The sequence below is a fragment of the Serratia sp. CY56464 genome (assembly GCF_052168435.1).
Lineage (GTDB): Bacteria > Pseudomonadota > Gammaproteobacteria > Enterobacterales > Enterobacteriaceae > Serratia > Serratia marcescens.
Genome location: NZ_JBJNMV010000001.1, coordinates 896,536 through 1,349,367 on the forward strand (window position 1 = coordinate 896,536; position 452,832 = coordinate 1,349,367).

Sequence of the window (452,832 nt, forward strand, 5' to 3'; positions counted from 1 at the left end):
CTGCTGCGCGGCCTGGTGTCCATTCCGGTTTACCCGCTGAAGGGCTATTCGTTGACCATTCCTATCACCGACGAAGCGGCGGCGCCGTTCTCTACGGTATTGGATGAGACGTATAAAATCGCCATCACACGCTTCGACCAGCGCATTCGCGTTGGCGGCATGGCGGAGATCGTCGGTTTCAATACGCAGCTGGAGCAAAAACGGCGCGAAACGCTGGAAATGGTGGTGCGCGATCTCTACCCGAACGGCGGCCGAGTGGAAGAGGCGACGTTCTGGACCGGCCTGCGGCCGATGACGCCGGACGGCACGCCAATTGTCGGCCGCACCTCGCTGAAGAACCTGTATCTCAATACCGGACATGGCACGTTGGGCTGGACGATGGCCTGTGGCTCCGGGCAGTTGTTGTCCGATCTGATGTCCGGCATTACGCCGGCGATCCCTTCCGATGACCTGGCGGTGGCGCGTTACAGCGCCGGGTTTCGCCAGCAACACGCGGTTCCGCTGAACGACGTGCATCCCGCACGTTAATCGTCGACGCTGTCATAGACTTTCCTGGCCACGTGCAGGCGCGCGTGGCCGCCGTACGTTGCCCCAAGGAGAAGCGATGCCCCGTCCCATAACCGCCACGATGCATCTCGGCGCGATTGAAAATAACTTGCAGGTGGTGCGCCGTTTCGCCCCCGGCGCCAAAGTCTGGGCGGTGGTCAAGGCTAACGCCTATGGCCACGGCATCAAACACGTTTGGCGCAGCATGGCGCAAACCGACGGCTTCGCCATGCTGGATCTGGCCGAAGCGGTGCTGCTGCGCGAGTCGGGTTGGCAAGGGCCTATCCTGTTGTTGGAAGGCTTCTTCCAGCCGCAGGATCTGGCGTTGCTCGACCGTTATCGCCTGACGACGGCGGTGCACAGCGACTGGCAGCTGGCGGCGATCGCCGACGCCACGCTGAACGCGCCGCTCAATGTCTATCTGAAAGTGAACAGTGGCATGAATCGGCTGGGGTTCGCACCCGAGCGGCTGCATGAGGTGTGGCGCAGGGCGCAGGCGGTAGCCAACATTGCCGAGCTTACGCTGATGAGCCACTTCGCCACCGCCGACGGCCCTGAAGGTGTGACCCGGCAAATGGCTACCATCGAGGCGGCGGCTACCGATATACCGCTGCCGCGCTGCCTGGCCAACTCGGCCGCCACGCTGTGGCACCCTTCGACCCACGGCAGTTGGGTCCGTCCTGGGATCGTTCTCTATGGCGCTTCGCCGAGCGGTTGCTGGAATGACGTTGCGGCGACGGGGCTGCAGCCGGCGATGACGCTGAGCAGTGAAATCATCGGCATTCAGCAGCTGAAGTCTGGCGATCGTGTGGGTTACGGTGGCCGTTACAGCGCCGCAGGCGCACAGCGTATCGGTGTGGTGGCCTGCGGTTACGCCGACGGCTATCCGCGTCATGCGCCGACCGGTACGCCGGTATGGGTTGACGGCGTGCTGACGCGCACCCTGGGAACGGTATCGATGGATATGCTGGCGGTGGATCTGACGCCCTGTCCGCAAGTCGAACTGGGCGCCGAAGTGGAGCTGTGGGGGAAACGTCTGCCGGTGGATGAGGTGGCCACGGCGGCAGGGACGTTAGGCTATGAGCTGCTGTCGGCGTTAGCGGCGCGAGTGCCGGTCGCCACCGAAGCCTGAGCCGGGGCTCAGGCGACTTTTCTGATCTGCCCTTTAATCTGCTTGCTGAGCCGCCGCGCGTGCAGCGCCAGCAGGCAGCCCGCCAGCATCACCAGCGCCAGCGACAGCTTGGGTTGCAGCGGCAACGCCATCGCCACCAGACCCAGCGCGGCGCCGCCCGCCATCTGCACGAAACCGACCAGCGCGGACGCGACGCCGGCCTCATTGGAGTAGGGTTCCAACGCGTAGCTGGTGGCCGGGCCCATCACGAATGCCAATCCGGCGCAGGCGCTGGCGACTGGCAGCATATACGCCAGCCAGTGCGCTTGCGCCGTCGCGGGCAGCAGCATGACGCCCAGCAGCAGACCCAGACAGCCCAGCCCCATCAAAATGCCGCCGGTCGCCAGACAAACCGGGCGGCCGACCTTGTGGATGATGCGGTTGGCGAAGAAGCTGACCAGCATGATCCAGAAACCGTTGGCGCCGAACACCAGCGAGAATTGCAGCGGTGTCAGGCCAGCGGTGCCCATCAGCACGTTCGGTGCCAGAGAAACGTAGGTCAGCGCCATGCCCATCGCCCCGGAGTTCACCACCGCAAAGGAGAGAAAACGCCGTTCGCTGAGGATGCGCGCGTATTGACGCACCGGCAACCCCTTGACCGGCACGGTGTCGGCAGGGCGAGTTTCCGGCAGGCGCAGCGCGATGAGCGCCAACACCAGCAGCGCGTAGCCGACCAGGAACCAGAAGGGAGCGCGCCAGCCGAAGGCTTCGGCGAGCAGGCCGCCGAGCAGCGGCGCCAGCGCCGGGATGATGTTCAGCGTGCCGTTAAGAAAGCCGAAAGCGCGGGCGGCGTCGTCGCCATTCAGGCGATCGCGCACGCCGCTGAAGGCGACGACGGCGGTGCAGCAAACCGCCACCCCTTGCAGCAGACGCGAAGCGATGAAAATCGTCGGGCTGGTGGCCAGCGCCGCCATCGCGGCGCCGATCATGTAGAGGATAATGCCGGCCAGCGCCACCGGTTTGCGGCCATAGTTGTCCACCAGCGGGCCGGCAATGACCTGGCCGAGGCCAAGCACCAGAATAAATAGCGATATGGTGGATTGGATCAGCGCTTCGCTGCTGCCCAGACCGACGGCAATAGCGGGAATAGTCGGCAGATAAAGATCGATGCCTAATGGGCCGAGCAGCACCAGGCTGAGAAGCATAAACAGAAACTTTTGCATAACAGGAAAGGCACGTCCGAGTGACAAAGAGGGCTAGAGTAGAGACTCTGGCGGCAAATGAAAAGGGGCAAAGCGGGTCAGCGCTGCGCCCCCTGGCGGTAATAGAGCGCCGAGACGGTATCGGCCACATAACGGGCCTGGTGGCGAGCATCATCCAGCGCCCGATGCGGCATACCTTCGAACGGGCGGGCCTTTTTCGGGTTAAAGCCGTGCAGTTCCGCCAACGTGATCACCGTGCGCACGTCCTGGGTATCCCAGAATTTCCACGGGCAGGGCATTTCCAGCTGCTGGAAGGCGTGTTCGAGGATCGCGCAGTCGAATTCTTTGCCGTTGCCCCAGACTTTCACCGTGTCGGTGCTGTTCATATGGATGAAGCGGCTAAGGCTGCTCAGCACGCGCTTCAGGCTCTCGGTGCCGCCGAAGGCCTGCTTGCGCGCTTCATCGGACTGTTTCGCCCACCAGGCGACCGTGTCAAGGCTGATGGTTCGGCCCGGTTGGTCTTTCTGGCTGCTGACGGCGGCTTCGAATTCGGCGCCCAGTTCCCCGGTTCGGGGATCGAAAAACACCGCCGCAACCACCAGAATGACGGCGCTGGGTTTTATATCCAGGGTTTCAATGTCTAACATCAGATGGTGCATCGGCGTTTCCGGTGGTGGGCGTGGTGGCTTAATGTTACTACAGAACGTGTGCCGATGCGGCCGGTGCGCACATGAAATCCTTTTAAAGCGCCTCGTTCAGGTTATGATGCTCGTGATACTCTTGTCAGGTTGGTCGCTATCGGTGAGAACGCTTATCTTTATTCTGTGCATGGCCGGCTACTTGCTGTTGCTGGGCTACCTTAGCATGTTCGTCACGGACAAGATCTGTGAGAAGGCGGGTAACTACACCAAAATATGCCGTGTCGTAGACATTTCCGAACCTCATATTCCCAAATAGCCCCAGTTTATCCCAGATAGTCGGTGGTAATCAGCGGCGTCAGGATGGCCGCCAGCGCGGTGAGCGCCCCCCATTGCCGCCAGCCCAGCCGCGCCAGCCAGTCATGCCGCTGCGGCGGCGTGGCCAGTTGCCCGACGGCCACGGCGCCGGTCAGCAGCAGCGTCAGAATCAGCAGCACCAGGCAACGGCTCACCAGCGTGAACTCAACATGCAGCACATTGGCGTAATACAGGCGCATCAGAATAAAATAGCTCAGCAAGATCCAGGCGAAAACGACGTTCTTCTTGAGCACCTGCTGCAGCATCAACGCGAGAAACAGGCTGTGAAACAGCGACAACAGCGGAGCCTCGATCGGGTGCCGAACGCAGACGTTGTAGACCGCCATATAAATATTGAAAACCAGCAGGATATAGATCACATAAATGTACCAGCCGTAGATGACCTTGAGCTTTTTCGGGTTCGGCGGCAGGGAGAGTGCGTCCGGTTTCATTAATGCCTCCTGATGATGCCATGTAAACGCTGTGGTTGAAGACGGCGCGGCGACATCGTAATTTAAAATCCACAGGGTATATATCACCCGAGCGCTAAATGACAATTAAACGCGGGATCGGCTTTATTTCCGCGTTGGCCTGGAACTCTTTAGCGCCCGCGGGGTCGATTGGCGTACGAATGCCTGGCGGTTTTTGCACTATGATGATAGATATAATTTATTGATATGAAAGATTATAAAAACACTTCGGGCACAAAAATCCTGCTGCTGTTCAGCCTGGCGTTTTATACGCTGTTGCCACCGTTGCTGACAGCGGCCGTGTTCAACCGTTTCAATCTTAATCCGTTCGCGATCGTCAAATTTTTTCACTTCAACCCGTTTTTGGCCGATCGGGGCATACCCGGTTATCAGACTTTCTTCTACTTGCTGATGCTGTGGTTGGGGTTGAATGCTTTGCTCTGGCTGCTGGTGTGGGGGGCGGGGCGATTGTATCAGCGCTGGCGATCGCCGCGCGGCGGATAGTTTCCCAAAGGGGAAAAGTTGCGTAGGGAAATGACTTTACATTCAATAATGAGACGTATTATCATTTGATTCGCCGGTGAGGGGAAAAGGGTTGTCTCCTTCTGTGCCCCCCGATCCGGCACGACATTGCTCACATTGCTTCCAATTTTCATGCCAGCCTTGCGCTGGCACTTTTTTATCCCACGCCAAAAACCATGACGCCGGTGGTCAGCCTCTTTTCATTAACATGACTGTTTAAAAGCCACCGCGCGACATTGGGGCGTTAGAACAGCGAAAACAGCAACACCACCGGCAGGCTCAACGGCCAGGTTAACCCGATGGTCAGTGCGCTGATGCAGCGAATTTTGACGGTGTCCCGGCTAACCAGGTAGGTGAAAACCATAGAAACTAACAGACCAATAAAATAACAGTATTGCGTTGCAACCCACAGCGGCGACATGAAACCCGATCCCAGTTGTATTTTTACGCGCGAATTCTAGGAGCTTGGCCGGGGATAATCAATGACCAAAGGCCCTTTATTCAAACCTTTATCCATAAGTATGCATAATTTATTTCTATAAAGAACGTAGGGTTATTAACGGCTTTGCGTTTATTGCCAAAAGAAATCAACAGCATAGTTACCGGTAACATTTTGCGTCAGGCAAGTCTTCCTTCTGGGGTGAACTCCGCTGAGCAGTAAAAGAGTCGGTGAAGGGGGGAAACGCGGTGGGGTTATGACTCATAAAAACTAATGATGTATTTGCGGACAGCAAGTCTAAGGTGAGGTGGCGTCGGGTTTTGACGGTACGTGAACCCTTCAGGTGCCGGTTTTAGCGCATCAGTCGCGATGCGCCGCTTGCCCGCCTGGGAGGGGGATGGTTGTCGTTACGGGGTTAATGAATGTTAAGACCGTAGACGAACAGCCACGAAAACAGCAGCGCCAGCAGACATGCCATAAAGACGATGGAGATCATTTCCTTCACAACTTCATTCCTTTTCCCGGTGGACCAAATTTACTTCTCTTTGTTTTTGCGCGAAATTTTAGATCGGTATGGGTAAAAATCCTAGTTTTAATCCTTTTTTTTCCCGGCCTTGCGGCGTAAGCCGCTTCGATAAGCCGTGGCGGCGGTGGAAAATCGGGGGCGTTAACTCGCCGTCGATATTGCTGAACGCCATGAGTCTGACTATATAAAATAGGGACCGCGTGGCGTCGAAGGCAGCCAGACCCGCCCCTTAAGGGGCCGTTCATCTGCCTGCGGCGTTTTCCTATGAGATGAAGGAGTCGGCAATGAGCACAAAACCAACTATCGTGCTGGTACACGGATTCTGGGGCGGCGCCGCGCACTGGAGTAAGGTCATCATCGAGTTGTCGCGCAGGGGATATACGGCGATTCATGCGGTGGAAATGCCGTTGACGTCGCTGGCTGAGGATGCGGAACGTACGCGCAAGATGGTCGCGCAGCAAGCGGGGCCGGTATTGTTGGTCGGGCACTCTTACGGCGGTGCCGTGATCACGGAAATGGGCAACCAGCCTAACGTGGTTGGCCTGGTCTACATCGCCGCATTTGCGCCGGATGCCGGTGAAAGTGCCGGCGGTATTACGCAAGCGCATCCTCCTGCGGCAGTCGAGAATCTGGCCCCGGACAGCGACGGTTATCTGTGGATTAAAACCGACAAGTTTCACGAAAGCTTTTGCCAGGATCTGACCGGCGACGAGGCGTTGGTGATGGCGGTGGCGCAGAAGGCTCCGCTGGCTGATACCTTTGGCAACACCATCGGCGAACCCGCCTGGAAACATAAGCCGTCATGGTATCAACTTTCCAGCGACGATCGCATGATAGCGCCGGAGAATCAGCGGCGCATGGCGCAGCGGCTGCAGGCTAAGAAAGTGATGGTGCTGAATGCCAGCCATGCCTCGCTGGTTTCCCATGCCGATGAGGTGGCGAGTTTGATTGACGAAGCGGCCGGTTTGAAATAAAGCAGGGGCAGGAAGGTTCTCCGGACTAAAAGGTGACATCCTGCGGCAGATTATCCCTTCGCTGCCTATTACGCCGGACGAAAGCGCCGGCGTAATAGGCGCTAATTAGGGATAGGCGCTGATGTCGCTATAACAGCATCATCAACACGACGGCGGCGGCAATAATGGCGTAGAGGTCTGCCTTACGCATATCGCCTTAGCGCCCGTTAACGCCGATCATTTCTATCGCCGCGCGATGCAGCCGCTGAAAATAATCATCGGGCTGCTTTTCTATCTCCTGGATAAGGCTGGCGAGCAGGTTCTGTTTGGTTATCGGCTTGTTGGCGGTCAACACCAGCAGCACGTTTTTGCCGAGCAGGCAACATATTTGCTTATGGTATTCATCAACATCGTGCTTGTTGAGGCCATAGAGGGTGTAGTCGATCATGATGTCTAACCTGCTGACAGGTAAATGCCCGCCGCAGCGGGCTGAGAAGCCATAGAAAAATAAAATGAGGCAAATTTCGCTTAGGAAGAGACTTAAGCGATGGGGTAACGATAACTGAATGGGAATATTCCTATCAAGCCGTGCGGGGGCAGAGGCGGATGTTTAGGAATAACCTCAGAAGAACAAATAATAGAGAGGACCGTTCTGGGGAATCTGACTTATTATTGTTGTTGTCATTGTTTAAAAAATAAACATGGGTTTTGCAAATATATAATGCGAAAAAGAAACAGCCGGAAAACGGCGCTTTCCGGCTGTGGTGACATTCACGCGGCGTTATTCACACGGTCTGCTTACGGAACAGTTCGCGGAATACCGGATAGATATCGTCCGGTTCGCGGATATGCTGCATGGCGAAGTTGTCGAATTTCGCCTGCAGATCCTCGTATTCGCGCCACAGCGTTTGGTGAGCGCGGCGAGTGATTTCTATGTAGCTGTAATAACGCACCATCGGCAGGATCTTTTTCGCCAACAGCTCATGACACAGCGGTGAATCGTCGGCCCAGTTGTCGCCGTCCGACGCTTGCGCGGCATAGATATTCCATTGCGCCGGGTCATAACGCTCTTCGACTACGTCATTCATTAACTTCAGCGCGCTGGAAACGATGGTGCCACCGGTTTCCTGCGAATAGAAGAACTCCTGTTCGTCCACCTCTTTCGCCTGGGTGTGATGGCGAATGTAGACCACCTCGACGTTTTTGTAGGTTCGGCTCAGGAACAAATAGAGCAGAATGTAAAAACGCTTGGCCATGTCTTTGGTCGCCTGGTCCATCGAGCCGGACACGTCCATCAGGCAGAACATCACCGCCTGGCTGGAGGGCTCCGGCCGGCGCTCATAGTTTTTGTAGCGCAGGTCGAAGGTATCGATAAACGGCACGCTTTCGATTTTCTTGCGCAGTTCGGCAATTTCCTTGCGCAGCCGCTCCTCTTCCAGCAATTGCACCGGCTCGGTATTTTCCAACTGGTTCAGCGCATCTTCCAGCTCGTGCAACGCGCGTCTTTTACCGGCGGTCATGGCGGTACGTCGCGCCAGCGAGTTCTGCAGCGAACGCACGACGCTGATGTTGGCCGGCACGCCATTGGCGGTATAGCCGGCACGATGGGTTTTGAACTCGGTCAACTGCTTGTACTGATTCTTTTTCAGATTGGGCAGGGCGAGATCCTCGAACAAAAGATCGAGGTACTCGTCTTTGGAGATTTGGAAGACGAATTCATCCTGGCCTTCACCATCCTGGCTGGCGTTGCCCTGGCCGCCGCCACCGCCTGCGCCGCCCTGAGGCCGCTCAACGCGATCGTTCTGCACGAAGTGGTCATTGCCAGGGTGAACGCGATGGCGTGTGCCGCCGCGCCCCTGATGAAACATCGGTTCGTTGATATCGTCAGTGGGGATGGAAACCGACTCCCCGCTGTCTACGTCGGTGACCGAACGCTTGTTGATGGCTTCGGCAATCGACTGTTTGATTTGCGACTTGTAACGGCGCAAGAAGCGCTGGCGGTTCACCATGCTCTTGTTTTTGCCGTTCAGCCGCCGGTCAATGAAATAGGCCATACTTCCCCCAAACGACGTTGCCAACTCTTCATGTCCCGGTCGCGACAGCGCAATGTGTTAGCCCCTCCTTGGGCTGCGCTGCAACGTCCATGACTGTGGACATGGCCCTGATAATGCCGCTTACCTGAGGCGTTATGAGGATTTTCTGACCCGCAGATACCATTCACACAACAGGCGCACCTGCTTGCGGGTATAGCCTTTCTCCATCATGCGGTCGACGAAGTCGTCGTGTTTTTTCTGCTCGTCCGTCGACGTTTTGGCGTTAAACGAAATCACCGGCAACAGCTCTTCGGTATTGGAGAACATTTTCTTCTCGATCACGGTGCGCAGCTTCTCGTAGCTGGTCCAGTTCGGATTGCGGCCGTTGTTGTTGGCGCGGGCGCGCAGCACGAAGTTCACGATTTCGTTACGGAAATCTTTCGGGTTGCTGATACCGGCCGGTTTTTCAATTTTCTCCAGTTCGGCGTTCAAAGACTCGCGGTCGAACAGCTGACCGGTGTCGGGGTCTCGATACTCCTGATCCTGGATCCAGAAGTCCGCGTAGGTCACGTAACGGTCAAAAATGTTCTGTCCGTATTCCGAGTAGGATTCCAGATAGGCGGTCTGGATCTCTTTGCCGATAAACTCGGCGTATTTCGGAATCAGATAGCCTTTCAGATGTTCGAGGTATTTCTCGGCCAAATCCTGCGGGAACTGTTCGCGCTCGATCTGTTGCTCCAGCACATAGAACAGGTGTACCGGGTTGGCCGCCACCTCGGCGTGATCGAAGTTGAATACCCGCGAGAGGATTTTAAAGGCGAAACGGGTGGAGAGGCCGTTCATGCCTTCGTCAACCCCGGCGTAGTCGCGGTACTCTTGATAGGACTTGGCTTTCGGATCGGTATCCTTGAGGCTTTCGCCGTCATACACGCGCATTTTCGAGTAAATGCTCGAGTTTTCCGGCTCTTTCAGCCGCGACAGCACGCTAAAGCGCGCCAGCGTTTCGAGGGTGCCCGGCGCGCAGGGCGCGTGAGTCAGCTCGCTGTGGTCCAGCAGCTTGTCGTAAATCTTGATCTCTTCCGACACGCGCAGGCAGTAAGGCACCTTGACGATGTACACGCGGTCGAGGAATGCTTCGTTGTTCTTGTTGTTGCGGAAGGTCACCCACTCGGATTCGTTGGAGTGCGCCAGAATAATGCCGCTGAACGGCAGGGCGGAGATGCCTTCGGTGCCGTTGTAGTTGCCTTCCTGGGTTGCGGTCAGCAGCGGATGCAGCACCTTGATCGGCGCTTTGAACATCTCGACGAATTCCATAATCCCCTGGTTGGCGCGGCACAGGGCGCCGGAATAGCCGTAGGCGTCCGGGTCGTTCTGCGCGTGGTTCTCCAATTTACGGATGTCCACTTTACCGACCAGCGCGGAGATGTCCTGGTTGTTCTCATCGCCCGGCTCGGTTTTGGCGATGGCGATCTGTTCCAGAATGGAAGGGCGCACTTTCACGACTTTAAACTTGGTGATGTCGCCGCCGAACTCATGCAGGCGCTTCGCCGCCCACGGCGACATGATGGTGCCGAGATAGCGACTTGGGATGTTGAACTCTTTTTCCAGGATCGTGGCATCTTCCTGCGGATTAAACAGGCACAGCGGATGGTCGTTGACCGGGCTGCGTTCGCCGTTGGCGCTGAGGGTGTAGATGGGCACGCGCTGCATCAACGCTTTAAGACGTTCTGCCAGCGAGGACTTGCCGCCGCCCACCGGGCCCAGCAGGTAAAGGATCTGTTTCTTCTCTTCCAGGCCCTGCGCGGCGTGTTTCAGGTAAGAGACGATCTGTTCGATGGCCTCTTCCATGCCGTAGAATTCTTCGAAGGCCGGATAGCGTGCGATCACGCGGTTGGAGAACAGGCGCGACAGGCGTGATTCTAGCGCAGTGTCGACCATCACAGGTTCACCGATAGCCATCAGCAGACGTTCGGCCGCGTTGGCATAGGCACTGCGATCTTGCCGGCAAATGGTAAGAAATTCCTGCAGTGTGAACTCTTCGTCCTTGGCAGCTTCGTAGCGCTGGCGATAGTGGTCAAATATGTTCATGATGCCCGTCCTTTCGTTATTAGCACAGGTTAAAGAGAGCGTGTGATAGTGTTCTGGCTCCCGAAAGATGAGAATACGCCTGAGTACAGCAACCCGTATGCCAACTTGGTGCGCTTATTATCGCGAGTTGCGCTGTATGCCACTGGGCCCAGGATAAATTCACCTTCTGATTTAAGCTTAGTTTGCTTGCCGGAAAATTTCCTGCCGCAGAAAAAGCTTTTTTTAAGTCATATCAATGACTCAGTTATTACCGTGGAAGCCAAATGCCTTGTCTGGCGCGGCCTGCGGGATAAAACGTCATCGTTCCGCCATGATTAATTCATAATTCCGCTATAAGTTATTCGATCTTGGTCGTTTTCCTTTGTAAAGATTAGGCACGCAACTAAATTTTCACATAAACTATCGCGGCTATTAACCCTGTAATTTATGGAAAAAGAACCAGTGAAGATTTCAAAACTCAAAACGCTAGCAATTATCGCTTCCGCAATGGTTTGTGCGCAAAGTGCTCAGGCGGGGACCTGGTCACTCGGTGCTGCCGCGCTGGTTAGTCCGGACGCGTATCGCGGTTATCAGGACCGCGTTTATCCGGTGCCCGTCATCGACTATGAAGGTGACGACTTCTACTTCCGTACTCTGACCGCCGGTTACTACCTGTGGAAAGATCAAGAAAACCAGCTGAGCATCATGGGTTACTACACGCCATGGGGCTACCGTCCGGGCGACAGCGACGACGATCGCATGAAGCGCCTCGACAAGCGTCGCGGCACGCTGATGGCCGGCCTGGCCTATTCGCACAACGCGGAATGGGGCACCCTTCGTACCACTTTCACCGGCGACACGCTGAACAACAGCAACGGGCTGGTGGGCGATGTCGCTTATCTGTACAAGTTTGATCTGGACGCGCTGACGCTGGTCCCGGGCGTGGGCGTGATGTGGAACAGCAAGAACCAGAACAAATATTACTACGGCGTCAGCGCCAATGAATCACGCCGCAGCGGCCTGGACAGCTACACTCCTGGCGATAGCTGGGCCCCGTATCTCGAATTGAGCGCCAATTATCAGATCAACAAAAGCTGGAACGCCTTCTTCGTCGGCCGCTATGTGAAGTTGTCGGATGAAGTAAAAGACAGCCCGATGGTGGATAAATCTTACACCGGTTTGTTGATGACGGGTGTGAGCTACACCTTCTAATCACGCATTGCACGGTTATCGTGCATGGCGTGCATCAAAAAGGGGCGATGGCGCCCCTTTTGCACATCAGTGGTGCGCTTCCGCGCACGGTTCCTCAGGCCTTCTTACGGCTGCGGAAGGTGACTCCCAAACGGGCGGGTTGCTCACCGGCAGCGACCAGCGGTTTGCTGACGCGCCCTGTCTCGATGCAGACCATGGTCTTGTAACCGTCGTTCGGCATATCCCCCATGCTGCAGGAGAGTTCCACGCCGGGGTTCCAGGCGATGACGTCGCTCATATGATGGTGGTGAACCTCGATGGTGCGAGCGAGCGCCGGATCGCGGATCTGGCTGAAAGCTTCCGGGCGGGTATAGACGCGGTCGGTTTGGCCGACGAAGGTCACTTCGCCCGTCTGGTGCGCCTCTGCGCCGCCTGCCACCTTGTCGATATAAGGCTCGCCCAGACCCGCCACGCTGATCCGATCGATGTCGCCGACCTGGAAGTAACTGTGCAGCGCCGCCGTGGCTTGATAATCGCCGTGCGATTCCAGCTCGATTTCGCACTCTTCACCCAGCTTGAAGCGAGCAATCAGCGTGAAGGCGTGCGGCCACAGTTTGCGGGTCTGCTCATTGTCTTTCAGCGTGAAGGTCAGGATGACGCCGTTGTCATCTTCATCGTGCGCCGTCAGACTCCAGGGCTGGTTGCGGGCAAAGCCGTGGGAGGGTTGCGCCACCGGGCCGAACCACGGCCAGCAGATCGGCACGCCGCCGCGGATGGCCTTGCCTTTGGCGAAAGGCGTATTGTTGCTGAGCCAAATCACCGGCTGCTCCCCGCTAGGTTGCCAGGCCAGCAAATGCGCGCCTTGCAGCGCGACCGCCGCGCGCACTTTCGGGTGCGACACCACAACCACGCCCAACTCATCGAGTTGCCGCTGGCTGATATAAGGAGAAATCTGTTCGGAAACGGGCAGGGTGAAAATTTTCTCGTTCATTTCATGACCTATTGTTTGCCGGAGATACAAAGAAACCTATAGCTTTCGGGTCACGGCCAGGCGGCAAGCACAGGAACCCTCAAGAGCTTACCGAAGTAAGTGGCTGGGGTGAGCGTGTGCAGCCAACAACGCGGTGACTCGAAAGATGACGGGTAAAAAAAGGGCGACAAAAATGTCGCCCTCATTATCAGCTTAACATCATGCCATTACTTGGAGATGTGAGCGATCAGATCCAGAACCTTGTTGGAATAGCCGGTTTCGTTGTCGTACCAGGAAACCAGTTTCACGAAGTTGTCGTTCAGTGCGATACCGGCTTTGGCATCGAACACGGAAGTCAGCACTTCGCCGTTGAAATCGGTGGAAACCACGTCGTCTTCAACATAGCCCAGAACGCCTTTCATAGAGCCTTCAGCGGCGTCTTTGATGGCTTTCTTGATTTCTTCGTAGGTAGCCGGTTTTTCCAGACGCACGGTCAGGTCAACAACGGACACGTTAGGCGTCGGTACGCGGAACGCCATGCCGGTCAGTTTGCCTTTCAGCTCTGGCAGAACCACGCCAACCGCTTTCGCTGCGCCGGTAGAAGAAGGGATGATGTTCTGGGATGCGCCGCGGCCGCCGCGCCAGTCTTTGTGAGACGGGCCATCAACGGTTTTCTGAGTCGCGGTGGTGGCGTGAACGGTGGTCATCAGGCCTTCAACGATACCGAAGTTGTCGTTGATGACTTTAGCCAGTGGCGCCAGGCAGTTGGTGGTGCAAGAGGCGTTGGACACGATGTCCTGGCCGGCATATTTGTCAAAGTTGGCGCCGCGAACGAACATTGGGGTCGCATCTTTGGATGGGCCAGTCAGAACCACTTTTTTAGCGCCGGCGGTGATGTGTTTACGTGCGGTTTCGTCGGTCAGGAAGATACCGGTCGCTTCAGCAACCACATCAACGCCCACTTCGTTCCACTTCAGGTTAGCCGGGTCTTTCTCTGCGGTAACACGGATGGTTTTGCCGTTAACAACCAGGTGGCCGTCTTTAACTTCTACCGTACCGTTGAAACGGCCGTGAGTAGAGTCATACTTCAGCATGTAAGCCATGTACTCTGCGTCCAACAGGTCGTTGATTGCAACGATCTCGATGTCAGAACGCTCTTGAGCAGCACGGAAAACAATGCGACCGATACGGCCAAAACCGTTGATACCTACTTTGATAGTCATATATTCCACCAGCTATTTGTTAGTGAATAAAAGGTTGGTTGTAAAATTACAAAAACCTTACCCAGCGTCAAGCGGAATCGTGTCAATACTTGCGGCAAGTCAAACCGGAGGGGTGGTTTTGCACGCTTATTGCACAGTCCATTTGCGCTCGGCCTCATCCGTTATATGGGGACAAGCCGCCAAGTATAAAGTCAGCATACGCAAGATGTGTGATCGTTATCACATATCATCGTGACGTGGCCTTTATGGGCTACAGTTTAGGCCAAAAACCCCTGCAGCGGTGTTAATTTTTTGTTATTATTAATCATTGTTTTCGTTGACATTATCCACATTCAGAGATAAGCACAAATGGCTAAAGAGACAACCCCCGGTCATCCGGTCACGGAACTGAATGAAATCCAACGTTATGTGACGCAACAGCGTGGCACCGAAGCGCCGTTCAGCGGCAAATTGCTGCACAACAAGCGCGAGGGCGTGTACCATTGCCTGTGCTGTAACCAGCCGCTGTTCTATTCCGAAACCAAATACGATTCAGGCTGCGGCTGGCCGAGCTTTTATGAGCCGGTTTCCGCCGATGCAATCCGTTATCTTGATGATAATTCACATAATATGCATCGTGTTGAAATCCGCTGCGGCCACTGCGACGCGCACCTGGGGCACGTTTTCCCCGATGGCCCGCAGCCGACTGGCGACCGCTACTGCGTCAACTCCGCCTCGCTGAGTTTCACCGATGGCGAAAATGGCGACCAAACGGCCGGTTAAGTGGTAATTCAACCAACAAAATCGATTCAGCTAATTATTCATCCGTAAGCGAGAAAGGCTCTGATGGACGTGAAAGATCTGATTGCGGCGATGACGCCCGAGATATACCAGCGCCTGGTACAGGCGGTTGAGCTGGGCAAATGGCCGGACGGCGTGGCGCTGACGCCGGAGCAGAAAGAAAATAGCCTGCAGGCGGTGATGCTGTGGCAGTCGATGAACAACGTCGATCCGCAGCACATGAGCATTGGCACCGACGGGCAGATCGTGATGAAGAGCAAGCAAGAGCTGAAACAGCAGTTCGTTGCCGAGCCGCTGGTCAAACTCAAACCGCAGTAAAGCTCCTCCCCTAAAGCGGGGCGATGTCGCCATCGCCCCGTCGATTTACCGTTTCTCGCCCTTTATGTTCAGCGATTCCGCCAACTGCTGCGCCAGCCGGTTGTTATCGTCCGCGCCGTATTCCCAGAACATCGCACCGCCCAATCCCTGGCTTTTGATGTACTCGGCCTTGATGGCCACCGAACGCGGGTTCTCGTAGGAGATAGCGAACAGCGGTTTGCCTTCGGCGGATTGCAGCGTCAGGTATGGCACTTTGGCATCGTCATCCCAGTGCTCGCGGAAACGCCGCTGCGGATCGTTGAGCAATTTGTTGACGATATCGTGGTATTTAAAATAAGTGTCTTTGCTGAGATCCAGCCCCAGTGCGTTGAACAGAGCGGTTTCTCGCGCACTGAAATAAGGCTGCGTCACCGGATGTTTGGCGGCGTCCGGCTTGTCCCAGTCGATGCCCGGCTCGGTCGCTCGTTTCGGCACCCGGCCGTAGAAACCGATACCCAGGTTCATCTGCGCCGGTTTTAATCCTGCGGCAAGATAATGTTTTACCACGGAATCGGCGCTGTAGCGGTCGGCGGCCGCCACGGTTGGCCAACGCGTTGAATCGTACAGGTTGGCATTGAAGTACTGCGTGCCGTAAGCCATATCGTAGGTCATCAGATTGATGTAGTTGAGGTAAGGGGCAATACTTTTCACATCGACCCATTCCTGCGGGCTTTTGACGTTGGCCCCGACGGCGATGGTTAACAGCTTGCCTTTACCCAGCGCCTGATGAAGCTCTCTCAGCAGCAGGGTGAAGTTGTCGCGGTCTGCCGGTTGGCTTTCCACCAAACCCCAGGCGCCGTTTACCGGGTATTCCCAGTCCAGATCGATCCCATCCAGCCGGTACTGTGCGATCGCCTGCAGCGCGGAGCGAATGAATATCGCGCGGTTTTCCGCGGTGGCGGCGGCGCCGGAGAAACCGCGTGCACCCCAGCCGCCGACCGACAACAGCACTTTCAGCTCGGGGTTCTGTTTGCGCAGCACCGGCAGCCGTTGCAAATCGGCCGTGACTTTCGGCGACAGGTAGATCTGGTGGCGGCGAGCGGGGTCTTTCAGCGCCGCATTGGTTTCGTCTTTCTCGTCGTTGTAAATCAGGCCGAACGAATAGTTGAGGTGGGTGATTTGCGTCACGTCCAGCTTGTCGATGTCGCCACCGGGGCCGGCGGTGATGTCGCCGCCGCCGTTGAAGTAGCCGACGGAGAGATAGGCCGCCTGGGCCGTGCTTGCGCCGGCCATAGCCAATTGCACCGCCGCCAGCAAAGGCAGCAGTTTTCGGGTTATTTTCATGTCAGTCTCCTTGTGGTCGGCAAGGCCGACCGTACCGCCAGGGGCGGGCACAATAAAGCCGGGCTCAGCGGGCCCCGGATGCGTATAACCGATTGACGCCAAAAGCGTCGCAGTCATAACAGCAAAAGCGCCTGCCGGTCACAAGCCGTTGGGGAAGAAGAAAGGCGGTATTGTGAGCAGCGTCGATAATTTCGCCGCCGCGCAGAGAGGGCGCCGGTGGCGCCCGAGCGGATTTAGTTGGCGAGAAACTGTGACAGGGTAACTAGCTGCGCGCCGGCGCGCGCCATGTCCTGCATCGCTCGCTCACTGTCGTCCGGTTGCAGATTCACGCCGCGGCAGCCGTCGACGATCACCTGCGTCGGGTAGCCGGCAGCCAGTGCATCCAGCACGCTGAACTTCACGCAGTAGTCGGTCGCCAGGCCCATGATCGCCAGCCGCTGGACGCCCTGCGATTGCAGCCAGCCGTGGAGTTCGGTTTGCGCACGGTGGCCGTTATCGAAGAACGCGCTGTAGCTGTCGATGTTCGTATCTTGCCCTTTGCGAAAGACGGCATTGATGTGTTGCCGCTGTAACTGGGGATGAAAATCGGCGCCGTGGCTCCCTTGCACGCAGTGCACCGGCCACCACACCTGCGGCAGGCCTTCCAGCTCACCGAGGGTGCCGACCTGCGCATCGGAGTTCACCGCAAAGCTGCGGTGATTGGCGGGATGCCAGTCCTGGCTGGCCACCACCGGCTCGCCCCGCGCCAGGCAGGCGGCGATCGCCTGATTGGCGACCGGGATGACGGCGTCACCCTCCGTGACCGCCAGCGCGCCGCCGGGGCAGAAGTCGTTTTGCAGATCGATCAACAACAGGGCCGTTTTCATCGCCGCTCCAGAGTTCAGTAGGTTAACCGTTGATGCTCAGCTCGCCGCGCAGATCTTGCTGCATCAGGGCGCGGATTTGTTCCGGCGTCAGCGGCTGGCTCAACAGATAGTGCAGCTTGGTCAGGGCGGCTTCCACCGTCATGTCGAAACCGCTGATCACCCCGGCGTGCGCCAGCGCGTTGCCGGTGGCGTAGCCTTCCATATTGACGCGCCCGGAGATGCACTGCGTCAGGTTGACCACCACGATGCCGCGTTCAGAGGCCGCACGCAACTCGTCGATCAGTTCGGCCTTTTGCGGCGCGTTGCCGACGCCGTAGGAGCGCAGGATCAGCGCCTTGACCGGCTGCAGCAGGAAATTGCGCACCACCGCGCCGGAAATGCCCGGATAGATGGTGACCACGCCGATCGGCTGCGGCGTGATGTCATGCACCTGCAACGCGCCATTGCAGGCCGGGCTGTCGATGCCTTGCTGGCGGCGAATGTGGATGCCGGCTTCCAGCAGCGGCGGCAAATTCGGGGAGGCGAAGGCGTCGAAGCCGTCGGCGTGCGCTTTGGTGGTGCGGTTGCCGCGGAACAGCTTGTTGTTGAAGAACAGGCTGACTTCGTTCACCGGATGGTTGGCCGCCAGATACAGCGCGTTGAGCAGGTTGGTTTGGCCATCGGAGCGCAGCTCCGCCAGCGGAATCTGCGAGCCGGTAACGATCACCGGTTTGGCCAGGTTTTCCAGCATGAAGGAAAGCGCAGAGGCGGTGAACGCCATGGTGTCGGTGCCATGCAGGATCACGAAGCCGTCGTAGCGATCGTAGTTCTGCTTGATGTCGTCGGCAATGTGCTGCCAGTCTTCCGGCGTCATGTCTGAAGAGTCAATCAATGGCGCGTATTCATGAATGGTGAAATCCGGCATCTCCGGCCGATGGAATTCGGGCATCAGCGCCAGCTGGCGCTGTAGGTGGCCGGAAACCGGGATGTAGCCATGATCTGAGCGCTGCATGCCGATGGTGCCGCCGGTGTAGGCGACGTAAATGGATTTCTTTTGCATGGTTATGATTTTAACAAAGATAAGATGGGCTGAATTATAGGGACATGGCGGCAGAAAAAAAGCCCGGCGGTGGCCGGGCTGCAGAATTATTTGTTAGCGGACATCTCCGCAGGTGAGACAGATCGCATAACGGTTTTGCGGATCGTTGAGGTTATTGAACAAGCCCGGTTGTTCTTTCACCGCGTTGGCGACCGAGGCCAGCGGGGCGGGCAGCATGGCCTGAATCGCGGCCGGCAGCATGGCGTGAATGGAAACGCCGAACTGGCTGAGCACCATATCGCTCAGGCTTGGGGTATCGACGAACCAGTCGAGCTGCCACTGCTGCAGCTTTGCCAGCTCGGCGGCTTTCTTCACCGCGTCGTCGAAATCGCCCAGTTGATCGACCAGGCCGTTGGCCTTGGCGTCGCTGCCGAGCCACACGTGGCCCTGCGCGATTTGGTCAACCTGCTGCGGGGTCATCTTGCGTGATTTGGCGACCAGATCGAGGAAGTTCTTATACCCGTTTTCGATGTTCAGTTGCATCATCTGCGAGAACTCCTGCGGCAGCGCCTTGGTGACCGCGATATCGGCCAGCGGCGAGGTCGCCACGCCGTCGGTGTGCACACCCAGCGTATCCAGGGTTTTCTCGTAGGTATTGATGATGCCGAAAATGCCGATCGAACCGGTCAGGGTGCTCGGGCTGGCGATGATATAGTCGGCCGGCGTCGAGACCCAGTAGCCGCCCGACGCGGCCATGCCGCCCATCGACACCACCACCGGTTTGCCGGCGGCGCGCACGGCGGCCAGCTCGGAGCGGATCACTTCGGACGCGCTGACGCTGCCGCCTGGGCTGTTGACACGGAACACCACGGCCTTGACGGCCGGATCCAGACGCGCCTGGCGCAGCTCGGCGGCGGTGGTGTCACCCCCGACGTTGCCCGGCGTCTGCGGGCCGTCCATGATGGCGCCGTTGGCGAACACCACGGCGATCTTGCCGCCCTGGTTGGCGTCCGGCTTCGGCTGATAGTCATAGATGCTGATGGCGTTGAAATCGTTCACCTGTTTGTCCCAGCCGAAGGTCTTGACCAGCTGATTTTCGATCGCGGTGCGCGACGCCAGTTCATCCACCAGCTTATTGTCCAGCGCATAGCGGGCGGTGTCGCCACCGGCCGCCTGCAGGCCGCTCAGCACGCCGGCGGCGCCCGGGAACAGCTGCTGCGGCGTCAGTTGGCGGTTGGCGGCCACGGTCTCCAGGTAGTTCTGCCACAGGCCGCCGATCCAACGGCTGTCCGCTTCGCGCGCCGCCGGGGACATATCGTCGCGGATCAGCGGTTCGACCGCCGATTTATAGGTGCCGACGCGGAAGATATTGGTGGTGACCTTGAGCATGTCCAGCAACGACTTGTAGTACAGGTTGTTGGTGGCGAAACCGTGCAGATCGACCGCGCCCTGCGGTGACAGGAAGACCTTGTTGGCGTAGCTGGCCAGGTAGTATTGCGTTTGGTTGTAGCTGTCACCGATGGCGAAGATCGGTTTGCCGCTGTCGCGGAACTCGCGCAGCGCTTTGCCGATATAGCGCAGCGACGGCTGATCGGCGCCGACGAAATCATTCAGCTGCAACACCATGCCGGTAATGTTTTTGTCGTCTTTGGCCTTGCGGATGCTGTCGACTACGTCGAACAGCGAGTTCTCCTGCAGGCGGCTGCTGGAGGCGCCCAACAGTTCACGGCCCCATTGCCGCACCCGGTTGTTTACCGAAGGCTGATCGACCACCACGCCGCTTAAATCGACCAGCAGCGCGCCGCGCGCCGGGGCCGTCGAGGTGGAGGAACTTTGGAAGGACAGATAGATGCCAACCCCAACCAGGATCAGCAGGACCAGGAACAGGTTAAGGATCAGTTCCCTGATAAAATTCAGCAGACGCCATGTCCACCGGAAAATGCCGGCAATAATTTGCCACAATGTGCGCATGTGCTCTCCAACAAGAGTCGAGAATGTTCCGCTATCCTAATGAGCGGCCGGGTAAATGTCAGCTTTAAATCGTGGCACACAGACGCTATCGCCAAGGCTGTAACTCGTCGTTTAGCTATGTTAACGTGGCCGGAATGAAAATTGTTATCAGGAGTTTACGATGGATGCTCTGGATCTTTTATTGAATCGCCGCTCGGCTTCGCGCCTGGCGGAACCGGCGCCGGCGGGGGAAGTGCGCCAAAATATCATCAACGCGGGACTGCGTGCGCCCGATCACGGCGCGCTGCAGCCATGGCGTTTCGTGATGATCGAAAATCAGGGCCTGGAGCGTTTCAGCCAGCTGCTGCAGGCGGCGGCGAAGCAGGATCAACTGGACGAAGCGGCGATTGAAAAAGCCACCAAGGCGCCGTTCCGCGCGCCGCTGATCATCACCGTCATCGCGCATTGCACTGAAGAAACCAAGGTGCCGCGCTGGGAGCAGGTGGTTTCCGCCGGTTGCGCCGTGCAGGCGATGCAGATGGCGGCGTTGGCGCAGGGTTTTAACGGCATCTGGCGCACCGGCGCCTGGACCGAGCATGCGCTGGTGCGCGAAGCCTTCGGCTGCCGCGAGCAGGATGAGATCGTCGGTTTCCTCTACCTGGGCACGCCGCAGTTGAAGGCCGCCACCAAAGTGACGCCGCCAGACAGCACGCCTTTCGTCAGCTATTTCTAAGTTTTTTCCAACGGGGCGCGGCGAAAATGCGCCAAACCCCGCAAAATTGCATGGTTTCTGAGCAGGCCGCTCGCTTATCCGCGGCGCGCTCTTATCAATCCCCTCGGCAAGCGCTACCCTATGTTATCTTGAGTGCCGTTACCGAAGGGAGTGGACTATGACATCGCCAGCGATCCGTTTAACCCAGTACAGCCATGGCGCTGGCTGCGGCTGCAAAATCTCACCGAAAGTTCTCGAAACCATCTTGCACAGCGAGCGGGAAAAATTTGTCGACCCGCGTCTGTTGGTCGGCAATGAAACCCGCGACGACGCGGCGGTGTATGACATCGGCAACGGCGTCGGCATCATCAGCACTACCGACTTCTTCATGCCGATCGTCGACGATCCGTTCGATTTCGGCCGCATCGCTGCCGCTAACGCCATCAGCGACGTCTACGCCATGGGCGGTAAACCGATCATGGCGATCGCCATTCTCGGCTGGCCAATCGCCAAACTGCCGCCTGAGGTGGCGCAGCAGGTGATCGACGGCGGGCGTTTCGCCTGCCAACAGGCAGGGATCGCGCTGGCCGGCGGCCATTCCATCGACGCGCCGGAACCTATCTTCGGCCTGGCGGTCACCGGCGTGGTCAATACCGAGCGAGTGAAAAAAAACAGCGCCGCACAGGCCGGCGCGCAACTCTATCTGACCAAGCCGCTGGGTATTGGCGTGCTGACGACAGCCGAGAAGCAAAGCAAGCTGCGCCCTGAGCATCAAGGGCTGGCGACGGACGTGATGTGCCGCCTTAACAAGCCGGGCGCCGACTTTGCCGAGGTGGCGGGCGTCACGGCGATGACCGATATCACCGGCTTTGGCTTGCTGGGTCACTTGAGCGAGGTATGCCAGGGTTCCGGTCTGCAGGCGACGGTCTGGTTCGATCGGGTGCCGAAGCTGCCGCACGTCGAGGCGTATATCGCTGAGGGCTGCGTGCCGGGCGGCACCGGGCGCAACTTCGACAGCTATGGCCATCTGGTGGGCGAGATGAGCGATTTGCAGCGCCAACTGCTGTGCGATCCGCAAACCTCCGGTGGTTTGCTGTTGGCGGTATTGCCGGAGGCGCAGGCGCAGGTGCTGGCGATTGCCGAGCAGCACGGCATCACGCTCAATCCTATCGGTGAGCTGCATGCCGCACAGGCAGGTAAACCGCTGATCGAGGTTGTGTAGTGTCCAAGATGCAAGGCAGGCCGGACAGCGCCGATTATCAACGCATTTTTCTGCAGGACGTGCCGCTGATTGACGTGCGCGCGCCGATCGAGTTTCAGCAAGGCGCCTTCGCTCAGGCGGTGAACCTGCCACTGATGGTCGACAGCGAGCGGCAGGCGGTGGGCACCTGCTATAAGCAGCATGGTCAGCAAGCGGCGATCGCGCTCGGCCACAGCTTGGTGAACGGCAAACTGCGCGAACAGCGCACCGCCGCCTGGCTGGCGGCCTGTGCGCAGCGACCCGAAGGCTATATTTACTGCTTCCGTGGCGGGTTGCGCTCGCAGCTGGTGCAGCAATGGCTGCATGAGGCCGGCGTCGAGTACCCGCGTATCACTGGCGGTTATAAGGCGCTGCGCAATTATCTGCTGGGCGTGTTGGCGCAAAGCGCGGCATTGCCGATGGCCCTGGTGGGCGGCAATACCGGCAGCGGCAAGACGTTGCTGGTCAACGAACTTGCCGACGGCGTCGATCTGGAAGGCGCGGCGCGCCATCGCGGTTCATCTTTTGGCCGAACGCTGGCGGGGCAAAGCTCACAGATCGATTTTGAGAATCGTCTGGCTGTGTTATTGCTGAAAAAACAGCATGGTGGCAGCCGCCGTTGGGTGCTGGAAGACGAAGGGCGGATCATCGGCAGCAACAATCTGCCGTTGCCGTTGTTCAACGGCATGCAGCAGGCGCCGGTGGCGGTGATCGACGATCCGTTCGATATTCGTCTGGCGCGCCTGCAGGCCGAATATATCGACGGGATGCGCGAACAGTTCGAACAGGCCTATGGCATGGAAGAGGGCTGGCGACAGTATGACGACTATCTGCACCACGGCCTGTTCGCCATACGCCGCCGCCTGGGGCTGGAACGCTTCCAGCAACTGACGCAGCGGCTGGAAGCGGCGCTGCGGGCTCAGCGACTCAGCGGCCAGGGCGAGGCGCACCGTGAGTGGTTGGCGCCCCTGTTGCAGCAGTACTACGATCCGATGTATTGCTATCAGTTGGAAAAGAAAGCCCAGCGGATTGTCTTCCGCGGGAACTATGCAGAAGTAAGAGAATTCTTGATGACGTTCAGCCAGAAAAACGGTGATTAATGCGACTGTTCATAGCCGAGAAACCGAGTTTGGCGCGCGCCATTGCCGACATCTTGCCCAAGCCGCATCGCCGCGGCGACGGGTATATCGCCTGCGGCAACAACGACGTGGTGACCTGGTGCGTCGGCCACCTGTTGGAACAGGCTCAGCCTGACGCTTATGACAGCCGCTATGCGCGCTGGTCGTTGGCGGATCTGCCGATCATCCCCGAAAAATGGCGGTTGCAGCCGCGGCCGTCGGTCAGCAAACAGCTCAACGCCATCAAAAAGTTGCTGCTTGAAGCCGATGAAGTGGTTCACGCCGGCGACCCGGATCGCGAAGGGCAACTGCTGGTGGATGAGGTGCTGGACTACCTGGATTTGACGGCGGAAAAGCGCCAGAAGGTACGCCGCTGTCTGATCAACGATCTCAACCCGCAGGCGGTGGAGCGCGCGGTTGAACGCCTGCGCGACAACCGTGATTTCATTCCGTTGTGCGTGTCTGCGCTGGCGCGTTCGCGCGCCGACTGGCTGTACGGCATCAATATGACCCGTGCCTACACGCTGCTGGGCCGCAACGCCGGTTACGACGGCGTGCTGTCGGTAGGCAGGGTGCAGACGCCGGTGCTCGGATTGGTGGTACGGCGTGATGAAGAGATCGAAAACTTTGTGCCAAAAGACTTCTTTGAGGTCAAGGCGCACATCGTCACGCCGAAAGAAGAACGCTTCGTGGCGCTGTGGCAGCCCAGTGAGTCCTGTGAGCCTTATCAGGACGAAGAGGGGCGTTTGCTGCACCGGCCGTTGGCGGAGCATGTGGTCAAGCGCATCGAAGGCCAGCCGGCGCTGGTCACGTCTTATAACGATAAACGGGAATCCGATACTGCGCCGCTGCCGTTTTCGCTCTCCACGCTGCAAATCGAAGCGGCCCGGCGTTATAACCTCAGCGCGCAACAGGTGCTGGACGTTTGCCAGCGGCTGTACGAAACCCACAAGTTGATTACCTATCCGCGTTCCGACTGTCGCTACCTGCCGGAAGAGCATTTCGCCGGCCGCCACGCGGTGCTGAACGCCATCAGCGTGCACCAGCCTGAGCTGTATCCGCAGCCGGTGATCGACAGCGATCGCCGCAACCGTTGCTGGGACGATAAAAAGGTCGATGCGCACCACGCCATCATTCCCACCGCCCGCGCCGGCAAGATTAATCTGACTCAGGATGAACGGAACGTGTATGGGCTGGTGGCGCGCCAGTATCTGATGCAGTTCTGTCCGGATGCGGTATTCCGCAAATGCGTGATCGAGCTGGATATCGCCGGCGGCAAATTTATCGCCAAGGCGCGATTCCTGGCGGAAGCCGGCTGGCGTACGCTGCTGGGCAGTAAGGAGCGCGACGAGGAAAACGAAGGTGCTCCGCTGCCGGTGGTGGCTAAAGATGATGAGTTGTTGTGCGAGCGCGGTGAAGTGGTGGAGCGCCAGACGCAGCCGCCGCGGCCGTTTACTGACGCCAGCCTGTTGTCGGCCATGACCGGCATCGCGCGGTTCGTACAAGATAAAGCGCTAAAGAAAATCCTGCGGGCGACCGATGGTTTAGGAACGGAAGCGACGCGAGCGGGGATCATCGAATTGCTGTTCAAGCGGGCGTTTCTGTACAAGAAGGGACGCTATATTCACTCCAGCGAAACCGGGCGCGCGCTGATTCACTCGCTGCCGGATCTTGCTGCGCGTCCTGATATGACGGCCAACTGGGAAGCTACGCTGACGCAAATCAGCGAGAAATCCTGCCGCTATCAGGACTTTATGCAGCCGTTGGTCGGCACGCTGCAAGAGCTGATTTATCAGGCCAAGCAGAGCCGGGCGAGCATGGCGTTTCGTGGATTGCCGCCGCCGCCCTCCAGCGGGGGCAAAAAACGCAGGAAAAGCGCCGGCAAGGCGCAGGAGAAGAGTGAATGAAGCGTGGGCTCACTGGGGTATTGGCTGCCGCTGCCCTGATGTTTTCCGGCTTGGCCGCCGCCAATCGCGGCGATGTGGACGTGGTGTTGCCGGTTTCGCCGGAGATTTGGGGCACGGCAAAAAGCGGCGTCAACCCGCCGCCGGCGCAGCCCTGCAACCGCTGTTGCGTCTACCAGAATCAGAACTATTCCGAAGGTGCGGTGCTTAAAGTGGAAGGGGAAGTGCTACAGTGCGTGCGTGAGCCTAACACCATCGGCACCAACCCCTTGATTTGGGTGCGATTGAAGAAGTGACGATGTAACCTATCGCCGCGTTCAGCGTGAATCGCCTTGCGCGGCGATATACTCCGCCAGCAGTGGAACGTCAGCGGGTGCCAGAGCGTATTCCTGCGCCTGTTGCGGCGTGACCCAGACCAGCGCCGAGTGGCAGCGCTGTTGCAGTTCACCGGAGAACTCCGCGACTTGCCAGGCGTGCAGCCGGATGAGGCGTTCGCCTTGCTGCCACTGATTGCTGCCCACATAGTTGCCGATACGGGCGCAAATCCCCAATTCTTCATCCAGCTCGCGCGCCAGCGCCTCTGGCTGGCTTTCGCCGGCTTCAACCTTGCCGCCGGGAAACTCCCACAGACCGGCCTGATCGCTGCCTGCGCCGCGCTGGGCCAGCAAAATGCGGCCATTTTGTTCCAGAATGGCGGCTACCACGTCGATAATTTTCATTGGCTTCACAGAGTAAAACCCCGGCGAGCGCCGGGGTGATGGGGTTACAGCGTAAATTCCGCCCAGACCGGCGCATGGTCGGAAGGTTTCTCCATGCTGCGGGTTTGGTAATCGATGCCGGTGGCGATGCAGCGCGAAGCCAGCGGGGTGCTGGCCAGCAGCAGATCGATACGCAGGCCGCGGTTGTCATCGAACCCTTTGGAGCGGTAGTCGAACCATGAGAACTCGTCGTTGCGCCCCGGGTTGGCGTGGCGGTAGGTATCGACCAGGCCCCAGTTCAGCAGGCGATCCATCCATTCGCGCTCTTCCGGCAGGAAGGAGCATTTACCGGTGCGCAGCCAGCGTTTGCGGTTGTCTTCGCCGATGCCGATATCGTAATCGCTGGGGCTGATATTCATGTCGCCCATGATCAGCACCGGGGATTCCGCCGATAGCTGCTGCTCCAGGTAGTTTTGCAGATCCTGATAAAAGCGTGTTTTAGCCGGGAATTTGATCGGGTGGTCGCGGCTTTCCCCTTGCGGGAAGTAGCCGTTGATCACCGTCAGCGTGCCCTGCGGCGTAGCCAGATCGGCCATGATGATGCGACGCTGCGCGTCTTCTTCATCGGTTGGGAAACCGCGGCGCACGGCCAGGGGCTCCGCTTTGGTCAGCAGCGCCACGCCGTAATGGCCTTTTTGCCCGTGATAGAACACGTGATAGCCGTGCTGGCTGACTTCTTCCAATGGGAACATGTCATCGTGAACTTTGGTTTCCTGCAGACCGATCACGTCGGGCTGGTGCTGTTCGATAATTGCCGCCAGCTGATGCGGACGCGCGCGCAGTCCATTGATATTAAAAGAGACAAACTTCATGAGCGGTGCCGTTTTCACGAGAAAAATGTGCTGTGATAGTAGCAGAGTTTGGCGGGAAATGTAACGCAGACAGCGGCGGGACCGCTGACTGCGCAGCGGGTTTATTTCGCCCAGCGGTCGTAATTTTTAGGTTGATAGTCGTCAAACTGTTGCAGCAGCGTCTGTGCCGATTCGCTGATGTGCAGGGTGCCGAGATAGTCGTGACGCATAAAGCCCTGATCGGCGACGTGCTCGAGGAACTGGCTCAGCGGGCGGTAGAATCCGTTGACGTTCAGCAGGCCGACCGGCTTGTTGTGATAGCCGATTTGCCCCCAGGTCCAGATTTCAAACAGCTCTTCCAGCGTGCCGATGCCGCCGGGCAGGGCGATAAAACTGTCCGCCAGCGCCGCCATACGGGCTTTGCGCGTATGCATGTCTGGCACCACTTCCAATTCAGTCAGGCCACGATGCGCCGTTTCCGCTTCAACCAGGCGCTCGGGGATAATGCCGACCGCTTCACCGCCTGCGGCCAACACCGCGTCCGCCACGATCCCCATCAATCCTTTTTTGCCGCCGCCGTAGATTAAACGGCGCCCCTGTGCGGCCAGCAGTTGCCCCAGTTGACGAGCCTGCTCGGCATAAGCGGGATTGACGCCTTCGCTGGCGCCACAAAAAACGCAAATATTGTTTCGCATCCACCTGTTCCTTACTGCACTAAAGAAGCCAGTGGTATAGCGAATTGTCGGCCGGAGTTCAAGTTACGGCTGGGAGAGAGGAACAAAACGGCTGGATGAAAGCGGTTAATAAGGGGAGATAACTTGATTTATTGATATGAGAACATTAGATGCAACGTGTTTTAAGTAGGGTTTGGGATTTTCTTCAAGGGATGGTGGTGGGGGAAGGATGATTCGTCGCTGTGCGACTCACCCTGCGGGCCGTGCTGAAGCGCGTTGTCTCACTGCGTGAGACTCGAACCTTGGTCGAAGCTTCTCATCCTCCCCCAATGCGGAGCATTATGAGGCGATGTGCTTGTAATTCGGTTGGGGGATTTTCTGCAAGAGATGGTGGTGGGGGAAGGATTCGAACCTTCGAAGTCTGTGACGGCAGATTTACAGTCTGCTCCCTTTGGCCGCTCGGGAACCCCACCATGGTATTCATGGATTTACAAATTGTTGTTCCGGTTTCATCCGGAAGAAACCTGGCCGGTTTCTTTACTGCCTCTTCGCTCCTGGCGGAGAAAAGATGGTGGTGGGGGAAGGATTCGAACCTTCGAAGTCAGTGACGGCAGATTTACAGTCTGCTCCCTTTGGCCGCTCGGGAACCCCACCATATACATGGCTATTTAACTGGCCTTGCTTGCGAGAGCGCTGTCTCGGTAAGCGGGGCGCATCATATCAAATGAAGCGGATGTGTAAAGTATTGAAATGCAGAAAATGAATCGTTTGCCGTTTTTTTATTCTTGGCGGTGCATCCCTGAACGAAATGCACCGATTTATTGAACGATTACAGAATAACGGTGCGGTTGCCGTAGACGAAGACGCGCTGCGCCAGCACCTGATACAGGGCGCGGCTGAGCACATTTTTCTCCACGTCGCGGCCGGCGCGCATCATATCCTCGGCGGAATAGGTGTGATCGACGTGGATCACGTCCTGCATGATGATCGGGCCTTCGTCGAGATTGTCGTTAACGTAGTGGGCGGTGGCGCCGATGATTTTTACCCCGCGCTCGTAGGCCTGGTGATAAGGCCGCGCGCCGATAAACGCCGGCAGGAACGAATGGTGAATGTTGATTACCTGATTCGGATAATGTTGCACGAAGGCCGGAGTCAGCACGCGCATATATTTGGCCAGCACCACGTAATCCGGCTGATATTGATCGATCTTGGCCGTCATTTCGCGGTCGTGCTGTTCGCGCGTCAAGCCTTCGTGGCTCACCAGATGGAAAGGAATATCGAAACGCTCCACCAGCGATTGCAGCGTGTCGTGGTTGCCGATTACGGCGGCGATCTCAACGTCGAGGCCGCCATAGGCGCTTTTCATCAACAGATCGCCCAGGCAGTGCGCCTCTTTGGTGACCAGCACCACGATGCGCCGGCGCCCGGTGCTGTGCAGTTCTCGCAGCGAACCTTCCGGCAGGGCGCTGTCCAGATCGGCCAGCAGCGTGTTGTCGTTGAAAATGCCTTCCAGCTCGGTGCGCATGAAGAAACGCCCGGTGCGGTGATCGACGAACTCATTGTTCTGGACGATATTGAGTTCGTGCTTGTAACAGATGTTGGTGATCTTGGCGATCAGCCCTTTGGCGTCCGGGCAGATGGTGCGTAACACTTTCCGTTGTACATTTTGGTGCGGCATGGGTTTGAGGATCCTGTCTGATACTGAACGGCCTGTCTGCGCAGGCGTAAACGTGAAGCGCCGGCCGGCTAGCGCCCGCAGCACTTCTTGTATTTTTTCCCTGAGCCACAGGGACACATCGCATTTCGGCCGGGCTGGGGTTTGGTGCCGTCGATATAATACCAACGTTGATCGCGACGAAGGAAGCGCGAGCGCTCATGCATCGCCTGCGGTTCGCCGCTTTCGCCATCGGTGAAACGGGCGATGAATTCGACGAAGCCTTCATCCGGCTCATGACCGGCTTTCTCTTCCACGATCGTCAGGCCCAGCCACTCGGTATTCTTAAAGCTGTCGACGATTGCATTGCGCCACGCTTCGGCGCCACAGTCGGGGTGCCAGGTGGCGATCAAATAGTCGACGTTATGATTCACGTAGGCGGTGAAGCGTGAACGCATCAGTTGGCCGGGCGTCGGCGCCGGCTGACTGCCGCTGATAAAAGGGGCGCAGCACGCGTTATACGCCAGTCCGCTGCCGCATGGGCATGATTCGGGCAAAATGACTCCTGATAAAACGAGGCTGAAAATGAATTTAGCGCATATGTTACCTAACAATATTCGTCAGTGACAATCTACCCTGAAAGCAGGGAACACCGTTTACCGAGAGGATGGCGCTATGCGGCAAATCAAGATCGGACTGGCGCTGGGAGCGGGCTCGGCTAAAGGCTGGGCGCACATCGGCGTGATTAATGCGTTAAAGAAGCTGGGGATTGAGGTCGATATCGTTGCCGGCTGCTCTGTCGGCGCGTTGGTGGGCGCCGCGTTCGCCAGCCATCGCCTGCCGGCGATGGAGCAGTGGGTGCGATCGTTCAGCTATTGGGACGTGATTCGCCTGATGGATTTTTCCTGGCAGCGCGGCGGCCTGTTGCGCGGCGAGCGGGTGTTTAACGCCGTCGGACAGCTGCTGAAGATCAATGATATCGCCGATTGTGCGTTGAAGTTCGGTGCCGTGACGACCAATCTCAGCACCGGGCGTGAGCTGTGGCTGACCGAAGGCGATATTCATCAGGCGATACGCGCTTCCTGCAGCATGCCAGGCCTGTTGGCGCCGGTATGGGCCGACGGCTATTGGCTGGTGGATGGCGCGGTGGTCAATCCGGTGCCGGTGTCGCTTTGCCGCGCCATGGGCGCCGATATCGTCATCGCGGTCGATCTGCAGCATGACGCGCACCTGATGCAGCAGGACCTGTTCTCGATACGTATCGAGGAAGAAAGCCCCAACGATGCGCCTGCGGCTACCTGGCGCGGGCGTCTGCGGGAACGCGTCGGCAGAATGCGTAAGCGCAAACCGGCGACGGCGCCGACGGCGATGGAGATTATGAGCACATCGATTCAAATGCTGGAAAATCGCCTCAAGCGCAACCGGATGGCGAGCGATCCGCCGGATGTCTTGATCCAGCCTTTTTGCCCGCAAATCTCAACGCTGGATTTCCACCGCGCCGATGAAGCGATCGAGGCGGGGTTGCTGGCGGTTGAAAAACAACTGGATCGGTTGTTGCCGTTGATAAAAAATAGATAATTCTCGGTTCTTGGTTGGCAATGCGCAGTTGGTCTGTTTCAGACGAGCATAAGTGACCTTTTTGAGCCACTATTACACTATGGAAAGGGACGAGGCTCGGCTGATGGCATTACCACTCACTCACAAGCGCATCTTGATCGTTGAGGACGAACAGGTTTTTCGTTCCGTGCTGGTCGGTTATCTGACCTCGCTGGGCGCTGAAACCGGCGAGGCGACCAACGGTTTACAGGCGCTGAGTGCCGTCGATGACTTCAAGCCGGATCTGATTCTGTGCGATCTCGCGATGCCGGAAATGGGCGGTATCGAATTTGTTGAACATCTGCGTTTGCAGGGGCTGCAGATCCCGGTGCTGGTGATCTCGGCCACCGACAAGATGGCCGACATCGCCAAGGTGCTGCGGTTGGGCGTGCAGGATGTACTGCTCAAGCCGCTGACCGATCTCAATCGCCTGCGTGAAGCGGTGCTGGCGTGTTTATACCCCAATATGTTCACCTCCCAGGCGATTGAAGAGGTTGAACTGTTTCAGGACTGGGATGCGTTGAGCAAAAATCCTTCCGAAGCCGTCAAACTGCTTAAGCAACTGCAGCCGCCGGTACAGCAGACCATTGCGCATTGCCGGATCAACTATCGGCAGTTAACCACCGGCGAAAATCCCGGCTTGGTGCTGGATATCGCCGCCTTGTCAGAAAAGGATCTGGCATTCTATTGTCTGGACGTCACGCGCGCCGGCGATAATGGTGTATTGGCGGCATTGCTGTTGCGCGCATTATTTAATGGGCTGCTGCAGGATCATCTGGCTAATCAACAGCATCGTTTGCCGCAAATGTCGGCATTGTTAAAGCAGGTTAATCAATTATTGCGGCAGGGGAAATTAGACGGTCAATTCCCTCTGTTGTTGGGATATTATCACGCCGAAAATAAAAACCTGATTCTGGTTTCCGCCGGGCTGCATGCCAACGTCAATACCGGTGACAATCAAATCCAGTTGAGCAACGGCGTGCCGCTGGGGACGCTGGGGGCTACCTACATGAATCAGATCAGCCAGCGTTGTACCGCCTGGCAATGTCAGGTATGGGGCAGCGGTGGCCGATTGCGACTGATGCTCAGCGCTGAATAGCAGGCAGCGATCGGCGCGATCTTAAGCTATTTACTTATCTGTAATTAAACCGTTTATTTATTCTCCGGATTATCCGAACGGGTAATAGTCCTAAATGTTTTCTATTTGTGTTCTGGTTAATGCTCGGCGCGCATAAGCTGGTATACTCCGAAGGTTTTTTTATATCGAGCCCAAGCTCATAAAATGAGCGCTTTAGCTTTAAGAGAGGAAATAATGCCTGCTGTAAATCGCAAAGTCAGAAAAGCCGTGATCCCGGTTGCAGGCTTGGGTACGCGGATGTTGCCGGCCACCAAAGCCATTCCGAAAGAAATGCTGCCGCTGGTTGATAAACCTCTGATCCAATACGTCGTCAATGAGTGCATTGCGGCGGGGATTAACGAGATTGTGCTGGTCACCCACTCCTCCAAGAACTCGATCGAAAACCATTTTGATACCAGTTTCGAACTCGAAGCGATGCTGGAAAAACGCGTCAAGCGCCAATTGCTGGACGAAGTGCAGTCGATCTGCCCGAAAGGCGTTACCGTGATGCAGGTTCGTCAGGGTAATGCCAAAGGCCTGGGGCACGCGATTATGTGTGCCTACCCGATGGTGGGTGATGAACCGGTCGCGGTGGTGCTTCCGGATGTGATCCTCGACGAATACAGCGCCGATCCGAAAAAAGACAATCTGCACGAAATGCTGCAGCGCTTCGAAGCCACCGGCGTCAGCCAGATCATGGTTGAACCCGTGCCGCATAAGGATGTCGGAAACTACGGCGTAGCCGACTGTAAGGGCGTTGATTTGCAACCGGGCGAAAGCGCGCCGATGGTCAGCGTGGTTGAGAAACCGTCGCCGGATAAAGCCCCTTCCAACCTGGCGATTGTCGGTCGTTACGTGTTGTCTGCCGATATTTGGCCGCTGTTGGCGAAAACGCCTCCAGGCGCCGGCGATGAAATTCAGCTGACTGACAGCATCGAAATGCTGATGCAGCAGGAAACGGTGGAAGCGTATCACCTGAAAGGCGTGAGCCATGACTGCGGTAACAAACTGGGTTACATGCAGGCCTTCGTGGAGTACGGCATGCGTCATGCCAGCCTGGGCAAAGAGTTTTCTCAGTGGCTGCAGCAGGTTGTTGCCGCTGACAAGAAGTGATTTGATCTTTCGTCTTAATTTGAAAAACTAGGATTTTCACATGAAAGTAACAGTTTTTGGTATTGGTTATGTGGGGCTGGTACAGGCCGCCGTGCTGGCTGAAGTTGGCCATGACGTTATGTGCATCGATGTTGACGAGCGAAAAGTCGAGAACCTGAAAAAAGGGAATATCCCGATTTTTGAACCGGGCCTGACGCCGCTGGTGCAGCAAAACTATGAGGCCGGGCGCCTGCATTTCACCACCGATGCCAAAGCGGGCGTGGCGCACGGGAATATCCAGTTTATCGCCGTCGGTACGCCGCCGGATGAGGACGGTTCCGCCGATCTGAAATATGTCACCGCGGTGGCGCGCACCATCGCCGAGCACATGACCGATCGCAAAGTGGTGATCGACAAATCTACCGTGCCGGTCGGCACGGCGGACAAAGTGCGTCAGGTGATGGCGGAAACGCTGGCAAAACGCGGCAGCAACGTGCCGTTCGACGTGGTGTCCAACCCTGAATTCCTGAAGGAAGGCGCTGCGGTGGCTGACTGCATGCGCCCTGAGCGCATCGTGATCGGTACCGATAATAAAGAGGTGATCGAGCCTATTCGCGAGCTGTACGAGCCGTTTAACCGCAATCACGATCGTATGATCATGATGGATATCCGCAGCGCGGAGCTGACCAAATATGCCGCCAACTGCATGCTGGCGACCAAAATCAGCTTTATGAACGAAATGTCCAACCTGGCGGAAATGTTGGGCGCGGATATCGAGAAAGTGCGTCAGGGCATCGGTTCCGACTCACGCATCGGCTATCACTTCATCTACCCGGGTTGCGGCTACGGCGGCTCTTGCTTCCCGAAAGATGTCCAGGCGCTGATCCGCACGGCGGAGCAGATCGGTTACCAACCGAAGCTGTTGCAGGCGGTAGAGCAGGTCAACTACCAACAAAAAGACAAGCTGAACAGCTTTATCAAAGACTATTTCGGCAGCGATTTGAAGGGCAAAACCTTCGCACTGTGGGGCCTGGCGTTCAAGCCGAATACCGATGACATGCGTGAAGCGTCCAGCCGTGTGCTGATGGAGCAACTGTGGGCTGCCGGCGCCACCGTCCAGGCCTACGATCCGGAAGCGATGAACGAAGTTCAGCGCATCTATGGCCAGCGCGACGACTTGAAGCTGATGGGTACCAAAGAGGCTGCGTTGCATGGCGCCGATGCTCTGGTGATCTGCACCGAATGGCAGAATTTCCGCGCACCGGACTTCGATGTGATCAAGAGTGCGTTGAAACAGCCGGTGATCTTCGATGGACGTAACCTGTACGATCCTGAGCGTTTGGCGAATCGCGGCTTTACCTACTATGCGATTGGCCGCGGTGCCTCGATTAAACCGGTTATTTAAGGAGTGGGCATGAAATTCCTGGTTACAGGCGCCGCAGGGTTTATTGGTTATCACGTTGCAGAGCGTTTGTTGACCGCCGGGCATCAGGTTATCGGCATCGATAACCTGAATGACTATTATGACGTGGGCCTGAAAATGGCCCGTCTGGACAGGCTGGCGGATAAGCCGGGATTCCGCTTCATCAAGCTGGATTTGGCCGATCGTGAGGGCATGGCGGCATTGTTCGCCGAGCATCAGTTCCAACGAGTCATTCATTTGGGTGCCCAAGCCGGCGTGCGTTATTCGCTGGTCAACCCGTTGGCTTATGCGGACGCTAACCTGATCGGTCATTTGAACGTTCTGGAAGGCTGCCGTCATAATAAGGTCGAGCATTTACTTTACGCTTCCTCCAGCTCTGTTTATGGCCTCAATCGCAAGTTGCCGTTTGCTACCGAAGATTCTGTCGACCACCCTGTGTCACTGTATGCGGCAACCAAAAAAGCCAATGAGCTGATGTCACACAGTTACGCTCATTTATACGGTCTCCCGACGACGGGGCTACGCTTCTTTACCGTATATGGTCCCTGGGGGCGTCCGGATATGGCGCTGTTCAAGTTTACCAAGGCCATATTGGCGGGGGAGAGCATCGATGTATATAACCACGGTGAAATGCACCGTGACTTTACTTACATTGATGATATCACCGAGGCGATTGTGCGGCTGCAGGCGGTTATTCCGCAGGCAGATCCGTCATGGACCGTTGAACAGGGATCGCCGGCGACCAGTTCCGCGCCGTATCATGTTTATAATATCGGCAATAACACCCCCGTTAAACTGATGGAATATATCACGGCGTTGGAGCAGGCTTTGGGGGTAACTGCCCGCAAGAATATGCTGCCTATGCAACCTGGCGACGTGATGGATACCAGCGCGGATACCGCAGAGCTTTATCGTGACATTGGTTTTAAGCCGGAAACCAGCGTTGAAGAGGGTGTGAAGCGCTTTGTTGATTGGTATAAGGCATTCTACCAGGTTCAATAATTGAACGAGGGTATATGCGACAAAGGGGCCTTAGGGCCCTTTTTTTTCGCTGGAACCCCATGCAAGGAACAAAATGCGAATTAGGATATTTACTAAAAGGAAAGGGATGAGGCAGGATCACGTCGATAAGCTTTAAAATGAAAAGGCCCCCCGCAGGGAGCCTTTCAGATACGGGCCGAATCGCTATTACAGCAGGAAATCATCCAGAGATTTACCTTGCTCTTCGATAGCTTTCTTAATCACCGCAGGAGTACGGCCTTGGCCGGTCCAGGTTTTCAATTCGCCGTTTTCGTCTTTATATTGGTATTTAGCAGGACGTGCTGCGCGTTTTGCTTTACCGGCAGCCTTGTTGGCAGCCATGGTTTGCAGCAGTTCATTCGGATCGATACCGTCAGCAATCAGCATTTCGCGGTATTGCTGCAGTTTACGGGTGCGTTCTTCGATTTCTGCTTGAGCCTGGCTGTCTTCTTCGCGACGTTCGTTCACAACAACTTCCAGTTTCTCGAGCATTTCTTCCAGCGTTTCCAGTGTGCATTCTCTTGCCTGGGCGCGCAGAGTGCGGATGTTGTTCAAAATCTTTAATGCTTCGCTCATTGTCCTAGTCTCAAATTATATTGGTGGGGGGCGTCTCGATAATAATAGAGCGCTATTTTCTTTTCTGCAATAGCCAAATTGACTTGAATACTCAAATTTACCTTTTAAAAAACCGTTAATCGGATCTGTCCGACTAATATAGGAAGGGCTGTTAACTATTACCCTTGTCGCACTTAAGTCAAAATTTCAACAGGCATGCTTTAAAAGGCGCGTGTCGCAAGGCTTTCATCGATAAGTTATCGCCGTAATTTATATCAATATTACAATGGGTTCTGTGGGCTTAATCACGTCATGGCTAGGCAGACATTGTAAACAATAGGGGTATATAGGTAAAGATTGCGTCAGGAAACGTCGGGGACAGCGAAGGTGATTAAATGCCCTGTATTGGCCCCGAGTATAATAGACTGGCGCGCCGTTGCGGTTGCGGCACCCGCCGCGGTGAAACCGTGATTATGCATTAATGGGCAAATGATCGCGGTTAACCATTAGCAAGAATTAATAGTGATGACAGGCATACATTATCCTGTAAATAGCTGTAAAAAGAACGGGCCGACAGAACGATATGTTTCGCTTGAAAGCGCATTATTACGGCGAACGCAATATTCGTTCGCTTTGGGCTGAGCCTGGGGGGCGGCTTATGGTACACTTACCGTCCTAATCGACATTTGAATATTTCTTATACCATCGGAGTTGCGGGGCCATGGCTCAACTTTATTTTTATTACTCTGCGATGAATGCCGGCAAGTCCACCGCGCTGCTACAGTCTTCATATAACTATCAAGAACGTGGTATGCGCACGCTGGTGTTCACTGCGGAGATCGATCACCGCTTTGGCGTAGGTAAGGTCAGCTCGCGCATCGGTTTATCCTCGCAAGCCCAGCTCTATAACAACGACTCGATGCTGTACGCCATGATTCAGCAAGAGCATCAACAGCAGCCGGTGCATTGTGTGCTGCTGGATGAAAGCCAGTTCCTGACCAAGGCGCAGGTTGAGCAATTGTGCGATGTGGTGGACCAACTGGACATTCCCGTATTGTGCTACGGCCTGCGTACCGATTTTCTCGGTGAGCTGTTTACCGGCAGCCAATATTTGCTGGCCTGGGCCGATAAGCTGGTGGAATTGAAAACCATCTGTCACTGTGGGCGCAAAGCCAATATGGTGTTGCGTTTGGATGAAAACGGCCAGGCGATGCACGCCGGTGAGCAGGTGGTGATTGGCGGTAACGAGAGCTATGTCTCCGTCTGCCGCAAGCATTATAAAGAGGCGATTCACTCCCTGGAATAGGGGAGAAAACGCCGCCAAAGCCCGCTGAGGCGTTTTGGCGGCGTGAGTCGAAATGCAGCGCCTCTGGCGCAATAAAAAACCCGCCGTTTGGCGGGTTTTTTTATCGGTTTACGAAACCGTTATTTCTTGGGCTTCTTTACCGCGGCTTTGGCTGCAGCCGGAGCTGCCGCTTCCTCGTCGACCGCTTCGCTGAATTCGCGGCCGTAGAAGGTATCCAGCATGATTTGCTTCAGTTCGGCAATCAGCGGATAGCGCGGGTTGGCGCCGGTGCATTGGTCGTCGAACGCGTCTTCCGACAGCTTGTCAACTTTCGCCAGGAAGTCCGCCTCCTGCACACCCGCCTCGCGGATGGAAGTCGGGATGCCCAACTCGGTTTTCAACTCGTCCAGCCAGGCCAGCAGTTTCTCAATCTTCTGCGCGGTGCGGTCGCCCGGCGCGCTCAGGCCGAGATGGTCGGCGATTTCAGCGTAGCGGCGGCGCGCCTGAGGGCGATCGTACTGGCTGAAGGCCGTCTGCTTGGTCGGGTTGTCGTTCGCATTGTAGCGAATGACGTTGGAAATCAGCATCGCGTTGGCCAGGCCGTGCGGAATGTGGAACTCCGAACCCAGCTTGTGCGCCATGGAGTGGCAAACCCCGAGGAAGGCGTTGGCGAAAGCGATACCGGCGATGGTGGCGGCGTTGTGCACGCGTTCACGGGCAACCGGGTTTTTCGCGCCTTCTTTATAGCTGGCCGGCAGATACTCTTTCAACAGTTTCAACGCCTGCAGCGCCTGGCCGTCGGAGTATTCGTTCGCCAGCACCGAGACGTAGGCTTCCAGCGCGTGGGTGACCGCATCCAGACCGCCGAAGGCGCACAGGGATTTCGGCATGTTCATCACCAGGTTGGCGTCGACAATCGCCATGTCCGGAGTCAGCGCATAGTCGGCCAGCGGGTATTTCTGCCCGGTAGTGTCGTCGGTGACGACGGCGAACGGCGTGACTTCCGAACCGGTGCCTGAGGTGGTGGTGATGGCGACCATTTTCGCTTTCACGCCCATTTTCGGGAACTTGTAGATACGCTTGCGGATGTCCATGAAGCGCAGCGCCAGATCCTCGAAGTGGGTTTCAGGATGTTCGTACAGCACCCACATGATTTTCGCGGCGTCCATCGGCGAACCGCCGCCCAGCGCGATGATGACGTCCGGTTTGAAGGAATTCATCTGCTCGGCGCCTTTGCGCACGATGCTCAGCGTCGGATCGGCTTCCACTTCAAAGAACACTTCGGTTTCGATGCCGTGAGACTTCAGAACCTTGGTGATCTGGTCGGCATAGCCGTTGTTGAACAGGAAACGGTCGGTCACGATGAAGGCGCGTTTCGCCCCGTCGGTCGCCACTTCTTCCAGCGCGATAGGCAGCGAGCCACGGCGGAAGTAGATCGATTTCGGAAGTTTATGCCACAACATGTTTTCTGCTCGCTTCGCTACAGTTTTCTTGTTGATCAGGTGTTTAGGTCCGACGTTTTCAGAGATGGAGTTACCACCCCAGGAACCGCAACCCAGCGTCAGCGAAGGCGCGAGTTTGAAGTTGTACAGGTCGCCGATACCGCCCTGAGAAGCCGGGGTGTTGATCAGAATGCGAGCCGTTTTCATTTTATCGCCGAAGTAGGCGATGCGAGCCGTTTGGTTATCCTGGTCGGTGTACAGGCAGGACGTGTGGCCGATACCGCCCATGGCGACCAGTTTTTCGGCTTTGGCGACGGCGTCTTCGAAGTCTTTGGCGCGGTACATCGCCAGGGTAGGCGACAGTTTTTCATGCGCGAAAGGTTCGGACTCGTCGACCAGCTTCACTTCACCGATCAGCACTTTGGTGTTGGCCGGCACTTTGATGCCTGCCATTTCGGCGATTTTCGGTGCGGATTGCCCGACGATGGCCGCGTTCAGGCCGCCGTTTTTCAGGATGATGTCCTGCACCGCTTTCAGTTCTTTGCCCTGCAGCAGATAGCCGCCGTGGGAAGCGAAACGTTCGCGTACCGCATCATAGATAGCGTCAACGACGATGACCGACTGTTCGGAAGCGCAGATAACGCCGCTGTCGAAGGTTTTGGACATCAGGATAGAGGCGACCACGCGTTTGATATCTGCGGTTTCGTCTACCACGACCGGCGTATTGCCGGCGCCGACGCCGATAGCCGGTTTGCCGGAGCTGTAGGCGGCTTTCACCATGCCCGGGCCACCGGTGGCGAGGATCAGGTTGATGTCAGGGTGGTGCATCAGCTGGTTGGACAGCTCGACGGTAGGCTGGTCGATCCAACCGATGATGTCTTTTGGCGCGCCGGCGGCGATAGCGGCTTGCAGCACGATATCGGCGGCTTTGTTGGTGGCATTCTTCGCACGCGGGTGCGGCGAGAAGATGATGCCGTTACGGGTTTTCAGGCTGATCAGCGCTTTGAAGATCGCGGTAGAAGTTGGGTTGGTGGTAGGAACGATACCGCAAATCAGGCCGATAGGTTCGGCGATAGTGATGGTACCGAAAGTGTCATCTTCAGACAGGATGCCACAGGTTTTTTCATCTTTATAGGCGTTGTAGATGTACTCGGAAGCGAAGTGGTTTTTGATCACTTTGTCTTCGACGATACCCATTCCGGATTCTTCCACGGCCATTTTGGCCAACGGGATACGGGCATCAGCAGCGGCGAGGGCGGCAGCGCGGAAGATTTTATCCACTTGCTCTTGAGTGAAGTTGGCATATTCGCGCTGGGCTTTTTTGACACGTGCGACAAGCTCGTTCAGTTCAGCGACATTCGTTACAGCCATAATGCTCTCCTGATAATGTTAAACTCTTTCAGTAAATAAGCCGTGCGAGCCACTAGTATAGTCATAACGGGAATAAACGGTGATTCGAATACCGGGGCTTTCCCGCGTTATTTCTTCGCATGCTGCTGATTTGCTTAAAGAGCTTTACCCTACGCCAACCGGAGGGGCAGGCAGTGAAGAGAACGGAACCGGCTGGATTGCCACCGACTTTGTTCTACTCCCTGACTACGACTAAGAGCTTACCCACTGTTGGGTAGTTGATTTGTGATCTAAATCATGAAAAGTGCAAGCTGACACCTTTCAGCTTGGCGGTGTTGAGAGTGATTATCAATAACTGTGATCGATGACTCTTTTTTCAACATAAAAAATCAAAAGGCCATACATCACTTTAACAAAGGGTATTTGTTTTGTTGCCTAACTTGCTGGCAGTCAAAAATGCTGCTTTCGCCGGATGGATTACCCGCGGCAATTCCATTACATTAGCGCGCATAGGCAGCACACCTTTTATAGCACTTAACGCGGAGCCATCTGTGGGCCAATCTCTGTTGGATCTTTCCGGCTTTATCAAGTTCTTTGTCGGTCTGTTTGCGCTGGTCAACCCGGTGGGCATCTTGCCGGTGTTTATCAGCATGACGAGCTACCAGGCGGAAGCAGGGCGCAATAAAACCAACCTGACCGCCAACCTGTCGGTCGCCATTATTCTGTGGACATCGCTGTTCCTGGGCGAAGGGATCTTGCGGATGTTCGGCATCTCCATCGATTCGTTCCGCATCGCCGGCGGTATTCTGGTGGTGACCATCGCCATGTCGATGATCAGCGGCAAGCTGGGAGAAGACAAACAGAACAAACAGGAAAAATCGGAGAGCGCGATCCGCGAGAGCATCGGCGTGGTGCCATTAGCGCTGCCGCTGATGGCGGGGCCGGGGGCGATCAGTTCCACCATCGTGTGGAGTTCCCGTTATCACAACTGGCAAAGCCTGCTCGGCTTTACGGTCGCGATCGCCTTGTTCGCCTTTTGCTGCTGGTTGTTGTTCCGCGCCGCGCCGCTGTTGGTGCGTTTGCTTGGGCAGACCGGCATCAACGTGATCACCCGTATCATGGGTCTGTTGCTGATGGCGCTCGGGATCGAGTTTATCGTTACCGGCATTAAGGCGATATTCCCCGGCCTGTTGTAATACCCTTTGTTTAGCCGCGCACCTTTCGCCTTGGCGCGGCTAAAATTAATTTTAAAGTTTAAATTATTTATTGGTTCGCATTATTATAGTGCACAGGATGAATAAAATTTATGCGGTTGCACTCTTATGTTGCATAAATCTCATGTTGCTGTGCAAAAAAAACGCTAAGCGTTATTTCAGACACTTTTCCTCCCCCATTTCCGCGCGTTTTGCCCCCACTCAACGGTAAAGCTGTTGTTAAATTAATCACATCATTCTGTGGGGCTTGTCTCACTTTCATCCAGGTGTTATTAGTGATTAACCGACCATAGGCAGGTGTTTGTTCTTTGAATGCCTGGATTGTTAACTGAATGTTTCTTTGTGCGGTAATGAGATTGCGTTGATGGTTTCAAATGAAATGATTTCGTCTTTTTTTTCTTTAAAATCATAGCGATGATTTTGTTTCTCCGCGTCCCCTAGCTTGGGGGCCGGATCGGGCTTCGTGCGATAAAAGAGAATTGCTTAACATTTTCGTAAAATTTATTGGCTATGGAATTTGGCTTCTGCTAATTTCCGAGCAACTTTCCCGTGGTCAATTAACTGAAATGCGCCATAAAAACGGGAATGATTTTTGCTGGTATCCGTTTATTTAGAATTCTTATAAACACTTCACAAACTTCGATAAGCGATGCTTGTCGGTGAAAAGGAGCCTCGATTATGCAGCAAACCCTGAAGCGCACTTCTTTGACCTTGTTGATTAGCGGCGCGCTGAGCGTCGGCGCCATAAATAGCAGTTTGGCGGCGGAAGTGCCGGCCGGCGTTCAGTTGGCGCAGCAGCAGAATATTGTGATCAACAACGGCAGCGAAGTGGCTTCATTGGATCCGCATAAGGTCGAGGGCGTACCGGAAAGCAATATCATTCTTAACCTGCTGGAAGGGCTGGTGAGCACCGACGCCAACGGGCATGTGGTGCCGGCGGCGGCGGCGAGCTGGGAAAACCAGAATTATCAGCAATGGACCTTCCACTTGCGCCCCGGCGCGGTGTGGAGCGACGGCAGTCCGGTGACCGCGCAAGACTTCGTCTACAGCTGGCAGCGTCTGGCCGATCCGAAAATCGCCTCTCCCTATGCCAGCTACCTGCAATACACCAAAGTCGACAATATCGACGACATCCTGACCGGCAAGAAGCCTCCGCAGACCCTCGGCGTCAAGGCGCTGGACGACCAGACGCTGCAGGTGACGCTGAGCGAGCCGGTGCCGTATTTCATCAGCATGCTGAGCCACACGTCGCTCAAACCGGTGAAACGCGCGGTAGTGGAGAAATTCGGCGATAAATGGACGCTGCCCGCCAACTACGTCGGCAACGGCGCTTACCGCCTGAAAGAGTGGGTGGTGAACGAGCGCATCGTACTGGAGCGCAGCCCGAGCTACTGGAACAACAAGCAGACGGTGATCAATCAGGCGACCTTCTTGCCGATCGCTTCCGAAGTCAGCGACGTCAACCGCTTCCGCAGCGGCGAGATCGACATCACCAACAGCGCGATCCCGCCGTACCTGTACGTCAAAATGAAGCGCGAAGTGCCCGAGCAACTGCACGTTAACCCTTATCTGTGCACTTTCTATTACGAACTCAATAACCAGCGGGCGCCGTTTACCGATCCGCGGGTGCGTGCGGCGGTGAAGATGACGCTGGATCGCGACATCATCGCCAACAAGATCATGGGCCAGGGGCAGATCCCGGCCTACAGTTTCACGCCGACCTTTACGGAAGGCGCCAACTTTACGCCGCCCGCGTGGGCCGGCTGGAGCCAGGAACAGCGCAACGCCGAAGCCAAGAAACTGCTGGCGGAAGCGGGTTACAGCGACGCCAAGCCGCTGAAGTTCTCGCTGCTGTACAACACCTCCGATCAAAACAAACAGCAGGCGATCGCCGCCGCGTCGATGTGGAAAAAGAACCTCGGCGCCGACGTCACGCTGCGCAATCAGGAGTGGAAGACCTCGCTGGAAAGCCGCCATCAGGGGCAATACGACGTGGCGCGCGCCACCTGGTGCGGGGATTACAACGAGCCCAGCGCGTTCCTGAACCTGGTGCTGTCCAACAGCAGCATCAATACCGTGTTTTATAAGAGCCCGGCGTTCGACGCCATCATGGCCGCCACGCTGAAGGCGCCGGATGAGGCCGCGCGCGCCGCGCTCTATCAGCAGGCAGAAGCGCAGCTGGACAAAGACTCCGCGTTGATCCCGGTGTATTACCGCGTCAGCGCGCGGTTGATTAAGCCGACGGTAGGCGGGTTCACCGGCAAAGATCCGCTGGACTATACCGACGTTAAAAATCTTTACATTATCAAGCAGTAAAAGGGGTATTCCTCTCGCTAGCTCGCGGAGGAATATAGGGAAGGCCGGCCGCCGCATTCGTTCCGCGGCGGCGGGAAACAGAGTCCGCTTACGGGCAACGCAGGTTCCACGAAGAGCCTGTGATAATAAAAACTGGAGTCGATAAGTATGACCAACATCACGAAGAAAACGCTCATTGCCGCCGGCGTCATCGCCGCGCTGGGCATCACAGCAACCACCTCCGCCTTTGCCGCCGACGTTCCTGCAGGCGTGCAACTGGCCGACAAGCAAGAAATCGTCAAAAACAACGGTTCCGAAGTGCAGTCGCTTGACCCGCATAAAATCGAGGGCGTGCCGGAAAACAACGTGACCCGCGATCTGATGGAAGGCCTGGCGAACAACAGCCCGGACGGTTCCATCGTGCCGGGCGTCGCGGAAAGCTGGGATAACAAGGATTTCAAAGTCTGGACCTTCCACCTGCGCAAAGACGCCAAATGGTCTAACGGCAAGCCGGTGACGGCGCAAGATTTCGTCTACAGCTGGCAGCGCGTAGTGGATCCGAAAACCGCGTCGCCTTACGCCAGCTACCTGCAGTACGCCCATGTGGAAAACGTTGATGACATCATCGCCGGCAAAAAAGACAAGTCGACGCTGGGCGTGAAGGCCATCGACGACCACACCTTCCAGGTGACCCTGAGCGAGCCGGTGCCTTATCTGGTTGAAATGACCCCGCACTACGCCATGAAGCCGGTTTACAAAGACGCGGTGGAGAAATTCGGCGAGAAGTGGACGCTGCCGGCCAACTACGTCAGCAACGGCGCTTACAAACTGAAAGACTGGATTGTCAACGAACGCATCGTACTGGAACGCAACCCGGAATATTGGGATAACGCCAAAACCATCATCAATAAAGTGACGTTCCTGCCTATTTCGTCGGAAGTGACCGACGTTAACCGCTACCGCACCGGTGAAATCGACATGACCTACAACAACATGCCGATCGAACTGTTCCAGAAGCTGAAGAAAGAGATCCCGAAAGAGGTGCACGTCGATCCTTATCTGTGCACCTATTACTACGAAATCAACAACCAGAAGGCGCCGTTCACCGATGCGCGCGTGCGTGAAGCGCTGAAGCTGGGCATGGATCGCGACATCATCGTCAACAAGGTGAAAAATCAGGGCGATCTGCCGGCCTACAGCTTTACGCCGCCATACACCGACGGCGCCAAGCTGACCGCGCCGGAGTGGTTCGGCTGGACGCAGGAAAAACGCAACGAAGTGGCGAAGAAACTGCTGGCCGACGCCGGCTACGGCCCGGGTAAACCGCTGACCTTCTCCCTGTTGTACAACACGTCAGACCTGCACAAGAAGCTGGCGATCGCCGCCGCCTCCATCTGGAAGAAAAATCTGGGCGTGGACGTGAAGCTGGTGAACCAGGAGTGGAAAACCTTCCTGGATACCCGCCATCAGGGCACCTATGACGTGGCGCGCGCCGGCTGGTGCGCCGACTACAACGAACCGAGTTCGTTCCTGAACATGATGCTGTCCGACAGCAGCAGTAACACCCCGCACTACAAGAGCGCCGAGTTCGACAAGCTGATGGCCAACGTGTTGACCGCGAAGAGCAAAGACGAGCGCGCCGAACTGTATCAGAAAGCGGAAGTTCAGCTGGATAAAGATTCCGCCATCGTTCCGCTGTATTACTACGTGAACGCCCGTTTGGTGAAACCTTACGTTGGTGGCTACACCGGCAAAGACCCGCTTGATAACGTGTACGACAAAAACCTGTACATCATCAAGCATTGATACGGTAAGAGCCGGCGGCGCAGGCCGCCGGCCCATGTTGAGAATAATAAGCCGTCATCAGGCTGTCGCACAGGGTTAGGGCAATGCTTAAATTTATACTTCGTCGCTTATTGGAAGCGATCCCGACACTATTTATCCTTATTACCATCTCATTCTTCATGATGCGCCTGGCGCCCGGCAGTCCATTTACCGGGGAACGCGCATTGCCGCCGGAAGTCATGGCGAATATCGAAGCCAAATATCATTTGAACGACCCGATCTGGAAACAGTACGGTCATTATCTGGCGCAGCTTGCGCAGGGAGACTTCGGCCCGTCCTTTAAATATAAGGATTATTCGGTCAACGATTTGGTGGCCAGCTCTTTCCCGGTCTCCGCCAAACTCGGTCTGGCCGCGTTTTTGCTGGCGGTGGTGCTGGGCGTGAGCGCCGGCGTGATCGCCGCGCTGAACCAGAACACCAAATGGGACTACACGGTGATGGGGTTCGCCATGACCGGGGTGGTGATACCCAGTTTCGTGGTGGCGCCGCTGTTGGTGCTGATCTTCGCCATCACGTTGAAATGGCTGCCGGGCGGCGGCTGGAACGGCGGCGCGCCTAAGTTCATCATCTTGCCGATGGTGGCGTTGTCGCTGGCCTATATCGCCAGCATCGCCCGTATCACGCGCGGCTCGATGATTGAAGTGCTGCACTCCAACTTCATCCGCACCGCGCGCGCCAAAGGCTTGCCGATGCGTCGCATCATTTTCCGCCACGCGCTGAAGCCGGCGCTGTTGCCGGTGCTGTCCTACATGGGCCCGGCGTTCGTCGGGATCATCACCGGTTCGATGGTGATCGAAACCATCTACGGTCTGCCGGGGATCGGCCAGCTGTTCGTTAACGGCGCGCTGAACCGCGACTACTCCCTGGTGTTGAGCCTGACCATTCTGGTGGGCGCTCTGACCATTCTGTTCAACGCGATCGTCGATGTGCTGTATGCGGTCATCGATCCGAAAATCCGTTATTAATCTGGAGCACGCGAATGATGTTGACTAAAAAGAACAGCGAAGCTCTGGAACACTTCAGCGAGAAGCTGGAAGTGGAAGGGCGCAGCCTGTGGCAAGACGCGCGTCGGCGTTTTATGCACAACCGCGCGGCGGTCAGCAGCCTGTTCATACTGGCGCTGATCACACTGTTTGTGGTGCTGGCGCCGATGCTGTCGCAATTCGCCTACGACGATACCGATTGGGCGATGATGTCCGCCGCACCCAGCGTTGAATCGGGGCACTATTTCGGCACCGATTCCTCCGGGCGCGATCTGCTGGTGCGCGTGGCGATCGGCGGGCGCATCTCGCTGATGGTCGGCGTGGCGGCGGCGCTGGTGGCGGTGATCGTCGGCACCCTGTACGGCGCGATGTCCGGCTATCTGGGCGGCAAGATCGACTCGGTGATGATGCGCCTGCTGGAGATCCTCAACTCCTTCCCGTTCATGTTCTTCGTGATCCTGCTGGTGACCTTCTTCGGCCAGAATATCCTGCTTATCTTCGTGGCGATCGGCATGGTGTCGTGGCTGGACATGGCGCGTATCGTGCGCGGCCAAACCCTCGGTCTGAAGCGCAAGGAGTTCATCGAAGCGGCGCTGGTGTGCGGCGTCTCCACGCGCAACATCGTGCTGCGGCATATCGTGCCGAACGTGCTCGGCGTGGTGGTGGTGTATGCCTCGTTGCTGGTGCCGAGCATGATCCTGTTCGAATCCTTCCTCAGCTTCCTGGGGCTGGGCACGCAGGAGCCGCTGAGCAGTTGGGGCGCATTGCTCAGCGACGGCGCCAACTCAATGGAAGTTTCACCGTGGTTGCTGCTGTTCCCGGCGGGTTTCCTGGTAGTCACTCTGTTCTGTTTCAACTTTATCGGCGATGGCCTGCGTGACGCCCTCGACCCGAAAGATCGTTAAGGAGTGCCACCATGAGCACCATTGAACATCCACAACTGCAAACCGCCGTCGGCGTTAAAGCGTCGCCGCTGCTGGACGTGAAAGATCTGCGCGTCACGTTCTCCACCCCGGACGGCGACGTGACGGCGGTGAACGATCTGAACTTCGATCTGCGCGCCGGTGAAACCCTGGGCATCGTCGGCGAATCCGGCTCCGGCAAATCGCAGACCGCGTTCGCCCTGATGGGGTTGCTGGCCAGCAATGGCCGCATCGGCGGTTCGGCCAAATTCAACGGCCGCGAAATCCTCAACCTGCCGGAAAACCAGCTCAACAAGCTGCGGGCCGAAGAAATCTCGATGATCTTCCAGGACCCGATGACCTCGCTCAACCCGTATATGCGCGTTGGCGAACAGCTGATGGAAGTGCTGATGCTGCATAAGAAAATGAGCAAAAGCGAAGCCTTTGAAGAGTCGGTACGCATGCTTGACGCGGTGAAAATGCCGGAAGCGCGCAAGCGCATGCGCATGTATCCGCACGAGTTTTCCGGCGGTATGCGCCAGCGCGTGATGATCGCCATGGCGCTGCTGTGCCGGCCGAAGTTGCTGATCGCCGACGAGCCGACTACTGCGCTGGACGTGACCGTTCAGGCGCAGATCATGACGCTGCTCAACGAGCTCAAGCGTGAGTTCAACACCGCCATCATCATGATCACCCACGATCTGGGCGTGGTGGCCGGCATCTGCAACAAGGTGCTGGTGATGTACGCCGGCCGCACCATGGAATACGGCAGCGCGCGCGAGGTGTTCTACCAGCCGAGCCACCCGTATTCCATCGGTCTGTTGAACGCGGTGCCGCGCCTCGACGCCGAAGGCGAAGCGTTGCTGACCATTCCCGGCAACCCGCCGAACCTGCTGCGGCTGCCGAAAGGCTGCCCGTTCCAGCCGCGCTGCCCGTACGCCATGGAACAGTGCGCGAGCGCTCCGCCATTGGAGCAATTTGGGGAAGGGCGCCTGCGCGCCTGCTTTAAACCGGTGGAGGCGTTGGTATGACAGCGGTAACCGACAAGAAAGTGCTGCTCGAAGTGGCCGATCTGAAAGTGCACTTCGACATTCATGACGACAAGCAGTGGTTCTGGCAGCCGCCGAAAACCCTGAAGGCGGTCGATGGCGTTACGCTGCGGCTGTTCGAGGGGGAAACCCTGGGCGTGGTCGGCGAATCCGGCTGCGGCAAATCCACCTTCGCGCGCGCCATCATCGGCCTGGTGAAGGCCACCAGCGGGCGCGTCGCTTGGCTGGGTAAAGATCTGCTGGGCATGAACGACGCCGACTGGCGCAAAACCCGCAGCGATATCCAGATGATCTTCCAGGATCCGCTGGCCTCGCTCAACCCGCGCATGACCATCGGCGAAATCATCGCCGAGCCGCTGCGCACCTACTACCCGAAAATGCCGCGTCAGGAAGTGAAGGACAAGGTTAAGGCGATGATGCTGAAGGTCGGCCTGCTGCCTAACCTGATCAACCGTTATCCGCACGAGTTCTCCGGCGGCCAATGCCAGCGCATCGGCATCGCGCGCGCGCTGATCCTCGAACCGAAGCTGGTGATCTGCGACGAGCCGGTTTCCGCGTTGGACGTGTCGATTCAGGCGCAGGTGGTAAACCTGTTGCAGCAGCTGCAGCGCGAAATGGGGCTGTCATTGATCTTTATCGCCCACGATTTGGCGGTGGTGAAACACATTTCCGATCGCGTGCTGGTGATGTACCTGGGCCATGCGGTGGAGCTGGGCACCTATGACGAGGTGTACCACAATCCGCAGCACCCTTACACCAAGGCGTTGATGTCGGCGGTGCCGATCCCGGATCCGGACAAGGAGAAGGAAAAGCAGATCCAGCTGTTGGAAGGGGAGCTGCCTTCGCCGATCAACCCGCCGTCCGGCTGCGTGTTCCGCACTCGCTGCCCGATCGCCGGGCCGGAGTGCGCCAAGACGCGTCCGCTGCTGGAGGGCAGTTTCCGTCATGCGGTTTCGTGCCTGAAGGTCGATCCGCTGTAATGCGCCGCTAGCCGGCAACAAAAAGCCCCGCTGAATAAGCGGGGCTTTTTTTATCCGAAATATGAGCGGCGAATCACTCTTTCCACAGAATGTGGCACAGCTTGTGGTCTTTCTCGCGGCAGATCAGCACGCGGGCGAACACGTCGTTGATCGGCTCGCCGTCGCTGTCCGCCAGACCGATCACCACTTCGGCGAAGAAGTCCGGGTTCAGGTCGTAATCCACGTGCTCGCTCCAGTCTTCGGAGGGGTCGTACAGTTCTGCGCCGCCGCGCTCTTCAAACTGCAGATTGAACAGCAGAATATCCGCCGGATCCAGATTGTCGCCGGCCAATTCGAGGAAGATGTCGTAGGCCTGTTCCAGCGTTTCGTCTTCGGTAAGGCGGTTATTCAAATCCATAAAAAAATCCTGATAACAAATGATTTGGCGCTATTAAAGCACGCTCGCCGCGGCTTTTACAGCAACGGGCTGAAAAAGTAGAACAGGCGTTCGACCAGGCGATGCCAGAACGGCCGCTTCAGCCACTCTTTGGCGTTTAACAGTTTGGAACGGGCGATATAGTCTTCCTGCACGCAGGCCAGATCGCTGCCGAAGCCGTCGTCGTCGATCACCAGGGTGATCTCGAAGTTGAGCCACAGGCTGCGCATATCCAGATTGACGGTGCCGACCAGGCTGAGCTGGCCGTCGACCAGCACGCTTTTGGTGTGCAGCAGGCCGCCTTCGAACTGATAGATTTTCACGCCGGCTTCCAGCAGCTCGGAGAAGAACGCCCGGCTGGCCCAGCGCACCATCATCGAATCGTTGTCGCGCGGCACGATGATGCTGACCTCGACGCCGCGCAGAGCGGCGGTGCAGATGGCGTGCAGCAGATCGTCGCTCGGCACGAAGTACGGCGTGGTCATGATCAGCTGCTCGCGCGCGGAATAGACCGCGGTCAACAGCGCCTGGTGGATCATCTCCTCGGGGAAGCCGGGTCCGGAGGCGATCACCTGAATGGTATGGCCGCTTTCCTGCTCGAACGGCATGATGTTGACGTCCGGCGGCGGCGGCAGAATGCGCTTGCCGGTTTCAATCTCCCAGTCGCAGGCATAGACGATGCCCATCGTAGTGGCCACCGGGCCTTCCATGCGCGCCATCAGATCGATCCATTGGCCGACGCCCGCATCCTGCTTGAAATAGCGCGGGTCGACCATGTTCATGCTGCCGGTATAGGCGATGTAGTTGTCGATCAGCACCACCTTGCGGTGCTGGCGCAGATCCATGCGGCGCAGGAATACGCGCAGCAGGTTGACCTTCAGCGCTTCGACCACTTCGATGCCTGCGTTGCGCATCATCGCCGGGTAGGGGCTGCGGAAAAATGGCAGGCTGCCGGCGGAGTCCAGCATCAGGCGGCAGTGTACGCCGCGCCGCGCGGCGGCCATCAGCGATTCGGCCACCTGATCGACCAGGCCGCCGGGCTGCCAGATATAGAACACCATTTCGATGTTGTGGCGCGCCAGCTCGATGTCGCGGATCAGCGCTTTCAACGTGTCGTCGGTAGTGGTGAGCAACTGCAGCTGGTTGCCCTTGACGCCGTCGATGCCCTGGCGGCGGTTGCACAGCTGGAACAACGGTTCGGCGACTTCGCTGTATTCGGTGGCGAAGATGCGGCGGCTTTCTTTCAATTCCTTCAGCCAGCGCGCGGTCGACGGCCACATGGCCTTGGCGCGCTCGGCCCGGCGCTTGCCCAGGTGCAGTTCGCCGAACGATAAATAGGCGACGATGCCGAACAGCGGCAGAATATAGATAACCAGCAGCCAGGCCATGGCAGAGGGAACCGCACGGCGTTTCATCAAAATGCGCATCGTCACGCCGGCGATCAGCAGCCAGTAGCCGAACACCATGAGCCAACTGATTACGGTATAAAATGTTGTCATAAAGGCGAAAAATCCCGTTCGCAAACCACCAATGATGAGTGTACGCACAGATCGGGCAAGGCGAAACCTTTTATCGGCGCTTATGTTACATAAATATGATGAAGTTAAGGCACTTGCCGAAATTGAAAGGGCGGCTTTTGCCCGCGTGGCGTTCGCTGTGCCGCCGATAACGGCGGCTTGGATCGCGGGCGGAAAGGGCTATAATGCCCGCGGTTGGCATTAGACGAACGAGTGACGGAATTATGAGACGCAGTAGAAATGAAGTGGGCCGCTGGCGCATGTTGCGGCAGAGCCAACGTCGGCGGCATCGCTGGCTGGAACGCCAGTCGTGCAGCAATCGCCATATTATCCGGGTGCGGCGGCGCCTGGACGATCAGCATCGGCGCGCGCTGCTGTTTGCGGTATCCTGCGAGTGGTAAAACGAAAACAGTCCCGTGAGGGACTGTTTTGTTATGGCGTCTGAGTTATTTGCCCAAATAGGCGTTGAGCATCCAGACCTGTTTTTCCTGCTCTTTGATGTAATCGCTCATCAACGACGCGGTGCCTTCGTCGCCAGCGTCTGCCGCCACCGTCAGCAGCTCACGCTGCTGTTGCAGCAAGATTGAATACCCTTCCAACAGGCCGCGCAGCGTACCCTTATCATCGGTCACGTTGGTGTGTTCCTTGATGTCGGCGGTTTTCAGATAATCGCTGAAAGCGTGACGCGGCTGCGAGCCCAACGTCAGAATACGTTCCGCCAGCTCATCCACCTTGGTCAGCAGATCGTTATATGTCTCTTCGAATTTCGCGTGCAGTTCAAAGAACTGCGGGCCGGTAATGTTCCAATGATAGCCGCGTACGTTCATATACAGCACCTGATAGTTTGCCAACAGCGCATTCAACGCTTCGGCGAGTTTTGCCGATTGTTTACTGTCAAGGCCGATATGGGTTTTCGCTGCTTTCTTTGCCGTTGCCATAATAATCTTCTCCTGATTATTTGTTCCGATAGTAGACAGAATCAATTTCCATAGCTGTTACAGTAACCGGATTTATCGCAGGGTTAAATACGATAACAGGCATTATTGCCATCGCTCAAACCGATGACGGTAAATCCGTCGAGCAAATTGCCGAATCAGTTTACGCAGGTTCCGCAGGCGAAAAAAGTCGCTTTTCTCGGTTACTTGCGCAGCGCCAGTTTTACCACACCTGCGCCCAGCGCCATTAACAGCGCGGCGGCGATCAGTACCGAAATAAAGGCGCGATCAAAGGCCAGACGCGCCAGCTGCGTCAACTGCTGCGCGCGATCGGCCGCCATTCCGGCCGCCAGGCGCAACGCTTCGTCGATGCTGTCATAGGCTAAATCGCTGACCGGCAGCGCCGCCGGCAGCGCCAGGCTGTGACTGTAGACCGCCGTCATCAGCCCGCCGAGCAACGTCACGCCCAGCACGCCGCCCAGCTCGTAGGAGACGTCTTCGATAGATGCCGCCATGCCGGATTTCTCCTCCGGCGCGTTCAGCATGATGGCGGTGGAAGCGGCGGTGATCACGCCGCCGAGGCCGAAGCCCACCAACGCCAGGCTCGCCAGCTGCGGCGCTATGCCGCTCTGATAGAACAGGGCGAGGCCGGCGATGCCGAAGGCGGTCAGGGCGAAACCGCCGAGAATGATGCTGCGCTCACCGTAGTGCGGCAGCAGCAAACCGGCCATTGGCCCCGCCAGCGCCGAGGCCAGCGGGATCGGCAAGATGAACAGCGCCGCCTGCAGCGGACTGAGGCCGAGCACCAGTTGCAAGCGTTGGCTGAGCACCAGCTCGACGCCGATCAGCGCCACCATCGACAGCAATGCCACGCCGATGCCGCCGGCGAACAGCCGGTTGCGGAACAGGGAGAAATCGATCATCGGGTGGGCGCTGCGCTGCTGACGACGCACGAACAGCGCTAGGAACAGGGTGCCGATCAGGGCCGCTGCGAGCAAGGCGCTGACGTCAGGCGCCGGCTTGCTCAATTCCTTCAGCGCATAGATAGCGCCGACCAGGCCTATCATGATCTGCACCGAGCCGATGATATCGGCGGGGCGCGGGTTATCGCCGCCGCAGCGCGGGATCAGTTTCCATGCCAGCGGCCAGACCAGCAACACCACCGGCACATTGATCAGGAACACCGAGCCCCACCAGAAATACTCCAACAGCAGGCCGCCGACCACCGGGCCGATGGCCGCGCCGCCGGAGGCCACCGACGCCCAGATGCCGATCGCCAGCGCGCGTTCGCGTTCGTCGGTAAAGACGTGGCGTACGATGGACAGCGTGGCGGGCATCATCATTGCCGCGCCAACGGCGAGGAATACCCGCGCGGCGATCAGCCACTCGGCGGTAGGCGAGAAAGCGGCGCACAGCGACGCGACGGCAAACACCGGCAGCCCGGCGAGAAACAGCCGTTTATGGCCGATGCGATCGCTCAGCATGCCGGCGCCAGGCAACAGACCGGCCACCACCAATGGGTAGGCGTTGACGATCCAGAGCTTTTGCGAGGCGCTGGCATCCAGCGCCTGGGTTAAACGCGGCAGGGCGGTATATAACACCGTCATATCGATGACGATCAGGAACAGGGCGCTGGCGACCATTGTCAGGATTAACCAGCGGTTCTTGGCGTACATAAGTCATAATCCAGTTAACGTGGGCGGCGCGAAGGCGCCGCCATTGTGGTAACCCTCCGGCGATGCCGGGTGGTATACTGGCGATAATATATATCCATACGTTCGTATTGAAAAGAAGGGTTTCTTAATGGGACGTCAACGCAGCATCGATCGCGACAAGGTTTTGGACACCGCCGAAGAGATCGTCGCCACCCAGGGCGCCGCCGGCCTGACCATCGACGCCGTCGCCAAAGCGATGGGGATCTCCAAGGGCGGGGTGCAGTACTGTTTCGGCAGCAAAGACGCCCTGATTGACGCCATGTTCGATCGCTGGGGCAGTGCCTACGAGACGCTGTTCGCCGCTATCGCCGGTGACGATCCTTCGCCGCAGACCGGCGTGCGCGCGCATATGCTGGCGACGCAAAGCTCGGATCAGACCGCCAGCGCCAAGGCCGCCGGGCTGATGGCGACGCTGATTCAAACGCCGGAGCATCTGGCGAGCACGCGCGAATGGTATCGCAGCCGCATCGCCGGTTTGGATTTGACGACGGAAGGAGGCAAGCGCGCGCGCCTGGCGTTTCTCGCCACCGAAGGCGCCTTTATGCTGCGTTACTTTGGTTTGATGGATATCGACCAGGCGGAATGGGAAACGATGTTCACCGATATGCAGGCGTTGATTTTAACTGAGGGTGCCTATCGCACTGATAGCTAGTAAAGCCCGCAGTGAAAGGCGTATGTTTATCGCACAAGATATTCCCTCGAAGAACTTTTTAGCCAGCCACTCCGTGCTGGCTTTTTTTTGTTCGCAGGCAAGCGCCCCAGCGGGGCCCCCTGAAGGCAGGGGGCGGGGGAAATTATTTACGGGCGTCCAACAGCGCTTGGGCGTTCTCTGCGGTAACGACGGTCCACGGAATGTAGTAATGCTTCTGCGTGCCGCCCTCCCATTTCAGATCCTTGGCGTACTGCTTCCAGATGTCCGACTGCGGTTGATAGCTTTCACCTTTCACGGCGCGCAGCGCGACGTCGATGGAACCCTGCATCTGGCCTTTGGCATCTTGCAGAATAGAGACCATTTCACCGGCCTGCACCGCATGAATCGCGTCAGAGACGCCGTCAACGCCGGCAATCGCGAAGTCCTTCACATTCAGGCCGGCGCCTTTGATCGCTTCGATAGCGCCCAGCGCCATCTCGTCGTTCTGGCCAATCACGCCGTTGATTTTACCCCGGTGTTTCTGCAGCCAGTTTTCCATCAGCGGCTGCGCTTCCGCGCGTGACCAGTTGGCCGTTTTGCGCTCAAGTACCGTGACCTGGCCGGCGCCGCACTCGGCAATCGCTTTATCATTGCCTTTGCCGCGCTGGATCTCGCCGCTGCCGCCTTTCGGGCCTTCGATAATCACCACGTTCACCTTCCGGCTCTTGCAGTCGAGTTTGTCCAGGACGGCTTTGGCTTCCAGGTATCCCCCCAACTCGTCATTAGACACCACTTCAGACGTCATCGCGTCCGTGTTCAGGCGCGCGTTGGTGACCACCACCGGGATTTTGGCTTCGTTGGCATTGGTGACGATATCGATATTGGCCTCAAAATCCATCGGGTTGACGATAATGGCATCGGCGCGCGTCTGGATAGCGGTGGCGGCCTGATCGTTTTGCACCGATGCATCATAACGCCCATCGTAGAAAGTCAGTACGGCTTCGCCGCTTTTCACCGCCGGGTGTTCCTTGCCGAACCTTTCCATCAATTGCACGAACTCGGCTTTGTTGCCGTACATCAATACCGCGATTTTTACCGGGGCGGCCTGAGCCGCCGACAGGCTACCGAGCATCATGGCAGAGGCAAACAACGCTATCTTGGTCTTATTCATGGTTTTCTCCTGGTAGAGTTGGGTCTGATGTTATTAATCGCGCTGTTGCTTACGCGATGGGTCGAGCAATACGGCAAGAACGATCAATGCGCCTTTGATAATTTGTTGGTAATACGATTGCACGCCGAGCAGATCGAGGCCGTTATTCATCACCCCGATAATCAGCACGCCGAAGAAAGTGCCGACCAGCGTACCGACACCGCCGGCCATGCTGGTGCCGCCGATCACCACCGCCGCGATGGCGTCCAGCTCATACCCTGCGCCGGCGTTGGTCTGCGCCGAACCGGTGCGCGCCGTAAGGATCAGGCCGGCGATGCCGGCCAGCGCGCCGCACAGCGTATACACCAATATTTTGATGCGGGTGACGTTAATCCCCGAGGTGCGCGCGCTTTTCGGGTTGCCGCCGACGGCGTAGATGTAACGCCCGAAGAGGGTTTTATTCAGCACCAGCCAGGCGAGGGCGAACAGCACGATGAAGATGATGACGGGCACCGGAACGCCGCCGACATAGCCATTGCCTAACCAGCGGAAATCGCTGTTCAATTGCGATACCGGATTGCCGTTGGTGGTCAACATGGTTAACCCGCGCGCCGCGGAGAGCATGCCCATGGTGACGATAAACGGTTGCAACCGGTAACGAGCCAACACGGTGCCGTTCACCAGGCCGCAGACGATGCCGATGCCCAGCGCCACGATCAGCGGCGCCATGACGGCGGTCGCGGTGTCGCCGATAGCCAATCCGCTGTTGTTGGTGGCGAAACGGGCGGCGACGATCCCGCTTAACGCCAGCACCGAGCCGACGGAGAGATCGACGCCGGCCGTAATGATGACGAAGGTCATGCCGATCGCCAGAATACCGTTGATCGAGACCTGGCGCAGGACGATCAGGGTGTTTTCATTGCTGAGAAAATAATTGCTGCTCCAGGCCCCCTGGGCGACCTGATATTCGCCAATCAGCGCCACGATCAGGCACAGCGCGAAGAAGGCGATGATAATGCCGTATTTGTGCATACGGCGTTTATTGCGGGTGAAAAATGAAATTCCTGGTGATAAGGAGTGGGCGCTGCTCATTTTTTTTCTCTCTCTGTTAAACCGCAAGTTTCATCAGTGCTGCCTGGCTCGCATCGGCCGCCGAAAGCTCGCCGGCCAACTGCCCGTCACGAAACACCAATATGCGATCGCTCATGCCGATAATTTCCGAAAGCTCGGAGGAAACCATGATGATCCCCTTGTTTTGCAAGGCGAACTCCGACATAAATCGGTAGATCTCTTTCTTGGCGCCGACGTCGATGCCGCGCGTCGGCTCGTCGAGCAACAACACCTCCGGATCCAGCAGCGCCCAGCGGCCCAGCACCACTTTTTGCTGGTTGCCGCCGCTCAGGTTGCCCACGGGCTGTTCGCCATCGTGGGTTTTAACGTTGAAGCGCTGGATCATGTCGCGGGTTCGCGCTTGCTCCCGTTTTTCGCTGACGAACCCCATTCGGCTGATGCCGGCAAAAGAGGCGATATTGATGTTTTCACTGACGGAACGGCACAGCACCAGGCCGGTTTCCTTGCGATCTTCCGTCACGTAGGCAATGCCGCTGTCGATGGCCTCTCGCGGGGAATGGCGGTTAAGCGTCTTGTCGCCCAAGCGGATCGTGCCGCTGTCGGCATGCTGAATGCCGAAGATAAGATCGAGAAACTCGCTGCGGCCCGATCCCACCAGGCCGTAGATGCCCAGGATCTCACCGTGCTTCAGTTGCAGGCTGATATCCTTTATCTTGCTGCGCCAACACAGGCCGTTGACCTCCAGCAAGACCTCTTCGCCGGGCTGGTTGAATTTGGCGAACTCGCTGTCGTACTCGCCGCCGATAATGTGTTCGATCAGCTGCTCACGGGTAATGTCAGCGATATAGCCTTCATGGATATAGGCGCCGTCGCGGAAAATGGTGTAGCTGTCCGCGATTTGGAATATCTCTGACAAACGGTGAGAGACGTAAATAATGCCTTTACCTTTCGCCGCCAGTTGCTGAAGCGTCTGAAAGATTTTTTGCGCATCCTCCTCGCCAATCGCCGAGGTGGGTTCATCCATGATGATGATGTCGGCATTGGCATGCGACAGCGCTTTGGCGATCTCGACCAGTTGCTGCTCGGCGACGCTCAGGTTGCGCATTTTTTCTCGGGCGTCGATCTTGAAATCGAGTTCCTTGAGCAGGCTGGTTGTGCGCTGGTTGAGCGTCGCGAAGTCGACGAACCCCAGGCGTCTCGGCTCACGGCCCAGCCAAATGTTTTCGGCCACCGTCAGATCCGGGATCGCGCTCAGCTCCTGCTGCACGATGGCGATGCCGGCGTTGAGGGCTTCCCGGGGATGATGAAATTCACAGCGTTGGCCATTGATAAAAATGTCGCCGCCATCGGGTTGAATAAAGCCCATCAGAATGCTGAGAAAGGTGGATTTACCCGCGCCGTTGCCGCCGCACAGGGCATGGATGGATCCACGCCGCAGGCAAAACTCCGCATTCTTGAGCGCCACGACCGGGCCAAAAGCTTTCCTGACGCCGCTGACCTCCAGCAGGTAGGCGGGCGCTTGCGTCTGGGGATCTCGCGTCACAGTTGCACCTCCGGATAGGTCTGCTGCAAGCGTTGCAGGTACCGTTGATAAAGCGTCTCGTATTGCGCCTGTCTGCCGGCATGTGGCCGTGTGCGCGTGGTTTCATCCAGCGCAACGAAACGCCGGCACAGTTCGGCCAGCAACGCGCCGGCGTTCCGCTGCGGATCGTCGGCCAACGTCGTCGCCCACATCGCCTGAATGGCGCCGCCCAGCGCGGCGGTCTCTTTGGCTTTCAGACAGACTACCGGGCACCCCATCACGTCCGCGACGATTTGTCGCCAGGCGGCGCTGCGGGCGCCGCCGCCGGTGAGGCGGATCTCGCGCGCTTCAATGCCCTGACGGCGAAACAGCTCGATGCCATAGCGCAGGCCATAGGTGGCGCTTTCGACCACCGCCAGGCAGAGATTGGCGCGGGTAAAATTGTCGCTATCGAGGTTATGCAGACTGGCGCGCGCGTGGGGCAACGGCGGAACGCGTTCGCCATTGAAGAACGGCAGCATCTCGACACCGCCTGCGCCGGGCGAGGCCTGCGCCAATAAACCGTTAAAGCCGGCAAGGTCTTCGTCCAGCAGCGTTTGTACTGCAGTGGTGGCCGAGGTGACATTCATTGTGCAAATCAATGGCAGCCACCCATTGGTGCTGGAGCAGAAGCCGGCAATCATGTCCGATTCCGCCGTGACGGGGGCGGCAGACCAGGCGAATAGCGTGCCGGAGGTGCCCAGGCTCAGGGTGAGGGTGCCGGCCTCGATGTTGCCGGAACCGATGGCCGCCATCATGTTGTCGCCGCCGCCGGTCGATACCCGCACCGTTGGGCCGAGGCCGAGTTTTTCCGCGGCGGCGGAGCGCACCGTGCCGATGCAGCATTCCGCGCTTTTGAGCGGCGGCAGGGCCTGCCACAGGCGGCCGCTGTCGTCGATGAGATCGACCGCGGATTTGCTCCAACGACGGGTGCGCACATCGAACAATCCGGTGCCGGAAGCGTCGCCATATTCCGCTACGCGCTCCCCGGTCAGCCAGAAATTCAAGTAGTCATGGGGCAACAACACGGTGTGCAGTTTTGCCCAGAGCGCCGGATGGTGTGTCTTGAACCAAAGGATTTTTGACGCGGTATAACCGGTGGCGATCCGCAGGCCGAGCGTTTCCAGCGAGCCGTTGGCCCCGCCGAGCTGCTGCAGGAGCCGTTCGTTTTCCTCTGCGGTTTCGGTATCGCACCACAGCTTGACGCTGTGCAGCACGTTGCCGTCTGCGTCCAGCGGCACAAACCCATGTTGTTGGCCAGAGACCCCCAGAGCATGAATCTCCCGTGCATCAACGCCGGCGTTAGTCACGGCTTGGCGAAAAGCGATGACCAGCGCCTCAATCCACCAGTCGGCCTCCTGTTCGCGCCGGCCATTGGCTTGGCTGATGAGACGGTGAGGGGCGTTGCCCTCACCGAGGATCACGCCCTGTGTGCTGTCGACAATCACGACTTTCGTGCCTTGCGTACCGCAGTCTATGCCAGCATAGAGCGCCATAGGATCACTCCATTTCCAGCATGATTTTGATGTCCGAGGCATGTCCCGCCGCCGCGCGCTCGAAGGCGGCCACGCTGTCGGAGAACTTGTAGGTTTGGCTTATCAACGGCTGGACGCGCAATTTGCCGCTGCTCAACAGCCGCAGCGTGCGCGGGTACATGTTGGCGTAGCGGAAAATGGTCTTGAAGGTGATTTCCTTGGCCTGCGCGGCGACGATATCCATCGGCGCGGCATCGATCGGCATGCCGACCAGCACGGCGGTCGCTCCTGGCGCCGCATGTTCGGCCAGCGTAGCGATAGCCGGTTTGGCGCCGCTGCATTCAAACACGACATCGGCGCCATTGCCGCTGGTGAGCGCGGCCACTTTCCCCGCAAGGTCGCCGGTTTTGATATTGACGGCGTGCAGCCCCTCATAACTGGCCGCCACGGCGAGTTTTTCGTCAAACAGGTCGCAAATAATGACGTCCGAGCAGCCGCCCGCCAGCGCCGCGAGAGCGGTGACCACGCCGATCGGCCCGGCGCCGATCACCAGCGCGATATCGCCGGGTTTGATCCCGGCTTTGGTGGCCGCTTGCATGCCGATGGCTAAGGGTTCCACCATGGCGCCCTCAGCGAAACTGACGTTGTCCGGCAATTTGAACGTGAAGGCGGCGGGGTGGATGACGGTTTCGCGCAGGCAGCCGTGCACCGGCGGCGTCGCCCAGAAGCGCACGGCCGGATCAAGGTTGTAAATGCCGGCGCGCGTCTGGGCCGAGTTGAGATCCGGAATACCGGGCTCCATGCAAACGCGATCGCCGATGCTGAGATGAGTGACGTTTTTACCTGTCGCGAGCACTACGCCGGAGGCCTCATGGCCGAGTACCATCGGGGCGTTAACCACGAACGGGCCAATGCGGCCATGTTGGTAATAGTGCACATCACTGCCGCAGATGCCCACGGAATGAATTTTTATCTGCACATCATCGGGCCCCAGCGTTTCGGCAAGCTGGACGTCCTCAATAGCGATTTCCCCCGCTTTGGCCAACACTAATGCTTTCATATTGCCTCCTGGTGAATCATTTTTATGGTAACGATATCATTTCAATGCGGCGATAGTGGGCTAAAGCGAGGGGTTAAACTGTGATCGATGTTGGAATTACTCGACGGGAGTTAATTTTGCTGGTGGGTTGTTATTCAATATGGGGATGAAGATCACAAAATCGGCGATGCAATGACGGTTTTAATATCAGCATGCTGATATCGATACCGTTACTTTGCAGGGGAAATGATGAGCAAACAACAACGTGCCATAGCCGCTACGCTGGAATACTTGCGCGAGGCGGACATTGTTCTGACCGAAGAAGAGCAGCAACGTATTGAAATTGCGACGTTTGGCTTGGCTGACTATCCCGTCTCAGGGCTGCAACTGCTGACCTATGTCAACTCACCTCGGTATTGTGCGAAAGAGTTGGTGCTGTTTCCTGAGCAGACTTGCCCAGAGCATTTGCATCCTCCTTTCGCCGGCACGCCCGGCAAGCAAGAGACGTTTCGCTGCCGTTGGGGCGAGGTGTTTCTGTTTGTCGACGATGAAAACCTGACGCTTAATGATGCCGGCGGTGAACCGGTATGCCGGGTGCCGGAGGGCGCGGAGCCTTGGTATACCTGCAATCGCTATATCCTCTTGCGGCCTGGCGAACAATACACCATCGCGCCCAATACCCGGCACTGGTTTCAGGCGGGGAAGCGGGGCGCGGTGGTATCCGAGTTTTCTTCCGAGAGCCGTGACGAGCTGGATATCTTTACCGATCCCCGGATTAACCGCCTGGCAGGCGTAAACCATTAGCGCGACGATGAAAGTTCTGTCATGATGTTGTTAATGGTATAAAATGATAACCTTAAGCTAAGGAGCTGCATTTGGCGGTGGGGCGAGGACGGAAAGCGACGCTGGCTAGCGTGGCCGCACAGGCAAACGTCAGTAAAATCACCGCGTCGCGGGCATTTTCACAGCCGGACAAGGTTCATCCGGAAACGCTGCGCCGCATTCGGGAGACCGCTGCCGAACTCGGTTATGTGGTCAATGCTGCGGCGCGCAATCTGCGGGCGAAAAGCAGCAGAACCATCGGCATCGTCAACCCTGATATGGCCAACCCGTTCTTTGGCGGCCTGACGCGGTTGATGACGCTTGAAGCGCAAAAAATGGGATATGACACTCTGGTGTTCGATTCCTATGAGTCACAGGAAAGCGAAGACAGAATCATCGACAAACTGATTGGCTACAACGTCGATGCGATCATTCTCTCGGTCATTTCCAACGATCATCTGTACCAGCCTTCCTATCTAAAGCGGTTGGAAACATTGAATATCCCGGTGGTATTGATCGACCGTGAGCTGGACAATCGCCACTGCAGCGGAGTGTATATCGATAACCTGGACTGCGGCCTTCAGGCGGGGCGCTGGCTTCTGGAACAGAAAGCGCAGCGGGTGGTGGTGGTGTCCGGGCCGGAGAACTCCAACGTTGCACGGGACAGGGTTACAGGGCTGCAGGCGGCGCTGCAAGGGAAAGTGGCGTCGTTTGAAGTGCTGTATGCCGATTTCTTTATGGATATCGCCTGGCAAGAGACGAGCCGTTGGCTGGCCAATAACCGCGCCCCGGACTTTTTCGTTGGCTGCAATAACCAGATCTCCCTGGGCATTATCAAAGCCTGCATCGAACATCGGCTGCCGTTGATGCAGGACGTGTCGTTGTTCAGCATCGATGAGGTTTCACATGCTGAGATCTACGGTTTTCATTTCCCGTGCGTGTCACACGACTTGCAAGAGATCGCCTGGCAAGCGTTGAATCTGGCGATCCGTCGTATTGCCGACCCCGAGATCAAGCCGGGCAAGGTGGTGGTACGGGGGAAACTCGTCGCGTAACGGCGCCACCATTCGCTTATCCGTCATTTTTCAGCGTGTTGCGCTGTTTTGGGCTCATCACGCCCGGCGGGACGGATGAGCAGCCACAAACCGCTTCCTGCCGCCGCCGCGCCTAGCAACATGGGCCAGGAAAGAGGTTCATTGAACATTAACCCTGCCCAGCAGAAGGTGACGAAGGGGCTGAGAAACAGCAGGCTCGTCACGCGCAGCGCAGAAGTGCGCCTTAGACAAAACCAGTACAGACCGTAGCCGGCCAGGGTCGCCAGTAGCGCGGTCCAAAGCACGCCGATCACAAACCCCGTCGTTACCGTTGGCAGCAGCGGGCCTTCCGCGCCGGCCATGGCGGCGAAAGCCAGCGCGGAAACCGCGCTTTGTATCCCCAGCGCGGCTGGCAAACTCATTGCTTGCGTTCGCGGCAGCCGTTCCTGCCACAGCGTTGCCAGCGCCAGCGACAGCATCCCCGCCAGCGGCAACAGGTAGCTCCACAATGGGGCGTCTCCCCATGAGATGGCGCTGCCGGTCGCCAGCGCTACCCCGCTAACTCCCAAGGCTAACCCGGACCAAACGCGGCCATCGGGCAAGCGGCGTTGTAACAGCATGCTCAGCAGCGCGGTGCCGAGCGGGAGCAAATCGGCGATGAGCGCGGCCAACCCGGCCGGCACGCCATATTCGATGCCTTTGCTGACGCCGGTCAGGTAACCGGTCATGGCGAGCAACCCAATCCCGGCGTGAACAGCTATCGTCAGCGGAGATGCGCGCCTGATGGCGCGCAGACTAAGCGGCAGCAACACGAACGCGACCACCACGCAGCGCCAGAACGCCACCAGCAACACCGGCGCGTAATCGGCGGCGAAGCGGATGCCGACGAAGCCGGAGCTCCAGGCCACGATCAGCAGGATCTCGGCCGCAGCCAGCCAGAGGGCGGCTCTGCCGCGATGTTTGCCGCAGCGGGAAGAGGGGCGAAATGGTGCCAGGGACATGATGGTCACCTCCTTTCCGCCCGATGGTAGTGAGTGGCTATAATTTAATAAATCGAATAATTTTCGCCCAGTTGTTTAATGAGGTTAAATCATGCGGCCGACATTGGATATCGATCTCTTACGCACTTTTCACGCTATTGCGCGTTTGGGGCAATTTCGCGCGGCGGCGGCATTTGTCAATCGCAGCCCCGCCGCCGTGAGCGTGCATATCCGGCGTCTGGAACAGGTGGCGGGCGGCCGCCTGCTGGAGCGTGACAATCAGTCCGTGGCGTTGACGCCGTTGGGAAACAAGCTGCTGGCCTCGACGCTCGGGCTGCTGAGCGCCCATGACGATATTCTGCGGGAACTGCAGGGCGCGCCGCTAAGTGGCCATATCAAATTGGGCTTGCCTGATGAGTACGCTTCTCATGTGATACGCCATATTTTGCCGCGGTTTACCGACAGTTTCCCCGCGGTGGAGCTGGAGGTCTCTACCGCTGCCAGTCAGGCGCTGGCGGAACAAGTTGGCCGTAATCGGCTGCATCTCGCGCTGGTGGTTCAACCTTCGGGGAAACAGTGCCAGACACCGCTCGCGGTGACTGCGCCAGTGTGGGCCGGAGGCCGTTCGCTGGCGCTGCAGGCTAACCGGCCACTGCCGCTGGCGTTGCATGCCGCCGATTGCCCTTATCGTGAGGCTATGATCGATGCATTGACCAGGGCGGGAAGGCACTGGCGGGTGGTTGTGAGCAGCCCTTCGGCCAGCGTGGTGGCGGCTGCCATCGAGGCGGGATTGGCCGTCACGCTGCTTGACCGCGCACGGGTTTCGGCGGCGATGCGGATACTCGACGAATTGCCGTCGGTCGCACCACATGAAGTGCAACTGCTCCGTTCTGCCACGGCCGCCAGCCAACCGGCGGTGGCGATGCTGGAAAGCGTCATCGGTGAGTATTTACGGGGGGGAACATGAATATCGGCCGCGTGGGGAAGACGAATCGAGCACGACGGTGACGCAGAGATGTGGCTAGCGCCGGGAACGCTGTATCGCGGGGCGTTCCCGGTATTCGGAGGGCTGGAGATCAGAACACCTGTTTGAACGGTTTCACCGTCACGTCGGCATAGACGCCGGCGGCGACGTACGGATCCTGCTGCGCCCAGGCCTGGGCTTCCGCCAGCGAGGCGAATTCGGCGATCACCGTCGAACCGGTAAAGCCGGCGGCGCCGGGATCGTTGCTGTCGATGGCCGGGTTAGGGCCGGCGACCACCAGGCGGCCGGCGTCGCGCAGCGCCTGCAGGCGCGCCAGGTGCGCCGGGCGCACCGCCAGACGGTTTTCCAGCGAGTTGGGGACGTCTTGCGCGTAGATCAGATAAAGCATGTTTCACCTTTAAAATCATGGCTATAAAACGGTGCTACCAAGGTAGCGCAAAAGGCGCGGCAGGGGAACGGCATCGGGCGAATTTCCCGGCGGATTGGCGCTTATGCCTTGAAGCCGCTACTTTTTATTCGTATAGTGCGGCGCGCTTAAACTGATATGCCATTGAGGTGAGGACATGACGGAACTGGTAAGGGAAAAACTCGATTTGCCGGCGGGCAAAAAAAAACTGCTGCTGCATTCATGCTGCGCGCCCTGTTCCGGCGAGGTGATGGAAGCGATTCAGGCCTCCGGGATCGAGTACGCCATTTTCTTCTATAACCCCAACATTCACCCGCAAAAAGAGTATCTGCTGCGTAAAGAAGAGAACATCCGTTTCGCCGAGCAGCACGGGGTGCCGATTATCGATGCCGATTACGACACCGACAACTGGTTCGCCCGCGCCAAGGGGATGGAGAATGAGCCGGAGCGCGGCATTCGTTGCACCATGTGTTTTGACATGCGTTTCGAGCGCACGGCGCTGTATGCGCATGAACATGGTTACGACACTATCTCCAGCTCGCTGGGCATCTCGCGTTGGAAGAACATGCAGCAGATCACCGACTGCGGCATCCGCGCGGCGGAAAAGTATCCCGATCTGGTGTACTGGGATTACAACTGGCGCAAGAAGGGCGGTTCGTCGCGCATGATAGAGATCAGCAAGCGCGAACGCTTCTATCAGCAGGAATACTGCGGCTGCGTCTATTCGCTGCGTGACACCAACCTGCACCGTAAGGCGCAAGGGCGGCCGCTGATCAAGCTGGGCGTGCTTTACTATGGCGATGAAGAATAACGCTGACTCACCGCAATTAACCCGCTCCGGCGGGTTTTTTACTTTTTGACGCCTGGCCAAACGTTAATGAAGCGTGTCGCCCAGGCGGTAAAAAAGCAACGGCCAGGTTAATATCCTTATGAGTTTGCTGGTTTTAGCCGCGCATACTGACGATTAAAGCGATAGTTTGCCTTTCGTTATTGAATATGATTGCTATTTGCATTTAAACTTGGCGAACCAGAGGAAACAGAATCATTATGCCGCTAAAAAAGATGTTCCTTAATCGCCGTATATCCGTGCCTTTCGTCTTATCCGTAGGCTTGCACAGCGCCCTGGTGGCGGGATTGCTTTACGCTTCGGTAAAAGAAGTGGTGGAGCTGCCGAAGCCAGAGGACGCGCCGATCAGCGTCATGATGGTCAACACCGCCGCGATGGCCGAACCGCCACCGCCGGCGCCGGCCGAGCCGGAGCCGCCGCAGGTCGAACCTGAGCCGGAGCCAGAACCGGAACCTATCGTGGAGCCGCCGCCAAAGGCGATCGTGAAGCCGGAGCCGGTCAAGCCGAAACCAAAACCTAAGCCGAAGCCGAAAGTCGAAAAACAGGTCAAACCGGAGCCGAAAAAAGTCGAGCCGCGCGAACCGTCGCCGTTCAACAACGATTCGCCGGCCAAGCCGATCGACAAAGCGCCGGTGAAACAGGCGCCTGCCGCGCCGGTGCAGGGCAACTCGCGTGAGGTCGGGCCGAGGCCGATCAGCCGCGCCAATCCGCTCTATCCACCGCGGGCTCAGGCTTTGCAGATCGAAGGCAACGTGCGGGTACAGTTCGATATCGACAGCGACGGGCGCGTCAGCAACGTGCGTATCTTGTCGGCCGAACCGCGCAATATGTTCGAGCGTGAAGTGAAGCAGGCGATGCGTAAATGGCGCTATGAAGCCAAAGAAGCGAAAGATCGCACCGTCACTATCCGCTTCAAGCTGAACGGCACCACCGAATTGAACTGAGTTCGGTCACACCAAAAAGAAAGGGTCGCCTCGGCGACCCTTTTTGCATTTGCGGCGCAGCCGCAGGCTTACTCTTCGAAGCCGACGCGGAAGTTCATTTTGCCCTCGGGCAGCGCGCGCGAATTGCCTTCCGCATCGACCGCCACATAGGTGAACACCGCTTCGGTCGCCCGGTAACGCTGGCCGATCGGGGCGGAAGAAACTTTCTTTACCCACACTTCGATATTGATAGTGATCGAGCTGCGCCCGGTGCGGATACAGTGCGCATAGCAGCAAACCACGTCGCCTACCGCCACCGGTTTCAGGAAGGTCATGCCGTCTACGCGCACCGTCACCACGCGCCCTTCGGCGATCTCTTTGGCCTGGATGGCGCCGCCGATATCCATTTGCGACATCAGCCAACCGCCGAAGATATCACCGTTGGCATTGGTATCGGCCGGCATCGCCAGCGTGCGCAGCACCAGCTCGCCGCTGGGTAAAGGTCGTTGTTGTGTCATAGCAGTCTGCTTTTAAAAGGAGGGAATAACATCATACTGCCCGCGGCAAGCGCCGCAGGCATTAACAATTTTGTAACTATTTTTTCTGTTCTTCCGGCATGTGCCGGTAAATATAGATACCGCTGAGGAGGGTGAAGACCAGCGTCAGTACCGTCAGGCCAAAGACTTTGAAATTGACCCAGACGCTTTGCGGCAGCCAGAAGGCGACATAGATGTTCGCCAGGCCGCAGGCCAGGAAGAAGATCGCCCAGGCCAGGTTAAGGTTGCTCCACACTTTGTCCGGCAGCGTCAGCTCTTTGCCCAGCATGCGCTGAACCAGCGGTTTTTTGAGCACCCATTGGCTGATCAGCAGCGCCAGCGCGAACAGCGCGTAAATCACCGTGACCTTCCATTTGATGAACAAATCGTTGTGGAACACCAGCGTCAGGGTGCCGAACACCAGCACCATCAGGAAGGTGATCAGCGTCATCTTCTCGACCTTGCGGTATTTCACCCAGGTGAACACCAGCGCCAGCGCGGTGGCGACAATTAACGCGCCGGAAGCGACGTAAATGTCGTACAGCTTGTAAAAAGCGAAAAAGACAATTAGCGGGAGGAAATCAAGAAACTGCTTCATAAATCAATCCATCATCTGTTCATCGGCCGACTATACCGGATTCGGCGAGCTCTGTGTACCGCCGGGCGTTGCCGATTATCGGCGTTTGGCCGGCGGATTTCTGCCGCGAAAGCAGGAATTTGCATAAACTTACGCAAGAAAGCGCCGGCAGATTGCCAGCGCGGGCCGCAGGCCGCATAGTAAGCGTCATAATAACCAGATAATTTACCGCGGAAAACAACATGCAGTGGAAATCTCTCCAGGCCCTGACGCCTGGTTTGACGCATTTATTGGGCTATCAACGCAGCTGGCTCAAGCCGGATATTCGCGCCGGCCTTTCCGTCGCCGCCGTCGCCCTCCCGGTGGCTATCGCCTACGCCGAACTGGCCGGGGTCAGCCCGGTAGTGGGGCTCTACTCCTGTATCTTGCCGATGATGGCCTACGCGCTGTTCGGCTCGTCGCGCCAGCTGATCGTCGGGCCCGACGCCGCCACCTGCGCGGTGATCGCCGCAGTGGTGACGCCGCTGGCAGCGGGCAATATGGAACGCCATTGGCAACTGACCATTATGATGACCGCCATGATGGGCGGCTGGTGCCTGCTGGCCAGCCGGTTCAAGCTGGGGGCGCTGGCGGATTTGCTGTCGCGGCCGATCCTCAGCGGGCTGCTGAACGGGGTGGCGATCACCATTATTGTCGATCAGATCGGCAAGGTGTTGGGGTTCACGGTGCGCCCGGCACAGCTGATCGAGCGCATCTATGCGCTGCCCGGTAACTTGCTGCACAGCGACTGGCTGACGATGGCGGTGTCGTTGCTGACGCTGGTGACGCTGCTTGGATTTAAAAAATGGCGGCCTAACTGGCCGGCGCCGCTGTTCGCTATCGTGCTGGCGGCGTTCGTGACCTGGGCGGGCGGCCTGCAGCAGCATGGCGTGGTGACGGTGGGCGGTTTCAGCGGCGTGCTGCCGATCGTCCAGTGGCCGGACTTCCAGCCCGGTTTGCTGCGCGACATGGTGATCCCGGCGCTTAACCTGGCGGTGGTGAGCTTTGTCAGCATGATGCTCACCGCCCGCAGCTTCGCCGCCAAAAACGGTTATGAGGTAAACGCTGACGCCGAGTTTCGCGCGCTGGGGCTGGTGAATATCGTCTCTGCGCTGTCGCAAGGTTTCGCCATCAGCGGCGCGGATTCGCGCACCGCGGTGAATGATGCCAACGGCGGCAAGAGCCAACTGGTGTCGATCATCGCCGCCGCGGTCATCGCCTTTGTCTTGCTGTTCCTGATGGCGCCGCTGCAGTTTATTCCGGTGGCGGGATTGGGTGTGGTGCTGATGTATGCGGCCTGGTCGCTGCTGGACATCCGTGGCATCTGGATCTTGCGCCGTCGCAACGCGCAGGCGTTCCGCCTGGCGCTGTTTACCTTCCTCAGCGTGCTGCTGGTGGGAGTGATCAGCGGCATCGGGCTGGCGGTGTTGCTGGGGCTGATGCAGTTTCTGCGCACCGTCTTCCGGCCGACGGAACAGCTGCTGGGCGTCAACGATGAAGGCATGATCCATTCCATGGGCAATAACAATGGGGTGAAGGCGGTACCTGGCGTCATGATGTATCGCTTCAATTCGCCGCTGACCTATTTCAACGTGGCGTATTTCAAACGCCGTATCCTCAATTTGGTCGACGGCACACCGTTCCAGCCACGTTGGGTGGTGGTGGATGCGGTGGCCAGTTTCACCCATGCCGATATCAGCGTGCTGGCGGCCATCGACGAACTGAAACGCGACCTGTTACAGCGTAACGTAAAGCTGGTGCTGGCGGGGCGCCGCACCGAGCTGACGCGTTGGTTCCGCATCAACCGCTTAGGGCGCGATAAAGAGTTGATTTTGGTGCCGGATCTGTATCTGGCGCTGAAGCTGATTCAGAGTAAGGAGCAGGCGGAAGCCGCCGTGGTGGGGTAAACAAAAAAAGGGGCACGCCGAAGCGCGCCCCTTGGTTTTTGCTGATGCCGGCGTTAGCCGCGCAGCAGCATATACAGCCGGAACAGGTAGATCAGCAGCAGAGCGGAGACCAGATTGCTCAACGCGGTCAGCACCACGCTGGCGACGTTCGGCGTCAGCACCGACAGATGGCTCACCAGGAACAGCACCAGCAGCTTGGCCGCCAGCCACAGCATCATCGCCGGCACCAGCACGCGCGCATTGGCGAAGGCCAATTTGCTGCTCAGCTTGAGCGAAGCGAACACGCCTTTTTTATCGACGGAGGCGATCACCGGCGCCAGCGCGAAGGCGATCGCCATCAGCACGCCCGGCACCACAAACAGCGTCAGGCCGAGCTGGATCAGCAGGGTGCAGATAAACAGCAGCAGCAGCAGGCGCGGCAAGTCGGGCGCCGAGGCGCCGAGCGCGCGCAGGGCGCTGGTGCGTTGCCCTTGCGACACCAGACGGATCAGCGTCAGCATCCCGCCGACCAGCAGCACGTTGCCGACCAGCGCAGAGAAGGTGGCGGCCGCCGACACTTTCAGCAACACCATCTGCTGTTCCGGCGTCATCTGCTGGATCACTTCCTGAATGCCCATGCCGGTAGACGAAGCAAAATCGCTGGTGGTGGCAGCGAGCGTCGCCAACTGTTCGGCATCAGGGCTGAAGGCCTGATTCAGCAGCACGGAGATAAACGCCGTCAACAAAGCCAGCATCAGGATGCTGGCCAGTTGGTTGCGTAAAAAGTTAAAACTGTCACGGTACAAAGCGTTGGCCGTGATAGGCATGCAGACTCCTTGGCGTCGGGAAAACAGAGATAAATCAGTGGGTGATTGTACCCTGTTCCACGCCGCTGTGGCACCCCGCGAATTGCACTACGCCTATTTCTTCAACGATCGTCGCGTCAGACAGCGATAGCGGCAAGGGCACCGGCAAGGGCGGCAGGCCGTAGCGTTCCCGGGCGCGATCGCAGGCTTCGTTGCGCAGGCCGTTTTCACCGGACTGATCGAACTCCCTGCACGGGCTGGGCCGATTAAGGTAGATCGAGCAGGAAACGGCTTTACCTATTTCACCGTCCAGCGCGGTACAGCGGGGGGACTTGCTGTTGGTCCCCTGCATGCAGCGCAGGAATGGGGTCAAAGGCTCTGTTAAGGAAAGGGGAACGGTGCCGCCGCCGTCTTCGGCTTCGGCCCAATAGAATGACACTCGAAAATAACCGCAGCATGCGCCGCAGCTGACACAGGGATTAAGGATTTCGCTCATCTTGATTGCCCACCGACTCCTCACGGCACCAACCAAAACCAACACGGAAAATGAAATTACCTCAGCCGCATTTTTCTCCGCAACAGAAATTTGAACATGTAGATAATTTGCAACAAAATCGTTTTTTTGATGCAGATCAATCCTTGATTTATTAGACGGTTAGGTAACCTTGTTTTTGGTGGGATTTTAAATTTTTACACATAAGATGTGATCTCGATGGGATCACAAATACCCGAAAGTAGGTATATTCCCCCTCGAGCGATTAACCACACAAATGGAATGGATAATGAAAAAGACAACTCTGATGGTATTGGCGACGATGATGGCGCCTATGTTGGCAAGTGCGCATCAGGCCGGTGATTTCCTGTTCCGCGCGGGCACCGCGACGGTGCGTCCAAATGCAGGTTCGGACAACGTACTGGGGTTGGGTTCGCTGGATGCGAAAAACAACACTCAGCTCGGTCTGACCTTCGGTTACATGGTGACGGACAACATCGGCGTTGAGTTGTTGGCCGCAACGCCATTCCGCCACAAGGTGACGCTGGGCGGCACTGATTTGGCGACCGTTCACCAACTGCCGCCTACGCTGATGGCGCAATACTATTTCGGCGACAAGCAGGACAAACTGCGTCCTTACCTGGGCGTCGGCGTTAACTACACCACCTTCTTCGACGAGAAGTTCAACGACTACGGCAAAAGCGCCGGGTTGAGCGACCTCGATCTGAAAGATTCCTGGGGCGTGGCGGCGCAGGCCGGCCTGGATTACAACCTGGATGAGCACTGGATGCTGAACATGTCGGTGTGGTGGATGAACATCGAAACCAAAACTCGCTTCAACGATGCGAACGGTGGGCACCACAGCTTCGATACGCGTCTGGATCCGTGGGTGTTCATGTTCGGGGCGGGTTACCGCTTCTGATGAAGGCCGCAATCAGGGAGGCGTTGCGCCTCCCTGTGTCGGTATTATTTAACCTGCATCACGTTTTCAACCGATTTCACGCCGGCCACGCCGCGTGTGACCTGCACTGCACGGTTGGCGTCATCGCTGGAGGTCACGAAGCCGCTCAGCTGTACGCGCCCTTTAAAGGTTTCTACGCTGATCTCGCGTGACTTGATGTTTTTATCCGCCAGCAACGCCGATTTCACTTTGGTGGTGACCACGGTGTCATCGATATAACCGCCTGTTCCCTCTGATTTTGCCGTCGGCGCGCAAGCGCTCACCGCGACCGCCACAACGGCTGCCATGCACAAGGCTGAAAGGGTTTTAAACAGCTTCATAAATTACTCTCCATGCAATGTTATGGTTGAAATTCGCTACGGTTTTTCGCCGCAGCGAGCGCATTCCCCAAATCAAACGAAGAAATGCATAGCGAACAACGTTCATTGTGAGACAAGACCTGGGTTTGTTCAAATTTTTGATGTAAATAAATGGAACAAACTTTGAGGGGAAACAAGCTGTTAAAGCGAGCGCCGGCAGGGCGCTCGCTAAAGAGGATCACGCCCGGGTGGCGCGCTTCATATTGCTGACGAAGGCCGCCAGCCTGGTCAGCATCTCCGCCGGGTCGGCATGGTGCTGTTCGATGATTTTGACGATTGCCGAGCCGGAGATCGCGCCGGCGGCGCCGGCCTGCAGCGCCGCCTTCACCTGCTCGGGTTCGGAGATGCCGAAGCCCTGCAGCGGCGGCGCGGCGTGATACTCGCGCAGCGTGTTCACCAGGTGATGCAACGGCAACTGCGCCCGGCTTTCGGTGCCGGTCACCCCGGCGCGCGACAGCAGGTAGGTGTAACCGCGGCCGTGCGACGCGATTTCACGCAGCAGATCGTCATCAGCGTTCGGCGGGCAGATGAAGATCGGTGCGATACCGTGGCGAGCGGCGGCGGCGCGGAACGGCGCAGACTCTTCAAACGGCACGTCGGCGACCAGCACCGAATCCACGCCCACTTCGGCGCAGCGTTGGTAAAACGCATCGATGCCTTTATGGAACACCAGATTGGCGTACATCAGCAGGCCGATGGGAATGGTCGGGTGCTTCTGGCGGATGGCCGCCAGCATCTCGAAGCACTGGGTCGGCGTGACGCCGGCGGCGAAAGCGCGCAGCGTCGCGCTCTGGATGGTTGGGCCATCCGCCAGCGGATCGGAGAAGGGGATGCCCAGCTCCAGCGCGTCCGCGCCGGCTTCGATCAGGGTATCGATAATCTGCAGCGACAGCGTCGGATTAGGATCGCCCAGCGTCACGAACGGGACGAAGGCGCCTTCCTTGTTGCTTTCCAGGCGTTTGAACAGTTGCTGATAACGTTCCATCAGATTTCTCCCCGTGCTTTCAAAATGTCGTGAACGGTAAATATGTCTTTGTCGCCGCGGCCGGACAGGTTGACCACCAGGATCTGTTCTTTCTGCGGCGTTTCACGGATCATTTTCAGCGCGTGCGCCAGGGCGTGCGAGGATTCCAGCGCCGGGATGATGCCTTCATGGCGCGACAGCGCCTTGAACGCTTCCAGCGCTTCGTCGTCGGTGATCGACACGTATTCGGCGCGGCCGATGCTGTTCAGGAAGGCGTGTTGCGGCCCGACGGACGGGAAGTCCAACCCGGCGGAGATTGAATAGGATTCTTCAATCTGGCCTTCGGCGGTCTGCATCATCGGCGCTTTCATACCGAAGTAGATGCCGACGTGGCCGTGCTTCAGCGGCGCGCCGTGCTGGCCGGTCTCGATGCCCAGACCGGCGGGTTCCACGCCGATCAGCCCGACATCGGCATCATCGATAAAGTCGGCGAACATACCGATGGCGTTGGAGCCGCCGCCGACGCAGGCGATGACCGCATCCGGCAGACGGCCTTCGCGCTCCAGCACCTGCGCTTTGGTTTCTTCGCCGATCATGCGCTGGAATTCACGCACGATAGTCGGGTACGGATGCGGGCCGGCGGCGGTGCCGAGCATGTAGTGCGCGGTTTCATAGCTGCCGGACCAGTCGCGCAACGCTTCGTTGCAGGCGTCTTTCAGGGTGGCGGAGCCGCTGTGCACCGGGATCACTTCCGCGCCCATCAGCCGCATGCGGAACACGTTCGGCGACTGGCGCTCGACGTCTTTGGCGCCCATATAGATGCGGCATTTGAGGCCGAGCAGCGCGCAGGCCAGCGCCGACGCGACGCCGTGTTGGCCGGCGCCGGTTTCCGCGATGATCTCGGTTTTGCCCATGCGCTTGGCCAGCAACGCCTGGCCCAGCACCTGGTTGGTCTTGTGTGCGCCGCCGTGCAGCAGATCTTCACGCTTCAGATAAAGCTTGGTGTTGCTGCCGGCGGTGAGGTTTTTGCACAGCGTCAGCGCCGTCGGGCGGCCCGCGTAGTTCTTCAACAGATCGATAAATTCCGCCTGAAACGCCGGATCGCGCTGGGCGCTGACAAAGGCTTCTTCCAGTTGTTTCAGGGCCGGCATCAGAATTTGCGGCACGTATTGGCCACCAAATTCGCCGAAGTAGGGGTTAAGCAGCGTCATGAGAGTTCCCGTTATTATCCGTTATTAATATAGAGCCGTATTCAGTAGGCGCGCAGGGTCTGGAAGACCGAGGCCAGGCGCGCGGGATCTTTGATGCCCGGTTCGCTTTCCACGCCGGAGTTGAAGTCCAGCCCGGCGCAGCCGAGCTTGGCCGCTTCGACGCAGTTGTCGGCGCGCAGGCCGCCCGCCAGCATCACGTTAGTCAGATCTTCGCCTTGCAATACCGACCAGTCGAAGCGTTGGCCGGTGCCGCCGGCGCCGTTGTCGAGCAGGTAGCGATCGACATGCTGCAGATCGCGCGCCGGCACCCGATCTTTCACGCTCAGCGCTTTCCAGATGCGGCAATCAGCCGGCAAGCGGGCGCGCAGGGCGTTGATATAAGCCTGGTCTTCCGCGCCGTGCAATTGCACCGCATGCAGGCCGAGGCGCTCAACGGTCAACGCCACGGTATCGACCTGGGCGTCGCAGAACACGCCGACATACTTCAGCGGCGCGCCGGAGATCACTTCGCGGGCGCGGGTGATATCCACATAGCGCGGTGAACGGCCGACGAAAATCAGCCCGCCGTAGATGGCGCCGGCCTGATACGCGGCGGCGGCGTCCTGCGGACGGGTCAGGCCGCACACTTTGTTGTCGCCCAGGATCACGCGGCGCACGGCGGCGCGCAGATCGGGTTCAGACATCAGCGCGCTACCGATCAGGAAACCGTTGGCGTAATGGCTCAGCTCGCGGATCTGCCCATAGTTGTTGATGCCTGACTCGCTGATCACCGTCACGCCATGCGGCACGCGCGGCGCCAGTTGGCGAGTGCGGTCCAGATCGATGCTCAGATCGCGCAGATCGCGATTATTGATGCCGACCACGCGCGCTTCCAGCGCGATCGCGCGCTGCAGCTCTTCTTCACTGATCACTTCGGTCAGCACGCCCATATTCAGGCTGTGAGCCACCGCCGCCAGCTGGCGATACTGGTCGTCGGTCAACACCGACAGCATCAGCAGGATGGCATCGGCCTGATAGTAGCGCGCCAGGTAAATCTGATACGGATCGATGATAAAGTCTTTGCACAACACCGGTTGGCTGACGGTTTTACTGACCAGCGGCAGGAAATCGAAGCTGCCCTGGAAGTATTTCTCGTCGGTCAGCACCGAGATCGCCGAGGCGAAATCTTTATACACCGTGGCGATCTCTACCGGATCAAAGTTTTCGCGAATCAACCCTTTGGAAGGCGAGGCCTTCTTGCATTCGAGAATGAAAGCCGTCCGGGTGCCCTGCAGCGCGTGATAAAAGCTGCGTTCGCTCGGTACGATGTCGTTCTGAAAGCCGGCCAGGGGCTGTTGCTGTTGTCGCGCCGCGATCCATTGCGCTTTGTCGCGGACAATCTTGTGTAGCACGGTTTCCTGCATCATTTATCCTCTTGCCGCCAGTGCGATGACACGCTCATAGGCCTGCCCGCTGTTGATCATATCCAGTGCCTGCCGCGCATTTTGGCGCAGGTCTTCATGTCCGAATAACTTCAGAAGCAACGCGACGTTGGCCGCGACCGCCGCGGCGTGCGCCGGCTCGCCTTTACCTTGTAACAGCCGCGCCAAAATGTCACGGTTTTCTTCCGGCGTGCCGCCCAGCAAGGCTTCCAGCGGATAGGTTTCCAATCCGAAGGACTGCGGCGTGAGCTGGTAGCTGCTGATTTCGCCGTTGTTCAATTCCGCTACGTGCGTCGGAGCGTGGATCGCCACCTCGTCCATGCCGCCGCCGTGAACCACCGCCGCACGCTGATAACCCAGCACGCGCAGGGTTTCGGCAATCGGCAGCACCAGTTCCGGGCTATAAACGCCGATCAGCGCCAGCGGCGGGCGCGCCGGGTTGATCAGCGGGCCCAGCACGTTGAACAGCGTGCGGGTCTTCAACTGCTGGCGCACCGGCATAGCGTGACGAAAACCGGTGTGGTACTGCGGCGCGAACAGGAAGCACACGCCGAGATCGTCCAGCGCCTTGCGCGCTTCTTCCGCCGGCAGATCCAGGCGGATGCCGAACGCCGCCAGCAGATCCGAAGAGCCGGAACGGCTGGAGACGCTGCGGTTGCCGTGTTTGGCGATCTTCGCGCCGCACGCCGCCGCCACGAAGGCGCTGGCGGTGGAAATATTGATGCTGTTGGTGCCGTCGCCGCCGGTGCCGACGATATCGGCGAACAGATAGTCAGGGCGCGGGAACGGCTGAGCGTCGTCCAGCAGCGCTTTGGCGGCGCCGGCGATCTCTTCCGGGCGCTCGCCGCGGACTTTCATGCTGATCAACGCCGCCGCCAGTTGGCTCGGCTCCAGCTCGCCGCGCACGATGGCGCTGAACAGCTGTTGGCTTTCCTGCTGGCTCATCGACTCGGCGCGGTACAGTTTCTCAAGAATAGGTTGCATCGTCGTGTTCCTTATATTACTTCGCCAGCGCCCAGGCCAGGGTCTGCTCAAGCAGGCGCGCGCCGTGGGTGGTCAGAATCGATTCCGGGTGGAACTGGAAGCCGCACACGCGGCGGCGGTCGTCGCGCACCGCCATCACCATTTCGCCGAAACGGGCGTTGACGGTGAGATCGGCCGGGATATTGCTGCCGACCAGCGAGTGGTAGCGCGCCACCGGCAGCGGATTGGCCATACCGGCGAACATGCCTTCGCCATCGTGAGCGATCGCCGAGGCTTTGCCGTGCAGGATCTCGCCCGCCTGGCCGACCTGGCCGCCATAGGCTTCGACGATCGCCTGGTGGCCGAGGCAGATGCCGATGATCGGCAGTTGGCCGCGCAGACGCTGCAGCAGTTCCGGCATACAGCCCGCTTCGGACGGCGTGCCGGGACCGGGCGACAGCATCAGCACCGGCTGTTCCATCTGTTGCAGACGCTCGATGATCACCTCGGCGGCGATCTGATTACGGTAAATCACCACCTGGTGGCCGCTGGCGCGCAGCTGATCGACCAGGTTGTAGGTAAAGGAATCGACGTTGTCGAGCAGCAGGATATCGGCCATCAGAACACCTCCTTGGCATGGTGCGCAGTGGCGATGGCGCGCAGCACGGCACGGGCTTTATTACGGGTTTCGTCGGCTTCCGCCTGCGGGACGGAATCCAGCACCACGCCGGCACCGGCTTGCACGGTGGCGATGCCGTCTTCAACGTAGGCGGAGCGAATGACGATGCAGGTATCCAGATCGCCGGTGGCGGTGAAGTAGCCCACCGCGCCGCCGTAGCTGCCGCGGCGCGTGCCTTCGGAGGCGGCGATCAGCTGCATCGCCCGCACTTTCGGCGCGCCGCTGAGGGTGCCCATGTTCATGCAGGCCTGGTAGGCGTGCAGCACGTCGAGATCGGCGCGCAGGGTGCCCACCACCCGGGAAACCAGGTGCATGACGAATGAATAGCGGTCCACCTTGGTCAGGTCGGCCACGTAGCGGCTGCCGGCCTGGCAGATGCGCGCCAGATCGTTGCGCGCCAGATCGACCAGCATCAGGTGCTCGGCCAGCTCTTTATGGTCGGTGCGCATTTCCAGCTCGATGCGGCTGTCGAGATCCAGATCCAGCGAACCATCGGCGCGGCGGCCGCGTGGGCGAGTGCCGGCGATCGGGTAGATTTCGATTTGGCGATTGCCCGCGTCGTATTTCAGCGCGCTCTCCGGCGAAGCGCCGAACAGGGTGAAGTCATCATCCTGCATGAAGAACATGTACGGGCTGGGGTTGTTGTCTTTTAAGGTTTGGTAGGCCGCCAGCGGCGCCGGGCATGGCAGGGAAAAGCGGCGCGACGGCACCACCTGGAAAATCTCGCCCTGGCGGATCGCTTCCTGCAGCTCGCTGACCACCGCGCCGTACTCTTCGTCGCTCTGGTTACAGCTCAGCTGCATGTTTTCCAGCGTTTGGTGCGGGATCGGCTGCGGGGGTTGTTGCAACTCAGCCTGCAGCTGTTCCAGACGCTGCTGCAAACGCTGCGCTTCACTCGCCTGCTCACTGAAGACGCTGGCCTGCAGACGGGCCGATCCGCGTTGATGATCAAGCACCAGCAGGGTTTCCGCCAGATAGAAGCAGAAGTCCGGGCAGCGTTGATCCTGGCGCAGTGCCGGCAGGTCCTCGAACCCGGCGACCAAATCGTAGGCGAACAGGCCGCCCAGCATCACGGCTTCGCGCTCGTCCGCCGGGGAGTCCACCAGGGTCAGCAGCGTGCGCAGCGCGTCGAACACCGACAGTGAACGCAGGCGGGCGTCTTCGTCCTGCACCGCGTCGATCGCCGGGAAGGTCAGTTCGCGGCCGTTGGGGCGCGCCTGATTGCGCACCTCGGGCGGCAGCGCTTCGTCCAGCAGCGGCAGCAGCGCCGCGCCGTTGGCGGTCAGCGCCTGCACGCTGACGGTGTGGCCCAGTGCGGTAATGCGCAGCGCGCTGTCGATGACCAGCAGGCTCTGCAGATTCTGTTTGCTGTTGATTTCCGCCGACTCCAGCAGCAGGGTGGCCGGACGGGCGCCGCACAGCTGGTGGAAAAGGGTGGTGGGATCGCCCCGGTAGCTGGCTTGCGCCTTCAGTAATGTCAGTTGTGGTTTGGTGTTCATCATCGGTGGTTCCAGTGAATTCTGTCCATAAAAAAGCCCGCATCAGGTGCGGGCTCAGGAAATCTGCATTGTCAGATGACAGCTATGCGCGATTACACCGCCCGCAAGAGGGAGGTACGCCACCAACCGTGAAGAGAAATGTATGTGTTCATTTGCAGACTCTCTTTGTTAACTCTCATCCGACACGGCCGTTGCCGTGAACTTGTGTACTAGTTAACTGGTTCGCGAGGGCAAAGTCAACCCTCTTTTTGCACAATGTTTTAGCGGTCAGCGTGAATTCTATTCATCGTCTGCCTGGCGCAGAATAGATTTCCGTCCGGCCGCCGATCGCGGGTATGATAGAAAACCAAGCCATTGCCGGATAGCCGTTTTGACAGACAGTAACCCCCCATCCATCGCTTTTACTCTGTACGACCTCCACAGCCACACGACCGCTTCCGACGGCTACCTGACGCCGACGCAGCTGGTGCTGCGGGCGGTAGAGATGCGCGTGGGCGTGCTGGCGATCACCGATCACGACACCACCGCAGGCTTGGCTGAGGCCGCCGCCGCTATTGCGGAGCAGGCGTTGCCGCTGCGGCTGGTCAACGGGGTGGAAATCTCGACGCTATGGGAAAATCATGAAATTCATATCGTTGGGTTGGGCGTGGACGTCGCGCACCCGGCGCTGGTGGCGCTATTGGCGGAACAAACCGAACGTCGCCATCGGCGCGCGCAGGAGATCGGCGCACGTCTGGGTAAAGCGCGCATTCCCGACGCCTATGCCGGCGCCCAGCGGTTGGCGGGGGCCGGTGCGGTGACCCGCGGCCATTTCGCCCGTTACCTGGTGGAGATTGGCGTGGCGGACAACATGGCGCAGGTGTTCAAGAAATATCTGGCCAAAGGCAAAACCGGCTACGTGCCGCCGCAGTGGTGTACAATAGAACAAGCCATTGATGCGATTCATCAATCGGGCGGCCAGGCGGTGATAGCGCACCCCGGCCGTTATGATCTGACCGCGAAGTGGTTGAAACGTTTGCTGGCGCATTTCGCCGAACACGGCGGCGACGCCATGGAAGTGGCGCAGTGTCAGCAGGCGCCGCATGAGCGCGCGCAGCTGGCGAAGTACGCGCAGGACTACCACCTGTTGGCCTCGCAAGGCTCTGATTTCCATCAACCTTGTTCGTGGATCGAACTGGGGCGCAAGCTGTGGCTGCCGGGCGGCGTCGAGCCAGTGTGGCGCGATTGGCCGCAACCGGGCCAGGCGGTCTGATTTTACGCGCGTGGCAACGCGCGCGGGCATTATTTTAGGAGCAAGTCATGAGTCAGCTTTTTTATATTCATCCGGACAACCCACAGCCGCGTTTGATTAACCAGGCGGTCGAGGTGCTGCGCAAGGGCGGAGTGATCGTTTATCCCACCGATTCCGGCTACGCGCTGGGTTGCATGCTGGAAGAGAAGGCGGCGATGGAGCGCATTTGCCGCATCCGTCAACTGGACGGCAACCACAACTTTACCCTGATGTGCCGCGATCTGTCCGAATTGTCGACCTATGCGCACGTCGATAATACGGCCTTCCGCCTGATCAAAAACAATACGCCGGGCCACTACACGTTCATTCTGAAGGCGACCAAAGAAGTGCCGCGCCGCCTGATGAATGAAAAGCGCAAAACCATCGGCCTGCGTGTGCCGTCGAACCCGATCGCATTGGCGCTGCTGGAGGCGCTGAACGAACCGATGATGTCCACCACCCTGATGCTGCCGGGCAATGATTTTGCCGAGTCGGATCCGGAAGAGATCAGCGATCATTTGGGCAAGGTGGTCGATCTGGTGATCCACGGCGGCTTCCTCGGCCAACAACCGACCACGGTTATCGATCTGACCGAATCCACGCCGGAAGTGGTGCGCGAAGGGGCGGGCGACGCGGCGCCTTTCCGCTGATGTAAAAGGTTGCCACCTTGCCCATTGTCTGAAAATCGGCTGAAGCGAGGCTATTTCGCGTGAAAGCCGCTATTCTTGACTACTTCAGAATTGATAATGGGCAGGATGCGCAGCAATGATTAAACAGGTTTCTTTTTTAGCGGCCTTATTATTTTCCTCAATGGCAAATGCGGGGTTTTATTCAGGCAGCGGTTTGCTGGCGGAATCCGGCGGTTACGTAAAAAATAAAAGCGGTGAAGCCACCGTGGCCGAAGCGCTGAATGGCGGCATGTTCATGGGATACGTCGCCGGCGTATTCGATACTTATTCCATGCAGGGCAATCGCAATATCTGCCCGGAAGCCGGGATGAGCATCGGCGTAGCCGCCGACGCGGTGATGCAGTATTTGAACGAGCATCCTGAGCAACTGCATTATTCCGCACCGTCGGTGATCATGCTGGCGTTAAGCGCCGCCTATCCCTGCGTGCGCCATTAAGTTCCCATTCCAATTAGTGCGCATTTTTTCATAAGGTGCGCCCAGGGGACTTTCCGCACGAACTTCAATAGATCAATACCTGCTGCGCTGTCACCTTATCCCCGTCGGTATTCCCCGAACGGGTCGGGGAGAGACGCGCAGGAGGTAATATGACCGCATTTCACAGTGCCAACATGATGCTCGATTATCAGGATATCGGCTCAGGGCCGCTCACGTTGGTGTTGCTGCCCGGCTGGTGCGAACCGAAAACCGTGTTTGAGCCGTTCATCGCTCTGGCGGCCGAACGCTATCGGGTGATCAGCATCGACTGGCGCGGCCATGGCCTGTCGTCAAAAGCCACGGAGATGTCGCTGACGGCGGACGACTTGCTGGAGGATGTGCGCCAACTGCTGACGGCGCTGCGTTTGGATAACGCGGTCACCCTGTCGGTGGCGCACGCCAGCTGGCTGGCGGTGGCGTTGGCCGAAGCGTTGCCGCAGCGGGTGCGGGGCATGGTGTTTCTCGACTGGATCATGACGCAGCCGGAGCCGGCGTTCTTTACGGCGGTGAGCCGCATGCAGCAGCCGCAGCAGTGGCTGGCGGCGCGCGACGCCTTGTTCGACTTCTGGCAGGGCGGCATCCGTCACGATCGGGTCAAACGCCATCTGGAGGTCGAGATGGCGCAGGAAGATTACCGGCTCTGGCGTGCCGCCGGCGTGGCCATCGAACAGGCCTATCGGCAATACGGCTCGCCGCTGCAACGCCTGGCGGGCATGAGCGCGCCGCCGCCGTGTCGGCACATCTACTCGTTGGATCGCCGCGACGACTACCTGCGGCAACAGCAGGCATTTGCCGCCGAACAGCCGTTTTTCTCCGTGGTGCGTCTAGGCGAGGCTCGCACTCACCTCGGCATTTTGGAACGGCCCGACGCGGTGCTGTGGGCGGTGGAGGATTTTTTGGCGCCGTGAACGCTGTCTGAAGGGGGCCACCGCCGATAAAGTGGGTTTCAACACCTTAGAAAGCCTGTATAATACGCGGTTCGATCCTGATAAGCGTATTATGACCGTCGTGGCGCTTGGCCGCGGCGGTATCCCCCCGACGCCTGTGAAGGCGACATTAGAGGTTGCTCAATGAGCGAAAAGTTACAGAAAGTTTTAGCGCGCGCCGGGCATGGCTCGCGTCGTGAAATCGAAACCATGATTGAAGCCGGGCGCGTCAGCGTCGACGGCAAGGTCGCCAAGCTCGGCGATCGCGTTGAAGTGACGCCGGCGATGAAAATCCGTCTGGATGGCCATGTCCTGTCGATCAAAGAATCCGAAGAGGTGGTTTGCCGGGTGCTGGCTTACTACAAACCGGAAGGCGAGCTGTGTACCCGCAGCGATCCTGAAGGCCGCCCGACGGTGTTCGATCGCCTGCCGAAGCTGCGCGGTTCGCGCTGGGTGGCGGTAGGGCGCCTGGACGTCAACACCTCCGGTCTGCTGCTGTTCACCACCGATGGCGAACTGGCCAACCGTCTGATGCACCCGAGCCGTGAAGTGGAGCGCGAGTACGCGGTGCGCGTGTTCGGCCAGGTTGACGATGCGAAAGTGAAGCAGCTGAGCAAAGGCGTGCAATTGGAAGACGGCCCGGCCGCCTTCCGCACCATCAGCTTCCAGGGCGGTGAAGGCCTCAACCAGTGGTACAACGTGACCCTGACCGAAGGCCGCAACCGTGAAGTGCGTCGCCTGTGGGAAGCGGTGGGCGTGCAGGTGAGCCGCCTGATCCGCGTGCGTTACGGCGACATCGATCTGCCGAAAGGCCTGCCGCGCGGCGGCTGGGCTGAACTGGATCTGCCGGCGATCAACTACCTGCGCGAGCTGGTGGAGTTGAAACCGGAAACGGTCAGCAAAATGCCGGTGGAGCGTGAGCGCCGCCGCGTGAAGGCCAACCAGATCCGCCGTGCGGTCAAGCGCCACTCGCAGGTGGCCGGCAGCGGCCGCCGCAGTGCGCCAGGCAGCAAACCGGGCAAGCCAAGCAAACGCAGCTAATCCCGCCATTCTGGCCCCGTTGGGGGCCAGAACGTTTTGTTACCAATCGATCCCCTGTTGCGCCTTCACGCCCGCGTCGAATGCGTGTTTCACCGGCCGCATCTCCGTGACCGTATCCGCCAGTTCCAGCAGATCGCGATGGCAGCCGCGCCCGGTCAGGATCACCGTTTGATGCGCAGGGCGTTGCAGGAGCGCTTCCTTCAGCACTTCCAGTTCCAGATAGCCGTAGGTCAGCATGTAGGTCACTTCATCCAGCAGAACCAGATCCAGGCCGCTGTTGGCCAGCATGCGTTTGCCGTGCTGCCACACCGCCTGGCAGGCGGCGGTGTCGCCGGCCTTGTTTTGCGTTTCCCAGGTGAAACCGGTGGCCATCACCTGAAACTCAACGCCGTGTTGCTGCAGCAGATTCTTTTCGCCATTGGGCCATTCGCCCTTGATGAACTGGATCACCCCGGCGCGCATGCCGTGGCCGACCGCGCGGGTGACGGTGCCGAAGGCGGCGGTGGTTTTACCCTTGCCGTTGCCGGTAAACACCAGCAGCAGGCCGCGGGTGTCCTGCGCCGCGGCGATGCGCGCATCGACCTGTTCTTTCAGGCGCTGCTGGCGCTGTTGATGACGATCTTCCGCCATGAAACGCTCCTGATTATTCGGCTGCGCCGGGTTTGCGGTTCGGCTGCGCGTCGAAGCTCATGCCGGTTTTGCGGCGGCTGTCTTCGCCCATCAAATACAGATACAGCGGCATGATATCGGCCGGGGTTTTCAGCTTGTTCTTGTCTTCGTGCGGGAAGGCAGATGCGCGCATTTTGGTGCGGGTGCCGCCCGGATTGATGCAGTTCACCCGCAGATTGCGGTTTTTGTACTCGTCGGCCAACACCTGCATCATGCCCTCGGTGGCGAACTTTGACACCGCATAGGCACCCCAGTCTGCGCGGCCGGTACGCCCGACGCTGGAGCTGGTGAACACCAGTGAACCGGCGTGGGATTTCAGCAGCAGCGGCAGCAGCGCCTGAGTCAGCATAAAGGTGGCGTTGACGTTAACCTGCATCACTTCTTGCCACATGGTTATCGACAGGTCGGCCATCGGCGCGATGTCGCCGAGCAGGCCGGCGTTGTGCAACACGCCGTCAAGGCGGGGGATCTGGCGCGCCAGATCGTCGGCTATCTGCCGGCATTGCTCCTGAGTGGCGTGCAGCAAGTCCAGCGTGACCACCAGGGCCAGGGCGCCGCCCAGGGCTGCGATCTCTTGTTGTACCGCCAGCAGTTTGCTCTCGGTGCGCCCCAGCAGCACCAACTGGGCGCCGAAGCGCGCGTAGGTCAGCGCCGCTTCGCGGCCGATGCCGTCGCCGGCGCCGGTGACCAAAATGATACGTTGTTCGAGCAGATCTTGTTTGGGTTGGTAATGCACGATAAATCCTCGCCTGGGTGGCTGTTCTCCCGCGGATATCGGGGAGCAAGGGTGAAACGCGCGGCCGGGGCGGGAGCGAAGGCTCGACCGTCTGCGGGCCGCGCAGCGAATCCGTCTCATCATATTGATGAATAATGGGTGTTATATGCCTTAATCCGCAGGCATTTTCAATGCGTAGCAGGCTGAAATGGCATTCTTTTGTAACAAAAGCGCGGCGGTGGCGGCTTGGTTCGGCCGTAAATCGTCCCCATAGTGATGCTCTGTGCGCAATGAATTTTCATTTAGCCGCGACAGCAGCCGCTGCGGTTGGCTAAAATGGAAATAAGCATACTAACAACCTGTAAATAAAGGCGGAATCTGTGGAGTTTATATCTGTTTATGGCCTGTTTCTGGCCAAGGTCGCCACGGTGGTGCTCGCCATCGCCGCGTTGGCCATCCTGGCGGTCAGTTTGGGGCAACGCAAGAACCGCCAGAAAGGGGAGCTGCAGCTGACCGATCTCGGCGAACAGTATCGCGAGATGCAGCGCGATATGCGCCTGGCGCGCATGGATGCCGCCGAGCAGAAGGTTTGGCTGAAACAGTTCAAGAAGCAGACCAAATCTGATGACAAATTGAAGAAGCAGCGTGCCAAGTCCGGCGCGGTGGAAGTGGCCAAGCCGTGCCTGTATGTGCTGGATTTCAAGGGCAGCATGGACGCGCACGAGGTCACCTCGCTGCGCGAAGAGATCTCGGCGGTGTTGGCGGTGGCGTCGGCGCAGGATGAAGTTCTGTTGCGCCTGGAAAGCCCTGGTGGAGTGGTGCACGGCTACGGCCTGGCGGCTTCGCAGTTGGAGCGCCTGCGCAAAGGCGGCATTCGCCTGACGGTAGCGGTGGATAAAGTGGCGGCCAGCGGCGGCTACATGATGGCCTGCGTCGCGGATCGCATCGTGGCGGCGCCGTTCGCCATCATCGGCTCCATCGGCGTGGTGGCGCAGATCCCGAACTTCCACCGTCTGCTGAAGAAGAACGACATCGACGTGGAGTTGCACACCGCCGGGCAGTTTAAACGCACGCTGACGCTGTTCGGTGAAAACACCGAACAGGGGCGCGAGAAGTTCCGCGAAGATTTGAACGAAACCCACGAACTGTTCAAGCGCTTCGTGCATGAGCAGCGCCCGTCGCTCGATATCGACAGCGTCGCCACCGGTGAGCACTGGTTCGGTTCACAGGCGAAAGAGAAGGGCCTGGTCGACGCCATCGGCACCAGCGATGATTTGCTGATCGCCGAGCTGGATAACCACGAAGTGATCGCTGTGCGCTATACGCGCCGCAAACGCCTGATGGATCGCTTCACCGGCAGCGCGGCGGAAAGCGTCGATCGTTTGCTGCTGCGCTGGTGGCAGCGTGGGGAAAAGCCGTTGTTGTAACGGCAACGAGAGCGTGAATCAACGGGGGCCAGGCGCCCCCGTTTTCTTGTCTTAATCGACCAGGTGGTATTTTTCCGAAAGCAGGTGAGCCAAATGTTTAAACATATTAAATACCGCGGTGGTTTTGGCGGTGGGCAATCCATCGGCATCCAAAAAGTATTCGCCGCGAAAAACTAAAACGCCGCTTTTTTGTTCAACGTCGGTGGCGATCATGCCGTGCAGATAATCTTCGTGTTGGCGGATGATGTTATTTGCTTCCGCCAGCAGGGCCTCGCGGCCGATAGGTGCAGTATTCGTGCGCATTTATTAGACTCCAAACTAAAAACTCTGCGCATATTCTAACGCCGGTTCGCTTTTATCCGCAAACCGACTAAGGTTTATTTGCCGTCTGGATGGCCATGGGCGGCCGCCGGTTGGCGAAATCGGACTTTCCATGCTAATTAGGTTGCGTGACGCTTTTTATCAGGTACAGTGTGGGATTTTGCGGCGTCAGGTGGAAGGTTTTGTTTACGCCATGAATAAAACTCACACAGCCATACTTCTGGGGCATGGGTGAATAGCAGGCAGGATCAACAACTTGCGTTCAGGTTGAGCAGTTGGGCAACCAAAAGAAAAAAATCTGTTGATCTCTTGCCAGACTGCCGCAATATAAAAAAAGAGACACGAATTGCCGCGGCACGGCGAGATAAAAGACTTCTTTTTAGAAGAAATAAATTAGGTAAAGGTAAATATGGGTAAAGCTCTCGTAATAGTTGAGTCCCCGGCAAAAGCCAAAACTATTAATAAATATTTAGGAAGTGACTACGTGGTGAAGTCCAGCGTCGGTCACATCCGTGATTTGCCGACCAGTGGCTCAGCCAGCAAAAAGAGCGCTGACTCAACCGAAGACAAAGCCAAGAAAAAAGTTAAAAAAGATGAGAAGGCGGCGCTGGTAAATCGCATGGGCGTCGACCCTTACCACGGCTGGAAAGCGCATTATGAAATCCTGCCGGGTAAAGAAAAAGTGGTCGCCGAGTTAAAATCGTTGGCGGAAAACGCCGACCACATTTATCTCGCAACCGACCTTGACCGCGAAGGGGAAGCCATCGCCTGGCACCTGCGGGAAGTGATCGGTGGAGATGACAAACGCTTTAGCCGCGTGGTGTTTAACGAAATCACCAAAAACGCGATCCAGCAGGCGTTCAAACAGCCGGGCGAGCTGAACATTGATCGCGTCAACGCGCAGCAGGCGCGCCGGTTTATGGACCGCGTGGTGGGCTATATGGTCTCGCCGCTGCTGTGGAAGAAAATCGCCCGCGGCCTGTCCGCCGGCCGTGTGCAGTCGGTGGCGGTGCGTCTGGTGGTTGAGCGCGAACGCGACATCAAGGCGTTCGTGCCGGAAGAGTACTGGGAACTGCATGCCGATCTGCTGGCGAAGGGTGAAACCGCGCTGCAGATGGAAGTGACCCACGCGCACGACAAACCGTTCAAGCCGGTCAACCGCGAGCAGACTCACGCCGCGGTCAAGTTGCTGGAAAAAGCCCGCTACACGGTGCTGGATCGCGAAGACAAACCGACCAGCAGCAAGCCGGGCGCGCCTTTCATTACCTCCACGCTGCAACAGGCCGCCAGCACCCGCCTGAGCTTCGGCGTGAAGAAAACCATGATGATGGCGCAACGGCTGTATGAAGCCGGCCACATCACCTATATGCGTACCGATTCCACCAACCTGAGCCAGGATGCGCTCAACATGGTGCGTGGCTACATCGGCGACAACTTCGGCGATAAATACCTGCCGAAGGCGCCGAATCAGTACAGCAGCAAAGAGAATTCGCAGGAAGCGCACGAAGCGATCCGTCCTTCGGACGTGAACGTGCTCGCCGAGCAGTTGAAAGACATGGAAGCGGATGCGCAGAAGCTGTATCAGCTGATCTGGCGCCAGTTCGTCGCCTGCCAGATGACGCCGGCGCAGTACGATTCCACCACGCTGACGGTGAAAGCCGGTGATTATCAGCTGCGCGCCAAGGGCCGTACGCTGCGCTTTGACGGTTGGACCAAGGTGATGCCGGCGTTGCGCAAGGGCGATGAAGATCGCACCCTGCCATACGTCGAAATCGGCAGCGAGCTGGATCTGCAGAAACTGATCCCGAGCCAGCACTTCACCAAGCCGCCGGCGCGCTACAGCGAAGCCTCGCTGGTGAAAGAGCTGGAAAAACGCGGCATTGGCCGCCCCTCCACCTACGCCTCCATTATCTCAACCATTCAGGATCGCGGTTATGTGCGGGTGGAAAGCCGCCGCTTCTATGCCGAGAAAATGGGTGAGATCGTCACCGATCGTCTGGAAGAAAACTTCCGCGAGCTGATGAACTATGACTTCACCGCGCGCATGGAAGATGGTCTCGATGAGGTCGCCAACAACCAGGCCGAGTGGAAAGCGGTGCTGGACGAGTTCTTCGTCGACTTCAGCGAGCAGCTGGAAACGGCGGAGAAGGATCCGGAAGAAGGCGGCATGCGGCCTAACCAGATGGTGATGACCAGCATCGACTGCCCGACCTGCGGCCGCAAGATGGGCATCCGTACCGCCAGCACCGGCGTGTTCCTCGGTTGTTCCGGCTACGCGCTGCCGCCGAAGGAGCGTTGCAAAACCACCATCAACCTGGTGCCTGAAGCGGAAGTGCTCAACATCCTCGAAGGCGACGACGCGGAAACCAACGCGCTGCGCGCCCGCCGCCGCTGCCAGAAATGCGGTACGGCGATGGACAGCTATCTGATCGACAACCAGCGCAAGCTGCACGTCTGCGGCAACAACCCGGCGTGTGACGGCTATGAGATCGAAGAGGGCGAGTTCCGCCTGAAAGGTTATGACGGCCCGGTGGTGGAGTGCGACAAGTGCGGTTCGGAAATGCACCTGAAAATGGGGCGTTTCGGCAAGTACATGGGCTGCACCAACGAGAACTGCAAAAATACCCGCAAGATCCTGCGTAACGGCGATGTGGCGCCGCCGAAGGAAGATCCGGTGCCGTTGCCGGAGCTGCCGTGCGAGAAGTCCGACGCCTATTTCGTGCTGCGTGACGGCGCTGCCGGCGTGTTCCTGGCGGCCAACACCTTCCCTAAATCGCGCGAGACCCGCGCGCCGTTGGTGGAGGAGCTGGCTCGCTTCAAGGATCGTCTGCCGGAGAAACTGCGCTACCTGGCCGATGCGCCGGTGGCGGATGCCGAAGGCAACAAAACGCTGGTGCGTTTCAGCCGTAAAACCAAGCAGCAGTACGTCTCCTCTGAAAAAGACGGCAAGGCGACCGGTTGGTCCGCGTTCTACGTGGACGGCAAGTGGGTCGAAGGCAAGAAGTAAGGGCGATGTCCTGCCTGCAAGATGAAAAACCAGCCCTGGCGGCTGGTTTTTTTATTGGTGAAAAGGGGCAAACGGATCTATCCTTTGCTGTTTTTATCCCTCCGACACCGCCGTTTCACGTTGATACCAATGCAAAATAATCGTTATCATAGTGTGACGCGGATCTATACTTGAAGCTGCATCGTGGTATAGTGGTTATATAAAAAGTTTTTTTATTATTAAAGCTTATTAACAACGGCGTTTTCTTCACCATCAGGGTAGAACACGGGGTTTATGGCTTGTGAGTTTCAGCATACTGGGGCGACACCGATATACCTGGCTGCGGGTAAGCCGCAGTGTTTAACCTAGGATGGTATAAGATATGAAATTGCAGCAGCTTCGTTACATTGTGGAAGTGGTTAACCACAACCTGAATGTCTCCTCGACGGCAGAAGGGCTCTATACCTCTCAACCCGGCATCAGTAAACAGGTGCGCATGCTCGAAGATGAGCTGGGCATCCAGATTTTCGCCCGCAGCGGCAAGCACCTGACCCAGGTCACCCCCGCCGGCCAGGAAATCATTCGCATCGCGCGTGAAGTGCTGTCCAAGGTAGACGCCATCAAGGCCGTCGCCGGTGAACACACCTACCCGGACAAAGGCTCGCTGTACGTCGCCACCACGCACACTCAGGCTCGTTACGCATTGCCCAACGTGATCAAAGGCTTCATCGAGCGTTACCCGCGCGTCTCGCTGCACATGCATCAGGGCTCGCCGACGCAGATCGCCGAAGCGGTCTCCAAGGGCACCGCCGATTTTGCCATCGCCACCGAGGCGCTGCACTTGTACGACGATCTCATCATGTTGCCGTGCTACCACTGGAACCGTGCGGTGGTGGTGAAGCCCGATCATCCTTTGGCGGGCAAAAGCAGCATCAGCATTGAAGAGCTGGCGGCTTACCCGATCGTCACTTACACCTTCGGCTTTACCGGCCGCTCGGAGCTGGACACCGCCTTCAACCGCGCCGGTCTGACGCCGCGCATCGTCTTTACCGCCACCGACGCCGACGTGATCAAAACCTATGTGCGTCTGGGACTGGGGGTAGGGGTGATCGCCAGCATGGCGGTGGATCCGGTGCAGGATCCGGATTTGGTGACGGTGGATGCGCGCGACATCTTCACCTACAGCACCACCAAAATCGGCTTCCGCCGCAGTACCTTCCTGCGCAGCTACATGTATGACTTCATTCAGCGCTTCGCGCCGCACTTGACGCGCGACGTGGTCGACAGCGCGGTGGCGCTGCGCTCCAACGAAGAAATCGAAGCGATGTTCAAGGACATCAAGCTGCCGATTAAATAAGTTCAGGTTGGTGGCGCGTCGGCCAAAACAGGAGGGGGTGTCCCTCCTGTTTTGTATGCTGCCGCTTACGGCACATCTTGGTTATTCGTCGGGGGTTGAGACTGAGGTAAAGCGTTAGCGTCTTGATTGATACGCTTATCCAACGTTTTGGCCCGTTTGGCGGCGACGATCGTTATAACAGCCAGGTAAAGGAGATAAAGGCTTGATGCCAAAAGCGTCCATCCTATTCTCTTTTGTATTTTTACATCGGCGCGCCGTTCACTGTCATCACCGTTGGTGAGTTTATAACAGATTGATTGTACCTCACTTTCCAATAGGCCGACCTCGGCGGCGCGTTGAAAAGCATCACGGGCGCCGCATTGCTCTCGTGTCAGTTCCCATTTTTTGTCTGATATAAACGGAATAAACAGATCTGAGTTTTTCGCATAGTCTTTGCCCAACAGAAAACTGTGCGTGGTCTGTTTGAACTCATACCAGGCTTCATTGGTGATTGTGAGTTTCGTTGCGGCAATGGTAATGAAGTAAAAAAGCACGATAGATACAGCAAGGATGGCAAACTCCATCGCGCTTGCCAGCCTAATTTTCTGATCTTTAGGGGTAAATCTGTCCTTTATGCGCCGCAACTCATGCATTGCGACGTCTTTGTTCTCCATCCAACGCAGCGTTGCCTCAATTTCCGTGAGGTTTCTTACCTTGATGCCGTAATGGTAAATAAAGCGATGCACCTCATACTGTTCACTGTCGAATGTTTTGATGCTCTCATACTGGCTGCCCTTACCGCGCAGAACTTTATCCCACAAGAATTTGAGCAGAATATAACCAGAGCGCGTGCGGTAGATAATAATGATAAACAAAATCAACGGTATGAGTGATGTAGCCACGACCATTAGATTTTGGAAGGTTGGATCGATGGTGATATTCAAAATGTGCTCCATGCGCGTGCTTTATTGTCAGAATGTTCAATATCGCTGATGTGTCGGGAAATGCCGATTGAAATTATCGCGCATGTTCGATGAAACCGTTTCATGCGGCTTTGGCGTTTTAGGCAAGGAGCGGCGGTTAAGGTAACTCGCTGACACTCTTCACATTAACTTCTGTGATTGTTCCCGCCTATCGTTGTGATCAAATCGTGTTGTTATCAAAACGTTAACTTGTCTTTGTGGTATCTTTAAACAAGACCTCACTGATTACCCTGTTTTAGTCACAATAAGAAATGGAGGAGCTATGTCGTCCGATCTTCGTGAAACAAGTCTGGATAAGCTGGTTGCGCTGAATAGCGAATATTACTACTACAGTCTGCCGCTGGCGGCGAAGCAGCTGGGTGCTATCGACCGGTTGCCGAAATCGATGAAAGTGCTGTTGGAGAACCTGCTGCGTCATGTGGATGGCGATACCGTGCAGGTTGACGACCTCAAGGCCATCGTCGCCTGGTTGCAAACCGGCCATGCTGACCGTGAGATCGCCTACCGTCCGGCGCGCGTGCTGATGCAGGATTTTACCGGCGTTCCGGCGGTGGTGGATCTGGCGGCGATGCGTGAAGCGGTGCGGCGGCTGGGCGGCAATGTCGACCAGGTGAACCCGCTGTCACCGGTGGATCTGGTGATTGACCACTCGGTCACCGTCGATGAATTCGGCGATGACAACGCCTTCGAAGACAACGTGCGTATCGAAATGCAGCGCAACCACGAGCGCTACACCTTCCTGCGCTGGGGGCAGAAAGCCTTCAACCGTTTCCGCGTGGTGCCGCCGGGCACCGGCATCTGCCACCAGGTCAACCTCGAATACCTCGGCCAAACGGTGTGGCACAGCGACGAAAGCGGTCGCCGCGTGGCCTATCCGGATACGCTGGTGGGCACCGATTCCCACACCACCATGATCAACGGCCTGGGCATCCTCGGCTGGGGCGTGGGCGGCATCGAAGCGGAAGCGGCGATGTTGGGCCAGCCGGTGTCGATGCTGATCCCGGATGTGGTCGGCTTCAAGCTGACCGGCAAGCTCCGCGAGGGCATTACCGCCACCGATCTGGTGCTGACCGTCACCCAAATGCTGCGCAAACACGGCGTTGTTGGCAAGTTCGTCGAGTTTTACGGCGACGGCCTGGCCGATCTGCCGCTGGCGGACCGGGCGACCATCGCCAACATGTCGCCGGAGTTCGGCGCCACCTGCGGCTTCTTCCCGGTGGATGACGTTACGCTCGGCTATATGAAGCTCAGCGGCCGCAGCGCCGAACAAATCGCGCTGGTGGAAGCCTACGCCAAAGCGCAGGGCATGTGGCGCAATCCGGGGGATGAGCCGGTCTTCACCAGCTCGCTGGCGCTGGACATGTCGACGGTGGAGGCCAGCCTCGCCGGGCCGAAACGCCCGCAGGATCGCGTCGCGCTGCCGAATGTGCCGCAGGCGTTCAAGGCCGCTACCGAGCTGGATATCGGCGGCCACAAGGCCAAGACAGACGGCAAAACCTTTACGTTGGACGGGCAGCAGCACGAATTGCGCGACGGCGCGGTGGTGATCGCGGCGATCACCTCCTGCACCAACACCTCCAACCCGAGCGTGATGATGGCGGCCGGCCTGCTGGCGAAAAACGCCGTCAAGAAAGGGCTGCGCAGCAAACCCTGGGTAAAAACCTCGCTGGCGCCGGGTTCCAAAGTGGTGACCGACTACTTCGACAGCGCCAAACTCACCGCCTATCTGGAAGAGCTGGGGTTCAACCTGGTGGGATATGGCTGTACCACCTGTATCGGCAACTCCGGGCCGCTGCCGGATCCTATCGAGCAGGCGATCAAAGAGGGCGATCTGACCGTTGGCGCGGTGCTGTCGGGCAACCGTAATTTCGAAGGGCGCATCCACCCGCTGGTGAAAACCAACTGGCTGGCCTCGCCGCCGCTGGTGGTGGCTTATGCACTGGCGGGCAGCATGAAGATCGATCTGACCAAAGAGCCGCTGGGCGAGGGTAATGACGGTCAGCCGGTCTATTTGAAGGACATCTGGCCGAGCAGCCAGGACATCGCTCAGGCGGTGGAAGAAGTGCGCACCGAGATGTTCCACAAGGAATACGGCGAAGTGTTCGATGGCGACGCCAACTGGCAGGCGATCCAGGTGACCGGTTCGGCGACCTATCAGTGGCAGGAGGATTCTACCTATATCCGCCATCCGCCGTTCTTCAGCACCATGCAGGTGAAGCCGGATCCGGTGCAGGACATCAAAGACGCGCGTATTCTGGCGATTCTGGCCGACTCGGTGACCACCGACCATATCTCGCCGGCGGGTAACATCAAGCGCGACAGCCCGGCGGGGCGTTACCTGAGCGAGCATGGCGTAGCGCCGCAGGATTTCAACTCCTACGGTTCACGCCGCGGCAACCACGAAGTGATGATGCGCGGCACCTTCGCCAACATTCGCATCCGCAACGAAATGGTGCCGGGCGTGGAAGGCGGCTATACCCGCCATATTCCGTCACAACAGCAGCTGTCTATCTACGACGCCGCCATGCAGTACCAGCAGGAGAAAGTGCCGCTGGCGGTGATCGCCGGTAAAGAGTACGGTTCCGGCTCCAGCCGCGACTGGGCGGCGAAGGGGCCGCGCCTGCTGGGCGTGCGGGTGGTGATTGCCGAATCCTTCGAGCGTATTCACCGCTCTAACCTGATCGGCATGGGGATTTTGCCGCTGGAGTTTCCGCAGGGGGTGACGCGCAAAACCCTGGGGCTGACCGGGGATGAGCAGATCAGCGTTGGCGGCCTGCAACAGCTGCAGCCGGGCCAGACAGTGCCGGTGCACATCACTTATGCCGACGGGCGCAAGGAAGTGGTCGACACCCGGTGCCGCATCGATACCGGCAATGAGCTGACCTACTACGAAAACGACGGCATCCTGCACTATGTGATCAGGAAAATGCTGTAATTAATCAATAAAAAGGGCGCCGTAAGGCGCCCTGATTGTTTCCGCGGCGGTGGCGATCACTTCTGGTCGAGCAAATGGCCCATTTTGGCGGCCTTGGTGGCCAGATAGCGTTCGTTCTTCGGGTTGCGACCGACGATCAACGGCACGCGTTCGCTGATGTTGATACCGGCTTCGGTCAGGATCTCGACCTTTTTCGGGTTGTTGGTCAGCAAACGCACCGCGTCGACGCCCAGCAGTTTGAACATGTCGGCACACAGGGTGAAGTCGCGCTCGTCGGCGGCGAAGCCGAGCTGGTGATTGGCTTCCACGGTGTCTGCGCCCTTATCCTGCAGGGCGTAGGCGCGGATCTTGTTCAACAGGCCGATATTGCGGCCCTCCTGGCGATGATAAAGCAGGATGCCGCGGCCTTCTTCCGCAATCTGCTCCAGTGCGGCTTCCAGTTGAAAACCGCAGTCGCAGCGCAGGCTGAACAACGCGTCGCCGGTCAGGCATTCGGAATGCACGCGTGCGAGCACCGGCGCTTCGCCGGAAATATCACCGAATACCAGTGCCAGGTGGTCATGTCCGGTCGCCAGTTCTTCGAATCCTACCATCAGGAAATCGCCCCAAGGTGTCGGCAGTTTAGCCTCTGCCACCCGTTTCAGCTGCATGTCACTCTCCACAAAAACCTACGATTCAATCATTGTCGCGCATCCTAAGTCCGGTTCAGTAAATTGACCAAGACTAAAACGTGCTACGCCGATCTCTATTTCGTTAATTATCGGCTATTTTGCCACAACTTCTTGCCGGGCGGTGCTCAGCAAACCAGCAGATGGCGTTTTCTGACCACCTATTATTGCGATAGGTTTCCTATCTGTTTAATTTTTCGCGTGTTATCAATATTGCACTCTTGTTACACTGCAGCCTGATTCACGCAGAGGAAAACGGGAATGTATGAGATAGCAAAACGTACGGCGGGCGGCGCGCTGCTGCTGCTGTTGATGCCGCTGGTCGTATGGGCATCCGGCTGGCATTGGCAGCCCGGCGGCAATGTTCGGCTGCTCAAAGCGCTGTTCTGGGTGACCGAAACCGTGACCTCGCCGTGGGGCATTCTGACCAGCGCTATCCTTTGCGGTTGGTTTTTGTGGTGCCTGCGCTTTCGGCTGAAAGCGGCCATCGGTCTGGCGATCCTGCTTTCCGCCGCGTTGGTGATTGGGCAGGGGGTCAAGTCGTTGATCAAGGATCGGGTGCAAGAACCGCGGCCGTTTGTGGTATGGCTCGAGCAAACCCACGGCGTGGACGGAAAATATTTCTATTCGCTGCATCGTAAAGAGCGCAGCGCGCTGGTGCGCGAGCAACTGCAAGACCAGACGCTGGTGCCGAACTGGCTGCGCAAGCACTGGCAGTTTGAAACCGGCTTCGCTTTCCCGTCGGGGCATACGATGTTCGCCGCCACTTGGGCGCTGCTGGGCGTCGGATTGCTGTGGCCGCGCCGCCATTATAAAACCGTCGCGCTGCTGATGGTGTGGGCAACGGGGGTGATGGGCAGCCGTCTGCTGCTGGGCATGCACTGGCCGCGCGATCTGGCGATGGCTACGCTGATCAGTTGGCTGCTGGTGGTGATCACCTGCTGGCTGGCGCAGCGCTGGTTCGGTCCGCTGACGCCGCCGCCGCAAGAGCAGCAGGAAATCGCGGCGCGCAAGCCGGAGATATGATCGATATGTGACCGCGTCACAAAATAGGCGGCATCGGACCGGTGCCGCATTAACCGCTTACATTTTCCCGCCATTGCAATTCGCCCGGTTGCCCCCATATCCTTATAAATTCGACGTTTTGAGAAGCTTTCTCATCAATTTGTTCGCTAAGACCGTTTACTGCCGAATATGCCAGCAGATATGTGGTTTTATCGTGCGGCAGGGTTTCCCTGCCGCAGCGGGAAATGCTAACTTAAGGGTTAGGGACGCCACATTTTGGCATCGTTCATCCGATTCACTCGGCATCGCGGGAAAGAATGTGAAATATTTGCTGATTTTTTTGTTGGTTCTGGTGATCTTCGTGATTTCCGTCACCTTGGGTGCGCATAACGATCAGGTGGTCAATTTTAACTATCTGGTTGCGCAGGGGGATTATCGCGTATCGACCCTGTTGGCCACGCTGTTTGGCGCCGGTTTCGTTCTCGGCTGGATTATTTGCGGCCTGTTCTACCTGCGCACGCGTATTGCGCTGGGTCGCGCCGAGCGCAAAATCAAAAGGCTGGAGCTGCAGCTTGAGCAGCCCGCTGAACCGGCGGCTCAGCCTGTTGTCAGCAAGGAATAATCCTCTATGTTAGAACTGCTGTTTCTGTTGCTGCCCGTGGCTGCCGCGTACGGTTGGTACATGGGGCGCAGAAGCGCTCAGCAGGATAAACAGCAAGAAGCCAACCGCCTGTCGCGCGAATATGTGGCAGGGGTGAACTTTCTGCTTTCCAACCAGCAGGACAAGGCGGTCGATCTGTTCCTCGATATGTTGAAAGAGGACAGCAACACCGTTGAAGCCCACCTGACCTTGGGTAACCTGTTCCGCTCGCGCGGCGAAGTCGACCGCGCCATCCGCATCCATCAGGCCTTGATGGAAAGCGCCTCTCTGACCTTCGAACAGCGCCTGCTGGCGGTGCAGCAACTGGGCCGCGACTATATGGCGGCCGGGCTGTACGATCGCGCGGAAGACATGTTCAGCCAGTTGACTGACGAAGCGGATTTTCGCGTCTCGGCGCTGCAGCAACTGCTGGTGATCCATCAGGCGACCAGCGACTGGCAGAAAGCGATCGACGTGGCGGAAAAGCTGGTCAAGCTGGGCAAAGAGAAGCAACGCGTCGAGATCGCGCACTTTTACTGTGAGTTGGCGCTGCAGGCGATGGGCAGCGACGATCTCGATCGGGCGATGAGCCTGCTCAAACGGGCGGCCGCCGCCGATAAACAGTGTGCGCGCGTGTCCATCATGTTCGGGCGCATCTACATGGCGCAAAACGACTACGCCAAAGCGGCAGAGTCGCTGCAACGCGTTCTGAGCCAGGATAAAGAGTTGGTCAGCGAGACGCTGCCGATGCTGCAGGAATGCTACACGCATCTGCCGGAACAACAGCACAACTGGGCTGAATTCCTGAAGCGCTGCGTGGAAGAGAACACCGGCGCCACCGCCGATCTGATGCTGGCCGAGATTATCGAGCAGCACGAAGGGCGCGACGTGGTGCAGGTCTATATCAACCGCCAGCTGCAACGCCATCCGACCATGCGGGTGTTTTACCGGCTGATGGATTATCACCTGGCGGACGCCGAAGACGGCCGGGCGAAAGAGAGTCTGCTGCTGTTGCGCGATATGGTCGGCGAGCAAATTCGCACCAAGCCGCGTTACCGCTGCCACAAATGCGGCTTCACCGCGCACTCGCTCTATTGGCATTGCCCGTCGTGCCGCGCCTGGTCATCGGTTAAACCGATCCGCGGTCTGGACGGCCAATAATGCGGCGGGGCGACAAAACAAAACGGGGCGATTTATCGCCCCGTTTTTTATGTTCGTCTGTTCGTCGCTTATTTTTTCTTGCCGCCTTTGGCGCCGGTTTTCAACAGCTGGCGGAGTTTCTTCAGCTCTTTCTGGCTCAGCGGCTGTTCAATTTCTTCTTCGGTGCTTTGATTGTCGATCTCGCCGTGGTGCAGGTCATCCGCCTTTTTGGCCGGTTTTTCTGCTTTGGTGGCGGGCGCGCTGAAACTGCTTTCCAGGCGCTGGCACACTTCCACGCTCAACGAAAATTCGTTTTCAGCGGCGGCGGCACGGATTTTTTCCTTGAGTTCCAGAGGAATTTTAATGGTAAGTGTCGATATCTCGCTCATTTTGAAAGCCTTTCTGCAGGAAGATGCCTTCAAGCTAAGCCACTGGCGATCGGGTGTCTAGTGTGTAATAAAAATTTAATATTTATGTAACAAATGAGGGTGGGGCAAACGCGGGTTTTTTTAGGCGAGAAACAGAGGCAGGGCCCGAGCGTGCGGGCCCTGTACCGGAAACATTATTTGTAGATGATCGCGGTGCCGCTCAGCATGTTGTTACCGCCGGCGGAGATGATGCGGTAGCTGCTGGCGCCCTGAGCGTCGGCTTTAGCGGCCAGCTTTTTTTCCAGGCTGCTGAGGGTGGTCGCGTGGCCTGCGGAAACGATGCCGGTGGCGGTCAGGTTATCGGCCTGCTGGCTATTGATCGGTTCAGCGGCGAAAGTGGCGAAAGAGGTCAGTGCGATAGCGGCAGCGGTTGCAAAATATTTGATGGTTTTCATAGGTGACTCCAGTCTGTTCATTTAGGAAGGAAGCCATTCGCTTCCGATGGGTTGAATAGTAAAGCATCTACGTCGATTGAAAATCTGATAATGCTGAGTAATTCATTCAAAATATTTGATCAACAATTTACGCATCTTTACGGCGTTTTACGCTGCGTGGTTTATCGCTAACGCGCTTTCGTTGACGCGCCATGACAAAGGTGAGCGGTAACATGACAGAGCGCCGGTGCGCGCTGTGGCTGGGATTTCTGGCCTCCGGCATGTAGAATGCGGCGGTCAGTTTCGCGGGTGAGTCCCTGATTATGTCTATTTTACAGAAGGTAGAAGAAATGAAGTCTGAAAATAACACTAATAACAATGACTTAAAATCATCTCCAATCGTTGTGGCGTTAGATTACGCCGATAAGAACGCCGCGCTGGCGTTCGCCGACCGTATCGATCCGCAAGACTGCCGGCTGAAAGTGGGCAAAGAAATGTTCACGCTGTTTGGGCCGCAATTGGTGCGCGATCTGCATGGGCGCGGCTTCGACGTATTTCTTGACCTGAAATTCCACGATATTCCCAATACCACCGCGCATGCGGTCGCGGCGGCGGCCGAACTGGGCGTTTGGATGGTCAACGTCCATGCCAGCGGCGGCGCGCGCATGATGACCGCCGCTAAAGAAGCGCTGGCGTCATTCGGGGCGGATGCGCCGCTGTTGATTGCCGTGACGGTGTTGACCAGCATGGAAGCGGAAGACCTGCGCGGCATCGGCATTGAAGCCAGCCCGGCGGAACACGCCGAGCGCTTGGCGCGCCTGACCCGCGACTGCGGGCTGGACGGCGTGGTGTGTTCGGCACACGAAGCGCAGCGGCTGAAGGCGACCTGCGGGCAGGCTTTCCAACTGGTTACGCCGGGGATCCGCCCAGAAGGCAGCGCGGCGGGCGATCAGCGCCGTATTATGACGCCGGTGCAGGCGCAGGCCGCCGGCGTGGACTACATGGTGATTGGACGTCCGATCACTCAATCTGCCGATCCGGCCGCGACGCTGCGCGCGATCCGCGCCTCTTTGGCCTGAGGAACCGCCGATGAATGACGATAACAGCCGCCTGGTGTATTCCACGGACACCGGCCGCATCAAGCAGGAAGAGGTTAAACCGCAACGCGCCAAGGGCGACGGCATCGTGCGCATCCAGCGTCAGACCAGCGGCCGCAAGGGGAAGGGCGTATGCCTGATCGCCGGCGTCGATCTGGATGATGCTGCGCTCGACAAACTGGCGGCCGAGCTGAAAAAGAAATGCGGCTGCGGCGGTTCGGTGAAAGATGGGGTCATCGAGATCCAGGGCGATAAACGCGATCTGCTCAAGCAACTGCTGGAAGCCAAAGGCATGAAGGTCAAACTGGCGGGCGGTTGAGGTGAATCGCCATGCCGCGGTGCAATGCCGTGGCATGGCTTGAGGTTGTTGCTGCCGGGGATTAGCCCGTTAACGGCAAAAGAACCATAGACTTAAAGTAAAACAGACCTGAAATCATCGTTATTGGTTAATACGTCAAAGCGCCAAAGCGCTTTTGCCAGCCTGTCGGCCGAGGGCGCTCGGTCAGGTTATTTACCAACCTGGTGACCGATAATGCCCCCTACCGCAGCCCCGCCCAGCGTACCCAACGCGCTGCCGTCTGTCAGCACTGCGCCGCCGACTGCACCTGCGCCGGCACCGATAGCGGTGTTGCGATCGCGTTTGGACATGTTGGAACAGGCACTGAGTGAAAACGCCAGAGTCAGTGCCAGAGCGGCGGTGGCGAAACGTTTATTGATAATCATCATAATGACTTCTCCTTAGCATTGGCTATATGGAAGTGCCCTATAAGTATAGGCGTTAACCATAAATCAGGCCTGCTGTTGATTCCCGTACAGTATCGATATAAAAAATGGCATTTTTTGTTAACGGCCGAATAATTAGTAGGTTACGGCCCAAAAGTCGCCGAAACTGAGTATAGGTTTCTCGGGAAGGATAAACAGGTAAATAGTCTTAAAATCCTGCGGTGCAAGGGGAAAGACGCGCGGCGTGGCCCGCGCGGTGCGGCGGTGATCTGCGTTATTCGTTGACCAATTCCACCTGTACGCCCTGACGTTTCAGCTGATGCTGATACTCCAGCGCCAAACGCGAATCGGTGATCACCCGGCTGATTTGCCCCGGCTGCGCCAGCGGGTTAGGCTGGATCTGGCCGAATTTGCTGGAATCCGTCAGCACGATATTCTCCACGCCCTTGGCCAGCACCGCGCTGACCACGTCGGCGCGCATCATGTCGCGGCCGGTAAAGCCGGTTTCGGCCTGAAAGCCGTCAATGCCGATAAACGCCTTGTTGAAATGCACCTGCTGAATGCACAGCCGCGTGAGCGGGCCGACCACGGTCTCGCTTTTCTTCTGGTACATGCCGCCCAGCACAATCACGTCGCAGTCGGTTTCTTTCAGCAGGTTGGCGATGTAGTGGCTGACAGTGATCAGCGTAATGCGCTTGCGCTCGGCGATGTAGCGCGCCAGCAGGGCGTTGGCGCTGCCGCTCTCGATAAAGATCGTCTCGCCGTCGTTGACCTGCGCGGCGGCGTATTGCGCCAGCCGCTGCTTGAGGGTGAAATTGGACATCATGCGGGCGTCGACGTCATCACTCTCCAACGCCACGGCGGAGCCGTGCACCCGCTTCAGATAACTGCGCTTTTCCAGCAGGTTGAGATCCTGCCGGATGGTGACTTCCGAGACGCCCGAGGCGCGCGCCAGCTCATTGACGCTGATCCGCCGGCGATCGTTAACCAACTGCAATATGGTCTGTTGTCGTAAATTCATATCGGCCTGATGATGCGGCCGCCAAGGCGCGGCCGCTAAGAGTCAAAGGTTTAAAGAGTATGTTCTGTGCGCGCAATAATATCATCCTGCGCCTCAGGGGATAATGCGGTAAAGAAGGCGGAATAGCCAGCTACGCGAACCACTAAATCACGATATTGGTCAGGGTGTTGCTTCGCCGCCAGCAGCGTTTCGCGCGACACGATGTTGTACTGCACATGCCAGCCGCGATAGCTCTCGAAGAAGGTGCGCAACATCAGCATCAGCTTTTCCCGATCGCGCGGGTTGTCCAGCGTTGCCGGGTTCAGCTTTTGGTTGAGCAGCACGCCGCCGAGGATCGCCTCGGTCGGCAACTTGGCGAGCGAATTGAACACCGCCGTCGGCCCCAGGTGGTCGGTGCCGGACGCCGGACTGGCGCCTTCCGCCAGTGGCGCGTGCGCCTTACGTCCATCGGGCGTGGCCAGAGTGGCGGCGCCGAAGGGCACGTTGGCCGAAATCGACGAGGTGCCGGCGTAGTAACCGCCGCCGATCGGCCCGCGGCCGAAGCGGGTGTTGCGATACTGCTTCAGTTCTTCGATATAGGTTTGGTAGGCGCGCACCAGCAGCCGATCGACCTCGTCCACATCGTTGCCGTATTTGGGCGCGGCGTTGAGCAGCCGCTGGCGCAGCTGCTCGCCATCCAGCCCGGCGAAGTCGTCGGCCAGCGCGGTCGCCAGCTGCTGCTGGCCGATCGCCCCCTGGTCGAACACCAGTTTGCGCACCGCCGCCAGGCTGTTGCCCAGGTTGGCGATGCCGACCTGCAGGCCGGAAACCCAATCGTATTTGGCGCCGCCTTGCTTGATGCTTTTACCGCGTTCGATGCAGTCATCTACCAGCGCGGAACAGAGGATATCGTGGGCATTCTCTTCCAGCACGCTGTCCACCACGCATTCGATCTCGATCGACTTGCGCGTGTAGTAGCGGATTTGCCGATCCCAGGCGGCTAAGACCTGCTCGAAATCGACGAAGTTTCCTTTGGACAGCGCTTGTTCCTGCGGCATGAATATTTGCCCGGAGGTGGCGTCACGGCCCTGTTCCAGCGCTGCCAGCAGCACGCGGGCGAAGTTGATGAAGCTCATGCCGGTGCAACGATAGCCCCATTTGCCGCCGACGGCGGTCTCGATGCAGCCGATGGCGGCGTAGTCGTAGGCGTCTTGCGGCTCAACCCCCAGCTTGATGAATTCGGGAATGACGATTTCGTCGTTGTTGAACGCCGGCATGCCGAAACCGCAGCGGATCACCTGCACGCAGGCGTCGAGGAAGTCGGCGCTCATCCCGGCATGGTAACGCACGCTGAGGTTGGGTTGGGTGGAGCGCAGGCGGCCGCAGGACTCGAGAATGGCGTAGGACAGCGGGTTGACCGCATCGCATGGCCGGCCGTCGATCAGCTTCTGTCCGCCGATGGTGACGTTTTGGTACAGCGGGCTGCCGGCGGAAGCTTTGGAATGCGAGCCAGAGCGGATCTTGTTGACCTCCAGCAGCTTCAGCCAGCAGCTGTGCAACAGCTCGATGGCGTCTTCCCGCGCCAGCTTTTGCTCCAGCTCCACCTCACGTCGATACCAGGGATAGAGGTATTGATCGAGGCGGCCGAAGGAAACCGAATGGCCGTTGGATTCGATCTGCAACGTCAGTTGGATGAAATAGCACAGCTGCAGCGCCTGCCAGAAGGTGTGCGGCGGGCGATGGGCGATCCGGTCGCAGTTGCCTGCGATGGCCAGCAGTTCGGCGCGCCGCCAGTCGCGCGGTTCGTTTTGCGCCATGTCGCGCGCCAGGCGGGCGAAGCGCAGGATGTGCTCGCTCAGCGCCGCCAGCGCGATGTCGATGGCGTTGAGAAACTGCGCTTTGTGCAGATCTTCCCACTCGGTCAGGTGCAGACGGCCGCGGCGCGCGTTCACTTTTTCACGCAGGCCGTCGAGACCTTTCTCCAGCAGCAGCGGGAAGTTAACCGCCAGGTGGGCGTCGCCGGAGGTCATGTTGCCCTCGGCCTTGATGATGCCGGTGGCCAGCAGCGCCTTTTGTTCGTCGGTGAACATGCCGTAGCAGCGATCCTGCACCGTTTGGCCGCGCCACCAGGGGCACAGGCGATGCAAAATCGCCTTGTTCTCTTCGCTGACCGAAAAACCGGCGCCCGGCCGGTCGGCCAATTGGTCTATTTCGTTTTCTATCCAGCCGACGGTGTATTCGGGAAAGATCGGCGCGGCGCGCAGCTCGCTGGCCTGGTTGCCGACGATCAGTTCGTCGTTGGCGATCCAGATGGTGCGCTTCGCCAGATGGTTAGCCAGCGCCAGCGCGCGGCGCACCGGCAGCGGCCGATCCTGATGCTGTTGATAGGTCTCGGTATAGTGCTGCGCGCGTTCGGTGCACACCGGCGGTTTGACGATGTGAATCAGCGCGTTCTTATGCGCCTGAATGCGGGCGCTGAGGGTGGTCAAATCCAACGTGGTCATGGCGTTATCCTCGCAAAATGGCGGTCAGGCCTTTGGCGCCGGCATAGTCTTCGGCGAAGGCCAGCAGATCGGGCGCGTCCAGCGGCGTGCGGGCGGCACGGTAGGGCTCGCCGAGCAGGTGGTACTTGTTGATGCCCAGCGTGTGGTACGGCAGAAAGTGGATCTCCGACACGCCGATCTCGTCGGCGGCGAAGTCGACGATCGCACGGACAGAGCGACGATCGGCGTTGAAATCGGGGATCAGCGGCACGCGCACGGTCATTGGCACGCCGTGCGCCGCCAGCCGGCGGAAATTGTTCATCACTCGGCGGGCGGAGCCGCCGGTCCAGGCTCTAAAGCGCGCTTCGTCGGTGTGTTTGAGATCGGCCAACAGCAGATCCAGCCACGGCAGCGAAGGCGCGATGTAACGCCACGGAACGTGCAGGCAGGATTCGACGGCGGTGTGGATGCCGGCTTCGCGGCCGCGCCGCAGCAGTTCCGCTGCAACCTCCGGCTGCATAAAGGGTTCGCCGCCGGACAGCGTTAAACCGCCGCCGCTGCGCAGGTAGAAAGGCTTATCCCGCATCACCTCGGCCATGATATCGTCGGGGTTGACCGGGCTGCCGCACAGGCTCAGCGCGCCGGTCGGGCAGGCGGCGGCCAGCGCCGCGTAGTCGTTTGCGCTGATGACTTCACGCTGCAGCGTCAACGCCTCTTCGTCACGCTGCAGGCCTTGCGGGCAGCGCTCGGCGCACAGCGTGCAGCCGCTCAGGCACAGGCGTTCGTCAAACAGCAGGTCTGCATGGCGCGAGCGGCTTTCCGGGTTCTGACACCAGCGGCAGCTCAGCGGGCAGCCTTTTAAAAAGACCACGCTGCGGATGCCGGGGCCGTCATGGGTCGAGTAGCGCTGCAGATTGAAGAACATGAGTCACCCGTTTGGCGTTGCTGAATCTTTCGCCATTAAAGGTGTTTCGAATGAAAGTTGAATTGATTTTGATCAAAAGTTAGCGCGGTTTTTGCCCTATGATGATCAGAGTTTGAGTCCGCCCACAGAACATGACACAGGAGTCCGTGATGGAGCTTTATCTCGATACCGCCGATGTGACCGCGGTAAAACGCCTGGCGCGCATTCTGCCGCTGCACGGCGTCACCACCAACCCGAGCATCGTGGCGAAGGAAGGCAAGCCGATCTGGGAAGTGCTGCCCGCGCTGCGCGACGCCCTCGGCGGCACCGGCAAGCTGTTCGCGCAAGTGATGGCGGCCGATGCGGAGCGCATGGTGGCGGAGGCGGCGCTGCTCAGTCAGCGCGTCCCGGGGCTGGTGGTCAAGATCCCGGCGACCGCCGAAGGGCTGGCGGCGATCAAGAAACTCAAAACGATGTCCATCACGACGCTGGGGACGGCGGTGTACGGCGCCGGGCAGGGGCTGTTGGCGGCCTTGGCCGGGGCGGAATATGTGGCCCCTTACGTCAATCGGGTGGACGCGCAGGGCGGCGACGGCATCGAAATGGTGCACGAGCTGCAGCAGTTGTTGAGCCTGCATGCGCCGTCGGCGCAGGTGCTGGCCGCCAGTTTCAAGACGCCGCGCCAGGCGCTGGAGTGCCTGTTGGCCGGCTGCCAGGCCATCACGCTGCCGGTGGACGTCGCGGAGCAGTTCCTCAGCGCGCCGGCAGTGCAGGCCGCGGTCGAGAAATTCGAACAGGATTGGCAGGGGGCGTTCGGCTCAACGCTCTTGGGCTAAAGCCAGTAAAAAGGGCGCCGCGGCGCCCTTGCTTGATGCTCGGTTCGCTTAGCCGCGGCCAGTCTCCTCTCGCAGTGCGGCGCTGACCTCGTGCACCGTCGGTTGTTCGGAACGCAGCGCCCGGCGGATGGCGAAGAAAGCGGCGATCAGCATGGTCACCGCCACCAGCATAAAGAACCCGCACAGCGCGGCGTTGATCTGGTTGCTGAATACGATGGTTTCCATGTCTTTCAGCGATTTGGCCGGCGCAATAATCGTGCCTTGCTCGATGCCGGTGGAGAATTTCTTCGCCTGCGCCAGGAAGCCGATGCTCGGTTTTTCGTGGAAGATCTTCTGCCAGCCGGCGGTCATGGAGGTCACGAACAGCCAGGCGGTCGGCAGAATTGTCACCCAGGCGTAGCGCTGCTTTTTCATCTTGAACAGCACCACGGTGCCGAGGATCAGCGCCATCGACGCCAGCATCTGGTTGCCGATGCCGAACAGCGGCCACAGAGTATTGATGCCGCCGAGCGGATCGACCACCCCCTGATACACGAAGAAGCCCCAGCCGGCCACCGCCACCGTGGTGCCCGCCAGGTTGCCGAACCAGGAGCGGTTGTTGGCCAGCTGCGGCACCGCCACGCCCACCAGATCCTGCACCATAAAGCGGCAGGCGCGGGTGCCGGCGTCGACGGCGGTCAGGATGAACAGCGCTTCGAACAGAATGGCGAAGTGATACCAGAACGCCATCATCGCCCGGCTGTTGAACACCTCACTGATGATGTGCGCCATGCCCACGGCGAAGGTCGGGGCGCCGCCGGCGCGCGACAGAATGGAGTTCTCACCCACCTCTTTGGCGATCAGCGCCAGCGTTTCCGGCGTGACGATAAAGCCCCAACTGTTGATGACCTGCGAAGCATTTTCCACCGTGGTGCCGATCAGCGCCGCCGGCGAGTTCATGGCGAAGTAAACGCCCGGATCCAGCACCGAGGCGCAGATCAACGCCATGATGGCGACGAAAGATTCCATCAGCATGGCGCCGTAACCGATAAAGCGCATGTGGCTTTCGCGCTCCACCAGCTTCGGCGTGGTGCCGCTGGAAACCAGCGCGTGGAAGCCGGAAATGGCGCCGCAGGCGATGGTGATGAACAGGAACGGGAACAGGGCGCCGGCGAACACCGGGCCGCTGCCGTCGATAAAGCGTGAAACCGCCGGCATTTTCATCTCCGGCATGGCGAAGACGATGCCGATGGCCAGGCCGATGATGACGCCGATTTTCATAAAGGTGGAAAGGTAGTCGCGCGGCGCCAGCAGCAGCCACACCGGCAGCACCGAGGCGACGAAGCCATAGATCACCAGCACCCAGGTCAGGGTGGTGCCGTGCAGCGTGAAGAATGGCCCCCAGTAGGGATCTTGCGCCACGTTGCCGCCGTAAACGATCGCCAGCAGCATCAGCACGAAGCCAATCACCGAAATTTCGGCGATCTTGCCCGGCCGGATAAAACGCATGTAGATGCCCATGAACAGCGCGATCGGGATGGTGGCGGCGATGGTGAACAGCCCCCACGGGCTGTCGGCCAACGCTTTTACCACCACCAGCGCCAGCGCCGACAGGATGATGATCATAACGCCCAACGCGCCGAGCATGGTGATCACCCCGGCGAACGCGCCCAGTTCTTGCTTGGCCATTTCCCCCAGTGAACGCCCGTCGCGGCGGGTGGAGATGAACAGCACCAGGAAATCCTGCACCGCGCCGGCCAGCATGACGCCGACCAGGATCCAGATGGTCCCCGGCAGGAAGCCCATCTGCGCGGCCAGGATCGGCCCCACCAGCGGCCCGGCGCCGGCGATCGCGGCGAAGTGGTGGCCGAACAGCACCCATTTGTTGGTGGGCACGTAGTCCAGGCCATCGTTATGGCGTTCCGCCGGGGTCAGACGACGGTCATCCAGCTCAAAGACCTTGTCGGCGATGAACCGGCTGTAGAAGCGGTAGGCGATGCTGTAGCAGGCGACGGCGGCGACCACCAGCCAGACGGCGTTGACGTGCTCGCCGCGGCTTAGCGCCAGCATGGCGAAAGCGAAGGCGCCGACCAACGCCACCAGCAGCCAGATAAGTCCGGACCTGATGTTTTTCATGAAACAACTCCTTGGCGTGCAGAGGTAAAAATCAACGTTGTTATTAGGAATGACGTTTTAACAGTAGAAGTTTTGCCGCCGAACCGCGGCAGGTCGGATGAGAAATGTGAAGCCGGTGGGGTTTTAGTGTAGAAACAACGTGATGAAACAGCGTTGGCGCAGGCTGTCGCCCACATAATCCTGAGCAGTTATTCATTCGGCATTTTCACGGCGCGTACAGCGAATTATCGTCGTTTTTTATCTGGGCACGGTGTCTGGCGGATTATTATTTTATCTGTCGAGGTGTGCCGAAATAAAATTATTCATGCTGTGTTATACCTTTATTTTCACCCATGGGCTTAATTATTCATCAAATAAATAATAAAGCTACTAAAGGAATTTAATTATGATAAATAAAATCATCGAAGGGTATTTACCTCAGCTCACGGCCATTCGGCACGATATTCATCAGCACCCTGAATTGGGTTTCGAAGAGTTCCGCACCAGCGATCTGGTCGCGGATTATCTGAGCTCGTGGGGCTACGAGGTGCATCGCGGATTGGCGGGCACCGGCGTGGTGGGGACGCTGCGGGTGGGCGACGGCGTTAAACGCCTTGGGCTGCGCGCCGATATGGACGCCTTGCCGATAGAGGAAAACAACGGCAAACCCTGGCGCAGCAGCGTGGCCAACCGCATGCATGCCTGCGGCCATGACGGCCATACCACCATGCTGCTCGGTGCCGCCCGCTACCTGGCGCAAACGCGCAACTTCAACGGCACGCTGCACCTGATTTTCCAACCGGCGGAAGAGATGCTGAACGGCGGCGCGCGCATGGTGGAGCAGGGGCTGTTCGAACGCTTCCCCTGCGACGCCATCTTCGCCATGCACAACATGCCGGGGATGGCGCTCGGCGAGTTCTTCTTCCAACACGGCCCGTTTATGGCCTCGATGGATCAATTCAACGTGCGGGTGCAGGGGCGCGGCGGCCACGGCGCCATCCCGCAGCTGGCGGTCGATCCGGTGCTGGTGGCCTCGCATATCACCGTTGCCCTGCAGAGCATCGTTTCGCGCAATATCGATCCGCTGGAGGCGGCGGTGATCACCGTTGGCAGCATCAAGGCCGGCGAGGCGGCCAACGTGATCCCGGACAGCGCGGAGATGAAGCTCAGCGTGCGCTCGCTGGATCGCCAGGCGCGCGCTACGCTGCTGGCGCGCATTCCGGCGCTGATCGAGGCGCAGGCGGCAAGCTTCGGCGCCCACGCGACGGTGGAACACGTTAACGGCGCGCCGGTGTTGGTCAACGACGAAGCGATGACCCGTTTCGCCCACCGCGTGGCGGAGCAGCAGTTCGGCGCCGCCCGCGCGCACTACGGCGCCAGGCCGCTGATGGGCAGCGAAGACTTCGCCTTTATGCTCGATGCGCATCCGCAGGGCTGTTACCTGATCGTTGGCAACGGCGACGTCGAAGGCAGCTGCATGGTGCACAACCCGGGATATGACTTCAACGACGGCTGCCTGGCGGCCGGCAGCCAGTATTGGGGGGCATTGGCTGAAGCCTATTTAAAATAAACGCGAAAAATAATAACAGGGAAGATAATGATGAGTGAAAATACGGCTGAAACCCAAACGGAAATAATATCGGCCCCGAAGGTCGGTGGCAAAAAGATCATCTTCGCCGCCTCCTTCGGCAATGCGCTGGAATTTTTCGATTTCGGTATTTATAACTTCTTCGTCATTTATATTAGTGTGCTGTTCTTTCCGCCGTCGAGCGATCCTAATTTGGCGTTGCTGTTGGCGTTCGCCACGTTTGGCGTCAGTTTTTTCATGCGGCCGCTGGGCGGTATTTTGATCGGCGCCTATGCCGATCGCCATGGCCGCAAGCCGGCGATGATCCTGACGATTTCACTGATGAGCCTGGGCACGGCGATGATCGGTTTTGCGCCGACTTACGCCAGCGCCGGCTATTGGGGAACCGTCACACTGGTGGCGGCGCGTTTGATCCAGGGCGTGGCGGCGGGCGGCGAGGTGGGGGCATCGATGTCGTTGCTGGTGGAGTCGGCGCCACCTAACCGGCGAGGCTTCTATTCCAGCTGGTCGCTGGCGACGCAGGGCATCGCCACCGTGGTCGGCGGTGTCACCGCGCTGGCGCTCAGCGCGGTCTTGCCGGTGCTTTCCGGCGAGCCGAACGCCATGGCCGAGTGGGGATGGCGCATTCCGTTCTTTATTGGCGTGGCGCTGGCGCCGCTCGGTTGTTGGCTGCGTCTCGGATTGGAAAGCGACCGGCCGCCGGTGTCGCGGGCCCATGAACCGCCGGCGCAGCTGCGACGGCACTCGCGCGCGGTGGTGCTTGGCGTGATGCTGACCATTGGCGCTACCGTCGCCACTTACATCTCGATGTATTATCTCGGCACTTACGCGGTGAAATACTTAGGCATGCCGCAAGCCTACGGCTATGCCGCGATGCTGCTGGCGGGGCTGGTGACCTTCGGCGGCAGCCTGTTGGTCGGGCACTGGTGCGATCGCTATGGCCGTTTGCCGCTGATCCGGGGCTCGCGCATCGCTATCTTGATCGTGGCCTTGCCGGCGTTTTGGTGGCTGAGCGCCGCGCCGCATCCGGCGGTGCTGCTGCTGATTGTCGCGATATTGGTCGGATTGACCACGCTCGGCTCGGTGCCGACCATGCTGATGATTTCGGAGCTGTTTCCGCAGCGCATTCGCGCATTGGGGTTTGCGTTGGTCTATAGCCTCGGCGTGGCGATTTTCGGCGGCTTCGCCCAATATATCGCCTCGCAGTCGATCGCGTTGAGCGGCTCGCTGCTGGCGCCCGCCGTCTACCTGATGCTGGCGACGCTGGCTTCGCTGGCGGTGCTGCCATTGCTGCGTGAAACCGGCGGCGATCCATTGCGCTAGCGAGCGCGGGCGAAAAAAAGCGCCGGCGGTTTTCACCGTCGGCGCTTTGCGTTGCGACCGTTTCAGGCTGGCGTTCAGGCCACCGGACGGGCGATCACGCTGCGGGTTTCCATGCGCACTTCGGCGATGGTGACCTGCAAGGTATCGCTTTGGCGGTAAACCACTTCACCTTTGATCTGCACGGTGCCGGTTTCCTGGCTGCACTGCATTTCGTCACGCACTGCGTGAATGAACGGCGCCGGGATGAAGGCAACCGCGCCGTTGTCCAGCAGGCGCACACGCAGGCCGCCACGGGTTACGTCGATAATCTCGGCGTTGAAGCGGGTATCGGTGCCGGCCTTGTCCTGCAGGAAGCGGGCGTACAGCCAGTCGCCGACGTCGCGTTCCGCCATGCGGTTCAGGCGGCGGCGCTCCGCCAGCTGCACCGTCACGTCATCCTGCGGTTTTTCCGCCGACTGCTGGTTGATGACCGCCTTCAGCAGGCGGTGGTTGACCATATCGCCGTATTTACGGATCGGCGATGTCCAGGTGGCGTAAGCCTCCAGACCCAGACCGAAGTGTGGCCCTGGCGTAGTGCTGATCTCGGCGAAGGTCTGGAAGCGGCGGATGCGGCTGTCGAGGAACTGGGTCGGCTGCGCGTCCAGGTGGCGGCGCAATTCGCAGAAACCGTCGAGGGTCAGCAGCTTCTCGGCTTCGGCTTCGACGCCGTTGGCCTGCAGTACGGTGACCGCTTGCTCAACCAGCGCAGGATCGAAACCGGTGTGCACGTTGTACACGCCGAAGCCCAGGCGATCGCGCAGCACGATGGCGGCGCAGACGTTGGCGGCGATCATGCATTCTTCAACAATACGGTTGGCGCTGCGGCGCTGCTCGGTAACGATCTCCAGTACGTCGCCTTTTTCACCCAATACGAAGCGGTAGTCCGGGCGATCTTTGAATACCAACGCATGCTGGTGGCGCCAGGCGTTACGCGCGTCGCAAACGCGTTTCAGCAGGGTGATCTGTTGCGCGATGGCGTCGCTCGGCGGTTGCCAGCCGGCAATGCCGTCCAACCAGTCGGAGACTTCGTCGTACACCAGTTTGGCTTTGGATTCGATCTCGGCGGCGAAGAACTGAATATCTTCGCCCAGCGCGCCGTCGGCGGCGATGGTCACGCGGCAAGCCAGCACCTGACGGCGCTCGTTAGGGCGCAGCGAGCACAGGTTGTCCGACAGATCGCGCGGCAGCATCGGGATGTTGAAGCCCGGCAGATAGTTGGTGAAGGCGCGCACGCGGGCGATATCGTCCAGCTTGCTGCCTTGCTCGACATAAGCGGTCGGATCGGCGATGGCGATGGTCAACTGCAGCGAACCGTCACCGTTGTCGGTCACGTACAGCGCATCGTCCATGTCTTCGGTGCTGGCGCTGTCGATGGTGACGAATTCGAGCGCGGTCAGATCTTCACGCACCAGCGCAGCGTCCGGCTCGCTGAGAGCCTGCATCTCCGGCGCCTCTTTTTCCAGATTGTGACGCGCCAGCGTCACCCACCACGGGGCGAAATGGTCTTCACCGTCGGTGATAAACTGGGTCAGGTCGGCGTTGAAGCCGCGATCGCCTTTCAGCGGATGACGGCGCATTTCCGCCACCGCCCAGTCGCCGGCCTGGAAGTTGTGGGTCAGTTCACGCACCGGGCGGCACGGAATCGCCTCTTTCAGCAACGGATGATCGGGCACGATGGACAGGCGATCGTCGCGCTTTTGCACGCGGCCGACGAAGCGCGACAGGAACGGTTCGACCAGGGTTTCCGGCTCGGCGATTTCGCGCTCTTTCTCGGTGTGCAGGGTGGCGATAATGCGATCCCCGTGCATGACTTTCTTCATGTACGGCGGTGGAATGAAGTAGCTTTTTTGACCGTCTACTTCAAGAAAGCCAAAGCCTTTCTCAGTCCCTTTCACGACGCCTTCAACGCGCGGGGTCTGAGAGTGAAGTTGCTGTTTAAGCTGCGCCAGCAGCGGGTTATCTTGAAACATATCGTCCAGTGAATGGGTTGTGAGTGGCAAGATTTGCGGCTGACAGTTTTACGCGAATCACCCGCTGCGAGCAAGCCTAACGTCACGGAACCCCGCGTTGCCGCGCGATTTTGCGCAAGAATGGTCAATCGAAGGGCGAACGATGAAAAACCCCGGCGCGCAGGCCGGGGTGAAAGGCGTAGGACAATCAGTCCCGCAGCGGCGTCGGCTGCAGGATTTCAATCCAGTAATCGTCCGGATCGCGAATGAACGCCACGTAGTTCATGCGGCCTTCATGCAGGCGTTTCTGGAAGGTGACGCCCAGGCGCTCAAACCGCTCGCAGGCGGCGCGCACGTCCGGCACCGTGACGCACAGGTGGCCAAAGCCGCGCGGCTCGCCGTTGCCGTTGTGGTAATGGAAATCCGCCTGATTTTCGGTGCCGTGGTTATGGGTCAGCTCGAGAATGCCCGGCTGGCTCAGCGCCCAGCGTTTGCGTTCGTCGTCATCCTGCGGGATCTGCTCGCGCGGGCTGCGCGTCAGGTAGCAGATGGTGAAGGCGGCTTCTTTGAACTCTTCCAGATAGACCGGGGTAAAGCCCAGCACGCGCGTATAGAAATCCAACGCTTTGGTCAGGTCTTTCACGCGGATCATGGTGTGGTTGAACACGTAACCGTCGGTTACCGTATCCGGTTGGGCCGCCACGCCGGGCAGCGTCAGTAAGTCATTCAGTGGCATCAGTGATCCTCCTCAGGGTGTCGACAGACTGTAGGTGAAATCGATGCTAATCTAAAGTGATTGTTTTTAACTAAAACGCTAACTAAAAGTGAAGGATAGATGAAGCTGAGCCAGCTGAAGTTTTTCTGCACCGTGGTGGAACACAAAACCATCGCCGCCGCCGCCCGTGAGCTGCACTGCGTGCCTTCCAACGTCACGCTGCGGCTGCGCGAGCTGGAAGAGTCGCTGGGCGGCGAGCTGTTTTTCCGCGACAAGAACCGGCTGTACGTGAATCCCAAAGGCCGGCTGTTCTACCAGCAGGCGCGCGACATCGTGGCGCAGGCCGAGCGCAGCAAACAGCTGTTCGCCGGCGAGCAACAGCATGGGCTGCTGAACCTCGGGGCGCTGGATTTTTCGCTGGTCAGTCACTTGCCGGCGCGCATCGCCCGGCTGCGCCGTTTACAGCCCCATTTGCACATCAACGTGCTGAGCCGCGACTCGCTGGTGCTGGAACGCATGTTGATCGACAGCGATCTCGATCTGGCGATCACCGACGGCCCGATTGAGCATCCGCTGCTGGCCAGCCAAAAGGCGTTTGACGAACGGCTGGTGCTGCTGATGCCGGCGGATGTCGGGCAACCCGACGCCGCCACGCTGGCGCCGCTGGAGTTTTACACGTTCAGCCGCGAGTGCTCGTTCCGGCTGAAGGTCGATCACTGGCTGGCCTCGCGCGGGCTGAAACCGCGCATGACGCTGGAAATGGAATCTTATGCCGCGATGGCAGCCTGCGTGAAGGATGGTTGCGGCGTCGCCTGCGTGCCCGGCTCGTTGCTGCCGCTGATTTTGCCGGCGCCGGGGCTGAAGGTGGTGGAAATGGGCGAGGAGGGCGTGAGCGATCTCTATTTCGTCTGGCGGCGGCATCAGCTGTCCGAGGAATTGCAGACTATCCTGGAAATATTGGCGCGCCCGGCGTGAACCGGGCGCGCGTTTTCAGGCGATGCGCAGCGACGGTTGCTGCTCGCTGCGGCGAATCGCCACCGGGATCGACTTCGACGTCGGGGTGCCGGTGCCGTCGCCGAAGCTGGCCAGCGGCACCAGCGGGTTGGTTTCCGGGTAGTAGGCCGCCAGGTTGCCACGCGGAATGTCGTAACTCACCAGCTTGAATCCATCCACCTTACGCACCACGCCGTCGTTCCACAGGGTTTCTATCTCTACCCGTTCGCCATCCTGCAGGCCCAGCGCCGCCAGATCTTCCGGATGGATGAACAGCACTTCGCGCTGACCGTAAACGCCGCGGTAGCGGTCATCCAGACCATAGATGGTGGTGTTGTACTGATCGTGCGAGCGCAGCGTCTGCAGGGTAAACGGCGCTTGCTCGCCGCCCAGCTGCGGGAACAGGGTGGTCGGCAGCGCGGCGTCGCTGAATTCCGCCTTGCCGCTTGGCGTGGCGAAGCGCAGTTCGGCGGCGGCATTGCCCAGGTAGAAGCCGCCGGGTTGCTCGCAGCGCCGGTTGAAATCCTCGAAGCCGGGAATGGTGGCGGCGATGTGATCGCGGATCAGCGAGTAGTCGTCGGCCAATTCCAGCCAGTCCAGCTGTTGCGTACCCAGCACGGCGTCGGCGATGCCGCAGACGATCGCCGTCTCCGAACGTTGAGTATCCGCCAGCGGTTTGCCGATGCCTTCCGAGGCGTGCACCATGCTGAACGAGTCCTCGACCGTGATGTACTGTGAGCCGCTGGCCTGCATGTCCAGTTCGGTGCGGCCGAGCGTCGGCAGGATCAGCGCGTCTTTGCCGGTCACCAGGTGGCTGCGGTTAAGCTTGGTGCTGATATGCACCGTCAAATCGCAGTTGCGCAGGGCGCGGGCGGTGCGCTCGGTGTCCGGCGCCGCGGCGGCCAGGTTGCCGCCCAGCGCGATCAGCACTTTCACTTCGCCGCGCAGCATCGCTTCGATCGCTTCCACCGTGTTGTGGCCCAGCGCGCGATTGGCGGTGAAGTTAAAGTGGCGTTCCAGGCTGTCGAGCAGTGCCTTCGGCGACTTCTCATCGATCCCCATGGTGCGGTTGCCCTGGACGTTGCTGTGGCCGCGTACCGGGCACAGACCGGCGCCCGGTTTGCCCAGTTGCCCGAACAACAACTGCAGGTTGGTGATTTCACGCACCGTTGCAATAGAGTGCTTATGCTGAGTCACGCCCATCGCCCAGGTGCAGATCACCCGTTCGGCGCCCTGGTAGGTGGCCGCGGCCTGGCGCAATTGCGCTTCGCTCAGGCCCGATTGCGCGGTAATGGTCCGCCATTCGGTGGCGTCCACCTGCGCCAGATAAGCCTCTACGCCGACGCTGTGCCGTTCGATAAACGCCAGGTCAAACAGGGCGGGTTCACCGGCGGCGAGGCGCTGACGGTGGGTTTCCAGCAGGGCTTTCACCATGCCGCGCACCGCCGCCATATCGCCGCCCAGATTCGGCTGGTAATAGGAAGAGCTGATCGGCGAGGATTTTGGCGTCAGCATCTGCACCGGATCCTGCGGATCGGCGAACCTTTCCAGCCCACGTTCGCGCAGGGTGTTAAAGCTGACGATGCGCGCGCCGCGTCGGGCGGCGTTTTTCAGACTGTGCAGCATGCGCGGGTGGTTGGTGCCGGGATTTTGACCGAACACGAAGATGGCGTCGGCCTTTTCGAAGTCATCGATGCGAATGGTGCCTTTGCCGACGCCGATGCTCTGCTTCAGCCCAACGCCGCTCGCTTCGTGGCACATATTGGAACAGTCGGGGAAGTTGCTGGTGCCGAGCATGCGGCCAAACAGCTGATAAAGATACGACGCTTCGTTGCTGGCGCGGCCCGAGGTATACAGCTCGATCTGGTTCGGGTTGTCCATGCCGTTGATGTGTTTGGCGATCAGCGCCAGCGCGTCCGGCCAATGGATAGGCTCATAGTGGTCGGTTTCGGCGTTGTAGCGCATCGGATGGGTGAGACGCCCTTGATACTCGAGGAAATAGTCGCTCTGCTGCTGCAGGGTGCTGACGCTGTGGGCGGCGAAGAACTCAGGCTCCACGGCGCTGCGCGTCGCTTCCCAACTGACCGCTTTGGCGCCGTTTTCGCAAAAGCTGAAGGTGCTGTGATTGTCGTCGCCCCAGGCGCAACCGGGGCAGTCGAAGCCGCGCGCCTTGTTGACGCGCATCAGGTTGCGCATGTTTTTTAGCGTTTGTTTACTGTCGAGGACAAAGCGGGTGGTGGCTTCAAGCGAACCCCAGCCGCCCGCCGGGCCGGTATAAGGCTTGATTGACGGTTTGAATTTCATGGTGACACTTCGCAGGTGGTTGTAGCTAAAAAGTAAACGCTTTTTTATGCGTTTTGCGTATTTATGTCACAAGTTTAGGAGCGCGGCAGGCGGGCGTCTAATCGAATGGTGCAATGGCGGCATAGAGCATATCTATCGCAGATGGATGTTGACCTAAACAAATGGTTGCATAAAGACACCCGCTGCAAAAGAGTAAAGGTTTCGTCTGAAAGTGAATTCATGCAGTCTATCTCGCGGATTATACTGGCATTTTATTTAGCCTGCGGGCCTGAGGAACACAGCGTGAAGCGTTCAGTATCAGTAGTGATCGGCGGTATGTTACTGCCTTTGGCGGCGCAGGCGGCGGAAACGACGCCTCATTTTCCCACCATGACGCCACCGGCGATAGACGCCGCCTCTTACGTTTTGATGGATTACACCACCGGCCAGGTGCTGGCCGCCGGCAATGCCGACGAGCGGCGCAATCCGGCCAGCCTGACCAAACTGATGACCGGCTTGGTGATCGACCACGCGCTCGACCAGCACAAGATTGGCCTCGACGATGTCGTCACCGTGGGGAAAGACGCTTGGGCGCGGGGCAACCCGGTGTTCAAAGGCTCCTCGCTGATGTTCCTGAAACCCGGTGACAGGGTCACTGTTCGCGATCTCAGTCGCGGCATTATCATCGATTCCGGTAACGATGCCTGCGTGGCGCTGGCCGATTATGTGGCGGGTAGCCAGGCCAACTTCGTCAAGCTGATGAACGAGAAGAGCGCCCAGCTGGGATTGCAGAACACCCATTTTGAGACGGTACACGGGCTGGATGCGCCTGGGCAGTTCACCACTGCCGGCGATCTGGCGGTGATTGCGCGCGCCATCATTATGAGCGAGCCGGCGGAATACCACATGTACAGCGAGAAATCGCTGACCTGGAACGGCATCACGCAGCAGAACCGCAACGGCCTGCTGTGGGATAAGACCCTGCACGTCGACGGCCTGAAAACCGGGCACACCGCCTCGGCCGGCTTCAACATTATCGCCTCCGCCACCGAAGGGGATCGCCGCCTGATTGCCGTGGTGATGGGCGGCAAAAGTTCCAAAGGCCGCGAGGAACAGGCGCGTAAGCTGTTGACGTGGGGGCTGCGCGACTTTACCACGGTGCACCTGTTCAGCGCCGGCCAGAGCCTGGGGGACGAACCGGTCTGGTACGGCGAAAGCCACCGCTTGCCGGTCGGCAGCGCGCAAGAACAGTCGCTCAGCCTGCCGAAAAGCGAGGCGGACAAACTGAAGGCGCAGTACGTGATCAATGCCGCGCGGCTGGAAGCGCCGATCAACAAAGGACAAACCGTTGGCGAGATCCGCATCAGCGATAATGGCCAGGTGGTGAAAACCCTGCCGCTGGTGGCGCTGCAGGCGGTGCCGCAGGGCGGCGTGTTCTCGCGCCTGATGGATTACATGAAGCTGAAGCTCTGACTCACCGGGCGAGCGACGACGCCCGGTGGTATACTGAGCGCGAATGCCGATCATTGAGCCGCGCTATGGATATTAAACAACTGATTTATTTGTGTAATTTAGAACGGGAACGCCACTTCGGTCGGGCGGCGGAGGCCAGCTTCGTCAGCCAGCCGACGCTGTCCATGCGATTGAAAAACCTGGAAAAAGAGCTGGGCGTTTCGCTGATTAACCGCGGCAACCATTTCGGTGGTTTTACCGCCGAAGGCGAGCGGGTGCTGGCGTGGGCGCGTGAGATTGTCTCGGTTTACCAGGGGCTGAAGCTGGAGGTGGAGTCGCTCAAGCACGGTTTGCACGGCACGTTGCGCCTTGGCGTGGTGCCGCAGTGCAGCATCTCGGTGGCGGAAATGCTCAAGGCGGTCAGCGAGCGTTATCCGCATCTTGATTACCGGCTGGCGGTGCTGAGCGCCGATCAACTGCTGGAGGCGCTGACGGCGCATACCGTCGACATCGGCATCGGATTTTTCGAGCTATCGACGCTGAAGGAACTGCATTTTCAATCGCAACCGCTGGTGGAAACCGGCGTCGAGCTGGTATTTCATCCGCAACACTTCCCTAAGCTGGTGGGCGACACGCCGTTGCCGCTGGAGGCGGTGGCCGCCTTGCCGCTGTGCCTGGCCGAACCGACGCGTTATTTCCGCCGCTATCTCGATCAGCACTTCCGCGACGCCGGGTTGACGCTGCACACGCGGCTCGAGACCGCGTCGATCTTCCAACTGCTGGAGGGGATTTTCGTCGGCCTGGGCTGCGGGCTGTTCCCGCGTGGCCAGCTGCAATCGCCGCTGATGCCCGAGTTGCAGCGGCGCCCGGTGGCCATCGGCGCCATGCCGCGTCATGCGGCGGTGGTGGTCGATATGGCGGAGCGCGCTACGCCGTTGGCGCAAAAATTCTTCGACGCCGCCAGCGAGTGGCTGCGTCGGCAAAAGGAATAGAGACGTTTGTGTTTATCCGACGTTCCAGCCATGATGATGGCCCCGTGGGGCCATCATCATGTTTGCGCTAACGGCCGATGAAATTATGTTAATTGCTGATGGTAATGGTCGGATCCCAATAGAAATAACCCAGTAATTTCTGATCGCCGCCGTTTGGCCGATAATAAAGGCCAAATTGAATGCAATAGTTTTCCGTACCGGTATTGGTAATGTCTGCCTGTATAAACCAATAGGTTTGGTTGGTGAAGCTGACGGGGAATACGGTATTTTGCGCCGGCATCATCGAGCTGCGGGTGTACATTTTGAAGGTCGGGTTGGAGAAAACCTGGGTGCCGCTGCCGAACTGCGGCAGCCCGTAGATCAGCACGCTGGCGTCGAAATTGGCGGATTCTGAGGTGCCGGTCCAGCGAATGACGTCGCCGACATTGGCCTTAAAGTTCAGGTCCGCCGTGCCGGAGCCGCCGATCACCTGTTCGGAGGTGACGACCATATAGGCGTATTGATGGCCAATGCCCGTCGGGTTGCCGGCGTCCTGGCTGGGATTGTTATTCTCGAATGCTTCTATCAGGGCATCGGTATCGATGACGACAATCACGTTAACGATACTGTTGCTGGATTTAAGTTCTTGCTCAGACATAGGGTTACCTCACAATATTTTTTGCTGTGATAGAAAATTGAAAATAATGAGAATAACGGCGAGCTTTTATCTTTGTTGAATATTAAAAATGGGTCATCACAACGCCGCTATCGGCTTAATCATAGAAACTAAATAGCAAGACGACCACTGCTGAAAGGTTAGGGGTTTTAATGAGTTCATCTATTAATTAGCAGGGTTAAAACCTTGTTTTACTGCTTCTGCGATGAGAACGGTTACAGAATTGAGCGATGGCGCAATCTGCCTATTGCTTTGTTTGCAGACATAATTTTGACGAACCGTGTGTTTCGTCGGTGGCAGAATAAAACGAATCATAATCCTGATAAATGAAGTGTGTTTAGATTTTTGCTTTATCAATTTATATTTTGGTGAAGTTTTTCGCCGAAACAGAGAGGGGGAGTTAACGGCAAAGAACGTTAGCCGTCAACTCAGTGATGACAGATCACAGCGCCGGTTGTACCGGTTCCGCATCGCCCAACGTTTGGCGCAGGCGATTTTCCCAAGCGTAGAGCGCGGCGGTGAGGATCACTTCCAGCGCCTGCGCCTGATTCAGGCCGCTGTTGAACAACGGCTGCACGCTCTGCGGGGTAAATTTCTCCGGTGCGCGCGTCAGCTCGGCGGCGGTGTGGATCACCGCGCGTTTGACGGCATCCTCGGTAAATGCCAGCCCCTGAGGCAGCCCGGCGAACAGCGCCTGGGTCAGTCCGTCGTCCTGGAGCTCTTGCGTCACCGTGGCCGCGCAATAATGGCTGCCGTTGATGCGCGAAACCGCCAGCGTCGCCAGCGCCTTCAGGCGGCTCGATAACCCATATCCTTCGGCATTGATGCCGTTGAACACCCCGTTACGCTCGCGCAATGCGGCGGCATCGTGCGCCAACAGCAGATAATAAGATTCGGCGCGCGCCTGCGGGTGACTCTGATCCAGCACGTCAAGCTGTTCGGCGGCGGCGGCTTCCGTGTCGATCGGCGGCAGACGCGCGGTCCAGCTTAACTCTTCGGCACTGAAAGCGACGCCTACGGCGTCTTCGACGCTAGGGAAGCCGGGCACCACCGCCGCCGGCCGGCCGGCCAACGCCGCGACGCCCGCGACCACGCGCGCTTGATAGCTGACAAAACCGATGATTTGCGAAAAGGTGACGATATCCGCCGGGCTCAGCCCGACGTCGCCAAGCTGTTGCAGCGCCTTGCGGCAAATCAGCGTGGGCTGGCTGGCAAGCTGGCGGGCGTATTGGGTGATCTGGGCGAGGCGGATATTGCTTTCCCGGGAAGCGTCCGGGCTGTGCAGCGGGGCGAGGCGGGCGGCATAGTGGCTACAAAGCGACTGCACGCCCGTCACCTGAGCGACGGTCAACGCGGTGCTGAGGCGATCATATGGTGACATTGTCACGTATCGTGATAATGGCACCTGATCGGGAAACAGCGCGTGGTAGCCGGCCAATGAGGCGTTGAACACCCCGGCGCGAGCGCTGAGCGCATTGTTTAAGGCTTCATCGGCGAAGGCGCCCAGCCCCAGCAGAAAGCGATCGCGCAGGGTGGCCGCCTGAGGCTCCAGCGGCGCATCGCCCCGCACGCTGCTTTGGGTTTCGTGATACCACTGGGCATTATGTTGTCGACGGAGTCGTTCCATAGGGTCAATCCTTAATCATGATCAACAGCCAACGCTGCGTACGGCAGCGGCGGCTGGACAAAGAGGCAACATGCCCCCAGGCGGGGCGAAAGGCGGATTTAGCGCAGCTCATCGCAGCACAGCGCGTGGCCGTAAACAGAGAAACCGGCGGCCAGGGTGAGCAAAAGCTGCGTGAGGCGGCGGTGGCGAAGGCTGTTCATCAGTGCGATATCCTGTCGTATGAGAGACTCAACGTAGGGGATATCCTCACCGATCGCCCTGGCGAGATAAAATAATGTTACGGACTAATCAATAACTGAAAGGAATAAAATATAAGGATATATAACAAGAATGTAATTTGTATGTGCGTTTTCTTGCTAAGCGGCAGGCGCGTACCGCAATAAAAAACCCGCCGCAGCGGGTTTGGCGGTGACGGCGCGACTCAAAAACGGCCGCCGTCGCGCCGCCAGGCGTCGGCGGTCAGCGCCTCGCCGAAGTGGCTGGCGATAAGACGCTTGGTCAATTCGTGCAGCGGCGCCGCCAACACCTCGGCGGTGCTGCCGCGTTCGACGATTTCCCCTTCATGCATCACCAGCACCTGGTCGCTGATATGCTTCATCATGCCGAGATGTTGGGTGACATAAATATAGGAAATACCGTGTTTTTCCTGCAGCTCCAGCATCAGGTTGATGATTTGCGAGCGCATCGACATGTCCAGCGAGGCCAGCGCCTCATCGGCGACAATCACCTTCGGCTGCAGGATCAGCGCACGCGCCAGCGCGACGCGCTGTTTCTGCCCGGAAGCCAGCATGTGCGGATAGTAGTAGGCGTGATCCGGCAGCATGCCGACCTGGCGCAGCGTCTGGTTGATGCGCTGCTCGCGCTCGGCGGGTTCCAGATCGGTGTTCAGCCGCAGCGGCGCATCCAGCAACTGGCCGATGCGTTGGCGCGGATTGAGCGAGGTGCTCGGATCCTGAAAAATCATGCGAATGCGCTGGCTGCGATAGCGATAATCGCCGAACGCCAGCGGATGATCGTCGATCAACAGCTCGCCGGCGGTCGGCTCCACCATGCCGGAGAGCATCTTCGCCAGCGTGGATTTGCCGGAGCCGTTCTCGCCGATCACCGCCAGCGTCTGACCTTCGCGCAGGGTAAAGCTTACCGATTTCACCGCCTCGACGTGCTGGCGGCGGAACAGCCCGGTGCGATAGCGGTAGGTTTTGCTCAGGTTGCGCACTTCCAACAGCGTTTCCATGTTATTGCTCCTCCATGTTCAGCGGGAAGTGGCAGGCGAAGAAGTGGTTTTTGACCGGGCGCAGGCGCGGCGTTTCGATGCACTTCTTCTGTGCGTAAGGGCAGCGCGGCCCCAGGCGGCAGCCGATCGGCAGGTGTTCCAGCGAAGGAATGGCGCCCGGCAGCGTGTTTAAACGGCTCTTGTGCGGCAGCGAGCGGCCGAAGTCCGGCATGGCGCGGATCAGCGCCTGGGTGTAAGGGTGGTGCGGCGCCGCCAGCAGTTCTTCGCACTGGGCGCTTTCCACCGTTTGCCCGCAGTACAAGACGTTCACCCGGTCGGCCCACTTGCTCATCATCTGCAGGTCGTGACTGATCAGCAGAATGGTGGTGTTGTTGTTCTGGTTGAGACGCGCCAACAGGCGGAAAATCTGCGCCTGCGTGGTCGGTTCCATGGCGTTGGTCGGTTCATCGGCGATCAGCAGGCGCGGTTGGTTGGCCAGCGCGATGGCGATCATCACTTTCTGGCACTCGCCTTCCGTCAGCTCGTAGGGGAAGCTGCCCATGATGTCGTCGTGATCCTTGATGCCGACGCGGTGCAGCAACTCGATGGCGCGGCGTTTGCGCCAGTTGAAGCGCTGCCACCAGTGGCCCTTGTAGGTCCAGCCCGGGATGGCCTGCGCCAGCTGACGGCCGATGCTCTCGGAAGGGTCGAGACAGGACTGCGGCTCCTGGAAGATCATTGAGACGTTGTGGCCCACCAGCTTGCGTCGCTCGCGCGGGCTCAGCTGCAGCAGATCGATGTCGTCGAAGCGGAAACGATCGGCGGTGACGCGCCAGTTGTCTTTGGTCACGCCGCAGATGGCCTTGGCGATCAGGCTCTTGCCGGAGCCCGATTCGCCCACCAGGCCGCGCACCTCGCCCTCGGTCAGCGTCATGCTGACGCGATCGACCGCCTTGACCGGCCCTTCGGCGGTCATAAATTCAATCGTCAGATTGCGGATATCGAGTAACGGCATTATTCCACCCCGGCATTGATTGCGCGGCGCATACCGTCGCCCAACAGGTTAACCAGCAGCACGCTGACGAGGATGGCCGCGCCGGGCAGCATCACCGTCCAGGGCGCGACGTACACCAGCTCGAGCGAATCGCCGAGCATCGCTCCCCATTCCGGCGAAGGCAACTGCGCGCCGAGATCGAGGAAGCCAAGCGCGGCGATATCCAAAATAGCCATCGACAGCGCGCGGGTGAACTCGGTCACCAGCACCGCCGCGATGTTCGGCATGACTGCATACCACAGGATCTGCAGCGTGGAAGCGCCGTCAAGGCGCGCCGCCACCACGTACTCTTTCTCCAACTCATCGTGCACCGCGCTGTAGATGGTGCGCACCATGCGCGGCAGCAGAGCCAGCCACACCGCCAGCATGGCGTGTTCGAGTTTGGGCCCAATAAACGCCACCACCACGATCGCCAGCAGCAGCGACGGAATCGACAGCAGAGTGTCGAGAATGTGGTTAAGCACCGCCGAGCGCAGCCCGTGGGTGACGCCGGCGAACACGCCGAGGATCACCCCGCAGAACGCCGCGGCCAGCGTCACCGCCAGCGCGGAACCGAAGGTGGCGGCGGTGCCGGTCAACAGGCGGCTGAGGATGTCGCGCCCGAGATCGTCGGTGCCGAGGAAGAACGACACGTTGCCGTAGCGCGACCAGGACGGCGGCAGCAGCTGATAACCGAGGAACTGCTGATCCAGCGCGTAGGGCGCCAGCAGGCTGCCGAACAGCGACAGCAGCAGCAGGGCGATCACGCCGTAAAAACCGATCATCGCCAGCGCGTCGCCGTAGAAAATCCGCCAGGTGTAGCGCAGCGGGCTCGGCATCTTTTTCTCGCGGTATACGTTATCGAAGGGCATACCATTCCTTATGTTTCAGCGGGTTGGTTGCCGCACCCAGAATGTCGGCCAGAACGTTAATGGTGATCACCAGCGTGCCGACCACCATGACGCCGGCGGAGATCGCCGCATAGTCCTGCTGGCGAATGGCGTTGATCAGCCACCGGCCGAGGCCCGGCCAGCTGAACACCACTTCGGTGATCATCGCCAGCGTGAGCATGGTGGAGAACTGCAGCCCCAGCTTGGGCACGATCGGCGGCAGCGCATTGTGCAACACGTGGCGGCGGATGATGGTGAAGCGCGACAGGCCGCGGGTGGCGGCGGCCTTGATGTAGTTTTGGCTCAGCACGTCGTCGGTGCTGATGCGCATCAGGCGCACCACTTCGGTGGTGGGCGCCACCGCCAGCGCGGCGATCGGCAGGATCATGTGGCGCAGGGCGCTGCCGATCATCTCGGCGCGGTACGGCGAATCCGACAGCCAGGCGTCGATCAGCGCGAAACCGGTGATGGGCTTCACCTGATACAGCAGGTCGAAACGGCCGGATACCGGCAGCCAGCCCAGGTGCAGCGAGAAGAACAGCATCAGCAGCAGCGCCAGCCAAAACACCGGCATCGAGAAGCCCAGCAGCGCGAAGGTGCTGATGGCGGTGTCCTGCCACTTGCCGCGCAGCACGCCGGCGATGATGCCCAGCGGAATGCCGATGAACAGCGCCATAGCGAAGGCCAGCAGGCACAGTTCCATGGTAGCCGGGAACACTTCGCGCAACTGTTCGCTGATCGCTTGGCCGTTGATGCTGGAGACGCCGAAGTCCCAGTGCAGCAGGCTGACGAAGTAGAACTGATAGGCGTCCAGCAGGGCGGCGCCGTTCAGCGGCGCGCGCGGCGTGAAATAGCTCAGGCTGAAACTGACCAGAGTCAGGAAGAACAGTGTGATCAGCAGCAGCAGAATGCGGCGCAGGGTAAAGATAATCACTTTTTCACCTCCGGCGCGGATTCACGGTACACCCCGGCGAACGAGGCGTTGCCGAACGGGCTCAGCACCAATCCCTTGATGTCGTAACGATAGGCCTGCAGGCGCAGGGAAGACGCCAACGGCAGCACCGGCAATTGCTGCTCAAGGATCTTCTGCGCCTTGCGGTAGTTGTCGATGCGCTGAGACAGCTGCTGCGACAGCAGCGCGTTCTGCAGCACTTCGTCAAAGCCCGGATCACACCAGTGAGCATAGTTGGTTTGCGAACGGATTGCCGCGCAGCTCAGCAGCGGCCGGAAGAAGCTGTCCGGATCGTTGCTGTCGGTGGCCCAGCCGGTCAGGGTCAGATCGTGGTTCATCTCCATCAGGCGCGCTTCCTGGAAACGGCCCTCCACCGGCACGATGGTGACGTTGATGCCCACCTGGCCGAGATCGGCCTGGATCAGTTCGGCGGTTTTCAGCGGGCTCGGGTTGTAAGACTGCGAGGCGGTCGGCACCCACAGCTTCAGGTTCAGCTGGCTGACGCCGGCCTGCCGCAGCATCTCGCGCGATTTGGCCGGATCGTATTCGGTGACGTGCGCATCGTTGTCGTAGGCCCAGGAGGCGCGCGGCAGGATCGAGGCGGCGGTTTCCGCCGTGCCGTAATAGATCGACTGCATCAACCGCTGGTTGTTGATCGCCAGCGAGATCGCCTGGCGCACGTTGAGATTGTCGAGCGGCGGTTTGCGGGTGTTGAACGCCAGGTAGGCGATGTTCATCCCTGGGCGCAGCGTCAGGCGCAGGCGCGGATCGTCGCGCAGGATAGACAGCTGGCTGGCCGCTGGATAGGCCAGCACGTCGCACTCGCCGGTCAGCAGCTTGGAGAGGCGGCCGGTGCCGCCGGCGCCCAGATCGATCACCACCTGCGGCATGCGCGGCAGGCCTTTCCAGTAGGCGGCGTTGCGCGCCAGCCGAATATATTGCCCCGAGCGGTATTCGTTGAGCAGGAATGGGCCGCTGCCGACCGGCTCGCGATCGATCAGCTCCTGATGGCCTTCCCGCGTCAGCGTGTCGGCGTATTCGGCGGACAACACCGGCGCATAATGAGTCGCCAGGTGCCACAGGAACGAGGCATCGGGCGACTGCAGGCGAATTTCCACCGTGTAGTCGTCGAGCTTTCTCACGCTCTGCACCGAATCGCCGAACTGCAGGCTGTCGAAATAGGGGTATTCGCCGCCGTTCACGTCGTGATACGGATGTTTCTGATCGAATACGCGGGCAAAGCTGAACACCACGTCGTCGGCATTCATCTTGCGGGTGGGCGTGAACCAGGCGGTGGTCTGGAACGGCACGTCCTTGCGCAAATGGAAGCGGTAGGTAGCGCCGTTATCCAGCACTTCCCAGCTTTGCGCCAGCTCGGGGATCAGGCGATAGGTGTAGGGATCGACGTCCAGCAGGCGATCGTACAGCTGGGCGGCCAGGGTATCCACCGTCAGGCCGCTGCTGGCCATTTGCGGGTTGAAGGTATTCAGTATGCCGCTGACGCAATAGACAAAGCCGCTCTGGCGAATGTCCGGCAGCGGCGCCGCGGCGGCGGGCGCGGGCGGTGTTGTCGCGGCCAGGGCAGAGCCCGTCAGGCATAACGACAGTATCCAAAAGGGTAAACCACGCATAGAGGCTCATGGGTTAATCAGCAATAGCGTTAGTGTATCGCACTCTGACCGGCAGCCCAATCCATTGAGCAAAATCGCTGAGTTTTCTGCGACTTGATTAATCAGGCCGTTCAGCGGCAAGAAAAAAGTTTTTTATGTTATGTTATAATATAACAAAAACATGTTACCGTTCCCCGGCAAAGTCACAACAACGCAAGGGGATGTATGAACGAAGTTGCACTTCCACCACGCCGTTCGCTGCCGGACGCTCAGGCAGGTCGCGGCGAAATGAGTGATGTCGGGCTCGATTGGGTCGGGATGCAAGGGATCGCGCTGCCGCTGGAGCTGGCCGGCAAGCCATTGATGGCGAAGGTCGACGCCGGTATCAACCTGCGCGCCGAGGCGGCGGGGGAACGCGGCATTCACATGTCGCGGCTGTATCTGGCGCTGGACGAATTGACGCAGGGAGAGCTGACGCCGCAGCGCATCGGTCGGACGCTGCAGGCTTTTCTGGATTCGCAGCCGGAACACAGCGATCGCGCCAGCCTGACGCTCAGCGGCGAGCTGTTGCTGTCACGCCCGGCGCTGCTGTCGCCGCAGCGCGGCTGGAAAGCCTATCCGCTGCGCATCGAGGCCACCCTGACGGATACGCTGACGCTGGCACTGACCGTCGGCGTGCCTTATTCCTCCACCTGCCCGAGTTCGGCGGCGCTCAGCCGCCAGCTGGCGCAGCAACAGTTTCAGTTTGATTTTGAACAGGCGGCGGAGCGCGTCAGCCAACGGCAGGTGAGCGAGTGGCTGTTGGAGCAAGGGATGCCGGCCACCCCCCACAGCCAGCGCAGTTGGGCCTGGATCACCGTAACGCCCGAGAATGAAAGGGCGTTCGAACCGGTGAAACTGATTGACCGCATCGAACACGCATTGGGCACGCCGGTGCAAACGCTGGTGAAACGCCGCGACGAGCAGGCCTTCGCGCTGGCCAACGGTCAGAACCTGATGTTTTGCGAGGACGCGGCGCGGCGTCTGTATCGCATGCTGCGCAGCCAGTGCGACTACCGCGCCTTCTCGCTGCGCGTCGAGCATCAGGAGAGTTTGCATGCCCACAATGCGGTGGCGGAGCTGAGCTGGCGGGGAGAACACCATGCTGCGTAAAAATCCCAGCGGCCATCTGCCGCAGGTTTCGCCGCTGGCCTACATCGATCCCACCGCCATTATTTGCGGCCGGGTGATCGTCGAAGATTTCGTCTACGTCGGCCCGTATGCGGTGATCCGCGCCGACGAGTTGAACGCAACCGGCGACATGGAGCCGATCGTCATCGGCTCGCACTCCAATATTCAGGACGGCGTGGTGATCCATTCCAAGAGCGGGGCGGCGGTCACCATCGGCCGTTACAGCTCGATCGCCCACCGCGCCATCGTGCACGGCCCGTGTCGCATCGACGATCGGGTGTTTATCGGTTTCAACAGCGTGCTGTTCAACTGCCACGTTCAGTCCGGCTGCGTGGTGCGCTACAACGCGGTGGTGGACGGCGTGACGCTGCCGGAAAACCGCTATATCCCCTCGACCGAGCGCGTGGGGCCGGACAGCGATTTGTCGCGTTATCGCCAGGTCGATCGCGGCGCGCTGCAGTTTTCGGAAGAAGTGGCCGCCACCAACGTCGAACTGGTGCGCGGTTATCAGGCATTACGCAATGAATTTTAATGAGGTTTCCATGAAACAACTTCCCGTGACCGTGCTTTCCGGCTTTCTCGGCGCCGGCAAGACCACGGTGCTGAACCATATCCTGAACAACCGGCAGGGCATGCGCGTGGCGGTGATTGTCAACGACATGAGCGAAGTGAACATTGACGCCGCTCTGGTAGAGAATGAAGTGCATCTCGATCGCCAGGAAGAGAAGCTGGTGGAGATGAGCAACGGATGCATCTGCTGCACGCTGCGCGAAGATCTGCTGGTGTCGGTGCGCGAACTGGCGCAGGAGGGGCGTTTCGATTACCTGTTGATCGAATCGAGCGGCATCTCGGAGCCGCTGCCGGTGGCGGAAACCTTTACCTTTGAGGATGAAGCGGGCGAAAGCCTGTCCCAATTCGCCCGGCTGGATACGCTGGTGACGGTGGTCGACGGGGTGAATTTCATTCAGCAATACCAACAGGCGCAAAGCCTGCAGGAGGCCGGCCAAAGCCTGGGCGAGGACGATCTGCGCAGCGTGGCGGACCTGTTGATCGAGCAAATTGAATTTTGCGACGTGATCCTGGTCAGCAAGACCGATCTGTTGACGCCAACGCAGCAGGGCGAAGTGATGGCGCTGCTGGCCAGCCTGAATCCCGACGCCCGCATTGTGCCGATCGCGCCGGGCAAACTGCCGCTGGAGGCGGTGCTGAATACCGGCAGCTTCAGCTTTGAAAAGGCGCAGCAGGCGCCCGGCTGGCTGAAAGAGCTGCGCGGCGAACACGTGCCGGAAACGGAAAGCTACGGCATCAGCAGCTTTGTCTATCAAGCGCGGCGGCCGTTTGCGCCGGACAAGTTCTACCGTGTGATCAACGGCGACTGGGGCGGCGGCAAGCTGCTGCGTTCGAAAGGCTTCTTCTGGCTGGCGACGCGTCCGCGACAGGCCGGGCAGTGGAGCCAGGCCGGCGGCATCGCCCATTACGGCCTGGCGGGCACCTTTTGGCGCGCTATCCCGCAAGATAATTGGCCGCAGGATCCGGAAACGCGGGCACATATTCAGGAGAAATGGGTGGAGCCGTTCGGCGACATGCGGCAGGAGTTGGTGTTTATCGGCCAGCACTTGCAACAGGCGGCGATCGTGCGTTTGCTGGATGACTGCCTGCTGAGCGACGATGAAATGGCCGCCGGCGTGGACTATTGGCTGGATATGGCGGACCCGTTCCCTGAGTGGTAATTGCGCAATCTTCGTGTGGTAATGAGAAAAATTCTCAACAAAGTGCTTTACAGACGATACTGATAACTATTATCATCGCCTGGCAGTTCACGGAAGGCCGCGGTTTGCGGCTCTGATGTGGAAGGCACGACATTGCTCACATTGCTTCCAGTGTTTTTTAAGCCAGCTCGGGTGCTGGCTTTTTTTTTGCCCGCTATTCCTCGTCCGCTTCGCCGTTTTGCAGCAGCGCATGTTTTTTCAGCATGCCGCGTAGCTGATGGTAGGTGAGCCCCAGCAGCTGCGCCGCCTTGCGCTGATTGAACCGGCCTTGCTGCAGCGCCGCTTCGAGAAGCGCCTTCTCCTGCTCGAGCTGCCAGTGTTTCAAATCCAACGGCAGCGGCGGCAACGCGGCGGCGTCTTCAGGAATGGGCGCGACCGGCGTGGCCTCGCGCGGCGCAAACGGGTTGATGACGATCTCATCCAGCGGGCTGTCGCTGTCGCCGTGACGATAGACCGAACGTTCCACCACGTTTTTCAGTTCGCGCACGTTGCCCGGCCAGCCATATTCGAGCAACGTCTGCCTGGCGCGTTCGGTAAAGCCGGTAAACAGCGGCAGCCCCAGCTCGCGGCACATTTGAATGGCGAAGTGCTCGGCCAGCAACATGATATCGGGCCGGCGTTGGCGCAGCGGCGGCAGCTGCACCACGTCGAACGCCAGCCGATCCAGCAGATCGGCGCGAAACTTGCCCGCCGCCGCCAGCGCCGGCAGATCGTCGTTGGTGGCGCACACCAACCGCACATCCACCCGCAGCGGCTGGCTGCCGCCCACGCGTTCCAGCTGACCGTATTCGATCACCCGCAGCAATTTCTCCTGCACCAGCATCGGCGCGGTCGCCAGCTCATCGAGGAACAGCGTGCCGCCGTCGGCGCGCTCGAAGCGGCCCAGATGACGTTTCTGCGCGCCGGTAAAGGCGCCGGCCTCGTGGCCGAACAGCTCGGAGTCCAGCAGATTTTCGTTCAGCGCCGCGCAGTTGAGCGAGATGAACGGCCCTTGCCACCGGTTGGAGAGGTAGTGCAGGCGGTGGGCGATCAGCTCCTTGCCGGTGCCGCGCTCGCCGATCACCAGCACCGGTTTGTTCAGCTTTGCCACCTGGGAGACTTGCTCCAATACGTCGACGAAGGCGTTTGCTTCGCCCAACAAATTCTCTGGCTGTTCGTTCATGATGAAATTCGCCAATGTTTGGTGAAAATAATCACTCTACAGCAAGCGCTCGGAGAGTCAAAAATAAAGAATTGTTGTTTTTCAATGATATAAAAGTTGGCACGGGTTTTGATTATATCTTTGGGCAAGCTGTACGACTTAACGCGGCGCTTCAGACGCCATCAGAACCAAGAGGAAGTGAATTATGGGTATTTTTTCTCGTTTTGCCGACATCGTGAACGCCAACATCAACACCCTGCTGGACAAGGCGGAAGATCCGCAGAAGCTGGTGCGGTTAATGATCCAAGAGATGGAAGACACGCTGGTTGAAGTGCGCTCTACATCGGCGCGCGCGCTGGCGGAAAAGAAACAGCTGCTGCGCCGCATCGAGCAGGGTGAAAGCCAGGTAAGTGACTGGCAGGAAAAAGCCGAACTGGCGCTGCGTAAGGATAAAGAAGACTTGGCCCGCGCGGCGCTGATCGAAAAACAAAAGGTGGCCGATCTGATCGCCACGTTGACGCAGGAAGTGGCGACCGTAGAAGAAACGCTGGCGCGCATGAAGAGCGAAATCGGCGAGCTGGAAAACAAGCTGACCGAAACCCGCGCGCGGCAGCAGGCGCTGGCGCTGCGTCATCAGGCCGCGTCTTCTTCCCGTGAAGTGCGCCGTCAGCTCGACAGCGGCAAGCTGGATGAGGCGATGGCGCGTTTCGAACAGTTCGAGCGCCGCATCGACCACATGGAAGCCGAAGCTGAAAGCATCAGCATCGGTAAAAAGAAGTCGCTGGACCAAGAGTTTGCCGAGCTGAAAGCCGACGACGCCATCAGTGAGCAGCTGGCGGCGCTGAAAGCCAAGATGAACCGCTCAGAGTAAGGCGAACCGCGGCCACACGCCGGAGGTGGCCGCCAATCCAGGACCCGATAAGAAGGAATAACAATGAGTGCTTTATTACTTGCCATTCCGCTGACAATTTTCGTGCTGTTTGTCGCGCCGATTTGGCTTTGGCTGCATTACAGCAATCGGCAACAGACCGGCATCCAGCTGAGTCAGCAAGAAATGCAGCGCCTGGCGCAGCTGGCGGAAGACGCCAAACGCATGCGTGAACGCATTCAGGCGCTGGAAGAGATCCTCGATGCGGAACACCCGAACTGGAGACAGTCCTGATGAGCAATACGCTGGGCAGTAAAAAGCTTTATCGCGTACCCGAAGAAGGCATGGTGAAAGGCGTCTGCGCCGGTTTGGCCCATTATTTCGACGTGCCGGTGCGCCTGATCCGCGTGATGGTAGTGCTGTCGCTGTTCTTTGGGCTGTTCTTCTTCACGCTGGTGGCCTATATCGCGCTGGTCTTCGTGTTGGGCGAAGCGCCGGCCAGCCGTTTCGAGGGCGAGCATCAGAAAACGCCGCGCCAGCTGCTCGATCAGCTGGAATATGAGCTGGGCAGCGGCGAACAGCAACTGCGTCAGGTCGAGCGTTACGTGACGTCCGACACCTTCGGCGTACAGAGCCGTTTCCGCAAGCTATAACCCTTCTTGCGATGCCCGGCCTGCGCAGGCCGGGCATCTTCGCCGCCGTTATCCCGTTGAGGGTCATCTTAATCGTCTTGTGCCGGAGGGCATTGTCATGAATAAAATCGATGTCGCGAACACCGCCAGAACGGGTGGATTTAAACGAGGAGCGGCGGCAATGTTGAAGACATTGGCTAAAGTCATCATCATAGCGTTATTGAACTATGGCCCGGCGGGCGCCGCCGGCTGGCTGTTGAAGACCGTCGGCCGCAAACCGGTGCGCTTCGTGCTGGCGCTGGTGTTGGAACCGCTGTTCCGTAAAGGTCTGAACAAGGCATTCGGGCGTTACGTCAAGGAGAGCAATGAAACGACTGCAAAATGAGTTAACCTCGCTGGTCAACCGCGGAATGGATCGCCATCTGCGCCTGGCGGTGACCGGCCTGAGCCGCAGCGGCAAAACCGCCTTTATCACCGCCTTCGTTAACCAACTGCTGCATGTGCACAGCGGCGCGCGCATGCCGCTGTTTTCACCGGTGCGCGAAGAGCGCCTGCTGGGCGTTAAACGCATCCCGCAGCGCGATCTCGGCATCCAGCGTTTCACCTATGACGAAGGGCTGGCGCAGCTGTACGGCACGCCGCCGGCCTGGCCGACGCCGACGCGCGGCGTCAGCGAAATCCGGCTGGCGTTGCGCTACCGTTCCAACGACTCGCTGCTGCGCCACTTCAAAGACACCTCCACGCTGTACCTGGAGATCGTCGATTATCCCGGTGAATGGTTGCTTGATCTGCCGATGCTCGAGCAGGATTACCTGGCCTGGTCGCGCCAGATGACCGGGCTGCTGCAGGGCGAACGCGCCGAATGGGCCAAGCCCTGGCTTGAGCTGTGCAAAGCCTGCGATCCGCTGGCGCCGGTCGACGAAAACCGCCTGGCGGCGATCGCCCAGGCCTACACCGATTATCTGTTGCGCTGCAAAAGCGAAGGGCTGCACTTCATTCAGCCGGGGCGTTTCGTGCTGCCGGGCGATATGGCCGGCGCGCCGGCGCTGCAGTTTTTCCCGTGGCCTGACGTGGCCACTATCGGCGAATCGAAGCTGGCGCAGGCCGACAAACACACCAACATCGGCATGTTGCGCGCTCGCTTCAACTATTACTGCCAGTCGATCGTCAAAAACTTCTACAAAGAACACTTCGTTCGTTTCGATCGGCAAATCGTGCTGGTTGACTGCCTGCAGCCGCTCAACGGCGGCCCGCAGGCGTTCAACGACATGCGTCTGGCGCTGACCCAGCTGATGCAGAGCTTCCATTACGGCAAGCGCACGCTGTTTCGCCGCTTGTTCTCGCCGACCATCGACAAACTGATGTTCGCCGCCACCAAGGCGGACCATATCACCGCCGATCAGCACGCCAATCTGGTGTCGTTGCTGCAACAGCTGGTGCAAGAGGCGTGGCAGAACGCGGCGTTCGAGGGCATCAGCATGGATTGCGTCGGCCTGGCCTCGGTGCAGGCGACCGAGAGCGGCATCGTCGATCATCAGGGGCAGCGTATCCCGGCGCTGAAGGGCAACCGCCTGAGCGACGGCGCGCCGCTGACGGTGTTCCCCGGCGAGGTGCCCGCCCGTCTGCCGGGGCCGGCGTTCTGGCAGAGCCAGGGGTTCCACTTCGATGAGTTTCGTCCGCGCGCCATGAGCGTGGACAGCCCGTTGCCGCACATCCGTCTGGATGCGGTGATGGAGTTTTTATTGGGAGACAAATTGCGATGAGCGAGCCGATCAAACCGCGTATCGATTTTGACGAGCCGCTGCAGCCGCCGCAGGAGCCGGCGTTGCGCGCCGGCGTCGCTTTCGATGCCGAACAGGCGGAAAGCTTCTTTCCGGCGGCGCCGGAGCTGCAGCAGGAAGAGGAAGAAGGGCGCGCCGAAGGCATCATTAACGCCGCGCTGAAACCTAAACGCAGCCTGTGGCGCAAAATGGTCACCGCCGGCCTGGCGCTGTTCGGCGTCAGCGTAGTGGCGCAGGGCGTGCAGTGGGTGCATACCGCCTGGGTGCAGCAGGACTGGATCGCCATGGGCGGCGGCGTGGCCGGCGGCCTGATCGTGTTCGCCGGCGTCGGTTCGGTGGTCACCGAGTGGCGGCGTTTGTATCGGCTGCGCCAGCGCGCGGAAGAGCGCGACGTGGCGCGCGAGCTGTTGCACAGCCACGGGCTGGGGCAAGGGCGCGAATTCTGCGAGAAGCTGGCGCGCCAGGCCGGTCTGGATCAGGGGCATCCGGCACTGCAGCGCTGGCAGGCGTCGCTGCATGAAACGCAAAACGATCGTGAAGTGGTTGAGCTGTACGCCAAACTGGTGCAGCCGGTGCTCGACAACCAGGCGCGGCGCGAAATCAGCCGCTCCGCCGCCGAGTCGACGCTGATGATCGCCGTCAGCCCGTTGGCGCTGGTGGATATGGCGTTTATTGCCTGGCGCAACATCCGTTTGATTAACCGCATCGCCGCGCTGTACGGCATCGAGTTGGGCTACTTCAGCCGCATTCGTCTGTTCCGGCTGGTGCTGCTCAACATCGCCTTCGCCGGCGCCTCCGAACTGGTGCGCGAAGTGGGCATGGACTGGATGTCGCAGGATCTGGCGGCGCGGCTGTCGGCGCGCGCGGCGCAGGGCATTGGCGCCGGGTTGTTGACCGCGCGGTTGGGCATCAAGGCGATGGAACTGTGCCGCCCGCTGCCGTGGCTGGAAGGGGAAAAACCGAAGCTTGGCGATTTCCGCAGCCAGCTGATCGGCCAGTTGAAAGATACGCTGAAAAAGAGCGACGGCAAGGCCAAATAACCCCGCGACGGCGCTCTCAGGAGCGCCGTTTTCTCAACGGCGCCGACGCCGGACGTAATCGAGACTTGACGACAGTCGATCCCCCTGTGATTACGTGATAAATCTCTGCAAAATTAATTCTGGTTGTGATAACTCTCTGTTTGTAGGCTAAAATGACGCCGATGCTGTTATCCGCTTGCGTTTAAAATCAGCAACCACGGCAATAAATCAGAGTTCTGTCAACTTTTGCTGACAGATCGCTTCTACCGCCCGGTGCGAGGGAGTATCATCATCGTCAACGATCCCCGCACCTGCAGAGATAAGGCCAACACTGATGCGTTTGGAAGTATTTTGCGAAGACCGCCTCGGTCTCACTCGAGAATTACTCGATCTTTTGGTATCGCGCAGCATTGACTTACGTGGCATCGAAATCGATCCCATCGGCCGCATTTACCTCAATTTCTCCCAGCTGGATTTCGATACTTTCCGCGCGTTGATGGCGGAGATCCGCCGCATCGCCGGCGTAACCGACGTGCGCACCGTCAGCTTTATGCCTTCCGAACGCGAGCATCGCGCGCTGCGTGCGCTGCTGGAGTCGATGCCGGAACCGGTGTTCTCGATCGACATGAAAGGCAAGGTCGAGCTGGCCAACCCGGCGGCGCAGGCGCTGTTCAGCCTGAGCGAAGACAAGATCCGCAACCAGACCGCCGGGGCGCTGATCGGCGGCTATAACTTCAGCCGTTGGCTGGAGAGCGAGCATACGGCGCCGCACGCCGAGCGGGTGGTGATCCGCAGCCAGGACTTCCTGATGGACATCACGCCGATTTATCTGGAAGACCAACAGCAGCAGCCGGCCGCGGTTGGCGCGGTGGTGATGCTGAAGTCCACCGCGCGCATGGGCCGCCAACTGCAAAATCTGTCGGTGAACGACGATACCGAATTCGACCACATCGTCGCGGTGAGCGCCAAGATGCGTCATGTGCTGGAGCAGGCGCGCAAGCTGGCGATGCTCGATGCGCCGCTGCTGATCGTCGGCGATACCGGCACCGGCAAGGATATTCTGGCCCGCGCCTGCCATTTACGCAGCCCGCGCGGCAAACAGCCGTTCCTGGCGCTGAACTGCGCCGCGCTGCCGGATGACGTGGTGGAGAGCGAGCTGTTCGGCCATGCGCCGGGCGCTTATCCCAACGCGCTGGAAGGCAAGAAAGGCTTCTTCGAGCAGGCCAACGGCGGTTCGGTGCTGCTGGATGAGATCGGCGAAATGTCGCCGCGCATGCAGACCAAACTGCTGCGTTTCCTCAACGACGGCACGTTCCGTCGCGTCGGTGAGGAGCATGAGGTGCACGTCGACGTGCGCGTGATCTGCGCCACCCAGAAAAACCTCACCGAGCTGGTGCAGCGCGGCGAATTCCGCGAAGACCTCTATTATCGCCTCAACGTGCTGACCATCACCATCCCGCCGCTGCGCGAACGTCCGCAGGACATCATGCCGCTGACCGAACTGTTCGTGGCGCGCTTCGCCGATGAACAGGGCGTAGCGCGGCCCAAGCTGGCGAGCGATCTGGGCGGCTTCCTCAGCAAATACGGCTGGCCGGGCAACGTGCGTCAGCTGAAAAACGCCATCTACCGCGCGCTGACGCAAACCGAAGGCTACGAGCTGCGGCCGCAGGACATCGTGTTGCCGGAGTTCGAGGTGGAGATGTCGTTGGGCGACGAGGTGCTGGACGGCTCGCTGGACGACATCAGCAAACGTTTCGAGCGCTCGGTGCTGACGCGCCTGTATCGCACCTATCCCAGCACCCGCAAGCTGGCGAAGCGACTGGGCGTTTCCCATACCGCCATCGCCAACAAGCTGCGCGAGTATGGCCTGAGCAGCCGCAAAGGCGGCGCTGAGGGCGAAGAATAAAAAAGGCGCCTTGCGGCGCCTTTAGCGTGTTTCCAAAGCCGGCGTTCGCCGGCTTTGTTATTTCAGCGCAGCCAGCGCCGCGTCGTAGTCCGGCTCGGTGGTGATTTCGTTCACCAGCTCGCTGTACAGTACGTTGTCCTGGCCATCCAGCACCACGACCGCGCGCGCGGTCAGGCCCGCCAATGGGCCTTCGGTGATTTCGACGCCGTACGCCTGCTTGAACTCGGCGCCGCGCAGGGTGGACAGGGTGACCACGTTGCTCAGGCCTTCCGCGCCGCAGAAACGAGACTGCGCGAACGGGAGATCGGCGGAGATGCACAGCACCACGGTGTTATCCAGGCCGCTGGCCAGCTGGTTGAATTTACGCACCGACGTCGCGCAGACGCCGGTATCGATGCTTGGGAAGATGTTCAGGACTTTGCGTTTACCCGCGAAGCTGCTCAGCGCCACGTCTGACAGGTCTTTGGCAACCAGCGAGAAGGCCTTGGCCTGTTCGCCCTGTTGTGGCAGCTTGCCCGCTACGCCGACCGGATTGCCTTGAAAATGTACTGTCTGAGTCATTGCTAGATTCCTTTTACAGGTGTTTATACAAAGGGTATGAACCTGATGAAACGGCGCGCCGACAACGGCAGTTAACATCAGGTTCACACCCTGGCGCCAGTTTATGACAACCGGGACGGATTGGATATCAAAGTTTGCTAAATAGTTGTATATATTAGACTGTTCTATAAAACATCACCGGCGCATCAGCCTGGCTGAATGCGCAGTTTTCGCTCAGGAGCCGTTATGAGAGACATGCGTTTTTACCCGGAAGCCTGGCCGCTGCATACCGCCTTCGTGATTGCGCGCGGCAGCCGCACCGAAGCCCGGGTGGTGGTGGTCGAAATCGAACAGCAGGGCGTGCGCGGCACCGGTGAATGCACGCCGTATCCGCGCTACGGCGAGAGCGAGGAATCGGTGATGGCGCAGCTGGCAGAGATGGCGCCGGCGATCGCTCGGGGCATCACCCGCGAGCAGCTGCTGACGCAGATGCCGGCGGGCGCGGCCCGCAACGCGCTGGATTCGGCGCTGTGGGATCTGGAGTGCAGGCTGCACGGGCAGAGCCTGTGGCAGCGCAGCGGCGTGACGGCGCCGGCGCAGATCCGCATGGCGCAGACCGTCAGCATTGGCACGCCGGAAGCGATGGCCTTCGCCGCGCGCGAGCTGGAGCGGCAGGGCGCCACACTGCTGAAGATCAAACTCGACGATCACTATATCAGCGAGCGGCTGGTGGCGATCCGCGCCGCGGTGCCGCAGACGACGCTGATCGTCGACGCCAATGAGTCATGGCAGGCGGAAGGGCTGGCGGCGCGCTGCCAGCTGCTGGCCGATCTCGGCGTGGCGATGCTGGAGCAACCGTTGCCGGCCGGTGACGACGCCGCGTTGGAGCACTTTATTCATCCGCTGCCGATCTGCGCCGATGAAAGCTGCCACACCCGCGCCGATCTGCCGCAGTTGGCGCAGCGCTATCAGATGGTCAACATCAAATTGGACAAAACCGGCGGCTTGACCGAGGCGTTGGCGCTGGCGCAGGCCGCGCGCGAACAAGGGTTCGCCATCATGCTCGGCTGCATGTTGTGTACGTCGCGGGCGATATCCGCTGCCTTGCCGCTGGCGCCGGCGGCGCGCTTCGTCGATCTGGACGGCCCGACCTGGCTGGCGCGGGACGCCGAACCGGGCCTGGCGTTCGAATGCGGGGCGATCGTCGATATCGCCCCGTAGGGATTAATTCGGGTAGGTCAACAGCTCGGTCATCGCGTCGATGTAACGCTCGCTGGCGGCATCGGCGGAGATCGGCGGGAATTCGGCGGTGATGCACGGCAGCGACAGATCCGCGCACCAGCTGCCGAACGAGCCGGGCGTTTCATAACCGACGCTGGTCACCAGCGGCAGCTCGAACTTGTGCGACAGCCAAACGCCGAGCCGCGAACTGGCGGGATCTTCGATGCAGGCCAGCGGCTCGTGGAACGACACCACCCAGTGCGGCTTCAGGCGATGGATCAGGTGACACAGCGCCTGGGTTTCCGGTTCGGAACCGGGGCGCCCGCCGGTGGAGAGTTTGACGTCGCGCACCGGCGCCGCGCTGTTCCAACGGTAGACGGTGTCGCCGGAGCGCCAGTTGGCGGCCGGGAAGTTGCGGTTCAGATCGACGCCGTTGGCATTGGCGCGCAGCCCCAGCTGGCAGCCGTCGGGGTTGACCGCCAGCACCACGTGATGGCGCAACTGCTCGGGGGCGATGCTGCGCAGCGCGCAGGACAGGGTCACGATGGCGGCGCTCTCATCGCCGTGGGTGCCGGCGATGATCAGCCCGGTCTGCGGGCCGCCGTTCGCCGCCGGGAAATAGAGCAGCGGCGCGCCCAGCAGCGAGCTGCCGTAGTTCTCTCCTGCGATGGCCAACTGGCCACGTTCACTGCGTGGTCGATGTTCGGTCATGGTGTTGTCCCTGGATGAAAGGTCGAGAGTCATTGTCATTTTATTCAGTGTATTACGCTTTGAGACATCTTTCCCATCGCAATTGTGCGGCGTTTGCGCGATCTGTGAGGCCGCTGCGGTGAAAACGCCAATTAAACCGCACCTGGCCTGACGCTATTGTTATACTAACGGCAGTGCTAAGCCAATCACCCGCAAGAGGATTTAACATGCCAGTAGCCAGAATCATCGCCAGCTATAGCGAAAATGAAAATGACACCATCACGCTGCTGTGCGGCGTGGACGCTGAAAACCAGATCCGCCAGGGGGAATGGTTCGGCGTGGTGAAAAACGACGACGGGCGCGGTGACGAATCGAACTATCCGTTCACCCTGCATATCGATTACCAGAAAGATGCCTTCTACCTCGACTACGGTTATGACGACGCCGACGCGCGCCAGCTGCAAAAAACCGATATCTCGGCTCGTCCGCTGGCCGAGAAAGGCTTTTTCACCGTGTTCGATGAAGAAGAGGGCGAAGAGTTCAGCTACCGCATCAACAGCATCCACCTGTACGACTGACGGTCGCCGCTGCAAACACCGCCCGTGCCGCCCTGCGCCGCACGGGTTTTTTATCGCCTGAATCGCACTTTTTGCAACTTCTCGACCGCGGGCTCTAGGCCGGATGGATCTTGTGCTATATGATAAAAAATTCAGTTGGTTAACGGGGGAAAATCATAATGACGGGAAGAAGAATGCAACGGGGTTTTCGTTTGGCGCTTTGCGCGGCGGCGATCGGCGCCTGTATGAGCAGCGCTATGGCGGCGCAGGTTCCCCCGGGCACCGCGTTGGCGGCCAAACAGGAAATCGTGCGCCACATTAAAGACGAACCGGCCTCGCTCGATCCGATCAAAGCGGTAGGCTTGCCGGAGGCTCAGCTGGCGCGCGATTTGTTCGAAGGGCTGGTCAATCAGGACGCCAGCGGTAAAGTGATCCCCGGCGTCGCCACGCGTTGGCAGACCAGCGACAACCAGACTTATATCTTCCATCTGCGCAAAGACGCGCGGTGGTCAAACGGTGACCCTGTCACGGCGAAGGATTTCGTTTACAGCTGGCAGCGGCTGGTAGAGCCGAAAAACCTGTCGCCGTTCGCCTGGTTCGCGCAGCTGGCGGGGATCCAGAACGCCGAGCAGATCATCAGCGGCAAATTGCCGGCCGATCGTTTAGGCGTGTCGGCGCCGGACGACTACACGCTTAAAGTGCAGCTGGACAAACCGGTGCCGTACTTCGTCAGCCTGACGGCCAACTTCAGCCTGTTCCCGGTCAATAAGACGGTGGTGGAAAAATACGGCAATGATTGGACCAAGGTCGGCAATCTGGTGGGCAACGGCGCGTTCAAGCTGCAGGAGCGGGTGGTGAACGAGAAGCTGGTGCTGACGCCTAACGACCATTACTGGGATCATGCGCGTACCGTGCTGACTAAAGTGACCTTCGTGCCGATCAACCAGGAATCCAACGCCACCAAGCGTTACCTGGCGGGTGACATCGACATCACCGAATCCTTCCCGAAAAACATGTATCAGAAGCTGCTGAAAGACATTCCGGGGCAGGTGTACACGCCGGATCAACTGGGCACCTATTACTACGCGTTCAACACCCAGCGCGCGCCAACCAACGACGTGCGGGTGCGCCAGGCTTTGTCCTACGCCATCGATCGCAAGATTATCGCGGAAAAAGTGCTGGGCACCGGCGAAAAACCGGCCTATCACTTCACGCCGGATGTGACCGCCGGGTTCAAACCGGAAGCGAGCTTGCTGCAACAGCAATCACAGGCGGAGTTGGATGCACAGGCCAAGGCGTTGCTGCAGGCGGCCGGTTACGGCCCGAACAACCCGCTGAAACTGACGCTGCTGTATAACACCTCGGAAAGCCACCAGAAGATCGCCATCGCCGTGGCCTCGATGTGGAAGAAAAAGCTCGGTATTGACGTCAAGCTGCAGAATCAGGAGTGGAAAACCTATATCGACAGCCGCAACACCGGCAATTTTGATGTGATCCGCGCCTCCTGGGTGGGTGACTATAACGAGGCGTCGACCTTCCTGTCGCTGCTGACCTCCACCCACAGCGGCAACATCGCCAAGTTCAAGAACGCGGACTACGACAAGCTGCTGGCGCAGGCGGGGCGGGAAACCAATCCGGCGGCGGTGACCGCCGATTACAACAAAATGGAACAGATCATTGCCGATCAGGCGCCGATCGCGCCGATTTACCAATACACCAACGGCCGCCTGATCAAACCGTGGGTAAAAGGCTACCCGATCACCAATCCGGAAGACGTGGCCTATAGTCAAACGATGTATATCATCAAACACTGAGTCGATTTATTGATCGCCCCCGTCTAATGCGGGGGCTTTATTTTCTCGACGCTGCAACAACGAAGGTAATTAATTTTTCCACGCGATAAACCCCGTTTAATAATAAACAGGGTTGCCATCATCACATTATTGTTTCGCTATTTCAGCGAGTGGTTACGCTTATAGACAGTCCCGCATGGCATCCACCACCACACGGCCACTCATGTCGGTTTGGGTGATGCGGTAGCTGGTGGGGTAAGAGCGACGAGTGCTGAAACGATCGTGGACGGAGACCTTGCCAATCTGCAGGCCGGCGGCGTTTTTCACCACGAACTCACTGATCTCTTCCTGGCCCTGGTTTTGCAAATGGATATTGCTGATTTTTTCCAGCGTATCGCTGGCGTTTATTTTTAAATGGTCGCGTAACATAACTACCTCCTCGTAGTGAGAAAAGTATATGCCCCTAAAATTTGCGCTGAAACAGCTTTGTGTTGATTTATTATTATTATTTTGAATTAAAATTGACAGCAATATGTTAAGTCATAATAATAACGCTATTGCCAGCGCTTTATCGGCGATATTGTCCGATTTATCGGCAAGGGTTTATTTCATTGCCGTTATTATTAGTCTGCATTAATGGGGAAAAGCGCCTGCCTGGCCGTCGGGGCGGGAAAGACGCAGGCGACATTGTGCCCGCAGCCGGGAACGATCGTTAACCGATGCGGCTTCTGGGGCGCCAGGTAACGCCGATCGTAGTCGGCGTAGGCCAGGGCGCGCTGCAATCGATAGGGGCCCTGTAGCTGGGCGGCGCAGGATTTGTCGAGTATCCGATAGTAGGCGCCCGGCGCGGTGCCGGTATCATCGGCGGCGGCCAGATAGGTGATATCGGCCGCAGCATAGCGCCGGCGAGCCGCGTCTGCGGCGCGCTGCAGGTGAGCGGGAAGCGCTTCCAGACCGAATTTCCAGCGATTGGCCTGCGGACAGCGGCCGGCGTCCAGCGTTTGCCAGCGGAAGCGGCAGGTTTTCTCACTGCCGCAGCTTCCCCAGCTTGTGGGCAGAGGGCGCAGACGATCAAAATAGAGCCAGCTGCCGGGATCGGCCACCACATAGCGCAGACGCACTCCGCTTGGCGGTTGAGCAAAGCCGACATAATGTTGCACGAACTGGGCGCCGGCGGAAAAACCGGCCACGGTTATCGACTGCAGCGACGGCCAACGCCGTTTCAGATCGGCCAGCAGGTTATCCATGGCGTTGAACGAGCCGGTTTTCCCGCTATTATCCAAATCGCCTGCGATCCACGAGCCGCAGCGCCAGAGAGCGTCACCGTCTTGCGGCTGGGGTAGACCGGCGGAATGGCAGTGGACGGCGAGTTTTACCGGCACCTGGAACAGCGGGGCGACCAGCAAGCTGTTGCCTCCCGCTCCCTGCGCGGCATCGATCGCCGCTTGCAACGTCTTGGCGGCGTCGCGTGGATGCCCGTGCATCACCACCAGCGCGGTACGCGGCTGGGGGCGGTGCTCATGGGCGACATAGTAAGAAAAATCGCCCGCCGCCGTCGCTACGCGAAACGGAACGGCGATGCGCTCCAGCGTCGGCTGCGCATAGGCCGTTTGCCCGGCGAACAGCAGCGTCGCTATCGCGCGGCGAAACAAGCGGCGCATCCCCATCAGATACGGCACAGAACATCGCGCATTTGTCTTAGGAGTTCCCGACATCGTTGTTCCTCACGCGCCTGTTGATAGTAACGATAAAAGGCGCTTTCCGAGCTGAGATTGCCCGCCAGCATCAACTGCCTGAAAATCATGAATACCAGGCTAAGCATAATGATAGTAAACAATAAGCCGAGGAACAGCAGTTGCCAGCCGTCGCCGATGCGCGCACCGGGCAGATAGGTGATCGACGTGGTGGTGATTTCTACCCCACGCAGCCCCCATTGCGCCAGTGCCAGCAATAGCACCAGCAGCATGACGAACAGCAGGTACAGCAAGAAATAACGGCCGGAAAGCAAAAAACGTTTGAACTTGCTATCGGCGTTTGGCCGCAAAACGAAGCCTGCGGACGTGGCGCGCAGGATTTGCTGGCGGCCACCGGTGAAGCGATAACGTTCCAGCGCGGTCACGCTGTCCGGCAGCGCCAGCAGTAGCCGCAATGCCGTCAGCCTGATGGTTTTATTTCCCATATAGTCTCGAAACTGCAGCAGGCAAATGGGGGCGGCGTGGGGTTTCTCGACAGACTCGAGCAGTTTGAGCAGCTTATCGTGTTTTTCCCGCCGAATGCGAAAAGGGGTTTTGATCACGGCGATAAACAGCGTAATGACGGTCGGTAAGACGACTTTCAAGATATCTGCGGTGCTGATTTGTAACATGCGAGTCTCCTCTCGGGCTGTCTGGCGTTCCTTGCGGCAGAAGTATAGAACACGTTTATGGGACAACGAGAAAACTGGCGTTACAGCTTGGCCTTTGATCTCCAAGACGTTAACGCTAGACTCAGCAACATAAGCAAGACTGAGGGGATAAATGAATGGATGTGATTGAGGGGAGCGAGCTGCAGGTCGCCGATGCGGTTTACGCCTACCAGCTCGACGGCAAGGGGGGCGTCACGCCGATCGAACAGGATGACAAGATCACCTGCGACGCGCCGTGCTGGCTGCATCTTGATTACGCGCACCCGGCCAGCGCTGAATGGCTGAGTACCACGCCGCTGCTGCCGGACTCGGTGCGCGAAGCACTCTCCGGCGAAAGCTCACGGCCGCGCGTCAGCCGCCAGGGCGAAGGCACCATGATCACCCTGCGCAGCATCAACTTTAACGCTAATTCCCGGCCGGATCAGCTGGTCACCATCCGCGTATATATCACCGACAAGCTGATTATCTCCACCCGGCACCGCAAGGTGTATTCCATCGATCAGGTGGTGAACGATTTGCAAAGCGGCGCTGGGCCGACCAACAGCGGCAGCTGGCTGGTGGAAATTTCCGATGCGTTGACCGATCACACCAGCGAATTTATCGAGGATCTGCACGACAAGATTATCGATCTGGAGGACGCCTTGCTGGAGCAGCAGGTGCCGGAGCGCGGCCAGCTGGCGCTGATCCGTAAACAGCTGATCGTGCTGCGCCGTTACATGGCGCCGCAGCGCGACGTCTTCGCGCGGCTGGCCAGCGACCGCCTGCCGTGGATGAGCGACGACGATCGCCGCCGCATGCAGGATATCGCCGATCGCCTGGGACGGGGATTGGACGATCTGGACGGCAGCATTGCACGCACCGCCATCTTGTCCGACGAAATCACCACGGTGATGGCCGACGCGATGAACCGCCGCACTTACACCATGTCATTGTTGGCGATGGTATTTCTGCCCACCACTTTCCTGACCGGGCTGTTCGGGGTCAACCTTGGCGGTATTCCGGGCGGCGGTAATCCTTTCGGTTTCGCGGCATTTTGCCTGATGCTGGTCGGATTGGTGCTTGGCGTCGCCTGGTGGTTGAAGCGCAGCCGCTGGCTGTAGGCAAAAATGACGAAAACCCGGTTAACATTGAGCAATATCAACATTTAGCCGGGGGAAATGGGGCATGATCTCTCTCGCAGGTGAATGCAACGTCAAGCGATGGGCGTTGCGCTCCATAATTGTCTTACTTTCTTATTTTTGAATTACTGCATAGCACATTTGATTCGTACAATGCCGGTTTAATCACCGGCATTTTTTTATTCGGCTTCCTTTCTTCTTCAGGCCGCGCTTTCATCCCAGAAGCTGGCTTCAATCTTGTGCCCATCCAAATCCCGAACAAAGCAGCCGTAGTAAGCCTCGCCGTAATGCGGCCGCGAACCGGGCGCGCCTTCATCGACGGCGCCGGCCAGCAGCGCCTGGCGATGGAATTCATCCACCTGTTGCTTGCTGGTGGCGAAAAAACCGACGTGCGTGCCGTTGCCGGGTGAGGCCGGCCGGCCGTCGATCGGCACCTGTAGCCAAAACTCCGGGTAGTCGCGGCCGTAACCAATGGCGCCGGGATGCTCCAGCACCCGTCGGCAACCCAAAGCGGCCAGCGCACGATCGTAAAAGGCGGCGGCGGCCTCGAAATCGTTGGAGCCCAGCGAGACGTGGGACAGGCAGGGGGTGATATTCATTGCGCGATCTCCATATGACTGTATAAATAAACAGTATAGGGTAAAAACGGCACTGCCCAGCAAATTTTGCGCAAACTGTGAACAGGATCGAGATCGTCGGGAAAGGGAAATGTCGCCGCTCGCAGGATGGCAAGCGGCGAGGGGGCTTATTTGATTTCCAGCACGTTCAAACGCTCTGGCGCAGGCGCCGCGTCGTCCGAGTCTTCCGGCTGCCAGCCGACCGGCTGCATCGGGATGTCTTCGCGATCGAAGGCCAAATCGCCGCCGTCCACCACGGCGCTGCCGTGGTGAATGCCTTTGAAATCGAACAGGTTGATATCGCTCAGGTGCGAAGGCACCACGTTCTGCATGGCGCTGAACATGGTTTCCAACCGGCCTGGGTAACGCTTGTCCCAGTCGCGCAGCATGTCGCCGATCACCTGGCGCTGCAAATTAGGCTGCGAGCCGCACAGGTTGCATGGAATGATCGGGAACGCTTTGGCGATCGAGAAACGCTCGATGTCTTTCTCGCGGCAATAGGCCAGCGGGCGGATGACCACGTGTTTGCCGTCGTCGCTCATCAGCTTGGGCGGCATGCCTTTCATCTTGCCGCCGTAGAACATGTTGAGGAACAGCGTCTGCAGAATGTCGTCGCGGTGGTGGCCCAATGCGATCTTGGTGGCGCCCAGTTCGGTGGCGGTGCGGTACAGAATGCCGCGGCGCAGGCGCGAACACAGTGAACAAGTGGTTTTCCCTTCCGGGATCTTGTCTTTAACGATGCTGTAGGTGTTTTCTTCGACGATCTTGTATTCCACCCCCAGGCTTTCCAGATAGGCGGGAAGAATATGCTCCGGGAAGCCGGGCTGTTTCTGATCGAGGTTCACCGCCACCAGCGAGAAGTTGACCGGCGCGCTTTGCTGCAGATTGCGCAGGATCTCCAGCATGGTGTAGCTGTCTTTGCCGCCGGACAGACAGACCATGATGCGGTCGCCTTCTTCAATCATATTGAAATCGGCGATCGCTTCGCCCACGTTGCGGCGCAGGCGCTTTTGCAATTTGTTCAGGTTGTACTGCTCTTTTTGGCTAACGGATTGCTTTTCTGACATTTAAATCGTGCTCATTCTCAATGGGGGGCACTAGGGGCATGGGGTTGTAGACCGCGAGTTTACCATTCAACCGGCCAATTTTGATCATTATTCATCATCCTGCTTCCATGCGCCCGACGCGAGGCCTGTATGGTACGGATTGCGCGCCGGAATGCCAGCAGGTTTTGTTGCTGCGATTTACGCCGGCGGTAGTAAAAGAACAGGGCGCGAATCGCTCGCGCCCTGACAGGGGTTACTCAGCGGCGGACTTTTCCGCCTTGCCGGCCAGCAGGCTGAGGAAATCGTATTTCTCCTTAAGCTCTTTCTCGGCGGCCTGATACAGCGCGCTGGCCACCTCCGGCTGCTGCGCGTTTAGGCGACGGAAACGCTGCTCGTTCAGCAACGTTTCAGCCAGGCTGCTGTTCGGCGGCCGCGAATCCAGCGCCAATGCGGCCTTGCCCTCGGCGCTGCGGCGCGGATCGAAGCGGTACAGCGGCCAGAAGCCGGTGGCGGTCAGCTGTTTCATCTGATCGTGGCTGAGCGCCAGATCGTAGCCGTGCTCTTCGCACGGGCTATAGGCGATGATCAGCGACGGCCCCGGATAGGCCTCGGCTTCCTGAATCGCTTTCACCGTCTGGTTAAGCTGCGCCCCCAGCGAGATCTGCGCGACGTAGACATGGCCGTACATCATCATGCTGACGCCCAGATCCTTGCGCGCCTTGCGCTTGCCGTGCTCGCCGAACTTGGTCACCGCGCCCAGCGGCGTGGCTTTCGACTGCTGGCCGCCGGTGTTGGAGTAGCACTGAGTGTCGAGCACCAGCACGTTGACGTTCTCCGTCAGGCTGAGCACGTGATCCAAACCGCCGAAGCCGATGTCGTAGGCCCAACCGTCCCCGCCGATCAGCCAGATGGATTTATCCACCAGGTAATCGGCATCGGCCGCCAGCTGGCGTGCGTCTTCACCCTCGAAACTCGCCAACAGCGTGCGCAGTTCGGCGATTTGCTTCCGGCGCGGCTCCGGCGCCACGTCGTCCATCTGCAAGGCATTGACCAACTGCTCCGGCAGCTGCGGCGCCAGCGAGTTCAGCAGGCGCAGCACCCGTGCGCGATGTTGATCGACCGTCAGACGGAAGCCCAGGCCGAATTCGGCGTTGTCTTCGAACAGCGAGTTGGCCCACGCCGGCCCGCGCCCTTCGGCATTGGTGGTGTAAGGCGTGGTCGGCAGATTGCCGCCGTAGATCGAGGAACAGCCGGTGGCGTTGGCGATCAGCAAACGGTCGCCATAGAGCTGGGTCAGCAGCTTGATGTACGGCGTTTCGCCGCAGCCGGAGCAGGCGCCGGAGTATTCGAACAGCGGCGTGATCAGCTGCGAGGTGCGAATGTCGATGCGCTCCAGCTGCGCCGGATCGATTTCCGGCAGCTGCAGGAAGAAGTCGTAGTTGTCTTTTTCCGCCGTCAGATTATCGAGGCGCGACGCCATGTTGATGGCTTTGATCTCCGGGTTCTGGCGATCTTTCGCCGGGCAGACCTCGACGCACAGGTTACAGCCGGTGCAATCTTCCGGCGCCACTTGCAGTACGTATTTCTGGCCGCGCATATCGCGCGCTTTGACATCCAGAGACTGCAGAGAGGCGGGGGCGTGTTCCATCTCCGCCGGCTGAACCACTTTGGCGCGAATGGCGGAGTGCGGGCAGGCGGCGACGCAGTGGTTGCACTGGGTGCACAGGTCGGGCTGCCAGATCGGGATCGCTTCGGCGATGTTGCGCTTTTCCCACTGGGTGGTGCCCACCGGCCAGGTGCCGTCCGGCGGGAAGGCGGAAACCGGCAGCGCATCGCCCAGCCCGGCCAGCATCGCGGCGGTAACGGTTTTGACGAAGTCCGGCGCGGCGTCCGAGACCACCGGCGGGCGCATCGGGCTGCTGTCGTCGACCGGCTGCAGCGGAATTTCAATCAGTGCACCGCGGGTGGCGCCCAGCGCCTGCCAGTTGCGCTCGACGATCTCTTGGCCCTTGCTGCTGTAGCTGCGGGCGATGGCGTCCTGCAGCTGTTGCAGCGCCACGTCGCTCGGCAGGATCTGCGTCAGATGGAAGAACGCCATCTGCATCACGGTGTTGATGCGCGCGCCGAGCCGGCATTCGCGCGCCAGCTTGGCGGCGTTGATGATATAGAAACGCGCCTGGCGTTGGTACAACAACGCCTGAACCTCCTGCGGCAGGCGCGACCAGACCTCATCGGCGCCGTAAGGGGTATTGAGCAGGAAGGTGCCGCCGGGCTTCAGGCGTTCAACCATCTGGTACTTATCGATAAACTGCAGCTGGTGGCAGCCGACGAAATCCGCCTGGCTGACCAGATAGGCCGAATTGATCGGCTGCTCGCTGACGCGCAGATGCGACACCGTCAGGCCGCCGGCCTTTTTGGAGTCGTAGACGAAATAGCCCTGCGCATACAGCGGCGTGGCGTTGCCGATGATTTTGATGTTGTTCTTGGTGGCCGAGACCGAACCGTCGCTGCCCAAACCGTAGAACAGCGCTTCCAGCGAGGCGCGCTGCGGCAGGACTTCGTCGCTCAGCGGCAGTGAAAGCCCGGTGACATCATCGAAGATGCCGACGGTAAAGCGCGGGCGCGGCTGCGGCTGGGCCAGCTCACGGAACACCGCCAGCGCACAGTCCGGGCCGAACTCTTTCGATGACAGGCCGTAACGGCCGCCGATCACCCGCGGCAGCGTGACGCGCTCGCCTCGGCTGTAGGCTTCCGCCAGCGCGGTCATCACGTCCAGATACAGCGGCTCGGCCAGCGCGCCCGGTTCTTTGGTGCGATCGAGCACCGCGACGCTGCGCACGCTGTCCGGCAGCGCGCCGAGCAGATGCTGGGCGGAGAACGGCCGGAACAGCCGCACCTTCAGCACGCCGACTTTCTCGCCGCGGGTCAGCAGGGTGTCGATCACTTCTTCGCAGGTGCCGGCGGCGGAGCCCATCACCACCACCACGCGTTCGGCCTGCGGGTGGCCGTAATAGTCGAACGGCCGATAGTGGCGGCCGGTGAGGGCGGCGAAGGCTTCCATGGCGTCGATCACGTGTTGGCCGGTGGCGTCATACCACGGGTTGGTGGCTTCGCGCGACTGGAAATAGGTGTCCGGGTTGGCGGAAGTGCCGCGCACCACCGGATGATCCGGCGACAGCGCCCGGCTGCGGTGGGCGTCGATCGCTGTCTGCGGCAGCATTTGCCGCAGCGTATCGTCGCTGAGAGGCACAATCTTGTTGATCTCGTGCGAGGTGCGGAAACCGTCGAAGAAATGGATAAACGGCACGCGCGCGTTGAGGGTGGCGGTCTGTGAGATCAGCGCGAAGTCCTGCGCCTCCTGCACGCTGCCGGCGCACAGCATGGCGCAGCCGGTTTGGCGCACCGCCATCACGTCCGAATGGTCGCCGAAGATGGACAGCGCATGCGTGGCCACGGTGCGCGCGGCGACGTGCAGCACGAACGGCGTCAGCTCGCCGGCCAGTTTGTACAGCGTGGGGATCATCAGCAGCAGACCCTGCGATGAAGTGAACGAGGTCGACAGCGCGCCGGTTTGCAAGGCGCCGTGCACGGTGGCGATCGCGCCGCCTTCCGACTGCATTTCCACCACCCGGGGGATATCGCCCCAGATGTTTTGCCGGCCATCGCCGGACCAGGCGTCCGCCTGCTCCGCCATGGTGGAGCTTGGCGTGATAGGGTAGATGGCAATCACTTCGTTGGTGCGATAGGCCACGGAAGCGACTGCATTATTACCATCTGTAGTTATCATCGGCGTTACCTTTTCATTGCTCACAAAGCAGCGAAAGCGCACTTTCGCAGTAATGGAAAAAAGTCTAACAGAGGGGGCGAACGTGGCTTTATCGTGTTTGTGTGGCGGGTGATAAATCGTCAAAGGCGTATTTCCTCGCCGATTAGGGGCCGGGGCAATAAATTGTTTTCACCGTTTAAAGACAATTTATTTCCGGCGCGTCATAATTGCGCATCGGCAAATTGACAGAAGAAAACCATGAGCGCATTTATGTATTTGACGATGGCGATAGTCGCGGAAGTGATCGCCACCACCATGTTGAAAGCCTCTGAGGGCTTTACCCGCCTGTGGCCGTCGCTGCTGGTGGTGCTGGGCTACGGCGTGGCGTTTTGGGGGCTGTCGATGGTGGTCAAAAGCATGCCGCTGGGCATCGTGTATGCGATTTGGTCGGGCATGGGCATCGTGCTGGTGTCGGTCGCCGCAGTGTTCGTTTATCAGCAAAAATTGGATTGGCCGGCGATCGTCGGCATGGGATTAATTATTGCCGGCGTGCTGGTGATTAATTTACTGTCGAAAGCCTCGGTGCACTGAGTGTTATTTTAATGTAAAAAAAGGCCGGCGTGACAGCAAGTCGCGCCGGTTGAAGAATTCAGTTATCATTCACTGAAAATAGTGGAATGCTAATTACTTAGCGCCGCCAGCATAGACGCAAATATCGTTCTCTCCGGTAGCAAAAAATGCGCCGCCGCAATGAAAGCACGCGAAGATAATTAATACCAATGTCGCGGGAAAAACTTCCTCGATGGCAGCGGTGACGTTATCACTTTTTGCGTGCGGCCAGCGCCTGGCAGCGAGTGGCGCCGTCACGGAAATATTCTGCAAACAAAATAAATGTCCGGCCGGCGCAAAAAAACGACAAATAATGGCTGGAATATATTTTCATTATTTATATATCGAGCTAGATTAAACAAGTTTGCATCAAAGATAGCGAAACGTGTCCGCCAAGTGACGCGCGTTATCAGCAATGGCGATTTTACACAGCGCAGTTCCGGGTTCAGGAGTGGGATAATGACGACATCAAAATGGCTGCTTGCCAGCGCCGTGCTGCTTTTAGCCGCCTGCAGCAGCAATAACGAAGAGCCAGTACAGCAGGGCAACAGTGCCAGAATCAATACGTTGCAGACCAGCACCGGTTGCGCGGCGGTCGGTGGCGTTACCACCATCGCGCACAATTTGAACGGTGAAGCGCTGCGCATGTGCCAGATGCCGAACGGCAAGCAGTGCGAAGAGCGCACGCTGGCCCTGGGCAGCTGCGCCGGGTAAGCCCCGGCGCCTGGCCTGCAGGATCAATACACCCAATCGCGCAGGGTATAAATAAGCGTGTGGCCGCTGCCGGTGAGCGTCAGCTGCTGTGCGTTTAGCGTCACTTCGGCGCCGTTTTCCAGCACGGTGCCGATCACCCGATCCCAGCGGTTGCGCTGCTCATCAGGGCACAGCTTGCGCGTCGTGGCCAGCGATTTCACCGTCAGCACGCCGTCGCGTAATTGCCCCTGACCGAAAAAGCGGTTGCACATCGTGCCGGAGACATGCAGGTTCTCGCCGAACTCCAGATTGAGCAGGCCGCCGCCCGCCGGTGATTTTGCCGTGTCGCCATCCACGCTTTGCAACACGAAGTTGTGATGCAGCAGATCGCCTGGCGTGACGGCCGTGTGTGGTTTCATGCTGCACCCCGCTAAGGCCAGCGCCGCAAGGGCGGCCACCGTGGTTTTTCTCATCGCGTTCTCTCAAATAAACAGGGCGCCGCAAGGGCGCCCCGAGGTTACGCTCAGGCGTTCAACTGGTTCGGGCAGGCTTCGCCGCGATCCAACTGGCTGATGTTCTGCAGCGTGGTTTGGGAAATGCTGGTCAACGCCTCTTCGGTCAGGAAAGCCTGATGGCCGGTGAACAGCACGTTGTGGCAGGCCGACAGGCGGCGGAACACGTCATCCTGAATCACGTCGTTAGACTTGTCCTCAAAGAACAGATCGCGTTCGTTCTCGTAGACGTCCATCCCGAGGGCGCCGATTTTTTGCTGCTTCAGCGCATCGATGGCGGCGGTGGAGTCGATGAGCGCGCCGCGGCTGGTGTTGATCACCATTACGCCGTTTTTCATCATCGCGAAGGCGTCGGCATTCAGCAAATGGTGGTTCTCCGGCGTCAGCGGGCAGTGCAGGGTGATCACGTCGGATTGCGCGTACAGCGTCTTCAGATCGACATACTCCGCGCCCAGTTCCAGCGCCTGTTCGCTCGGGAACGGATCGTAGGCCAGCAGCTTCATGCCGAAGCCTTTCAGAATGCGCATTGTCGCCACGCCGATTTTACCGGTGCCGATCACGCCGGCGGTGCGATTGTGCATGTTAAAACCGATCAGCCCTTCCAGCGAGAAGTTGGCGTCACGGGTACGCTGATAAGCGCGGTGAATACGGCGGTTCAGGCACATCATCATGCCTACCGCGTGTTCCGCCACGGCCTCCGGCGAGTAGGCCGGCACGCGCACCACCTTGATGCCCAGTTCTTTGGCGGCGTCCAGATCGACGTTATTAAAACCGGCGCAGCGCAGGGCGAGAATTTCGACGCCCAGCGCTGCCAGTTCTTCGAGCACTTCACGGCTGCCGTCGTCGTTGACGAAGATACACACCGCCTTGCAACCGGCGGCCGTTTTGGCGGTTTTTTTACTGAGTAAAAAGTCGAAGAATTCCAGCTCATAGCCAAACTGCTGGTTCACCAGTTCGAGGTATTTACGGTCATACTGTTTGGTACTGTATATCGCCAATTTCATCGTGGTTTCTCCACCGTGATTTTGTGATCAATTTAACAGATTTTAGTAAATTCGACAATTGGTTAGCGGTTTGTCCTGCACGGGGTTTGTCCGATGAAACAGGGGGATGAAACCGGCCCGCATTGGGCCGGTTCACGCGATGTTAGCGAGCGATTTCCGAGTAATGGTGCTCATCGTAATCATGGGTCAAATACCCGTTGACGGCATCGTTAAAGGCGATCCAATGCGGCGTTTTCTGGTGTGCCGAAAGCGCCGCCTTATCGTCCCAGTTTTCGATCAGCGCATAGCTGTTTTCATCGTTCTGGCATTGCCAAAGCTGGTAAAAAGAGCAGCCGGTTTCTTTATTGGATTCCTGCACCATAGTGTTGAGCAGACTGAGAAAAGCTGGGCGTTTGGCCGGGTTGACCTGAAAAAAGACGTTGAGCGTGATCATGGTTTATTTCCTCTGTCGATAATGAAACTGGAATTTCCAGGAGGCAGCAATGTGCTGACTGCGAGCATTCTATGAGCTTGATGGTTGATTAAAAGTGAAATAAAGTTCGGTTATCATTCATTTTTGGTGAAGGTTTGTGGTGTTGAAACGTGCTCAGTTGGTCACCTTTTGCATGGTGGTTGAGTCGGAGAGTCTCACGGCTGCGGCGGAGCGGCTGTTTTGCGTGCCCTCTAACGTGACCAAGAAATTAAAAGAGTTGGAAACGGCGTGTGGCGTTACGCTATTTGAGCGTGAGCGCAATCGGCTGTCGCTCACACCGGAAGGCCGGGCGCTTTACCATAAGGCCAAGCGCTTTTTGGCTATCGAAGAGCGGGCGCGAGCGCAGCTTGAACAGGATCCGGTACAGGGTGAATTGAAGCTTGGCGCGCTGGATATCGCCTTGAGTCATCATCTGCCGCAAAAGTTGGCGCATTACCGTGCGCAGAACCGCCGCGTTCAGTTGAGTGTGGTGCAAGGCTATTCGCTGGATCTGGAGTTTCAATTGCAAAAAGGGACTCTGGACGTGGTGTTTTCAGATGGGCCGATAGAACATCCGCAGCTGCAGAGCCGGCGTGCTTTTCAGGAGCGTTTGGTCTTCATTGGCGGGGCGTATCAGCCAGCGTTGCTGGCAAAAAGCGATCTCTATGTTTATTCGCGTCAATGCCACTATCGCCATCTGGTGGACGCCTGGCTGCAAAAGCAGCAAATCATCCCCGCCGCGCTACTGGAGGTGGAATGCTACGACGTGATATTCGCCTGCGTAACAGCGGGGTTGGGGTATGCGTTTGTCCCTGAAAGCCTCGCGCGACAGCGGGAGGTGGCGTATATCGAGTGCGGGAATGAAATGCGCAGCGATATTTATGCTATCTGGCGTAAAGCGAGCGACAGCCGCATAGTACAGGCTTTTATTGAGGCCGTGATTTGAAATTAACGGCAAAAAAATCCCCACGGGGGTGTGGGGAATGGCTTCTCTAGTACACAGTTAGCTAGCAGCTAAACTTTTATTAGAATGGTTGCAAGACTATTAATCATCAACGGTAACAACAATAACAAAAGTCTGAAAACTGTCCTGTTAATGTGATGTAGTTGTAACGAAAATCTACAACTCCGCACACGTTTGCGCCAAAAAGGTGCAAATCGCTTCTGCGAGCCCGCTCGGCTTCACCCTATGTCAAATTCGTGCCATCATTATTGTCAATTCAGGCATAGACTTAACCAATGCCTAACTCAGGAACGAAGCAATCATTTAATGACCAGGCGATTGAAAGTATTCATAGGGACGGTGGCGGGCTGCGCAATCCTGGTGCTGGCGTTGTGGCAAACCTTGCCACGCTGGCTGCCGGGGGTGTTATCGCATTGGTTGCCGGCGGGGAGCCGCCTGGAATTGCAGGGCAAATTGCACTGGCGCCAGGGCGGCCTGGCATTGGCGGGGGCGCGTTTCACTGCGCAAGATTGCCTGTTGGCCAACGTCGGGCCGACGCGGCTGGCTTACCGCCAGGGCCGCTGGCAGCTGTCGAGCGATAAGGTCAGCGTCGATAGCGCCTGTTTGTCAAAACTGCCGAGCGGCGACGCCAACAGCGCGCCGCTGGCGCTCGATCATCTGCAGCAACAGCTGCCGCCGCTGGATCTCACCATTAATGACCTGACGCTCATTCCCTGGCAGCGCTATGCCGGCAAGCTGCAGCTTTCCTCCGGCCCCGACGGGCAACGTCTGCATTATCGGGGGCCGAATCTCAGCGCCGAGGCGCAGCTGGATGAAAAACAGCAGCTGACGTTGCAGAGCCTGACCGTGGTTCCGCCCAACAGCGCACAACCGCTGCACCTCGCCGGCAAGATAACCATTCCGTTGGATCTGGCTAGCCTGCCGACGCAGGGCGCGTTGCAGGGGGAAATGCAGACCGCCTATCTGGAAAAACCGGTATTGCTGGACATGCGCTGGCAACAGCAGCAGGGCGTGTTGACGGTAAGCGAAAAAGGTGACGATCGCCCGCTGGCGGTGTTGCCGTGGGAAGTCGCGCCGCAGCGGGTCAGCATCAAGCAGGGCGAGTGGCGTTGGCCGTACAGCGAGCAGCCGTTGAACGGCGGGCTCAGTATCGCGCTGCACGATTGGAGCAAAGGGCTGGATGAAACGGAGATCAGCGCGCGGCTGAACGTCATCACCGCGGGTCACAACGGCAAGGGCAATGCGGTGCTCACCCTCGGGCCGGGCAAGGTGGGGTTGACCGACAGCGATCTGCGCTTCCAACTGACCGGCCAGGCCAATCTGGCCGACTTTTCCACTACCGCGTCGATCCCGGGCGTGATCGGCGGCAGCATTCTCAACCCGACGCTGGTGCTGCAGCCGGGTTCGCTGCTGCGCCTGTGGGGCAAGGTGACGCCGGAAATGACGCTGGAAGAGGCGCGTTTGCCGCTGGCGGGCGTGAAGGTGACCGCCGCCGGTATCACCGGCCGCCTGCAGGCGATTTTGAGCGCCAGCGACAGTTACTGGGGCCGCTTCAAGCTGCATCTGGACGGCCAGGCGCAGGATTTCTGGCCGGACAAGGGCCACTGGCAATGGCGCTACTGGGGCAATGGCCGCTTGCCGCCGCTGCAGGCCGCCTGGGACGTGGCCGGCAGCGGCAGCTGGCGCGACAGCGAGTTGGTGCTCGATAAACTCTCCACCGGCTTCGATAAGTTGAAGTACGGTCTGGTGACGGTCGCCGCGCCGCGCCTGAGCCTCAATCAGCCGCTGCGCTGGCGGCGTGATGAACAAAGTCCGCAGTTCAACGGCGAGTTGCAGCTGGCGGCGGATAAGGTCAGCTTCAGCGACGGCGGCTATCTGCCGGCGCCGGTGCTGGCGCTGCAGGTAAACGGCCGTTCGCCGGACAGTTTCCAACTGCAGGGCAAACTGCAGGCGCAACAGATTGGGCCGATCGCGCTGCGCGGCCGTTGGGACGGCGAACGTCTGCGCGGCGAAGGCTGGTGGCCGAAACAGTCGCTGAAGGTGTTCCAACCGTTGCTGGCGCCGGATCTCAATCTCACGCTGCGCGACGGCGAGTTTTACGCGCAGTCGGCGTTTTCCGCCGCGCGCGAACAGGGGTTCGAGGCCGGTGGCCACTGGGTGGTGAAAAACGGCGGCATGTGGCTGAAGGACGGCGAGATGAGCGGCTTGGATTTTATCCTGTCGTACCGGTTCAAGCAGCATCAGTGGCAATTGGGGGCCAAACAGCCGGTGTCGCTGCGCATCAAGTCTTTCAGCAACCTGTTCGAGATGCAGAACATTTCCGCCGATCTGCAGGGCACCTATCCTTATAGCGAAAGGCATCCGCTGACGTTGAGCAACGTCGGCGTGGACATGCTCAACGGGCATATCAGCCTGTCGGCACTGCGGTTGCCGCAGCATGACGCCGCGGTGCTGAAGCTGGACAAGGTCGATCTCAGCGCGCTGTTCACCGCTCTGAAACCGAAGCAGTTCGCCATGTCCGGCCGGGTCGACGGCGAGCTGCCGCTGTTCCTGAATCACCCGAAATGGCTGGTGCAAAACGGCTGGATCGCCAACGCCGGCACATTGACGCTGCGCCTGGACAAGGACATGGCCGACGCCATCGGCAGCAACAACCTGGCGACCGGCGCGGCGATCGACTGGCTGCGCTACATGGAAATCAACCGTTCGCACGCCCGGGTCGATCTCGACAACCTGGGCGAGCTGACGCTGAGCGCGCGCATCGACGGCATCAACCCGCAGAAAAGCGCCAAGCGCGAGGTGATCCTGAACTATCGCCATCAGGAAAACGTGTTTCAGCTGTGGCGCAGTTTGCGCTTCGGCGACAATTTACAGGAGTGGCTGGAGCAGGCCCTCTCACAACCTGGGGAGCAACAATGAAAATCATGAGTGTGTCGGCGCTGGCAGCGGTGCTGTGCGTTTCGCTGCTGAGCGGCTGCGTGCCGCGCATCGAGGTGGCGACGCCGAAGGATCCGATCACCATCAATATGAACGTCAAGATCGAGCATGAAATTCATATCAAGGTGGATAAGGACGTCGAAAACCTGCTGAAAACCCAAAGCGGTCTGTTCTAGGAGCCGACATGAAAAAACGTTATTTGTGGCTGGCCGGCGCCGCCTGGCTGTTCAGCGGCCTGGCGATGGCGTTGACGCTGGATGAGGCGAAGCAGCAAGGTCGGGTGGGGGAAACCCTGAGCGGTTATATCGCGCCGGTGAAGCAGGACGCGGAAACCCTGGCGCTGGTGAAACGCATCAACGCCGGCCGCGCCGAGAAGTATCAGGAAGTGGCGGACGGCAACCATATCGCCGTCGACGAAGTGGCGCGCATGGCCGGGCAAAAGCTGGTGACGCGCGCGCAAAGCGGCGAGTATGTGCGCGGCATCAACGGGCAGTGGCTGAAGAAATAAAAAAAAGCGCGCCGTCTGGCGCGCCAAAAGATACGGATAGATGATTATTATGAGGGTAGTGCAGGTTTGACAGGACTTGCCTCTTGTCCGGCAGGGGCACGGCGCCCCTGCGCAGGGTCTTAGGCAGCAACCACCTGAGACAGGGCCGCCTTGGCGTCTTCCTGTGCTTTGGTCGCCACTTCCGGGCCATAGGCGATGCCTTCCGCGAAGACGAACTCCACGTCGGTGATGCCGATGAAGCCCAGGAACAGACGCAGGTAAGGTTCTACCAGGTCGGTCGGGGTGCCTTTATGGATGCCGCCGCGGCTGGTCAGGATCACGGCGCGTTTGTTTTTCACCAGGCCTTCCGGACCGTTTTCGGTGTAACGGAAGGTCACGCCGGCGCGGGCAACCAGGTCGAAATAGTTTTTCAGCTGGGTCGGGATGTTGAAGTTGTACATCGGTGCGGCAATCACGATGACGTCATTGGCCTGCAGCTCGGCGATCAGCTCGTCCGACAGCGCCAGCGCTTCTTGTTGACGCGGGGTCAACGGAGCATCGGAAGGACGCAGCGCGCCGACCAGTTCGCCGTCCAGCACCGGGATTGGCTGTGCGGCCAGATCGCGCACGGTGATGGTGTCGCCGCCATGGGCGTTGCTCCATTGCTCTACGAAGAAATCGGCCAGTTGGTTAGACTGAGAGTAGGTCGCCAGGATGCTTGATTTCAGAACCAATACGTTGCTCATCGATAATTCCTTACGTTGTGACAGTGACATCAGGACTCAGCGTCCCTTGCATGAAGTACATGCTATTCACATTCCACACACAGTGATAGCGCAATATTTCGAGATCTTCGTTCGATTTTATTGAATAACATGCCGAGGCTTTACTCGCGAAAGTAGGGAGGAAAAGCCGTTTGTGATAGGCTGTGCGGCTAAAGCAAAAAAATCGCTAAAAAAACATTAAACCGTTGCCAAGCCTGGTCTTGGCCACGATGAAACAAGGAACACCGAACGTGAAATCTCCGCTCGAGGCACTGCCGGCCCAACTGGGCGAGCTGATGCTCCGCGATCAACAACGCCTGCGTCGTCGCCTGCATGGCGCACGAAAAATCAAAAATCCCGATGCCCAGCTGGCGGTCGCCGCCGAAGTGGAAAGCGACATCGCGACGGCGCGGCAGAAAGTGCAGGCGCGCGCCGCGTCTTGCCCGCGCATTACCTATCCGGAAAGCCTGCCGGTCAGCCAGAAAAAGCAGGACATTTTAAACGCTGTCCGCGATCACCAGGTGGTGATCGTTGCCGGGGAGACCGGTTCGGGGAAAACCACCCAGTTGCCGAAGATCTGTCTGGAGCTGGGGCGTGGCGTGAAAGGGCTGATCGGCCATACCCAGCCGCGCCGCCTGGCGGCGCGCACCGTCGCCAACCGCATCGCCGACGAGCTGGAAACCCCGCTCGGCGGCAGCGTGGGCTACAAGGTGCGCTTCAACGATCAGGTGGGGGAAAACACCCTGGTCAAGCTGATGACCGACGGTATCTTGCTGGCGGAGATTCAGCAGGATCGCCTGCTGATGCAGTACGACACGCTGATCATCGATGAAGCGCACGAGCGCAGCCTCAACATCGACTTTATTCTCGGCTACCTGCGCGAACTGTTGCCGAAGCGCCCGGATCTCAAGGTGATCATCACCTCGGCGACCATCGATCCGCAGCGCTTCTCGCGCCACTTCAACAATGCGCCGATCATCGAGGTTTCCGGACGCACTTACCCGGTGGAGGTGCGTTACCGTCCGGTGGTCGACGACGGCGACGATACCGATCGCGACCAGCTGCAGGCGATTTTCGATGCGGTGGACGAGCTTGGACGCGAAGGGCCGGGCGACATTCTGATCTTCATGAGCGGCGAGCGCGAGATCCGCGACACCGCCGACGCCCTGAACCGCCTCAATCTGCCGCACACCGAAGTGCTGCCGCTGTATGCGCGCCTGTCGAACAGCGAGCAGAATCGGGTGTTCCAGTCGCACCACGGCCGCCGTATCGTGCTGGCCACCAACGTGGCGGAAACCTCGCTGACGGTGCCGGGCATCAAATACGTCATCGATCCGGGCACCGCGCGCATCAGCCGCTACAGCTTCCGCACCAAGGTGCAGCGCCTGCCGATCGAGCCGGTGTCGCAGGCCTCCGCCAACCAGCGTAAAGGGCGTTGCGGCCGCGTGTCGGAAGGGGTGTGCATTCGTCTGTACTCCGAACAGGATTTCCTGTCGCGGCCGGTGTTTACCGATCCGGAAATTCTGCGCACCAACCTGGCGTCGGTCATTCTGCAGATGACCTCGCTGGGGCTGGGCGACATCGCCGCGTTTCCGTTCGTCGAAGCGCCGGATAAACGCAACATTCAGGATGGCGTGCGCCTGCTGGAAGAGCTGGGGGCGATCGCCACCGCCGACAACGGCCACTATCAGCTGACGCCGCAAGGCCGCCAACTGGCGCAGTTGCCGATCGACCCGCGTCTGGCGCGCATGGTGCTGGAAGCGCAGAAGAGCGGCAGCGTGCGCGAGGTGATGATCATCACCGCCGCGCTGTCGATTCAGGATCCGCGTGAGCGCCCGATGGACAAGCAGCAGGCCTCGGATGAAAAACACCGCCGCTTCGCCGACAAAGACTCGGACTTCCTGGCGTTCGTCAACCTGTGGGATTATCTGCAGGAGCAGCAAAAGGCGAACTCCTCCAGCCAGTTCCGCCGGCTGTGCCGCAACGATTTTCTCAACTACCTGCGGGTGCGCGAGTGGCAGGATATCTACACCCAGCTGCGCCAGGTGGTGAAAGAGCTGGGGTTGCCTATCAACAGCACGCCTTCCGACTACCGCAGCGTGCACACCGCGCTGCTGACCGGCCTGTTGTCGCACATCGGCCAGAAGGATGCGGACAAGCAGGAATACACCGGCGCGCGCAACGCCCGCTTCTCGATCTTCCCCGGCTCCGGCCTGTTCAAGAAGCCGCCGAAGTGGACCATGGTGGCCGAACTGGTGGAAACCAGCCGCCTGTGGGGGCGCATCGCCGCGCGCATCGAACCGGAATGGATCGAGCCGCTGGCTCAGCATCTGGTGAAACACAGCTACAGCGAGCCGCACTGGTCGAAGTCGCAGGGGGCGGTGATGGCCAGCGAAAAGGTCACGCTGTTCGGTTTGCCGATCGTCGCGGCGCGCCAGGTCAATTACGGCGCCATCGATCCATTGCTGTGCCGCGAGCTGTTTATCCGCCATGCGCTGGTGGAGGGGGACTGGCAGACGCGCCACGCCTTCTTCCGCGACAACCAAAAGCTGCGCGCCGAAGTGGAAGAGCTGGAACATAAATCGCGCCGCCGCGATATTCTGGTGGACGACGAAACGCTGTTCGGCTTCTACGATCGCCGGATCCCCAACGACGTGGTGTCCGGCCGTCATTTCGACAGCTGGTGGAAGAACGCGGCCAAACAGCAGCCGGATCTGCTGAACTTCGAAAAAGAGATGCTGATCAAAGACGGCGCCAACAAGATCAGCGCGCTCGACTACCCGAACTTCTGGCATCAGGGCAATCTCAAGCTGCGGCTGAGCTATCAGTTCGAACCGGGCACCGACGCCGACGGCGTGACGGTGCATATTCCGCTGCCGATCCTCAATCAGGTGGAGGAGCAGGGCTTCGAGTGGCAAATCCCCGGCATCCGCCGTGAGCTGGTGATTGCGCTGATCAAGTCGCTGCCGAAACCGGTGCGTCGCAACTTCGTGCCGGCGCCGAACTACGCCGAGGCGTTCCTGGGCCGCGTAACGGCGCTGGAATTGCCGCTGCTGGACGCGCTGGAGCGCGAGCTGCGGCGCATGACTGGTGTGACCGTGTCACGTGATGACTGGCAGTGGGATCAGGTGCCCGATCACCTGAAGATGACTTTCCGCGTGGTGGGAGAGAAAAACCAGACGCTGCGCGAAGGCAAAGACCTGGCCGCGTTGCGCCTGCAGTTGAAAGAGAAGGTGCAGGAGACGCTGTCGGCGGTGGCCGACGACGGGCTGGAGCAGAGCAATCTGCATGTCTGGAGCTTTGGCCAACTGCCGGCGTTTTACGAGCAGAAGCGCGGCGGCTATTCGATGAAGGCGTACCCGGCGCTGGTGGATGAAAAGGACAGCGTGGCGATCCGCCTGTTCGACAGCGAAATCGAGCAGCAACAGGCGATGTGGCAGGGCACGCGCCGCCTGCTGTTGCTGAATATTCCTTCGCCGATCAAATACCTGCATGAAAAGTTGCCGAACAAGGCCAAGCTGGGGCTCTATTTCAACCCGTACGGCAAGGTGCTGGAGCTGATCGACGACTGCATTTCGTGCGGCATCGACAAGCTGATCGCCGAACACGGCGGCCCGGTCTGGCAAGAAGAAGGCTTTGCGCGCCTGCAGGAGCAGATCCGCGCCGAGCTGAACGACACGGTCGTCGAGGTGGCCAAGCAGGTTGAACAGATCCTGACGGCGGTCTTCAACATCAACAAACGGCTGAAGGGCCGGGTGGACATGTCGTTGGCGCTGGCGCTGTCGGACATCAAGACCCAGCTCGGCGGGCTGGTCTACCGCGGCTTCGTGACCGGCAACGGGTGGAAACGCCTGCCGGATACGCTGCGTTACCTGCAGGCGATCGAGCGCCGATTGGAAAAATTGGCTATCGATCCGCACCGCGACCGCGCGCAGATGTTGCGGGTGGAGCAGGTGCAGCAGGCGTGGCAGCAGTGGTTGAACAAGCTGCCGCCGAAGCGACAGCAGGAGGAAGAGGTGAAGGCGGTGCGCTGGATGATCGAAGAGCTGCGCGTCAGCCTGTTCGCGCAGCAGTTGGGCACGCCTTACCCGATTTCCGACAAGCGCATTTTGCAAACTATCGAGCAGCTTTCGGGTTAAGCTCGGGCGCACCGGCCGGCAAGCGGCCGGCGCACCACAGGCTCAACAGGCCGCACAGCAGCAGCGTGGCGGCCAAGTCCTGCCCGCGCGCCGCGATCGTCAGCCCCAGGCCGATCAACAGATAGTACAGCAGCCCGAATAACGCGCCGGCGGTGCCGAGTTGCTGCCGGTAGCGGCTCAGCGCCTGGCTCAGCACATTCGGGATAGCCAACCCGAACGCCAGCATCACCAGCGCACAGGGGAGCAGCATCCACAGGCTGTGTTGCCACCAGAACAATGCCACGCCGCTGGCCACCGCCAGCAAACCGCCCAGCAGGATCTGATGTTTGGCGCTGACGCCGCGCGCCAGCAGGTGGCGGTTCAACAGCGCCCCCGCCAGGCTGCCCAAAGCCAGCATCACGCCCGAGTAGCCAAATTGTTGGCTGTTCAACCCCAGCCTTTCGAACATGAACGGCGCCAGGCTGAAGTAGCTGAACACCATGATATTGAAGCTGGCGACCAGCAGCGCCGAGCACCAGATGTGCCGATCGCGCAGTATTGCCGTCAGGGCAATGCCCGGCGCGGCGGCCGTTGCGGTTTGCCGCCGTCGCGTTTCCGGCAATGTGCCGTAGCTCCACAGCAGCAGCGCCAGCGCCCAGGCCGCCTGCGCGGTGAAAATCGCCGCGCTGCCGCCCCAGGCGACCAGCGCGCCGCCGGCGAACATCCCCAGCAGCGGGCTGATGGAGAGCGCGATGCCGACCAGCGCGAACATGCGCCCCAGCGCCGGGCCTTGATAGACATCACGCAGCATGGTTTGCGTGACGATTGAGCCGACCGCGGCGCCGAAGGCGATCAGCGCACGGGCGGCCAGCAACAGCGTGAAACTGCCGCTCAGCAGCGCGAGGCCGGCGCCGACCAGATAGAGCGCCAGGCCGGCCAGCATCGCCGGACGGCGGCCGAACCGATCGCAGAAGGCTCCCCAAAAGGCGACGCCGAGGGCGAAGGCGAAGAAATAGATGGATAACGTCTGCCCGGCCTGTGCGGCGCTGACGCCGAAATCGCTGCGGATGGCGGTGAGCGCCGGGCTGTACAGCGTTTCCAGGAGCTGCGGCGTCATGATGGCGGTGACGAGCAGCGGCAAAGATAAGCGTTGCATGATGCACATTCTCCCTAAAAGTTAAGGCGGCCAGTATAGGGAGCGGCGTTTTGTTCGATTACAATCATCCGGACAAAAAACAACAGGTATAGGACAGTCTGATGGCGCTGATTCAACAGCATCACCCGTTCGACCCGGATCGGATGCCGGCACCGGCTCTCGGCATCGCGGCGGCACTGGCGGAGCACGACTCCGGGCTGCATTGGCATCAGCGTTCGCAGCTGCTGTATGCGCCGCAGGGGTGCATGACGGTCACGTTGGCGCAGCAGTGGCTGATTCTGCCGCCGACGCGCAGCGTCTGGATACCGGGCGGCATTGCGCATCGGGTGCAGCTGCGCGGCCGCGTCGCGTATCGCTCGCTGTATTTCGATCCGGCGCTGACGGCCGCCATGCCGCCACAGGCAACGGTGCTGGCGGTAAACCCGCTGTTGGCGGCGATCGTCGAGCGCATCGCGCACTGGCCGCTGGACTATGCGTTGGCACAGCCCCACGCGCGCGATTTGCTGGCGGTGCTGATCAATGAGTTGGGCGAGGCGCAGCGCGAGAATACCCAGTTGCGGCTGCCGCAGGATAAGCGTCTTGCCGCCTGGTTGGCGACGCTGCCGGAGAACGACGAGTTGCCGGCGTTGGCGGCGTTGGCGCAGCGCTTGCACCTGCACGCCAAAACGCTGACGCGGCTGTTTCAGCGGGAAACCGGCCTGAGCTATCAGCAGTGGTGCCAGCAGTGGCGGCTGATGCGCGCGATCGAACTGCTGGCGTCGTTGCCGTCGGTCAGCGCGGTGGCGCAGCGGTTGGGGTTTTCCAGCGACAGTGCGTTTATCGCGTTTTTCCGTCAGTTCACCGGCACCACGCCGCGGCGCTATATGCAAGGGGGCTGAAAAAGCACAACGGCGCATAATGCGCCGTTGTGAGAGGATTATTTGCCTGCCGCCAGGGCGTCCAGCGCTTCGCGGATGCCGGGCACCGCCAGGGCGCGGTTATCGGCGCGATAGCGATCTTTCGCCGCCGGCGCCGAGCTTTGGATGGCGATCAGTTGCCAGCCGTCGGCGGTTTTCAACAGCAGCGGTGAGCCGCTGTCGCCGGGCAGGGTATCACATTGGTGCGACAGTACGCCTTGCTGAGCCCAGCCGGTGACCTTGCAGTTTTGGTGGCTGTAGAGGTCATCCAGGTGGTCTTCCGGGTAACCCGCCTGAGTTATCAGCCGCTTGGCCTGTTTTAGGGCCTGGGTCAACGCCTTGCTGTCGCCTTGCCACAGCGGCAACGGGGCGATCGGCAGCGGCTTTTTGTCTTTCAGACGGATCAGCGCAAAGTCATAAGCGGCCGCAGCGGGCGGGACGATCCAGCCATCACCGTCCGGCTTCAGCTTTTTGCCCAGCTTGCTGTCGACCAAGGTCTCGATATCACCGGTTTGATACCGCCAGGATTTATCGCCCGCCACGAAGCGCAGGGCGATGGCTTTATCCAGTTGCCCGGGCGGCGCCAGAACGCAGTGGCCGGCGGTCAACGCCAGGTGCGGAGAGATCAGCGTGGCGGTACACAGATTGCCGCTGGCGGTTTCGACCTGGCCGATGGCTTGCCACGGCTGGGCGGCGGTATCCGTGACCTTGATTCGTTCATCTTTGCCGAAAAACAGACGCGTTTGCTCGGCCTTGGACGGGCCGTCGGCGCGTGCCGCCTGAGCAGCGATAAGCGGGAGTGAGCACAGCAACAGTAAAACGGATATACGCATAGATCTCTTGCCTGACAAATACGGATCATCCATAAACACACTGAATGCTAACTATAGACTGATTTAGCAGCCATGTGGATGGGCAATAATTGATTTTTCAATAATTTCCCGCCGGCAACGCGGCAGGCTACAGGTAAAAAAAGACGGCGATCAGTCCGCAAAGGATCAGGGCGGTCAGAACGATCTCGAACAGGTAGCGGCGCAGCATCAATGAGAACCCCCCGATGAAAAAACACCCGGCGAACCGGGTGTCGTACACGTCAAGCCTGAAGCGGTGAGGGGACCCTCACGTCATTACGCTTTTTTGTGGCTGGCTTTCTTGTGGTGCTTTTTAGCCGCCTGGGCCTTTTGAGCCGGGGCTTTCTTCGCGGCTTTTTTGTGATGCTTCTTGGCCGCCTGCGCTTTCTGTACCGGTGCTTTCTTGCCGTGGTGTTTCACCTGAGCTTTAGCCGGCGCAGCGGTGGCGGTGGTTGCGGTAGCCGCAGGTGCGGTGGTGGCAGCCTCGGCAGCGAAAGCCACGGAAGACAGACCCATTGCAGCGGCAACAACCAGAGCTAATACTTTTTTCATCGTAGAATCCTCAACATGACTTTTGGGTATCAACCCCACTGCGGGGCCGTTGAAATGATAGTAGGCAAACGGCGCCCGGCTTTCCGTGAGTGATTGGTTTCGGCATGTAACCTAATGTACAGGGCGGCGGCGGCGAGGGGATTGCTGCTATAATGACCGCCAGGCGCGATAAAAGAGATTTAAAATGAACGAGATAGTGATTCGTTGTGGCGTGACCGAACAGGGCGAGGTGCCGCTGGCCTATGAGGACTGGGGCGATGAGGCGCACCCGCCGCTGCTGCTCATCATGGGCATCGGCGCGCAGCTTCTGTTGTGGCCTGACGACTTCTGCCGCGCCCTGGTGGCCCAGGGATTTCGGGTGATCCGTTATGACAACCGCGACGTCGGCCTTTCCGGCAAAACGCAGGCGCAACGCACGCAGCCGTTGTGGCTGCTGATGCTGCGCGCCCAGCTCGGCTGGCAAACGCCGGTGCCTTATACCCTGGCGGACATGGCGACGGACGCGGCGCATCTGCTCGATCATTTACGCATCCCGCAGGCTCACGTACTGGGCGCTTCGATGGGGGGGATGATCGCCCAGGTGCTGGCCGCCGAATACCCGCAGCGCGTCGCCTCGCTATGCATCTTGTTCTCCAGCACCAATCAGCCGCTGTTGCCACCGCCGGCGCCTTCACTGCTGTGGCTGTTGGCGCGCCGGCCGGCGGCCGATTTGACGCTGCAGCAGCGCCACGAGGGAATGAAGGCCTTCCTGCGCGCGCTCGGTACCCGGTTTTACCCGCCGGAGGAGGCGGAACTGGATGCATTGGTGAATCGGCTGTTGAAGCGGGGCGTGGATCCCGAAGGCGTGCAGCGGCAACTTTCCGCGTTGCTCGGCAGCGGCGATCTGCGTCGCTACAGCCGGCGCATAGCCGCGCCGACGCTGGTCATTCACGGCGATCGCGATCGGCTGGTGCGCAAGGCCGGCGGGGTGGCGATCGCTCGGGCTGTCGTCAACGCCAAATTGCATATTATGCCGGGCATGGGGCATGACCTGCCTGCGCCGTTGAGGCCGCAGCTGGCGGCGATGATCGCCCGTCATGCTCTGGGATGAGCAGCCGGGACGCCGGCGTTTTTTGCCATTTTAGTTACAACATACTAATGATGGGTAGCCACCCGCCACTCTGCGGCTAAGGCGTTGTCAGCAGGGAACGTGCGCTATGAAACATTATCCGGTCATACAGACGGAAAAAGGGCGCGGCTGGGGCCGCGCCAGGAGAGATTACAGGTAGCGGTTTTCCAAATGCTGGCGGAAGTAGCGTGGGTTGAGCGCTTCGCCGGTCGCATTGACGATCAGCGTCTCGGTCGGGAAGCGGCTGCCGTGGCGCCAGATGTTGTGCTGCAACCAGTGGAACAGCGGCTGCAGGTTGCCGGCGGCGATATCTTCGCTCAGCGAAGGCAGGGCCTGGCGCACGCTGTGGAACAGCTGCGCGGCGTACATCGCGCCGAGGGTGTAAGTCGGGAAGTAGCCGAAGGCACCGTCGGTCCAGTGAATATCCTGCATGCAGCCATTGCGGTAGTTGCCGATGGTGTCGAGGCCGAGGTAAGCACTCATCTTCTCATTCCACAGCGCCGGAATGTCTTCCACTTCGATATCGCCTTCGATCAGCGCTTTTTCAATTTCGTAGCGCAGGATGACGTGAGCAGGATAGCTCACCTCGTCGGCGTCGACGCGGATCAGGCCCGGTTTAACGCGCTGGTTGAGGCGAATGAAGTTGGCTTCTTCCAGCGCCGGCTGTTCGCCAAACTGTGCGGTGACTAACGGACGCAGTATTTTCAGGAATTCATTGCCGCGCGCCAGCTGCATTTCGAACAGCAGGCTCTGCGATTCGTGGATAGCGGTGGAACGGGCCAGGGCGACCGGCTGGCCGAGCAGATCGCGCGGCAGGTTTTGCTCGTAGCGGGCGTGGCCGGTCTCGTGCACGATGCCGAGCAGCGCGGTCAAAAACTCTTTCTCGTTGTAACGCGTGGTGATGCGTACATCTTCCGGCACGCCGCCGCAGAACGGGTGGGCGCTGACGTCGACGCGGCCGTTGTCGAAGTTGAAACCGAGCAGTTTCATCACGCTCAGGCTCAGCTGACGCTGGGTGTCCACATTGAATGGACCTTGTGGCGCCTGGCAGGGCTCATTAGCCTGTTTGGCCACCACGCGCTGCAACAGATCCGGCAGCCAGGTTTTCAGATCGCCGAAGATGCGGTCGAGATCGCTGCTGCGCATGCCCGGTTCATACAGGTTAAGCAGGGCGTCGTAACGGCTGGTGCCGGCCGCCTGCGCGCGGATCTGCGCCTCTTCCCGACTGAGCTTGACCACCTCGCGCAGATTCTCGGCGAAGCCGTCCCAATCGTTGGCCGGGCGTTGGGCGCGCCAGGCGTGTTCGCAGCGCGCGCCGGCCAGCGACTTGGCTTCGACCAGCGAGGCCGGCAGCAGCACGGCGTCTTCATACTGGCGGCGCATTTCGCGCAGGTTGGCGCGGTCGATCTCGTCCAGCGTCTCTTGCTGCGCGCGATCCAACAGCGCGCCGGTGTTTTCCGCCGTTAAAATCTGGTGCTGCAGCACGCTCAGCTCAGCCAGCGCCTCGGAACGTGCCTTGCTGCCGCCCGGCGGCATCATGGTTTGCATGTCCCAACCGGCGATGGCGGACAGGTGGCCGAAACGCGACAACCGGCTGAACAGGGCGCGTAGGTGATCGTAAGCAGACGTGTTGGAATGTGCAGATGTCATTATTATTCGGCTCCAATGAGAAGGTCTGGCGGCATTACGCCAGATCGGCTTTTAAACTGAATGTCGGCTTTACCGGCCAGCAGAAACGGAAACTGGCGCCGCCGAGCGAACTCCCTTCGACGAACACCTGCCCCTGGTAGGCGACGGCGATGGAGTGGACGATGGCCAGGCCCAACCCGCAGCCGCCGGTAGCGCGATCGCGGCTGGGGTCGAGACGGACGAAAGGTTCAAACACCCGCTCGCGCTCTTCCGGCGGGATACCTGGCCCGTCATCCTCGACCTGCAAGCAGGCGAGGTCGCCGTCAAACCACAGGCCGACGCGCAGACGCTGTTCGGAATAGCGCAGCGCGTTGTTGACCAGGTTGTCGAGCACGCGCTCCATCAGGCGCAGATCGACGCCGCCGAAGTCGCCGACGTGCGGGATGTCGAGCTGGATGTCGCGTTCCTGATGGATAAGGCGGATATCATCGACCTTGTCCTCCAGCCACTTTGGCAGATCGATGGGTTCAATGTTTAGCGCAACCTGCGGGCGATCCAAACGGGCATAGGTCAGCAGCTCGTCGATCAGCGACTCCAGCTGGCCGATATCGCGGTTCAACGCCTGCTGCTCGCTTTCGGACAGGTTATCGCTCATTTCGAGCCGGTAACGCAGGCGCACCAGCGGCGTGCGCAGCTCGTGCGCGATGCCGTCGATCAGCTGTTTCTTGCTGGCGATCAGGGTGTTGACGCTGTCGGCCATCTGGTTGAACGCCACGCCGAGCCGGCTCAGGCTGGAGGTGGGATCGAAGTGGGTGCGTTCATCCAGGTGCCCGGCGCCGAGTCGCTGGGCGGCGTTTTCCAGCTTCAGCAGATCTTGCCAGTGCGGCCGCATCCACAGAAACACCGGCAGTGCCAGCGACATGCCGATAAACACCAGCAACACCAGATCCAGCAGGCGCATCTGGTGCAGATAGAACAGATAAGGAATGGGGCCAACCACCAACACGTAGTGGCTGCGCGGAATGCGCTGCATAAAGGTGTACTGATCGTCGAGGGCGATGATTTCCCCCAGCCGCAGCCGTTTTTTCAGATCCTCGCTCAGCTCCTGTTTGCCGAGCGGTTCGATATGCAGCTTGAACGACAGGTTGAGATCCAGCGTGGCGATGGTCTTGTTCCAGTCCTTCAGCGGGATTTCGCGCAGCTCGCTGCGCATCAGGTACAGCGAACTTTTCATCAGATCGTCCATCGACTGGCGGCCGGCGCGCTCGGCGGTCACCTTGTACACCAGGCCAACCAGCATCGCCATCACCAGAAAACAGACGAACAGCAACAGGAAGAACTGGACGAAAAGTTTTCTCATTGTTGCACCGATGCCCAGGCATTAGGGGCGAACAGATAACCTTTATTGCGCACGGTCTTGATGCGGAACGGCTCCAGCGCGTTGTCGTACAGCTTGCGGCGCAGGCGGGAGATCGCCACGTCGATACTGCGGTCCATACCGTCGTAGCTCACGCCGCGCAGGTTTTGCAGCAACGCCTCGCGATCCATGATCTGCCCGGCGTGGGTCGCCAGTTCCCACAACAAATCGAAATCCGAGGTGGACAGGGTGATCGTTTCTTCGCCCAGCGTGACCTGCCGGTTGACCGGATCGATGCACAATAGCCCAAAATGCAGCGCGTTATGCTGGGTGAGCGGCTGAACCGACTCTTCTTTCGGCTGCTGGCTGTGTTGGCGCAGGTGCAAACGCAGGCGGGCCAGCAACACCGCCGGCGGCGTGGTTTTCAGGATATAGTCGTTGGCGCCCATCTCCAGCGACAGAATATGGTTCATGTCGCTGTCGAGCGAGGTGAGCAGCACGATCGGGCCGGGGAAGGTAGGGCGCAGATCGCGGCACAGCGTCATGCCGTCTTTGCCGGGCAGCATGATGTCCAGCAGCACTAAATCGGGTTGCTCGCGCTCGATGCGCGCTTGCGCGCTGTCGCCGCGCGGTTCGATCAGCACCTCGATGTCGTGTTTGCCTAGATAGGCGGCGATCAGTTTGCCGACTTCAGGATCGTCTTCCACAAAAACAATTTTATGCATATGCCCGTGTTTTAATAAGAAAAGCGGATTTCAGCATAGCGCGGCCCACAGCGAAGCGCCATGCGGATCTTTGCCTCAGCGCAGCGGCCGCCCGCCGTCGACGCCGTGGGTGCGGCCGGTCACGTAACGGCTCTCCAGCAGGTAGTTCACCAGATTGACCACTTCGCTCTCGCCCGGCGCGACCTTCATCAGCGATTTCGCCAGCGCTTGTTGGCGGTAGGCTTCATCGTCGCCCGGATTGAAGATGATCAGCGCCGGCGCGATGGCGTTGACCTTCACCTCCGGCGCCAGCTTGCGGGCGAACGAGCGGGTCATATTGTCCAGCGCGGCCTTGCTGGCGGCGTAGGCGATATGTTTGTCGCTGCCTTTTTCCACCACGTAGTCGGTCAGATGGATAATGTCCGCGCCTGCCTGGCCCTGGCCGGTCAGGCATGATTCGAGCAGTTGGTTGAGCAAATAGGGCGTATAGACGTGAATTTGCAACATCGCCGCCATCACTTGCTCCGGCGGCACTTCCGCCGACTCGGCCTGCCAGGCGCTGGCGTTGTGGATCACTGCGCGCAATTTGGGCGCCAACTGCCGCACCTGGTCGGCGAAACGGTAGATGCCTTCGTGCGTGGAAAAATCGCCCTGAATGCAACTGGCGCCCAAGGCTTTCAACTCGGTCATCGCCGGATATTCGCTGCGATAGGCAATGATGACGGGAACGCCGCGCTGGAGAAACGCTCTGGCGAGCGCCAGCCCGATGCGCCGCGCGCCGCCGGTAATCAGCACCGGGGCAGAGTTGGGGTGTTCCATTGATTAAAGCTCCTGGACAGACTGGCAAACAATAGGGGAATTATGCCATCATACGGCGGAAAGTCGTTAAAGCTTCGCATGATTATCCATTTCTGGATGTAAGATCCCCAATGCGTTTCAGGTTGCCGCCCGGCGGCGGCTTGAAAGACCACGGGTTAACACTGGCCATGAGAGGAATGAGGGGATGAACAGCAATCACCTTGCATCCATCGCGCGCAGTGAGAAAATCTGTTTTGACTATATGGATTTTCTGTCCGCATCGTGCAGGAAGCACTGGCGCTTTGTTGATGCTATTTATGGTGTGATGCCGATCTTCGGCATGGTGTTGAAATCGCGCGTGACCACGTCACAAACGCGCAAAGAGCAGTTGAAAGAGCTGGCGCTGCAAGTGGTGTCGACGCAGGTCAGCGATGAAACCAATATCGTGCGCCTGATTGACCTGGCGCAGCAGCAGGGCCTGACGGTGTTTGATATTCAGTTGCCCTATGCGCTGGAAGCGCAACAGCTGGCGGCCATTCAAAAAGAGTGCGAGGAAGGCATTGCGATCGCCCTGGTGGGTGAGCGCATGACCATCACCATTCCCCCTAAAAGCTGACCGGGTGTATCGACCCGGCCGCCCGTTCATGGTTAGGCAATTGACTTACCGCGATGGCCTAACCATGAATGTGAAATTTCGCGCCGCGTCACGGTCGGCGTCTAACCTTCATCCCATCATTCAATTCATTCATTGGCGGATTACCCTCCTCAGGGCGTTGTGTCGTTTTAATGCACGGTGGCGGAATGGTTGCCAGCAGGCGCGCAGCTGCCGGTTTCCGGCAGCCGATGTTCGCGCAGCACCTGCAGCGTTTCTATTCGAAAGCGCAGCAGGTGCCGCTCGGCGGCCTGCTGCATTTGTTCACACAGCGAGGTATCGTCCATCACCTGTTCGATGGCGAGCCGAGCCTGATGCACATGCGGCTCAACGCCGCGGAGGGGCGTTTGCCGCAGGCGCAGATGGGTAATGTTGTTGAATGTAACGATCAACGCGGCCAGGGCAGACTCGAAAATATTCAGTGCGTTAACTCTGGCGGCATATTCCACATTCAGCCAGGGTTTCTCGTCGATGATCGCCTGAGCGACGCCCAGCGCCTGCTGATAGTGCATCATCGCCAGGCGATCGCGCCGCTGATTGAATGCCGTGTTGCCCTTGGCGATCAGTGCTTCCCAAGCGGCAAACAAGGGTAATGCGTGCAGCAGTTTTTCAGCCATGAAATGCCTTCCATTTTCAGCCTGTCCAAACCCGCCTCCTGACGCCTCTCGGCGGGGCACTTGTGTCTTACCGTTAATGCTTGGATGATAATGATAATTAATTGCATTTAAGATCGCAAGCGGAGCCTCTGACGAATCAATAACGGGGAGCGGGGTAAGAGGAAGGGCGAGGAAACGAAATGCGGCTGACGGGCAGCCGCATGGGCAGGCGATTTTAGTGCAACATAAACCAGCCGGCAGGCAGCGTGGCCACCAGCAGCAAGAAGATGCTGCTTTTTTCCAGGCGATTGAGCAGATTGATATCCCGATGGCCGCGGCGGGCATACATGAACACCAACAGCCCTGGCGCATACAGCAGCACCGACATCAGCAGGTGCATCAGCCCGGAAGCATACAGCAGCCACAGGCCATAGACGCAGGCGCCGGAGGCGGCGAAGATCAGGCGCTTGTCGCGGCGGCGGTAAGCCACCTTGAACAGAAACGCGCCGACCAGGAAGTAAGGCACCAGGATCATCTCTGACGCGATGGTCAACAGCGAGTTGTAGTTGCTGCCGGTCAGCCAGATAAGCACCAGCGCCAGCTGCACCGCGATGTTGGTCAGCCACAGCGAAGAGGACGGGGCGTGATGGCGGTTCTGCTTGCCGAACACGCGCGGAAACGCGCCGTGCTGCGCGGCCAGCAGCGGCACTTCCGCCGCCATGATGGTCCAGCTCAGGTAGGCGCCGCACACGGAAACGATCAGGCCGGCGGCGATGAGCACGTCTCCCCACGGGCCGATCAGTTCTACCATCAGCACCGCCATCGACGGATTGCGCATCTCGGCCAGTTCGCTGCGCGGCACCACGCCCAGCGACAGCAGCGTGACCATCAGATACACCGCCAGCGCCGACAGCACCGCCAGCATAGTGGCGCGGCCCACGTCTTTCTTATTGCGGGCGCGAGCGGAAACAACCACCGCGCCCTCCACGCCGATAAACACCCATAGGGTGATCAGCATGGTGTCCTTGACCTGTTCCCACACCGGTTTGCCGAGGGCGACGCCGTTGAAATCCAGTGTGAACACGTCCATTTTAAAGGCGATCGCCGCCAGAACGGCGAACATTCCCAGCGGCAACAGCTTGGCGAGGGTGGCCGCCAGATTGATGCTGGCGGCGGTTTGCACGCCGCGCAGCACCAGCGCGTGCACGATCCACAGCAGGGCGGATTCGGCGATCAGCGCCTGCCAGGTATTGCCGTCACCGAGGATAACGTTGCCGCCGCGATCGGTGAAAATGCTCAGCGCCGCGAACACGATCACCAGATACGAGACGTTGGCGATCACGGCGCACAGCCAGTAACCCCAGGCGGAGCAGAAGCCCACCAGTTCGCCGAATCCTTCTTTGGCGTAGGTGAAGATGCCGCCGTCGAGATCCGGACGCAAACGCGTAAGCAACAGCATGGCGAATGCTAAGAACAGAATGCCGACGCCGGTGATCCCCCAACCCAGCAGCAGCGCGGCGGGGCTGGCGACCTGCGCCATGTTTTGCGGCAGACTGAACACGCCGGCGCCCAGCATCGAGCTGAGCACCAAAGCGGTTAGCGCGGTAAGACCGAGTTTTTTTTCCAATGACGGATCCTGAACGCAGAATAAACAACTGGAAGGGAACTGCTTGGCTGCAACAATGTATTAACAACCACTGCGCGAATAGACAATAGCCCTAAAAATTGGCGCAAATTCTACGGAGGGATGATTAGAGATGCAATGATTGAATATGCGGAATTTACAAAAAACTATTCAACGCGCGATGGAAAAAGCGGCAATAAAAACGGGCAGCTCAAGGGCTGCCCGATGGTAAACCTAAAAACGGGTTTTATTTGAACAGATCGGCGCTGACGGTCAGGTTGCCGCCGCTCTTGTTCTGCCACTGGCGGGTGACGTGGTAGTACTTGGCGCCTTTCTCAGCCGCGCGTTTCGCCACTTCGGTGGAGACATCGGTCATGCTGTTGAAGTGGCCGGTGAAGGTGACGGAATCGAACGGCACCATCTGCGCGGCGGTCACGTTGTTCACTTCCTGGATCTTGGTGCCGTTAGGCAGCGTGACGGTATAGCGTTGGCCGGTAGAGGACTGGGTTTCGAAGAAACGGCCCACTTCGCGGCTTGGCGAACCGGAAGATGCGACGCCAGGGATTTCGACTTTCGCGGCTGCGGCGCCGCCGGCGGCCAGCGCGGCGCGGCCGGCGTCAGAATCGGCCGGAATGGCGTCCGGGCTCTGCACGCGGCGTTTCGGCGCATCGGCCTTATAGATATAGGCGGTGACGAACTGGTTGCCGCCGGAGTTGGCGTCAACCTGGCGCACGATGAAGAAGGATGCAGCGCCTTTTTTCTTCGCTTCTTTGGAGATGGCGTCGTTGATGTCCGGCTGGCTGCGGTAGAAGCCGCTGACGCTCACGGTATCGTAAGGCTCCAGCAGGTAGGCTTCCTCTTTAGGCAGTTCATTCACGCCGTTAAATACGCGGTATTTTGGTGTTTTGCTCACTTCTGGCGCATCTTTATGATAAAGGTCTGCGGTGACGCGCCAGTTGCCGCCGTTGTTGCTGTTGTTGCTGTCCTGGATATAGAAGGAATCGGCACCCAGTTTGTCTGCACGGCGGGATACGGCGTCGACGGCTTCATTGATGGCATTGAAGCGGCCGGTAATCGTGATGCGATCAAACGGCTTCAGCGCCGCTGCTTTCTCAGGAGTTAACTCTTGCGCCGCATGAGCAGACAGCGCGGTGAGTGATAACAAGGCTGACGCGATGATCGTGGTCTTCAGCTTCATAAAAAATCCTTTCGCCTAGCGCATTAACGTTTATAACGTACTGAACTGTTTAAGTGTAATTCAGCCGTCGATTATTACATGTAATTCTGAAAACTGTCTCAGCATTTTATGTTATCCCGTGCGACAAATCGGTGACGGTGACGCGGGTCGCACGGATGGCGCCACCGTCATAAGTTTCCATAATAACGGCTTGGGTGTCATTAATGTTAATTATTCACAAAATGATAACTTTTATGCTTTTCCGCCGCGCATGGCCATAATTCGTTACGCCGGGCGTAAACCTCTTGCCACGCAGAATACGCTGTTCTGTATGGATTTTTTCACAGTAAATTGCGATTTGTCATATCACGCGCGGCGTTTTTATGTAAAAACAGAGCTGAATGCGTAAGCAATTATGGATCATCGACCTTATTTTCAGTAGGTTATAGTTGGCGTCTGAAATCAGTGCGGGCAAGTTAACGCTTCGCCCGCCGGCGGCGCCGTGCTATGGGCAGGAAAATAATAAACATCATCCAAGACAGGTGAGAAGGGAACATTATGCGTATTGGTGTACCAAGAGAGCGGTTGGCCAATGAAGCCCGGGTCGCAGCCACGCCGAAAACGGTGGAACAACTGCTGAAGCTGGGTTTTACCGTCGCGATTGAACGCGGGGCGGGCAAACTGGCCAGTTTTGAGGACGTCGCCTACGAAGCCGCCGGCGCGGCGCTGGTCGACGAAAACGAAGTGTGGCAGTCGGATCTGATCCTGAAAGTCAACGCGCCGCAAGACGACGAGATCGCCTTGATGCGCGAAGGCAGCACGCTGGTCAGCTTTATCTGGCCGGCGCAAAACCCCGAATTGATGGCCAAGCTGGCGGCGCGCAACGTCACCGCGCTGGCGATGGACTCGGTGCCGCGCATCTCGCGCGCCCAGTCGATGGACGCGCTGAGCTCGATGGCCAACATCGCCGGCTACCGCGCGATCGTCGAAGCGGCGCATGAGTTCGGCCGCTTCTTCACCGGCCAGATCACCGCCGCCGGCAAAGTGCCGCCGGCCAAAGTGATGATCATCGGCGCCGGCGTGGCCGGCCTGGCGGCGATCGGCGCTGCGGGCAGCCTCGGCGCCATCGTGCGCGCCTTCGACACCCGCCCGGAGGTGAAAGAGCAGGTGCAGAGCATGGGCGCGGAATTCCTCGAGCTGGATTTTGAAGAGGAAGCGGGCAGCGGCGACGGTTACGCCAAAGTGATGTCCGAAGCCTTTATCAAGGCCGAGATGGCGCTGTTCGCCGCACAGGCGGCGGAGGTCGATATCATCGTCACCACCGCGCTGATCCCGGGCAAACCGGCGCCGAAGCTCATCACCAAAGAGATGGTGGCGTCGATGAAGCCGGGCAGCGTGATCGTCGATCTGGCGGCGCAAACCGGCGGCAACTGCGAACTGACCGTGGCCGACACCATTACCGTGACCGACAACGGCGTGAAAATCATCGGCTATACCGATCTGCCGAGCCGCTTGCCGACCCAATCTTCGCAGCTGTACGGCACCAACCTGGTCAATCTGTTGAAGCTGCTGTCGAAAGAGAAAAACGGCGAGATTGACATCGATTTCGACGATACGGTGATCCGCGGCGTTACCGTGGTGCGCAGCGGTGAAATCACCTGGCCGGCGCCGCCGATCCAGGTCTCCGCCCAGCCGAAAGCGGCGCCCGCCGCCGCACCGGCCGCCAAACCCGAAGCCAAACCGACCTCGCCGTGGCTGAAGTATGGCCTGATGGCTCTGGCGATCCTGCTGTTCGGCTGGCTGGCGGACGCGGCGCCGAAAGAGTTCCTGTCGCACTTTACCGTGTTCGCGCTGGCCTGCGTGGTCGGTTACTACGTGGTCTGGAACGTCAGCCATGCGCTGCATACCCCGTTGATGTCGGTCACCAACGCGATCTCAGGGATTATCGTGGTCGGTGCGCTGCTGCAGATCGGTCATGGCGGCTGGGTGAGTTTCCTCTCCTTTATCGCCGTGCTGATCGCCAGCATCAACATTTTTGGTGGATTCACCGTCACTCAGCGCATGCTGAAGATGTTCCGCAAGAACTAAGGGGTAACAAATGTCTGGAGGATTGGTTACAGCTGCATACATTGTTGCCGCTATTTTGTTTATTTTCAGCCTGGCGGGCCTGTCGCGTCATGAAACGTCGAAGCAGGGCAACCTGTTCGGCGTCGCCGGCATGGCGATCGCGCTGATCGCCACCATCTTGGGGCCGGATTCCGGCAACGTCGGCTGGATCATCATCGCCATGATCATCGGCGGCTCGATCGGCGTCTATTTGGCCAAGAAGGTCGAGATGACCGAAATGCCGGAGCTGGTGGCGGTGCTGCACAGTTTCGTTGGTCTGGCGGCGGTGCTGGTCGGCTTCAACAGCTACCTGGATCATGGCGGGCCGATGGAGCCGGTGATGGCGAATATCCATCTGACCGAAGTGTTCCTCGGCGTCTTTATCGGTGCGGTGACCTTCACCGGGTCGATCGTCGCCTTCGGCAAGCTGCGCGGCATCATTTCTTCCAAACCGCTGATGCTGCCGAATCGCCACAAGCTGAACCTGGCGGCGCTGGTGATCTCGTTCTTGTTGCTGGTGGCGTTCGTGCGCACCGACAGCGTGGGCTGGCAGGTGGTAACGCTGTTGCTGATGACGGCGATCGCGCTGGCGTTCGGCTGGCATCTGGTCGCCTCGATCGGCGGCGCCGACATGCCGGTGGTGGTGTCGATGCTCAACTCTTACTCGGGGTGGGCGGCCGCCGCGGCGGGCTTCATGCTGAGCAACGATCTGCTGATCGTCACCGGCGCGCTGGTGGGCTCTTCGGGGGCGATACTGTCTTACATCATGTGCAAGGCGATGAACCGTTCGTTTATCAGCGTGATCGCCGGTGGTTTCGGCAGCGACGGTTCTTCCACCGGCGACGCCGAAGAGATGGGCGAATACCGTGAAACCACGGCGGAAGAGGTGGCCGAGCAGCTGAAGAACTCCACGTCGGTGATCATCACCCCTGGCTACGGCATGGCGGTGGCGCAGGCGCAGTATCCGGTGGCGGAAATCACCGAAAAACTGCGGGCGCGCGGCGTAAAGGTGCGTTTCGGCATTCACCCGGTCGCGGGGCGCTTGCCGGGCCACATGAACGTGCTGCTGGCGGAGGCGAAGGTGCCGTACGACGTGGTGCTGGAGATGGATGAAATCAACGACGATTTCCCGGATACCGACACCGTGCTGGTGATCGGCGCCAACGACACGGTGAACCCGGCGGCGCTGGAAGATCCGCGCAGCCCGATCGCCGGCATGCCGGTATTGGAAGTGTGGAAAGCGCAGAACGTAATCGCGTTCAAACGCTCGATGAACACCGGCTATGCCGGCGTGCAGAACCCGCTGTTCTTCAAGGAGAACACCCAGATGCTGTTCGGCGACGCCAAAGACAGCGTGGAGGCGATTCTGCGGGCGCTGCAGAAGTAAAATTGGGCAACCAAAAAAACGGGCCGCTTAGCGGCCCGTTTTTTATGCGCGAAGGTTAATCTTCGTCGTCATGCTCGTCATCTTCATCCGCCTCGATCGGGCAGTTGAAGTTTTCCGGTTTAATCACCAGCAGGTCACATTTCAGATGATCGATCACATGTTCCGCGGTGTTGCCGATAAAGGCGGCTGAAATGCCGGTGCGGCCCAGGGTGCCCAGCACCACCACGCCGGCCTGCAGATGTTCGGCCAGATCGGGGATTACCTCTTCCGGCAGGCCTTTTTCCACGTGGGTGAACTCTTCCTTAATGCAGAATTTCTGCCGCAGCGCCTTCATGGCGATCAGATGCTGGCCGCGAATGGCGTCGTTGTAGACGCTCGGGTCGAAGTCGGGCAATTCGATGGCGATGTTGATCGGGGTAACGGGATAGGCGCCGACCAGGTGAACCTCGGTCTGGTTGACGTTTTGCGCCAGTTCGACGGTTTCTTGCACCAGTTTGATATTGAGCGGGTCGTGATAGGGTTCCTCGCTGGCCAGGTTGACCGCCACCAGCGCCTTGCCGCCTTCCGGCCAGGGCTGGTCTTTCACCATCCACACCGGGCAAGGGCATTTGCGCAGCAGGTGCCAGTCGGTGGGGGTAAAGATCACCGACTCTAACCGATCGTGTTGGTGCGCCATTTTCAGCAGCAGGTCATGTTGGCCGGAAAGCACTTCCTGAATGATGGCTTCGAAGGGGCGGTTATGCCAAACCACTTTGATTTCGATCGGCACGCCGTCGTTGAGATAGAAGCGACACTGCTCGTTGATCCAGGCGGCGCGTTGGCTGATCACACCTTGCCGCATCGCCGTTCTTTCATCCGGGGAGAGCAGGGTCGTCATTTCGTAAGAGAAGTCATAGATGGGCAGGAAGGCCTTGATGCGCCCGCCGTTCCGTTTTACCAGGTACACGGCGCGGCGCAATGCCGGCTGATCGTCCTGATTGGGGTCAATAGCCACCAGAAGATTCTGATACTTCGCCATAGGGCCTCCTTACAGCTGAAATCAACAGTCTGTTAATTTACAGAGTAACCCAACATTGAAAAACAGAACAACAACGGAAGCGTGCCGGATCAACAATTTCGGTGAAATGGTGATCCGGCGGGGGAATCAGGCGTTGACGGTCACGTTGATGCGCGGCGTACCGGCCAGCACCGACAGCGCGTCGGCGTTTTCAATGGTGATGTATTTGCCTTTCACGCTGAGGATTTCGCTTTTCTGGAAGCGCCCCAGCAGGCGGCTGATGGTTTCCACCGTCAGCCCAAGGTAGTTGCCGATGTCGCCGCGGGTCATGGTCAAACGAAACTCGCGCGGTGAGAAGCCGCGCTCCGCAAAGCGGCGTGACAGGTTGTAAACGAACGCCGCCAGGCGCTCTTCGGCGTTTTTCTTCGACAGCAGCAGGATCATGTCCTGGTCGCCTTTGATCTCGCCGCTCATCAACCGCATGATCTGCTGACGCAGGTTCGGCATTTTGCCGGACAGATCGTCGAGGGTCTCGAACGGGATCTCGCACACCATCGAGGTTTCCAGAGCCTGAGCGAAGCTCGGGTGCTTCAGGCCACCGATGGCGTCGAAGCCCACCAGGTCGCCCGCCAGGTGGAAGCCGGTGATCTGCTCATCGCCTTGCTCGGTGATGGTGTAGCTTTTAATGGTCCCGGAACGGATCGCGTACAGCGATTTTAGCTCGTCGCCGGCCTTGAACAAGGTCTGGCCTTTCTGGATGGGCTTCTTCCTCTCGATAATGTTGTCGAGCTGGTCCAGCTCGTGAGCATTGAGGGTGAAAGGAATGCACAGCTGGCTGATGCTGCAGTCCTGGCAATGGATCGCACAACCACCAGACTGGATACGACGAATCACGCGTTTTTCCGGGATCATAGATTACGCTCATTCAATAATTGATATGAGTCAATTTTAACATCTTTTGCTGCAGCTGATAAGGGTGGCATTAGCATGAATAGGGGTATTGTGTGCGAATTTTGCGCACACATGCCGCCGATTATTCTGTATCGGACTGAAGTTATGAGTATTATTTGTGACTTATGCGTTTTATTCACACAGGTTATTAATAGTGCCCAGCGGGCACGAGCGCGGCGTTGGGCAATGTGCTTTATTAAGCAGCGCCAAACAATGGCGCTGCTTAAGCCGATCGCAGCGGCTACAGCAAACTTTTCGGCAGGTAGCCTTCATGCTGCAGCAGCCATTGCTTGCGCTGTACGCCGCCGGCATAGCCGGTCAGCGCGCCCTGCGAACCGATCACTCGGTGACAGGGCACCACGATGCTGATCGGATTTGAACCGTTGGCCATGCCGACCGCGCGCGAGGCGGTCGGACGGCCGATACGTTGCGCCAGCTGGCCGTAGGTCAGGATCTCGCCGCAGGGGATTTGGCGCAGCTGTTGCCACACGGTGCGCTGGAACTCGGTGCCGGCGGTCATCACCGGCAACCGATCGATAATGCTCAGTTCCCCGGCGAAATAGCGTTGCATGGCGTCGGTCAGCCCGCTGGGATCGCGCTGCTCGCGCAGAGTGAAGCGATCGGCGCGGTAGTGGGTGTTCAGCAGCTTCATCAGGCGCGCTTCGTGATCGGTCCAGTCGATCGCCCGCAGGCGCCCCTGTTCATCGGCAATCAGCACCAGTTCACCCACCGGCGTAGCGGTACGATCAATCAAAAAAGTCTGCATCTGGATCACTCCTCGGTTTAGTGTGGCGATTATCGCATGAAACGGAGGGAGACGATGGCGGATTTCGGACATGCTGATGGGCAACCGCAGGGTTGCCCGAATAGCCGGCTTACGGTAAGGCGGGGAGTTATTGTGCGATAAATTTATAAAATAAATTTATAATTCATCAAGACGAGTCGTACCTTGTTTATTATTTAAGCAGGCAGTGCCGCTTTGCGGTTACTTATAGCTGATAGTCACGCGCTTTAAATGGGGGTCGTTATTCACCATCTCACTGCTGACGGCAGAAACTAATTCTTTTGGCATCTCTGTTAACGAAGAGGATATATACCCGTTCTGATATTCCGTCACTTTACCGAAGCAGCTGGAGATAAGCTTTTCATCCTGATGTTTGACGGTGCAGGCCGGCGTGGTAATGGCGCCGGTGAAGCGCACGACGCCGGAGGCGACCTGACTGCCGGAAAGCGGTTTTGCTTGCAGAGCGAAGGGCAGAATGACCAATGCGCTTAATACGGCTAAGTAATGGTTCATATGCTGTTCCTTTCAGAGTAAAAACACTGCCAATTAAAAAAACAAGCGCGCTTGTTTTCATCAAATAAGCCATTTCGCCTGGCGAAATAAAAACGAATGGGCAAAAATCCTACTGCCCGCATTCAATGAATTTGATAATAGGGAGGTAGGATGAGTAAAACCATGATTTGGATCATAGTGAAGACTGGTTAATGATTTGAGGCGCGGGCGGGATAGCAGGCTGTGATCGTTCTCTCAGGAAATTCGGGCAATGGCGGCCGTTTTCGCCCCCGTTGCGCGGCCGCAGCAACGGGGGCGAGAGCGGGGTTACAGCATGCCGCTGCTGCCGCAAATGCGGATCTTTTCCGCCACCACTTCTTTCATCGCCAGCTTGCCGGGGACGATGTACTTGCGCGGATCGTTGGCGTCCGGGTGCTGCGAAAAGTAGCTTTTTACCGCATCGGCGAAGGCGATTTTCAATTCGGTGGCGACGTTGACCTTGCAAACGCCGAGCGAGATCGCGCGCTTGACCATCGCTTCCGGAATGCCGGAGGCGCCGTGCAGCACCAACGGCACGTCCACCTGTTCGCGGATCAGCGCCAGGCGCTCGAAGTCCAACTTCGGTTCGCCGTGATACAGGCCGTGGGCGGAACCGATCGCCACCGCCAGTGAATCGATGCCGGTGGCGGCGACAAACTCGCGTGCCGCGGCCGGATCGGTATAAAAGCTGTCCGCCGTATCGACGATCAGATCGTCTTCCTGCCCGCCCAGGCGGCCCAGCTCCGCCTCCACGCTGGCGCCGTAGCGGTGGCACAGGACTACTGCGGCGGCCACCTTGGCGATATTCTGCTCGAACGGCAAATGGGAGCCGTCGATCATCACCGAACGGATGCCGCTTTTCACCTTATACTCGATGTCGTCCAGCGCTTCGTGATGATCCAGATGCAGCGCCAGCGGCAGATCGTAGCGGTGCGCGGCCGATTGGCAAATGCCGATCAGGTAGTCGGTGCCGGCATAGCTGAAGGTGCCGGGCGTGCCGGCCATGATCACCGGCGAGCGCAGCTCGGCGGCGGTCTCCGCCACCACCTGCACGGTTTCCAGATTGTGGACGTTAAACGCCGGAACGGCGTAACCCTGGCGCTGCGCCTTGAGCAGCATGTCTCGGTTGGCTATCAGATACATGGGATCTCCTTACAGCTCGGGGGAAGGAAAACGGTAAATCGTCACGCCTTTCACCACCCGGTTGACCTCGCCGGTCGGGCAGGGGTTATCCGGGGTCAGCCCCAGCGCCAGCGAACTCTCGAAGGCCAGCATCTGGCTGAACAGCAGATACGGGAACAGCAGCCAGATATCGTCAGCCGCATCGTGCATATGCAGCAGGGCATCGGACAGAGGTTGGCGTTCGCCAGTCAACCCGACCAGCTGCATCGCCTGCCCATCGCGCTGCAGCTCGTTCCACAGATCGCGGTCATACTGGCGGGCATAGTCGTTGTGGGAGAACATCAGCACCACCAACGTCTGGCCGTCGACCATGAATTTCGGGCCATGGCGCAGGCCGAGCGGCGAGTCGTAGCGCGTAACGATGCGGCCGGCGGTCAACTCCAGCATCTTGAGCGAGGCCTCTTCGGCGAGGCCGGTAAAACAGCTGCCGCCGAGGGTGATATAGCGGCAGAAACCGCTGGCGGCCAGCGCCTTCACCTGCGGCTGCAGCGTTTCGCGCAGTGCGCGGCAGCGCTGCACCATGGCGTTCAACGGCGCCTGGGCGGCCTCGAGCGAAGCCGGGCCGAGCAGCAGCGCGGCGCTCAGCATCATGCAGCTGAAGCTGGAGGTCATGGCGAAGCTCTGATCGTTGGCGCCTTGCGGCATCACCAGCGAACAGACGTTACCACGCTGATGCGCGTACTGCGCCAGCCGGCTGTCCGGGTTGCACACCAGCATCAGATGATAGCTTTCCGGCAGCAATTGATCGGCCAGCTCCACCGTCGCCACGCTTTCCGGGCTGTTGCCCGAACGGGCGAAGGAAACCAGCAGCGTCGGCCGATCAGGGTCAAGATACTGCAGCGGGTTGGCGACGATATCGGTGGTGCCGTAAGCCACCACGTCGCGGCCGGTGCGTTCGCGCAGCCAGGGGGCCAGGGCGCGGCCGGCAAATGCCGAGCTGCCTGCGCCGCACAAGACGATTTGCAGGCGCGGATTAGCCAGCAACGGCGCCAGGAACGGTTGCCACTGCGCCTGTTGATCCTGCAGTTGGCGGTGCAGCGCCGCCCACAAATCCGGCTGTTGCCAAATTTCTGCGGCGGTATGCCAGGCGTTGCGCTGCTTCAGCCAATTCGCCTCGTAAGAGAAATACGCGTTCATGATGACAGCTCCTTAAAAAGCCTCGGTTAACGGTCGGCGATAATCACGTCGATCCCTAAATGGTGCAGCGCCTGCAGATAGTGTTCCGGAATGCGGCTGTCGGTGACCAGGCGGTGGATCTGGCCGATGTCGCGGATCATGCAAAAGCTGGTGCGGCCGAATTTGCTGGCGTCGGCGAGGGCGATCACTTCGCGCGCCACCTCGCACATCACCCGGTTCAGCTGCGCTTCGCCCGGATCCGGCGTGGTGATGCCGCTCGCGAGATCGAAGCCGTCGACGCCGAGAAAAAGCTTGTCGAACCGATACTGGCGCAGCTGCTGTTCGGCGGCGGGGCCGTACAGCGACCAGGCTTTGCGGCGCACGCTGCCGCCGACCACCATCAGGTCGATCTCCTCGTTGTTGGCCAGTTCGAAGGCGATGTTGAGCGCGTTGGTCATCACCACCAGATCCTTTTTCCCCGCCAGCTGCGGCGCCATTTGGCTGGTGGTGGAGCCGGAGTCGAGGATGACGGCGTCGCCGTCTTCAATCAGCGCCGCGGCCGCGCAGGCGATGGCGTGTTTGACGTCGCGATTGATGCGGCCCTTGTCCTGCAACGGGCGGTCGAAGGCGAACTGTTTGTTCAACATGGCGCCGCCGTAGGCGCGCACCGCGCAGCCGTGTTTTTCCAGCTGGCGCAGATCGCTGCGGATGGTGACGCTGGACACCGAAAACTGCTGGCTGAGCTGCTCCACGCGCACCGTGCCCTCGCGACACAGCTGGTCGATAATTAATTCCCGGCGTTTTGCGGTATTGATCATTAACGCAGACTCCTGATTTACCTGTAGCCGTGCCCGACCGCGGCTTAATAAGCCGCAGCGATACCGACCGGAGCGCTTTCAGTTGTTCGTGGCGAATTACAGCAAACGAAACACTGAAATGCAATCGATTAATTTTAAAATATCTATATCTATCAGTTGGTTATATTTGGTTTTGCTTTCGGTTGGGCGGCAACCGAAAGCAGTGTTAACGCAAAGTGAAAACGGCAAATTCGTTATTTTTCAGTCGCCAATTCCCAGCGCTTATTCATTCAGTCCGTCGATGCCGAAAGCCGCAGCGATCGCTCGACAATCTCCGGGCTTTCACTGTTTTTTTATGCCGGCGCGCGTAAAAGCGCTGCGCCGCGCACGCCGCTGCTGTCACCGTGCACCGGCGGGAACACCGCCGCCGGCTCCATGCCCGGCAGCAGCCAGCGCCGCATCGCCGGCGGCAACAGCCGGTAAAGCTCGCCGACGTTGGACAATCCACCGCCCAGCACGAAGGCATCAACGTCCAGCAGCAGCTGTAAGCCGGCCAGCGCGCTGGCCAGGATGTCGACGTAGATGGTCATCAGCCGCTGCGCGAGCGCATCACCGGCACGATAGCAGGCGACCAGCGCCGGCACGTCAGCGGCCGGATGGGCGAAATGGCGGCTCAGCGCCAGCAGCCCGCTGCCGGAGACGTAGCGTTCAAAGCAGCCGGTCAGCCCGCAGTTGCAGCCGAACAGCGGCAGATCGTAACGCTGCGCCAGCTGGGCCGAGATTGGCATATGGCCCCATTCGCCCGCCACGCCGCTGCGCCCCTTGTGCAGTTGCCGGTTCACCACCAGGCCGCCGCCGGCGCCGGTGCCGATGATGGCGCCGAACACCAGCGGCAGGTGCGCGGTTTGCGGCGTGCTGGCTTCCGACAGCGCGAAGCAGCGGCAGTCGTTCTCAATAGCGATCGGTCGCGCCAGCGCCTGCGTCAAATCATCCGCCAGACAATGGCCGGTCAGGCAGGGCACGTTGACCGCCAACTGGCGGCGGCTGACGGGATCGGTGATCCCCGGCAAACCGATGCCGATGCTGCCGCGCGTGTGCAGTTCGCGATCCGCCTGCTCGACCAGCCCGGCGATGCAGGCCACGAACTCGCCGTAATCGCCGGTTGGGGTGCGCACCCGCTGGAGCAGCACCTGATTGAGCCGGCGATCGTAAGCGGCCATTTCAATTTTGGTGCCGCCGATGTCGAAGCCGTAACGCATCTCTGTCGTGGCCATGCTTTAGGCTCCACTCAGGGCGATCACCGCCGCCTCGCGGCGGGCGCGTTCGGCGGCAAACACCATCAGGTGGCTCTCCAGCGCTTCCGCCGGGCCGGCCAGCACCTGGCTCGGATCGTTGGCGCGAATGGCCGCGATAAAGTGCTGCATCAGGAAGTAGTCGCCGCCGCCGTGGCCGGCCATGGCGTGCAGATCCTGGCCGGCGTCGGTGTCGTAATGCGTTTCGCCGTCGTCGAGGAACGAGGTGATGCGGATATGGCGGCCGTCGCCTTCCAGGCAGCCGCGGCTGCCAAAGATGCGGGTGTGACGATCTTCGTGGCGGGTAAAGGCCGTCATGGTGAACGACGCGGTGCGGCCGCCGGCGAACTGCATGTTGACCACCTGATGGTCGACCACGTTATTGTCGCAGCGGTAGACGCAGCGGCCGTAAGGCCCGTCGCGCAGCGCCGCCCGCAGGGTCGTCTGGTCGGGTTCCGGCGTCAGCACGCGCAGAAAACCGGGCGTGGCCTTGTGATCGTCGCCCAGATAGATGCGTTTGGCGGAATAGGGGCAGTTTGCCTCTACCGCGCAATCCAGGCAGTTGTCCGCCGCGCCCGCCGGTTGGTTTTCCTGGCGGAAGTGGCGCAGGTTGCCGAAGGAGCTGACCTGTTCACAGGGTTGCTCCATCACGTAGCGGATCCAGTCGATGTCGTGGCAGGATTTCTGCAGCAGCATAAAGGCGGCCTGCCGATCGTTGCGCCAGTTGCCGCGCACGAAGGAGTGCGCCTGATGCCAGTAGCCGACCGGTTCCAAATGTTGCAGGCTGACGATGTCGCCGATCGCGCCGTCGCGCAGCAACTGTTTGAGCTTTTGGGTATAGCGGGTGTAACGCAGCACGTGGCCGACCGAGAAGATCAGCCGTTGGCGCGTCACTTCGGCGACGATGGCGCGGCACTCATCGGCGTCCGGCGACAGCGGTTTTTCCAGCAGCATGGCGTAGCCCTGGCGGGCGAAGGCCAGCGCCGGTTCCAGGTGCATCTGATCCTGGGTGCAGATCAGCACCGCGTCGGCCAGCTTGCCGGCGTCGGCGGCCTGACGCCAGTCGGTGAAGACGTTTTCCGGCGCGATGGCATGCTGCGCCACGAACGGCTCGCGGTAGGCGTCGCGCGGTTCCGCTACCGCCACCACCTGCATCAAATCGGGATGCGCCAGCGCATAGCGCGAGTAGATTTCACCGCGCGCCCCGGCGCCGACCACCAGCACCCGCACCGGGCGATGGGCAAAGCTGTTGGGTTGTGTTGACGACATTGCTGGATACTCCGCTGTTGTTATTTGAGGTTTTGGCCGCTGAGCTCGTCGAACAAATGCGCGCGCGTCAGATCGAATGCCAGATGAATGCTTTCGCCGAGGCGCGGCTCCCAGTCCGGCAGCGACGCCATGCGCAGCACGAAGCGCAGATCGGCCAGTTCGCAGTGCAGCAGCTCTTCGTTGCCCATGCGCTCGATAGTGACGATCTGCGCCGGGAAACAGTTGGCGCTGCCGGGCGCGCACAGCCGCAAAGACTCCGGCCGGATGCCGAGACACACCCGCGCATGCGGGTAGTCCGCCAATTGCCGTTGCAGCGCCGGCGGCAGATCGAGCAGGTGCTGCAGGCCGATACGCAGCCGCACCGTTTGGCCGTCGCGCACGATCGCCAGATCGTGCAAATTCATCGACGGGCTGCCGATAAACTCGGCGACGAAACGGTTGGCGGGGTGGTGGTACAGATTGATTGGTTTATCCACTTGCATGATGGCGCCGCGGTTCATCACGCAAATGCGATCGCCCATGGTCATCGCCTCGACCTGATCGTGGGTGACGTACACCATGGTGGCGGCGGCGCCTTCTTGCTTCAGCTGGTTGTGCAGTTCGATCAGCTGCACGCGCATTGACACCCGCAGCTTGGCGTCGAGGTTGGACAGCGGCTCATCGAACAGAAACACCTTGGGTTTGCGCACGATGGCGCGGCCGACAGCCACCCGCTGGCACTGGCCGCCGGAGAGCTGGCCCGGCTTGCGCTGCAGCAGATTGGTGATCTCCAGCTTTTCCGCCGCGTCGCGCACCCGGCGGTCGATCTCCGCCTTGCTCTCTTTGCCGATCAGGCCGAACGCCATGTTCTTGTACACCGTCATGTGCGGGTACAGCGCATAGTTCTGGAACACCATGGCGACGCCGCGATCCTTCGGCATGCTGTCGTTGACGCAGCGATCGTGGATCAGGATCTGCCCCTCGCTGACGCTCTCCAGCCCGGCGATCATCCGCAGCAGGGTGGATTTGGCGCAGCCGGACGGGCCGACGAACACCATAAATTCCCCGTCTTCAATGTCCAGATCGACGCCGTGCAGCGCGTGGAAACCGTTGGGGTACACTTTTTTAACGCTGTTTAACTGAATTCCGGCCATGTTGTTTACCTTGTCTGCGCGTTAGCCTTTCACCCCGGCGCTGGCGATGCCCTGGATGAAATAGCGTTGGAAAATAATGAACAGCATCAGCATCGGGATCACCGCCATCAGCGCCCCGGCCATCAGCAGCGGGTATTCCACCCCGGCGCGGCTGGAGAGCGAGGCCAGCCCTACCGGCAGCGTCAGCTTCTCGGTGGTGGTATTGACGATCAGCGGCCACATCAGGTTGTTCCAGCTCCACAGGCCGTTGATGATGACGCAGGCGATAATGCCCGGCCGGATCAGCGGCAGCATGATGCGCCAGAAGATGGCGAAGTAGCTGTAACCGTCGATCAGCGCCGCTTCCTCCATCTCCTTCGGCACCGCCAGGAAGAACTGGCGCAGCAGGAAGGTGGCGTAAACGCTGAAAATGCCCGGCAGCACCAACCCGGTGATGCTGTTGACCAGCCCCAGCTTCTGCACCACCAGGAATTGCGGGATCAGAAACGCCTGGCCGGGCACCATCAGGATCGACACGCACACCAGAAACACCGCGTCGCGGCCGCGAAAATGCAGGCGCGAGAAGCCATAGGCGGCCAGGGTGGCGATAGCCATCTGCAGGCTGACGGTGAAGAAGGTCGCCAGCAGCGAGTTGAGATAAAAACCGGCGAACGGGATTTCGTGCATCACCCGGCCGTAGGCCTGCAGGCTGGGATGCGCCGGCAGCAGCGTCAGCGGGATCTGGATGCTCTCGGCCTGGGTTTTCAGCGAGGTCACCAGCATCCAGATAAAGGGCACCACCGAGGCCAGCGCCGCCAGCCCCATAAACAGGTACACCAGCGTTTTCTTGCTTGCGTTCATGTGCAGCTCCTCAGCTGACTTTCAGGCGCTTGCCGATCGCCATTTGAATCAGGGAGATCACCAGCGTGACGGCGAACAGCACCACGGTGATGGCGGAGGCGTAACCTTTTTCCTGCAGGTAAAACGCGTACTTGTAGAACAGGTTGGTGACGGTCATCACGTCGTTTTCCACCAGCGCGCGGTCGAACATCAGGAACACCACGTCAAAGACTTGCAGGATCTCGATAAAGCTCATCACCGACACGAAGAACAGCGTCGGCACCATCATCGGCAGCGTGATGCAGAAGAAGCGCCGCAGGGTGCCGATGCCGTCGATATCCGCCGCTTCGTACAACTGGCGTGGAATGCTCTGCAGTCCGGCCAGCAAAATGATGATCTTCAGCGCCAGCGACGACCAGATGATGATGATGGATACGCTGATGCGCACCACGTCCGGATCGGACAGCCAGGCGACCGGCGCAATGTGCAGCAGGCCCAGCGCCTGGTTGATCAGGCCGAAGTCCTTGTTGAACAGCCATTGCCACACCATGGCCACCGCCGCGGGCATGGTGACCGCCGGCAGGAACAGCAGGGTGCGCAGCAGGCCTTTGCCGCGGATATTCTGGTTGAGGCCGATCGCCAGCAGCAGCGACAGGCTCAGGCTGATCGGCACGCAGACCACCACGTAGAACAGGGTGTTGGCGGCGGCGGTGTAAAAGTCGTCGTCTTCGAACAGGTTGAGATAGTTATCGACGCTGATGCTGCTCCAGCGCATGAATTGGTTCAGATCGGTAAAGCTGTAAAAGATGTTTTGCAAGAAGGGGATCAGGTAAAACACCGTCACCCCCAACAACAGCGGCAGGATCATCACCCAGCCCCAGAAGCGCTCGGCGCGTTCGAGCCGATTGAGCGCGGGACGGGTGGTGCGCCGGGGGTGTTTCAGGGTGACCGTAGCCGTTTCTGCCAGCGACATGTTGCCATTCCTCACCTATGACGTTCAGCGTGGTTCCCCCGCGGCGCGCGCTCGGGGCTGCGCGCCGCGGCGGGGTGATTACTGCTCCATGACGCGCGCGATCTTCTTGACCGATTTGTCCATTTCCTGCTTAGCGTCCGCGCCCATAAAGATCTTTTTCAGGCTGGCGATCCACATGTTTTGCCACTTCGGCGTATTGGTGCCGGCGGTGGGGTAAGCCTGGGTCACTTCAAGGGTCTGGATATAAGGCGTGACGTCAACCTTTTGGATCTGCTGCGCCCAGACCTTGGCCGCCGTCTTGTTGGCCGGGATCACCACCTTGGCCAGCTCCGCCTGCGAGGCTTCGCTGCTCATGAAGGCGATATATTTCCAGGCGGCCTGCTTGTGGGCGCTTTTCGCCGACATGGCGAAGGCCAGACTGTGCGCCACGCCGGACTGGCGTTCAATTTTGGGCATCATCACCACGCCGATGTGGTCGTTGATCAGCGGGTTATTGGCGAACGGCGCCGCCAGCCAGGAGCCGGCATAGACCATCGCGGCGCGGTTGGACTGGAAGATATTCTCGGTTTTGACTTCGCTCATTTGCTGGGCGCTTGGCATCAGGCCGTCTTTCATCATGCCCTGCAGCTGTTGGTAGACCCAGAGGGATCTGTCGTTGGCGATGTCGGTGGGCTGGCCGTCTTTCGGCACGATGTGGTTGCCGTTTTGGAACAGCAGGTTCATGTAACTGTCCTGACCGTCGATGCTGAGATCCATCACCAGCGGGAAGGCGGCGCCTTTCAGCCCGTTTTTCAGCGCGGCGGCCTTGCTCTTCAGATCGTCCCAGCTCCAGTCGTTGGTGGGATAGCTGACGCCGGCCTGATCGAACAGCTTTTTGTTGTACCACACGGCGATGGAATCGACGTCGCGCGGGATGGCCATCTGCTGACCGTCATACTGATAGGCTTTCACCGAGCTGGCGACCACGTCGTCCAGCTTAAGGCCGCTGTCCTTAATATAGGGCGCCAACGGCTCCATAATGCCGTTTTTAGCGTACTGCACAAAATAAGGCATATTGATCCAGAATATATCTGGCGCTACGCCGCCGGCGGCGGCGGAATCTAATTTAACGAAATATTGCGCCGAGGGGGTTAATTCTATTTCTATTTTTATATCCGGATTGGCCTGTTCAAAGCGCTTGGCAATCTCCTGTTCGGCGGGTAATTGATTTCTGTCCCAAACGGCATAGCGCAAAGTTATTTTATCTGCGGCATGGAGCAGCGTGGGTAATAATAATGCGCTGGCAAGAATAGAATGTGCCAGCAAGCGGCCGGTATTTTTTATCGGTGACATTGCTTTCCCCTCGGTGAGCGACGAATAGCGTTTTTCGCAACGTAAATTCTTTCTATCCCTTAACTTTCAATGTGTCAATACACCCCCAAACGCCCAAAAATGGGGCGTCAATGTTTCGTTGTTGTTAAAATCGAAAGGCTTTCACGGTCAAGCGAAAGGCGCTCTTGTTCACATTTCATTAACCTTTATGCGGGGTTTTTCCCCGGTGGCGCGGCATTTAGCGGCCTTCGCAGGCATAGGAATAACTGATAACCCTTGCACCATAATGGGGATTAAAAATATTTTTATTGTGCAAGCTTCAGCTTCTTTCATTTTTGTGATGCAAATAAACAAAAAAATCTTGCTGAGGCTGTCCAGGGAGGGCGCGCAAACGTTTTTTATTGCCGGCTATTGTTTGTGTCGATAAAAGACGCTAGCCTGAATCTCACAACACTTATTCATCCATAATAAAGAGGGCGGAATATCATGCGCCTGTCTCTGGTATTTACGCATTGCCTGGAGAAAGTATTTCATCGCCAAAATATGCCGCCCATTGCCGTGGAAAATCGGTTGAGTGGGTTAAATAACGAGGTGCTGTCCTGGCAGGCGGTGTACTGTTTGCAAACCCCGGGCAACGAGACTCGCCATGAGCTGTGTTATCAACTCGATGGGCCGCTGGCGGAGTATATCAGCGTGCGCCAGGTGCAATCGGTGCCGAGCGGTTTTCCCTGTTATCGCGAGACCGATGAGAATTACCTGACGACTGAGCCGGGCTTATTTCCCGATCCGCTGATACCGCTGCCGCAACGGCGTTTTTTTGCCGCCTGCCGCTATTATGGCAGCCTGTGGTTGACCCTGACGCCGCCGGCCGACGCGCAACTGGCCGGCGACTTTCCGTTGACCCTGCGGCTGCGGGATGCCCAGAGCGGCGAGGCGCTGGCCGAGGCCACGCTGACGCTGCATCTGGTGCCGGCGGCGTTGCCGCCGCAAACGCTGTTGCACACCGAGTGGCTGCACACCGACTGCCTGGCGGATTACTACCGTCTGGCGGTGTTCAGCCCGGATTATTGGCGCGCGGTGCGCAACTTTGTGCGCTGCGCGGTGCATAGCGGGGTCAATATGCTGCTGACGCCGCTGTTTACGCCGCCGCTGGATACCGCCGTCGGCGGTGAACGCACCACGGTGCAGTTGGTGAGGGTGTCGCGTTCCGCGCAGGGGTATCGCTTCGATTTCAGCCGCCTGGCGCAGTGGGTGGCGTTGGCGCAGGAAGAGGGCATCGAGCACTTCGAAATCGCGCCGTTGTTTACCCAATGGGGCGCGGCGCATGCGCCGAAGATCGTGGTGGAGGAGCAGGGCGAGGCGCGACCGCTGTTCGGCTGGCACACCGATGCGCAGGGCGAACCGTATCAGCGTTTCCTGCAGGCGCTGCTGCCCGAATTGACCGCCTGGTTCCGCGAGCGGGGGTTGGAACGACAGGTGTGGTTCCATGTTTCCGATGAGCCGACGCTGGACAACCTGGCGGCCTACCGGCGCGCCAGCGCCGCGCTGCTGCCGCTACTGGATGGCTTTCGCACTTTCGATGCGCTGTCGGATTTCGCTTTCTATCAGCGAGGCCTGGTGGAAATCCCGGTCGCCGCCACCGATCATATTGAGCCCTTTATCGAACACCGGGTGCCTGGCCTGTGGGCCTATTACTGCTGCGTGCAGAAGACCGAGGTCGCCAACCGGTTCTTCGCCCAGCCTTCGGCGCGCAACCGCATATTGGGCGTGCAGCTCTATCTGTACCGCATCGCCGGCTTCCTGCATTGGGGATTCAACTTCTATAACAGCGCCCATTCGCTCGAACGTATCAATCCTTATGCCGTGACCGACAGCGGCCATGCGTTTCCCTCCGGCGATCCGTTCGTGGTCTATCCGGGCGATGATCTGCAGCCGGTGGAGTCGCTGCGCCTGCGGGTGCTGCATCAGGGGCTGCAGGACATGCGCGCGCTGCAACTGCTGGAGAGTCTGACCGACCGGCCGACGGTTGAGGCGCTGATCGAACGCGAGCTGGGCATGCGCATCACCTTCAAGCGTTATCCGCACCAGGCCGGGCCGCTGCTGCGCCTGCGCGACGCGGTAAACCGCCGCATCGAAGCGTTGCTAGCGCCGATGTGAAGGCAAGTGGGGGCGAAAATGCGTCTTTCGCTCCCAATTCGCCATTACTTTGCTATACCTGATAGTCGATGGATTCACTTTATTGTCATGTAACTGACACGTCAGAGTCACGGCTCTGGCTTAAGTTTGCAGCGACTACGTCAGGAGATAACGCGATGTTCAGCCTGGATTCTCTGTTGCAAGATGCATTTCCACACCGCAATACCCCTGCCTGGCAGCGCAGCCTGCTAAGAACCCTTCTCTTCGAAAAAGAATTCAAGCAGTTCGCCGCCGATTATCCCCACCTGAAAGGGCTCGATCTGATCGAGCAGGTGGTGGACTACTTTAACCTCAGCTGCGAACTGGTGGACGGCGATCTGGAAAACATCCCGAGCCAGGGGCCGGTGGTGCTCGTGGCCAATCACCCGATCGGTTCGCTCGACGGCCTGGTGCTGCTGCGCGCCGTTGCGGCGGTGCGCCCGGATGTGAAAGTGGTGGCCAGCCAACTGCTGACCTACATTGAACCGCTGCGCAGCCTGTTCGTGCCGGTGGATAACGTCGCTTATAAAACCAGCCGCAAACAGATTGAAGGCATGCAGCAACAACTGGACAATCAGGGCGCGCTAATCCTGTTCCCGGCCGGCGAAGTGTCGCGCATGAGCCCGAAAGGCATCCGCGACGGCCACTGGCATACCGGTTTTCTGCGCCTGGCCGCCAAAGCGCGCGCGCCGATCGTGCCAATCCACATCAGCGCACGCAACAGCAACCTGTTCTACTTTACCTCACTGGTCTACCGGCCGCTGTCGACGTTGCTGCTGGTGCGCGAAATGTTCCAGCAGCGGGGCGGGCGCATCAAGATCCGCGTGGGCGGCCGCGTGCCGTTCGCCAACTGGCACGACGGCCACACCAGCGCCAAGGATCTGGCGGAGCGTTTTCGCCGCCACGTCTATCGCCTGGGCCAGGGCAAGCCGGGGCTGTTCGCCAGCGAGTCGCCGATCGCGCTGCCGGAAGATCGTCTTGAGCTGAAAAAGGCGCTGGCGAACTGCGAACGGTTGGGGGTAACGCCGGACGGTAAAACCATCTATCTCTATCGTCGCCATGACGAAGCGCGTACGCCAATCCTGCGCGAGCTGGGGCGCCTGCGCGAGATCGCCTTCCGCGCGGTGGGGGAAGGATCCGGCCGCCGCCGCGATCTGGACAGCTACGACGACGATTACTACCACCTGGTGCTGTGGGATGAGGAGGAGCTGGAGATCGTCGGCGCCTATCGCTTTATCCCTACCGCCGAACAAATCGCGCGCAAAGGGCTGGAAAGCATCTACAGCAACAGCCTGTTCCATTATGACCGCGATATGGAACCGATCCTGGCGCAGGGCATTGAGCTGGGGCGCAGCTTTATTCAGCCGGCCTATTGGGGCAAGCGCGGGCTGGACTATTTGTGGCTGGGCATCGGCGCCTATCTGTCGAAATACCCGCAGTACCGCTATCTGTTCGGCCCGGTGTCGATCTCCGGCGGCATGCCGCTGGCAGCACGTGACTTGCTGATCGCCTTCTATCGGCTCTATTTCTCGCCGGATCACGCGTTCGGGCAGTCGCGGCGGCCTTATCCGGCGTCGCTGCCGCAGGTGCTGGCGCAGTTTGCCGGGGACAACTATCAGGAAGATCTGGTGCGGCTGAAGAGCCTGCTCAGCAATATCGGCTGCTCGATCCCAACGCTGTACAAGCAGTACACCGAGCTGTGCGAGCCGGGCGGGGTACAGTTTATCGATTTCGGCACCGATCCGGCGTTCAACAACTGTATCGACGGATTGGTGCTGGTGGATACCACGCGGCTCAAGCCGTCGCGGTATCAGCGTTATATCGCGGTGCACCAGCCGCAGCCGGCCGAGACGGCATGACTATAGTCTGACTCATGCCTTTTTGATCTAAGCACGACCTTGGGGCCGGCGACGGGATAGCGCTACGATAAACGTTTTGCTTTCCACCGCCGGAGCCTGTCATGCCCCATTCGTTTATCCCGCCGCTATTGTCCGCCGATGAACCGCCCGCAGCTGCCGTTGAAATCCCGCGCGGCAAAGCGCCCTTTTTGCTGCTGTGCGATCACGCCGGCAAGGCGATACCGCAATCTCTTGGCGATCTCGGTTTGCCGCCGGGGGAGATTGAACGCCACATCGGCTGGGATATCGGCGCGCTGAGCGTGTCGCGCCATCTGAGCCGCCAACTGGACGCCACCCTGATCCACCAGCGTTACTCACGGCTGGTGATCGACTGCAATCGGGCGCCCGGCATCGCCAGCTCGATCCCGCATTTGTCCGAACTGACGCCGATACCCGGCAATATCGGTATCGACGCCGCGCACGCGCTGGCGCGCGAGCGTGAGGTGTTTTTGCCGTATCACCACGCCATCGACGATCATTTGGGGCAACGTCAGCTGCGCGAACTGCCGACGGCGGTGATCGCCATGCACAGCTTCACGCCGGTGTTCAAAGGGGAATCGCGCCCCTGGCAGGTGGGGCTGCTGTTTAATCGCTACCCGGAATTTGCGCTGCTGCTGGCCGAACTGCTGCGCGAAGAGGGGGATTTGCAGGTGGGGATCAACGAGCCCTATGCAATGACCGACGCCACCGACTACACGTTGCCGGTGCATGCGGAACGGCGCGGTTTGCCTTATGTCGGCATCGAAATCCGCCAGGATCTGATCGCCGATGAACGCGGGCAGCAGGCGTGGGCGAAACGTTTCGCACGCCTGCTGCCGCAGGCCTGGCAGCGCTGGCAAATTTGACTTTAGGAATATTCCCAGAGATGATAACCGTAAGGAATACGTAATACGCCATTAGAAAAAAAGTCAGGAGAGACGTGTGGAGCACAGCGATAACGGACTGTTTATCAAACGGGAGCGTTTTGAAGTTCTGGCGATTCTGCGTGAAATTTGCAAACAACGCACGCCGCTGCGCGTAGAAAATCAGCAGCACCGGTTTCAAAGTCTGTTATTGAGCGTCGGGCCGGACAATATCGTGTTTAGCGGTGAGGAAGCGGAAAACGCCATCGACGGCGCCTGCACCATCGTGATTGAAAGCCACGACGCCAAAATCGAGTTTTCCGTCGGCCAGGCGGAATTGACCGAACATCAGGGCGTCCAGGCCTGCTCGACCCGGCTGCCGCAGGAGTTGGTTTACATCCAGCGCCGCCGTCAGTTCCGCATCACCACGCCGCACTGGCGCCAATTCTTCTGTACCGGCGAATACCCGGACGGCACGCCGTACGAGCTGCGGATCCACGATCTGTCCGCCGGCGGCGTCGGTTTGCGCTTCGACGGCCCGCTGCCGGATTTCTTCCAGCCAGGTCTGCAGTTCAAGAAAGCGGAGTTGGATCTGGGCAGCTACGGCAGCTTCAAGGTCAACATGGAGCTGGTGGTGGTCAACGACGATCAGGAAACCGACGATAACGATCAGGTGGTGCACTTCTCGCGCCTGTCGTGCCGTTTCCTCAAGCTGGGGCTGGCGATGGAACGCAAAATTCAGAGCGCGGTGTTCGCCTTCGAGCTGGATTTCAACAAAAAGAAAAAACGCTGATAGGTATCAGGGGCGGCACGCTGCCCCTGACTCTCCACCGGCCTTACGGCTTTAACGCCCGTAGGCTGCCGATCTCTTCCCAACCGAAATGCGCCGCTTCGGCCAGCACGTCGCACACTTCGCCCCCGGCGGCGACCACGGCCGCGTCGAGCGCGGCGCCGCGCAGCAAATGGCTCACCAGCAGTGCGGTGAACAGATCGCCGGTGCCTTTGACCGCCGATTTAACCTTCGGATGGGTAAAGCACTGCGTTTCCTGCCGGGTGACCAGCATCAATCCCACCTCGTCTTCGCGCTGCGCGACGCCCGGCGCGCTGGTGACCAGCACCCATTCGGTGGTGTCGTTCAACAGCGCCTGCGCGGCGCGTTGCGTCTGCTCCCGGCTGCTCAGAGAGCGGCCGCACAGCTGCTCCAGTTCGAAACCGTTCGGCGTCAGGCCGTTGGCCAGCCGCAGGAACGGCGAGCGATAGCAGTTGACGATGCGCTCATCCACGTAGATCCCTTCGCCGTAATCGCCCATCACCGGATCGATATAGATCCTTATCTGCGGATTGAGGGCGCGCACCCGCTGCAGCCAGTTGGCCAGAATATGGCACTGCATCACGTCGCCCAGGTAACCGACGATCACCGCCCGGGTGCGTTTCATCACGCCGCGGGCGATCAGATCGTCGAGAAAACCGCCGAACCACTCGCCGGAGATGACGCCGCCGTGCGGCTTGCCGTAATAGGGCGGGCAGCCGAACAGCACGCTGGGCACCTGCAGCGCTTCCAGCCCCTTTTTCAGCAGAGCGCGGTAGGCGATGCCGTTGCCGACGCTGCCGTAGACCACCTGAGATTGAATGCTGATCACGTCGATGGACGGTGACCGCAAGGGTGAAGCCTGTTGCATGAGTTACATCCTTGGTTCGTTATTATCCAGCCAGCGGGCGAACACCTGCCGCGCGCGCTGTTCCAGCTGCGCGCCGTGGCGCGCCGCCTGTTCGCGCAGGCTCTGGGGCGCGATGTCGGCCAGTTCCAGCTCGCAGGCATGGCCAATCAGCCAGCGTTCGATATCGCGGTGATCCGCCTCCAGATGGAACTGCAGGCCGAGCGCGAACCCCTGATAGTCGAAAGCCTGATGCGGGCAAATCGCCGTGCCGGCCAGGCAGCGGGCGCCGTCCGGGATCATGAACATATCGCCGTGCCAATGCAGCACCGGCGTATCGGCCAGCGGCGCCAGCACCGAGTCGTCTTGTGCCGCGAGCGTGGTCAGCGGGGCGAAGCCGATCTCTTTGACGCCGAGCGAGATCACGTCGGCGCCCAGCGCTTGGGCGATCACCTGCGCGCCGAGACACACCCCGAGGGTCGGTCGCCGCTGCGCCAGGCGCTGTTTGACCAACGCCAATTCATGGTCGAGAAAATCGTAGCGCTGCTCACCGGAAAAGTGCTGGGCGGCGCTGATCGGCCCGCCGAGCACCACCAACAGATCGGTCTCTTCATTATTGATAGCACGAATATCATCGCGGCCGGCATCGTAATAATCGATCTGATAGCCACGCAGCGAGAGCAGGGAACCGAGGATACCCAGGTTTTCAAAATTGACGTGTCGAATGGCGACGGCTTTTTTCATTGTTTAACCTCGCTAGCGTGGGTGAACGGCGTCAGCGCCAGCGACTCGCCCAGCACCGTGATGCCTTGCGCGCCGCTCTGGTAGACGATGCGGCGTTCGCTGACCTGGCTGAGCTGCACCTGATAACCCTGCGCGGCCGGGAACAGCGCGCACGCCTGTTCCAGCTGATCGGCTGCCCAGGGGGTGAACATCTGCAGGCGGGCAAAGGCTTTTCCTGCATACTGAATGTCGAGCACGTAATGTTTATCCATGGAACCCCTTACTTTTGGCCGCGGAAACGGGTAATCTTATTTGAACTAGTACAAAAGGATTTATGTATGACTTCATTGTATGCAAAAGGCGGCGGCGCTGTCCAGATTGCCGAGCAGATCGCCGCACGCATCAAAGACGGCGCGCTGCGGCCGGGCGAGCTGTTGCCGCCGGTACGCCAACTGGCGGCGGAGCTGGAGGTCAATCCGAATACCGTCGCCAGCGCTTACGCCCGATTGCGCGATGCCGGTCTGGTGGCGACGCGCGGGCGGGCGGGAACGGTGGTGCTGGAGCCGCCGCTGGCGGCGATGAGTGCGGCCTATACGCCGCGTCAGGTGCCGGCGGGGATGTGCGATCTGGCCAGCGGCAATCTGGATGCCGCATTGTTGCCGGCGTTGGCGCTTGGCGCGGCGGAGGCGTTCCCGCAGCAAAATGGTTATGACATCAGCGGCGATCTGCCGGTATTGACCGGTCTGGGGCGCGAGTGGCTCGGCCGCCAGGGCGTCGCGCTGGGGGAGCCGGCGGTGTTCTCCGGCGCGCTGGATGCGATGGAAAAGGCGCTGCGCTGCCATGTGCAGCCGGGCGCGGCGGTGTGGGTGGAAGATCCCTGCTGGCCGCCGCTATTGACGCTGTTGCGCCACCTGCGTCTGCGGCCGCTGCCGCTGGCGGTAGATGAACAGGGTTGTCGGTTGCCGGAAAGCGGGGCGGCCGGCGCGGTGATCCTGACGCCGCGCGCCCACAATCCGACCGGCGTCTCGCTCTCTGCGCAACGCGCGCAGCAGTGGCGGCGTTTTCTGCGCGACAATCCGCAGTGTCTGGCGATCGTCGACGATTTCTGGGGGCCGTTGTCGCAGCAGCCGCTGCATCTGCCGTTCGACGGCGATCGCGGCCTGTATGTGCTGTCGCTGAGCAAGTTTCTCAGCCCGGATCTGCGCATCGCGCTGGCCTGCGGTGACCCGACGTTGCTGCAGGCGATGCGCGCCGATCAGTACATCAGCGAACGCTGGGTCAGCCATATCTTGCAGCAGATCGCCGCCAGGCTGTGGAGACAGGCCTTGCAGGAAGGGCAACTGCAGCGGGCGCAACAGGCATATCAGGCCAGAAGGGATGAACTGGTGCAGCGGCTCAATGCATTGAATCACACGGCGCTGGCGGTGGGTGAAGGGCTGCATCTGTGGTTGCCGGTGCGGTCGGAAACCGCCGCCGCGCAGCTGATGGCGCAGCGGGGGTGGTTGGTGCAGGGCGGTGAACCTTTCCGCCTGAAGGGCGGCCCGGCGCTCCGCGTCAGCCTGGCTAACGTCACGCCGGCGCAGTTGGCGCCACTGGCGCAGGATCTGACCGACGCCATGCGGGCCGGGGCGGCGATCAACTAGGCCGGCGTCAAACTCTCCTCCGCCAGTAACTGCAGCGAAGCTAACCGGGCGACCGGTTCGGCGATCGGCGTGTCGATGATGAACTCGTCCACGCCGTACTGCTGCTGCAGCTGCGCCAGTTGCTGATGCACCTGCGGCGCGGTGCCGAGCAGAACATGGCTTTCTCGCGGCTCGATGCGGTAGTCGGTGGCGCCGGCCTGTTGCACGAAACTCTCGGCCTGGGCCAGGCTGCCGACGGTCACGCTCTGCTCACCAGCGACGTGCACGCGGTATTGCTGAATATCCGCCGCCAGCGTCGCGGCCTGTTCCGGGCTCTGCGCCACGATCGCCGCCACCGCCAGCAGCCCCTTGCGGCCGCCGCTGTGTGCGGTGTAGTGCTCCAGCGCTTCTCTAATGTCTTGCGGATTGCCGTTCAGATGCGCGGCGAACACGAAGGCCCAGCCGGATTCAGCCGCCAGCGTCGCGCTCTCTTTACTGGCGCCGAGCAAAAAGCGCTGGGCGGCGTGCGGCGGCAACGGCGTGGCGCTCAGGCCCGGTTCGGCGTCGTCGTTCAGGTACGCGGTCAACTGCGACAGCTGCTGCGGGAAGGCCGGTTTGTTTTGCCGGTTATGGGCGGCCTGCAGCGCCTGGGTGGCGAGCGGCAGCCCGCCGGGCGCTTTGCCCACCCCGAGATCGACGCGCCCCGGCGCCAGCGCCGCCAGCAGGTTGAAGTTTTCGGCCACCTTGTAGGCGCTGTAGTGCTGCAGCATCACGCCGCCGGAGCCGATGCGAATGCGCGACGTTTGGCCGAGCAGATAACCGATCAACACCTCCGGCGACGGGCAGGCGAGCTGCGGCGTATTGTGGTGTTCCGCTAACCAGAAACGCCGATATCCCCAGCGTTCCGCCTGTTGCGCCAGATGCAGCGTGCGCGCCAGCGCCTGCGCGGCGCTTTCCCCTTCGGCGATCGGACTCTTTTCCAATATGCTCAAGGCATAAGCCATTTTCCCGCTCCTTTCCTCATCAGATATGCCAGACAAATACCATGTGGGCGGCGTGCGCCTTAATACTGATTGGCGATAGGATATTCCATTGATCCAAAACGGATTTGGATATGCGCAGAACGGTAAAGCGCCGCGGTGTTACCCCTCGAGCCAGGCCTTCAGACGAATGGCGTCACGGTAGTGGCCGTAACGCGGCTGTGCGCCGAGCAGGATCATCACCACCGGCTGCCCCTTGATGGTGGTGCGCATCACCAGGCAGTGACCGGCCTCGTCGGTAAAGCCGGTTTTCTGCAGCTGGATCTTCCAGGCGGGGTTGTTGATCAGGCCGTTGGAGCTGCGGTAGACCAACTGGCCGCGGCCGGGGCGCACGATCTGCTGCTTGTCGGTACTGAAGCGGCGAATTGACTGATAGCGATAGGCGTGATTGACCATCTTCAGCAGATCGTTGGCGGTCGCCACGTTGCGCGGCGTCAGCCCGGTCGGATCGTAGAAGCGGGCGCGTTTCATGCCGATGGCGCGCGCTTTCTGATTCATTTTCGACACGAAGGCCTTGCGTCCGCCGGGATAATTGCGGCTCAGCGCGGCGGCGGCGCGGTTCTCCGAAGACATCAGGGCGATGTGCAGCATGTCGCGGCGGCTGAGCACCGAGCCGATGGTCAGGCGCGAATGGGTTTTCTTCAGCAGATCGCGATCGGCGGCGGTGACTTTGAGCTTGCTGGCCATCGGACGTTTGCTGTCCAGGGCGACCATGGCGGTCATCAGCTTGGTGAGCGAGGCGATCGGCAGCACGCGGTTCGGCTGCTTCTGATAGAGGGTCTTTCCGGTGCGTTGATTGACGACCAGCACCGATTTTGCATTCAGCACCAGCGGCGGCGCCGCAGCATGCGCGGGCGCCAACACGAACAGCAGGCTGAACAGGAGGGCGGCGCCGAAGCGCCGGACAGGCAGACGGAGAAAAGCGTGAGATAAAAGCATAACGGCGGCAATAGTGACCCTAAGTGATTAAAAAATATCAAAAGAGTCTGCCCGGCAAATGTGAAGGAAATAGGGTGATAATCGCTCAAACTGTTACAACAATCCCTTTTGTCGCAGGGTGAAGCGGGTGGCCTCGTTCAAATCGTAGTCCGCGAGACGCTCGCGCGGCACCCAGGCGTAGTCGTCGAACTCGTCGTTGATCGTCACGTCGCGGTTGGCGGCATGGCAGTCGAAAATCAGGTAAATCATGTAGATTTGCTCCTGGCTGCCGTCGGCGTAAGTTTTGATGCGCACGTCATCGCGGAAGGTCCAGGGCATGATGTTGTCGAGGATCAGCGCGGCGCCCAACTCTTCGCGCACTTCGCGCCGCAGCGCCTGTTCTATTTGTTCACCCGGCTCGACGCCGCCGCCGGACAGCGCCCACTGGCCGGGAAACACGCCCTTGTGCGCCGCCATTTTGCACAGCAGGAAGGCGTTATCGTTTTCAATCAGCGGGCAGACAATGATGCGTTGGCGCATGGAAGACTCCTGTCAAAATGGAAAGCAGCCACTTTAACATGGGGTTTGGCCCCTTAGCGTGAGAGAAATCAAAGCGTTGCATTTGCGCAGAGCTGCGGCAACCGCCTCTCTGCGCTACGGTCAGTAGATTTCCGGCACCACCATGTTGTCCGGCACCGGGTTACGGTGGTACTCCGGGCTGCGTTTGCGCTGCGGCAGCGTGATGACGTTGCCTTCGGCTTCCTCATAAGGCACTTGTTGCAGCAGGTGGGTGATGCAGTTCAAGCGGGCCTTTTTCTTGTCGACGCCCTGAACCACCCACCAGGGCGCCTCGGAAATGTTAGTGCGCGCTAACATGATTTCTTTGGCCTCGGTGTAGTCTTCCCAGCGGCGGCGGCTTTCCAGATCCATCGGGCTGAGCTTCCACTGCTTGAGCGGATCGTGAATGCGGCTGAGGAAACGCAGCTCCTGCTCCTCATCGGTGATCGAAAACCAGTATTTGACGATTTGGATGCCGCTGCGCGTCAGCATTTTTTCGAATTCCGGCACGCTGCGGAAAAACTCCTCGTACTCTTCGTCGTTGCAAAAGCCCATCACGCGTTCCACGCCGGCGCGGTTATACCAGCTGCGGTCGAACAGCACCATTTCGCCGGCGGCGGGCAGATGCGCGATATAGCGCTGAAAATACCACTGGGTGCGTTCGCGGTCGTTCGGCGCCGGCAGCGCCGCCACGCGACAGGTGCGCGGGTTGAGACGCTGGGTGATGCGTTTGATCACGCCGCCCTTGCCGGCGGCGTCGCGGCCTTCGAAGAGGATCACCAGCCGGTGGCCGGTGCGCATCACCCAATCCTGCAGCTTCACCAGTTCGCCCTGCAGGCGCAGCAGTTCGCGGAAGTATTGTTTGCGCCAGGCTTTCTTCGCGTCGCTGTCGACTTCTGCCGCGTCGAAGCGCAGGTCGTCCAGCTCCATTTCCAGCTCTTCATCGTAGCTGTCGTAAAATTCTTGCAGCAGGCGCTGGTTGAAACCGTCATCGCGGTTGAATTCATGCATGGTCATCAGATTTTCTCCGTGTCAGCCCGGTGTTAGAAATGGTTGAAGATCCAGTACAGCACCGCCGACAGCAGTACCGAGGCCGGCAGCGTCAGCACCCAGGCCATCAGCAGATTGCGCAGGGTGGCCATCTGCAGGCCGGAGCGGTTGGCGGCCATGGTGCCGGCGATGCCGGACGAAAGTACGTGCGTGGTCGAAACCGGCAAACCGAAGGCGTCGGCCGCGCCGATGGTGGTCATCGCCACCAGTTCGGCGCTGGCGCCCTGGGCGTAGGTCAGGTGCGATTTACCGATCTTTTCGCCCACCGTCACCACGATGCGGCGCCAGCCAACCATGGTGCCGAGCCCCAGCGCAATCGCCACCACCACTTTCACCCAAAAGGGAATGAAGCGGGTGGCGTTGTCGAGTTCGCCTTTCAACGCGTCGAGGTTGCGCTGCGCATCGGAATTGATCTGCAACTGACGCTCTGCCTTCAGGTGCTTGATGGTCTCGGACGCCAGGTACATGTCATTGCGGGTGTTCGACACCGCTTGTGCCGGGATCTTGTCGACCGAGCCGTACTGACGGATTTGATCGCCGATCGCGCCGGCCAGCTGCGCCAGCGCCGGCACCACCTCCGGCGTCAGTTCGCTGGTGCGCACATAGCCGGTCAGCACCTCGCGCGGCGGCGTTTGGCCGCCGGCCGGGAACTGGCGCAGCAGCTCGTTTTTTGTCACTTCCGCCAGCGCCGCCACCCGGGGGATCTGCTCCGGCGGCATCGAACGGTTCAGGGCGTAGGCGATCGGCATGGTGCCCACCAGGATCAGCATGATAAGGCCCATGCCTTTCTGCCCGTCGTTGGAGCCGTGGGCAAAGGAAACGCCGGTGCAGGTGAGGATCAGCAATCCGCGGATCCACAGCGGCGGCGGGCTATTGTCCTTAGGCGCGCTGTACAGCTGGCGGTTCTTGACGAACAGCTTCAGCGCCAGCAGCAGCAGGCCGGCGAACACGAAGCCGATCACCGGCGACAGCAGCAGCGCGTAGCCCACCTTGATCGCCTGGCCCCAGTCCACGCCGCTGGTGCCGGTGCGGCCGTGGATCAGAGCGTTGGCCACGCCGACGCCGATAATCGAGCCGATCAGCGTATGCGACGACGAGGCGGGCAGCCCGAGCCACCAGGTGCCGAGGTTCCAGATGATGGCGGAGAACAGCAGGGCGTACACCATGGCGAAACCGTTGCCGGTGCCGGCCTGCAGGATCAGCTCAACCGGCAGCAGCGAAATGATGCCGAAGGCCACCACGCCGCTGGAGAGCAATACGCCGAGAAAGTTGAAGAAACCGGACCACACCACGGCGACCATCGGCGACAGCGAGTGGGTGTAAATCACCGTCGCGACCGCATTGGCGGTGTCGTGGAAGCCGTTGACGAATTCAAAGCCCAGCGCGATCAGCAGCGCCAGCCCCAATAATAAAAACGGAATGTAACTGGTATAGACGGCGCCGGCGTCGCTGACGTCGTTAAATAAGTTCACTCCGGCGAACGCGATCCCCAGAATTAATAAGAACACAAAAAAAAGAACAGTGAGTCGACTGTTCTTTTGATGCAGCTTGGGCAGGCTGGATGCGGCCGGCACACCCGTTTGAACGGCGCTGTTATCGCTCATAATGACCTTCCTGAGAGGATTGAATGCGGTAGCTGTCGCCTGAAAAGTATTCTGAATGAATGTGGCCTTTTTATGACGAAAATATTAATCATCGGGAACGGCGAAAATCATTAACGCCGATAAATAAAGATTGTTATAACAGCGGGGACGGTCTTGGGTTAACGGCAACAGGCAGGATAAGGCGTTATGGTGCAACGGTTAGCGGAAAAGATGCACAAGCTTGATTTCGATGATGAAGTGACCGGGCTGATCTACGGCCATGTGTTTCGTTCCGGTGAGCCGCCGGCGCGCCTGAACTCGCAACAGGTCTGCCAGGCTTACCAGGCTTTGCCGTCCGGCGACGGCTTTGTCTGGCTGCACCTCAATCTCAACCACGCGGCGGCGGAGAAGTGGCTGAAAAACCATTTCGCCATTTCCGATTTTTTCTTCCATGAAATTCGGCATGGTTCCCACACGACGCGCATCGAGCGCCAGGGCGACGATCTGTTCGCCGTGCTCAACGACGTGATTTTCCACCCTGAGGACAGCAACCCGGAAACGGCGACGCTGTGGCTCTATTGCTGCCGTGGGCTGGTGGTCACCGTGCGTCACAAACCGGTGCGATTGATTGAACGGCTGCTTGGCCGCCTGACGGCGTTGGAGCTGGCGTCGTCTACCGAGCTGCTGGCGCACCTGCTGGAAGAGCAGGAGGACGTGCTGGAACAGGTGGTGCGGCAGGCTAACCAGTATGTTGATGCCATCGAGGATCGCCTGCTGACCCGCCGCGTCAAACGCAACCGCGCCGAGCTGGGGCGCATGCGCCGCATGTTATTGCGCTTTCAGCGCCTGTTGGCGCCGGAACCGGCCGCGCTGTTTCGGCTGTTGAACCGGCCGCCGGCCTGGCTGAGCCGCGAGGTGGTGCAAGATCTGCGGCAGTTTACCGAAGAGTTCACCGTGGTGTTGAACGATCTCGCCAGCCTGACCGAACGCATCCGGCTATTGCAGGAAGAGCTGGGCGCCAAGCTGATGGAGCAGAATAACCGCACGCTCTACACCCTGACGGTGATCACCGTGCTGGCGTTGCCGATCAACATCGTCGCCGGTTTCTTCGGCATGAACGTCGGGGGGATACCGCTGGCCAGCAATCACCACGGTTTTATCCTGCTGGTGTTGCTGGTCGGCAGTTTTACGCTGATCGCCGGTTATCTGGCGTTCAGGCGCCGGGACGAGTCGTAATTACAGGCGGGCGCGGTACTCTTCTTCCAGCCGGGCATGGGTGCTCCAGAACGGCTGCGGCGCCCGATCGTGCAGACGATCCAGCAGGATATCCAGATGGGTGTGCCAGCCGCCGGCGACGCTGAGCATCTCGTCGCGGTTGGCCAGGCGCCGGTGGGTGACCGTCAGCAGCACCGCGTTTCCCTGTTCCGTCAGCTCGAAGGTCACTTCGGAAGGGCGCCCCTGATCCTGTTCGGCCCAGGTAAAGCTCAGCAGGCGCGGCGGGAACAGGCAGGTGATGTGGCCGCGGTTGCTGACGCAGCCGCCGTGCTGTTTGTACTTGGCCGGCGGTTGCTCGTGCTCGCCCGCCAGATCGGAGTTGCGAAACTCCAGCTCCAGCGGCGCGCCGTTTTCCAACTTCATGGCGCCAGCCGCCAGCCAGGTGGCGCGCTTGTCGGATTCGGTCAGGTAAGCCCACACCCGCTCGATGGGGCCGGGCAGCAGCCGCTGGATGCGCAGCGTGCCGGGTTCGATAATCATGCCGTAATCATTCATGGTTCACTCCTTGGGAGGAAGCTGTTCGGGCTGCAGCAGCGCCTGTTCGAGCGCATCCAGCCGTTCAGTCCAGAAATGTTCATAGGTTTGCAGCCAGTGCATGGCCTGCGCCATAGGCTCGGGTTCGAGCCGGCAGATATGGTTTCTTCCTTGCACGGTGCGTTGCACCAGGCCCGCATGTTCCAGTGCTTTCACGTGCTTGGAGGCGCCGGCGAACGACATCTGCAACGGCGCGGCCAGTTCGCCGATGCTGCGCTCACCGCCGGCCAGCGCGCGTAACATCGAACGGCGGGTCGGGTCGGCCAGCGCATGAAAAATGGCGTCCAGCTGTGAGGAAGATAATTCAACCATATGGTTGAATATAGAACAGGCGGGCTAATATTCAACCGTTTTGTTGAATATTTTTTTGCCCCGGCGAGAAACCGGGGCGACGATCAGGCGCCGGCGTGCGCCAGCAGCGCGTTCAGCAATACGTCAGCGCCGGCGGCGGCCCAGGCGGGGGTGATATCTTCCCGCTCGTTGTGGCTGATGCCGTCCACGCAGGGAATGAAAATCATGGCGGTCGGGGCGACGCGGTTAAGGTAACAGGCATCGTGGCCGGCGCCGGAAATCATGTCGCGATGGCGATAGCCCAACGCTTGCGCGGCTTGACGTACGCTGTCGATGCAGCCCCGATCAAAAGCGATCGGGGGATACTGGAAGATGCGCTCGGCGCGAGCGGTCAGGCCGCCACCGTTGACGGCGTTCACCGCCGCCAGCAGGCGCTGCTCCATCTGCTCCAGAATTGACTCCTCTGGATGGCGGAATTCGACGCTGAAAAAGACGCGCCCCGGCACCACGTTGCGTGAATTGGGGGTAATTTGCGCCATGCCCACCGTGGCGCGCGCGTCGGGCGCGAAATCCCAACCGATGCGGTTGACCGCCGTGACCAGCGCCGCAAAGCCCAGCAGGGCATCGCGGCGGCGGTCCATCGGCGTGGTGCCGGCATGGGCGCTGAAGCCGACGACCTCCAGTTCATACCAGCGCTGCCCTTGTGCGGCGGTCACCACGCCGATGTCGAGATGCTCCGCTTCCAGAATCGGCCCCTGTTCGATGTGCAACTCGAAGGCGGCATGGATCGGCGTGCCGCCCACCGGATACTCGCCGGCGTAGCCGATGCGCTCCAGCGCCTCGCCGAGGCTGACGCCGTGCTCGTCGCGGCGCGTCAGACCGTATTCCAGGTCGAATACCCCGGCGAACACGCCGGAGGCGATCATCGCCGGCGCAAAGCGTGCGCCTTCTTCGTTGGTCCAGTTGATCACTTCAATCGCGCGTTCGGTGACGATCTGCCGATCGTTAAGGCTGCGAATAACCTCCAATCCGGCCAGCACGCCGTAGATGCCGTCGAAACGGCCGCCGCGGGGTTGCGAGTCGCCGTGAGAACCGGTGACAACCGGCGCCAGCTCGGGCCGCGCGCCTTCACGGCGCAGGAACATGTTGCCCATCCGATCGACGCGCACGCTGCAACCGGCCTCCAGCGCCCACAGACGCAGCTGGTCGCGCGCCTGACGATCCTCTTCGCTGAGCGCCAGGCGGGTGACGCCGTTGTCAGCGATGGCGCCGAACTGCGCCATCGCCTGCAGGCTTTGCCACAGGCGCTCGCCGTTGACCCGATGCGTCATGGTTTTTCTCCCGGCGTTTTGGCGGCGTAACGGAAATCGCAGCAGGGAGCGCCGGACATGATGGTCTGGGTGCGCTGCAGTTCAACGTCAGGCGCATAGCCGACGATAAACTGGCTGTCGCGAGCGCAGGAGAGCAGGTGGCCGATGTCTCCCAGCCCCATCTCATGATACATCTCGGCGTAGCGGCAGCGGGTGACGTTATAGTCGAAGTGCTGTTCGTCCTGATTGATCACCTCGACGCGCAACGCATCGTCTTTTTCCCACAGGTACTGCAAGGCGGCGAAGCTGCGCAGATCCGCGCCGTTCGGTTCCTGAGCGGCGAATTGTTTGCCCGCCGCGATGGCGGCATTCTCGATGGCTTCGCCGATCACTGCCTGAGCGCGCGTCTTGCCGATTTCACGCACCAGAATCTGGTAGATCGGTTTGATGATTTCCGCCTCGATCTTTCTGCGGGCCAAAATGCCCAATTCATTATTTGCACAGCTCATCGCCTTGCTCCTCTTGATTTATTGTGGTTTGGCGCCGCCCAACACGGTTTGCGGCTGCCATTTGCCGTCGACTACCCGGTACAGGGTGAAGCTCGGCTGTTGCAGGTTGCCCTGCGCATCGAAGGCAATGGCGCCGGTCACGCCCTGATAATGTATGGCGCGCAGTTTCGGCAGATAATCGGCCGGGTTGGCCGAGCCGGCCTGTTCGATGGCGGCGATCAGCACCCGGGTGGCGTCGTAGGCGAAGGGCGCATGCAGTTCGATGTGGGTGTGGTAACGATCGCGGTAGGCTTGCTCAAACGCCTTGCCGCCCGGCATCTGTTCCAGCGGCAGTCCCGGCTCCAACGCGACGACGCCTTCGCCTTCTTGCTGCGCCAGCGTCAGGAAGGTTTGGCTGACAAAGCCGCCGGCGCCCATCAGCTGCGCGTTCATGCCCAGCTGCTTCAGTTTGCGCGCCAGCGGCGCCGCCTGGGAATCTACGCCGCCGAAGAAGATCAGATCGGCGTTTTTGCTGCGCACGGTGGTCAGTACGGCGCTGAAATCGACGGTCTTGTCATCCACATACTCGCGGGCGACCGGCTGCACGCCCTGGGCCTGCAGCGATTTGATGAACTCGTCCGCCAGCCCCTGGCCGAAAGCGGTGCGATCGTCGATCACCGCGATGCGCTGGGCTTTCAGCGTTTTCACCGCATATTGCCCGGCATAGTTGCCGCCGTCGTCGTCGTGGCCCATCACGCGAAAGCTGGTGTCAAAACCCTGTTGCGTATAGCCGTGACCGGTGGCGACCGGCGCCACCTGGGCGATGCCGGCATCGTGATAGATGCGCGCCGCCGGGATGCTGGTGCCGGTGTTCCAGTGGCCGACCACGCCGGCGACGCCTTCGTCGACCAAACGCTGCGCCACGGCCACGGCGGTGCGCGGGTCGGACTGGTCGTCCTCGGACACCAGTTTGAAGGTGACCGGTTTGCCGTTCAGCGTCGGTTTCTGCGCGTTAGCGTCGGCGATCGCCAGTTGCGCGCCGTTTTCGAGATCTTTGCCGATGCGCGCGGAAGGGCCGGTCAGCGGCCCGGCCAGGCCGATCAGCACGGTGTCGGCCGCCAGCGCCGGGAGGCTAAGAATCATTGTCATGGCGGCCAGCGCCAACGGTTTGATGCGAATGCTCTGTTGCATGTCATACTCCTGGTGCGGTTAAAAGAAACAACGGTTATTCACCCAAATAGATCTGTTTGATTTTTTCATCGTCCAGCATCTCGGCGGAACGGCCGCTGTGGCTCAGGCTGCCGCTGTCCAACACGTAGGCGCGATCGGTGGACTCCAGCGCCAGGCGCGCGTTCTGCTCGACCAATAGCAACGTGACGCCGTCACGGGCTAACTGCTTGATGACCGTGAAAATGGCTTCCACCACAATCGGCGCCAGCCCCATCGAGGGTTCGTCCAATATCAGCAGCCGCGGGCGGCTGAGCAGCGCGCGGCCCATCGCCACCATCTGCTGTTCACCGCCCGAAAGCAGCCCGGCCGGTTGGTGCAGGCGCTCGCTCAGCCGCGGGAAGGTGGCGCACACCCGTTCGAAATCTTGCCGCACCGCCGATTTGTCACGCCGCGCATAGGCGCCGAGCTGCAGGTTTTCCCGCACCGTCAAACGGGTGAAAATGCCGCGTCCCTCCGGCACCATCACCAGCCCCCGTTGCAGCAACCGGTGCGGCGGCGCGCCGCGAATCGAGCAACCGTCGAACAGGATGTCGCCTTCGAACGGCTGCAGGCCGGTCAGCGCTCGCAGGCTGGAGGTCTTGCCCGCGCCATTGGCGCCGATCAGCGTCACCTGTTCGCCGGCGTTCACCGTGAAATCGATGCCTTTGACCGCATGAATGCCGCCGTAAGACACTTTGAGACGTTTAACGCTCAGCAGGGCTTCAGACATGCGCGCCGCCTCCCAGATAGGCCTGAATGACCGCCGGTTCGCGCCGCACCTGCGCCGGTTCGCCTTCGGCGATCGCTTTGCCGTAGTCCAGCACCGTCAGGCGATCGCACAGGCCCATCACCAGCTTGACGTCGTGTTCGATCAGCAGCAGCGTTTTGCCGCTGTCGCGGATGCGCAGCAGCAGCTCGCGCAGCGCTACTTTTTCACCGGCGTTCATGCCGGCCGCCGGCTCGTCCAGCGCCAGCAACCGGGGTTCGGTCGCCAGCGCGCGGGCAATCTCCAGGCGGCGTTGGTGGCCATAGGCGAGATCGCCGGCGCGGTAATGGGCGAATTGGCTGATGCCGACGTACTCCAGCAGCGCATGGGATTTATCGCGCACCGCCTGTTCCTCTGCCTTGGCGCGCCGGTGGCGAGCGATCGCCGCCCACAGGCCGTTGCGGGTGCGCACGTGGCAGCCGACCATCACATTTTCCAGCACGCTCATTTCGTTGAACAACCGCAGGTTCTGGAAGGTGCGGGCAATGCCGGCCTGCGCCACTTTGTCGATCGCCTGGGGTTTATAGCGCTGGCCCAACAGGCGGAACTCGCCTTCATCGGCGCGATACAGGCCGGTGATCAGGTTGAAGCAGGTGGTTTTGCCGGCGCCGTTCGGCCCGATCAGGCCGTAGATTTCCCCCTGGCGGATGCTCATGCTGACGTCATCCACCGCCGTCAGGCCGCCGAAACGTTTGCTGACGTGATTTAAAGCAAGCAGCGGCGTCATGCGGCGGTCCTCCCGGCATGGCGAGCCGGCCACAGGCCCGCCGGGCGATACAGCATCACCAGGATCAGCGCCAGGCCGTAAAACAGTTGGCGGATGATTTCCGGATCGATCAGCACCTGGCCGAACAGCGCCTGCTGCAGCGGCCCCATGCTGCTGCGCAGCAGCTCCGGCAGGGCGGCCAGCAGCAGCGCGCCCAGGATCACGCCGGGGATGTGCCCCATGCCGCCGAGCACCACCATCGCCAGTACGGCGATCGATTCCTGCAGGGTGAACGATTCCGGCGACACGAAGCCCTGAAACGCGGCGAACAACGCGCCGGCCACGCCGCCGAAGGTGGCGCCGATGGCGAAGGCCAGCAGCTTGAAGTTGCGGGTGTTGATGCCCATCGCCCGCGCGGCGTCCTCATCTTCGCGGATCGCTGTCCACGCACGACCGATGCGCGAGTTTTGCAGCCGCAGGCTGATGAACAGGATCGCCAGCAGCAGCGCGGCGAACAGATAGTAATAGAGGTACAGGCCGGAAAAACGCACGCCGAACCACTCGTGCATGCCGGAAAACCTCAGGCCGAACAGGCTGACCGGGTCAATGCCGGAAATGCCTTTGGGGCCGTTGGTGAGATTGACCGGGCGATCCAGATTGCGCATCAGAATGCGCACGATTTCGCCGAATCCCAACGTGACGATCGCCAGATAGTCGCCGCGCAGCCGCAGCGTCGGCGCGCCGAGCAGGATGCCGCATGCCGCCGCCAACAGCGCCGCCAGCGGGATCAGCCACAGCATCGGCAGATGCAGCCCGTCGGGGAACCACTGCAGCAGCAGCGGGAACTGCTGCGTCAGATGCGGTGACGACAGCAGCGCGGCGAGATAGGCGCCGACCGCGTAAAAGGCGATAAAGCCCATGTCCAGCAACCCGGTCATGCCCACCACGATGTTCAGCCCGAGCGCCAACATCAGATACAGCAGGGCGAAGTCGACGACCCGCACCCAGTAGTTGCCGCCGGCGGCGCCCGCCACCCAGGGCGCCAGCAGCAGGGCGAGAATGAACAGCGTCAGCCCCAGCCCGGCGCGACGCGGCGTGGCCAGAGGAACGGGGGGAGTCAAAACGGTCATCGTGATGTCCTTATGCGCGCGTGGCGATGCGTTCGCCCAACAGCCCGGAGGGGCGGAAGACCAGCACGGCGATCAGCACCAGAAACGCGAACACGTCCTGGTAGTTGCTGCCGAACACGCCGCCGGTCAGCTCGCCGAGATAGCCGGTGCCCAGTGATTCGAACAGACCCAGCAGCAAACCGCCAAGCATCGCGCCGCGCAGGTTGCCGATGCCGCCGAGCACGGCGGCGGTAAACGCCTTGATGCCCGGCAGAAAGCCCATCGAGAAACCGGCGTTGCCGTAGTTGCTGGCCATCATGATGCCGGCCACCGCCGCCAACGCGCCGCCGAGCGCGAAGGTCAGAACGATGATGCGGTCAGGACTGATGCCCATCAGGCCGGCGACCTGCGGGTTTTCCGCCGTGGCGCGCATGGCGCGGCCGAAACGGCTGTGTTCGACCAGCAGCCAGAGGCCGGCCATCACCGCCACGGCCACCGCCAGCGTGACGATCGCCGTGCCGGTGATCACCGCCGGCGCATGTTCGGCGCTGCCTGCGGTCAGGGCGATGGGCGCCATCGGCAACAGCTGCGGAAACATCAGGGGATTGCGTGACCAGATCAGCATCGCCAGGGTTTGCAGCAGCAGTGACACGCCGATGCCGCTGATCAGCGGGGCCAGGCGCGGCGCATTACGCAGCCGGCGATAGGCCAGGCGCTCGATCGCCATCGAGGTGATGGCGCAGATAGCCATGGCGAACAGGGCCGCCAGCAGCAGCGTGGCGTAGGGCGGTAACGCGGGAAAGTGGTGCTGCAACACCCCGATCGCCGACAGCGCGCTCAGCGCCCCGACCATCAGCACGTCGCCGTGCGCGAAGTTGATGATGCGCAGGATGCCGTACACCATGGTGTAGCCGAGCGCGATCAGCGCATAAATGCTGCCGAGCATCAAACCGTTGACGGTTTGCTGTACCAGCGTATCCATAAGGAGAGTCCGGAGATAATGAGTCAGAGGCTCACAGTAGAGAATTTAAAAAAATTGTAAAATACGGAAAAACACTTTCTTATATAAAAAACGAGTGTTTTTAATGTATTGATTTTTATGTATATTAAATCTACTCCTTCAGTGTCCATTTCCCAAAAACAGTCAATATATGAAAAAAACAGAACAGTATGATGAGCCGTTGCCGATGCTGCCGAACGATCCGCCGCTGCGCGCCGTACGGGCGTTCGAGGCCATCGCGCGCCTGGGGGGGATCAGCGCGGCGGCTAACGAGCTGATGATTTCGCCTTCGGCGGTCAGTCATCAACTCAAAACGCTGGAGGCATTTTTGCAGATGCCGTTGACCGAACGGCAGGGGCGTAACCTGGTGTTGCGCAGCGAGGGGCGGGAGTACTACCGTTCGATTCGCTCGGCGTTCAACGTGCTGCGCCAGGCGACCGAACACGTGCGTGAACAATCCGCGTCGCGGCAGGTGACCATCAGTCTGATCCCGCTGTTCGGCATGGGGTGGTTCATTCCGCGGCTGCGCGGTTTCCTGCGCGAAAATCCGGATATCGACATCAATGTGGTCTACGCCAACCACCGCAATTACCTGAGCGACGCCGCCGATCTGTCGATCCGCTTCGGGGTCGGGCAGTGGACCGGCTATCGCAGCGAGAAGCTGATGTCCGGCAAAATGGTGCCGGTGTGCAGCCGGGCATTCAGTAAACTGCACGGTTTGCTCGATACGCCGGATCAACTGGCGACGCTGCCGCTGCTGCACGACGAGGAACGCAATACCTGGATGCAATGGTTTCAGCAGGCCGGCGTCAAGCGCCCGCTGCGCAGTATCGGCCCGATGTTCGAGGATGGATTGTTGACGTTGGCGGCGGTGCAGGCGGGGCTAGGGTGCGCGTTGATGCGTGAACCGTTAATCGCCCAGTACCTTGAAAGCGGTGAGTTGATCAAAATGTTCGATCTGCCGATCGACGACGGCCGCGATTATTACCTGTGCGCTCGGCTGGATAGTGAGCTGTCGCAGGAGGGCGAAAATCTGCGGCAGTGGCTGCGCCGTGAGGCGGCGGCTCAGAACGCCGGGGCATAATCTACAACCAACGCGTCTTTCAGCAGGGGACGGCTTTGCAGTAGAGTGCCGGTTCCTCTGTAGCGATAAGGTATGACGATGCTGTTCGATTTAAACCAGCAGGCGGCCGAACTGCCCGAGGCTTGGCGTTCCTCCGTGCTGGGCCGCGTCGGTGCGGCCAACATCAAAGTGCTGCGTATGGATGCGCGCAGCATTGCGGATGAAGTGCATGATTACAGCGAAGGGTTGCTGGTGATCAGCGGCCACCTGCGGCTGCAGGTGGCGGGGGAAGAGGTGGTGGTGCGGGCCGGCCAGCTGTATCAGGCCGCGGCCGGCGTACCGCACCGCGTGTTGCCGGGCAGCGAAGGCACGCTGGTGATTGTCGATCTGCCGGAGGATTAAGCGTCGCCCAGTACCGTCAGCGCCACCTTTACCGCATCCAATAGTCGCGTTTCAGTGACGCCGTCACGTGCCTGAATCGACAGCCCGTGCAGGAAGACGGCGAAGTAGTCCCCCAGGCTGTCAGCGTCGGTGTCGGCGGGCAATTCGCCGGTTTGCACCGCCTGCCGCAGCCGTTCGACGATCTGCTGCGTACGCTGCAACCGATGCTCTGCCAGCCAGGTTTTGAGCCCATCGTTTTCCGCACTGACGCTGGCGGCGGCGGAGACCACCATGCAGCCCTGCGGCAGATCCGGCCGACTGTAGAGGCGCACGGCATCTTCCAGCATACGTTGGATCGCCGGGCGAATGCCGCTTTCCTGTGCGAAGGCGCGATCGGCGAAGCCGCCTTCCTCGGCTTCGTAACTGGCGATCGCCTCGCGGAACAGCTGCTCTTTGGAGCCGAACGCCTTGTAGATGCGCGCGGAAGCAATGCCCAATTCCGCCACCAGATCCGACATCGAGGTGCCTTCGTAACCTTGCCGCCAGAATAAGTTTCGCGCCTTCAAGAGCGCCTGTTCGCGATCGAACTCGCGCGGTCTGCCTGCCATTCGCTGCTCCAATTTACCTGTCATTCAGCGACATAGGATCGCTTAAATCGACGGGAATACCAATGTCTTTATAAATTTCGCTTGCGGTCAATTCGCTTTGCTCCTATTGTTTGTCAATCGACAACCAATAGGAGTTTACGATGAAAACCCTCAAAGGTCCAAGCCTGCATCTCGCGCAGTTCAGCGATGAGACAGCGCCGTTCAACAGCCTGCCGGCCATCGCCGAGTGGGCGGCGCAAACCGGGTTTACCGCCTTGCAGATCCCGGCCTGGGATCGGCGTTTATTCGACGTGGCCACCGCCGCGGAAAGCCAAACCTACTGTGACGATCTGACCGGCATGTTGGCGGAGCAGGGGTTGGTAGTCAGCGAATTGACCAGCCATATCTTCGGCCAGCTGATGGCGGTACACCCGGCTTACGATGCGCTGTTTGACAGTTTCGCGCCCCCGGCGCTGCAGGGCAATCCGCAGGCGCGCGGCGAGTGGGCGCGGCAGCAAATGTTGTTGGCGGTGAAAGCGTCGGCGCGGCTCGGGCTCAGCGAGCTGGGCACCTTTTCCGGTTCGCTGGCCTGGCCCTATCTGTTCCCGTTCCCACAGCGTCCGGAAGGATTGATCGATACCGCGTTCGACGAACTCGCCAAACGCTGGCTGCCGGTGCTCGACGCCTGCGAGGAGCAGGGCATCAACCTGTGTTATGAAATTCACCCGAGTGAGGATCTGCACGACGGCGTGACGTTCGAAATGTTTCTTGAGCGCGTGGGCAACCACCCGCGTTGCCGGGTGCTGTTCGATCCGAGCCATATGGTGCTGCAGCAGCTTAACTATCTGGAATTTATCGATATCTATAAGGATGTTATCGGCATGTTCCACGTCAAGGACGCCGAGTTCAATCCGACCGGTCGCCAGGGCATTTACGGCGGCTATCAATCCTGGGTCGATCGTGCCGGCCGTTTCCGCTCGTTGGGCGACGGCCAGGTCGATTTCAGCGGCATCTTTTCGCGCCTGACGCAGTACGGCTATTCGGGCTGGGCGACGCTGGAGTGGGAATGTTGCCTGAAAAATCCGCAGGATGGCGCGCGCGAAGGCGCGGCCTTCATTCGCGATCGCATTATCCGCGTCACCGACAAAGTGTTCGACGACTTCGCCGGCGCGCCGGTCAACCCACAACAGATCAATGCCTTGCTTGGCATTCGCTGAGCCTTAACCTTTCAGGGAGTCACCCCATGCAATATCGACAGAACGAGATCCCGTTAGCGGATCTCGTGGCGGAACACGTCTATCTCCAGGTCAACGGCCGGCGCATTCACTGCGTGGTGGCCGGTGAAGGGCGGCCGGTGCTGCTGATCCCCGGCTGGCCGCAAACCTGGTACACCTGGCGCCATGTGATGCAAGCGCTGTCGGCGGCCGGTTTTCAGGCGATCGCCGTCGACCCGCCGGGCATCGGTGATTCTGACAAGCCCGTCGGCGGTTACGATACCGGCAGCATCGGCGCGGCGCTGCACGCGATGATGTTGCAGCTGGGCCATGAACGTTACCAACTGGTCGGCCACGACATCGGCATGTGGGTCGGTTACGCCATGGCGAGCGACTTCCCGCAGGCGGTGGAACGTCTGGTGCTGACGGAGGCGGTGATCCCCGGTCTGGCGCCGCCGCCGCCGATTTTCGTCGCGCCGGAGGAGAATATCTTCCTGTGGCATTTCATGTTCAACCAGCTGGCGGATTTGCCGGAGGCACTGACCCAGGGGCGCGAGCGGGAGTATCTTGGCTATATCTTCAACCGCTGGTCCTATCGGCGCGATCGGGTAGCGGCGCAGGTGTATATCGCCGCCTATTCGGCGCCGGGCGGATTGCGCGCCGGATTCGACTATTACCGAGCGATCCCGGAAACCGTTCGCCAGAACCGGCTGCGCGCCGCTACGCCCTTGACGATGCCGGTGTTGACGGTGGGAGCGGAGCACGCCACCGGCGATGCGCCGCTGACCACGCTTCGGGGCAATGCGCACGATCTGCGAGGCGAAACGGTCGCCGGCTGCGGGCATTTCATTACCGAGGAGTGTCATGAGGAATTTATTGCACTGATTACGCCATTCCTGGCGGGAGAGCAGCGTGCCGCTTGATGAACGCATCGCCGCCTTTTTGACGGCGTCGGCCGCCGTGCCACCGCCCGCTTCGCTGGCGGCAATGCGCGCGGCCACGGAAACCGGTTTACGCCAGCTGCAGGGCGAGGCGGAACCGAGCGGCGGCGTCAGGGACTATACGGTGGTCGCCGCCGATGGACACCGGATGGCGCTGCGCGCCTATCTACCGGCGGGGGAAAACGGCACGACCGCGCAGCCGGCGATGCTGTTCGCCCACGGCGGCGGCTGGTGCCTCGGCTCACTGGCGTTGTACGATCGGCCTTGTCAGGCGTTGGCTAATGCCACCGGCCGGGTGATCCTGTCGGTTGACTATCGGCTGGCGCCGGAATACCCGTTTCCACAGCCGCTGGAAGATGTCTATCAGGCGCTCTGCTGGGTGGCACAACGGGCGCCGCAGTTGGGGATTGACGCGAAGCGCCTGGCAGTGGGCGGTGATAGCGCCGGGGGCAATCTGGTGGCGGCGGTCGCACTGTTGGCGCGGGATCGCGGCGGCCCGTACATTGAACGTCAACTGCTGTTGTACCCGGCGCTCAGCCGCGAAATGGCGACGAAGAGCTATCGCGAGTTTGCCGAGGGGCACTTTCTGACGCGCGACGCGATGGTGTTTTGTTGGCAGCAGTATCTGGGCCAGCGGCGCGATCCCGGCGCGGAACCGTTGCATGCCGCCACGCTGCGCGGATTGCCGCCGGCCGCCATCCTGAGCTGCGAATACGATCCGCTGCGCGATGAGGCCGAACAGTATGCACAGCGGCTGCGTGAGGCGGGGGTGACCGTGCGCTGCGAACGGTTGCCGGGCATGGTGCATGCCTGCATTCACATGCTGGGGCTGACCCCGGCGGCGCGGCGGCTGTTCGAACTGGCTCACGAGTAAAAAAAGCCCCGCATTGCGGGGCTTCTGGCTATTCATCCGCCGGGCGCTTATCGGCCGGCGACGGTGACAAAGCGCGTTTCCAGGTAGGACTCGATCGCTTCGCTGCCGCCTTCGGTGCCGTGACCGGAGTCTTTCACGCCGCCAAACGGCGTTTCCGGCAGGCCGAAACCGATGTGGTTGATGCTCAGCATGCCGCTCTCCACGTCGTGCCCCAGCGCATTGACGGTGGCGATGTTGCGGCTGTAGGCGTAGGCGGCCAGGCCGTACGGCAGGCGGTTGGCTTCGGCGATCGCCTCGTCATAAGTGGCGAACGGGCGCAGCAGGGCGACCGGGCCAAACGGCTCTTCCGACATGGCGCGTGCGCTCAGCGGCACATCACGCAGCACAGTCGGTTCGAAGAAGTTGCCTTTGCCCGCCACGCGTTTGCCGCCCGTGCTGGCCTTCGCCCCGTGGGCGATAGCGTCCTGCACCAGCGCCTCGATATTGTCGACGCTGCGGCTCAGCACCATCGGCCCCATCGTCACGCCGTCTTCCAGCCCGTTGCCGAGCTTGAGCTCACGCACGGCGGCGGTAAATTTCTCCACGAAGGCCTCGTAAACGCCTTGCTGGATCAGGAAGCGGGTCGGGGCGATACAGACCTGGCCGGCGTTGCGGAACTTGGACTGCGCCAGCTCTTTGGCCGCCGCGTCAAGATCGGCGTCGTCGAAGATCAGCACCGGCGCGTGGCCGCCCAGCTCCATGGTGGCCTTTTTCATATGCTGGCCGGCCAGCGCCGCCAGATGCTTGCCCACGCGGGTGGAGCCGGTGAAGGAGATCTTGCGAATGGTCGGATGCGGGATCAGGTATTCCGAGATTTCCGCCGGGGTGCCGTACACCAGCGCGATCACCCCGGCTGGGATACCGGCGTCGGCGAAGGCTTTGATCAGCTCTGCCGGTGAGGCCGGCGTTTCTTCCGGGCCTTTGACGATGATGGAGCAGCCCGCCGCCAGCGCGGCGGACAGCTTGCGCACGATCTGGTTAATCGGGAAGTTCCACGGCGTGAAGGCGGCTACCGGGCCGACCGGCAGTTTCAGGGTTTGCTGCTGCACGTCGCGAGCGCGGGACGGAATAATCTGCCCGTAGGTCCGGGTGGCTTCGCCGGCGAACCAGTCGATAACGTCGGCGGCGTTGAGAATCTCGATTTTGGCCTGCGCCACCGGCTTACCCTGTTCCTGCGTCATGATGGCGGCGATGGCGTCGGCGCGTTCGCGCAGCAGCGCAGCGGCTTTGCGCATCAGGTTGGCGCGCTGGTGCGCGGCGGTGTCGCGCCAGACGTTAAACCCGCGCGCGGTGGCGGCCAACGCCAGATCGAGATCCTCTGTGGCGGCGTGCGCCACCTGACCGATTACCTCGTCGCTGGCGGGGTTGGTGACAGGCAGGGTTTTCCCGGCCAGCGCATTGCGCCATTGTCCATCGATATACAGTTGAGTATCCGGATACATTGTTGCCTCTTGTTTGCGGAGTGGTCAGGGGCCGCTGAGTTTCGCGATGCGGCGCGCCTGAATGGGACAGGGATCTTAACCCTACGCCGAATGGCGGCGATCGTCCAGGCGAGGGGCACGAAAGGACCAGGGCGGCTACTCAATCGGCGATGTTTTGGCTATGCTGAGCAGATTGTCAGCACGGATGAGGAGGTCGGGTGCAAGGGGTACCACAACAGTTTCCGTTCGAAAAGGATTGCGCGCAGTTCCGGCATTTGTCGCATCTGCCTGGCGTCGAACTCTATCAGGCGCATATCGAACGCTATGCCTTCGAGCCGCATACCCATGACGCCTTCGCCATCGGCACCGTGGATGCCGGGGCGGAGCGTTTTCGCTATCGCGGGGCGCAGCACCTGGCGGCGCCGGGCGCGCTGGTGCTGATGAATCCTGATGAGCTGCATACCGGCGAAGCCGAAACGCCGGGCGGTTGGTGTTACCGCATGCTCTATCTGGCGCCCGAGGCGCTGGAGCAGCTGTCCGGCGATCGGAGCCAGTGGTTTACCGAGGCGGTGCGCCACGATCCGCGGGCGGCGCAGCGCCTGTCCGCCATTCTCGCCACGCTGTGGCAAACCGACGATCCGCTCACGCTCGATGGCCTGCTGCTGGAGGCCGTCGAGCTGTTGCACCCGCACATCCGCACCGGGCAGCGGGAAAAAGCCGAGGCGGCGCACCGTTTCGAGGTGGTGAAAAGCTATCTGCGCGATAACTTCGCCGAGGCCGTGACCCTTAACCAACTGGCCGAGCTGGTGTCGCTCAGCCCGTACCATTTCCTGCGCAAGTTCAAGGCCGAATACCACGTCTCGCCGCAGCAGATGCTGATGGCGATCCGGCTGTCGCAGGCCAAACGCATGCTGGAGCGCGGCATGCCCGCCGCACAGGTGGCGGCGGCGGCGGGGTTGACCGATCAGGCGCACCTGACGCGCGCCTTCGCCAATCGTTACGGTGTCACGCCAGTGCGTTTCCAGAAACAGGTGAAATTGGGCTAAAACAGCAACCTGCTACAATAATTCCTCCCCGCGTTTTCGCTACTCTGCCGCTGTCTTGTCGGGCGGGTTGGCCGCGCCGGCCGTTTGTCGGAGTCGTTATGTTCATTGGCGTTGTTTTTGCCCTGGCCGCCGGGCTGATGTGGGGACTGATTTTCGTCGGCCCGCTGCTGGTGCCGGACTATCCCGCCGCGCTGCAGTCCACCGGGCGCTATCTGGCCTTTGGGCTGATTACCTTGCCGCTGGCGTGGTTTGATCGTCGCCGTCTGCGCAAGCTGCGGCGTCAGGATTGGCTGGAAGCACTCAAGCTGACGGCCATCGGCAATCTGCTGTACTACCTGTGCCTGGCCAGCGCCATTCAGCGCACTGGCGCACCGGTGTCGACCATGATCATCGGCACCTTGCCGGTGGTGATCGCCATTTGCGCCAATCTGTTTTACGGCCGGCATGACGGGCGCCTGGCCTGGGGCCAGCTGGCGCCGGCGCTGCTGCTGATCGTCTGCGGGTTAGCGTGCGTGAACGTCGCCGAGCTGCGCGGCAATGCGGTGCCGATCGACGGCTGGCGCTATCTCAGCGGTCTTGGGCTGGCCGTGTTGGCGGTGGCGTGCTGGACCTGGTTCCCGCTGCGCAATTCACGCTGGCTGCGGGAGAATCCGACGCAGCGGCCGGCCACCTGGGCCACGGCACAAGGGCTGGTGACGCTGCCGCTGGCGCTGCTGGGCTATCTGGCGGTCTGCGGCCAATTGGCGCTGAGCGAACCGGCGTTCGCCTTGCCGTTCGGCCCGCGCCCTGAGGTGTTTATCCCGCTGATGCTGGTTATTGCCGTGTTCTGCTCCTGGCTGGGGGCGCTGTGCTGGAACGAAGCCAGCCAGCGGCTGCCGACGGTGTTGGTGGGGCCGCTCATCGTGTTCGAAATTCTGGCGGGGTTGGCCTATACCTTTCTGCTGCGCCAGGCCTGGCCGCCGCTGCTGACGCTGGCCGGCATCGTTTGCCTGATCGTCGGCGTGGTGTACGCCATGCGCATCAAGCCGCAGCCGGTGGTGGTGGCGCTGGAAGACAAACCGAGATGACGCCCGCCGTGGCGGCGGGCGTGAGGGTTAACGCTTGCTGTGGTGAATGATCTCTTCGGCCACGTTGCGCGGCGCTTCGGCGTAGTGACTGAATTCCATGGTGTAGGTGGCGCGGCCCTGCGACATCGAACGCAGGGTGGTCGAGTAACCGAACATCTCGGACAGCGGCACCTTGGCGCGAATCTCCTTGCCGCCGCCGCCCGGGATCTCTTCCATGCCCTGCACCAGACCGCGGCGTGAGGAGAGGTCGCCCATCACGTTGCCGGCGTAATCCTCCGGCGTTTCCACTTCCACCGACATGATCGGCTCAAGGATCACCGGATCCGCCAGACGGCAGGCGTCCTTGAAGCCGAAGATCGCCGCCATGCGGAACGCTTGTTCCGACGAGTCGACATCATGGTAAGAACCGAAGGTCAGGTGCACTTTGACGTCCACCACCTGATAACCGGCCAGCACGCCGTTGTTCAGCGCCTCGGCCACGCCTTTTTTCACCGCCGGAATAAACTCGCCGGGAATGACGCCGCCCTTGATTTCATCGAAGAACTCGAAGCCTTTGCCGGGTTCGTTCGGCTCGACGGTCAGCACCACGTGGCCGTATTGCCCTTTACCGCCGGACTGGCGCACGAACTTGCCTTCCACGTCGGCCACCCGTTTGCGGATGGTTTCGCGGTACGACACCTGCGGCTTGCCGGTGGTGGTTTCCACCCCGAACTCGCGGCGCATGCGATCGACGATGATCTCCAGGTGCAGCTCACCCATGCCGTAGATAAGGGTCTGGCCGGATTCTTCATCGGTACGCACGCGGAACGACGGATCTTCCGAAGAGAGCCGCTGCAGCGCGATACCCATTTTCTCCTGATCGCCCTTGGTTTTCGGCTCGATCGCCTGGGCGATCACCGGTTCGGGGAAGGTCATGCGCTCCAGCGTAATGATGGCGCCAGGGTCGCACAGCGTATCGCCGGTGGTGACGTCCTTCAGGCCGACGCAGGCGGCGATGTCGCCGGCGTGCAGCTCGTCGATGTCCTTACGATCGTTGGCATGCATTTGCACGATGCGGCCGATGCGTTCCTTTTTGCCCTTGATCGGGTTGTAAACGCTGCTGCCTTTGGCCAGCACCCCGGAGTAGACGCGCACGAAGGTGAGTTGGCCGACGAACGGATCGGTCATCAGCTTGAACGCCAGCGCCGAGAATTTTTCATTATCGTCGGCTTTGCGGGTGATGACTTCATCGTGTTCGCCGTGGCCTTCCATCGGCGGCACGTCGAGCGGCGAGGGCATCAGCTCGATCACCGCGTCCAGCATGCGCTGCACCCCCTTGTTGCGGAACGCCGACCCGCACAGCATCGGCTGAATTTCGCCGGCGACGGTGCGCACCCGCAGCCCGTGAACGATCTCCTCTTCGCTCAGCGGCACCTGGTTAAGGTATTTCTCCATCAGTTCTTCCGAGGCTTCGGCGGCGGCCTCAATCATATTTTCACGCCACTCCTGCGCCGAGTCGCGCAGCTCTGCCGGGATCTCTTCGAAGCTGAAGTTCATGCCCTGCGAGGCTTCGTCCCACAGAATGGCTTTCATCCGCACCAGATCCACCACGCCGCTGAAGTGGTCTTCGGCGCCGATAGGAATAACGATCGGCACCGGATTGGCTTTGAGGCGCTCGATCATCATTTTGCGTACGCGGAAAAAGTCCGCGCCGATGCGGTCCATCTTGTTGACGAACGCCAGCCGCGGTACCTTGTACTTGTTGGCCTGCCGCCAGACGGTTTCCGACTGCGGCTGCACGCCGCCCACCGAGTCATAGACCATCACGGCGCCGTCCAGCACGCGCATCGAGCGCTCCACTTCAATGGTGAAATCGACGTGCCCGGGGGTGTCGATGATATTGATGCGGTGCTGCGGATAATTATGCTGCATGCCGTTCCAGAAGCAGGTGGTGGCCGCCGAGGTGATGGTGATGCCGCGTTCCTGTTCCTGCGCCATCCAGTCCATGGTCGCCGCGCCGTCATGCACTTCACCCAGCTTGTGGCTGACCCCGGTGTAAAACAGAATCCGCTCGGTGGTGGTGGTCTTGCCGGCATCGATATGCGCGGAGATGCCGATATTGCGGTAACGTTCGATAGGGGTGGTGCGAGCCATAATCAACCTTTCTTAGCCGCGTGAAGGAGAGCGGCTTAAACAGCATGGATAATGATGATAATCCTCATAGGGTTATCCGCCGGATCGCAGAGCCTTGCTCTGGTCACAAACTAATCGTAGTTGAAGGCGTTGGTTTTTTTAAGCGATGGCTGTGATAGATGAAAGTTTGCACGCAGGCGAAGAAAGGGCGAAAAAAAGGCCCGTAACGGGCCTGTTGGCGAGCGGCGCGTTCGCCGCTTATTTGCGTCCCAGCAAGAAGCCGAAAACGATGCCGACCGCCGCCGCAACGGCTACGCCGGCCAGCGGGTTGGCTTCTACCTGTGTTCTTACGCTGTCCGCTGCGTCACGGGCGGCATAGCTGGCCTGGGAGGCGTACTTGCGCGCCGCGCCGCGCACCTGATGCTCCGGAGAATCAACGGCTTTGCCGAACGCTTCTTGTACCGCGCCTGCGGCTTCATTGGCTTTGTCTTCCGCTTTTCCAAACATGCTGCTCTCCTGTTCCTTGTGGGTTAACGAACCCTAAGCCTAGCAGGTGAATGGCATTTTTTGCAGCATTCTGTGCGTTATAAGATCAATCTGAGCAAAGAAAAGTCTTTCCATACGCGCGGCGTTGGCTTCACCCGCGCGTTTTTTTATGTTCTATTGGCTAGCGGTTTAACCGAGTATCGTTACCCTTTGACCGATTCGTTGAGTTGAAAGGACTCCCCATGTCAGTACTGCGTATTCTGGCGCTGCTCGCCGCGACCGCCGCCGCGTTGCCCGCTCAGGCCAAGCCTGCGCTCCACGGGGCGGCGGCCGGGAACGGCATTCGTTGGCAATCTTGTCTCAACAGCGGCTTTCAGCGCTGGTTCGATGAGGCGCCGCCGCCGGGGCTGCGCTGCGGCTATCTCGAGGTGCCGCTGGCGTACGCCACGCCGCCCGCCCAGACGGTGCCGGCGGGTGAACAGACCGTGCGCCTGGCGCTGACCCTGCTGCCCGCCACCGGGCCGAAAAAGGGCAGCGTGGTGACGATCAGCGGCGGCCCGGGCCTGCCGGGCATCAACCCCTATTTAGGCAACGACGCCCACGTCGCCAGATTGCGTAAATCCTACGACATCATCGGTTACGATCCGCGCGGCGTCGGCCAATCGACGCCGAAAATCTCCTGTCAGGTGGCCGAAGGTGACGAACTCCCTGAACCGGACGACAACGACGTGGCCGGTGCGGAGAATCAGACGCGCGCCCTGATTGCCGCCTGCATCAAACAAACCGGCGCGGACGTGCTGCAACACATCGGCACCGACGAGGCGGTCAACGATCTGAACGCGATCCGCCATGCGCTGGGTGAACCGGGGCTGACGGCGGTGGCATACTCTTACGGCACCAAGGTGGCGGCGCTGTATGCCGAACGTTTTCCGAAGAAAACGCGCGCGCTGGTGCTGGACGGGGTGGTGGATCTGGCGGAGGACGATTTCACCCAGCGCATGAACCAGGAGCGGGGCTTCCAGCAAAGCTTCCTGCGTTTCGCCGCCTATTGCGGCAAAACCGACAGCTGCCAGCTTGGCGGCGGCGCCAATCTGGCGCTTCAGCGTTATCACGCTTTGCTGCGCAAGCTGCATGAGCAGCCGTTCGTCACTGCGTCGGGCTATGAGATCTCCGCCGACGATGTGCTGACGGTGACGCGTTCGCTGCTGTTGTGGCCGGAGCGCTGGCATGAACTGGCCACCGTACTGCGTCAGCTCGATGCCGGCATCGCCGGGCAACAGGTTTCCGATCTGATCGACGAAAGCTATTCGCCGGACGCCGATGATGCCCTGAACGTCATCACCTGCGCCGACGTCGCCAACCCAACGGCCGATCCGCAGCAGTTGCGCAGGCAGCGGCAGGAGATCAATACCGCCGCTTTGTACGCTCACTACCTGCCGTTGCACGAGTATCCGCTGGAAATGTGCGATCTGTGGCCGTACCGCGGCAAAGATCGGCCGCACACCCCGGTGGCGTCCGCCGCGCTGCCGCCGCTGCTGTTCGTCGCGCAGCGCTACGATCCGACCACGCCGTACCGCAATGCCCAAGCGATGGCCGCCGCCTTTAAAAGCCCGCTGATCACCCGCGAACGCGACGGGCATACGCTGGCGCTGAACGGTATCGACAGCTGCGTTGACGAAAGCGTGGTGGATTATCTGCTGGCGCCGAAAAAGCCGCGCCGCGACAAGATTTGCCGCTGAGAAGGCCGGGCATTGGCCCGGCCTGACAGCCAAGTCGCGCGTGTTTTAGAATTTCACCTCTTCCGCCAGCGCCAGCGTCACGAACGGCCCCGACAGGGTCTGGTTATGGTGACGGATAATGGCGTCGGCGCCGAGCGCCGCCGTGTCCGAACAACTATGGGCATCGGCGGCCAACACCAGGTCAAATCCCAACTCCGCGCCGCGCCGACACGCGGTGTCTACGCAGTATTGCGTTTTCATTCCCGAAATCACCAACCGACCGATGCCGGCTTGCTTAAGCCGCTCCGCCAGGCCAGTCCGGTAAAAACAGCTGGGATGGGTTTTATCGATGAACCAGTCGGCTTGCGCATCGGTGTCGAGATCGGGGTGAACTTGCCACAGCGGACTGTTTACGGCGATAGGTGAACCTGCCGGGCCGGTGTGGCGAATAAACACCACGAGCGCATTCGCCATGCGTGCGGCGCGTATCAACGCATGGGTCTTTGCCAGAAGGGTTTCGGCGGCGAACGGCGGATCGTCCGGCGAGGCGAACAGGCCGACTTGCATGTCGATAACCAGCAGGGCGCTGCGCGGTGCGGGGATAGTTGGCATAGGTCTTCTCCGTAATGAAATTGCCGGCGGGCACGGAGAAATAAAAAACCCCGGCCATGGCTGGCGGGGCTTGGGGATACGTCGTTAGCTGTTGCGCACCCGTGCAGCCCGCCATTGCGTGGCGGTTGCGGTGGTGGTGGTGAGGGCGTGCGCGATGCGATTCATGCCATTGATAATGCGCGGTGGCGAGGGGAACGTCAAGGGTCGCTCCCCACACTCTCAGCCGGTGAAAATATGCGCTTGCCCCATCACGTTGAGACTGACCTGCGCCCCGGGCCGCAGGCCTTCGCGGCTGACGGTTTTGATCTCGAGCTGCGCGCCGTCGGCGGCCATTTGCAGATTGAGGGTGGAGACGAAGCCGGCGAAATCGATGCTGGTGATCACCGCCTGGCCGCGCTGCGCCGGATCGGACAAACCGATTTGAATCTGCTCCGGGCGCAACATGATGCGCGCCGGGCCGCTGCGTTGGCGATCGTCGACGGCGATGCGCCCCAGTGCGCAGTCGGCCCAGCCGTGCGCCAGTTCGGCGGTCAACACCAGCGTTTCGCCAAGGAAGCTGGCGGTCGGCTCATCAACCGGCCGCAGATAGAGATCCTGCGGCGCGCCCACCTGCGCCAGCCGGCCTCTGCGCATCACCGCCACCTGATCGGCGAACGACAGCGCCTCGCTCTGATCGTGGGTGACCAGAATCGACGCCACCTTGGCCTCCGTCAGCAGTTCGGCCACCGCTTTGCGGGTGGCGGCGCGCAGGCCGGTATCCAGCGCCGAGAACGGTTCATCCAGCAGCATCAGCCGGGGTTGTTGCGACAGGGCGCGCGCCAGCGCGACCCGCTGTTGCTGCCCGCCGGACAACTCGTGCGGCCACAGCGCCGCCAGACGGCGATCCAGCGCCACCATCTCCATCAGCGCCTCGATGCGCCGCTGTTTCTCGCGCTTGCCGCCTTTGAGGCCAAAACCGATGTTGCCGGCGACGGTAAAGTGCGGGAACAGCGCGCCATCCTGCGGAACGAAACCGATGCCGCGCAGATGCGCAGGCACCCAGCCGCCGCCGTTGCCCATGGCTTGTCCCTGCAGCAGGATCTGGCCGCCGTCGGGGATTTCAAAGCCGGCGATGATGCGCAGCAGAGTGGTTTTGCCGGAACCGGAAGGGCCGACGATCGCCGTGCGGCTGCCGGCGGCAACCTGCAGGTCGATGTGTTCCAGCACTCTGATGGCGTTGTAAGATTTTCCGATACCGTGCAGTTCGAGCGTGCTCATAGTCCCGCCGTGCGTTTAGATTGAGAATAAAGAAGCCAGGTGAGCGGCAATGACAGCGCCACCATAATCAGCGCATAAGGCGCGGCGGCGACGTAGTCTATCTCGCTGGTCAGCGCCCAGAAGCCGGTGGCCAGCGTGCGGGTGCCGTTCGGCGCCAGCAGCAGCGTGGCGGTCAGTTCATTGGCGATCGCCAGGAATACCAGCGCCGCGCCCGCAGCGGCGCCCGGCGCCGCCAGCCGCAGCGTGGTGCTCCACAACGCCTGCGCCGGCGATTTGCCCAGGCTGCGCGCCACGTTTTCCAATTCCACCGGCGCCTGTGCGATACCGGCGCGCAGATTGATTAGCGCCCGCGGCATAAACATCAGCAGATACGCCAGCAGCAGGGTGATTTCGGTCTGGTAAATCGGCCTGAAGCTGTGAATGGTGATGGTCACCAGCGCCAGCGCCACCACGATGCCGGGCAGCGAACTGGTCACATAGTTGCAGCCTTCCAGCACCCGATACAGTCGGGCCGGATAGCGTACCGACAGCCAGGCCATCGGAATGGCGCACAGCGTGATCAGCAGCGCGCCAGCGGCGGACAGCGACAGCGTTTGCCACAGCGCGGGCCACAGCTCGGCGTTGCGCCACACCTCGAATCCACCCAGCCACAGCCAGCGGGCCAGGGTGATGAAAGGCACGCCCAACGCCAGCGCGGTCAGCGCGATCGGCAGCAGCAGCGCCAGCGCGGCGAGCGGCGGCGAAAGGCGGCGCGGCGTTTGGCTGCGGGCGCTGCCGGAACCGACGCGGGCGTAGCGCGCGTGGCCGCGGCTTATCGCCTCAAGCAACAGCAGCCCCAGGCAGCACAGCACCAACACGCCGGCCAGCATGTTGGCCGCCGGGCCGTTGAAGGTCGACTGGAACTGATCGAAGATCGCGGTGGTGAAGGTATCGAAACGGATCATGGCGTACAGGCCATACTCCGCCAGCAGGTGCAGCGCGATCAGCAGCGAGCCGCCCCAGACCGCCAGTTTCAATTGAGGCAATACCACGCGGAAAAACACCGCCGGCGGCCGCGAGCCGAGTGAGGTGGCGACGTCCTCGATACCGGGATCCAGGCGGCGCAGCACGGCGGCGGCCGGCAGGTAGATAAACGGGAAATAAGCGAGCACCGAGATGAAAACGCCGGCGCCCAGGCCGTGCATCGACGGCACCAGGCTGATCCAGGCATAGCTTTGCACGAAGGCCGGCACCGCCAGCGGCGCGGTCGCCAATACCGCCCAGAGACGGCGGCCCGGCAGCGTGGTGCGTTCGGTCAACCAGGCCAGGGCCACGCCCAGCACGGCGCAGATCGGCAGCGTCAACAACACCAACAACAGAGTATTCAACAGCAGTTCCGCCACGCGTGGGCGGAAAACCAGTGCTTTGACCGTTTGCCAGCCGGTTTCAAACGCCACGCCGATAACGAATCCCAGCGGCAACAGCGCCAGCAGCGACAGCAACACGGCGCTGACCACCACGATCGCCCCTGGCCGCGGGTGACGGGGGACAACAGAATAACGCCGCGCGGTCTGCGCGGCGTGGGTACTCAGGTTTGACATAACGATCAAAAACTCTCGGTTTGCCGGCGGGCCTTACAGCAGGCCGGCCTCGGTCATCAGTTCGACAACTTTTTTACTGTTCAGCTGTGCAGCGTCTACTTTCGGTGCGTCCAGATCTTTCAGCGGCACCAGTTTCGGGTTGGAGGCCGCGCCAACGCCGACGGCGTATTCGAAGGCGTTGTTGGTGCGCAGGATTTCCTGGCCCTGTTTACCGGTGATCCACTTGATGAACGCCTGCGCCTGCTGCTGATGCTTGCTGGAAGCCAGCACGCCGCCGCCGGAGATGCTGACGAACGCGCCAGGATCCTGATGTTTGAAGTAATACAGCTTGATGTTATTGCTGTTTTCGCCGGTTTTCGCGCCATCCACGAACGGGTAGTAGTGATAGATCACACCGCTGTCGACCTGGCCGGCATTGACCGCTTTCATTACCGTGCTGTTGCCCTTATAGGCGGTGAAGTTGGTTTTCATCGCTTTCAGCCACGCCAGCGTGGCTTTCTCGCCTTTCAGCTCCAGCAGCGCGCTGACGATCGCCTGGAAATCGGCGCCCGATGGCGAAGCGGCCCAACGGCCTTTCCATTCCGGTTTGGCCAGATCCAGCAGTGACTTCGGCAACTGCGCGTCGCTCAGTTTGGCCGGGTTATAAACAAACACGGTAGAACGGGCGGCGATGCCGATCCAGCGGCCGTGGCTTGGGCGATATTGTGGTTCCACCTGGGCCAGCGTGGCGGCGTCCAGCGGGGCGAACAGCTTGGCGTTATCCACCAACACCATCGCCGGGGAGTTTTCCGTCAGGAACACGTCGGCAGGCGAGGCGCTGCCTTCCTGCACCAGCTGATTGCCCAGCTCGCTGTCGCCGCCGTTGCGCAGCGTGACTTTGATGCCGGTGTCTTTGGTAAACCCGTCGACCCAGGATTTCACCAGATTTTCATGCTGGGCGTTGTAAATAACGATGCCCTGGTCGGCGGAGGCCGCCTGAGCGCCAAAGGCCAGCATCATCGAGGAGGCGAGCAGGGCGACGGGGCCGAGAGATGAAATACGCAGCTTCATGCAGTTATCCTTTTTAGCGTTCGAATGAAGAAAACGAATATCGCCTGGCAAGCGCAAGCAGGCCGATTTTAGCCAAGAACATCAATAATGATAGTGAAAACGATTCGTATTAAATTATTTTTGACGATCGCTCACAAAATGAATTGCCCTAAGGATATGTTAAGCTTCGGCTGGAATAATCTATATTGATTGCCTGAATTTATGTCACCGCCGATTCACGGCGTTCCCGGCGGCAATGCCGGTCTCCGCGTTTATCCTCGTGTTCTTCATCGTTCCGTCGCCAGTACTTCTTTGATAATGAAAGAAATTCAACACCGCTTTTGGTTATGACTCATAGCGATTAATGATTTAATTTATTCCACTGCCTCATTGCATATTAAACGCGATAAAACACTAATCAGGGATATCGACGTGAAATATTCATTTAATGGCAAGAAACTGGCTGGTTTAATCCTCCTGGCTTTTAATGCTACGGCTGCCCATGCCGCAGAGATGCCGGCAGGCGTTAAACTGGCGGCGGTGCAAGAACTGGTGCGCGCCAACGGGTATGAACCGGCGACGCTGGATCCAAACCTGGCCGAAAGCAATGTGGAGTTCTACATCTTCAACGATCTGTTCGAAGGCTTGCTGCGCGTCGGAAAAGACGGTGAAGTGATCCCTGCACTGGCGCAGACGTGGGAGCATCAGGGCAACGTCTGGACTTTCCATCTGCGGCCGCAGGCCAAATGGTCGAACGGCGATCCGGTGACCGCCGACGATTTTGTATACAGCTGGCGGCGCCTCACCGATCCGAAAACCGCCTCGCCGTACGGCAGCTATCTGGCTTCGGCCTACGTGCTGAATGCCGCAGCGATCAACGCCGGCAGCAAACCGCCAAGCGAGCTGGGCGTCAAGGCGCTGGATGCGCACACTCTGCAGGTGACGCTGTCGGAGCCCAATTCCTATCTGCTCAAGCAACTGGTGCATTTCCCGGTTTTGCCGGTTAACCGCAAGGTGGTGGAGCAGTACGGCAAAAACTGGACGCAGCCGGCGCACTTTGTCGGCAACGGGGCGTTTCGCCTCAGCCAGTGGGTGGTGAACGAAAAGGTGGTGGTGGAACGTAACCCGCAGTATTGGGATAACGCCAATACCGTGCTCAACAAGGTAACCTTCTTGCCGATCCAGGGCTTCCCGGAAGTGGCGCGTTTTCGCGCCGGTGAGGTTGAGCTGGGGTATACCACGCCGCCGGAGCTGTATCAGCAACTGAAAAAAACGCTCGGCGAGCAACAGCTGGTGACTTATCCGCTGCTCTCCACCAGTTATTTCGCTTTCAATAATCAGCAGGCGCCGTTTAACGACGTGCGGGTGCGCCAGGCGCTGAACCTGGCGCTGGATAAAGAGATCGTCGCCGGCAAAGTGTTGGGATACGGCCAGCAGCCGGCCTGGACCTTTACCCCGACCGGCGCGGGCGGCTATCGCCTGCAGCCCGGCGCCGCGGCCGGTTTGACGCCGGAACAACGCCACGCCCAGGCGAAGCAACTGCTGGCGGAGGCCGGTTTCAACGCCGAGCATCCGCTGCGCTTTACCGTGTTGTACAGCAATGACGCCACCATCAAGAAGATCGTCATCGCCGCCGCCGCCATGTGGAAAAAGAACCTTGGCGCAGAGGCCACCTTGCAAAGCCAGGAGCGCAAAGTCACGCTGGACAATATCAACCGCGGGCAGTACAGCGTGGCCTTTACCCGCTGGCTGGCGGATTACGACGATCCTTCTACCTTCCTGAACGTGTTCCGTTCCGACAGCAGCGAGAACAGCCCCAAATACCGCAACCCGGCGTACGATCGCATTTTGCACCAGGCGACGGCGGCGCCGACACCGCAGCAGGTGCAGCAATATTTCCAGCAGGCCGAGGCGGTGCTGGCCGTCGATACGCCGGTAGCGCCGGTATACTACGAAGCCAACGCCACGCTCATCAAACCTTACGTGAAGGGGATCGACTTTACTCGTCAGGGCGCCTTATACGATAAAAACGTCTACATTCTCGAACACTGAAAAATAAAAGACGGCTGATTTATATCAGCCGTTTTTATAAATGTCCGTTTAATAACATTATCCTAAATACTCCATAAACGACGGGCAATCTTTTCTTCCCGCCGGATAAAACAACGCCTATACTGCGCCGGTAGTTTATATGCAGTATCTCGTTTGGCGAGGCTCCTATACAAACACAGGTTACTGATCTGACGACATCGAGAGATGCCCAAGGTTAAGACAGGCTTTATCGGATTAAGGTTCAGCCCAAAGTAACTTCCGAGCAACAGCTCGGATACGTTGTATAGTGCTAAAACCTGGACGCGGAGATAGGCAGTCTGCACTCCCTCTGTGGTTACGCCCCTATGCGATTCGCTGTTGAAGTTCACAACAGAAATAGGGACTGACAAAATGATCAAGTCACATCAATACTCTTCTTCTCCGGCGCTGAGCGCGACTGAAACTCTCGATGAAACTTCGGTCGCCGGTTATATGAACGCCGATTTTATTACCGTTCCCGCGACGATGACGGTCAATCATGCCCGGGAATATTTACTTTCACAGCTCAAAACGGACGAAATTCCTACCCGGGTCTTTATTACCGCGGACGATTATCATCTGCGCGGCACACTGTCGGTGAAAAAACTGTTGCAGTGCGAAGAACAGGATAAAGCCGTCGGCGTGATGATGGATTACAGCTATTTCCAGGTTTCACCCGACGATGACCGCAACGACGTGGCGCATCTGCTGGGCAAAGGGGGGCTGGACGTGGTGCCGGTGGTGGCCAACAACACGCTGGTCGGCGTACTGGGCGAGCGTGAGATCGCCCGGCTGGTCGAAGATGAAAACACCGAGGATGCACAACGCCAGGGCGCGAGCCTGCCGCTGGACAAGCCTTATCTGGAGACCAGCCCGTGGGCGCTGTGGCGCAAACGTTCGGTGTGGCTGCTGATGCTGTTCGTCGCCGAAGCTTACACCGGCAACGTGCTGAAAGCGTTTGAAGATCAGCTCGAAGCGGCGATTGCGCTGGCGTTCTTCATCCCGCTGCTGATCGGCACCGGCGGCAACAGCGGCACCCAGATCACCTCGACGCTGGTGCGCGCCATGGCGCTGGGCGAGGTCAGCCTGCGCAATCTGGGCGCGGTGATCCGCAAGGAGGTCACGACCTCGCTGCTGATCGCCGTCACCATTGGCCTGGCGGCCTGGGTGCGCGCCTGGATCATGGGCGTCGGCATGGAGGTGACGCTGGTCGTCAGCCTGTCGCTGGTGGCGATCACCGTGTGGAGCGCCATTGTTTCATCGATCATTCCGATGCTGCTGAAACGGCTCGGCATCGATCCTGCCGTGGTGTCGGCGCCGTTTATCGCCACCTTTATCGATGGCACCGGCCTGATTATTTATTTCAAAATCGCCCAGCACGTTTTGGGTATTTAAACCGCTCCGCCCGTAAAGGGCGGGAATGTGACAAACCTGAGGAGGACGTTAAAAACCATGGACGCCGACCAACCCCGATATTTAACGCAAGGGGCTTTTATCGATAACATTTAACCTGAGGACAAAATAATGGGAAACATGACTATTTTTATGGGATTCCTGGCAATGATCAGCTCGCTGGGCCTGTTGGCGGCCTATATGAGCACCAAATGGGATGATTGATGAACGCTAAAGATCCGCCTAGATGCATCCTCCCCGCGATCGCTATTTATTATGGGGAGGATTTAGCGGCGCGCTGAACGCGCAGCCTAAAACGGGAGTTGATAATAATGACGATTCTTATTCTGGGATTGCTCTACGCCATTTTAATGATCTCGGTGGGCGTTAATGAGATTTATTTTTATTCCACCGGAAAATCCAATTTTCTTACTAGCCTCATGCTGACATTCTCTGGCAGTATGCTGCTGATCGCCTTTGTCTGGCAATTATCCTCTAAAGTAAAAAAATAAATCACCGTCCGAATGTGAGCAGCATCATGCAAAATGAAAAGCAGGCCGTGGCCAGAAACTCGATGATCGCCAGCGGGTTGCTGGCTACGGGCAAATTCGTCGCCGGCATTTTCACCGGCAGTATTGGCCTGATATCCGAAGGGATCCACTCTTTTACCGATTTTATCGCCACCAGCATTACCTGGCTGGCGGTGCGCATCAGCGATAAGCCCGCCGATGACGATCACCACTTCGGCCACGGCAAGGTGGAAAACCTGGCGGCGCTGTTCGAGGTGCTGCTGTTGTTGGCTGCCGCCGGTTGGATTGTCTATGAGGCGGGCGGCAGCCTGCTCGGGCAACCGCATAAGATCGTCGCGGCGCCGGTGGTGATCGCGGTGCTGCTGATCTCCATCTGCGTCGATTTCTTCCGCGTGCGGGCGCTCAACCGCGTCGCTAAAGCGACCGACAGCGCGGCGCTGGAAGCGGATGCGCTGCATTTCTTCTCCGACATGCTTTCGTCCGGCGTGGTGCTGCTGGGCATGGTGTTTGTACTGCTGGGTTTTGGCCGTGCGGACGCCATTGCGGCGCTGATCGTCGCCGGTTTTATCTTCATCGCGGCGATTAAATTGGGTAAGCGCTCTTTCGACTCGCTGATGGACGCTGCGCCGGCCGGAACGACCGAAGACATTCGCGCCACGCTGGACAGCTTCCCGGCGGTGCTGGCTTGCGACAGCGTGCGCATTCGCAACGCCGGCGCGGTGCTGTTTGTCGAGATCACGGTGGCGGTGTGCCGCACCTTGCCGCTGGAGCGCATCGATGCGCTGAAGCGAGAGATCGTCGAACGGCTGCGGGAGCAGTACGCCAGGGCGGAATTCACCGTCATCGCGGTGCCGCAGACCCGCAGCGACGAAGACATGGCGACGCGCATTCGGGCGATCGCCGCCAACCACGGCGCGCAGGTGCAGAATGTGACCCTGCAGCAGTTGCCGACGCGTATGGCGATCGGCATGGATTTGGCGGTGCCGGCCCATGCCAGCGTGGCGCAGGCGCATGACATCGCCACGGAAATAGAAGGGATCCTGCGCCAGGCGATCGGCGAAAACACTGAAATAGAGACGCATCTGGAGCCGCAGACGCCGCATTGGCTGGCCAGCGAGGATGTCGACGCGGCGGAGCTGGCCGATATTCGGCGGATACTGCAGTCGGCGCTGGAGCAGGGAGAGATGGTGCAAGACGTCCATAACATCCGCGCGCGCAAGACCGACGGCGGCATCATCGTTAACTTCCACTGCCGGGTCTCGCCGGCGGTGACCATCGCCGCCGCGCACGATGCGGTCGATCTGATTGAACGGCGGCTGCGCGCGCTTTATCCGGCCATTACGCGCGCGATAGGGCACGTCGAGCCGATCAAGCCCGGCGTTTGAATCAGCTCGGCCAACTGCGGATAGAGCGCCGCGTTGGCCAGCAGCAGCGGGTTGCCGCGTCGCAGCCCGTTGTGGTGCATAAAGTCATTCGTCACGCCGCCGGCTTCGCGCGTCAGCACCAGCCCAGGCAGGCTGTCCCAGGCGTTCATGTGCGGTTCGTAATAGCCCAGCAGCCGTCCGGCGGCCACCTGGGCGGTCATCAACGCGCCGGAGCCGCTGCGCACAAACATCCCTCCCGTCTGCAGCAGGCGACAGAGAAAGCCGCTGAATTCCGCCGCCGAAGCGCGCGGTGAAATCCCGACGCCCATCACGCCATCCGCGACGCTGCGCCCGGCATGCACGGCGATCGGTTCCCCGTTCAGGAAAGCGCCTTGGCCGCGACAGGCGCGGAACATCTCGCGGTGGTTGGGATCGTAGACCACGCCGATCGTCGGCTCACCGTCGATCACCACGCTTATCGCGATACACCAGGTATGCAGCCCGTTCAGGAAGCAGGCGGTGCCGTCGATCGGATCGACGACCCATACGCAGGAGGCGTTATCGTCGGTGCCGCCGCTTTCCTCGCCGAGAAAACCGTCCTGGGGAAACCGGCGATTGATCATGCGGCGGATCAGCGCTTCGACGCGGCGGTCGGCTTCGCTGACCACGTCCTGCAGGCCCTGTTTAAACTCGACGGCCAGACTTTGCCGCCGTTGATAAAAGCTGAAGGCGAGATCGGCGGCGGCGCGGGCGATCTCGCGTGCAAAGCGGTAGCGCGCCTCGATGTCCCGTGGGGAAAGTGAAGTCATGGCAGGCAGTATTCCAAACAAAGTTTAGTGTGCAGGGTGCCATAGTCAGATGACAATACGGTGTCTATTCCTGCTTGATTTCAGGCTTGATTTGATTTATTTACTTTACTGTAAAGTAAATTTAATTATTAAACGTACCATCAAAGCATCCGTCAGCAAGATAATCAGAGGGGTCAGGCATGCTAGCGCATTTTTTCATCTTTCGACCGGTGTTTGCGGCCGTGCTGGCCATCTGCATTATGGCTGCGGGTGCTCTGGCGCTCTGGACATTGCCGATTGAGCAATATCCCGACATCGCGCCACCTGGTGTCACGGTGACAGCCAATTACCCCGGTGCTTCGGCCAAAACGGTAGAGGACAGCGTGACTCAGATTATCGAACAACAAATTAAAGGCATCGATGGCCTGTTGTATTTCTCATCAACCAGCAGTTCGGCGGGCCAGGCTCGCATCAGCCTTAGCTTCGAACAACAAACCGATCCGGACATTGCTCAGGTTCAAGTGCAAAATGCGGTCAATCAAGCAACGTCGCGATTGCCGCAAGAAGTGCAGCAGCAAGGCATCACTGTGACTAAATCGCAGGGTGATAGCCTAATGGTGGTTGCCCTGTACGACACGCAAGGCCGTATGGACAGCGTTGATATCAATGATTTTCTGGTCAGTTCGCTGCAAGATCCGCTGAGCCGGGTGGATGGCGTCGGGGAGACGACGGTGTTTGGTGCCCAATATGCTATGCGCATTTGGCTCAATCCGATCAAACTGAGCGGCTATGGTTTGATGCCGTCTGACGTGCAGGTCGCCATCGAAGCGCAAAATGCCCAGGTCACCAGCGGTGAGATCGGAGCCTTGCCTACGATGGAAGGCCAGTCGTTGAACGCGACCGTGACCGCACAATCGCGGCTGGAAACGCCGGAACAGTTTGAGGATATTATTCTGCGTACCAATACCGACGGTTCGGCGGTGTATTTGCGCGATGTTGCTCGTGTTGAAATCGGGGCGGAAAACTATCAAAACCAAACGCGCCTCAATGGTCACCCGGCGGCGGGTATTTCGATTCAGTTGGCTTCCGGCGCCAATGCGCTGGAGGTGGCAGAGCGGGTACGGGCCGAAGTGAATCGCAGGGCCCCGCAGTTTCCACCGGGGTTGCAGGTGGCTTATCCACGAGACAGCACGCCGTTCGTACTGGTTTCCATTGAAGGCGTCGTACAAACGCTGTTGGAAGCGATCGCGCTAGTGATTGTGGTGATGTATCTGTTTTTGCAAAATTGGCGCGCCACGTTGATCCCCGCCATTACGGTACCCGTAGTGTTGCTCGGTACCTTCGGTGTTTTGGCGCTGTTGGATTACAGCGTAAACACCTTGACACTGTTCGCCATGGTGCTCGCGATCGGCCTGTTGGTAGATGACGCGATTGTGGTGGTTGAAAACGTTGAGCGCGTGATGGAGGAGGCGCAATTGCCACCGCGCGAGGCGACGTTGCTTTCGATGCGGGAGATCAATGGCGCTCTGATCGGCATCGCGCTGGTACTTTCGGCGGTATTTATTCCAATGGCATTTTTCGGCGGTTCAACCGGGATGATCTACCGACAGTTTTCCATCACGCTGGTCGCGGCTATGGTGCTGTCGGTTTTAGTTGCGTTGACCTTGACGCCGGCACTGTGTGCCGGTTTGCTGAAACCGCCGGTGCACCGGCCGCGCAGCCGTTTTTTTCGTGGCTTTAACCGCCTGGTGGAATACGGGCAGCGGCGTTATGGACTGGGATTGAACCATGTGATGGCGCGCAAGGTGCGTTTTTGCCTGTTGGCGCTGCTGCTGGTTAGTTTCATGATCTGGCAATATCTGCGTATGCCTACCGGTTTTCTTCCGGTGGAGGATCAGGGCTCGGTAATGGTCCAGTTTTCTCTGCCGCCAGGTGCCCCGATGGCCAGAACGCAACAGACTGCTGACGCTATCGCCGACTATTTCATGACCGCCGAGCGGGACAACCTGAATGTAATCTTCATGGTTGTCGGGCGCAATAACGCCGGCAGTGGTCAGAATGTCGGTATGGCGTTTGCCGAACTGAAACATTGGTCGCTACGCAGCGGTGATGAAAATAACGCGCAGGCGATTATTAGCCGCGCCAATCGCCATTTCAAAAGCTATCGTGACGCGCAGATCAATGTGTTGTCGCCGCCGGCGGTGCGCGGGTTGGGGCAGTCCAGTGGATTTGAATTGTGGTTACAAGATCAAAACGGCGTCGGGCATGACGCGCTGCAAGCTGCTCAGAGGCAGGTGATCGCCGCCGCCACCGAAGATCCGTTGTTAACGGCGGTGCGCATAAACGGCCTCGAAGATAAAGCGCAATTGCAGGTCGATATCGATCAGCAAAAAGCTAGCGCACAAGGGCTGCAGCAGGCTGACATCACTAACACGCTTTCTGCCGCATGGGGAGGTGCTTATATTAACGATTTTATCGATCGCGGCCGCGTGAAGCGGGTCTACATGCAGGGGGATGCGGCCTGGCGCTCGGCGCCGGATGATATCGATAGTTGGTTTGTACGTGGTGAAAGCGGCAGCATGGCGTCCTTTGCCAGCTTCGCGACTACGCGTTGGCTCTCAGGCCCACAAATGCTTCAGCGCTTTAACGGGCTGTCGGCCACGCAGTTACAGGGGACGGCAGCCGAGGGAGAAAGCTCCGGCACCGCGATGGCGCGTATGCAGAGTATCATCGGCGATATAGACGGCTACCGCCTTGAGTGGAGTGGGCTCTCATATCAGGAGCAATTGGCCGCCGGGCAAACACTGATGGTGTATCTAGCTTCGGTGTTGTTCATTTTCCTCTGTCTTGCCGCGCTGTATGAGAGTTGGTCTATTCCGTTGTCTGTGATGCTGATCATTCCCCTCGGGATTATCGGAGCCGTTGTTGCCGCACGCCTTGCGGGGTATGAAAACGATATTTACTTCCAGGTGGGAATGTTGACGACGATTGGTCTGGCGGCGAAAAACGCGATCCTGATCGTCGAGTTTGTTGAAACACAGCTAAAAACGGGATCCGCTTTGTTGCAGGCGACATTGGAAGGGGCGCGATTGCGTCTGCGGCCCATCGTGATGACTTCATTGGCGTTTGTCGCTGGTGTAATCCCGCTGGCGCTTTCTGTCGGTGCCGGGGCCGCCAGCCGGCGCGAAATCGGTATTGCTGTGATAGGAGGCATGATTTCTGGCACACTGCTGACATTATTGTTCGTACCGCTGTTTTTTGTTCTGACTAAACAAGGGTTGGCACGACTTAAAGCGCGAAAATGAGCCTCTGGGCAGGGGAGATAATATGATCAACCGTCAACCGGGAAGGCCGATGAAGGCCAGGCCACGGATACTGGAAACCGCCAGCGTTCTGTTTTTGCAGCAGGGCTTGGACATCTCTTTGGACGAGATAGCCAACGAGGCGGGAACCACCCGTCAAACCTTATATAATCATTTCCCGAGCAAGGATGCCTTGGTGTTGGAGACGTTCAACCATCTTATCGAAAAGATGCAGCCGCCAATTGCCAGCATTCTGGCACAGGAGAGTGTGGATTTACCGCAGGTGTTGGCACGTTTCGCCTCGGTGGTTCAGGCGCATTTTTTCAGCGTTGAGAACGTGCATTTTCAGCGGTTGCTGGTGCAACTACTGTTGCAGAAACCTGAGTTGTACGCCACGTTGCGCGAACGCAATGCCGGGCGGGTGCTTCAGGCGTTAGTGAGGATATTGGAACAGGCGCGGCAGCATGGGCAAATCCAATTTGTCCATGCGCAGCCGCAGGCGATGGCATTTCTGGGCGCGGTTATGGGGTATCCGTTGCCCGCGGTTTTGCTATCCGACCAGTGGCCGACGCCGGAACAATTGCAACACATGACCGAAGCGGCTATCACCGCGTTTCTTTTGGCCTGGCAATATTCGCCGTCTGCCATTACCGAATAACGAAAGAGAACGTGAGCCTGGTGCTTTGTTGCATATGTAGAGCCTCGGCTGGTATCGCCGCCCGCCAAAACGCCAGCCCGCGCGGATTATCCTGGCTGACCGACAGCGACCAACCGCCGGGATGCTGCGCGAACAAGGCGCGGGCAGCCCGTTGTCCCATCCCGTTGCGTCGCCATTCGGGCTTGATGTAGAACTCCGCCATTTCGGCGGTGGCGCTATCGAGACGCCTGACCAACGCGAACCCGGCCGTTTGCCGATCGCTCAACATCAAATAGGGGTAGCGGCCGGCCTCGCGCCAGTAGAGCGGCAAATAGGGGTAATCCCCATCGGCGCCCAGCTCGCGAAGGCAATCGGACAGCATGGCCGCCAACAGCGGCCGCTGCGCGAGCGAGGCTTGCTCAAGGGAAAATGCCATGTCGCACTCCGTCAAAAAACAGGCCGCCGGATGGCGGCCTGTCAAGGTTAGCCCAGATTCAACCGGGCGGTGATGTCGGCAATCTCGCGGCGCCAGCGCGCCTGAAGCTCCGGTTTCTGGTGCTTCGGCTTGCGCGCCAGATCGGCCTCCAGTTTGCTTTCGAGGGCAAACAGGGCGGTCAACAGCGCTTCTTCGCCTTTCAATCGCTCGTCCGGCGTCGGAGTATCTGCATCGGCCTTGCCCGCCGTCGGCAGAGCCGGCGTTTCGCCCGCCAGGCGCTGATACACCGGCGCCAGATCGTGCCACTCCTCCAATTTTTGCTGGTCGATCAGCCAAAAGCGGTTGCAGCTCTGTTCGATCAGCATCCGATCGTGGGTGACCAGCATGACGGCGCCGGGGAACTGACGCAACGTTTCCGCCAGCTCCTCTTTGCCGGCCATATCCAGGTGGTTGGTGGGCTCGTCCAGCAGCAGCAACGAATGGTTGGCCAGCGTCAGGCCGACAAACAGCAACCGTGAACGCTCGCCGCCGCTCAGCGAACGGATCTGCTGATGGTGGCGCAGGTAAGGGAACCCGGCGCCGATCAGCGCCATTTTCCGCTGTTCCTCGGTCAGCGGCGCGAACTGCGCCAGCGCTTCGCTCAACGTGTCTTCATCGCGCAGCTGCTGCAGGCTCTGATCGTAATAGCCGATGCGCACCCGCGGATGGAACAGCGCCGGACGCTGCGTTTGTTGCTGATACTCGCGCCACAGCAGACGCAGCAGCGACGATTTGCCGCAGCCGTTGCGCCCAACGATGGCGATGCGATCGCCGCTTTTCACGCGCAGATGTTCGAGGTTGAACAGCACCGGCGCATCCGGCGCCGGGCGCACCGCCCAGTGCGGCAGCGCCAGCAGGCGATCGGCGTCCAGCGCTTCTCCCTGCAGCCGCAGCCGCCACGGGCTGCCGGCGGTCAGGGTGGTCTGTTCTTCCTTCAACCGATCGACGCGCTTTTCCATTTGCTTGGCCTTGCGCGCCAGATCTTCGTTGTCGTAGACCTTGCCCCAGACCGCCAGCCGTTTAGCGCTTTTTTCCACCCGGTCGATCTCTTTTTGCTCGGCGTGGCGCCGCTGTTCGTCCGCGGCGTCCTGTTCCGCCAGCGCGGTGCGCGCCGCAGAGCAGGGCAACCGGAAGAACTGCAGCGTTTTGTCGCGCAGGATCCAGGTGCAGTTGGTCACCTGATCGAGCAGATAGCGGTCGTGTGACACCAGCACGAAACTGCCGTTCCAGCTTCGCAAGAACTGTTCCAGCCACAGCAGTGTGGGCAGGTCCAAGTGGTTGCTGGGTTCGTCGAGCAGCAGCAGGTCGGGCTGGCGGATCAGCGCACGCGCCAACAACAGCCGCGTATGTTGGCCGCCGCTGAGGGTGCCGGCAGTCAATGTCCAGCTCTCTGATTCAAATCCCAGCTCCGCCAGTAAGGCTTCGCAGCGCCAGCGCTCGCTGAGGTGTTGGCCCGCAGGCAACTGCGCCAGCACGGCATCCAGCAGGGAGCAGGCGTGCAGTTCAGGCGGCAGGTGCTGTTCGATGCGCGCCATCAGACATTGATGTGACAATGTCACTGTTCCGGTGTGCGCAGGCAGGGCGCCGCTGAGGATTTGCAGCAGGGTGCTTTTGCCGCAGCCGTTATCGCCGATCAAACCGATGCGGTCGCCTTTTTTCAGGCTGAAGGATATCTCGCTCAGCAGGACGCCGAACGCGTTGTCGTAACCGACAGATTGTGCAGACAGTAATGTGCTCATTGCTTACTCAAGAGTTACAGGCATGGCAATGCCTATCGTCAAACATCGCTGACGACAACCCGGTAAGCCGGAGGGAAGATCCTGGATTTTAGTAAGCTTCGCTCAAGCTGGGTTATCGCAGCACGATACCGGTAATGCTTGAGCGGCGACGATTACCAAAGAAGTGTGAGTGAAAAACCAATTCACACGTCAGCATAGTAAGTCTCCTTTTATTGGTTGCAGGTTAATCGGTGGCAGGAGTATAGAGCGCTTTACGCCGCGCCGCCAGTAAAAGCGCCTGAATAATCAGCAAGCTAAGGAGAGCGCGGGCGCGTGGCACACAATGGGAATAATTACGGTATTTCGGCCGACATTAAGCAGCTATTATAATTAGCGTTTATGGTTAAGCGACGGTTCATCCGCCGCCTGTTCGTCTGTCTATCAGATAATGATGCTGAGCACTGAATTTATGTTAAAGCCTCGCCCGTTCCTCCTGTTGTTATTATTGCTGTTGGGTTTGCAGCTGACGCCGTTCGGCGCCGTCGCCGCCACTCAGGACGATCCCGCCGCTGAAAGCGCGCCCGATCCCGCTACGCAGCTGAAAGCCGCGCAAAAGCAGTTGGACAGCATGAAGCAGCTGGTTTCCAAAGCGACGACCGACACCCAGCTCAGCAAGCTGCGGTTGGCGACGGACGATCTGGTCGCCAGCATGGACAAACTCGCTACCGATCTGCAGCCGCTGCAGGAAAAACTGCAGGCGCAGCTGGACGTGCTGGGGCCGGCCCCGGCGGCGGGCGCGCTGCCGGAAACCCCGGCCGTCGCCCAGCAGCGCAATGCGCTGAACAACAGCAAGAAGCAGTTGGACGATGCGGTAAAACGCGCGCAGGCCATCAAGACCAGCGCCTTCGACCTGGGCCAGCAGATCAGCGATCTGCGCCGGGTGGCGTTCAAAACCCAGCTGGCGCTGAACACCGGCAGCATTTTGGGCGTCAAATTCTGGACGCCGGTGGTGCAGCCGTCAGCGGATGATGTGCAGCGGCTGGACCAGTTCAATGCCGAGATGAAAGCGGCCTGGGACGCCAGTTGGCAGGATGAATGGCGTTACGGCACGCTGGCGCTGCTGGCGCTGGCGGTGATCGTCTGGTCCTGGGGGCGCTATTTGTCCGAGCGTTTTCTTGCCTGGGTCAGCATTCGCTTCCTGCCGGACGGGCGCCTGCGCCGCAGCTTTATGGCGATCATCACCGTGGCGGTGACGGTATTCACTACCTCGATCGCGCTGAACCTGCTGTATTACGTCTTTATCCGCGTGCAGCCGCTGCCGGTGATGCTGGAAGACTTCGCCGAAGGCTTTAACCGTCTGGGGATTTTCTGCGCGCTGATCGCCGGGTTGGGGCGTGCGGCGCTGTCGCTGAATCGTCCGTCGTGGCGTCTGGCTTCGCTGGACAATGAAGTGGCCGCCGGGCTGCGTTACTTCTCGCCGCTGCTGGCCGGTCTGGCGCTGGCGTTCGGCACCGTGGAGCTGATCAACAACGTCGTCAGCGCCTCATTGGCCACCACCATCTTCGGCAATGGCCTGGTGGCGGGGCTGATCGGCATGGTGCTGCTGGCGGCGCCGCTGCGCGGCCAGCGCATTCGTCGCCGTCTGGAGCAGCAGGGCGCGCATCTGGAAAAACGCACGCTGGTCGGCGGGCTGGTGCACATCGTCACCCTGGTCTGTTCGGTGGTGATCCTGCTTTCCCTGCTCATCGGCTACATTGCCTTCGCCCGTTTCCTGACCTACCAGCTGATCTGGGTGGTGCTGGTGCTGATGGCGTTCTACTTCATGGTGCTGTTCGCCACTGACCTGTGCGCCGCGCTGTTTTCGCCGCAGACCGTCAGCGGCAAGATGCTGAAGAAAACGCTCAGCTTCAAGGACCGCCACCTGGAACAGATGTCGATCATCACCACCGCGCTGGCCAAATGTTCGCTGTTGCTGTTGATGATTGTCGCGTTGTTCAACGGTTCGTTTGGCAGCACCACGCCGGGTTCGCTGATGGAGAAAATCGTCTCCATCCTGACCGGCGAAGGGTTGCAGCGTTTCAACATCGTGCCAGGCAACCTGCTCAACGCCGTGATCTGCCTGGCGATCGGCATCTACATTCTGCGCGCGGTACGGCGCTGGCTGGGCTCTGAGCTGTTGCCGAAAACCATCACGGACGTCGGCATCCGCGCCTCGCTGGTGACGCTGTTCAGCAATATCGGCTATGTGCTGGTGATTCTGATCACCCTGGCGGCGCTGGGCATCCAGTGGAGCAACCTGGCGTGGATCGTCAGCGCTCTGTCGGTCGGCATCGGTTTCGGTTTACAGGAGATCGTGAAGAACTTTATTTCCGGCCTGATCCTGCTGACCGAGCGCCCGGTGAAGGTCGGGGATATGATCGGCATCGGCGGCGTGGAAGGCGACGTGCGGCGCATCAACGTGCGCGCCACCGAAATCCAGCTCAGCGACCGTTCCACCATGATCGTACCGAACTCGCAGCTGATCTCGCAGAACGTGCGCAACGCCACCATGGGCAACGCGCAAGGCGTGGTGACCATCGCGTTGACGTTCCCGACCTCCATCGATCCGGAGCAGGTGCGCAATATCTTGCTCAGCGCCTATAACGAGTACGAAACCATTCTGGATACGCCGGCGCCTTACGTGCGCTTCAGCCAACTGGGGCCGGACGGCATTATCCTGAGCGTGACCGGCTACGTGCCGAGCCCGCGCATGGTTGGCGCCACCAAGAGCGAACTGCTGTTCAATATCCTCAAGCTGCTGCGCGCGCAGGAAGTGAGCCTGTCCAGCCCGCAGGAAGTGGTGTTTATGAAGCAGCAGGCGACGCGATATCAGGCCAACGAAGAGGAACACTCCTCCTAGCGCCGGTCTGAGGCGGCGGGCCGTTAAGCGACGGCCCGCCGAGCGCGGCTAGTACATCGATGGTTCCACCGATTGCGAGCAGTCGCTATTGGCGCTGGATTTGGTGCAGGTGTAAGGTTCATTCGGCGATGCCGAAGGCGCATTCGATGGGCCGCCGCCGCCGATACAACCGCTCAGCATCAACGTCAAAAACACGAGAATTATCTTCTTCATCTCACCGTCCTCCATTGCGATTCCTCCTTTAAGTATATGCAGGGAAAGCGAACGGCACCGTTCGCCGCTGCGATCTATACTCCCTTGATGCCGTGTCGATGCTCAACCTCGGCGAATGAGGGGAGAAAGATGCAAACCGACGACGATTTGACCCGCTTTGCCGCGCAGGGCGCGCCGCCGTTGCCGCCCGGTTCCTGGCAGGGTTTTGTCGAACACGACGGCGCGCACATCTGGTATGCGGCCTATGGCGCTGACCCGACGGTGATCCTGCTGCACGGCGGCCTGGGCCACAGCGGCAACTGGGGGTATCAACTGCCGGCGCTGCTGGCCGCCGGGTATGGCGTACTGGTCATCGACAGCCGCGGGCACGGGCGCAGCACGAGCGACGCCCGGCCATACCGTTACGATCGCATGGCCGATGATCTGTTGGCGGTAATGGACGCGTTGCGGATCCCGCACGCCGCGCTGGCGGGCTGGAGCGATGGCGCCTGTGTTGCGCTTATCGCCGCCCACCGGGCGCCGCAGCGGGTGGACGGCGTTTTTTTCTTCGGCTGTAATATGGACGCCAGCGGCGTTAAACCGCCCGCGTCCAACCCCATCGTTGAGCGCTGTTTTGCGCGTCATGCGCAGGACTATGCCGCCTTGTCGCCGACGCCGGATGACTTCGATGCGTTCGTCGCCGCCGTGAGCCTGATGATGAGCAGCCAGCCGGACTACCGTGCACAGGAATTAGCGGCCATTCGCGTGCCGGTGACGGTTGTTCACAGCGAACACGATGAGTTTATCCGCGCCGAACATGCCGCCTACCTGAGCGACAGCATCCCCGGCGCCCGTCTGGTGACGCTGCCGGGTGTCAGCCACTTCGCGCCGCTGCAGCGGCCGGCATTGTTCAACCGCGCGCTGTTGGATTTTCTCGCCGGTGTGATGTGTCGCAAGGCGTTTTGAGGGTCGGCGCAAAGAAAACGGGCGCCAAACGGCGCCCAAGGCGTGACAGGTTAGAAATCGACCGTCGCCTGCAGGCTCAGGCTGCGCGGTTCACCCTCAATCACGCGTAAGTTACCGGCGCTGGAGGCATAGTATTCGCGGTTGAACAGGTTTTTCACATTCAGTTTCAGCTGAGTATGTTTCCCCAGCAGCTTGCTGTCCCAGGCGACAAAGGCATCCGCCACGGTATAGGCCGGCATGGTGAAACTGTTCTCCGGATCGCCGGCGCGGCGGCCGACGTAGCGCGCGCCGCCGCCAATGCGCACCTCGCCGGGCACCACCGGCAATGTCATGCGGTGGCTGAGGTACAGGCCGCCCATGTTGGTTGGGGCGTTGACCAGCCGATTGCCGACGTTGTCCGGGTTGAGGTTGTCTTCGACAATTTCGGTTTTGTCGTAGCTGTAGTTGGCGGTGAGATCCCAGTTGCGCGCCACTTCGCCGTTCAACTCCAGTTCGACGCCGGTGGAACGCGCTTTGGGGATACTGCGGGTCACGCCGTTGATAAAGATCGACATGTTGCTTTCATCGATGCGATAGAGCGCCAGCGTGGCGTCAAACGCCGGGGTGATCTGCCATTTTCCGCCTACCTCATAGGTGGTGCCGGTTTCCGGCGTGGCGACATCGCCATTGTCGTCGATGGCGGTGGACGGCGTGAACGAACGGCTGTAATTGCCGTACAGCGACAGACTCGGCGTCAGCTTATACACCAACCCCGCCTGCGGCAAAAACTGGCCGTCTTTGTCATTGAGCGTATTTTTCGGTTTCTGGAAACCGTTGCTGTTGTTCTGATAATACGACTGATAGCGCGCGCCCAGCACCGCGATCCATTGATCGGTGAGATGAATGCTGTCCTTGGCGTACAGGGAACGGCTGAACAGCGTGGCGCGCAGGTTGCTTGACGCGTCACTGTAAGTGGTGCTGTCGGTGACCGGCGTTTCGCCATACACCGGATCGTACATGTTGAAGGTCTTCGAGACCTTGCCGCGATAGGAATAGGCTTTGTAGGTCTGATTCTTCTCGTAGTCCACGCCCAGCAGCAGGTCGTGCTGCATGCCGAACAGCTGCGGCGAGCCGGTCAGATCCCAGGAGTAATAGTGGGTTTGATGATTGAAACCGCGGTTGGCGTCGGCGCGGCGCGAGACGATGCCGGTCGTGGTGTCGACCGCGGTGGCGCGCACTTCGTTGCTGTCGTAACGGCGTTGCAGCCAGGCGTAGTTGAAGCGGGTCGTCCAGATCGGATCCAGCGCGTACTCATAATGGGCGTTCAGACGTTTGTTCTTGCCCCAGGCATGGTTAGCGTAGTCATCCAAGCGGCGGTTATAGGGCACATCGACCGGCTTGCCGTCGATAAATGCGGTGCCGCGATCGTAAGGAATGTCGTACTTGTATTCGCTGTAGGCGATGTTAAAGGAAGCCTGGTCGCCGAACCAACTGAGCGAGGGGGCGACCAGCGTGTGTTCGTCGCTGCCGAAATTGCGCCAGTAATCTGCGTGCTGGCGTTCGGCGATCAGGCGAAAGGCGAAGCCGCCGCCCAGCGGGCCGGTCACATCGACGCTGCCGCTGCCGCCGCCAACACTGTTGGTGGCGCCGCTGATGCGGGTGTTCCAGTCATACTGCGGTTTTTTGCTGATCAGGTTGATGACGCCGCCGGGGCTGAGGATGCCATACAGCAGCGAAGCGGAACCTTTCAGGACCTCAACGCGATCGGTGGTGGCGTCCATGCTCAGCCCTTGGTTGCTGCGCACGCCATCGATGAAGACCGAGCCGTCGGAGTTAACCCCGAACCCGCGTTTGACGAAGCCATCCTCCGTGCCGCCGAGCGTGTTGCCCTGGGTGACGCCGCTGACGAACTTCATCGCGTCATTGACGCTTTTGACCTGGAAGTCGTCAATGACCTGAGAGGTGACGACGCTGACCGATTGCGGCACCTCGGCGATCGGCGCGGCGGTCTTGCCGGCGGTCGAGGCAGTGTCGGCGCTATAGCTGCCGGAAGGCTGGGCCGCGGCGGTCACCGTAATGGATTCCTCCGTTTTTGCGCCGGGCGCGGCGGCGATCGCCAGCGCGGGGAACAAACCGGCAAACAGGGGCAGCGCGTGAAGAACGTGATTTTTATTTCTTTGAGTGGGGGGGCGAAGAACTGACTGGTGCATATAATTCCGTGAAAAATAATAAATAGTAACGATTATCATTATAATTATCATTTATGTATTTTGAATAGTGGGCAATGCCTGTATCCCTTCACTGCACGATTTAATTTTGTCTTTACAGTAAAAGACGGCGATTTTGCCGGTAAAAAATCGGCTGGATGGTAATAACGATCGTAGTGACGGGAGAGTCACGACAGTTTGTTCGCCAGATAGGTAATTACTGTCAATATATTGATACACAAATATATTTTTCCTAGATGAATAAACAGATGTCCGGGCCGGCAAAACTGGCAATAATAGGCGGGTCGGCCGTTTATCTTCTCCTCATCGTCGACGGTTGTGACACGAACAGATTGTCACCTTACGCTAGCGGAAGTCTCTGGATCCAAGATGCAAACCACCTCGTTGTCCGATACCCGGAAAATTTGGCCCGCGCTCATCATTTTTTTGCTGGTGTTCACTCTGTGTCTGTTGGGCATAGTGAGTCGTCCCGGCAGTTTTCTGGCAATATTCTGGCCGGTGAACGCCGTACTGCTGGCGGTTCTGGTGCGGCGGCCACAGTGGGCTACGCGGGCCGGCTGGGGCATGGCGGTGCTGGGCTATCTGGCGGCGGACCTGCTGACCGGCAGTTCGCTGCAAAAGGCGCTGCTGCTGAACGCCGCCAATCTGACCGGCGTCGTGGTGGGGTATCTGTTGTTCATGCGGCTGTCGCCGCCGGCGCGCACGTTGCAGCGTGGCGCTTCCAGCATGTACCTGTTCGGCATCTGCCTGGCTGCCGCCGCCGCGACCGGCGCGGTGGGCGCCGCAACTTCGCAGTGGCTGTTCGGCAGACCGTATCTGACCTCGCTGGCGCTGTGGTTCTCGTCCGAATTCACCAACTACGTCACGCTGATGCCGTTTATTCTGGCGTTTCCCGCCGATTGGCGACGTCGCCTTGCGGCGGCCGGAGCCCTGTTCACCCAGCGCAGCCAATGGCCGCGCGCGGGGCGAAAACTCACGGTATTGGCGCTGCTGTTGCTGGCGGCGGTGTGCAGCGTGCTGATCGGCGGCCCCGGGGCGGTGATCTTTCCCATGCCGGTGCTGCTGTGGCTGGCGATGTCTTTCTCACTGTTCTGCACCATGATTGCGGTGCTGATTTATGTGCTGTGGTGCCATCTGGCGATCGATTTCGGGTTGCTTAGCACGACGCTCGACATGAAAGTGTTGCAAAACGCGGTATCGATGCGTTTGGGCATCGCGCTGTTGGCGCTGGGGCCCATCGCCGTGGCCAGCATGAACTATGCGCGTAATGCGCTGCTGCGCACGCTGGAGCACGTGGCGAATCACGATGCGTTGACGCACGTGCTGACGCGCAATGCGTTTATGCAACGCGGCGAACGGTTGATAGACCAAAAGGGCGAGCTGGTGTGCATCATGATGCTCGATATCGACTATTTCAAATCGATTAATGACCGTTTCGGCCATGCCGGCGGCGATCAGGCGCTGATGGCCTTTACCCGCGCGATCGCCGCCGATCTGAGCGTCGGTGACCTGTTCGGCCGCATGGGGGGCGAAGAGTTCGCCATCGTTTCGACGCTCGGCCAGCCGCAGCAGGGATGGCAATTGGCCGAACGCCTGCGGCAACGCATCGAAACGGAGTCTATCCTCATGCCGGCCGGGCATCCGCTGCAGATCACCGTCAGCATCGGCATGGTGACCTGCCCGGGCGGTTCCGGCCACAGCCTGGCGGATCTGCTTAAGCTGGCGGATCTGGCGGTGTACAAAGCGAAAAACGCCGGCCGCAACCGGGTCGCCACACCGGAATCGTCTCCGCCGGCCTGTCACGGCCGCTGAACTTCCGATCCGCGCTGCGTGCCTGCGGTCTAAACTGGTAAGGGACGCGGGCATTTCCGCCTGCGCCGAACCGACTGTCCTTAATCAGACAAGAGGATGCCAGAATGAAATACGTAGACGGGTTTGTGGTGGCGGTGCCGGCCGCCAACAAGGAGGCTTATCACCGGTTGGCGGCGGCAGCAGCGCCGCTGTTCAAAGAGTTTGGCGCCACGCGCATCGTGGAGTGCTGGGGCGATGACGTGCCCGATGGCAAGCTCACCGACTTTCGCGGCGCGGTGAAAGCCCAGGACGACGAAGTGGTGGTGTTCAGCTGGATAGAGTACCCCTCCAAAGCGGTGCGCGACGCCGCCAATGAGAAAATGATGAACGATCCGCGCATGAAAGCGCTGGGCGAGATGCCGTTTGACGGCAAACGCATGATTTTTGGCGGTTTCGCGCCGATCCTCGATGCGTAAAGGAGGCGCAGATGGCCAGAATTACGCAACATCTGTGGTTTGAAAAAGACATGGAAGCGGCGCTGAATTGCTATGTCGCGCTGATCCCCGGTTCGTCCGTGAACTGGTTTTCCGACCTGCCGGCGGATACGCCGAGCGGCCCGGCCGGCAGCGTGAAGCTGGCTTCCTTCACGCTGGGCGACCAGCGCTACGCGGCGATCGAAGCCGGGCCGCTGGATCCGTTTAACCACAGCTTCTCCGTGATGGTGGAATGTGACGATCAGGCGGAGGTCGACCGGCTATGGGATGCCTTGAGCGAGGGCGGCGAGGCGGAGCAGTGCGGCTGGCTGCGCGATCGCTGGGGGCTGTGCTGGCAGATCGTGCCGCGGCGCCTGACGGAGTTGATGAACGATCCGGACGCCGCTCGTGTGCGGCGGGTCACGGAAGCGATGCTGCTGATGGGCAAAATCGACATCGCCGGGTTGGAAGCGGCGGCGCGGGGCTAGCGGAAAGAGAACGAGGGAGAGAAAGGATGCATCGAGAACGGCACAGTATCGAACGCATCGGTTGGCTGCGGGCGGCGGTGCTCGGCGCCAACGACGGCATCGTTTCAACGGCCAGCCTGCTGCTGGGCGTCGCGGCGGCCAGCGCCTCGCATTCCGCGCTGATGATCGCCGGCGTCGCCGGGTGGGTGGCCGGCGCAATGTCGATGGCCACCGGCGAGTATGTGTCGGTCTCGTCGCAAGCGGATACCGAAAAGGCCGCGCTGGCGGAAGAGCAGGCGGAGCTGCTTGAAGACTACCCGGGGGAGTTTCGCGAACTGACGTCAATCTACGTGCATCGCGGCCTGGATCCGGCGCTGGCCCGGCAGGTGGCGGAAAAGCTGATGGCGCATGATGCGCTGGAGGCGCACGCGCGCGACGAGCTGGGCATTTCCTCCGCTACCCGCGCCCGGCCGCTGCAGGCCGCGTTGGCATCGGCTTTGAGTTTCTCCCTCGGCGCGCTGCTGCCGCTGCTGGTGGCGCTGTGGGCACCGGTCGCCTGGACGCGGCCGGCGCTGGTGGCCTCGGCGCTGATTTCCCTCGGCGTTCTCGGCGGCATCGCCGCGAAAACCGGCGGGGCGCCGATCTTGCCGGGCGTGGCGCGCATTCTCATCTGGAGCGCACTGGCGATGGCAGTTTCTTCCGGCGTCGGCCTGCTGTTTGGCGTGACGGCCGGCTAACGCCGCGTTTGCATCAATCTATTGCACCTCAAGCTCAGAATTTATCATTTGTCAGCCGTCGGCGTTCGCGGCAAGGTGACGGCAACGCCAACATCAGTCAGGGACACTTATGCAGAAATCACAGATCCTATCGTGGGTCGCCCAGCATCCGCTGTTGCAACGCATGGTCGCGCTAGAGCCGATCACCTGGTTCAATCCACGCGCGACAACGCTGGCCGCAGGGTTGCCCCACGTCGGGTTGACCGCCGCCGACGTCGCCGACGCGGAGCAGCGCCTGGCGCGTTTCGCGCCTTATCTTGCCGCGGCCTTCCCGGAAACCCAACCGACAAAGGGGATCATCGAATCCGAGCTGGTGGCGATCCCGGCCATGCAGCTCGCGTTGGATCGGCGCTATGGGCAGACGTTGGGCGGGCGCCTGCTGTTGAAAAAGGACAGCCATCTACCGATTTCCGGCTCAATCAAGGCGCGTGGCGGCATCTATGAGGTGCTGACGCACGCGGAAAAGCTGGCGCTGGAGGCGGGGCTGCTGCACACCGGCGACGACTACGCCCGGCTATTTTCCGACGCGTTTCGTCAGTTCTTCAGCCAGTACCGCATCGCCGTCGGCTCGACCGGCAATCTGGGATTATCCATCGGCATCATCAGCGCCCGGCTGGGGTTTGACGTCAGCGTGCACATGTCGGCGGATGCGCGGGCGTGGAAAAAGCAAAAGCTGCGCGACAATGGCGTGACGGTGGTGGAGTACGCCGACGATTACGGCGTGGCGGTCGAACAAGGGCGCAAACAGGCAGCGGACGATCCGAGTTGCTTCTTTATCGACGATGAAAACTCGCAAACCCTGTTCCTCGGCTACGCGGTGGCCGGCGGCCGCCTGAAGCGGCAGTTTGCCGAACAGGGCATCGTGGTGGACGCGCAGCATCCGCTGTTCGTTTATCTGCCGTGCGGCGTCGGCGGCGGGCCGGGCGGAGTCGCCTTTGGCCTCAAGCTGGCGTTCGGCGATCACGTTCACTGCATTTTCGCCGAACCGACCCATTCTCCTTGCATGCTGCTCGGCGTCTACAGCGGGTTGCATGACGGCATTGCGGTGCAAGATCTCGGCATCGACAATCGCACGGCGGCGGACGGACTGGCGGTGGGGCGCGCCTCCGGTTTTGTCGGCCGGGCGATGGAGCGCCTGCTGAGCGCGTTTTACACCCTGAGCGACGAAGAGATGTTCGCGTTGCTTGGGTTGTTGGACAGGCACGAGCATATCCAGCTGGAACCCTCCGCCCTGGCCGGCATGGCCGGGCCGTGGCGCGTTGCGGCCCATGCGGGGGAGCTCAGCGAGCAGGGCGTGAGCGCCGAGCACCTGGCCCAGGCGACGCATCTGGTATGGGCGACCGGCGGCGGCATGGTGCCGACGGCGGAAATGGCGAAATACCTCGCCGCCGCGCAAACGGCGCCGTGAGCCAATAGCGCCGAGGCTTGCGCTCGCTTCCTGTTTTTAGGCGGCGAGCGCGGTTTGACAAGCGCCGGTTCCCTCCGGCCCAGGGGCAACGTCAGAGCGGGCGCTCATGATGTTTTTAAAATGTTAACAAAATCACAACTCCCCACGCCGCAGTCACGGCTTAAATCTCCATATCCAATTAATAGTAAATAAAATTATTTTATTTACCGCTTTCTGATGTTCGTTTATCGCACGCTTATTTTTTTAACAATATTGAAGCATTCGCCGTGGGGTGGTTTGATTTGATTGTCGATTAACGAACTATATTCCGATAATCGCACAAATTAACCCTCTCGCCGGCTCGCAGCCGGCTGTTCCGTGCGGTGAGGTTCGCCGCACTCTCTGAGGAGCACGCCATGCCGCATGATAACAACGTAGAAATTCGAGGGTTTATCGATAACCAGCCATTTTCTCGCTACCAGTGGTTGATACTGGCTTTGTGTTTTTTGGCGGTCGCGCTGGATGGTTTCGATACCGCCATTATCGGTTTCATCGCCACGTCGCTGGTGCAGGAGTGGGGAATAGACAAAACCGCGCTGGGGCCGGTAATGAGCGCCGCGCTGGTCGGTCTGGCGGTAGGCGCGTTGGCCGCCGGCCCGTTGGCGGATCGCATCGGCCGCAAGAAAGTGCTGGTGATTTCGCTGCTGCTGTTTGGCGGCTTCAGCCTGCTGACCGCCTTCGCCGGCTCGCTTTCGACGCTGACGCTGCTGCGTTTTTTGACCGGGCTGGGACTGGGGGCGGCCATGCCGAACGCCGCCACGCTGATGTCGGAATATGCCCCTCAGCGCTGCCGAGCCCTGATGGTGAATCTGATGTTTTGCGGTTTCCCTCTCGGTTCGTCGCTGGGCGGTTTTTCTTCCGCCTGGCTGATCCCGCATTTCGGCTGGCAGAGCGTGCTGGTGCTGGGCGGCGTTATGCCGTTGTTGCTGGCGCTGGTTCTGATCGCCGCCTTGCCTGAATCCGTGCGCTTCATGGTCGCGCGCGGCTATGCCGCAGAGCGCATCGCCAAGGTGCTGAAGCGCATTGCGCCGATCCGAATGACGCCGCTGCCGCGCTTCATGTTGCAGGAAGAGGGGCTGATAAAGGCAGCGTCGCCGCTGGGCATGATCTTTTCGCGTCGCTATCTGCTGGGCACGTTGATGCTGTGTCTGACTTACTTCATGGGATTGATGATCTTCTATCTGCTGACCAGTTGGCTGCCGCTGCTGATCCGTGAAACCGGCGCCTCCGTTACGCAGGCGTCGCTGATCACCGCGCTGTTTCCGCTCGGCGGGGGGCTCGGCGTATTGATTATCGGTTGGTTGATGGATCGCATGAACCCGCACAAGGTGGTGGCCGTCGGCTATTTGCTGACCGGTTTGTTCGTCGGCATCATCGGCTATGTCTATACCTCTCCGCTGCTGATGGCGCTCACGGTGTTCATCGCCGGCACCTGCATGAACGGCGCCCAGTCATCCATGCCGGCCCTGGCGGCCGGGTTCTATCCCACCCAGAGCCGGGCGACCGGCGTGGCCTGGATGCTCGGTCTCGGGCGTTTTGGCGGCATTCTGGGGGCGATGAGCGGTGGCGTGCTGATGCAGATGCAGCTGTCGTTCAGCACCATTTTCACGCTGTTGGCCATCCCGGCGCTGATCGCGGCGCTGGCGCTGCTCGCCAAACACCTTTCCGGCGGCTACCCGGCGCTGCCGGCGCCGCTCAACAAAATGCTATGAGGGAGTCATGCTATGCGCACACAGGTTGTGATCATCGGCGCCGGTCCGGCCGGCTTGATGTTGTCCCATCTGCTGCACCTGCAAGGTGTGGAATCGGTGGTGTTGGAAACGCGCAGCCGGGAGGCGGTGGAATCGACCATTCGCGCCGGGGTGCTCGAACAGGGGACCGTCGATCTGCTCGAGCAGACCGGATTGGGGGAGCGGATGCGGCGGGAAGGGACGCGGCATCAGGGGATCCGCTTGGCGTTCGGTGGCCGGCAGCACCGCATCGATCTGGCCGGATTGACCGAGCGCGCCGTCACCGTTTATGCCCAGCACGAAGTTTTGAAAGACCTGATCGCCGCGCGTCTGGCGGCGCAGGGCCATCTATTTTTCGAGGTGGAGCAGGTTGAATTGAAGGCGCTGAACAGCGCGCAGCCCGAGGTTCACTACCGTCATGGCGACCAGCCGCGCCGGCTCCGCTGCGACTTTGTCATCGGATGCGACGGATTCCACGGCATCAGCCGCGCGGCGATGCCCGGTGGGCTGCGGCAGGATTACACCCGCACCTATCCGTTCGGCTGGTTCGGCATTCTGGTCGAAGCGCCGCCGTCCAGCGAAGAGCTGATCTACGCCTGCCATCCGCGCGGTTTTGCGTTGATCAGCACCCGTTCGCCCGGCGTGCAGCGCATGTATTTTCAGTGCGATCCTGCGGAACAGGTCGATCAATGGTCGGACGATCGTATCTGGCGCGAGTTGGAGCAGCGGCTGGAAAACCATGAAGGCTGGACGCTGAAAAAGGGCCGCATATTTCAGAAAAACGTGGTGGGCATGCGCAGCTTCGTTACCGAACCGATGCGCTACCGGCGCCTGCTGTTGGCGGGCGACGCGGCGCATATCGTGCCGCCGACCGGCGCCAAAGGGTTGAATCTGGCCATGGCCGATGTTTGCCTGTTGTCCCAGGCGCTGGAGACGTTTTACCGGCGAGGCGACTGGCAACGGCTGGACGATTACAGCGACACCGCCTTGCAGCGGGTCTGGCGCGCCGAGCATTTTTCCTGGTGGATGACCCACATGCTGCATACCCGGCGGGAAGACACACCTTTCGAACACCGGCTGCAACTCTCAGAGCTGCAGTACACGGTGAAATCACGCAGCGCCATGACGATGCTGGCGGAAAATTATGTCGGGGCGCCATTCCCGGCGATATAAGCGAAAACGCCCATGCCGTTCGGCATGGGCGAGAAGGGGCGTCACCGCCCCTGAGCTACGGCGGTTACAGCTGTTCGCCGTTGCTGGCGATCACCCGGCGATACCAGTCGAAGCTTTTCTTGCGCGAACGTTCGAGCGTGCCGGTGCCGTCGTCGTGTTTGTCGACGTAGATGAACCCGTAGCGTTTGCTATACTCACCGGTGGTGAACGACACGCAGTCGATGCAGCCCCACGGCGTGTAGCCGATCAGATCTACGCCGTCTTCAATCACCGCTTTCTTCATCTCTTCGATATGGGCGCGCAGATAGTCGATGCGATAGTCATCGTTGATCTGGCCGTCCGCATCCACCTTATCGAAGGCGCCGAAGCCGTTCTCCACGATAAACAGCGGCTTCTGGTAACGTTCATACAGCACGTTCAGCGAATAGCGCAGCCCGACCGGATCGATCTGCCACCCCCAGTCGGAGGCTTTGACGTGCGGGTTCGGCACATTGCCCGGGAAGCCGAACATGCCGTCGCTGCCGTCCACCGCGTTGGCCTGCAGCGCATTGCTCATGTAATAGCTGAAGCCGATGTAATCGGTGCAGCCCTCGCGCAGGATCTGCGCGTCCTGCGGCTGCATCTCGATCTTCAGCCCTTTGCGTTCCCAGTCACGCAGCAGGTAGCTGGGGTAGTAGCCGCGCATTTGCACGTCGGTATACAGATAGCGCTGGTGCATTGCTTCCACGGCGTACATCACGTCGTCCGGCTTGCAGGAATAAGGGTAGAACGGCACGCAGGCCAGCATGCAGCCGATCTTGAATTCCGGGTTGATCTGATGACCGAGTTTGACCACCTGCGCGCTGGCGACGAACTGGTGGTGCAACACCTGGTACAGCGCCTGCTCAGGGTTGTCTTCCTGGGTGTAGTCCACGCCGGAACAGCAGTAGCCGAACAGCGGGTAGCGGTAGTTGCTCTGGTTGTTGATTTCGTTGAAGGTCATCCAGTACTTCACCTTCTCGCGGTAGCGGCGCATCACCACTTCGCTAAAGCGCACGAAGAACTCCACCACCCGTCGATTTTTCCAGCCGCCGTAGGCTTTCACCAAATGGTAAGGCATTTCGAAGTGCGACAGGGTGATCACCGGCTGGATGCCGTATTTCAGCAACTCGTCGAACAGATCGTCGTAAAACTGCAGGCCGGCCTCGTTTGGCGTTGCTTCGTCGCCGTTCGGGAAGATGCGCGTCCAGGCGATCGAAGTGCGGAAGCATTTGAAACCCATCTCGGCGAACAGCGCCACGTCCTGCTTGTAGCGGCCGTAGAAATCCACCGCTTCATGGTTGGGGTAACGGTAGCCGTCGAGCACGCCGTCGGTCATCACGCGATCGACGCCGTGCGAACCGCCGGACAGCACGTCGGCGATGCTTGGCCCTTTGCCGCCCCGATCCCAACCGCCTTCAACCTGGTGCGCGGCGACCGCGCCTCCCCACAGAAAATCTTTCGGCAACTGTTTCATCGTCAATGTCTCATCTTATTTAATGAAGGATAATAACGTTTGCATTGCCAATAGAGTAACAAGACCGAAAGAAATGTCACGATATAACAAATCGCCGTGCAAAGTGATTTGTCACAATAAAAAAACAGCCTGTTTTATTTTTCCGAATTAATATGCCCAAGCCGTTTGCCGATGGTTTCAATAATGTAAAGCACGGGGATCTGCGTGGTGATATTGTGATGCCCGCCGATCAAATGCTGCGGCACGTGGTAGGAGAGATTAAAGTCCGCCAGCCGCGCCAGTGAAGAGGTTTCGTTGTTGGTGATGCTGATGATCTTGCAGTGGTGCAGGCTGAACTGGCTCGCCAGTCGCAGGATCTCTTCGGTCTCGCCGGAGACTGACAACATGATCGCCACCGCGTTTTTATACATATCGCTGTTGACGGGATAATAAGGATCGTCGATATGGGTGCTGAATTTCCCGACGTTGGAAAAGAAACGCGCGCCATATTTCCCCAAGGCGCCAGAGGTGCTGATGCCGACGAAAATAATCCGCTCGGCGGCGGCGATATGGTGCGCCGCTTCATCGAGTAACTGATTAAATTCGTCGTTGCTGACGCTTTTAAAAAAACTGAGAATTTCGCCGATGCCGGAATCGACCGGCGGCGCATCGGTTTGCTCCAGATACAGTTTGAAACGGATGCGAAATTCTGAATAACCGTCACAACCCATTTTTTTGCAAAATCGCAGCACGGTGGTGGTGGACACGCCGGCGGCCTCGGCCAGCTCGCGGATGGTCATGTACATCACTTGATTTTTGTGTTTGCTGACGTAGTTATAAACCATCAGCTCCAGGGCGTTGAGCTCGGCGATTGCTTTATGGGTAAACATGAGTCGATCCGGCGGCTGAAAACGGGACATTTATCTGCGGGTTACCATAGCAAAATTCGCCGCTGCCGGCACTGCCGAACAAAAAGAAAAGCCGCACCAGTCAGGGGCGGCCCAGGGTTCACGACGAACAAATTAAAGCAAAAACGTTCCGGAAGACATGCCATGAAAACGCGTTTCATCACACAGAGTTAGCATAGGCCAACTGATGCCGGCGGCAAAATGCCGGTTTCTGCTTTCTAAAGCCAACGCGCGGCAAAAGCTATGGCGCCTCGGGTTTATCTTCTGACCAGCGGGCGGCGTTGACATCCACCTTAACCGGCAGCAGCCCGATGGCGGTGAATTTATCCGCCAACTGTTGTTGCTGCCTGAACACCTCCGGCGACATGCGCTGGCTGCCGAACGGCATGCGAGCGATGGCTCTGGCCCAAATGGCCTGATCCAGGCCGGTGCTCTGAGCGAGGATCGCCGCCGCCTCCTGTGGATGCCCGTTGGCCCAGTCGCTCAGCGCGCCGAGCTGTTGAATCACCTGTTTGGCGCTGTCCGGGTACGTTTCGGCAAAGCGGCGGCTGGCGAGATAGAAGGTGTAGTGCGGCACCAGGCCTTCCGCGTCTTTCAGCAGGCGGGCGTTGGCACGGGTTTCCACCTCGGCGTAGTAGGGATCCCAAATCACCCAGGCGTCGACGCTGCCGCGCTGGAAGGCGGCGCGGGCATCGCTCGGCGGCAGGTAGACCGGCGTGATGTCCTTGTAGCTCAAGCCGGCCTGTTCCAGCGCGCTCACAAGCAGGTAATTGACGTCAGATCCTTTGTTCAACGCCACGCGTTTGCCTTTCAGATCGGCCACGGAGCGGATCGGCGAATCCTGCGGCACCACGATGGCTTCGGTTTTCGGGCTGGGCGGCGAATGCGCCAAATAAACCAGATCGGCCTTGGCGGCTTGCGCGAAGGCCGGCGGGGCGTCGCCGGTCGCCGCCAGATCGATGCTGCCGACGTTCAACCCTTCCAGCATCTGCGGGCCGGCGGGGAATTCTATCCAGCGAACCTTGACGCCCTGCGGCTCAAGGGCTTTTTCCAGCGTGCCGCGGTATTTCAGCAGCGCAAAAATGTTGGCTTTCTGGTAACCGATGGTGATTTGCTGCGGTTTCTCCTGCGCGCCGGCCGGCAGGCTAAACAGGCCGAGCAGCAGGGCGGCGATCAGCGGCGTTGTGAGTTTTCTCATCCTGATTTTCCGATAGGCAAGTGAACGATAGCGATGACGCGCTGGGCGTAACGCCATGAAACGGCATTTAAATTTTCCTGCGGCGGGATAAGGGCGATGATAATGAGCGGCGCAGTGGCGTGTAAAGCGCCCGCTTATGCTGAATAATGCCTTGTTTAGCCATAAATGAGCTTAAGCGGGAGAGGGGGACATGACGCTATGCCGCGTCACGCTCGCGCGAACGCCCCAGCAACAGCGGCACCAGCAGATACAGGGCGGCGGCCGACGCCCAGACCAGGCCGGGCCAGACATCGCGCGTGGCGGCATACAGCGCCGTCGCCACCAGCGGCCCCGCGACGCCGATCAGGCTGCCCATGCTGGCCAGCGTCCCTTGCAGCTCGCCCTGATGGTCGTCGTCCACCTTGTGCGCCATCAACGCCTGCAGCGCCGGCAGCGCCATGCCGCCCGCCGCGAAGAACGGCAGCAGCGCAAAGGGCGCCCAGCCGCGCGTGGCGATCGATAACAGCATCAGACCCAGCGCGTCGGCCGCCAGGCCGATCAGCAGCGCCTTGCGTTCGCCGAGCCGTGCGACCAGCGGGCCGATGGCGAAGGCCTGCGACAGCGCGTGGCAGGCGCCGTAACCGGCCAGCGACAGGCCCGCCACCATCATGCTCCAGCCGAAACGATCCTGACCGTATAAAATCCATAGCGTGGCCGGCGCCTGTGAAACCAGCGCCATGATCAGGTAAATGCCGGCCAGCGGCAACAGGCCCGGTTTGCCGTGCAGCCGTCGCAATGACGAAAAGGGATTGAGGCGGATTTTCTCGGCGGCGCGGGCGCGGGGTTTGCGCGATTCCGGCAGCAGGAAAAACGCCATGATCAGGTTGAGGGCATTCATCGCCGCCGCCGCCAGGAAGGGCGCATGCAGATGCCATTCGCCCAGCGAGCCACCGAGCAGCGGGCCGACGATAAAGCCGACGCCGAACACCGCGCCCACCAGGCCAAAACGCCGCGCGCGCTGGCCGGCAGGAGTAATATCGGTAACGTAAGCGGTGGCGACCGCCATGTTGGCGCCGGTGATGCCCGCCAGCAACCGGCCCAGATAGAGCCAGGCCAGCGTCGGTGCGAACGCCATCAGCAGATAGTCGGCCGCCGCGCCGGCGAGCGAGATGAGCAGCACCGGCCGCCGGCCGAAACGATCGCTCAGCGCGCCGAGGATCGGCGAGAACAGAAATTGCATTAACGCATAGGCCGCCAGCAGGGCGCCGTAGTGCAGGCTGCCGGCGTCAAGACCGCCCAGCGAGCGCAACAACGCCGGCAGAATCGGCATGATCAGACCGATGCCCACCGCATCCAGCAACACCGTCAACAAAATAACCAGCATGGGTTTTTTCAAAATTGTGACTCTAACAGTGATAGAGTATTGAGTATTCCACAGTTACCCTATCAGTGATAGAGAGATGAGCGAAAAAAATACTGCGATGCGTTTAACGCGTGAAACCGTCCTGCGCGGGGCGCTGGCGCTGCTGAATGAGATCGGCATCGATGCGCTGAGCACCCGCCGCCTGGCGCAACATTTGGGCGTGCAATCTCCCACGCTCTATTGGCATTTCAAGAACAAGGCCGAGCTGCTGAAGGCGATGGCGGAAACCATCATGCTGGATCACCGTGAAGAGGTGCCCGCCGACATGCCCTGGCAGGATTGGGTTGTCACCAATGCCGGCAACTTCCGTCGGGCTCTGCTGGCTTACCGCGACGGCGCGCGTCTGCACGCCGGCACCCGGCCGCAGGAGCCGCAATTCGCCATTATCGAGGCCAAGGTGGCGCTGCTGTGTCGGGCGGGGTTGACGCCGGAACGCGCCGTTAATCTGCTGTTCGCCGTCGGGCGCTTCGTGGTGGGCTGGGTGCTGGAAGAGCAACAAATGCAGCCGGACGATGCGCTGAATGACGCCGATCGCCGGCGTTACCCGCTGCTGTGCGAAGGCTGGGAAACATTGCAGGATAAGGGGGCAGACGCGCTGTTCGAAGCCAGTGTGCGGCTGTTGGTTGACGGCGCCGAGGCCGAATTGATGATCGACAATAATCACGGCAAGCAATCATAAAACCGGGCTTATCTATCGGAAATTTATAGAAAATACCCACTTTTCGTTAAAGCCATGGCGGCTACATTCCCTTAACATCATCAAGTCTTTTGATGATAATTATTAGCATGCTGCTCAATTATTCGCCGCAGTGATGTTACGGATTAAATCCGTTTGTTTAAGGGATAGTTTCACCATGGAAATCAACGTTAATGGCCGGGTGGTTCCACTCGGCAATCTCGCGCCCGACACGCCGCTGCTGTACGTTTTACGCAACGATCTGCACTTGAATGGCCCCAAATATGGCTGCGGCCTGGGGGAGTGCGGCGCCTGCACGGTGCTGATCGACGGCGTCGCCGCGCGTTCTTGCTCAATGCCGCTGGCCGCCGTAGGAAGCAAGTCCGTCACTACGCTGGAAGGCCTGGGAACAGCGGAAACGCCGCACCCGGTGCAGCAAGGGTTTATCGATGAGCAGGCGGCGCAGTGCGGTTACTGCGCCAATGGCATGATCATGACGCTGGTCGCGTTGTTCGAACGCGAGCCGGATGCAGATGAACAGACAATCAAGAAAGAGCTGGCCTACAACCTGTGCCGCTGCGGCACCCACCTTGAGATCTTGCGCGCCGCCGAGCGCGCCCGCGATCTGCTGGCTGCGCGGAGGCAAGCATGAGCCGCCTCGAACTGACCCGCCGACAGTTGTTGCAGGCCGGGGGTGTGGTGATGGTCAGCAGTCTGCTGCCCGCGCCGTTTAACGCCTTCGCCGCCGAGGCGGTTTCATCGCCTGCCGATCTGCCGCTGGATCGGGTGGACAGCTTTATCAGCCTCACCGCCGACGGCCGGGTGACGGCCTTCAATGGCCACGTCGATCTCGGCACCGGCATTCGCACCGCGCTGGCGCAGATCGTCGCCGACGAAATTTGCGCGCCGTTCGAGCACGTCACGATGATCCTGGGCGATACGCAACGCACGCCGGATCAGGGGCCGACCATCGCCAGCGCCACCATCCAGGTCACGTCGGTGCCGCTGCGCCAGGCGGCGGCGCAGGTGCGACATATGCTTACGGCGCTGGCGGCCAAAGCCTTCGAACTGCCGGCCGACCAGCTGACGGCGGCCGCGGGGCAGGTGTTTGTGACCAAGAATCCGGGGCGTTCCTTGAGCTATGCGCAGCTGGCGAGCGGGCAAAATCTGCACGTGGCGCTGGATAAAAACGTGCCGCTGAACGGTGAACAGCAGAATCGCTACGTCGGCCGCGCCGTTGCCCGAGTCGATATTCCGGCCAAAGTGAGCGGTGGGCTGACCTACGTGCACGATCTGCGTTTGCCCGGCATGCTGCATGGCCGGGTGGTGCGCCCGCCTTACGTAGGCGCCGACAGCAGCGCCCCGCTGGGCGGCGGCCTGTTGTCGGTGGATGAACGTTCGATCGCGCACCTGCCGGGCATCGTGAAACTGGTGGTGATCAACGATTTCATCGGCATCGTGGCCGAGCGCGAAGAGCAGGCGATCGCCGCCATGCGCCAGCTGAAAACCGAATGGAAACCCTGGGCCGGCTTGCCGGATCTGTCGCCGGAAGCGCTGCCTGCCGCGCTGGAGGCCAACCCGAAAACCGACCGCGTGCTGCGCGACGATGCGGGCACGGATGCCGCGCTGGCGGCGCTGCATACTGAAGTGCGGGCGGATTATGTCTGGCCCTACCATCAGCACGCCTCGATCGGCCCTTCCTGCGCGGTGGCGGAGGTTAAAGACGGGCGGGCGCAGGTGTGGTCCGGCACGCAAAACCCGCACGATCTGCGCAAAGATATCGCCAGGCTGCTCGAGTTGCCGTCTGAGCAGGTGCACATCACCCGCATGGAAGCCTCCGGCTGCTATGGCCGCAACTGCGCCGACGACGTCTCGGCGGACGCGGCGCTGTTGGCGCGGGCCACCGGCCGCCCGGTGCGGGTGCAGTTGATGCGCGAACAGGAGTCCGGCTGGGAGCCGAAGGGCACCGGCCAACTGATCCGGGTGCGCGGCGGCCTCGACGCGCAAAATCGGGTGGCGGCTTACGAGTTGAAAACCAGCTATCCCTCCAACAATGCGGTGACCTTGCCGCTGGTGTTGACCGGCAAGGTGGCCAACCTGGCCGACGTGCAACAGATGGGCGATCGCACCGCCATTCCGCAATACGCGTATCCGCACATGCGGGTGATTTGCCAGGACGCCGCGCCGATCGTGCGGGCGTCGTGGATGCGCGGCGTTTCGGCGTTGCCCAACGTGTTCGCCCATGAGTCCTGGATCGACGAGCTGGCCTGGCGCGCCGGCGAGGACCCGATCGCGTTTCGCCTGCGTTACCTGAACGATCCGCGCGCGGTGGCCTTGATCGAGGCTCTGAAGCGCCAGGCGAACTGGCAAGACGGCCCGGCGCACCGGTCGCGCGCCGCCGGCGCCGAAGTGGCGAGCGGCCGCGGCTTCGCCTATGCGCGCTATTTCCACAGCAAATTCCCCGGCTTTGGCGCCGCCTGGGCGGCCTGGGTGTGCGATCTCAGCGTCAACCGCCTTTCCGGGCAGATCACGCTCGATAAAATTTTCGTGGCGCATGACTGCGGCCGGATGATCAACCCGGCCGGGGTGCGCCATCAGGTGCACGGCAACATTATCCAATCCGCCAGCCGGGTACTGAAAGAGTTTGTGACCTTCAACGAGACGGGGGTGACGTCATTGGACTGGGGCGGCTATCCGATCCTGCGCTTTGACGAATTGCCGCAGATCGATATCCAGCTGATCGACCGCCCGGACGAAGCGCCGATGGGCGCCGGAGAGTCCGCCTCGGTGCCGAGTGCGGCGGCGATCGGCAACGCGCTGTTTGACGCCCTCGGCGTGCGCCTGCGGGAGGTGCCGTTCACACCGGCGCGGGTGCTCGCCGCGCTGCGCGCTCAGGCCGGCCATTAACCCCCCGTAACGAACAAGGACAGCAAAGATGAGTAAGATGAAAAAAATCGTCGGGTGGGGCGGCGTCACGGTGATCGCCGTTGTGGTCGCCGGCGTGGTCGCCAGTTGGCAGCCGGAAATCGCGCCGCTCGCCGCCGATGCGACCCACAGTTTCAGCGAGGCGCAGATCGCGCGCGGCAAAACCCTGGCCGATCTCGGCGACTGCGCCGTGTGCCACACCCGTGCGGGCGGTGAGCGCAATACCGGCGGGCTGGCGATGGAGATCCCCTTCGGCACCATTTACACCACCAACATCACGCCGGATGTGGAAACCGGCATCGGCAGCTGGAGTTACGCGGCGTTCGAGCGCGCCATGCGGCACGGCGTCGATCGCCAGGGCCGCTATCTCTACCCGGCGTTTCCCTATACCGCCTTTACCCGCACCCGCGACGACGATCTGCAGGCGCTGTACGCCTACCTGATGTCGCAACCGCCGGTCAAATACCGGCCGCCGGCCACCGATCTGCACTTTCCGTTCAATATTCGCCAGGGCATCTTTGCCTGGAACCTGCTGTTCCTGACGCCTGGCGCGATGCAGGACGAGGCGGCCCAGAGCGCCGACTGGAACCGCGGCGCGTACCTGGTCGAAGGGCTGGGGCACTGCAGCGCCTGCCATTCGCCGCGCAACGTGCTGTTCGGCGAGAAAACCGGTGACGACCATCTGGACGGCGGCGTGGCGGAAGGCTGGACGGCGCCCGCGTTGACCGGCCACTCGCCCGCGCCGCTCGATTGGACGCAGCAGGATCTGGTCGATTTCATGCGCACCGGCTACTCGGCCAACCACGGCGTCGCCGCCGGCCCGATGGCGCCGGTGATCGAAGAAGGGCTGTCGCGCTTGCCGCAGGCCGATCTGCAGGCGATCGCCGTCTACTTGCGCAGCTATCATCCTGAAACGGCGGCGGGTGCTACGGCGGCAACGTTAAACGCTCAGGCGGAACGGCAGGTGGAGCCTCTGAGTTCGGAAGGGGCGCGGCTGTTTTCCGGCGCCTGCATGGCGTGCCATGCGCAGGAAAAAGGCGCGCAGATGGCGGGAGTGCGGCCGTCATTGGCGCTGAACACCAACCTGTTCGCCGAGGCGCCGGACAACGCCATTCGCGTGGTGCTCGATGGCATACAGCGGCCGGCGAACGCCGAGCTGGGCTATATGCCGAGCTTCCGCCATAACCTGAATGACGCGCAGATCGCCATCCTGCTCAACTACCTGCGGCAGCATTACGCCGGTCAGGCACCGTGGCCCGATTTGACGGCGCAGGTCGGCCGCTTGCGCGCCGAAACCGCGCAGAAATAGCCGCCGGGGGCTGGACAGCCGCGCCGTGTTGGCGACAATAGCGTTTTTCACATGGACAGAGGCAGTAAAATGAATACGTTAGACGCAATCCGTCAGCGCCGCGCTACCAAGCAGTTTGATACGCAGCACGTGATGACGCTCGAAGAGAAAAAAGCGCTGTTGAACATTGCGCTGCAGGGCGCACCCAGCGCATTTAACCTGCAGCACTGGCGTCCGCTGCTGATCGAAGATCGCGCACAACGCGAGAAAATTCGCGAAGCGGCGTGGGGGCAGGCGCAGGTGACCGACGCATCGATGCTGGTCGTGCTGTGCGGCGATCTGTCGAGCTGGGAGTCACAGGTAAAAACCGTTTGGGCCGAGGCGGCGGAGCCGGTACAGCAGTTCATGATCCCGGCCGTCGATCAGTATTATCGCGGTAAGCCGCAGGTGCAGCGCGACGAGGTGATGCGCAGCAGCGGCATCTTCGCCCAGACGCTGATGCTGGCGGCCAAGGCGCAGGGTTACGACTCTTGCCCGATGGACGGGTTTGATTTCGACGCGGTGGGCGAGATTATCAACAAACCGGCTCACTATCAGATCGCGCTGATGGTCGCCATCGGCAAGGCGGTGGGGCAGCCTTATCCGCGCATCGGCAAACTGCCGTTCGACGAGGTGGTGAAAACCGATCGCTTCTGAGCTGAACGGTGAATGACAAAAGGGAAGGCTTGCGCCTTCCCTTATTTTTTTGTGACGCACAGTTCGTTCCAGTAGCTGAAACGGATGCGCCGTTGCAGGCGGTGATGCCACATAGAAAACTCCTTCTACCCTACACGGTTTAAATAAATAGCACCGCGCCGGACACAAGGCGAATGCCTTATTGTGCATAGCTTGCCCATCGGGCGGGATTAACTGATTTTACCGGCCCGGTGCGCGGCGGACGCCCATCGCCAGCCGAAGTTCATGCCCGCCGCCGCGCCGAGAATGGCCAGCGTGCCCAGCAACTGCAGCAGGCTGAGACGGTGCCCGAACACTGCCCAGTCCACCACGATCGCCACCGCCGGGTAGATGAACGACAGCGCGCCGACCAGAGCGGTGGGGATTTTCTGGATAGCGCCATAGAGCAACGTGGACATCACCCCGGTATGCACCAGGCCGAGGGTCGCCAGCAGCAGCCAGTCGAACGGTTCTGCGGGAAGGCGGGCCAGACCGGCGAACGGCGCCATCGCCAGCGCGCCGACGGTCAGCTGAATCAACACGAGCAGCTGCGGCGGCAGCGCGGCCAGCTGTTTGACGATCGCCGCCGCCAGGGCGTACATCAGGGCCGCACCGAGCGCCAGCGCCACGCCGAGCAGATAGTCGCCCTCGCCGCCACTGCTCTGCCGGCCGGTGACGATCAACACCATCCCCGCGAATGCCAGCAGAAGCCAGCCCAGCCGGTTAGCCGTCAGTTTTTCGCCGAACAGCAGCGCCCCCAGCGCCACCAACATAAACGGCTGAACGTGGTAGGTCACGGTGGCGACAGCGATCGAAGCATGCTGATAGGCAGCAAACAATAACGTCCAGTTGAGCACCAGCGCGAGGCCACCCAGGACGGCGAACGCCAGCTGCCGCCGGTTGATCGCGTCTGATTTCAGTTGCCCAAGCGCGGCGCAGGTCGCCAGCATCGCCAGCGCGCCGAACGCGCAGCGCCAAAACACCACCGTGGCGGGCGGCTGCCCTAAAACGAGTACCGGCCAACCGACGGTGCCGGAGATTGTCATGGCGAGGATCATTTGCACTGCGCCGCGCGTTGTCGTTTTCATGTCATTTTCCTCGTTGCCTGGCCGTGCTTGTGATGAAGCCGCTTAGTCATTAAAATGAACAATCGGACATTATGATGAACATGGTTGACGGTGTTCGTCAAGTCGAACAATTGAACGGTACAATGAACAATGAGCGATAACCTGATGCAGAACATCACGCCGATCGGCCTCTTGTCGGCGGCAATCCGCCGCGAGCGGGAGCGATTGAATCTGTCGGTGACCGAGTTGGCGAAGCGCGCAGGCATCGCCAAATCCACGCTGTCGCAGCTCGAGGCCGGCAGCGGCAATCCCAGCCTGGAAACGCTGTGGGCGTTGGCGATGGCGCTGGATGTGCCGGTCAGCCGGCTGATTTCACAGCCGAGCAGGCCGGTGCAAGTGATCCGCGCCCATGAAGGAACGCCGGCGCTGTCGGAGCAGGGCAACTACGCCGCCACGCTGCTGGCCACCTGCCCGCCGGGCGCGCAGCGCGACATTTACCGGCTGCGGGTGCAACCCGGTGAAACGAAATGCTCGCGGCCGCATCCGCCGGGCACCGTCGAGCACGTGATCATCAGCAGTGGACGGGCGCGCCTTGGCCCGGCGGATCAGCCGCAGGTGCTGAGCGCCGGGGATTACATCAGTTACTCCGCCGATCGCGAGCATATTTTCGAAGCGCTGGAGCCGGAGACCACCGCCGTCATGTTGATCGAGCAGGGCTAGCGCGGCGTTGATGGTTCGTTTATTGAAAATGATTCTCAATTATATTAGTGTGCCCGCCTGTTTTGACGCCGGGACGGGCGTATGGCCCGGTGTCGCTGCTTAACGCCCTTCAAGGACCGAAGATGAAAATCGCTATTCCTTCCATACTGTTACTCGCCGGTTTGACGGCGACGCACCCGGCCACCGTGTTGGCCGCTGCACCGCCCGCCGCGGCGGATCAAGGCCAGAACGACACGGCCAACAACGATTTCAGCTTCGTGCGCTATCGCGCGGATTATCGCGTTAACGCCAACGCCACCAACGTGAAGACGGAAAGCTACGAAGTGCTGCTGAAAACCAAGGCGGCGGTCGAAAAATTCAGCCAGATCCGCCTGAGCTACAGCGAGAAAATGGAAACGCTGGAGGTGGTCGCTGCCTATACGCTGACCGCCGACGGCCAGCGCCACGATGTGGCGCCCGATCGCATCTATACCCAGGAGAGCTACTCCAGCGCCACGGCGCCGCTGTATGCCGACCGCAAAGTGCGCGTCATCGTGTTCTCCAACCTGGCGCCGGGCTCGCGCGTGGTGTACGAACTGCGCCGCACGCAGAACACCCCGTATTTCCCTGACTATTTCGGCCTGTGGGAGACCTTCAGCGTTTTCGATCAGTTCGACGACGCCGAAGTGACCCTGCAGGCGCCGGCCAAGCTGCCGATGCATATCTTCACGCGCGGCGTCGAGGGCGGGGACCAACCGCTGATCCGCAACGGCCAAGCGCACTGGCGCTGGCATTATTCGCGCAGCGCGCCGATGAAGGCGCAAAACTGGGCGGCGGACAGCTGGACCTTCAGCCCGACCATCATGGCCAGCACCTACCGCGAGTGGCCGCAGTTGGCCAAGGCCTACCAGCTGAAGGCCGGCGCGGCGGCGAAGGTGACGCCGGGCATTCAGGCGCTGGCGGACAACATCACCGCCGGCATCAGCGATCGGCGCGAGCAGGCGGAGGCGCTCTATCGCTGGGTGGCGCAAAACATTCGCTACGTGGCGGTGTACCTGGGCAACGGCGGGCTGGAGCCGAATTCGGCGCAGAGCATTCTCGATAATCACTATGGCGACTGTAAGGATCATGTGGTGATCCTGGAGGCGCTGCTCGCCGCCAAGGGCATTGAAAGCTCGCCGGTGCTGATCGGCATGGATGAAGGCCCGATACTGCCTAACGTGCCGCTGCTCGGCCGCTTTAATCACGCCATCACCTACGTGCCTGAATTCAATTTGTACCTGGACTCCACCAATCCCTGGGCGCGGTTCGGCCAACTGCCGGAGGGGGATCTGGGGGCGCCGGTGCTGCTCACGCGCGACGCCAAACTGGCGCGCACGCCGGGCAGCGACGAGCAGCCGGTCAACAGCGCGCTGAGCGTCGATTTTGTGTTCGACAAGGCGGGCAATCTGCATGGGCAAACCGAGCGCCGGCTGAGCGAAGTGGAAGAGATTGACCTGCGGGGCTACTTCTCGCAGATCAATCTCCAGAACCGGGCGCAGGCCGAAGCGACGATCATGTCCGCCTCCGGCATCGACGGCAGCGGCGAGGTGGCGATGAACAGCGATCCGCTGGATCTCAAAAAGCAGTTCGGTTACCGCTTCCGCTTCAAGGCGGACGACTACGTCGATTTCGGCGTGGTGGGCGGCATGACGTTGCCCAACCCGCCCGGCGGCAAATCGTTCCGCACGCTGTATACCACCACGGCGGCGCCGGGCAACGAAACCCCGTTCTACTGCACCGCGCAGCGCTACGACGAAACCTACCGTCTGCAGCTGCCGGCCAACGTGCCGATTATCGCCATTCCGCAAGACAGGCAGTTCCGCAATGCGGCGGGCGACTATCGCGTGGCGTGGCGGCGCGACGGGCAGCAGGTGACCGTCAATCACCGCCTGCAGGTGAACGCCATTCGCGGCAAGGAAGCGCTGTGCCAGGCGCAGGATTACCCGGCGTTCCGCGAGCTGTTCCAGCAGGTGCGGCGCGGTTTCCGTGGCCAGGTGGTGTACGGCGAATTGGCCAACGGCAAATAAGCCGCTGCCCCGTAGTCGGATAAAAATGGCCCCCACTCAGATGCCAGTGGGGGCCGTAGCGTTCCCACTAAGCGATCTTAACCGCGCGCACCTCTTTGGATCTCAACTTCACGCGGATTGGCACCGATTTGTACGAAGGCGTGCCGCTCTCCTCATCGATGTAATGCAGCGGCACCAGCACGTTGGCTTCCGGGTAGTAGGCGCCGACCGAGCCGGCTGAGATGTTGTAGGCGATCACCGTGATGCCTTCCAGGCGCTGGGTGCTGCCGGGCAACGCCGTTTCCAGGTCGACCACGTCGCCATGCTCCAGCCCCAAACGTTGCAGATCGCTGTCATTCATAAACAGCACGTCGCGCCGGCCGAAAACCCCGCGATAGCGGTCATCCAGGGCATAAATGGTGGTGTTGTACTGATCGTGGCTGCGCAGGGTGATCAGCCGCAGCGTATTTTGTTCCGCCGCAATCTGGTCTTCGTGTAACCCGCTGAACACCGAAAACATCGCCTTGCCCGTCGCCGTCGGCCACTGGCGTTCGGTCGGCGGCAATGGCATGCGGAAACCGCCGGGTTGGCGAATGCGCGCGTTGTAATCGTCGAAGCCCGGAATGGTTTTTTCGATCAGATCGCGGATCACGTCGTAATCTTCGATCAGTTCATCCCAGGGCACCTTGCTGGCGGGCATCACCGCTTTGGCCATGCCGGCCACAATGGCGGGTTCCGAACGCAGCAGTTCCGACGCCGGTTTTAATTTGCCGGACGAGGCATGCACCATCGACATCGAATCCTCCACCGTCACCGATTGTCGCCCGCCGGCCTGCATGTCCAGTTCGGTGCGGCCCAGGCAGGGCAGAATGAGGGTTTCTTTCGCCACCAACAGATGGCTGCGGTTGAGTTTGGTGCCGATATGCACGCTTAACTCCAGCGCTTTCATCGCCGGGAAGCTCTGATCGGGGTCCGGCAGCGCTACGGCGAAGTTGCCGCCCAGGCAGATCAACGCCTTCGAAGCGCCGTCGATCATCGCCTGCATGCATTTCACGGCATCGTGACCGTGGGCCTTGGGCGGCGTGAAGCCAAACACCGTTTCCAACTTCGCCAAAAATTCGGCCGAGGGTTTTTCGGTGATGCCGACGGTGCGATTGCCCTGCACGTTAGAGTGGCCGCGCAGCGGGCAAATGCCGGCGCCCGGTTTGCCGATGTTGCCGCGCAGCAGCAGCAGGTCAGCGATCAGGCGCACGTTGGCGGTGCCTTTATTGTGTTGCGTAATGCCCATACCGTAGGTCACGATGGTGGCATTGGATTTCGCGTAAGCGGCGGCGACCTGTTCCAGATCCCGGCGCGCCAGGCCGCTCTCCGCCTCAATCGCATCCCAACCGGTGGCCTTCAGGTCGGCGGCGAAAGCCGTAAACCCTTCAGTGTGCTCGGCAATAAAGGCGTGATCCAGCGCATTGCCATGCTCATCATCCAACTGCAGCAACGCTTTGGCGATGCCTTTGAGCGCCGCGGCGTCACCGCCGGCTTTGACCTGATAGTAGGTTGAAGCGATCGGGGTCGAACTGTAGGTCGCCATTTCGATGACGTTTTGCGGATCGGTGAAACGTTCGAGCGCCCGCTCGCGCAGCGGGTTAAAGACAATGATCGGCACTTTTTTGCGCGCCAGCTCATGCAGCGTGCCCATCATGCGCGGGTGGTTGGTGCCCGGATTGTGCCCGATGGAGATAACCAGCTCCGCGCTGTCAAAGTCGTCCAGCGAGACGGTGCCTTTACCGATGCCGATCGATTGCGGCAGGCCAACGCTGGTCGGCTCATGGCACATGTTGGAGCAGTCGGGAAAGTTATTGCTGCCAAATTCACGCGCAAACAGCTGGAACAGGTAGGCCGCCTCATTGGACGCCCGGCCGGAGGTATAAAATTCCACCTGTTCCGGCGGCAGCGTCTGCAAGACGGCGGCGATGCGTTGGAACGCCTCGTCCCAGGCCAGCGGGCGCAGGGTGTCCGTCCCGGCGTCATAAAACAGGGGCGTGGTCAGGCGGCCATAGTCTTCCAACTGATAATCGGTTTTTTGCAGCAGTGAGGTCACGGTATTTTGCGCCAGGAATTCGGGCGTCACGCGCTTGCTGGTCGCTTCCCAGGTCACCGCTTTGGCGCCGTTTTCGCAAAACTGAAAGGTGGAGCGATGCTCTTTATCCGGCCATGCGCATCCCGGGCAGTCAAACCCGTCGGGCTGGTTGGTGCGCATCAGCGTCACCGGCGCTTCTAAGGTATCCATCTGCGTGCGCACGGCGATGGCCGTCGCTTTCAGCGCGCCCCAACCGCCGGCGGGCCCATCGTAGGGATGGACACCGGGTACTGCTCGTCTTTTCGCCATTATTGATTGCCTCCGACACCGCTTACGACAAATGCAGGTGATTGATTTAAAGATAATATTTTCGTTATCGTCTAAGAAGGAAGGCAGACACCGCCGTCGTCAAACGCGCGCCTGTCGCTTCAGTATAGATGAGTAAGAAAGGGTGCAGCGGCAGTCAATGCGGGGAAGTAGCGGCCCGTCTAATCGAAGGCGGGCCGCCGGGGCGTTACTTTTTCACCACCAGGCCCACGCCGCGGCCACGCGGATCGGACGCGGTTTCCGGCGTGCGGCCATCGATGCGGATGACCTGAATATCCCCCATGTTCCAGCCCTGGTCTTCGAGGGTGTAACCCATGGCCTTCAGCTCGTCCGCCGGTTTGCCGGTCAGCGGCGCAAAGCTGTCATAGTAGACGGTATCCTTCGGCAACAGCTGATGGTGCACGCGCTGGGCGGCCACCGCCTGCGCCAGCGGCAGGTGGTAATCGTAGAGGTTGTTGATCACCTGGAAGATCGAGGTGAAGATGCGTGAACCGCCCGGGGTGCCGATCACCAGGGTGACGTCGCCGTCGCGGGTGATGATGGTCGGGCTCATCGAGGAGAGCATGCGTTTGCCCGGCTCGATGGCGTTGGCGTCGCTGCCCACCACGCCAAAGGCGTTGGCGACGCCGGGTTTGGCGCTGAAGTCGTCCATCTCGTCGTTAAGCAGGAAGCCGGCGCCTTTGACCACCACGCCGCTGCCGAAGTCCCAGTTGAGCGTATAGGTGTTGCTGACCGCGTTGCCGGCCGCATCGACGATCGAGAAGTGGGTGGTTTGGTGGCTTTCCAGCCCCGGCCGCACCCGTTCGGTCGGCGAGATCGCCTGCGGATTGATCTCGGCGGCGCGTTTTTGCAGGTAATCAGGGGCGATCAGCTGCGCTTCCGGCACGTTAGTGAAATCCGGGTCGCCAAGGTAGTCGGCGCGATCGGCGAACACGCGTTTTTCGATTTCCGCCAACAGGTGGATATAGCGCGCCGAGTTGAGCGGCACGCCCTTGAAGTCGGCCGCGCGATCTTCTTTGATCCCCAGCAGCTGCGCCAACGCAATGCCGCCGGAGCTGGGCAGCGGGGCGGTATACACGGTGTTGCCGCGCCAGCTGATGCGCATCGGTTCACGCCATTTCACCCGATAGTCGGCCAAATCCGCCGCGCCGATCAGCCCGTTGTCGCGCTGCATTTGCGCCACCAGCAGGCGGGCGGTTTCGCCGTGATAAAAATCGTCGGCGCCCGATTTGGCGATGCGCTCAAGGGTGGCGGCCAGCTCCGGCTGTTTGAACACCGTGCCGGGCTTCATGGCGCCGAAATAGTCGCCGAAGTTGGTTTTACCGGCGAACAGTTTGTTGGCGTCTTCACGGTACTGATACTGCTGGTCCGCCACGGTGAAACCTTGCCGGGCGTAACTTATCGCCGGCGTCAGCAGTTCGGCCCACGGCAGCTTGCCGAAACGCTTATGGGCTTCCCACAACCCCAGCACGGTGCCCGGCACACCGGCGGCGCGGCTGCCCACCAGGCTGAGATTTTCGATCACTTCGCCTTTCTCGTTCAGATACATGGTCTTGCCGGCGGCCTTGGGCGCCACTTCGCGGTAGTCGAGGAAATAGGGTTTGCCGTCGACGTACAACGTCATAAAGCCGCCGCCGCCGATATTGCCGGCTTCAGGGTAGGTCACCGCGAGGGTAAAGGCGGTGGCGACCGCCGCGTCGACCGCGTTGCCGCCGGCCTGCAGAATGTGTGCGGCGACCTTGGCGCCATACTGATCCGGGGCGGCGACCGCGCCAGCGGTCAGATCGGCGGCAAAGGCGGCGGGAACGGTGCAGGCAAGGGCCACGCTCAGAGCTATCGTTTTCAATAAACCGGCAGACATAGAAGATCCTTTTAGCGATGTTCAGTTATCAGGTGAATTCAACTAATTATTTTGAAACAGCAGGTTAGCGCGTTTTCTTCGGGTTGTTGCGACGCTTTATTGAAGGTAGCAGCGGTCAGGCGGGGCCGCCTGACCAGAGTAGCAAATCGTGACGTGGCGCGTTATGCGCCGGCGGACAGCGCCGACTGGAGCCATTGGCAGAAGTGCCGGGCGAGCGGATTGTGTTCGCTGTCGCGGTGCAGCAGCCACGCCCAGTTGGCGCCGCGCACGCGTTGCTCGGTTAACGGTTGCAGCAGCCCGACGTCGCGCGCATGTTGCGCCAGCAGTTGGCTGACCAACGCGATGCCGAGGCCATTGCAGGCGGCGTCCAGCAGCAGACCAGGATCGGAGAAGTTCAGCCCGCTGTCGCGTTGGCCGACGTGCGCGCCGCCCGCCACCGCCCAGTGGCTCCAGTCCATCTCACGTTCGCCGTGCAAGGTCACGCGCTGCTCCGGCGTCAACGCCAGCAGGCTGGGGTGGCAGGCGGGGTAGAGCCGGTCGGTACAGAGAACCTTGAAGGTGCAGTCCGCCTGCGCACTGAGATCGTCGCGGATCGCCAGATCGATGCTGTCCGTCGCCATATCCGGCGGTTCAAAGCTGGTGAACAGCCACAGATCGATCTGCGGATGTCGCCGGTTGAAATCGCCCAGCCGCGGCGTCAGCCAGTGGCGGGCAAAGGCCGGGGTGGTGTTGACGATCAGCTGGTTGGGTTTGCGGTACTGATCCAAACGGCGAATGCCGACGGCCAGCTGTTGCAGCATCACCTGTGCGGTGCTGAACAGATCGTGGCCGGCGTCGGTCAGCGTTACGCTGCGGCCGGTGCGGAAGAACAGCGGCTGTTCCAGAAACGCTTCGAGGCTGCGGATCTGCTGGCTGATGGCCGATTGGGTCAGGTGCAATTCTTCGGCGGCCTGATGAAAACTGCCCAGGCGCGCCGCCGCTTCGAAACCGCGCAGGGCGCTCAAAGGAGGCCAGTGTTTTAACATTATCGATAAGCCTGTCTAATCAGATATCCACTAAATATATCGTTTGTCGCGGTGGCAGGGGAAGACTAGCATGGGATTCAAGCTCCGGAGCGTAAAGAAACCGGGTAACCATTTGAATTTAAATTAATTTAAAGAGGCCATTTATGGCAACGCGTCGCACCTTTATCAAGCAGCTTTCGGCAGTGGCCGGCGTGGGTTTGGCGGCATCATTGGGCATTCCGTTACACGGTCACGCGAAAGCTGCGCTTAACCCGGTCTGGCGCCTGCCCGACGAAGGGGAACCGCAGCAGCGGGCGTTTCTCGCGTTCGGCGCGCAGCGTGCGATTTGGGGCGGGTTCACGGCGGACGTGCAGGCCGCGCAGGGGCGCATCGCCCGCGCCATCGCCGAGTTTCAGCCACTGACGGTATTTTGCCGCGCGCACGAACGGCAACTGGCGGAAGCGACCTGCGGCAGCCATAACGTCAGCTATGTCGTCACCGAGTTGGATGACATCTGGATGCGCGACATCGGCGCCAATTTCGTCGTCAACGACGCCGGTGCGCTGGGCGCGGTGGATTTCAACTTCAACGGCTGGGGCAATAAACAGCGACATGCCAAGGATGCGCGTCTGGCGGCGTTCGCCGCCAAAAAATACGGCGTCGCTCAACCGCGCCGCAGCGCGCTGGTAGGCGAAGGCGGCGGCATCGAAGTGGATGGGCACGGCACCGGCATCATGACCGAGAGCTGCTGGGTGAATGCGAACCGCAACCGGGGCTGGAGCCGGGAGCGGGTTGAGCGGGAGCTGAAAGCGATGCTCGGCCTGCGCAAAATTATCTGGCTGCCGGGCATTAAAGGCCGGGATATCACCGATGCCCACGTCGATTTTTACGCCCGTTTCGTGCGGCCGGGCGTGGTGGTGGCCAACCTGGATACCGATCCGGCCTCTTATGATCATGCGGTTACCCAGGCGCATCTGGCGATCCTCAAGACAGCGACCGACGCCGATGGCCGCACGTTGCAGGTGCATACGCTTTCGCCGCCGCTGGCACCGCGCGACAGCCGATTCAGCCGCCGCAATCCCGATTTCGCGGCGGGCTACATCAACTATTTCGTGATCAACGGCGCGGTGATCGCCCCTGAATTTGGCGACCCGCAGGCGGATAAGGCGGCGTTTACGCTGCTGTCGGCGCTCTATCCGCAGCGCAAGGTGGTACAGTTGGAGATCGACGCCATCGCCGCCGGCGGCGGCGGCATTCACTGCGTGACCAGCCAACTGCCGGTGCATGGCAAGCCAGAGCAGTGAATGTTCAAAAAATGCGCACGCGGTTGTTTGTCGCCCTAGGCTGTGGTTGGCTGAGTGGAAACATAAGGAGGCCATAATGAACGACTCCCCCTTGAGCATCCCCACTTGGTATCGCGACCCGCACGCAGAGCAGGCCATGGCGGAAGGCCATGCGCCTATCTGGCGGCATCTGCTAACTCTGGTGCCGGAACACGAACTGTCCGGCGTCAGGGTGTTGGATTTCGGCTGCAATCAGGGCGGTTTTCTGCGTCTGTTGCACCAAATCCGGCCATTTCGTGAAGGGCTCGGCGTCGATATCGCCCGCCAGTCCGTCGAACACGCCAACCGCCTGAAAGGAAACCTGCCGATCGGTTATCAAACCGACACGCGGCTGACGGGCTGGGATGACCATTTCGATATCGCCTTCAGCCATGAAGTCATCTACCTGATCGAAGATATCGCGCAGCATGCCGCCGATATGCTGCGGGCGCTGAAGCCGGGCGGCGTTTACTATGCGGTGACCGGTTGCCACACCGACAACCCACTGTGGCCGCAATGGCGCGCAAGGGTAGCTGAACAGACGCATACCGTGGTGCAGGATCGCTCGCTGGACGACTATGCGCGCATTTTCTCCGGCGCGGGGTTCCAGGTTTCTGCCCGCAGGCTGGGTTTTTCCGGCTTCGTACCCTATGAGCCGGACGGTTGGATGCCGAATATCGCGGCGGCGATCGACTACTATTGGCACACCAAAACGGTGTTTCGGCTGGTTAAATCCCCAGAGCCAGTGAGTTAACGCGCCGGGCCGATGCCGTAGCGCAGCAGGGCGACGGCGTGGCGGGCGATATCTTCGGCGTTTAGCTGGCCTTTATCCCGTTCGCGCCGCCATTTGGGCGCGGTGGCCAGCGGCAGCAGCGTGATGCCGAACAGGGTGAAGAACAGCAGGGCAGGCTCGAGATCGGGATTAAGTTTACCCTGCGCCTGCCAGCGCGCGATGGCTTGCAGCGCGATCTGATGGCGTTCATTACCGAAGCGTTCATCCATGCGCTGTTTCAGCACGCCGCTTTCACTCATAACCTCCCGCAGCCACAGCGGGGCGAACCAGGGGTGTTCCAACGCGATGTCGATAAAACGTTGCGCCAGCAGGGTGAAGGCGGTGACGGGATCGTCCGCGTTGGCGTCGAATACTTCGCCGGCCATCTTGCGCACTGGCAGAAAGCGCTCCTCGATCAGCACGTCCAGCAGCTGATCGCGGTTATGAAAGTAGTAGTGCAGCATGGCCGGGGTGACGTTTGCCTCGCGCGCAATGGCGTTCAACGAGGTGTCTACGATCCCCTGGCGGGCAAACAGGTTCAGTGCGGTATCAAGCAAATGCTCGCGTTTGTCAGCCCCTTTGGCACCGCCGCTCGGCCGGCCGGGGCGGCGAGGCTTGGCGGGAGTTTGAACGTTTCGTGCTGTCATCGCGGTGAGATCCATTGACCGGAGAAAAGGATGACTCATATATTAATTATGCGATTAATTAATTACAAGTGAACTGACTCCGATGGAGATAGAAAACCCGACAATCCGGCCCGATCACGGCGGGGCACCAGCCAAGGCGCCTTCGCTCCCGTTGCTGTTTTCCGCGTTGCTGCTGGTGATGCTGCTGGCGGCGCTGGATCAAACCATTGTCTCCACCGCGCTGCCGACCATCGTCGGCGAGTTTGGTGGGCTTGAGAAACTGTCCTGGGTGGTGACGGCCTATCTGCTGTCTTCCACTATCGTGGTGCCGCTGTACGGCAAATTCGGCGATCTTTTCGGCCGCAAGATTGTGCTGCAAATCGCTATTTTGCTGTTTTTGCTTGGGTCGGTACTGTGTGGGCTGGCGCAAAATATGACGCAGCTGATTATGATGCGCGCGCTGCAAGGGTTGGGCGGCGGCGGGCTGTTGGTGGTCACCCTGGCGGTGGTCGGCGACGTGATCCCGCCGGCGGAACGCGGCCGTTATCAGGGGCTGTTCGGCGGGGTATTCGGCCTGGCCACGGTGGTGGGGCCGCTGATCGGCGGCCTGTTGGTGCAGCATTTTTCCTGGCGCTGGATTTTCTACATCAATCTGCCGCTGGGCCTGTTCGCCCTGCTGGTGATTGGCGCAGTGTTTCAGTCGCAGGTTAATCGAGTGCGGCATGAAATCGACGTCCTGGGCGCTGGTTACCTGGCGATGGCGCTCACCTGCATCATCCTGTTCACCAGCCAGGGGGGCACGGTAATGGCCTGGTCGGACGGCCAGCTGTGGTGCATTCTGGCCTTTGGCCTGGTGTCGCTGGGCGGCTTTATCTATGAGGAACGGCTGGCCGCTGAACCGATCATTCCCCTCGGGCTGTTTCGCAACCGCACCTTCGTGCTGTGCGGCCTGATCGGCTTTATCGTCGGCATGTCGCTGTTCGGCTCCGTGACTTTCCTGCCGCTGTATCTGCAGGTGGTGAAAGGCTCGACGCCATCGCAGGCCGGGATGCAGCTGCTGCCGTTGATGGGCGGCATTATGGCCAGCTCGATCATCAGCGGGCGGATCATCAGCAAACGCGGTAAATATCGCCTGTTCCCGATCGTCGGTACCCTGTGCGCGCTGGGGGCCATGACGCTGCTCGGCACTCTGACCAATAACACGCCGGTGCAGCAACTGTATCTGTATCTTTGCCTGCTGGGATTGGGGCTGGGCATGGTGATGCAAGTGATGATTTTGGCGGCGCAAAACAGCGTGGAGCCCCGACATATCGGGGTCGCGACGTCCAGCGCCACGCTGTTCCGCTCTATCGGCGGTTCGATAGGCGTGGCGGTGTTCGGGGCGATTTTCACGCAGGTGTTGCACACCCGTTTGGCGGCGCTGTTGCCGGAAGGCGCGCAGCTGCCGCGCTCGCTCGGCGCAGAAGCGGTGCACCATTTGCCGACGGCGCTGCAGCAGGATTACCTGCAGGCTTTCGGCGGGGCGATCCATTCAGTGTATCAAATTGCCGCCGGGGTGATGGCGCTGGCTTTTGCGCTGACCTGGCTCTTGAAAGACGTGCCGCTGCGGCACAAATAATCGCGATACCGGCTGGCTCAGCCCGACGGACTTTTACCGAATCCTTACGCAACCCTTTCAGAAGCGCATCGCGGCATTCGATATATTGAGAATAGTTATTCTCAATAGGATCGTATTGCAATGCAGAGGAAAACGCTTTTAGCGCTGGGGCTGTCGCTGTCGCTGGCCGCCTGCGATGGGCAAAACGCCGGCGCGCCGACGGGCGCAGGCGGTGAACGGGAGGTCGGCGTGGTCACGCTGCGCGGCCAGTCGGTGACCCTGAGCAGCGAGCTGACCGGCCGGGTCAACGCCACCATGACCTCCGACGTGCGGCCGCAGGTCGATGGCATCATCAAGCAGCGGCTGTTTACCGAAGGGGCCGAGGTGAAAGCCGGGCAGGTATTGTATCAAATTGATCCCGCCAGCTATCAGGCCAGCTACGATCAGGCCGCCGCCCAGTTGAAAAACGCCCAGGCCACGGTGCAATCCACCCGGCTCAAATCGCAGCGCTATGCGGCGCTGGTGAAAGAAAACGGCGTTTCCAAACAGGACGCAGACGACGCTAAAGCCGCGTATCTGCAGGCCGTGGCGTCGGTGGCGCAGTATCAGGCGGCGCTGGAGACGGCGCGCATCAATCTCGGTTATACCCAGGTGCGTGCGCCTATCGCCGGGCGTATCGGCATCTCATCCGTGACGCCGGGCGCGCTGGTCACCGCCAGCCAGACCGATGCGTTGGCCACCATCCGCGCGTTGGATCCGATCTATGTCGATCTGACCCAGTCCAGCGCCCAGATGCTTAAGTTGCGACGCCAGCAGGCGGCGTTACAGCGCGGCGCGGTCACGCCGGTCGCCATCAAGCTGGAAGACGGCACGTCTTATGCCCACGCCGGCAAGCTGGAGTTGACCGAGGTGGCGGTGGATGAGGCCACCGGTTCGGTCACGCTGCGCGCGGTGTTCCCCAACCCCGAACATGAACTGTTGCCCGGCATGTATGTCCACGCCACGGTGGATAACGGCGTCGATTCTAAAGCCATTCTGGCGCCGCAGCAGGGCATCACCCGCAATGCCAAAGGGGAAGCCACCGCGTTGGTGGTGGACGAGCAAAATAAAGTGGCGCAGCGCACCGTCACCGCCGAACGGGTGGTGGGCAGCAACTGGCTGATCGGCAGCGGGCTGAACGAGGGCGATCGCCTGATCGTCGAAGGCACCAGCAAGGTGACGATCGGCGCGGCGGTGAAGCCGGTCGCCGTCTCGCTCGACAAAGCCCAACGCGGGGAGCAGTGATATGGCGCAGTTCTTTATCCGCCGCCCGGTGTTCGCCTGGGTGATCGCCATCATCATCATGCTGTGCGGCCTGATGTCGATCAATTCGTTGCCCATCTCGCAGTACCCGGACGTGTCACCGCCGCAGATTTCCATCTCCGCCACTTATCCGGGCGCGGACGCGGAAACGCTGGAAAACAGCGTCACCCAAGTGATTGAACAGCAGCTCACCGGTCTGGATGGCCTGCTGTATTTCTCTTCGACCAGCAGCTCCAGCGGCTCGGTCAGCATCGACGTCACCTTTGATCAGGGCACCGATCCGGATATCGCGCAGGTGCAGGTGCAAAACAAAGTTCAGCAGGCGGAAAGCCGCTTGCCGAGCGCGGTCACCGCCCAAGGCGTGACGGTCAAGAAATCCCAGAGCAGCTTTCTGCTGATCGTCGGGCTGTATGACGAGACCGACAAGGCGACGATGGCCGATATTTCCGACTATCTGGTCAGCAACCTGCAGGATCCGCTGTCGCGCATCGAGGGCGTGGGGGACGTGCAGGTGTTCGGCTCGGAATACGCGATGCGCATCTGGCTGGATCCGACCAGGCTGGCGAGCTATGCGCTGATGCCTTCCGACGTGCAGACGGCGATCGAGGCGCAAAACACCCAGGTGTCCGCCGGCAAGGTAGGCGATCTGCCGGCCGCCGCCGATCAGCAGCTGACCGCCACGGTGAAGGCGCAGTCGCGGCTGCAAACGCCGGAACAGTTTCGCAATATCATCCTGAAAAGCGACAGCAGCGGCGCGCTGGTACGGCTGGGCGACGTGGCGCGGGTTGAGCTGGGCAACGAAGATTACTCCGCCAGCGCGCACCTCAACGGCCACCCGGCGGCGGGGATCGCGGTCAAGCTGGCGGCGGGGGCCAACGCCCTCAACACCGCCAAGCTGGTGAAGGCCAAGGTGGCGGAATACCAAAGCGCGATGCCGCAGGGTTATAAGGTGGCTTACCCGAAAGACAGCACCGACTTCATCAACATCTCGATCGAGGAGGTGGTGAAAACGCTGTTCGAAGCGGTGGTCCTGGTGGTGGTGGTGATGTTCGTGTTCCTGCAAAACCTGCGCACCACGCTGATCCCGACCATCACCGTGCCGGTGGTGTTGCTGGGCACCTTCGGCGTGCTGGCGGCGTTCGGCTACTCGATCAATACCCTGACGCTGTTCGGCATGGTGTTGGCGATCGGGCTGTTGGTGGACGACGCCATCGTGGTGGTGGAAAACGTCGAACGCGTGATGCGTGAAGATAAACTGCCGCCGCGCGAGGCGACGGAGAAATCGATGCGCGAGATCACCGGCGCGCTGGTCGGCATCGCGCTGGTGCTGTCGGCGGTGTTTCTGCCGATGGCGTTCTTCGGCGGTTCCACCGGGGTGATCTACCGTCAGTTTTCGATCACCGTCGTCTCCTCGATGGTGCTGTCAGTCGTGCTGGCGTTGACCCTGGCGCCGGCGCTGTGCGCCACATTGCTGAAATCGACGCATGAAGAACAGACCGACAAAGGGCTGCTGGGTAAATTCAACCGCGGTTATAACCGGCTGCAGGAGAAGTACGCCGACAAGGTCGGCGGGGTGATCCACCGGCCGACGCGCTATCTGCTGCTGTACGGCCTGCTGCTGATCGCCACCGCCGTGATGTATCTGCGTTTGCCGACCGGTTTCCTGCCCAATGAGGATCAGGGTTCGGTGATGGTGCAGTACACCTTGCCGGCCGGCGCCACCAACGCCCGCACCTCGGCGGTGAGCGAGGCGGTCACCGCCTATTTCCTTGAGCAGGAAAAGGCCAACGTCAGCACCATTTTCACCATCAACGGCTTCGGTTTCAGCGGCAGCGGGCAAAACGCCGGCATGGCGTTCGTCAGCCTCAAAGACTGGAGCCAACGCGGCGGCAGCGAAAACACCGCCGACGCCATCGCCAAACGCGCCATGGCGCACTTCGCCTCGCTGCGCGACGCCCAGGTGTTCTCCATGAGCCCGCCGGCGATCGACGGCTTCGGCCAGTCCGACGGCTTCACCTTCGAACTGCAGGCCAAAGGCGCGACCACCCGCGCCGAGCTGCAGGCGATGCGCGATCAGATCGTCGCCGCCGCCGCCGGCAATCCATCGCTGTTGGCGGTACGCGCCAATACCTTGCCGGACACGCCGCAGCTGCAGGTGGAGATCGACAGCGGCAAACTGCAGGCGCTCGGCCTGAGCGCCGGCGACGTCAACAGCACGCTCAGCAGCGCGTTCGGCAGCACCTACGTCAACGACTTTATCGATCGCAACCGGGTGAAAAAAGTCTATATGCAGGGCGACGTAGCGTATCGCGCCAAACCGGAAGATCTCGACAAATGGTTTGTGCGCGGCACCAACGCGGCGGGCGACAGCAGCATGACGCCGTTCTCCGCTTTTGCTTCCTCACACTGGATCTACGGCCCGGAAAACCTGTCGCGCTATAACGGGCTGTCGTCGTTCGAGATCACCGGGCAGGGCGCCGCCGGCGTCAGTTCCGGCACGGCGATGAGCGAGATGGAGAAACTGGCGGCGAAATTCTCCGCCGGCAGCAGCTATTCCTGGAGCGGGCTCTCCTATCAGGAGCGGCTGACCAGCGGCCAGGCGTCGTCGCTGTACGCCATTTCGCTCATCGTGGTGTTCCTGTGCCTGGCGGCGCTGTATGAGAGCTGGTCGATTCCGTTTGCGGTGATGTTGGTGGTGCCGATGGGCATCGTGGGTTCGCTGTTGGCAATCACGCTGCGCGGGCTGGAGAACGATATCTACTTCCAGGTGGCGCTGCTCACCATCGTCGGTTTGTCGGCGAAAAACGCCATTCTGATCGTCGAGTTCGCCGAGGAAATGCATCAGCGCGGTGAAACGCTGATTGGCGCGGCGGTTCACGCGGCGCGCATGCGCCTGCGGCCGATCCTGATGACCTCACTGGCGTTCACCGCCGGGGTTCTGCCGCTGGCGGTATCCAGCGGCGCCGGCGCCAACAGCCGCATCGCCATCGGTACCGGCATTATCGGCGGTACCCTTACCGCCACCGCATTGGCCATCTTTTTCGTCCCGCTGTTTTATGTGCTGGTGCGCCGCGTGTTTAGCCGCCGCTCCGCCAGCCGGCCGCCACAGGCAGGAGAATAACGTGTTGCAACGAGTCATGATGTTAACTTTGCCGCTGCTGTTGGCTGGCTGTATTTCGCTGGATCCTGATTATCAGCGGCCGACGGCGCCGATAGCGGCAACGCTGCCGCAGGGCGAGGCCGCCGGCAAGCAGGCGTTGAGCTACCCGGACATCGCCTGGCGCGACTATGTGCAGGACGCCAGGTTGCGCCAGGTGGTGGCGATGGGGCTGAGCAGCAGCCGCGATCTGCGCGAGGCGATCGCCAATATCGCGTCGGCGCGCGCGCTGTATGGTGAGCAGCGCGCGGCGCTGTTGCCGACGATCAACGCCACCGCCGACGGCAGTCGCGGGCGTTCGCTGACCGGCAACGGCAATGCCACCGCCATCAGCCAGAGTTACGAAGCGCAGGCCGGCGTCAGCGCCTTTGAGCTGGATCTGTTCGGCAAAAACGCCAGCCTGTCGCGGGCGGCGTTCGAAACTTACCTGGCGAACTCGGAGGCGGCGAAAAGCACCCGCCTGACGCTGATCGCCGATATCGTCACCGACTGGGTGGCGGTGGCGGCCGAGCGCAGCAATCTGGCGGTGGCGCAGCAGACGATGGAAAGCGCCAAACGGTCGCTGGAGGTGACGCGCAAGAACCAGCAGCACGGGATTTCATCGTTGGTTGACGTGGCGTCGGCGGAGACCGTTTATCAACAGGCGCGATCGGACGCCGCCAGCTATGCGACAAGCGCCGCGCAGGCGAAAAACGCGCTGGATTTGGCGGTGGGGCAAAGCGTGCCGGAAAACCTGCTGCCCGGCGGCATCGACGCGCTGGGCGGGATCATGCGCGACCTGCCGGCCGGGGTGTCTTCGCAGGTGCTGCTGACGCGGCCGGACGTGCTGCAGGCCGAGCATAATCTGAAATCCGCCAACGCCAATATCGGCTCGGCGCGGGCGGCGTTCTTCCCGTCGATCAGCCTGACCGCCAGCGGCGGGGTGGGCAGCAGTGAACTCTCGTCGCTGTTCAGCCACGGCGCGGGCGTTTGGTCGTTCGCCCCGAGCATCAGCCTGCCGATTTTCAGCGGCGGCTATAACACGTCGCAACTGAACTACAGCAAAGCGCAGAGAGATCTGTATGTCGCCACCTATGAGAAAGCGGTGCAGACGGCATTTCAGGAAACCGCCGACGCGCTGGCGCGCAAAGCCACGCTGCAGGAACAGCTGGCGGCGCAAACCGGCTATGTGGCGGCGGCGCGGCAATATTATCGTCTGGCCGAACTGCGCTACCGCCAGGGCGTGGACAGCTATCTGACCGTGCTGGACGCGCAGCGCACGCTGTACACGGCGCAGCAGTCGCTGATCGCCGCGCAGCAGACCGCGTACGACAATCAGGCGACCCTGTATAAAGTGTTGGGCGGCGGGGTTGCCGCCGAGCGGCAGGGGGACGGCGTCATCGCCGACAAGACGACGCTCAGCCGCTAACCGTCGACCGCGCGCGCCGGGCGTTTGGCTGTGCGCGGTTTACTTATGGAAAGTGTAAAGAAACGGAAAACCCGGCCGGTGGCCCGAACTCGCCGCGGCGGGCAGAGTCAGACAAATAATTGCATTCACCTTTTCTTCATATCGGCTCGAGGTCGTCATGGCAGAAGACATTCAGCAACAGGTCATCGCGCTTATCGCCGCCTTCAACGCATCAGGCCGGCTGCAGAAGGGCGTGGCCATCACCCCGGAAACCGAGATCAACACCGCGCTCAATCTGTCGTTCAGCGACTCCAACACGTTGATGCGCCGCTACTTCGACACCTTCGGCGTCGACAGCGGCAACTATAACCACGAGCTGTATTTCCAGCCGCCAAGCAATACCGGGCGCTGGTTTTCCCCCTCCGCCTGCAAAGAACACCCCCGGCCGCTGTGCGTGTCGATGCTGGTGCGCTCCGCGCGCGCCAAACGCTGGCTGTACGACATCCATTTCCTGATCGAGCAGCTCCGTTAGCGCCGCGTTACTGCTCCAATACCTCGGCGAACTTAGCCAGCCATTGCGGATGCGCCGGCCAGGCCGGGGCGGTGACCAGATTGCCATCGACGTGCGCCTGATCGATGCCGATCTCCGCATAATGGCCGCCGCCCAGCCGCACCTCCGGCGCGCAGGCCGGGTAGGCGCTGCAGGTGCGGCCTTTCAACACCCCGGCCGCTGCCAGCAGCTGCGGGCCGTGGCAAACGGCGGCGATCGGTTTTTTCGCGGCGTCAAACGCCTGCACCAGCGCGATCACGTCGGGATTCAGGCGCAGGTATTCCGGCGCCCGACCGCCAGGGATCAAGAGCGCATCGTAGTGCTCTTCTTTGGCGGCGGCGAAGTCGGCGTTCAGGGTGAAACGGTGGCCGGGTTTCTCGCTGTAGGTCTGCGCGCCGTCAAAATCGTGGATCGCGGTCTGGATGTAGTCGCCGACGGCTTTGCCGGGGCATACGGCGTCCACCCAATGGCCGATCATCTGCAATGCCTGAAACGGCACCATGGTTTCGTAATCTTCGGCGTAGTCGCCGACCAGCATCAGGATCTTTTTCTTGCTCATGATCACAACTCCTGCAGAAAGGGGAATGCCTAAGGTATAGCCCAGCCCCCCCGGGAATGCGAACCGCAAAGTGCGGTGGAATACACGATAAAAAAGCGTAAAAATTGAGTTGACTTTCTTGGCGAGAATAAAAGCCATAATTATCCAGGCGTTCTCATCAGTAATGAATTTGATTTTCGTTTGTTTCCTATGATAGAAAAACGGCTCCCCACTAAAATGGAAAGGAAATCTGTTAGCACGCTTCATACGAATACATAAGAATTCTGTGATTATTACCATTGCGTAATAATGGAAAGCACTTGTTTAATTTTTTTATTATTTTGAAGGAACAAAAAATGCCTATTTTAAATCGCTGTGCCACAGCTTGCGCACTGGCGCTGAGCCTGCTGGGGACCTCGGTTGCAGCACACGCTGGGGAACAAGAGGAACTTACCCAAAAACTCGATGAGTCGGTAATGACGTATGCTTACTCTAAGAGTAGTAGCGATATGGACACCATTAATGAACTGATAAAAAATGGCGCTCACCCTACTATTCAAACGTTATGGTATGCCGCCTATTACAAACAGCCGGCGCTGCTCGATCGTTTTCTTGATATGTCGGTGAATGTGAATCAAGCCATCAGTGACAATGGAGAAACCGTATTGTTGTCAGCGTTGGGAAATACCGACAAGTCTGAATTATCCGATGATGACCTTCACATTTTACAGAGCTTGCTAAAAGCGGGCGCCAATACCAATGTCATTGCGCAAGGCGGGACTAATACACCGCTTATTGCCGCCGCCCAAAGCCAAGGAGCCGCGCCCGCGTTGGTGAAACTGTTGCTGCAATTTGGTGCGGATGCCAAGCAGGTTACCCCGCAAGGATTCTCACCGATCATGGGGGAAGGGGCGGCTAATCTGGAGGTCATCAAACTGCTGGTAGCCGCCGGTACAGATCCTTATGGCGTCAGCAAGGTAGGATCAACGCCTTTGCACTTTGTTTGCACGCGGGATGCTTCCCAGGACGGCCAGCCGGACCCGCAAGCGGCGCAGCGTATCGCCTTGTTGCATAAACCCGGAACCTCTATCGATGCTCAACCGCCCCAGCAACAGGCCTGGCCTGTTGGCACACCGCTGCTGGAAAGCCTGACCAGCAATAATCCTGACTGCGTCAAGGCGTTGTTGGCTGCGGGTGCCGATAAAGATGCGCTGGCTTTCCCGGCAGAGTATGTGGCAGCAGATCCAAGCGTAAAAGGTAAAACGGTTCGTCAGAATATACTCGGGGCGGCAGAAAAATATCCCGACCTGTATTCGCCGGAAATCGTGGCCTTGTTTCAAAAATAGGTGAAACGAAAAAGGGGGCTTTCGCCCCCTGATAAAATGGCCCGCTCGCAGGCCAAATAAGCCGGTATCAACCTGGGTAGATGCCGCGCTCTTTACGTGCGGTCAGGATGCGCTCACAGGCCACGATGTAAGCGGCGGTGCGCAGGCTGCACTCTTTCTCGGCCGCCTTGTTCCAGACGTGGACCATCGCGTCGGTCATGATCTTGTCCATACGCTCGTTGATCTCGGACTCGCTCCAGAAGTAGCTCGCCATGTCCTGCACCCACTCGAAGTAACTGACCGTTACGCCGCCGGCGTTACAGATAACGTCCGGAACCACGGTGATGTTACGGGAACGCAGAATGTCGTCCGCTTCCGGGAAGGTTGGGCCGTTAGCCCCTTCCAGCACCAGTTTGGCGCTGAGGATTTCAGCGCGCTGACGGGTGATCTGGCCTTCCAGCGCCGCAGGGATCAGGATGTCCATGTCGACCGACCAGAACGCTTCGCTCTCGATCTCGCTGGCGCCAGGGAAGCCGGCGATCTGCTTGTGCTTGGCCTGGTATTCGGTCAGCGCCACCAGGTCAATGCCGTCGGCGTTGAACAGGGTAGCGGAGTGGTCCTGGATGGTGACGACGCGCGCGCCGACGCCGACGAACAGACGGGCCGCTTCGCTGCCCACGTTACCGAAGCCTTGTACCGCCACTTTGGCGCCTTCGATCTGCACGCCCAGACGCTTGGCCACTTCGCTGCCGGTGACGAACACGCCGCGGCCGGTCGCTTTCTCACGGCCCAGGGAGCCGCCGAGGTGGATGGGTTTGCCGGTGACCACGCCGGTGATGGTGGTGCCGTGGTTCATGGAGTAGGTGTCCATCATCCAGGCCATCACTTTGGCGTTGGTGCCGACGTCCGGCGCAGGAATGTCTTTCTGTGGCCCGATGATGAAGCCGATTTCACTGGTGTAGCGGCGGGTCAGTCGCTCCAGTTCACCTTCAGACAGTTTGAACGGGTCGACGCGGATGCCGCCCTTGGCGCCGCCGTACGGCAGGTTGACCGCGGCACACTTGATGGTCATCCAGGCGGACAGGGCCATCACTTCGTTCAGATCGACGTCAGGGTGGAAGCGGATGCCGCCTTTGCCCGGCCCACGCGACAGGTTGTGTTGTACGCGGAAACCTTCGAAGTGACGGATGGTGCCATCGTCCATCTGCAGCGGGATATCGACAATCAAAGCGCGCTTAGGGTGACGCAGCGTATCAACCCAGCGTGACAGGTCGCCGAGGTAAGGGGCGACGCGATCGATTTGTTGCAGATATGTAGCCCAAGCGGTGGTGCTGCTGTCTGAAGCGTAGGATAGCTTTTCCATAACCAACCTTTATATATTAGAGGTATTTATTTCGTTTAACCGTGGATTAGCAAGCGCATAACACTTTGCGACGCTAAATTTACCACTAATTATGCCGGTTGTTAGCCCCCCTCTCATCGGGCCAGCGGACGGTTTTTCGCCGCCTGCAGAGCGGTAAATGAATAGTTAATTACTTTTTGTCGACGGTGAGCGATCACATGCATAATTTATGCATATAAAGCGCATAAAAACCCTTTTTATCTATTTTTCAGAAGCTTGAATGTGATCAAAAAGTTTCATTTTATTTAACTGCCATGTTGACAATGGCATTTCCCCTCGCCAGAGTTAAATTAATGTTAAAACGGCTCCGGCGTCGTTTTTTTGTTGCACAAGGGAAAGTATAACCATTTGATATTGTAGTGTTTACCCACCACGCTCAGGCTTTGTACGCCAACCGTGGGCGATACGACGGCTCACGAGAGCATTTTCTTGGTACCCATTATTATTACCTCCCTGTCACAACGGGGCGGGCAGCGTTTGGTCTCAATTTTTTGCCGGTTAGAGCGCCCGCGGGCGTTTCATTCCTGCTGCAACCGCGCATCGGTTGCTTAATCGCCTTAACGACGGACAGGTAACACCATGACAAAAAACCACTGCGATCGGCTGAGCCCAGGTTCAGCCGAGGGGCCTCACTGTGCCCAAACTTTGCAGCGCGGGCTGAGCGCGCGCCACATTCAACTGATTTCGATCGGCGGCGCCATCGGCACCGGGCTGTTTATGGGCGCCGGGAAAACCCTCGCGCTATCGGGCACCTCCATCGTACTGACTTACGCCATCGTCGGCTTTTTCATGTTCATGGTCATGAGGGCGATGGGGGAACTGCTGCTCACGCGGCTCGATTACCGCTCATTCGCCGATTTTGTCTCCGAATATCTGGGGCCGCGCGCCAGCTTTTTTCTCGGCTGGTCCTACTGGCTGAGCTGGGTCGTGACCTGCATTGCCGACGTGGTGGTGTGCGGCGGCTACGTGCAATATTGGCTGCCAGACGTCTCGCCCTGGTTGCCGGCGCTGCTGACGCTGGGGTTTCTGTGTCTGTTCAACATGCTGTCGGTCAAGATGTTCGGCGAGGCCGAATTCTGGTTCGCGATGATCAAGGTGGTGGCGATCGTCGCGTTGATCGCCACCGGCGCCTGGATGGTGTTCAGCGGCTGGACTTCGCCGGACGGCGTGACCGCTTCGCTGCATAACGTCACCGATCCCGCCATTTTCATGCCGCACGGCATCTTCGGCTTTTTCGCCGGTTTCCAGATCGCCATTTTCTCCTGCACCGGCATCGAGCTGCTGGGCACGATGTCGGCGGAGACCAAAAACCCCGAGAAGGTGCTGCCGAAGGCGATCAACGCGATCCCGGCGCGCATCATCGTCTTCTACGTGTGCTCGATGCTGACCATTATCGCCGTCACCTCATGGAGCCACATTTCGCCGGACAGCAGCCCGTTCGTGATGCTGTTCGATCTGGCGGGACTGCCGGCCGCCGCCGCGGTGATCAACTTCGTGGTGCTGACTTCGGCGATGTCCTCGGCTAACAGCGGGGTGTATTCCAGCACCCGCATGCTGTACAGCCTGTCGATGGAAAAGCATGCCCACGGTCAGTTCCGCATTCTGTCTCGCACCACGGCCATTCCGATCCGCAGCCTGCTGTTTTCCTGCTTCTGCATGGTGGCCGGCACCTTGCTGCTGGTACTGGTGCCGAACGTCATGACGCTGTTCACCATCGTCTCTACCGTGGCGGCGATCCTGGTGGTTTACAGCTGGGGCATGATTTTGGTCGCCTACCTGGTGTATCGCCAGAAGCGGCCGGATCTGCACGCCGCTTCGCACTTCAAAATGCCGGGCGGGGTAGCGATGGCCTGGCTGACGCTGGCATTCTTCGCCTTTACGCTGGTGCTCATGGTGTTCGATAGCGATACGCTGATCGCGCTGTGCAGCATGCCGCTGTGGTTTACCACGCTCGGCCTGATCTGGCGTTATCGGGTCCGCGACAGCGTGGCGCGCGAGAGCTACATGTTTTATCGGCGTGGCGCCGAGGCGGAATAACCGGCGAAGGATGCGCCGCTTGCCGCCGCTCCACTCGGCAAGCGGCGGCAACTGCGGTATGCTAAGCAGCTGAACAGCCAACCAAACCGGGCCATACGGAGATACCCCAGCGTGCCGAACTCTTCTTCTCAACTCGAACTTTTGCGCTCGGTCGCTGACGGCATCGCGGCGCTGTTTTTCCCGAATGTGGAAGTGGTGATCCACGATCTGGCCACCAACAAGATTGCCTATCTGGCGAACAACCTGTCAAAGCGTAAACCGGGCGACGACGCCGGGCTGGAAGACTTCGAGCTCGATGGCGGCGCCGGCGTGAGCGGCCCCTATGAGAAGCTGAACTGGGACGGCAAAAAGATGCGTTCGGTGAGCATTGCCGCACGCGACGAGCAGGGCAAGCCCAGCTATCTGCTGTGCATCAACCTGAGCACCGCGATGTTCGAGGACGCCCGCAACGCGCTGGACATGTTCCTGTCGGTCACGCGGCTGCAACCACAGCCACAAGAGCTGTTCAAAGACGACTGGCAAGAGAAGATCAATACCTTTCTGCATGACTGGCTGCGGCGCGAAAACGCCGCGCTCGGCGCGCTGAGCCGCGAACAGAAACGGCGGCTGGTCAGCGATCTCTATCATCAGGGCGCGTTCAAGGCCAAAAGCGCCGCGGACTACATCGCCAACGTGCTGTCGATGGGGCGCGCCACGGTGTACAAGCACTTGCGGGAATTGAAACAGGAGTAAAGGCGGCGGGAAAGGCGGAAGAAAGGGGCGGCGATGGCCGCCCCTTGTCGTTACCAGCGGTAGTTGACCGAAGCGATAATGCTGCGGCCGCTGCCGTAGAAGCAGGCGTACTCGCCGCTGCAGGATGAAACGTATTTCTTGTCCGTCAGATTCTGCACGTTGAGCTGGAGCGCCGCGCCGCGCAGCGCCGACGAAGCCTGGCCGAGGTCATATTTCACCATGGCGTCGTACAGCGTGTAGTGCGGCACGTCGTACTGGCCGGTGGCGTCGGCCGGCGCATCGCCGATGTAACGCACGCCGCTGCCGACGGTCAGGCCGTTCAGTGCGCCGCTCAGGAAGCTGTAGCTGCCCCAGGCGGATGCCGCGTGGCGCGGGATGCCCGCCGGGCTGTGGCCGATTTCGTCCGCCGAGTTGGAGTCTTTGGTCACTACGTCGGTGTAGGTATAGGCGGCGGTCAGCTTGATCTCCGGCGTTGGTTGGGCGTGCACTTCCGCCTCAATCCCTTTGGATTTCACCTCCCCGATCTGCTCATAGGCGGAGGTGAGACGGTTGTAAGACGCCACATTGCGCTGGGTAATGTCGAACCAGGAGAGGGTCAGCAGGGTATTGCCACCCGGGATCTGGTACTTCACGCCCACCTCGGTTTGTTTGCCGGTGGTCGGCTTGAGCGGATCGGCGCCCGGCGCGCTTGGGTACAGGTTAGGATCGAACGAGGTGCTGTAGCTGACATACGGCGAAATGCCGTTGTCGAAAGCGTAGAGCAGGCCCGCGCGGCCGGTGAACTGGGCATCGTTGTAGGTCTGTTCCTTTCCGCCGCTGGTGCGATCGCGGGTGTTGACCTGTGACCAGTCCTGACGGCCGGACAGCAGCAGGTTCCAGTTTTTCCACTCCAGTTGGTCCTGCAGATACACCCCGATCTGATTCAGCGTCTTCAAGTCGCTGGAAGCCAGCGCCAGCGTGCTGCCATCGATGCTGGGGCGAACCGGGTTGGCCCAGTCGATCGGGTAATCGTTGCCGCGATCGCGATACATTTTATAATCGCTATGGCTGTAGCGGTAATCCAGCCCGCCCAGCACGGTGTGTTTCACTTCGCCGGTATCGAACAGGCCCTTCAGCTGGTTATCCACGCCAAACTCGTTGGTCATCTGCGTTTCATGCTGCGCCATGCGGGTGACGGTGTGGTCGTTGACCTTCGAGTTTACGTTATAAACCAGATACTTATAGTCTTCATCGCGGTGGGTGAAGCGCAGGTTCTGGGTAAACGACAGCGCATCGCTGAAGTTATGTTCGAAGCTGTAGCCGATCGACGCCTGCTCGCGCCGCGACTTGTTGAAGCTGGGTTCACTGATGTTAAAGTCATAGGGCACATAGCCCGCGCTGGTCGGGAACAGCGTGCCGGCGCGCGGCAGGAAGTTGCGCGACCCGGCTTTCGGATCGTTCTGGTAGCTGGTCAGCAGCGTAAAGCTGGTGTCTTCGTTCGGCAGCCAGGTGAAGGCCGGGGCGATGGCTACCCGTTGCTGCTTGCTGTCTTTGACAAACTCGTGTTCGGTTCGGGCGATACCGTTCAGGCGATAGAACAGGGTGTTGTCGTCGTTGAGCTTGCCGCCGAAATCGAACGCCGTTTCCGCCAGATGGCGGTTGCCGGTGCTGAATTTGACTTCGTGAATGCTCTGGGCGGTAGGGCGCTTGCTGGTCATCACCACCACGCCGCCGGGGCTGACCTGGCCGTACAGCACGCCGGCCGGGCCGTGCACCATCTCCACGCGCTCCAGCAGCCAGGGATCGATCTGCCCGGCGCCGCCGTTTTGGCTCGAAAGGCCAAAGTGCAGACCGTCGAGCAGCTTGGGCGCATAACGGAAGCCGCGGCTGATCACTTCGTCATTACGGTTGGAGTTGCCGCGGTAGGTGGTGATCACCCCGCTGGTGTAGTTCAGCGCGTCGGCGACCGACGCCGGCTCCTGGTCATTCATCTGCTCGCGCGTGACCACCGAGATGGACTGCGGCGTCTTGCGCAGAGGAGCAGCGGTCTTGGTGCCGGCGGCGCTCTCTTTGGCGACGATCCCTTTGACCGGCGCGGTCACGCTGTTTTGCGCGTCGGCGGTCACCAAAATCGTTTCGTCCGCTGCCGCAGACGCGTGTGGCGCCAAGGGCAATAACGCCAGCGCCGATCCCAGCAACAGACGCTTGGCGGACATCGCCTCCGCGTTCGCGTTTTCTATCCCTTTGTTTTTAATCTTCATTATCTCTCCTGAATACCTGCTTTTGTGTGTCATGCCACCCTGATAAACCCCGAAATGCCGACAAGCGGTCTTCTTCCGTCGACGTGGAGACGTCGTGTTTGCACGACGGTAAAAATCCGACAAATAGTATTGAAAATGATAATGAGTATCAATACGATTGTCAGGTTTTGTAAAAATCACTCATGTTATGTAAGGGGCGCTATGGAGTTTTTGCCGGAAAAGAGGCCAGGAAACGACCTTGAGGGATTGGCGGCGCAATGGCTGCGTGAAGAGGCGGTAGGGCAATCCGCGTGGTGGCAGAAGATTGCCGCTCACGGCACGCCCATCGTCGAAGCGCACGATGAACAGCACGTTAAAATGACCTGGCTATGGCGCGATCCCGCTGGCGATGAACGGCACTCGCCGATATGCCGCGTTTACGCCGATATCAACGGCATTACCGATCACCACAGCACGTCCCCCAGCAGCCTGGCCAGGCTCCCCGGCACCGACGTTTGGTACGGCTCGGCCGTTATCGATCGCCGCTGGCGCGGCAGCTACAGCCTGATCCCCATTACCGAGCGAGACCTCCCCCCAGTCTTCAGCGACGACGAAACGTTACGCGACCGCCAGCAGCGTGCCTGGTGGGTATCGCTGTTCCCGTTGGCGATCGCCGATCCGCTGAATCGCCTCTCTCTGGGGCCGTCTCATCGCCCGCGGCCCGTATCCCTGGCGCAAGGGCCGGATGCCGACGATCAACGCGCCTGGCAGGCCGCCGATCGGCCGCTGGATGAGGCGCGGCTACAGCTTTTTCAGTGGCACAGCGAACGGCTGGGTAACCAGCGGCGCGTTTGGCTGTATGCCAGCGGCGACGCGGCGGTGAAAGCGAACCGCCCGCTGGTGCTGCTGCTCGACGGCCAAAACTGGATCGAAAGGCATGCGCTGCTGCCGGTGATCGAGAACGAAACCGCAAAAGGGCAGTTGCCGCCCGCGTGCTGGTTGCTGATCGATGCGGTCGATGGCGAACACCGGGAAAACGAGCTGCCCTGCAACGCCGTCTTCTGGCAGGCGGTGATCGACGAACTGCTGCCGCAGGCGCAGCGCCGCGAAGCGTTCAGCGAGACTGGGGCGCGCACCGTGGTCGCCGGCCAGAGCTACGGCGGGCTGGCGGCGTTATACGCCGGTTTGCACTGGCCAGAGCGCTTTGGCCACGTGCTGAGCCAGTCCGGCTCCTTCTGGTGGCCTACGGTGCAATTTGTGACCCAGTTCGAAAAACGCCACGAACTGGAGGAAGGCTGGCTGATACGCCAGGTTCGGCAGCGCAACGCGGCGGCACCCAAGCTCACCGTGATCCAACAGGCCGGCGATCGGGAGGCGGACATCGAATTCGTCAATCGCCAGATGCACCAGGCGCTGACGGCGGCCGGGCACCGCGCCGACTACCGCGTGTATTCCGGCGGACATGACGCGCTCTGCTGGCGCGGCGGCCTGGTGGACGGCGTGCGCCGGCTGCTTTCCGCAATGAAGTAATCCCACATTTTGACAGACAGGTAATGAAAATGACTCAGGAACAACAAAACCCGTTCGATGACGAAAGCCTTCGATTCTCCGTGCTGGTCAACGCGCAGCAGCAGTATTCACTGTGGCCGCAGTTTGCCGATACGCCGCAGGGGTGGCGCGTGCTGATGGGGCCGGCGTCGCGCGGCGAATGCATCGACTACATCGAAACGCACTGGCAGGACATGCGGCCGGCGGCGCTGAAAGCGGCGGATGCGGCGCGTTAAGCGCCAGGCAACCACATCGATACATTCCGTTTGAGGGAAAGGACAGACACCATGTCAGAAACGCTTTCTTTACCGGATACTCAGGTCGAGTATCGGGATTATCCGCTGGTTGCGGCGCAACCGGGGATCTGGATCGCCGACCAAATCGCGCTGCGCCGCAACAGCTTCGCCGTGGCGCACTACACCGAACTGCACGGCGCTATCGATCGTTCGGCGCTGGAGCGCGCGATCCGTCAGGGGCTGGCCGAAGCGGATACGGTTCAGGCGCGGTTCTTTGAGGCGCAGGACGGCCAGCCGGTGCAGCGTTTACCGCTGATAGCCGATCCTGCGCGCGTGCTGGCGCCGGAGTGGTTCGATTTCAGCGCGCGGCCGGACGCCGAGCAAGCGGCGCTGGCGCTGATGAACGACGATTTGGCGCAGGATCTGCCTGCGGACGGCGAGCGGCCGCTCTATCGCCATGCGGTGATCCGCGTCAGCGCCGATCGCTGGTTCTGGTACCAGCGCTTTCATCATCTGACCCTGGACGGCTTCAGTTTCGAAGCCATCACCCGCCGGATCGCCGATATCTATCGCGCGCTGCGCCACGGGCTGTCTCCGGCGGCCTCGCCGTTTACCCCGTTCGGCAAGGTGGTGGAAGAGTTTCAGCAATGGCAAACGTCGCCGGCGCGCCGGCGGGCGGCCGAATTCTGGCAACAGCATCTGCGCGATTTGCCGTCGCCGCTGTCATTATCGACGGAGAGTCGGGAGGTTGAACCGGGTACCCGGCCGCTCAAACAGGCGCTGGTGTTGCCGGAATCGCTGTTTGACGAAGCGCTGCACGATACGGCGCTGCAGTCGCTGCAACCGGCCGATATCGTCACGGCGGCGTTGGCGATGTATCTGGCGCGCATGAGCGGCGAAACCCGTTTTTCACTCGGCTTTCCTTTCATGCGCCGTATGGGCTCCCAGGCGCTGGCGGCGGTCGGCCCGGTGGTTAACGTGCTGCCGCTGCTGCTGAACGTGACGCCGGAGATGTCGCTGGCGGACGTCTGCCAGGCGACCGTGGCGCAAATCAAACAGGCGCGCCGCCATCAACGCTATGAAGCGGAGCAGATCAAACGCGATCTCGGCCTGGTCGGCGGCCATCAGGAACTGTACGGCCCGGTGATCAACGTCAAGGTCTACCACAGCGCCTTGTCCTTCGACGGCCAGGCGGCCGTTACCCATACGCTGGCGATGGGGCCGGTCGATGACCTGGAGTTTGAGATCGGCTTTCGCAACGGCGTGCTGACGCTGTCGTTGGTCGCCAACCCGGCCAAATACTCGCCGCGCACCTTGCATCACCACGCGGAGCGCATCGGCCATTGGCTGCAGCAGTTGGCGCGGCAGCCGCACCAGCCGAACGGTCAACTGGCGTTGATCAGCGAAGGGGAGTTAAGGCAACTCGCGGCCTGGGGGCGCGGCGCCGATCTGACGCCGCCGGCGGGCATGGTGTCAATCATGGATGCGTTCCAGCGCCAGGTTGAGCGGCAGCCCGAGGCGTTGGCGGTGGCCTGCGGCGACGAGCGCCTCAGCTACCGTCAACTCAGTGAACGGGTGATGCAACTGGGGCGAGTGCTGATCGAAAGCGGCATCGGCGCCGAAGACGTGGTGGCCATCGGCATTCCGCGCTCGGTGGACACGCTGGTCGCGCTGTTCGGCGTGTTGGCCAGCGGCGCGGCCTATATGCCGCTCGATCTGGATTACCCGCGTGAACGCCTGACGCTGATGTGCGACGACGCGCGGCCGGCGATGCTGCTGACCCACCGCGCGACGCAGGTCAATATGCCGGATCTGCCGCAGGTATTGTGCCTGGACGACGCAGCGTGCCTGGCGCGCTGCGCGGCCGCCGAGGCCGCGCCGATAACGGACGATGAACGGCGTGTGCCGCTGAACGAGGCGCATCTGGCCTATATGATTTACACCTCCGGCTCGACCGGTAAACCCAAGGGTGTGATGTCCACGCATCGCGGGCTACTGAACCTGTTCCTGTCGCACCAGGCCTCTCTGTTCGGCCCGGCGATCGAAAAATTCCAGGCTCGCCACGCACGCCGCCTACGCGCCGGCCATACCGCCTCGTTTTCTTTCGACTCCTCTTGGGAACCGCTGTTCTGCATGATGATGGGCAGCGAACTGGTTATCTTCGACGAGGAGCTGCGCCGCGACCCCTGGGCGCTGCTGGAACAAACCCAGCAGACGCCGATCGATCTGCTGGACATCACGCCGTCGTTCTTCTCGCAACTGGTGGACTGCGGCCTGCTGAAGGGGCAGTTCCCGCTGCCGTCGTTCGTGATGATCGGCGGTGAGGCGGCGACGCCGACGCTGTGGAACCTGATGCAGCAGCATCCGGAGGTGGAGACCCACAACTATTACGGCCCGTCCGAATATACCGTCGATACCCTGGGCGCGCCGGTCACGGCCGCCGATCAGCCGGTGATCGGTCGCCCCCTCGCCAATACCGCCGTCTGGCTGCTCGACGGCCGCCTGCAGCCGGTGCCGATCGGCGCGGCGGGCGAGCTGTACATTTCCGGCAAAGGCATCGCGCGCGGTTACCTGCGGCGCCCGGATCTGACGGCGGCGCGCTTTGTCGCCAACCCGTTCGCCGAAGGTGAGGTGATGTACCGCAGCGGCGATCTGATGCGCTGGAGCGCGGAGGGCCAACTGGTATTCATTGGCCGAACCGATCACCAAATCAAGGTGCGCGGCTTCCGCGTCGAGCTGGGTGAGGTGGAAAGCGCCTTGGCCGCCTTGCCGGACGTGGGGCGGGCGGTGGTGATCGCCGAGCCGATCGGCGCCACCTATCGTTTGATCGGCTATTGCTCGGTGCAGGATGACGCACGTCGCGCCTCGCCAACGCTGCAAAGCGAGCTGCTGGGGCAATTGGCGCAGCGTTTGCCGGATTATATGGTGCCGGCGATCCTGGTGGTGATGCCGGAGCTGCCGCTCAACGTGAATGGCAAGATTGACCGCCAGGCGTTGCCCAAACCGCAGGAGACGCTGGCGCAAAGCATTCGTGAACCGGCCACCGAGCAGGAAAGGCTGATTTGCGGCGCCATGGCGCAGCTGCTGGGGATGGATCGCGTCGGCGCCGACGACGATTTCTTCGCGCTCGGCGGCGACAGCATCTCGGCGATGGGGCTGGGTACCGCCCTGCGGCGCAAAGGGTATCTGCTGCGGCCGCGCGAGATCTTCGCGCTGCACACCCCCGCGCGCATGGCGCAGGCGATGCAGCCGCTGGTAGTTGGCTCTCAGGTCGCACGCAGCGTACAGCAAGGCCCGATCGACGGGCTGCCGATCCTGCACTGGTTTGCCGAGACGGGCGATATGCATCGCCGCTTCGCGCACGGCGTTTTCCTGCGCGTGCCTGCCGAACTGCAGCCGGAACAGCTGCATTATGCATTGGAGCAGTTGCGTGCGGCGCACCCTGCGCTGGGCGCGCGGATCCGCGACGGTCAGTTGGTGGTTGAAACCGCCGCCGCCGGTGAGCTGATGCAGGTTAATACCGTGTCCGGTGAGCTGGAATCCGCGGCGGAACAGGCGTTTGATGCCGCGCTTGACCATCTCGATCCAGCGGCCGGCGCTATGATGCAGGCCATCCTCTTGCAGCGCGACGGGCAGAGCCTGGGGCTGGTGCTGGCGATCCATCACCTGGTGGTCGACGGCGTTTCATGGCGCATCCTGCTCGACGAACTGCGGCAGGTGGCCGACAGCGCCATGCAGGGGCAGCCGATCACATTGCCGCCGGAAGAAACCTCGCTCTATGAGTGGTCTGCACGCCTACGAGCCGACGCTGAACGCCGGGAAACCGAGCTGCCGTTCTGGCGGCGGATGCTGGCGGACGGCGCACCGCGTTTGGGGCGGCGAGCGTTGGATCCGCTGAACGATCGCACGGGCGACGTATCGGAAAAACGCACGCTGCTCGACAGCCGGCTGACCGCCGCGCTGCTCGGCGCATTGCCGCAGGGATACCGCGCCCAGGTTGAAGAGATCATGCTGTGCGCGCTGGCTCAGGCTTGCCGCCAGCGTTTCCAGGCCGCTTCGCTGCGTTTCTCTCTGGAGTCGCACGGCCGCGCCGAACTGGACGACGGCCTCGATCTTGCCCGCACCGTCGGCTGGCTGACGGCGGAGTATCCGCTGCGCATCGAACTGCATGACGCTGAGCACAATGAGGCCGTGCGCGCGGTGAAACGGGCGACGCGAGCGGTGACCGATCGCGGCGTCGGTTATGGCCAGCTGCGTTATCTGCATCCACAGTGCGACGAACTGGCGGCGCTGGCGCAGCGCAATGCGCCGGAGATCTTGTTCAACTACCTCGGACGTTTCAGCCAGGATGAGGGACACTGGACGCCGCAACGCAGCCAAACCCGCTTCCGCGACGCTTTCGCCGTGGCGCAGGATGCGCAGCAGGCGCTGTCGTATGGCCTGGAAGTGAATATCTTTGTCGAGGAGCGGCGCGACGGCGCCTGCCTGGCGATCAACTGGAGCTGGCTGGAGGGGATTTTCAGCGAGAGCGACATTGCGCAGTTGCACAGCGGCATCGAACAAGCGGTGCGTTCGCTGTGCGAATTTGCCGAACGGCATCCCGATCGCGCGGCGGCGACGTTGGTGGCGGCCGAGATCGCCCAGCCGGGCGCCGACGATGAGGCGGTGCGCGCCTGGGAGCGGGAGTGCGGGCCGTTGGCCGCGGCGCTGCCGCTGTTGCCGTTGCAGCACGGCCTGCTGTTCCATGCGCAGACGGCGCAGCAGGGCGGCAGCTATAACTCGCTGACGCGCCTGAGCCTCTGCGGCGAACTGGACGAACATCAACTCCAGCAGGCGCTGAATGCGGTGATCCGCCGCCATCCGCAGCTGGCCGCCCGATTCAACCTCGAGGGCGAACCGCTGCAGCTGATACCGCAGGAAAGCCATTGGCCGCTGGACAGCCACAGGCTGCCGCCGCTGTCCGAAGAGCAAGAAATGCAGGCGCTGAATGAGCTGGAACAGAAAGAGCTGCAGCGCGATCTGTTTAATCAGCCGGGCGCGATGCTGCATGCGCTGCGGATCAAACACGGCGATAGCGAACGCTACACGCTGTTCCTTAACGCGCACCACCTGATCGTCGACGGCTGGTCGACGCCGGTGGTGCTCAACGATCTGATGCTGGCATTGCGTGAAGGCGAGCAGGCATTGCCGCCGCTGCGTTCGAACTACGCCGATATCGTGCGCCGCCTGACCGCGCGGGATGCTGAAGCTTCGCGCCGCCTCTGGCGTGAGACGCTGCAGGATGTGCGCCCGACGTTGCTGTTCGGTGAAGCGCAGGACGATCGCGTGCAGGAGTTGGAAATGACGCTGCCGCCGGCCGAGGAAAGGCGCTTGCTGACCCTGTGCCGCGAACGCGGGTTGACGCTCAATACCGTGATGCAGGGCATTTGGGCGCTGCAGCTGGCCAGCTGTTGCGGCCATCAGGACGTGGTGTTCGGCTCGCCGGTTTCCGGCCGCTTTGGCCAGATAGAAGGGGTCGAGGAACACGTTGGCCTGTTCAGCAACACGCTGCCGGTGCGGGTTCGTCTGCAGCATGACCGTTCGTTGACGGAACAGCTGACCGAACTGCAGCACCGGCAGATTGAACTGCTGGAGCACGACGATTTGGGGTTGGGGGAGATCCAGCATCTGGCCGGGGCGGGCACGCTGTTCGATACGCTGTTGGTGGTGGAAAACTATCCGGACAACGACGCTCTGCTGGGCGGTGAAGGGTCGCTGCGCTGCGACGCTATCCGTAACAAAGGCTATACCCACTATCCGCTGACGCTGCTGGTGCTGCCGGGCGAGCGCCTGCGTCTGCTGATGGAGTACCGCGATTCGGTGCCGCAGCCTGAACGCTTCGCCGCGCGGCTGATGGCGCTGCTGCAACAGTGGATTGCCCAGCCGGATCTGCCGCTGCCGCGCTGGCAATTGCAAACGCCGCAGGAGCAGGCGCTGATCGCTGCGGTCAACCGCACCGGGCAGGCGGTGGCGGACACCACCTTGCATCAGGCGATCGCCGATCAAGCGCGGCGCACGCCGGAACGCATCGCGCTGCAGGACGCCTGGCACAGCCTCAGCTACCGTGACATGCAGCGCCAGGCCGCGCTGTTGGCCGAACGGCTGACGGCGGCCGGTATTCAGCCGGGCGATATCGTCGCGGTGGCGTTGCCGCGTTCCGTGCGCCTCAGCCTGGCGCTGACGGCGATTGTGCAAACCGGCGCCGCCTGGCTGCCGCTGGATACCGGTTACCCGGACGAGCGGCTGGCCTACATGGTGGAGGACGCCAAACCGCAGCTGATTATCACCGAAAGCGCGTTGGATGCCCGCTTCGCCGCACTGGCGCCGACGCTGCGGTTCGATGCGCTGGACGACAGCGGGCGCGAACCGGCGCCGCGCCCACCGGCGGGGAGCGGCGATCATCCCGCCTACGTGCTGTATACCTCAGGCTCTACCGGGCGGCCGAAAGGCGTGGTGGTGAACCACCGGGCGATCGTCAACCGCCTGTTCTGGATGCAGCACGAGTATGCGCTCGATGCGCAGGACGTGGTCCTGCAGAAAACGCCGTGCAGCTTCGACGTTTCCGTCTGGGAGTTCTTCTGGCCGCTGATGGTCGGCGCGCGCCTGGTGATGGCGCCGCCGGAGGCGCACCGCGATCCGCAGGCGCTGACGACCTTGATCGACGACTATGGCGTGACCACGCTGCATTTCGTTCCGTCCATGTTGGCTATCTGGGTGGAGGCCTTGAACGAGCGGGCGCCACGGCGCGCCGCCGCCAGCCTGAAACGCGTGTTCTGCAGCGGCGAAGCGCTGTCGTGTGAACTGGCTTCCCGCTATCAGGCGTTGGTCGCCGCGCCGCTGCACAACCTGTATGGCCCGACGGAGGCGGCGGTCGATGTTACCTATCAGCCGGCGTCCGGCGAGGCATTGGCGGCGGTGAACGGTGCCGGCGTGCCGATCGGCAAACCGGTCTGGAACACCCAACTGAGCATTCTCGACGCCATGCTGCGGCCGGTGCCCGTCGGCTGCGCCGGCGATCTCTACCTGCGCGGCATTCAGCTGGCCGACGGCTATCTGCATCGGCCGGAGTTGACGGCGCAGCGGTTTGTCGCCGATCCCGCCGGCAACGGCGCGCGCATGTATCGCACCGGCGATATCGCTCGCTGGCTGGAGGACGGCAGCGTCGAGTATTTGGGCCGCAGCGACGATCAGCTGAAGATCCGCGGCCAGCGCATCGAGCTGGGCGAAATCGAACAGGCGCTGCTGGCGCAGCCGGGGGTAGCGCAAGCGGCGGTGCACGCCATCGAATTAAGCGAGGGCGCGACGGGGCTGGGCGGCGCCGATATGCGCCAGTTGGTCGCCTGGCTGATCGCCCAACCGGGCGTGACGCTGGATACCGGCGCGCTGCATCAGGCGCTGGAGGCGCGTTTGCCGGCGCATATGATGCCGGTCAGCTATGTCATGACCGACAGCTTCCCGCTCAGCGCCAGCGGCAAGCTGGATCGCAAGGCGTTGCCGCGGCCGCAGTTGAACCCGCAGAGCGGCCGCGGGCCGCACAGCGACAGCGAACGCCTGCTGGCGGCGCTGTTCGGGGAACTGCTGGGGCGCGAGACGGTGTATGCCGACGACGACTTCTTCGCGTTGGGCGGCCACTCGCTGCTGGCGATGCGTTTGGCGGCGGAGCTGCGGCGGCGCGTCCCGCGGCCGTTGAGCGTCGGGCAAATCATGTTCGCCCGCAGCCTGGAGAAGATGGCGCACCTGCTCGATGACGCGCAGGCCGCCAACTCGGCCGAAAGCCGCGGCGTCGGCGAGTGCCTGCAGCTGCGGGCCGGCCAAGGCCCGGCGCTGTTCTGTCTGCATCCGGCTTCCGGTTTCGCCTGGCAGTACTCGGGGCTGAGCCGTTATCTGCCGGGGAGTTACCCGATCATCGGCCTGCAGTCGCCAAGGCCGGATGGCGCCATCGCCACCTGCGAGGACATTGAGCAGATGGTCGATCGTCATCTCGCCACTCTGCGCCGCCTGCAGCCGCAGGGGCCTTATTACCTGCTGGGCTATTCGCTCGGCGGCACGCTGGCACACTCGATGGCCGCGCGTTTGCAGCAGCAGGGCGAAGAGGTGGCGTTCCTCGGCATGCTGGATACCTATCCGCCGGAAGGCCAGGACTGGACCGGCCCCAGCGAGGAGGAGGCGCAGAAGGAGGTGGCGCAGGAACAGGCCGAGTTTATGGCGGAAGATCATGGCGATCCGGCGCTGATGGCGGAGAAGGCGGCGATGTTCGACAGCATCGTCGCCAACTACCGCGACGCGGTGCGCCTTCTGTCTCAGGCGCGCAGCCGGCGTTTCCACGGCACGGCGACGCTGTTCGTCGCCGACCGGACGCTGCCGCCGGAGATGGATATCAACGCCGTGTGGGCGCCGTATCTGGATGGGCTGATCTGTCATCACCAAAGCTGCGAGCACGCGGACATTCTGTCGCCGGCCTCGCTGGAGACGCTCGGGCCGCTGTTGCATTCGCTCCTGACGCGGCAATACGGGTTGGTATAACGCAACCGGGCCGGGGCGTGCGTCCCGGCCCGCACTAAAACATGATATGCAGGACACTATGGCCAGACCTTCTTTTTTTCTTGATTTCAGTTTGCTGAGAAGCAATGCGCATTTCCGCGCGATTTTCTGCGCCCGCATGCTGTCGGTGTTTTCCCTCGGCATGCTGGCGGTGGGGGTGCCGATTCAGATCCAGGCGATGACCGGCTCCACGTTGCAGGTGGGGGTCGCGGTGGCGCTGGACGGCGTGGGCATGTTTATCGGCCTGATGCTGGGCGGGGTACTCGCCGATCGCTACGATCGCCGCAAGCTGATCCTGTTTGCGCGCGGCACCTGCGGGCTGGGCTTTGTCGCCCTGAGTCTGAACGCCTTCGCCCCGGCCCCGTCGCTGTGGGCGCTCTACCTGTTGGCGGCCTGGGACGGCTTCTTCGGCGCGCTGGGCATGACGGCGCTGATGGCGGTGATCCCGCTGCTGGTCGGGCGCGAAAACCTGGCGGCGGCGGGGGCCTTGAGCATGGTGACGGTGCGCATCGGCGCGATCCTGGCGCCGGCGCTGGGCGGGATTATCATCGTGTTCGGCGGCGTGGGGCTGGCGTTTGCCGTCGCGGCGGCAGGGACGCTGGGCACCCTTGTGCCGCTGGTGCGCTTGCCGACGCTGTTGCCGCAGCAGCAGGAGCCGGAACATCCGCTGCGCGCGCTCGCCAGCGGCTTCCAGTTTGTCTGGCGCAATAAAGTGGTCGGCTCGGTGGTGCTGCTGGGGATGCTGATGAGCATCGTCGGCGCCGTCAGGGTGCTGTTCCCGGCGCTGGCGCAGGACGCTTACCACGTCGGGGCGTCCTCTATCGGCCTGATGTATTCCGCGGTGCCGCTTGGCGCGATGCTGGGCGCGCTGACCAGCGGCTGGGTGGGGCGTTTCTCTCGCCCTGGCGTGCTGATCCTGATCGCCGCCATCGTCGCGTTTACCGCCATCGCGTCACTGGGGCTGTTCAGCCACCTGGCGCCGGCGCTGCTGGCGCTGGTGTGCTACGGCTACGCCAACGCCATCGCCTCACTTCTGCAGTTCATGCTGATCCAGAGCAACACGCCGGACCATCTGCTGGGGCGGGTGAACAGCCTCGGCACCGCGCAGGACGTAACCGGCGATTCGATCGGCGCGCTGGGGCTCGGCGTACTGGGCCGGGTATTTACCCCGTTGATGAGCGTGCTGTCGTTTGGCGCATTCGCCGCCTTGTTGGGCGTGCTGGTGGCTTTCAGCGTACGCACGTTGCGCCAGTGCCGGCCGGCGGACGCGCTGGTTGAGCACGATGAACCCGCGCCGGCAACCTCAGCGGCGGCGGACAACTAACCCCTCACGGCACCGGCGGTTCCGGCCGGTGCTGCTCCCCCCAGTTACACATCATGTCGATCACCGGGATCAGCGAACGTCCACGCTCGGACAGGCTGTACTCCACCTTGGGCGGGATCTGCGGATACTCCTTTCTCACCACCAGGCGATCTTTTTCCAGCTCTTTCAGCGTCGAACTGAGCGTTTTATACGAAATGGTGCCGATGCAGCGCTGCAGTTCGTTGAACCGCAATACCGGCTTATACAACGCCAGCCAGTAGAGAATAATCATTTTGTATTTACCGTTGATCACCGACAGGGTGTAGCCATAGCCGGTGTCTTCAAGGCTGATGCCCGTTGGGCTGCAGTGGGATTCGGCGGTCATTTACACTTTCTCCAGGGTAAGTATGTGTCGTGAGTGTGCGTATTTTACATTCTGTCAGCATACCCTAAGATGCGTCGAAACACCTGACTGGAGAGATCAGTATGAAAACCTTGGTGGTAGTAACACATCCCGATATGGCGAACTCGGTGGTCAACAAACGTTGGCTGGAGGAACTGCGCCGTTATCCGGCGCTGTATACCGTGCACGAACTGCATCAGGCCTACCCGGACTGGCAGATCGACGTCGCCAAAGAACAGCAGTTGATTGAAGCGCATGACAACATCGTGCTGCAGTTCCCGATTTACTGGTTCAGCAGTCCGCCGCTGCTGAAAAAATGGCTGGACGACGTGCTCACCTACGGCTGGGCCTACGGTTCCCGCAGCGGCTATAAGATGCAGAACAAGAAACTGGCGCTGGCGGTCACGGCGGGCGTGCGCGCAGAAGATTACGCGCGTGAAGGGCGTTATCGCTACTCGCTGGAGGAGATCTTCCGGCCGTTTGAGGTGACCGCCGATTACGTGCGGGCCGACTATGCTTCGTTCTTTGCCTTTTACGGCAAGGAAGCCGCTTCGGACGGGACGGTGGAGCCGCTGCAATCCCACGAATTGGATCGCAGCGCGCAAGGCTATCAGGCATTTCTCGCCGCCCTGAATTAACGACACGCCCCGGATGCGTCTGATAGTGCTGTTGCGAATGTCCGGGGAGGAATATGATTGCCGTATTCTTTGACTCGCCGGTGATAACCCCATGCCTTCAGCCGAAACGTTTATTGCTTTTCTTGTTGCACTCACCCTTCTGGAACTCTCTCCCGGACCGGATATGATGCTCACGCTGGCCCGGGGTATCGGCCAAGGTCGTCGCATCGCGCTGCTCAATGTTTTCGGCATGGTTTTTGTCGCCGGTATGGTGCAGGTTTCCATGCTGGTGCTCGGCCTCGCCACGCTGTTGCATAGTTATCCGCTGGCGTTGGACGTATTGCGTTGGGTTGGGGCCGCCTATCTGGTCTGGCTGGGGATAAAAATGCTGAAGGTAAGCCGGCAGCGTTCCGATGCCGTGCTGAAACCCCGGATGATGACCGGGTGGCAGGCGGTGAAAGAAGGGGCGATTAACAGCCTGACCAACCCTAAGTCGCTGCTGTTCATGTTTGCTTTTCTCCCGCAGTTTGTTAACCCTGAAACCGGGCCGGTTTGGTTGCAATTGCTTGTTTTAGGTTCCATTCAGAAGCTGGCCGGGATCCTTTCGCTGGGCTCTGTCGCTATGGCCTCCGGCACCGTGGGGCAATGGCTCGCCCGCAATCCCCGTTTGTTGGTCTGGCAGCAGCGATTTACGGGCGTGGTCATGATGGGATTGGGCGCCAAACTCCTCCTGGGGGGCGGCGCTGTGTCAGCGCCGCGATAAGGGGAGCGGCTCGCGCTATTTCAGGTGAATGCTAAAACCGTCTTGCCCCGGCGCCAGATGGGCTTTCAGCGTCAACTGCGGGATCAGGTAGTCACCGGCGTTCTGCCGCCGAAACGGAATCGGCTCGGTGTGCCACAGATTATCGAGCCGCTGTCCGAGCTGTTCGCACAGGGCGGCAAAGCGCGTCTCGTCGGTCTTACCGGCGCGGTAGGTGACGAACGGCGGCAACACCTCGAACCCCGGGTAATGCAGCATGCCGTGCTGGATCGGGAACAGAATATCGTCGATCGGCCCGTTAATGCCGCGTGGGGCGTAATGGGATTCCCAGCCGCCGGCGCTGACGATCAGCATCGCCCGTTTGCCTGCCAACATACCCTCGCCGTAACGGTCGCCCCAATGGGTATCGGAATGCTCACCGACGCCGTAGGCAAAACCATAGGCATAGACGCGATCGAACCAGCCTTTCAGCATCGCCGGCATCGAGAACCACCACAGTGGGAACTGCAACAGCACCGCGTCCGCCCAACGCAGCTTTTGTTGCTCCCGTTCGATGTCGGCGCTCTGCACGCCGTTGGCAAACGCGCGCCGGGAATCCAGCGAAGGATCGAAACGGGGCCCTGATGCGCCTTCCAGGCTGTCGTCGGCGTCGATCGCCGCTTTCCACTTCATGGCGTACAGGTCTGACACCTGGACCTGATGGCCGGCCTGCGTCAGGCGCTCAACGGCGAAGTTTTTCAGTGAGCCGGTCAGCGACTGTGGCTCCGGGTGGGCGTAAACAATCAGCACATTCATAACAACGCTCCTTGGTGTGAGAGCTGCAGAGTAGGGCGTCACGAGGTATATTAGAAATGAATTACCGTTATCCCAGGTATAAGCATGAATAATTTAAGGCGGCTGGATCTCAATCTGCTGGTGACGCTCGACGCGCTGCTGGCTGAGCACAACGTCACGCGCGCGGCGCAGCGGCTCAATTTCTCTCAGCCGGCAGTCAGCGTGCATCTCGCCAAACTGCGGGCGATCTTTGACGATCCGCTGCTGTTGCCCGGCCCGCGCGGCATGCGTCCGACCGCCAGAGCGGAGCAACTGCGGGAACCGCTGCGTCAGGCGCTGGCGGCGCTTGAGTTGGCGGTGACGCCGGCGACGCCGTTCGATCCCGCTGTGGCGACCGATATCTGGCGTGTGGCCGCCTTCGACTACGGCGAATCCACCATCGTCCTGCCGGCGCTGAACGGTTTGCGCACGGCGGCGCCCGGCACCCGGCTGGCGGTGCTGGAAACCGCGCCGTCACGCATCGCCAAACTGGCGGAACAGGGAGAGATCGATCTGGCGTTTCACACCCGCGAAGGGGCGCCGCCCGGTCTGCGTCAGCGTACGCTATTCCGTGAACGCTATGTGCTGGTGGGCAGAGTCGGTCACCCTAAGCTGCATGAAAACCTGACGCTGGCGCAATTCTGCCTATTGGAGCAGGTGATGGTTTCGCCGGACGGCGGCGGTTTCTACGGCATCACCGACCAGGCGCTGGCGGACGTGGGGCTGACGCGGCGCGTGGTGCTTTCCGTGCCGCATTTTCTCTTCGTGATCTCGGTACTGACGCAGTCCGATTTGGTGGCGATGTTGCCGGAGCGGCTGGTGCGCAACCAACCGTTATTGCAGCAACTCAAACCGCCGTTGGCGGTGCCGGGTTTTGAAATGACGATGCTGTGGCACGAACGATCGCATCGGGATCCCGCTCACCGGTGGCTGCGCGAACATATCGTGCGTTCAGTGTGATCGGGCTAATGTAAACAGCGCGGGAAATTACATGAACAGGAAGCGGTCGGCCAGCGGAACGCCACGTTCGAGGCGCGGTGGCAACGCGTCGTCGCGATCGTCAGGCTGAGCAGCTTGCGGCGCGGCGTCTTCGGCTTTTTCGATCATCAGCTCGCCGAGCAGGGCCAGAAAACGAGTGATCTTTTGCATATTCCCTCCGGGGCCATGATTAACCTGAGGACGATAGTAATCGCCGCCTAACCGAATGGGAAAAACTTAAAACTCATATCCTAAGAACCGGATCGCATATCGCGTAACCGGGCGACGGTTGCCCATCGCCCGGTGAACGGTTTAGAAGGTGACGTTAACCTTGGCCCACAGGGTGCGGCCCGGTTCATTCACCGCGCTGTTGGCCGAATAGCCGAAGGCGCTGTTGCCCGCCAGGTTGAGGTGCTCGCTGTAGGTCTTGTTCAGGATGTTATCCAGACCGGCGCTCAGCTTGACGTTTTTATTCACCTTGTAGGCGGCGTTCGCGGAGAGCACGCCGAAGCCGGCGCTTTCGGCAAAGTCTTTGCCCACCACGTTGCCTTCGTTGATCGCCACGCGGTTTTGGCTGCTGACCAAACGCCACAGCCCGGTGCCGCTCCAGTCGCCGTACTCGTAGGTCAGCCCCAGACGCGCCTCCAGCGGCGGGATCTGCGGCAGCGGGCGGCCGTCGCTGGTGTTTTTGCCCCAGGAGTAGGCCAGGCTGGCGTCGGTTTTCCAGCGCTCGCTCAACTGATAACCCATGCCCATTTCGCCGCCCATGATGTTGGCGTTGACGTTATCGGCCTGGCTGAGACGCGCATTGTGCGGATCGTATTTGAACAGGATGAAATCATCGACGCGGCCCACATAAGCGGAGATCCAGCCGTTGAAGCGCTTGCCGTTGTATTGTGCGCCGATGTCGAGCTGCGTAGTTTTCTCGCTCTTGACGCTGGAGAACGGATCCTTGCTGCCATTCGGGCCGAGCTTCGGCGAGAACAGCTCCCAGTAATCCGGGAAACGCTCAGTATAACCGACGCCGGCGTACAGCATCAGCGGCAGCTCGGCCAGCGTGTGCTCCAGGCGCATAAAACCGCTCGGCAGGGTGTCGGAACGCTCCGCGTCGCCGCCGTTGCGGAAGTTTTCCACCAGGGTGCGATCGAGACGCGCGCCGCCGATCAGTTTATCCTGTTCGCTGGTGGACCAGGTCAGTTCGCTGAAGGCGCCGTAGCTGTTGAACTGGGCGTCTTTTTCCCAGCTGCCGCGGCTCATGCTGCGATGGGTGTTGGTTTGGGTGTCCAGGCCGCTTTCCAGCTTCACGTCCTGCCATAGCCAGGTGCCCATTACGCGGCCGCCAACGGTGCGGCGATCGAGCTGCATCGTCATGCCGGAGGACATCATATGTCCGCCATGGCCGCCCATGCCCATACCGCCATGGCCACCGTGCCCACCCATGCCGCCGCTGCCCGGTGAGCGCAGGGTGACGTTGTCCATCACGTGGTTGGCGTAATTGTAGTAGACCTGTGCTTCCAGCTTATCCAGCACCTCGCCGATGTTGGATTTTTCCACCCGCATGCCTAGGCTTTCGCGCTTGAACTGCGAACCGTCCATGCTGCGGCCGGCATAGCGCGCTTCGCCGTTGCCGCGGCCCATGGTCACTTCCAGCAGCGTATCGTTGTCCGGCGTCCAACCGAGCGCCAGATCGCCGTTCCACTTGTCCCAGCGCGATGGCACGCGCGTATTGGTGCCGTCCTGATAATCGTTGGAACGAGATTTGTTGGCCATCACCCGCAAGTAACCTTGCTCGGCGCCGAGGCTGGCGTCGATATTCTCGTCCCAGCGGCCGTTGGAGCCGGTCAGCACGCTGGCGTTGCCCTTGACGCCCGGTTTGTCGAAGCGTGGGCGTTCACGTTCGAAACGCACGGTGCCCGCCGACGATCCCGGTCCCCACAGCACCGTCTGCGGCCCTTTGGTGATGGTCAGCAGATCGAAACTTTCCGGCGAGATGTAAGAGGTGGGCGCATCCATTCTCGATGGGCAGGCGCCCAGCATTTCCGAACCGTCGGTGAGGATCTTCAACCGCGAACCGAACATGCCGCGGAACACCGGATCGCCGTTGGTGCCGCCGTTGCGGATCTGAGAAAAACCGGGAATGGTTTTCAGGTAGTCCGAGCCATCGCTGGCCGGCACCGGCTGACGCGGAGTTTTCGGTGACGTCACGATGGTCAGCGGAGAGTAGAGCGGTGCGGTGACGGTGATCACGTCGCCATCATTAACCTGTGTGTTGGCAGGGTGCTGATGCGCCTGCGCCGCGTGGCCAGCCAGCAGGAACAGCGGCATGGCGGCGGTGATGGCGCGGGCGGCGGCGTTCTTTTTATAAACGGGTTTAAACATCATCTTTCCTTAAGCTAACTTTTTTCCGTTCTTGGCCGAGGGATTATTCAGGCGTGGGGCGGCCTGGCGAAAATCACCATCGGTAAATACGGGGGTTAATTCCATCAGCGTGGAAATAACCGGATTAATAATGTCGTCTCGGTGCTTAATCGTTGGGCGAATTAATTCCGCCGGGTTGAAGCGATCAACGGCAATACAGAGAACGGCAATGGGCTTATTGTTAAATCAGAGGAAAGAGAGGGGGGGGGCGCGCGGCTGTAATTCGGTGTGAACGACGTGGGCAAACAGGGGAACGAGATAGCGGTTCGGCGGCGGGCGCGAAGCCAGCGACTGAGACCAGAACAGCGGGGCGTGGCTCACGTCCAGCAGCGGCGCGTGCAGCAACAGCACGCAGTAGCCGCAGGCGCTGTCGTCCATCATCATCGCCATGTTGTGGTGGCCGCCGCCGTGCTGCATCAGCGGCTGCGAGGCTTTTTCAGGTTCAGACGGCGGCGAGTGCATCCCGTGATGCATCGGCATATCCATGCCGCAATCCGCCATGACGGCCGTTCCAGCACTTCCGGCGCGTACATGCTCCAGAGATCGCGAGATCACCGGCGCAATGAACAACATCAGAATGGCAAACATCCCTAACCAGGCGGCGGCCCGATTTCGCGATGCAGAGGGCTGAATTAACGACACAATCAACCTAAAAAAGGGTTAACACAGGGGAGGGAATTGTACTGGTTTATGTCGAAATGTTAAAACCTTTTATTTCTGGTCAACGGCCTGTTGATGAATATATTATCGGATAAGCGCTTTAATTCTGACCAAAGGCTATTTTTATTGCGCCACTAACGTGACGGGGACAATATTAATGACGGAAGAACTGGCGAGCACGATTATTCCGCTTTATGACGAACATGCCGCCGCCTGGGAACGCCTCAGACCCACCACGCTGTTCGAGCGGCCGTGGCTCGACCGCTTTTTGCAGCTTACCCCGGCCAACGCGCGGCTGCTGGATCTCGGCTGCGGCAATGGCGCGCCGATCGCCGCCTATTTTATCGAACAAGGGTATCGAGTCACCGGCATCGACGGCGCGCAGGCGATGATCGCGCGCTGCCGGCAGCGTTTTCCACAGCAGGAGTGGCGGCAGATGGACATGCGCCGGCTGAATCTGGCGACAAGATTCGATGGCCTGCTGGCCTGGGACAGCTTCTTCCATCTGGCGCGCGACGATCAGCGCCGCATGTTTCTACTGTTCAGACGACACGCCAAGCCGCATGCCGCACTGATGTTCACCAGCGGCCCTGAAGACGGCGTGGCGATCGGCAATTTCGAAGGCCAGCCGCTGTTTCACGCCAGCCTGGCGCCGGAGGAGTATACGCGCCTGCTGCAGGAAAACGGCTTCCGCGTGGTCGATCATGTGGTGGAAGATCCCGCCTGCGGGGGAAGAACGGTCTGGTTGGCGCAAAGCATCAAGTGACAATGTCACGTGCAGGTTCATCGGAACCTGCACGTTAACGTTATTTAGCGCTGACGCGCCAAACGGTGTTGCCCACGTCATCCGCAATCAGCAGGGCGCCGGCCTTGTCGACCGCTAATCCAACCGGTGCGCCATAGAGTTCCTTCTCGTCGTCGGAGACAAAGCCGGTGACTACCGCTTTGAGTTTACCGACCGGCTTGCCTTGTTCGAACGCCACGTAGCTGACCCGGTAGCCGTTCAGCGGCGAGCGATCCCAACTGCCGTGCTCACTGACAAAGGCGCCGCCGCGATAGTCGGCCGGCAGAGCGCTCGCGGTGTAGAACAGCAGCCCCAGCGGCGCGACGTGCGAGCTGAGGGCGTAGTCCGGCTTGATGGCTTTCGCCACCAGATCCGGCCGCGCCGGCTGCACCCGACGATCGACGTGCTGGCCGAAATAGCTGTAAGGCCAGCCGTAGAAGCCGCCGTCCTGTACCGAGGTCAGGTAGTCCGGCACCAGATCGGCGCCGATCTCGTCACGCTCGTTGACGATGGCCCACAGCTTGCCGCTGTGCGGTTCCCACTGCAGCCCGGTCGGATTGCGCAGGCCGCTGGCGAAGATGCGGCTGGCGCCGGAGGCGGTGTCCACTTCCAACACGGCGGCGCGCCGGTACTCTACGGCCAGGCCGTTTTCGGTGATGTTGCTGTTGGACCCAACGCCGACATACAGCTTTTTACCGTCCGGGCTGGCCAGCAGGGCCTTGGTCCAATGATGGTTGATGGTGTCCGGCAGATCGGCCAGCTCTTTACCCGGATCGCTGATGCGCGTTTCGCCCGGCTGATAGGCGTACTGCATGATATTGCCGGTGTTGGCCACATACAGGGTGTTGCCAATCAGCTGAACGCCGAATGGAGAATCGAGCCCCTCGAGGAAGACATGCTTTTCCCAGCTGCCGTCGGCGGTAGGGCGCAACAGGGTGATGCGGTTACCGCCTTTTCCCCCTTTACCTGACTGCCCCTTAACCAGCCCGGCGATCAGCTGCTTGGGTGTGCTGACCGCTTCGGTGCCCGGCCCGTTGGCCTCCACCACCAACACATCGCCGTTGGGCAGGGTAAGCAACTGACGCGGGTGCAGCAAACCGTCTGCCACCTTGTCGATTTTCAAGCCTTCGGCGACTTTCGGCATCTGGTTTTGCTGCCAGCCCACGCCCTTTGGCACCTGCATCGGCGGCATCAGGAAATCTTGCGCCGCCGGCAATGCCGGATCCGGCCCCATTTGTTGTTCCGGCGAAATGACGGCACTGTTATCGCAGCCGGCCAGCGCCAGTACGGTCGAAAGCGCAATCGCGATGGATGATAGCTTCATGAAAACCTCCTTATTTTGCGCGGGCGCTCACGGCCAGCAGAATGTTGGCGAAGCTCAGCAGTGCGACCACGATCGCAGACAGCACCAGGCCTTGCGGCACCACGGCATACGCATCCCGGCTATGCACGAAAGCGTTGATAATGGCGAGAACGATGGCCAACAGATTCAGCCAGAAATGGAGCTTGACCGATAAGCCCTGTAGCCGGCCGCTGCCGAACCACACCTGCACCAGGTTAATCAGTCGGGGAATGATGGCAAAAATCAGGCCGATGGCGATCAGCCAACTGGCACCATTGACCCATTGAATATTCGCCGTGCAGGCATAGATGATGTCGAAAATGAGCGCCGCGGTAAAAAATCCATAGGGTATCGGATTGAGCCATTCATAGACGGCCACCGCGGCCGCTGAAGGCCTTGCTGTCGTTTGCGTGGTCATACTGGTATCTCCATGAAAAATGATAGATAAAAAGGCGTTGGCCCCTTAAAGCTTTGTTCAGATTCACCGATTTGAACAATTTTGATTCTCATTTTTAGCATGCGATGTTAAAACCGAAACCGTCACCACGGCATTATCAATGGCTTAGCAACATCTGGAGGAAGGGCATGAGTGTAGAGCGCGTTCAGCGATTTCTGGCCGAGCACGCGCCGGAAACGGCGGTGACGGTGCTGGCAAAGAACACCGCGACGGTAGCGCTGGCGGCGGAAGCCTTTGGCGTGGAGGGCGGGCAGATCGCCAAGACGCTTTCGTTTCGCGTGAACGACGGCGTGGTGTTGTTGGTGATGGCGGGAACCGCCAGAATCGATAACAAGAAGTACAAGCAATTCTTTGGCGTAAAGGCACGCATGCTGCCGGCGGAGGAGGTGGAGGCGCTGACCGGCTATCCGCCCGGCGGCGTTTGCCCCTTTGCCGCACCGGCAACGGTGAGAGTTTACTGCGATCGCAGTCTGTGCAGCTACAGTGAAGTGCTTCCGGCAGGCGGCAGTGATAACTCAGGCGTGAGAATTGCGCCGCAACGGCTGGCCAGCATCACCGGAGCGGAGTGGATTGACGTGACAGGGTAACTGCAAGTGTGTTATTGCAAGATTAAAAAGTCACCCGATTTAGCCCGTTTGAAATGTCACTCACTTCGTCAATACGATAATCGCAAGGGGCCGTTAAGCGAGTTTACGGATCAATCGATCCAGCCGCTCGCAGGCATGGAGGAGTGATTCGCCTTCCTTGCCTGATACGCCAAGCAACAGACCGGACTTTTCCGCTACCCCTGACTGATACCAGGCTGAAAGCGGGGATGGCGCCAGGCCAAAGTTATAGGCGTAATGCGCAATGGTGCGATCCTGAGAGCCGTCTGGCAGGTTGATTAAAACGGATAAACCATGGACCTGAACGGTGTAGCCTAACGCCTTCATTATGCGGGAAAGTTCAGTACTTCTGGCATGGTAAACTCTTTTCATTTTCCGCAGATGCCGAAGAAAATGCCCCTCACTCAAAAAGGCATGCACCGCCATCTGGATCGCGGGAGTCGGAGCGGGGGAAAGCGAGGCGGCGACATCAGCAACCGTCTCGACAAGCGATGGCGGCGCCACGACAAACCCCAGGCGTAGAGCCGGGCTAATGGTTTTACTGAATGATCCAATATGGATAACCCGACCATAAATATCCTGTGACGCCAGCGCTGGCGCCGCGCGGCGATTAAGCTGCAACTCCCCCAGATAGTCATCCTCGATGATCCAGCGGCCATTTTGGTGGGCCCACTCAATTAAACGGTGGCGCCGTTCCAATGATAATGCCATCCCCAGGGGTGCTTGCTGCCCGGGGGTGACCAGCGCGATTGCCGCGTCAGGCGCGTGATGGATGCCATATTCTATATCCATCCCTTCGGAATCGACCCGCACAGGTACCGTGGCCAGGCCCGCAAGGCTCAAGGCTTTTCTTGCCGGCGGAAAGCCAGGATTTTCTACCCAGGCTTTGTGCCCGCGTAAAGACAGCGCGTGCAGTATGAGGCCAAGTCCTCCGGTGAATCCGGCAGTCACGAAAACTTGAGAAGGATGGCATTTGATTCCTCTGGAAAGGGTGAGCTGACCGGCGATTTCGCGGCGCAATTCGCTTTCCCCTCTGGGGTCGCCATAGCATTGTCTGGACTGCACGACGTGACGGGCTGACGCCGCAAAAAGGCGTGAGAAGAGGGGAACGGGAAAGACATCGCCGGCAGGGATCCCCATCTGAAAATCGCCTGTAGGGAAGAGAAAATCCTGAAACAATTCTGAAGTGGGTACGGATTCAGGCGCCTTTTTCGCCGCCCTGCCCGGCGGTAGATTATCCACGACACAGGTGCCACGAGAGCGGGACATCACGACAAGTTGCTCATCGGATAACCGTTCATAGGCGGTCTTAACCGTGCCGCGAGAGATACCCAATTGTATGGCAAGGTCAATCCATGAAGGGAGCCTTGTGCCTGGCGCAAGAACACCGCTCTCAATGGCTTCGGTGATCCCCTGGCGGATCTGCTCAGCGATGGATATCCGTGCGTTACGGTCAATCGTCAGCGCCAGAGTGGGTCTGTTCATATATCGCTCCATTAATCAGCAGAATAGCAGAGGCATCTCTGGTCAGCATGTTTTAACCATCCCGGATGCGTGGTACAGCAAAATCTTCGTTTTTTGGTTCTTTTAAGTGTAAATCCAGCTGTTATGCTTGACTCAGTTTCAACGATAAAGGAAATAAAAAATGAGTCAACGCATTGATTATACTAAAACTTCTCCGGCAGGGGTTAAAGCGCTCGGTGGTGTTTATACCTACGTCGCGCAATGTGGCCTGGAGAATACGCTCGTGGAACTGGTTAATTTGCGCGTCAGCCAAATTAACGGCTGCGCTTATTGCCTGGATATGCACACACGCGATCTCCTGAAGAAAGGTCTCAGCCCCGTCAAACTTGCTTTGGTGCAAGTCTGGGAGGAAGCCGGAGAGGTCTTTACCGCGCGTGAAAAGGCGGCGCTGTCCTGGGCCGAGACCGTCACCCGGGTTTCTGAAACGCATGTTCCGGATGAAGCCTTTGCGGCGGCATCTGCCGTTTTCGAAGATAAGGAACTGGCTGATTTGACGATGGCGATAGGCTTAATCAACGCCTATAACCGTCTGGCTATCAGTTTCCGCAATGTACCGCAGGAAGCGCAAAAACCCTGATATTGTGTGTTGTGACGTGGCGAGATCGCGCGGCGTCACACCTGCAAGCTTTAACAACTCCAGTCAGGAGCCCGTCATATGATAAGCAGAAATCCATTTTTATCCGCAGTAGCCGCTGTTGGAATGATCTTCTCAACAACCGTTTTGGCGCATGGCGTTGAACCACAGGGGCAAGGCGAGACGGTTAAACCGAATTTTTCGCATGCGATCCCCAACATTCCGGGTAAATCGCTTACTGCCGTCGAAGTCATTTATCCTGCGGGCGCTGCATCAGCATCTCATACGCATGCTCCTTCTTCATTTATCTACGCTTATGTCGTGGAAGGCGAGATTATCAGTCAGGTCGAAGGTCAACCTGAACGGACTTATCGGGCAGGCGAAAGCTGGTATGAAGATCCTGGCGCGCACCATGTTGTCAGCCGTAACGCCAACAAAACCAAACCGGCGAAACTACTGGCGGTATTTGTCGTGGACACCAAAGATACTCAGCTCACCACGCCAGACAGTAAGCCGTAATAATGGGAGTCCGAATTGATTACACCCGGACGTCCTCCGCTGGCGTCCAGGCATTCAGCGCCATTGACCATTACCTCTGTCATTGCGGTTTGGACGAGCGACTGCGCGATCTCATTAATTTACGCGTCAGCCAGATTAACGGCTGCGCGTATTGCACTGATTTGCATACGCGTATGTTGATGAAAGAGGGCGTCGGCGCCGAGAAACTGGCGGCGCTCCAGGGATGGGTCTGTACCGAAGGCATTTTTTCTTTAAAGGAGCGCGCGGCGTTAGCCTGGGCTGAATATATGACGCTCATTGCCCCTTCATCAAACCGGCGTGAACGCGCGCCAGATTTGCGGCGCTATTTCAGCGACGAAGAGGTATGTGACCTTACGCTGGCTATCAGTCTCATCAACGCCTACAACCGCCTGGCGATAAGCTTTCGTAATATCCCTCAGGCGGTTTTGGAGCATCAGAAGTAATGAATGGACGTGCCTTAACGGCGATAACGCGGAGCCGGCTGCGCAGTGCTGAGATGCTGGCTCATGGTACGCCGAGCGGCCTCCCAGGCATTCCATTCTTCACCGTCCTGCAATGGCGGGATGGTCACCGTTTCACCGGCATCTAAACCTGCCAGCGCGGCATCGACCATCTCCTCGCTTTTCATGACCCATGATTGCGGCAGATTTTCATGGCCGCCTACGCCTGGCACATTCCAGAACGCGGTCGCCGTCGCGCCGGGTAAAACGGCCTGAACGCGAATCCCTTTATCCCCGAGCTCGTGCTGCAGAGAGTGGCTAAACGCCAGCACAAAGGCTTTGCTTGCGCCATAAATCCCATTCAGGGTTTCCGGGCTAATCGCGACGATAGACGCGATATTGATGATTGTTCCCGTTCCGCGAGCGAGCATTGCCGGTGCAGCCGCATAAGTTAAACGCATCAGCGCGGTGACGTTGAGGTTAATCATCGCTTCCATTTCATCAACATTCGAATCCAGAAGCGGCGTTACGGCGCCAAAACCGGCATTATTCACCAGCATAGTCAGTGACGTTTCATTACGCAGTAGCTCTTCCACATGGCGTAGTTCCTGCGGGTTACCGAGGTCCGCGCCGATAATACGGACCTGACGATGATGAGTATCGCGGATCCGTTGGGCAACCTGTTCCAGACGGTCAGTATTGCGCGCCACAAGGATCAGATCGTAGCCGCGTTTAGCGAGTCTGTCGGCATAGAGTGCGCCGATGCCGCTTGAAGCGCCGGTCACCAGGGCGGTGCCATTTGATGATGTGCTCATGTTTTTCTCCAGGGTGGTTATTTTCAATGATGAGCACAATAACACTCGCATTTAATGTCTTAAATGTCATATAAACACCTTTTTATGACATTGGATTATGATGGGTCCGCTATATGCGCAGAGTCGGTTTTATCCTCACACCCGGTTATTCGCCGATGGGCTTTGCGGTTATTACCGCGTTTGAAGTCGCCAATATGGTGTTGCCGGAACCGGTCTATGACATTCATTTGCTTTCGGAAAATGGCGGCGCGTTACGCACATCCGCGGGCTTCGATGTGGTGACGGAAGCCTTTACTGAAACGCATTACGATGTTTTGCTGTTTGGCGCCAGTATGGAAAAGGCGACACCCGATACCATCGCGTTCGTGCGCCGCGCCGCGCCATTCGCCCGTCGGGTCGCAGCAGCGTGTATTGGGACGTTTTTGCTTGCGGAAGCCGGAATGCTGGACGGACATCGCGCCACCACGCACTGGATGTATGCCCGGGAACTCAAGCAGCGCTACCCGAAGATACAGGTTGAAGAAGACCGGATATTTGTTTGCGATGGTCCGTACTGGACATCAGCAGGGATGACAGCGGCTATCGACCTCGCTCTGGCGTTGATCGAAAGTGATTTGGGCCCCGATATCACCCGGTCTATAGCGCGAAAACTGGTGCTTTACCATCGCCGCACGGGCGGGCAATCGCAGTACTCGTCACTACTGGAGCTGGAACCGAAAACCGATCGCATTCAGAAGGTGCTGAGCTATGCGCGCCGCAATCTGGACCGTCGTCTAAATATTGAAGAACTGGCCGACGTGGCGAATCTGTCGCCTCGTCAATTCAGCCGTATCTTTCAGGCGGAAACCGGACAGTCGCCGGCAAGGGCCGTTGAGTATCTGCGGCTGGAATCGGCGCGGGCGATGTTAGAGGAGAGCAACAGTTCACTGGATGAGATCGCCAGGCAAACAGGATTTATCGACAGAGAACGCATGCGACGCGCTTTTATTCGTACGATTGGGCAGCCGCCGCAAGTTATTCGTCGTCAGGTACGCCATACTGAAGGCTGAGGGACTTCAGATATAAGGAGAGTAGGGAAGAGCAGCGTCAATGACATCAGCCTACAGAATAATTTTACTCCGCGATGGGGCTGCCAAATTTAGCGACGCAATGCCATACCTTCTTCAAATGCTGTGGGTCATAACCTTTCCCGCGAGCTAGCCCGATATCAAATGGCGTAACAAAACCGTTGTTAACGAGTTTTCGCGCCAGATCGGCAATCTCTTTTCCCCGGTAATCGACGCACTCGGGTAGGTGTTTTTCCGCCAGCCGGTAACCAGGATGCCATTCTACCGGGCAGTCTAGCCGGTGAGCGAAAATGTCGATCGGCGTGTCTTTATAGCAACCATCCAGCACTACGGCTTCAACGTCGTCCGCAATAGTCATGATGCCGTGTATGTGAGCTTCTATATAGTTATCTAAAACGTCTGTGATTGGGCTATCTCGCTCGGCTAATTCAATCAGCGCGCACTTTTCGGCAGTAGCAAAATGTGACGGCGCGAAAAAGCTATCGGGGTAACAGAATGTCGTTCTCTCCATGGCCGCTGGGCGCATACGGAAATGCGATGACCCAAAGCGCGGCGAGCCTCCCGTTATGCTGTTTCGGTAATTGAGCGCCCCATATTTAGGGCGTAGTTCCGGGCTTGCGTCAGCATACGCCATGCCAAAAATAGCGTTTTCCCACGCCCAACGATCTCCACCGGGGTATGCCGTTAATCCACCGTTGCTGGTATGCGTTTCAAACTGCGAACGATACACGCCATCCTCAGCTAACGCCTCAATCATGGTCATTCCACGGCATAGCGCATCAGGATGGAAGTTAAGCGTGACGGGCATCGTTGTCGGTAACGGATCACCATCCGCTTTACTGGAAATATGAAGAATGGCGGCCAGAACAGGGTTAGCGAGCATACAATGTTATGTTAAATAGAGTGTATAATGTCATAATTAACAGACTGTTTTAAATAGAAAAATCATTAGTCCATCGGATTGTGGCAAACCACCTCGATATTGTGGCCATCCGGGGCGATCACAAATGCCGCATAGTAATGGGCATGGTAATTGGGCCGCAAACCGGGCGCGCCATTGTCTTTGCCGCCGGCGTTTAGCGCGGCGTGGTAGAACGCATCGACCTGCTCACGGCTGCTTGCGGCAAATGCCAGGTGCAGATGCGCCGGCTTTTCATCGGTTTGAAACAGGCACAATGACACATTACCCCGTTCGGGACACAACTCAATGCCATAGCCGGGGTCGCCTTCGGCAACGATTTTTACGCCCAGTGGCGCCAGCGCATTGAGGAAAAACGCTTTGCTGAGGGCAAAGTCGCTGACGCCAAATTTCACATGATCAAACATGGGGAGGCTCCTGGAGCGAGGAGGAATGTTCCCATTCAGTATAGCCAACGCCGCGGTGCGTGCCGAAAGCGATCAAACGCGCGCCAATGCGCATTTAGCGTGCAAATACTGTCCGCTTAAATGACGCGTTTTAGAAAAATCTGCAGTATCGTAGCCGCTACGTTTTATCAGATTTCACGTAGCGCGATCAAAAAAGCAGGGGGATGCTTGGCCAATACCGGCAGGTACGCGCCATTGAAAATCATGCCCGGTCATCATTATTGAAGTGGAAAATGGCAGCGCGCATCGAAACTACGCGAGATTATTGGCTGGCGTTTTAACGGCCATTCATCATATCGGCAGCACAGCAGTACCGGAACTGGCAGCCAAACCAACGATTGATATATTGCTGGAGGTTGAAAGTCTGGCGGCGTTGGATAGCTTGAATGACAGGATGCGTGACATGGGATATACGTCGCGTGGCGAGAACGGCAAGCGCACGCATCGCGTGCATGCATTATTGCGGAGAGTGAACAGGCGATCAGACATTTGGCGTTCAGAGATTATCTGCGCAAGCATCATGATATTGCTCAGTAATACGCGGCAATCAAATGCCAGGCAGCAGAAGACTGCCGGCAAAACCAGCGGCTTATGGCCGGTTGAAAACCGAATTTATTCAACGGCACGAGCAGTTGGCGCTGGCCGGGTTGGCCGCAGGAGAAACCCCAAGAATCAGGCCTGGACGGCAGAATCCACATACCTTCACCTTGGTGCGCATAATGTATATTATGTTAAATTTAAATGCTGAATACGCACCGGGATTAGCCCTGCACATCATCTCTCGCCTCACCTTCAACGTTATCATTCCGACATTCCATTTTCCCGCCAGGCTTACTGTCACTCGCCGCTTTTAAACGCAATCAATCATCAGTCGGCGTACCTTGATGAAATCGCATCTGCCAACCCTCTTTATCTTTCAGGAGCCAAATCGATGAGCGCTCAGTGCAACGAACGGCGCGGCCCTGTGCGTCACGCTGAAAACTTTTATACGTCAGCAACACGGCACCTTCGCTGATTTGCGCCAGCTTAAAAGCTTCGGCGACAATCGGCGGATAATCCGTTTCCATCTCCAGCGCCGCAACGGTCTGGCGTTTGTCATAGCGCAGCCCTGAACGACCGATCTCTTCAAAGTCTTCATGCAACAATGCCGCGACACGTTTCGGATCGCAGCGCGTCGTTGGCTGGTGCAGTTCAACCTCAAGCGCCTGAATTTGGCTAAGCCACTCTGCAAAATGGGTCAATATGCCCTCCTTTTTGATCGCGCTACGTGAAATCTGGCAAACTTCGGCAGTCAATCTACACCAGAATGACACTCGTGAAACCTGATTATTCCCAGGACTCCTTCTCATAAGGCTTTTGCCAGTTCTTTTCCGTGACAGGCACGAGTTCCCCGTTGAACGTATAGGTACAACAGCGGCATCTCACCGGCACATCTTCTGCGGTGAATGCCGGGTTCACTTTCTGCAGTATCCCGCGTTCATCGACACACAGTCCGCTGTAATAGCTCGACTCACCACAGCAGACATAGCTCCGCCAGTTTTTACGGTGCAGCGCCACCAGGTAAAAAATGGGCGCTGGTTTGTCCAATCGACTAACCGCTTCGCTATGTACTTCATTCCAGGGTTGGCCCACTTTACTGAGCAGAAATTGAAATAGCGGCGTGTAATCCATACCATGTTGTATCCGCCCATGCATGCTTTCACGCAGCGGCAACTGCTCATCGTCCGCCTGTTTGCCATGGCGTCCCCAACGGTATTCACCACCGCTGGCGATGGGGCCTTTAGATGTAACGCTTTCTCTTCTATAGAGTTTTTTCTTTGTATCGCGACGAGTTCTCATCAAACCTCAAAAGTGACGCTGTCACCCCAAAAAGCCTCACGCCTGTTTATCTCCCAAATGCGACCGCCGAACCCGCAATTCCCCGTGCCGCCAGGCGCCGTCTGCCGTGGCGCGATTGTCGATCAGGCGATTCAAGGCTTCTTCGACCAGCCGGTCGATGCGTTGGCTGTAGCTGGTCAGCGCCCAGTTGGCTGAGCCGGCCTCATCGATATCGTCGAAGCCCACCACGGCCATCGCGGACGACGGCGCCGTTTGCCTGAGCGCTTCGAGCGCCCCCAGCGCCAGCACGTCGTTCTCGCAGAACAGCGCCTCAACCCGCTCGCTTTCCGGCGTTGCCTGCAGGTATTCGCTCATCAGTTGGAAACCGCGTTGGCGATCGTAGTGGCCGGCGGTGAGCACCCGATTCAACTGAAAGCCGGCGGCCATCAGCCTGTCGCGGTAGCCTTCCATGCGCAGTAAATGGCTGCTTTGCGTGTCCGGCCCCTTCATGTAACCAAAGCGCCGATGCCCTTGCTCTATCAGCAGCGCAGCGATCTCTTCGCCGGCGCGGTAGCCGTCGATATTGACCACATCAATGTGTTCGCTTTCCGTATTGCGGCACACCTGCACCAGCGGGATCTGATGCAGATCTTGCGCGATCGCCGCCCACTCTTTGGTTAACACCGTCGCCAGGAACAGAATGCCATCGACCTGCAGCTGGTCGGCCATCGCCATCACCGCCCGGTAGTTTTCGCCCGCGGTGATGTTCAGCAGCAGCGCCATATAGCCGCGGGTTTGCAGCTGTTTGGTGACCATATCGAGCATCATCATCGAATGCGGGTTCTTCATCTCGTCGATGGCTACGCCAATGATGTGCGTGCGTTTTTGCGACAGGCTGCGCGCCAGCAGGTTTGGCCGATAGCCCAGCTCGGCGGCCGCCGCCAACACGCTTTCACGCGCGTTGTCCGAGATCGACGCACCAGGCGTAAAGGCGCGCGATACCGTCCATTTAGAGACGCCGGCCTTTTCGGCGACGTCGCTGGCGGTGGCTTTGTGGTGTTTTATCATGGTTGCGTCGATCCCTGCTTCGGTGAAGTCAAACTATACCCTGCTCGCTCAGATCCCCTAAGCGCCTGTCGGCATATCTGCTGCAATTATGTATCGTTTTTGCACCCGATTGCAATTTGTTGTGCAACCGGGTGCAAAACGTAAAGAGTTTGTGATCGTCCGCGCTGTTTTCACCTTTCCCCTGTTGACCAAATTTTATCCATGGCCGACATTCACGGTGGCATTCAGAGACTCGTCGCCGTTTTTTCTTCTGATTTGCACCCGGTTGCAAAAACGTTGTTTTTACATAACACCTCTCTTCTCAACAGGATACCGTAATGAAAAAAACCAGACTGTTGTTGATGTTAGCCTGCTCGCTGTTTGTCATGACCGCTCAGGCCAAGAGCTATCAGGTCGGCGTGGCGCTGGCCAATTTCGATCTCAACTTCGTCTCCATCCTGCGCAGCCAAATGGCGCGTGAACTGGCTGCGCGGCAGCTGCAAGGCCAGTTCGTCGATGCCAAAGGCGATGTCGCCCTGCAGGTGCAGCAGGTAGACGATCTGATTAATCAGGGCGTGGACGCCATTATCCTCAACCCGGTCGATACGCAAGGCGTCCAGCCGATGATAGCGGCCGCCAAACGCGCCGCTATCCCCCTTATCTTCGTCAACCGCAAACCCGAAGTGCCGCTGAGCGGCGCGACGGCCTACGTCGGCTCCGATTCGGCGCTCAGCGGCCGCCTGCAGATGGAGGCCCTGGCGAAAAAAATGAATTACCGCGGCAACGTGGCGATCCTGATGGGCGCCCTCTCCAACGAAGAAACCCGCGAGCGCACCCGCGCGGTGGAAGCGGTGATCGCCAAACACAAAGAGCTGAAAGTGGTAGAGAAACAGACTGCGAAATGGCAACGCAATGAAGCGGTCGACGTGGTCTCCGGCTGGTTGCTGAACGGCGTACCGATCGATGCGATCGCCGCCAACAACGATGAGATGGCCATCGGCGCGATCATGGCGCTGAAGCAGGCCAAAAAGAACGGCGTACGGGTTGCCGGTATCGACGGCACGCCCGACGGCCTGCAATTTATCAAAAACGGCGACCTGGCGGTGACCATTTTCCAGGATGCCAAAGCCCAGGCGATCGGCGCAGTGCAAGTGACCCGAGCGATGTTGGATCACGCCAAAACCGAGTCTTACAACTGGGTGCCTTATGCCACCGTGACGCGAGAAAACTACCCGCAATTTGCGCAGATGAACCAGAAATAAACCGTTGCCACTCTCTTTTTCAACCCGCTTTGCACCCGAGTGCAAAGCCACAGTGTCAGGAGTCAGCATGTTAAATGGTGAAAGAAGCATCCCTCGCCCGCTGCGTTGGGCGATGATCGGCGGCGGCCGCCTCAGTCAGGTGGGCTACAAGCACCGTTCCGGTGCACTGCGCGACAATACCGCCTATCGGCTGGTTGCCGGCGCTTTTGATATCGACGCGGCGCGCGGGCGTGAGTTTGGCGTCAATCTCGGCGTGCCCGCCGAACGCTGCTATGGCGACTATCAGCAGTTGCTGAAACAAGAGGCCAACCGCGAAGATGGCGTTGAGGTGGTGACCATCGCCACCCCTAACGGCACCCACTATGAAATCACGCGCGCCGCGCTGAATGCCGGCCTGCATGTCATCTGCGAAAAACCGCTGTTCTTCACTACGGTGGAGGCGAGAGAAATCAAGGCGCTGGCGGCGGAGAAAGGCCTGATCGTCGGCGTAACCTACGGCTTCTCCGGGCATCCGCTGCTGATGCAGATGCGCGCCATGATCGCGAACGGCGACATCGGCGAAATACGCATGGTCGAATTGCAGTACACCCATGGCTTCAACGCCAACGAAAGCGCGGACACGTTCGAGGCGCAAAAGTGGCGCGTCGATCCGAAAATCGCCGGCCCCTCCTTTGTGCTGGGCGACATTTCCACCCACACCTTCTACATCTCACAGTTGGTCATGCCCGACATGAAAATTGCCTCCCTGCTGTGCGATCGCCAGAGCTTTATCCCTTCCCGCGCCCCGCTGGAAGACAATGCCATGGTGCTGATGCACTACGAAAACGGCGCCGTCGGGCGCATGTGGGCCTCCGCCATCAACGCAGGCGCGATGGACAGCCAAAGCATTCGCGTGGTGGGCTCACGCGCCAGCCTGCAATGGAGCGATTCCACGCCCGGCGAATTGCGCTATGAGATCCAGGGGCGGCCCAACCAAACGCTGCACCACGGCATGCCCTATCTGGACGACAGCGCGCTGGCCGAAGAACGACTCGGCGCGTTGCATACCGAAGGGCTAGCCGAATCCTGGGCCAATATTTACCTCAAGTTCGCCATCGCCATCAGCGCCAGTCAGCGCGGCGATCGGCAGACGCTGGCCGCGCTGATCTATCCGGATATCGATGCCGGATTGGAAGGCGTGCGCTGGATTGAAAACTGCGTTCGTTCCGCCGGCAACGGCGCCACCTGGGTTAATTACCAATAAGGAAAGCACCATGAAACTTTCGTTCTGTACCGACAGCCTGGGCCATTTACCCTTCGAGCCGATGCTGGATCGGCTGCTGGAGCTGGGGGTGCGCGGCGTGGAGATGACCACCGGCGGTTGGTCCCCGGCGCCCCATCTGGATACCGAGGAACTGCTGGCCAACCCCGCCAAACGCCGGCAGCTGCAGCAAGCGCTGGCCAGCCGCGGCATGGAGATCGCCGCGCTCAATGTCTCCGGCAATCCGCTCGATCCGGGCGAGCTGGGGCAGCGCCATCTGCGCCAAACCGACAATACGCTGGAACTGGCCGGCCTGCTGGGGGTGAAGAAAATCGTCATGATGAGCGGCCTGCCGCCGGCCAGCCCGCATGACACCGTCCCCAACTGGATCACCTATACCGTCAGCTGGCCGCCTACGGTGAAAAACTGTCTGGACTATCAATGGAATGAGGTGGCGATCCCCTATTGGCAGGCGCTGGTCGCCCGAGCCAAAGCGTGCGGCGTCGAGCGCTTTGCGCTGGAAAACTTCAGCGCCATGCTGGTGTGGAACCCGGAAACGCTGTTCCGGCTGCGCGAAGCCGTTGGCCCGATGGTGGGCCTGAACCTCGATCCCAGCCACTTGATCTGGATGGGCGCGGATCCCATCGCGGTGGCCCGCGCCCTTGGTCCCGCGATTCACCACGTACACGGCAAGGACGTGCGCCTGGAGCGCGGTGTCGTCGAAGTTAACGGACTGCTGGAAACCAAACCGATCGACGAGGTGGCCGGCCGGGCCTGGAACTATGTCGCCGTCGGCTGCGGCCGGGATCTGCAGTGGTGGAAGGAATTCTTCTCGGTGGTGCGCATGATGGGTTACAACGACTGGGTGTCGCTGGAAATGGAAGACTTGACCATGTCGGTCGATGCCGGCATCGCCTCTTCCGTTCAGGCGCTGCAGCAGACGATAAGCAGGTAACACCAGGCGCAGCCGGTTGCGGTCGCTGCAGTCGCTGCGCCAGATTCATCCTGCGTTGCACAGTTACGGCGTTATCGCCAACTTAATCACGCCATCGCGCTTTTCAGAGAACATATGATAAGCCTCGGCAATATTCTCCAGCTGAAAACGATGCGTCACGAACGGTGTGAGATCCAAACCGCCATGCTGAATGACGTTCATCATTCTGCGCATCCGCTCCTTGCCGCCGGGACACAGAGCCGTACGAATCGTATGATCGCCCAGCCCATAGGCAAACGCCTCGACAGGCAATTGAATATCGTCGCTATAGACGCCAAGGCTGGACAATGTGCCACCGGGTTTTAAGACACGCAGCGCCTGATTAAAGGTGGCCTGCGTCCCCAAACACTCGATGCTGGCGTCCACACCACGCCCCGCCGTAATCTTGAATATTTCATCAATCACATCGGTTTCCTTATAATTCAGCAAGACGTTTGCCCCCATCTTTCCCGCCATCATCAGCTTTTCGGGAGAGCTGCTGACGGCAATAATCAGGCTGGCGCCCTGCAGGCGAGCGCCCGCAGTGGCGCATAAACCGATCGGTCCTTGGGCGAAGATGGCCACCGTGTCACCAATTTTAATGTTGGCATTTTCCGCGCCTTTAAAACCGGTAGACATCACATCCGGGCACATCAGCACCTGTTCATCTGTCAGACCGTCCGGTATGAGCGCCAGATTGGCTTCAGCATCAGGCACCAGTACATATTCAGCCTGGGCACCGTCGATAACATTGCCGAAGCGCCAACCCGCCGTGGCTTTATAGCCGTGGCAGCGACATTCGGGTAAATAAGAACCGTCCTGGGCGGGAAATCCATCCTGACAGGCATAAGACGTGAACGAGGGACAAATGGCGCCGGCCAATGCCCGCTGCCCTTCTTCGAAGCCTTTAACATTGCTTCCCAACTTTTCAATAATGCCGACCGGCTCATGGCCAATGGTCAACCTGCGCGGCACCGTGTATTCTCCCTTGAGGATATGAATATCCGTGCCGCAGATTGTCGTCGTGGTTATTTTGAGCAAGGCATCGTTGGGGCCAGGGGAAGGAATAGGTTTTTCAATGAGTTCTATTCGCCCCTTTTCGATAAAGGCGGCGGCTTTCATCATGCGCATGGCGGAAGATCCTTTGGTTTCTGCCGAAGTGGCTACAGAAAAGAATAATCCAATCGGTCATTTTTTCCGATTTTACTGCCTTGGGAAATAATTAAAAACGCCAGTAATCTTTATCGGTAAGTAATATAAAAAATATAATTCAATAAAATAACATCCAATAAACTCTGCTTTATCACTCTGCCGAAAAACACGGCCAATTTATATCGACAGACGCTGCATCATTTCTCTTTCCAAAAACGCCCTGTTCACTTCGGCGCGTAAATCTCTCTGAGCGTGGCAATCACTTTCGCCACGTTTGGGTCATCGATGCGGTAAAACAGGGTTTGCGCTTCGCGTCGGTACGTTACCAGACCTTCATTGCGCATTTTCGCCAGATGCTGCGACAGCGCCGATTGGCTGAGCGGCACCAACTGTTGTAGCTCCCCCACGGCAATCTCATCGTGTTTCAATAGCAGGCAAAGCACCAGCAAGCGGTGTTCATTGCCTATCGCTTTCAACAGCCTGGCGGCTTCAACCGCTCCGTCGATCAAAAAGGGATCCTGCTTAGCTTTTGCATTCATGGTCAATCACCGCCCCGTCATCATTCAGCCGCATTATAGCGGCTTTCAGGCGCTGGCACAGCATTACATTAGCATTTATTAAATTAGGTATTGCTAATTTATGCAATCCTAATATAACCTTGTGTTCAAGCCGATTGGCTCTCCCTGAGGGCCGCCGGCCTTCCCCTACACAAGTGAGAATGCGTTATGAATATGCCAACCCTGGTGCTGCTGGCGTTTGCCGGCTGGACATTATTGATTCTATTCGGCACCGTCGGCGTTTATCGCTGGTCCAGAATTTTAACCGGCCGCGCCACGGTCAGCGAATGGCAAGCGAACAAACCGCAGGGCAGCGATGGCTACCAGCGCGCCATTGCGGCGCATCGCAACTGCATTGAGAATTTGCCGGTTTATACGGCCCTCGTTGTGGCGATAGCCGTATTTCAGGTGGAAAGCACAACGCTGAATGTCTTGTCTCTGGTCCTGCTCGGCGCGCGCATGGCGCAGAGTCTGGTTCACATCGGTTTCGAGCAGACGGAAAACGTCGCCACCTGGCGCTTCGTTTTCTTTTTCACACAAATCGTCACGATGTTTTGGATGGGGATGGAGATCGTCAGGAGCCTGCCATGACGATCACGAACCTGGCGGAGCCCCATGAGGTGACCCGTTTCCTCTATGACGCGGACAAACCCGAGGGGCAGCGGGCCATCCTCTACTTTTCCGCATCCTGGTGCCGCCCCTGCCAGAATATGCAGGGGATCGTTGAACAGCTGCACCGTCACGCCAACGAGATCGCCTTCGGCAGCATTGACGTCGCGCAGGCGCCGACGCTCGCCCCTGCATTCGGCATCAAATCCGTGCCCTCCCTCGCCCTGTTTGAGGATGCGCGCCTCATCGCAATCATCGCGGGCGAGGTTCCCTTGCAACGGTTGACTCAACGGGTGGCGGCGGCATTCGCCGCCGTTACAACATCCACTCGATCGGCAGCCAGCCGGCCACGGTGAGAACGATGCGTTTTACCCAGCCGGCGCCGGGCTCTTGTTGATGCACCTCGGTGTGGCCGTCTTCGAAGGCTTCGTTCCACACCATTTTGCCCTTGGGCGTCAATGTCGGCCGATAGGCGGCATACTCGAGCGGGCCATCAAACAGTTGACGGGTGTCGGCCGCCAACGTCGGGCTGTCGATCAAGAATCCCATTTCGCAGTTCAGGTGCGCCGAGCGCGGATCGAAATTGAACGAACCGATAAACACCCGCTTATCGTCGATGGCGAAGGTTTTCGCGTGCAGCGCCGCGCCGGACAGCCCTAGCGGTTTAAGCTCCTTGCGCCCCGTCGGTTGGCCGGCGCGCAATTTCAACTCGAACAGCTCCACGCCCGCCTGCAGCAGCTCACGTCGGTATTTGGCATAGCCCGCATGCACCACCAGCACGTCGGTGGTGTTCATCGCGTTGGTCAGCACGCGGATGGACTTCCCCTGTTTGGCAAGCGATTCAAAAAAGCTTGCCCCTTCCCGGCCCGGCACGAAATAGGCGGAGACCAGATCCAATTGCTGGTTGACGCCGCCGATGATCTTGCTGAGCTGCGTCACCATCAAACGATCGCGCGAAGCCCTACCCAACCCTTTCGCCGGATCGTCGGCCACCAGCTCGACCTGAGTGAATTCCGGCTGCACGGCGCCATCGCGAAAACGCACCGCACTGGTTTCCAGCTGCACCGCCAGTTTGCGGGCCCGGTCGCTGCTTTCGGTCGCGGTGGCCTGCGTCAGGAAAGCAGAAAGATTGCCTTTGCCTCGGATAATTTGCTCAACGCCAAACACCGAAGCGCTGTTCCAGTAGCGATCGAAGACCTCGGCGGTTTCCGCCACCACGTTGCCGACGCTCAACACATCGAGATCGAGGAAATAGTTTTCGTCGCCGACCTGGAAATACTCGTCGCCGATGTTGCGGCCGCCGATGATCGCCACAGCGCCGTCGACGATATAAGACTTGTTATGCATGCGCCGGTTCATGCGCATAAAGTCAAAGGCGTAGCCGGCCAACTTCGGCGTGCGCACGGTTGATGGGTTGAACAGACGGATCTCGACGTTTTTCTGGGCGTTCAGCGCCGCCAGGGTCTCGTCCATGGCGACGCCGTTATCATCCAAGAGCAGCCGCACGCGCACGCCGCGCTGGGCGGCGTCATACAAGGTTTTCAGCAGGATCTGCCCGGAGGTGTCGTTATGCCAGATATAGTACTGGGCATCGATAGACCTTTCCGCCATCCGCGCCAGCGCCAGGCGGCTGGCGAACGCATCGTGGCCGCTGACCAGCGGCACCACGCCGCTCAGGCCGGGATGTGCCGCCATCTGTTCGGCGGCCCGTGCCGGCAATAGCGCGGTAGGATCCGCCGGCAGCGCCGCCTGCGGCGAACGCTGCGAAATATCCGGCAAACGAAAGATGACTCTTGCCGCAATAATGGCGATCGTCACGGCGATAATCAGATACACGACAATTTTTATCACGGGAAGCGGCCTCGGAGGTTGACTGCTTTGCTTTATACGTCATTAGGTTGCTTCAATCTATAGGAGAAGCGCGCTATGCGCGAGGTCCGCTTGGAAAACGAAAAAATATCTTACGGTACTATCAAAATCATGCCAGTTGCGCCGTATTGCACAACTGGCACATCTATCGGCTTGAATTTACTCCCGCTTAGGCATGCTCCTTAAATGACGAACATCCATTTCTGTCAGCGCAACGCCATTGATATACCTGACGGTACCAAATACCTGACAACCTCTGGCTTTAAAAGCCAAGGCGGCAGCCCCGCCAATGCCTGATGAAACGCCGGTAATCAGAACGGCTTTATGTTCAGACATTTTTTAATCCTTCAGACGTGGAATGGTTTTCGGTTGGCAAGGTTGCCGTTGGGCTCTTTATCCGGAACCAGATGGCATACATAGCAGGCAGGAACACCAGCGTAATAATGGTCCCACCCAGTGTCCCGCCTATCAGGGTATAGGCCAGGGTTCCCCAGAATACCGAGTGGGTTAACGGGATAAAGGCCAGAATGGCCGCCATCGCCGTCAGCAGTACAGGCCTGGAGCGCTGTACCGTTGCCTCAATGACCGCATGATAGGGTTCAAGCCCTTCCTGCTCGTTGTGATGAATCTGCCCGATGAGGATCAGCGTGTTGCGCATCAAGATCCCTGACAGGGCAATCAAACCAACCAGCGCATTGATGCCAAAGGGCTGGTTGAAGAGCAGCAAGGTTGGCACCACACCGACCAGCCCCAGCGGTGCGGTCATAAAGACCATCACCATCGCCGACATCGAACGCACCTGAAGGATAATGATCAGCAATGTCATGGCTATCATGATAGGGAATAACGGCACCATCGCTTGGGTCGCTTTCCCTGACTCCTCAATAGAGCCAGCCTGTTCAACCCGGTATCCATTCGGAAGCGTTGTGATGATGGGCTGCAGTTGTTTGAAAATCGCAGTGGAGACATCAGGTGCCTGAAGGGATTCGGCGATATCGCCTCGCACGGTAATGGTTAGCATACGGTCGCGGCGTCGCAGGACCGGGTCTTCCATGCGCACTTCGACCTCGCCAACCTGCGATAACGGAATACGCTGCCCGGCAGAACCGATCAGGGTGAAACCCTCTATTTTCTCCGGATCAAGCCTGATATCGCCGGCAGCGCGTCCCACGACCTGCACCGAACGGATATCTTCGCGCACCGCGGTGACCGGAACACCCGAAAGCAAGAACTGAAGCTGCTGGGCCACTGCATTTGACGTCAGCCCCACTGCCTGCAGGCGGTCCTGATTCAGGGTGAAATGCAGCGTTGGCACGCGTGAGCCCCAATCCGTGTTGACCGTTCTCATCAGCGGGCTGGCCTGCATCACCATTTTCACCTTGTCCGCGATGCCTCGTAATACAGTCGGATCTGACCCTGTCACACGGAAGGCAACCGGATAGGGTGAATAGGGGCCAAACACCAGTTGGGTCACGCGAACTCGCGCCTCAGGAGCCAGTCCATCAGCCGCAGCCTGGCGAAGACGGAACTTGAGCGCCTCACGGGATCCCTCATTGTCCGTCAGGATAACAATTTTCGCAAAAGAGGGATCGGGTAGCTCCGGTGCCATGGCGAGATAAAAACGTGGTGCCCCTTGCCCGATATAAGCCGTCACGATTTTTGCTTCTTTCTGGTGCTTCAGCCAGTCCTCAATTTTCGTCACGGCGGCGCTGGTCTGTTCAATGGACGTGCCATATGGCATCTGGACGTCCACAAGGACCTCTGGCCGGTCAGACGTCGGGAAAAACTGTTTTTTCACCAGCGCCATGCCGAGAACCGCAACGGTGAATACCGCGACGACAGAAGCCGCGACCAGCCATTTTCGCGCGATGACCCGCGCCAGCAACTGACGAAAACGGTTGTAGCGGCGGGTGTTGTAGATAGCTGTGTGCCCCCCTTGAACCGTTTTGATATCCGGCAGCATTTTCACCCCAAGGTAAGGGGTAAACACCACTGCCACCACCCAGGAAGCAATCAATGCAATTCCCACAATCCAGAACATATTGCTGGTATATTCACCCGCCGTGGATTGTGCAAAACCGTTGGGCATAAAGCCAACGGCCGTCACCAGGGTGCCCGCCAGCATCGGCGCAGCAGTGTGGCTCCATGCATAGGCTGAGGCTTTGATTCGGTCGTACCCCTCCTCCATTTTCACCACCATCATTTCAATGGCAATGATGGCGTCATCCACCAACAACCCCAGGGCCAGGATGAGCGAGCCCAGGGTAATACGGTCGAAGTTTTTACCTGACGCCTCCATGACCACAAAGACGACAGCCAGCGTCAGGGGCACAGCAGCAGCGACCACCACACCCACACGCCAACCCATACTGAGAAAGCAGACCACCATCACGACCAGCAACGCGACGAAAAATTTGATCATGAACTCATCTACGGCGGAACTGATGTTAACTGACTGATCGGTGACTTTTACGAATGTCATGCCGAGTGGCATGTCCGCATTGATGCTGGCGGCTTCCTTATCCAGCGCTTTACCCAGCTCCAGACCATTCCAACCCTCACGCATCACGATACCCAGCAGAAGTGCAGGTTCGCCCTGATTACGCACCATAAAGGTCGCCGGATCTTCGTAGCCACGCTCGACCGTCGCCACATCGGAAAGCTTCAGCGTCCTCCCTTGCACCACAATCGGCGTTTCACGAATTTTTTCCAGTGTGTCAAAAGCCCCATCCAGACGGATAAAAACCTGCGGACCACGGGTATCTATCGAGCCCGCAGGTGTCAGCACGTTCTGGTTGTTCAAGGCTGCAAAGATATCCTGGGCAGAGACCCCCAGGGTTGCCAGACGGTCATGTGAAAATGAGACAAATATCCGCTCGGCCTGCTCACCGATAATATTGACCTTTTTTACCCCGGGAACATGTAATAAGCGCTGGCGTAATGACTCGGCATCGCGCACCAGTAGCCGCTGTGGCTCTCCTTTTGCCTTCAGCGCAAAGAGCGCAAACGTGACATCCGAAAACTCATCGTTGACCATCGGTCCAGACACCCCTGCCGGCAAATTTTTAGCCTCGTCGCTGAGTTTTTTGCGTGCCTGATAGAACTCTTCCTGGACCTCTGAGGGGGGAGTGCTGTCCAGCAATGACAGCATGGTAAAAGCCAGACCGGGACGCGTGTAGGTCTCTGTGCGGTCATACCACTTGAGCTCCTGGAGACGCTTCTCCAGCGGTTCGGCCACCTGATCCTGCATTTCCTTAGCCGTTGCTCCAGGCCAGGCGGAAATGATGGTCATCTGCTTGACCGTAAAAGGCGGGTCTTCTGCACGCCCCAGCCCAAGGAACGAGAGAATACCGGCAACGGTGATCAACAGGATAAGAAACAGCGTAACGGAGCGCTCGCGGACGGCGAGCGCGGAAAGATTGAAACGTCCGCGACTCATGGACGACTCCCGGCGACACGGATATCGCTCTGCTTCGCCAGCCGGACTGTTTCACCATCATGCAGTAGATGAGCGCCCAGCGCCACGACCTGTTCGCCAAGCTTAAGGCTGCCGGCGACGCTTGCTGCATCATCCCCGAGGCTCACGACCTGCACGGACCGCCATGTCACTCTGGCGGGATTTCCTGAAATGCTCCAGACCCCCGGGCCTTTACCCGCGTCAAAAACAGCCGCTAAAGGCACCTGCAGCAACGGCTGCGATGCTCTGTCCTGCGCAATATGGATGGTGACAGTGGCCCCCAGAGGGGCACCAGACAATGGACCGTCGAGCACGTACCTTGCTTCAAACGTGCGCGTCAGCGGATCGGCTGCATCAGAGAGTAACCGTAGCTTCGCAGAAACAGAGGGTGTATCGCTGCCGTACAGAGAGGCCTGTGCCACGCTTCCTATTACCGGGCGCAGCGTCTCAGGCAACTGGACGACCGCTTCGCGTTGTCCTGCCCTCGCCAGCCTGATAACTGGCTGTCCGGCACTGACCACCTGACCAGGTTCGGCCAGCGTATCCATCACCACTCCGTCGGCGTCAGCGACCAGGACTGCATAGCCCATGGCGTTTTGCGCCACATTCGCCTGCGCCTTGGCGGCACTGAGGTCAGCCCTGGCCGTCTCTGCAGCAGCCTTAACCTGATCGTAAGCGGATGCCGACACAGCGCCTGTGGTGACCAGACCGCGATAACGCGATTCATCATCCGCTGTCTGTCGGGCTCGCGCTTTTGCTGCGGCGACGGCCTGTTGCTGAGCCTGAGCCTGTAGGCTCAGATCAACCGGGTCCAGACGCATTAACGGCTGGCCACGTTTCACGGCCTGACCGGTATCGACGAGACGTTCCAGGATTTTGCCTTGAACCCTGAAACCAAGATCGCTCTGAATTCGTGCAACAACCACCCCCGTAAAAGCACGGGAAAAGTCGGTTGCATTGATCGCTGCGGCAGACCTGACCAGAGGTGGCAGACTGCGTGGATCGCTGTTATCGGAAGCCTCACCGCAGGCCACAAGGGCAAACGGCAACAGACAGACAGCAAAGGTGACAGGTTTAAGTCCGAGCATGGGTTCCCTTAATGAATTAAACAGGACAGGAACCCATACTTATACTTGTGACCATTATTGTCAATGGTCACAATGTCAGGGTGACAAACTTCTCAGGATCAGTGATGGCAGCAATACCGCCGCTGCTTGAACGGTTTCCAAATTATATTGCAGCTGAACCGGGCTGATATAGGGACGCATGACCATAAAAATTGCATCCGCCGCCTCGTCCAGTGGCGTTTTTCTTTCAAACTCACCTGCCTGGCGCCCTTCAACAATGATCTGCTCAATGAGCTGCCGCAGGTGCTGCTCATGAGCTTGTGCTGAGGGCCATTTGTCACGCACAGCAACGGCCGCAATATCGTGCAACTTACGGTCATGAAAAAACAAATCGCAGCCAGATTCTGACAATGCCTTGAATAATCGCCTTATTTTCTCTGCGGCTGTCGGCGCATCCGCAATCGCTGCGTTGACAATGTCCCTTATGATCGCCAGCCGATTAGCGCAGATCACTTCTCCAATCGCCTGCTTGGAATCGAAAAATTTATAGATATAAGCTTTTGAAAAACCAATTGCTTTGGCGAGGTCGGAAACCGTTGTTTTTTCGTAGCCATAGTGACCGAAATGCTCAGTGGCCGCCTCAACGACCTGATCGCGGACACTGTGGTCGGAAGGTCCCCTGGAAGGAGTTTCATTCATCTGTTTAGTCATTTTCCCATCTTAGCCCAATGAAGCTCGGTTGACAACGAGTGACCAATTTGTAATATGGTCACAATCCTAAATACACTTGCGCTCTGACAGATTTTTCGCCGGATGATACAGCGACCCCGGGCACTCCACTGAATCAACAAAACGGAACATCTCACCATGAATAATGACGTCATCATCATCGGCGGCAGCTTTGCCGGTCTCGCCGCAGCCCTGCAGCTTGGCCGTGCCCGTCGCACGGTCACCGTTCTCGATACCGGCCTTCAGCGCAACCGCTTCGCTAACCGTTCACACGGTGTGCTCGGCCACGATGACAAACCACCGTCCGAGATCCTGGCCGCGGCGCGGCAGCAACTCGCGCGCTACCCTGCCATCAAGATGGTTAATGCCCGCGCGGACAGCATCTCCGGTACTATCGACAATTTCTCCGTCCTCACTGGCGATACTGAAACCCTACGTGCGCGCCGCCTGATCCTGAGCTATGGCGTTGTTGACCAGATGCCTGACATTCCTGGCTTTGCTGAAGGCTGGGGCACATCCGTCATCCCATGCCCCTATTGCGATGGCTTCGAAGTTGCTGACCAGCATTGGGGCCTCGTCTGGTCTGGAGCGCAGTCGATGAATCAGGTCAGGCTGTTTCACGACTGGACCGACAGGTTGACTGTCTTCAGCAATGGACACGACATCCCTCCCGACATACGGACCGAACTGGCGGCCCGTCAGGTCCCTCTCGTTGATGGTCGGATCGCCGAAATCGCACGTCACGGGAGCCAGATTGCCACCATCAAGATCGATACCGGCACTGATGTCGCAGTCGATATTCTCTTCGCACATCCGCTTACCAGGCCGTCCACACGCCTTCATGACGCACTGGGACTCGCCACGCTCAATACGCCAACCGGCATCGTCCTTAAGACCGATGAGCGCCACGAAACCAGTATGCCAGGCATCTATGCCGCCGGTGACCTTGCCAACGCCGGCATCCCCTCAGTCACCACGGCGACATGGCAAGGCGCGATGGCGGGTATCTTCGCTCAGCAGTCGATGCTCACTTGAGTGCAAGCAACAACGATCTCCAAGCGGCTCCTGCCATAAGGCTATAGCGTAAAGCGCGAAGGCGAAACGCCAAACAATTTTTTGAACGCCACCGAATAGGCGCTGTGACTCTCGTAACCGCTTTCGAAGGCGGCGTGGATGATCGAGTTGCCGGCCAGCAGCAGCGGAATGGACGACAGCAGCCGCAGACGTTGTTTCCACTGGCCGAAGGTGATGCCGGTTTGTTGACTGAAATGACGTTGAAAGGTCTTTACGCTGATCGACAGTGAATCGGCCCAGGCCTCAATACCGCGTTCGTCGGCCGGCGTGATGACCAACTGCCGGCAAATTTCGGCCATTCTCGCCTCTGCCGGCCAAGGCAGATGCAGCGCCAGCTGCGGCTGCAGGCTCAGTTCCTCCAGGAACAACGCTCTCAGCAGCGCATTGCGTTTGGTCTCCGCCCCTTCAGGCGCCAGCGTCGCCAACTGGGCGATCAGTTCTCGCAACAGCGGTGAAACCTGTAATACGCCGTCGCGCAGCGGCAAACGCGCGGCGGTGATTTCATCGACCAAAATCCCGTAAACGCAGATGTTGCTCTGCATGACGATCTGATGTTCTACCCCCGGCCGCAACCAAACCGCGGTGGTGGGCGGCACGATCCAGCGCCCGCTGCTCGCCTCGACCGCCATAACGCCCTGTTGCGAATAGAGCAAATGACAGCGTTTATGCGAGTGGTAAGGAATGACGAAGCCCGCCGGATAGTGTTTCACCAGCCCCGTCACCTCGAACGAGGAATTTTCGTGGCTGCTGAGGTCGATGCGTTTCGTTTCGGCGTTGTCGACTTCGAATCCCATGATCGTTTGTCCCTTTTGATAACGCGAATGTCTTTTATTTGATAGAGGGACCGCATGATCCTCCATATAGTGACGTTCTCGCAAGCCACACCAGGGGCCTTATGCGAAGAAACTCACTATTTACACCAAAATTTCATCGTTCTGCGTAAAACGGAGGCGATGACGTTGCGCATGCGCTGCGCGATGGCGGCTCGTTGCGGGGGCGACGCGGCCGAAAGTGATGGAGAGGGAAAGCGCGGTGGCATAAATCAGGAGGTGTATGCATCAATCAGCAGGTAGCTCGGCCTGGGGGGCGGCTTACTGCTGAAGGGATAGGGAGAGCGCCTAGGCTCTCCTCCATCCAACGTGGTTATCTCATCAACGGGCCAACTCGGCGCCGTCCAGCTCGGAAATCGCCAGACAAATCACTTCCGTGATGGCCTGTACCGTATAAGCGGTATTGGCAGGAATGATCAACATCTCATGGGGTTGCAACGTCTGATCGTCAACCTTCAGTTCACCGCTCAGCACCATCAGTTTCACCCAGCCCGGGTGAAAACGCGCCGGTTGCCGGCTGCCCGCATCCAGCTTCAGCAACGCCGTATGGCCAGGCGTCTCCCGTTTCAAAATGTGAAAGTGTACCCCATCGTAAGGCATGTTTTCGTAATGCAGTGACGCCAGTGTTCTCTTATGCATGGTAAGTGTCCTCGTGACCGGTGAGTAGCTGCTCCGCCTTCGGTCGCCGTAAAAACGATTGGCGGCTGTCCCTACCGAAAGCACAGGCTCGCAGCCTCTTGGCGAACGGATTAACTGTCGTACTTGCAGCGGCCCGATCGACCGCCGTTTCATGCCTAACCTGCCTCAGGCATGCTACTAAATATATAAGAGCCTCGCCGACGGCGCAAAAAACCGCTGCAACGTTGAGCGCATTACGGTGTTAATCCGTAGTCGGAAAGATTATCCAGCAGCTTGAACAGCGAGACGAACAGCGCCGTCTGCCGGGGATCGCGCCAGCCATCGGCAAAGTCCGCCATCAGCCACAGCACTTCGTCGAGAAACAGATGTTCCACTGCCTGATGCCAGCCCTGTAGTTCATCGGCCGTCAGCGTGACAGACTCGCCGTAACCCGCCAAGAACAGTCGCCATTCCCACACGCTGAAGACACGGCCGGGGGCTGAAGCCAGGGTATTGTGGAACAGCAGCAGCGCCAACGCCAGGTCAAATACCCGCGGTAAAAACAGCGCGTTATCGGGATCGATCAGCACCGGCCTATCCGGCGCGACATACACCAAGTTATCGGCTTTAAAGTCATAGGGCGTCGCCACACAAGGAAGAGCCTGTTCTTTCAGCGCCATCTGCCGTTCGGCAATCTGCAGCATGCGTGCTTTGAACGCCGTGATATCGAGAGTAATCCCCTGCTCAGCCGCATGGTCGGCGATCACATCCAGATCCGCCAAGATGTCTTCTTCAGTCAGCGCGTACTCGTCATAGGTCGTCAGCCCGGCGTTATGGTTTGTCGGAGACAGCGCGTGTATTCGACCAAGCAGCCTGCCGGCCGCCACGATCTGTTCATCGCGGCCTGCATATTTCTCTCCCGAGATAAAGGGATAAACCACCCACATGCTTCCCTGCATCTCTTGCGGACACGCCGTCGGCACTACGATATCTACGCCCTGATAACGCAACTCGGCGAGATACGCCGCCAGCGCATGGGCTTCATCCGTCGTCGGACGGGTACGTTTCAGCACATGTTCCCCTATCTTATAAACCGGCGCATAGGGATAAAGACTGAGCGGCGGCTGTGTGGCATCCAACCCAAACTGAGCGGCAATCGCGGTGATATCCATCTTTTCACATTCCATTATCAATAAATCGCGCTGAGCGGTAACCTGATGTTTTCTCATTCATTAATGATGCCCGTGCCTCATTTCAAATGTTGTCGCCAAAGCAACCCTGCCGCCAGGCAGGCTACCCCGCCGCCGCAGGCCAACACGGCATAAGACGTGCCCCAGCTCTGGGTGGTATCCATCACGACGCCAAAGGATAACGGGGCGAACGAACCGATGCCGAACCCCAGCAACGATCGCCAGCCCATCACGCTACCGAGCTGTTGCGGCGGCACGTTGTCCGCCATCGCCGCCGACAGCACACCGGAGTCGCCGAGAATAAAGAAACTGCCGATGCTGACGAACAGCAGCGTCCAGCCTGGCCCCCAGTTCGCCGACCACCCCATCAGCAGCGATCCCAACGCGCCCGCGGCGCCCATAAACATCAACACCGATGCACGATTGAAATAGTCGGAAACGGTGCCGACAATCAGCGTGGCGATCATGCCGGCCAGGTGGATCACCGCCGCGACGATCAATCCTGCGCTGAGCGGATCCAGAGAGAAAACGCTCAACGCCTCGCTGACCAGGCTGGGTGCCCAGGCCCAGTTACCGAGCAGTTCCCAGCTGTGAGCGATATATCCGATCAGCAACAGCAGGGTCGCATAGGTGATAGCATAGCTTTCTCGTTTCGTCTTCCTTCCCAGCGTGCGCGGTTGCGGTTCCTGATAACCGACCAGGGCCAACGAACCCGCCAGCGCCCCCAGTAACGCACCGGCGGCGCACAGGGAAAACGCCACGCCGGCGCCCCAGCGCATGGCGCTCCAACCGGCGATGAAAACCGACAGAAAATACCCCAACGAACTGGCCGCCAGGATCATGCCGATGGCGTAACCGCGTCGGGCCGGGCCGTTCATCCCCATCGCTAACAGCAGCGCCGGCGTATAGGCGCCGCCCTGCGTCAGGCCGACGAAGGCCATCAACACCAGCGCACCGATATACGAATGGGCAAACACGGCGAACAGCATCAGCGCACCGGCGCCCAGCCAAGAAAACAGCAGATACACGCGACGCGCGCCCAGCGAATCACACCACCAGGAAGCCACCAGCAACGCCAGGGCGTTGGTCAGGCTGAACACCGTCTGCACCGTACCGGCGGAGGCGGCGTCGAGCTGCCACTCGCTTCTGATGGTCGGCAGCGCGCCGGCAAACATCATGGTGCCCAGGCAGAGGCCAGCCCGGCTCACGCAAAGCAAAAAGAAAGCTCGCATTTCAGCGCCGCCTCCCTGCCAACCGCAGGGTGAGGATAACGCCATTAACACACATGACCGATAGCCAAAAGATCCGCATCATAAACTCAGCAATCAGAAGGAAATGCCTCATCATAGTGAGCAAAATCAACGGCTGACAAACGATCTTTCCTCCCTCATTTGGTTGAGCTAGACTCAACCTATGAAAAAAATCCACTCCCTGCCGCACCTGTCCGCTTTCGAAGCCGCCGCCCGTCTCGGCAGCTTCAGCGCCGCTGCGGATGAGCTGTTTCTCACCACCGGCGCAGTCAGCCGCCATATTCGCAGTCTCGAAGCACAGCTGGGGGTCACGCTGTTTTATCGCGGACACAAATCCGTGCGGCTGACGCAGGCCGGCGAGAATTTTTCCCGCACCGCATCTCGGGTGATAAGCGAACTGTATGCCGCGGAAAGCGCGCTGAAAGCGAGCGCCGGTCGGCAACGGCTGGTGGTGCACAGCCTGCCGACGTTCACCATGCACTGGCTGATGCCGAAACTGGCGGCGTTCAACGAGATTCATCCGGAGGTCGCGGTTGATATCACCACCGCCACTGGGGCCGTCGATCGCAATATGCCGTTTGATCTGGCGATCAGGCGCGACCCCGCGCACTTCTCAGGGCTGAAGGCGATCCCTTTTTTGCAGGAAGACAGCCTGCTGGTCTGCAGCCAGAGCTATTTGCGCACCATGCCGATCGGTGCGCCAGACAATCTGGCCGGGCATACAGCCATTCGCATCCGCGCCCGGGAGGATTTGTGGCGCAGCTGGTTGAATACCTATCCAACGGCGCTGGACGCCTCGCCGCCGCCGCTGACGCTCGACCATACCTTCGCCGCCATTCAGGCGGCCGAAGACGGCCTGGGACTGGCCGTCGTGCCTTACCTGTTCTGCGCCAAACATCTGTCGTCCGGTCGGCTGGTGTCGCCCTTCCCGGCGTTGACGATTCGAACCGGCGTTTATTCCCTGCTGCTGCGCGATCGGGACGATGAGGTCGTGAGAAAGTTCGCCGCCTGGCTGCAGACGTTCCAGGCCTAAGCGCCGTATTGGATCCCGCCGCAAAAGCGCACCGCGCTAACGGTATTTCTCAGGCGTGCAGCGTCAGGCCTTTTATCGCCTTATCCACCGCTTTCTTCGGCCCGCGCAGCGCCAGGCCAACCAAATCCAGGTTGTCCGCGTCTTCGGCGAGAAAAACCTGCCGGTTGGCTGCATCGTGCCCGGTCGAGAACATGGCGTGCACATAGGGGATCAGCGTCAATTCCCGTTCCAGCCCTTTGCGATGCGCATTTTGCAGGCCCGGCAGATCCGCGGCGAAAATCAGCATCGGCTGCCCGGAAATGCCGCCGTAGCGTCTGCCTTGCGCATCCACGTAACATTCGCCGATGATCTCCGGGGCGGCGGCGGCGATGCCCGTCGCCAGAAAGGCCACCACGTTCAGCCGCTGCCAGGTTTGCAGATCGTCGCGCACGATAAACGCTATCTTGGTATCAAACATGTTTCGCTCTACTCCGTTGTGCTCTTAAAAGCGCATCATCGGCGATGAGCGAGTCAGCGGTATAGAACGTTTGTGCACTGCCGTTGATAGGCCGCCGGCGATAAACGGTAGGCGCGCCGGAACCAGCGACCCAAATGACTTTGGTCGGCAAAGCCTACCCGCATGGCGACCTGCGCCGGCTCTTCCCCCTGCGCCAGTAACAGTCGCGCGGCACGCAGCCTCAGCCGGATCAGGTAAGCATGCGGCGACTGGCCGAAAGCGCGGGTGAATTGGCGAGTCAGACGGAAACGATCCAGGCCGCACTGAAGCGCAAGTTCCTCCAGACTGGGATTATCCGCCATGTGCTCGTGCAAGTAGTCCCGTAAACGATTCATCTCAATCAAAGCGTCATCGCGTTGGGACGTTGGCCTGACGCGTATATGCCGCGCCAAAAGCGTCAGCAGTTGGTCCAGGCTTTGATCGCGCGCCAGCCGGCCTTCCCTCTGATGCAACGCAAAAAAAGCCTGTTGTATCGCGGTCGCCAGCATCGGATCGTCGGTCAACGTGCTGTGGAAGGCGCCTTCCAGCACTGAAGCGTCCCCCAATCCGCGGCGCTGCATCGCGTCGGAGACCCAGCGCTGCGGCAGATAAAGCATCGCATAGGTAAACCCTTCGGCCTGCGGAGCATGGCCATCGTGCACCGCGCCCGGCTCGATCAGCATGGCGCGCCCCGGCCGGCTGGTGTGCAGCGAGCGGTGGCAATTGAAACGCTGCAAGCCCTGCTGCGTGACGCCCACCAGCATTTCATCATGATCGTGAGGATCGTAGGCATGCCCCTGAAAGTGGGCGTTGACGCTCTCAATACCCGTTTCGTCATCGCGCCGCAGTTCGAGCCAGTCTGTATGTTGATGATTGGACGCCATGCAATTAATCCGGAGTTCTGCTCACAGGAAAAGAAAAACAGCTTACCCTGAGACCGCCACCGTTGCACGCTCACAGCTCGCAGATGGCATAAGTGCCCTTTCCGGCCGATTTCGCCTGATACATCGCGCCGTCGGCACGGGTCAACAGCATCTCCTCCGTCACATCGCCGCGTGGAGAAATGGCCGCGCCGATGCTGGCGGAAAGCCGTACCTTCTGCGGCCCGATCTGCGTAATTTTGGCCAGTTGCGCCAACACGTTTTCGCAAAATTCGCTGACCTCGCGCCGCGGATCCGTCAACGGCCACAGGATCACCGTGAACTCGTCACCGGCCAGGCGCGAGACGCTGTGGTGCTCGCCTGCGCAGGCGCTGAGCAATGTGGCGAATGTCTTCAGGATCGCGTCGCCGAAGTCATGACCATAGCTGTCGTTAAGGGTTTTGAACCCGTCGAGATCGATAAACAACAGCGCCATCTGCCGCTGATGGCAACAGGCCTGCAGCGTGCCTGACAACCGGCGCAGAAACGCGCGTCGATTGGTCAATCCGGTCAGCATGTCATGGGTTGCGTCATATTCCAGCCGCTGCTGCAGCCGCTTCAACTCGGTAATGTCCATGGACAGAATGTAAAACCCCTGTGTTTCGCACGGCACCAGCGTGGTGTGGATCATCAGCAGTCCCTTTTGGGTCTGGAGCTCATTTTCAAAGCTCACCATTTCCCCCGCCAAGGCCCTGTCTATCATCGGTTTCGCTATCTGATAAACGTTCTCCCCCATAAAATCGCGCACCGTCATTCCTCTGAGGCGGCTTTCTTCCAGGCCAAACCAGGTTTTGTAGGCGCTGTTGGCGAACAGGTAGCGTTCATTGCCGTCGATCTGGCTGATCAACGCCGGCATATTGTCAGTAATGGCGCGCAGGCGTTCCTTCTCCGCGCTGAGCTGATATTCGGCGAGCACCCGGGTTTCAATCTCTTCGTTGAGTTTCTTGACGACCACGTTCAGCTCCCGCGTGCGGATTTCGACGCGTTGTTCCAGCTCGTGTTGCAGAGCGAACAGATCGGCCTCCGCCGCCTTGCGCTCGCTGATATCGACGATAACCGAGATGAAATGATCCGGTTTGCCGTTAGGCAGCCGATTTAACGCCACCGTCAGCTGCACCCAGACGATCGAGCCGTCGGCGCGGAAATAACGTTTCTCCAGCGAGTAAGTGCTGATCTCGTTTCTCAGCAGCTGCTGCAGTTTTTCCAGATCGGTGTTGAGATCGAGCGGATAGGTAATGTCCTGAAAGGTGCGATCCATCAGCTCGCGCTCGGAATAGCGCAACATTTCGCAGATGCGCGGATTGACCCGCAGCCAATACCCCTGCAGCGACACCAGCGCCATCCCTACCGCCGCCTGGGCGAAGGTCTGTTCGAACAGGGCTTCCGAGCGTTGCAGATTGGACTTCAGGTTTTCGGTATAGACGTGGCGTTCAATGCTCTGCAAATACTCCTCCACCACGGCGGCGAAGTCGTGCAGGTCGGCCAGTTGTTCCGGGGAAAACGGCTGCGGCTGGCTGTCGATAATGCACAGGGTGCCGAGCGGCAACCCGTCGAGCGACAGCAGCGGTTGCCCAACGTAGAAACCGATCCGCGGTCCGCCAATCACCAGCGGATTATCAAAAAAGCGCGGATCGTTGGCGGTATCGGGCACCACCAGCGCTTCGCGTTGCAAGATAGCATGGCCGCAAAACGAGATATTGCGCGGCGTTTCCCGGGCATCCAGACCGTAACGCGATAAAAACCATTGACGATCCCGGTCGATCAATGACACCAGCGCGATGGTCACGCCGAAGTATTTCGCCGCCAGCCGCGTAATGCGATCCAGTTTCTCCACCGAGTTTGAATCCAGCACGTTCAGCGAATTCAATACCGACAGGCGTTCAGCTTCGTTTTCGGGGAAGCAGGGTTCGAGCATGTTGTCTCCCAATGTGTCACCGACGGACCCGGCATAGCCGGCGTGAGTCCGTTCAGCGTTTTCGTCGGTTAGCGGCAAATATCCTTGTCCATCATAGACTCACTCAGTATCAATCCGATTGCGCATTCTCGCCAGCTTTGCCGGGCGTTGCGTTTGCCACCGCGCTGCGCTACAGTCGCTCACAAGGTGATGGTGTTCCACCTTTCCCAACCGCCGCGTTCGCTCGAACCGGATGATGACGCCTGATATACAACTTCGCTTTATTTTTTAGGCAGGTATGTCAGGAGTCGCTATGAATGAAATCTCACGTTTTACCCCTTTTCCGCCCCAGCCTGATCTCACCGTGCGGGAAATGCCGCTGTACGTTTTCGGCCATAAAAATCCCGACAGCGACAGCATCTGCAGCGCGCTGGTGGTCGCGGACTGGCTCAATCACCTCGGCAAACCGGCCGTCGCTTTCCGCCTTGGCGAGCTGACGCCGGAAACCCGCTACATACTGGCCGCCGCCGGCGTACAAGCGCCTCCGCTGCTGAAAGGCGATCTCCGTGACCGTAAAGTCTGGCTGGTCGATTTTACCGACGTCGAACAAGGGCCGGCCTCATTGCCCGACAGCGATGTGGTCGGCGTTATCGACCATCACCGGCTGGGCACGTTAATCACCCGCAACCCGCCCGATGTCTGGGTTCGCGTCGTCGGCTGTTGCGCCACCGTGATCCTGCAGATCCTGGCGGCGGAAAGGCCGATGCCACTTTCTTCCGCCCAGGCCACGCTGCTGCTGGGCGCGATTTTGAGCGATACCGTCGCGCTGAGCGCGCCGACCACCACCGAACTGGATCGGCTGGCGGTTTCGCGGTTGCGCGCAATTTCTCACGTTGACTATGACGCCTTCACCGCCGGGCTGCTGGCCGCCAAAACCGATCTTTCGGGGCAATCCGCCGCGCAGTTGCTGCAGCGCGACGCCAAGAATTATCGCATCCATAGCGTCTCGCTGCTGCTGTCGCAGATAGAAGTGCGGGCCATGAGCGACATCGATCCGCTGTTGCCCGCGCTGCAACAGGCGCTTGAACACGCGAAGCAGGAAGCCGGGCTGGCGATGGCCGCGCTATTGGTCACCGATATCACCTGCCGTCGCTCCACCCTGTATTTCTCGCCGAACCGGGTGCTCGACATTCGTCAGGTGTCGCTGCCCGGCATGACGAGCCGGAAAAAAGAGGTTTTACCGTGGTTAACCCGCCAGATCGCTAACGCAGGGAGATAAGTCATGCCGCTCTACCAACATGCTTTACTGCTGGTGCAGGATGAACGCGACGGCCGGCTGCTGTTGCGTCATGCCGAACGCCTCAATCAGCAGATGAATACGCGCATTACCGTGGCGCACATCAGCGCCGACTATGCCGAGCTGGACTACCTCAGCGATTCGCTGACCAAAGATCGCCAGTCCAGCGAGGTGATCGCCGCCAAAGCCATGCTCAGCCGTCTGGTGGAAGACTGCTCAATCCCCCTGGAGGTGCGCGCAATTGTCAGCATCCATCGCTTCAAAGACGTCGAAGCCCTGATTGCCCGCGAAGGGGTCGATCTGTTGCTGCTCGGCCATCAGAACCGTCCGTTCGGCGTCTTTGCCTCCTTCGGCTTCGAGTTCATTAACCATTTGTCGATCGACGTGCTGATAAAGCACGTGCCCACTCCCTAGAATGAGGTGACTACCCATGAGCTATGAGATTGAAAGCGTAACCGCCAGAGAAATCCTGGACTCGCGCGGCAACCCGACCGTCGAAGTCGAAATGAGCGCGGCGGGCGTCGTGGCACGGGCTTCGGTTCCCTCCGGCGCCAGCACCGGTTCACGCGAGGCGGTGGAGCACCGCGACGGCGATCCGCACCGTTTCGGCGGCAGAGGCGTACTGGAGGCGGTGCACAGCGTCAAAACGGCGATCAATGAGGCGCTGCGCGGGGTGGATGTGCGCCAACAAGAGGAGATTGACCGCCGGCTGATCGCGCTGGACGGCAGCGAGAACAAGAGCCGATTGGGGGCCAACGCCCTGCTCGGCGTTTCTCTGGCCGCCGCCCGCCTAGCGGCGCAATTGTCGCAACTGCCGCTGTATCGTTATCTGGGCGGCATCGGCGCCAACCTGCTGCCGGTGCCCTGCATGAATATCATCAACGGCGGCGTGCACGCCCGTTGGCAAGGGGCGGACTTTCAGGAGTTTATGATAGCCCCGCAGGGCGCGCCATCGCTGCGCGAGGCCGTGCGCTGGGGCAGTGAAGTCTATCAGGCGCTGCGCCAAATCCTGTTGGAACAAGGCCTGTCGGTCGGCGTCGGCGACGAAGGCGGTTTCGCACCGGCGGTTGCCTCGAACCGGCAACCGCTGGAGCTGATCGTGCAGGCGATAGAGAAAGCCGGTTATCAACCGGGAGACGATATCGCCATTTGCATGGACCCGGCCTCAAGTGAATTCTATGCCAACGGCAAATACCGCCTGCGCAGCGAAAACGCTGAACTGGATGCCGAACAGATGACGGCCTATTACCAGCGGCTGGTGCAGGATTTTCCCATTGTGCTGATTGAAGACGGTTTGGCCGAGGACGATTGGGCCGGCTGGCGCATTCTCAGCGACACCCTGGGCGATCGGGTGGAACTGGTCGGCGACGATCTGTTCGTCACCAACGTGAAATACATCCAGCGCGGGATTGATGAACGGTTGGCCAATGCGGCGCTGATCAAATTGAACCAGATCGGCACGCTGAGCGAAACTTTCGCCGCCGTGCAGCTTTGCCAGGCAAACGGCTGGGGCGCCTTTATCTCGCACCGCAGCGGCGAAACCGTCGACAGCTTTATCGCCGATATGACGGTTGCGATGCGAGCCGGCCATTTGAAAACCGGCGCGCCGTGCCGCGGCGAGCGCATCGAAAAATACAATCAGCTGATGCGCATTGAGGAGCAATTGGGCACCGCGGCGGTATATGCCGGGCGCGCCGCCTTTAAACGCCGTTAATCTTTGCAGGCCGGCCACGCACCGGCCTGTTTTTCATTTTTTGCGCGGCATAATCCCGCCACGCCGGATTCCAACAGAATACGCCGCGTCGCCATCAACGTCTCACGCTGCTCGTTCAGCGTCGCCATCATCCGCTCGATCTCCGCCAGCCGGCTGTCGACGCCCTGTATCAACCCATCCTCATAAGCGCTGCCCTGCAGCGCCAATACCCCGCGGATCGCCTGCAGCGAAAACCCCAGATTCTGGCCGATTTGGATCAGGTGCAGCCGCTCCAGCGCGCTTTCGCTATACACCCGATAACCGTTGACGCCGCGCACCGCTTTGGGCAGCAGACCCTGCTGTTCGTAGTAACGTATCGCCGAGGCGGCCATGCCGGCGCGCTCCGCCAACTCTCCGATTTTCATGCCCTATTGACCTTAAAGTTAACTTTAAACCTAGTATAGCGCCATTCACCCTGCGACAGGAACGTACCCGATGTTTACCCCGCTGATTCTGCCCAACGGCAGCCGCTTACCCAACCGTCTGGCCAAGGCCGCGTTGGAAGAAAATCTGGCCGATGAAGGCCAACTGCCCGGCCCCGCGCTATGGCGTCTGTATCGCCACTGGGGTATCGGCGGCGCCGGCCTCATCATCACCGGCAACGTGATGATCGACGGCCGCGCCATGACCGGCCCCGGCGGCGTGGTGCTGGAACAGGATACGCCGCTCGCCCCGTTTGAAACCTGGGCCAAGGCCGCGCGCCAGGAAGGCGCGCAGGTATGGATGCAGCTCAGCCACCCGGGCCGTCAGGTGATGGCCAACATGGGCGGCAACGCCTGGGCGCCCTCCGCCATCCCAATGGCGATGGGCAAGTACAGCAAGCAGTTTGCCCCGCCGCAGGCCATGAGCGAAGCGCAGATTGCCGAGGTGATCGCCCGCTTCGCCGCCAGCGCGCACGCCGCCGAACAGGCCGGGTTTACCGGCGTGCAGATCCATGCGGCGCACGGCTACCTCATCTCCCAGTTCTTGTCGCCGTTGTCCAACCAGCGCAGCGATCGTTGGGGGGGCGAGCTGGCGAATCGCGCCCGCCTGTTGCTGGAGGTGGTGAGCGCGGTGCGCCAGCGTGTCTCGCCAGGCTTTTGCGTGGCGGTCAAACTGAACTCCGCCGATTTTCAGCGAGGCGGCTTTTCGCCGGACGAGGCCCGACAGGTATTGTTGATGCTCAACAAACTGCCGGTCGATCTGGTGGAGCTATCGGGCGGGAGTTATGAAAGCCCGGCGATGCAGGGCGAAGCGGCGGACGACAGCACCCTGGCGCGCGAAGCCTATTTTCTGACCTTCGCCCGCGATCTCGCCGCAGTAGCCCGCATGCCGGTGATGACCACCGGCGGCATCGCCCGCCCGTCGGTGGCGCAACAGGTGCTGAACAGCGGCGTCGCGGTAGTCGGCATCGCCACCGCCATGGCGGAAATTCCCGATCTGCCGCACCGCTGGCAAACCGGCGAAGCCCCTCATGCACTGCCCGCGCCGGTAAAATGGCGCGACAAAACGCTGACGCTGCTCGCCCGCATGGCGCTGATCAAGCGCCGCATGCACGCCCTGAGCCGCGATCGGACGCGCAACGTGCGTTACTCCCCACTGTGGTCGCTGCTCATCGATAGATGGCGCACCCGCCGCACTCTGCGGCGCTATCGCGTCTGGTTACGGCAACGTTAATGACCACGGCGCCGGCAGACTCGCCGGCGCCGCACAAAAATTCCGCTTTTTCGATCGCGCTACGTAAAATCTGCAAGAAATCACCACTCTGGATACCGCGCTTTTAACGCTCGATGACTTATATTCATCACAAATTTTGTGTATATAACCGCTATAGGACTTAAGGTGGTGAATAGATGAAAATAAGCCGCTATTTTCTATTTATGTTATTAATCGGAAATTCACCTTAATAATAAATGCATTAAAGAGGCGGACAAAGGAAAGCAGAAAGGGATTTTTACGCAATGTTAAGGAAATGTTGTTTTCTGCTGGCAAAACCAACGGTCAACAAATCAACAACATATTGATGAGCCTAAGAAAAAACTAAACAATTCAAAACAAAATCGGCTATTGAGTCCCAGGCGAAAAAGCCATATATTGGTCGCGCTTTTCACAAGGCAGTTACTTTTCTAATTCATTAATTCAATCGTTGCGTGTTGAGACCTTCGGTTGTAGGAGAGATATGATGACGGATAAAGTCCGTATTGATACTTTAGTTGCAAACTCATTAAACGGAAACAATGAAACCTATTTGGCGCGTCAAGCCGAATTTGAGTCGAATGTTAGGAGTTATCCGCGCAAACTGCCGTTGGCAATTGCGAAAGCCCAGGGCGTTTGGATCACTGATGTTGAGAATAATCAATATCTTGATTGCCTGGCCGGGGCGGGAACGTTGGCTCTTGGACATAATCACCCCGACGTCCTGCAAAGCATCCAAAATGTCATTACCAGCGGCTTGCCGTTACATACTCTCGATCTCACGACCCCGTTGAAAGATCGTTTCTCCGATTACCTGCTCTCTCTGTTGCCTGGCGAAGGCAAAGAGTATTGCCTGCAGTTCTGCGGTCCGTCCGGCGCCGATGCGGTGGAAGCCGCGCTGAAGCTGGCGAAAAAGCACACCGGCCGTTCCGGCGTGATCAGTTTCTCCGGCGGTTATCACGGCATGACCCACGGCGCGCTGTCGGTCACCGGCAACCTGTCGCCGAAGGCGGCGATCAACGGCATGATGCCGGAAGTGCAGTTCATGCCTTATCCGCATGAATACCGCTGCCCGCTGGGCATCGGCGGCGAAGCCGGCGTCAAGGCGCTGACCTACTACTTCGACAACCTGATCAACGACGTGGAAAGCGGCGTGCGTAAACCGGCTGCGGTGATCCTTGAAGCCGTTCAGGGCGAAGGCGGGGTTAACCCGGCGCCGGCCGAGTGGCTGCAGCGCATCCGCAAAGTGACCCAGGAACACGGCATTCTGCTGATCATCGACGAAGTTCAGGCCGGTTTCGCCCGTACGGGCAAGCTGTTCGCCTTCGAACACGCGGGCATCGAGCCAGACATCATCGTGATGTCGAAAGCGGTCGGCGGCGGCTTGCCGCTCGCGGTGCTGGGCATCAAAAAAGAGTTCGACGCCTGGGAACCGGGCCACCACACCGGCACCTTCCGCGGCAACCAGCTGGCGATGGCCACCGGCCTGACCACCCTGCAGTACCTGAAAGAGCATAAGGTCGCCGACAAAGTGGCCGCTCAGGGCGAGTGGCTGAAAGGCAAACTGGCCGAGCTGCAGAAACGTTATCCGGTGATCGGTCACGTCCGCGGTCTGGGCCTGATGATCGGCATCGAGATCGTCAAGCCGAACGAAGCGCAGGATCACATGGGCTGCTACCCGGCCGATGGCGAGCTGTCCGCGCTGCTGCAGAAGAAATGCTTCGAATCCGGTCTGATCCTGGAGCGCGGCGGGCGCAACGGCTGCGTGCTGCGCCTGCTGCCTTCCCTGCTGATCACCAATGATGAGCTGGGTATTTTCCTGGATAAATTTGAGCAGGCGCTGCTGGCCGCCGGCGTCAAGCCAGTCTGATTGGAGCGAATGACCGCGATGTCCAAGTTAAACCCGATTCTGGCTTCCTCGGCGCACAGCGCCGAGGCTTACCGCCAGGCGATTGCGCAGAGCAGTGAAGCCGTCGTGCAGTGGCTGCAACAGCCCGAGATGTATCAGGGCAAAAGCGTTGCCGAACTGCGCGAGCGCATCAAGCTCGACTTTACCCCGCAAGGCCTGGGCAACCAGGCGGCGATCGAGCGCGCCATCGAGTATTTTTTGAAAGACAGTCTGTCGGTGCACCATCCGCAATGCGTGGCGCACCTGCACTGCCCGAGCCTGGTGATTAGCCAGGCCGCCGAAGTGCTGATCAACGCCACCAACCAAAGCATGGACTCCTGGGATCAGAGCCCGTCGGCCACGCTGATCGAAATGAAATTGATTGAGTGGCTGCGCGCCCAGGTCGGTTACCAGCCCGGCGACGCCGGGGTGTTCACCAGCGGCGGCACCCAGAGCAACCTGATGGGGCTGATGCTGGCGCGCGATGCATTCTTCGCGCGTCAGGGCCACTCCGTGCAGCAGGACGGTCTGGTGGGCGATCTGCGCAAGCTGAAAGTGTTCTGTTCTGAAAACGCCCACTTCTCGGTGCAGAAGAACATGGCGCTGATGGGCCTCGGCTACCAGTCCGTCACCCTGGTGAAAACCGATCGCTTCGCCCGCATGGACGTGAACGATCTGGCGGAAAAACTGGCGCAGGCCAAGGCCAACGGCGAGCAGGTGATGGCGATCGTCGCCACCGCCGGCACCACCGACGCCGGTGCCATTGACCCGCTGCGCGACATCGCACGGCTGGCGGCGGAGCAGCAGATTTGGGTGCACGTGGATGCGGCCTGGGGCGGCGCGCTGCTGCTTTCCGAGCAGTACCGCGACTACCTGGACGGCCTGGAGCTGGTGGACTCCATCACCCTGGACTTCCATAAGCAGTTCTTCCAGACCATCAGCTGCGGCGCCTTCCTGCTGAAAGACGCGCGCCACTACGAGCTGATGCGCTATCAGGCGGCCTACCTGAACTCCGAGTTCGACGAAGCGCAAGGCGTGCCGAACCTGGTGTCCAAATCGCTGCAGACCACCCGCCGCTTCGATGCGTTGAAGCTGTGGATGGGGCTGGAAGCGCTGGGGCAGAAGCAATACGCCGAGATCATCGATCATGGCGTCACGCTGGCGCAACAGGTGGCGCGTTACATCGCCGATCAGGAATCGCTGGAACTGGTGATGCAGCCGCAGCTGGCCAGCGTGCTGTTCCGCTACCGTCCGGCGCAGCTGGCGGCGAATGGCGACGCGGCCGTCGCGCTGTTCAACCAGCGTATCGGTGACGCCTTGCTGGAATCGGGCCGCGCCAACGTCGGCGTAACCGAGTTCGATGGCGTAACCTGCCTGAAGATGACGCTGCTGAACCCGATCGTGACGCTGGAAGACATCAAGCTGTTGCTGGCGTTGGTCGAGAAAACCGCCCAGCAGTTGCCGGCGTAACCCTCCGCCACTGCGCATTAAAAGCCGATAGCCCCAGGCTATCGGCTTTTTTATCGCGCTCACGTCGTGCGCGTACTCAATCCGTTGACATGTTTTCCCAGGATGTCGCTTGTAGGTCCAGATCGATTTCCAGCGTTTCCAAAAAGCGCGCCGTCATCATGTAGTGCCCAATCATTAATGCCAGTTCAGCCAGTTGAACCTCATCATAATAGCGCCTGACCGCGTTAAACGTGTCGGCAGAAACCTTCACCTGCTGCACGCATTCATCGACAAAATGCAAGATGGCCGCTCCTCTGGCGTCGATGCCAACACCCTGCTCTATTTTCTCGATGTCGTCATCGCGCCACCCCGCAAGGATCGCCAACGGATAGTGTTGCATACGCTCATAAGCGCTGTGGCTTAACGCGCCAACCCTTAATATGATCATTTCCCGATCTTTATCACACAGTCGCCCGGCCGGAAAAGAGGCGCCCAGCGACAGATATCCCTGCGCCGAACGGCTGGTTTTCAACAGACCCAGCGTAAGATTGGCGGGAAAACGGGCATATTGTTGCTGTTGCTCAGCCGTTAATTCACTCACTGCCGGCAGTTTTATTCTGGCCATCGTTTATTCCCCCGCGCGTTCATCGATAATTGCAACCGGCCGAGCCCAGCCGGCGGATGCCTTATAAACTTTGACCGGCAGACTGATCACGTTGAATCCGCAGGGGGGCAGCAATTCAAGATTGCACAGTTTTTCAATCTGGCAATAAGGATATTTACTGCCGGCATAGTGTCCTTCCCAAATAAGCGAAATATCGCCGCTTTGTTCAAATTTGGTGCGCGTATGGCTGAATGGCGCATCCCAGCTCCAGGCATCGGTGCCAACCACTCTGACGCCGCGTTCAGTAAGATACAGCGTCGCCTCACGGCCCATGCCGCAACCGCGATGAATAAAATCTTCACTGCCGTACCGCCCACCGGCCGCCGTATTGACCAGAACAATATCGCCGAGGGCGAGCGGATGATCAATCCTCGCTAATTCACGCTCAATATCACGCGCAGTGACCACATAACCATCTGGAAAATGGCGAAAATCCAATTTGACGCCAGGGCCGATACACCATTCCAGCGGTATTTCATCAATGGTTTTTGACGCCGAACCGTCGTCCATATGCGAATGGTAGTGATAAGGGGCGTCCATATGCGTCCCCGCATGGGTGCTCATGCGGACAAATTCCACCGCCCAGCCCTCCTGACGCGGCAGCGCCAGGGGATCCAGGCCGGGAAATGATTCCGCCAGCTGCAACGCTCCGCGCTTGTTGTCAACATACTCGATTTCCGGCAGAAACCGCTCCGGATCGGAAGCGATCCCGCTCATCAGCGGCACCGAAAGATCAATGATTTTACCGTACATATTGTTACCTTTATCCAGGGGAATGACCTGCCCAGAGTAAGCTTTCCCCATAGAATAGAAATGCCGATTATCAGACAACTTATTGTTATAATAGGAAGACGCAGCCATGAACGGACAGGAAGGCGTCATGAAACCGTCAGAATTGACCGGGGAAATCCCAATATCGATTTGGTTCAGAAATAAATCCTGGCCGGCAGGAACGCAATTCCCTTTACAGGCGTTGCCATGGGGCAAACTGATGTATTCCATGAAAGGGTTGGCGGAAATAAATATTGAGGACAATATTTATTTATCCACTCCGGAATATGCCATTTGGCTCCCCGTTAATACCGAACATGAATCCGTAGCAAAGAGTGCAATTGACTATGTCATTCTTCATGTCAGCCCCCCGCTATGCCAATCCTTACCGAGCAAACCGCAAACCCTGCGGCTGAATAAGATCGTCAAAGCGGTGCTGGCCGATTTTTCAGAAAGGCGCATTGGCTATCCGCACACGCCTCAGGACCAGACGTTGGTTACCGCATTGCTTGAGCAGCTGGCGCTGTCGGAGCGTTTTGACAGCTACCTGCCGCTCGGCAGCGACGACGTGATCAAGATCATGACCGAAAAGATGAGCGCCGCGCCGCACGATTTCAACACGCTGACGCAATGGTCGGGCATGCTGGGCTTGAGCGAGCGTACGCTCTCGCGGCGATTTCTCGCCGCCACCGGCATCTCTTTCAATGAATGGAAACTGAGAAGCAAAACCCTCATGGCGATGACGCTGTTGCAGGAAGGGAGAGCCGTCAAATATGTCGCCTCTACCCTGGGGTATCACGATCCTTCCGCGTTTATCGCCATGTTCAGACGGCAAACGGGCCAGTCCCCCTCCGGTTTTTTAGCGGTAAGTCATGGCACCCCGAAAACAGGCTCAGGCATAATGCATGGCGACTGATGCAGCATTCGTACGCACAAACTGCATCGAACGCCTTCCCCCCTATTCAGCACGACAGGATGCGCACGCATGACAGACCCTGATTTCAACCTGCTGATCGCGCTCGACGCGCTGCTGACGGCGGGCAGCGTTGCCGGCGCGGCGCGCCGTCTCGGTTTAAGCCCCTCGGCGATGAGCCGTACCCTCAGCCGACTGCGCGCGGCCACCGGCGATCCCCTGCTGGTGCGCGCCGGCCGTCATATGGTGCTGACGCCCTATGCCGAAACGCTGCGCGAGCGGGCGCGGCACGCGACGTTCGAAGCCCGCGCTGTGTTGCGTCCGGCGCAGGGAGCATTGGATCCCGCCGCGCTGGATCGTACCTTCACGCTGCGCGCCAATGACGGCTTCGTCGAGGCCTTCGGCCCGGCGCTGATCGCCGCCGCCGCCGAACAGGCGCCGCGGGTGCGGTTGCGCTTTGCGCCCAAGCCGGAGAAAAGCGACCGCCCCCTGCGTGAAGGTCTGGTCGATCTGGAGATCGGCGTGTTGGGTGACATGGGCCCGGAAATCCGCCTGCAGGCGCTGTTCCGCGATCGCTTCGTTGGCGTGATGAGAACCGCACACCCGCTGGCGCAACAGCCGGAGATTGGCGTCGCCGACTACGCCGCCTGCGGCCACGTGGTGGCCTCGCGCAGCGGGCGCATCCTCGGGCCGGTAGACGCCGCGCTGGCGGAGCTGGGGCTGGCACGCCATATCGCCGCCGTGGTGCCGAGCTTTCCCGCCGCGCTGGCGGTGGCGCAGGCCTCGAATCTGTTGGCGTTGCTTCCCGCCTCTTTCCTGCAGGCTCAACCTGCCGATGGCCCGCTGCGCGTCTTCGAACTGCCGGTAAAAACGCCGCCCATCACCGTCTCGCAGATGTGGCATCCGCGCCTGGACGCCGAGGCGGATCACCGCTGGCTGCGGCAGTTGGTGCTGTCGGTTTGTCGTCGGCAGGCGCAACCCCCCGGTGAGTGACAATGTCACCTAAAAAGCGTTTACGGTCTCTGATGCCCGTTTAAATCGGCCAGATAAGCGCAGAACATGTCCGCCATCGCATCGGCATAAGCCGCGATCTCGGAATCAGTTCGCGGCGTTTCGGAGAATTGCTTGCCCGCCGCCCCCAACGTGCCGACGATCAGATCGCCCGCCAACCGGCGAGTGACCTGCGGAACATCAGGCAACGCTTCGCACATGAAAACCTGCACGATATCCTTGCCGGCTGCCTTTACCGCCTGTGCCTCCGGCGCATCGCGGTAAAGCGGCGCCGCATCATTCAACGCTACGCGCATCTGCGCCTCTTCACATTCCGAACGGATAAACGCCTGCACCAACAACCGCAAGCGCGCGAACGGCGTTTTCTCGCGGTCGGCCAAAATACGGCTCAGCATATCCGTGGTCTGCCGCCATTCGTCGCTCTGCAAACGAAACAGGATCGCCGCCTTATTGGGGAAATACTGATAAAGCGACCCGACGCTGACGCCGGCACGCTCGGCCACCCTGGCGGTGGTGAAACGCGCCGCCCCCTCCTGCGCCAAAACCTGAATAGCGGCGGTCAGAATAGCGGACACCAGTTCGGCGGAGCGCGCCTGTTGCGGTTGTTTTCTCGAGGAAATTTGCTTACTGCGGCGTTCAGTCATAGCGGGCGGCCAATGCGAATAGAGGAATGCGAATAGTTCGTCATATTATAACGGCATGCGCTAACGCGCTCCATTTACGACAGGAAATTTGCCATGAGTACCCTGACCACTGCCCCCTTAGCGCCGCTGCTAAACCGCCTGTTCCAACAGGCATCCCGCCGGTCGCCGGCGCTTGCCGCCCTGTTCCGCGACGTGCAGGACGCAGAGCAAAGCCGGCTGATGCAGAGCAAAACCGAGTACCGCGAACTCTACCACCGCCTGAAGGATTTCCCGCTGGCCGTGTCGCCGGCGACCGGGGCCTTGCTCTACATGTTGGCGCGGGGTTGCCGGGCGCAAAACATCGTCGAATTCGGCACGTCGTTCGGTATTTCGACCCTGCACCTGGCCGCCGCACTGCGCGATAACGGCGGCGGCCGATTGATTACCTGCGAGTTTGAACCGAGCAAAGCGGCGCGGGCGCGCGACAACCTGACCGAAGGCGGCGTCATCGACCTGGTGGAGATCCGCGTCGGCGACGCCCTGGAAACGCTGCGCGGCGATCTGCCGGCCACGGTCGATCTGCTGCTGCTCGACGGCGCCAAGGGACTTTATCCCGATATTCTCGACCTGCTTGAGAGCCGTCTGCGGCCCGGTGCGCTGATCGTCGCGGACAACGCCGATGACAGCCCGGATTACCTGGCGCGGGTGCGCGATCCGGCGACGGGCTATCTCTCCACGCCGTTCGCGGATGACGTCGAATTGACAATTCGGCTTTAAAATCCCCATCGAGCGAGGGTTGTTCCCCCTCGCTCGATGGGAGAACATAGCGTTCACGATGCCTGACGCAGTGAAACGCCCATGACGCTTCCCCCTCTCTGGCCGGTCTTCGACGGCCATAACGACCTGCTGCTCAATCTGTGGCTGCAGCATGACGACGATCCGGTCGCCGCCTTTTATTCCCGCGTCACGCCGGGCCACCTCGATTTCTCCCGCATGCAGCGCGGCGGATTCTGCGGCGGGCTGTTCGCGGTATTTATTCCTCCGGTCGGCTATATCGCCCAGATGCGTAATCAAACGCAGGACGAGGCGCAGGCCGCCTTCGATCCGCTGGCGATCGCCGAACGGCAAATCGCCATCCTGCAGCAGCTGGAGCAGGCTTCTCAGGGGCGGCTGCGCATCTGCCGCACCGCCGCCGAGATAGAGCAGTGCCGCCTCAACCGGCAAATCGCCGCGGTGCTGCATATCGAAGGCGCCGGCATGATCGATGCGGAGCTGACGCAGTTGGAGGCCTTCTACCGGCTGGGCGTGCGCAGCATCGGGCCATTCTGGAATCTGCCTAACGCCTTCGGCACCGGCGTCAGCGGGCCGTTCCCCGGCTCACCCGATACCGGCCCCGGCCTGACGCCGGCCGGCGAGGCGCTGATCCGCGCCTGCAATCACCGACGCATCATGATCGACGTCTCGCACATGAACGAGAAAGCCTTCTGGCAAACCGCCGCGCTGAGCCGTGCGCCGCTGGTCGCCACCCACTCCAACGCCCACGCCCTCTCCCCGCAGCCGCGCAACCTCACCGACGCACAGCTGGACGCCATCGCCCAGAGCGGCGGGATGGTCGGCGTCAATTTCGGCACCGCCTTCCTGCGGGCGGACGGTAAACGTGACAGTGCAACGACCGGCTTAACAGAAATTGTTAAACACGTTGAGTATTTGATCGCTAAACTTGGTGAAGATCGCGTGGGATTTGGCTCTGATTTTGACGGAGTCAACGTACCGCAACCGTTGGAGGACGCCGCAGGCCTACCGCGCCTGACGCAAGCGCTGGCGCAGGCCGGGTTCGATAACCGGCTGCTGGAGAAGCTGACCTGGCGCAACTGGCTGAACGTGCTCGCCGCCACCTGGGGTGAATAACCCGGTTACGCTTTAAAGGTTGCGATCTTCGTCACATTTCGCCAACATTGGGCCGGCCTAATGCGAAAATTTCTCATTGGGCTCGAACTATCACGATGCATGTAAAGGAGCACCGCTATGACTACCTGGACTAAACCTGAGTTTGTTGACCTGCGTCTGGGGCTGGAAGTGACGCTGTACATTTCCAACCGTTAATCGCCTGTCTGCCCGCCTTTCGCGCGGGCATTTCTTTCCCTCTTTTTCTGGTTCATACATGCAGATAAAAGTTCTCGGCTCGGCGGCGGGCGGCGGCTTTCCCCAGTGGAATTGCAACTGCGACAACTGCCGGGGCGTTCGCGAGCACAGCATCAACGCCACGCGTCGCACGCAGTCTTCCATCGCCGTCAGCGACGACGGTAAAAACTGGGTGCTGTGCAACGTTTCACCGGATATTTGCCATCAGCTGCTGGCTTCGCCCGAATTGAACAATCCCGACGTGCTGCGCGGCACCGGCATCGGCGCGATCGTGCTGACCGACAGCCAGATCGATCACAGCGCGGGCTTGCTCAATTTGCGTGAGGGCTGCCCACACCACGTCTGGTGCACCCCTGAAGTGCATGACGATCTCAGCACCGGCTTCCCGGTGTTTCCCATGCTCTCCCATTGGAACGGCGGGTTGATTCACCACCCGGTGACGCCCGGCGAACCGTTCCGCACGGCGGTCTGCCCAAACGTGCGCTTCACCGCCATTCCGCTGCTCAGCAACGCGCCGCCCTATTCGCCGTACCGCGATCGCCCGTTGCCGGGCCACAACGTGGCGCTGTTTATCGAAGATACCGCTCGCGGGATCGGGCTGCTGTATGCACCGGGCCTGGGTGAGCCGGACGAGGCGCTGATGCCGTGGCTGCGCCGCGCGGACTGCCTGTTGATCGACGGCACGCTGTGGCACGACAACGAGCTGGCCAACGCCGGCGTGGGACGCAATACCGGCAAAGACATGGGGCACCTGGCGCTGGCGGAAGAGCACGGGCTGGCGGCCCTGCTCAGCACCTTGCCCGCCAAACGCAAGATCCTGATCCACATCAACAATACCAACCCGATCCTCAATGAAGACTCCGCGGAACGGCAGAGCCTGACCGCCGCCGGCATCGAAGTGAGCTGGGACGGCATGAATATCGAACTGTAGGGAATCGCCATGACGCAACCACGTCCCCTGACGCCGCAGGCATTTGAAGCGGCGCTGCGCGCCAAAGGCGCTTATTACCACATCCACCACCCGTATCACATCGCGATGCACAACGGCGAAGCGACGCGTGAGCAGATCCAGGGCTGGGTGGCCAACCGGTTCTACTACCAGACCAGCATTCCGATCAAGGATGCGGCGATCATGGCCAACTGCCCGCAGCCTGACACCCGTCGCAAGTGGGTGCAGCGCATTCTGGATCACGACGGCTACGGCGGCAGCGAAGGCGGCATCGAGGCCTGGCTGCGCCTCGGCGAGGCCGTCGGGCTGCAGCGCGACGCCCTGCTATCCGAGCAGTTGGTGCTGCCGGGCGTGCGCTTCGCGGTGGACGCCTACGTCAACTTCGCGCGCCGCGCCTGCTGGCAGGAAGCAGCCTGCAGCTCGCTGACCGAACTGTTCGCGCCGCAGATCCACCAGTCGCGTCTCGACAGCTGGCCGCAACACTACCCGTGGATCGACGCCGCCGGCTACGACTATTTCCGCAGCCGCCTCGGCCAGGCCAACCGCGACGTGGAACACGGCCTGGCGCTGGCGCTGGACTATTGCGATACCGTTGAAAAGCAGCAGCGCATGCTGGAGATCCTGCAGTTCAAACTGGACATTCTGTGGAGCATGCTGGACGCCATGAGCATGGCCTACACCCTGAACCGCCCGCCTTACCACAGCGTGACCGCCGCGCGGGTATGGCACAACCAGAGGCTGGTGTAATGACGCTGAACCCTGAACACACTCCCGTCTTCCGCCGCGGTTACCGCCTGCAATGGGAGCAGGTGCAAAACAGCCATGTGATCCTCTATCCGGAAGGCATGGCCAAGCTGAACGACAGCGCCGCCGCCATTTTGCAACTGGTCGACGGCCACACTACGCTGAACGGCATCATCGCCCAGTTGAACGCCCGCTTCCCCGGCGCCGAAGGGTTGGCGGACGACGTGCTGGAATTTTTCCAGCGCGCCTACGAACAAAAATGGGTGACCTTCCGTGACTGAACCACGTGCGCCGGCGGTGAATCCGCCGCTCTGGCTGCTGGCGGAGCTGACCTACCGTTGCCCGCTGCAGTGTCCGTACTGCTCCAACCCGCTCGATTTCGCCGCGCAGGAAAAAGAGCTGACTACCGCGCAGTGGATAGAGGTGTTCCGCCAGGCGCGGGCGATGGGCAGCGTGCAGCTCGGCCTCTCCGGCGGCGAGCCGCTGGTGCGTAAAGACCTGCCCGAGCTGATCGCCGCCGCCCGCGATCTCGGGTTTTACACCAACCTGATCACCTCCGGCATCGGCCTGACCGAGAAAAAGCTGCAGACCTTCGCCGACGCCGGGCTGGATCATATTCAGATCAGTTTTCAGGCCAGCGACGAAACGCTGAACGCCGCGCTGGCGGGCTCCGCCAAGGCATTTCAGCAGAAGCTGGCGATGGCCAAGGCGGTCAAGGCGCTCGGCTATCCGATGGTGCTCAACTTCGTGTTGCATCGCCATAATATCGGCCAGATCGACCGCATCATCGAACTGGCGATCCAGCTGGATGCCGACGACGTCGAGCTGGCGACCTGCCAGTTCTACGGCTGGGCGCACCTGAACCGTGAAGGCCTGCTGCCGACCCGCGAACAGATCGCCGAGGCAGAAGCCGTGGTGAAACGCTACCGCGAACGCATGGCCGCCGACGGCAAACTGGCTAACCTGCTGTTCGTCACGCCGGATTACTACGAGGAGCGGCCTAAAGGCTGCATGGGCGGTTGGGGCGCCATCTTCATGAGCGTGACGCCGGAAGGCATGGCGTTACCCTGCCACAGCGCCCGTCAGTTACCGATTAAGTTTCCGTCGGTGCTGGAGCACGATCTGCAGCATATCTGGTACCACTCCTTCGGCTTTAACCGCTATCGCGGCTATGACTGGATGCCGGAGCCCTGCCGTTCCTGTTCGGAGAAAGAGCAAGACTACGGCGGCTGCCGCTGCCAGGCGTTCATGCTGACCGGCAACGCCGACAACGCTGACCCGGTGTGCGGCAAATCGCCGCATCACGGCACCATCCTGGCGGCGCGGGAAGCGGCGAACCGTTCGCAGATCGGTATCGATCAGCTGCGATTTCGCAATCAGACCAACTCCCGTCTGATCTTCAAGGGTTGACGATGGCACCCGCCGCCGCTTCGTGGCAGCTCGATAACGGTTTGGCCGTCAAAGCGATAAGCGACCCTGCCGCCGACGCCGCCGCCGCGCTGGTGCGCATCGAGGCGGGCAGCTTTCAGGCGCCTGCCGCCTGGCCCGGCCTGGCGCATCTGCTGGAGCATATGCTGTTTCGCGGCAGCGCGAACTTCAGCGCGCAAGATGGGCTGATGGGCTGGACGCAGGCGGCCGGTGGCCGTTTAAACGCCACCACCCAGGCCACGCAAACCGCGTTTTTCTTTGAGGTGGGCGCCGCCCATCTGGCGGATGGGTTGGCGCGGCTGAGCGATATGCTCGCCGCTCCGCAGCTGGCGACTGAGGCGATCGCCCAGGAGATCGAGGTCATCGACGCCGAATACCGCCTGCTGCGCGCCGATGTTGAAACCCGCTGCGAAGCCGCGCAGCGGCAGATGTTCAGCGGATTTGACGCGCTGCATCGCTTTCATATCGGCAGCCGCGCCGCTTTCGGCAGCGATATTTCCGCGTTGCAGCAGGCGTTGCGGCAGTTTCACCACCATTATTACCGCGCACCGAACATGACGCTGTGGCTGCAAGGCCCGCAATCGCTTGAGCAACTGCATGCGCTGGCACAGCGCTACGGTGGCGGCTTGCCGTCGGGCAGCGCCGCGCCGCCCGAGACATTGCCGCCGCTGGCCGCCGGGCAAGATTACACGCTGTCTCTTCCCGGCGCGCCGCAGCTGCGGCTGGTGTTTGCCCTGCCGCACTGCCGTTCACGCGGCTGGCTGCGACGGCTTGAGCGTGTATTGCTGGACGACGCCCCTGGCGGGCTGCTGGCACGGCTGCGCGCGCACGCGTGGGGCGACGCCGTTCGGCTGGATTATGCCCGCTGCGGCGAAAACAGCGCCCTGTTGAGTTTTATTTTCACCGTCAATCACGGCTCGGCGTCTGAGGCCGCCCATATCGAAAGCGCCTTGCTGGCATGGCTGCAGGCGTTGAACGCGCTGACACCAGGCCAGCTCGAGCATTTCGGGCAACTGGCGAACCGCGATTTTCACCGTCTGGCGCCGCTCGATCAGCTGCGGGCCAGAGCGTTTGGGCTGCCGCCGACGGAACAGCATGACGACTGGACGCGGCAACTCGCTATGCTGATGGCGGCGCCGCGCCGCCGCCTGGCCGTGCAGCCCGAGGGGGGCGGTGAAACGCGCGAAATCCAAGGGCTGCCGCTGACCCTGCGCCCCTTCGCCGGCGCCGCGCTGGCGCCTACAGCGGAACCTTTCCGCTTTTTCTCAGCCTCGGCGGCGCTGCCGATCCCGCCCTTGCCGGCCGGCCAGGCGCCGCTGCGGCATCTGCGTTCCGGCGAGGCGCAGCCGGTGCTGTTGCTGCGCCCAGCGTCGCATGGTGCGCTCAGAGAAGAACAGGCCTGTGGCTTGCAGGCGGCGCTGCGCCCTGGCGCGGCGGAGCTGGCGCATCGGGAGGGACATTTAAGCGTCGAACGCCACCAGGGCGTGTGGCTGCTGCAGCTGGCGGGCAGCCACGGGCTGATCTGCCACGGCCTGAACGTCGTGAACCGGGCTCTGGCGGCGCAGCCGCCGGCCGTCATCAACGAGGCGGCGAGAAACCTGCGCCACGCGCAGTTAAAACAACAAAACGATATCGCCATTCGCCGCCTGTTGGCCCAATTGCCGGCGGCGCTGAACGTCTCTACGACAACGGCGCCACACTGGCATGCCACCCTGGTCGGCGGCGATGGCGAGTTAAAACGGCGACTGTCACATTTGCTGTATGACTTCCCCTACGCCATAACGGCTGAGCCGCAAACGCTGCCGCGTTTACATCCCCCTGTCACGCTGACGGAAAGCGGCGCCGAACACGCCTTGCTGCAGTTTTACCCGCTGCAAAACGATGAAGCCGAAGGCCGCTGGGCGCTGCGCGTGCTGGCCCGGCTTTACGCGCCGCGCTATTTTCAGCGGCTGCGCGTGGAACGCAACGTGGGCTACGTGGTGCAATGTGCCTTCCACCGCTGCACCCATGCCGAAGGCCTGCTGTTCGCGCTGCAATCCCCGACGTTCACCGCAGAACAGCTGCGGCAGTTAAACGATGAATTCTTGCTGCAGATGCATCATGAGCTGACGCACGTTAGCGTTGGAGAGCTGGAGCAAACGCAACAGGCGCTGCAACAAAACTTGCAAGGCCTCAGCGCCGAGCCGTTGCAACGTGCGCGGGAGATTGCGTTGGAAAATCGCGCGGCCATTGCCGCCGCTGCGCCGATCACGCTGACGCAATTGCGCTATTGGCAGCAGCGTTTGTTTTCCTCTGATTGATTAACCCGGCGGCGAACACCGGCCGGGGGAATCGGTCGCGGAGAAAGTATCGCTCATGCCGCAGAAGGCCGGCTGGCCGCGAAAAAAAAGCCCCCATCGTCTCGATGAGGGCTGAATAAAGCGAAGCATGCAACCGCGATCAGAAGCGCCAGGTCAGACCGGCGTTGACGCTGTTGTCCTGGTGGTTGGACGACAGCTGCCCGCCGTAGCCAAGGGACAGGACGGCGTTTTTGTTAATCGATACATCGACGCCCGCTTTCAGAATCGCGCCATCGCGAGAAACAGGCACGCTGTTCACGTCGAACGCCGCATCAGTGCGTTTGAACATCAGCTGCGTTTTACGCTCCAGCTTGCCGTACTGATGCTGCCAACCCAGCTCGCCGCGCAGCGCGATCGCCACGCTGTCGGTTTGCCACTCGGTGTCGGCGCGCAGACCCAACGTCGAGGCGGTGGCGGACTGACTTTGTTTGTCGCCGCGCAGTGCCGCTGCCCCGCCTTGTTCGTTGATCTCCTCGTTACGGTAATGGGTATACGCCAGGTTGGCGAACGGCTCAAGGTTGACCGCATCGCTCGTCCAATCGTAGCCGCTTTCGATGAACAGCTGACCGGTGCGCGCGTTATACTTGGCCTTCTCGCGATCCGACTGCGCGCCGTAGTTCACCGAGCGCGAGGTGTCGATGCGATGCCAGGTATAGGTGCCGCCCGCTCGCAGCGCCAACGCGCCGAAGCGTTTGTCGCCGTACAGCCCCAGATGATAGTTGTCGCTGTGAGCATCTGACTGATAACCGCCATCCAGCGAAGTGCGGGTATACCCGGTCAACATGCCAAGCCGGCCGTCGTCAAACAGTTCGCTGTCCAGACCTAACAGCACGCCATAGGTGGAGGTCTGGTAACCGGTGGCGTTGTCGTTGCCGGAAGCATGCCCCCAGCTACCCAGCAGTTTCGCCCAGGCGCCGTTGTCATCCGCTTTAATGTCGGTAGCGGTGCGGCGGCCTTCCGCCTGGCGCAAGCGCTCGGTGGCGGTATCGCGCAGGTAACGGCTTTCGTTGATCTGGGCGGAAGCCATATCAGCGTGGATCTGGCCGGACAGTTGACGGGTCGCCTGTTGCAATTCTCTGGCCGAGGTGAAGCCGAGGAAGCTTTCATAGACCGGATGGCCCGCCACGATGCTCGCCTCTTCGTTCACGGCTTGCGCCTCGCCCCCATCGCTTTGCAGCAGGTTGGCCTCTTCGGCCGCCGGGATCGCCACGCTGCGTTTGGCCGTTTCCGTGACCGGTTCCGTCGCGTTGAGCGTCTCCACCGCACGAGCTACCGCTTTCTCGTTCTCAGTGCTGGCCAGGCTGTCAAAGCTGGCGTCGGTGCGCGTGATGCCAAGGCCGACGTCATTGCCCTGATAATCCAGCGCGACTTTAACAAACGGATACGATGGGTTGGCGTTTTCGAATCTACCGGTAACGCCGTCCGTCGTGGTCAGGATGGTGTACTTGTTGCCCAGCAGACTCTGCGCCTCATTCTGCGACAGCAGGTTTTGGCTGCGTTCCAGGCTGACATTCACACTGCCGCCGTTGAGGAAAGCGCGCCGCGCGGCGATCTTATCGCTGCGGCCATTGTCCGCCACTTCCACGTTATACTGCGAACCGCGATCAAAAATGGCATCGTGCAACACATGCAGCGTGCCGATGCCGTTGCCCGGCGCGACGCTGCCGCTCCGAGCCGCTCTGAAGGCGCCTACGGTGCCCTCGCCGGACAATGTGCCGCTATTTTCGATATAAACGTTGGATGCCACCGAACCGTCGATCGCCAACACGCCCTGTTTCACCCAGGTATCACCGCGATAGGTGTTATTACCCAACAGCGCCAGCGTACCGGCGCCCGTTTTGGTCAAGCCGCCGTGCCCGCTGATGTCGTTACTCCACGAATCGAAATCGCATTCGCTCGACGTGCAGCGCCGCTCAACCGGCGTGCCGGGTTCGACGATATTTCCCAGGCCGGGGATATTCACCACAAACTGTTTCTCACTGTAGGAACCCGGCACATAATATTCCTGCGGGATATCCTCTTTGGTAATAAACATTTTCGGGCCGTTGATCGCATCGCGTAAATTGACGCGCCCCCAGCCGAATAAATTATCAATGCCGGCAACGCCTAAATCGGTGGCGGTGGTTTTAATGACTGCAGATATTTGATCGGCGCTCATATATGGGAAGCGCTGCATCAATACGGCGGCGACGCCGGTCACATGCGGCGCCGCCATTGAGGTGCCGGATTTGTTGCCGTAACCAGGATTAAGCGACAGCTCGCCCTTATTATAAGCTTCGCGATTCACGGCGCCGCCGGTATTTGACTCCAGCCGGCCGACGGTGCTGTAAATATCAGAACCCGGCGCGGAAACACAATAGCTGGCCGTTTGCCCGCAGCTGGTCGAGGAAACGCTTAACTGATTTTCGTCACTCAGGTTGGTCACAATCAGGTAATTATTCAGTACGTCCGGGAAAGCGTAAGGCAGTGACTTTTGCGCTTCCGGAATATTGTAATTGTTGTAATTGCCCGCCGAGAAGACGATCAGCTTGCCGTGCCTGGCCGCCCGCAGCAGCGTCGACATGGCGCTGTGCCCGCCGGTGGGCACCGGTTGTTCGCTGCCCCATTCCACGCTGGATTTGCTACGCATCATCTCGGCGATCACGTCGCTTTTTACGAATGCCACGTAGTCCGGCCTGCCGTTCGGCAACCAGATGATATCGCCTTTGGCGTCTCGCCGGATATCCGGCGCGATCCCCCAGCTGTTATTGATGACGCGAGCCGCGCTCTGAATCAGCTCTTCACGGCCGTTGCGATTACCGTAATCATTCAATTTGGTGCCGATAATATCCGCGTCGAAAGCGACGCCGTGCATGCCTGCGCCATCTCTTTTAGCCGCAGCGATACCGGCTACATGCGTGCCGTGATCGCCGAAAGACATATTATCTTGTTTATCATACGAGAAATTATAGCTGCCGTTATCCAGGCGCGTCAGTTTACCGGAGAATTCAGAATGGGAAAGAATGGCGTTATCGATAACGCCGATAGTTATACCTTTTCCGGTATAGCCTCTGGCATAGGCGAATTCGGCGGAAATAGCCTCAAGCCCCCATTGGCGATTAAACTCCGCGGTTTTCCAACTGTCAGGCGCGCCCAATCGACCGGGGTCCTGATAAGCGGCAAGAGAAGAATGAATGGATAAGCCATAACAACCCAGAAAAACGCAATACGCTAACTTCAATCTTTTATTAAGTATCATTTTACGCTCCATGTTTATTTATACCCAGAAGAAAACTTACGTTTTAACCGCGCTGAAACCTCCTATGATCGTGAAACGACGGATAACACATGCGGACCCGGCGCGAGCCGCACGAACAGACATGCTGAGAGATGCAAATGGGCGCGGACAGACAAAGGGATGCCATCGCGCCGGGCGCCTATGGCGCAGACGTCTGGAGAGGAGGCGAATGTACGTTTGCCGGCGCCGTTGCGCCGGAATGACCCGACCATCGGGACCGGGCGTAAGGATCAGACTGTGGGTGCATTTTGCTTCATCATCCAGTTTTGCTAATGATTTTCATTCGCGAGGCTATCTTATACGTAAGCAAAGTGTCAACAGATGAAACAAAACATTTCTTGATTTGTATCATGACTTTTCTCTAAGCGCCGAGCGACGGTGCTGCGATAACCGCTGAAGAGTGCATGAAATGACGGCTATTGCCGCCATAAGTGAGATTTTTATCAGTGAATATGCATAGCGGCGACAGTGCAGGCGATGGAAGAGCATGAAAACACCTGAATATTTCATCAAATAGAAACATCAGATTGATTAATTTTTATGGCAATAGCCCACCGTGGTCGGAGCACTTATTTTTCGATGCAATATAAGAGAGGCTTATAAATAACAGGAGTATTCCTAATGCGTTCTTGCGTAATCTATTTCATGCTACCAGGCCGGTTTTTAGCCGCGTCCGCTGGCTATTCCTAATTTCATTGGCAAGACTATATTGAAAGAGGCTCTGCTATAGAGCACGAATATGGGTAATTTTCCGAGGAAATACCGCATGACCCTGTTGCCCAAGCAGAGCAATAACAAAAATCCGATTGATCTCTATAGCGAAATCGTAGACGACTTGCCGGGTCTGATTTGCTTCGGCAACCGCCTTGGCGGTTACTTCAATAAGCAGTGGCGCGACTATACTGGCGCCATCGCCGGTGAACACGGCGCCGCAGACTGGCTCGATGCCCTGCACACCGACGATCGCGATCGCCTGGCCGCGCAATGGCGCCAGGCGATCGTTGCCCTCTCCTCGTTCGCCGGCGAAGCTCGTCTGCGCGAGCGCAGCGGCGCCTACCGGTGGTTCATGCTGGCGTTTAACGCCCGTCAGGACGGCATGGCGCAGGAGCCCAGCTGGTATCTCACCGCCACCGACATCCATCCGCAAATGTTGCAACGCCAGCAAAACGTTCAAGCGCTCTCTATCCAGCAAGACATGCTGGACGCCAGCGTCGACTGCATCAAAGTCATTAATCACGACGGCACGCTGCGCCACATGAATCGCTCCGGCAGCCTGGCGCTCGGTCTTGATCCGGCGCAAAAAGAGTTTGGCATGCCCTGGCTGGGGCTCCTGTCCCCCGAGATCCGTCGCCGCGGCAGCAAGGCGCTGCGCAGCGTCAGAGCCGGAAAAAATGCGCGCTTCGCGGGATTGAGCGTGACGCCGCAGGGTAAAAAACAGCACTGGGACAACATTCTCACACCGGTCAGCGACGAACACGGCGCCGTGGCCGAGATTTTGTGCGTCTCGCGCGACGTGACGTCGCAACGCGTGATGGAACAGCGTCTGTTGCTCGCCAGCGAATATGACGAATTGACCGGCCTGCCCAACCGACGCTTATTCAAGAAAAAGCTGAAGCAAGAGATGAAGCGCGCCCTGCACGGCAAAAAGTCGCTTGGGCTGATGCTGCTGGATCTTGACCACTTCAAGCTGGTGAACGACACGCTGGGTCACGCGGCGGGCGACCATCTGCTGCGGGTCTTGGGTAAAAGGCTCAGCGCCTGCATGAATGCGCATTCGTTCGTCTCCCGCCTCGGCGGCGACGAGTTCGCCGTGGTGATCAGCGACGTCGAAAACGAGCAGGATATTTTCCGCATCGCCAACAAGTTTCTGCTGCAGTTGGAGACACCGATCACCCACGGCGGCAAGACGCTGCATTGCGGCATGAGCATCGGCGGCGCCATCTATCCCAAAGACGCTCGCGACGCTTCGGAGCTGATGAAATGCGCCGATACCGCGCTGTATGAACTGAAAGACGGCGGCCGCGGCGGCGTCTACATGTTCGATCGCAAGATGATGGACAAAGCCCGCGCCCGCGCCAGCCAGCTCAACTACGCACGCCAGATCGTGCGCGACAACTGCATCCGCCCCAGCTACCAACCGAAGGTCTGCCTGATCGACGGCAGCATCGTCGGCTTTGAAGCGCTGCTGCGCTGGCACTGCCCGCAAAACGGCGTACAGCTGCCGGCGACGGTAAGCGAGGCGTTCAACGACTACGAATTGGCAACCAAGATCAGCGAAGCCATGCAGCTGAAAGTCTTCGCCGATATCGCCCGCTGGCGCGCGGCCGGCGTGGCGGTGCGGCCTATCTCGCTGAATGTGTCGCCGATCGAGTTTTTACGCGACAACTACGCCGAAACCTTCCTGCAACGCCTGCTGAAGTTCCGCATTCCCCATCACCTGATCGAACTGGAAGTGACCGAACACGCGTTCAACAAGCACGGTTCGAAATACGTACTGCGCGCGCTGCAAATGCTCAAAGAGATGGGTATCCGCATCGCGCTGGACGACTTCGGCACCGGCCACTCCTCGTTCAGCCATATCATGGACTACCCGCTGGACTGCATTAAGCTGGACTGCGACTTTATTCAACGCATGAACACCGAACCGGCGATCCTGGCGATCGTGGAAAGCATCGGCATTCTCGGTCAAAAGCTGTCGATCGATATCATCGCCGAAGGCGTGGAAACCGAGCAGCAGCGCCAAACGCTGTGCGAAGCCGGTTTCCATATCGGCCAGGGTTTTCTGTTCAGCCGGGCGGTCGACTCCCAGCAGGTGCCCGAGCTGCTGCAGGCGATGCCGCAATCTGTCGAGGGCCGCTAAGCGCCCTGCCGTTCGCCGAACGGCGCCAGTTTCATGCCGACCAGCGTCACCACGCAAATGACCGCCCCGGCGTAAAAGGTGGACGCGGAACCGAACAGCTCCCACAGGGTTCCGGCCCCGAGACTCGCCAGCAGCAATGCCACGCCGCTGATCAGATTGAACATGCCGAACGCGGTGCCGCGCAGATGCGCCGGCGCGGTGTGCGCCACCATTGCCGCCAACAGCCCCTGCGTCATGCCCATGTGCACGCCCCACAGCGCCACGCCAAACAGCACGCCCGCCCAATGATCGCTCAGCGCCAATACCAGATCGGCGGCGATCAGCACCAGCAGCCCGGCTTTCAGCAATCCTTCATGACTCATGCGGTCGGACAATTTGCCGAACGGATAGGCCGAACAGGCGTAGACCAGATTCATGGCGACCATCACCAGCGGGATCAACGCCAGCGGCGTGCCGCCCTGCTGCGCCTTCAAGACCAGGAACGCTTCACTGAAACGCGCCAGCGTAAAGATCGCGCCGATGCTCACCACCCACCAATAGCTGCGCCCCAACAGCCGCAGGTTGGCGCGGGTAATCGGGTTGGTGCGCTTGTGGGTTATCGCGGCGGCCGGCTCTTTCAGGCCGAAAAACAGCAGCGCAATCGCCAGCGCCGCCGGGATCGCCGCCACCCAGAAGATGGCGCGAAAATCGTTGTGCCACAGCAGCATCAGGCCGACGGCCAGCAGCGGTCCTAAAAAGGCGCCGACGGTATCCAGCGACTGGCGCAGCCCGAAAGCCGCGCCGCGGATCTCCGGCGGCGTCACGTCGGCCACCAGGGCATCGCGCGGCGCTCCGCGGATGCCTTTGCCCACGCGATCCAGCAGGCGCGCGCTCATCACCATGCCAGACGACGACGCGATGGCGAAAAACGGTTTGCTGATGGCGCCCAGCCCGTAACCCAGCAGCGCCAACCCTTTGCGTTTGCCGAGATAATCGCTGAGCACGCCGGAGAACACCTTGACGATCAACGCCGTCGCCTCCGCCAACCCTTCGATCAACCCGATGACGATCACGCTGGCACCGAGCGTCGTCGCCATAAACAGCGGCAACAGGCTATGGATCATCTCCGAGGAAACGTCCATCAGCAGGCTCACGCCACCCAATACCCACACGCCGCGCGGTATGCGGCCCAACGTAGCGAAACGCGACGACATGGTTCATCCTCGATCGATTCAGCGCCGCCAGAGGCGCCTCATGATTTTTCCAAGATTGGTTAGTTGATTTTGTTCGTTCACAGATCTGCCGCCTTTAGAGATAGTGCAACGACCGTGTGACACCCATAATAATGAAGGTAATTAACATAATGATATATAGCAAAAAGATGATAGTGATTGCGGCGCTGCTGAGTTTTTCCGCCGCCGCCGCACCAGGCGTGGATCTCGTCGCCAACGAAACGCCTATCCACACGGTGAAAAACGCCGAAGCCGTGGCCAAAATCCCCGCCGGCTTCCGGTTCGTGGAACCCGGCACGCTGACGGTCGCCATTTCTCTGCTGGGCAGCGGCCCGCCGTTCGGCCTGTACGCCCGCGACAATAAAACGGTGATTGGCAGTGAGGCGGACATCGCGCGCCTGGTGGCCGACGGTTTGGGGTTGAAACTCAAGCTGGTGCCCACCTCGTGGGAAGACTGGCCGCTGGGGGTGGCCTCCGGCAAATATGATGCCGCGGTTTACAACATCACCGTGACCAACGAACGCAAGACCAAATTCGATTTCGCCACCTATCGGCAGGATACGCTGGGTTTCTACGTCAAATCCGACAGTAAAATCACCCAGATCAAAACCGCGCCGGATATCGCCGGTAAAAAGATCATCGTCGATTCCGGCACCAATCAGGAAGCGGTGCTGCTGGCCTGGGACAAAGAGAACCGCGCCAAGGGATTAGCGCCGCTGCAACCGGTGTACGTCACCGACAAGGCCGCCTCCACGCTGGCCATTCAGTCCGGCCGCGCCGACGCCACCTTCGGGCCCAACGTTTCCGGCGCCTATCAGGCGCGGCTGACCGGCAAAACCCGGCTGGTGGGCATCGTGCCCGGCGGCTGGCCGAAGACCGCCAACATCGCCGTCACGCTGAAAAAAGGCAACGGCCTGGTGGACGCGGTGCAGGCTTCGCTCAACAGCGCCATCGCCAACGGCAGCTATCTGCAGGTGCTGGATCGCTGGGCGGAGAGCGACGAGAAGATTACCCATTCCGAGATTAACCCGCCGGGGCTGGGGGACTAGAGCATGAACCGGCCCCGCATCGAGGGGCCGGTTATTGATGAGCAATCATGCCGCCTCATTCCGCCGCCGTTTTCTGCCTTCCCAGCTTGCGGTACAGCGTGCTGCGTGAAACGCCGAGCGCCTTCGCCGCCCGGCTGAGATTGCCGCCCGCCCTGTCGATCGCCGCCTGCAGCGCCCCCTGATCGGTATCGGCGTTCTCTTGACGCGGCGCCAGCACCGCGATGGACTGAGGAAGATCGTCCAGGGTAAGCACCGCATGATCGTCCGCCAGCGCCAGCAGCACCTTGAGCGTGCTCAACAGTTGCCGCACGTTGCCGGGCCACGGATAGCGCGCCAGCATCGCCAGCGCCTCCGGCAACAGACGAATGTCGCGCCGCTCGCCGCCCAGCTCTCGCCATAGCTGCAAAATGAAGGCTTCCAGCTGCGCCCGCTCTCTGAGCGGCGGGATGCGCAGGCTGTATTCCTGTATGCGGTACAGCAAATCCTCGCGAAACGCCCCCGCCTCTACCTGCCGATGCAGATCGTGGTGCGTGGCGCAGACCAGCGCGAATTCGACCGGATAAGCGCTGCGGCTGCCGAGGGGCGTGACCGTTTTTTCCTGTAACACCCGCAGCAGGCGCGTTTGCAGGCCCGCCGGCATGTCGCCGATTTCATCGAGAAACAGCACGCCGCCGTCCGCCTCGCGGATCTTGCCGATGTAGCCTTTCGGATTGGCGCCGGTAAACGCCCCCGGCGCATAACCAAACAGTTCGGATTCGATCAGCGGCTCAGGCAGCGCCGCGCAGTTGATCGCCACAAAGTTGCCGTTGCGCCAGCGGCTCTCTTGAAACAGGCGGCGGCTGAAATGCTCTTTACCGCAGCCGGTTTCGCCGGTCACGCACAGCGAAAGGCCGGCGTTGAGAATACGCAGCGCTTTCTGATGCTGCTCGTCGTGCCGTTCCGCCGGCGGCGCAGAACGCAGAGCGCTGACGCGTCGCTGCGGCGCCTCAAGCAACGAATAATAGTGCTGTTGATTGCCGGCCAGCGTCTGGCGCGGTGCGCCGGAAGGCTGTCGCAACAGGTCGGGAAACAGTTGGGTGAACTCAACGGAGCCGAATGAGGCCGACGAAAGCCGGAACTCCATCATCGCCAGTCGATTGGCGGCGATCAGCACTTCGTCGTGAAACACCAGCAGCAGCTCTTGCGCGCTGCCCAGGCAGCGCGCATCGGCGTGCAGACGCAGCGTCCAGTGGCGGTCGGCGATCGCGCTTCTGACCCAGCGGTGTTCGATATGCCGCACCGCCTGCATGATCAGACGCTGTGCATCGCGGTACGGGCGCTGCGCGGGGGCGGAGAGATCCAGTATGCCGGCAATGCGGCCATCCGGCCGATAGATCGGTGCGGCGGTGCAGTTCAATCCGGCATTTTGGTTGAGAAAATGCTGGCCGCCGCGCACTTCGCAGAATGCGCCCAGCGCCAGCGCGGTGCCGATGGCGTTGGTGCCCCGCTCCGCTTCTCCCCACTGGTTACCCGGCGCCAGCGCAAAGCGCGACGCCTTATGCAGAAAGTCGGTATTGCCGCGGGTTTCCAGCACCAGCCCGCCGGCGTCGGCGATCACCACAATGGCGGGCTGGCGCGTAATTTGCGCACCCAGCTGCTCGATCAACGGCTGTACCCGCTGCGGCACCCAATCGTTGCGGCTGCGCAGCTCTTCAAGCAATCCGGCTTTGATAAACGGGATATGTTGATCGGTGCGCGTCAAACCATAACCCTGGCTGCGTTGCCAGGATTCCGCCAACGGCTGGGTCAGCACGCTGGCGCCCTCTGCGGGCAAGCGGTCGTCAGACAACATGCGTTTCTCCCCCCCGTTCGCGAGTGTTGCAAATGTGTATCATAAATGTGTACCAGGCGTTGCGACACGGGACACAAAAAATCATCGGCGGCCGCGGCACCGCTCGATTGCCTTACCCCTGTCAATACCTAACATTTTAATAAATAGCCATTTTTTTACTAATGCTACGTCCATCGCTAATCTGGCACGGGGCGTGCTTCTCTGTGCTGCGGCGACAGGCCGCACTCACAGGCGCAGCGCAATAGCGCCGGTTATCATCTGCAGAGAGGTGCTTCACATGAAATATGTTCACCCCGGTTTGCCTGGCTCGCTGGTTTCGTTCCGTAAACGCTATGGCAACTACATTGGCGGCAAATTTGTCGAACCGGTATCCGGCAACTACTTCACCAACACCTCGCCGGTGACCGGCCAGCCGATCGCCGAATTCCCGCGTTCCGATGCCAAAGACATCGAGCTGGCGCTTGACGCGGCGCATGCGGCGGCGGACGCCTGGGGCAAAACCAGCGTGCAGGAGCGTTCCAACGTGCTGCTGGCGATCGCCGATCGCATCGAATCGCGGCTGGAGATGCTGGCGCTGACCGAAACCTGGGACAACGGCAAACCGATCCGCGAAACCCTGAATGCCGATCTGCCGTTGGCGGTTGACCATTTCCGTTACTTCGCCGGCTGCCTGCGCGCGCAGGAAGGCACCGCGGCGGAGATCGACCAGAACACCGTGGCTTACCATATCTATGAACCGCTGGGCGTGGTCGGCCAGATCATTCCGTGGAACTTCCCGCTGCTGATGGCCGCCTGGAAACTGGCGCCAGCGCTGGCGGGCGGTAACTGCGTGGTGTTGAAGCCGGCGGAACAAACGCCGCTCGGCATCAGCGTGCTGATGGAAGAGATCGGCGATCTGCTGCCGCCGGGCGTGCTCAACGTCGTGCAAGGTTTCGGCGGCGAGGCCGGCGAAGCGCTGGCGTGCAGCAAACGCATCGAAAAAATCGCCTTCACCGGATCCACGCCGGTCGGCCGCCACATCCTCGCCTGTGCGGCGGAGAACATCATCCCCAGCACCGTCGAGCTGGGCGGAAAATCGCCGAACATTTATTTTGAAGACATCATGCAGGCGGAACCGGAGTTTATCGACAAAGCGGTTGAGGGGCTGGTGCTCGGCTTCTTCAATCAGGGGGAGGTGTGCACCTGCCCTTCACGCGCGCTGATCCAGGAATCCATCTACCCGCAGTTTATGGAGAAAGTGCTGGCGCGTATCGCTACCATCCGCCAGGGCGATCCCTTCGACACCGAGACCATGATCGGCGCCCAGGCGTCAAAACAGCAGTACGACAAGATCCTGTCCTACATCGACATCGCTAAAAACGAGGGGGGCAAAATCGTTGCGGGCGGCGAGCCCGCCCAGCGCGGCGACGAAGTGCAAAACGGTTTCTACCTGCAGCCGACGCTGATTACCGGCAACAACAGCATGCGTTTCTTCCGCGAGGAGATCTTCGGGCCGGTGATTGGCGTCACCACCTTCAAGGATGAGGCCGAAGCCCTGGCGCTGGCCAACGACACCGAGTTCGGGCTGGGCGCCGGGCTGTGGACCCGCGACATCAACCGCGCTTACCGCATGGGCCGCGCGATCAAAGCCGGGCGCGTATGGACCAACTGCTACCACCTGTACCCGGCGCACGCCGCGTTCGGCGGCTACAAAAACTCCGGCATCGGGCGCGAGACCCACAAGGCGGCGCTGTCGCACTATCAACAGGTGAAAAACCTGCTGGTCAGCTACGACGCCAAGCCGCTGGGCCTGTTCTGAACCCGGCGTAATGACAAGAAGGCCACCCGCAGGTGGCCTTCTTTTTGCGCGTGGCCTACTTCGCCATGCCGAGATCGATCACCATGCGACCGCGAATGGTGCCCGCCTTCATCTCGTCGAAGATGGCGTTGATATCCCTCAGCGGCCGCTTGGTCACTTTCGGCGTCACCTTGCCTTCGGCGGCGAACTGGAACGCCTCCTTCAGATCTTCGCGCGTGCCCACCAGCGAACCCACCACCTGAATGCCGTCCAGCACCAGGCGCGGAATGCTCAGATCCATGCTCTCCGGCGGCAGCCCCACGGCCACCACTTTACCGCCGGCGCGCACCGCATTCACCGCCGAGTTGAAGGCGGCTTTCGCCACCGCCGTCACCACCGCCGCGTGAGCGCCGCCGGTTTGCTGTTGAATGATCTCCTCCGCGTTTTGCGTTTTGGAGTTGATGGTCAGATCGGCGCCGATCTGTTTGGCGAACTCCAGCTGACCGTCGTTGACGTCGATGGCGATCACTTTGGCGTTAAACACGTTCTTGGCGTACTGCAACGCCAGGTTGCCCAGCCCGCCAAGGCCATAAATGGCGATCCACTGCCCCGGTTTGATATCGGAAATCTTCACCGCCTTGTAGGTGGTGACGCCAGCGCAGGTGATGCTGCTGGCGGCGAAAGAATCGAGCCCATCCGGCACTTTCACCGCGTAGTCCGCCACCACGATGCACTCTTCCGCCATACCGCCGTCAACGCTGTAGCCGGCGTTTTTCACCGAGCGGCACAGGGTCTCGTTGCCGCTGACGCAGTATTCGCAATGGCCGCACCCCTGGTAAAACCAGGCGACGCTGGCGCGGTCACCCACTTTTAACGAGGTGACGCCCTCACCGACGGCGGAGACCACGCCGATACCCTCATGCCCCAACGTAATGCCCGGCACCTCGCCGAAATCGCCGTTTTTCACGTGCAAATCGGTGTGGCACACCCCGCAACACTCCATTTTCAACGCCGCTTCGCCGTGCTTCAGCGGGCGCAGCACTTTATCCTGAATGTCTACGGTATGGTTTTTCGTCACTACGGCAGCTTTCATGGTGTTTTCCTTAGCAGTGTGGGAAGTACAGTTGTTAATGTAGTGACTGTATTCGGCGAGGGCAAGCGCCGCGTGTTTTGTGTAAAAACAAATAATTAAATATGAATCAGTCTGATTATTTCATAAAAAACCATTAACAGACGGCGCGATCGCCTTGAGATTGGCAGCCGTGAACGATCGCGCCTCTCTGGCTTGATTTACCCCTTGAAGCGATTAACAGGAATTTTGAGGTAGTGCCGCCCATCATCTTCGCAATCAGGCAGTACGCCGCCGCGAATGTTGACCTGCAGCGCCATCAGCATCAATTCCGGATGCGGCAACGTGGCGTCTCGCTGCTTTCTTTGCGCGATAAATTGAGCTTTATCCATGTTGGCCACCCAGGGGTTGTTCTCGCGCTGCTCTCTCACAGTGCTTTCCCAGCGGGCCTCACGCCCCGCCGGGCGGTAATCATGGCCGGTAAACAGGCGGGTATCCGCAGGCAGGCTCAAGATCCGCTGCAACGAATCCCACAGGGCTTCCGCATTTCCGCCGGGGAAATCGGCCCTTGCGGTGCCGCTGTCCGGCATGAAAAACGTATCGTGAATAAACGCCGCATCGGCAATGTGATACGTGACGGAAGCCAGCGTGTGGCCAGGAGACAGCAAGACTTCAGCGCGCAGGTTGCCGATAAAAAAGACGTCCCCATCCGCAAACAGCGCATCCCACACGGTCTCGGCGGGAGGCAGTTCCTTCAAATTATAGATGTCTTGCCACAGCCCCTGCACGGCGGTAATTTTTTCGCCTATGCCGGTAAGGGCGCCGGTTTTCTGCGCCAGCCAGGTGGCGGCAGAAAAATGGTCGGCATGCGGGTGCGTATCCAGCACCCAGGCCACACCCCACCCTCGCTGCTGGATAAAACTTAAAATGGTGCGGGCCTGCTGATGCGAGACCGTGCCCGATCGGCGATCAAAATCCAGCACCGGATCGATGATGGCGCAGCGACGCGCCTTGGGATCGGCGACGACATACTGCAGGCTGCCGCTTTCCGGCTCATAAAACGCATGCACTTCCGCATGAGACTGAACGGGCTGATGCCGGCGATACCAACTGAGCGCCTTATCGGCATCCGCGCCATATTCTTCGCATTGGCTGCGGAATTGCGCTTCATCGATCCGCCCTTCACTCAGCGCATACAGCAGAGTGAGGCAAGCCGAGCGCGCCCCGCTCCGGCAGTGCGCCAGGGTCTTCTTGCCTTGCCGCAACAGAAACTGGAAGGTGTAAACGGTCTCCCAGGTCAGCGTATCGAACGTATAAGGGAGATAGACGTAACGCATCCCCCCTTGTTCAGCCAACGCTTTCTCTTGCTGATGGTCAAGATACTCTCCCGGCTCTTCGTCCGGCCGGTTGTTGACGATAAGCCGGTAGCCTTGTTGATGCAGGGTAGCAAAATCACTCGCTGCGGGCGCCCCCGAAAAGGAGAGCTGATGATGGTATGTACGGATGCGCATATTTTTTCCTTCTGTCTTATAAGCTTTTAAAAAGCATATAAAGGGCCAGCACCAAGAGCATGGCGGCGTAGAGCACACGGATAATGTCCTCGCGTTTCTTCAGGCGCTCGGTGAGCGCAACCCCCACGACGCCCCCCAGAACACCGCCGACGATCAGCCAGCACGTGATGACGAGCGACACCTTGCCGGACAAGGCATAGCTTGCGCTCGTCGATAAACCCATGGCAGAAACCACCACCAGCGAGGTGGCCACCGCTTCAAGCAGCGAAAAGCGGAAAAACCAGAGCAGCGCCGGCACCACTAAAAATCCGCCGCCGATCCCCAGAAAGCCGGCCACCGCGCCCAGCGCCAACACGCAGGGCCACACGATGGCGGGATGAAAGGCCGCATCAGGAGAAGCCAATCCGTTGCCGGCCCGGTGATTTTTTTTCAGCGTTAATCCGGCGACAATCAGCATCAGCAAAGCGAAAGGCAGGGTTAGATAGCGCCCGTCCGTGATTTTTCCTATTTGTGAACCTGCCAGCGTGCCGGCCACCGCGACCAGCGACACGACAATGCCAGTTCGCCACCGGACGTTTCCTTTGGCGGCGTGCGCAAAAAGGTTGAGCAGCGCGCTAACGGCGACGGACATGGCGCTGGTGCCTATCACCAAATGCGTATCCGGGATTTGCACCATATACAGCAGCAGCGGCACACAAACGATGGAGCCGCCTCCGCCTGTCAGGGCCAAGAGAAATCCGACTATTCCTCCGGTTATCACCAATAACATCAGGGTATAAAAATTAAAATGGAAAAAATCCAATGGGTTAATTCCTGAACGGTGTTTGTGGTATTTATTAACGATCAGTTCGCATTGATTGTCAAATAACTTATTACATTTAGCTATTACATATAGCTAAATCGAATATGTGATTTTTAATATAACCATAAGTTCTATGAATTCCCTTTTAATCTGGGCATTAACCCCCTACTTTCTTATGAAAGGAGGCCTGCATGAAACCGGAAAAAATAAACACCAAGAAGAAAGTTGTTGTTATTGGCGGTGGTTCATCTGGAATAAGCGTCGTGGCAAGCATAAGGAAGCGAGTTAAAGGCATTGATATAACGGTAATTGAACCTAGCGACTGCCATTATTATCAACCGGCATGGACCCTGGTGGGCGGCGGGCTGTTTGATATCAATAAAACACGGCGTTCCATGCGCGCCGTCATCCCCCTAGGAACCGCATGGATTCAGGATAGTGTGGTCAGGGTGGAGCCCGGCAAAAAATATGTCGAGACCCGCCAAGGGCAGAAAATAAACTACGACTTCCTTATTGTTGCCTGCGGCCTCGTTTTACGTTGGGATAAAATAGAGGGTCTTGAAGAAACGTTGGGAATGAATGGCGTCACCTCTAATTATCGTTTTGATCTTGCGGAATACACCTGGAAACTGGTTCGTGAAATGCAAGGCGGCGAGGCGATATTTTCCCAACCGCCGGTTCCGATAAAATGCGCCGGCGCGCCGCAAAAAGCCTTATACCTTTCATGCGATCACTGGCGGCGACAAGGTGTCCTTAATAATATTAACGTCAATTTCTGCCTGGCGGGCGCGGCGGTATTCGGCGTGCCGCAATTTGTTCCTCCGCTGACCGATTACTTGAAGAAATACCACGCACAGGTTAACTTCCGGCATAATTTAGTTCGCGTTGATGGGCTGCGTCGGCAAGCGACCTTTTCTCTGGACGGTGATGAAGAAGACAAACGCGAAGTGACACTGCCCTTCGATATGCTGCACGTAGTGCCGCCGCAATCTGCGCCGGCGTTTATTTCGCAAAGCGGACTCGCGGATGGCGCCGGCTGGTGCGATGTGGATAAATTGACGCTGCAACATAAGCATTGGCCGGATATTTTTGCGGTAGGCGACTGTTGCTCAACGCCAAACGCCAAAACCCTGGCGGCAGCGCGAAAGCAGGTGGTGGTGGTGGCGGAAAACGTCGCGGCACGTATTCATGGCACGCCTCTCACTGCACATTATGATGGTTATGGTTCCTGTCCATTGACGGTCGAGAAAGGCAAAGTTGTGCTGGCGGAGTTTGGCTATGACGGTAAATTGCTGCCCACGTTTCCACTGCTCGACGCCACCCAGCCCAGCCTTATGGCCTGGTGGTTGAAAGCCTGGTTTTTGCCCCGGTTTTATTGGGCGGGCATGCTGCGCGGGGTTGAATGGTTTGCCGGAAGCAAGCGGCCGTGACGAACACGCGGCTCCCCTTGTCGCTCTGGCCGCAGCAGGCGCTTGACTATTTGGCGATACACAGCCACCATCGCTTGCGAGCCCGCAGGCTGATTGCAAGCCGTCACCACTAACCGGTCGATCAACGATGAAAAACGCACCCGCCGTTACGATTCACTACTGTTCACAATGCAACTGGCTGCTGCGCGCCGGCTGGATGGCGCAAGAGCTGCTGAACACCTTCGGCGACGATCTCGCCTCCGTCACCCTGATGCCGGGCACCGGCGGGGTCTACCAAATCAGCGTCGATGGCGTGATGATTTGGGATCGCAAGATTGACGGCGGCTTCCCCGATGCGGCGCAGTTAAAGCAGCGGCTGCGCGATCACAGCTTCCCCGATCGTTCTCTCGGCCACAGCGACGGAAAAAAAGCCAGACACTGAAGGCCGTCAGCGCCCCGTCGGCGGCTGCGCGCCGAGAATGCGCGGCATCGTTTCTTTCATCATTTCCATAAATTTGCGTAAACGCGCGGGATAATAGCTGGCGTAGGGATACAACAGGTAAATAGGCAGTGGCTCGGCTCGCCACAGGGGTAACAGCGTCTGCAGAGCGCCTTGCGCCAATTCTTCTTTCACCACCCAAGACGACACGATCGCGACGCCCAGCCCTTCCAGCGCCGCCTTGCGCGCCGCATAAAGGCTGTCGGTGCTCAACCTCGGCGCGATGTCGAAACGCCGCTGTTCACCGCTGGTCGCGTGAGTCAAGACGACCTCATTACGATAAAAACTGTTTACCGCCAACCACGGCAATGAGGCCAAATCGTCGAGATCGACGATCGCCGGTCGTTCAGCCAACAGCGCCGGTGACGCCACCGTGCTGCGCGGCACCTCCGCCAGCAACACCGCCACGACCGACGGATCGGTCACCGCCCCGACGTGAATGGCGCAATCCACCCCCTCGGGAATAAAGTCCGGAGAATGATCGTTCAGCGTCCACTCAACGTAAGTTTGCGGATAGCGCCGCAAATACTCGCCCAACGGACCGATCAGCTGATCTTGACCGAATGCGTGCGGCGCCCGCACGCGCAACACGCCGACCGGTTCGTCGCGCGCGCCGCCAAGCCCTTCTTCCAGGCTTTGCCATTGTTCGATCAGCCCCCGCGCCTGGCGGTAACAGCGCTCGCCGTCGTCGGTCAGTTTGAGGGCGTGGGTCGTCCGCTGGATCAGTTTGGCGCCCAGCAGCTGTTCCAATGCCTGCAGACGCCGGCTGATTGTCGGCTGCGAGGTGCCCAGCTGCTGCGCCGCGGCCGACAAGCTGCCGCTTTCGACGATGCGCACCAGCGTATGCAGCAAAGTTATGCGGTCGCCGTTAGGTAAGTTAATTTTATTCATACGTTAAGTGTATAACAGTTTTACCTGCGAGGGGGCTACAGCGGAATGAAGCAAGCGGTAAAAATGGCCGCACATTCACCTTGCAGGAATTTTTGCCATGAGCACCGCCACCACCCACGGCGCACCGTCCGCCAACGTCGTATTTCTGCTGGCCGCCGGCGCCGGCCTCAGCGTCGCATCAATCTATTACAGTCAGCCCATGCTTGGCATGATGGGTGCCGATTTCCACGCCGGCGTCGCCGATGCCGGCATGGTGCCGACGCTGACCCAGTTAGGTTATGCGCTGGGCATTTTACTGTTGGCGCCGCTCGGCGACCGGTACGATCGCCGGCGGATCATTCTGGTAAAAGGCGCGCTGCTGGCGCTGACGCTGTTACTCTGCGCTTTTTCCGCCTCGTTCCCGCTGTTGTTGCTCAGCAGCCTGGCGATAGGCCTGACCGCCACCGTCGCGCAGGACATTATCCCCGCCGCCGCCACGCTGGCGCCAGAGGCCAGCCGCGGCAAAACCGTCGGCGCGGTGATGACCGGGCTATTGGCCGGCATTTTGCTGTCGCGCGTGTTCAGCGGCGCGCTCGCCGAGTTCGCCGGCTGGCGCAGCGTCTACGCGCTCGCGGCGCTGGGCGTTTTGCCGATCACGCTGGCGATCTGGCGCATGTTGCCGCGTCTTCGCCCCCATAACGCGCTGAGTTACCCCGCGCTGCTGCGCTCACTGGGACATCTGTGGGCCGAGTATCCCGCGCTGCGGCGCGCGACGCTGGCGCAAGGCTTTCTGTCATTGGGCTTCAGCGCTTTCTGGTCAACGCTGGCGTTGATGCTGGCGGAGCGCTACCAGATCGGCAGCGCGGCCGCCGGCGCGTTTGGCCTGGCGGGGGCGGCGGGGGCGCTGGCGGCGCCGTTGGCGGGAAGTCTGGCCGATCGGCACGGCCCTGACGTCGTGACCCGTATCGGCGCGGGACTGGTTCTGGCCTCCTTCGCCTTGATGTTTTTGCTGCCGCTGTTGCCGCTCCCGGCGCAGCTGGCGCTCATTGCGCTGAGCGCCGTCGGATTCGACCTGGGCATCCAGGCTACGCTGATCGCGCATCAAACCATCGTTTACGGTCTCGATCCGGCAGCTCGCAGCCGATTGAACGCCCTCTTGTTCACCGGCGTATTCATCGGTATGGCGACCGGCGCCGCCCTCGGCAGCCGCATTCTGGCAAGCGCGGGCTGGCCGGGTGTCGTGGCGCTGGCGACGGCGGCGGGGGCCGTGGCGCTGTGGATCCGCAGCGGGCGCAAAACGGCGCGCGTAGCGGCCTGATATCGCCCTCTACTGGCGCAAGCGGTTGATTTTACCCAGGCCTCTTGCGCTATACTGAGCGCCCTTTTTGCTACGCATTTAAAACAATTTTATGATGGAACGCTTGCTAGAAAACGCGATGTACGCCTCCCGCTGGCTGCTCGCGCCGGTTTATTTCGGCCTTTCACTGGCCCTGGTCGCCCTGTCTATCAAATTTTTTCAGGAGATCCTGCACGTCCTGCCCAACATTTTCTCCGTCGCTGAAGCCGATCTGATCCTGACCCTGTTGTCGTTGGTCGACATGGCGCTGGTCGGCGGGCTGCTGGTGATGGTGATGTTCTCCGGATACGAAAATTTCGTCTCGCAATTGGATATCACCGAAGGAAAAGAAAAACTGAGCTGGCTGGGCAAAATGGACGCCACCTCGCTGAAAAACAAGGTCGCCGCATCTATCGTCGCCATCTCCTCCATTCACCTGCTGCGGGTGTTTATGGACGCCAAGAACGTGCCCGACAACAAGCTGATGTGGTATGTGATCATCCACCTCACCTTCGTGCTCTCCGCCTTCGTGATGGGTTATTTGGACAAGGTGACCCGCTCCAAGCATTAAACGCGCCGCCACGCCCGATCGTCAGGATCGGGTGTCATCCCCTCCTTCGCTATTCCCCAACCGTCGTCGCCGTCATGTCTTTCATCTGGCACATCTGATGATAATTTTATTATAATGTCATTACACTCATTATGGATCGAACGCCGGCCACCGCACCGGATTCGCCGCAGACAGGATCACGCACCTCCATGCCATTAAACGGTCACCCCCTGCAATTCAACGATATTCAGGCGATTCTGCCTCATCGTTATCCCTGCCTGTTGGTCGATCGCGTGCTGCCCGCCGGCACCTGCATTGCCGAAGGGCGGCTGAGCGCCATCAAGAACATCACCGCCAATGAGCCGACGTTCTGGAACGGCCATGCGCACTTCGCCGGTTTTCCCGGCGTGCTGTTGGTGGAAGCGCTGGCGCAAAGCACCGGGCTGCTGGCGCACTATTATCTCGGGGCGTTGAACGAAGGGGAACATTACTACTTCGCTTCCATTCAGCGGGCGCGGTTTTATCGCGCCGCCCGTCCCGGCGACCAGGTGTTGATGGAGGTCGCCTTTGTACGCCGGCGTGGCGCGATCGCCCGCTTCACCGGCCGCGCCAGCATCGATGGCCGGCGCATTTGCACCGCCGATTTCATGTGCGCCCGTAAATAGGCCGCTTGCCAAAGGAACCCTGCGAATACCATGTCTCTGGTTGACAGCTTACTCAGAACCCTCGATTTCTCCCCGCGCGGCCAGGTGATCGCTCGCGAAGCCGACGCCTGGGGCGAAATCATCGTTTCCGATCACAAGGACTACCGCACGCTGCGGTTTGACGGCATCTGCGAGCAAAGCAAGATGAGCCTCAGCAACCCCGCACAGCCGATCCACAACTACATCAAAGCGATGCTGATGGCGGTGGCCTGGCAGCCGCCGAGCTCGGCGTTGATCCTGGGGTTAGGCGGCGGCAGCCTGCTGCGTGCGCTGCACGCGCTCGATCCGGCCATGCGTCTGGACGTGGTTGAACTGCGCGCCGCAGTGATCGCCGTCGCGCGCCGCTATTTTACGCTGCCGGCCACCGACACCATCAGCCTGCGTACCGCCGACGCCATGGACTTTGTGCGTCCGCCTGCCGAGACGCGTTACGATCTGATTTTCTCCGATCTCTATTCGGCGTTCGCCATGGATCCGCAGCAAGGCACCCAGACATTCCTGGAAAACTGCGCCGCGCGGCTGAACGACGGGGGCTGGCTGGTGCTCAATTACCACGATCTGCCCGATGAGAACAGCCTGCTGTACCACAGCCTTCACCGGATATTCGGCACCGTATTGTTTTGCGTCGCCCCCAGCGGCAACGTGATCATTTACGCCACGCCGGCCCAGGTGACGTTGCCGCTCAGCACGCTTCGCACGCTGGCCGCCGGCAGCGGCGAGCTGTTCAACTGCGAACTCGGCTACCTGTCACGCAAGATAGAACGGCTGCATTTCCGCTAAGAACGAGCGGCGACGCGGTCTGGCTGGCCGCTTCGTCCACATGGTATTATCATTCAGTCATCATTCTCTGGAGGATCCTGATGGAAAAGAAAACGGCGCGGCTAACGGTGCTGATTGACCCGGACAAGAAGAAAGCCCTGGAAGAGCTGTGCCTGCAGCAGGACGTCACCCCTTCCCAGGTGGTGCGTCAGCTGATCCGCGATTATCTGCACAAGCATCAGGTGGATTATCCCAGCCAGCCGACCCACGCCAATCCGCGAGTCGAGAGCAATTGAACGGCGGCCTGCCCCGCAAACCGTGAAGCGCGCTTCCCCCTGCGCGCGTCCCTAATCCGAATCCTCCACGGCGGTCTGTCCATCCTGCAATATCGCTGCTACTGTTTTAGGCGTTCATTATTCTCTCTTGGGAAAGGAAACGCGCCATGTTCAGCCATATTACCGTCGGCGTCAGCGATCTGGATGCCGCCGCCGCGTTCTACGACGCCATTCTGTTGCCATTGGGTTTACAACGGCGGGAAGTGACGCCGGACGGCGGCCCCGCCGCCCGCTGCTGGGTGATGCCAGGCCAAACGCTGCCGCGTTTTTACGCCTACCAACCCTTCGACAGACAGCCCGCCAGCGCCGGCAACGGCAGCATGCTGGCCTTTCTCGCCGCCGACGAGCTGGCGGTTAAACGCGCCTACGCCGCCGGTCTGCTGGCGGGCGGCAGCAGTGAAGGCGAACCCGGCGAGCGCGCGCACTACGGCAAAGGCTATTTCGGCGCTTACCTGCGCGATCCCGACGGCAACAAGGTGCATGTGGTTTATCGGGGAGATCTCGCCTGATGAAATGCTCGGTTTACATCGCCACCAGCGTAGACGGATTCATTGCCGGCCCGGATGGCGACATTGACTGGCTGCTGCGGCCCGAATACGCGGTTTCGCTGCTCAATGGGTTGAGTTTTGAAGCGTTTGTCGCCGACATCGACGCGCTGGTGATGGGTCGCCATACCTATGAAAAAGTCCGCGCCTTTCCCGAGTGGCCCTATGGCGCACTGCCGGTGGTGGTGCTGTCGACGCAGCCCGCACCGCACGGCGCAGAACCTGTCCGCTGGATGAGCGGCGAACCGGCCAGCGTCGTGGCGCGGTTGGCCGAGGTCGGCTGCCGTCACCTGTATATCGACGGCGGCCAGACCGTGCAGCGCTTCCTGCAGGCCGGCTTGATCGACGAACTGACGATTACGCGCGTGCCGCTGCTGCTGGGCGGCGGTATCCCCTTATTCGGCGCCGACGGCCCGGAGCAGCGCCTGCGCCTGCTTGCCGTCACCTCATCGGACAACGGTTTCGTGCAAGAACGCTACGCGGTTCAGCGCGCGCCGTAACGCAGCATCAGGCGGCGGCCTCCGAAGGCGATGAGCAACGCCGCCAGTGCCAACAGCGCCGCCACGCCGTAGGTCACCCGCATGCCGTAAGCCGCGGCGGCCGCAGTGCCCGCGACCTGCTGCGAAGCCAGATAAAACAGCGCCCCCATCGCCGACGCGCCGGTGATCGCCCCGAGATTGCGCGACAGGTTCACCATGCCGGCGATCAGCCCGCGCCGTTCAGGAAACAGATCTTTCATCAGCATGGTGTTGTTGGCCACCTGAAACAGCGCATAGCCGGCGGTCAGCAGCGCGATGGGGGCGATATAGCCGAGCACGCCCCAACGGTTAAGCAGCGACAGCAGCGCCGCGCCGGCAGCCACCGCCATCAGCCCAAGCAGGGCAATGCGCTGCGATCCAAAACGATCCACCAGATAGCCGGCCGGTATGCCGGTCAGGATCGCCACCGCCGGTCCCGCCGACATCACCAGCCCCACCTGCGCGGCGCTTAACTCCAGCGCGCGTGACAGATAGAACGGCCCGACCACCAGCGTGGCGGTCATGACCGTCATCACCAGCGCGCTGGCCGCCAGCCCCGCCGTCAGGGCCGGATGACGGAACATCGACGGCGCAAGCAGCGGCGATGCGGCGCCGCGCTCCACGCGGATAAACAGCGCCCCCGCCAACAGCGCCCCCAGCATCAACGCCAGATTGAGTGCGCCGAAGTCGCCGCACCCGAGGGTCATCGCCAGCGAATAGCAGAGCAATGCGCCGCCCAGCAGCAACGTGCCGGCGCGATCGAACGGTTCCGCGCGCACTGCCGCGCGCGGCCCATTCGGCAAGTATCGCCAGGCGAGCCACAGCGCCAGCAGGCCCAGCGGCAGGTTGATCAGGAACATCGCCCGCCAGCCGAAACCGGCGATCAGCGCGCCGCCCAACGACGGCCCCAGCGCGGTGCCCACGGCCGACATCGTGCCGAGCAGCCCCATCGCGCGGCCGATTTTTTCCGTCCCCAGCGCCTCGCCCGCCAGCGCCATGGCGATCGACATCATGACTGCGCCCCCCAGCCCCTGCGCCAGGCGCGCCGCCAGCAACAGCCACAGTTGCGGAGCCAGCGTGCAAACCAGCGAAGCGGCGGTAAACAGCGCGATGCCCGCCAGCAGCAGGCGGCGGCGATTGAGGCTGTCGCCCAAACGGCCAATGCCGATGATGCAAGTGGTGACGGCCAGCAAATAGCAGAGCAACACCCACTGCACCGCCTGGAACGAGGCATGGAACGCGGTGGCGAGCGCCGGCAGCCCGACGTTGGCAATGCTGATGCCAAGCGATGACAGCAGCATGCTCAGAGAAAGAGCGGCCAGTATGCCGCGGACGCCTTGCGGCGAAGGATGGGATAACATGATGAACACTCCTGACATTGACTGCGGGTAAGCCTATGTCAGGGGGCAGGATGGCGGAAGACGCATGGCATGCACTGTATCCATGCGCCTGACGCCTTATCTGACGCGAGCCGTCACCAGGCGGCGATTTCCGCCTCGGTGAGCGGGAGAGTTTGGGTGACGCCGGTTTCCGCCGCCAGGGTGGCCGCTTCCAGCACCGCCATCACCGCCAACGCCTGCGCAGCGGTGACCGGGTTGGCGCCTGCGCCGCGCAACGCATCGCGCACCTGGAAGTAATACTGGCGCTGATCGCCATCCGGTGTCGGCAGCGTACGCATCGGCTCCGTGCCGATAAACAGGCTCATCGCATCGTCGTCTTTGCCCCACTCCGCCGATCCCGGCGTCACGCCGGCCAGCAGTTGGCTTTCCTGCCCGTCGGCGCGCGCTTTGACCACGCTGCCTTTCTCGCCGTGCACGGTAAAGCGTGAGACGCCCCCCGCCACCAGCATGCTGCCATGCAGGATCACGCGGTGCGTCGGGTAGTTGAGCACCACGTGAGCCCAGTCGTTAATCTGCGCGTTGGGGCGCAGCGTGGCGATGTTGGCCTGCACGCTGTGCGGCAAGCCGAACAGCTGCAGCGCCTGATCGACCATGTGCGGCCCCAGATCGAACCACAGTCCGCTGCCAGGGAGGTTTTGTTCACGCCAGCGCACCCGCACTTCTGGGCGGTAACGATCGATGTGCGACTCAAAGTGCGTCACCTTGCCAATCAGCCCCTGTTCGATCACCTGCTTCACGCCCAGGAAATCGCTGTCCCAGCGACGGTTCTGGAACACCGACAGCAGGCGGTCGTGCTTCTCCGCCGCCGCAATCAGCGCGCGCGCCTGCGCCAAATCCAGCGTAAACGGCTTATCCACCACCACGTGCTTGCCCGCCTCCAGCGCGGCCAGCGCCAGCGGCGCATGGGTGGCGTTCGGCGATGCGATCACCACCAAATCCACCTCCGGCCGGCGGATGGCCTCCAGCGGATCGGCGATCACCTGCGCGTGCGGCAGATCGGCATGCACCTTGGCGGCATCGCGCGAAGCCACCACGCTCAGTTCCAACCCCGGCACCGCGTTAATCAGCGGCGCGTGAAACGCCTTGCCGACAAAGCCGTAGCCAATCAGCGCCACCTGCAACGGTCGAGCGGTATCGTTCATCAGTGTTCTCCTCTAGCGGTCGTCGGCGACGACACAAAGTTCAATCAATGACTGTTCGTCCAGGTTGTCCCACGGGCGATCGGTAAACAGGCGTTGGATCTGCGCCAGATCCGCCACGTGATGCGGTTCGCAGCGATCCAGCTTCATATGGTCGGCCACCAGCCAGCGCTCGCCGCTGTTAGCCAGCATGGCGCGCTTGACCTCTGCATCGGCTTCTTCGCCGGCGCTCAGTCCCAGCTGAGGATGCACCGCGCAGGCGCCCAGCAAGGCGATATCCGCGCGGTAACGCGCCAGCAACGCCAGCGTGGCGCTGCCGGCGAACAGCCGCTGGCGCGTATCCCACTGGCCGCCAAGCAGGATCAGGTTGATCTCCGGCCTGTCGCTCAGGCACTGCGCGATATCCAGCGAAGCGGTGATCACCGTCGCCGGGCCGCGCAACGCCTGCGCCACCGCCAACAGCGTACTGCCCGCATCCAGCATCAGGGTGCTGCCGGGCGGGATCTGCGCAGCCACCGCGCGACCGAGCCGCTGCTTGATCTGCGGCAACAGCGCCGCGCGCGCCTGACGTGGCATGCCGGACGGTTCGAGCGCGATCGCGCCGCCGTGATGTTTCTGCGCCAACCCTTGCCGCTCGAGATCGGCCAGATCGCGGCGCACGGTATCGACCGAAACGCCGATGGCGGTGGCCAATTCCGCCACCGCCGCCTGTCCGCGTTCGCTGAGCAAATCCAGTAAATGGCGCTGCCTTGCCGCTTTGTGCATGGGATTATTCCGCAGTAAAAAGCATAAAACAGCAATATACAGCAGATAACAGCAATGGAGAAGTCGCAATTGTGCGCACCGGCGATCAAACATCTTTTCGCCTGCGGGACGATGATGAAGGCATAACACATAACAATCCGGAGAAAGGCATGAACATCGATCTGACGTTTGAAGACCTGAGCGCACGCGCCGTGCAATACAACGCCCGCGCTTCGGTGGAGGATTTTGACGCCTGCATGGCGGAATACGCCGCGCTGGCCCAGCGAGCCAAGGCGCAGACGCCCGGCATTTACGACCTGCGCTACGGCATGAGCGCCGCCGAGCGCCTCGATCTGTTCCCGGCCTGCACACAGCCCGCCCCGCTGCTGATCTTTATTCATGGCGGCTATTGGCATTCACAGCGCAAAGAGGAAGCCTGTTCGATGGCCGCCGCGTTTGCTCGCCGCGGCGTGGCGACCGCCACGCTGGAATACACGCTGGCGCCGGAAGCGACGCTGGCGGAGATCGTACATGAGGTGCGCAGCGCCGTCGCCTGGCTTTATCATCACGGGGCGCCTTTCGGCATCGATCCGGCGCGCATTTTCGTCAGCGGCAGTTCGGCCGGCGGTCACCTGTGCGGCATGCTGATCGCCGACGGCTGGCAACAACGCTATCGCCTGCCGCCCGACGCGATCAAAGGCGCGCTGGCGCTGAGCGGCCTCTACGATTTGCGACCGCTGTGCGATATCTACATCAACGACTGGCTGCACCTGACGCCCGAACAGGCGCAAACCCTCAGCCCGCTGTTTCTGCTGCCGGCGAAAGACCATGCGCCGCAGATCCTGCTCGACGTCGGCCAGCGGGAAACGCAAGGTTTCAAAAACCAGACGCAGGCCTATTATGACGCTTGCCTGGCGCATGGCCTCGACGTCCAGCTGCTGGCCGACCGTCACTGCAATCACTTTACGCTGGTCAACGAGCTGGCGGATGCGGAAAGCGCGATGTTCCGGCAGGTGATGGCGATGATCGACGCAACGCAACGGTAGCCTGCCGCTGTAACCGCAGCCTGGCGGCGATCGTAATCACCGCCAGCGCGGCGAACAAGGCTCCGCACAGCAGGCTGCCCTGTAGCCCCCACGCGGTGATAAACCCGCCGCCCGCCAGCGCCCCCACCGCCACCCCCAGATTGATAAAAGCGATATACAGCCCGGTGGCGAACGCCGGCGCTTGCGGGGCTTCGGCGGTCAGCCAAATCTGCGTGACAATCAAACCGCTGGTGTGCGCCGCTCCCCAATACAGGCAAAGCGCCGTCATCGAGCCAATATTCACGCTGCCATAGCGATACAGCAGCGCATAAGCCACAATCAAGGCTATCGGATGCAGCAGCACCGTCACCGCACGATGGCGGCTCAGCCATCTGCCGGCCAACAGGTTGCCCACGACACCGCCCACACCGAACGCCACCAGAAGAAAGCCGATGACGCCGCGGCTGAGACCGATTTCGCGGCTGAGGTACTCGGCCGCGTAAGCATAGACGGCAAACATGGCGGCAAAGATCAGCACGCAGGTAGTGATATTCAGCCACAGCGTACCGCTGCGCAGGATTGCCAACTGTTTGCCATAGCTGAGGCGCTGTACGGCCGCATCAGGCAAACGCCACAGCAATCCCAGCGCCGCCAGAAGGTTCACCCAGGCACAGAACCTGAACGACGCTTCATAGCTGAACTGTCCGGCGAGCCATTGCGTCAGCGGTATCCCCAGCACCATGCCCATGCTGGTGCCGATGAACGCATAGGCGGTTGCTTTGGGAGCTTGATGCGGCGGATAAAGCGACGCGGCCGCCACCATGGCCAGTGAAAAATAGATCGGATGAAACAACGCCGGCACAATGCGCAGCAGCATGAGCATGGCGAAGCTGTCCACCTGTGCGGACAGCGCGCTGGCCGCCGCAAACACGGTCAACGCGATCAACAACATGCGTTTGCGATTGAATTGCGACGCCAACAGCACCAACAGCGGCCCGAGCAGCGCAATGGTCAGGGCGAAGATCCCGACCAGCCAGCCGGCCTGCGCCGTGGAGATGCCATACCGTGCAATGATCAGCGGCAAAATGCCCACCACGCCGAACTCGATGCAGTAAACGCCGAACAGCCCCAGTGCGAGGAAGAAAATCGGCGGCATCAGGCGCATTGCATCGCTCCCGTCGCGGCATAGACCGCCTGACAAATCTCGCCGACAAAGGCACCGGACATCCCTTCCAGCGCCGTGTTGGTAAACGCCACCACGCTGAGCTGTCGGGCAGGATCGACGAACCACGAGTGGCCATAGGTGCCGCCCATCCGCCAGGTCCCGACGGACTCCGGCGTGTGCGCGGCGACGGGATCTTTCAGCACGGTGATGCCCAGGCCAAACCCACGCCCCGGCCAAAACGGCATCGGCAAATCGCCGATTTGGTTGCTGGTGAACGCCGTCACCCATTCGGCCGGCAGCACCTGCCCGCCCCCCTGGCGCAACGTTTCCAGCAGGCGCAGGAAATCCTCCGCCGAACCGACCATGCCGGCGCCGCCGGAGGCGTACGCCAACGGATCCAGCGCACGCGCAGGTGACAGATGAAAACCGGCGCTGCCATCGATGAACGGTAAACGATCCGGTTGGCGCAGGCGGCGTGGCTCGCCGGGATGATCGGCGTAAGCGGTCGCCAGGCGCGCGGCGTCCACCGCCAGGAAATCGGTATCTGTCATCGCCAACGGCCCGGTCACCCATTTGTTGACCGCCTGCGCCAGCGGCAGGCCGCTCGCCTGTTCAATAACCGCGCCCAGCACATCGGTGGCGATAGAATAGCGCCACGCCGCGCCGGGCGGAGCCAGCAAAGGGGCGCAGGCAACGCGCCGCACGTTTTCCTGCAGGCTGACGGATGCGTCATCCATGCCGTCGGAGACGCCGAGCCGGGCATAGAATCCCCCTTCCGGCTGGAAAAAACGGTAGCTTAATCCGGCGGTGTGGGTCATCAAATGCCATAGCGTCAGCAACGGTTGGGTGCCGTCCGCCAGCCGCGGGCGAAAATTCGGCAGCCAACGCGTGATCGGATCGTCTAACCGCATGGCGCCTTGCGCCATCAACGCCAGCGCCGCCGTGGACACGATCGGTTTGGACACCGAGGCCAGACGAAACAGCGTATTGAGCGCCATCGGCTTGCCCGCTTCGCGATCCGCCATGCCCGCCGCGCAGCGATAAACGATCTCACCGCCCTGCGCCACCAAAACGACCGCGCCAACCAATCGTTTTTCGCGCAAGGCTTGCTCTATCGCGCCGTCAATCGCGTTGGCGGAGGATCCGTATTCATTCATCTTTATTACCTCAGATAGTCAGCCCATGCTGTCGCCACCGAGCATAGGGCGTGGCGATTAACGAAAAAACAGGCTAGATTTCCTTTCATAGCGGACACTCACGTCCGTAATAGGGCAAGCAATGGATAATCTGTCTGGGGTGAGCGTCTTTGTGCAGGCCGCGGAGACGCTGAGTTTCGTTGAGGCCGGGCGCGTGCTCGGCATTTCCGCTTCCGCGGTGGGGAAAAGCATCGCCCGCCTGGAAAACCGGCTGGGCACGCGCCTGTTTCACCGCAGCACGCGCAGCATGACGCTGACCGCCGAAGGCCGGCTGTTTCTGCACCGCTGTCAGCGCATTCTCGGGGAATTGGCGGCGGCGGAACGGGAAATCAGCGATACGCACAGCGCCCCGCGCGGCAAGCTGCGTGTCAGTTTGCCGCTGGTGGGCGGCCTGCTGAATCCGGTGCTGGCGGAATTTGTTCGGCGTTACCCGGAGATTGAGCTGGAAACCGATTTTTCCGACCGTCGAGTCGCGGTGATCGAAGAAGGGTTCGATGCGGTGATCCGCGTGGGCGATACCGAGGACTCTCGCTTAATGAGCCGCCAACTGGGCACGTTTCACCTACAGCTGGTGGCGGCGCCGGACTATCTGCGCCGGGCGGGAATACCCCGCCAGCCGGCAGAACTGCGCGATCACGCCTGCCTGTTATACAGATTCCCAACCACCGGCAAAGTCGAGACCTGGCCGGTGGCGGGCGGAGATAAACTGCTCGACGAAGGCCTGGGCAAGCGCACAGTATGCAATACCGTCGACACGCTGATTTACCTGGCGGAACAGGGCCTGGGCATCGCCTGCCTGCCCGATTTCGCGGTACGGGAGGCGCTGGAGCAGCAGCGGCTCCAACCCGTGCTTGGCGACCAATGCCGACACAGTGGCAGTCTCAAAATTCTCTGGCCTTCCAGCAAACATCTTACACCGCGTCTCAGGGCATTTATCGACATCATGAGCGTTCGCCTTTTCTCGGCCTAAGTCCTCTACCGAGTTAGAACAAATTCAGCTTTGCTTTGCACAAAAATAGCTAAAGCGCAGCCTGCTGCGCCTGCCAGCAGCCCTGACGGCGGCGCAGTGCCGTCGTGATATTCCATTCAGCGATATGGAAGCGCCGTTCGTTCTTTCGGGACAAAGAAAACCGCCACACAATACCTTTCACCCCGCACTCGTGCATAACCATCTATAAATTCAGGTGTTAACGCCTTGTCATTATCGATAACCGCCCAATTCGCTCATCTGATATTGAACAGCCAGCCGGATCAAACCGCTCTGTCAGCCGCTCGCCGCGGCGTGAAAGATTACTTCGCCTGCGCATTGCCGATTGCCCGCGGGGCGTTGAGCGATGCCGGTCTGGCAGCGATCGGCACGACGTTTCCGCCGAACGGCAGTGAGAACCGCGCACTGCGCTATGGCTATGTCAGCCACTCGTTGGACTTCGATGATTACCATCCTGCGCTGCGTGGCCATCCGAGCACCGTAGTGCTCTCCGCCCTGCTGGCGCTGAACGGTGAGAGTGACAATGTCACTGAACTGTTAACCGCCTATGTCATCGGCGTAGAGGCCGCTGGCCGGCTGGGATTGGCCGCTGGCACGCAACATTACGTGCTGGGTTTTCACAGCACCGCCACCCTGGGCGCGGTCGCCGCCTGCGCCGCCGTGGCGCGTTATCTGCAGCTTGACCAGCGGCAAACGCAGATTGCTCTCGGCCTGGCGGCCACCCAGGCGGCGGGCCTGCGCAGCCAGTTCGGTTCGGCGGCCAAACCGCTGCACGCCGGCCTGGCGGCACGCAACGCGGTCAACGCCGCCCTGCTGGCTCAGGCCGGTTTCATCGGCCAACCGGAGGGCGTGCTGGACAGCCTGCTGGCTTCCCACGGCGACGGCCGGCAAAAACCGGAATGCCTGACCGCCGGCTGGGGCGCGCCCTGGCGCATCCTGCTGCCGGGGCTGGAGTTCAAGCGCTACCCGACCTGCGGTGGCACTCACAGCGCGGCCGAGGCGGCGCTCGCCCTGCGCGAGCGGCTGCTGGAACAAGGCGACGCCCTTGCAGAGATCGCCCTGGTTGAGGTCAGTTTTCCGCCCGGCGCAGATACCGCGCCCTATATTCGCCAACCGGCCACCGGTGTGGAAGCGCGCTTTAGCCTCGAATACGTCATCGCCGATGCGCTATACCACGGCGAGGTCGCGCTGACGCATTACGGCGAACAGCCGGTCGATGCGGCTATCGCCGCCCTGGCGGCAAAAGTTGAGCGCCATGCCGATCCCGCGGCCCCGCCGGACGCGCTCGATCCGGAGATGCGCTTCCATCGCCTGACCCTGACGCTGCAGGACGGAAGGCAAATAAGTGACATAGTCACAAGAAAGCAAACCGCCGCCCGGCCAACAGACCTCGACGCCAAGCTGCGCGCCATTTTGCAGCTGCTTCCGGGCCTCGAAGGCGAGAGCGTTATCCGCGACTGTGCGCTTATGTCCCCTGGCGCGCTGCCGCGACTGATTGCATTGTTAAATTAATAATAAAACAGGAATAACTATGAGTACTTCACCTTCAACACCATCGCGCCAACTCCGTCTCGGCCTGTTCGTTCAGGCGCTGGGGCACCACATCGGGGGATGGCGCGCAGAAGGCGCCAGCGGTTCACCGACCGATATCGACTGGTTCACCTGGATCGCAAAAAAAGCCGAAGAAGGCACCTTCGATATGTTCTTCGTCGGCGACGCGCTGGCGACCAGCGTGCACCGCCTGCCCTCGACGATGTCACGCCTGGAGCCGCTGACGCTGCTCGCGGCGCTGGCGGTCAATACCCGCCATATCGGGCTGGCGGCGACCGCCTCCACCACTTTCGATCAACCTTTCCACCTGGCGCGCGCCATGGCCTCCATCGACCATATCAGCCACGGCCGCGCCGCATGGAACGTGGTGACCTCATTCTCCAGCGATGCGGCGCGCAACTTCAGCCGTGAAGATCTGCCGTCGCACGCCGAACGCTATGAGGTGGCGCGGGAATTCCTCGAGGCCAGCTACAAACTGTGGGATGGCTGGGAAAAAGACGCCATCGTGCGCGACAAGCAAAATGGCGTGTACGCCATCGACGAGAAAATCCACGCCGCCAACCATAAGGGCAAGCATTTCTCGGTGCAGGGCCCGCTGAACATTTCCCGCTCGCCGCAGGGGCGGCCAGTGATCATTGAGGCCGGCTCTTCCCCGGCCGGCCAACAGCTGGCGGCGGAAACCGCCGAAGTGGTGTTCACCGCCGCCGCCAGCCTGGAAGAAGGACAGGCTTTCTACCGCAGTCAGAAAAAATACGTGGCCGACGCCGGCCGCAACCCGGACCACCTGCTGATCCTGCCGGGTGTGATGCCGATTGTCGGCCGAACCAAAGAAGAAGCGCGAGAAACCTGGTATCAGCTGAATCAACTGGTGGATATCGATAACGGCATTGAGCAGCTGTCGGCGCGCTTTGGTTTCGATTTGAGCGATTACCCGCTGGACGGCCCGGTGCCGAATGTGGGCGCCACCGAAGGCGGCCAAAGCCGCGTGAAACTGCTGACCGATCTGGCCGCGCGGGAAAACCTGACGCTGCGCGAGCTGGCGGCCGTCGCGGCCGGTTCGCGCGGCCACCGCGTGGTGGTAGGCACCGCCGAAGAGATCGCCGACGACTTCCAGCTGTGGCTGGAACAGCAAGGCGCAGACGGCTTCAACATCATGCCGGCGGTGTTGCCTAACCAGCTGGAACTGTTCGTCGAGCTGGTGATCCCGGAGCTGCGCCGCCGTGGCCTGTTCCGTGAAGAGTATCAGCATGCAACCCTGCGTGAAAACCTGGGTCTGCCGGAACCGGCAATCAACTTCGCTAACGTAAAATCGGCTTAATCCGCAGGGAAATCATGATGAAAACCACATTCAAACGCACCGTACTGTCCCTGCTGTTGGCTTCCTCCACGCTGGCGCCGTTGGCCGCAGCTCATGCCGCTGAAGGCGATGTTCCCTTCAAGGCGGCGGTGAAAGCTGCCGCCGATCCGGCGCTGCATGACAGCCTGCCTGAAGCTATCAAAAAGGCCGGCTATATCGTTGCCGGCACCAACCCGAACACCCCGCCGACCACCTTTTACCAGGCGGACAACAAAACGCTGGCCGGGCGTGAAATCGACGTGATGAGCGCGATTGCCGATCGCCTGGGCGTGGCGATCCACTGGAAGGACACCGGCGGTTTCGACAACATCATCCCCGGCCTGAAGTCCGGCCGTTATGACGTCGCGCTGGCCAACATTGACGCCAACAAAAAGCGCTTCCAGCAAGTGGACTTCGTCGGCTATTACAACGCTTCCAAGCTGGCCTTGATCGCCCGCAAAGACGCTGCGCTTGGCCCTTACACCGAGCTGGCCCAGCTGTGCGGCCAGACCGTCGGCGCCGGCGCAGGCACCTCGCAGATCACCCGCCTGCAGCAGGCCAGCGATCAATGCGTCGCCGCCGGCAAGCCGGCCATCACCATGCCGATCTTCCCGGACCGCCCGGCCGGGGTGCAGGCGGTGATCAGCGGCCGCGTGCCGATGTTTTTCGGCCCGTATGAAGGGTTGCGCTACCAGGCCACCCACGTTAAACCGCTGACGCTGGCCGGTGATATCAACATCGACGGCACCACGGTGGCCATCGCCCTGCCGAAAGGCTCCGAACTGGTGAAACCGGTGCAGGCGGCGCTGAATTCTCTGATCGCCGACGGCAGCTACCAGAAAATCCTCGACGGCTGGGATATCGGTTTTGGTGCCGTGAAAACCGCCGGCATCAATGAAGAGATCGCAAAATGAGTGGGCAACACCCTGTCGACGACGCGGAACTGAGCATCGTCGGCCACCGGCATTACGGGCGCTGGCTCAGCGCCCTGGTTGTGCTGCTGATCGTCGGCGTTATCATCAATTCCATGCTGCACAACCCGCGCTTTGAATGGTCGGTGGTGGCGGAAAATCTGACCGAGGCGTCCATCCTCAACGGCGTGCTCATGACGCTGAAGCTGACGGTGATTTCGGTGGTGTTCGGCTTCGCCGGCGGCGTGCTGCTGGCGCTGATGCGCCTGTCGGCCAATCCGGTATTGGTTGCAGTAAGCTGGTTCTACACCTGGTTCTTCCGTGCGGTGCCGATGCTGGTGCAGCTGTTCCTGTGGTACAACATCGCCGCGCTTTATCCGCGCATCAGCTTGTGGATCCCGTTTCTGGGCGAAGTCGCCAGCGCGCCGACCAATACCCTTATCAGCACCTTCAGCGCGGCGGTGATCGCGCTGGTGATGCATCAGTCGGCCTATGCGGCGGAGATCGTGCGCGCAGGCGTCCAAAGCGTCGGCAGCGGCCAGCTGGAAGCCGCCAAAGCGCTGGGTTACCGTCGTGGGCAAATCCTGTGGCGCGTGGTATTGCCGCAGGCGATGCGCACCATCCTGCCGCCGGCGGGCAATGAGGTGATCGGGCAGTTGAAAACCACCGCGGTGGTGTCGGTGATTGCCCTGCAGGACGTGCTGTATTCGGCGCAGATCATTTACCAACGCACCTACGAGGTCATCCCGCTGCTGCTGGTCGCCACCCTGTGGTATCTGGCCATGACTTCGATTCTGTCGATTGGCCAATACTACGTGGAGCGCTATTTTGGCCGCGGCACGCAGGCAACGCGCAGCGGCGGGTTCTTCCTCAACCGCAAAGCCCCTCAGGGAGGTGAACAATGAGCGCATCCATCCACATCAACCGGGTGCGGAAATCCTTTTCCGGCACCGAAGTGTTGAAAAACATCAGCCTGACCATTCCGGCGGGGTCAGTGACGGTGATCCTCGGCCCTTCCGGCTCCGGCAAATCCACCCTGTTGCGCTGCATCAACCACCTGGAAAAGCTGGACGGCGGCACCATTCGCGTTGGCGAACAGCTAATCGGCTATCGTCAAAAAGGCCGGCATCTGTACGAGCTGAAAGAAGCCGAGGTGGCCGAGCAGCGTAAAAGCATCGGCATGGTATTTCAGCAGTTCAACTTGTTTGCGCACCGCACCGTGTTGCAAAACGTCAGCGACGCGCCGCAGCGGGTGAAAAAGGAAAAAAAAGCCGAGGCGCAGGAACGGGCGAAGCAGTTGCTGGCCCGCGTCGGGTTGGAACATCGCATCAACGCCTGGCCGCGTGAACTGTCCGGCGGCCAGCAGCAACGCGTCGCCATCGCCCGCGCGCTGGCGATGAACCCGCAGGTGTTGCTGTTTGATGAACCGACTTCCGCCCTCGATCCTGAATTGGTTGGCGAAGTGCTGCAGGTGATGAAAGACTTGGCGCATTCGGGCATGACGATGGTGGTGGTCACGCATGAAATCGGCTTCGCCCGCGAAGTGGCCGACCAGATTGTCTTTATGGATCAGGGAAAGGTGGTTGAAACGGGCAGCGTGCAGCAGGTTCTGGATGCGCCGGGACATGAGAGGACGCGCAACTTCCTGGCGACGGTATTGTAACCCTACGTCAGGGGGCGTTGCGTCCCCTGACGTTCAAATTCAGCCGTTATTTTTTCGGCCGATAGCGGAAAAGACGTTGAACACTTCACCCAGACCGTAAATCGCGCCGAGCAAGACGGCCACCATTACCGGCACCAGGACCACCACGGTGGCCAAGCTTTCAATCATTTCTAACATCGTTCTCTCCTGGTTTATAAGCACAGCGAATCTGCGCCGGAAGAAAAGGTTTCCGGCCAATCGATCGATTATCGTGGGGAGGCAGTCTAAAACGTGAGCCACATCACACTTGATGCGAGCTAATGTAACTTACACAATTACATTAACGCAATGCAAAAAATGCTCTGCGGGAAGACGGAATTGGCGTGGATTTTTATTGCGTATCCGCTTGATATTGCGATGAACAAGGGACGAAAGGATAGCCGGCTTGCCGCTCGACCTGCCCGGCCATTTCGGCGATGCTGGTTTGCGCCAGGCTGGCTTCCAGCGCGTGACCAACGCGCGCAAACTCTTGCTCCAGCACTGGGGTAATAGCGTGGCCGATATAACACGCATCGTTAGGCCGGGCGCGGTGCAGCATGAAATAAGGTTGATCCTCCACCGCACGATACACGTCCAGCAGCGAGATCGCTTCTGCCGGCCGCGCCAGCAGCGCCCCGCCGCCTTGCCCCATCTGCGAATAGGTCAGCCCGGCCTCCGCCAGCGCGCCGAGGATCCGCCGCACCACCGTCGGGTTGGTGTTGACGCTGCGCGCGATATCTTCGGAACGCACCGTCTGGCCACGACACAGCGTGATGTTGGTCAGAATATGGATGGCAACGGCAAATCGCGTAGAGGTAGACACCTTGGCACCTGCTCAGAGTTTCGTTTATGTCGGATTAAAACATAAGGAAAGCGTATCAGTTTCCAGTAATACACATAATGAGTAGGGATAAGCGGAATGTCAACCTGCCCCCGCCCGGCGGCGGCGGCAGGTCAGGCTTCAGTACTGATTTCTGTCACTTTATCGGGATAAAATGCCAGATGATCCTTGATCGCCACCACGGCGTTGTAAGGCATTTCATAGCTCCAGGCCGTATTGGCCCCCTGCCCGCCGTTCAGCGCGAAGGTGAAATAACTGCAGTCGCCCTTATACGGGCAGTAGCTGACGTGCTCGTTTTTCTGCAACAGCGCCATATTCACGTCCTCACGCGGAAAGTAAAACACCGGCGGATAGGTGGCTTCCTGCAGGATGAGCGCATTGCGACTGTCGGCCAGGATTTTCCCGGCAGCACGCACCACGACTCGCGTCGGATGACGGGTCAAGGTGATCGGGTGATCCGGGCCGGGGATTTTCACCGGTTTGCCGGATGCGGAAACGAGATCGGACATGGCGGCCTCCAGAGTGTGTGCCCCGCCCCCGCGAGGCGTCTTCCCAGTATAGACCAGCGGTTTTGTCGGCGGCCGCACATTCGGCGAGCAATCGCTTTTCACCGCCGCAAAATTAAGAATTTTTACCTGTTCGATTTTCTTTCTGAGGAATACATTCATCCCAACTTCTACCGGCGGGTTAATCGGATTATTTTTAATCCATTAATCAGCCAATTTACCAGGAACTCATTATGAATATTAAACGTGCCGCAGGTGTGTTGGTGGTGGTGATGGCGACGCTTTCCGTTACCGCATGTGGGCATATGTCCAATCGCGATCGCAACACGGCGATCGGCGCGGGCGTCGGCGCGGTCGGCGGCGCCGTGCTGACCGACGGCAGCACGCTGGGCACCCTCGGCGGCGCAGCGCTGGGCGGCATTATCGGCCACCAGACCAGCCGTTAATCCTCCCGTTAAAATAATTCTCTGCAGGCCGGCGCTTTTTTCATCCATAAGCGCCGGCCTGTTTTTATTTATCGAAATAACGTCCCTCAGCGCGGGGAAATAATGAATAACATTAAGCGCAGCTTTATTATTCATTAACCCGCGCCAGGGTTATTTATTGCACAGGCAGCCTGAAACGCGCCATCGCTTTTTCCAAGCGTTCCGATTCGCCCTGCAGCGACTGCGAAGCCTCGGTCACCGCGCTCACCACGTCGCCGGTTTGCTGCGCCACCTGATTCAGCGTCGCAATGCGCGCCGTCACGGCCTGAATGCTCTCCCCTTGATTGAACGACGCCAACGAGATTTCCCCCATCAGCGCGCTGCATTTGTTCACCAGATCGATAATCTGGCGCAGATTGCCCGTCAGAAGTTCGACCGCCTGCGAACCTTGATCGATTTGCAGCAGCGAACGGTTGATCAACTGCTGGATATCGCGCGTCGAATGGCTGCTTTTTTGCGCCAGCAGGCCCACCTCTTTGGCTACGATGGCAAAGCCGCGGCCGTGAACGCCGGCATGCGCGGCCTCGATCGCCGCATTCAGCGCCAGAATATGGGTCTGGAACGCCACGCTGTCGATCAGCGCGACAATGCCGCGCATCTCGGCCGATTGGTTGACGATCCCGTGCATCGAAACGTTGACGGTTTGCATCATCTGCTCACCGGCGCCGGCGCACTGCCGGGCCAATTCGGTTCGTTGGCTGGCCTGCTGGGCGTATTGGCCGTTTTCTTCCACCCGCGCCGCCAGCTGCTGCACGTGCTCGGTCGCCAACTGCAATTCCCCGTCCTGCTTCGCCGACTGCGCCGTCAACTGTCGATTGCCGTCCGCCAGCCGCTCGACGCCGTTCAGGATCCCGCTCGCCGCATCGCGCACCTCGCTTACCAGGCGCTGCAAGCCGCTTTGCATATGGCCAATGCTGGTCTGCAGCTGACGCATCTCGCGGTTCAACGCCCGCTCAGGCGGCAGCGGCCGCGAAAGATCGCCGGCGGCCAGCACGTTGAGGTGGACAATCGCCCGCTGCAGCGGTGCTATCACCCAGCGGGCGACGCCGAACCACACCCCCACGGCGATCAGCGCCAGCGCGGCCAATGCGCCAAGCGCAAAGGTCTTGGCCTGCTCCAGCGCCGCCAATTGCCGCACGTTGACGTCATCGCCACGCTGTTCGTTCAGCGCCTGATACGCGAGGTACTTTTCGTTGAAATCCGCCTGAAACGCCTGGATCGGCACGGCGAAAAACGCATCGATGCTGGCGCTGTTTTGCAACCCTTGCGCCTGTTCCTTCAGGCCGTCATAGAACAGGCGATAACTGTCTTTCAGGGCGCCCGTCGCTTCGGGCGCAGCCGCGCTCAAGCGCTCGAACCGGGCAAAGGCCTGCTTTGAAGCCGCCAACGCCGCCAACGATTCATCCAGCAGGCTATGCCAACTGCCGTCGGAGCCGGTGACTTTGTCCTGCAGATAATAGATGCCCGCGCGGTTCAGGCTGTCGCTGGCCGTCAGCAGCGACAGTCTGGCGCGATCCATCGTCGCCTGCTGGCGATGCAACCCGTCGCCCGTCACCAGGTTAACCTTGGCGTCGCGCAGAATATTGGAAATAAATACGGTGGAAAACAATTGCAGCAGAGAAAATAGCGCAATAACGCAAATTATGCCGCCTAATAAGCCCATGCTCTTGCCGATGCCAAATGCGTGCGGCAGCGCTGCCGCAGGTTTTACCCGGCGGCCAAGTGTCAGTTTTATGTTCATGATTTTTAGTCAGTCATACCAGGATGCCGCGAGTCTAACGGGCATTGATGACACCACTATTTCAGCTTGCTTTGTGTCGCCCACCGCAAACCAGGGCGACCCAATAATCGGAATTTCTCGTCAAAGCTCATTTTTATTTCTTGACTTGTCTAATGCCGGATTTATAGTTTTTCCATTAAACAAGAAACAAAGTTTCATATATTAATCGACAGCGAATTTAATATATGAAACGCACATATAAAATCGTCTCAAATATAAAACTGATGAGCAAAATCACCCTATTCACAGGTGGAATTCGCTCGCCTTAATAAACCGTCTACTTTCACCAGGGGCCAGGCATGCGCAAGATCACGCTTTGTTTTTTTCTTGTTTCACCAGTAAGTTACGCGACCACTGTCGCATTGCCCAGCGACACTGCTGCCACCATGGCGCCGGTAAAAAAAAGCCGTCCGGCATTTCCGCATATTCATTGGCAAAGCGAGGATAATAAAAAGAATATTGATATCGGCGGCGCGCTGCGCGCCAATTATCGCTATGAAGACTGGCGCAGCAGCAATTATCGAAATCCTCCGCATTTACGCTTTGACGCCTTTCGCATTGATACCGCCGGCCAGGTCAACGACGCGTTTTTCGATAGCGGGTTCTGGTTTCAGGATCGGCGCAAATACGCCATCGACCGCGCCTATGTCGGCTACCGCCTGTCTGAGCGCTCCACCGTGCAACTGGGCGCGCCGTTCAAACCGTTCGGCCTGATGCCCTACCCGCAGTTCGGCTGGTCGTACGGCATTCCGTTTTACCTCGGCTTTGGCGTCAACACCGGACTCGGCGCCAAATACCAATACCAGCATGACGATTGGGCCTTCGACGCCGCCTACTACCCGCGCATGATGCCGACCGGCGTGCGTTACGCCCCCGACGTCGCCAGCTACGGCGATCTGAAAAACACCAACTATGCGTCACAGCACCTGCAGCGCAACGAAAAACGCGATCAGATAAACCTGCGGCTGACGCGCGCTTTCCACCAGGGCAGCTGGGACAATGAGCTCGGCGGTTCGCTGGCGGCCTCGCGGCTCTACAACCAGGCGACCGGCGATAACGGCAGCTTCTGGGCGGCGGGCCTGCATACGCTGCTGAATAACGATCCCTGGCATCTGTCCGGCCAAGTGATCCGCTACGGTTACGACGCCAAAGGCCCGGCCGGGGCCAACAATTCGGTGATCCTGATGGGCGGCAACGGCCTGACGCCGGCCTATCTGATCCCGTCGCAGGCCACCACCGCCGCCATCAACCTGGCGCGCGACGTCGACGTACCCTGGGGGCCGGTGAAAAAGCTGCGCTTCTACAACGACTACAGCGTGCTCTGGAAGGATAAGCACGGCGGTTCCGACTCCAAAATGAATACGCTCGGGGTGCAGGTGTTCGCCATGCCGGTGATGCTGTGGGTGGATCTGACCTGGGCGCAGAACGCCAACCCGTGGGGCGGCGTGGAAAACGCCACCGGCTGGACCGGCGCCCAGTCCTCCGGCAGCAATAAATGGTATTTTCGCACCAACATAAACATCGGTTACTACTTCTGAGCGCGGCGGGATCTACACTGAAGTATCGCCGTCAATCGGAGAAATCATGATGCTGAGCGCGCAAACGCTGCATATTGCCATTAACCGCCCCTGTGACGAGGTGTACGCCTTTCTCAGCCAGCCGGAAAATTTCCCCTTGTGGGCCAGAGGGTTAGCCAACAGCTTACGGCGGGAAGGGGAAGATTGGGTGGCAAACACCCCACAAGGGCCGATCCGCATTCGCTTCAGCGCGCCGAATGCCTTCGGCGTGCTGGATCATTGGGTGACGCTGCCGGACGGTGGCGTGGTCTACGTGCCGCTGCGTGCGCTCGCCAACCGGCGCGGCACCGAGGTGATCTTCACCCTGTTCCGCCAGCCGGAGATGGACGACGCGCTGTTCGCCCGCGACGTCGGGCTGGTGAACGCCGATCTGCAGGCGCTGAAGCGCCTGCTGGAATCGCGCTAATCCCCCTTACCCCTTGACCGACGACACCACGTTAAGCGGCTGGGCGTCCGGCAGAATATTCATGTGCTCCAGCACCTGGGCCATGATCTTGCCGAACACCGGCCCGGCCACCGAACCGCCGAAGTGCTTGCCGGCTTTCGGGTTGTTGACCATCACCACCAGCGCCACCTGCGGATCGCTGGCGGGCGCCACGCCGGCGGTGTAGTTGATGTAGCCGCCGTCGTATTTGCCGCTGGAGCCCATTTTCTCGGCGGTACCGGTTTTGATCGCCAGCCGATAGCCCGGCACCGCGGCGCTCACCCCGCTGCCGCCCGGCAAGGCGTCGCTCTCCATCATATGCACCACGGATCGTACCGTATCCGCCGGCAGAATACGTTGCCCCATTACCGGCGGCGTCACCTTGGTGATCGACAGCGGCCGATAAATGCCGAAGGAACCGATAGCGGCATATTCGCGCGCCATCTGCAGCGGCGTCACGCGCAGCCCATAGCCGAAGGAGAAGGTAGCGCGTTCGATATCGGCCCAGCGTTCACGGTGCTGCGGCAGATAGCCGCTGCTCTCGTTGCCGATGCCGAGCTCGGTCGGCCGCCCCAGGCCAAAGCTGCGGTAGACCGCCGGCAGTACCGTGGCTGGCAGCGCCAGCGCGATATGCGATACCGCGATGTCGCTCGATTTTTGCAGCACCCCGGTGATGGTCAGTTTCGACCAGTGGCCGACGTCTTTGATCAGGTGACCGTTCACCCGATACGGCGTGGTGTCCAACACGGTATCCGGCCGGATCAGCTTATGTTCCAACCCCACCATCACCACCACCGGTTTCACCGTCGAACCCGGTTCGAAGCTGTCGCTGCTGCACACGTTGCGGATATCTTTCGCCGGCGTGCTGCCATAGTTGTTCGGGTTGAACGATGGATAGCTGGCCATGCCGAGGATTTCGCCGGTGTCGATCTTGACCAGCACCGCGCAGCCTGAGTCGGCCTGGTTAGCCACCACGCCGTCGCGGATCTGCGCATAGAGCACGTACTGGATAAATTTGTCGATGCTGAGCGTCACGTTCGGCGGCGGCACCGGATCCACGCTTTTGAGCACGCCGATCACCGCGCCGCTGCCATCCTTCTGATAGACCCGCAGGCCGTTTTTTCCCTGCAACAGCGGGTTGAACCCCAGCTCGATGCCCTCCAGCCCTTGATTGTCCTGGCCGACGATGCCGATCAGCCCGGCGGCATCCTGGCCCATCGGATAAAAGCGGCTGAAATCCTGCTCGGCGCTGACGCCGGTCAGGTGCAGTTTGCTGATGTAGGCGGCGTTGTCGTCCTCCACCTTGCGCGCCAGGTAGACAAAACGTTTGTGCGCGTTGCTCTGGATCAGATGCTGGATGTCCGCCAGCGGGATCTTCAGCACGTTGGCCATGCTCTGCCAGCGTTCGTTGCCGGTATCGGTCTGGGTATCGAGAATATGCTTCGGATCCAGCACGATGTCTTTGGACGACACGCTGACCGCCAGCGCCTCATCGTTGCGATCGGTGATCATGGCGCGGTTGGTCGGCACCACCTGGGTGCGGATCGAACGCTGGTCAGCCTGATTGGCCAACTGCTGGTGTTCCAGCAGTTGCAGGTAGCCGACCCTGAACGCCAACAGAAAAAAACAGACCAGCATGCCGGCGCAAATCCAGCCGAAACGAACTGTGGAATAGGTTTTACCGCTCTTTTTGGTCGATGGCGCCACTGTTGTGTTAACCCTGCGTTTTTATTCAGTTTATGGTGTTATTTCAGTCTACCTTGCCGGAAATGGTCAGGAGATTGCAGTTTGTAAGAAAGTAAAAACAAACCGCATCACCGTTGCACATCCGCGCTGTCGTTTAACTGCGGTTTACTTTGCGGCGTATCGCCGGGCTGTGGCGCGTTGGCCGGGTCAAAAATGTGGTCGAGGATCGCGCGCGCGGTCGGCCCCGCCACCACGCCATCGCCGCCGCCGTTTTCCAGGATCAGCGCCATCGCCACCCGGGGATTTTTGTAGGGCGCAAACAGCGTATAAAAGATGTGATCGCGCAGCCGCACCGGGATCATTTTGGCGTTGTAAGTCTGGTTTTGCTTCAGGCTGAACACTTGCGAGGTACCGGATTTGGCGGCGATCTGATACGGCGCGGTATGGAACAGCTTGTAACCGGTGCCGTTCGGCAAGTTGGCCATGCCGTACATGCCGTTGCGCACGATGCCCCAGTAAGGCGAGTTGGGATCGCCGATCTGCGCCGCTTGCGCCGGCGGCTGGTAGCGCGTCACCCGGTTGCCCTGCTGCAGCGAATACAGCAGGTGCGGCGTTTTCACCTTGCCGTTGTTGAGCAGCGTGGTCAACGCTTTCACCATCTGGATCGGCGTCGCCACCCAATACCCCTGGCCGATGCCCACCGAGACCGTATCCCCCTGATACCAGCCCTTTTTGTGCACCTTCAGTTTCCAGTCGCGGCTTGGCAGCACGCCGCGGTACTCTTCGTTCAGATCGATGCCGGTCGACTGACCGTAGCCGAATTGGCTCAGCCAATGGTGAATGCGATCGATGCCCATCTCATACGCCACCTGATAAAAGAAGGTATCGGCGGACTCCTCAATCGCTTTGGTGACATTGAGCATGCCGTGGCCGGTTTTCAGCCAGTCGCGGTAACGGCGCTCGGTGCCGGGCAGCGTCCAGGTCGGCGCGCCGAAAAAGGTGGTGGTGGGCGTGATCACCCCGGCGAACAGCGCCGAAACGGCCATATAGGGCTTCACCGTGGAAGCCGGCGGGTACAACCCTTGGGTAACGCGGTTGATGAGCGGCAGCTCCGGATTGCTCAACAACGTTTTATAGGCCTGATAGCCGATGCCTTTGACGAAGGGATTGGGATCGTAACTGGGGCTGGAGACCATCGCCAGAATGCCGCCGTCGCGCGGATCTTCCACCACCACCGCGGCGCGTTGCCCCTTTAGCACCGATTCAATGTACTGCTGCAGCGGCAGATCCAGCGTCAGGTAAATGTTTTTGCCGGCCTGCGGCGGCTGTTCCTTCAGCAGCCGGATCACCCGCCCGTGGTTATCCACTTCCACTTCCTGATAGCCGGTGGTGCCGTGCAGCTCTGACTCGTAATAGGCTTCGATGCCCTGTTTGCCGATGTTGCGGTCGGCGGCGTAGTTTTCGCTCAGGCCGGCCTTGTCCAGGCGCTTGAGATCGCTGTCGTTGATCTTCGACACATAGCCCAGCACGTGCGCCAGCTGAGCGCCGTAAGGATATTCACGCTGTTGATAGGTATCGATTGTTACCCCGTCGAAACGGTATTGATTGACGGCAAAACGCGCCACCTCGGTGTCGCTCAGCCCGGTTTTTAGCGTCACCGGCTTGTAGCGGCTGTTGTGGTGCATATCGTCGCGAAACGCGCTGATGTCTTCCGGCGTCAGATCGACGATCGGCGTCAGCGCCTGCAGCAGCGCCGCCATGTCGGTGATTTTGCTGGGCGTGATCTCGATACGATACAGTGTCACGTTTCGCACCAGCGGAGTGCCGTTGCGATCGAAGATTAACCCGCGGCTGGGAGCGAGCGGCAGCATCTTGATGTCGTTCTGGTTGGAGCGCGTCTGGTAAAAACCATGCTGGCGGATTTGCAGCCGATAGAGATTGGCGATCAGCACGCCGAAACAGGCCACCACCAGCGCCAGCGCCACGCCCGCCCGGCGGATGAACAGCCTCTCTTCCGCGGAATGATCGCGAATTTTTTCTTTTAACAGGGCCATGCGGTGCCGGTACCTTTTGCGTCACATTTCCCCGCAAAATCAGGGAACTGAAAAGCCGGCAAGCATAGCGTTATCGGGCGCGCCGCCCCATGAAAAGGTTGCTAATGAAATGGCATAACTGTTTCAGCATATTGGAATGTTACCGGCGGCGATTTTTTCACCGCGATCCCCATTGAGCCGCCGTTCGCCTCAATGCTACAATGTGATCTAAATCACATTATTCCCGTTATTCCCCCGCATTTCCCTGTCGGCACCCTGCCGGATGCGGCTTTTTGTTACATAGGATCGAGTTCGATGAGTACCATTGCCACCGGTTTAGTCATGATGCGCTGGGAGTTGCTGAGCGCCGTGATGATGTTCTTCGCCAGCCAGTTAAACGTCGTTTGCCGTAAAACCAGCCGCAACGGCATGGCGTTCATGTTCAGCAGCCTGGGCCTGTTTACCGCCTGCTGGTTCGTGATGGGCCTGATGGGCATCCACCTCACCCTGGAAGCCTTCACCCAATTCTGGTCATCAGCCTGGGATCGCTACGTGGACGTGGTCAGCACCATGCCGGCCGATTGGCCGATGCCGTAACCTCGCTGCACGGGCGGCGCATCTGCCGCCCCGCCGATTATTCCTCGTCCGTTGGCGCCGCCGCCAGTCGCGCCATCAACGCCCCCGCCTCTATCAACAGCGCCTGCTCCCGATCCGTTAAACAACTTTCCATCGCCGCCAGCAGCCACGCCTCGCGTCGGCTGCGGCTTTGCTGCAGCAGGCCCAGCCCGGCGGGCGTCAGGCGCACCCGCACCCGGCGTTTGTCTTCGGCATCCGGCGTGCGCACCAGCAGCCCATCACCCTCCAGCTCACGCAAGGCGGCCGCCAGGTTAGAGGAGCGCATGCGCTCCGATTCCGCCAGCAGCGACGGCGTCGCCTCGCCGCCGTGGCGATCGATAGCCCCCAACAGCATCAACTGGGCCCAGGATTTTTCGTCGCTGCGCGACTCGCGCCGCAAACGGCGCACCAGCGACATTAACTGCGTGCGCAGCAGCGTCACGTCTTCAGGGTGATCTTTTTTCATTGGCATCAATCTAGCGTTCAGTTTATCCCTGCTTTCACACCGCCGGATCGCGCAGTGCCTTGTCTGGCTACCGCGCCGCTCTGGCTTAACCTGGTTACCTATGATAATATAGCTATTAATATATAGCAAAAAAAGACACTGCATCGGCAGGGTTACGTTTGCTCACGCATTTGCCCCTCGCCGATTAATTTGCAGTGTTATTATTATCTTGCTTAATAAATCTCTTCTTATTCAACGTGGTACGGTAAGCCGATGGAAGCGTGGAAAGTCAATCTGATCTCGGTCTGGCTCGGGTGTTTCTTCACCGGGCTGGCGATGAGCCAAATCCTCCCTTTTCTGCCGCTGTACGTCGAACAGCTCGGCGTCAGCGATCATCAATCCCTCAGTCTGTGGTCCGGACTGGTGTTCAGCGGCACCTTTTTGGTCTCGGCGGTGGTGTCGCCGCTGTGGGGCAGCCTGGCCGACCGCAAAGGCCGCAAGCTGATGCTGTTGCGCGCCTCGCTGGGCATGGCGATCGTCATCGCGCTGCAGGGGCTGGCCACCAACGTCTGGCAGCTGTTCGCGCTGCGCGCCCTGATGGGGCTGACGTCCGGCTATATTCCCAACGCCATGGCGCTGGTCGCCTCGCAGGCGCCGCGCGATAAAAGCGGATGGGCGCTGGGCACGCTCTCTACCGGGCAGATCTCCGGCGTCATCGCCGGCCCGCTCTTGGGCGGGCTGATGGCCGATCATCTGGGGCTGCGGGTGGTATTTTTCGTCACCGCCGGGCTGATGTTCGTCAGCTTCCTGGTGACGCTGTTCCTGATTAAAGAACGGCGCATTACGGTGAAAAAAGCGGATCAGCTGAGCGGCAAGGCGGTGTTCCGTTCACTGCCTTATCCGACGCTGATCGTCACCCTGTTCGTTTGTACCTTAATGATCCAGCTGGCCAACTCGTCCATCAGCCCGATCCTGACGCTGTTCATCCGCGAGCTGTCGGGCGATGTCAGCAATATTGCCTTTGTCAGCGGGATGATCGCCGCCGTGCCCGGCATTGCGGCGCTGATCTCCGCGCCGCGCCTCGGGCGGCTCGGCGATCGCATCGGCACCGCGCGCATCCTGATCGCCGCGCTGCTGTTCACCACCGCCCTGTTCGCCGTGATGGCCTGGGTGAATACGCCATTACAACTGGGCATTCTGCGCTTCCTGCTGGGTTTTGCCGACGGCGCGCTGATGCCGGCGGTGCAGGCGCTGCTGCTGAAGTATTCCTCCGATCAGGTGACCGGGCGCATCTTCGGCTATAACCAATCCTTTATGTACCTGGGCAACGTGGTTGGCCCGCTGCTGGGATCGGGCATTTCGGCGATGATGGGGTTCCGTTGGGTGTTCGCCGTGACGGCGGTGTTGGTGCTTTGCAATGCGCTGCAGCTGCGCCATCAGTTCAAAAAAGTGGAAAATCAACGCGCGGGATAACGGGAAATGTGGGGAAACGCCTCAAGCAGTGGCGGGACAATGACGCCCATCAACCGTACCACCACTGCCAAAGGCGGCCGTAGCCTACTCGACGCGGCGGTCATTTAATATTTATGTAAGTAAATAAAGTGTTGCGGGCGCGTTGAGGGCCGCCGCAGCGGCCCTTGTGGCTCAGAACATGGTATTGTCGTTAGCCGATTTCTCCGGCACATCCTGATTGACGTCCCAATGCTCGGTGATTTTCCCCTGATCGTTCACCCGATAAATATCCACGCTGGCGGTGCCGCGATCCTGCGGGTTATTTTGGTATTTGACGTGAACGTAGACCAGATCGCCGTTGACCGCGCTGCGGTATATTTTGGCGCTGTATTGCGGATTGTCTTTGAAGGTCTGGCTGAAGAAATCGAGGAACGGCTTGATGCCGTCGCCGACGAACGGGTTATGCTGCTTGTAGTTTTCCACAATCAGCCTCTGCGCCACGCCGATGTCGTGGCGGTTGAAGAAGCCCGCGTACAGATCCTCCACCACCTTCAGCTTTTGCTGGGCATGATGATAGCCGCCTTTGCCGGCCGACTTTTGCGGCGCCGTCTGATCCGTTGACAACGCCGGGTAACTCGCCAGCAAGCCGCCGACGATCGCACAGGTGATCAATGCCTTTTTCATAACTGCTCCTTAGTTTCCTGAGTGACCTACGATTTTCAGCTGCCCTTTCAGATGGGTGAAGCTGCCGTCCTTGGCGGCGATGTTGGTGTACACCTCGCCGCGCTCAAAGTCCTCGATATGCGTCACGTTGTCGCCGGACTGCGGTTCGTGCCAATAGACCATGTAGACCTTCGGCCGAATCTCCACCGCGGTGTACTGCACCGTATCGGTGATGCCCTGCGACGCCTCGCCGATACCGGTGAAGGTCATGGTCTTGTCATCGGTAAAATCCAGCTTGAAGGCGAAATCGCCGAAGGTCACCTGCACCACTTTACCGACCGCAATAAACTGCCCGTGTTTTTCCGTCATCGTCGCCGCCTTACTGTTTGTCAGGGAGGGTTGCGCCGCCATAGCGGCAGGCAATGCCAGGGGGAAAGTCAGGGCTATCGCCAACGCGATGCCCGTTCGTTTCACTGTTTTCATCGTTCCTTCTCCTTTCCGTGGTTGAAAACGAGAATCATTATTATTTCTTAAGCATTGATGGAAATATAAGAATAATCTCTATTACCATCAGGCACCTGGCAGCAAAAAAAGACGTGGGAAAATCGCCGTAAAATGGCATGGCAATAGCGCGTTCTGGCCCTTGGTTTTTACGCAATGAACGGGATTACTGCTTTCAAGGAAGGAAACAACTCGGGGATTCGATAGGTCTATAGCGCAGATCGCTTTAAGCTAATGCGTATTTGTTCTTAGGCCGCCCGCCGCTGCGAAACGGCGACGAACGGCACGGCGTTTAACGCAGCCAAGGCGTATAGGTGACGCCAACCAGCAGTCCTTCCGGGCTGAGCAACCGGGTAACGCTTTGCCCCCACGGCTCTTCGCGGTTGGCGACCAACAGCCGATAACCGCGATCGACCAGCCCCTGGGTGGCTACCGCCATGTCGGCTACGTCAAACTCGATCCACGCCTGCGGCACCGCGAGATCCGCAGGCCAGCGATCGTCGCCAAAGCAGGACTGCGCCGCTTGCGCCAGCGGCCACAGGGCAAAATGCTTCACGCCGTCCAGCGCGCCCTGCTCCGACAGCAGATAGCTCTCGTTGCCCGGCATCGGCTTGAGCGGCAGCCCCAGCGCCTCGACATAAAACGCCTTGCTCTCGTCGCTCTCACGCGTGATGGGCCCGAATCCGGCGACAAACAACACGCCCAGCCCGGCAAATTGTTGATCCATGCTGCACTCCCTTTCGGTTAGCGCCCCTGCCGCACCTGCAGCGGAGCAAATCCATAGGCCGCCTTGAAGCGGTTGCTGAAATGGCTGGCGGAACTGAAGCCGCACGCCAGCGCGATCTCGGTGATCGGCTGTTGGCTATGCCGCAACAGCTGTTCCGCCCGCTGCAGCCGGGCGCGCATCACGAACTGGTGCGGCGCCAGGCCGGTGGCGTGCTTGAACATGCGGGCGAAATGGTATTCGCTCAACCCGGCCTGCACCGCCAGATCCGCCAGCAGCAAAGGCCGATCGAGGTGGCTTGCGATATATTCACGCACCCGCCTGGCTACCGCAGGGGCCAGGCCGCCGCGCACCGGCGGCAGCTTCCACTGCAGCTGGCTGTAACGCTGGATCAGGTGTGACATCAGCAGGTTCGACGCGCTGCTGAGCGCCAGCAGATTGGCGCTGTCCTGCCAATCGCAGTTGAGCAAAAACTGACGATACAGCAGCGTGATCTGCGGATCTTCGCCGAAGCTGCGCTGCTCCACGTTGATCGCCGCCGGGCTGCGATCCCAGGTCTGCTCCGCCAGCTGCCGCAGATGCCCGTCGGTGCAGTACAGATGCACGAACGACAGATCGCTGCGCACATCCCAGGTAGATGCATACTGGCGCGGCATGATGCAGAACCGATCCGGCCCGCCGCCGTTGCGCCAGCCGCCCGGCACCTGCTGGTAGCACTCATAGCCGTCGGCGACGTACAGGCTCAAGGTATGGTGGTCGGCGCTCTCCTGCGTGACGCGATCGTTGCAGTTGGACCAGGCGGCCAGCTCCACGCCGGTGCCCAGCAGCACGCTGCCGTGCAACCGCGCCTTGTGCTCACGCAGTGTTTCAAACGCCTGATAGTTGGACATCGCCGGCCCCGTTGTTCGACATGCTGACAGTGTAAAGAGTGGCGCCGCGGCATGCCAGCGGCCGCCCCGCGCTTTTGGCAAAAAAAGCGCAAGAATATGCAACTGGGCGCAAGGCGCTGCAAGCGCGGCCGCACGCCAAAGCGGATACTGCGCCATCGGCTTTTTCGGAGTGAATAGAATGAATGCGCTGTTGTACCTCGCCGTGGTGCTGATTTGGGGCACCACCTGGATTGCGATCACCCTGCAACAGGAAGGCCCGGTGGCCATTCCCGTCTCGATCGCTTACCGCTTCGCCATTTCCGCCGCGGTGATGTTCGCCGTGCTGTTGCTAACGCGCCGCCTGCGCCGTCTCGCCCCGCGCGATCATCTGTTCTGCGTGCTGCAGGGCTGCTGCGTGTTCGGCTTCAACTTCTTCTGCTTCTACCATGCGGCGGCTTATATCAGCAGCGGGCTGGAATCGGTGATCTTCTCGATGGCGGTGCTGTTCAACGCTCTTAACAGCCTGCTGTTCTTCCGCCAGCGCCCCAGCCCCAACCTGCTGCCGGCGGCGCTGCTGGGGTTGACCGGCATCGTGGCGCTGTTCTGGCAAGATCTGGCCGCCACCCGCATGGCGCCGGAGCTGCTTAAAGGCATCGGCCTGAGCGCGCTCGGCACCTACGGCTTCTCGCTGGGCAATATGATCAGCGCGCGCCATCAGCGCCACGGGCTGGATATTTTTTCCACCAATACCTATGCCATGACCTACGGCGCGCTGTTAATGACGCTGATCGCCTGGGCACAGGGCGCATCGTTCCAGATCGAATTCAGCAGCCGCTATATCGGCTCCCTGCTGTACCTGGCGATCTTCGGATCGGTGATCGCCTTCGCCGCCTACTTCAGCCTGCTCGGCCGCATCGGCGCCGGCGCGGCGGCCTACAGCACCCTGTTGTTCCCGCTGGTGGCGCTGACCATCTCAACGATCTACGAAGGCTATCAGTGGCACTTCAACGCCGTGCTGGGCTTGTGCCTGATCCTGCTGGGCAACCTGGTGATGTTCGCCAAGCCGGGGCTGAAGTGGCGACGGGCAGATATCTCAAAACAAAACTCAACCCTTTGAAGCCATTGGCGAATATCGTTATCATCAGGTTTTGTTGATAACGGATGATGGCCAATGCTCAGAAGTGATGATGTGACACCCCGCGCCTACAAACAGGTGGACGTTTTCACCGCCACGCCGCTGCTCGGCAATCCCGTGGCGGTGGTGCTGGAGGCCGAGGGGCTGAGCAGCGCGCAGATGCTGGCATTGGCCCGTTGGACCAACCTTTCGGAAACCACCTTTGTGCTTAAACCGACGCACCCGGCGGCGGATTATAAGGTGCGCATTTTCACCACCGAAAAAGAGCTGCCCTTCGCCGGCCACCCGACGCTGGGCACCGCCCACGCCCTTCTGGAAGCCGGGTTGACGCCCAAACGCCCTGGAACGGTGATGCAGGAATGCGGCGTCGGCCTGGTGGCGGTCAATATCCTGCCGGAAGGCACCTTGGCGTTCGCCGCGCCCGAAGTTGAGTTCCGCCCAATGGCGGCCGAGGAAACCGAACGGCTGATGGCCGCTTTACGGCCCGCGGTGATTGCAGCAAGCCCCCTGCCGGTGATTGCCGAGATGGGCATTCGCTGGCTGATGGTGCGCCTGCCGGACGCGCAGTCCTGCCTGGCGGTAACGCCGGATCAGGCCACGATTAAACAGCTGCAAACGGCGTGTGATGTGGATGGCGTGGTGATCTATGGCCCCTGCTCCGCAACCGAACCGGCCGATTACGAAATGCGCGCGTTTATGGTGGAATGCGGTGTTTTGATTGAAGATCCGGTAACCGGCAGCGCCAACGCCTGCCTGGCGCGCTTGCTGCAAACCAGCCGCTTCCCCGACGGCGGCCAGACCGCACAGGGCTACCAGGTGCGCCAGGGCACCCAACTGAATCGAGATGGCCGCGTGAGCGTGCGCTTTATTGACGGCGAACCCTGGATCGGCGGGCACTGCCGCACCCTGATTAATGGCACATTGGGTATTTAGTTGGGGGGGAACAGGTTGGAGGGAGTGGTTTTATCTGCCCCTTCGGCTTGCCCTAATGAGGCTCAGCAATTACCTCTCGCTGAAAGAAGTTCAGCTAGCGCCTGGTTCTGTAGTAGTTCGCACTATCCAGTACCAACACTATCAATAATCAGGTTCGAAGAAGAAAAACATCCGCTACTTTTTTGGGACCTTCGTAAATTTCGAATTTATCATGCTGAACCATACGCTCTTTAGGTGCAGATTCCATAAGAAAATCTACAGTTCCCAACGAAAACGTCTTGCCATTTTCAGACTTGGAGTCCTCTAGCTCAAAAACAACGCTCCAGGCATTATTTTGCCACTCCTTGTCCTCAGGAAGTCGAGATACTGCATAATACTTTCCTGCTGGAGGGACTGTTTTTCTCCCGCCCATATGTTCAGGAGTCCAATCAACCTTTACGAGATTCATAACTCACTCTCCATTAGATACTCAACACCCACGCTTAGCTTTAATTTCGTTGCTCCAAGTAACCTTAGTGTGATTATTCAAATAAACAACTTCAGCATATCTCGCTGATCCTATTCCAACTAGTCCCATCTTTCATCGATATATGGAGTAATAATTTCTATAGTTAAAAATCTTGCCTTGCAATAAAAATAAAATCCATGATGTTTTATAGTTATTTCAGAGAATTCCTTTAAAGAATTTATTATCGGCGAAAACAAAAAACCGACCCTTGACCCAATAATATTAAATTGAATGACATCTCCAAAAGCAACTACTAAACTCATTGCATTAAAGTCCTCTTCGTTCCATTTTATAGGATACTTTTTGGGTATATCCTTACACTAAAACCCAATTTTTAAATCTGAAAAATGCTCCAATGATAAATTATCAACTTCAATATTTTTAATGTTTAACTCATTATTAAACATGAATTTGATCTTTTCTTTTCCTATAGCATTTTCAAACCACATATCAACACCTCACGAACAGTTATAGTGCCCCCAAGAACCTCCAGATATAAATCCCAGCATAACATCCCTATCTCTGCGAGCGAGTTTCAAACTTTAATATCTGCTTTTCAAATACCATTGGGTAATGATGGGAAGTTTTTTCAATGAATTTATCAACCTCTTTCCCTGTCAACCTTGTAACTCCACTCAATAAGTGAGAATTATTATGTTCATTCACCCCTGTTAGAATGAAATACCTCTCTGATGTCAGAGTTTCGCCAAAGTGTAATTTACAAGAAATATCACACTCATCATTATACGATTTTATCAACTCTAACAGTGAATCACTCTCACAAATTAAACCCTCCTGCAAGAATAAATAAACCCCACCGCCACTATATATTGCTTTATAAATTCCCTCCACAGTTAGAAGGCTCACATCATCACTAACCTCAACCATATCAATAAAATAGTTTCTATTATTAACAATAATATCTTCTTTTTCAGTTACATTTTTCTTCAGTTCCATTAAACCGTTTTTACCCACAGCTCTTTTTATACTTTTTATTTTGTCACTTACGTTAGCCACATAATAGTCATCATCAAGGAATACAATCCTTTTAACCTTAAAGCTATTTATTGTTGCCCATAACTTTTTTATGTATAGCTCATATTCGTCGCTTGAGAACACATTAATTAGAGAAAGATCCGTGTCTTTTACTGAGACACCAATTTTTTTTAAACTAGCTTTTGCATCAGTAATCAGCTTTGTTCTCATTAGAAGCACCTATCACCTTTGTATTTATTTGTATTCCTTGGTCGGCCTTTCTCATAAGAGAAATGCTCGCCTTTAGTACCATGATAATGTGGTTTCTCAAAAGTGTCATTGTCCGTGAAAACATGCCCTTGATGATGCACTTTTACACGACCAACCTCAGAATTATTTCTCATAATCCGTTCCTCATGCAAAATACCTGAGTTAAGTTTTGAGTTTTCAGATTGGGTTATATCCTCGACTACTTGGACTTGGTATGTTTGCGATGTAGGGATACCTTGCGAACGCATAGCCTCCCTTCTTGCTGCTCGAGACGTCTCAAGCGTTTTATCCCCTGGAAGTTGGTCTCTTCTGGTACTCAACCCAAACGGATCCACCCACATCAGCGGGTTCGGCGCATACTGATACAGGTTCAACCCGCCGCGCAACCCTATCGGATCCTGCGTGGTAAAACGCCCCACCTCGGGTTCGTAGTAGCGGAACAGGTTGTAGTGCAGGCCGCTTTCGTCGTCCTGATATTGCCCGGCGTAACGCAGCGGCTGCTGATATTGCGCGCCCTGCCGCTTCGCCGCGCCGGCCACCGTCTGGCCCTGCAGCTTGCCGAAGGTGTCGTATTGCCCGGACCAGCACAGGTTGCCCGCCGCGTCGGTCACCTCCAGCGGCGCACTGTTCAGATCGGTGTGATACCAGTAAATATCCGCCGAGCGGCTATCGCCCGCCTGCTCCAGCGCCGCCAGCGGGCTCCACGGGCTGGCCGGATCGTAGCTCCAACTGCGGCGGCTGCCGTCGTCGCGCTGCTCCTGCAGCAACCGGTAACCCTGCCACAGGAAACGGGTCGTCTGTTCGGTTTTGCCCTTGTAGCGCACCGCCTTGCGGCTGCGGCGGCCCAGCGCGTCGTAATGATACTGCGCCTCGAACTCGCCCTGCGGGCCGCGGCCGCGCGCCTGCACCAGCCGGTTGTCGGCGTCGTAGCGGTAGTGCTGTTCGTACAGGCCGTTGCGCCGGCTGATCAGGTTGCCCTGCGCTCGCCCAGCAGGTTATCCGCCAGATCGTACACCAGCCGCGCGCCCGCTTTGCCTGATTGGGTTCGCGGTGTTGCAGCAGGCGGCCTTTGATGCAACTAACAATCTAATGTTTTTACTCTTCCTTTTTTATTTTTAAAGAACCTAATATCTCCTTTTCAAGCTTTGATCTTATATCTCATATTTAATGCTGCACACTAAAGAGCCCCAAAGAAAGGATCCTTTCGACAGCTTGTCGGTCACTCTTCTTCGATGCACTCATCACTTATGATCGATAATCCATCAAGTTGATTAAACGCATTCTTCAAGAATTTGTACCTGCTGAGTTTTTCTGGATTCTTCCCATTAGTGAAAGACACCTTAATTATCGTGCTAAACTCTTTGTTATCTTCCTCTAACCACTCATTAGAGTGAGGAATATAATTATCAGTAATGGTTAACTTGTCCGCATAAAGGCCAGTATATGCAAAGTAAACACCAAAATAGGAGCTATCATACTCCGAGCAAGTTATATCCCATTTATCGTCCAGTAATTTGCTCGCTTCTTTTTTTGATATAACACTGCCATATTTTAAAAAATATAATTTTTTCATAATTTATCCACCACATTTACCAGGTATTCTAGTTCCCTTTCCTTTAGCCTTAACTTCAGCAGCAGACTCAAAGACCATTGCGTTCACAGGTCTACCTCCTGACATTTTGGATAATTTTTGCAATGTATCATCAATACCTAATTTCTTAGCCATTTCACTACCCATATCAATTGGTCCAGTGCGCCCTCCTTTTCCTATTCCCAACTGCTCTGCTTTTTGATATAGCTCAGGATGTGAAATAGCAACGTCAAAATCACTAACACGGCCAACATCAAATGGTTGACCTGTAGAGAAACTTACCCCCGATACGGAGCTTCCTTGCATATATGAAACTGTGCCGGGATATCCTAATTTACTCATTCCTGCCTGTAATGCTTCACCGAACTGTTTAAATTGGCCGAAACTATTAAAGCCATGTGGAACTCCTTCTACAGATAACCCCAGCGGATCCACCCACATCAGCGGGTTCGGCGCATACTGATACAGGTTCAACCCGCCGCGCAACCCTATCGGATCCTGCGTGGTAAAACACCAACCTAGGAACAGGTTGTATGCAGGCCACTTTCGTCATCCTGATATTGCCCGACGTAGCGAGCGGTTGCTGATATTTCGCGCCCTGCCGCTTCGCCGCGCCGGCTATCGTCTGGCCCTGCAACTTGCCAGCTTAGCTCATCATTTCATAGAAATAAACTTTCATCTATGCCACTCACTTTCGTTTAAAACCTCACCAACTTTTTTCATTTTTTATAGATATGTTATTGTTGGTTATATCAAAACAGATATAGAAACCCAGCGTAGATTGAAAATAAACACATTTGCCAGCCTCTATAACGTTAACAAAAGGATTAGATGTTGTTGAGTACATGGACCATTTTAATCTATTAGTTCCATCTGTACGTGCAATAAACCCTTCATTGCCCATTTCACCCTCACCACATAACAAGAAATCACCGTCAGGAAGTTGCACTTTGTTATTCACTTGAATCTCTGACCACACCTCGTCATACTGTTCAATCAATGCATTCAAGGTTGTCTCATTACCTAATGAAATTTTATACTCTTTATTAAAGGTGCCTTTGAATTTATAATTCATCTCGAATTCAATATCTATTTCCCTTACAACACCTACATCATTAATGATTACATCTAATCCGACTAGTTGATTGTTTTCCCACTTACTCTGCATTTCTTTAGCTATCATTTGCAACTCCCCATTTTTTTGTTCTTGCTAACAATTGTTGGCTTCTTAGGTGTTCCAGTTGCTGGTAACTGGACTCTAGGAACATCAGAATTCTTAGGTTTAGAGTTCAGTTTTTTATTGAGATTACTCCCATACGTACCTCCAGTTGCTGGTGGTGGTAACGGATCAGATAAATTAACCCTCTTAATTGGTACAGATTCTACATTAGCCATTTGCGCTGCATATAACCTGCGGTTGTCTAGAGAGACTAATTGCCCATCCACTTCGGCAACATTTAAAGGTCCACTTCGATTCCAATCCCAATTGTTATTAGACATATCATGTATATATCCAGTTACGTTATCAGATATATATGCTTGAGAATAATTTAACGACGAAGGATTAACCCATTCAATACTCAACCCCAACGGATCCACCCACATCAGCGGGTTCGGCGCATACTGATACAGGTTCAACCCGCCACGCAGCCCTATCGGATCCTGCGTGGTGAAACGCCCCACCTCGGGTTCGTAGTAGCGGAACAGGTTGTAGTGCAGGCCGCTTTCGTCGTCCTGGTATTGCCCGGCGTAGCGCAGCGGCTGCTGGTATTGCGCGCCCTGCCGCTTCGCCGCGCCGGCCACCGTCTGGCCCTGCAGCTTGCCGAAGGTGTCGTATTGCCCGGACCAGCACAGGTTGCCCGCCGCGTCGGTCACCTCCAGCGGCGCGCTGTTCAGATCCGTGTGATACCAGTAAATATCCGCCGAGCGGCTGTCGCCCGCCTGCTCCAGCGCCGCCAGCGGGCTCCACGGGCTGGCCGGATCGTAGCTCCAGCTGCGGCGGCTGCCGTCGTCGCGCTGCTCCTGCAGCAACCGATAACCCTGCCACAGGAAACGGGTCGTCTGTTCGATTTTGCCCTTGTAGCGCACCACCTTGCGGCTGCGGCGGCCCAGCGCGTCGTAATGATACTGCGCCTCGAATTCGCCCTGCGGGCCACGGCCGTGCGCCCGCACCAGCCGATTGTCGGCGTCGTAGCGGTAGTGCTGTTCGTACAGGCCGTTGCGCCGGCTGATCAGGTTGCCCCAGCCGTCATACCGGTAAAACAGTTTTTGCCAGTGCGTCAGGCGGTTGTCGGCGATCGGCGCCAGCGGCAGGTGCGCGTCGATGTCGCTCTGCGGGCTGCGTTCGCCCAGCAGGTTATCCGCCAGATCGTACACCAGCCGCGCGCCCGGTTTGCCCTGATTGGGTTCGCGGTGTTGCAGCAGGCGGCCTTCGGCGTCGTAACCGTAGTGCACTTCGCCGCGCAGCGCGTCGCTCACCCCGGCCAGCTCGCCGCGGCCGGTGTAGCGATAAGCGCGCCACAGCACGCCGTCTTCCGGCCGGGTCAGTTTGTCATGGCCGAAGGCGCTGCTCTGCCAGCTGCGGCGGCCCATGGCGTCGTAACGCCGCTGCTGCTGCAGCGCCCCCTGGCTGCGGCCGGTTTCCCGGTGCAGGCGATCGCGAGTGAATTCGCTCACCACCTGCTGGTTGAATTTAATGGCGCTGGCGTGGCCGGAACCGTAATACAACCACTGCAGGCGATCGCCCTGCGGCAGCGTCAGCGCCTGCAGGTTGGCCAGCGCATCCCACTGGTATTGCAGCTCGCCGTTCACGCCCTGCTCGCCGAGCAGCCGCCCGGCTGCGTCATAGCGCATCTGCACGCTGTCCGGCTCGATGCCCAGCGCCGCGCCGCTCGCCGTCGGCAGGCGGTTCAGCTCGCGCAGCCGCCCCATGGCGTCGAAGCGGTAATGCCATTCCGCGCTGGCGTTGCCGCGCCAGACCAGCTGCCCGGCCTCGTCGAAGCGGAAGCGCTGTTCGCGCTGCGTCAGCTCGCCCGCGCTGCCCGGCAGGCCGACCTCGCGGTGCTCCTCCAGCAGCCCGGCCGCGCCGTAGCGATAATAGTGGCGGGTGTCGTCCGGGCGCTCTTCGGCCAGCACACGGCCCACCGCATCGTAGCTGAAGCGGTAGTCGCCGCCGTTGCCGTTCTCCAGCCGCGTCAGCCAGCCCTGCGGGGTGTAGTGATAGCGCCGGGTGCGGTTGATGCGATCGGTGATGCTGACCGGCAGCCCCAGGGCGTTGTACTGCCAGCGGGTCAGGCTGCCCAGCGCGTCCTGATGTTCGGCCAGCTGGCCGTGCGCATTCCAGTTAAAACGCTCTTCGCCGCCGTCCGGGTGGATCAGGGTGTGCAGGCGGCCGCCGTTATCCCACCGGTAGCGCGTCTGGTGGCCTTCGGCATCGGTCTGCGCCGTCAATTGTCCCAACCCATCGTAGGTATAAGCCGTCACGCTGCCGGAACAGTCGGTGTAGCGCGTCAGCTGGCCGCGGGCGTCCCACTCCAGCTTCACTTCCCCGCCCAGCGCGTCGATCACGCTGGCCGGCAGGCTCTCTTCGTCATCCGGATAGCGGTACAGCGTGGCATTGCCCAGCGCATCGACATAGCGCGTCGGGCGCCCCAGCGTGTCCCAGTGCTGCGCTTCGCTGCTGCCGTCCGGGTAGGCGACGGCGAACAGCCGGCCGCTGTTGCGCGAATATTGATAGCGCGTCACGCGGCCGAGCGGATCGGTTTCCGACAACAGGCGGCCGTAAGGGTCCCATTCGCTCTGGCGCTGCGCGCCGCCGGGCAGCAGCACGCTGCACAGCTCGCCGCGTTGGTAGATGAAACCGTAGCGGCGCTGGTCGAAGTCGGTGTACTGCGCCACGTTGTCGTCGTCATCCAGCCGCCACTCCGCCCGTTTGCCGTCGCCGCGCACCGCACTGCGGCGCCCGCCGGCGAAGTCATAGCCGAACTCAAGGGATTCCCCGGCGCTGTTGCGGTAGGCCGTCACGCGCGGCACGCCGTCGAGCTCTTGCCATTGGTATTCGTTCAGCAGCCCGGCGGCGTCCTGGTGGCTGATCATCAGGCCGTCGCGCCAGCCAAAGCGGCGTGTAACCTCACCGGCGCGGTTGCTCACCGTCGTCAGTTGGCCCTGCTCATCGTAACCGTAGCGCGCCAGCGTCCGTTCGCCTTCGGCGGTTTGCAGCGCCACTTCATGCAGGCGGCCCTGCGCATAGCGGCACATCAGGCGCTGCCCGGCGCTGTCCACCAGTTCGCTCAGCAGCCCCTCGTCGTCGTAAAACAGCGAGGTGGCGTTGCCGATGGCGTCGGTGATCATGCTGAGCCGGCTCGGCTGCTCGCCCGCCAGCGGCGGGTAGTGGAAAATCTGTTCGCCGACGTCAAACAGCTGCCAACTGCCGTCGTCGTTGTGCATCAGCCAGCATTTTTCGGCTTCGCAGTAGGTTTTGTGGCCGCGCGGCACCCTGGGGAAAGCGACGAAGTCGCCGGAAGGCGCGCGCCACACCAGGCCGTCCTGATACGGCTGCAGGCTGCTCTCCCAGAACAGGTTCCAGCCGCGGCCCAGTACGCTGTCGCCGGGGTTGCCGCTGCGCCAATAGCGCTGCCAGGCGACCGGCAGGCGCGATGGCAGCACGAAATCGAGATCGTCTTCGCCGTCGAGGAATTTCTGGCCGCTGACGATATCCACCGGCCGGGCGATAATGCCGACCGCGGCGGTCGCGGTCATCAGGGTGCCGGCGCGGCAGGCGATGCGCGCCAGTTTGTTGATGCCGGGCAGTTTGCCCAGCAGTTTGCCGAGCGCCCCCAGCTTGCCGGCGGCGCCGCCCACGCCGCCCACCAGGCCGGCGAACAGCAGCGTCAGATCGGAGACCTTATACAGCCAATCCGGCACTTCGGGCTTGATCGGCAAGGTGGTGACGGTGCCGCCGCCGATAAACACGTTGGGCGAACCTTCCATCACCTGCGCGTCGCAGTTGGTTTTGTCCCCCACGCGCGAGGCGGGCTGGCCGTTGATGCTGACCTTGTCGGAGCCCTGCGCCATCTGCATGCTCGGGCCGTCGTCGCTGCAGGCCACCTGGCTGTTGGTGGCGAGCGCGGCGGGTTTGCCGTTGATGAAGACGTTGGGGGAGCCGGTGACGATATTGCCTTTGGGGGTCAGGCTACCGGCACCGGCGTCGGCAATGCCGTCGCGCGCCGCGGTGGCCGCCTCCCCGGTGAGATACCCCACCGCCAGGCTGGCGCCGATAAGCAGCACGCCGACGCCGATACAGGAAGCCGCCAGGCCGGCGACGAACAGCGCGCCCGCCGCCACCGCGCCTGCGGCGGCGATCAGGCCGCCAACAAGGGTGCCGGCAATCATGCCGGCCAGGGCATGGGAATGCCCGATGGTATCGCCGACGCGGGCCGCTTCGGTCATCGTAAGTTCCTTTTACGCAAAGAGTTCATCGTTAGGCCGCCCGATAGCTGTTCAGCACCTGCTGCAGCAGCGCGTCATCTTGCGGCGTCAGCTTGCGCGCCATCGCCAGGGTGAACACCAGCACCCGCCCCTCCGCCAGCGCAAACACCGCCTGGTTCTGCCAGATGCGTTTGCCGTCGCGCAGGTAGCTGGCGCGCACCCACTCACCGGCGGCCAGCCCATCGCCCAGCGACGCCGGCTCGCGGCTTTTGAACGCCCAACCTTTCAGCCCCTGCGCCAGCGCATCGAGCTGGCGGGTGACGTAGCCTTCCAGGTTCTCCGCCGGCTGCAGCGCATCGCGGGAAATATTGACTGAGGGGGAAACATCATCGCCGGCCAACAGGACGTTGACCGTGCGATCGGCATAGCCTTCCGGCAAAGCGACGCTGCCTTCGCTGAAAGCGCAGCGGGATAAAGCGGACATGCGAGGATCCTTTTGCATAAATAATGCTTAAGCATCGCATAACTTAGCCTTGAAATAAAACCATCAGGCGTCGCCAATGTTGCACGGCGTGACCGCGTTCACTGTGAAAAAGAGCGTTGCCGGAATCTGGCCGGGAATCAAACCGTCATATTACAGAATTATCTGAAACCACCGGCGCGCCGACGCCTTGATTGTGGCTATACTCGGCTCTCGTCCGTTTTTCAGGAGATCAGGATGCTGAGATTCACCCGTAGCGCGCTGCTGTGCGCCGCGCTGGCCGCGTTCAACGCCGGCGCCGCCGAAACGCCGACGTTCGGCCCGGAACTGCAGGGCTTTCACTACCCCTACCCGTTGCAGCAGTTCAGCTTCACCTCGCAGGGGCAGCCGTTAAAGATGGGCTATATGGACGTGCCGCCGGAAGGCGCCGCCAACGGCCGCACCGCGCTGTTGCTGCACGGTAAAAACTTCTGCGCCGCCACCTGGCAGGACACCATCAAGGCGCTGAGCAAGGCCGGCTACCGCGTGATCGCGCCCGATCAAATCGGTTTTTGCGCCTCCAGCAAGCCGGCGCATTACCAGTACAGCTTCCAGCAGCTGGCGCAAAATACCCACGGCTTGCTGCAGAACCTGAACATCAGCAAGGCCATCGTCATCGGCCACTCCACCGGCGGCATGCTGGCCACGCGCTACAGCCTGATGTATCCGCAGGCGGTGGAACGGCTGGTGATGGTCAACCCGATCGGCCTCGAGGACTGGAAGGCGAAAGGCGTGCCGTGGCGCAGCGTCGATCAATGGTTCGCGCGCGAGCTGAACACCACCGCCGAGGGCATCCGCAATTATGAGCAGCACACCTACTACGGCGGCCGCTGGAAGCCGGAGTACGATCGCTGGGTGGATATGCTGGCCGGGCTGAACAACGGGCCGGGCCACCGTCTGGTGGCGTGGAACTCGGCGCTGATCTACGACATGATCTTCACTCAGCCGGTGTATTACGAGTTCAAGGATCTGCAGACGCCCACCACGCTGATGATCGGCACCGCCGACACCACCGCCATCGGCAGCGATATCGCCCCGCCGTCAGTCAAGGCCAAAATCGGGCATTACGCGGTGCTGGGCAAACAGGCGGCAAAACTCATCCCGCACGCCACGCTGATCGAGTTCGCCGGGCTGGGTCATGCGCCGCAAATGGAGGAACCGGCGCGCTTCCATCAGGCGTTGCTCAAGGCGCTGCAACCCTGAGCGGCCGGTTGGCGCGGCCGCCGCACGGCGGCTAAACTTTCAGCTGGCACTCAATTGCAGGAGACAGCCATGCGACAGATTATTGCCAGCGCGTTCGTCAGCCTCGATGGCGTGATGCAGGCGCCCGGCGGGCAGGACGAAGACCGCAGCGGCGGTTTTCGCTTCGGCGGCTGGACCGCGCCCTATTGGGATGACGCCGTCGCGGAAACGATGAGCGATCTTTTCTCTGCGCCTTTCGATCTGCTGCTCGGGCGGCGCACCTACGATATCTTCGCCGGCTACTGGCCGCATATCATCGACGAGGCCGACCCGTTTTCCGCCGACATCGCCCGCGTGTTCAATCAGGCCACCAAGTACGTCGCCACCCACCACGGCGAGACGCTGGCGTGGGAGCACAGCCAGTGGCTGGGGCGAGACATCCTCGCCCGGCTGCGCGAGCTGAAGCGCGCCCAGGGGCCGGTGCTGCTGGTGCAGGGCAGCAGCACGCTGATGCAACAGCTGCTGGCCAACGATCTGGTGGATGAACTGCGCTTGCTCACCTACCCGGTGCTGCTCGGCGGCGGCAAGCGGCTGTTCGATGACAACGCGGCGCCGGCGGCCTTCACGCTGGCCCACTCGGTGGTCTCGCCCGGCGGCGTCATTGTGGCTCACTACCGCCGTGCTGGCGCGGTGAAAACCGGCTCTTTCGTGGCGGAAAGCGCCGCGGCGGCCCAGTCGTAAAAAAAGGGCCGGTCGGCCCTTTTCTCTTCCCCTTACTCACCTCAGGCAAACAAAATATCGCTCTGCTCCACCTGCCCGACCACGTGGATCTTGAAGTCGGCGGCATAGCTGTTGCTCTGGGTGTTCATCAACAGATCGGTGGTGCCGTTGAAGGCGTCGAAGTTGAGCTGGATCTCGCCTTTCTGGCCGCTGAAGGCGCTGCCGCTGTCGATAAAGCGCAGCTCGCTCAGGCTGTTGTTGAAGCGCAGGCCGGAGAGATCGATCTTGTCGATGCCGTGCTCGAAGTCTTCAATCACGTCGAACGCCGCCACCGTGGACTCTTTGGCGTTGAGATAGACGAAATAGTCGGTGAAGTTATTGGCGTCTTTGCCGCCCCACAGATGATCCGCCCCCAGGCCGCCGTACAGGATATCGGAGCCGGCGTTGCCCGCCAGCAGGTTGTCCTGATCGTTGCCGATGATCACATCGCGCCCGCTGCCGCCTATGGCGTTCTCGATGATCGCCCCGCGCGCGATGGCGACGTTCTGCGTGCCGCCGCCGACGCTGGAGAACGCACCGTCGTTCAGGTTGATCATCTGCTGCTGGCTGTAGCCGGAGAAGTCCAGCGTGTCGTTGCCGCCGGCGTCCCACACCGCGAAGTTGACCGGTTTGCCGTTGTCCGCTGTGGCGGTCAGGAAATCGCGCCCGGTGTTGGAGTTGAAGCCGTACACCGTGTCGCCGGTGCGGGTGTTCATGTTGGCGCCGTACAATTTTTGGATCGCGGCAATGTCATCCACCATCGGGCCATAGCCGTACACCCCTTTGGTGTCGGCGCCGGTGTAACCGGCGTTGAAATAGCTCATGATCGAGTATTGCAACGAATCCTGATAATAGGCGGCATCGTTCTGGTAGCTCGGGTTGCCCAGCGACGCGTCATAAGATCCCGGGTGCGCCAGCCCCAGGGCATGCCCCAGCTCGTGGGTGAAGGTCTGGCTGCTGAAGTCACCGCTAACCGGCGCCTGATGGGTGGCGAAGTTTTTGTTGAACCACACCGTGCCCGCAAAGGCGTTATCGCTGCCCGGTTTGGAGCTCGGCGGGTAATAGGCGTACGCGTTGATGGCATTCGGGCCGCTGCCGGCGGCGGTGCTGCCGTCGGCGCGCTGGGTGAAGTACGCGAAGGTGATGTCCGCGCGGTGGTTGATATCGGTAGACGCCGCTTCGGTAAAGGTCACGTTCGCCACGTCGGCCCACGCCTGCATCGATTTCAGCGCCTGAGCCTGCGCCGCCTGGGTCAGTGGCTGCAGCCCCTTGTCACCGTCGCCGGTCTGGCCGATGCGGTTCAGCGCGCTCTGCGTCAGGAAGGAGTAGGTCAGCGCCACCGACTGATGATACACCTGATCGCCGTTGTGCGTCAGGCCCGGCCGCGTCAGCTGATCGGCGGCGCGATCGAAGCTGAAGTTATCGCGGATTTTACCCAGGTTGTCGATGGCTGCCCCGCCGCGCTGATTGCTGTACAGGTTAGCGTTGTCCAGCGTGAACAGCGCGCCGTAACCCAATCCGTCATAAATGCTGCCGGGCTGGTGATAGTAAAACTGATAGTTATGATCGTTGGGGGATGTGGCGCTCAGGCTGGTGAACTCATCGTCATCTTGCAAAATGTCGTTGTGGCGACTGCGCATTGTATTCTCCTTTTACACAATAGGAACCCACTCGCTTTGTAAGACTATTCATCAGTCGTTCTAATCTAAGCCAAGGCTTAGGAATGACCAGTATAGTGACTCACCCCGCTGGCGCGAGCCCGCCCGGCCTGGCTTCACCGCGCCGGGCATAGAGATGGAGATACGCGTAACAATTTGTATTCTCACTATATTAATGAGAAAAATGAGCGCATTAACGGGTTAATTATTCGTCTTTTTGCGCATTTTATTGCCGATTGGATCAGAATAATCGAGGATTAAAAAACCTAATCCTTCCCTCATCATCAAGATGGGTACGTGCTAAAGTGTGAACGGACAGCCGAAAGGAGTGACCCGATGCCAACCCATTTCCTTATGCGCGCCTTGCGCCGCGCCAGCCTGACAGGAGTCGTTATGAGCATATTGTGCAGCAGTGCCCTGGGCAGTTCACTGCCGTTGCTGGAACCCGCCGCGCTGAAGGGCGACTGGCAGCTCGCCGCCATCGGCGACGGTAAAACCGTCTGCGAGGTGCAGCTGAGCGACGAAGCGGTCGCCAACACCAACGCTTTCCGTTTCAGCGCCTCCGCCCAATGCCTGCAGCCGCTGGCGCTGCACGCGCTGCCGGTCGCCTGGCGGCCGACGCCGGACGGCATGACGCTGACCGACGCCGAAGGGAGCATGGTGGCGTTTCTGGCCCTGACCGCGCCGAAGCGCTATGAGCTGATCGACCGCAACGGCCCTTCGCGCTTTGTGCTGATCCCGCGCTAACCCTTCAGGCGAACAGCAACCCGAGCAGCGCGCCGCCCGCCAGCACCCACAGCGGATGGAGGCGCTTGCTCATGCTCAACCCCGTCGCCAGCGCCACGATTGCCGCCAGCCGCCAGCTGGGCGCGGAAGCCTCGGCGATCAAGATACCGCTGGCCGCCACCAACCCCACGGTCAGCGGCACCAGTCCGGCCTGCACGATGCGGCGCCACGGGCGATCCTTAAAGCGCCGCCAGGCGCCCATCACCAATAGCGTAACAATAGAAGACGGCCCGAACTTGGCGATCGAAGACACCAGCAGCCCCGCCCAGCCGGCGACGTGCCAGCCGACCAGCGGCACGATCATCATGTTCGGCCCCGGCGCGGCCTGCGCCATGGCGAACAGCGCGCTGAACTCCTGGGCGCTCATCCACTGATGCACCTCCACCACCTGCCGCTGCATTTCCGGCAGAATGGTCATGCCGCCGCCGAACGCCAATAAAGAAAGCTCCGTGAAGATCAGCGCCAACGCCATCAACACCCCGCTCATGACGGCCACCGCCACATCAGCAGAATGCTCAGCGGCGCCAGCACCAACATGGTCGGCAACAGCGGCAGGCGCAGCCAGGCGATGGCGATCAGCGCCAGCGCGACGATCGCCAGCGCCGGCCATTTACCGCGCAGCGGCAGCAGCATCTTGATCCCGGTCGACAGCAGCAGCCCGGCGGCGGCGGCGGCCAGCCCGGCGAACACATGCTGCACATGCGGATCGTTTTGGAAGCGGGCGTATACCACGCCCAGCCCCACCACGATCGCCGTCGGTGCGCTGATGAGGCCCAGCAAAGCGCACAGCGCGCCGCGCAGCCCGCGAAACTCCATGCCCACCGCCACCGACAGGTTGATCACATTGCCGCCGGGCAAAAACTGGCACAGGCCGAGCAGCTCGGTAAACTGTTCGCTGCTCAGCCAGCGCCGGCGCTCCACCAGCATACTGCGCGCCATCGGCAGCACGCCGCCGAAGCCGATAAGCCCCAGCCACAGAAAGCCCAAAAACAGCTCAGCATTACCCGGCGCAGCTGCCGGGTGCGGTTTTAACGTATTGATATCTGACATGACATTGCCATTCCACATCGCTTGTTTTGATGTCTGGTATCATGCGCGCCGCCGTGCCATGATGTCTAATGCATTCCGGAAAAACCAAAGATACCTTTGAGGTATGGCTATGATCGAACTGCGTCGCCTGCGGGCATTCGTCACCGTGGTGGAAGAAGGCAACATCACCCGCGCCGCCGAGCGGCTGTTTATCCAACAGCCGCCGCTGACCCGCCTGCTGCAGGGGCTGGAAGACGAACTGGGCGTAACCTTGTTGCAGCGCCTGCCGCGCGGCGTGCGCGTCACCGAAGCGGGGGGCGTGCTGTTTGAAGAGGCCCGCGCCCTGCTGGCGCGCGCCGAACGCCTGCGCGAAGCGGTACAGCGCGCCGCCCGCGGCGAGCAGGGCTATATCGCCATCGGTTTCACCAGCTCCGCCGCGCTGCATCCGTTCGTGCCCAACCTGCTGCGCCGCTATCGCGATATCCTGCCGGGCATCACCACCCAGTTGGAAGAAGCCGGCAGCGGCGAACTGATGGAGGCGTTGCTGGAACAGCGCCTCGACGCCGCCTTCGTGCGCTCGCCGGCCAACGGCATTCCCGGCCTGAGCGTCGAGCCGGTGCTCAGCGAGCCGATGATCGTCGCCCTGCCGCTGGGCCACCGGCTGGCGCAAGAAACGCAGCAACCGCTGCCGCTGGCCGAACTGGCCCACGAGGCGTTTATTCTCTATCGCCGCCCCGCCGGTCAGGGGTTGTACGACGCCATCCTGGCCGCCTGCCACCGCGCCGGCTTCAGCCCGCGCATCGTGCAGGAAGCGCCGCGCCTGCCGGCCACCCTCAGCCTGGTCGGCGCCGGATTAGGGGTGTCAATCGTGCCCGGCTCGATGCGGCGGCTGGGCGGCGACGGCATTGTCTACCGCACGATCGCCGAAGAAGCGCAGCTCAGCGCCCCGCTTTACCTGGCGCTGCGCCATAGCCCGGCCTCGCCGATCGTCGAGCGCTTTCGCGAACTGGTCGCCGAGGCGGTTCAGGCCTCGGGCTGATCGGTGATGCGCGTCAGGTGGATCATCAAATACAGCAGCTCATCGTTCGACATCTCCATTTGCAGCAGATTCTTCACGTAATCGCGGATCAATAGCGCGCCGCGATAGGCATGCGGATACTCGGCCGTCATCTGGGCAAACAGAAAGTCGGCCTTCGAGGTCATCTGTTTGCCGTCGAGCATGCGCTGGATAAAGAACTGCATATGCACTAAAAAGCGCGCGTAGTTCAGCGAATCGGTGTCGATATTGAGGCGAAAGTGATACTTGATGATATTGAAAATATCTTTCAGCATCTTCACCGCCAGCAACGTGTGCTCCATGTTTTGCACTTCGGTCTGGCCGTTGACCAGGTGAAAGGCGATATTGCCCGCTTCCTCTTCAGGCAGATGGATATTCAGCCGCTGGTTAATGTAGGCCAAGGCTTGCAGCCCCACCGCAAACTCTCGCGGGTAGAAACGCTTCACCTCGAACAGCAGGCGGTTTTGGATGGCGATACCCTTGTGATGACGTTCGATAGCAAAACTGACGTGATCCGCCAGCGTAAAGAAAATCTGTTCATTAATGTTGCCGTTCAGTTGGCGATTGGCCTCACTGAGGATCATCTGCACAATTTCGATGTGCTCCGTCGGGGCAGTTTCAATCAGCCGCAGGTAATCCCGCCCCTTTTGCCCCTCCTGCACCACATACACTTTCTCAATGGCGGCCGAGTTGATCTCGTCTCCGGTTTTGCTGTTAAAACCAATTCCCTTGCCCATGACGATAACCTCACGGTTATCGTCGTCCGCGGTTAACACCAGACTGTTGTTGAGCACCTTAATGACTTTCATCGTCTCGGCCGTCACCTTGCTTATTTGCCCAACCGGCCATTGGCGGCGATAAGCTGCCGATACCAGTCAAAACTGCGTTTTTTGATGCGCCGCAGATCCTTAAGATCCCGTTCTCCGCGGTTCACGTAGATAAATCCATAGCGCTTTGCGTAACCTTGATGCGTGCTGACGACGTCAATCGCCGCCCACGGGCAGTAACCGAGCAGCTCGACGCCATCGTTGATCGCCAGCCGCATCTGTTCGACATGCTGCCGCATGAATTCAATGCGATAGTCGTCGTCGATAGTCTCATCCGCCCGCAATTCATCCGGCGCGCCAATGCCGTTCTCCGTGATCAGTATCGGCAGGTGATAGCGCTCGAAGGTCTTGCGCAGCGTTAAGCGCAGGCCAACCGGATCGATCACCCATCCGTAGCGCGTCTTGCCGACAAACGGGTTTTCCGCCGCACGATACACACCCGGTTCGCCGAGCATAATTTGCTGATCGCCGGCGCGTGCGCTCACGTCTGAACCGTCGCCGCGGCTGGCGGCGATCGTGGCGGTGGAATAGTAATTGATCGCCACATAATCCGGTCGTGCCGCCAACAGCAGCGCCGCGTCCTCCGGCTCCCTGTCCGGCGACCACCCCCGATCCTCAAGGTAACGCCAGGCCAGGGCGTTATAGCGGCCATGCACCGCCACATCGAGAAAACTCCAACAGCGCAACGTCTCCCAGTTATGAGCGGCAATGGCATCCAGCGGATTACAGGTCTCCTGATACATCGAGGTGGTATTGATCGCCGGGCCAATTTTCCCGCCGGGACAGCGCTGATGGCATAATGCCATGACTTTGGCCTGAGCGACCAACATATGATGACTCTGCTGATACAGCGTCCGTTTGTCAGGCAACGCACCGCCTTTGGGCGTGCCGATAGCGCCGGGGTGCAGGATCATGGTGTTCTGTTCATTGATGGTGAGCCAATACTTCACCCGATCGCCGAAGGCGTCGAACAGCACGCCGGCATAAGTGACAAAAGCCTCGATGGTGGCGCGATTGGACCAGCCGCCCTGCTGCTCCAGCACATACGGCAGATCGAAATGATACAGCGTCACCACCGGCTCGATGCCGTGCGCCAGCAATTCGTCGATCAACTGCCGGTAAAACGCCAACCCCGGCGCATTGACTTCGCCGACGCCTTCGGGCAACACGCGCGTCCACGCAACCGAAAACCGGTAGGCCTTTAACCCCAGTTCTGCGAACAGCTTCACATCCTCGCGAAAGCGATGATAGTGATCGCTGGCCACCGTAAAATCCGCCGTGCCTGCGGGATGTTCGAGCATATCGACGATCGACGGGCTTTTGCCGTCTTCATTCCATGCGCCCTCCACCTGATAGGCGGAAGTCGACGCGCCCCAGAGAAACTCGGCGGGAAAATCGTGCAAGCGTTGATAAATCATGCCGGCTCCTTATTGGCCTTCAGCGCCATAATCGTCTCACCGGCATGAACGCCATGCGGCTTAGGTAACACCTGAACCTGAAACGCTTCGCTGTTGACGATCAATACCGGCGTCGTCAGATCGAAGCCCAATGCGGCGATCGCGCCGATGTCAAAACGCACCAGCTCGTCGCCGGCCTTCACGCGATCGCCGATCTGCAGTCCGGAGTCAAAGTGTTGGCCACCCAGGTTTACCGTGTCGATGCCGATATGCAGCAACAGCTCCGCGCCGTTGTCCCCCTTGATGCCGACCGCATGTTTTGACGGCAGGAAAGTCACGATCTCGCCGTCCAGCGGCGCACGCAGCACGCCTTCCGACGGTATGATCGCCATGCCCTGGCCCAACAAGCCCTGGGAGAAAACGTCATCGTTGACCTGATCCAACGTCACGGCTTTGCCGGTCAGCGGGCTGAAAACCGGCGATACCTCGTCGGCCGCCGCCACCTGAGTCTCGTCGTTCGTCTCCTCGACCGGATCGTCGAAGCCAAGGATCCAAGTCAGGGCAAAGGTCACGACGATGGCAATGGCGCAAGTGATCAGCGCGTGCACGATATTCATCGGGTTCTCACCGATAAACGCCGGCAAAGCGGCCAGGCCAGGAGAAACGAAGGCATAACGCACCAACCCGCTCAACCCGGCGTAAATGCCGGCGCAGCCACCGCCGATCATCGCCGCGATCAACGGTTTGCGCAGTTTCAGCGTCACCCCGTACAGCGAGGGTTCAGTGATCCCCAACAACGCGGTAAAACCGGCGGAGGACGCCAACTGGCGCAAATTCGTGTTCTTGGTGCGGAATGCCACACATAGCGTCGCCGCACCTTGTGCAATATTGGACGCCAACATGCCCGGCCCGTTAATCATCTCAAAGCCATTCTTGGTCAATTGGCCGGTGGCGATCGGTGTCATCGCCCAGGCGGTGCCAGTGATCACCAAAAATGGCTGCAGCCCGCCCATCAACATAGGAATCAGCCAGCTGGCCTTGCCATCGACGATCGCCGCACCGGCGGCCACCATGTCATTGAGGAAAATGCCGAACGGCCCGACCACCACCAACGCCAGTGGCGCGGTGACCAGCAGCACGATCATCGGTTTGGTGAAGAACTTGATCATCGTCGGCGAAACTTTCTCGGCAAACCGCTCGATATAGGACATCAGCCACACGGTAAAAATGATCGGCAACACCGAGCCGGCATAATCCGCCAGCCGCACCGGAATGCCGAGAAAATCAATCGCGGCGCCCGCCGCCTGCATCTGAGCCAGATTAGGGTGCAGCAACGCGCCGGCGAGGGTCATCGCCAGGATGGGATTGCACTCGAATTTTATCGCGGCACCGTAAGCCAACAGCACCGGCAGGAAGAAAAAGGCCGCATCGGCGACGGTATCCAGCAATCGATAGGTCGTGCCGGCGGGATCTATCGCCCCGGCCAGCTTGAGGATCGCCAGCAGCGCCTTGATCATCCCCGCGCCGGTAATGGCCGGGATCACCGGGGTAAAGGTCGTGGAAATCACGCTGATAATCCGTGACACCACGCCACCTTTCGGCTGCTGCTTTTGAGCGCCGGTTTGCGGCTGGCCAATCTCCTTTTGCAGCACGCGGAACGTTTGCTGCACGTTATTGCCGACCACGATCTGAAACTGGCCGCCTCGCACCACCACGCTGATAACGCCCGGCAGGGCTTCGATCGCCTTCGAATCCACTTTAGCGTCGTCGTTGAATTCCATACGCAAACGGGTCGCGCAGTGCGTCAGCTTGCTGACGTTGCCTTTACCGCCGACCCGCGCCAATATTTCTAAGCCAAGTTTTTGATAGTCCATCGTCTTCCCCGGTAAAATGCAAAAAAAAAGACCAAAATGGAAATGCGCCTCATCACAAGGAGAAGTGCATTCCTATTTTGGTCTTGCCTGCTTTAGCAGTAACACGCCGCAATAAAAATGGTGTGCGGTCTTCTCGACCGCGCTAAAAGTATCACCATACTCGCGAATACTCGGCAATAGCCAGACGTCAGCGTTGTGAAAGGCGTCACGATTTAGCGTAAATGCACTGCAATGTCGCCGCTGCACGCTTTTTGCGCACACCCATAGCGCAATCGGAAGGAAATAACCCAAAATAATGCGTTTCATTGACACTTTGTTTATTTAATTACAGGGGAAGATTAATTCAGATCCATGACTATTGAGATTAACAATGAATAATTAAACCCGCTCTCACTTAGTAACAAACGCAAACAAATAAACGCCTACGCAATACATTCCAGCCGCTAGGATTTAAGGGTCACAGCCTATTCCCGCCGATGACAAAAATCATTTCAATGGCGATCGCGCCTTCCCCGTCGCCTGCTTCTGCAGGCGCACGGCTTTATATTGGAGAAAATGCTATGCTATCGCGTCGTGATATATTGAAAGTCTCCGCCGTCAGCGCGGCCGCCGCCGGCATGATCGGCGGCATCACCAAAAATGCCGCTGCCGACGACCATCGCAATATCGTGCCCCCCAGCAGCTATCAGCCGCCTGCCGATGCGCAACATCTCTATAAATACAAATTCACCGACAGCAAAAAACGCAGCCTGCCCAGCGGCTGGGCGCGCGAAGCCACCGTCGAGCAATTCCCGATCTCCGAAGGCGTGGCGGGCGTCGACATGACGCTGGAGCCGGGCGGCGTGCGCGAACTGCATTGGCACGCCATCGCCGCCGAATGGGCATTCATGCTGGAAGGCCATGCGCGCATCACCATCCTCGATCCCGAGGGAAAATGTGAGGTGGCGGATTTCGGCCCCGGCGACGTCTGGTATTTCCCGAAAGGCTACGGCCATTCCATTCAGGCGCTGGCGGACGGCGCGCATTTTATTTTGGCGTTCGATAACGGCCATTTCTCCGAATTCGGCACCTTCAGCATCACCGATTGGGTGGCGCATATGCCGAAAGAGGTATTGGAAAAAAGCGTCGACATGCCGGCGGCGGTATTTTCCAAGGCCAAACAGGGCGAAGCTTATATTGTCGGCGGCGCCGTTCCGCCCACCTTGCCATTACCGAAAAGCGACGGCGGATTAAATAATGCCCCGCTGACCCACCGCTATGAATTAATGAAGCAAAAGCCGTTCTTTGAAAATGACGCCGGCAGCGTCCATTTGGTGTCGTCGAAAGAATTTCCCATTTCCACCACCATGACCGGCATCATCGAGATCGTGAAACCCGGCGCGATCCGGGAATTGCACTGGCACCCCAACGCCAACGAATGGCAATACTATATTGCCGGCAAAGGCCGCATGACGGTGTTCAGCTCGCACGGCCACGCGCAGACGGAAGAGTACGCCCCTTCGGACGTCGGTTACGTGCCGCAGGGCTTCGGCCATTACATCGAGAACATCGGCGATGAGGATTTGAAGGTACTGATCGTGATGGACAACGGCATTTATCAGGATATTTCGTTGTCCGACTGGCTGGCGAAAACCCCGACCTACCTGCTGGCGGACAACTTCAATAATCAGGTTGAGGACTGGCAGGATAGACCGAAAGACAAACGGGTGATGTCGCGGCGCAGCCGATAACGCCGCGGCGAGGGAGAATCTCCCTCGCCGCTTTTCGTTACTGCTTGCGCTGCTCCGCCACCTGTTTGGCGGTGACGCTGCCCTGCTTATCGCCGAAGTGGCCGACCACGAAGTTGGCGACCGCCGCCACTTCCTCGTCGGAATACGCGCTGCCGAACGACGGCATCATCTCATGCCGCTCGCCGACGCTGATGCTCGTCCCCTTCAGGATAGCCTGCACCACGCTGCGCCCCTGCGGATCGTTCACCGCCGTGCTGCCCACCAGCGAAGCATACTCGCTCTGGCGGCCCGGCCCGTTCCACTGGTGGCAGCCGCTGCAGTCGTTGGCGAACATCCGCCGCCCGAGCGAGCTGTCTTGCCCGCCCGGCAGGATCGGGGTGGAAGCCCCCGCGCCCTTCGGCTGCAAGTTCACCGCCGCCGCGCTGTCGCCGGCGATGGGTTCGATGTCGCGCAGGTATTTCACCAGCGCCAGATTATCTTCCGGCGTCAGGAACTGCAGGCTGTTTTCCACCGCTTCCGCCATCGGACCGGCGGCGCTGCTGCGCCCCGGCGCATGGCCGGTGGCCAGATATTGCGACAGTTGCTGGTCGCTCCAGCCGCCGATGCCGGTCTGTTTGTCCGGCGTGATGTTGGCGGCGAACCAGCCCTGCACCACTTCACCGCTCAGGTGCTTGCTCTGGTTAAGACCGAACCCCAGATTGCGCGGCGTATGGCACTCGCCGCAGTGGCCGAGCGCCGTCGCCAGATAGGCGCCGCGATTCCACTGTTCATCCTTGTTGAGATCCGGCGCGAAACGCTGCTCCTGGAAGAACGCCAGGTTCCAGAATTTCATGCCCCAACGCTGGTTGAACGGGAACGACAGCTCGTTTTGCGGGTTGGCCTGTTTCACCGGCGGCAGACTGAACAGATAATCCTTGATCGCCAGCACGTCATCGCGGCTCAGCCCGGTGTAGGAAGTATAAGGCATCGCCGGATACAGGTTGCCCTGTGGGCCGATGCCCTCACGCACCGCGCGCACGAACTGATCGTCGCTCCAGTTGCCGATGCCGGTTTCCTTGTCGGCGGTGATGTTGGTGCCGTAAATGGTGCCGAACGGCAGCTTGAAGGCGAAGCCGCCCGCATAAGGCGTGCCGCCCGGCGCGGTGTGGCACGCCACGCAGTCGGCGGCGCGCGCCAGGTACTCGCCGCGCGCCAGTTTGTCGGTCATGCCGGCCGGCGCCCCGGCGATCGGCGCCGCAGGCTCAGCGCCGGTGGGCCGCAGCAGCGTATACAGCGCGTATCCTCCCGCCAACACCACCACGGCGATAATCAGCCATAACAGCCCTTTCAAGGCATTGCTCATCGCATCTCTCCCTAACCCAACGCCTTGGCGGCCTGGTGGATGGCGGCGCGAATGCGTACATAGGTGGCGCAACGGCAAACGTTGCCGCCCATCGCCGCGTCGATGTCCGCATCGCTCGGATTCTTGATTTGCGCCAGCAGCGCGCTGGCGCTCATGATCTGGCCGGACTGGCAGTAACCGCACTGCACCACGTCCAGATCAAGCCAGGCTTCCTGCACCGCCTTGCCTTCCGGCGTGGCGCCCACGGCTTCGATGGTGGTGATTTTTTTGCCGACGGCGGCGGAGACCGGCGTCATGCACGAACGCACCGGCACGCCGTCCAGATGCACGGTACAGGCGCCGCACATGGCGATGCCGCAGCCGAATTTGGTGCCGGTCAAGCCGGCTTCGTCACGCAGAAACCACAGCAGCGGCATGTGCGGATCGCCCTCGAAAGTCAGCGGCTGATCGTTTACGGTTAAATGAATCATCAGGTTCTCTCCTTGTCAGACGCCGGATTCGCAGTGGGATTATGCAGCGGCAGGCTCAGCGAGGTGCGCGGCCGCCCAAGCAGCGCCAGCGCATTGCCGACCGCCGGGGCGATGGTCGGCACCCCCAGCTCGCCCACGCCGGTCGGTTTCTCGGTCGAAGGCACGATGATCACCTCGATCTCCGGCATCTCATCGATGCGCAGCGGGCGGAAGTTATTGAAATTGGACTGTTCGACCACGCCGTCTTTCAGCGTGATATTGCCGTACAGCGCCAGGCTCAGGCCGTAGCCGATACCGCCCTCGATCTGCGCGCGGATCACGTCGGGATTCACCGCCACGCCGCAGTCCACCGCGCACCACACTTTATGCACTTTGGGGATGCCGCCTTCGCCGATCGACACCTCGGCCACCTGCGCCACATAGGTGTCGAACGCCTTGGCGACGCCCACGCCGCGCGCGCGTCCGTCTACCACTTTAGCGCCCTGCCAGCCGGCGGCTTTCGCTACCGCCCGCAGCACGCCCGCCGCGCGCGGCGCATCGCCCATCAGCGCCAGCCGCCCTTCGACCGGATCCTGGCCGGTTTCCTGCAACAGCTGATCGATAAAGCTCTCCACCGCGTGGCCGGTGTGGGTGCTGGCGACCGACCGCAGAGAGGTGGTCGGCACCTTGCCGGGCACGATATGCGCATCGCAGCGGAAGGCTTCGAAGGTGTATGAGACCTCGCTGGCGCCCTCGACCATCATCTGATCGAGGCCGTTGACCACCAGCGCATCCATCGCGCTGTGGCGCGTCCAGGAGTGGCCGACCACGGTATCGGTCCAGCCCACCACTTTGCCGCCCCGAATGGCGCCGCGCAGGCGGTGCAGGATCATCGGGCGATACCAGCCGTTGCGGATGTCGTCCTCGCGCGTCCACACCACCTTCACGCCGTGGCCGGGGCCGATGCCCTTGGCCGCCGCCGCCATGTCGGCCGCCAGATCCGGCCCCAGCGTCGGGTTGCCTAAATCGATGCGCCGGCCGAAGCTGCCGCCCGCCAGAATGGTTTCAATCTGCACCTTGTCCGGCGGCAACTCGAACAGATCGCACAATTGCTTGTGATCGAGCGTCTGGATTTGGCAGCCGTAGCGCGCCTTGACGCTCTCGCCGTCCCAGAACAGATAGCCGTCCAGCGGCTCCATCGGCGCGTGCGCGACGTACGGGAAGGTGTATTCGGCCTCGATCACCTTATCGGCCTTATCGAACACCTCGTCCGGCTTGCCGTGGCTCTTCGCCACCACGCCGGTTTTCTGCGCCACCTGGCGGAATTCGGCGTAGATCTCCTCGGTGTTGCGCCGTTCGGCCTGCGCGTCGTCCCAGGTGACCCGCAGCCGTTCCCGCCCCTGGATCGCCGCCCAGGTGTTTTTGGCGTAAACCGCCACGCCGGTGGCGACCTGCTTCACCGCCACCACGCCCGGCACCGCCAGCGCCCGCTCGGCGTCGAAGGTCGCCACTTTGCCGCCGAAACGCGGCGGTTTCTTGATGGTGACGGTCAGCATGTCCGGCTCGTGGATATCCTGCGAGAACTGCGCGCTGCCGTTGGTTTTCGCCAGCGAATCGACGCGGTGCAAACCGCGCGTTTTGCCGATCAGGGTGAAATTGGCCGGATCCTTCAGCGTCAGGCTGGCGGGATCGGGCGGCGGCAGCGTGGCGGCCAGCGCGGCGAATTCGCCGAAGCCCGCTTCGCGCCCGCTGGCGGCATGGCGGATCTTGCCCGCCTGCACGGTGATTTCCTGCGCCGAGGTTTTCCAGCTCTGCGCGGCGGCCTGCACCAGCAGCGCGCGCGCCATGGCGCCCATACGCCGCATTTGCTCATAGGCATTGGCCACCGAGCTGGAACCGCCGGTGCCCTGGAATCCGAAGGCCAGGTTTTTGTAGATATTGGTGTCCACCGGCGCGGCCACGACCCGCACCTGTGCCCAATCGGCATCGAGCTCTTCGGCGACCAGCGTCGCCATGCCGGTATAGACCCCCTGGCCCACTTCGGTGTGTTTACTGATGACGGTGACGACGCCGTCGACGCCGATCTGAACGAAGGCGTTGGCGTCTAACGCCGCCGCGCCGGAGGCGGTCGGGGCAGCCGAACGCGCCAGCGCGCCGGTGGACGGCAGATAGGCGCCGATCACCAACGCCCCGGCGCCGACGATAAACCGCCGCCGCGAAAGCGGAACTTGGGATATGCTCATTGCTCATGACTCCAAAAAAACCGAAGGCGTCACTGCCTTCGGCGAAACAAATCTTGTTATGGGAATGGCTTGTCGCGCCCGTCAGGTGATATAGCGCAACAGAGCAATAATTAGCGTAGCCTATTATCCAGTAGACTTAATGTTGAAGAGGGTTTTTCTATTGGAGAATCGTGCGGTGCGGGCAGGCACCCGCACCGGGGTCAGCTCTGCGTCGCCGCCAGAGAGGAGAAAACGCTGAGCAGGTTGATTTGCGCCGCCATGTTGTCGCTGTCGAAGGCCACGGTGAGCGCGTCCTGGCGCTCCACGCCGGGCACCAGGCTGAACAGATCCGCCAGCACCGGTTTGGCCGCCATCAGCGTCAGCCGGTAAGGCGGCATAAAACGGCGCTCCACCGGCAGTCTGGCGCCCTGGCGCACCTGTTGCATCGCCCGCTCGCGGATCTCCGCCCGCGCCCGCTGTGGGCTGAGCGATTCGGCGGCGGTTTGCGAGAGGGCGCGTTTTACGCAAACATAGCCGGATTGCGGATAACGTTCAGCGATCCAACGTTGCAGCTCGTCGTCACCGCTCACCAGCCACAACGGCACGTTCAACTCCGCCGCCATCGCCGCATACAGATCGCTTTCGCCTACGACCTCGCCGTTCAGGCTGACGCGATAAAAGGCCCGACCGTTGATGGTATGCGCCAGCACGCCGCGTTCGCCGGCGGCGCTGTGATAACCGATGCACATCAGGCCATCGTAATGTTGATGCTGCAGCCCTTCCACCATCGATAGCCCGCGCGGTTTGCCCTGCACCAGGCGCGCCCGCGCATCGATGCGATCGGCGCGCAGGTTCTGCATCATGGCGTGGCTGTCGGCCACCGTCACCTCGGTGGCGCCGCCGGCGAAAGCGCCGTCGATGGCGGCGTTGACCTCCTGCTCCATCAGCTCGCGCGCCGCCGCATAGTCGGCATGGCCCGGGTTGCACTGCTCCGGCCGCATCACGCCGGCAATACCCTCGATATCCGCAGAGATAAAGACTTTCACATCACACTCCCGTTATTTAATTTGCCGCCAGCCGATCGAGCAGCGGGCCCAGCGCCACGCGCGCATGCTGCTGGAAACCGCTGACGCCCTCGGCGCTCAGCAACGCATCCAACACCGCATATTCGGTGGCGTCCGCGGCCGCCGCAAACAGCGGCTCCAGCCGTTCGTCCGGCAGCGTGGCCCCCAGCAACCGGGTGGAGAACGCCAGCGCGATGTCGCCGGAGCCGTGCCCCCAATGGCTGCCTACCCGCCCCAGACCCGCGCCCGCGCGGCGGGCGATGCGGTTCAGCTGGCGACTGTCCAGCGCCCGATCGCAGGCGATGATGATGATGACCGAACCGGCGTCCACCTGCGGCGGCGGGTCAGCCAACAGTTTGCCCAGCGCCTGGCCGACGCGCACGCCGCTCAGCGTCAGCGAGTCGAGGGTGCCGAAATTGGCCAGCACCAGCACGCCGAGCGTGGTGCCAAGCCCAGGGCAATAGCGTGAGGCGGTGCCGATGCCGCCCTTCAAGCCGAAACTGCTCATGCCGCGCCCGGCGCCGACGCTGCCGCGCGCAAAGCGGGTGGAGTGGTTATCCAGCGCGCTGAAGACGTGCTCCTCACGCACCGCCATCGCCTGAATATCGTTGAGGTAACCGTCGTTACACTCCAGCACCAGCGGGTTAATGGTGGCGCTGCCGCGGCCGATCTGCGGGTAACGCAGACAGCTGCGCCGCACCATGGCGTTGAACAGCGTGCCCACGGCGAAGGTGTTGCTCAGCAGAATAGGCGTTTGCAGCACCCCCAGCTCATTCAGCTGCACCAGCCCCAGCGGCTTGGCGAAGCCGTTGAGCACCGCGCTGCCACACGGCAGCGGCTGGTTAAACAGATCGCCCGGCGGCACGATGGCGGTAACGCCGGTCTGGCATTCGCCGTCGGCCAGCGTGTGATGCCCGACGCTGACGCCCGGCACGTCGCACAGGGTGTCGGTCGGGCCGGCCGGATAGCGCGCGCCCGGCAGGCGGCGATGGCGCCGCCAATAGCTCAGCAGATTGTCGAGGCTTTGTTGTTCAAACGCCTGGCTGTCTGTCATGGTTCCCTCATCCGCCGTCAGCCCATCAGAAAACCAGAATATCGCGCAATGCGCCGCGCCGTAAATTGAAAGCGGAAGCGGGCAGCAAAAATCGCCTTGCCCCATCGCCATTTATTGGGTTTTTAGGGGGAAAAACAGTGTAAATGGCCGGTGCCGCGGGTGATATCCCCCTTATCCAAAATGTATAACTCGATCTGCCGACGCAATGGTCGTTTCACGATGGGCAATGATCAGCTTAGTGATGTTGAGTCTCTTAATTGCCTGATTCACGGCAGCTTCGCTCTCCTTATCCAGCGCGCTGGTGGCCTCGTCCAGGAACAAAATAGCCGGTTTTTTGTAGATTGCCCGAGCTATGAATAACCGTTGTTTTTGCCCGCCGGACAATCCCTCCCCCAACTCGCCGATCGGGGTTTCATACCCCATCGGCATGCGCATGATCACCT

412 protein-coding genes, 2 tRNA genes, 1 other RNA gene, 3 pseudogenes, 2 riboswitches and 1 other annotated feature (2 of these 421 cut by a window edge) are annotated in these 452,832 nt (G+C 59.8%); of the genes and pseudogenes, 198 read left to right on the forward strand and 220 right to left on the reverse strand.

Annotated features, from left to right (window positions below; all coding sequences use genetic code 11):
- Positions 1-528: the end of a D-amino acid dehydrogenase gene (locus ACJ8KE_RS04470; protein ID WP_028127472.1), read on the forward strand. 777 nt of this gene lie to the left of the window's left edge; only the last 528 of its 1,305 coding nucleotides appear in the window; its start codon lies off the left edge, out of view; the stop codon is at positions 526-528.
- Between the two features lie 76 nt (positions 529-604).
- Positions 605-1,678 (forward strand): catabolic alanine racemase DadX, encoded by a 1,074-nt coding sequence (gene dadX, locus ACJ8KE_RS04475; protein ID WP_028127471.1) that lies wholly within the window; start codon positions 605-607, stop codon positions 1,676-1,678.
- An 8-nt stretch (positions 1,679-1,686) separates the two neighbouring features.
- On the opposite strand, the gene ACJ8KE_RS04480 is transcribed toward dadX, so the two are convergent.
- The 3 genes from ACJ8KE_RS04480 to ACJ8KE_RS04490 form a co-directional block, all read right to left on the reverse strand.
- A complete protein-coding gene (locus ACJ8KE_RS04480) occupies positions 1,687-2,880 on the reverse strand; it encodes a multidrug effflux MFS transporter (RefSeq protein WP_016927465.1) in 1,194 nt (397 codons plus the stop codon).
- A 77-nt stretch (positions 2,881-2,957) separates the two neighbouring features.
- Entirely contained in the window at positions 2,958-3,518 is a 561-nt protein-coding gene (locus ACJ8KE_RS04485) for a 3'-5' exonuclease (protein ID WP_004932251.1), read from the reverse strand.
- A gap of 305 nt (positions 3,519-3,823) precedes the next feature.
- A complete protein-coding gene (locus ACJ8KE_RS04490; protein ID WP_033640110.1) occupies positions 3,824-4,306 on the reverse strand; it encodes a hypothetical protein in 483 nt (160 codons plus the stop codon).
- Between the two features lie 225 nt (positions 4,307-4,531).
- Here ACJ8KE_RS04490 and ACJ8KE_RS04495 point away from each other — a divergent pair, with 225 nt between their 5' ends.
- Complete coding sequence (locus ACJ8KE_RS04495; RefSeq protein ID WP_079451966.1) at positions 4,532-4,828, forward strand: hypothetical protein; 297 nt, start codon at positions 4,532-4,534, stop codon at positions 4,826-4,828.
- Positions 4,829-5,090: 262 nt separating this feature from the next.
- Here the strand turns inward: ACJ8KE_RS04495 and ACJ8KE_RS04500 are convergent, their stop codons facing one another.
- Positions 5,091-5,267 carry a GhoT/OrtT family toxin gene (locus ACJ8KE_RS04500; RefSeq protein WP_015378105.1) on the reverse strand — a complete coding sequence of 59 codons (177 nt, stop codon included), beginning with the start codon at positions 5,265-5,267 and terminating at the stop codon, positions 5,091-5,093.
- Between the two features lie 828 nt (positions 5,268-6,095).
- Between ACJ8KE_RS04500 and ACJ8KE_RS04505 the strand changes: the two genes are divergently transcribed.
- Complete coding sequence (locus ACJ8KE_RS04505) at positions 6,096-6,785, forward strand: alpha/beta hydrolase (RefSeq protein ID WP_016927470.1); 690 nt, start codon at positions 6,096-6,098, stop codon at positions 6,783-6,785.
- Positions 6,786-6,981: 196 nt separating this feature from the next.
- On the opposite strand, the gene ACJ8KE_RS04510 is transcribed toward ACJ8KE_RS04505, so the two are convergent.
- The 3 genes from ACJ8KE_RS04510 to yeaG form a co-directional block, all read right to left on the reverse strand.
- Positions 6,982-7,212: a hypothetical protein gene (locus ACJ8KE_RS04510; protein WP_004932237.1), complete on the reverse strand. Its 231-nt coding sequence runs from the start codon at positions 7,210-7,212 to the stop codon at positions 6,982-6,984.
- 337 nt (positions 7,213-7,549) lie between these two features.
- Complete coding sequence (locus ACJ8KE_RS04515) at positions 7,550-8,818, reverse strand: YeaH/YhbH family protein (protein ID WP_016927471.1); 1,269 nt, start codon at positions 8,816-8,818, stop codon at positions 7,550-7,552.
- Between the two features lie 132 nt (positions 8,819-8,950).
- Positions 8,951-10,885, reverse strand: coding sequence for a protein kinase YeaG (yeaG, locus tag ACJ8KE_RS04520; protein ID WP_016927472.1), 1,935 nt, complete (start codon positions 10,883-10,885; stop codon positions 8,951-8,953).
- A gap of 42 nt (positions 10,886-10,927) precedes the next feature.
- Between yeaG and ACJ8KE_RS04525 the strand changes: the two genes are divergently transcribed.
- Complete coding sequence (locus tag ACJ8KE_RS04525) at positions 10,928-11,203, forward strand: hypothetical protein (RefSeq protein ID WP_153297016.1); 276 nt, start codon at positions 10,928-10,930, stop codon at positions 11,201-11,203.
- 108 nt (positions 11,204-11,311) lie between these two features.
- The gene (locus ACJ8KE_RS04530) at positions 11,312-12,076 is read left to right on the forward strand and encodes a MipA/OmpV family protein (protein WP_015378103.1); all 765 of its coding nucleotides are present in this window, start codon (positions 11,312-11,314) and stop codon (positions 12,074-12,076) included.
- A 94-nt stretch (positions 12,077-12,170) separates the two neighbouring features.
- Here the strand turns inward: ACJ8KE_RS04530 and ACJ8KE_RS04535 are convergent, their stop codons facing one another.
- Entirely contained in the window at positions 12,171-13,046 is an 876-nt protein-coding gene (locus tag ACJ8KE_RS04535; RefSeq protein WP_116403569.1) for a D-hexose-6-phosphate mutarotase, read from the reverse strand.
- 206 nt (positions 13,047-13,252) lie between these two features.
- Positions 13,253-14,248, reverse strand: a complete 996-nt coding sequence (gene gapA, locus ACJ8KE_RS04540; protein WP_016927474.1) for a glyceraldehyde-3-phosphate dehydrogenase — start codon at positions 14,246-14,248, stop codon at positions 13,253-13,255.
- Between the two features lie 348 nt (positions 14,249-14,596).
- On the opposite strand from gapA, the gene msrB reads away from it, so the two are divergent.
- On the forward strand, positions 14,597-15,010 hold the full coding sequence (gene msrB / locus ACJ8KE_RS04545) for a peptide-methionine (R)-S-oxide reductase MsrB (protein WP_004932219.1): 414 nt from the start codon (positions 14,597-14,599) through the stop codon (positions 15,008-15,010).
- A gap of 63 nt (positions 15,011-15,073) precedes the next feature.
- A complete protein-coding gene (locus ACJ8KE_RS04550) occupies positions 15,074-15,346 on the forward strand; it encodes a YeaC family protein (RefSeq protein WP_004932218.1) in 273 nt (90 codons plus the stop codon).
- A gap of 45 nt (positions 15,347-15,391) precedes the next feature.
- Here the strand turns inward: ACJ8KE_RS04550 and ACJ8KE_RS04555 are convergent, their stop codons facing one another.
- From ACJ8KE_RS04555 to sppA, 4 genes are all read right to left on the reverse strand, one after another.
- Positions 15,392-16,669 carry a glycoside hydrolase family 18 protein gene (locus ACJ8KE_RS04555; RefSeq protein WP_016927475.1) on the reverse strand — a complete coding sequence of 426 codons (1,278 nt, stop codon included), beginning with the start codon at positions 16,667-16,669 and terminating at the stop codon, positions 15,392-15,394.
- A gap of 233 nt (positions 16,670-16,902) precedes the next feature.
- Positions 16,903-17,535, reverse strand: coding sequence for a bifunctional nicotinamidase/pyrazinamidase (gene pncA / locus ACJ8KE_RS04560; protein WP_261419323.1), 633 nt, complete (start codon positions 17,533-17,535; stop codon positions 16,903-16,905).
- A 22-nt stretch (positions 17,536-17,557) separates the two neighbouring features.
- Positions 17,558-18,574, reverse strand: a complete 1,017-nt coding sequence (ansA, locus tag ACJ8KE_RS04565; protein ID WP_016927477.1) for an asparaginase — start codon at positions 18,572-18,574, stop codon at positions 17,558-17,560.
- Between the two features lie 93 nt (positions 18,575-18,667).
- Positions 18,668-20,524 (reverse strand): signal peptide peptidase SppA, encoded by a 1,857-nt coding sequence (sppA, locus tag ACJ8KE_RS04570; protein WP_048794924.1) that lies wholly within the window; start codon positions 20,522-20,524, stop codon positions 18,668-18,670.
- Positions 20,525-20,684: 160 nt separating this feature from the next.
- Between sppA and ACJ8KE_RS04575 the strand changes: the two genes are divergently transcribed.
- From ACJ8KE_RS04575 to ACJ8KE_RS04595, 5 genes are all read left to right on the forward strand, one after another.
- Positions 20,685-21,236, forward strand: coding sequence for an NAD(P)H nitroreductase (locus tag ACJ8KE_RS04575; RefSeq protein ID WP_004932204.1), 552 nt, complete (start codon positions 20,685-20,687; stop codon positions 21,234-21,236).
- 157 nt (positions 21,237-21,393) lie between these two features.
- Positions 21,394-22,437, forward strand: coding sequence for a selenide, water dikinase SelD (selD, locus tag ACJ8KE_RS04580; RefSeq protein ID WP_016927479.1), 1,044 nt, complete (start codon positions 21,394-21,396; stop codon positions 22,435-22,437).
- An 8-nt stretch (positions 22,438-22,445) separates the two neighbouring features.
- Positions 22,446-23,555, forward strand: coding sequence for a tRNA 2-selenouridine(34) synthase MnmH (mnmH, locus tag ACJ8KE_RS04585; RefSeq protein WP_048794888.1), 1,110 nt, complete (start codon positions 22,446-22,448; stop codon positions 23,553-23,555).
- On the forward strand, positions 23,555-25,480 hold the full coding sequence (locus tag ACJ8KE_RS04590; protein WP_261419322.1) for a DNA topoisomerase III: 1,926 nt from the start codon (positions 23,555-23,557) through the stop codon (positions 25,478-25,480). Before mnmH ends, ACJ8KE_RS04590 begins: the two co-directional genes overlap by 1 nt.
- Complete coding sequence (locus tag ACJ8KE_RS04595; RefSeq protein WP_028127469.1) at positions 25,477-25,773, forward strand: YnjH family protein; 297 nt, start codon at positions 25,477-25,479, stop codon at positions 25,771-25,773. The genes ACJ8KE_RS04590 and ACJ8KE_RS04595 overlap by 4 nt, the downstream gene beginning before the upstream one ends.
- A gap of 21 nt (positions 25,774-25,794) precedes the next feature.
- Here the strand turns inward: ACJ8KE_RS04595 and ACJ8KE_RS04600 are convergent, their stop codons facing one another.
- The 8 genes from ACJ8KE_RS04600 to ACJ8KE_RS04635 all read right to left on the reverse strand — a co-directional run bounded on the left by ACJ8KE_RS04600 (position 25,795) and on the right by ACJ8KE_RS04635 (position 29,911).
- Positions 25,795-26,196: a pyrimidine (deoxy)nucleoside triphosphate diphosphatase gene (locus ACJ8KE_RS04600; protein ID WP_016927483.1), complete on the reverse strand. Its 402-nt coding sequence runs from the start codon at positions 26,194-26,196 to the stop codon at positions 25,795-25,797.
- Between the two features lie 44 nt (positions 26,197-26,240).
- Entirely contained in the window at positions 26,241-27,047 is an 807-nt protein-coding gene (gene xthA / locus ACJ8KE_RS04605; RefSeq protein ID WP_016927484.1) for an exodeoxyribonuclease III, read from the reverse strand.
- Between the two features lie 101 nt (positions 27,048-27,148).
- On the reverse strand, positions 27,149-27,721 hold the full coding sequence (locus ACJ8KE_RS04610; protein WP_004932190.1) for a TIGR00730 family Rossman fold protein: 573 nt from the start codon (positions 27,719-27,721) through the stop codon (positions 27,149-27,151).
- Between the two features lie 192 nt (positions 27,722-27,913).
- A non-coding RNA gene (locus ACJ8KE_RS04615) (RtT sRNA) lies at positions 27,914-28,041 on the reverse strand.
- Between the two features lie 47 nt (positions 28,042-28,088).
- Positions 28,089-28,173, reverse strand: a tRNA-Tyr gene (locus tag ACJ8KE_RS04620).
- Between the two features lie 96 nt (positions 28,174-28,269).
- Positions 28,270-28,354 (reverse strand) — tRNA-Tyr (locus ACJ8KE_RS04625).
- A 175-nt stretch (positions 28,355-28,529) separates the two neighbouring features.
- The gene (purU, locus tag ACJ8KE_RS04630) at positions 28,530-29,378 is read right to left on the reverse strand and encodes a formyltetrahydrofolate deformylase (protein WP_016927485.1); all 849 of its coding nucleotides are present in this window, start codon (positions 29,376-29,378) and stop codon (positions 28,530-28,532) included.
- 68 nt (positions 29,379-29,446) lie between these two features.
- Complete coding sequence (locus ACJ8KE_RS04635) at positions 29,447-29,911, reverse strand: YchJ family protein (protein ID WP_016927486.1); 465 nt, start codon at positions 29,909-29,911, stop codon at positions 29,447-29,449.
- Positions 29,912-30,029: 118 nt separating this feature from the next.
- On the opposite strand from ACJ8KE_RS04635, the gene rssA reads away from it, so the two are divergent.
- The 5 genes from rssA to ACJ8KE_RS04660 all read left to right on the forward strand — a co-directional run bounded on the left by rssA (position 30,030) and on the right by ACJ8KE_RS04660 (position 35,584).
- Positions 30,030-30,932 carry a patatin-like phospholipase RssA gene (gene rssA / locus ACJ8KE_RS04640; protein WP_016927487.1) on the forward strand — a complete coding sequence of 301 codons (903 nt, stop codon included), beginning with the start codon at positions 30,030-30,032 and terminating at the stop codon, positions 30,930-30,932.
- A gap of 103 nt (positions 30,933-31,035) precedes the next feature.
- Positions 31,036-32,049: a two-component system response regulator RssB gene (gene rssB, locus ACJ8KE_RS04645; protein ID WP_004932178.1), complete on the forward strand. Its 1,014-nt coding sequence runs from the start codon at positions 31,036-31,038 to the stop codon at positions 32,047-32,049.
- Between the two features lie 213 nt (positions 32,050-32,262).
- Complete coding sequence (gene galU, locus ACJ8KE_RS04650; RefSeq protein WP_015378094.1) at positions 32,263-33,180, forward strand: UTP--glucose-1-phosphate uridylyltransferase GalU; 918 nt, start codon at positions 32,263-32,265, stop codon at positions 33,178-33,180.
- A gap of 40 nt (positions 33,181-33,220) precedes the next feature.
- Complete coding sequence (locus tag ACJ8KE_RS04655) at positions 33,221-34,564, forward strand: UDP-glucose dehydrogenase family protein (protein ID WP_028127468.1); 1,344 nt, start codon at positions 33,221-33,223, stop codon at positions 34,562-34,564.
- A 9-nt stretch (positions 34,565-34,573) separates the two neighbouring features.
- Positions 34,574-35,584 (forward strand): NAD-dependent epimerase, encoded by a 1,011-nt coding sequence (locus ACJ8KE_RS04660; protein WP_016927491.1) that lies wholly within the window; start codon positions 34,574-34,576, stop codon positions 35,582-35,584.
- Between the two features lie 186 nt (positions 35,585-35,770).
- Here ACJ8KE_RS04660 and hns read toward each other — a convergent pair whose 3' ends face one another.
- A complete protein-coding gene (gene hns, locus ACJ8KE_RS04665) occupies positions 35,771-36,178 on the reverse strand; it encodes a histone-like nucleoid-structuring protein H-NS (RefSeq protein WP_004932170.1) in 408 nt (135 codons plus the stop codon).
- Between the two features lie 700 nt (positions 36,179-36,878).
- Here hns and ACJ8KE_RS04670 point away from each other — a divergent pair.
- Entirely contained in the window at positions 36,879-37,463 is a 585-nt protein-coding gene (locus ACJ8KE_RS04670) for a thymidine kinase (RefSeq protein ID WP_015378091.1), read from the forward strand.
- 119 nt (positions 37,464-37,582) lie between these two features.
- On the opposite strand, the gene adhE is transcribed toward ACJ8KE_RS04670, so the two are convergent.
- The gene (gene adhE, locus ACJ8KE_RS04675) at positions 37,583-40,255 is read right to left on the reverse strand and encodes a bifunctional acetaldehyde-CoA/alcohol dehydrogenase (protein ID WP_097101897.1); all 2,673 of its coding nucleotides are present in this window, start codon (positions 40,253-40,255) and stop codon (positions 37,583-37,585) included.
- Between the two features lie 530 nt (positions 40,256-40,785).
- On the opposite strand from adhE, the gene ACJ8KE_RS04680 reads away from it, so the two are divergent.
- From ACJ8KE_RS04680 to oppF, 7 genes are all read left to right on the forward strand, one after another.
- A complete protein-coding gene (locus ACJ8KE_RS04680) occupies positions 40,786-41,430 on the forward strand; it encodes a YchE family NAAT transporter (protein WP_015378089.1) in 645 nt (214 codons plus the stop codon).
- A gap of 696 nt (positions 41,431-42,126) precedes the next feature.
- Positions 42,127-43,764: an ABC transporter substrate-binding protein gene (locus ACJ8KE_RS04685; protein WP_016927493.1), complete on the forward strand. Its 1,638-nt coding sequence runs from the start codon at positions 42,127-42,129 to the stop codon at positions 43,762-43,764.
- 147 nt (positions 43,765-43,911) lie between these two features.
- Positions 43,912-45,549 (forward strand): oligopeptide ABC transporter substrate-binding protein OppA, encoded by a 1,638-nt coding sequence (gene oppA, locus ACJ8KE_RS04690; protein ID WP_016927494.1) that lies wholly within the window; start codon positions 43,912-43,914, stop codon positions 45,547-45,549.
- Between the two features lie 83 nt (positions 45,550-45,632).
- Positions 45,633-46,553 (forward strand): oligopeptide ABC transporter permease OppB, encoded by a 921-nt coding sequence (gene oppB, locus ACJ8KE_RS04695; protein WP_004932150.1) that lies wholly within the window; start codon positions 45,633-45,635, stop codon positions 46,551-46,553.
- Positions 46,554-46,567: 14 nt separating this feature from the next.
- Positions 46,568-47,476, forward strand: coding sequence for an oligopeptide ABC transporter permease OppC (gene oppC / locus ACJ8KE_RS04700; protein ID WP_004932149.1), 909 nt, complete (start codon positions 46,568-46,570; stop codon positions 47,474-47,476).
- Between the two features lie 11 nt (positions 47,477-47,487).
- Entirely contained in the window at positions 47,488-48,504 is a 1,017-nt protein-coding gene (locus ACJ8KE_RS04705; protein ID WP_016927496.1) for an ABC transporter ATP-binding protein, read from the forward strand.
- The gene (gene oppF / locus ACJ8KE_RS04710; protein WP_004932143.1) at positions 48,501-49,502 is read left to right on the forward strand and encodes a murein tripeptide/oligopeptide ABC transporter ATP binding protein OppF; all 1,002 of its coding nucleotides are present in this window, start codon (positions 48,501-48,503) and stop codon (positions 49,500-49,502) included. The genes ACJ8KE_RS04705 and oppF overlap by 4 nt, the downstream gene beginning before the upstream one ends.
- 73 nt (positions 49,503-49,575) lie before the next feature.
- Here the strand turns inward: oppF and ACJ8KE_RS04715 are convergent, their stop codons facing one another.
- Together ACJ8KE_RS04715 and cls are read right to left on the reverse strand one after the other, a co-directional pair.
- Positions 49,576-49,899 (reverse strand): HI1450 family dsDNA-mimic protein, encoded by a 324-nt coding sequence (locus ACJ8KE_RS04715; protein ID WP_004932139.1) that lies wholly within the window; start codon positions 49,897-49,899, stop codon positions 49,576-49,578.
- Between the two features lie 56 nt (positions 49,900-49,955).
- Positions 49,956-51,416, reverse strand: coding sequence for a cardiolipin synthase (gene cls, locus ACJ8KE_RS04720; protein WP_004932137.1), 1,461 nt, complete (start codon positions 51,414-51,416; stop codon positions 49,956-49,958).
- Positions 51,417-51,658: 242 nt separating this feature from the next.
- Between cls and ACJ8KE_RS04725 the strand changes: the two genes are divergently transcribed.
- Positions 51,659-51,835: a YciY family protein gene (locus ACJ8KE_RS04725; RefSeq protein WP_025159792.1), complete on the forward strand. Its 177-nt coding sequence runs from the start codon at positions 51,659-51,661 to the stop codon at positions 51,833-51,835.
- 45 nt (positions 51,836-51,880) lie between these two features.
- Here ACJ8KE_RS04725 and ACJ8KE_RS04730 read toward each other — a convergent pair whose 3' ends face one another.
- Both ACJ8KE_RS04730 and smfY read right to left on the reverse strand, forming a co-directional pair.
- The gene (locus ACJ8KE_RS04730; protein ID WP_004932132.1) at positions 51,881-52,372 is read right to left on the reverse strand and encodes a Dps family protein; all 492 of its coding nucleotides are present in this window, start codon (positions 52,370-52,372) and stop codon (positions 51,881-51,883) included.
- A 200-nt stretch (positions 52,373-52,572) separates the two neighbouring features.
- Positions 52,573-54,045 carry a multidrug efflux MFS transporter SmfY gene (smfY, locus tag ACJ8KE_RS04735; RefSeq protein ID WP_116403572.1) on the reverse strand — a complete coding sequence of 491 codons (1,473 nt, stop codon included), beginning with the start codon at positions 54,043-54,045 and terminating at the stop codon, positions 52,573-52,575.
- A 127-nt stretch (positions 54,046-54,172) separates the two neighbouring features.
- Between smfY and ACJ8KE_RS04740 the strand changes: the two genes are divergently transcribed.
- Entirely contained in the window at positions 54,173-54,736 is a 564-nt protein-coding gene (locus tag ACJ8KE_RS04740; protein ID WP_016927499.1) for a TetR/AcrR family transcriptional regulator, read from the forward strand.
- 142 nt (positions 54,737-54,878) lie between these two features.
- On the opposite strand, the gene ACJ8KE_RS04745 is transcribed toward ACJ8KE_RS04740, so the two are convergent.
- From ACJ8KE_RS04745 to ACJ8KE_RS04765, 5 genes are all read right to left on the reverse strand, one after another.
- The gene (locus ACJ8KE_RS04745; protein WP_016927500.1) at positions 54,879-55,886 is read right to left on the reverse strand and encodes a substrate-binding domain-containing protein; all 1,008 of its coding nucleotides are present in this window, start codon (positions 55,884-55,886) and stop codon (positions 54,879-54,881) included.
- Between the two features lie 33 nt (positions 55,887-55,919).
- On the reverse strand, positions 55,920-56,897 hold the full coding sequence (locus tag ACJ8KE_RS04750; RefSeq protein ID WP_016927501.1) for an ABC transporter permease: 978 nt from the start codon (positions 56,895-56,897) through the stop codon (positions 55,920-55,922).
- A gap of 76 nt (positions 56,898-56,973) precedes the next feature.
- Positions 56,974-58,479, reverse strand: coding sequence for a sugar ABC transporter ATP-binding protein (locus ACJ8KE_RS04755; RefSeq protein ID WP_016927502.1), 1,506 nt, complete (start codon positions 58,477-58,479; stop codon positions 56,974-56,976).
- The gene (gene xylB, locus ACJ8KE_RS04760; protein ID WP_016927503.1) at positions 58,476-59,993 is read right to left on the reverse strand and encodes a xylulokinase; all 1,518 of its coding nucleotides are present in this window, start codon (positions 59,991-59,993) and stop codon (positions 58,476-58,478) included. The genes ACJ8KE_RS04755 and xylB overlap by 4 nt, the downstream gene beginning before the upstream one ends.
- 4 nt (positions 59,994-59,997) lie before the next feature.
- Positions 59,998-61,032, reverse strand: coding sequence for an NAD(P)-dependent alcohol dehydrogenase (locus ACJ8KE_RS04765; protein ID WP_004932112.1), 1,035 nt, complete (start codon positions 61,030-61,032; stop codon positions 59,998-60,000).
- 228 nt (positions 61,033-61,260) lie between these two features.
- Here ACJ8KE_RS04765 and ACJ8KE_RS04770 point away from each other — a divergent pair, with 228 nt between their 5' ends.
- Positions 61,261-61,815 (forward strand): D-lyxose/D-mannose family sugar isomerase, encoded by a 555-nt coding sequence (locus tag ACJ8KE_RS04770; protein ID WP_028127467.1) that lies wholly within the window; start codon positions 61,261-61,263, stop codon positions 61,813-61,815.
- Between the two features lie 71 nt (positions 61,816-61,886).
- A complete protein-coding gene (locus tag ACJ8KE_RS04775) occupies positions 61,887-62,888 on the forward strand; it encodes a LacI family DNA-binding transcriptional regulator (RefSeq protein ID WP_049299419.1) in 1,002 nt (333 codons plus the stop codon).
- 23 nt (positions 62,889-62,911) lie between these two features.
- Here ACJ8KE_RS04775 and ACJ8KE_RS04780 read toward each other — a convergent pair whose 3' ends face one another.
- The gene (locus ACJ8KE_RS04780; protein WP_049299417.1) at positions 62,912-63,868 is read right to left on the reverse strand and encodes a DMT family transporter; all 957 of its coding nucleotides are present in this window, start codon (positions 63,866-63,868) and stop codon (positions 62,912-62,914) included.
- Positions 63,869-63,959: 91 nt separating this feature from the next.
- Between ACJ8KE_RS04780 and ACJ8KE_RS04785 the strand changes: the two genes are divergently transcribed.
- On the forward strand, positions 63,960-64,814 hold the full coding sequence (locus tag ACJ8KE_RS04785; protein WP_049299414.1) for a LysR substrate-binding domain-containing protein: 855 nt from the start codon (positions 63,960-63,962) through the stop codon (positions 64,812-64,814).
- A 109-nt stretch (positions 64,815-64,923) separates the two neighbouring features.
- On the opposite strand, the gene ACJ8KE_RS04790 is transcribed toward ACJ8KE_RS04785, so the two are convergent.
- Entirely contained in the window at positions 64,924-65,220 is a 297-nt protein-coding gene (locus ACJ8KE_RS04790) for a YciI family protein (protein WP_016927508.1), read from the reverse strand.
- Positions 65,221-65,395: 175 nt separating this feature from the next.
- Between ACJ8KE_RS04790 and ACJ8KE_RS04795 the strand changes: the two genes are divergently transcribed.
- Both ACJ8KE_RS04795 and tonB read left to right on the forward strand, forming a co-directional pair.
- Positions 65,396-66,049, forward strand: a complete 654-nt coding sequence (locus tag ACJ8KE_RS04795; protein ID WP_016927509.1) for an epoxyqueuosine reductase QueH — start codon at positions 65,396-65,398, stop codon at positions 66,047-66,049.
- Positions 66,050-66,285: 236 nt separating this feature from the next.
- Positions 66,286-67,029: a TonB system transport protein TonB gene (gene tonB / locus ACJ8KE_RS04800; protein WP_016927510.1), complete on the forward strand. Its 744-nt coding sequence runs from the start codon at positions 66,286-66,288 to the stop codon at positions 67,027-67,029.
- A gap of 68 nt (positions 67,030-67,097) precedes the next feature.
- On the opposite strand, the gene yciA is transcribed toward tonB, so the two are convergent.
- Both yciA and ACJ8KE_RS04810 read right to left on the reverse strand, forming a co-directional pair.
- Positions 67,098-67,526, reverse strand: coding sequence for an acyl-CoA thioester hydrolase YciA (gene yciA, locus ACJ8KE_RS04805; protein ID WP_004932085.1), 429 nt, complete (start codon positions 67,524-67,526; stop codon positions 67,098-67,100).
- Between the two features lie 76 nt (positions 67,527-67,602).
- Positions 67,603-68,142, reverse strand: a complete 540-nt coding sequence (locus ACJ8KE_RS04810; RefSeq protein ID WP_016927511.1) for a septation protein A — start codon at positions 68,140-68,142, stop codon at positions 67,603-67,605.
- A gap of 221 nt (positions 68,143-68,363) precedes the next feature.
- Here ACJ8KE_RS04810 and ACJ8KE_RS04815 point away from each other — a divergent pair, with 221 nt between their 5' ends.
- Positions 68,364-70,067, forward strand: a complete 1,704-nt coding sequence (locus ACJ8KE_RS04815; RefSeq protein ID WP_016927512.1) for a SulP family inorganic anion transporter — start codon at positions 68,364-68,366, stop codon at positions 70,065-70,067.
- Between the two features lie 53 nt (positions 70,068-70,120).
- Here ACJ8KE_RS04815 and ACJ8KE_RS04820 read toward each other — a convergent pair whose 3' ends face one another.
- Together ACJ8KE_RS04820 and ACJ8KE_RS04825 are read right to left on the reverse strand one after the other, a co-directional pair.
- Positions 70,121-70,873: a YciC family protein gene (locus tag ACJ8KE_RS04820; protein WP_016927513.1), complete on the reverse strand. Its 753-nt coding sequence runs from the start codon at positions 70,871-70,873 to the stop codon at positions 70,121-70,123.
- A 34-nt stretch (positions 70,874-70,907) separates the two neighbouring features.
- Entirely contained in the window at positions 70,908-71,348 is a 441-nt protein-coding gene (locus tag ACJ8KE_RS04825; protein WP_028127465.1) for a YkgJ family cysteine cluster protein, read from the reverse strand.
- A gap of 286 nt (positions 71,349-71,634) precedes the next feature.
- Between ACJ8KE_RS04825 and ompW the strand changes: the two genes are divergently transcribed.
- The gene (ompW, locus tag ACJ8KE_RS04830) at positions 71,635-72,267 is read left to right on the forward strand and encodes an outer membrane protein OmpW (RefSeq protein WP_016927514.1); all 633 of its coding nucleotides are present in this window, start codon (positions 71,635-71,637) and stop codon (positions 72,265-72,267) included.
- Between the two features lie 44 nt (positions 72,268-72,311).
- Here ompW and ACJ8KE_RS04835 read toward each other — a convergent pair whose 3' ends face one another.
- From ACJ8KE_RS04835 to ACJ8KE_RS04860, 6 genes and pseudogenes are all read right to left on the reverse strand, one after another.
- Entirely contained in the window at positions 72,312-72,626 is a 315-nt protein-coding gene (locus tag ACJ8KE_RS04835) for a BON domain-containing protein (RefSeq protein WP_016927515.1), read from the reverse strand.
- A gap of 217 nt (positions 72,627-72,843) precedes the next feature.
- Positions 72,844-73,650, reverse strand: a complete 807-nt coding sequence (trpA, locus tag ACJ8KE_RS04840; protein WP_016927516.1) for a tryptophan synthase subunit alpha — start codon at positions 73,648-73,650, stop codon at positions 72,844-72,846.
- Positions 73,650-74,840, reverse strand: coding sequence for a tryptophan synthase subunit beta (gene trpB, locus ACJ8KE_RS04845; RefSeq protein ID WP_016927517.1), 1,191 nt, complete (start codon positions 74,838-74,840; stop codon positions 73,650-73,652). The genes trpA and trpB overlap by 1 nt, the downstream gene beginning before the upstream one ends.
- 41 nt (positions 74,841-74,881) lie before the next feature.
- Positions 74,882-76,243, reverse strand: coding sequence for a bifunctional indole-3-glycerol-phosphate synthase TrpC/phosphoribosylanthranilate isomerase TrpF (gene trpCF, locus ACJ8KE_RS04850; RefSeq protein WP_172962824.1), 1,362 nt, complete (start codon positions 76,241-76,243; stop codon positions 74,882-74,884).
- A 3-nt stretch (positions 76,244-76,246) separates the two neighbouring features.
- Positions 76,247-77,843 (reverse strand): annotated as a pseudogene (trpD, locus tag ACJ8KE_RS04855) (bifunctional anthranilate synthase glutamate amidotransferase component TrpG/anthranilate phosphoribosyltransferase TrpD).
- Entirely contained in the window at positions 77,843-79,405 is a 1,563-nt protein-coding gene (locus ACJ8KE_RS04860) for an anthranilate synthase component 1 (RefSeq protein ID WP_016927520.1), read from the reverse strand. The pseudogene trpD and the gene ACJ8KE_RS04860 overlap by 1 nt, the downstream one beginning before the upstream one ends.
- 24 nt (positions 79,406-79,429) lie before the next feature.
- Positions 79,430-79,533, reverse strand: a sequence feature (Trp leader region).
- Between the two features lie 239 nt (positions 79,534-79,772).
- Here ACJ8KE_RS04860 and rnm point away from each other — a divergent pair.
- From rnm to rluB, 5 genes are all read left to right on the forward strand, one after another.
- Positions 79,773-80,654 carry an RNase RNM gene (gene rnm / locus ACJ8KE_RS04865; protein WP_016927521.1) on the forward strand — a complete coding sequence of 294 codons (882 nt, stop codon included), beginning with the start codon at positions 79,773-79,775 and terminating at the stop codon, positions 80,652-80,654.
- A 47-nt stretch (positions 80,655-80,701) separates the two neighbouring features.
- Positions 80,702-81,322 (forward strand): L-threonylcarbamoyladenylate synthase, encoded by a 621-nt coding sequence (locus ACJ8KE_RS04870; protein ID WP_016927522.1) that lies wholly within the window; start codon positions 80,702-80,704, stop codon positions 81,320-81,322.
- Positions 81,323-81,437: 115 nt separating this feature from the next.
- On the forward strand, positions 81,438-81,797 hold the full coding sequence (locus ACJ8KE_RS04875; protein ID WP_016927523.1) for a Rap1a/Tai family immunity protein: 360 nt from the start codon (positions 81,438-81,440) through the stop codon (positions 81,795-81,797).
- 149 nt (positions 81,798-81,946) lie between these two features.
- On the forward strand, positions 81,947-82,744 hold the full coding sequence (locus tag ACJ8KE_RS04880) for an alpha/beta fold hydrolase (RefSeq protein WP_033640137.1): 798 nt from the start codon (positions 81,947-81,949) through the stop codon (positions 82,742-82,744).
- Positions 82,745-82,906: 162 nt separating this feature from the next.
- Positions 82,907-83,803 (forward strand): 23S rRNA pseudouridine(2605) synthase RluB, encoded by an 897-nt coding sequence (gene rluB, locus ACJ8KE_RS04885; protein ID WP_015378049.1) that lies wholly within the window; start codon positions 82,907-82,909, stop codon positions 83,801-83,803.
- A gap of 39 nt (positions 83,804-83,842) precedes the next feature.
- Here the strand turns inward: rluB and cobO are convergent, their stop codons facing one another.
- Together cobO and ACJ8KE_RS04895 are read right to left on the reverse strand one after the other, a co-directional pair.
- A complete protein-coding gene (gene cobO / locus ACJ8KE_RS04890; RefSeq protein ID WP_306376819.1) occupies positions 83,843-84,433 on the reverse strand; it encodes a cob(I)yrinic acid a,c-diamide adenosyltransferase in 591 nt (196 codons plus the stop codon).
- A gap of 13 nt (positions 84,434-84,446) precedes the next feature.
- The gene (locus ACJ8KE_RS04895) at positions 84,447-85,208 is read right to left on the reverse strand and encodes a YciK family oxidoreductase (RefSeq protein WP_240293580.1); all 762 of its coding nucleotides are present in this window, start codon (positions 85,206-85,208) and stop codon (positions 84,447-84,449) included.
- 359 nt (positions 85,209-85,567) lie between these two features.
- Between ACJ8KE_RS04895 and sohB the strand changes: the two genes are divergently transcribed.
- Positions 85,568-86,614: a protease SohB gene (gene sohB, locus ACJ8KE_RS04900; protein WP_079452039.1), complete on the forward strand. Its 1,047-nt coding sequence runs from the start codon at positions 85,568-85,570 to the stop codon at positions 86,612-86,614.
- A 51-nt stretch (positions 86,615-86,665) separates the two neighbouring features.
- On the opposite strand, the gene ACJ8KE_RS04905 is transcribed toward sohB, so the two are convergent.
- Positions 86,666-86,917: a YciN family protein gene (locus ACJ8KE_RS04905; RefSeq protein ID WP_004930700.1), complete on the reverse strand. Its 252-nt coding sequence runs from the start codon at positions 86,915-86,917 to the stop codon at positions 86,666-86,668.
- A 427-nt stretch (positions 86,918-87,344) separates the two neighbouring features.
- On the opposite strand from ACJ8KE_RS04905, the gene topA reads away from it, so the two are divergent.
- From topA to cysB, 3 genes are all read left to right on the forward strand, one after another.
- Entirely contained in the window at positions 87,345-89,942 is a 2,598-nt protein-coding gene (gene topA, locus ACJ8KE_RS04910; RefSeq protein WP_004930691.1) for a type I DNA topoisomerase, read from the forward strand.
- A 5-nt stretch (positions 89,943-89,947) separates the two neighbouring features.
- On the forward strand, positions 89,948-90,082 hold the full coding sequence (locus ACJ8KE_RS04915; protein ID WP_255253503.1) for a hypothetical protein: 135 nt from the start codon (positions 89,948-89,950) through the stop codon (positions 90,080-90,082).
- A 221-nt stretch (positions 90,083-90,303) separates the two neighbouring features.
- Entirely contained in the window at positions 90,304-91,278 is a 975-nt protein-coding gene (gene cysB, locus ACJ8KE_RS04920; protein ID WP_004930690.1) for an HTH-type transcriptional regulator CysB, read from the forward strand.
- 65 nt (positions 91,279-91,343) lie between these two features.
- Here the strand turns inward: cysB and ACJ8KE_RS04925 are convergent, their stop codons facing one another.
- Positions 91,344-92,201 (reverse strand): DUF6216 family protein, encoded by an 858-nt coding sequence (locus tag ACJ8KE_RS04925; protein ID WP_126502247.1) that lies wholly within the window; start codon positions 92,199-92,201, stop codon positions 91,344-91,346.
- Between the two features lie 301 nt (positions 92,202-92,502).
- Here ACJ8KE_RS04925 and acnA point away from each other — a divergent pair, with 301 nt between their 5' ends.
- Positions 92,503-95,175, forward strand: coding sequence for an aconitate hydratase AcnA (gene acnA / locus ACJ8KE_RS04930; protein WP_079449786.1), 2,673 nt, complete (start codon positions 92,503-92,505; stop codon positions 95,173-95,175).
- Positions 95,176-95,231: 56 nt separating this feature from the next.
- On the opposite strand, the gene ribA is transcribed toward acnA, so the two are convergent.
- A complete protein-coding gene (ribA, locus tag ACJ8KE_RS04935) occupies positions 95,232-95,825 on the reverse strand; it encodes a GTP cyclohydrolase II (protein WP_004930678.1) in 594 nt (197 codons plus the stop codon).
- Positions 95,826-96,104: 279 nt separating this feature from the next.
- On the opposite strand from ribA, the gene pgpB reads away from it, so the two are divergent.
- From pgpB to lapB, 3 genes are all read left to right on the forward strand, one after another.
- Positions 96,105-96,869 carry a phosphatidylglycerophosphatase B gene (gene pgpB, locus ACJ8KE_RS04940; RefSeq protein ID WP_116403578.1) on the forward strand — a complete coding sequence of 255 codons (765 nt, stop codon included), beginning with the start codon at positions 96,105-96,107 and terminating at the stop codon, positions 96,867-96,869.
- Between the two features lie 298 nt (positions 96,870-97,167).
- Positions 97,168-97,470 (forward strand): LapA family protein, encoded by a 303-nt coding sequence (locus ACJ8KE_RS04945; protein ID WP_004930650.1) that lies wholly within the window; start codon positions 97,168-97,170, stop codon positions 97,468-97,470.
- Positions 97,471-97,476: 6 nt separating this feature from the next.
- Positions 97,477-98,649: a lipopolysaccharide assembly protein LapB gene (lapB, locus tag ACJ8KE_RS04950; protein WP_016927532.1), complete on the forward strand. Its 1,173-nt coding sequence runs from the start codon at positions 97,477-97,479 to the stop codon at positions 98,647-98,649.
- A 68-nt stretch (positions 98,650-98,717) separates the two neighbouring features.
- Here the strand turns inward: lapB and ACJ8KE_RS04955 are convergent, their stop codons facing one another.
- A complete protein-coding gene (locus tag ACJ8KE_RS04955; RefSeq protein WP_004930644.1) occupies positions 98,718-99,017 on the reverse strand; it encodes an Arc family DNA-binding protein in 300 nt (99 codons plus the stop codon).
- Positions 99,018-99,190: 173 nt separating this feature from the next.
- A complete protein-coding gene (bhsA, locus tag ACJ8KE_RS04960; RefSeq protein ID WP_016927533.1) occupies positions 99,191-99,451 on the reverse strand; it encodes a multiple stress resistance protein BhsA in 261 nt (86 codons plus the stop codon).
- Between the two features lie 329 nt (positions 99,452-99,780).
- On the opposite strand from bhsA, the gene pyrF reads away from it, so the two are divergent.
- On the forward strand, positions 99,781-100,509 hold the full coding sequence (gene pyrF / locus ACJ8KE_RS04965) for an orotidine-5'-phosphate decarboxylase (protein ID WP_397609154.1): 729 nt from the start codon (positions 99,781-99,783) through the stop codon (positions 100,507-100,509).
- Between the two features lie 10 nt (positions 100,510-100,519).
- Positions 100,520-100,846, forward strand: coding sequence for a stress response translation initiation inhibitor YciH (gene yciH / locus ACJ8KE_RS04970; RefSeq protein ID WP_016927535.1), 327 nt, complete (start codon positions 100,520-100,522; stop codon positions 100,844-100,846).
- 188 nt (positions 100,847-101,034) lie between these two features.
- Here yciH and osmB (ACJ8KE_RS04975) read toward each other — a convergent pair whose 3' ends face one another.
- From osmB (ACJ8KE_RS04975) to ACJ8KE_RS04990, 4 genes are all read right to left on the reverse strand, one after another.
- The gene (osmB, locus tag ACJ8KE_RS04975; RefSeq protein WP_004945176.1) at positions 101,035-101,253 is read right to left on the reverse strand and encodes an osmotically-inducible lipoprotein OsmB; all 219 of its coding nucleotides are present in this window, start codon (positions 101,251-101,253) and stop codon (positions 101,035-101,037) included.
- A gap of 271 nt (positions 101,254-101,524) precedes the next feature.
- On the reverse strand, positions 101,525-102,271 hold the full coding sequence (locus tag ACJ8KE_RS04980; protein ID WP_004930631.1) for a DeoR/GlpR family DNA-binding transcription regulator: 747 nt from the start codon (positions 102,269-102,271) through the stop codon (positions 101,525-101,527).
- Positions 102,272-102,321: 50 nt separating this feature from the next.
- Positions 102,322-104,754 (reverse strand): formate C-acetyltransferase/glycerol dehydratase family glycyl radical enzyme, encoded by a 2,433-nt coding sequence (locus ACJ8KE_RS04985; RefSeq protein WP_079452047.1) that lies wholly within the window; start codon positions 104,752-104,754, stop codon positions 102,322-102,324.
- A 4-nt stretch (positions 104,755-104,758) separates the two neighbouring features.
- Positions 104,759-105,658, reverse strand: a complete 900-nt coding sequence (locus ACJ8KE_RS04990; protein WP_049299393.1) for a glycyl-radical enzyme activating protein — start codon at positions 105,656-105,658, stop codon at positions 104,759-104,761.
- Between the two features lie 149 nt (positions 105,659-105,807).
- Between ACJ8KE_RS04990 and fsa the strand changes: the two genes are divergently transcribed.
- Positions 105,808-106,473, forward strand: coding sequence for a fructose-6-phosphate aldolase (gene fsa, locus ACJ8KE_RS04995; RefSeq protein WP_442517143.1), 666 nt, complete (start codon positions 105,808-105,810; stop codon positions 106,471-106,473).
- Positions 106,474-106,521: 48 nt separating this feature from the next.
- On the opposite strand, the gene ACJ8KE_RS05000 is transcribed toward fsa, so the two are convergent.
- Complete coding sequence (locus ACJ8KE_RS05000; protein ID WP_016927539.1) at positions 106,522-108,588, reverse strand: carbon starvation CstA family protein; 2,067 nt, start codon at positions 108,586-108,588, stop codon at positions 106,522-106,524.
- Between the two features lie 385 nt (positions 108,589-108,973).
- Between ACJ8KE_RS05000 and ACJ8KE_RS05005 the strand changes: the two genes are divergently transcribed.
- Together ACJ8KE_RS05005 and ACJ8KE_RS05010 are read left to right on the forward strand one after the other, a co-directional pair.
- Positions 108,974-110,137, forward strand: a complete 1,164-nt coding sequence (locus tag ACJ8KE_RS05005; RefSeq protein ID WP_016927540.1) for a M20 aminoacylase family protein — start codon at positions 108,974-108,976, stop codon at positions 110,135-110,137.
- A 30-nt stretch (positions 110,138-110,167) separates the two neighbouring features.
- Positions 110,168-111,478, forward strand: a complete 1,311-nt coding sequence (locus ACJ8KE_RS05010) for an MFS transporter (protein ID WP_016927541.1) — start codon at positions 110,168-110,170, stop codon at positions 111,476-111,478.
- Positions 111,479-111,552: 74 nt separating this feature from the next.
- On the opposite strand, the gene ACJ8KE_RS05015 is transcribed toward ACJ8KE_RS05010, so the two are convergent.
- Both ACJ8KE_RS05015 and gloA read right to left on the reverse strand, forming a co-directional pair.
- Positions 111,553-113,487, reverse strand: coding sequence for an exoribonuclease II (locus ACJ8KE_RS05015; protein ID WP_097101928.1), 1,935 nt, complete (start codon positions 113,485-113,487; stop codon positions 111,553-111,555).
- 187 nt (positions 113,488-113,674) lie between these two features.
- On the reverse strand, positions 113,675-114,202 hold the full coding sequence (gloA, locus tag ACJ8KE_RS05020; RefSeq protein ID WP_016927543.1) for a lactoylglutathione lyase: 528 nt from the start codon (positions 114,200-114,202) through the stop codon (positions 113,675-113,677).
- A 99-nt stretch (positions 114,203-114,301) separates the two neighbouring features.
- Between gloA and ACJ8KE_RS05025 the strand changes: the two genes are divergently transcribed.
- A complete protein-coding gene (locus ACJ8KE_RS05025) occupies positions 114,302-115,156 on the forward strand; it encodes a LysR family transcriptional regulator (protein WP_033640155.1) in 855 nt (284 codons plus the stop codon).
- 15 nt (positions 115,157-115,171) lie between these two features.
- Here ACJ8KE_RS05025 and ACJ8KE_RS05030 read toward each other — a convergent pair whose 3' ends face one another.
- Complete coding sequence (locus ACJ8KE_RS05030) at positions 115,172-117,478, reverse strand: FdhF/YdeP family oxidoreductase (RefSeq protein WP_016927545.1); 2,307 nt, start codon at positions 117,476-117,478, stop codon at positions 115,172-115,174.
- A 282-nt stretch (positions 117,479-117,760) separates the two neighbouring features.
- Here ACJ8KE_RS05030 and dacD point away from each other — a divergent pair, with 282 nt between their 5' ends.
- Positions 117,761-118,930, forward strand: coding sequence for a serine-type D-Ala-D-Ala carboxypeptidase DacD (gene dacD, locus ACJ8KE_RS05035; protein ID WP_442517144.1), 1,170 nt, complete (start codon positions 117,761-117,763; stop codon positions 118,928-118,930).
- Positions 118,931-118,995: 65 nt separating this feature from the next.
- Entirely contained in the window at positions 118,996-119,901 is a 906-nt protein-coding gene (locus ACJ8KE_RS05040) for a LysR family transcriptional regulator (RefSeq protein WP_016927547.1), read from the forward strand.
- An 88-nt stretch (positions 119,902-119,989) separates the two neighbouring features.
- Here ACJ8KE_RS05040 and ACJ8KE_RS05045 read toward each other — a convergent pair whose 3' ends face one another.
- Entirely contained in the window at positions 119,990-120,538 is a 549-nt protein-coding gene (locus ACJ8KE_RS05045; protein WP_015378018.1) for an inclusion body family protein, read from the reverse strand.
- Positions 120,539-120,998: 460 nt separating this feature from the next.
- The gene (locus tag ACJ8KE_RS05050) at positions 120,999-122,183 is read right to left on the reverse strand and encodes a CMD domain-containing protein (RefSeq protein WP_079452052.1); all 1,185 of its coding nucleotides are present in this window, start codon (positions 122,181-122,183) and stop codon (positions 120,999-121,001) included.
- A gap of 17 nt (positions 122,184-122,200) precedes the next feature.
- Between ACJ8KE_RS05050 and ACJ8KE_RS05055 the strand changes: the two genes are divergently transcribed.
- Positions 122,201-122,458 (forward strand): hypothetical protein, encoded by a 258-nt coding sequence (locus ACJ8KE_RS05055; RefSeq protein WP_016927549.1) that lies wholly within the window; start codon positions 122,201-122,203, stop codon positions 122,456-122,458.
- A 146-nt stretch (positions 122,459-122,604) separates the two neighbouring features.
- Here ACJ8KE_RS05055 and sapF read toward each other — a convergent pair whose 3' ends face one another.
- Genes sapF through sapA form a run of 5 tightly spaced genes read right to left on the reverse strand, consistent with a single transcriptional unit; the run spans position 122,605 to position 127,902 of the window.
- Positions 122,605-123,417 carry a putrescine export ABC transporter ATP-binding protein SapF gene (gene sapF, locus ACJ8KE_RS05060; protein WP_016927550.1) on the reverse strand — a complete coding sequence of 271 codons (813 nt, stop codon included), beginning with the start codon at positions 123,415-123,417 and terminating at the stop codon, positions 122,605-122,607.
- A gap of 1 nt (position 123,418) precedes the next feature.
- Positions 123,419-124,411, reverse strand: a complete 993-nt coding sequence (gene sapD, locus ACJ8KE_RS05065; RefSeq protein ID WP_016927551.1) for a putrescine export ABC transporter ATP-binding protein SapD — start codon at positions 124,409-124,411, stop codon at positions 123,419-123,421.
- Positions 124,411-125,301, reverse strand: coding sequence for a putrescine export ABC transporter permease SapC (sapC, locus tag ACJ8KE_RS05070; RefSeq protein ID WP_004930580.1), 891 nt, complete (start codon positions 125,299-125,301; stop codon positions 124,411-124,413). The genes sapD and sapC overlap by 1 nt, the downstream gene beginning before the upstream one ends.
- The gene (gene sapB, locus ACJ8KE_RS05075) at positions 125,288-126,253 is read right to left on the reverse strand and encodes a putrescine export ABC transporter permease SapB (protein WP_016927552.1); all 966 of its coding nucleotides are present in this window, start codon (positions 126,251-126,253) and stop codon (positions 125,288-125,290) included. Before sapB ends, sapC begins: the two co-directional genes overlap by 14 nt.
- A complete protein-coding gene (gene sapA, locus ACJ8KE_RS05080) occupies positions 126,250-127,902 on the reverse strand; it encodes an ABC transporter substrate-binding protein SapA (RefSeq protein WP_016927553.1) in 1,653 nt (550 codons plus the stop codon). The genes sapB and sapA overlap by 4 nt, the downstream gene beginning before the upstream one ends.
- Before the next feature lie 204 nt (positions 127,903-128,106).
- Between sapA and folE2 the strand changes: the two genes are divergently transcribed.
- Genes folE2 through zigA form a run of 3 tightly spaced genes read left to right on the forward strand, consistent with a single transcriptional unit; the run spans position 128,107 to position 130,781 of the window.
- Positions 128,107-129,033: a GTP cyclohydrolase FolE2 gene (gene folE2, locus ACJ8KE_RS05085; protein WP_079452053.1), complete on the forward strand. Its 927-nt coding sequence runs from the start codon at positions 128,107-128,109 to the stop codon at positions 129,031-129,033.
- Positions 129,023-129,583 carry a carbonate dehydratase gene (locus ACJ8KE_RS05090; RefSeq protein ID WP_016927555.1) on the forward strand — a complete coding sequence of 187 codons (561 nt, stop codon included), beginning with the start codon at positions 129,023-129,025 and terminating at the stop codon, positions 129,581-129,583. The genes folE2 and ACJ8KE_RS05090 overlap by 11 nt, the downstream gene beginning before the upstream one ends.
- A gap of 10 nt (positions 129,584-129,593) precedes the next feature.
- Positions 129,594-130,781 (forward strand): zinc metallochaperone GTPase ZigA, encoded by a 1,188-nt coding sequence (gene zigA / locus ACJ8KE_RS05095; protein WP_016927556.1) that lies wholly within the window; start codon positions 129,594-129,596, stop codon positions 130,779-130,781.
- Positions 130,782-130,974: 193 nt separating this feature from the next.
- Here the strand turns inward: zigA and pspF are convergent, their stop codons facing one another.
- Entirely contained in the window at positions 130,975-131,982 is a 1,008-nt protein-coding gene (gene pspF / locus ACJ8KE_RS05100) for a phage shock protein operon transcriptional activator (RefSeq protein ID WP_097101936.1), read from the reverse strand.
- A 184-nt stretch (positions 131,983-132,166) separates the two neighbouring features.
- Here pspF and pspA point away from each other — a divergent pair, with 184 nt between their 5' ends.
- From pspA to tyrR, 7 genes are all read left to right on the forward strand, one after another.
- A complete protein-coding gene (gene pspA, locus ACJ8KE_RS05105) occupies positions 132,167-132,832 on the forward strand; it encodes a phage shock protein PspA (RefSeq protein ID WP_004930555.1) in 666 nt (221 codons plus the stop codon).
- A gap of 63 nt (positions 132,833-132,895) precedes the next feature.
- Positions 132,896-133,123, forward strand: coding sequence for an envelope stress response membrane protein PspB (pspB, locus tag ACJ8KE_RS05110; RefSeq protein WP_004930553.1), 228 nt, complete (start codon positions 132,896-132,898; stop codon positions 133,121-133,123).
- Positions 133,123-133,482, forward strand: a complete 360-nt coding sequence (gene pspC / locus ACJ8KE_RS05115; RefSeq protein ID WP_116403585.1) for an envelope stress response membrane protein PspC — start codon at positions 133,123-133,125, stop codon at positions 133,480-133,482. The genes pspB and pspC overlap by 1 nt, the downstream gene beginning before the upstream one ends.
- Before the next feature lie 97 nt (positions 133,483-133,579).
- Positions 133,580-133,846, forward strand: a complete 267-nt coding sequence (gene pspD / locus ACJ8KE_RS05120; protein WP_031299672.1) for a phage shock protein PspD — start codon at positions 133,580-133,582, stop codon at positions 133,844-133,846.
- Positions 133,827-135,224: a YcjX family protein gene (locus ACJ8KE_RS05125; RefSeq protein ID WP_442517145.1), complete on the forward strand. Its 1,398-nt coding sequence runs from the start codon at positions 133,827-133,829 to the stop codon at positions 135,222-135,224. Before pspD ends, ACJ8KE_RS05125 begins: the two co-directional genes overlap by 20 nt.
- Complete coding sequence (locus tag ACJ8KE_RS05130; protein WP_004930545.1) at positions 135,221-136,282, forward strand: YcjF family protein; 1,062 nt, start codon at positions 135,221-135,223, stop codon at positions 136,280-136,282. The genes ACJ8KE_RS05125 and ACJ8KE_RS05130 overlap by 4 nt, the downstream gene beginning before the upstream one ends.
- Before the next feature lie 313 nt (positions 136,283-136,595).
- A complete protein-coding gene (gene tyrR, locus ACJ8KE_RS05135; RefSeq protein WP_033634193.1) occupies positions 136,596-138,167 on the forward strand; it encodes a transcriptional regulator TyrR in 1,572 nt (523 codons plus the stop codon).
- A 57-nt stretch (positions 138,168-138,224) separates the two neighbouring features.
- On the opposite strand, the gene tpx is transcribed toward tyrR, so the two are convergent.
- Positions 138,225-138,728: a thiol peroxidase gene (gene tpx / locus ACJ8KE_RS05140; protein ID WP_016927561.1), complete on the reverse strand. Its 504-nt coding sequence runs from the start codon at positions 138,726-138,728 to the stop codon at positions 138,225-138,227.
- Between the two features lie 225 nt (positions 138,729-138,953).
- Between tpx and ycjG the strand changes: the two genes are divergently transcribed.
- The gene (ycjG, locus tag ACJ8KE_RS05145; RefSeq protein WP_033640164.1) at positions 138,954-139,928 is read left to right on the forward strand and encodes an L-Ala-D/L-Glu epimerase; all 975 of its coding nucleotides are present in this window, start codon (positions 138,954-138,956) and stop codon (positions 139,926-139,928) included.
- A gap of 3 nt (positions 139,929-139,931) precedes the next feature.
- Here the strand turns inward: ycjG and mpaA are convergent, their stop codons facing one another.
- Positions 139,932-140,639 carry a murein tripeptide amidase MpaA gene (gene mpaA, locus ACJ8KE_RS05150; protein ID WP_028128339.1) on the reverse strand — a complete coding sequence of 236 codons (708 nt, stop codon included), beginning with the start codon at positions 140,637-140,639 and terminating at the stop codon, positions 139,932-139,934.
- Between the two features lie 206 nt (positions 140,640-140,845).
- On the opposite strand from mpaA, the gene ACJ8KE_RS05155 reads away from it, so the two are divergent.
- Both ACJ8KE_RS05155 and ACJ8KE_RS05160 read left to right on the forward strand, forming a co-directional pair.
- The gene (locus ACJ8KE_RS05155; protein WP_015378006.1) at positions 140,846-141,196 is read left to right on the forward strand and encodes a hypothetical protein; all 351 of its coding nucleotides are present in this window, start codon (positions 140,846-140,848) and stop codon (positions 141,194-141,196) included.
- A 158-nt stretch (positions 141,197-141,354) separates the two neighbouring features.
- Positions 141,355-142,989: a peptide ABC transporter substrate-binding protein gene (locus ACJ8KE_RS05160; RefSeq protein WP_033640165.1), complete on the forward strand. Its 1,635-nt coding sequence runs from the start codon at positions 141,355-141,357 to the stop codon at positions 142,987-142,989.
- 159 nt (positions 142,990-143,148) lie between these two features.
- Here ACJ8KE_RS05160 and ACJ8KE_RS05165 read toward each other — a convergent pair whose 3' ends face one another.
- From ACJ8KE_RS05165 to ACJ8KE_RS05175, 3 genes are all read right to left on the reverse strand, one after another.
- Entirely contained in the window at positions 143,149-143,397 is a 249-nt protein-coding gene (locus ACJ8KE_RS05165; RefSeq protein WP_004930507.1) for a hypothetical protein, read from the reverse strand.
- Between the two features lie 194 nt (positions 143,398-143,591).
- Positions 143,592-144,683 carry a hypothetical protein gene (locus ACJ8KE_RS05170; RefSeq protein WP_234212864.1) on the reverse strand — a complete coding sequence of 364 codons (1,092 nt, stop codon included), beginning with the start codon at positions 144,681-144,683 and terminating at the stop codon, positions 143,592-143,594.
- The gene (locus tag ACJ8KE_RS05175) at positions 144,635-145,438 is read right to left on the reverse strand and encodes a hypothetical protein (protein WP_229597655.1); all 804 of its coding nucleotides are present in this window, start codon (positions 145,436-145,438) and stop codon (positions 144,635-144,637) included. Before ACJ8KE_RS05175 ends, ACJ8KE_RS05170 begins: the two co-directional genes overlap by 49 nt.
- Positions 145,439-145,488: 50 nt before the next feature.
- Between ACJ8KE_RS05175 and zntB the strand changes: the two genes are divergently transcribed.
- Complete coding sequence (zntB, locus tag ACJ8KE_RS05180; protein ID WP_016927567.1) at positions 145,489-146,472, forward strand: zinc transporter ZntB; 984 nt, start codon at positions 145,489-145,491, stop codon at positions 146,470-146,472.
- Between the two features lie 218 nt (positions 146,473-146,690).
- Here the strand turns inward: zntB and ACJ8KE_RS05185 are convergent, their stop codons facing one another.
- From ACJ8KE_RS05185 to nifJ, 3 genes are all read right to left on the reverse strand, one after another.
- A complete protein-coding gene (locus tag ACJ8KE_RS05185) occupies positions 146,691-147,089 on the reverse strand; it encodes a VOC family protein (protein ID WP_004930496.1) in 399 nt (132 codons plus the stop codon).
- 146 nt (positions 147,090-147,235) lie between these two features.
- Positions 147,236-148,174, reverse strand: a complete 939-nt coding sequence (ttcA, locus tag ACJ8KE_RS05190) for a tRNA 2-thiocytidine(32) synthetase TtcA (protein ID WP_004930494.1) — start codon at positions 148,172-148,174, stop codon at positions 147,236-147,238.
- A 232-nt stretch (positions 148,175-148,406) separates the two neighbouring features.
- The gene (gene nifJ, locus ACJ8KE_RS05195; RefSeq protein ID WP_097101942.1) at positions 148,407-151,940 is read right to left on the reverse strand and encodes a pyruvate:ferredoxin (flavodoxin) oxidoreductase; all 3,534 of its coding nucleotides are present in this window, start codon (positions 151,938-151,940) and stop codon (positions 148,407-148,409) included.
- Between the two features lie 237 nt (positions 151,941-152,177).
- On the opposite strand from nifJ, the gene ssmE reads away from it, so the two are divergent.
- On the forward strand, positions 152,178-152,510 hold the full coding sequence (ssmE, locus tag ACJ8KE_RS05200; protein WP_004930487.1) for a multidrug efflux SMR transporter SsmE: 333 nt from the start codon (positions 152,178-152,180) through the stop codon (positions 152,508-152,510).
- A 477-nt stretch (positions 152,511-152,987) separates the two neighbouring features.
- Complete coding sequence (locus ACJ8KE_RS05205; RefSeq protein ID WP_016927569.1) at positions 152,988-153,242, forward strand: DUF333 domain-containing protein; 255 nt, start codon at positions 152,988-152,990, stop codon at positions 153,240-153,242.
- A 23-nt stretch (positions 153,243-153,265) separates the two neighbouring features.
- Here the strand turns inward: ACJ8KE_RS05205 and hslJ are convergent, their stop codons facing one another.
- From hslJ to ACJ8KE_RS05220, 3 genes are all read right to left on the reverse strand, one after another.
- Positions 153,266-153,694, reverse strand: coding sequence for a heat shock protein HslJ (gene hslJ / locus ACJ8KE_RS05210; RefSeq protein WP_033640169.1), 429 nt, complete (start codon positions 153,692-153,694; stop codon positions 153,266-153,268).
- A gap of 50 nt (positions 153,695-153,744) precedes the next feature.
- Positions 153,745-154,737 (reverse strand): 2-hydroxyacid dehydrogenase, encoded by a 993-nt coding sequence (locus tag ACJ8KE_RS05215; RefSeq protein WP_016927571.1) that lies wholly within the window; start codon positions 154,735-154,737, stop codon positions 153,745-153,747.
- Between the two features lie 142 nt (positions 154,738-154,879).
- The gene (locus ACJ8KE_RS05220; RefSeq protein ID WP_116403590.1) at positions 154,880-155,170 is read right to left on the reverse strand and encodes a putative quinol monooxygenase; all 291 of its coding nucleotides are present in this window, start codon (positions 155,168-155,170) and stop codon (positions 154,880-154,882) included.
- Positions 155,171-155,309: 139 nt separating this feature from the next.
- Between ACJ8KE_RS05220 and ACJ8KE_RS05225 the strand changes: the two genes are divergently transcribed.
- The 4 genes from ACJ8KE_RS05225 to ACJ8KE_RS05240 all read left to right on the forward strand — a co-directional run bounded on the left by ACJ8KE_RS05225 (position 155,310) and on the right by ACJ8KE_RS05240 (position 159,597).
- Complete coding sequence (locus ACJ8KE_RS05225; RefSeq protein ID WP_197758311.1) at positions 155,310-156,134, forward strand: LysR family transcriptional regulator; 825 nt, start codon at positions 155,310-155,312, stop codon at positions 156,132-156,134.
- A gap of 324 nt (positions 156,135-156,458) precedes the next feature.
- A complete protein-coding gene (locus ACJ8KE_RS05230; RefSeq protein WP_123867563.1) occupies positions 156,459-159,071 on the forward strand; it encodes a YdbH family protein in 2,613 nt (870 codons plus the stop codon).
- The gene (locus ACJ8KE_RS05235) at positions 159,068-159,265 is read left to right on the forward strand and encodes a YnbE family lipoprotein (RefSeq protein ID WP_004930472.1); all 198 of its coding nucleotides are present in this window, start codon (positions 159,068-159,070) and stop codon (positions 159,263-159,265) included. The genes ACJ8KE_RS05230 and ACJ8KE_RS05235 overlap by 4 nt, the downstream gene beginning before the upstream one ends.
- A gap of 8 nt (positions 159,266-159,273) precedes the next feature.
- On the forward strand, positions 159,274-159,597 hold the full coding sequence (locus tag ACJ8KE_RS05240) for a YdbL family protein (RefSeq protein WP_049299369.1): 324 nt from the start codon (positions 159,274-159,276) through the stop codon (positions 159,595-159,597).
- Between the two features lie 119 nt (positions 159,598-159,716).
- Here ACJ8KE_RS05240 and azoR read toward each other — a convergent pair whose 3' ends face one another.
- A complete protein-coding gene (gene azoR / locus ACJ8KE_RS05245) occupies positions 159,717-160,322 on the reverse strand; it encodes an FMN-dependent NADH-azoreductase (protein ID WP_016927576.1) in 606 nt (201 codons plus the stop codon).
- Positions 160,323-160,591: 269 nt separating this feature from the next.
- Between azoR and hrpA the strand changes: the two genes are divergently transcribed.
- Positions 160,592-164,479: an ATP-dependent RNA helicase HrpA gene (hrpA, locus tag ACJ8KE_RS05250; RefSeq protein ID WP_234212859.1), complete on the forward strand. Its 3,888-nt coding sequence runs from the start codon at positions 160,592-160,594 to the stop codon at positions 164,477-164,479.
- Here the strand turns inward: hrpA and ACJ8KE_RS05255 are convergent.
- The gene (locus ACJ8KE_RS05255) at positions 164,457-165,614 is read right to left on the reverse strand and encodes an MFS transporter (RefSeq protein ID WP_028128336.1); all 1,158 of its coding nucleotides are present in this window, start codon (positions 165,612-165,614) and stop codon (positions 164,457-164,459) included. The genes hrpA and ACJ8KE_RS05255 overlap by 23 nt on opposite strands.
- A gap of 101 nt (positions 165,615-165,715) precedes the next feature.
- Here ACJ8KE_RS05255 and ACJ8KE_RS05260 point away from each other — a divergent pair, with 101 nt between their 5' ends.
- A complete protein-coding gene (locus ACJ8KE_RS05260; protein ID WP_442517146.1) occupies positions 165,716-166,492 on the forward strand; it encodes an AraC family transcriptional regulator in 777 nt (258 codons plus the stop codon).
- Between the two features lie 38 nt (positions 166,493-166,530).
- Here the strand turns inward: ACJ8KE_RS05260 and ACJ8KE_RS05265 are convergent, their stop codons facing one another.
- Both ACJ8KE_RS05265 and asr read right to left on the reverse strand, forming a co-directional pair.
- Positions 166,531-167,343, reverse strand: coding sequence for a trypsin-like serine peptidase (locus ACJ8KE_RS05265; RefSeq protein ID WP_016927580.1), 813 nt, complete (start codon positions 167,341-167,343; stop codon positions 166,531-166,533).
- Positions 167,344-167,637: 294 nt separating this feature from the next.
- Positions 167,638-167,913 carry an acid resistance repetitive basic protein Asr gene (gene asr, locus ACJ8KE_RS05270; protein ID WP_028127450.1) on the reverse strand — a complete coding sequence of 92 codons (276 nt, stop codon included), beginning with the start codon at positions 167,911-167,913 and terminating at the stop codon, positions 167,638-167,640.
- 184 nt (positions 167,914-168,097) lie between these two features.
- Here asr and ACJ8KE_RS05275 point away from each other — a divergent pair, with 184 nt between their 5' ends.
- Positions 168,098-169,003, forward strand: coding sequence for an alpha/beta fold hydrolase (locus ACJ8KE_RS05275; RefSeq protein WP_049299368.1), 906 nt, complete (start codon positions 168,098-168,100; stop codon positions 169,001-169,003).
- A gap of 168 nt (positions 169,004-169,171) precedes the next feature.
- Here ACJ8KE_RS05275 and ACJ8KE_RS05280 read toward each other — a convergent pair whose 3' ends face one another.
- The 4 genes from ACJ8KE_RS05280 to folM all read right to left on the reverse strand — a co-directional run bounded on the left by ACJ8KE_RS05280 (position 169,172) and on the right by folM (position 173,530).
- On the reverse strand, positions 169,172-170,671 hold the full coding sequence (locus ACJ8KE_RS05280) for a carboxypeptidase M32 (protein WP_079452079.1): 1,500 nt from the start codon (positions 170,669-170,671) through the stop codon (positions 169,172-169,174).
- A gap of 34 nt (positions 170,672-170,705) precedes the next feature.
- Positions 170,706-172,010: a two-component system sensor histidine kinase RstB gene (rstB, locus tag ACJ8KE_RS05285; RefSeq protein WP_033640178.1), complete on the reverse strand. Its 1,305-nt coding sequence runs from the start codon at positions 172,008-172,010 to the stop codon at positions 170,706-170,708.
- Positions 172,007-172,732, reverse strand: a complete 726-nt coding sequence (gene rstA / locus ACJ8KE_RS05290; RefSeq protein ID WP_004938307.1) for a two-component system response regulator RstA — start codon at positions 172,730-172,732, stop codon at positions 172,007-172,009. The genes rstB and rstA overlap by 4 nt, the downstream gene beginning before the upstream one ends.
- 75 nt (positions 172,733-172,807) lie before the next feature.
- Entirely contained in the window at positions 172,808-173,530 is a 723-nt protein-coding gene (gene folM, locus ACJ8KE_RS05295) for a dihydromonapterin reductase (RefSeq protein ID WP_117286764.1), read from the reverse strand.
- Between the two features lie 184 nt (positions 173,531-173,714).
- On the opposite strand from folM, the gene ACJ8KE_RS05300 reads away from it, so the two are divergent.
- On the forward strand, positions 173,715-174,125 hold the full coding sequence (locus tag ACJ8KE_RS05300; RefSeq protein WP_004938301.1) for a hypothetical protein: 411 nt from the start codon (positions 173,715-173,717) through the stop codon (positions 174,123-174,125).
- A gap of 167 nt (positions 174,126-174,292) precedes the next feature.
- On the opposite strand, the gene ACJ8KE_RS05305 is transcribed toward ACJ8KE_RS05300, so the two are convergent.
- The 3 genes from ACJ8KE_RS05305 to ydgH all read right to left on the reverse strand — a co-directional run bounded on the left by ACJ8KE_RS05305 (position 174,293) and on the right by ydgH (position 177,579).
- A complete protein-coding gene (locus ACJ8KE_RS05305; RefSeq protein WP_442517147.1) occupies positions 174,293-174,778 on the reverse strand; it encodes a hypothetical protein in 486 nt (161 codons plus the stop codon).
- Positions 174,779-174,992: 214 nt separating this feature from the next.
- Positions 174,993-176,384, reverse strand: a complete 1,392-nt coding sequence (locus ACJ8KE_RS05310) for an amino acid permease (RefSeq protein WP_049299367.1) — start codon at positions 176,382-176,384, stop codon at positions 174,993-174,995.
- 244 nt (positions 176,385-176,628) lie between these two features.
- Positions 176,629-177,579, reverse strand: a complete 951-nt coding sequence (gene ydgH, locus ACJ8KE_RS05315; protein ID WP_004938291.1) for a DUF1471 family protein YdgH — start codon at positions 177,577-177,579, stop codon at positions 176,629-176,631.
- Between the two features lie 537 nt (positions 177,580-178,116).
- Here ydgH and pntA point away from each other — a divergent pair.
- Entirely contained in the window at positions 178,117-179,646 is a 1,530-nt protein-coding gene (gene pntA, locus ACJ8KE_RS05320; RefSeq protein WP_028128335.1) for a Re/Si-specific NAD(P)(+) transhydrogenase subunit alpha, read from the forward strand.
- A gap of 10 nt (positions 179,647-179,656) precedes the next feature.
- The gene (gene pntB / locus ACJ8KE_RS05325; protein WP_028127446.1) at positions 179,657-181,051 is read left to right on the forward strand and encodes a Re/Si-specific NAD(P)(+) transhydrogenase subunit beta; all 1,395 of its coding nucleotides are present in this window, start codon (positions 179,657-179,659) and stop codon (positions 181,049-181,051) included.
- Between the two features lie 55 nt (positions 181,052-181,106).
- On the opposite strand, the gene uspE is transcribed toward pntB, so the two are convergent.
- From uspE to ACJ8KE_RS05390, 13 genes are all read right to left on the reverse strand, one after another.
- Complete coding sequence (gene uspE, locus ACJ8KE_RS05330) at positions 181,107-182,069, reverse strand: universal stress protein UspE (RefSeq protein WP_004938281.1); 963 nt, start codon at positions 182,067-182,069, stop codon at positions 181,107-181,109.
- Between the two features lie 126 nt (positions 182,070-182,195).
- Positions 182,196-182,960, reverse strand: a complete 765-nt coding sequence (locus ACJ8KE_RS05335) for an FNR family transcription factor (protein ID WP_004938278.1) — start codon at positions 182,958-182,960, stop codon at positions 182,196-182,198.
- Between the two features lie 280 nt (positions 182,961-183,240).
- Complete coding sequence (gene ogt / locus ACJ8KE_RS05340; protein WP_004938274.1) at positions 183,241-183,765, reverse strand: methylated-DNA--[protein]-cysteine S-methyltransferase; 525 nt, start codon at positions 183,763-183,765, stop codon at positions 183,241-183,243.
- A gap of 219 nt (positions 183,766-183,984) precedes the next feature.
- On the reverse strand, positions 183,985-184,296 hold the full coding sequence (locus ACJ8KE_RS05345; RefSeq protein ID WP_016927593.1) for a hypothetical protein: 312 nt from the start codon (positions 184,294-184,296) through the stop codon (positions 183,985-183,987).
- Positions 184,297-184,602: 306 nt separating this feature from the next.
- Positions 184,603-185,457 (reverse strand): tagatose bisphosphate family class II aldolase, encoded by an 855-nt coding sequence (locus tag ACJ8KE_RS05350; protein WP_016927594.1) that lies wholly within the window; start codon positions 185,455-185,457, stop codon positions 184,603-184,605.
- Positions 185,458-185,466: 9 nt separating this feature from the next.
- Complete coding sequence (locus ACJ8KE_RS05355; protein WP_442517148.1) at positions 185,467-186,633, reverse strand: SIS domain-containing protein; 1,167 nt, start codon at positions 186,631-186,633, stop codon at positions 185,467-185,469.
- Positions 186,634-186,659: 26 nt separating this feature from the next.
- Positions 186,660-187,430: a transcriptional repressor AgaR gene (gene agaR / locus ACJ8KE_RS05360; RefSeq protein ID WP_016927596.1), complete on the reverse strand. Its 771-nt coding sequence runs from the start codon at positions 187,428-187,430 to the stop codon at positions 186,660-186,662.
- Between the two features lie 332 nt (positions 187,431-187,762).
- Complete coding sequence (locus ACJ8KE_RS05365; RefSeq protein WP_049299361.1) at positions 187,763-188,668, reverse strand: ROK family protein; 906 nt, start codon at positions 188,666-188,668, stop codon at positions 187,763-187,765.
- 18 nt (positions 188,669-188,686) lie between these two features.
- Complete coding sequence (locus ACJ8KE_RS05370; RefSeq protein WP_016927598.1) at positions 188,687-189,970, reverse strand: Gfo/Idh/MocA family protein; 1,284 nt, start codon at positions 189,968-189,970, stop codon at positions 188,687-188,689.
- A 20-nt stretch (positions 189,971-189,990) separates the two neighbouring features.
- Positions 189,991-191,103, reverse strand: a complete 1,113-nt coding sequence (locus tag ACJ8KE_RS05375; RefSeq protein WP_016927599.1) for an ABC transporter ATP-binding protein — start codon at positions 191,101-191,103, stop codon at positions 189,991-189,993.
- Between the two features lie 21 nt (positions 191,104-191,124).
- Positions 191,125-191,943, reverse strand: coding sequence for a carbohydrate ABC transporter permease (locus ACJ8KE_RS05380; RefSeq protein ID WP_016927600.1), 819 nt, complete (start codon positions 191,941-191,943; stop codon positions 191,125-191,127).
- Positions 191,944-191,953: 10 nt separating this feature from the next.
- Positions 191,954-192,895, reverse strand: a complete 942-nt coding sequence (locus tag ACJ8KE_RS05385) for a carbohydrate ABC transporter permease (RefSeq protein ID WP_117286767.1) — start codon at positions 192,893-192,895, stop codon at positions 191,954-191,956.
- A gap of 78 nt (positions 192,896-192,973) precedes the next feature.
- Entirely contained in the window at positions 192,974-194,227 is a 1,254-nt protein-coding gene (locus ACJ8KE_RS05390) for an ABC transporter substrate-binding protein (protein ID WP_049191746.1), read from the reverse strand.
- Between the two features lie 465 nt (positions 194,228-194,692).
- Between ACJ8KE_RS05390 and ACJ8KE_RS05395 the strand changes: the two genes are divergently transcribed.
- The 4 genes from ACJ8KE_RS05395 (at position 194,693) to ACJ8KE_RS05410 (ending at position 199,914) form a co-directional block, all read left to right on the forward strand.
- On the forward strand, positions 194,693-196,363 hold the full coding sequence (locus tag ACJ8KE_RS05395; RefSeq protein WP_049277961.1) for a DUF4091 domain-containing protein: 1,671 nt from the start codon (positions 194,693-194,695) through the stop codon (positions 196,361-196,363).
- A gap of 155 nt (positions 196,364-196,518) precedes the next feature.
- Positions 196,519-198,240 (forward strand): ornithine lipid synthase OlsF, encoded by a 1,722-nt coding sequence (olsF, locus tag ACJ8KE_RS05400; protein WP_016927604.1) that lies wholly within the window; start codon positions 196,519-196,521, stop codon positions 198,238-198,240.
- A 101-nt stretch (positions 198,241-198,341) separates the two neighbouring features.
- Entirely contained in the window at positions 198,342-199,124 is a 783-nt protein-coding gene (locus ACJ8KE_RS05405; protein ID WP_143779031.1) for an N-formylglutamate amidohydrolase, read from the forward strand.
- A gap of 76 nt (positions 199,125-199,200) precedes the next feature.
- Positions 199,201-199,914 (forward strand): flagellar brake protein, encoded by a 714-nt coding sequence (locus tag ACJ8KE_RS05410; RefSeq protein ID WP_004938226.1) that lies wholly within the window; start codon positions 199,201-199,203, stop codon positions 199,912-199,914.
- A gap of 43 nt (positions 199,915-199,957) precedes the next feature.
- Here ACJ8KE_RS05410 and ACJ8KE_RS05415 read toward each other — a convergent pair whose 3' ends face one another.
- The 3 genes from ACJ8KE_RS05415 to ACJ8KE_RS05425 are packed head-to-tail and all read right to left on the reverse strand — an operon-like array spanning position 199,958 to position 201,771.
- Entirely contained in the window at positions 199,958-200,800 is an 843-nt protein-coding gene (locus ACJ8KE_RS05415) for a PfkB family carbohydrate kinase (RefSeq protein ID WP_049299356.1), read from the reverse strand.
- A 3-nt stretch (positions 200,801-200,803) separates the two neighbouring features.
- The gene (locus ACJ8KE_RS05420) at positions 200,804-201,520 is read right to left on the reverse strand and encodes a glutamine amidotransferase (RefSeq protein WP_016927607.1); all 717 of its coding nucleotides are present in this window, start codon (positions 201,518-201,520) and stop codon (positions 200,804-200,806) included.
- Entirely contained in the window at positions 201,517-201,771 is a 255-nt protein-coding gene (locus tag ACJ8KE_RS05425) for a hypothetical protein (RefSeq protein ID WP_016927608.1), read from the reverse strand. Before ACJ8KE_RS05425 ends, ACJ8KE_RS05420 begins: the two co-directional genes overlap by 4 nt.
- 66 nt (positions 201,772-201,837) lie before the next feature.
- On the opposite strand from ACJ8KE_RS05425, the gene ACJ8KE_RS05430 reads away from it, so the two are divergent.
- Positions 201,838-203,142 carry an aminotransferase class I/II-fold pyridoxal phosphate-dependent enzyme gene (locus ACJ8KE_RS05430; protein WP_079452085.1) on the forward strand — a complete coding sequence of 435 codons (1,305 nt, stop codon included), beginning with the start codon at positions 201,838-201,840 and terminating at the stop codon, positions 203,140-203,142.
- On the opposite strand, the gene ACJ8KE_RS05435 is transcribed toward ACJ8KE_RS05430, so the two are convergent.
- From ACJ8KE_RS05435 to ACJ8KE_RS05455, 5 genes are all read right to left on the reverse strand, one after another.
- Positions 203,139-204,125: an MsnO8 family LLM class oxidoreductase gene (locus ACJ8KE_RS05435; RefSeq protein WP_442517149.1), complete on the reverse strand. Its 987-nt coding sequence runs from the start codon at positions 204,123-204,125 to the stop codon at positions 203,139-203,141. The two genes, ACJ8KE_RS05430 and ACJ8KE_RS05435, sit on opposite strands and share 4 nt — an antisense overlap.
- A 138-nt stretch (positions 204,126-204,263) precedes the next feature.
- Positions 204,264-205,100, reverse strand: a complete 837-nt coding sequence (pbpG, locus tag ACJ8KE_RS05440; protein WP_197782949.1) for a D-alanyl-D-alanine endopeptidase — start codon at positions 205,098-205,100, stop codon at positions 204,264-204,266.
- A gap of 93 nt (positions 205,101-205,193) precedes the next feature.
- A complete protein-coding gene (gene nudI / locus ACJ8KE_RS05445; protein WP_016927612.1) occupies positions 205,194-205,619 on the reverse strand; it encodes a nucleoside triphosphatase NudI in 426 nt (141 codons plus the stop codon).
- Between the two features lie 120 nt (positions 205,620-205,739).
- Positions 205,740-206,654 (reverse strand): polyphosphate kinase 2, encoded by a 915-nt coding sequence (gene ppk2 / locus ACJ8KE_RS05450; protein ID WP_261105114.1) that lies wholly within the window; start codon positions 206,652-206,654, stop codon positions 205,740-205,742.
- Positions 206,655-206,680: 26 nt separating this feature from the next.
- Complete coding sequence (locus ACJ8KE_RS05455; RefSeq protein WP_049299349.1) at positions 206,681-208,291, reverse strand: inorganic phosphate transporter; 1,611 nt, start codon at positions 208,289-208,291, stop codon at positions 206,681-206,683.
- 186 nt (positions 208,292-208,477) lie between these two features.
- Here ACJ8KE_RS05455 and ACJ8KE_RS05460 point away from each other — a divergent pair, with 186 nt between their 5' ends.
- Positions 208,478-209,506, forward strand: coding sequence for a transporter (locus ACJ8KE_RS05460; protein WP_016927615.1), 1,029 nt, complete (start codon positions 208,478-208,480; stop codon positions 209,504-209,506).
- Here the strand turns inward: ACJ8KE_RS05460 and ACJ8KE_RS05465 are convergent, their stop codons facing one another.
- The 9 genes from ACJ8KE_RS05465 to ACJ8KE_RS05505 form a co-directional block, all read right to left on the reverse strand.
- Complete coding sequence (locus ACJ8KE_RS05465) at positions 209,507-210,040, reverse strand: SRPBCC family protein (RefSeq protein WP_016927616.1); 534 nt, start codon at positions 210,038-210,040, stop codon at positions 209,507-209,509.
- A gap of 3 nt (positions 210,041-210,043) precedes the next feature.
- Positions 210,044-210,391 carry an ArsR/SmtB family transcription factor gene (locus tag ACJ8KE_RS05470; protein ID WP_004938187.1) on the reverse strand — a complete coding sequence of 116 codons (348 nt, stop codon included), beginning with the start codon at positions 210,389-210,391 and terminating at the stop codon, positions 210,044-210,046.
- Between the two features lie 83 nt (positions 210,392-210,474).
- Complete coding sequence (locus ACJ8KE_RS05475) at positions 210,475-211,701, reverse strand: Zn-dependent hydrolase (protein WP_079452088.1); 1,227 nt, start codon at positions 211,699-211,701, stop codon at positions 210,475-210,477.
- On the reverse strand, positions 211,698-212,189 hold the full coding sequence (locus ACJ8KE_RS05480) for an L-2-amino-thiazoline-4-carboxylic acid hydrolase (RefSeq protein WP_016927618.1): 492 nt from the start codon (positions 212,187-212,189) through the stop codon (positions 211,698-211,700). Before ACJ8KE_RS05480 ends, ACJ8KE_RS05475 begins: the two co-directional genes overlap by 4 nt.
- Positions 212,190-212,207: 18 nt before the next feature.
- Positions 212,208-213,317: a branched-chain amino acid ABC transporter substrate-binding protein gene (locus ACJ8KE_RS05485; RefSeq protein ID WP_370531000.1), complete on the reverse strand. Its 1,110-nt coding sequence runs from the start codon at positions 213,315-213,317 to the stop codon at positions 212,208-212,210.
- 76 nt (positions 213,318-213,393) lie between these two features.
- Complete coding sequence (locus ACJ8KE_RS05490; protein ID WP_016927620.1) at positions 213,394-214,107, reverse strand: ABC transporter ATP-binding protein; 714 nt, start codon at positions 214,105-214,107, stop codon at positions 213,394-213,396.
- Positions 214,100-214,870: an ABC transporter ATP-binding protein gene (locus ACJ8KE_RS05495; RefSeq protein ID WP_016927621.1), complete on the reverse strand. Its 771-nt coding sequence runs from the start codon at positions 214,868-214,870 to the stop codon at positions 214,100-214,102. Before ACJ8KE_RS05495 ends, ACJ8KE_RS05490 begins: the two co-directional genes overlap by 8 nt.
- A complete protein-coding gene (locus ACJ8KE_RS05500; RefSeq protein ID WP_117286772.1) occupies positions 214,867-215,979 on the reverse strand; it encodes an ABC transporter permease subunit in 1,113 nt (370 codons plus the stop codon). Before ACJ8KE_RS05500 ends, ACJ8KE_RS05495 begins: the two co-directional genes overlap by 4 nt.
- 10 nt (positions 215,980-215,989) lie before the next feature.
- Complete coding sequence (locus tag ACJ8KE_RS05505; protein ID WP_049299340.1) at positions 215,990-216,940, reverse strand: branched-chain amino acid ABC transporter permease; 951 nt, start codon at positions 216,938-216,940, stop codon at positions 215,990-215,992.
- A 169-nt stretch (positions 216,941-217,109) separates the two neighbouring features.
- On the opposite strand from ACJ8KE_RS05505, the gene ACJ8KE_RS05510 reads away from it, so the two are divergent.
- Together ACJ8KE_RS05510 and ACJ8KE_RS05515 are read left to right on the forward strand one after the other, a co-directional pair.
- A complete protein-coding gene (locus tag ACJ8KE_RS05510) occupies positions 217,110-218,042 on the forward strand; it encodes a LysR substrate-binding domain-containing protein (protein ID WP_049188959.1) in 933 nt (310 codons plus the stop codon).
- A 78-nt stretch (positions 218,043-218,120) separates the two neighbouring features.
- Positions 218,121-218,423, forward strand: coding sequence for a cupin domain-containing protein (locus ACJ8KE_RS05515; RefSeq protein WP_028127440.1), 303 nt, complete (start codon positions 218,121-218,123; stop codon positions 218,421-218,423).
- On the opposite strand, the gene ACJ8KE_RS05520 is transcribed toward ACJ8KE_RS05515, so the two are convergent.
- A complete protein-coding gene (locus ACJ8KE_RS05520) occupies positions 218,420-219,010 on the reverse strand; it encodes a TetR/AcrR family transcriptional regulator (RefSeq protein WP_016927626.1) in 591 nt (196 codons plus the stop codon). The genes ACJ8KE_RS05515 and ACJ8KE_RS05520 overlap by 4 nt on opposite strands.
- Positions 219,011-219,150: 140 nt before the next feature.
- On the opposite strand from ACJ8KE_RS05520, the gene ACJ8KE_RS05525 reads away from it, so the two are divergent.
- Genes ACJ8KE_RS05525 through ACJ8KE_RS05535 form a run of 3 tightly spaced genes read left to right on the forward strand, consistent with a single transcriptional unit; the run spans position 219,151 to position 222,018 of the window.
- Positions 219,151-220,206, forward strand: a complete 1,056-nt coding sequence (locus ACJ8KE_RS05525; protein WP_110147037.1) for a sugar phosphate isomerase/epimerase family protein — start codon at positions 219,151-219,153, stop codon at positions 220,204-220,206.
- A 26-nt stretch (positions 220,207-220,232) separates the two neighbouring features.
- On the forward strand, positions 220,233-221,126 hold the full coding sequence (locus tag ACJ8KE_RS05530; protein WP_116403597.1) for an alpha/beta fold hydrolase: 894 nt from the start codon (positions 220,233-220,235) through the stop codon (positions 221,124-221,126).
- Positions 221,116-222,018, forward strand: a complete 903-nt coding sequence (locus ACJ8KE_RS05535; RefSeq protein ID WP_116403598.1) for an alpha/beta hydrolase — start codon at positions 221,116-221,118, stop codon at positions 222,016-222,018. The genes ACJ8KE_RS05530 and ACJ8KE_RS05535 overlap by 11 nt, the downstream gene beginning before the upstream one ends.
- A gap of 47 nt (positions 222,019-222,065) precedes the next feature.
- Here the strand turns inward: ACJ8KE_RS05535 and ACJ8KE_RS05540 are convergent, their stop codons facing one another.
- Positions 222,066-223,499, reverse strand: coding sequence for an NAD-dependent succinate-semialdehyde dehydrogenase (locus ACJ8KE_RS05540; protein ID WP_123867566.1), 1,434 nt, complete (start codon positions 223,497-223,499; stop codon positions 222,066-222,068).
- Between the two features lie 197 nt (positions 223,500-223,696).
- Here ACJ8KE_RS05540 and ACJ8KE_RS05545 point away from each other — a divergent pair, with 197 nt between their 5' ends.
- Together ACJ8KE_RS05545 and ACJ8KE_RS05550 are read left to right on the forward strand one after the other, a co-directional pair.
- The gene (locus ACJ8KE_RS05545) at positions 223,697-224,524 is read left to right on the forward strand and encodes an AraC family transcriptional regulator (protein ID WP_016927631.1); all 828 of its coding nucleotides are present in this window, start codon (positions 223,697-223,699) and stop codon (positions 224,522-224,524) included.
- A 98-nt stretch (positions 224,525-224,622) separates the two neighbouring features.
- Positions 224,623-225,591, forward strand: coding sequence for a DMT family transporter (locus tag ACJ8KE_RS05550; protein WP_442517150.1), 969 nt, complete (start codon positions 224,623-224,625; stop codon positions 225,589-225,591).
- 27 nt (positions 225,592-225,618) lie between these two features.
- Here ACJ8KE_RS05550 and fusA read toward each other — a convergent pair whose 3' ends face one another.
- Both fusA and ACJ8KE_RS05560 read right to left on the reverse strand, forming a co-directional pair.
- Entirely contained in the window at positions 225,619-227,724 is a 2,106-nt protein-coding gene (gene fusA, locus ACJ8KE_RS05555) for an elongation factor G (RefSeq protein ID WP_442517151.1), read from the reverse strand.
- 237 nt (positions 227,725-227,961) lie between these two features.
- Entirely contained in the window at positions 227,962-228,210 is a 249-nt protein-coding gene (locus tag ACJ8KE_RS05560) for a CsbD family protein (protein WP_016927634.1), read from the reverse strand.
- Positions 228,211-228,431: 221 nt separating this feature from the next.
- Between ACJ8KE_RS05560 and ACJ8KE_RS05565 the strand changes: the two genes are divergently transcribed.
- Positions 228,432-229,928, forward strand: a complete 1,497-nt coding sequence (locus ACJ8KE_RS05565) for an alpha/beta hydrolase (RefSeq protein WP_442517152.1) — start codon at positions 228,432-228,434, stop codon at positions 229,926-229,928.
- Positions 229,929-229,973: 45 nt separating this feature from the next.
- On the opposite strand, the gene ACJ8KE_RS05570 is transcribed toward ACJ8KE_RS05565, so the two are convergent.
- The 4 genes from ACJ8KE_RS05570 to ACJ8KE_RS05585 all read right to left on the reverse strand — a co-directional run bounded on the left by ACJ8KE_RS05570 (position 229,974) and on the right by ACJ8KE_RS05585 (position 234,406).
- On the reverse strand, positions 229,974-230,519 hold the full coding sequence (locus tag ACJ8KE_RS05570) for a cysteine hydrolase family protein (RefSeq protein WP_016927636.1): 546 nt from the start codon (positions 230,517-230,519) through the stop codon (positions 229,974-229,976).
- A 219-nt stretch (positions 230,520-230,738) separates the two neighbouring features.
- A complete protein-coding gene (locus ACJ8KE_RS05575; protein ID WP_442517153.1) occupies positions 230,739-231,776 on the reverse strand; it encodes an ABC transporter ATP-binding protein in 1,038 nt (345 codons plus the stop codon).
- Positions 231,773-233,356: an ABC transporter permease gene (locus ACJ8KE_RS05580; protein WP_110147032.1), complete on the reverse strand. Its 1,584-nt coding sequence runs from the start codon at positions 233,354-233,356 to the stop codon at positions 231,773-231,775. The genes ACJ8KE_RS05575 and ACJ8KE_RS05580 overlap by 4 nt, the downstream gene beginning before the upstream one ends.
- A 33-nt stretch (positions 233,357-233,389) precedes the next feature.
- A complete protein-coding gene (locus ACJ8KE_RS05585) occupies positions 233,390-234,406 on the reverse strand; it encodes an iron ABC transporter substrate-binding protein (RefSeq protein ID WP_016927639.1) in 1,017 nt (338 codons plus the stop codon).
- A 492-nt stretch (positions 234,407-234,898) separates the two neighbouring features.
- On the opposite strand from ACJ8KE_RS05585, the gene ACJ8KE_RS05590 reads away from it, so the two are divergent.
- The 5 genes from ACJ8KE_RS05590 (at position 234,899) to ACJ8KE_RS05610 (ending at position 239,762) form a co-directional block, all read left to right on the forward strand.
- A complete protein-coding gene (locus ACJ8KE_RS05590) occupies positions 234,899-236,437 on the forward strand; it encodes an ABC transporter substrate-binding protein (RefSeq protein ID WP_016927640.1) in 1,539 nt (512 codons plus the stop codon).
- A gap of 141 nt (positions 236,438-236,578) precedes the next feature.
- Positions 236,579-236,752: riboswitch (M-box (ykoK) riboswitch) on the forward strand.
- A 75-nt stretch (positions 236,753-236,827) separates the two neighbouring features.
- Complete coding sequence (locus ACJ8KE_RS05595; protein WP_016927641.1) at positions 236,828-237,850, forward strand: magnesium transporter; 1,023 nt, start codon at positions 236,828-236,830, stop codon at positions 237,848-237,850.
- 129 nt (positions 237,851-237,979) lie between these two features.
- Complete coding sequence (gene mgtS, locus ACJ8KE_RS05600; RefSeq protein ID WP_004938109.1) at positions 237,980-238,072, forward strand: protein MgtS; 93 nt, start codon at positions 237,980-237,982, stop codon at positions 238,070-238,072.
- A 107-nt stretch (positions 238,073-238,179) separates the two neighbouring features.
- On the forward strand, positions 238,180-238,359 hold the full coding sequence (locus ACJ8KE_RS05605; RefSeq protein WP_004938106.1) for a hypothetical protein: 180 nt from the start codon (positions 238,180-238,182) through the stop codon (positions 238,357-238,359).
- Positions 238,360-238,385: 26 nt separating this feature from the next.
- Positions 238,386-239,762, forward strand: a complete 1,377-nt coding sequence (locus ACJ8KE_RS05610; protein WP_079452096.1) for a cation diffusion facilitator family transporter — start codon at positions 238,386-238,388, stop codon at positions 239,760-239,762.
- On the opposite strand, the gene ACJ8KE_RS05615 is transcribed toward ACJ8KE_RS05610, so the two are convergent.
- Entirely contained in the window at positions 239,705-240,550 is an 846-nt protein-coding gene (locus ACJ8KE_RS05615) for an inositol monophosphatase family protein (protein WP_239441879.1), read from the reverse strand. The genes ACJ8KE_RS05610 and ACJ8KE_RS05615 overlap by 58 nt on opposite strands.
- A 179-nt stretch (positions 240,551-240,729) precedes the next feature.
- Here ACJ8KE_RS05615 and ACJ8KE_RS05620 point away from each other — a divergent pair, with 179 nt between their 5' ends.
- The gene (locus tag ACJ8KE_RS05620) at positions 240,730-243,834 is read left to right on the forward strand and encodes an efflux RND transporter permease subunit (protein WP_442517154.1); all 3,105 of its coding nucleotides are present in this window, start codon (positions 240,730-240,732) and stop codon (positions 243,832-243,834) included.
- A 22-nt stretch (positions 243,835-243,856) separates the two neighbouring features.
- Positions 243,857-244,489: a TetR/AcrR family transcriptional regulator gene (locus ACJ8KE_RS05625; protein ID WP_028127437.1), complete on the forward strand. Its 633-nt coding sequence runs from the start codon at positions 243,857-243,859 to the stop codon at positions 244,487-244,489.
- Here the strand turns inward: ACJ8KE_RS05625 and ACJ8KE_RS05630 are convergent.
- Both ACJ8KE_RS05630 and ACJ8KE_RS05635 read right to left on the reverse strand, forming a co-directional pair.
- Positions 244,479-244,904, reverse strand: a complete 426-nt coding sequence (locus ACJ8KE_RS05630; protein ID WP_097101983.1) for a GNAT family N-acetyltransferase — start codon at positions 244,902-244,904, stop codon at positions 244,479-244,481. The genes ACJ8KE_RS05625 and ACJ8KE_RS05630 overlap by 11 nt on opposite strands.
- Positions 244,905-244,951: 47 nt before the next feature.
- The gene (locus tag ACJ8KE_RS05635; RefSeq protein ID WP_284065343.1) at positions 244,952-246,682 is read right to left on the reverse strand and encodes an ABC-F family ATP-binding cassette domain-containing protein; all 1,731 of its coding nucleotides are present in this window, start codon (positions 246,680-246,682) and stop codon (positions 244,952-244,954) included.
- A gap of 448 nt (positions 246,683-247,130) precedes the next feature.
- Here ACJ8KE_RS05635 and ACJ8KE_RS05640 point away from each other — a divergent pair, with 448 nt between their 5' ends.
- A complete protein-coding gene (locus tag ACJ8KE_RS05640) occupies positions 247,131-249,560 on the forward strand; it encodes a DUF3772 domain-containing protein (RefSeq protein WP_049299428.1) in 2,430 nt (809 codons plus the stop codon).
- 48 nt (positions 249,561-249,608) lie between these two features.
- On the opposite strand, the gene ACJ8KE_RS05645 is transcribed toward ACJ8KE_RS05640, so the two are convergent.
- Positions 249,609-249,773: a hypothetical protein gene (locus ACJ8KE_RS05645; RefSeq protein WP_228009709.1), complete on the reverse strand. Its 165-nt coding sequence runs from the start codon at positions 249,771-249,773 to the stop codon at positions 249,609-249,611.
- A gap of 129 nt (positions 249,774-249,902) precedes the next feature.
- Here ACJ8KE_RS05645 and ACJ8KE_RS05650 point away from each other — a divergent pair, with 129 nt between their 5' ends.
- The gene (locus tag ACJ8KE_RS05650; RefSeq protein WP_079449743.1) at positions 249,903-250,718 is read left to right on the forward strand and encodes an alpha/beta fold hydrolase; all 816 of its coding nucleotides are present in this window, start codon (positions 249,903-249,905) and stop codon (positions 250,716-250,718) included.
- 50 nt (positions 250,719-250,768) lie between these two features.
- Here the strand turns inward: ACJ8KE_RS05650 and ACJ8KE_RS05655 are convergent, their stop codons facing one another.
- Positions 250,769-252,829 (reverse strand): TonB-dependent siderophore receptor, encoded by a 2,061-nt coding sequence (locus ACJ8KE_RS05655; RefSeq protein ID WP_016927651.1) that lies wholly within the window; start codon positions 252,827-252,829, stop codon positions 250,769-250,771.
- A 465-nt stretch (positions 252,830-253,294) separates the two neighbouring features.
- Between ACJ8KE_RS05655 and ACJ8KE_RS05660 the strand changes: the two genes are divergently transcribed.
- From ACJ8KE_RS05660 to ACJ8KE_RS05690, 7 genes are all read left to right on the forward strand, one after another.
- The gene (locus ACJ8KE_RS05660; protein WP_274870065.1) at positions 253,295-254,737 is read left to right on the forward strand and encodes a GGDEF domain-containing protein; all 1,443 of its coding nucleotides are present in this window, start codon (positions 253,295-253,297) and stop codon (positions 254,735-254,737) included.
- A gap of 104 nt (positions 254,738-254,841) precedes the next feature.
- Positions 254,842-255,192, forward strand: a complete 351-nt coding sequence (locus tag ACJ8KE_RS05665; RefSeq protein WP_016927653.1) for a DUF1428 domain-containing protein — start codon at positions 254,842-254,844, stop codon at positions 255,190-255,192.
- Positions 255,193-255,203: 11 nt separating this feature from the next.
- Entirely contained in the window at positions 255,204-255,677 is a 474-nt protein-coding gene (locus tag ACJ8KE_RS05670) for a VOC family protein (protein WP_015377932.1), read from the forward strand.
- Positions 255,678-255,703: 26 nt separating this feature from the next.
- Positions 255,704-256,393, forward strand: a complete 690-nt coding sequence (locus ACJ8KE_RS05675) for a VIT1/CCC1 transporter family protein (protein WP_033640227.1) — start codon at positions 255,704-255,706, stop codon at positions 256,391-256,393.
- 109 nt (positions 256,394-256,502) lie between these two features.
- Positions 256,503-257,840: a D-serine ammonia-lyase gene (locus ACJ8KE_RS05680; protein ID WP_274870067.1), complete on the forward strand. Its 1,338-nt coding sequence runs from the start codon at positions 256,503-256,505 to the stop codon at positions 257,838-257,840.
- Positions 257,841-258,235: 395 nt separating this feature from the next.
- Positions 258,236-259,591 (forward strand): aromatic acid/H+ symport family MFS transporter, encoded by a 1,356-nt coding sequence (locus tag ACJ8KE_RS05685; RefSeq protein ID WP_079449738.1) that lies wholly within the window; start codon positions 258,236-258,238, stop codon positions 259,589-259,591.
- Between the two features lie 12 nt (positions 259,592-259,603).
- Positions 259,604-260,782, forward strand: coding sequence for a 4-hydroxybenzoate 3-monooxygenase (locus tag ACJ8KE_RS05690; protein WP_261105179.1), 1,179 nt, complete (start codon positions 259,604-259,606; stop codon positions 260,780-260,782).
- A gap of 64 nt (positions 260,783-260,846) precedes the next feature.
- Here the strand turns inward: ACJ8KE_RS05690 and ACJ8KE_RS05695 are convergent, their stop codons facing one another.
- The 4 genes from ACJ8KE_RS05695 to tet(41) all read right to left on the reverse strand — a co-directional run bounded on the left by ACJ8KE_RS05695 (position 260,847) and on the right by tet(41) (position 265,737).
- Positions 260,847-262,283, reverse strand: a complete 1,437-nt coding sequence (locus ACJ8KE_RS05695) for a 6-phospho-beta-glucosidase (RefSeq protein WP_284065344.1) — start codon at positions 262,281-262,283, stop codon at positions 260,847-260,849.
- 128 nt (positions 262,284-262,411) lie between these two features.
- The gene (locus tag ACJ8KE_RS05700) at positions 262,412-263,146 is read right to left on the reverse strand and encodes a MurR/RpiR family transcriptional regulator (RefSeq protein ID WP_016927659.1); all 735 of its coding nucleotides are present in this window, start codon (positions 263,144-263,146) and stop codon (positions 262,412-262,414) included.
- 259 nt (positions 263,147-263,405) lie between these two features.
- Positions 263,406-264,362: a sulfonate ABC transporter substrate-binding protein gene (locus ACJ8KE_RS05705; RefSeq protein ID WP_016927660.1), complete on the reverse strand. Its 957-nt coding sequence runs from the start codon at positions 264,360-264,362 to the stop codon at positions 263,406-263,408.
- A 196-nt stretch (positions 264,363-264,558) separates the two neighbouring features.
- Positions 264,559-265,737 (reverse strand): tetracycline efflux MFS transporter Tet(41), encoded by a 1,179-nt coding sequence (gene tet(41) / locus ACJ8KE_RS05710; RefSeq protein WP_071525934.1) that lies wholly within the window; start codon positions 265,735-265,737, stop codon positions 264,559-264,561.
- 64 nt (positions 265,738-265,801) lie between these two features.
- On the opposite strand from tet(41), the gene tetR reads away from it, so the two are divergent.
- From tetR to ACJ8KE_RS05735, 5 genes are all read left to right on the forward strand, one after another.
- The gene (gene tetR / locus ACJ8KE_RS05715; RefSeq protein ID WP_016927662.1) at positions 265,802-266,443 is read left to right on the forward strand and encodes a tetracycline resistance transcriptional repressor TetR; all 642 of its coding nucleotides are present in this window, start codon (positions 265,802-265,804) and stop codon (positions 266,441-266,443) included.
- Between the two features lie 175 nt (positions 266,444-266,618).
- The gene (locus ACJ8KE_RS05720) at positions 266,619-267,092 is read left to right on the forward strand and encodes a (2Fe-2S)-binding protein (RefSeq protein ID WP_016927663.1); all 474 of its coding nucleotides are present in this window, start codon (positions 266,619-266,621) and stop codon (positions 267,090-267,092) included.
- A complete protein-coding gene (locus tag ACJ8KE_RS05725) occupies positions 267,089-269,347 on the forward strand; it encodes a xanthine dehydrogenase family protein molybdopterin-binding subunit (RefSeq protein ID WP_016927664.1) in 2,259 nt (752 codons plus the stop codon). The genes ACJ8KE_RS05720 and ACJ8KE_RS05725 overlap by 4 nt, the downstream gene beginning before the upstream one ends.
- Positions 269,348-269,375: 28 nt before the next feature.
- Complete coding sequence (locus ACJ8KE_RS05730; protein WP_028128332.1) at positions 269,376-270,674, forward strand: c-type cytochrome; 1,299 nt, start codon at positions 269,376-269,378, stop codon at positions 270,672-270,674.
- A gap of 69 nt (positions 270,675-270,743) precedes the next feature.
- Positions 270,744-271,349 carry a nitroreductase family protein gene (locus ACJ8KE_RS05735; protein WP_016927666.1) on the forward strand — a complete coding sequence of 202 codons (606 nt, stop codon included), beginning with the start codon at positions 270,744-270,746 and terminating at the stop codon, positions 271,347-271,349.
- A 209-nt stretch (positions 271,350-271,558) separates the two neighbouring features.
- On the opposite strand, the gene ACJ8KE_RS05740 is transcribed toward ACJ8KE_RS05735, so the two are convergent.
- Complete coding sequence (locus ACJ8KE_RS05740) at positions 271,559-272,455, reverse strand: DMT family transporter (RefSeq protein WP_016927667.1); 897 nt, start codon at positions 272,453-272,455, stop codon at positions 271,559-271,561.
- A 129-nt stretch (positions 272,456-272,584) separates the two neighbouring features.
- On the opposite strand from ACJ8KE_RS05740, the gene ACJ8KE_RS05745 reads away from it, so the two are divergent.
- Together ACJ8KE_RS05745 and ACJ8KE_RS05750 are read left to right on the forward strand one after the other, a co-directional pair.
- Positions 272,585-273,154 (forward strand): helix-turn-helix domain-containing protein, encoded by a 570-nt coding sequence (locus tag ACJ8KE_RS05745; protein WP_016927668.1) that lies wholly within the window; start codon positions 272,585-272,587, stop codon positions 273,152-273,154.
- 122 nt (positions 273,155-273,276) lie between these two features.
- Positions 273,277-275,202 (forward strand): DUF3857 domain-containing protein, encoded by a 1,926-nt coding sequence (locus tag ACJ8KE_RS05750; RefSeq protein ID WP_442517155.1) that lies wholly within the window; start codon positions 273,277-273,279, stop codon positions 275,200-275,202.
- 67 nt (positions 275,203-275,269) lie between these two features.
- On the opposite strand, the gene ACJ8KE_RS05755 is transcribed toward ACJ8KE_RS05750, so the two are convergent.
- The 3 genes from ACJ8KE_RS05755 to ACJ8KE_RS05765 form a co-directional block, all read right to left on the reverse strand.
- Entirely contained in the window at positions 275,270-277,567 is a 2,298-nt protein-coding gene (locus ACJ8KE_RS05755) for an FdhF/YdeP family oxidoreductase (protein ID WP_116403610.1), read from the reverse strand.
- 202 nt (positions 277,568-277,769) lie between these two features.
- Positions 277,770-279,443: a gamma-glutamyltransferase gene (ggt, locus tag ACJ8KE_RS05760; RefSeq protein ID WP_079452117.1), complete on the reverse strand. Its 1,674-nt coding sequence runs from the start codon at positions 279,441-279,443 to the stop codon at positions 277,770-277,772.
- A gap of 161 nt (positions 279,444-279,604) precedes the next feature.
- A complete protein-coding gene (locus ACJ8KE_RS05765) occupies positions 279,605-280,468 on the reverse strand; it encodes a LysR substrate-binding domain-containing protein (protein WP_016927672.1) in 864 nt (287 codons plus the stop codon).
- Between the two features lie 143 nt (positions 280,469-280,611).
- Between ACJ8KE_RS05765 and ACJ8KE_RS05770 the strand changes: the two genes are divergently transcribed.
- Together ACJ8KE_RS05770 and ACJ8KE_RS05775 are read left to right on the forward strand one after the other, a co-directional pair.
- Entirely contained in the window at positions 280,612-281,751 is a 1,140-nt protein-coding gene (locus ACJ8KE_RS05770; RefSeq protein WP_110147016.1) for an agmatine deiminase family protein, read from the forward strand.
- A gap of 76 nt (positions 281,752-281,827) precedes the next feature.
- Positions 281,828-282,523, forward strand: coding sequence for a class I SAM-dependent methyltransferase (locus tag ACJ8KE_RS05775; protein ID WP_048797238.1), 696 nt, complete (start codon positions 281,828-281,830; stop codon positions 282,521-282,523).
- On the opposite strand, the gene ACJ8KE_RS05780 is transcribed toward ACJ8KE_RS05775, so the two are convergent.
- Positions 282,520-283,188 (reverse strand): TetR/AcrR family transcriptional regulator, encoded by a 669-nt coding sequence (locus ACJ8KE_RS05780; RefSeq protein ID WP_228009708.1) that lies wholly within the window; start codon positions 283,186-283,188, stop codon positions 282,520-282,522. The two genes, ACJ8KE_RS05775 and ACJ8KE_RS05780, sit on opposite strands and share 4 nt — an antisense overlap.
- Before the next feature lie 82 nt (positions 283,189-283,270).
- Here ACJ8KE_RS05780 and ACJ8KE_RS05785 point away from each other — a divergent pair, with 82 nt between their 5' ends.
- From ACJ8KE_RS05785 to ACJ8KE_RS05805, 5 genes are all read left to right on the forward strand, one after another.
- A complete protein-coding gene (locus ACJ8KE_RS05785; RefSeq protein ID WP_060445131.1) occupies positions 283,271-284,785 on the forward strand; it encodes an MDR family MFS transporter in 1,515 nt (504 codons plus the stop codon).
- A gap of 120 nt (positions 284,786-284,905) precedes the next feature.
- Positions 284,906-286,048 (forward strand): efflux RND transporter periplasmic adaptor subunit, encoded by a 1,143-nt coding sequence (locus ACJ8KE_RS05790; protein ID WP_016927677.1) that lies wholly within the window; start codon positions 284,906-284,908, stop codon positions 286,046-286,048.
- Position 286,049: 1 nt separating this feature from the next.
- On the forward strand, positions 286,050-289,187 hold the full coding sequence (locus ACJ8KE_RS05795; RefSeq protein WP_305178891.1) for an efflux RND transporter permease subunit: 3,138 nt from the start codon (positions 286,050-286,052) through the stop codon (positions 289,185-289,187).
- A 1-nt stretch (position 289,188) separates the two neighbouring features.
- Positions 289,189-290,631 carry an efflux transporter outer membrane subunit gene (locus tag ACJ8KE_RS05800; RefSeq protein WP_028127431.1) on the forward strand — a complete coding sequence of 481 codons (1,443 nt, stop codon included), beginning with the start codon at positions 289,189-289,191 and terminating at the stop codon, positions 290,629-290,631.
- Positions 290,632-290,788: 157 nt separating this feature from the next.
- A complete protein-coding gene (locus ACJ8KE_RS05805) occupies positions 290,789-291,142 on the forward strand; it encodes a DUF1493 family protein (protein ID WP_016927680.1) in 354 nt (117 codons plus the stop codon).
- 7 nt (positions 291,143-291,149) lie between these two features.
- On the opposite strand, the gene ACJ8KE_RS05810 is transcribed toward ACJ8KE_RS05805, so the two are convergent.
- Positions 291,150-291,719, reverse strand: coding sequence for a DJ-1/PfpI family protein (locus ACJ8KE_RS05810; RefSeq protein ID WP_004937978.1), 570 nt, complete (start codon positions 291,717-291,719; stop codon positions 291,150-291,152).
- Positions 291,720-292,018: 299 nt separating this feature from the next.
- On the opposite strand from ACJ8KE_RS05810, the gene ACJ8KE_RS05815 reads away from it, so the two are divergent.
- The gene (locus tag ACJ8KE_RS05815) at positions 292,019-293,044 is read left to right on the forward strand and encodes an ankyrin repeat domain-containing protein (RefSeq protein ID WP_261105198.1); all 1,026 of its coding nucleotides are present in this window, start codon (positions 292,019-292,021) and stop codon (positions 293,042-293,044) included.
- 67 nt (positions 293,045-293,111) lie between these two features.
- Here ACJ8KE_RS05815 and ACJ8KE_RS05820 read toward each other — a convergent pair whose 3' ends face one another.
- A complete protein-coding gene (locus ACJ8KE_RS05820; RefSeq protein ID WP_025302877.1) occupies positions 293,112-294,386 on the reverse strand; it encodes a Glu/Leu/Phe/Val family dehydrogenase in 1,275 nt (424 codons plus the stop codon).
- 618 nt (positions 294,387-295,004) lie between these two features.
- On the opposite strand from ACJ8KE_RS05820, the gene ACJ8KE_RS05825 reads away from it, so the two are divergent.
- Positions 295,005-296,462: an amino acid permease gene (locus ACJ8KE_RS05825; protein WP_079452122.1), complete on the forward strand. Its 1,458-nt coding sequence runs from the start codon at positions 295,005-295,007 to the stop codon at positions 296,460-296,462.
- Positions 296,463-296,573: 111 nt separating this feature from the next.
- Positions 296,574-297,194 (forward strand): helix-turn-helix transcriptional regulator, encoded by a 621-nt coding sequence (locus ACJ8KE_RS05830; RefSeq protein ID WP_079452123.1) that lies wholly within the window; start codon positions 296,574-296,576, stop codon positions 297,192-297,194.
- Positions 297,195-297,244: 50 nt separating this feature from the next.
- On the opposite strand, the gene ACJ8KE_RS05835 is transcribed toward ACJ8KE_RS05830, so the two are convergent.
- Positions 297,245-299,434: a TonB-dependent siderophore receptor gene (locus tag ACJ8KE_RS05835; protein ID WP_079452124.1), complete on the reverse strand. Its 2,190-nt coding sequence runs from the start codon at positions 299,432-299,434 to the stop codon at positions 297,245-297,247.
- 201 nt (positions 299,435-299,635) lie between these two features.
- On the opposite strand from ACJ8KE_RS05835, the gene fes reads away from it, so the two are divergent.
- The 4 genes from fes to entS are packed head-to-tail and all read left to right on the forward strand — an operon-like array spanning position 299,636 to position 311,101.
- On the forward strand, positions 299,636-300,943 hold the full coding sequence (gene fes / locus ACJ8KE_RS05840) for an enterochelin esterase (RefSeq protein WP_240294071.1): 1,308 nt from the start codon (positions 299,636-299,638) through the stop codon (positions 300,941-300,943).
- Positions 300,944-300,972: 29 nt separating this feature from the next.
- Positions 300,973-301,197 (forward strand): MbtH family protein, encoded by a 225-nt coding sequence (locus tag ACJ8KE_RS05845; RefSeq protein ID WP_004937955.1) that lies wholly within the window; start codon positions 300,973-300,975, stop codon positions 301,195-301,197.
- 51 nt (positions 301,198-301,248) lie between these two features.
- Positions 301,249-309,759: an amino acid adenylation domain-containing protein gene (locus ACJ8KE_RS05850; protein ID WP_442517156.1), complete on the forward strand. Its 8,511-nt coding sequence runs from the start codon at positions 301,249-301,251 to the stop codon at positions 309,757-309,759.
- A 58-nt stretch (positions 309,760-309,817) separates the two neighbouring features.
- A complete protein-coding gene (entS, locus tag ACJ8KE_RS05855) occupies positions 309,818-311,101 on the forward strand; it encodes an enterobactin transporter EntS (protein WP_016927690.1) in 1,284 nt (427 codons plus the stop codon).
- A gap of 4 nt (positions 311,102-311,105) precedes the next feature.
- Here entS and ACJ8KE_RS05860 read toward each other — a convergent pair whose 3' ends face one another.
- Positions 311,106-311,465 carry a winged helix-turn-helix transcriptional regulator gene (locus ACJ8KE_RS05860; RefSeq protein WP_016927691.1) on the reverse strand — a complete coding sequence of 120 codons (360 nt, stop codon included), beginning with the start codon at positions 311,463-311,465 and terminating at the stop codon, positions 311,106-311,108.
- Between the two features lie 101 nt (positions 311,466-311,566).
- Here ACJ8KE_RS05860 and ACJ8KE_RS05865 point away from each other — a divergent pair, with 101 nt between their 5' ends.
- Together ACJ8KE_RS05865 and ACJ8KE_RS05870 are read left to right on the forward strand one after the other, a co-directional pair.
- On the forward strand, positions 311,567-312,121 hold the full coding sequence (locus ACJ8KE_RS05865; protein WP_089184630.1) for an NAD(P)H-dependent oxidoreductase: 555 nt from the start codon (positions 311,567-311,569) through the stop codon (positions 312,119-312,121).
- Positions 312,122-312,212: 91 nt separating this feature from the next.
- Positions 312,213-312,863, forward strand: a complete 651-nt coding sequence (locus tag ACJ8KE_RS05870) for a LysE family translocator (protein ID WP_028127429.1) — start codon at positions 312,213-312,215, stop codon at positions 312,861-312,863.
- Between the two features lie 15 nt (positions 312,864-312,878).
- Here ACJ8KE_RS05870 and ACJ8KE_RS05875 read toward each other — a convergent pair whose 3' ends face one another.
- Positions 312,879-313,655 (reverse strand): NAD(P)H-dependent oxidoreductase, encoded by a 777-nt coding sequence (locus ACJ8KE_RS05875; RefSeq protein ID WP_016927694.1) that lies wholly within the window; start codon positions 313,653-313,655, stop codon positions 312,879-312,881.
- Between the two features lie 84 nt (positions 313,656-313,739).
- Here ACJ8KE_RS05875 and ACJ8KE_RS05880 point away from each other — a divergent pair, with 84 nt between their 5' ends.
- Positions 313,740-314,633 (forward strand): LysR family transcriptional regulator, encoded by an 894-nt coding sequence (locus tag ACJ8KE_RS05880; RefSeq protein ID WP_016927695.1) that lies wholly within the window; start codon positions 313,740-313,742, stop codon positions 314,631-314,633.
- A gap of 27 nt (positions 314,634-314,660) precedes the next feature.
- On the opposite strand, the gene ACJ8KE_RS05885 is transcribed toward ACJ8KE_RS05880, so the two are convergent.
- The 3 genes from ACJ8KE_RS05885 to ACJ8KE_RS05895 all read right to left on the reverse strand — a co-directional run bounded on the left by ACJ8KE_RS05885 (position 314,661) and on the right by ACJ8KE_RS05895 (position 317,657).
- A complete protein-coding gene (locus ACJ8KE_RS05885; RefSeq protein ID WP_016927696.1) occupies positions 314,661-314,822 on the reverse strand; it encodes a hypothetical protein in 162 nt (53 codons plus the stop codon).
- A gap of 141 nt (positions 314,823-314,963) precedes the next feature.
- Positions 314,964-317,030, reverse strand: a complete 2,067-nt coding sequence (locus ACJ8KE_RS05890) for a TonB-dependent copper receptor (RefSeq protein WP_442517278.1) — start codon at positions 317,028-317,030, stop codon at positions 314,964-314,966.
- 225 nt (positions 317,031-317,255) lie between these two features.
- Positions 317,256-317,657 carry a DUF2946 domain-containing protein gene (locus ACJ8KE_RS05895; RefSeq protein ID WP_261105214.1) on the reverse strand — a complete coding sequence of 134 codons (402 nt, stop codon included), beginning with the start codon at positions 317,655-317,657 and terminating at the stop codon, positions 317,256-317,258.
- 229 nt (positions 317,658-317,886) lie between these two features.
- Between ACJ8KE_RS05895 and ACJ8KE_RS05900 the strand changes: the two genes are divergently transcribed.
- Positions 317,887-318,495 (forward strand): class I SAM-dependent DNA methyltransferase, encoded by a 609-nt coding sequence (locus ACJ8KE_RS05900; RefSeq protein ID WP_079452129.1) that lies wholly within the window; start codon positions 317,887-317,889, stop codon positions 318,493-318,495.
- Between the two features lie 40 nt (positions 318,496-318,535).
- On the opposite strand, the gene ACJ8KE_RS05905 is transcribed toward ACJ8KE_RS05900, so the two are convergent.
- Together ACJ8KE_RS05905 and ACJ8KE_RS05910 are read right to left on the reverse strand one after the other, a co-directional pair.
- Complete coding sequence (locus ACJ8KE_RS05905; RefSeq protein ID WP_306376796.1) at positions 318,536-319,837, reverse strand: PQQ-dependent sugar dehydrogenase; 1,302 nt, start codon at positions 319,835-319,837, stop codon at positions 318,536-318,538.
- A 10-nt stretch (positions 319,838-319,847) separates the two neighbouring features.
- Entirely contained in the window at positions 319,848-320,273 is a 426-nt protein-coding gene (locus tag ACJ8KE_RS05910; protein WP_028127428.1) for a DUF2231 domain-containing protein, read from the reverse strand.
- A gap of 167 nt (positions 320,274-320,440) precedes the next feature.
- On the opposite strand from ACJ8KE_RS05910, the gene ACJ8KE_RS05915 reads away from it, so the two are divergent.
- On the forward strand, positions 320,441-320,899 hold the full coding sequence (locus ACJ8KE_RS05915; protein WP_016927702.1) for a YbaK/EbsC family protein: 459 nt from the start codon (positions 320,441-320,443) through the stop codon (positions 320,897-320,899).
- Positions 320,900-320,992: 93 nt separating this feature from the next.
- On the opposite strand, the gene pdxR is transcribed toward ACJ8KE_RS05915, so the two are convergent.
- Positions 320,993-322,402: a MocR-like pyridoxine biosynthesis transcription factor PdxR gene (gene pdxR / locus ACJ8KE_RS05920; RefSeq protein ID WP_306376795.1), complete on the reverse strand. Its 1,410-nt coding sequence runs from the start codon at positions 322,400-322,402 to the stop codon at positions 320,993-320,995.
- 160 nt (positions 322,403-322,562) lie between these two features.
- Between pdxR and ACJ8KE_RS05925 the strand changes: the two genes are divergently transcribed.
- The 3 genes from ACJ8KE_RS05925 to ACJ8KE_RS05935 all read left to right on the forward strand — a co-directional run bounded on the left by ACJ8KE_RS05925 (position 322,563) and on the right by ACJ8KE_RS05935 (position 323,998).
- The gene (locus ACJ8KE_RS05925; RefSeq protein ID WP_049299252.1) at positions 322,563-323,018 is read left to right on the forward strand and encodes a carboxymuconolactone decarboxylase family protein; all 456 of its coding nucleotides are present in this window, start codon (positions 322,563-322,565) and stop codon (positions 323,016-323,018) included.
- 78 nt (positions 323,019-323,096) lie between these two features.
- Positions 323,097-323,534, forward strand: a complete 438-nt coding sequence (locus tag ACJ8KE_RS05930; RefSeq protein WP_232036937.1) for a cupin domain-containing protein — start codon at positions 323,097-323,099, stop codon at positions 323,532-323,534.
- Positions 323,535-323,536: 2 nt separating this feature from the next.
- A complete protein-coding gene (locus ACJ8KE_RS05935) occupies positions 323,537-323,998 on the forward strand; it encodes a carboxymuconolactone decarboxylase family protein (RefSeq protein WP_110147002.1) in 462 nt (153 codons plus the stop codon).
- Positions 323,999-324,012: 14 nt separating this feature from the next.
- Here ACJ8KE_RS05935 and ACJ8KE_RS05940 read toward each other — a convergent pair whose 3' ends face one another.
- Positions 324,013-324,810: an SDR family NAD(P)-dependent oxidoreductase gene (locus ACJ8KE_RS05940; RefSeq protein WP_016927707.1), complete on the reverse strand. Its 798-nt coding sequence runs from the start codon at positions 324,808-324,810 to the stop codon at positions 324,013-324,015.
- Between the two features lie 113 nt (positions 324,811-324,923).
- Here ACJ8KE_RS05940 and ACJ8KE_RS05945 point away from each other — a divergent pair, with 113 nt between their 5' ends.
- Positions 324,924-325,859, forward strand: coding sequence for a GlxA family transcriptional regulator (locus ACJ8KE_RS05945; RefSeq protein ID WP_176519323.1), 936 nt, complete (start codon positions 324,924-324,926; stop codon positions 325,857-325,859).
- A 64-nt stretch (positions 325,860-325,923) separates the two neighbouring features.
- On the opposite strand, the gene ACJ8KE_RS05950 is transcribed toward ACJ8KE_RS05945, so the two are convergent.
- A complete protein-coding gene (locus ACJ8KE_RS05950; protein WP_305178897.1) occupies positions 325,924-326,760 on the reverse strand; it encodes a DUF3626 domain-containing protein in 837 nt (278 codons plus the stop codon).
- 65 nt (positions 326,761-326,825) lie between these two features.
- Positions 326,826-327,203, reverse strand: a complete 378-nt coding sequence (locus ACJ8KE_RS05955) for a VOC family protein (protein WP_305178898.1) — start codon at positions 327,201-327,203, stop codon at positions 326,826-326,828.
- Positions 327,204-327,468: 265 nt separating this feature from the next.
- Here ACJ8KE_RS05955 and ACJ8KE_RS05960 point away from each other — a divergent pair, with 265 nt between their 5' ends.
- Positions 327,469-327,990 (forward strand): GrpB family protein, encoded by a 522-nt coding sequence (locus ACJ8KE_RS05960; protein WP_442517157.1) that lies wholly within the window; start codon positions 327,469-327,471, stop codon positions 327,988-327,990.
- A gap of 112 nt (positions 327,991-328,102) precedes the next feature.
- Here the strand turns inward: ACJ8KE_RS05960 and ACJ8KE_RS05965 are convergent, their stop codons facing one another.
- The 3 genes from ACJ8KE_RS05965 to ACJ8KE_RS05975 all read right to left on the reverse strand — a co-directional run bounded on the left by ACJ8KE_RS05965 (position 328,103) and on the right by ACJ8KE_RS05975 (position 330,128).
- A complete protein-coding gene (locus tag ACJ8KE_RS05965; RefSeq protein ID WP_079452134.1) occupies positions 328,103-328,483 on the reverse strand; it encodes a nuclear transport factor 2 family protein in 381 nt (126 codons plus the stop codon).
- Positions 328,484-328,568: 85 nt separating this feature from the next.
- Entirely contained in the window at positions 328,569-329,081 is a 513-nt protein-coding gene (locus ACJ8KE_RS05970) for a hypothetical protein (RefSeq protein ID WP_079452135.1), read from the reverse strand.
- Positions 329,082-329,117: 36 nt separating this feature from the next.
- Entirely contained in the window at positions 329,118-330,128 is a 1,011-nt protein-coding gene (locus tag ACJ8KE_RS05975) for a LacI family DNA-binding transcriptional regulator (RefSeq protein ID WP_097102031.1), read from the reverse strand.
- 317 nt (positions 330,129-330,445) lie between these two features.
- Between ACJ8KE_RS05975 and ACJ8KE_RS05980 the strand changes: the two genes are divergently transcribed.
- The 3 genes from ACJ8KE_RS05980 (at position 330,446) to ACJ8KE_RS05990 (ending at position 333,564) form a co-directional block, all read left to right on the forward strand.
- Positions 330,446-331,369, forward strand: coding sequence for a substrate-binding domain-containing protein (locus tag ACJ8KE_RS05980; protein ID WP_016927713.1), 924 nt, complete (start codon positions 330,446-330,448; stop codon positions 331,367-331,369).
- A 67-nt stretch (positions 331,370-331,436) separates the two neighbouring features.
- Positions 331,437-332,612: a Gfo/Idh/MocA family protein gene (locus tag ACJ8KE_RS05985; protein ID WP_442517158.1), complete on the forward strand. Its 1,176-nt coding sequence runs from the start codon at positions 331,437-331,439 to the stop codon at positions 332,610-332,612.
- 10 nt (positions 332,613-332,622) lie between these two features.
- Complete coding sequence (locus ACJ8KE_RS05990; protein ID WP_016927715.1) at positions 332,623-333,564, forward strand: sugar phosphate isomerase/epimerase family protein; 942 nt, start codon at positions 332,623-332,625, stop codon at positions 333,562-333,564.
- A 63-nt stretch (positions 333,565-333,627) separates the two neighbouring features.
- Here the strand turns inward: ACJ8KE_RS05990 and ACJ8KE_RS05995 are convergent, their stop codons facing one another.
- Positions 333,628-334,713, reverse strand: coding sequence for an NAD(P)-dependent alcohol dehydrogenase (locus tag ACJ8KE_RS05995; RefSeq protein WP_016927716.1), 1,086 nt, complete (start codon positions 334,711-334,713; stop codon positions 333,628-333,630).
- Between the two features lie 245 nt (positions 334,714-334,958).
- The gene (locus ACJ8KE_RS06000) at positions 334,959-335,273 is read right to left on the reverse strand and encodes an ArsR/SmtB family transcription factor (RefSeq protein WP_016927717.1); all 315 of its coding nucleotides are present in this window, start codon (positions 335,271-335,273) and stop codon (positions 334,959-334,961) included.
- A gap of 186 nt (positions 335,274-335,459) precedes the next feature.
- Between ACJ8KE_RS06000 and ACJ8KE_RS06005 the strand changes: the two genes are divergently transcribed.
- Positions 335,460-335,882 carry an MAPEG family protein gene (locus ACJ8KE_RS06005; RefSeq protein WP_079449712.1) on the forward strand — a complete coding sequence of 141 codons (423 nt, stop codon included), beginning with the start codon at positions 335,460-335,462 and terminating at the stop codon, positions 335,880-335,882.
- Positions 335,879-336,256: a thioredoxin family protein gene (locus tag ACJ8KE_RS06010; RefSeq protein WP_079449711.1), complete on the forward strand. Its 378-nt coding sequence runs from the start codon at positions 335,879-335,881 to the stop codon at positions 336,254-336,256. Before ACJ8KE_RS06005 ends, ACJ8KE_RS06010 begins: the two co-directional genes overlap by 4 nt.
- Here the strand turns inward: ACJ8KE_RS06010 and ACJ8KE_RS06015 are convergent.
- The 5 genes from ACJ8KE_RS06015 to ACJ8KE_RS06035 form a co-directional block, all read right to left on the reverse strand.
- Positions 336,216-337,751 (reverse strand): phospholipase D family protein, encoded by a 1,536-nt coding sequence (locus ACJ8KE_RS06015; protein ID WP_016927720.1) that lies wholly within the window; start codon positions 337,749-337,751, stop codon positions 336,216-336,218. The genes ACJ8KE_RS06010 and ACJ8KE_RS06015 overlap by 41 nt on opposite strands.
- Before the next feature lie 177 nt (positions 337,752-337,928).
- Entirely contained in the window at positions 337,929-338,105 is a 177-nt protein-coding gene (locus ACJ8KE_RS06020; protein WP_197724949.1) for a hypothetical protein, read from the reverse strand.
- Positions 338,098-341,208, reverse strand: coding sequence for an efflux RND transporter permease subunit (locus ACJ8KE_RS06025; protein WP_097102039.1), 3,111 nt, complete (start codon positions 341,206-341,208; stop codon positions 338,098-338,100). The genes ACJ8KE_RS06020 and ACJ8KE_RS06025 overlap by 8 nt, the downstream gene beginning before the upstream one ends.
- Entirely contained in the window at positions 341,205-342,314 is a 1,110-nt protein-coding gene (locus ACJ8KE_RS06030; RefSeq protein WP_442517159.1) for an efflux RND transporter periplasmic adaptor subunit, read from the reverse strand. The genes ACJ8KE_RS06025 and ACJ8KE_RS06030 overlap by 4 nt, the downstream gene beginning before the upstream one ends.
- A gap of 75 nt (positions 342,315-342,389) precedes the next feature.
- Positions 342,390-343,004 carry a TetR/AcrR family transcriptional regulator gene (locus tag ACJ8KE_RS06035; RefSeq protein ID WP_016927723.1) on the reverse strand — a complete coding sequence of 205 codons (615 nt, stop codon included), beginning with the start codon at positions 343,002-343,004 and terminating at the stop codon, positions 342,390-342,392.
- A 156-nt stretch (positions 343,005-343,160) separates the two neighbouring features.
- Here ACJ8KE_RS06035 and ACJ8KE_RS06040 point away from each other — a divergent pair, with 156 nt between their 5' ends.
- Complete coding sequence (locus ACJ8KE_RS06040; protein WP_016927724.1) at positions 343,161-344,057, forward strand: NAD(P)/FAD-dependent oxidoreductase; 897 nt, start codon at positions 343,161-343,163, stop codon at positions 344,055-344,057.
- 41 nt (positions 344,058-344,098) lie between these two features.
- On the opposite strand, the gene ACJ8KE_RS06045 is transcribed toward ACJ8KE_RS06040, so the two are convergent.
- The 4 genes from ACJ8KE_RS06045 to ACJ8KE_RS06060 all read right to left on the reverse strand — a co-directional run bounded on the left by ACJ8KE_RS06045 (position 344,099) and on the right by ACJ8KE_RS06060 (position 347,966).
- A complete protein-coding gene (locus ACJ8KE_RS06045; protein WP_016927725.1) occupies positions 344,099-344,890 on the reverse strand; it encodes an AraC family transcriptional regulator in 792 nt (263 codons plus the stop codon).
- Between the two features lie 357 nt (positions 344,891-345,247).
- The gene (locus tag ACJ8KE_RS06050; RefSeq protein ID WP_015377878.1) at positions 345,248-345,565 is read right to left on the reverse strand and encodes a cupin domain-containing protein; all 318 of its coding nucleotides are present in this window, start codon (positions 345,563-345,565) and stop codon (positions 345,248-345,250) included.
- A gap of 233 nt (positions 345,566-345,798) precedes the next feature.
- A complete protein-coding gene (locus ACJ8KE_RS06055; protein ID WP_397609545.1) occupies positions 345,799-346,716 on the reverse strand; it encodes a phosphotransferase in 918 nt (305 codons plus the stop codon).
- Between the two features lie 77 nt (positions 346,717-346,793).
- Positions 346,794-347,966, reverse strand: coding sequence for an MFS transporter (locus tag ACJ8KE_RS06060; RefSeq protein ID WP_228988389.1), 1,173 nt, complete (start codon positions 347,964-347,966; stop codon positions 346,794-346,796).
- Positions 347,967-348,147: 181 nt separating this feature from the next.
- Here ACJ8KE_RS06060 and ACJ8KE_RS06065 point away from each other — a divergent pair, with 181 nt between their 5' ends.
- The gene (locus tag ACJ8KE_RS06065; protein WP_079449705.1) at positions 348,148-349,017 is read left to right on the forward strand and encodes a LysR substrate-binding domain-containing protein; all 870 of its coding nucleotides are present in this window, start codon (positions 348,148-348,150) and stop codon (positions 349,015-349,017) included.
- Between the two features lie 49 nt (positions 349,018-349,066).
- Here the strand turns inward: ACJ8KE_RS06065 and ACJ8KE_RS06070 are convergent, their stop codons facing one another.
- The 3 genes from ACJ8KE_RS06070 to ACJ8KE_RS06080 form a co-directional block, all read right to left on the reverse strand.
- The gene (locus tag ACJ8KE_RS06070) at positions 349,067-349,474 is read right to left on the reverse strand and encodes a DUF2000 family protein (RefSeq protein ID WP_016927731.1); all 408 of its coding nucleotides are present in this window, start codon (positions 349,472-349,474) and stop codon (positions 349,067-349,069) included.
- A gap of 53 nt (positions 349,475-349,527) precedes the next feature.
- On the reverse strand, positions 349,528-350,376 hold the full coding sequence (locus ACJ8KE_RS06075; RefSeq protein ID WP_016927732.1) for an AraC family transcriptional regulator: 849 nt from the start codon (positions 350,374-350,376) through the stop codon (positions 349,528-349,530).
- 70 nt (positions 350,377-350,446) lie between these two features.
- Positions 350,447-352,327 (reverse strand): diguanylate cyclase domain-containing protein, encoded by a 1,881-nt coding sequence (locus ACJ8KE_RS06080; protein ID WP_016927733.1) that lies wholly within the window; start codon positions 352,325-352,327, stop codon positions 350,447-350,449.
- Between the two features lie 176 nt (positions 352,328-352,503).
- Positions 352,504-352,579, forward strand: a riboswitch (Fluoride riboswitch).
- A 40-nt stretch (positions 352,580-352,619) separates the two neighbouring features.
- On the opposite strand from ACJ8KE_RS06080, the gene ACJ8KE_RS06085 reads away from it, so the two are divergent.
- From ACJ8KE_RS06085 to eno, 3 genes are read left to right on the forward strand one after another with little or no spacing between them, the layout of a single operon-like run.
- Positions 352,620-353,585 carry a DHHA2 domain-containing protein gene (locus tag ACJ8KE_RS06085; RefSeq protein WP_442517160.1) on the forward strand — a complete coding sequence of 322 codons (966 nt, stop codon included), beginning with the start codon at positions 352,620-352,622 and terminating at the stop codon, positions 353,583-353,585.
- A gap of 3 nt (positions 353,586-353,588) precedes the next feature.
- A complete protein-coding gene (locus tag ACJ8KE_RS06090) occupies positions 353,589-354,017 on the forward strand; it encodes a hypothetical protein (RefSeq protein WP_016927735.1) in 429 nt (142 codons plus the stop codon).
- 16 nt (positions 354,018-354,033) lie between these two features.
- Entirely contained in the window at positions 354,034-355,317 is a 1,284-nt protein-coding gene (eno, locus tag ACJ8KE_RS06095; protein ID WP_110146994.1) for a phosphopyruvate hydratase, read from the forward strand.
- Here the strand turns inward: eno and ACJ8KE_RS06100 are convergent.
- Positions 355,314-355,721, reverse strand: coding sequence for a MerR family transcriptional regulator (locus ACJ8KE_RS06100; RefSeq protein ID WP_016927737.1), 408 nt, complete (start codon positions 355,719-355,721; stop codon positions 355,314-355,316). The two genes, eno and ACJ8KE_RS06100, sit on opposite strands and share 4 nt — an antisense overlap.
- A 70-nt stretch (positions 355,722-355,791) precedes the next feature.
- Between ACJ8KE_RS06100 and ACJ8KE_RS06105 the strand changes: the two genes are divergently transcribed.
- The 3 genes from ACJ8KE_RS06105 (at position 355,792) to ACJ8KE_RS06115 (ending at position 360,388) form a co-directional block, all read left to right on the forward strand.
- Positions 355,792-357,012, forward strand: coding sequence for an NADH:flavin oxidoreductase/NADH oxidase family protein (locus ACJ8KE_RS06105; RefSeq protein ID WP_143778991.1), 1,221 nt, complete (start codon positions 355,792-355,794; stop codon positions 357,010-357,012).
- Positions 357,013-357,517: 505 nt separating this feature from the next.
- Entirely contained in the window at positions 357,518-358,900 is a 1,383-nt protein-coding gene (locus ACJ8KE_RS06110; protein WP_004937838.1) for a diaminobutyrate--2-oxoglutarate transaminase, read from the forward strand.
- An 18-nt stretch (positions 358,901-358,918) separates the two neighbouring features.
- Entirely contained in the window at positions 358,919-360,388 is a 1,470-nt protein-coding gene (locus ACJ8KE_RS06115) for a pyridoxal phosphate-dependent decarboxylase family protein (protein ID WP_028127421.1), read from the forward strand.
- A gap of 76 nt (positions 360,389-360,464) precedes the next feature.
- On the opposite strand, the gene ACJ8KE_RS06120 is transcribed toward ACJ8KE_RS06115, so the two are convergent.
- Both ACJ8KE_RS06120 and ACJ8KE_RS06125 read right to left on the reverse strand, forming a co-directional pair.
- The gene (locus ACJ8KE_RS06120) at positions 360,465-360,992 is read right to left on the reverse strand and encodes a carboxymuconolactone decarboxylase family protein (protein ID WP_049299212.1); all 528 of its coding nucleotides are present in this window, start codon (positions 360,990-360,992) and stop codon (positions 360,465-360,467) included.
- Between the two features lie 3 nt (positions 360,993-360,995).
- Positions 360,996-361,784: a cyclase family protein gene (locus tag ACJ8KE_RS06125; protein ID WP_116403632.1), complete on the reverse strand. Its 789-nt coding sequence runs from the start codon at positions 361,782-361,784 to the stop codon at positions 360,996-360,998.
- 127 nt (positions 361,785-361,911) lie between these two features.
- Between ACJ8KE_RS06125 and ACJ8KE_RS06130 the strand changes: the two genes are divergently transcribed.
- A complete protein-coding gene (locus ACJ8KE_RS06130) occupies positions 361,912-362,718 on the forward strand; it encodes a helix-turn-helix domain-containing protein (protein ID WP_100225605.1) in 807 nt (268 codons plus the stop codon).
- Positions 362,719-362,787: 69 nt separating this feature from the next.
- The gene (locus tag ACJ8KE_RS06135; protein WP_116403633.1) at positions 362,788-363,708 is read left to right on the forward strand and encodes a LysR family transcriptional regulator; all 921 of its coding nucleotides are present in this window, start codon (positions 362,788-362,790) and stop codon (positions 363,706-363,708) included.
- A gap of 20 nt (positions 363,709-363,728) precedes the next feature.
- On the opposite strand, the gene ACJ8KE_RS06140 is transcribed toward ACJ8KE_RS06135, so the two are convergent.
- On the reverse strand, positions 363,729-364,370 hold the full coding sequence (locus ACJ8KE_RS06140) for a TetR family transcriptional regulator (protein WP_193842777.1): 642 nt from the start codon (positions 364,368-364,370) through the stop codon (positions 363,729-363,731).
- Between the two features lie 93 nt (positions 364,371-364,463).
- Here ACJ8KE_RS06140 and ACJ8KE_RS06145 point away from each other — a divergent pair, with 93 nt between their 5' ends.
- From ACJ8KE_RS06145 to pqqF, 8 genes are all read left to right on the forward strand, one after another.
- Positions 364,464-365,126 carry an O-methyltransferase gene (locus ACJ8KE_RS06145; protein ID WP_442517161.1) on the forward strand — a complete coding sequence of 221 codons (663 nt, stop codon included), beginning with the start codon at positions 364,464-364,466 and terminating at the stop codon, positions 365,124-365,126.
- 81 nt (positions 365,127-365,207) lie between these two features.
- Positions 365,208-366,257, forward strand: a complete 1,050-nt coding sequence (locus ACJ8KE_RS06150) for a dipeptidase (RefSeq protein ID WP_442517162.1) — start codon at positions 365,208-365,210, stop codon at positions 366,255-366,257.
- A 117-nt stretch (positions 366,258-366,374) separates the two neighbouring features.
- A complete protein-coding gene (gene pqqA, locus ACJ8KE_RS06155) occupies positions 366,375-366,452 on the forward strand; it encodes a pyrroloquinoline quinone precursor peptide PqqA (RefSeq protein WP_004937827.1) in 78 nt (25 codons plus the stop codon).
- Between the two features lie 58 nt (positions 366,453-366,510).
- A complete protein-coding gene (pqqB, locus tag ACJ8KE_RS06160) occupies positions 366,511-367,422 on the forward strand; it encodes a pyrroloquinoline quinone biosynthesis protein PqqB (protein WP_305178908.1) in 912 nt (303 codons plus the stop codon).
- 9 nt (positions 367,423-367,431) lie between these two features.
- Complete coding sequence (gene pqqC / locus ACJ8KE_RS06165) at positions 367,432-368,187, forward strand: pyrroloquinoline-quinone synthase PqqC (RefSeq protein WP_015376769.1); 756 nt, start codon at positions 367,432-367,434, stop codon at positions 368,185-368,187.
- The gene (pqqD, locus tag ACJ8KE_RS06170; protein ID WP_016927749.1) at positions 368,187-368,465 is read left to right on the forward strand and encodes a pyrroloquinoline quinone biosynthesis peptide chaperone PqqD; all 279 of its coding nucleotides are present in this window, start codon (positions 368,187-368,189) and stop codon (positions 368,463-368,465) included. The genes pqqC and pqqD overlap by 1 nt, the downstream gene beginning before the upstream one ends.
- Positions 368,458-369,594 carry a pyrroloquinoline quinone biosynthesis protein PqqE gene (pqqE, locus tag ACJ8KE_RS06175; RefSeq protein WP_028127420.1) on the forward strand — a complete coding sequence of 379 codons (1,137 nt, stop codon included), beginning with the start codon at positions 368,458-368,460 and terminating at the stop codon, positions 369,592-369,594. The genes pqqD and pqqE overlap by 8 nt, the downstream gene beginning before the upstream one ends.
- Positions 369,595-369,596: 2 nt before the next feature.
- Positions 369,597-371,912, forward strand: a complete 2,316-nt coding sequence (gene pqqF, locus ACJ8KE_RS06180; RefSeq protein ID WP_442517163.1) for a pyrroloquinoline quinone biosynthesis protein PqqF — start codon at positions 369,597-369,599, stop codon at positions 371,910-371,912.
- A 139-nt stretch (positions 371,913-372,051) separates the two neighbouring features.
- On the opposite strand, the gene ACJ8KE_RS06185 is transcribed toward pqqF, so the two are convergent.
- Entirely contained in the window at positions 372,052-375,087 is a 3,036-nt protein-coding gene (locus ACJ8KE_RS06185) for an autotransporter domain-containing protein (RefSeq protein WP_442517164.1), read from the reverse strand.
- Between the two features lie 907 nt (positions 375,088-375,994).
- On the opposite strand from ACJ8KE_RS06185, the gene ACJ8KE_RS06190 reads away from it, so the two are divergent.
- Entirely contained in the window at positions 375,995-378,088 is a 2,094-nt protein-coding gene (locus ACJ8KE_RS06190) for a putative bifunctional diguanylate cyclase/phosphodiesterase (protein ID WP_016927753.1), read from the forward strand.
- Here the strand turns inward: ACJ8KE_RS06190 and ACJ8KE_RS06195 are convergent.
- Positions 378,085-379,281 (reverse strand): MFS transporter, encoded by a 1,197-nt coding sequence (locus ACJ8KE_RS06195; protein WP_016927754.1) that lies wholly within the window; start codon positions 379,279-379,281, stop codon positions 378,085-378,087. The genes ACJ8KE_RS06190 and ACJ8KE_RS06195 overlap by 4 nt on opposite strands.
- A gap of 149 nt (positions 379,282-379,430) precedes the next feature.
- On the opposite strand from ACJ8KE_RS06195, the gene ACJ8KE_RS06200 reads away from it, so the two are divergent.
- Complete coding sequence (locus ACJ8KE_RS06200; RefSeq protein WP_442517165.1) at positions 379,431-380,348, forward strand: ABC transporter substrate-binding protein; 918 nt, start codon at positions 379,431-379,433, stop codon at positions 380,346-380,348.
- Between the two features lie 55 nt (positions 380,349-380,403).
- On the opposite strand, the gene ACJ8KE_RS06205 is transcribed toward ACJ8KE_RS06200, so the two are convergent.
- Positions 380,404-382,179, reverse strand: a complete 1,776-nt coding sequence (locus tag ACJ8KE_RS06205; protein WP_097102058.1) for a sigma-54-dependent Fis family transcriptional regulator — start codon at positions 382,177-382,179, stop codon at positions 380,404-380,406.
- A gap of 277 nt (positions 382,180-382,456) precedes the next feature.
- On the opposite strand from ACJ8KE_RS06205, the gene exaC reads away from it, so the two are divergent.
- Complete coding sequence (gene exaC, locus ACJ8KE_RS06210) at positions 382,457-383,977, forward strand: acetaldehyde dehydrogenase ExaC (RefSeq protein WP_239441851.1); 1,521 nt, start codon at positions 382,457-382,459, stop codon at positions 383,975-383,977.
- Positions 383,978-384,032: 55 nt separating this feature from the next.
- Here exaC and adhP read toward each other — a convergent pair whose 3' ends face one another.
- The 3 genes from adhP to ACJ8KE_RS06225 form a co-directional block, all read right to left on the reverse strand.
- The gene (gene adhP, locus ACJ8KE_RS06215) at positions 384,033-385,049 is read right to left on the reverse strand and encodes an alcohol dehydrogenase AdhP (protein ID WP_016927758.1); all 1,017 of its coding nucleotides are present in this window, start codon (positions 385,047-385,049) and stop codon (positions 384,033-384,035) included.
- 197 nt (positions 385,050-385,246) lie between these two features.
- Positions 385,247-386,536, reverse strand: coding sequence for a bifunctional sulfur transferase/dioxygenase Blh (blh, locus tag ACJ8KE_RS06220; RefSeq protein ID WP_079452149.1), 1,290 nt, complete (start codon positions 386,534-386,536; stop codon positions 385,247-385,249).
- Positions 386,537-386,552: 16 nt separating this feature from the next.
- Positions 386,553-387,338 (reverse strand): sulfite exporter TauE/SafE family protein, encoded by a 786-nt coding sequence (locus ACJ8KE_RS06225; protein ID WP_442517166.1) that lies wholly within the window; start codon positions 387,336-387,338, stop codon positions 386,553-386,555.
- A gap of 191 nt (positions 387,339-387,529) precedes the next feature.
- On the opposite strand from ACJ8KE_RS06225, the gene ACJ8KE_RS06230 reads away from it, so the two are divergent.
- Together ACJ8KE_RS06230 and ACJ8KE_RS06235 are read left to right on the forward strand one after the other, a co-directional pair.
- A complete protein-coding gene (locus ACJ8KE_RS06230) occupies positions 387,530-388,768 on the forward strand; it encodes an FAD-dependent oxidoreductase (RefSeq protein ID WP_442517167.1) in 1,239 nt (412 codons plus the stop codon).
- 127 nt (positions 388,769-388,895) lie between these two features.
- Positions 388,896-389,189, forward strand: coding sequence for a SelT/SelW/SelH family protein (locus tag ACJ8KE_RS06235; protein ID WP_004928553.1), 294 nt, complete (start codon positions 388,896-388,898; stop codon positions 389,187-389,189).
- A gap of 6 nt (positions 389,190-389,195) precedes the next feature.
- Here the strand turns inward: ACJ8KE_RS06235 and ACJ8KE_RS06240 are convergent, their stop codons facing one another.
- On the reverse strand, positions 389,196-390,137 hold the full coding sequence (locus ACJ8KE_RS06240; RefSeq protein ID WP_015377850.1) for a LysR family transcriptional regulator: 942 nt from the start codon (positions 390,135-390,137) through the stop codon (positions 389,196-389,198).
- A 97-nt stretch (positions 390,138-390,234) separates the two neighbouring features.
- Between ACJ8KE_RS06240 and ACJ8KE_RS06245 the strand changes: the two genes are divergently transcribed.
- The 7 genes from ACJ8KE_RS06245 (at position 390,235) to ACJ8KE_RS06275 (ending at position 394,845) form a co-directional block, all read left to right on the forward strand.
- On the forward strand, positions 390,235-391,434 hold the full coding sequence (locus ACJ8KE_RS06245; protein WP_442517168.1) for an MFS transporter: 1,200 nt from the start codon (positions 390,235-390,237) through the stop codon (positions 391,432-391,434).
- Between the two features lie 94 nt (positions 391,435-391,528).
- Entirely contained in the window at positions 391,529-392,023 is a 495-nt protein-coding gene (locus tag ACJ8KE_RS06250) for a TIGR00645 family protein (protein WP_025302805.1), read from the forward strand.
- A 188-nt stretch (positions 392,024-392,211) separates the two neighbouring features.
- Positions 392,212-392,667: a 3-hydroxyacyl-ACP dehydratase FabZ gene (gene fabZ, locus ACJ8KE_RS06255; protein ID WP_004928563.1), complete on the forward strand. Its 456-nt coding sequence runs from the start codon at positions 392,212-392,214 to the stop codon at positions 392,665-392,667.
- A gap of 30 nt (positions 392,668-392,697) precedes the next feature.
- Positions 392,698-393,486 (forward strand): spermidine synthase, encoded by a 789-nt coding sequence (locus tag ACJ8KE_RS06260; protein ID WP_016927766.1) that lies wholly within the window; start codon positions 392,698-392,700, stop codon positions 393,484-393,486.
- Between the two features lie 80 nt (positions 393,487-393,566).
- Entirely contained in the window at positions 393,567-393,761 is a 195-nt protein-coding gene (locus tag ACJ8KE_RS06265; RefSeq protein WP_004928567.1) for a ribbon-helix-helix protein, CopG family, read from the forward strand.
- Between the two features lie 146 nt (positions 393,762-393,907).
- On the forward strand, positions 393,908-394,309 hold the full coding sequence (locus tag ACJ8KE_RS06270) for a VOC family protein (protein WP_015377846.1): 402 nt from the start codon (positions 393,908-393,910) through the stop codon (positions 394,307-394,309).
- Positions 394,309-394,845 (forward strand): dihydrofolate reductase family protein, encoded by a 537-nt coding sequence (locus ACJ8KE_RS06275; protein WP_016927767.1) that lies wholly within the window; start codon positions 394,309-394,311, stop codon positions 394,843-394,845. The genes ACJ8KE_RS06270 and ACJ8KE_RS06275 overlap by 1 nt, the downstream gene beginning before the upstream one ends.
- Here the strand turns inward: ACJ8KE_RS06275 and ACJ8KE_RS06280 are convergent.
- The 3 genes from ACJ8KE_RS06280 to ACJ8KE_RS06290 all read right to left on the reverse strand — a co-directional run bounded on the left by ACJ8KE_RS06280 (position 394,830) and on the right by ACJ8KE_RS06290 (position 398,167).
- Positions 394,830-396,224 (reverse strand): MFS transporter, encoded by a 1,395-nt coding sequence (locus ACJ8KE_RS06280; protein ID WP_079452152.1) that lies wholly within the window; start codon positions 396,222-396,224, stop codon positions 394,830-394,832. The genes ACJ8KE_RS06275 and ACJ8KE_RS06280 overlap by 16 nt on opposite strands.
- Before the next feature lie 113 nt (positions 396,225-396,337).
- Positions 396,338-397,405, reverse strand: coding sequence for an oxidoreductase (locus tag ACJ8KE_RS06285; protein ID WP_016927769.1), 1,068 nt, complete (start codon positions 397,403-397,405; stop codon positions 396,338-396,340).
- A 12-nt stretch (positions 397,406-397,417) separates the two neighbouring features.
- On the reverse strand, positions 397,418-398,167 hold the full coding sequence (locus ACJ8KE_RS06290; RefSeq protein WP_234214246.1) for a DeoR/GlpR family DNA-binding transcription regulator: 750 nt from the start codon (positions 398,165-398,167) through the stop codon (positions 397,418-397,420).
- A 149-nt stretch (positions 398,168-398,316) separates the two neighbouring features.
- Between ACJ8KE_RS06290 and ACJ8KE_RS06295 the strand changes: the two genes are divergently transcribed.
- A complete protein-coding gene (locus tag ACJ8KE_RS06295) occupies positions 398,317-399,192 on the forward strand; it encodes an alpha/beta hydrolase (RefSeq protein ID WP_079452156.1) in 876 nt (291 codons plus the stop codon).
- Here ACJ8KE_RS06295 and ACJ8KE_RS06300 read toward each other — a convergent pair.
- Positions 399,119-400,336, reverse strand: coding sequence for an MFS transporter (locus tag ACJ8KE_RS06300; protein WP_016927772.1), 1,218 nt, complete (start codon positions 400,334-400,336; stop codon positions 399,119-399,121). The genes ACJ8KE_RS06295 and ACJ8KE_RS06300 overlap by 74 nt on opposite strands.
- On the reverse strand, positions 400,327-401,493 hold the full coding sequence (locus ACJ8KE_RS06305) for a serine hydrolase domain-containing protein (RefSeq protein ID WP_442517169.1): 1,167 nt from the start codon (positions 401,491-401,493) through the stop codon (positions 400,327-400,329). The genes ACJ8KE_RS06300 and ACJ8KE_RS06305 overlap by 10 nt, the downstream gene beginning before the upstream one ends.
- A gap of 121 nt (positions 401,494-401,614) precedes the next feature.
- On the opposite strand from ACJ8KE_RS06305, the gene ACJ8KE_RS06310 reads away from it, so the two are divergent.
- The 6 genes from ACJ8KE_RS06310 (at position 401,615) to ACJ8KE_RS06335 (ending at position 407,981) form a co-directional block, all read left to right on the forward strand.
- Complete coding sequence (locus ACJ8KE_RS06310; protein WP_016927774.1) at positions 401,615-402,502, forward strand: LysR family transcriptional regulator; 888 nt, start codon at positions 401,615-401,617, stop codon at positions 402,500-402,502.
- A 225-nt stretch (positions 402,503-402,727) separates the two neighbouring features.
- Entirely contained in the window at positions 402,728-404,032 is a 1,305-nt protein-coding gene (locus ACJ8KE_RS06315) for an MmgE/PrpD family protein (protein WP_442517170.1), read from the forward strand.
- Between the two features lie 19 nt (positions 404,033-404,051).
- Positions 404,052-405,389 carry an LLM class flavin-dependent oxidoreductase gene (locus ACJ8KE_RS06320; protein ID WP_016927776.1) on the forward strand — a complete coding sequence of 446 codons (1,338 nt, stop codon included), beginning with the start codon at positions 404,052-404,054 and terminating at the stop codon, positions 405,387-405,389.
- A gap of 17 nt (positions 405,390-405,406) precedes the next feature.
- Positions 405,407-406,321 carry an ABC transporter substrate-binding protein gene (locus ACJ8KE_RS06325; RefSeq protein WP_016927777.1) on the forward strand — a complete coding sequence of 305 codons (915 nt, stop codon included), beginning with the start codon at positions 405,407-405,409 and terminating at the stop codon, positions 406,319-406,321.
- Entirely contained in the window at positions 406,318-407,223 is a 906-nt protein-coding gene (locus tag ACJ8KE_RS06330) for an amino acid ABC transporter permease (protein ID WP_049299026.1), read from the forward strand. The genes ACJ8KE_RS06325 and ACJ8KE_RS06330 overlap by 4 nt, the downstream gene beginning before the upstream one ends.
- Entirely contained in the window at positions 407,220-407,981 is a 762-nt protein-coding gene (locus tag ACJ8KE_RS06335) for an amino acid ABC transporter ATP-binding protein (protein ID WP_016927778.1), read from the forward strand. Before ACJ8KE_RS06330 ends, ACJ8KE_RS06335 begins: the two co-directional genes overlap by 4 nt.
- A gap of 39 nt (positions 407,982-408,020) precedes the next feature.
- On the opposite strand, the gene ACJ8KE_RS06340 is transcribed toward ACJ8KE_RS06335, so the two are convergent.
- The 3 genes from ACJ8KE_RS06340 to ACJ8KE_RS06350 all read right to left on the reverse strand — a co-directional run bounded on the left by ACJ8KE_RS06340 (position 408,021) and on the right by ACJ8KE_RS06350 (position 409,349).
- Positions 408,021-408,158 carry an AcrZ family multidrug efflux pump-associated protein gene (locus tag ACJ8KE_RS06340; RefSeq protein ID WP_016927779.1) on the reverse strand — a complete coding sequence of 46 codons (138 nt, stop codon included), beginning with the start codon at positions 408,156-408,158 and terminating at the stop codon, positions 408,021-408,023.
- A gap of 193 nt (positions 408,159-408,351) precedes the next feature.
- Complete coding sequence (locus ACJ8KE_RS06345; RefSeq protein WP_016927780.1) at positions 408,352-408,822, reverse strand: Rrf2 family transcriptional regulator; 471 nt, start codon at positions 408,820-408,822, stop codon at positions 408,352-408,354.
- A gap of 131 nt (positions 408,823-408,953) precedes the next feature.
- Positions 408,954-409,349: a DUF427 domain-containing protein gene (locus tag ACJ8KE_RS06350; RefSeq protein ID WP_016927781.1), complete on the reverse strand. Its 396-nt coding sequence runs from the start codon at positions 409,347-409,349 to the stop codon at positions 408,954-408,956.
- Positions 409,350-409,579: 230 nt separating this feature from the next.
- Here ACJ8KE_RS06350 and osmB (ACJ8KE_RS06355) point away from each other — a divergent pair, with 230 nt between their 5' ends.
- Positions 409,580-409,792, forward strand: coding sequence for an osmotically-inducible lipoprotein OsmB (gene osmB / locus ACJ8KE_RS06355; RefSeq protein ID WP_004940700.1), 213 nt, complete (start codon positions 409,580-409,582; stop codon positions 409,790-409,792).
- Between the two features lie 154 nt (positions 409,793-409,946).
- On the opposite strand, the gene ACJ8KE_RS06360 is transcribed toward osmB (ACJ8KE_RS06355), so the two are convergent.
- Positions 409,947-411,572: a methyl-accepting chemotaxis protein gene (locus ACJ8KE_RS06360; protein WP_371811610.1), complete on the reverse strand. Its 1,626-nt coding sequence runs from the start codon at positions 411,570-411,572 to the stop codon at positions 409,947-409,949.
- A 338-nt stretch (positions 411,573-411,910) separates the two neighbouring features.
- On the opposite strand from ACJ8KE_RS06360, the gene ACJ8KE_RS06365 reads away from it, so the two are divergent.
- Together ACJ8KE_RS06365 and ACJ8KE_RS06370 are read left to right on the forward strand one after the other, a co-directional pair.
- Positions 411,911-413,149, forward strand: a complete 1,239-nt coding sequence (locus tag ACJ8KE_RS06365) for a hypothetical protein (protein ID WP_117286818.1) — start codon at positions 411,911-411,913, stop codon at positions 413,147-413,149.
- A 46-nt stretch (positions 413,150-413,195) separates the two neighbouring features.
- Complete coding sequence (locus ACJ8KE_RS06370) at positions 413,196-413,594, forward strand: hypothetical protein (protein WP_016927784.1); 399 nt, start codon at positions 413,196-413,198, stop codon at positions 413,592-413,594.
- A gap of 6 nt (positions 413,595-413,600) precedes the next feature.
- Here ACJ8KE_RS06370 and ACJ8KE_RS06375 read toward each other — a convergent pair whose 3' ends face one another.
- Both ACJ8KE_RS06375 and mrdA read right to left on the reverse strand, forming a co-directional pair.
- On the reverse strand, positions 413,601-415,319 hold the full coding sequence (locus tag ACJ8KE_RS06375; protein ID WP_097102077.1) for a penicillin-binding transpeptidase domain-containing protein: 1,719 nt from the start codon (positions 415,317-415,319) through the stop codon (positions 413,601-413,603).
- 107 nt (positions 415,320-415,426) lie between these two features.
- Positions 415,427-417,352, reverse strand: a complete 1,926-nt coding sequence (gene mrdA, locus ACJ8KE_RS06380) for a penicillin-binding protein 2 (RefSeq protein WP_033640389.1) — start codon at positions 417,350-417,352, stop codon at positions 415,427-415,429.
- Between the two features lie 294 nt (positions 417,353-417,646).
- Here mrdA and ACJ8KE_RS06385 point away from each other — a divergent pair, with 294 nt between their 5' ends.
- Entirely contained in the window at positions 417,647-417,928 is a 282-nt protein-coding gene (locus tag ACJ8KE_RS06385) for a YjcB family protein (RefSeq protein WP_004940713.1), read from the forward strand.
- Positions 417,929-417,965: 37 nt separating this feature from the next.
- Here the strand turns inward: ACJ8KE_RS06385 and ACJ8KE_RS06390 are convergent, their stop codons facing one another.
- Positions 417,966-418,412, reverse strand: a complete 447-nt coding sequence (locus ACJ8KE_RS06390; RefSeq protein WP_016927787.1) for a MarR family winged helix-turn-helix transcriptional regulator — start codon at positions 418,410-418,412, stop codon at positions 417,966-417,968.
- Between the two features lie 252 nt (positions 418,413-418,664).
- Between ACJ8KE_RS06390 and ACJ8KE_RS06395 the strand changes: the two genes are divergently transcribed.
- Positions 418,665-419,864, forward strand: a complete 1,200-nt coding sequence (locus ACJ8KE_RS06395; RefSeq protein ID WP_016927788.1) for a multidrug efflux MFS transporter — start codon at positions 418,665-418,667, stop codon at positions 419,862-419,864.
- Positions 419,865-420,035: 171 nt separating this feature from the next.
- On the opposite strand, the gene ACJ8KE_RS06400 is transcribed toward ACJ8KE_RS06395, so the two are convergent.
- The 4 genes from ACJ8KE_RS06400 to ACJ8KE_RS06415 all read right to left on the reverse strand — a co-directional run bounded on the left by ACJ8KE_RS06400 (position 420,036) and on the right by ACJ8KE_RS06415 (position 422,621).
- Positions 420,036-420,527: a nuclear transport factor 2 family protein gene (locus ACJ8KE_RS06400; RefSeq protein ID WP_016927789.1), complete on the reverse strand. Its 492-nt coding sequence runs from the start codon at positions 420,525-420,527 to the stop codon at positions 420,036-420,038.
- A gap of 9 nt (positions 420,528-420,536) precedes the next feature.
- The gene (locus tag ACJ8KE_RS06405) at positions 420,537-420,989 is read right to left on the reverse strand and encodes a MoaF-related domain-containing protein (protein ID WP_028127408.1); all 453 of its coding nucleotides are present in this window, start codon (positions 420,987-420,989) and stop codon (positions 420,537-420,539) included.
- A gap of 310 nt (positions 420,990-421,299) precedes the next feature.
- Positions 421,300-421,734: a glyoxalase/bleomycin resistance/dioxygenase family protein gene (locus ACJ8KE_RS06410; protein WP_016927791.1), complete on the reverse strand. Its 435-nt coding sequence runs from the start codon at positions 421,732-421,734 to the stop codon at positions 421,300-421,302.
- A 17-nt stretch (positions 421,735-421,751) separates the two neighbouring features.
- Positions 421,752-422,621 carry a helix-turn-helix domain-containing protein gene (locus tag ACJ8KE_RS06415; protein WP_016927792.1) on the reverse strand — a complete coding sequence of 290 codons (870 nt, stop codon included), beginning with the start codon at positions 422,619-422,621 and terminating at the stop codon, positions 421,752-421,754.
- A gap of 178 nt (positions 422,622-422,799) precedes the next feature.
- Here ACJ8KE_RS06415 and ACJ8KE_RS06420 point away from each other — a divergent pair, with 178 nt between their 5' ends.
- Entirely contained in the window at positions 422,800-423,717 is a 918-nt protein-coding gene (locus ACJ8KE_RS06420; protein WP_097102084.1) for a DMT family transporter, read from the forward strand.
- A 54-nt stretch (positions 423,718-423,771) separates the two neighbouring features.
- Positions 423,772-424,668, forward strand: coding sequence for a PhzF family phenazine biosynthesis protein (locus ACJ8KE_RS06425; protein WP_097102086.1), 897 nt, complete (start codon positions 423,772-423,774; stop codon positions 424,666-424,668).
- 148 nt (positions 424,669-424,816) lie between these two features.
- Here the strand turns inward: ACJ8KE_RS06425 and ACJ8KE_RS06430 are convergent, their stop codons facing one another.
- The 9 genes and pseudogenes from ACJ8KE_RS06430 to ACJ8KE_RS06470 form a co-directional block, all read right to left on the reverse strand.
- Positions 424,817-425,116 carry a hypothetical protein gene (locus ACJ8KE_RS06430; protein ID WP_097102087.1) on the reverse strand — a complete coding sequence of 100 codons (300 nt, stop codon included), beginning with the start codon at positions 425,114-425,116 and terminating at the stop codon, positions 424,817-424,819.
- Positions 425,117-425,235: 119 nt separating this feature from the next.
- Entirely contained in the window at positions 425,236-425,487 is a 252-nt protein-coding gene (locus ACJ8KE_RS06435; protein WP_255253522.1) for an Imm50 family immunity protein, read from the reverse strand.
- A 205-nt stretch (positions 425,488-425,692) separates the two neighbouring features.
- Positions 425,693-426,382: a hypothetical protein gene (locus tag ACJ8KE_RS06440; protein ID WP_097102089.1), complete on the reverse strand. Its 690-nt coding sequence runs from the start codon at positions 426,380-426,382 to the stop codon at positions 425,693-425,695.
- Positions 426,382-427,492, reverse strand: a pseudogene (locus ACJ8KE_RS06445) (RHS repeat domain-containing protein); the annotation flags it as partial. The gene ACJ8KE_RS06440 and the pseudogene ACJ8KE_RS06445, both read right to left, overlap by 1 nt.
- Before the next feature lie 148 nt (positions 427,493-427,640).
- A complete protein-coding gene (locus tag ACJ8KE_RS06450; RefSeq protein WP_016927808.1) occupies positions 427,641-427,994 on the reverse strand; it encodes a hypothetical protein in 354 nt (117 codons plus the stop codon).
- 3 nt (positions 427,995-427,997) lie between these two features.
- Positions 427,998-428,655, reverse strand: a pseudogene (locus ACJ8KE_RS06455) (RHS repeat-associated core domain-containing protein); the annotation flags it as partial.
- A gap of 63 nt (positions 428,656-428,718) precedes the next feature.
- A complete protein-coding gene (locus ACJ8KE_RS06460; RefSeq protein ID WP_079451273.1) occupies positions 428,719-429,195 on the reverse strand; it encodes a hypothetical protein in 477 nt (158 codons plus the stop codon).
- Positions 429,192-433,460: an RHS repeat-associated core domain-containing protein gene (locus tag ACJ8KE_RS06465; RefSeq protein ID WP_255253506.1), complete on the reverse strand. Its 4,269-nt coding sequence runs from the start codon at positions 433,458-433,460 to the stop codon at positions 429,192-429,194. Before ACJ8KE_RS06465 ends, ACJ8KE_RS06460 begins: the two co-directional genes overlap by 4 nt.
- A gap of 31 nt (positions 433,461-433,491) precedes the next feature.
- Positions 433,492-433,923: a DcrB-related protein gene (locus ACJ8KE_RS06470; RefSeq protein WP_016927810.1), complete on the reverse strand. Its 432-nt coding sequence runs from the start codon at positions 433,921-433,923 to the stop codon at positions 433,492-433,494.
- Positions 433,924-434,157: 234 nt separating this feature from the next.
- Between ACJ8KE_RS06470 and ACJ8KE_RS06475 the strand changes: the two genes are divergently transcribed.
- Entirely contained in the window at positions 434,158-435,162 is a 1,005-nt protein-coding gene (locus tag ACJ8KE_RS06475) for an alpha/beta fold hydrolase (RefSeq protein WP_097102093.1), read from the forward strand.
- A gap of 69 nt (positions 435,163-435,231) precedes the next feature.
- On the forward strand, positions 435,232-435,882 hold the full coding sequence (locus ACJ8KE_RS06480; RefSeq protein ID WP_442517171.1) for a dihydrofolate reductase family protein: 651 nt from the start codon (positions 435,232-435,234) through the stop codon (positions 435,880-435,882).
- 41 nt (positions 435,883-435,923) lie between these two features.
- Here ACJ8KE_RS06480 and ACJ8KE_RS06485 read toward each other — a convergent pair whose 3' ends face one another.
- On the reverse strand, positions 435,924-437,540 hold the full coding sequence (locus ACJ8KE_RS06485) for a serralysin family metalloprotease (RefSeq protein ID WP_016927813.1): 1,617 nt from the start codon (positions 437,538-437,540) through the stop codon (positions 435,924-435,926).
- A gap of 411 nt (positions 437,541-437,951) precedes the next feature.
- Here ACJ8KE_RS06485 and ACJ8KE_RS06490 point away from each other — a divergent pair, with 411 nt between their 5' ends.
- Positions 437,952-438,305, forward strand: a complete 354-nt coding sequence (locus ACJ8KE_RS06490) for a protease inhibitor Inh/omp19 family protein (protein ID WP_016927814.1) — start codon at positions 437,952-437,954, stop codon at positions 438,303-438,305.
- Between the two features lie 4 nt (positions 438,306-438,309).
- On the opposite strand, the gene ACJ8KE_RS06495 is transcribed toward ACJ8KE_RS06490, so the two are convergent.
- Together ACJ8KE_RS06495 and ACJ8KE_RS06500 are read right to left on the reverse strand one after the other, a co-directional pair.
- Complete coding sequence (locus tag ACJ8KE_RS06495; RefSeq protein WP_028127817.1) at positions 438,310-438,831, reverse strand: chromate transporter; 522 nt, start codon at positions 438,829-438,831, stop codon at positions 438,310-438,312.
- Entirely contained in the window at positions 438,828-439,394 is a 567-nt protein-coding gene (locus tag ACJ8KE_RS06500) for a chromate transporter (protein WP_016927816.1), read from the reverse strand. Before ACJ8KE_RS06500 ends, ACJ8KE_RS06495 begins: the two co-directional genes overlap by 4 nt.
- A gap of 103 nt (positions 439,395-439,497) precedes the next feature.
- On the opposite strand from ACJ8KE_RS06500, the gene ACJ8KE_RS06505 reads away from it, so the two are divergent.
- Entirely contained in the window at positions 439,498-440,412 is a 915-nt protein-coding gene (locus ACJ8KE_RS06505; RefSeq protein WP_239441823.1) for a LysR family transcriptional regulator, read from the forward strand.
- Here the strand turns inward: ACJ8KE_RS06505 and licT are convergent.
- Genes licT through ACJ8KE_RS06520 form a run of 3 tightly spaced genes read right to left on the reverse strand, consistent with a single transcriptional unit; the run spans position 440,397 to position 444,528 of the window.
- Positions 440,397-441,239 carry a BglG family transcription antiterminator LicT gene (licT, locus tag ACJ8KE_RS06510; RefSeq protein WP_016927818.1) on the reverse strand — a complete coding sequence of 281 codons (843 nt, stop codon included), beginning with the start codon at positions 441,237-441,239 and terminating at the stop codon, positions 440,397-440,399. The two genes, ACJ8KE_RS06505 and licT, sit on opposite strands and share 16 nt — an antisense overlap.
- A 20-nt stretch (positions 441,240-441,259) precedes the next feature.
- Complete coding sequence (locus ACJ8KE_RS06515) at positions 441,260-442,675, reverse strand: glycoside hydrolase family 1 protein (RefSeq protein WP_049298999.1); 1,416 nt, start codon at positions 442,673-442,675, stop codon at positions 441,260-441,262.
- Positions 442,672-444,528 carry a beta-glucoside-specific PTS transporter subunit IIABC gene (locus ACJ8KE_RS06520; RefSeq protein ID WP_016927820.1) on the reverse strand — a complete coding sequence of 619 codons (1,857 nt, stop codon included), beginning with the start codon at positions 444,526-444,528 and terminating at the stop codon, positions 442,672-442,674. Before ACJ8KE_RS06520 ends, ACJ8KE_RS06515 begins: the two co-directional genes overlap by 4 nt.
- Positions 444,529-445,088: 560 nt before the next feature.
- Between ACJ8KE_RS06520 and ACJ8KE_RS06525 the strand changes: the two genes are divergently transcribed.
- Positions 445,089-446,258, forward strand: coding sequence for a cupin domain-containing protein (locus ACJ8KE_RS06525; protein WP_110146971.1), 1,170 nt, complete (start codon positions 445,089-445,091; stop codon positions 446,256-446,258).
- A gap of 37 nt (positions 446,259-446,295) precedes the next feature.
- On the opposite strand, the gene ACJ8KE_RS06530 is transcribed toward ACJ8KE_RS06525, so the two are convergent.
- The 6 genes from ACJ8KE_RS06530 to ACJ8KE_RS06555 form a co-directional block, all read right to left on the reverse strand.
- A complete protein-coding gene (locus ACJ8KE_RS06530; RefSeq protein WP_016927822.1) occupies positions 446,296-447,600 on the reverse strand; it encodes a c-type cytochrome in 1,305 nt (434 codons plus the stop codon).
- Positions 447,601-447,611: 11 nt separating this feature from the next.
- A complete protein-coding gene (locus ACJ8KE_RS06535) occupies positions 447,612-448,070 on the reverse strand; it encodes a (2Fe-2S)-binding protein (RefSeq protein ID WP_442517172.1) in 459 nt (152 codons plus the stop codon).
- Positions 448,070-450,292, reverse strand: coding sequence for a molybdopterin cofactor-binding domain-containing protein (locus ACJ8KE_RS06540; protein ID WP_442517173.1), 2,223 nt, complete (start codon positions 450,290-450,292; stop codon positions 448,070-448,072). Before ACJ8KE_RS06540 ends, ACJ8KE_RS06535 begins: the two co-directional genes overlap by 1 nt.
- Before the next feature lie 200 nt (positions 450,293-450,492).
- Entirely contained in the window at positions 450,493-451,317 is an 825-nt protein-coding gene (locus tag ACJ8KE_RS06545; RefSeq protein WP_442517174.1) for a M55 family metallopeptidase, read from the reverse strand.
- Between the two features lie 16 nt (positions 451,318-451,333).
- Positions 451,334-452,389 (reverse strand): P1 family peptidase, encoded by a 1,056-nt coding sequence (locus ACJ8KE_RS06550; RefSeq protein WP_033640413.1) that lies wholly within the window; start codon positions 452,387-452,389, stop codon positions 451,334-451,336.
- Positions 452,390-452,560: 171 nt separating this feature from the next.
- Positions 452,561-452,832: the 3' end of a peptidase domain-containing ABC transporter gene (locus ACJ8KE_RS06555; protein WP_097102100.1), read on the reverse strand. It continues 1,828 nt past the right edge of the window; 272 of the gene's 2,100 nt are visible here — the last part of the coding sequence; its start codon lies off the right edge, out of view — the gene reads right to left on this strand; its stop codon occupies positions 452,561-452,563.

Bases quoted from the DNA above. Each gene is read 5' to 3' on its own strand.
- dadX (WP_028127471.1), top strand. From the start codon at position 605: ATGCCCCGTCCCATAACCGCCACGATGCATCTCGGCGCGATTGAAAAT.
- ACJ8KE_RS04480 (WP_016927465.1), bottom strand. From the start codon at position 2,880: ATGCAAAAGTTTCTGTTTATGCTTCTCAGCCTGGTGCTGCTCGGCCCA.
- ACJ8KE_RS04485 (WP_004932251.1), bottom strand. From the start codon at position 3,518: ATGCACCATCTGATGTTAGACATTGAAACCCTGGATATAAAACCCAGC.
- ACJ8KE_RS04490 (WP_033640110.1), bottom strand. From the start codon at position 4,306: ATGAAACCGGACGCACTCTCCCTGCCGCCGAACCCGAAAAAGCTCAAG.
- ACJ8KE_RS04495 (WP_079451966.1), top strand. From the start codon at position 4,532: ATGAAAGATTATAAAAACACTTCGGGCACAAAAATCCTGCTGCTGTTC.
- ACJ8KE_RS04500 (WP_015378105.1), bottom strand. From the start codon at position 5,267: ATGTCGCCGCTGTGGGTTGCAACGCAATACTGTTATTTTATTGGTCTG.
- ACJ8KE_RS04505 (WP_016927470.1), top strand. From the start codon at position 6,096: ATGAGCACAAAACCAACTATCGTGCTGGTACACGGATTCTGGGGCGGC.
- ACJ8KE_RS04510 (WP_004932237.1), bottom strand. From the start codon at position 7,212: ATGATCGACTACACCCTCTATGGCCTCAACAAGCACGATGTTGATGAA.
- ACJ8KE_RS04515 (WP_016927471.1), bottom strand. From the start codon at position 8,818: ATGGCCTATTTCATTGACCGGCGGCTGAACGGCAAAAACAAGAGCATG.
- yeaG (WP_016927472.1), bottom strand. From the start codon at position 10,885: ATGAACATATTTGACCACTATCGCCAGCGCTACGAAGCTGCCAAGGAC.
- ACJ8KE_RS04530 (WP_015378103.1), top strand. From the start codon at position 11,312: ATGGAAAAAGAACCAGTGAAGATTTCAAAACTCAAAACGCTAGCAATT.
- ACJ8KE_RS04535 (WP_116403569.1), bottom strand. From the start codon at position 13,046: ATGAACGAGAAAATTTTCACCCTGCCCGTTTCCGAACAGATTTCTCCT.
- gapA (WP_016927474.1), bottom strand. From the start codon at position 14,248: ATGACTATCAAAGTAGGTATCAACGGTTTTGGCCGTATCGGTCGCATT.
- msrB (WP_004932219.1), top strand. From the start codon at position 14,597: ATGGCTAAAGAGACAACCCCCGGTCATCCGGTCACGGAACTGAATGAA.
- ACJ8KE_RS04550 (WP_004932218.1), top strand. From the start codon at position 15,074: ATGGACGTGAAAGATCTGATTGCGGCGATGACGCCCGAGATATACCAG.
- ACJ8KE_RS04555 (WP_016927475.1), bottom strand. From the start codon at position 16,669: ATGAAAATAACCCGAAAACTGCTGCCTTTGCTGGCGGCGGTGCAATTG.
- pncA (WP_261419323.1), bottom strand. From the start codon at position 17,535: ATGAAAACGGCCCTGTTGTTGATCGATCTGCAAAACGACTTCTGCCCC.
- ansA (WP_016927477.1), bottom strand. From the start codon at position 18,574: ATGCAAAAGAAATCCATTTACGTCGCCTACACCGGCGGCACCATCGGC.
- sppA (WP_048794924.1), bottom strand. From the start codon at position 20,524: ATGCGCACATTGTGGCAAATTATTGCCGGCATTTTCCGGTGGACATGG.
- ACJ8KE_RS04575 (WP_004932204.1), top strand. From the start codon at position 20,685: ATGGATGCTCTGGATCTTTTATTGAATCGCCGCTCGGCTTCGCGCCTG.
- selD (WP_016927479.1), top strand. From the start codon at position 21,394: ATGACATCGCCAGCGATCCGTTTAACCCAGTACAGCCATGGCGCTGGC.
- mnmH (WP_048794888.1), top strand. From the start codon at position 22,446: ATGCAAGGCAGGCCGGACAGCGCCGATTATCAACGCATTTTTCTGCAG.
- ACJ8KE_RS04590 (WP_261419322.1), top strand. From the start codon at position 23,555: ATGCGACTGTTCATAGCCGAGAAACCGAGTTTGGCGCGCGCCATTGCC.
- ACJ8KE_RS04595 (WP_028127469.1), top strand. From the start codon at position 25,477: ATGAAGCGTGGGCTCACTGGGGTATTGGCTGCCGCTGCCCTGATGTTT.
- ACJ8KE_RS04600 (WP_016927483.1), bottom strand. From the start codon at position 26,196: ATGAAAATTATCGACGTGGTAGCCGCCATTCTGGAACAAAATGGCCGC.
- xthA (WP_016927484.1), bottom strand. From the start codon at position 27,047: ATGAAGTTTGTCTCTTTTAATATCAATGGACTGCGCGCGCGTCCGCAT.
- ACJ8KE_RS04610 (WP_004932190.1), bottom strand. From the start codon at position 27,721: ATGCGAAACAATATTTGCGTTTTTTGTGGCGCCAGCGAAGGCGTCAAT.
- purU (WP_016927485.1), bottom strand. From the start codon at position 29,378: ATGCCGCACCAAAATGTACAACGGAAAGTGTTACGCACCATCTGCCCG.
- rssA (WP_016927487.1), top strand. From the start codon at position 30,030: ATGCGGCAAATCAAGATCGGACTGGCGCTGGGAGCGGGCTCGGCTAAA.
- rssB (WP_004932178.1), top strand. From the start codon at position 31,036: ATGGCATTACCACTCACTCACAAGCGCATCTTGATCGTTGAGGACGAA.
- galU (WP_015378094.1), top strand. From the start codon at position 32,263: ATGCCTGCTGTAAATCGCAAAGTCAGAAAAGCCGTGATCCCGGTTGCA.
- ACJ8KE_RS04655 (WP_028127468.1), top strand. From the start codon at position 33,221: ATGAAAGTAACAGTTTTTGGTATTGGTTATGTGGGGCTGGTACAGGCC.
- ACJ8KE_RS04660 (WP_016927491.1), top strand. From the start codon at position 34,574: ATGAAATTCCTGGTTACAGGCGCCGCAGGGTTTATTGGTTATCACGTT.
- hns (WP_004932170.1), bottom strand. From the start codon at position 36,178: ATGAGCGAAGCATTAAAGATTTTGAACAACATCCGCACTCTGCGCGCC.
- ACJ8KE_RS04670 (WP_015378091.1), top strand. From the start codon at position 36,879: ATGGCTCAACTTTATTTTTATTACTCTGCGATGAATGCCGGCAAGTCC.
- adhE (WP_097101897.1), bottom strand. From the start codon at position 40,255: ATGGCTGTAACGAATGTCGCTGAACTGAACGAGCTTGTCGCACGTGTC.
- ACJ8KE_RS04685 (WP_016927493.1), top strand. From the start codon at position 42,127: ATGCAGCAAACCCTGAAGCGCACTTCTTTGACCTTGTTGATTAGCGGC.
- oppA (WP_016927494.1), top strand. From the start codon at position 43,912: ATGACCAACATCACGAAGAAAACGCTCATTGCCGCCGGCGTCATCGCC.
- oppB (WP_004932150.1), top strand. From the start codon at position 45,633: ATGCTTAAATTTATACTTCGTCGCTTATTGGAAGCGATCCCGACACTA.
- oppC (WP_004932149.1), top strand. From the start codon at position 46,568: ATGATGTTGACTAAAAAGAACAGCGAAGCTCTGGAACACTTCAGCGAG.
- ACJ8KE_RS04705 (WP_016927496.1), top strand. From the start codon at position 47,488: ATGAGCACCATTGAACATCCACAACTGCAAACCGCCGTCGGCGTTAAA.
- oppF (WP_004932143.1), top strand. From the start codon at position 48,501: ATGACAGCGGTAACCGACAAGAAAGTGCTGCTCGAAGTGGCCGATCTG.
- ACJ8KE_RS04715 (WP_004932139.1), bottom strand. From the start codon at position 49,899: ATGGATTTGAATAACCGCCTTACCGAAGACGAAACGCTGGAACAGGCC.
- cls (WP_004932137.1), bottom strand. From the start codon at position 51,416: ATGACAACATTTTATACCGTAATCAGTTGGCTCATGGTGTTCGGCTAC.
- ACJ8KE_RS04725 (WP_025159792.1), top strand. From the start codon at position 51,659: ATGAGACGCAGTAGAAATGAAGTGGGCCGCTGGCGCATGTTGCGGCAG.
- ACJ8KE_RS04730 (WP_004932132.1), bottom strand. From the start codon at position 52,372: ATGGCAACGGCAAAGAAAGCAGCGAAAACCCATATCGGCCTTGACAGT.
- smfY (WP_116403572.1), bottom strand. From the start codon at position 54,045: ATGTACGCCAAGAACCGCTGGTTAATCCTGACAATGGTCGCCAGCGCC.
- ACJ8KE_RS04740 (WP_016927499.1), top strand. From the start codon at position 54,173: ATGGGACGTCAACGCAGCATCGATCGCGACAAGGTTTTGGACACCGCC.
- ACJ8KE_RS04745 (WP_016927500.1), bottom strand. From the start codon at position 55,886: ATGAATAAGACCAAGATAGCGTTGTTTGCCTCTGCCATGATGCTCGGT.
- ACJ8KE_RS04750 (WP_016927501.1), bottom strand. From the start codon at position 56,897: ATGCACAAATACGGCATTATCATCGCCTTCTTCGCGCTGTGCCTGATC.
- xylB (WP_016927503.1), bottom strand. From the start codon at position 59,993: ATGGCGCTCTATGCTGGCATAGACTGCGGTACGCAAGGCACGAAAGTC.
- ACJ8KE_RS04765 (WP_004932112.1), bottom strand. From the start codon at position 61,032: ATGAAAGCATTAGTGTTGGCCAAAGCGGGGGAAATCGCTATTGAGGAC.
- ACJ8KE_RS04770 (WP_028127467.1), top strand. From the start codon at position 61,261: ATGAGCAAACAACAACGTGCCATAGCCGCTACGCTGGAATACTTGCGC.
- ACJ8KE_RS04780 (WP_049299417.1), bottom strand. From the start codon at position 63,868: ATGTCCCTGGCACCATTTCGCCCCTCTTCCCGCTGCGGCAAACATCGC.
- ACJ8KE_RS04785 (WP_049299414.1), top strand. From the start codon at position 63,960: ATGCGGCCGACATTGGATATCGATCTCTTACGCACTTTTCACGCTATT.
- ACJ8KE_RS04790 (WP_016927508.1), bottom strand. From the start codon at position 65,220: ATGCTTTATCTGATCTACGCGCAAGACGTCCCCAACTCGCTGGAAAAC.
- ACJ8KE_RS04795 (WP_016927509.1), top strand. From the start codon at position 65,396: ATGACGGAACTGGTAAGGGAAAAACTCGATTTGCCGGCGGGCAAAAAA.
- tonB (WP_016927510.1), top strand. From the start codon at position 66,286: ATGCCGCTAAAAAAGATGTTCCTTAATCGCCGTATATCCGTGCCTTTC.
- yciA (WP_004932085.1), bottom strand. From the start codon at position 67,526: ATGACACAACAACGACCTTTACCCAGCGGCGAGCTGGTGCTGCGCACG.
- ACJ8KE_RS04810 (WP_016927511.1), bottom strand. From the start codon at position 68,142: ATGAAGCAGTTTCTTGATTTCCTCCCGCTAATTGTCTTTTTCGCTTTT.
- ACJ8KE_RS04815 (WP_016927512.1), top strand. From the start codon at position 68,364: ATGCAGTGGAAATCTCTCCAGGCCCTGACGCCTGGTTTGACGCATTTA.
- ACJ8KE_RS04820 (WP_016927513.1), bottom strand. From the start codon at position 70,873: ATGCCTATCACGGCCAACGCTTTGTACCGTGACAGTTTTAACTTTTTA.
- ACJ8KE_RS04825 (WP_028127465.1), bottom strand. From the start codon at position 71,348: ATGAGCGAAATCCTTAATCCCTGTGTCAGCTGCGGCGCATGCTGCGGT.
- ompW (WP_016927514.1), top strand. From the start codon at position 71,635: ATGAAAAAGACAACTCTGATGGTATTGGCGACGATGATGGCGCCTATG.
- ACJ8KE_RS04835 (WP_016927515.1), bottom strand. From the start codon at position 72,626: ATGAAGCTGTTTAAAACCCTTTCAGCCTTGTGCATGGCAGCCGTTGTG.
- trpA (WP_016927516.1), bottom strand. From the start codon at position 73,650: ATGGAACGTTATCAGCAACTGTTCAAACGCCTGGAAAGCAACAAGGAA.
- trpB (WP_016927517.1), bottom strand. From the start codon at position 74,840: ATGACGCTGCTTAACCCCTACTTCGGCGAATTTGGTGGCCAATACGTG.
- trpCF (WP_172962824.1), bottom strand. From the start codon at position 76,243: ATGCAGGAAACCGTGCTACACAAGATTGTCCGCGACAAAGCGCAATGG.
- ACJ8KE_RS04860 (WP_016927520.1), bottom strand. From the start codon at position 79,405: ATGATGAACACCAAACCACAACTGACATTACTGAAGGCGCAAGCCAGC.
- ACJ8KE_RS04870 (WP_016927522.1), top strand. From the start codon at position 80,702: ATGAGTCAGCTTTTTTATATTCATCCGGACAACCCACAGCCGCGTTTG.
- ACJ8KE_RS04875 (WP_016927523.1), top strand. From the start codon at position 81,438: ATGATTAAACAGGTTTCTTTTTTAGCGGCCTTATTATTTTCCTCAATG.
- ACJ8KE_RS04880 (WP_033640137.1), top strand. From the start codon at position 81,947: ATGACCGCATTTCACAGTGCCAACATGATGCTCGATTATCAGGATATC.
- rluB (WP_015378049.1), top strand. From the start codon at position 82,907: ATGAGCGAAAAGTTACAGAAAGTTTTAGCGCGCGCCGGGCATGGCTCG.
- cobO (WP_306376819.1), bottom strand. From the start codon at position 84,433: ATGGCGGAAGATCGTCATCAACAGCGCCAGCAGCGCCTGAAAGAACAG.
- ACJ8KE_RS04905 (WP_004930700.1), bottom strand. From the start codon at position 86,917: ATGCGCACGAATACTGCACCTATCGGCCGCGAGGCCCTGCTGGCGGAA.
- topA (WP_004930691.1), top strand. From the start codon at position 87,345: ATGGGTAAAGCTCTCGTAATAGTTGAGTCCCCGGCAAAAGCCAAAACT.
- ACJ8KE_RS04915 (WP_255253503.1), top strand. From the start codon at position 89,948: ATGTCCTGCCTGCAAGATGAAAAACCAGCCCTGGCGGCTGGTTTTTTT.
- cysB (WP_004930690.1), top strand. From the start codon at position 90,304: ATGAAATTGCAGCAGCTTCGTTACATTGTGGAAGTGGTTAACCACAAC.
- acnA (WP_079449786.1), top strand. From the start codon at position 92,503: ATGTCGTCCGATCTTCGTGAAACAAGTCTGGATAAGCTGGTTGCGCTG.
- ribA (WP_004930678.1), bottom strand. From the start codon at position 95,825: ATGCAGCTGAAACGGGTGGCAGAGGCTAAACTGCCGACACCTTGGGGC.
- pgpB (WP_116403578.1), top strand. From the start codon at position 96,105: ATGTATGAGATAGCAAAACGTACGGCGGGCGGCGCGCTGCTGCTGCTG.
- lapB (WP_016927532.1), top strand. From the start codon at position 97,477: ATGTTAGAACTGCTGTTTCTGTTGCTGCCCGTGGCTGCCGCGTACGGT.
- ACJ8KE_RS04955 (WP_004930644.1), bottom strand. From the start codon at position 99,017: ATGAGCGAGATATCGACACTTACCATTAAAATTCCTCTGGAACTCAAG.
- bhsA (WP_016927533.1), bottom strand. From the start codon at position 99,451: ATGAAAACCATCAAATATTTTGCAACCGCTGCCGCTATCGCACTGACC.
- pyrF (WP_397609154.1), top strand. From the start codon at position 99,781: ATGAAGTCTGAAAATAACACTAATAACAATGACTTAAAATCATCTCCA.
- yciH (WP_016927535.1), top strand. From the start codon at position 100,520: ATGAATGACGATAACAGCCGCCTGGTGTATTCCACGGACACCGGCCGC.
- osmB (WP_004945176.1), bottom strand. From the start codon at position 101,253: ATGATGATTATCAATAAACGTTTCGCCACCGCCGCTCTGGCACTGACT.
- ACJ8KE_RS04980 (WP_004930631.1), bottom strand. From the start codon at position 102,271: ATGAATTTACGACAACAGACCATATTGCAGTTGGTTAACGATCGCCGG.
- ACJ8KE_RS04985 (WP_079452047.1), bottom strand. From the start codon at position 104,754: ATGACCACGTTGGATTTGACCACCCTCAGCGCCCGCATTCAGGCGCAT.
- ACJ8KE_RS04990 (WP_049299393.1), bottom strand. From the start codon at position 105,658: ATGTTCTTCAATCTGCAGCGCTACTCGACCCATGACGGCCCCGGCATC.
- fsa (WP_442517143.1), top strand. From the start codon at position 105,808: ATGGAGCTTTATCTCGATACCGCCGATGTGACCGCGGTAAAACGCCTG.
- ACJ8KE_RS05000 (WP_016927539.1), bottom strand. From the start codon at position 108,588: ATGAAAAACATCAGGTCCGGACTTATCTGGCTGCTGGTGGCGTTGGTC.
- ACJ8KE_RS05005 (WP_016927540.1), top strand. From the start codon at position 108,974: ATGATAAATAAAATCATCGAAGGGTATTTACCTCAGCTCACGGCCATT.
- ACJ8KE_RS05010 (WP_016927541.1), top strand. From the start codon at position 110,168: ATGAGTGAAAATACGGCTGAAACCCAAACGGAAATAATATCGGCCCCG.
- ACJ8KE_RS05015 (WP_097101928.1), bottom strand. From the start codon at position 113,487: ATGTTTCAAGATAACCCGCTGCTGGCGCAGCTTAAACAGCAACTTCAC.
- gloA (WP_016927543.1), bottom strand. From the start codon at position 114,202: ATGCCACTGAATGACTTACTGACGCTGCCCGGCGTGGCGGCCCAACCG.
- ACJ8KE_RS05025 (WP_033640155.1), top strand. From the start codon at position 114,302: ATGAAGCTGAGCCAGCTGAAGTTTTTCTGCACCGTGGTGGAACACAAA.
- ACJ8KE_RS05030 (WP_016927545.1), bottom strand. From the start codon at position 117,478: ATGAAATTCAAACCGTCAATCAAGCCTTATACCGGCCCGGCGGGCGGC.
- ACJ8KE_RS05040 (WP_016927547.1), top strand. From the start codon at position 118,996: ATGGATATTAAACAACTGATTTATTTGTGTAATTTAGAACGGGAACGC.
- ACJ8KE_RS05045 (WP_015378018.1), bottom strand. From the start codon at position 120,538: ATGTCTGAGCAAGAACTTAAATCCAGCAACAGTATCGTTAACGTGATT.
- ACJ8KE_RS05050 (WP_079452052.1), bottom strand. From the start codon at position 122,183: ATGGAACGACTCCGTCGACAACATAATGCCCAGTGGTATCACGAAACC.
- ACJ8KE_RS05055 (WP_016927549.1), top strand. From the start codon at position 122,201: ATGATCAACAGCCAACGCTGCGTACGGCAGCGGCGGCTGGACAAAGAG.
- sapF (WP_016927550.1), bottom strand. From the start codon at position 123,417: ATGGAAACGCTGTTGGAAGTGCGCAACCTGAGCAAAACCTACCGCTAT.
- sapD (WP_016927551.1), bottom strand. From the start codon at position 124,411: ATGCCGTTACTCGATATCCGCAATCTGACGATTGAATTTATGACCGCC.
- sapC (WP_004930580.1), bottom strand. From the start codon at position 125,301: ATGCCCTTCGATAACGTATACCGCGAGAAAAAGATGCCGAGCCCGCTG.
- sapA (WP_016927553.1), bottom strand. From the start codon at position 127,902: ATGCGTGGTTTACCCTTTTGGATACTGTCGTTATGCCTGACGGGCTCT.
- folE2 (WP_079452053.1), top strand. From the start codon at position 128,107: ATGAACGAAGTTGCACTTCCACCACGCCGTTCGCTGCCGGACGCTCAG.
- ACJ8KE_RS05090 (WP_016927555.1), top strand. From the start codon at position 129,023: ATGCTGCGTAAAAATCCCAGCGGCCATCTGCCGCAGGTTTCGCCGCTG.
- zigA (WP_016927556.1), top strand. From the start codon at position 129,594: ATGAAACAACTTCCCGTGACCGTGCTTTCCGGCTTTCTCGGCGCCGGC.
- pspF (WP_097101936.1), bottom strand. From the start codon at position 131,982: ATGAACGAACAGCCAGAGAATTTGTTGGGCGAAGCAAACGCCTTCGTC.
- pspA (WP_004930555.1), top strand. From the start codon at position 132,167: ATGGGTATTTTTTCTCGTTTTGCCGACATCGTGAACGCCAACATCAAC.
- pspB (WP_004930553.1), top strand. From the start codon at position 132,896: ATGAGTGCTTTATTACTTGCCATTCCGCTGACAATTTTCGTGCTGTTT.
- pspC (WP_116403585.1), top strand. From the start codon at position 133,123: ATGAGCAATACGCTGGGCAGTAAAAAGCTTTATCGCGTACCCGAAGAA.
- pspD (WP_031299672.1), top strand. From the start codon at position 133,580: ATGAATAAAATCGATGTCGCGAACACCGCCAGAACGGGTGGATTTAAA.
- ACJ8KE_RS05125 (WP_442517145.1), top strand. From the start codon at position 133,827: ATGAAACGACTGCAAAATGAGTTAACCTCGCTGGTCAACCGCGGAATG.
- ACJ8KE_RS05130 (WP_004930545.1), top strand. From the start codon at position 135,221: ATGAGCGAGCCGATCAAACCGCGTATCGATTTTGACGAGCCGCTGCAG.
- tyrR (WP_033634193.1), top strand. From the start codon at position 136,596: ATGCGTTTGGAAGTATTTTGCGAAGACCGCCTCGGTCTCACTCGAGAA.
- tpx (WP_016927561.1), bottom strand. From the start codon at position 138,728: ATGACTCAGACAGTACATTTTCAAGGCAATCCGGTCGGCGTAGCGGGC.
- ycjG (WP_033640164.1), top strand. From the start codon at position 138,954: ATGAGAGACATGCGTTTTTACCCGGAAGCCTGGCCGCTGCATACCGCC.
- mpaA (WP_028128339.1), bottom strand. From the start codon at position 140,639: ATGACCGAACATCGACCACGCAGTGAACGTGGCCAGTTGGCCATCGCA.
- ACJ8KE_RS05155 (WP_015378006.1), top strand. From the start codon at position 140,846: ATGCCAGTAGCCAGAATCATCGCCAGCTATAGCGAAAATGAAAATGAC.
- ACJ8KE_RS05160 (WP_033640165.1), top strand. From the start codon at position 141,355: ATGACGGGAAGAAGAATGCAACGGGGTTTTCGTTTGGCGCTTTGCGCG.
- ACJ8KE_RS05165 (WP_004930507.1), bottom strand. From the start codon at position 143,397: ATGTTACGCGACCATTTAAAAATAAACGCCAGCGATACGCTGGAAAAA.
- ACJ8KE_RS05170 (WP_234212864.1), bottom strand. From the start codon at position 144,683: ATGTCGGGAACTCCTAAGACAAATGCGCGATGTTCTGTGCCGTATCTG.
- zntB (WP_016927567.1), top strand. From the start codon at position 145,489: ATGGATGTGATTGAGGGGAGCGAGCTGCAGGTCGCCGATGCGGTTTAC.
- ACJ8KE_RS05185 (WP_004930496.1), bottom strand. From the start codon at position 147,089: ATGAATATCACCCCCTGCCTGTCCCACGTCTCGCTGGGCTCCAACGAT.
- ttcA (WP_004930494.1), bottom strand. From the start codon at position 148,174: ATGTCAGAAAAGCAATCCGTTAGCCAAAAAGAGCAGTACAACCTGAAC.
- nifJ (WP_097101942.1), bottom strand. From the start codon at position 151,940: ATGATAACTACAGATGGTAATAATGCAGTCGCTTCCGTGGCCTATCGC.
- ssmE (WP_004930487.1), top strand. From the start codon at position 152,178: ATGAGCGCATTTATGTATTTGACGATGGCGATAGTCGCGGAAGTGATC.
- ACJ8KE_RS05205 (WP_016927569.1), top strand. From the start codon at position 152,988: ATGACGACATCAAAATGGCTGCTTGCCAGCGCCGTGCTGCTTTTAGCC.
- hslJ (WP_033640169.1), bottom strand. From the start codon at position 153,694: ATGAGAAAAACCACGGTGGCCGCCCTTGCGGCGCTGGCCTTAGCGGGG.
- ACJ8KE_RS05215 (WP_016927571.1), bottom strand. From the start codon at position 154,737: ATGAAATTGGCGATATACAGTACCAAACAGTATGACCGTAAATACCTC.
- ACJ8KE_RS05220 (WP_116403590.1), bottom strand. From the start codon at position 155,170: ATGATCACGCTCAACGTCTTTTTTCAGGTCAACCCGGCCAAACGCCCA.
- ACJ8KE_RS05230 (WP_123867563.1), top strand. From the start codon at position 156,459: ATGACCAGGCGATTGAAAGTATTCATAGGGACGGTGGCGGGCTGCGCA.
- ACJ8KE_RS05235 (WP_004930472.1), top strand. From the start codon at position 159,068: ATGAAAATCATGAGTGTGTCGGCGCTGGCAGCGGTGCTGTGCGTTTCG.
- ACJ8KE_RS05240 (WP_049299369.1), top strand. From the start codon at position 159,274: ATGAAAAAACGTTATTTGTGGCTGGCCGGCGCCGCCTGGCTGTTCAGC.
- azoR (WP_016927576.1), bottom strand. From the start codon at position 160,322: ATGAGCAACGTATTGGTTCTGAAATCAAGCATCCTGGCGACCTACTCT.
- ACJ8KE_RS05255 (WP_028128336.1), bottom strand. From the start codon at position 165,614: ATGCAACGCTTATCTTTGCCGCTGCTCGTCACCGCCATCATGACGCCG.
- ACJ8KE_RS05260 (WP_442517146.1), top strand. From the start codon at position 165,716: ATGGCGCTGATTCAACAGCATCACCCGTTCGACCCGGATCGGATGCCG.
- ACJ8KE_RS05265 (WP_016927580.1), bottom strand. From the start codon at position 167,343: ATGCGTATATCCGTTTTACTGTTGCTGTGCTCACTCCCGCTTATCGCT.
- asr (WP_028127450.1), bottom strand. From the start codon at position 167,913: ATGAAAAAAGTATTAGCTCTGGTTGTTGCCGCTGCAATGGGTCTGTCT.
- ACJ8KE_RS05275 (WP_049299368.1), top strand. From the start codon at position 168,098: ATGAACGAGATAGTGATTCGTTGTGGCGTGACCGAACAGGGCGAGGTG.
- ACJ8KE_RS05280 (WP_079452079.1), bottom strand. From the start codon at position 170,671: ATGACATCTGCACATTCCAACACGTCTGCTTACGATCACCTACGCGCC.
- rstB (WP_033640178.1), bottom strand. From the start codon at position 172,010: ATGAGAAAACTTTTCGTCCAGTTCTTCCTGTTGCTGTTCGTCTGTTTT.
- rstA (WP_004938307.1), bottom strand. From the start codon at position 172,732: ATGCATAAAATTGTTTTTGTGGAAGACGATCCTGAAGTCGGCAAACTG.
- folM (WP_117286764.1), bottom strand. From the start codon at position 173,530: ATGGAACACCCCAACTCTGCCCCGGTGCTGATTACCGGCGGCGCGCGG.
- ACJ8KE_RS05300 (WP_004938301.1), top strand. From the start codon at position 173,715: ATGAACAGCAATCACCTTGCATCCATCGCGCGCAGTGAGAAAATCTGT.
- ACJ8KE_RS05305 (WP_442517147.1), bottom strand. From the start codon at position 174,778: ATGGCTGAAAAACTGCTGCACGCATTACCCTTGTTTGCCGCTTGGGAA.
- ydgH (WP_004938291.1), bottom strand. From the start codon at position 177,579: ATGAAGCTGAAGACCACGATCATCGCGTCAGCCTTGTTATCACTCACC.
- pntA (WP_028128335.1), top strand. From the start codon at position 178,117: ATGCGTATTGGTGTACCAAGAGAGCGGTTGGCCAATGAAGCCCGGGTC.
- pntB (WP_028127446.1), top strand. From the start codon at position 179,657: ATGTCTGGAGGATTGGTTACAGCTGCATACATTGTTGCCGCTATTTTG.
- uspE (WP_004938281.1), bottom strand. From the start codon at position 182,069: ATGGCGAAGTATCAGAATCTTCTGGTGGCTATTGACCCCAATCAGGAC.
- ACJ8KE_RS05335 (WP_004938278.1), bottom strand. From the start codon at position 182,960: ATGATCCCGGAAAAACGCGTGATTCGTCGTATCCAGTCTGGTGGTTGT.
- ogt (WP_004938274.1), bottom strand. From the start codon at position 183,765: ATGCAGACTTTTTTGATTGATCGTACCGCTACGCCGGTGGGTGAACTG.
- ACJ8KE_RS05345 (WP_016927593.1), bottom strand. From the start codon at position 184,296: ATGAACCATTACTTAGCCGTATTAAGCGCATTGGTCATTCTGCCCTTC.
- ACJ8KE_RS05350 (WP_016927594.1), bottom strand. From the start codon at position 185,457: ATGTATCTGATAGCCAACCGAGACATGCTGCTCAAGGCGCAGCGCCAG.
- ACJ8KE_RS05355 (WP_442517148.1), bottom strand. From the start codon at position 186,633: ATGAACGCGTATTTCTCTTACGAGGCGAATTGGCTGAAGCAGCGCAAC.
- agaR (WP_016927596.1), bottom strand. From the start codon at position 187,430: ATGATCAATACCGCAAAACGCCGGGAATTAATTATCGACCAGCTGTGT.
- ACJ8KE_RS05365 (WP_049299361.1), bottom strand. From the start codon at position 188,668: ATGCGTTACGGCTTCGACATCGGCGGCACCAAAATTGAAATGGCCGCT.
- ACJ8KE_RS05370 (WP_016927598.1), bottom strand. From the start codon at position 189,970: ATGTCGTCAACACAACCCAACAGCTTTGCCCATCGCCCGGTGCGGGTG.
- ACJ8KE_RS05375 (WP_016927599.1), bottom strand. From the start codon at position 191,103: ATGGCCGGAATTCAGTTAAACAGCGTTAAAAAAGTGTACCCCAACGGT.
- ACJ8KE_RS05380 (WP_016927600.1), bottom strand. From the start codon at position 191,943: ATGAACGCAAGCAAGAAAACGCTGGTGTACCTGTTTATGGGGCTGGCG.
- ACJ8KE_RS05385 (WP_117286767.1), bottom strand. From the start codon at position 192,895: ATGTCGCTGGCAGAAACGGCTACGGTCACCCTGAAACACCCCCGGCGC.
- ACJ8KE_RS05390 (WP_049191746.1), bottom strand. From the start codon at position 194,227: ATGTCACCGATAAAAAATACCGGCCGCTTGCTGGCACATTCTATTCTT.
- ACJ8KE_RS05395 (WP_049277961.1), top strand. From the start codon at position 194,693: ATGCGCCTGTCTCTGGTATTTACGCATTGCCTGGAGAAAGTATTTCAT.
- olsF (WP_016927604.1), top strand. From the start codon at position 196,519: ATGTTCAGCCTGGATTCTCTGTTGCAAGATGCATTTCCACACCGCAAT.
- ACJ8KE_RS05405 (WP_143779031.1), top strand. From the start codon at position 198,342: ATGCCCCATTCGTTTATCCCGCCGCTATTGTCCGCCGATGAACCGCCC.
- ACJ8KE_RS05415 (WP_049299356.1), bottom strand. From the start codon at position 200,800: ATGCAACAGGCTTCACCCTTGCGGTCACCGTCCATCGACGTGATCAGC.
- ACJ8KE_RS05420 (WP_016927607.1), bottom strand. From the start codon at position 201,520: ATGAAAAAAGCCGTCGCCATTCGACACGTCAATTTTGAAAACCTGGGT.
- ACJ8KE_RS05425 (WP_016927608.1), bottom strand. From the start codon at position 201,771: ATGGATAAACATTACGTGCTCGACATTCAGTATGCAGGAAAAGCCTTT.
- ACJ8KE_RS05430 (WP_079452085.1), top strand. From the start codon at position 201,838: ATGACTTCATTGTATGCAAAAGGCGGCGGCGCTGTCCAGATTGCCGAG.
- ACJ8KE_RS05435 (WP_442517149.1), bottom strand. From the start codon at position 204,125: ATGGCTTATGCCTTGAGCATATTGGAAAAGAGTCCGATCGCCGAAGGG.
- pbpG (WP_197782949.1), bottom strand. From the start codon at position 205,100: ATGCTTTTATCTCACGCTTTTCTCCGTCTGCCTGTCCGGCGCTTCGGC.
- nudI (WP_016927612.1), bottom strand. From the start codon at position 205,619: ATGCGCCAACGCATCATTGTCTGCCCGCTGATTGAAAACGATAACGCC.
- ppk2 (WP_261105114.1), bottom strand. From the start codon at position 206,654: ATGACCATGCATGAATTCAACCGCGATGACGGTTTCAACCAGCGCCTG.
- ACJ8KE_RS05455 (WP_049299349.1), bottom strand. From the start codon at position 208,291: ATGAGCGATAACAGCGCCGTTCAAACGGGTGTGCCGGCCGCATCCAGC.
- ACJ8KE_RS05460 (WP_016927615.1), top strand. From the start codon at position 208,478: ATGGTGCAACGGTTAGCGGAAAAGATGCACAAGCTTGATTTCGATGAT.
- ACJ8KE_RS05465 (WP_016927616.1), bottom strand. From the start codon at position 210,040: ATGAATGATTACGGCATGATTATCGAACCCGGCACGCTGCGCATCCAG.
- ACJ8KE_RS05470 (WP_004938187.1), bottom strand. From the start codon at position 210,391: ATGGTTGAATTATCTTCCTCACAGCTGGACGCCATTTTTCATGCGCTG.
- ACJ8KE_RS05475 (WP_079452088.1), bottom strand. From the start codon at position 211,701: ATGACGCATCGGGTCAACGGCGAGCGCCTGTGGCAAAGCCTGCAGGCG.
- ACJ8KE_RS05480 (WP_016927618.1), bottom strand. From the start codon at position 212,189: ATGAGCTGTGCAAATAATGAATTGGGCATTTTGGCCCGCAGAAAGATC.
- ACJ8KE_RS05485 (WP_370531000.1), bottom strand. From the start codon at position 213,317: ATGACAATGATTCTTAGCCTCCCGGCGCTGGCGGCCGACACCGTGCTG.
- ACJ8KE_RS05490 (WP_016927620.1), bottom strand. From the start codon at position 214,107: ATGTCTGAAGCCCTGCTGAGCGTTAAACGTCTCAAAGTGTCTTACGGC.
- ACJ8KE_RS05495 (WP_016927621.1), bottom strand. From the start codon at position 214,870: ATGACGCCGCTGCTTGCTTTAAATCACGTCAGCAAACGTTTCGGCGGC.
- ACJ8KE_RS05500 (WP_117286772.1), bottom strand. From the start codon at position 215,979: ATGACCGTTTTGACTCCCCCCGTTCCTCTGGCCACGCCGCGTCGCGCC.
- ACJ8KE_RS05505 (WP_049299340.1), bottom strand. From the start codon at position 216,940: ATGGATACGCTGGTACAGCAAACCGTCAACGGTTTGATGCTCGGCAGC.
- ACJ8KE_RS05510 (WP_049188959.1), top strand. From the start codon at position 217,110: ATGAAAAAAACAGAACAGTATGATGAGCCGTTGCCGATGCTGCCGAAC.
- ACJ8KE_RS05515 (WP_028127440.1), top strand. From the start codon at position 218,121: ATGCTGTTCGATTTAAACCAGCAGGCGGCCGAACTGCCCGAGGCTTGG.
- ACJ8KE_RS05520 (WP_016927626.1), bottom strand. From the start codon at position 219,010: ATGGCAGGCAGACCGCGCGAGTTCGATCGCGAACAGGCGCTCTTGAAG.
- ACJ8KE_RS05525 (WP_110147037.1), top strand. From the start codon at position 219,151: ATGAAAACCCTCAAAGGTCCAAGCCTGCATCTCGCGCAGTTCAGCGAT.
- ACJ8KE_RS05530 (WP_116403597.1), top strand. From the start codon at position 220,233: ATGCAATATCGACAGAACGAGATCCCGTTAGCGGATCTCGTGGCGGAA.
- ACJ8KE_RS05540 (WP_123867566.1), bottom strand. From the start codon at position 223,499: ATGTATCCGGATACTCAACTGTATATCGATGGACAATGGCGCAATGCG.
- ACJ8KE_RS05550 (WP_442517150.1), top strand. From the start codon at position 224,623: ATGTTCATTGGCGTTGTTTTTGCCCTGGCCGCCGGGCTGATGTGGGGA.
- fusA (WP_442517151.1), bottom strand. From the start codon at position 227,724: ATGGCTCGCACCACCCCTATCGAACGTTACCGCAATATCGGCATCTCC.
- ACJ8KE_RS05560 (WP_016927634.1), bottom strand. From the start codon at position 228,210: ATGTTTGGAAAAGCGGAAGACAAAGCCAATGAAGCCGCAGGCGCGGTA.
- ACJ8KE_RS05565 (WP_442517152.1), top strand. From the start codon at position 228,432: ATGTCAGTACTGCGTATTCTGGCGCTGCTCGCCGCGACCGCCGCCGCG.
- ACJ8KE_RS05570 (WP_016927636.1), bottom strand. From the start codon at position 230,519: ATGCCAACTATCCCCGCACCGCGCAGCGCCCTGCTGGTTATCGACATG.
- ACJ8KE_RS05575 (WP_442517153.1), bottom strand. From the start codon at position 231,776: ATGAGCACGCTCGAACTGCACGGTATCGGAAAATCTTACAACGCCATC.
- ACJ8KE_RS05580 (WP_110147032.1), bottom strand. From the start codon at position 233,356: ATGTCAAACCTGAGTACCCACGCCGCGCAGACCGCGCGGCGTTATTCT.
- ACJ8KE_RS05585 (WP_016927639.1), bottom strand. From the start codon at position 234,406: ATGAAGCTGCGTATTTCATCTCTCGGCCCCGTCGCCCTGCTCGCCTCC.
- ACJ8KE_RS05590 (WP_016927640.1), top strand. From the start codon at position 234,899: ATGCCGGCAGGCGTTAAACTGGCGGCGGTGCAAGAACTGGTGCGCGCC.
- ACJ8KE_RS05595 (WP_016927641.1), top strand. From the start codon at position 236,828: ATGATCAAGTCACATCAATACTCTTCTTCTCCGGCGCTGAGCGCGACT.
- mgtS (WP_004938109.1), top strand. From the start codon at position 237,980: ATGGGAAACATGACTATTTTTATGGGATTCCTGGCAATGATCAGCTCG.
- ACJ8KE_RS05605 (WP_004938106.1), top strand. From the start codon at position 238,180: ATGACGATTCTTATTCTGGGATTGCTCTACGCCATTTTAATGATCTCG.
- ACJ8KE_RS05610 (WP_079452096.1), top strand. From the start codon at position 238,386: ATGCAAAATGAAAAGCAGGCCGTGGCCAGAAACTCGATGATCGCCAGC.
- ACJ8KE_RS05615 (WP_239441879.1), bottom strand. From the start codon at position 240,550: ATGACTTCACTTTCCCCACGGGACATCGAGGCGCGCTACCGCTTTGCA.
- ACJ8KE_RS05620 (WP_442517154.1), top strand. From the start codon at position 240,730: ATGCTAGCGCATTTTTTCATCTTTCGACCGGTGTTTGCGGCCGTGCTG.
- ACJ8KE_RS05625 (WP_028127437.1), top strand. From the start codon at position 243,857: ATGATCAACCGTCAACCGGGAAGGCCGATGAAGGCCAGGCCACGGATA.
- ACJ8KE_RS05630 (WP_097101983.1), bottom strand. From the start codon at position 244,904: ATGGCATTTTCCCTTGAGCAAGCCTCGCTCGCGCAGCGGCCGCTGTTG.
- ACJ8KE_RS05635 (WP_284065343.1), bottom strand. From the start codon at position 246,682: ATGAGCACATTACTGTCTGCACAATCTGTCGGTTACGACAACGCGTTC.
- ACJ8KE_RS05640 (WP_049299428.1), top strand. From the start codon at position 247,131: ATGTTAAAGCCTCGCCCGTTCCTCCTGTTGTTATTATTGCTGTTGGGT.
- ACJ8KE_RS05645 (WP_228009709.1), bottom strand. From the start codon at position 249,773: ATGAAGAAGATAATTCTCGTGTTTTTGACGTTGATGCTGAGCGGTTGT.
- ACJ8KE_RS05650 (WP_079449743.1), top strand. From the start codon at position 249,903: ATGCAAACCGACGACGATTTGACCCGCTTTGCCGCGCAGGGCGCGCCG.
- ACJ8KE_RS05660 (WP_274870065.1), top strand. From the start codon at position 253,295: ATGCAAACCACCTCGTTGTCCGATACCCGGAAAATTTGGCCCGCGCTC.
- ACJ8KE_RS05665 (WP_016927653.1), top strand. From the start codon at position 254,842: ATGAAATACGTAGACGGGTTTGTGGTGGCGGTGCCGGCCGCCAACAAG.
- ACJ8KE_RS05670 (WP_015377932.1), top strand. From the start codon at position 255,204: ATGGCCAGAATTACGCAACATCTGTGGTTTGAAAAAGACATGGAAGCG.
- ACJ8KE_RS05675 (WP_033640227.1), top strand. From the start codon at position 255,704: ATGCATCGAGAACGGCACAGTATCGAACGCATCGGTTGGCTGCGGGCG.
- ACJ8KE_RS05680 (WP_274870067.1), top strand. From the start codon at position 256,503: ATGCAGAAATCACAGATCCTATCGTGGGTCGCCCAGCATCCGCTGTTG.
- ACJ8KE_RS05685 (WP_079449738.1), top strand. From the start codon at position 258,236: ATGCCGCATGATAACAACGTAGAAATTCGAGGGTTTATCGATAACCAG.
- ACJ8KE_RS05690 (WP_261105179.1), top strand. From the start codon at position 259,604: ATGCGCACACAGGTTGTGATCATCGGCGCCGGTCCGGCCGGCTTGATG.
- ACJ8KE_RS05700 (WP_016927659.1), bottom strand. From the start codon at position 263,146: ATGTTTACCCATAAAGCAATCGCCGAGCTCAACGCCCTGGAGCTGATG.
- ACJ8KE_RS05705 (WP_016927660.1), bottom strand. From the start codon at position 264,362: ATGAGAAAACTCACAACGCCGCTGATCGCCGCCCTGCTGCTCGGCCTG.
- tetR (WP_016927662.1), top strand. From the start codon at position 265,802: ATGAGCGAAAAAAATACTGCGATGCGTTTAACGCGTGAAACCGTCCTG.
- ACJ8KE_RS05720 (WP_016927663.1), top strand. From the start codon at position 266,619: ATGGAAATCAACGTTAATGGCCGGGTGGTTCCACTCGGCAATCTCGCG.
- ACJ8KE_RS05725 (WP_016927664.1), top strand. From the start codon at position 267,089: ATGAGCCGCCTCGAACTGACCCGCCGACAGTTGTTGCAGGCCGGGGGT.
- ACJ8KE_RS05730 (WP_028128332.1), top strand. From the start codon at position 269,376: ATGAGTAAGATGAAAAAAATCGTCGGGTGGGGCGGCGTCACGGTGATC.
- ACJ8KE_RS05735 (WP_016927666.1), top strand. From the start codon at position 270,744: ATGAATACGTTAGACGCAATCCGTCAGCGCCGCGCTACCAAGCAGTTT.
- ACJ8KE_RS05740 (WP_016927667.1), bottom strand. From the start codon at position 272,455: ATGAAAACGACAACGCGCGGCGCAGTGCAAATGATCCTCGCCATGACA.
- ACJ8KE_RS05745 (WP_016927668.1), top strand. From the start codon at position 272,585: ATGAGCGATAACCTGATGCAGAACATCACGCCGATCGGCCTCTTGTCG.
- ACJ8KE_RS05750 (WP_442517155.1), top strand. From the start codon at position 273,277: ATGAAAATCGCTATTCCTTCCATACTGTTACTCGCCGGTTTGACGGCG.
- ggt (WP_079452117.1), bottom strand. From the start codon at position 279,443: ATGTCTGCCGGTTTATTGAAAACGATAGCTCTGAGCGTGGCCCTTGCC.
- ACJ8KE_RS05765 (WP_016927672.1), bottom strand. From the start codon at position 280,468: ATGTTAAAACACTGGCCTCCTTTGAGCGCCCTGCGCGGTTTCGAAGCG.
- ACJ8KE_RS05770 (WP_110147016.1), top strand. From the start codon at position 280,612: ATGGCAACGCGTCGCACCTTTATCAAGCAGCTTTCGGCAGTGGCCGGC.
- ACJ8KE_RS05775 (WP_048797238.1), top strand. From the start codon at position 281,828: ATGAACGACTCCCCCTTGAGCATCCCCACTTGGTATCGCGACCCGCAC.
- ACJ8KE_RS05780 (WP_228009708.1), bottom strand. From the start codon at position 283,188: ATGACAGCACGAAACGTTCAAACTCCCGCCAAGCCTCGCCGCCCCGGC.
- ACJ8KE_RS05785 (WP_060445131.1), top strand. From the start codon at position 283,271: ATGGAGATAGAAAACCCGACAATCCGGCCCGATCACGGCGGGGCACCA.
- ACJ8KE_RS05790 (WP_016927677.1), top strand. From the start codon at position 284,906: ATGCAGAGGAAAACGCTTTTAGCGCTGGGGCTGTCGCTGTCGCTGGCC.
- ACJ8KE_RS05795 (WP_305178891.1), top strand. From the start codon at position 286,050: ATGGCGCAGTTCTTTATCCGCCGCCCGGTGTTCGCCTGGGTGATCGCC.
- ACJ8KE_RS05805 (WP_016927680.1), top strand. From the start codon at position 290,789: ATGGCAGAAGACATTCAGCAACAGGTCATCGCGCTTATCGCCGCCTTC.
- ACJ8KE_RS05810 (WP_004937978.1), bottom strand. From the start codon at position 291,719: ATGAGCAAGAAAAAGATCCTGATGCTGGTCGGCGACTACGCCGAAGAT.
- ACJ8KE_RS05820 (WP_025302877.1), bottom strand. From the start codon at position 294,386: ATGGAAAAGCTATCCTACGCTTCAGACAGCAGCACCACCGCTTGGGCT.
- ACJ8KE_RS05825 (WP_079452122.1), top strand. From the start codon at position 295,005: ATGACAAAAAACCACTGCGATCGGCTGAGCCCAGGTTCAGCCGAGGGG.
- ACJ8KE_RS05835 (WP_079452124.1), bottom strand. From the start codon at position 299,434: ATGAAGATTAAAAACAAAGGGATAGAAAACGCGAACGCGGAGGCGATG.
- fes (WP_240294071.1), top strand. From the start codon at position 299,636: ATGGAGTTTTTGCCGGAAAAGAGGCCAGGAAACGACCTTGAGGGATTG.
- ACJ8KE_RS05845 (WP_004937955.1), top strand. From the start codon at position 300,973: ATGACTCAGGAACAACAAAACCCGTTCGATGACGAAAGCCTTCGATTC.
- ACJ8KE_RS05850 (WP_442517156.1), top strand. From the start codon at position 301,249: ATGTCAGAAACGCTTTCTTTACCGGATACTCAGGTCGAGTATCGGGAT.
- entS (WP_016927690.1), top strand. From the start codon at position 309,818: ATGGCCAGACCTTCTTTTTTTCTTGATTTCAGTTTGCTGAGAAGCAAT.
- ACJ8KE_RS05860 (WP_016927691.1), bottom strand. From the start codon at position 311,465: ATGACCGCCGAATCCCACTGCAGCCCAACGGGCATCAGCCTTGAAGAC.
- ACJ8KE_RS05865 (WP_089184630.1), top strand. From the start codon at position 311,567: ATGAAAACCTTGGTGGTAGTAACACATCCCGATATGGCGAACTCGGTG.
- ACJ8KE_RS05870 (WP_028127429.1), top strand. From the start codon at position 312,213: ATGCCTTCAGCCGAAACGTTTATTGCTTTTCTTGTTGCACTCACCCTT.
- ACJ8KE_RS05875 (WP_016927694.1), bottom strand. From the start codon at position 313,655: ATGAATGTGCTGATTGTTTACGCCCACCCGGAGCCACAGTCGCTGACC.
- ACJ8KE_RS05880 (WP_016927695.1), top strand. From the start codon at position 313,740: ATGAATAATTTAAGGCGGCTGGATCTCAATCTGCTGGTGACGCTCGAC.
- ACJ8KE_RS05885 (WP_016927696.1), bottom strand. From the start codon at position 314,822: ATGCAAAAGATCACTCGTTTTCTGGCCCTGCTCGGCGAGCTGATGATC.
- ACJ8KE_RS05890 (WP_442517278.1), bottom strand. From the start codon at position 317,030: ATGTTTAAACCCGTTTATAAAAAGAACGCCGCCGCCCGCGCCATCACC.
- ACJ8KE_RS05895 (WP_261105214.1), bottom strand. From the start codon at position 317,657: ATGTTTGCCATTCTGATGTTGTTCATTGCGCCGGTGATCTCGCGATCT.
- ACJ8KE_RS05900 (WP_079452129.1), top strand. From the start codon at position 317,887: ATGACGGAAGAACTGGCGAGCACGATTATTCCGCTTTATGACGAACAT.
- ACJ8KE_RS05905 (WP_306376796.1), bottom strand. From the start codon at position 319,837: ATGAAGCTATCATCCATCGCGATTGCGCTTTCGACCGTACTGGCGCTG.
- ACJ8KE_RS05910 (WP_028127428.1), bottom strand. From the start codon at position 320,273: ATGACCACGCAAACGACAGCAAGGCCTTCAGCGGCCGCGGTGGCCGTC.
- ACJ8KE_RS05915 (WP_016927702.1), top strand. From the start codon at position 320,441: ATGAGTGTAGAGCGCGTTCAGCGATTTCTGGCCGAGCACGCGCCGGAA.
- pdxR (WP_306376795.1), bottom strand. From the start codon at position 322,402: ATGAACAGACCCACTCTGGCGCTGACGATTGACCGTAACGCACGGATA.
- ACJ8KE_RS05925 (WP_049299252.1), top strand. From the start codon at position 322,563: ATGAGTCAACGCATTGATTATACTAAAACTTCTCCGGCAGGGGTTAAA.
- ACJ8KE_RS05930 (WP_232036937.1), top strand. From the start codon at position 323,097: ATGATAAGCAGAAATCCATTTTTATCCGCAGTAGCCGCTGTTGGAATG.
- ACJ8KE_RS05935 (WP_110147002.1), top strand. From the start codon at position 323,537: ATGGGAGTCCGAATTGATTACACCCGGACGTCCTCCGCTGGCGTCCAG.
- ACJ8KE_RS05940 (WP_016927707.1), bottom strand. From the start codon at position 324,810: ATGAGCACATCATCAAATGGCACCGCCCTGGTGACCGGCGCTTCAAGC.
- ACJ8KE_RS05945 (WP_176519323.1), top strand. From the start codon at position 324,924: ATGCGCAGAGTCGGTTTTATCCTCACACCCGGTTATTCGCCGATGGGC.
- ACJ8KE_RS05950 (WP_305178897.1), bottom strand. From the start codon at position 326,760: ATGCTCGCTAACCCTGTTCTGGCCGCCATTCTTCATATTTCCAGTAAA.
- ACJ8KE_RS05955 (WP_305178898.1), bottom strand. From the start codon at position 327,203: ATGTTTGATCATGTGAAATTTGGCGTCAGCGACTTTGCCCTCAGCAAA.
- ACJ8KE_RS05970 (WP_079452135.1), bottom strand. From the start codon at position 329,081: ATGAGAACTCGTCGCGATACAAAGAAAAAACTCTATAGAAGAGAAAGC.
- ACJ8KE_RS05975 (WP_097102031.1), bottom strand. From the start codon at position 330,128: ATGATAAAACACCACAAAGCCACCGCCAGCGACGTCGCCGAAAAGGCC.
- ACJ8KE_RS05980 (WP_016927713.1), top strand. From the start codon at position 330,446: ATGAAAAAAACCAGACTGTTGTTGATGTTAGCCTGCTCGCTGTTTGTC.
- ACJ8KE_RS05985 (WP_442517158.1), top strand. From the start codon at position 331,437: ATGTTAAATGGTGAAAGAAGCATCCCTCGCCCGCTGCGTTGGGCGATG.
- ACJ8KE_RS05990 (WP_016927715.1), top strand. From the start codon at position 332,623: ATGAAACTTTCGTTCTGTACCGACAGCCTGGGCCATTTACCCTTCGAG.
- ACJ8KE_RS05995 (WP_016927716.1), bottom strand. From the start codon at position 334,713: ATGCGCATGATGAAAGCCGCCGCCTTTATCGAAAAGGGGCGAATAGAA.
- ACJ8KE_RS06000 (WP_016927717.1), bottom strand. From the start codon at position 335,273: ATGAATGCAAAAGCTAAGCAGGATCCCTTTTTGATCGACGGAGCGGTT.
- ACJ8KE_RS06005 (WP_079449712.1), top strand. From the start codon at position 335,460: ATGAATATGCCAACCCTGGTGCTGCTGGCGTTTGCCGGCTGGACATTA.
- ACJ8KE_RS06010 (WP_079449711.1), top strand. From the start codon at position 335,879: ATGACGATCACGAACCTGGCGGAGCCCCATGAGGTGACCCGTTTCCTC.
- ACJ8KE_RS06020 (WP_197724949.1), bottom strand. From the start codon at position 338,105: ATGTCTGAACATAAAGCCGTTCTGATTACCGGCGTTTCATCAGGCATT.
- ACJ8KE_RS06025 (WP_097102039.1), bottom strand. From the start codon at position 341,208: ATGAGTCGCGGACGTTTCAATCTTTCCGCGCTCGCCGTCCGCGAGCGC.
- ACJ8KE_RS06030 (WP_442517159.1), bottom strand. From the start codon at position 342,314: ATGCTCGGACTTAAACCTGTCACCTTTGCTGTCTGTCTGTTGCCGTTT.
- ACJ8KE_RS06035 (WP_016927723.1), bottom strand. From the start codon at position 343,004: ATGACTAAACAGATGAATGAAACTCCTTCCAGGGGACCTTCCGACCAC.
- ACJ8KE_RS06040 (WP_016927724.1), top strand. From the start codon at position 343,161: ATGAATAATGACGTCATCATCATCGGCGGCAGCTTTGCCGGTCTCGCC.
- ACJ8KE_RS06045 (WP_016927725.1), bottom strand. From the start codon at position 344,890: ATGGGATTCGAAGTCGACAACGCCGAAACGAAACGCATCGACCTCAGC.
- ACJ8KE_RS06050 (WP_015377878.1), bottom strand. From the start codon at position 345,565: ATGCATAAGAGAACACTGGCGTCACTGCATTACGAAAACATGCCTTAC.
- ACJ8KE_RS06055 (WP_397609545.1), bottom strand. From the start codon at position 346,716: ATGGATATCACCGCGATTGCCGCTCAGTTTGGGTTGGATGCCACACAG.
- ACJ8KE_RS06060 (WP_228988389.1), bottom strand. From the start codon at position 347,966: ATGCGAGCTTTCTTTTTGCTTTGCGTGAGCCGGGCTGGCCTCTGCCTG.
- ACJ8KE_RS06065 (WP_079449705.1), top strand. From the start codon at position 348,148: ATGAAAAAAATCCACTCCCTGCCGCACCTGTCCGCTTTCGAAGCCGCC.
- ACJ8KE_RS06070 (WP_016927731.1), bottom strand. From the start codon at position 349,474: ATGTTTGATACCAAGATAGCGTTTATCGTGCGCGACGATCTGCAAACC.
- ACJ8KE_RS06075 (WP_016927732.1), bottom strand. From the start codon at position 350,376: ATGGCGTCCAATCATCAACATACAGACTGGCTCGAACTGCGGCGCGAT.
- ACJ8KE_RS06080 (WP_016927733.1), bottom strand. From the start codon at position 352,327: ATGCTCGAACCCTGCTTCCCCGAAAACGAAGCTGAACGCCTGTCGGTA.
- ACJ8KE_RS06085 (WP_442517160.1), top strand. From the start codon at position 352,620: ATGAATGAAATCTCACGTTTTACCCCTTTTCCGCCCCAGCCTGATCTC.
- ACJ8KE_RS06090 (WP_016927735.1), top strand. From the start codon at position 353,589: ATGCCGCTCTACCAACATGCTTTACTGCTGGTGCAGGATGAACGCGAC.
- eno (WP_110146994.1), top strand. From the start codon at position 354,034: ATGAGCTATGAGATTGAAAGCGTAACCGCCAGAGAAATCCTGGACTCG.
- ACJ8KE_RS06100 (WP_016927737.1), bottom strand. From the start codon at position 355,721: ATGAAAATCGGAGAGTTGGCGGAGCGCGCCGGCATGGCCGCCTCGGCG.
- ACJ8KE_RS06105 (WP_143778991.1), top strand. From the start codon at position 355,792: ATGTTTACCCCGCTGATTCTGCCCAACGGCAGCCGCTTACCCAACCGT.
- ACJ8KE_RS06110 (WP_004937838.1), top strand. From the start codon at position 357,518: ATGACGGATAAAGTCCGTATTGATACTTTAGTTGCAAACTCATTAAAC.
- ACJ8KE_RS06115 (WP_028127421.1), top strand. From the start codon at position 358,919: ATGTCCAAGTTAAACCCGATTCTGGCTTCCTCGGCGCACAGCGCCGAG.
- ACJ8KE_RS06120 (WP_049299212.1), bottom strand. From the start codon at position 360,992: ATGGCCAGAATAAAACTGCCGGCAGTGAGTGAATTAACGGCTGAGCAA.
- ACJ8KE_RS06125 (WP_116403632.1), bottom strand. From the start codon at position 361,784: ATGTACGGTAAAATCATTGATCTTTCGGTGCCGCTGATGAGCGGGATC.
- ACJ8KE_RS06130 (WP_100225605.1), top strand. From the start codon at position 361,912: ATGAAACCGTCAGAATTGACCGGGGAAATCCCAATATCGATTTGGTTC.
- ACJ8KE_RS06135 (WP_116403633.1), top strand. From the start codon at position 362,788: ATGACAGACCCTGATTTCAACCTGCTGATCGCGCTCGACGCGCTGCTG.
- ACJ8KE_RS06140 (WP_193842777.1), bottom strand. From the start codon at position 364,370: ATGACTGAACGCCGCAGTAAGCAAATTTCCTCGAGAAAACAACCGCAA.
- ACJ8KE_RS06145 (WP_442517161.1), top strand. From the start codon at position 364,464: ATGAGTACCCTGACCACTGCCCCCTTAGCGCCGCTGCTAAACCGCCTG.
- ACJ8KE_RS06150 (WP_442517162.1), top strand. From the start codon at position 365,208: ATGACGCTTCCCCCTCTCTGGCCGGTCTTCGACGGCCATAACGACCTG.
- pqqA (WP_004937827.1), top strand. From the start codon at position 366,375: ATGACTACCTGGACTAAACCTGAGTTTGTTGACCTGCGTCTGGGGCTG.
- pqqB (WP_305178908.1), top strand. From the start codon at position 366,511: ATGCAGATAAAAGTTCTCGGCTCGGCGGCGGGCGGCGGCTTTCCCCAG.
- pqqC (WP_015376769.1), top strand. From the start codon at position 367,432: ATGACGCAACCACGTCCCCTGACGCCGCAGGCATTTGAAGCGGCGCTG.
- pqqD (WP_016927749.1), top strand. From the start codon at position 368,187: ATGACGCTGAACCCTGAACACACTCCCGTCTTCCGCCGCGGTTACCGC.
- pqqF (WP_442517163.1), top strand. From the start codon at position 369,597: ATGGCACCCGCCGCCGCTTCGTGGCAGCTCGATAACGGTTTGGCCGTC.
- ACJ8KE_RS06190 (WP_016927753.1), top strand. From the start codon at position 375,995: ATGACCCTGTTGCCCAAGCAGAGCAATAACAAAAATCCGATTGATCTC.
- ACJ8KE_RS06195 (WP_016927754.1), bottom strand. From the start codon at position 379,281: ATGTCGTCGCGTTTCGCTACGTTGGGCCGCATACCGCGCGGCGTGTGG.
- ACJ8KE_RS06200 (WP_442517165.1), top strand. From the start codon at position 379,431: ATGATATATAGCAAAAAGATGATAGTGATTGCGGCGCTGCTGAGTTTT.
- ACJ8KE_RS06205 (WP_097102058.1), bottom strand. From the start codon at position 382,179: ATGTTGTCTGACGACCGCTTGCCCGCAGAGGGCGCCAGCGTGCTGACC.
- exaC (WP_239441851.1), top strand. From the start codon at position 382,457: ATGAAATATGTTCACCCCGGTTTGCCTGGCTCGCTGGTTTCGTTCCGT.
- adhP (WP_016927758.1), bottom strand. From the start codon at position 385,049: ATGAAAGCTGCCGTAGTGACGAAAAACCATACCGTAGACATTCAGGAT.
- blh (WP_079452149.1), bottom strand. From the start codon at position 386,536: ATGCGCATCCGTACATACCATCATCAGCTCTCCTTTTCGGGGGCGCCC.
- ACJ8KE_RS06230 (WP_442517167.1), top strand. From the start codon at position 387,530: ATGAAACCGGAAAAAATAAACACCAAGAAGAAAGTTGTTGTTATTGGC.
- ACJ8KE_RS06235 (WP_004928553.1), top strand. From the start codon at position 388,896: ATGAAAAACGCACCCGCCGTTACGATTCACTACTGTTCACAATGCAAC.
- ACJ8KE_RS06240 (WP_015377850.1), bottom strand. From the start codon at position 390,137: ATGAATAAAATTAACTTACCTAACGGCGACCGCATAACTTTGCTGCAT.
- ACJ8KE_RS06245 (WP_442517168.1), top strand. From the start codon at position 390,235: ATGAGCACCGCCACCACCCACGGCGCACCGTCCGCCAACGTCGTATTT.
- ACJ8KE_RS06250 (WP_025302805.1), top strand. From the start codon at position 391,529: ATGGAACGCTTGCTAGAAAACGCGATGTACGCCTCCCGCTGGCTGCTC.
- fabZ (WP_004928563.1), top strand. From the start codon at position 392,212: ATGCCATTAAACGGTCACCCCCTGCAATTCAACGATATTCAGGCGATT.
- ACJ8KE_RS06260 (WP_016927766.1), top strand. From the start codon at position 392,698: ATGTCTCTGGTTGACAGCTTACTCAGAACCCTCGATTTCTCCCCGCGC.
- ACJ8KE_RS06265 (WP_004928567.1), top strand. From the start codon at position 393,567: ATGGAAAAGAAAACGGCGCGGCTAACGGTGCTGATTGACCCGGACAAG.
- ACJ8KE_RS06270 (WP_015377846.1), top strand. From the start codon at position 393,908: ATGTTCAGCCATATTACCGTCGGCGTCAGCGATCTGGATGCCGCCGCC.
- ACJ8KE_RS06275 (WP_016927767.1), top strand. From the start codon at position 394,309: ATGAAATGCTCGGTTTACATCGCCACCAGCGTAGACGGATTCATTGCC.
- ACJ8KE_RS06280 (WP_079452152.1), bottom strand. From the start codon at position 396,224: ATGTTATCCCATCCTTCGCCGCAAGGCGTCCGCGGCATACTGGCCGCT.
- ACJ8KE_RS06285 (WP_016927769.1), bottom strand. From the start codon at position 397,405: ATGAACGATACCGCTCGACCGTTGCAGGTGGCGCTGATTGGCTACGGC.
- ACJ8KE_RS06290 (WP_234214246.1), bottom strand. From the start codon at position 398,167: ATGCACAAAGCGGCAAGGCAGCGCCATTTACTGGATTTGCTCAGCGAA.
- ACJ8KE_RS06295 (WP_079452156.1), top strand. From the start codon at position 398,317: ATGAACATCGATCTGACGTTTGAAGACCTGAGCGCACGCGCCGTGCAA.
- ACJ8KE_RS06300 (WP_016927772.1), bottom strand. From the start codon at position 400,336: ATGCGCCTGATGCCGCCGATTTTCTTCCTCGCACTGGGGCTGTTCGGC.
- ACJ8KE_RS06305 (WP_442517169.1), bottom strand. From the start codon at position 401,493: ATGAATGAATACGGATCCTCCGCCAACGCGATTGACGGCGCGATAGAG.
- ACJ8KE_RS06310 (WP_016927774.1), top strand. From the start codon at position 401,615: ATGGATAATCTGTCTGGGGTGAGCGTCTTTGTGCAGGCCGCGGAGACG.
- ACJ8KE_RS06320 (WP_016927776.1), top strand. From the start codon at position 404,052: ATGAGTACTTCACCTTCAACACCATCGCGCCAACTCCGTCTCGGCCTG.
- ACJ8KE_RS06325 (WP_016927777.1), top strand. From the start codon at position 405,407: ATGAAAACCACATTCAAACGCACCGTACTGTCCCTGCTGTTGGCTTCC.
- ACJ8KE_RS06330 (WP_049299026.1), top strand. From the start codon at position 406,318: ATGAGTGGGCAACACCCTGTCGACGACGCGGAACTGAGCATCGTCGGC.
- ACJ8KE_RS06335 (WP_016927778.1), top strand. From the start codon at position 407,220: ATGAGCGCATCCATCCACATCAACCGGGTGCGGAAATCCTTTTCCGGC.
- ACJ8KE_RS06340 (WP_016927779.1), bottom strand. From the start codon at position 408,158: ATGTTAGAAATGATTGAAAGCTTGGCCACCGTGGTGGTCCTGGTGCCG.
- ACJ8KE_RS06350 (WP_016927781.1), bottom strand. From the start codon at position 409,349: ATGTCCGATCTCGTTTCCGCATCCGGCAAACCGGTGAAAATCCCCGGC.
- osmB (WP_004940700.1), top strand. From the start codon at position 409,580: ATGAATATTAAACGTGCCGCAGGTGTGTTGGTGGTGGTGATGGCGACG.
- ACJ8KE_RS06360 (WP_371811610.1), bottom strand. From the start codon at position 411,572: ATGAACATAAAACTGACACTTGGCCGCCGGGTAAAACCTGCGGCAGCG.
- ACJ8KE_RS06365 (WP_117286818.1), top strand. From the start codon at position 411,911: ATGCGCAAGATCACGCTTTGTTTTTTTCTTGTTTCACCAGTAAGTTAC.
- ACJ8KE_RS06370 (WP_016927784.1), top strand. From the start codon at position 413,196: ATGATGCTGAGCGCGCAAACGCTGCATATTGCCATTAACCGCCCCTGT.
- mrdA (WP_033640389.1), bottom strand. From the start codon at position 417,352: ATGGCCCTGTTAAAAGAAAAAATTCGCGATCATTCCGCGGAAGAGAGG.
- ACJ8KE_RS06385 (WP_004940713.1), top strand. From the start codon at position 417,647: ATGAGTACCATTGCCACCGGTTTAGTCATGATGCGCTGGGAGTTGCTG.
- ACJ8KE_RS06390 (WP_016927787.1), bottom strand. From the start codon at position 418,412: ATGAAAAAAGATCACCCTGAAGACGTGACGCTGCTGCGCACGCAGTTA.
- ACJ8KE_RS06395 (WP_016927788.1), top strand. From the start codon at position 418,665: ATGGAAGCGTGGAAAGTCAATCTGATCTCGGTCTGGCTCGGGTGTTTC.
- ACJ8KE_RS06400 (WP_016927789.1), bottom strand. From the start codon at position 420,527: ATGAAAAAGGCATTGATCACCTGTGCGATCGTCGGCGGCTTGCTGGCG.
- ACJ8KE_RS06405 (WP_028127408.1), bottom strand. From the start codon at position 420,989: ATGAAAACAGTGAAACGAACGGGCATCGCGTTGGCGATAGCCCTGACT.
- ACJ8KE_RS06410 (WP_016927791.1), bottom strand. From the start codon at position 421,734: ATGGATCAACAATTTGCCGGGCTGGGCGTGTTGTTTGTCGCCGGATTC.
- ACJ8KE_RS06415 (WP_016927792.1), bottom strand. From the start codon at position 422,621: ATGTCCAACTATCAGGCGTTTGAAACACTGCGTGAGCACAAGGCGCGG.
- ACJ8KE_RS06420 (WP_097102084.1), top strand. From the start codon at position 422,800: ATGAATGCGCTGTTGTACCTCGCCGTGGTGCTGATTTGGGGCACCACC.
- ACJ8KE_RS06425 (WP_097102086.1), top strand. From the start codon at position 423,772: ATGCTCAGAAGTGATGATGTGACACCCCGCGCCTACAAACAGGTGGAC.
- ACJ8KE_RS06430 (WP_097102087.1), bottom strand. From the start codon at position 425,116: ATGAATCTCGTAAAGGTTGATTGGACTCCTGAACATATGGGCGGGAGA.
- ACJ8KE_RS06440 (WP_097102089.1), bottom strand. From the start codon at position 426,382: ATGAGAACAAAGCTGATTACTGATGCAAAAGCTAGTTTAAAAAAAATT.
- ACJ8KE_RS06450 (WP_016927808.1), bottom strand. From the start codon at position 427,994: ATGAAAAAATTATATTTTTTAAAATATGGCAGTGTTATATCAAAAAAA.
- ACJ8KE_RS06460 (WP_079451273.1), bottom strand. From the start codon at position 429,195: ATGATAGCTAAAGAAATGCAGAGTAAGTGGGAAAACAATCAACTAGTC.
- ACJ8KE_RS06465 (WP_255253506.1), bottom strand. From the start codon at position 433,460: ATGACCGAAGCGGCCCGCGTCGGCGATACCATCGGGCATTCCCATGCC.
- ACJ8KE_RS06470 (WP_016927810.1), bottom strand. From the start codon at position 433,923: ATGTCCGCTTTATCCCGCTGCGCTTTCAGCGAAGGCAGCGTCGCTTTG.
- ACJ8KE_RS06475 (WP_097102093.1), top strand. From the start codon at position 434,158: ATGCTGAGATTCACCCGTAGCGCGCTGCTGTGCGCCGCGCTGGCCGCG.
- ACJ8KE_RS06480 (WP_442517171.1), top strand. From the start codon at position 435,232: ATGCGACAGATTATTGCCAGCGCGTTCGTCAGCCTCGATGGCGTGATG.
- ACJ8KE_RS06485 (WP_016927813.1), bottom strand. From the start codon at position 437,540: ATGCGCAGTCGCCACAACGACATTTTGCAAGATGACGATGAGTTCACC.
- ACJ8KE_RS06490 (WP_016927814.1), top strand. From the start codon at position 437,952: ATGAGCATATTGTGCAGCAGTGCCCTGGGCAGTTCACTGCCGTTGCTG.
- ACJ8KE_RS06495 (WP_028127817.1), bottom strand. From the start codon at position 438,831: ATGAGCGGGGTGTTGATGGCGTTGGCGCTGATCTTCACGGAGCTTTCT.
- ACJ8KE_RS06500 (WP_016927816.1), bottom strand. From the start codon at position 439,394: ATGTCAGATATCAATACGTTAAAACCGCACCCGGCAGCTGCGCCGGGT.
- ACJ8KE_RS06505 (WP_239441823.1), top strand. From the start codon at position 439,498: ATGGCTATGATCGAACTGCGTCGCCTGCGGGCATTCGTCACCGTGGTG.
- licT (WP_016927818.1), bottom strand. From the start codon at position 441,239: ATGAAAGTCATTAAGGTGCTCAACAACAGTCTGGTGTTAACCGCGGAC.
- ACJ8KE_RS06515 (WP_049298999.1), bottom strand. From the start codon at position 442,675: ATGATTTATCAACGCTTGCACGATTTTCCCGCCGAGTTTCTCTGGGGC.
- ACJ8KE_RS06520 (WP_016927820.1), bottom strand. From the start codon at position 444,528: ATGGACTATCAAAAACTTGGCTTAGAAATATTGGCGCGGGTCGGCGGT.
- ACJ8KE_RS06525 (WP_110146971.1), top strand. From the start codon at position 445,089: ATGCTATCGCGTCGTGATATATTGAAAGTCTCCGCCGTCAGCGCGGCC.
- ACJ8KE_RS06530 (WP_016927822.1), bottom strand. From the start codon at position 447,600: ATGAGCAATGCCTTGAAAGGGCTGTTATGGCTGATTATCGCCGTGGTG.
- ACJ8KE_RS06535 (WP_442517172.1), bottom strand. From the start codon at position 448,070: ATGATTCATTTAACCGTAAACGATCAGCCGCTGACTTTCGAGGGCGAT.
- ACJ8KE_RS06540 (WP_442517173.1), bottom strand. From the start codon at position 450,292: ATGAGCATATCCCAAGTTCCGCTTTCGCGGCGGCGGTTTATCGTCGGC.
- ACJ8KE_RS06550 (WP_033640413.1), bottom strand. From the start codon at position 452,389: ATGACAGACAGCCAGGCGTTTGAACAACAAAGCCTCGACAATCTGCTG.